Annotated in this window: 413 protein-coding genes and 2 pseudogenes (2 of these 415 cut by a window edge); 227 read left to right on the top strand and 188 right to left on the bottom strand. The window is 67.5% G+C overall.

All coding sequences use genetic code 11. The features are described from left to right. On the bottom strand, positions 1-694 hold the 5' portion of the coding sequence (locus OHA70_RS18735) for a CAP domain-containing protein (RefSeq protein ID WP_328334280.1). The gene continues 164 nt to the left of window position 1, outside the view; only the first 694 of its 858 coding nucleotides appear in the window; it begins with the start codon at positions 692-694; its stop codon lies off the left edge, out of view. A 152-nt stretch (positions 695-846) separates the two neighbouring features. Here OHA70_RS18735 and OHA70_RS18740 point away from each other — a divergent pair, with 152 nt between their 5' ends. After that, positions 847-1,755: an NAD-dependent epimerase/dehydratase family protein gene (locus OHA70_RS18740; RefSeq protein WP_328334282.1), complete on the top strand. Its 909-nt coding sequence runs from the start codon at positions 847-849 to the stop codon at positions 1,753-1,755. Here OHA70_RS18740 and OHA70_RS18745 read toward each other — a convergent pair. Continuing rightward, positions 1,739-2,398 carry a GNAT family N-acetyltransferase gene (locus OHA70_RS18745; RefSeq protein ID WP_328334284.1) on the bottom strand — a complete coding sequence of 220 codons (660 nt, stop codon included), beginning with the start codon at positions 2,396-2,398 and terminating at the stop codon, positions 1,739-1,741. The two genes, OHA70_RS18740 and OHA70_RS18745, sit on opposite strands and share 17 nt — an antisense overlap. Positions 2,399-2,482: 84 nt before the next feature. Beyond that, positions 2,483-3,625, bottom strand: coding sequence for a GNAT family N-acetyltransferase (locus OHA70_RS18750; RefSeq protein ID WP_328334286.1), 1,143 nt, complete (start codon positions 3,623-3,625; stop codon positions 2,483-2,485). Positions 3,626-3,735: 110 nt separating this feature from the next. On the opposite strand from OHA70_RS18750, the gene OHA70_RS18755 reads away from it, so the two are divergent. After that, positions 3,736-4,551 carry a DeoR/GlpR family DNA-binding transcription regulator gene (locus tag OHA70_RS18755; protein WP_328334288.1) on the top strand — a complete coding sequence of 272 codons (816 nt, stop codon included), beginning with the start codon at positions 3,736-3,738 and terminating at the stop codon, positions 4,549-4,551. A 113-nt stretch (positions 4,552-4,664) separates the two neighbouring features. Here the strand turns inward: OHA70_RS18755 and galK are convergent, their stop codons facing one another. Together galK and galT are read right to left on the bottom strand one after the other, a co-directional pair. Continuing rightward, on the bottom strand, positions 4,665-5,795 hold the full coding sequence (gene galK, locus OHA70_RS18760; protein ID WP_328334290.1) for a galactokinase: 1,131 nt from the start codon (positions 5,793-5,795) through the stop codon (positions 4,665-4,667). Further along, the gene (gene galT / locus OHA70_RS18765) at positions 5,792-6,841 is read right to left on the bottom strand and encodes a galactose-1-phosphate uridylyltransferase (protein WP_328334292.1); all 1,050 of its coding nucleotides are present in this window, start codon (positions 6,839-6,841) and stop codon (positions 5,792-5,794) included. Before galT ends, galK begins: the two co-directional genes overlap by 4 nt. A 134-nt stretch (positions 6,842-6,975) precedes the next feature. Between galT and OHA70_RS18770 the strand changes: the two genes are divergently transcribed. Next, a complete protein-coding gene (locus tag OHA70_RS18770) occupies positions 6,976-8,295 on the top strand; it encodes a hemolysin family protein (RefSeq protein ID WP_328334294.1) in 1,320 nt (439 codons plus the stop codon). Here OHA70_RS18770 and OHA70_RS18775 read toward each other — a convergent pair. The 4 genes from OHA70_RS18775 to OHA70_RS18790 all read right to left on the bottom strand — a co-directional run bounded on the left by OHA70_RS18775 (position 8,246) and on the right by OHA70_RS18790 (position 12,334). Beyond that, positions 8,246-9,502 carry an MFS transporter gene (locus tag OHA70_RS18775; RefSeq protein ID WP_328334296.1) on the bottom strand — a complete coding sequence of 419 codons (1,257 nt, stop codon included), beginning with the start codon at positions 9,500-9,502 and terminating at the stop codon, positions 8,246-8,248. The genes OHA70_RS18770 and OHA70_RS18775 overlap by 50 nt on opposite strands. Then, positions 9,499-10,098: a winged helix-turn-helix domain-containing protein gene (locus OHA70_RS18780; RefSeq protein WP_328334299.1), complete on the bottom strand. Its 600-nt coding sequence runs from the start codon at positions 10,096-10,098 to the stop codon at positions 9,499-9,501. Before OHA70_RS18780 ends, OHA70_RS18775 begins: the two co-directional genes overlap by 4 nt. A 66-nt stretch (positions 10,099-10,164) precedes the next feature. After that, complete coding sequence (locus tag OHA70_RS18785; RefSeq protein WP_328334301.1) at positions 10,165-11,469, bottom strand: serine/threonine-protein kinase; 1,305 nt, start codon at positions 11,467-11,469, stop codon at positions 10,165-10,167. A 37-nt stretch (positions 11,470-11,506) separates the two neighbouring features. Next, complete coding sequence (locus OHA70_RS18790) at positions 11,507-12,334, bottom strand: alpha/beta fold hydrolase (RefSeq protein WP_328334303.1); 828 nt, start codon at positions 12,332-12,334, stop codon at positions 11,507-11,509. Between the two features lie 142 nt (positions 12,335-12,476). Here OHA70_RS18790 and OHA70_RS18795 point away from each other — a divergent pair, with 142 nt between their 5' ends. Beyond that, complete coding sequence (locus tag OHA70_RS18795; protein ID WP_328334305.1) at positions 12,477-12,854, top strand: YciI family protein; 378 nt, start codon at positions 12,477-12,479, stop codon at positions 12,852-12,854. 54 nt (positions 12,855-12,908) lie between these two features. Here the strand turns inward: OHA70_RS18795 and OHA70_RS18800 are convergent, their stop codons facing one another. Next, positions 12,909-13,898: an N-acetylglucosamine kinase gene (locus OHA70_RS18800; protein ID WP_328334307.1), complete on the bottom strand. Its 990-nt coding sequence runs from the start codon at positions 13,896-13,898 to the stop codon at positions 12,909-12,911. 257 nt (positions 13,899-14,155) lie between these two features. On the opposite strand from OHA70_RS18800, the gene OHA70_RS18805 reads away from it, so the two are divergent. From OHA70_RS18805 to OHA70_RS18840, 8 genes are all read left to right on the top strand, one after another. Further along, entirely contained in the window at positions 14,156-14,956 is an 801-nt protein-coding gene (locus tag OHA70_RS18805; protein WP_328334309.1) for an SIS domain-containing protein, read from the top strand. 23 nt (positions 14,957-14,979) lie between these two features. After that, a complete protein-coding gene (gene ngcE, locus OHA70_RS18810; RefSeq protein ID WP_328334311.1) occupies positions 14,980-16,398 on the top strand; it encodes an N-acetylglucosamine/diacetylchitobiose ABC transporter substrate-binding protein in 1,419 nt (472 codons plus the stop codon). Between the two features lie 2 nt (positions 16,399-16,400). Further along, positions 16,401-17,399 (top strand): carbohydrate ABC transporter permease, encoded by a 999-nt coding sequence (locus tag OHA70_RS18815; RefSeq protein ID WP_328334313.1) that lies wholly within the window; start codon positions 16,401-16,403, stop codon positions 17,397-17,399. Then, positions 17,396-18,289, top strand: a complete 894-nt coding sequence (locus tag OHA70_RS18820; protein ID WP_328334315.1) for a carbohydrate ABC transporter permease — start codon at positions 17,396-17,398, stop codon at positions 18,287-18,289. Before OHA70_RS18815 ends, OHA70_RS18820 begins: the two co-directional genes overlap by 4 nt. A gap of 48 nt (positions 18,290-18,337) precedes the next feature. Continuing rightward, positions 18,338-19,357, top strand: a complete 1,020-nt coding sequence (locus OHA70_RS18825; RefSeq protein WP_328334317.1) for an iron-siderophore ABC transporter substrate-binding protein — start codon at positions 18,338-18,340, stop codon at positions 19,355-19,357. A 71-nt stretch (positions 19,358-19,428) separates the two neighbouring features. Then, complete coding sequence (trpS, locus tag OHA70_RS18830; RefSeq protein WP_328334319.1) at positions 19,429-20,493, top strand: tryptophan--tRNA ligase; 1,065 nt, start codon at positions 19,429-19,431, stop codon at positions 20,491-20,493. Then, entirely contained in the window at positions 20,494-21,006 is a 513-nt protein-coding gene (locus OHA70_RS18835) for a 2'-5' RNA ligase family protein (RefSeq protein WP_328334320.1), read from the top strand. Between the two features lie 28 nt (positions 21,007-21,034). After that, a complete protein-coding gene (locus tag OHA70_RS18840; protein WP_328334322.1) occupies positions 21,035-22,144 on the top strand; it encodes a YihY/virulence factor BrkB family protein in 1,110 nt (369 codons plus the stop codon). On the opposite strand, the gene OHA70_RS18845 is transcribed toward OHA70_RS18840, so the two are convergent. Both OHA70_RS18845 and OHA70_RS18850 read right to left on the bottom strand, forming a co-directional pair. Next, positions 22,141-23,310, bottom strand: a complete 1,170-nt coding sequence (locus OHA70_RS18845; protein WP_328334324.1) for a D-alanyl-D-alanine carboxypeptidase family protein — start codon at positions 23,308-23,310, stop codon at positions 22,141-22,143. The two genes, OHA70_RS18840 and OHA70_RS18845, sit on opposite strands and share 4 nt — an antisense overlap. A 33-nt stretch (positions 23,311-23,343) precedes the next feature. Beyond that, a complete protein-coding gene (locus OHA70_RS18850; RefSeq protein ID WP_328334326.1) occupies positions 23,344-24,285 on the bottom strand; it encodes a zinc metalloprotease in 942 nt (313 codons plus the stop codon). Between the two features lie 211 nt (positions 24,286-24,496). Between OHA70_RS18850 and OHA70_RS18855 the strand changes: the two genes are divergently transcribed. The 8 genes from OHA70_RS18855 (at position 24,497) to OHA70_RS18890 (ending at position 34,299) form a co-directional block, all read left to right on the top strand. After that, positions 24,497-25,861, top strand: coding sequence for a glutamine synthetase family protein (locus OHA70_RS18855; RefSeq protein ID WP_328334327.1), 1,365 nt, complete (start codon positions 24,497-24,499; stop codon positions 25,859-25,861). Further along, positions 25,842-26,567 carry a gamma-glutamyl-gamma-aminobutyrate hydrolase family protein gene (locus OHA70_RS18860; protein ID WP_328334329.1) on the top strand — a complete coding sequence of 242 codons (726 nt, stop codon included), beginning with the start codon at positions 25,842-25,844 and terminating at the stop codon, positions 26,565-26,567. Before OHA70_RS18855 ends, OHA70_RS18860 begins: the two co-directional genes overlap by 20 nt. Beyond that, a complete protein-coding gene (locus OHA70_RS18865; RefSeq protein ID WP_328334331.1) occupies positions 26,564-27,925 on the top strand; it encodes an aldehyde dehydrogenase family protein in 1,362 nt (453 codons plus the stop codon). Before OHA70_RS18860 ends, OHA70_RS18865 begins: the two co-directional genes overlap by 4 nt. Beyond that, positions 27,926-28,702, top strand: coding sequence for a 3-oxoacyl-ACP reductase (locus OHA70_RS18870; protein WP_328334333.1), 777 nt, complete (start codon positions 27,926-27,928; stop codon positions 28,700-28,702). Positions 28,703-28,733: 31 nt separating this feature from the next. Further along, on the top strand, positions 28,734-29,450 hold the full coding sequence (locus OHA70_RS18875; protein ID WP_328334335.1) for a FadR/GntR family transcriptional regulator: 717 nt from the start codon (positions 28,734-28,736) through the stop codon (positions 29,448-29,450). A gap of 73 nt (positions 29,451-29,523) precedes the next feature. Continuing rightward, on the top strand, positions 29,524-31,038 hold the full coding sequence (locus tag OHA70_RS18880) for an amino acid permease (RefSeq protein ID WP_328334337.1): 1,515 nt from the start codon (positions 29,524-29,526) through the stop codon (positions 31,036-31,038). Positions 31,039-31,313: 275 nt separating this feature from the next. Then, entirely contained in the window at positions 31,314-34,073 is a 2,760-nt protein-coding gene (locus OHA70_RS18885) for an AAA family ATPase (protein WP_328334339.1), read from the top strand. A 4-nt stretch (positions 34,074-34,077) separates the two neighbouring features. Beyond that, a complete protein-coding gene (locus OHA70_RS18890) occupies positions 34,078-34,299 on the top strand; it encodes an SCO4848 family membrane protein (protein ID WP_328334341.1) in 222 nt (73 codons plus the stop codon). Here the strand turns inward: OHA70_RS18890 and OHA70_RS18895 are convergent. Next, positions 34,271-35,065: a helix-turn-helix transcriptional regulator gene (locus OHA70_RS18895; RefSeq protein WP_328334343.1), complete on the bottom strand. Its 795-nt coding sequence runs from the start codon at positions 35,063-35,065 to the stop codon at positions 34,271-34,273. The two genes, OHA70_RS18890 and OHA70_RS18895, sit on opposite strands and share 29 nt — an antisense overlap. Positions 35,066-35,088: 23 nt before the next feature. Here OHA70_RS18895 and OHA70_RS18900 point away from each other — a divergent pair, with 23 nt between their 5' ends. Next, complete coding sequence (locus tag OHA70_RS18900; protein WP_328334345.1) at positions 35,089-35,919, top strand: M55 family metallopeptidase; 831 nt, start codon at positions 35,089-35,091, stop codon at positions 35,917-35,919. A 59-nt stretch (positions 35,920-35,978) separates the two neighbouring features. Beyond that, entirely contained in the window at positions 35,979-36,404 is a 426-nt protein-coding gene (locus OHA70_RS18905; protein WP_328334347.1) for a DUF2000 domain-containing protein, read from the top strand. Here the strand turns inward: OHA70_RS18905 and OHA70_RS18910 are convergent. From OHA70_RS18910 to sdhC, 6 genes are all read right to left on the bottom strand, one after another. Continuing rightward, positions 36,401-37,609, bottom strand: coding sequence for a WD40/YVTN/BNR-like repeat-containing protein (locus OHA70_RS18910; protein WP_328334349.1), 1,209 nt, complete (start codon positions 37,607-37,609; stop codon positions 36,401-36,403). The genes OHA70_RS18905 and OHA70_RS18910 overlap by 4 nt on opposite strands. Next, the gene (locus OHA70_RS18915; protein WP_328334351.1) at positions 37,602-38,111 is read right to left on the bottom strand and encodes an RNA polymerase sigma factor; all 510 of its coding nucleotides are present in this window, start codon (positions 38,109-38,111) and stop codon (positions 37,602-37,604) included. Before OHA70_RS18915 ends, OHA70_RS18910 begins: the two co-directional genes overlap by 8 nt. Before the next feature lie 81 nt (positions 38,112-38,192). After that, complete coding sequence (locus tag OHA70_RS18920) at positions 38,193-38,897, bottom strand: succinate dehydrogenase iron-sulfur subunit (RefSeq protein WP_328334353.1); 705 nt, start codon at positions 38,895-38,897, stop codon at positions 38,193-38,195. After that, entirely contained in the window at positions 38,897-40,639 is a 1,743-nt protein-coding gene (gene sdhA, locus OHA70_RS18925; RefSeq protein WP_328334355.1) for a succinate dehydrogenase flavoprotein subunit, read from the bottom strand. Before sdhA ends, OHA70_RS18920 begins: the two co-directional genes overlap by 1 nt. A gap of 12 nt (positions 40,640-40,651) precedes the next feature. Continuing rightward, positions 40,652-41,107: a succinate dehydrogenase hydrophobic membrane anchor subunit gene (locus OHA70_RS18930; protein ID WP_328334357.1), complete on the bottom strand. Its 456-nt coding sequence runs from the start codon at positions 41,105-41,107 to the stop codon at positions 40,652-40,654. Between the two features lie 2 nt (positions 41,108-41,109). Then, complete coding sequence (sdhC, locus tag OHA70_RS18935) at positions 41,110-41,490, bottom strand: succinate dehydrogenase, cytochrome b556 subunit (protein ID WP_328334359.1); 381 nt, start codon at positions 41,488-41,490, stop codon at positions 41,110-41,112. A gap of 220 nt (positions 41,491-41,710) precedes the next feature. Here sdhC and OHA70_RS18940 point away from each other — a divergent pair, with 220 nt between their 5' ends. After that, positions 41,711-42,532: an MBL fold metallo-hydrolase gene (locus OHA70_RS18940; RefSeq protein WP_328334361.1), complete on the top strand. Its 822-nt coding sequence runs from the start codon at positions 41,711-41,713 to the stop codon at positions 42,530-42,532. Here the strand turns inward: OHA70_RS18940 and OHA70_RS18945 are convergent. Continuing rightward, positions 42,529-43,632 (bottom strand): glycosyltransferase, encoded by a 1,104-nt coding sequence (locus tag OHA70_RS18945; RefSeq protein ID WP_328334363.1) that lies wholly within the window; start codon positions 43,630-43,632, stop codon positions 42,529-42,531. The genes OHA70_RS18940 and OHA70_RS18945 overlap by 4 nt on opposite strands. Then, on the bottom strand, positions 43,629-44,777 hold the full coding sequence (locus OHA70_RS18950; RefSeq protein WP_328334365.1) for a glycosyltransferase family 4 protein: 1,149 nt from the start codon (positions 44,775-44,777) through the stop codon (positions 43,629-43,631). Before OHA70_RS18950 ends, OHA70_RS18945 begins: the two co-directional genes overlap by 4 nt. 141 nt (positions 44,778-44,918) lie before the next feature. Here OHA70_RS18950 and OHA70_RS18955 point away from each other — a divergent pair, with 141 nt between their 5' ends. Beyond that, on the top strand, positions 44,919-46,499 hold the full coding sequence (locus OHA70_RS18955; protein ID WP_328334367.1) for an acyl-CoA mutase large subunit family protein: 1,581 nt from the start codon (positions 44,919-44,921) through the stop codon (positions 46,497-46,499). Here the strand turns inward: OHA70_RS18955 and OHA70_RS18960 are convergent. Both OHA70_RS18960 and OHA70_RS18965 read right to left on the bottom strand, forming a co-directional pair. Continuing rightward, complete coding sequence (locus OHA70_RS18960) at positions 46,496-47,683, bottom strand: amidohydrolase (RefSeq protein ID WP_328334369.1); 1,188 nt, start codon at positions 47,681-47,683, stop codon at positions 46,496-46,498. The genes OHA70_RS18955 and OHA70_RS18960 overlap by 4 nt on opposite strands. 15 nt (positions 47,684-47,698) lie before the next feature. Then, positions 47,699-48,199: a ThuA domain-containing protein gene (locus OHA70_RS18965; protein ID WP_328334371.1), complete on the bottom strand. Its 501-nt coding sequence runs from the start codon at positions 48,197-48,199 to the stop codon at positions 47,699-47,701. A 322-nt stretch (positions 48,200-48,521) separates the two neighbouring features. Between OHA70_RS18965 and OHA70_RS18970 the strand changes: the two genes are divergently transcribed. The 6 genes from OHA70_RS18970 to OHA70_RS18995 all read left to right on the top strand — a co-directional run bounded on the left by OHA70_RS18970 (position 48,522) and on the right by OHA70_RS18995 (position 55,422). Continuing rightward, a complete protein-coding gene (locus tag OHA70_RS18970) occupies positions 48,522-49,601 on the top strand; it encodes a BMP family lipoprotein (protein WP_328334373.1) in 1,080 nt (359 codons plus the stop codon). A gap of 113 nt (positions 49,602-49,714) precedes the next feature. Next, positions 49,715-51,265, top strand: a complete 1,551-nt coding sequence (locus OHA70_RS18975; protein ID WP_328334375.1) for an ABC transporter ATP-binding protein — start codon at positions 49,715-49,717, stop codon at positions 51,263-51,265. Further along, positions 51,266-52,474, top strand: a complete 1,209-nt coding sequence (locus OHA70_RS18980) for an ABC transporter permease (protein WP_328334377.1) — start codon at positions 51,266-51,268, stop codon at positions 52,472-52,474. It abuts the gene before it with no gap. Next, positions 52,471-53,760 carry an ABC transporter permease gene (locus OHA70_RS18985; RefSeq protein ID WP_328334379.1) on the top strand — a complete coding sequence of 430 codons (1,290 nt, stop codon included), beginning with the start codon at positions 52,471-52,473 and terminating at the stop codon, positions 53,758-53,760. The genes OHA70_RS18980 and OHA70_RS18985 overlap by 4 nt, the downstream gene beginning before the upstream one ends. Continuing rightward, positions 53,738-54,145 carry a cytidine deaminase gene (locus OHA70_RS18990; protein WP_328334381.1) on the top strand — a complete coding sequence of 136 codons (408 nt, stop codon included), beginning with the start codon at positions 53,738-53,740 and terminating at the stop codon, positions 54,143-54,145. Before OHA70_RS18985 ends, OHA70_RS18990 begins: the two co-directional genes overlap by 23 nt. Then, a complete protein-coding gene (locus tag OHA70_RS18995; protein WP_328335159.1) occupies positions 54,142-55,422 on the top strand; it encodes a thymidine phosphorylase in 1,281 nt (426 codons plus the stop codon). Before OHA70_RS18990 ends, OHA70_RS18995 begins: the two co-directional genes overlap by 4 nt. 3 nt (positions 55,423-55,425) lie before the next feature. Here OHA70_RS18995 and OHA70_RS19000 read toward each other — a convergent pair whose 3' ends face one another. Continuing rightward, the gene (locus OHA70_RS19000) at positions 55,426-56,106 is read right to left on the bottom strand and encodes a hypothetical protein (RefSeq protein ID WP_328334383.1); all 681 of its coding nucleotides are present in this window, start codon (positions 56,104-56,106) and stop codon (positions 55,426-55,428) included. A 128-nt stretch (positions 56,107-56,234) separates the two neighbouring features. Next, complete coding sequence (locus tag OHA70_RS19005; RefSeq protein ID WP_328334385.1) at positions 56,235-58,535, bottom strand: M9 family metallopeptidase; 2,301 nt, start codon at positions 58,533-58,535, stop codon at positions 56,235-56,237. Between the two features lie 126 nt (positions 58,536-58,661). Between OHA70_RS19005 and OHA70_RS19010 the strand changes: the two genes are divergently transcribed. Continuing rightward, positions 58,662-59,624 (top strand): LysR family transcriptional regulator, encoded by a 963-nt coding sequence (locus tag OHA70_RS19010; RefSeq protein WP_328334387.1) that lies wholly within the window; start codon positions 58,662-58,664, stop codon positions 59,622-59,624. On the opposite strand, the gene OHA70_RS19015 is transcribed toward OHA70_RS19010, so the two are convergent. Then, complete coding sequence (locus tag OHA70_RS19015; protein WP_328334389.1) at positions 59,625-60,221, bottom strand: uridine kinase family protein; 597 nt, start codon at positions 60,219-60,221, stop codon at positions 59,625-59,627. A 177-nt stretch (positions 60,222-60,398) separates the two neighbouring features. Then, positions 60,399-61,187 carry an aminoglycoside phosphotransferase family protein gene (locus tag OHA70_RS19020; RefSeq protein ID WP_328334391.1) on the bottom strand — a complete coding sequence of 263 codons (789 nt, stop codon included), beginning with the start codon at positions 61,185-61,187 and terminating at the stop codon, positions 60,399-60,401. 160 nt (positions 61,188-61,347) lie between these two features. Between OHA70_RS19020 and OHA70_RS19025 the strand changes: the two genes are divergently transcribed. The 8 genes from OHA70_RS19025 to OHA70_RS19060 all read left to right on the top strand — a co-directional run bounded on the left by OHA70_RS19025 (position 61,348) and on the right by OHA70_RS19060 (position 69,336). Continuing rightward, complete coding sequence (locus OHA70_RS19025) at positions 61,348-62,754, top strand: ABC transporter substrate-binding protein (RefSeq protein ID WP_328334393.1); 1,407 nt, start codon at positions 61,348-61,350, stop codon at positions 62,752-62,754. A 7-nt stretch (positions 62,755-62,761) separates the two neighbouring features. Then, positions 62,762-63,712, top strand: coding sequence for a carbohydrate ABC transporter permease (locus OHA70_RS19030; RefSeq protein WP_328334395.1), 951 nt, complete (start codon positions 62,762-62,764; stop codon positions 63,710-63,712). Then, positions 63,709-64,554, top strand: coding sequence for a carbohydrate ABC transporter permease (locus tag OHA70_RS19035; RefSeq protein ID WP_328334397.1), 846 nt, complete (start codon positions 63,709-63,711; stop codon positions 64,552-64,554). The genes OHA70_RS19030 and OHA70_RS19035 overlap by 4 nt, the downstream gene beginning before the upstream one ends. Next, the gene (locus tag OHA70_RS19040) at positions 64,551-66,035 is read left to right on the top strand and encodes a mannitol dehydrogenase family protein (protein WP_328334399.1); all 1,485 of its coding nucleotides are present in this window, start codon (positions 64,551-64,553) and stop codon (positions 66,033-66,035) included. The genes OHA70_RS19035 and OHA70_RS19040 overlap by 4 nt, the downstream gene beginning before the upstream one ends. A 77-nt stretch (positions 66,036-66,112) precedes the next feature. Next, complete coding sequence (locus OHA70_RS19045; protein WP_328334401.1) at positions 66,113-67,090, top strand: sugar-binding transcriptional regulator; 978 nt, start codon at positions 66,113-66,115, stop codon at positions 67,088-67,090. After that, entirely contained in the window at positions 67,091-68,512 is a 1,422-nt protein-coding gene (locus OHA70_RS19050; protein WP_328334403.1) for an FGGY family carbohydrate kinase, read from the top strand. Between the two features lie 40 nt (positions 68,513-68,552). After that, complete coding sequence (locus tag OHA70_RS19055) at positions 68,553-68,987, top strand: DUF3592 domain-containing protein (protein WP_328334405.1); 435 nt, start codon at positions 68,553-68,555, stop codon at positions 68,985-68,987. A gap of 118 nt (positions 68,988-69,105) precedes the next feature. Beyond that, positions 69,106-69,336 carry a hypothetical protein gene (locus OHA70_RS19060; protein ID WP_442913894.1) on the top strand — a complete coding sequence of 77 codons (231 nt, stop codon included), beginning with the start codon at positions 69,106-69,108 and terminating at the stop codon, positions 69,334-69,336. Between the two features lie 629 nt (positions 69,337-69,965). Here OHA70_RS19060 and OHA70_RS19065 read toward each other — a convergent pair. The 3 genes from OHA70_RS19065 to OHA70_RS19075 form a co-directional block, all read right to left on the bottom strand. Beyond that, complete coding sequence (locus tag OHA70_RS19065) at positions 69,966-72,266, bottom strand: HNH endonuclease signature motif containing protein (protein WP_328334407.1); 2,301 nt, start codon at positions 72,264-72,266, stop codon at positions 69,966-69,968. A gap of 651 nt (positions 72,267-72,917) precedes the next feature. Beyond that, positions 72,918-74,261 carry a sensor histidine kinase gene (locus OHA70_RS19070; RefSeq protein ID WP_328334409.1) on the bottom strand — a complete coding sequence of 448 codons (1,344 nt, stop codon included), beginning with the start codon at positions 74,259-74,261 and terminating at the stop codon, positions 72,918-72,920. After that, positions 74,258-74,950, bottom strand: a complete 693-nt coding sequence (locus OHA70_RS19075; RefSeq protein ID WP_328334411.1) for a response regulator transcription factor — start codon at positions 74,948-74,950, stop codon at positions 74,258-74,260. The genes OHA70_RS19070 and OHA70_RS19075 overlap by 4 nt, the downstream gene beginning before the upstream one ends. Positions 74,951-75,079: 129 nt before the next feature. On the opposite strand from OHA70_RS19075, the gene OHA70_RS19080 reads away from it, so the two are divergent. Genes OHA70_RS19080 through OHA70_RS19100 form a run of 5 tightly spaced genes read left to right on the top strand, consistent with a single transcriptional unit; the run spans position 75,080 to position 79,325 of the window. Next, the gene (locus OHA70_RS19080) at positions 75,080-75,451 is read left to right on the top strand and encodes a hypothetical protein (RefSeq protein ID WP_328334413.1); all 372 of its coding nucleotides are present in this window, start codon (positions 75,080-75,082) and stop codon (positions 75,449-75,451) included. Beyond that, positions 75,448-76,431, top strand: a complete 984-nt coding sequence (locus OHA70_RS19085) for an AAA family ATPase (RefSeq protein ID WP_328334415.1) — start codon at positions 75,448-75,450, stop codon at positions 76,429-76,431. Before OHA70_RS19080 ends, OHA70_RS19085 begins: the two co-directional genes overlap by 4 nt. Further along, the gene (locus tag OHA70_RS19090; protein ID WP_328334417.1) at positions 76,428-77,438 is read left to right on the top strand and encodes a DUF58 domain-containing protein; all 1,011 of its coding nucleotides are present in this window, start codon (positions 76,428-76,430) and stop codon (positions 77,436-77,438) included. The genes OHA70_RS19085 and OHA70_RS19090 overlap by 4 nt, the downstream gene beginning before the upstream one ends. Next, entirely contained in the window at positions 77,435-78,382 is a 948-nt protein-coding gene (locus OHA70_RS19095; protein WP_328334419.1) for a VWA domain-containing protein, read from the top strand. Before OHA70_RS19090 ends, OHA70_RS19095 begins: the two co-directional genes overlap by 4 nt. 10 nt (positions 78,383-78,392) lie before the next feature. After that, positions 78,393-79,325: a S1C family serine protease gene (locus tag OHA70_RS19100; RefSeq protein ID WP_328334421.1), complete on the top strand. Its 933-nt coding sequence runs from the start codon at positions 78,393-78,395 to the stop codon at positions 79,323-79,325. A gap of 80 nt (positions 79,326-79,405) precedes the next feature. Here the strand turns inward: OHA70_RS19100 and OHA70_RS19105 are convergent, their stop codons facing one another. From OHA70_RS19105 to OHA70_RS19115, 3 genes are all read right to left on the bottom strand, one after another. Beyond that, the gene (locus tag OHA70_RS19105; protein WP_328334423.1) at positions 79,406-79,828 is read right to left on the bottom strand and encodes a hypothetical protein; all 423 of its coding nucleotides are present in this window, start codon (positions 79,826-79,828) and stop codon (positions 79,406-79,408) included. Between the two features lie 121 nt (positions 79,829-79,949). Next, positions 79,950-80,255 carry a hypothetical protein gene (locus OHA70_RS19110; protein ID WP_328334425.1) on the bottom strand — a complete coding sequence of 102 codons (306 nt, stop codon included), beginning with the start codon at positions 80,253-80,255 and terminating at the stop codon, positions 79,950-79,952. Beyond that, the gene (locus OHA70_RS19115) at positions 80,252-81,001 is read right to left on the bottom strand and encodes a sulfite exporter TauE/SafE family protein (RefSeq protein ID WP_328334427.1); all 750 of its coding nucleotides are present in this window, start codon (positions 80,999-81,001) and stop codon (positions 80,252-80,254) included. Before OHA70_RS19115 ends, OHA70_RS19110 begins: the two co-directional genes overlap by 4 nt. A gap of 84 nt (positions 81,002-81,085) precedes the next feature. Here OHA70_RS19115 and OHA70_RS19120 point away from each other — a divergent pair, with 84 nt between their 5' ends. From OHA70_RS19120 to pepN, 6 genes are all read left to right on the top strand, one after another. After that, positions 81,086-81,973: a LysR family transcriptional regulator gene (locus OHA70_RS19120; RefSeq protein WP_328334429.1), complete on the top strand. Its 888-nt coding sequence runs from the start codon at positions 81,086-81,088 to the stop codon at positions 81,971-81,973. A gap of 36 nt (positions 81,974-82,009) precedes the next feature. Continuing rightward, the gene (locus OHA70_RS19125; protein WP_328334431.1) at positions 82,010-82,468 is read left to right on the top strand and encodes a PH domain-containing protein; all 459 of its coding nucleotides are present in this window, start codon (positions 82,010-82,012) and stop codon (positions 82,466-82,468) included. 206 nt (positions 82,469-82,674) lie between these two features. Next, positions 82,675-89,301, top strand: coding sequence for a DNRLRE domain-containing protein (locus tag OHA70_RS19130; protein ID WP_328334433.1), 6,627 nt, complete (start codon positions 82,675-82,677; stop codon positions 89,299-89,301). After that, positions 89,301-89,564 (top strand): hypothetical protein, encoded by a 264-nt coding sequence (locus tag OHA70_RS19135; RefSeq protein ID WP_328334435.1) that lies wholly within the window; start codon positions 89,301-89,303, stop codon positions 89,562-89,564. Before OHA70_RS19130 ends, OHA70_RS19135 begins: the two co-directional genes overlap by 1 nt. A gap of 186 nt (positions 89,565-89,750) precedes the next feature. Then, positions 89,751-90,218, top strand: coding sequence for a YkvA family protein (locus OHA70_RS19140; RefSeq protein ID WP_328334437.1), 468 nt, complete (start codon positions 89,751-89,753; stop codon positions 90,216-90,218). A 14-nt stretch (positions 90,219-90,232) separates the two neighbouring features. Further along, positions 90,233-92,680 (top strand): aminopeptidase N, encoded by a 2,448-nt coding sequence (gene pepN, locus OHA70_RS19145; protein WP_328334439.1) that lies wholly within the window; start codon positions 90,233-90,235, stop codon positions 92,678-92,680. A 2-nt stretch (positions 92,681-92,682) separates the two neighbouring features. Here the strand turns inward: pepN and OHA70_RS19150 are convergent, their stop codons facing one another. Continuing rightward, entirely contained in the window at positions 92,683-92,844 is a 162-nt protein-coding gene (locus OHA70_RS19150; protein ID WP_328334441.1) for a hypothetical protein, read from the bottom strand. A gap of 89 nt (positions 92,845-92,933) precedes the next feature. Here OHA70_RS19150 and OHA70_RS19155 point away from each other — a divergent pair, with 89 nt between their 5' ends. Continuing rightward, positions 92,934-94,346 (top strand): S28 family serine protease, encoded by a 1,413-nt coding sequence (locus tag OHA70_RS19155; RefSeq protein WP_328334443.1) that lies wholly within the window; start codon positions 92,934-92,936, stop codon positions 94,344-94,346. A gap of 31 nt (positions 94,347-94,377) precedes the next feature. Here the strand turns inward: OHA70_RS19155 and OHA70_RS19160 are convergent, their stop codons facing one another. Continuing rightward, positions 94,378-94,917: an RNA polymerase sigma factor gene (locus OHA70_RS19160; protein WP_328334445.1), complete on the bottom strand. Its 540-nt coding sequence runs from the start codon at positions 94,915-94,917 to the stop codon at positions 94,378-94,380. An 81-nt stretch (positions 94,918-94,998) separates the two neighbouring features. Between OHA70_RS19160 and OHA70_RS19165 the strand changes: the two genes are divergently transcribed. From OHA70_RS19165 to OHA70_RS19175, 3 genes are read left to right on the top strand one after another with little or no spacing between them, the layout of a single operon-like run. Further along, complete coding sequence (locus OHA70_RS19165) at positions 94,999-96,012, top strand: serine/threonine-protein kinase (protein ID WP_328334447.1); 1,014 nt, start codon at positions 94,999-95,001, stop codon at positions 96,010-96,012. A 32-nt stretch (positions 96,013-96,044) separates the two neighbouring features. Continuing rightward, on the top strand, positions 96,045-96,698 hold the full coding sequence (locus OHA70_RS19170; RefSeq protein ID WP_328334449.1) for a hypothetical protein: 654 nt from the start codon (positions 96,045-96,047) through the stop codon (positions 96,696-96,698). A gap of 26 nt (positions 96,699-96,724) precedes the next feature. Continuing rightward, the gene (locus OHA70_RS19175) at positions 96,725-97,147 is read left to right on the top strand and encodes a YciI family protein (protein ID WP_328334451.1); all 423 of its coding nucleotides are present in this window, start codon (positions 96,725-96,727) and stop codon (positions 97,145-97,147) included. Here the strand turns inward: OHA70_RS19175 and OHA70_RS19180 are convergent. The 5 genes from OHA70_RS19180 to deoC all read right to left on the bottom strand — a co-directional run bounded on the left by OHA70_RS19180 (position 97,137) and on the right by deoC (position 102,105). Continuing rightward, positions 97,137-98,165, bottom strand: coding sequence for a S66 family peptidase (locus OHA70_RS19180; RefSeq protein WP_328334452.1), 1,029 nt, complete (start codon positions 98,163-98,165; stop codon positions 97,137-97,139). The two genes, OHA70_RS19175 and OHA70_RS19180, sit on opposite strands and share 11 nt — an antisense overlap. A 9-nt stretch (positions 98,166-98,174) precedes the next feature. After that, positions 98,175-98,762 carry a putative glycolipid-binding domain-containing protein gene (locus OHA70_RS19185; RefSeq protein WP_328334453.1) on the bottom strand — a complete coding sequence of 196 codons (588 nt, stop codon included), beginning with the start codon at positions 98,760-98,762 and terminating at the stop codon, positions 98,175-98,177. A 76-nt stretch (positions 98,763-98,838) separates the two neighbouring features. Then, complete coding sequence (locus OHA70_RS19190; protein ID WP_328334454.1) at positions 98,839-99,717, bottom strand: aldehyde dehydrogenase family protein; 879 nt, start codon at positions 99,715-99,717, stop codon at positions 98,839-98,841. Further along, entirely contained in the window at positions 99,707-101,143 is a 1,437-nt protein-coding gene (locus tag OHA70_RS19195; protein ID WP_328334455.1) for an aldehyde dehydrogenase family protein, read from the bottom strand. Before OHA70_RS19195 ends, OHA70_RS19190 begins: the two co-directional genes overlap by 11 nt. A gap of 5 nt (positions 101,144-101,148) precedes the next feature. Beyond that, entirely contained in the window at positions 101,149-102,105 is a 957-nt protein-coding gene (gene deoC / locus OHA70_RS19200) for a deoxyribose-phosphate aldolase (protein ID WP_328334457.1), read from the bottom strand. Between the two features lie 82 nt (positions 102,106-102,187). Here deoC and OHA70_RS19205 point away from each other — a divergent pair, with 82 nt between their 5' ends. From OHA70_RS19205 to OHA70_RS19220, 4 genes are all read left to right on the top strand, one after another. Further along, positions 102,188-102,754, top strand: a complete 567-nt coding sequence (locus OHA70_RS19205; protein WP_328334459.1) for a PH domain-containing protein — start codon at positions 102,188-102,190, stop codon at positions 102,752-102,754. 29 nt (positions 102,755-102,783) lie between these two features. Beyond that, the gene (locus OHA70_RS19210; RefSeq protein WP_328334461.1) at positions 102,784-103,668 is read left to right on the top strand and encodes an alpha/beta hydrolase; all 885 of its coding nucleotides are present in this window, start codon (positions 102,784-102,786) and stop codon (positions 103,666-103,668) included. A gap of 113 nt (positions 103,669-103,781) precedes the next feature. After that, entirely contained in the window at positions 103,782-104,714 is a 933-nt protein-coding gene (locus OHA70_RS19215; protein WP_328334463.1) for a neutral zinc metallopeptidase, read from the top strand. Between the two features lie 202 nt (positions 104,715-104,916). After that, positions 104,917-105,363 (top strand): hypothetical protein, encoded by a 447-nt coding sequence (locus OHA70_RS19220; RefSeq protein WP_328334465.1) that lies wholly within the window; start codon positions 104,917-104,919, stop codon positions 105,361-105,363. Between the two features lie 79 nt (positions 105,364-105,442). Here the strand turns inward: OHA70_RS19220 and OHA70_RS19225 are convergent, their stop codons facing one another. Together OHA70_RS19225 and OHA70_RS19230 are read right to left on the bottom strand one after the other, a co-directional pair. Next, positions 105,443-107,101 (bottom strand): phospho-sugar mutase, encoded by a 1,659-nt coding sequence (locus OHA70_RS19225; protein ID WP_328334467.1) that lies wholly within the window; start codon positions 107,099-107,101, stop codon positions 105,443-105,445. A 43-nt stretch (positions 107,102-107,144) separates the two neighbouring features. Further along, entirely contained in the window at positions 107,145-107,606 is a 462-nt protein-coding gene (locus OHA70_RS19230; RefSeq protein WP_328334469.1) for a gamma-glutamylcyclotransferase, read from the bottom strand. A 31-nt stretch (positions 107,607-107,637) separates the two neighbouring features. Here OHA70_RS19230 and OHA70_RS19235 point away from each other — a divergent pair, with 31 nt between their 5' ends. The 3 genes from OHA70_RS19235 to OHA70_RS19245 all read left to right on the top strand — a co-directional run bounded on the left by OHA70_RS19235 (position 107,638) and on the right by OHA70_RS19245 (position 109,718). Beyond that, a complete protein-coding gene (locus tag OHA70_RS19235) occupies positions 107,638-109,017 on the top strand; it encodes an NAD(P)H-quinone dehydrogenase (protein WP_328334471.1) in 1,380 nt (459 codons plus the stop codon). Then, positions 109,014-109,274, top strand: coding sequence for a muconolactone Delta-isomerase family protein (locus tag OHA70_RS19240; protein ID WP_328334473.1), 261 nt, complete (start codon positions 109,014-109,016; stop codon positions 109,272-109,274). Before OHA70_RS19235 ends, OHA70_RS19240 begins: the two co-directional genes overlap by 4 nt. 72 nt (positions 109,275-109,346) lie before the next feature. Next, complete coding sequence (locus OHA70_RS19245) at positions 109,347-109,718, top strand: helix-turn-helix domain-containing protein (protein WP_328334475.1); 372 nt, start codon at positions 109,347-109,349, stop codon at positions 109,716-109,718. Here OHA70_RS19245 and OHA70_RS19250 read toward each other — a convergent pair. The 10 genes from OHA70_RS19250 to OHA70_RS19295 all read right to left on the bottom strand — a co-directional run bounded on the left by OHA70_RS19250 (position 109,715) and on the right by OHA70_RS19295 (position 118,365). Beyond that, on the bottom strand, positions 109,715-110,494 hold the full coding sequence (locus OHA70_RS19250; RefSeq protein ID WP_328334477.1) for an SDR family oxidoreductase: 780 nt from the start codon (positions 110,492-110,494) through the stop codon (positions 109,715-109,717). The genes OHA70_RS19245 and OHA70_RS19250 overlap by 4 nt on opposite strands. A 142-nt stretch (positions 110,495-110,636) precedes the next feature. Then, positions 110,637-111,320 (bottom strand): DUF6390 family protein, encoded by a 684-nt coding sequence (locus OHA70_RS19255; protein WP_328334479.1) that lies wholly within the window; start codon positions 111,318-111,320, stop codon positions 110,637-110,639. Positions 111,321-111,333: 13 nt separating this feature from the next. Then, on the bottom strand, positions 111,334-111,549 hold the full coding sequence (locus OHA70_RS19260) for a HypC/HybG/HupF family hydrogenase formation chaperone (RefSeq protein ID WP_328334481.1): 216 nt from the start codon (positions 111,547-111,549) through the stop codon (positions 111,334-111,336). A 7-nt stretch (positions 111,550-111,556) separates the two neighbouring features. Then, positions 111,557-112,033, bottom strand: coding sequence for a hydrogenase maturation protease (locus OHA70_RS19265; protein WP_328334483.1), 477 nt, complete (start codon positions 112,031-112,033; stop codon positions 111,557-111,559). After that, positions 112,030-113,316: a hypothetical protein gene (locus OHA70_RS19270; protein WP_328334485.1), complete on the bottom strand. Its 1,287-nt coding sequence runs from the start codon at positions 113,314-113,316 to the stop codon at positions 112,030-112,032. The genes OHA70_RS19265 and OHA70_RS19270 overlap by 4 nt, the downstream gene beginning before the upstream one ends. Next, a complete protein-coding gene (locus tag OHA70_RS19275; protein ID WP_328334487.1) occupies positions 113,313-113,945 on the bottom strand; it encodes a DUF6084 family protein in 633 nt (210 codons plus the stop codon). Before OHA70_RS19275 ends, OHA70_RS19270 begins: the two co-directional genes overlap by 4 nt. Beyond that, complete coding sequence (locus OHA70_RS19280) at positions 113,938-114,633, bottom strand: DUF5947 family protein (RefSeq protein ID WP_328334489.1); 696 nt, start codon at positions 114,631-114,633, stop codon at positions 113,938-113,940. Before OHA70_RS19280 ends, OHA70_RS19275 begins: the two co-directional genes overlap by 8 nt. Beyond that, positions 114,630-115,478 (bottom strand): NifU family protein, encoded by an 849-nt coding sequence (locus OHA70_RS19285; RefSeq protein ID WP_328334491.1) that lies wholly within the window; start codon positions 115,476-115,478, stop codon positions 114,630-114,632. Before OHA70_RS19285 ends, OHA70_RS19280 begins: the two co-directional genes overlap by 4 nt. 1 nt (position 115,479) lies before the next feature. After that, positions 115,480-117,291 carry a nickel-dependent hydrogenase large subunit gene (locus OHA70_RS19290; protein ID WP_328334493.1) on the bottom strand — a complete coding sequence of 604 codons (1,812 nt, stop codon included), beginning with the start codon at positions 117,289-117,291 and terminating at the stop codon, positions 115,480-115,482. 3 nt (positions 117,292-117,294) lie between these two features. Further along, positions 117,295-118,365, bottom strand: a complete 1,071-nt coding sequence (locus tag OHA70_RS19295) for a hypothetical protein (RefSeq protein ID WP_328334495.1) — start codon at positions 118,363-118,365, stop codon at positions 117,295-117,297. Positions 118,366-118,586: 221 nt separating this feature from the next. On the opposite strand from OHA70_RS19295, the gene OHA70_RS19300 reads away from it, so the two are divergent. The 5 genes from OHA70_RS19300 (at position 118,587) to hypE (ending at position 124,030) form a co-directional block, all read left to right on the top strand. Further along, positions 118,587-119,090, top strand: coding sequence for a helix-turn-helix domain-containing protein (locus OHA70_RS19300; protein WP_328334497.1), 504 nt, complete (start codon positions 118,587-118,589; stop codon positions 119,088-119,090). Between the two features lie 141 nt (positions 119,091-119,231). Next, entirely contained in the window at positions 119,232-121,538 is a 2,307-nt protein-coding gene (gene hypF / locus OHA70_RS19305; protein ID WP_328334499.1) for a carbamoyltransferase HypF, read from the top strand. After that, positions 121,529-121,840 (top strand): HypC/HybG/HupF family hydrogenase formation chaperone, encoded by a 312-nt coding sequence (locus tag OHA70_RS19310; RefSeq protein ID WP_164602167.1) that lies wholly within the window; start codon positions 121,529-121,531, stop codon positions 121,838-121,840. The genes hypF and OHA70_RS19310 overlap by 10 nt, the downstream gene beginning before the upstream one ends. After that, positions 121,837-122,955, top strand: a complete 1,119-nt coding sequence (gene hypD, locus OHA70_RS19315) for a hydrogenase formation protein HypD (RefSeq protein WP_328334504.1) — start codon at positions 121,837-121,839, stop codon at positions 122,953-122,955. The genes OHA70_RS19310 and hypD overlap by 4 nt, the downstream gene beginning before the upstream one ends. Beyond that, a complete protein-coding gene (hypE, locus tag OHA70_RS19320) occupies positions 122,948-124,030 on the top strand; it encodes a hydrogenase expression/formation protein HypE (RefSeq protein ID WP_328334506.1) in 1,083 nt (360 codons plus the stop codon). Before hypD ends, hypE begins: the two co-directional genes overlap by 8 nt. Here hypE and OHA70_RS19325 read toward each other — a convergent pair. Beyond that, entirely contained in the window at positions 124,013-124,579 is a 567-nt protein-coding gene (locus OHA70_RS19325) for a hypothetical protein (protein ID WP_328334508.1), read from the bottom strand. The two genes, hypE and OHA70_RS19325, sit on opposite strands and share 18 nt — an antisense overlap. Before the next feature lie 327 nt (positions 124,580-124,906). On the opposite strand from OHA70_RS19325, the gene OHA70_RS19330 reads away from it, so the two are divergent. From OHA70_RS19330 to OHA70_RS19340, 3 genes are all read left to right on the top strand, one after another. Further along, a complete protein-coding gene (locus tag OHA70_RS19330) occupies positions 124,907-129,037 on the top strand; it encodes a S8 family serine peptidase (protein WP_328334510.1) in 4,131 nt (1,376 codons plus the stop codon). A 550-nt stretch (positions 129,038-129,587) separates the two neighbouring features. Next, the gene (locus tag OHA70_RS19335; protein ID WP_328334512.1) at positions 129,588-130,862 is read left to right on the top strand and encodes a glycosyltransferase 87 family protein; all 1,275 of its coding nucleotides are present in this window, start codon (positions 129,588-129,590) and stop codon (positions 130,860-130,862) included. Continuing rightward, a complete protein-coding gene (locus OHA70_RS19340) occupies positions 130,795-131,973 on the top strand; it encodes a glycosyltransferase 87 family protein (RefSeq protein ID WP_328334514.1) in 1,179 nt (392 codons plus the stop codon). Before OHA70_RS19335 ends, OHA70_RS19340 begins: the two co-directional genes overlap by 68 nt. On the opposite strand, the gene hypB is transcribed toward OHA70_RS19340, so the two are convergent. The 4 genes from hypB to OHA70_RS19360 all read right to left on the bottom strand — a co-directional run bounded on the left by hypB (position 131,888) and on the right by OHA70_RS19360 (position 135,118). Further along, a complete protein-coding gene (gene hypB, locus OHA70_RS19345) occupies positions 131,888-132,679 on the bottom strand; it encodes a hydrogenase nickel incorporation protein HypB (protein WP_328334516.1) in 792 nt (263 codons plus the stop codon). The two genes, OHA70_RS19340 and hypB, sit on opposite strands and share 86 nt — an antisense overlap. Position 132,680: 1 nt before the next feature. Beyond that, positions 132,681-133,010: a hydrogenase maturation nickel metallochaperone HypA/HybF gene (locus OHA70_RS19350; protein WP_328334518.1), complete on the bottom strand. Its 330-nt coding sequence runs from the start codon at positions 133,008-133,010 to the stop codon at positions 132,681-132,683. Between the two features lie 667 nt (positions 133,011-133,677). Then, complete coding sequence (locus OHA70_RS19355) at positions 133,678-134,538, bottom strand: hypothetical protein (RefSeq protein WP_328334520.1); 861 nt, start codon at positions 134,536-134,538, stop codon at positions 133,678-133,680. 97 nt (positions 134,539-134,635) lie between these two features. Continuing rightward, the gene (locus tag OHA70_RS19360) at positions 134,636-135,118 is read right to left on the bottom strand and encodes a winged helix-turn-helix transcriptional regulator (protein WP_328334522.1); all 483 of its coding nucleotides are present in this window, start codon (positions 135,116-135,118) and stop codon (positions 134,636-134,638) included. A 142-nt stretch (positions 135,119-135,260) separates the two neighbouring features. On the opposite strand from OHA70_RS19360, the gene OHA70_RS19365 reads away from it, so the two are divergent. From OHA70_RS19365 to OHA70_RS19375, 3 genes are all read left to right on the top strand, one after another. After that, positions 135,261-136,862 carry an N-acetylmuramoyl-L-alanine amidase gene (locus OHA70_RS19365; protein ID WP_328334524.1) on the top strand — a complete coding sequence of 534 codons (1,602 nt, stop codon included), beginning with the start codon at positions 135,261-135,263 and terminating at the stop codon, positions 136,860-136,862. Next, a complete protein-coding gene (locus OHA70_RS19370; protein WP_328334526.1) occupies positions 136,859-138,082 on the top strand; it encodes a SpoIID/LytB domain-containing protein in 1,224 nt (407 codons plus the stop codon). Before OHA70_RS19365 ends, OHA70_RS19370 begins: the two co-directional genes overlap by 4 nt. A 145-nt stretch (positions 138,083-138,227) precedes the next feature. After that, complete coding sequence (locus OHA70_RS19375; protein WP_328335162.1) at positions 138,228-139,346, top strand: glycoside hydrolase family 76 protein; 1,119 nt, start codon at positions 138,228-138,230, stop codon at positions 139,344-139,346. Between the two features lie 3 nt (positions 139,347-139,349). Here the strand turns inward: OHA70_RS19375 and OHA70_RS19380 are convergent, their stop codons facing one another. The 3 genes from OHA70_RS19380 to OHA70_RS19390 all read right to left on the bottom strand — a co-directional run bounded on the left by OHA70_RS19380 (position 139,350) and on the right by OHA70_RS19390 (position 143,367). After that, positions 139,350-140,237: a peptidylprolyl isomerase gene (locus tag OHA70_RS19380; RefSeq protein ID WP_328334528.1), complete on the bottom strand. Its 888-nt coding sequence runs from the start codon at positions 140,235-140,237 to the stop codon at positions 139,350-139,352. A gap of 84 nt (positions 140,238-140,321) precedes the next feature. Then, positions 140,322-142,109, bottom strand: a complete 1,788-nt coding sequence (locus tag OHA70_RS19385; protein ID WP_328334530.1) for an acetyl/propionyl/methylcrotonyl-CoA carboxylase subunit alpha — start codon at positions 142,107-142,109, stop codon at positions 140,322-140,324. A 109-nt stretch (positions 142,110-142,218) separates the two neighbouring features. Beyond that, on the bottom strand, positions 142,219-143,367 hold the full coding sequence (locus tag OHA70_RS19390; RefSeq protein WP_328334532.1) for a serine hydrolase domain-containing protein: 1,149 nt from the start codon (positions 143,365-143,367) through the stop codon (positions 142,219-142,221). Positions 143,368-143,475: 108 nt separating this feature from the next. Between OHA70_RS19390 and OHA70_RS19395 the strand changes: the two genes are divergently transcribed. Both OHA70_RS19395 and OHA70_RS19400 read left to right on the top strand, forming a co-directional pair. After that, on the top strand, positions 143,476-144,132 hold the full coding sequence (locus OHA70_RS19395) for a response regulator transcription factor (RefSeq protein WP_328334534.1): 657 nt from the start codon (positions 143,476-143,478) through the stop codon (positions 144,130-144,132). Beyond that, entirely contained in the window at positions 144,129-145,307 is a 1,179-nt protein-coding gene (locus tag OHA70_RS19400) for a sensor histidine kinase (RefSeq protein ID WP_328334536.1), read from the top strand. The genes OHA70_RS19395 and OHA70_RS19400 overlap by 4 nt, the downstream gene beginning before the upstream one ends. Here OHA70_RS19400 and OHA70_RS19405 read toward each other — a convergent pair. Next, positions 145,253-145,702 (bottom strand): Lrp/AsnC family transcriptional regulator, encoded by a 450-nt coding sequence (locus OHA70_RS19405; RefSeq protein WP_328334538.1) that lies wholly within the window; start codon positions 145,700-145,702, stop codon positions 145,253-145,255. The two genes, OHA70_RS19400 and OHA70_RS19405, sit on opposite strands and share 55 nt — an antisense overlap. Before the next feature lie 54 nt (positions 145,703-145,756). Here OHA70_RS19405 and OHA70_RS19410 point away from each other — a divergent pair, with 54 nt between their 5' ends. Genes OHA70_RS19410 through OHA70_RS19420 form a run of 3 tightly spaced genes read left to right on the top strand, consistent with a single transcriptional unit; the run spans position 145,757 to position 149,988 of the window. Further along, on the top strand, positions 145,757-146,686 hold the full coding sequence (locus OHA70_RS19410) for an SMP-30/gluconolactonase/LRE family protein (RefSeq protein ID WP_328334540.1): 930 nt from the start codon (positions 145,757-145,759) through the stop codon (positions 146,684-146,686). Between the two features lie 28 nt (positions 146,687-146,714). Beyond that, positions 146,715-147,641, top strand: a complete 927-nt coding sequence (locus tag OHA70_RS19415) for an SMP-30/gluconolactonase/LRE family protein (RefSeq protein WP_328334542.1) — start codon at positions 146,715-146,717, stop codon at positions 147,639-147,641. After that, entirely contained in the window at positions 147,634-149,988 is a 2,355-nt protein-coding gene (locus OHA70_RS19420; RefSeq protein WP_328334544.1) for a helix-turn-helix domain-containing protein, read from the top strand. Before OHA70_RS19415 ends, OHA70_RS19420 begins: the two co-directional genes overlap by 8 nt. Here OHA70_RS19420 and OHA70_RS19425 read toward each other — a convergent pair. Together OHA70_RS19425 and OHA70_RS19430 are read right to left on the bottom strand one after the other, a co-directional pair. After that, a complete protein-coding gene (locus OHA70_RS19425; RefSeq protein WP_328334546.1) occupies positions 149,972-151,411 on the bottom strand; it encodes an Nramp family divalent metal transporter in 1,440 nt (479 codons plus the stop codon). The two genes, OHA70_RS19420 and OHA70_RS19425, sit on opposite strands and share 17 nt — an antisense overlap. 76 nt (positions 151,412-151,487) lie before the next feature. Then, positions 151,488-152,201 (bottom strand): hypothetical protein, encoded by a 714-nt coding sequence (locus OHA70_RS19430; protein ID WP_328334548.1) that lies wholly within the window; start codon positions 152,199-152,201, stop codon positions 151,488-151,490. A gap of 155 nt (positions 152,202-152,356) precedes the next feature. Here OHA70_RS19430 and OHA70_RS19435 point away from each other — a divergent pair, with 155 nt between their 5' ends. Together OHA70_RS19435 and OHA70_RS19440 are read left to right on the top strand one after the other, a co-directional pair. Then, complete coding sequence (locus OHA70_RS19435) at positions 152,357-154,318, top strand: sensor histidine kinase (RefSeq protein WP_328334550.1); 1,962 nt, start codon at positions 152,357-152,359, stop codon at positions 154,316-154,318. After that, the gene (locus tag OHA70_RS19440) at positions 154,315-154,962 is read left to right on the top strand and encodes a response regulator transcription factor (protein ID WP_328334552.1); all 648 of its coding nucleotides are present in this window, start codon (positions 154,315-154,317) and stop codon (positions 154,960-154,962) included. Before OHA70_RS19435 ends, OHA70_RS19440 begins: the two co-directional genes overlap by 4 nt. 114 nt (positions 154,963-155,076) lie before the next feature. On the opposite strand, the gene OHA70_RS19445 is transcribed toward OHA70_RS19440, so the two are convergent. Then, positions 155,077-155,520, bottom strand: coding sequence for a YdeI/OmpD-associated family protein (locus OHA70_RS19445; protein ID WP_328334554.1), 444 nt, complete (start codon positions 155,518-155,520; stop codon positions 155,077-155,079). 72 nt (positions 155,521-155,592) lie between these two features. On the opposite strand from OHA70_RS19445, the gene OHA70_RS19450 reads away from it, so the two are divergent. After that, positions 155,593-156,495, top strand: a complete 903-nt coding sequence (locus tag OHA70_RS19450) for a GNAT family N-acetyltransferase (RefSeq protein ID WP_328334556.1) — start codon at positions 155,593-155,595, stop codon at positions 156,493-156,495. On the opposite strand, the gene OHA70_RS19455 is transcribed toward OHA70_RS19450, so the two are convergent. Continuing rightward, entirely contained in the window at positions 156,469-158,649 is a 2,181-nt protein-coding gene (locus tag OHA70_RS19455) for an MMPL family transporter (RefSeq protein ID WP_328334558.1), read from the bottom strand. The genes OHA70_RS19450 and OHA70_RS19455 overlap by 27 nt on opposite strands. A gap of 138 nt (positions 158,650-158,787) precedes the next feature. Here OHA70_RS19455 and OHA70_RS19460 point away from each other — a divergent pair, with 138 nt between their 5' ends. From OHA70_RS19460 to OHA70_RS19495, 8 genes are read left to right on the top strand one after another with little or no spacing between them, the layout of a single operon-like run. Then, positions 158,788-160,170, top strand: a complete 1,383-nt coding sequence (locus OHA70_RS19460) for an MFS transporter (protein ID WP_328334560.1) — start codon at positions 158,788-158,790, stop codon at positions 160,168-160,170. Beyond that, complete coding sequence (gene nirB / locus OHA70_RS19465) at positions 160,170-162,740, top strand: nitrite reductase large subunit NirB (RefSeq protein WP_442913895.1); 2,571 nt, start codon at positions 160,170-160,172, stop codon at positions 162,738-162,740. Before OHA70_RS19460 ends, nirB begins: the two co-directional genes overlap by 1 nt. Further along, on the top strand, positions 162,737-163,069 hold the full coding sequence (gene nirD, locus OHA70_RS19470; RefSeq protein ID WP_328334565.1) for a nitrite reductase small subunit NirD: 333 nt from the start codon (positions 162,737-162,739) through the stop codon (positions 163,067-163,069). Before nirB ends, nirD begins: the two co-directional genes overlap by 4 nt. Continuing rightward, positions 163,062-164,186 (top strand): uroporphyrinogen-III synthase, encoded by a 1,125-nt coding sequence (locus OHA70_RS19475; protein ID WP_328334567.1) that lies wholly within the window; start codon positions 163,062-163,064, stop codon positions 164,184-164,186. Before nirD ends, OHA70_RS19475 begins: the two co-directional genes overlap by 8 nt. Further along, positions 164,183-164,875, top strand: a complete 693-nt coding sequence (locus tag OHA70_RS19480) for a sirohydrochlorin chelatase (protein ID WP_328334569.1) — start codon at positions 164,183-164,185, stop codon at positions 164,873-164,875. Before OHA70_RS19475 ends, OHA70_RS19480 begins: the two co-directional genes overlap by 4 nt. A gap of 9 nt (positions 164,876-164,884) precedes the next feature. After that, on the top strand, positions 164,885-165,505 hold the full coding sequence (locus OHA70_RS19485; protein ID WP_328334571.1) for a DUF6891 domain-containing protein: 621 nt from the start codon (positions 164,885-164,887) through the stop codon (positions 165,503-165,505). A gap of 57 nt (positions 165,506-165,562) precedes the next feature. Beyond that, the gene (locus tag OHA70_RS19490) at positions 165,563-166,552 is read left to right on the top strand and encodes an NAD-dependent epimerase/dehydratase family protein (RefSeq protein ID WP_328334573.1); all 990 of its coding nucleotides are present in this window, start codon (positions 165,563-165,565) and stop codon (positions 166,550-166,552) included. Positions 166,553-166,600: 48 nt separating this feature from the next. Beyond that, a complete protein-coding gene (locus tag OHA70_RS19495) occupies positions 166,601-166,987 on the top strand; it encodes a hypothetical protein (protein WP_328334575.1) in 387 nt (128 codons plus the stop codon). On the opposite strand, the gene OHA70_RS19500 is transcribed toward OHA70_RS19495, so the two are convergent. Beyond that, a complete protein-coding gene (locus OHA70_RS19500) occupies positions 166,902-168,050 on the bottom strand; it encodes an acyltransferase family protein (RefSeq protein ID WP_328334577.1) in 1,149 nt (382 codons plus the stop codon). The two genes, OHA70_RS19495 and OHA70_RS19500, sit on opposite strands and share 86 nt — an antisense overlap. 151 nt (positions 168,051-168,201) lie before the next feature. Here OHA70_RS19500 and OHA70_RS19505 point away from each other — a divergent pair, with 151 nt between their 5' ends. Both OHA70_RS19505 and OHA70_RS19510 read left to right on the top strand, forming a co-directional pair. Beyond that, positions 168,202-168,846 (top strand): RNA polymerase sigma factor, encoded by a 645-nt coding sequence (locus tag OHA70_RS19505; protein ID WP_328334579.1) that lies wholly within the window; start codon positions 168,202-168,204, stop codon positions 168,844-168,846. Further along, positions 168,843-169,742 carry a hypothetical protein gene (locus tag OHA70_RS19510; protein WP_328334581.1) on the top strand — a complete coding sequence of 300 codons (900 nt, stop codon included), beginning with the start codon at positions 168,843-168,845 and terminating at the stop codon, positions 169,740-169,742. The genes OHA70_RS19505 and OHA70_RS19510 overlap by 4 nt, the downstream gene beginning before the upstream one ends. A gap of 133 nt (positions 169,743-169,875) precedes the next feature. Here the strand turns inward: OHA70_RS19510 and OHA70_RS19515 are convergent, their stop codons facing one another. From OHA70_RS19515 to OHA70_RS19530, 4 genes are all read right to left on the bottom strand, one after another. Next, positions 169,876-173,592: a DEAD/DEAH box helicase gene (locus OHA70_RS19515; protein WP_328334583.1), complete on the bottom strand. Its 3,717-nt coding sequence runs from the start codon at positions 173,590-173,592 to the stop codon at positions 169,876-169,878. Then, on the bottom strand, positions 173,555-174,943 hold the full coding sequence (locus OHA70_RS19520; protein ID WP_328334585.1) for an ATP-binding protein: 1,389 nt from the start codon (positions 174,941-174,943) through the stop codon (positions 173,555-173,557). Before OHA70_RS19520 ends, OHA70_RS19515 begins: the two co-directional genes overlap by 38 nt. Beyond that, positions 174,940-177,258, bottom strand: a complete 2,319-nt coding sequence (locus tag OHA70_RS19525) for a tellurite resistance TerB family protein (RefSeq protein ID WP_328334587.1) — start codon at positions 177,256-177,258, stop codon at positions 174,940-174,942. Before OHA70_RS19525 ends, OHA70_RS19520 begins: the two co-directional genes overlap by 4 nt. A gap of 197 nt (positions 177,259-177,455) precedes the next feature. After that, complete coding sequence (locus tag OHA70_RS19530; RefSeq protein WP_328334589.1) at positions 177,456-177,848, bottom strand: MerR family transcriptional regulator; 393 nt, start codon at positions 177,846-177,848, stop codon at positions 177,456-177,458. Positions 177,849-177,924: 76 nt separating this feature from the next. Here OHA70_RS19530 and OHA70_RS19535 point away from each other — a divergent pair, with 76 nt between their 5' ends. The 3 genes from OHA70_RS19535 to OHA70_RS19545 are packed head-to-tail and all read left to right on the top strand — an operon-like array spanning position 177,925 to position 181,469. Further along, complete coding sequence (locus OHA70_RS19535; RefSeq protein ID WP_328334591.1) at positions 177,925-179,091, top strand: acyl-CoA dehydrogenase family protein; 1,167 nt, start codon at positions 177,925-177,927, stop codon at positions 179,089-179,091. 39 nt (positions 179,092-179,130) lie between these two features. After that, a complete protein-coding gene (locus OHA70_RS19540) occupies positions 179,131-180,660 on the top strand; it encodes an acyl-CoA carboxylase subunit beta (protein ID WP_328334593.1) in 1,530 nt (509 codons plus the stop codon). A 44-nt stretch (positions 180,661-180,704) separates the two neighbouring features. Next, positions 180,705-181,469, top strand: a complete 765-nt coding sequence (locus OHA70_RS19545) for an HpcH/HpaI aldolase family protein (protein ID WP_328334595.1) — start codon at positions 180,705-180,707, stop codon at positions 181,467-181,469. Here the strand turns inward: OHA70_RS19545 and OHA70_RS19550 are convergent. Continuing rightward, positions 181,466-182,539 (bottom strand): CobW family GTP-binding protein, encoded by a 1,074-nt coding sequence (locus tag OHA70_RS19550; RefSeq protein ID WP_328334597.1) that lies wholly within the window; start codon positions 182,537-182,539, stop codon positions 181,466-181,468. The genes OHA70_RS19545 and OHA70_RS19550 overlap by 4 nt on opposite strands. Positions 182,540-182,726: 187 nt before the next feature. Beyond that, positions 182,727-183,860 (bottom strand): serine hydrolase domain-containing protein, encoded by a 1,134-nt coding sequence (locus OHA70_RS19555; RefSeq protein ID WP_328334599.1) that lies wholly within the window; start codon positions 183,858-183,860, stop codon positions 182,727-182,729. Positions 183,861-184,217: 357 nt separating this feature from the next. On the opposite strand from OHA70_RS19555, the gene OHA70_RS19560 reads away from it, so the two are divergent. The 8 genes from OHA70_RS19560 to OHA70_RS19595 all read left to right on the top strand — a co-directional run bounded on the left by OHA70_RS19560 (position 184,218) and on the right by OHA70_RS19595 (position 192,500). Further along, positions 184,218-185,129: an XRE family transcriptional regulator gene (locus OHA70_RS19560; RefSeq protein WP_328334601.1), complete on the top strand. Its 912-nt coding sequence runs from the start codon at positions 184,218-184,220 to the stop codon at positions 185,127-185,129. A gap of 111 nt (positions 185,130-185,240) precedes the next feature. Next, complete coding sequence (locus tag OHA70_RS19565) at positions 185,241-186,992, top strand: proprotein convertase P-domain-containing protein (protein WP_328334603.1); 1,752 nt, start codon at positions 185,241-185,243, stop codon at positions 186,990-186,992. 114 nt (positions 186,993-187,106) lie between these two features. After that, positions 187,107-188,315: a GNAT family N-acetyltransferase gene (locus OHA70_RS19570; RefSeq protein ID WP_328334605.1), complete on the top strand. Its 1,209-nt coding sequence runs from the start codon at positions 187,107-187,109 to the stop codon at positions 188,313-188,315. 58 nt (positions 188,316-188,373) lie between these two features. Continuing rightward, complete coding sequence (locus tag OHA70_RS19575) at positions 188,374-189,141, top strand: DUF4129 domain-containing protein (protein WP_328334607.1); 768 nt, start codon at positions 188,374-188,376, stop codon at positions 189,139-189,141. Beyond that, entirely contained in the window at positions 189,138-189,671 is a 534-nt protein-coding gene (locus OHA70_RS19580; RefSeq protein WP_328334609.1) for a hypothetical protein, read from the top strand. The genes OHA70_RS19575 and OHA70_RS19580 overlap by 4 nt, the downstream gene beginning before the upstream one ends. 8 nt (positions 189,672-189,679) lie before the next feature. Further along, positions 189,680-190,657, top strand: coding sequence for an AAA family ATPase (locus OHA70_RS19585; protein ID WP_328334611.1), 978 nt, complete (start codon positions 189,680-189,682; stop codon positions 190,655-190,657). 29 nt (positions 190,658-190,686) lie between these two features. Further along, complete coding sequence (locus OHA70_RS19590; protein WP_328334613.1) at positions 190,687-191,955, top strand: DUF58 domain-containing protein; 1,269 nt, start codon at positions 190,687-190,689, stop codon at positions 191,953-191,955. Beyond that, entirely contained in the window at positions 191,952-192,500 is a 549-nt protein-coding gene (locus OHA70_RS19595) for a hypothetical protein (protein ID WP_328334615.1), read from the top strand. Before OHA70_RS19590 ends, OHA70_RS19595 begins: the two co-directional genes overlap by 4 nt. Here OHA70_RS19595 and OHA70_RS19600 read toward each other — a convergent pair. Beyond that, entirely contained in the window at positions 192,497-193,057 is a 561-nt protein-coding gene (locus tag OHA70_RS19600) for a TetR/AcrR family transcriptional regulator (RefSeq protein WP_328334617.1), read from the bottom strand. The two genes, OHA70_RS19595 and OHA70_RS19600, sit on opposite strands and share 4 nt — an antisense overlap. A gap of 94 nt (positions 193,058-193,151) precedes the next feature. On the opposite strand from OHA70_RS19600, the gene OHA70_RS19605 reads away from it, so the two are divergent. From OHA70_RS19605 to OHA70_RS19615, 3 genes are read left to right on the top strand one after another with little or no spacing between them, the layout of a single operon-like run. Beyond that, on the top strand, positions 193,152-194,567 hold the full coding sequence (locus tag OHA70_RS19605; protein ID WP_328334619.1) for an MFS transporter: 1,416 nt from the start codon (positions 193,152-193,154) through the stop codon (positions 194,565-194,567). 53 nt (positions 194,568-194,620) lie between these two features. Next, positions 194,621-194,944 (top strand): MmcQ/YjbR family DNA-binding protein, encoded by a 324-nt coding sequence (locus tag OHA70_RS19610; protein WP_328334621.1) that lies wholly within the window; start codon positions 194,621-194,623, stop codon positions 194,942-194,944. 28 nt (positions 194,945-194,972) lie between these two features. Then, positions 194,973-195,323, top strand: a complete 351-nt coding sequence (locus tag OHA70_RS19615; protein WP_328334623.1) for a hypothetical protein — start codon at positions 194,973-194,975, stop codon at positions 195,321-195,323. A 96-nt stretch (positions 195,324-195,419) separates the two neighbouring features. On the opposite strand, the gene OHA70_RS19620 is transcribed toward OHA70_RS19615, so the two are convergent. Continuing rightward, positions 195,420-196,736 (bottom strand): neutral zinc metallopeptidase, encoded by a 1,317-nt coding sequence (locus OHA70_RS19620; RefSeq protein WP_328334625.1) that lies wholly within the window; start codon positions 196,734-196,736, stop codon positions 195,420-195,422. A 78-nt stretch (positions 196,737-196,814) separates the two neighbouring features. Here OHA70_RS19620 and OHA70_RS19625 point away from each other — a divergent pair, with 78 nt between their 5' ends. Together OHA70_RS19625 and OHA70_RS19630 are read left to right on the top strand one after the other, a co-directional pair. Further along, positions 196,815-198,506 (top strand): DUF885 domain-containing protein, encoded by a 1,692-nt coding sequence (locus OHA70_RS19625; RefSeq protein WP_328334627.1) that lies wholly within the window; start codon positions 196,815-196,817, stop codon positions 198,504-198,506. An 8-nt stretch (positions 198,507-198,514) separates the two neighbouring features. Further along, positions 198,515-199,705: a Maf family nucleotide pyrophosphatase gene (locus OHA70_RS19630; RefSeq protein WP_328334629.1), complete on the top strand. Its 1,191-nt coding sequence runs from the start codon at positions 198,515-198,517 to the stop codon at positions 199,703-199,705. Between the two features lie 3 nt (positions 199,706-199,708). Here OHA70_RS19630 and OHA70_RS19635 read toward each other — a convergent pair whose 3' ends face one another. The 3 genes from OHA70_RS19635 to OHA70_RS19645 all read right to left on the bottom strand — a co-directional run bounded on the left by OHA70_RS19635 (position 199,709) and on the right by OHA70_RS19645 (position 202,068). Further along, a complete protein-coding gene (locus OHA70_RS19635; RefSeq protein ID WP_328334631.1) occupies positions 199,709-199,918 on the bottom strand; it encodes an acyl-CoA carboxylase subunit epsilon in 210 nt (69 codons plus the stop codon). 12 nt (positions 199,919-199,930) lie between these two features. Next, a complete protein-coding gene (locus tag OHA70_RS19640) occupies positions 199,931-201,520 on the bottom strand; it encodes an acyl-CoA carboxylase subunit beta (RefSeq protein WP_328334633.1) in 1,590 nt (529 codons plus the stop codon). 77 nt (positions 201,521-201,597) lie between these two features. Continuing rightward, positions 201,598-202,068: an SCP2 sterol-binding domain-containing protein gene (locus tag OHA70_RS19645; protein ID WP_328334635.1), complete on the bottom strand. Its 471-nt coding sequence runs from the start codon at positions 202,066-202,068 to the stop codon at positions 201,598-201,600. 68 nt (positions 202,069-202,136) lie between these two features. Here OHA70_RS19645 and OHA70_RS19650 point away from each other — a divergent pair, with 68 nt between their 5' ends. From OHA70_RS19650 to OHA70_RS19660, 3 genes are all read left to right on the top strand, one after another. Further along, positions 202,137-202,775 (top strand): TetR/AcrR family transcriptional regulator, encoded by a 639-nt coding sequence (locus OHA70_RS19650; RefSeq protein WP_328334637.1) that lies wholly within the window; start codon positions 202,137-202,139, stop codon positions 202,773-202,775. A gap of 108 nt (positions 202,776-202,883) precedes the next feature. Further along, positions 202,884-205,523: a phosphoenolpyruvate carboxylase gene (locus OHA70_RS19655; protein ID WP_328334639.1), complete on the top strand. Its 2,640-nt coding sequence runs from the start codon at positions 202,884-202,886 to the stop codon at positions 205,521-205,523. Then, positions 205,523-206,329, top strand: coding sequence for a biotin--[acetyl-CoA-carboxylase] ligase (locus OHA70_RS19660; protein WP_328334641.1), 807 nt, complete (start codon positions 205,523-205,525; stop codon positions 206,327-206,329). The genes OHA70_RS19655 and OHA70_RS19660 overlap by 1 nt, the downstream gene beginning before the upstream one ends. Here the strand turns inward: OHA70_RS19660 and OHA70_RS39780 are convergent. Both OHA70_RS39780 and OHA70_RS19665 read right to left on the bottom strand, forming a co-directional pair. Further along, complete coding sequence (locus OHA70_RS39780) at positions 206,322-206,429, bottom strand: MFS transporter small subunit (protein WP_442913896.1); 108 nt, start codon at positions 206,427-206,429, stop codon at positions 206,322-206,324. The two genes, OHA70_RS19660 and OHA70_RS39780, sit on opposite strands and share 8 nt — an antisense overlap. Beyond that, entirely contained in the window at positions 206,426-207,703 is a 1,278-nt protein-coding gene (locus OHA70_RS19665; protein ID WP_328334643.1) for an OFA family MFS transporter, read from the bottom strand. The genes OHA70_RS39780 and OHA70_RS19665 overlap by 4 nt, the downstream gene beginning before the upstream one ends. A 270-nt stretch (positions 207,704-207,973) precedes the next feature. Here OHA70_RS19665 and OHA70_RS19670 point away from each other — a divergent pair, with 270 nt between their 5' ends. Both OHA70_RS19670 and OHA70_RS19675 read left to right on the top strand, forming a co-directional pair. Continuing rightward, positions 207,974-208,594 carry a PH domain-containing protein gene (locus OHA70_RS19670; RefSeq protein ID WP_328334645.1) on the top strand — a complete coding sequence of 207 codons (621 nt, stop codon included), beginning with the start codon at positions 207,974-207,976 and terminating at the stop codon, positions 208,592-208,594. A gap of 64 nt (positions 208,595-208,658) precedes the next feature. Next, a complete protein-coding gene (locus OHA70_RS19675; RefSeq protein ID WP_328334647.1) occupies positions 208,659-211,526 on the top strand; it encodes an AfsR/SARP family transcriptional regulator in 2,868 nt (955 codons plus the stop codon). Here the strand turns inward: OHA70_RS19675 and OHA70_RS19680 are convergent. From OHA70_RS19680 to OHA70_RS19695, 4 genes are all read right to left on the bottom strand, one after another. Then, complete coding sequence (locus tag OHA70_RS19680) at positions 211,520-211,852, bottom strand: hypothetical protein (RefSeq protein ID WP_328334649.1); 333 nt, start codon at positions 211,850-211,852, stop codon at positions 211,520-211,522. The two genes, OHA70_RS19675 and OHA70_RS19680, sit on opposite strands and share 7 nt — an antisense overlap. Before the next feature lie 72 nt (positions 211,853-211,924). Further along, entirely contained in the window at positions 211,925-213,133 is a 1,209-nt protein-coding gene (locus tag OHA70_RS19685) for a GNAT family N-acetyltransferase (RefSeq protein ID WP_328334651.1), read from the bottom strand. Positions 213,134-213,165: 32 nt separating this feature from the next. Beyond that, positions 213,166-213,864, bottom strand: a complete 699-nt coding sequence (locus OHA70_RS19690) for a class I SAM-dependent methyltransferase (RefSeq protein WP_328334653.1) — start codon at positions 213,862-213,864, stop codon at positions 213,166-213,168. A gap of 60 nt (positions 213,865-213,924) precedes the next feature. Further along, a complete protein-coding gene (locus tag OHA70_RS19695) occupies positions 213,925-214,803 on the bottom strand; it encodes a hypothetical protein (RefSeq protein ID WP_328334655.1) in 879 nt (292 codons plus the stop codon). Positions 214,804-214,893: 90 nt separating this feature from the next. Between OHA70_RS19695 and OHA70_RS19700 the strand changes: the two genes are divergently transcribed. Then, complete coding sequence (locus tag OHA70_RS19700; RefSeq protein ID WP_328334657.1) at positions 214,894-215,178, top strand: hypothetical protein; 285 nt, start codon at positions 214,894-214,896, stop codon at positions 215,176-215,178. A gap of 12 nt (positions 215,179-215,190) precedes the next feature. Here the strand turns inward: OHA70_RS19700 and OHA70_RS19705 are convergent, their stop codons facing one another. Beyond that, positions 215,191-215,394, bottom strand: a complete 204-nt coding sequence (locus tag OHA70_RS19705) for a hypothetical protein (RefSeq protein ID WP_328334659.1) — start codon at positions 215,392-215,394, stop codon at positions 215,191-215,193. A 780-nt stretch (positions 215,395-216,174) separates the two neighbouring features. Here OHA70_RS19705 and OHA70_RS19710 point away from each other — a divergent pair. Both OHA70_RS19710 and OHA70_RS19715 read left to right on the top strand, forming a co-directional pair. Next, positions 216,175-216,612 (top strand): hypothetical protein, encoded by a 438-nt coding sequence (locus OHA70_RS19710; protein ID WP_328334661.1) that lies wholly within the window; start codon positions 216,175-216,177, stop codon positions 216,610-216,612. Between the two features lie 36 nt (positions 216,613-216,648). Continuing rightward, positions 216,649-217,350: a 4a-hydroxytetrahydrobiopterin dehydratase gene (locus OHA70_RS19715; protein WP_328334663.1), complete on the top strand. Its 702-nt coding sequence runs from the start codon at positions 216,649-216,651 to the stop codon at positions 217,348-217,350. Between the two features lie 28 nt (positions 217,351-217,378). Here OHA70_RS19715 and OHA70_RS19720 read toward each other — a convergent pair whose 3' ends face one another. Then, positions 217,379-217,546, bottom strand: coding sequence for a hypothetical protein (locus OHA70_RS19720; protein WP_328334665.1), 168 nt, complete (start codon positions 217,544-217,546; stop codon positions 217,379-217,381). A gap of 260 nt (positions 217,547-217,806) precedes the next feature. Here OHA70_RS19720 and OHA70_RS19725 point away from each other — a divergent pair, with 260 nt between their 5' ends. Next, on the top strand, positions 217,807-218,112 hold the full coding sequence (locus OHA70_RS19725; RefSeq protein WP_328334667.1) for a hypothetical protein: 306 nt from the start codon (positions 217,807-217,809) through the stop codon (positions 218,110-218,112). A gap of 24 nt (positions 218,113-218,136) precedes the next feature. Here OHA70_RS19725 and OHA70_RS19730 read toward each other — a convergent pair whose 3' ends face one another. From OHA70_RS19730 to OHA70_RS19745, 4 genes are all read right to left on the bottom strand, one after another. Further along, positions 218,137-218,433: a DUF1330 domain-containing protein gene (locus OHA70_RS19730; protein WP_328334669.1), complete on the bottom strand. Its 297-nt coding sequence runs from the start codon at positions 218,431-218,433 to the stop codon at positions 218,137-218,139. A 32-nt stretch (positions 218,434-218,465) separates the two neighbouring features. Beyond that, positions 218,466-219,872 carry an MFS transporter gene (locus tag OHA70_RS19735; protein ID WP_328334671.1) on the bottom strand — a complete coding sequence of 469 codons (1,407 nt, stop codon included), beginning with the start codon at positions 219,870-219,872 and terminating at the stop codon, positions 218,466-218,468. Beyond that, positions 219,869-220,327 (bottom strand): MarR family winged helix-turn-helix transcriptional regulator, encoded by a 459-nt coding sequence (locus OHA70_RS19740; protein WP_328334673.1) that lies wholly within the window; start codon positions 220,325-220,327, stop codon positions 219,869-219,871. The genes OHA70_RS19735 and OHA70_RS19740 overlap by 4 nt, the downstream gene beginning before the upstream one ends. Positions 220,328-220,926: 599 nt before the next feature. Continuing rightward, on the bottom strand, positions 220,927-221,490 hold the full coding sequence (locus OHA70_RS19745; RefSeq protein ID WP_328334675.1) for a GtrA family protein: 564 nt from the start codon (positions 221,488-221,490) through the stop codon (positions 220,927-220,929). 162 nt (positions 221,491-221,652) lie between these two features. Between OHA70_RS19745 and OHA70_RS19750 the strand changes: the two genes are divergently transcribed. From OHA70_RS19750 to OHA70_RS19760, 3 genes are all read left to right on the top strand, one after another. Continuing rightward, on the top strand, positions 221,653-222,825 hold the full coding sequence (locus OHA70_RS19750) for a 5-(carboxyamino)imidazole ribonucleotide synthase (RefSeq protein WP_328334677.1): 1,173 nt from the start codon (positions 221,653-221,655) through the stop codon (positions 222,823-222,825). 12 nt (positions 222,826-222,837) lie between these two features. Next, positions 222,838-223,341 carry a 5-(carboxyamino)imidazole ribonucleotide mutase gene (purE, locus tag OHA70_RS19755; RefSeq protein WP_328334679.1) on the top strand — a complete coding sequence of 168 codons (504 nt, stop codon included), beginning with the start codon at positions 222,838-222,840 and terminating at the stop codon, positions 223,339-223,341. A gap of 75 nt (positions 223,342-223,416) precedes the next feature. Beyond that, a complete protein-coding gene (locus OHA70_RS19760; RefSeq protein WP_328334681.1) occupies positions 223,417-224,637 on the top strand; it encodes an MFS transporter in 1,221 nt (406 codons plus the stop codon). Positions 224,638-224,694: 57 nt separating this feature from the next. On the opposite strand, the gene OHA70_RS19765 is transcribed toward OHA70_RS19760, so the two are convergent. Next, positions 224,695-226,032: a UDP-glucose dehydrogenase family protein gene (locus OHA70_RS19765; RefSeq protein WP_328334683.1), complete on the bottom strand. Its 1,338-nt coding sequence runs from the start codon at positions 226,030-226,032 to the stop codon at positions 224,695-224,697. 63 nt (positions 226,033-226,095) lie between these two features. Here OHA70_RS19765 and OHA70_RS19770 point away from each other — a divergent pair, with 63 nt between their 5' ends. Continuing rightward, on the top strand, positions 226,096-227,259 hold the full coding sequence (locus OHA70_RS19770; protein ID WP_328334685.1) for an acyl-CoA dehydrogenase family protein: 1,164 nt from the start codon (positions 226,096-226,098) through the stop codon (positions 227,257-227,259). 73 nt (positions 227,260-227,332) lie between these two features. Further along, the gene (locus OHA70_RS19775) at positions 227,333-228,205 is read left to right on the top strand and encodes an alpha/beta fold hydrolase (protein WP_328334687.1); all 873 of its coding nucleotides are present in this window, start codon (positions 227,333-227,335) and stop codon (positions 228,203-228,205) included. Positions 228,206-228,237: 32 nt separating this feature from the next. On the opposite strand, the gene OHA70_RS19780 is transcribed toward OHA70_RS19775, so the two are convergent. Then, the gene (locus OHA70_RS19780; protein WP_328334689.1) at positions 228,238-228,684 is read right to left on the bottom strand and encodes a MarR family winged helix-turn-helix transcriptional regulator; all 447 of its coding nucleotides are present in this window, start codon (positions 228,682-228,684) and stop codon (positions 228,238-228,240) included. 58 nt (positions 228,685-228,742) lie between these two features. Here OHA70_RS19780 and OHA70_RS19785 point away from each other — a divergent pair, with 58 nt between their 5' ends. From OHA70_RS19785 to OHA70_RS19820, 8 genes are all read left to right on the top strand, one after another. Beyond that, a complete protein-coding gene (locus OHA70_RS19785) occupies positions 228,743-229,108 on the top strand; it encodes a VOC family protein (protein ID WP_328334691.1) in 366 nt (121 codons plus the stop codon). A 2-nt stretch (positions 229,109-229,110) separates the two neighbouring features. Then, positions 229,111-229,965 (top strand): DNA-3-methyladenine glycosylase family protein, encoded by an 855-nt coding sequence (locus OHA70_RS19790; RefSeq protein WP_328334693.1) that lies wholly within the window; start codon positions 229,111-229,113, stop codon positions 229,963-229,965. A gap of 404 nt (positions 229,966-230,369) precedes the next feature. Next, positions 230,370-230,723, top strand: a complete 354-nt coding sequence (locus OHA70_RS19795) for a CU044_2847 family protein (protein WP_328334695.1) — start codon at positions 230,370-230,372, stop codon at positions 230,721-230,723. Beyond that, positions 230,724-232,634: a VMAP-C domain-containing protein gene (locus OHA70_RS19800; protein ID WP_328334697.1), complete on the top strand. Its 1,911-nt coding sequence runs from the start codon at positions 230,724-230,726 to the stop codon at positions 232,632-232,634. Further along, positions 232,631-233,614, top strand: a complete 984-nt coding sequence (locus OHA70_RS19805; protein ID WP_328334699.1) for an AAA family ATPase — start codon at positions 232,631-232,633, stop codon at positions 233,612-233,614. The genes OHA70_RS19800 and OHA70_RS19805 overlap by 4 nt, the downstream gene beginning before the upstream one ends. 7 nt (positions 233,615-233,621) lie before the next feature. Beyond that, a complete protein-coding gene (gene shbA, locus OHA70_RS19810) occupies positions 233,622-236,444 on the top strand; it encodes an RNA polymerase sigma factor ShbA (protein ID WP_328334701.1) in 2,823 nt (940 codons plus the stop codon). A gap of 179 nt (positions 236,445-236,623) precedes the next feature. Next, on the top strand, positions 236,624-237,049 hold the full coding sequence (locus OHA70_RS19815) for a MarR family winged helix-turn-helix transcriptional regulator (protein ID WP_328334703.1): 426 nt from the start codon (positions 236,624-236,626) through the stop codon (positions 237,047-237,049). After that, entirely contained in the window at positions 237,046-237,738 is a 693-nt protein-coding gene (locus OHA70_RS19820; RefSeq protein WP_328334705.1) for a hypothetical protein, read from the top strand. Before OHA70_RS19815 ends, OHA70_RS19820 begins: the two co-directional genes overlap by 4 nt. Position 237,739: 1 nt before the next feature. Here OHA70_RS19820 and OHA70_RS19825 read toward each other — a convergent pair whose 3' ends face one another. The 3 genes from OHA70_RS19825 to OHA70_RS19835 form a co-directional block, all read right to left on the bottom strand. Continuing rightward, positions 237,740-238,291: a mycothiol transferase gene (locus OHA70_RS19825; RefSeq protein ID WP_328334707.1), complete on the bottom strand. Its 552-nt coding sequence runs from the start codon at positions 238,289-238,291 to the stop codon at positions 237,740-237,742. 39 nt (positions 238,292-238,330) lie between these two features. Continuing rightward, on the bottom strand, positions 238,331-239,821 hold the full coding sequence (locus OHA70_RS19830) for an LCP family protein (protein ID WP_328334709.1): 1,491 nt from the start codon (positions 239,819-239,821) through the stop codon (positions 238,331-238,333). Between the two features lie 221 nt (positions 239,822-240,042). Next, entirely contained in the window at positions 240,043-240,918 is an 876-nt protein-coding gene (locus tag OHA70_RS19835; RefSeq protein ID WP_328334711.1) for a helix-turn-helix domain-containing protein, read from the bottom strand. A gap of 160 nt (positions 240,919-241,078) precedes the next feature. Between OHA70_RS19835 and OHA70_RS19840 the strand changes: the two genes are divergently transcribed. Beyond that, the gene (locus OHA70_RS19840; protein ID WP_328334713.1) at positions 241,079-241,909 is read left to right on the top strand and encodes an SAM-dependent methyltransferase; all 831 of its coding nucleotides are present in this window, start codon (positions 241,079-241,081) and stop codon (positions 241,907-241,909) included. Here the strand turns inward: OHA70_RS19840 and OHA70_RS19845 are convergent. Next, positions 241,906-242,460: a helix-turn-helix domain-containing protein gene (locus OHA70_RS19845; RefSeq protein ID WP_328334715.1), complete on the bottom strand. Its 555-nt coding sequence runs from the start codon at positions 242,458-242,460 to the stop codon at positions 241,906-241,908. The genes OHA70_RS19840 and OHA70_RS19845 overlap by 4 nt on opposite strands. A gap of 68 nt (positions 242,461-242,528) precedes the next feature. On the opposite strand from OHA70_RS19845, the gene OHA70_RS19850 reads away from it, so the two are divergent. Genes OHA70_RS19850 through OHA70_RS19865 form a run of 4 tightly spaced genes read left to right on the top strand, consistent with a single transcriptional unit; the run spans position 242,529 to position 244,861 of the window. Beyond that, a complete protein-coding gene (locus OHA70_RS19850) occupies positions 242,529-243,215 on the top strand; it encodes an AzlC family ABC transporter permease (RefSeq protein WP_328334717.1) in 687 nt (228 codons plus the stop codon). Continuing rightward, positions 243,212-243,529 carry an AzlD domain-containing protein gene (locus OHA70_RS19855; RefSeq protein ID WP_328334719.1) on the top strand — a complete coding sequence of 106 codons (318 nt, stop codon included), beginning with the start codon at positions 243,212-243,214 and terminating at the stop codon, positions 243,527-243,529. The genes OHA70_RS19850 and OHA70_RS19855 overlap by 4 nt, the downstream gene beginning before the upstream one ends. A 48-nt stretch (positions 243,530-243,577) precedes the next feature. Continuing rightward, positions 243,578-244,270, top strand: coding sequence for a hypothetical protein (locus OHA70_RS19860; RefSeq protein ID WP_328334721.1), 693 nt, complete (start codon positions 243,578-243,580; stop codon positions 244,268-244,270). Positions 244,271-244,279: 9 nt separating this feature from the next. After that, positions 244,280-244,861, top strand: a complete 582-nt coding sequence (locus OHA70_RS19865) for a hypothetical protein (RefSeq protein WP_328334723.1) — start codon at positions 244,280-244,282, stop codon at positions 244,859-244,861. Positions 244,862-244,863: 2 nt separating this feature from the next. On the opposite strand, the gene OHA70_RS19870 is transcribed toward OHA70_RS19865, so the two are convergent. The 6 genes from OHA70_RS19870 to OHA70_RS19895 all read right to left on the bottom strand — a co-directional run bounded on the left by OHA70_RS19870 (position 244,864) and on the right by OHA70_RS19895 (position 251,738). Continuing rightward, positions 244,864-245,970, bottom strand: a complete 1,107-nt coding sequence (locus tag OHA70_RS19870) for a ricin-type beta-trefoil lectin domain protein (protein WP_328334725.1) — start codon at positions 245,968-245,970, stop codon at positions 244,864-244,866. Between the two features lie 109 nt (positions 245,971-246,079). Continuing rightward, positions 246,080-246,976 carry a phosphotransferase family protein gene (locus OHA70_RS19875; protein ID WP_328334727.1) on the bottom strand — a complete coding sequence of 299 codons (897 nt, stop codon included), beginning with the start codon at positions 246,974-246,976 and terminating at the stop codon, positions 246,080-246,082. Further along, positions 246,969-249,047, bottom strand: coding sequence for a spermidine synthase (locus tag OHA70_RS19880; RefSeq protein WP_328334729.1), 2,079 nt, complete (start codon positions 249,045-249,047; stop codon positions 246,969-246,971). The genes OHA70_RS19875 and OHA70_RS19880 overlap by 8 nt, the downstream gene beginning before the upstream one ends. Before the next feature lie 369 nt (positions 249,048-249,416). Then, on the bottom strand, positions 249,417-249,830 hold the full coding sequence (locus OHA70_RS19885; RefSeq protein WP_328334731.1) for a hypothetical protein: 414 nt from the start codon (positions 249,828-249,830) through the stop codon (positions 249,417-249,419). Then, positions 249,827-250,465 (bottom strand): nucleotidyltransferase domain-containing protein, encoded by a 639-nt coding sequence (locus tag OHA70_RS19890; protein WP_328334733.1) that lies wholly within the window; start codon positions 250,463-250,465, stop codon positions 249,827-249,829. Before OHA70_RS19890 ends, OHA70_RS19885 begins: the two co-directional genes overlap by 4 nt. Positions 250,466-250,871: 406 nt before the next feature. Continuing rightward, the gene (locus tag OHA70_RS19895; protein ID WP_328334735.1) at positions 250,872-251,738 is read right to left on the bottom strand and encodes a S1 family peptidase; all 867 of its coding nucleotides are present in this window, start codon (positions 251,736-251,738) and stop codon (positions 250,872-250,874) included. A gap of 331 nt (positions 251,739-252,069) precedes the next feature. Between OHA70_RS19895 and OHA70_RS19900 the strand changes: the two genes are divergently transcribed. Beyond that, positions 252,070-253,542, top strand: a complete 1,473-nt coding sequence (locus tag OHA70_RS19900; RefSeq protein WP_328334737.1) for an LCP family protein — start codon at positions 252,070-252,072, stop codon at positions 253,540-253,542. Between the two features lie 7 nt (positions 253,543-253,549). Beyond that, positions 253,550-254,584, top strand: a complete 1,035-nt coding sequence (locus OHA70_RS19905) for a glycosyltransferase family 2 protein (protein ID WP_328334739.1) — start codon at positions 253,550-253,552, stop codon at positions 254,582-254,584. Positions 254,585-254,615: 31 nt separating this feature from the next. On the opposite strand, the gene OHA70_RS19910 is transcribed toward OHA70_RS19905, so the two are convergent. After that, positions 254,616-255,389, bottom strand: coding sequence for an ABC transporter ATP-binding protein (locus OHA70_RS19910; RefSeq protein WP_328334741.1), 774 nt, complete (start codon positions 255,387-255,389; stop codon positions 254,616-254,618). Beyond that, positions 255,382-256,272, bottom strand: coding sequence for an ABC transporter permease (locus OHA70_RS19915; RefSeq protein ID WP_328334743.1), 891 nt, complete (start codon positions 256,270-256,272; stop codon positions 255,382-255,384). The genes OHA70_RS19910 and OHA70_RS19915 overlap by 8 nt, the downstream gene beginning before the upstream one ends. Before the next feature lie 91 nt (positions 256,273-256,363). On the opposite strand from OHA70_RS19915, the gene OHA70_RS19920 reads away from it, so the two are divergent. The 6 genes and pseudogenes from OHA70_RS19920 to OHA70_RS39785 all read left to right on the top strand — a co-directional run. Then, a complete protein-coding gene (locus tag OHA70_RS19920; protein ID WP_328334745.1) occupies positions 256,364-258,067 on the top strand; it encodes a metallophosphoesterase family protein in 1,704 nt (567 codons plus the stop codon). A gap of 123 nt (positions 258,068-258,190) precedes the next feature. Next, positions 258,191-258,685, top strand: a complete 495-nt coding sequence (locus tag OHA70_RS19925) for a beta-class carbonic anhydrase (protein ID WP_328334747.1) — start codon at positions 258,191-258,193, stop codon at positions 258,683-258,685. Positions 258,686-258,883: 198 nt separating this feature from the next. Continuing rightward, a complete protein-coding gene (locus OHA70_RS19930) occupies positions 258,884-259,894 on the top strand; it encodes a hypothetical protein (protein ID WP_328334749.1) in 1,011 nt (336 codons plus the stop codon). Positions 259,895-259,916: 22 nt separating this feature from the next. Continuing rightward, positions 259,917-261,140, top strand: coding sequence for an alkaline phosphatase (locus tag OHA70_RS19935; RefSeq protein ID WP_328334750.1), 1,224 nt, complete (start codon positions 259,917-259,919; stop codon positions 261,138-261,140). A 99-nt stretch (positions 261,141-261,239) separates the two neighbouring features. Further along, positions 261,240-262,250 (top strand): YihY/virulence factor BrkB family protein, encoded by a 1,011-nt coding sequence (locus OHA70_RS19940; RefSeq protein ID WP_328335164.1) that lies wholly within the window; start codon positions 261,240-261,242, stop codon positions 262,248-262,250. A 623-nt stretch (positions 262,251-262,873) separates the two neighbouring features. Beyond that, a pseudogene (locus tag OHA70_RS39785) lies at positions 262,874-263,188 on the top strand (RICIN domain-containing protein); the annotation flags it as partial. A gap of 571 nt (positions 263,189-263,759) precedes the next feature. On the opposite strand, the gene OHA70_RS19945 reads toward OHA70_RS39785, so the two are convergent. The 6 genes and pseudogenes from OHA70_RS19945 to OHA70_RS19970 all read right to left on the bottom strand — a co-directional run bounded on the left by OHA70_RS19945 (position 263,760) and on the right by OHA70_RS19970 (position 269,363). After that, the gene (locus tag OHA70_RS19945; RefSeq protein WP_328334752.1) at positions 263,760-265,715 is read right to left on the bottom strand and encodes a glycosyl hydrolase family 8; all 1,956 of its coding nucleotides are present in this window, start codon (positions 265,713-265,715) and stop codon (positions 263,760-263,762) included. A 135-nt stretch (positions 265,716-265,850) separates the two neighbouring features. After that, the gene (locus tag OHA70_RS19950) at positions 265,851-266,315 is read right to left on the bottom strand and encodes a hypothetical protein (protein WP_328334754.1); all 465 of its coding nucleotides are present in this window, start codon (positions 266,313-266,315) and stop codon (positions 265,851-265,853) included. A 77-nt stretch (positions 266,316-266,392) separates the two neighbouring features. Continuing rightward, a complete protein-coding gene (locus OHA70_RS19955) occupies positions 266,393-266,716 on the bottom strand; it encodes a hypothetical protein (RefSeq protein ID WP_328334756.1) in 324 nt (107 codons plus the stop codon). 65 nt (positions 266,717-266,781) lie between these two features. After that, positions 266,782-267,491 (bottom strand): annotated as a pseudogene (locus OHA70_RS19960) (tyrosine-protein phosphatase). A 52-nt stretch (positions 267,492-267,543) separates the two neighbouring features. Beyond that, the gene (locus OHA70_RS19965) at positions 267,544-268,620 is read right to left on the bottom strand and encodes an iron-containing alcohol dehydrogenase family protein (protein ID WP_328334758.1); all 1,077 of its coding nucleotides are present in this window, start codon (positions 268,618-268,620) and stop codon (positions 267,544-267,546) included. Positions 268,621-268,625: 5 nt separating this feature from the next. Then, positions 268,626-269,363 carry a phosphocholine cytidylyltransferase family protein gene (locus OHA70_RS19970; RefSeq protein ID WP_328334760.1) on the bottom strand — a complete coding sequence of 246 codons (738 nt, stop codon included), beginning with the start codon at positions 269,361-269,363 and terminating at the stop codon, positions 268,626-268,628. Between the two features lie 131 nt (positions 269,364-269,494). Between OHA70_RS19970 and galE the strand changes: the two genes are divergently transcribed. The 3 genes from galE to OHA70_RS19985 all read left to right on the top strand — a co-directional run bounded on the left by galE (position 269,495) and on the right by OHA70_RS19985 (position 274,175). Beyond that, entirely contained in the window at positions 269,495-270,448 is a 954-nt protein-coding gene (galE, locus tag OHA70_RS19975; RefSeq protein ID WP_328334762.1) for a UDP-glucose 4-epimerase GalE, read from the top strand. 138 nt (positions 270,449-270,586) lie between these two features. After that, the gene (locus OHA70_RS19980) at positions 270,587-271,006 is read left to right on the top strand and encodes a cyclic nucleotide-binding domain-containing protein (RefSeq protein ID WP_328334764.1); all 420 of its coding nucleotides are present in this window, start codon (positions 270,587-270,589) and stop codon (positions 271,004-271,006) included. A 10-nt stretch (positions 271,007-271,016) separates the two neighbouring features. Continuing rightward, positions 271,017-274,175 (top strand): AAA family ATPase, encoded by a 3,159-nt coding sequence (locus OHA70_RS19985; RefSeq protein ID WP_328334766.1) that lies wholly within the window; start codon positions 271,017-271,019, stop codon positions 274,173-274,175. On the opposite strand, the gene metX is transcribed toward OHA70_RS19985, so the two are convergent. From metX to OHA70_RS20000, 3 genes are all read right to left on the bottom strand, one after another. Next, positions 274,128-275,372, bottom strand: a complete 1,245-nt coding sequence (metX, locus tag OHA70_RS19990; protein ID WP_328334768.1) for a homoserine O-acetyltransferase MetX — start codon at positions 275,370-275,372, stop codon at positions 274,128-274,130. The two genes, OHA70_RS19985 and metX, sit on opposite strands and share 48 nt — an antisense overlap. Positions 275,373-275,382: 10 nt before the next feature. Beyond that, positions 275,383-276,705 (bottom strand): bifunctional o-acetylhomoserine/o-acetylserine sulfhydrylase, encoded by a 1,323-nt coding sequence (locus OHA70_RS19995; RefSeq protein WP_328334770.1) that lies wholly within the window; start codon positions 276,703-276,705, stop codon positions 275,383-275,385. A 586-nt stretch (positions 276,706-277,291) separates the two neighbouring features. Beyond that, a complete protein-coding gene (locus tag OHA70_RS20000; protein WP_328334772.1) occupies positions 277,292-278,368 on the bottom strand; it encodes a PDDEXK nuclease domain-containing protein in 1,077 nt (358 codons plus the stop codon). A 377-nt stretch (positions 278,369-278,745) separates the two neighbouring features. On the opposite strand from OHA70_RS20000, the gene OHA70_RS20005 reads away from it, so the two are divergent. Continuing rightward, the gene (locus tag OHA70_RS20005) at positions 278,746-280,170 is read left to right on the top strand and encodes an MFS transporter (protein ID WP_328334774.1); all 1,425 of its coding nucleotides are present in this window, start codon (positions 278,746-278,748) and stop codon (positions 280,168-280,170) included. A 166-nt stretch (positions 280,171-280,336) separates the two neighbouring features. Here OHA70_RS20005 and OHA70_RS20010 read toward each other — a convergent pair whose 3' ends face one another. Then, positions 280,337-281,122, bottom strand: coding sequence for an SDR family NAD(P)-dependent oxidoreductase (locus OHA70_RS20010; RefSeq protein ID WP_328334776.1), 786 nt, complete (start codon positions 281,120-281,122; stop codon positions 280,337-280,339). Then, the gene (locus OHA70_RS20015) at positions 281,123-281,800 is read right to left on the bottom strand and encodes a TIGR03089 family protein (protein ID WP_328334778.1); all 678 of its coding nucleotides are present in this window, start codon (positions 281,798-281,800) and stop codon (positions 281,123-281,125) included. It abuts the gene before it with no gap. Positions 281,801-281,862: 62 nt separating this feature from the next. Here OHA70_RS20015 and OHA70_RS20020 point away from each other — a divergent pair, with 62 nt between their 5' ends. Further along, entirely contained in the window at positions 281,863-282,063 is a 201-nt protein-coding gene (locus OHA70_RS20020) for a twin-arginine translocase TatA/TatE family subunit (protein WP_328334780.1), read from the top strand. Positions 282,064-282,144: 81 nt separating this feature from the next. Here OHA70_RS20020 and OHA70_RS20025 read toward each other — a convergent pair whose 3' ends face one another. Beyond that, positions 282,145-283,056: a LysR family transcriptional regulator gene (locus tag OHA70_RS20025; RefSeq protein WP_328334782.1), complete on the bottom strand. Its 912-nt coding sequence runs from the start codon at positions 283,054-283,056 to the stop codon at positions 282,145-282,147. A gap of 70 nt (positions 283,057-283,126) precedes the next feature. Between OHA70_RS20025 and OHA70_RS20030 the strand changes: the two genes are divergently transcribed. From OHA70_RS20030 to OHA70_RS20045, 4 genes are read left to right on the top strand one after another with little or no spacing between them, the layout of a single operon-like run. Beyond that, positions 283,127-283,975: an SDR family NAD(P)-dependent oxidoreductase gene (locus OHA70_RS20030; RefSeq protein WP_328334784.1), complete on the top strand. Its 849-nt coding sequence runs from the start codon at positions 283,127-283,129 to the stop codon at positions 283,973-283,975. Between the two features lie 54 nt (positions 283,976-284,029). After that, on the top strand, positions 284,030-285,502 hold the full coding sequence (locus tag OHA70_RS20035) for a M1 family metallopeptidase (protein ID WP_328334786.1): 1,473 nt from the start codon (positions 284,030-284,032) through the stop codon (positions 285,500-285,502). A gap of 56 nt (positions 285,503-285,558) precedes the next feature. Further along, positions 285,559-286,896 carry a hemolysin family protein gene (locus OHA70_RS20040; protein WP_328334788.1) on the top strand — a complete coding sequence of 446 codons (1,338 nt, stop codon included), beginning with the start codon at positions 285,559-285,561 and terminating at the stop codon, positions 286,894-286,896. Then, positions 286,893-287,966 (top strand): hemolysin family protein, encoded by a 1,074-nt coding sequence (locus OHA70_RS20045; RefSeq protein ID WP_328334790.1) that lies wholly within the window; start codon positions 286,893-286,895, stop codon positions 287,964-287,966. Before OHA70_RS20040 ends, OHA70_RS20045 begins: the two co-directional genes overlap by 4 nt. A 98-nt stretch (positions 287,967-288,064) precedes the next feature. On the opposite strand, the gene OHA70_RS20050 is transcribed toward OHA70_RS20045, so the two are convergent. From OHA70_RS20050 to OHA70_RS20075, 6 genes are all read right to left on the bottom strand, one after another. Further along, the gene (locus OHA70_RS20050) at positions 288,065-289,924 is read right to left on the bottom strand and encodes a sensor histidine kinase (protein WP_328334792.1); all 1,860 of its coding nucleotides are present in this window, start codon (positions 289,922-289,924) and stop codon (positions 288,065-288,067) included. 34 nt (positions 289,925-289,958) lie between these two features. Continuing rightward, positions 289,959-290,648 (bottom strand): response regulator transcription factor, encoded by a 690-nt coding sequence (locus OHA70_RS20055; RefSeq protein ID WP_328334794.1) that lies wholly within the window; start codon positions 290,646-290,648, stop codon positions 289,959-289,961. 77 nt (positions 290,649-290,725) lie between these two features. After that, the gene (locus OHA70_RS20060) at positions 290,726-291,922 is read right to left on the bottom strand and encodes an ABC transporter permease (RefSeq protein ID WP_328334796.1); all 1,197 of its coding nucleotides are present in this window, start codon (positions 291,920-291,922) and stop codon (positions 290,726-290,728) included. A 218-nt stretch (positions 291,923-292,140) separates the two neighbouring features. Next, positions 292,141-292,809 (bottom strand): ABC transporter ATP-binding protein, encoded by a 669-nt coding sequence (locus tag OHA70_RS20065; RefSeq protein ID WP_328334798.1) that lies wholly within the window; start codon positions 292,807-292,809, stop codon positions 292,141-292,143. Further along, on the bottom strand, positions 292,806-293,948 hold the full coding sequence (locus tag OHA70_RS20070) for a peptidoglycan-binding protein (RefSeq protein WP_328334800.1): 1,143 nt from the start codon (positions 293,946-293,948) through the stop codon (positions 292,806-292,808). Before OHA70_RS20070 ends, OHA70_RS20065 begins: the two co-directional genes overlap by 4 nt. Then, on the bottom strand, positions 293,945-294,568 hold the full coding sequence (locus OHA70_RS20075) for a hypothetical protein (RefSeq protein WP_328334802.1): 624 nt from the start codon (positions 294,566-294,568) through the stop codon (positions 293,945-293,947). Before OHA70_RS20075 ends, OHA70_RS20070 begins: the two co-directional genes overlap by 4 nt. 128 nt (positions 294,569-294,696) lie before the next feature. On the opposite strand from OHA70_RS20075, the gene OHA70_RS20080 reads away from it, so the two are divergent. From OHA70_RS20080 to OHA70_RS20095, 4 genes are all read left to right on the top strand, one after another. Next, on the top strand, positions 294,697-295,833 hold the full coding sequence (locus OHA70_RS20080) for an NAD(+)/NADH kinase (RefSeq protein WP_328334804.1): 1,137 nt from the start codon (positions 294,697-294,699) through the stop codon (positions 295,831-295,833). 25 nt (positions 295,834-295,858) lie between these two features. After that, on the top strand, positions 295,859-296,956 hold the full coding sequence (locus OHA70_RS20085; RefSeq protein ID WP_328334806.1) for a mannose-1-phosphate guanylyltransferase: 1,098 nt from the start codon (positions 295,859-295,861) through the stop codon (positions 296,954-296,956). 172 nt (positions 296,957-297,128) lie between these two features. Continuing rightward, positions 297,129-297,536 (top strand): helix-turn-helix domain-containing protein, encoded by a 408-nt coding sequence (locus tag OHA70_RS20090; RefSeq protein WP_328325449.1) that lies wholly within the window; start codon positions 297,129-297,131, stop codon positions 297,534-297,536. Between the two features lie 11 nt (positions 297,537-297,547). Then, positions 297,548-298,387: an IS3 family transposase gene (locus tag OHA70_RS20095; protein WP_328325451.1), complete on the top strand. Its 840-nt coding sequence runs from the start codon at positions 297,548-297,550 to the stop codon at positions 298,385-298,387. Positions 298,388-298,470: 83 nt separating this feature from the next. Here the strand turns inward: OHA70_RS20095 and OHA70_RS20100 are convergent, their stop codons facing one another. The 3 genes from OHA70_RS20100 to cofD all read right to left on the bottom strand — a co-directional run bounded on the left by OHA70_RS20100 (position 298,471) and on the right by cofD (position 301,220). After that, positions 298,471-299,145 carry a DUF3105 domain-containing protein gene (locus OHA70_RS20100; protein ID WP_328334808.1) on the bottom strand — a complete coding sequence of 225 codons (675 nt, stop codon included), beginning with the start codon at positions 299,143-299,145 and terminating at the stop codon, positions 298,471-298,473. A 132-nt stretch (positions 299,146-299,277) separates the two neighbouring features. Beyond that, entirely contained in the window at positions 299,278-300,246 is a 969-nt protein-coding gene (locus OHA70_RS20105; protein ID WP_328334810.1) for a coenzyme F420-0:L-glutamate ligase, read from the bottom strand. Then, positions 300,243-301,220 carry a 2-phospho-L-lactate transferase gene (gene cofD / locus OHA70_RS20110; protein WP_328334812.1) on the bottom strand — a complete coding sequence of 326 codons (978 nt, stop codon included), beginning with the start codon at positions 301,218-301,220 and terminating at the stop codon, positions 300,243-300,245. The genes OHA70_RS20105 and cofD overlap by 4 nt, the downstream gene beginning before the upstream one ends. A 114-nt stretch (positions 301,221-301,334) precedes the next feature. On the opposite strand from cofD, the gene OHA70_RS20115 reads away from it, so the two are divergent. The 4 genes from OHA70_RS20115 to OHA70_RS20130 all read left to right on the top strand — a co-directional run bounded on the left by OHA70_RS20115 (position 301,335) and on the right by OHA70_RS20130 (position 307,661). After that, complete coding sequence (locus OHA70_RS20115; protein ID WP_328334814.1) at positions 301,335-302,561, top strand: hypothetical protein; 1,227 nt, start codon at positions 301,335-301,337, stop codon at positions 302,559-302,561. 287 nt (positions 302,562-302,848) lie between these two features. Beyond that, the gene (locus OHA70_RS20120; protein WP_020389877.1) at positions 302,849-303,100 is read left to right on the top strand and encodes a WhiB family transcriptional regulator; all 252 of its coding nucleotides are present in this window, start codon (positions 302,849-302,851) and stop codon (positions 303,098-303,100) included. Between the two features lie 170 nt (positions 303,101-303,270). Continuing rightward, positions 303,271-306,183 carry a glycosyltransferase family 2 protein gene (locus OHA70_RS20125; RefSeq protein ID WP_328334818.1) on the top strand — a complete coding sequence of 971 codons (2,913 nt, stop codon included), beginning with the start codon at positions 303,271-303,273 and terminating at the stop codon, positions 306,181-306,183. Beyond that, the gene (locus OHA70_RS20130) at positions 306,180-307,661 is read left to right on the top strand and encodes a DUF5719 family protein (RefSeq protein WP_328334820.1); all 1,482 of its coding nucleotides are present in this window, start codon (positions 306,180-306,182) and stop codon (positions 307,659-307,661) included. Before OHA70_RS20125 ends, OHA70_RS20130 begins: the two co-directional genes overlap by 4 nt. Positions 307,662-307,681: 20 nt before the next feature. Here the strand turns inward: OHA70_RS20130 and OHA70_RS20135 are convergent, their stop codons facing one another. Then, complete coding sequence (locus OHA70_RS20135; protein WP_328334822.1) at positions 307,682-308,128, bottom strand: metallopeptidase family protein; 447 nt, start codon at positions 308,126-308,128, stop codon at positions 307,682-307,684. Between the two features lie 31 nt (positions 308,129-308,159). Between OHA70_RS20135 and OHA70_RS20140 the strand changes: the two genes are divergently transcribed. The 8 genes from OHA70_RS20140 to OHA70_RS20175 all read left to right on the top strand — a co-directional run bounded on the left by OHA70_RS20140 (position 308,160) and on the right by OHA70_RS20175 (position 315,301). Beyond that, positions 308,160-308,555: a DUF3499 domain-containing protein gene (locus OHA70_RS20140; protein ID WP_328334824.1), complete on the top strand. Its 396-nt coding sequence runs from the start codon at positions 308,160-308,162 to the stop codon at positions 308,553-308,555. An 83-nt stretch (positions 308,556-308,638) separates the two neighbouring features. Next, positions 308,639-309,727, top strand: a complete 1,089-nt coding sequence (locus OHA70_RS20145) for a Gfo/Idh/MocA family protein (protein ID WP_328334826.1) — start codon at positions 308,639-308,641, stop codon at positions 309,725-309,727. Beyond that, positions 309,720-310,454 (top strand): ThuA domain-containing protein, encoded by a 735-nt coding sequence (locus tag OHA70_RS20150; RefSeq protein WP_328334828.1) that lies wholly within the window; start codon positions 309,720-309,722, stop codon positions 310,452-310,454. The genes OHA70_RS20145 and OHA70_RS20150 overlap by 8 nt, the downstream gene beginning before the upstream one ends. A 37-nt stretch (positions 310,455-310,491) precedes the next feature. Beyond that, positions 310,492-311,880: a phosphomannomutase/phosphoglucomutase gene (locus OHA70_RS20155; protein ID WP_328334830.1), complete on the top strand. Its 1,389-nt coding sequence runs from the start codon at positions 310,492-310,494 to the stop codon at positions 311,878-311,880. Continuing rightward, entirely contained in the window at positions 311,881-312,084 is a 204-nt protein-coding gene (locus OHA70_RS20160; RefSeq protein WP_328334834.1) for a Trm112 family protein, read from the top strand. Continuing rightward, positions 312,084-313,166, top strand: a complete 1,083-nt coding sequence (locus tag OHA70_RS20165) for an SIS domain-containing protein (RefSeq protein ID WP_328334836.1) — start codon at positions 312,084-312,086, stop codon at positions 313,164-313,166. Before OHA70_RS20160 ends, OHA70_RS20165 begins: the two co-directional genes overlap by 1 nt. After that, on the top strand, positions 313,160-314,326 hold the full coding sequence (gene manA, locus OHA70_RS20170; RefSeq protein WP_328334838.1) for a mannose-6-phosphate isomerase, class I: 1,167 nt from the start codon (positions 313,160-313,162) through the stop codon (positions 314,324-314,326). The genes OHA70_RS20165 and manA overlap by 7 nt, the downstream gene beginning before the upstream one ends. Before the next feature lie 15 nt (positions 314,327-314,341). Next, positions 314,342-315,301 carry a cation diffusion facilitator family transporter gene (locus OHA70_RS20175; protein WP_328334840.1) on the top strand — a complete coding sequence of 320 codons (960 nt, stop codon included), beginning with the start codon at positions 314,342-314,344 and terminating at the stop codon, positions 315,299-315,301. 3 nt (positions 315,302-315,304) lie between these two features. On the opposite strand, the gene OHA70_RS20180 is transcribed toward OHA70_RS20175, so the two are convergent. The 4 genes from OHA70_RS20180 to OHA70_RS20195 all read right to left on the bottom strand — a co-directional run bounded on the left by OHA70_RS20180 (position 315,305) and on the right by OHA70_RS20195 (position 319,091). Continuing rightward, positions 315,305-315,964 carry an ABC transporter ATP-binding protein gene (locus OHA70_RS20180; protein ID WP_328334842.1) on the bottom strand — a complete coding sequence of 220 codons (660 nt, stop codon included), beginning with the start codon at positions 315,962-315,964 and terminating at the stop codon, positions 315,305-315,307. A 12-nt stretch (positions 315,965-315,976) separates the two neighbouring features. Continuing rightward, positions 315,977-317,935, bottom strand: coding sequence for a hypothetical protein (locus tag OHA70_RS20185; RefSeq protein WP_328334844.1), 1,959 nt, complete (start codon positions 317,933-317,935; stop codon positions 315,977-315,979). 136 nt (positions 317,936-318,071) lie between these two features. Beyond that, complete coding sequence (locus OHA70_RS20190) at positions 318,072-318,401, bottom strand: lactococcin 972 family bacteriocin (protein WP_328334846.1); 330 nt, start codon at positions 318,399-318,401, stop codon at positions 318,072-318,074. 321 nt (positions 318,402-318,722) lie between these two features. Continuing rightward, positions 318,723-319,091, bottom strand: a complete 369-nt coding sequence (locus OHA70_RS20195) for a MerR family transcriptional regulator (protein ID WP_328334848.1) — start codon at positions 319,089-319,091, stop codon at positions 318,723-318,725. A gap of 122 nt (positions 319,092-319,213) precedes the next feature. On the opposite strand from OHA70_RS20195, the gene ahcY reads away from it, so the two are divergent. Next, the gene (gene ahcY, locus OHA70_RS20200) at positions 319,214-320,650 is read left to right on the top strand and encodes an adenosylhomocysteinase (RefSeq protein WP_328334850.1); all 1,437 of its coding nucleotides are present in this window, start codon (positions 319,214-319,216) and stop codon (positions 320,648-320,650) included. A gap of 114 nt (positions 320,651-320,764) precedes the next feature. Here the strand turns inward: ahcY and OHA70_RS20205 are convergent, their stop codons facing one another. Further along, a complete protein-coding gene (locus OHA70_RS20205; protein WP_328334852.1) occupies positions 320,765-321,793 on the bottom strand; it encodes an RDD family protein in 1,029 nt (342 codons plus the stop codon). Between the two features lie 84 nt (positions 321,794-321,877). Between OHA70_RS20205 and OHA70_RS20210 the strand changes: the two genes are divergently transcribed. Next, positions 321,878-322,876, top strand: coding sequence for a stage II sporulation protein M (locus tag OHA70_RS20210; protein WP_328334854.1), 999 nt, complete (start codon positions 321,878-321,880; stop codon positions 322,874-322,876). Between the two features lie 34 nt (positions 322,877-322,910). After that, positions 322,911-323,678, top strand: coding sequence for a DUF1206 domain-containing protein (locus OHA70_RS20215; RefSeq protein ID WP_328334856.1), 768 nt, complete (start codon positions 322,911-322,913; stop codon positions 323,676-323,678). Here the strand turns inward: OHA70_RS20215 and OHA70_RS20220 are convergent. Further along, positions 323,675-325,525 (bottom strand): sensor histidine kinase, encoded by a 1,851-nt coding sequence (locus OHA70_RS20220; RefSeq protein ID WP_328334858.1) that lies wholly within the window; start codon positions 325,523-325,525, stop codon positions 323,675-323,677. The genes OHA70_RS20215 and OHA70_RS20220 overlap by 4 nt on opposite strands. 201 nt (positions 325,526-325,726) lie before the next feature. On the opposite strand from OHA70_RS20220, the gene OHA70_RS20225 reads away from it, so the two are divergent. Genes OHA70_RS20225 through OHA70_RS20245 form a run of 5 tightly spaced genes read left to right on the top strand, consistent with a single transcriptional unit; the run spans position 325,727 to position 331,355 of the window. Continuing rightward, entirely contained in the window at positions 325,727-327,538 is a 1,812-nt protein-coding gene (locus OHA70_RS20225; RefSeq protein WP_328334860.1) for an ABC transporter substrate-binding protein, read from the top strand. Between the two features lie 25 nt (positions 327,539-327,563). Next, positions 327,564-328,595, top strand: a complete 1,032-nt coding sequence (locus OHA70_RS20230; RefSeq protein ID WP_328334862.1) for an ABC transporter permease — start codon at positions 327,564-327,566, stop codon at positions 328,593-328,595. Then, on the top strand, positions 328,592-329,470 hold the full coding sequence (locus OHA70_RS20235) for an ABC transporter permease (RefSeq protein WP_328334864.1): 879 nt from the start codon (positions 328,592-328,594) through the stop codon (positions 329,468-329,470). Before OHA70_RS20230 ends, OHA70_RS20235 begins: the two co-directional genes overlap by 4 nt. Then, the gene (locus OHA70_RS20240; protein WP_328334866.1) at positions 329,470-330,429 is read left to right on the top strand and encodes an ABC transporter ATP-binding protein; all 960 of its coding nucleotides are present in this window, start codon (positions 329,470-329,472) and stop codon (positions 330,427-330,429) included. The genes OHA70_RS20235 and OHA70_RS20240 overlap by 1 nt, the downstream gene beginning before the upstream one ends. A gap of 11 nt (positions 330,430-330,440) precedes the next feature. Further along, positions 330,441-331,355, top strand: a complete 915-nt coding sequence (locus tag OHA70_RS20245; RefSeq protein ID WP_328334868.1) for an ABC transporter ATP-binding protein — start codon at positions 330,441-330,443, stop codon at positions 331,353-331,355. A gap of 3 nt (positions 331,356-331,358) precedes the next feature. Here OHA70_RS20245 and OHA70_RS20250 read toward each other — a convergent pair whose 3' ends face one another. Next, on the bottom strand, positions 331,359-331,880 hold the full coding sequence (locus tag OHA70_RS20250; RefSeq protein ID WP_328334870.1) for a cupin domain-containing protein: 522 nt from the start codon (positions 331,878-331,880) through the stop codon (positions 331,359-331,361). Between the two features lie 78 nt (positions 331,881-331,958). Between OHA70_RS20250 and OHA70_RS20255 the strand changes: the two genes are divergently transcribed. Next, positions 331,959-332,336 carry a winged helix-turn-helix transcriptional regulator gene (locus tag OHA70_RS20255; protein WP_328334872.1) on the top strand — a complete coding sequence of 126 codons (378 nt, stop codon included), beginning with the start codon at positions 331,959-331,961 and terminating at the stop codon, positions 332,334-332,336. 83 nt (positions 332,337-332,419) lie between these two features. On the opposite strand, the gene OHA70_RS20260 is transcribed toward OHA70_RS20255, so the two are convergent. From OHA70_RS20260 to OHA70_RS20285, 6 genes are all read right to left on the bottom strand, one after another. Further along, a complete protein-coding gene (locus OHA70_RS20260) occupies positions 332,420-334,180 on the bottom strand; it encodes a DUF222 domain-containing protein (protein WP_328334874.1) in 1,761 nt (586 codons plus the stop codon). 188 nt (positions 334,181-334,368) lie between these two features. After that, a complete protein-coding gene (locus OHA70_RS20265; RefSeq protein WP_328334876.1) occupies positions 334,369-335,661 on the bottom strand; it encodes a DUF58 domain-containing protein in 1,293 nt (430 codons plus the stop codon). Next, positions 335,661-336,635, bottom strand: a complete 975-nt coding sequence (locus tag OHA70_RS20270) for an AAA family ATPase (protein WP_328334878.1) — start codon at positions 336,633-336,635, stop codon at positions 335,661-335,663. The genes OHA70_RS20265 and OHA70_RS20270 overlap by 1 nt, the downstream gene beginning before the upstream one ends. Beyond that, entirely contained in the window at positions 336,632-337,783 is a 1,152-nt protein-coding gene (locus OHA70_RS20275) for a DUF4350 domain-containing protein (RefSeq protein ID WP_328334880.1), read from the bottom strand. The genes OHA70_RS20270 and OHA70_RS20275 overlap by 4 nt, the downstream gene beginning before the upstream one ends. Further along, positions 337,780-338,427 (bottom strand): DUF4129 domain-containing protein, encoded by a 648-nt coding sequence (locus tag OHA70_RS20280; protein WP_328334882.1) that lies wholly within the window; start codon positions 338,425-338,427, stop codon positions 337,780-337,782. Before OHA70_RS20280 ends, OHA70_RS20275 begins: the two co-directional genes overlap by 4 nt. Continuing rightward, positions 338,424-339,449 (bottom strand): hypothetical protein, encoded by a 1,026-nt coding sequence (locus tag OHA70_RS20285; protein WP_328334884.1) that lies wholly within the window; start codon positions 339,447-339,449, stop codon positions 338,424-338,426. Before OHA70_RS20285 ends, OHA70_RS20280 begins: the two co-directional genes overlap by 4 nt. A 226-nt stretch (positions 339,450-339,675) precedes the next feature. Between OHA70_RS20285 and mtrA the strand changes: the two genes are divergently transcribed. The 6 genes from mtrA (at position 339,676) to OHA70_RS20315 (ending at position 346,971) form a co-directional block, all read left to right on the top strand. Continuing rightward, complete coding sequence (gene mtrA / locus OHA70_RS20290) at positions 339,676-340,353, top strand: MtrAB system response regulator MtrA (RefSeq protein ID WP_026163715.1); 678 nt, start codon at positions 339,676-339,678, stop codon at positions 340,351-340,353. A 122-nt stretch (positions 340,354-340,475) separates the two neighbouring features. Next, on the top strand, positions 340,476-342,089 hold the full coding sequence (mtrB, locus tag OHA70_RS20295; protein ID WP_328335170.1) for an MtrAB system histidine kinase MtrB: 1,614 nt from the start codon (positions 340,476-340,478) through the stop codon (positions 342,087-342,089). Continuing rightward, complete coding sequence (locus tag OHA70_RS20300; protein ID WP_328334886.1) at positions 342,086-343,849, top strand: LpqB family beta-propeller domain-containing protein; 1,764 nt, start codon at positions 342,086-342,088, stop codon at positions 343,847-343,849. Before mtrB ends, OHA70_RS20300 begins: the two co-directional genes overlap by 4 nt. Before the next feature lie 89 nt (positions 343,850-343,938). Continuing rightward, positions 343,939-344,625, top strand: coding sequence for a ComF family protein (locus OHA70_RS20305; RefSeq protein ID WP_328334888.1), 687 nt, complete (start codon positions 343,939-343,941; stop codon positions 344,623-344,625). Positions 344,626-344,840: 215 nt separating this feature from the next. Beyond that, positions 344,841-345,467, top strand: coding sequence for a ribosome hibernation-promoting factor, HPF/YfiA family (gene hpf, locus OHA70_RS20310; protein WP_328334890.1), 627 nt, complete (start codon positions 344,841-344,843; stop codon positions 345,465-345,467). A gap of 157 nt (positions 345,468-345,624) precedes the next feature. Continuing rightward, positions 345,625-346,971 carry a ferredoxin reductase family protein gene (locus OHA70_RS20315; RefSeq protein ID WP_328334892.1) on the top strand — a complete coding sequence of 449 codons (1,347 nt, stop codon included), beginning with the start codon at positions 345,625-345,627 and terminating at the stop codon, positions 346,969-346,971. On the opposite strand, the gene OHA70_RS20320 is transcribed toward OHA70_RS20315, so the two are convergent. Next, positions 346,968-347,768, bottom strand: coding sequence for a S1 family peptidase (locus OHA70_RS20320; RefSeq protein WP_328334894.1), 801 nt, complete (start codon positions 347,766-347,768; stop codon positions 346,968-346,970). The two genes, OHA70_RS20315 and OHA70_RS20320, sit on opposite strands and share 4 nt — an antisense overlap. 154 nt (positions 347,769-347,922) lie before the next feature. On the opposite strand from OHA70_RS20320, the gene OHA70_RS20325 reads away from it, so the two are divergent. The 4 genes from OHA70_RS20325 (at position 347,923) to OHA70_RS20340 (ending at position 354,114) form a co-directional block, all read left to right on the top strand. Next, positions 347,923-348,666 (top strand): ComEA family DNA-binding protein, encoded by a 744-nt coding sequence (locus tag OHA70_RS20325; protein WP_328334896.1) that lies wholly within the window; start codon positions 347,923-347,925, stop codon positions 348,664-348,666. Between the two features lie 34 nt (positions 348,667-348,700). Further along, positions 348,701-349,912: a winged helix-turn-helix domain-containing protein gene (locus OHA70_RS20330; protein WP_328334898.1), complete on the top strand. Its 1,212-nt coding sequence runs from the start codon at positions 348,701-348,703 to the stop codon at positions 349,910-349,912. 249 nt (positions 349,913-350,161) lie between these two features. Continuing rightward, complete coding sequence (gene secA, locus OHA70_RS20335) at positions 350,162-353,086, top strand: preprotein translocase subunit SecA (protein WP_328334900.1); 2,925 nt, start codon at positions 350,162-350,164, stop codon at positions 353,084-353,086. 74 nt (positions 353,087-353,160) lie between these two features. Next, entirely contained in the window at positions 353,161-354,114 is a 954-nt protein-coding gene (locus OHA70_RS20340; RefSeq protein WP_328334902.1) for an NAD(P)H-dependent flavin oxidoreductase, read from the top strand. Here OHA70_RS20340 and OHA70_RS20345 read toward each other — a convergent pair. From OHA70_RS20345 to OHA70_RS20370, 6 genes are read right to left on the bottom strand one after another with little or no spacing between them, the layout of a single operon-like run. Further along, entirely contained in the window at positions 354,104-355,405 is a 1,302-nt protein-coding gene (locus OHA70_RS20345) for an alpha-glucosidase/alpha-galactosidase (protein ID WP_328334904.1), read from the bottom strand. The genes OHA70_RS20340 and OHA70_RS20345 overlap by 11 nt on opposite strands. Continuing rightward, complete coding sequence (locus tag OHA70_RS20350) at positions 355,402-356,013, bottom strand: carbohydrate kinase family protein (RefSeq protein WP_328334906.1); 612 nt, start codon at positions 356,011-356,013, stop codon at positions 355,402-355,404. Before OHA70_RS20350 ends, OHA70_RS20345 begins: the two co-directional genes overlap by 4 nt. Before the next feature lie 5 nt (positions 356,014-356,018). Continuing rightward, positions 356,019-356,837, bottom strand: a complete 819-nt coding sequence (locus tag OHA70_RS20355) for a carbohydrate ABC transporter permease (RefSeq protein ID WP_328334908.1) — start codon at positions 356,835-356,837, stop codon at positions 356,019-356,021. Then, positions 356,834-357,793: a carbohydrate ABC transporter permease gene (locus OHA70_RS20360; protein WP_328334910.1), complete on the bottom strand. Its 960-nt coding sequence runs from the start codon at positions 357,791-357,793 to the stop codon at positions 356,834-356,836. The genes OHA70_RS20355 and OHA70_RS20360 overlap by 4 nt, the downstream gene beginning before the upstream one ends. Then, positions 357,763-359,043 (bottom strand): ABC transporter substrate-binding protein, encoded by a 1,281-nt coding sequence (locus OHA70_RS20365; RefSeq protein ID WP_328334912.1) that lies wholly within the window; start codon positions 359,041-359,043, stop codon positions 357,763-357,765. Before OHA70_RS20365 ends, OHA70_RS20360 begins: the two co-directional genes overlap by 31 nt. Before the next feature lie 35 nt (positions 359,044-359,078). After that, the gene (locus OHA70_RS20370; RefSeq protein ID WP_328334914.1) at positions 359,079-359,879 is read right to left on the bottom strand and encodes an endo alpha-1,4 polygalactosaminidase; all 801 of its coding nucleotides are present in this window, start codon (positions 359,877-359,879) and stop codon (positions 359,079-359,081) included. Between the two features lie 304 nt (positions 359,880-360,183). On the opposite strand from OHA70_RS20370, the gene OHA70_RS20375 reads away from it, so the two are divergent. Genes OHA70_RS20375 through OHA70_RS20400 form a run of 6 tightly spaced genes read left to right on the top strand, consistent with a single transcriptional unit; the run spans position 360,184 to position 367,375 of the window. Further along, positions 360,184-361,215: a LacI family DNA-binding transcriptional regulator gene (locus tag OHA70_RS20375; RefSeq protein WP_328334916.1), complete on the top strand. Its 1,032-nt coding sequence runs from the start codon at positions 360,184-360,186 to the stop codon at positions 361,213-361,215. Continuing rightward, positions 361,212-362,504, top strand: a complete 1,293-nt coding sequence (locus tag OHA70_RS20380; protein ID WP_328334918.1) for an extracellular solute-binding protein — start codon at positions 361,212-361,214, stop codon at positions 362,502-362,504. The genes OHA70_RS20375 and OHA70_RS20380 overlap by 4 nt, the downstream gene beginning before the upstream one ends. Continuing rightward, on the top strand, positions 362,501-363,403 hold the full coding sequence (locus OHA70_RS20385; protein WP_328334920.1) for a carbohydrate ABC transporter permease: 903 nt from the start codon (positions 362,501-362,503) through the stop codon (positions 363,401-363,403). Before OHA70_RS20380 ends, OHA70_RS20385 begins: the two co-directional genes overlap by 4 nt. Further along, entirely contained in the window at positions 363,400-364,227 is an 828-nt protein-coding gene (locus tag OHA70_RS20390) for a carbohydrate ABC transporter permease (RefSeq protein ID WP_328334922.1), read from the top strand. The genes OHA70_RS20385 and OHA70_RS20390 overlap by 4 nt, the downstream gene beginning before the upstream one ends. A 20-nt stretch (positions 364,228-364,247) precedes the next feature. Continuing rightward, positions 364,248-365,306: a glycoside hydrolase family 130 protein gene (locus OHA70_RS20395; RefSeq protein WP_328334924.1), complete on the top strand. Its 1,059-nt coding sequence runs from the start codon at positions 364,248-364,250 to the stop codon at positions 365,304-365,306. Further along, entirely contained in the window at positions 365,303-367,375 is a 2,073-nt protein-coding gene (locus OHA70_RS20400) for a hypothetical protein (RefSeq protein WP_328334926.1), read from the top strand. Before OHA70_RS20395 ends, OHA70_RS20400 begins: the two co-directional genes overlap by 4 nt. Here OHA70_RS20400 and OHA70_RS20405 read toward each other — a convergent pair. The 7 genes from OHA70_RS20405 to OHA70_RS20430 all read right to left on the bottom strand — a co-directional run bounded on the left by OHA70_RS20405 (position 367,365) and on the right by OHA70_RS20430 (position 374,954). After that, complete coding sequence (locus tag OHA70_RS20405; protein ID WP_328334928.1) at positions 367,365-368,657, bottom strand: aminoglycoside phosphotransferase; 1,293 nt, start codon at positions 368,655-368,657, stop codon at positions 367,365-367,367. The genes OHA70_RS20400 and OHA70_RS20405 overlap by 11 nt on opposite strands. 10 nt (positions 368,658-368,667) lie before the next feature. Continuing rightward, positions 368,668-369,360, bottom strand: coding sequence for an AraC family transcriptional regulator (locus tag OHA70_RS20410; protein ID WP_328334930.1), 693 nt, complete (start codon positions 369,358-369,360; stop codon positions 368,668-368,670). A gap of 31 nt (positions 369,361-369,391) precedes the next feature. Further along, a complete protein-coding gene (locus tag OHA70_RS20415; RefSeq protein WP_328334932.1) occupies positions 369,392-370,645 on the bottom strand; it encodes a hypothetical protein in 1,254 nt (417 codons plus the stop codon). 95 nt (positions 370,646-370,740) lie between these two features. Continuing rightward, positions 370,741-371,916, bottom strand: coding sequence for a VanW family protein (locus OHA70_RS20420; protein ID WP_328334934.1), 1,176 nt, complete (start codon positions 371,914-371,916; stop codon positions 370,741-370,743). 124 nt (positions 371,917-372,040) lie between these two features. Next, a complete protein-coding gene (locus OHA70_RS39790; protein WP_442913897.1) occupies positions 372,041-372,475 on the bottom strand; it encodes an Rv3235 family protein in 435 nt (144 codons plus the stop codon). An 83-nt stretch (positions 372,476-372,558) separates the two neighbouring features. Then, positions 372,559-372,726 carry a hypothetical protein gene (locus OHA70_RS20425; RefSeq protein WP_328334936.1) on the bottom strand — a complete coding sequence of 56 codons (168 nt, stop codon included), beginning with the start codon at positions 372,724-372,726 and terminating at the stop codon, positions 372,559-372,561. Positions 372,727-373,445: 719 nt separating this feature from the next. Next, positions 373,446-374,954: a LysM peptidoglycan-binding domain-containing protein gene (locus OHA70_RS20430; protein ID WP_328334938.1), complete on the bottom strand. Its 1,509-nt coding sequence runs from the start codon at positions 374,952-374,954 to the stop codon at positions 373,446-373,448. Between the two features lie 168 nt (positions 374,955-375,122). On the opposite strand from OHA70_RS20430, the gene OHA70_RS20435 reads away from it, so the two are divergent. Further along, complete coding sequence (locus tag OHA70_RS20435; RefSeq protein WP_328334939.1) at positions 375,123-375,668, top strand: hypothetical protein; 546 nt, start codon at positions 375,123-375,125, stop codon at positions 375,666-375,668. Positions 375,669-375,846: 178 nt separating this feature from the next. On the opposite strand, the gene OHA70_RS20440 is transcribed toward OHA70_RS20435, so the two are convergent. Further along, positions 375,847-376,095, bottom strand: coding sequence for a helix-turn-helix domain-containing protein (locus OHA70_RS20440; RefSeq protein WP_270132978.1), 249 nt, complete (start codon positions 376,093-376,095; stop codon positions 375,847-375,849). Between the two features lie 208 nt (positions 376,096-376,303). On the opposite strand from OHA70_RS20440, the gene OHA70_RS20445 reads away from it, so the two are divergent. The 6 genes from OHA70_RS20445 to OHA70_RS20470 are packed head-to-tail and all read left to right on the top strand — an operon-like array spanning position 376,304 to position 381,779. After that, the gene (locus OHA70_RS20445; protein WP_328334945.1) at positions 376,304-376,960 is read left to right on the top strand and encodes an SAF domain-containing protein; all 657 of its coding nucleotides are present in this window, start codon (positions 376,304-376,306) and stop codon (positions 376,958-376,960) included. After that, the gene (locus OHA70_RS20450; protein ID WP_328334947.1) at positions 376,960-378,222 is read left to right on the top strand and encodes an AAA family ATPase; all 1,263 of its coding nucleotides are present in this window, start codon (positions 376,960-376,962) and stop codon (positions 378,220-378,222) included. Before OHA70_RS20445 ends, OHA70_RS20450 begins: the two co-directional genes overlap by 1 nt. A 53-nt stretch (positions 378,223-378,275) precedes the next feature. Then, positions 378,276-379,064, top strand: coding sequence for a DUF4097 family beta strand repeat-containing protein (locus OHA70_RS20455; RefSeq protein ID WP_328334949.1), 789 nt, complete (start codon positions 378,276-378,278; stop codon positions 379,062-379,064). A 46-nt stretch (positions 379,065-379,110) separates the two neighbouring features. Continuing rightward, positions 379,111-379,767: an HAD family hydrolase gene (locus OHA70_RS20460; protein ID WP_328334951.1), complete on the top strand. Its 657-nt coding sequence runs from the start codon at positions 379,111-379,113 to the stop codon at positions 379,765-379,767. A gap of 2 nt (positions 379,768-379,769) precedes the next feature. Next, positions 379,770-380,987 carry a glycosyltransferase 87 family protein gene (locus tag OHA70_RS20465; RefSeq protein ID WP_328335172.1) on the top strand — a complete coding sequence of 406 codons (1,218 nt, stop codon included), beginning with the start codon at positions 379,770-379,772 and terminating at the stop codon, positions 380,985-380,987. A gap of 36 nt (positions 380,988-381,023) precedes the next feature. Then, the gene (locus OHA70_RS20470; protein WP_328334953.1) at positions 381,024-381,779 is read left to right on the top strand and encodes a phosphotransferase; all 756 of its coding nucleotides are present in this window, start codon (positions 381,024-381,026) and stop codon (positions 381,777-381,779) included. A gap of 34 nt (positions 381,780-381,813) precedes the next feature. Here OHA70_RS20470 and OHA70_RS20475 read toward each other — a convergent pair whose 3' ends face one another. After that, the gene (locus OHA70_RS20475) at positions 381,814-383,139 is read right to left on the bottom strand and encodes a hypothetical protein (protein ID WP_328334955.1); all 1,326 of its coding nucleotides are present in this window, start codon (positions 383,137-383,139) and stop codon (positions 381,814-381,816) included. 10 nt (positions 383,140-383,149) lie between these two features. After that, a complete protein-coding gene (locus OHA70_RS20480) occupies positions 383,150-383,647 on the bottom strand; it encodes a cupredoxin domain-containing protein (RefSeq protein WP_328334957.1) in 498 nt (165 codons plus the stop codon). Between the two features lie 223 nt (positions 383,648-383,870). Here OHA70_RS20480 and OHA70_RS20485 point away from each other — a divergent pair, with 223 nt between their 5' ends. The 4 genes from OHA70_RS20485 to pruA all read left to right on the top strand — a co-directional run bounded on the left by OHA70_RS20485 (position 383,871) and on the right by pruA (position 388,691). Further along, the gene (locus tag OHA70_RS20485) at positions 383,871-385,370 is read left to right on the top strand and encodes a WS/DGAT/MGAT family O-acyltransferase (protein WP_328334959.1); all 1,500 of its coding nucleotides are present in this window, start codon (positions 383,871-383,873) and stop codon (positions 385,368-385,370) included. Further along, positions 385,367-385,906, top strand: a complete 540-nt coding sequence (locus OHA70_RS20490; protein WP_328334961.1) for a DUF6912 family protein — start codon at positions 385,367-385,369, stop codon at positions 385,904-385,906. Before OHA70_RS20485 ends, OHA70_RS20490 begins: the two co-directional genes overlap by 4 nt. Positions 385,907-385,958: 52 nt before the next feature. Then, positions 385,959-386,903 carry a non-homologous end joining protein Ku gene (gene ku / locus OHA70_RS20495; RefSeq protein WP_328334963.1) on the top strand — a complete coding sequence of 315 codons (945 nt, stop codon included), beginning with the start codon at positions 385,959-385,961 and terminating at the stop codon, positions 386,901-386,903. 159 nt (positions 386,904-387,062) lie between these two features. Next, positions 387,063-388,691 carry an L-glutamate gamma-semialdehyde dehydrogenase gene (gene pruA / locus OHA70_RS20500; RefSeq protein WP_328334965.1) on the top strand — a complete coding sequence of 543 codons (1,629 nt, stop codon included), beginning with the start codon at positions 387,063-387,065 and terminating at the stop codon, positions 388,689-388,691. A 208-nt stretch (positions 388,692-388,899) separates the two neighbouring features. On the opposite strand, the gene OHA70_RS20505 is transcribed toward pruA, so the two are convergent. Further along, positions 388,900-389,556 (bottom strand): TetR/AcrR family transcriptional regulator, encoded by a 657-nt coding sequence (locus OHA70_RS20505; RefSeq protein ID WP_328334967.1) that lies wholly within the window; start codon positions 389,554-389,556, stop codon positions 388,900-388,902. A gap of 138 nt (positions 389,557-389,694) precedes the next feature. Between OHA70_RS20505 and OHA70_RS20510 the strand changes: the two genes are divergently transcribed. Further along, complete coding sequence (locus OHA70_RS20510; RefSeq protein ID WP_328334969.1) at positions 389,695-390,558, top strand: alpha/beta fold hydrolase; 864 nt, start codon at positions 389,695-389,697, stop codon at positions 390,556-390,558. A gap of 65 nt (positions 390,559-390,623) precedes the next feature. Here the strand turns inward: OHA70_RS20510 and OHA70_RS20515 are convergent, their stop codons facing one another. From OHA70_RS20515 to OHA70_RS20530, 4 genes are all read right to left on the bottom strand, one after another. Continuing rightward, positions 390,624-390,815, bottom strand: coding sequence for a hypothetical protein (locus OHA70_RS20515; protein WP_328334971.1), 192 nt, complete (start codon positions 390,813-390,815; stop codon positions 390,624-390,626). 82 nt (positions 390,816-390,897) lie between these two features. Further along, a complete protein-coding gene (locus OHA70_RS20520; protein ID WP_328334973.1) occupies positions 390,898-391,437 on the bottom strand; it encodes a DUF2505 domain-containing protein in 540 nt (179 codons plus the stop codon). A 132-nt stretch (positions 391,438-391,569) separates the two neighbouring features. Then, entirely contained in the window at positions 391,570-392,241 is a 672-nt protein-coding gene (locus OHA70_RS20525; protein WP_328334975.1) for a DUF6036 family nucleotidyltransferase, read from the bottom strand. Next, positions 392,238-392,819, bottom strand: coding sequence for a helix-turn-helix domain-containing protein (locus OHA70_RS20530; RefSeq protein ID WP_328334977.1), 582 nt, complete (start codon positions 392,817-392,819; stop codon positions 392,238-392,240). Before OHA70_RS20530 ends, OHA70_RS20525 begins: the two co-directional genes overlap by 4 nt. A 314-nt stretch (positions 392,820-393,133) precedes the next feature. On the opposite strand from OHA70_RS20530, the gene OHA70_RS20535 reads away from it, so the two are divergent. The 4 genes from OHA70_RS20535 (at position 393,134) to OHA70_RS20550 (ending at position 397,426) form a co-directional block, all read left to right on the top strand. Further along, positions 393,134-395,179: a DUF1906 domain-containing protein gene (locus tag OHA70_RS20535; protein ID WP_328334979.1), complete on the top strand. Its 2,046-nt coding sequence runs from the start codon at positions 393,134-393,136 to the stop codon at positions 395,177-395,179. A gap of 122 nt (positions 395,180-395,301) precedes the next feature. Continuing rightward, on the top strand, positions 395,302-395,772 hold the full coding sequence (locus tag OHA70_RS20540; RefSeq protein WP_328334981.1) for a MarR family winged helix-turn-helix transcriptional regulator: 471 nt from the start codon (positions 395,302-395,304) through the stop codon (positions 395,770-395,772). Continuing rightward, positions 395,769-396,395, top strand: coding sequence for an NADPH-dependent F420 reductase (locus tag OHA70_RS20545; RefSeq protein ID WP_328334983.1), 627 nt, complete (start codon positions 395,769-395,771; stop codon positions 396,393-396,395). Before OHA70_RS20540 ends, OHA70_RS20545 begins: the two co-directional genes overlap by 4 nt. Then, positions 396,392-397,426 (top strand): LLM class flavin-dependent oxidoreductase, encoded by a 1,035-nt coding sequence (locus OHA70_RS20550; RefSeq protein ID WP_328334985.1) that lies wholly within the window; start codon positions 396,392-396,394, stop codon positions 397,424-397,426. Before OHA70_RS20545 ends, OHA70_RS20550 begins: the two co-directional genes overlap by 4 nt. 55 nt (positions 397,427-397,481) lie before the next feature. Here the strand turns inward: OHA70_RS20550 and OHA70_RS20555 are convergent, their stop codons facing one another. The 5 genes from OHA70_RS20555 to OHA70_RS20575 all read right to left on the bottom strand — a co-directional run bounded on the left by OHA70_RS20555 (position 397,482) and on the right by OHA70_RS20575 (position 407,198). Further along, entirely contained in the window at positions 397,482-401,129 is a 3,648-nt protein-coding gene (locus OHA70_RS20555) for a S8 family serine peptidase (RefSeq protein ID WP_328334987.1), read from the bottom strand. A gap of 110 nt (positions 401,130-401,239) precedes the next feature. Then, complete coding sequence (locus OHA70_RS20560; RefSeq protein WP_328334989.1) at positions 401,240-402,205, bottom strand: winged helix-turn-helix transcriptional regulator; 966 nt, start codon at positions 402,203-402,205, stop codon at positions 401,240-401,242. Continuing rightward, complete coding sequence (locus OHA70_RS20565) at positions 402,202-403,230, bottom strand: enolase C-terminal domain-like protein (protein WP_328334991.1); 1,029 nt, start codon at positions 403,228-403,230, stop codon at positions 402,202-402,204. The genes OHA70_RS20560 and OHA70_RS20565 overlap by 4 nt, the downstream gene beginning before the upstream one ends. After that, on the bottom strand, positions 403,227-403,949 hold the full coding sequence (locus OHA70_RS20570) for a FadR/GntR family transcriptional regulator (RefSeq protein ID WP_328334993.1): 723 nt from the start codon (positions 403,947-403,949) through the stop codon (positions 403,227-403,229). Before OHA70_RS20570 ends, OHA70_RS20565 begins: the two co-directional genes overlap by 4 nt. After that, the gene (locus tag OHA70_RS20575) at positions 403,950-407,198 is read right to left on the bottom strand and encodes a discoidin domain-containing protein (protein ID WP_328334995.1); all 3,249 of its coding nucleotides are present in this window, start codon (positions 407,196-407,198) and stop codon (positions 403,950-403,952) included. 169 nt (positions 407,199-407,367) lie between these two features. On the opposite strand from OHA70_RS20575, the gene OHA70_RS20580 reads away from it, so the two are divergent. Together OHA70_RS20580 and OHA70_RS20585 are read left to right on the top strand one after the other, a co-directional pair. Further along, the gene (locus OHA70_RS20580) at positions 407,368-407,883 is read left to right on the top strand and encodes a SigE family RNA polymerase sigma factor (protein ID WP_328334997.1); all 516 of its coding nucleotides are present in this window, start codon (positions 407,368-407,370) and stop codon (positions 407,881-407,883) included. Next, positions 407,880-409,106: a hypothetical protein gene (locus tag OHA70_RS20585; protein WP_328335000.1), complete on the top strand. Its 1,227-nt coding sequence runs from the start codon at positions 407,880-407,882 to the stop codon at positions 409,104-409,106. Before OHA70_RS20580 ends, OHA70_RS20585 begins: the two co-directional genes overlap by 4 nt. A gap of 4 nt (positions 409,107-409,110) precedes the next feature. Here OHA70_RS20585 and OHA70_RS20590 read toward each other — a convergent pair whose 3' ends face one another. The 3 genes from OHA70_RS20590 to OHA70_RS20600 all read right to left on the bottom strand — a co-directional run bounded on the left by OHA70_RS20590 (position 409,111) and on the right by OHA70_RS20600 (position 416,629). Beyond that, the gene (locus OHA70_RS20590) at positions 409,111-410,784 is read right to left on the bottom strand and encodes a glycoside hydrolase family 76 protein (RefSeq protein ID WP_328335001.1); all 1,674 of its coding nucleotides are present in this window, start codon (positions 410,782-410,784) and stop codon (positions 409,111-409,113) included. Positions 410,785-410,927: 143 nt separating this feature from the next. Continuing rightward, entirely contained in the window at positions 410,928-414,986 is a 4,059-nt protein-coding gene (locus tag OHA70_RS20595; protein ID WP_328335003.1) for an AbfB domain-containing protein, read from the bottom strand. Between the two features lie 176 nt (positions 414,987-415,162). After that, positions 415,163-416,629 (bottom strand): glycoside hydrolase family 76 protein, encoded by a 1,467-nt coding sequence (locus OHA70_RS20600; protein ID WP_328335005.1) that lies wholly within the window; start codon positions 416,627-416,629, stop codon positions 415,163-415,165. Between the two features lie 110 nt (positions 416,630-416,739). Between OHA70_RS20600 and OHA70_RS20605 the strand changes: the two genes are divergently transcribed. After that, positions 416,740-421,212: a glycoside hydrolase family 2 TIM barrel-domain containing protein gene (locus tag OHA70_RS20605; protein ID WP_328335007.1), complete on the top strand. Its 4,473-nt coding sequence runs from the start codon at positions 416,740-416,742 to the stop codon at positions 421,210-421,212. Here the strand turns inward: OHA70_RS20605 and OHA70_RS20610 are convergent. Beyond that, a complete protein-coding gene (locus OHA70_RS20610) occupies positions 421,202-423,028 on the bottom strand; it encodes a hypothetical protein (RefSeq protein ID WP_328319994.1) in 1,827 nt (608 codons plus the stop codon). The two genes, OHA70_RS20605 and OHA70_RS20610, sit on opposite strands and share 11 nt — an antisense overlap. A gap of 334 nt (positions 423,029-423,362) precedes the next feature. Here OHA70_RS20610 and OHA70_RS20615 point away from each other — a divergent pair, with 334 nt between their 5' ends. Both OHA70_RS20615 and OHA70_RS20620 read left to right on the top strand, forming a co-directional pair. Next, positions 423,363-423,845, top strand: coding sequence for a hypothetical protein (locus OHA70_RS20615; protein ID WP_328319996.1), 483 nt, complete (start codon positions 423,363-423,365; stop codon positions 423,843-423,845). 40 nt (positions 423,846-423,885) lie between these two features. Beyond that, positions 423,886-424,728, top strand: a complete 843-nt coding sequence (locus OHA70_RS20620; RefSeq protein ID WP_328319998.1) for a tryptophan 2,3-dioxygenase — start codon at positions 423,886-423,888, stop codon at positions 424,726-424,728. Here OHA70_RS20620 and OHA70_RS20625 read toward each other — a convergent pair. Then, entirely contained in the window at positions 424,725-425,183 is a 459-nt protein-coding gene (locus tag OHA70_RS20625; protein WP_328320001.1) for a winged helix-turn-helix transcriptional regulator, read from the bottom strand. The genes OHA70_RS20620 and OHA70_RS20625 overlap by 4 nt on opposite strands. A 90-nt stretch (positions 425,184-425,273) precedes the next feature. On the opposite strand from OHA70_RS20625, the gene OHA70_RS20630 reads away from it, so the two are divergent. Continuing rightward, complete coding sequence (locus OHA70_RS20630) at positions 425,274-426,473, top strand: thiolase family protein (RefSeq protein ID WP_328320003.1); 1,200 nt, start codon at positions 425,274-425,276, stop codon at positions 426,471-426,473. Between the two features lie 305 nt (positions 426,474-426,778). Here the strand turns inward: OHA70_RS20630 and OHA70_RS20635 are convergent, their stop codons facing one another. Together OHA70_RS20635 and OHA70_RS20640 are read right to left on the bottom strand one after the other, a co-directional pair. Beyond that, positions 426,779-432,349, bottom strand: coding sequence for an AAA domain-containing protein (locus OHA70_RS20635; RefSeq protein WP_328320006.1), 5,571 nt, complete (start codon positions 432,347-432,349; stop codon positions 426,779-426,781). Beyond that, positions 432,346-433,530 carry a M48 family metalloprotease gene (locus tag OHA70_RS20640; protein ID WP_328320008.1) on the bottom strand — a complete coding sequence of 395 codons (1,185 nt, stop codon included), beginning with the start codon at positions 433,528-433,530 and terminating at the stop codon, positions 432,346-432,348. The genes OHA70_RS20635 and OHA70_RS20640 overlap by 4 nt, the downstream gene beginning before the upstream one ends. A gap of 91 nt (positions 433,531-433,621) precedes the next feature. On the opposite strand from OHA70_RS20640, the gene OHA70_RS20645 reads away from it, so the two are divergent. The 3 genes from OHA70_RS20645 to OHA70_RS20655 are packed head-to-tail and all read left to right on the top strand — an operon-like array spanning position 433,622 to position 436,271. After that, on the top strand, positions 433,622-434,239 hold the full coding sequence (locus OHA70_RS20645) for a hypothetical protein (RefSeq protein WP_328320010.1): 618 nt from the start codon (positions 433,622-433,624) through the stop codon (positions 434,237-434,239). Positions 434,240-434,253: 14 nt separating this feature from the next. After that, positions 434,254-434,943 carry a response regulator transcription factor gene (locus OHA70_RS20650; protein WP_328320012.1) on the top strand — a complete coding sequence of 230 codons (690 nt, stop codon included), beginning with the start codon at positions 434,254-434,256 and terminating at the stop codon, positions 434,941-434,943. Positions 434,944-434,945: 2 nt separating this feature from the next. Then, the gene (locus OHA70_RS20655) at positions 434,946-436,271 is read left to right on the top strand and encodes a HAMP domain-containing sensor histidine kinase (RefSeq protein ID WP_328320014.1); all 1,326 of its coding nucleotides are present in this window, start codon (positions 434,946-434,948) and stop codon (positions 436,269-436,271) included. On the opposite strand, the gene OHA70_RS20660 is transcribed toward OHA70_RS20655, so the two are convergent. The 3 genes from OHA70_RS20660 to OHA70_RS20670 form a co-directional block, all read right to left on the bottom strand. After that, entirely contained in the window at positions 436,161-436,751 is a 591-nt protein-coding gene (locus OHA70_RS20660; RefSeq protein ID WP_328320016.1) for a DUF6790 family protein, read from the bottom strand. The genes OHA70_RS20655 and OHA70_RS20660 overlap by 111 nt on opposite strands. Before the next feature lie 39 nt (positions 436,752-436,790). After that, positions 436,791-437,483 (bottom strand): HNH endonuclease family protein, encoded by a 693-nt coding sequence (locus tag OHA70_RS20665; RefSeq protein WP_328320018.1) that lies wholly within the window; start codon positions 437,481-437,483, stop codon positions 436,791-436,793. A 135-nt stretch (positions 437,484-437,618) separates the two neighbouring features. Beyond that, positions 437,619-438,209 (bottom strand): TetR family transcriptional regulator, encoded by a 591-nt coding sequence (locus OHA70_RS20670; protein ID WP_328320020.1) that lies wholly within the window; start codon positions 438,207-438,209, stop codon positions 437,619-437,621. Positions 438,210-438,313: 104 nt separating this feature from the next. On the opposite strand from OHA70_RS20670, the gene OHA70_RS20675 reads away from it, so the two are divergent. Further along, positions 438,314-439,075, top strand: a complete 762-nt coding sequence (locus OHA70_RS20675) for an SDR family NAD(P)-dependent oxidoreductase (protein ID WP_328320022.1) — start codon at positions 438,314-438,316, stop codon at positions 439,073-439,075. Between the two features lie 25 nt (positions 439,076-439,100). Further along, complete coding sequence (locus OHA70_RS20680; protein WP_328320024.1) at positions 439,101-440,048, top strand: NADP-dependent oxidoreductase; 948 nt, start codon at positions 439,101-439,103, stop codon at positions 440,046-440,048. Between the two features lie 96 nt (positions 440,049-440,144). Here OHA70_RS20680 and OHA70_RS20685 read toward each other — a convergent pair whose 3' ends face one another. The 3 genes from OHA70_RS20685 to OHA70_RS20695 form a co-directional block, all read right to left on the bottom strand. Then, complete coding sequence (locus tag OHA70_RS20685) at positions 440,145-440,384, bottom strand: hypothetical protein (protein ID WP_328320026.1); 240 nt, start codon at positions 440,382-440,384, stop codon at positions 440,145-440,147. A gap of 37 nt (positions 440,385-440,421) precedes the next feature. Further along, the gene (locus OHA70_RS20690) at positions 440,422-441,165 is read right to left on the bottom strand and encodes a hypothetical protein (RefSeq protein ID WP_328320028.1); all 744 of its coding nucleotides are present in this window, start codon (positions 441,163-441,165) and stop codon (positions 440,422-440,424) included. Positions 441,166-441,496: 331 nt separating this feature from the next. Continuing rightward, complete coding sequence (locus OHA70_RS20695; RefSeq protein WP_328320030.1) at positions 441,497-442,153, bottom strand: DUF1345 domain-containing protein; 657 nt, start codon at positions 442,151-442,153, stop codon at positions 441,497-441,499. A 165-nt stretch (positions 442,154-442,318) separates the two neighbouring features. Here OHA70_RS20695 and OHA70_RS20700 point away from each other — a divergent pair, with 165 nt between their 5' ends. Together OHA70_RS20700 and OHA70_RS20705 are read left to right on the top strand one after the other, a co-directional pair. After that, the gene (locus OHA70_RS20700) at positions 442,319-442,705 is read left to right on the top strand and encodes a YciI family protein (RefSeq protein WP_328320032.1); all 387 of its coding nucleotides are present in this window, start codon (positions 442,319-442,321) and stop codon (positions 442,703-442,705) included. Further along, a complete protein-coding gene (locus OHA70_RS20705; protein WP_328320034.1) occupies positions 442,705-443,931 on the top strand; it encodes an RNA polymerase sigma factor in 1,227 nt (408 codons plus the stop codon). The genes OHA70_RS20700 and OHA70_RS20705 overlap by 1 nt, the downstream gene beginning before the upstream one ends. 53 nt (positions 443,932-443,984) lie before the next feature. On the opposite strand, the gene OHA70_RS20710 is transcribed toward OHA70_RS20705, so the two are convergent. The 4 genes from OHA70_RS20710 to OHA70_RS20725 form a co-directional block, all read right to left on the bottom strand. Then, complete coding sequence (locus tag OHA70_RS20710) at positions 443,985-444,647, bottom strand: fasciclin domain-containing protein (protein ID WP_328320036.1); 663 nt, start codon at positions 444,645-444,647, stop codon at positions 443,985-443,987. 101 nt (positions 444,648-444,748) lie between these two features. Next, entirely contained in the window at positions 444,749-445,414 is a 666-nt protein-coding gene (locus tag OHA70_RS20715; protein WP_328320038.1) for an anti-sigma factor, read from the bottom strand. Further along, positions 445,404-445,964, bottom strand: a complete 561-nt coding sequence (locus tag OHA70_RS20720; protein ID WP_328320040.1) for a sigma-70 family RNA polymerase sigma factor — start codon at positions 445,962-445,964, stop codon at positions 445,404-445,406. The genes OHA70_RS20715 and OHA70_RS20720 overlap by 11 nt, the downstream gene beginning before the upstream one ends. A 34-nt stretch (positions 445,965-445,998) precedes the next feature. Further along, the gene (locus OHA70_RS20725) at positions 445,999-446,400 is read right to left on the bottom strand and encodes a class F sortase (protein ID WP_328320042.1); all 402 of its coding nucleotides are present in this window, start codon (positions 446,398-446,400) and stop codon (positions 445,999-446,001) included. On the opposite strand from OHA70_RS20725, the gene OHA70_RS20730 reads away from it, so the two are divergent. Further along, positions 446,399-446,680 carry a hypothetical protein gene (locus OHA70_RS20730; RefSeq protein WP_328320044.1) on the top strand — a complete coding sequence of 94 codons (282 nt, stop codon included), beginning with the start codon at positions 446,399-446,401 and terminating at the stop codon, positions 446,678-446,680. The two genes, OHA70_RS20725 and OHA70_RS20730, sit on opposite strands and share 2 nt — an antisense overlap. Here the strand turns inward: OHA70_RS20730 and OHA70_RS20735 are convergent. After that, positions 446,670-447,506 carry a DUF4397 domain-containing protein gene (locus OHA70_RS20735; protein WP_328320046.1) on the bottom strand — a complete coding sequence of 279 codons (837 nt, stop codon included), beginning with the start codon at positions 447,504-447,506 and terminating at the stop codon, positions 446,670-446,672. The genes OHA70_RS20730 and OHA70_RS20735 overlap by 11 nt on opposite strands. A gap of 167 nt (positions 447,507-447,673) precedes the next feature. Here OHA70_RS20735 and OHA70_RS20740 point away from each other — a divergent pair, with 167 nt between their 5' ends. After that, positions 447,674-448,456: an ANTAR domain-containing protein gene (locus tag OHA70_RS20740; RefSeq protein WP_328320048.1), complete on the top strand. Its 783-nt coding sequence runs from the start codon at positions 447,674-447,676 to the stop codon at positions 448,454-448,456. Between the two features lie 186 nt (positions 448,457-448,642). Here OHA70_RS20740 and OHA70_RS20745 read toward each other — a convergent pair whose 3' ends face one another. Both OHA70_RS20745 and OHA70_RS20750 read right to left on the bottom strand, forming a co-directional pair. Further along, positions 448,643-449,266: an MBL fold metallo-hydrolase gene (locus tag OHA70_RS20745; protein ID WP_328320050.1), complete on the bottom strand. Its 624-nt coding sequence runs from the start codon at positions 449,264-449,266 to the stop codon at positions 448,643-448,645. Next, on the bottom strand, positions 449,263-449,853 hold the full coding sequence (locus OHA70_RS20750; RefSeq protein WP_328320052.1) for a dihydrofolate reductase family protein: 591 nt from the start codon (positions 449,851-449,853) through the stop codon (positions 449,263-449,265). The genes OHA70_RS20745 and OHA70_RS20750 overlap by 4 nt, the downstream gene beginning before the upstream one ends. A gap of 72 nt (positions 449,854-449,925) precedes the next feature. On the opposite strand from OHA70_RS20750, the gene OHA70_RS20755 reads away from it, so the two are divergent. Beyond that, complete coding sequence (locus OHA70_RS20755) at positions 449,926-450,342, top strand: winged helix-turn-helix transcriptional regulator (protein WP_328320054.1); 417 nt, start codon at positions 449,926-449,928, stop codon at positions 450,340-450,342. Positions 450,343-450,414: 72 nt separating this feature from the next. Here OHA70_RS20755 and OHA70_RS20760 read toward each other — a convergent pair whose 3' ends face one another. Next, positions 450,415-451,356, bottom strand: coding sequence for an NADP-dependent oxidoreductase (locus OHA70_RS20760; protein ID WP_328320056.1), 942 nt, complete (start codon positions 451,354-451,356; stop codon positions 450,415-450,417). Between the two features lie 153 nt (positions 451,357-451,509). Then, positions 451,510-452,343 (bottom strand): helix-turn-helix transcriptional regulator, encoded by an 834-nt coding sequence (locus OHA70_RS20765; protein WP_328320058.1) that lies wholly within the window; start codon positions 452,341-452,343, stop codon positions 451,510-451,512. A 214-nt stretch (positions 452,344-452,557) separates the two neighbouring features. Between OHA70_RS20765 and OHA70_RS20770 the strand changes: the two genes are divergently transcribed. The 3 genes from OHA70_RS20770 (at position 452,558) to OHA70_RS20780 (ending at position 459,290) form a co-directional block, all read left to right on the top strand. Then, positions 452,558-455,488: a family 43 glycosylhydrolase gene (locus tag OHA70_RS20770; protein WP_328320060.1), complete on the top strand. Its 2,931-nt coding sequence runs from the start codon at positions 452,558-452,560 to the stop codon at positions 455,486-455,488. Between the two features lie 86 nt (positions 455,489-455,574). Beyond that, on the top strand, positions 455,575-457,416 hold the full coding sequence (locus tag OHA70_RS20775) for a heparinase II/III domain-containing protein (RefSeq protein WP_328320062.1): 1,842 nt from the start codon (positions 455,575-455,577) through the stop codon (positions 457,414-457,416). Further along, on the top strand, positions 457,416-459,290 hold the full coding sequence (locus tag OHA70_RS20780; RefSeq protein WP_328320064.1) for a DUF2264 domain-containing protein: 1,875 nt from the start codon (positions 457,416-457,418) through the stop codon (positions 459,288-459,290). The genes OHA70_RS20775 and OHA70_RS20780 overlap by 1 nt, the downstream gene beginning before the upstream one ends. Here OHA70_RS20780 and OHA70_RS20785 read toward each other — a convergent pair. Beyond that, positions 459,287-460,375, bottom strand: coding sequence for a substrate-binding domain-containing protein (locus OHA70_RS20785; RefSeq protein ID WP_328320066.1), 1,089 nt, complete (start codon positions 460,373-460,375; stop codon positions 459,287-459,289). The two genes, OHA70_RS20780 and OHA70_RS20785, sit on opposite strands and share 4 nt — an antisense overlap. Before the next feature lie 92 nt (positions 460,376-460,467). Here OHA70_RS20785 and OHA70_RS20790 point away from each other — a divergent pair, with 92 nt between their 5' ends. Then, positions 460,468-461,373, top strand: partial view of a hydroxyacid dehydrogenase gene (locus OHA70_RS20790; RefSeq protein WP_328320068.1) — the 5' portion only. The gene runs 123 nt beyond the window's last position; 906 of the gene's 1,029 nt are visible here — the first part of the coding sequence; the start codon lies at positions 460,468-460,470; the stop codon falls past the right edge of the window.

Genomic DNA, 461,373 nt, shown 5'->3' on the forward strand with positions numbered 1-461,373 from the left:
CGACGGCAATGTTCTCGGCCATCGCGCCGCCCTTGAAGCCGGCCGCCTTCATCCGGTCGAACGGCGACCGGCCGTCCTGGCTGTTGTGGTCGAAGAAGTGGTGCACGACCATGTCGGTCGCGTGCAGATCGGCGGCCTTGGTCAGCGCGCTGTTCATCTTCAGCGGACCGCAGCCGTTCTTGGCGCGCTCGTTGTTCGTGAGCTGCAGCACCTGCGCCTCGGCGCCACCACTCGGCGCCGGCGGCTTGGTGGTCGGCGGCTTGGTCGACGGCTTCGGCGTCGCGGTGTGGGTCGGCCGCGGCGTCGGCTTGGTCGGCTTGGGCGAGCGGGTGCCCTGCCGGCTCGGCGCGCTCGTCGACCGGGTCGGTGTCGGGGTCGCGCTCGGGGTCTTCGACGGCGTCTTGGACGGTGTCGCCGACGGAGTCCTGGTCGGCGTGGCCACCGGGCTGCTCGCGTCATCGGTCGGCGTGACCATCGGGTCGTCGGTACTGCTCTTGACGGTCAGCGGCTGGTCCTGGCTGGTCGCCTGCGTGGTGTCGCGGCTCACGTACCAGCCGGCGCCGGCCAGCAGGGCCAGCACTGCGAACGCTCCCAGAATCGGCCCCGCGACACCGGTCCGCTGCTTGCGGCGGCCGTGCGATCGGGGCGGTTCGGGGGTCTGCTCGTAGAAGGGATCGTTCGGTACTTCGTTCATCGCAGCCAGCAAGCCTCTCGTCGTCGATCCCCGTCGTTCCCCAGGCCGTGCGGCACGGACGTTATCGGATCTTGATGTAACACGACGACCCCCGAACGCCCGACAGCGCTCGCTTTGACGAACCTTTTACGACGGACCGTAGTCTCCGAGCCATGCGAGTCGTCGTGGGTTCAGGTCCGGTCGGTACTGCGGTAGCGCGCCTGCTCGTCGAGCGCGGGGAGCAGGTCCGGCTCGTCACCCGGAGCGGCACCGGGCCGGACGGGGTGGAGAAGGTCAAGGCCGACGCGACCGACCCCGCAGTACTGACCAAGCTCGCTGACGGGGCCGAGACGGTCTTCAGCTGCGGCGGACCGGCGTACGAGCGGTGGGTGCCCGATTGGCCGCCGCTGGGTGCCTCGCTGGTCAAAACGGCCGGGGCGACGGGGGCGGTGTTGCTCACCACCGGGAACCTCTATGGCTATGGGCAACCGGCCGGTGTGATGAAGGACGGCGACCCGGATCGGCCCAACTCGGTGAAAGGGCAGGTCAGGGCCAGGGTTTGGGCTGATGCGTTGGCGGCGCATGATGCGGGGCGGATTCGTACTGCGGAGGTGCGCGGCTCGGACTATCTCGGTGCGGGAGCCGCCTCGTTCTTCACGATCGGGGTGCTGCCTGGCGTGCTGGCGGGGCGGCGTACCGCAGTACCGGCTGATCTCGACGCCTTGCACAGCTGGACCGCCGTGGACGATGTTGCCCGCACCCTTGTCGCGATCGCCTCCTCGGACGACGGCGCCCTGGGCAGGGTCTGGCACGTACCGACTCCGCCGCCGACCTCGATCCGCGACCTCGCAGCCCAGGCAGCCGCCATCGCCGGAGCGCCGGCACCGCGGTTGTCCGCGATGCCGGGGGCCGTGCTGTGGCTGGGCGGGCTGTTCAACAAGCAGGCTCGCGAGATCCGCGAGCTCCAGTACCAGTTCCGCGCACCGTTCGTCCTCGACTCGGCGGACGCGCAGCAGACCTTCGACCTCACCCCCAGCACCACCGCGGCGGCGCTGGAGGCGACGGTCAGGAGCGGGCGATGACGATGTCGGCGATGACCTTCCAGCCGAGGCTGCGGTAGAGGCGGAGACCGTCGATGGAGGCGATCAGGATGCCGCGTTTGGCGCCCTGGCCCGCGGCGGTCTCCACGAGTGACGCCATCACGGCACTGCCCAGGCCGCGGCGACGGTGGGCCGGGTCGGTCTCGATCCGGTCGGCGACGGCATCCTGGCCGACCACCGCCATCCGGCCGCTCGACACGACGCCGCCGTGCAGCGTCGCGCGGGTGATGATCAGGTCGTCCTCGAGCTCTGTGCGCAGCGTGTAGCGCTCGTTCAGCTTGAGCGCCGGCTGCTCGGACAGCTGGATCGTCATCAGCCAGTCCTGATCGGGTTGCACCTCCAGCCCGAGGTCCTCGAGCTGCTCGATCCGCGCCTCCCGGTCGTCGGTCGCGAGCGTGACCCAGCCGGCGCCCCGGCCGCTGCCCGCGGCTTTGGCCAGCTCGGCGGCGCGCTCGACCCGCTCGGGTTTGTCGTCGGCGTCCAGGACGACGTACTCCATCGCGCGGTTCTCCTCACCCGCGCGGACGGTCAGGATCCCGTCGTTGTCATCCTCCACTGTGGTCCAGCCCCGCGATACAGACCACCCGGCCTGCCAGCGGCGGACGAGTTCCTCACGATCTCTCACTAGTCGATTCAAGCAGTCAGAACGTCTCACGGCGAGAGGAAGATGTGTCGTCAGTCACCAACTGGTCGCCGAGAGGCGGATTCGTTACCTCGGCGAACGACTTTTCAGCACCTGATCAGTGATCAAGAGATCGAAGCTGTGCAGGTCGCGGAAGCCGCCGTCGCGGTCCGGGTCGGCGGCCCGCTCGCGCCCGGTCCGGGTGAACCCGTTGACCTCGGCAACGCGCTGTGAGGCAGTGTTGCCCTCGGCAGCGAAAAGCACCAGCCGGCGCCGCCCGAGCCCGCCGTCCTCGACCGGGGTGAAGGCGTGGCCGATCGCACCCCGCACCGCGGCGCTCATCACGCCCCGCCCGCGTGCGTCCGGGTGCGCCCAGTAGCCGACCTCGCCCATCGTCTTGTCCATCCGGTTCTTCAGGTCGAATACGCTCACATTGCCGAGCAATTCATCCGTGTCCGGGTCGGTGATCGCCCAGGTGACGCCCTCGCCGCTCGCGTAGTTCTCCTGCCGGCTCTCGATGAACCCCTCGGCATCCTCCAGCAGGTAAGGCGTCGGCAGGCCGGCCAGCCACTCCTGGGTCCGCGGGTCGTCGCACGCCTCCATGACGCGCTTGGCATCGGTACTACGAAGCGCCCGCAGCCGCACCCCATCCACATCGATCACCGGCACCCGCCACCAGTTGCCCTGCGGCTCCGGCACGTCATCCCGGCCGATCGACGCGACCCACTCGTCCTGCCGGACCCCGCGCTGCACCCCGCCGGCTGGAATCGTCACCAGATTCCGGAAGCCGGCCTTCCACGCGACCCGCCGTGACCCCCAGTTGCCGACGTACGCACGCCAGGTCACCCGGTCCCAGCCCTGCTCGAACGCGTACTTCACCACCAGGCTCAACGCCCGCGTCATCACACCGTTGCCCCGGGCCCACGGTGCCACCGCGAACCCGACCTCGCCGACGTTGCCCTGCTCCGGACGCAGATCGATGGTGCCCGCGTAGCGCCCGTCGTACTCGATCGCCCAGGCCCAGCTGGTGCCCTCGCGCCAGCCCGCCGGGACGAACTCGGTCAGGAAGTGCTCGGCGTTCTGCAACTCGTACGGCACCGGGATCGTCGTCCAGCGCTGCATGTCCGGGTCCTGGCAGGTCTCGTACGCCGGCTGGACGTCCGCCACCGTGTGCGCACGCAGCGTCACGACGTCGTCGGCCAGGGTGGGGACGTCCTCGGGGAATCGCATAGCTCAGCCTGACAAGCCGTCCGCCCGGCGGCAACGCCATTTCACTGAGCGCGACACAAATCAACACAATCCGACTGCGATCGGGCAGGGCAGACCTTAGGGTGTCAGGTGTGAACGTCTCCGGACCCACCGAACCGTCCCGCGGCCGGGGCGGTCAGCTCGCCGCCCAGCGGCAGGCCACGATCGTTGCCGAGGTCAACAGCCGCGGCGCGATCACGGTCGCCGAGCTGGTCGACCGCTTCGGCGTGTCCGACATGACGATCCGGCGCGACTTGGACGCCCTCGATTCCAGCGGCCTGCTGCACAAGGTGCACGGCGGCGCGACCTCGGTCGGCCTGCGCAGCGCGCACGAGCCGGGCTTCGACGCCAAGCTCACCCAGGAGTCCGCCGCCAAGCAGGCGATCGCGATCGAGGCCGCCGCCCGGGTCCAGCCCGACAGCGCGATCGGCATCGGCGCCGGGACGACGACGTACGCGCTGGCCCGTCAGTTGCTCCGGGTCGAGAACCTCACCGTGGTCACCAACTCGGCCCGGATCGCCGACGTCTTCCACGGCAACGGCCGCTCGGACCGTACCGTCGTCCTGATCGGCGGCATCCGCACCCCGTCGGACGCCCTGGTCGGTCCCATCGCGACAGCCGCCCTCCAATCCCTCCACCTGGACGTCCTGTTCCTGGGCGCCCACGGCGTCGACGCGGAACACGGCCTCAGCACCCCCAACCTGATGGAAGCCGAAACCAACCGCTCCTTCATCGCCGCCAGCCGCGAGGTGGTCCTCGTCGCCGACCACACGAAGTGGGGCACGGTAGGCCTGAGCACCTTCGCCACCTGGTCCGACCTCGACCTGGTGGTCACCGACTCAGGCCTTGCCCCCTCGGCCAGAAAGTCCATGCGCGAGACCGGCTGCGAGCTGCTGATAGCCAGCTAGGGACCGGACCGCCACCACTCACAAACCTGCCGCTCCACCCGGGAGCACGCCTGCGCACGCTTGGCCCCAGGCGATCAGTTGAGGTTTGTGAGTGGTGGCGGTCCGGCCCTACCTCACGAGATGCGGGAGGCTCCGGTGGAGGGAGTGGCGTCCAAGGCGCTCGGCTTGGTGAAGCCGTGCTCCGCGAAGGCCTTGTCGATAGCAGCAAGGATCTCGGTGGTTGCCGACGCCTCGACCAGGGCGATGATGCAGCCGCCGAAGCCGCCGCCGGTCATGCGGGCGCCGAGGGCACCGGCCGCCAGAGCGGTGTCCACTGCGACGTCGAGTTCGGGGACGGTGATCTCGAAGTCGTCGCGCAACGAGGCGTGCGAGGCGGTGAAGAGCGGCCCGACGTCACGGAGGCGACCCGCGTGCATGAGGGCGACCGCGTCTTCGACTCGGCGGATCTCGGTGACGACGTGGCGGACCCGGCGGCGGGTGACGTCGTCGGACAGCCGGGACAGCGCGTCATCCAGGTCTTCGAAGGCGATCGAGCGGAGGGCCGGTACGCCGAGTTCCGCCGCGGCCTGTTCGCAGGACTTGCGGCGGGCCGCGTACTCGCCGTCGACATGGCGATGCGGGGCCTTCACATCGACGACCAGCAGGGCCAGACCGTCCGCGGGCGGGTCGAAGGGGATCTGCGCCGTCGACATCGCTCGGATGTCGAAGTACAGGGCGTGGCCGGCCGTGCAGCACATCGAGGCCATCTGGTCCATCAGGCCGACCGGTGCACCGACGTACTGGTTCTCGGCGCGCTGAGCCAGCCGCGCCACCTCCGCCGGATCCACCTCAATCGACCGCAATCCCAACAGCGCAACGGCCGTCGCGCACAGCAAGGCGGCCGACGATGACAGCCCGGCGCCCGTCGGCAGGTCCGACTCGACCAGCAGATTGGCGCCACCGATCTCGTACTTGTCCTGCAGCAGCACCCAAGCCGCCCCCGCCGGATAAGCCGCCCAATCCTTCACCGAGCCAGGAGCCAGCGAGTCCAGCGAGAACTCGACCACGTTCTGTTGCCCGGACGACGCCACCGCGATCACACCGTCGGTACGGGCCGAGGCGGTGATGGTGATCTGGTTCGGCAGTGCGATCGGCAGTACCAGGCCGTCGTTGTAGTCGGTGTGCTCACCGATCAGGTTGACCCGCCCGGGCGCCCGCCAGACACCCTCGGCCTCGACCCCGAAGACCTCCACGAACCTGCTCACGAGCCCACCTTCCGCAGCGTCTCGGCGACGTCCTCGGGCAGCGTGTCCGAGATGAACGCGCCCATCCCCGACTCCGACCCCGCGAGGTACTTGATCTTGTCCTGGGCCCGCCGGATCGACAACAGCTCCAGGTGCAGGTAGCCGAGCTCGCGGTCGACTCGTACCGGCGCCGGGTGCCAGGCCGCGATGTAGGGCAGGTCGTCGTCGTACTGGCCGTCGAAGCGGCCAAGTACGTCGAGGTACAGCATGGTGAAGTCGTCCCGCTCCTCCGTGGTCAAGTCGGAGATGTCGGCGACCTGGCGATGCGGATACAGGTGTACTTCGACCGGCCAGCGGGCCGCCTGGGGGACGAAGGCCGTCCAGTTCCCGTTCTCCGCGACGATCCGGCGGCCGTCCTTGCGCTCGGCGGCCAGGATGTCGGCGAAGAGGTTGCTCCCGGCAACTTCCTGGTGCTCGCGGGCACGCGCCATCAGCGTCTTGATCCGCGGCGGCAGGAACGGGTAGGCGTAGATCTGGCCGTGCGGGTGGCTCAGCGTCACGCCGATCTCCCGGCCGCGGTTCTCGAACGGGAAGACGTACTCGACGTCGGGGCGCGCGCTCAGCTCCGCCGTCCGGTCGGCCCAGGCCTCGACGACCAGCCGGGCCTGCCCCTGGGACAGCTCGGTGAAGGACTTGTTGTGGTCGCTGGTGAAGCAGACCACCTCGCACCGGCCGGGTCCGGAGAACGACGGGAACCGGTTCTCGAAGACGGCGACGTTGTAGTCGTGGTCCGGGATCTCGGTCGCGTTGCCCGGCCGGCTGGCGTCCAGCGGGCACTGGTCGGCCGGCGGCAGGTACGTCCGGGTGTTGCGGTGCGTAGCGAAGGTGATGGTGTCACCGGTCAGCGGATCGATCCGGAACTCGGCCAGCGGCTTCGGCGCGGGCAGGCCGCGGCTGTCCTCGAGCGGGACCCGCACGGGTGCGTCGGCCGGGTCGTAGTAGATCAGTTGCCTGCCGTCGGACAGAGTGGTGTCGGTCCGGCGGGCACCGCGAGGGGTGGTGTTCATAGTGAACCATCGTAAACCAACAAATTCGAACATGCATCGTGAGACCCGCCACCGCTACTCTTGATCGATGGACGTCGCCCTACCATCGCGTCCTCTCCTGACTATCCGGAGAGGGCGCTAGGAACTCCCAGCTCATGAACGAGACCCTGCTCAACATCGTCCTGATCTTCGTCTTCGTGCTCATCGGCGGTGTCTTCGCCGCCGCCGAGATGGCGCTGGTCTCCCTGCGGGACAGCCAGCTCAAGTCGATCTCCCAGCGCGGCAAGCGCGGTGAGACGGTGGCCCGCGTCGCCGCGAACCCGAACCGCTTCCTGTCCGCCGTCCAGATCGGCGTCACCCTGATGGGCTTCCTGTCGGCCGCCTTCGGTGGCGCGACGCTGGCCGACGGGCTGTCGCCGCGCCTGCAGAAGCTCGGTCTGCCGGAGTCGGTCGCGAACACCGTCGCCCTGATCCTGATCACCGTCGCCATCTCGTACGTGTCTATCGTGCTCGGCGAGCTGGCGGCCAAACGACTCGCGCTGCAGCGGGCCGAGACCTTCGCGCTCGGCCTGGCGCCGCTGGTCGACCGGATCGCGTCCGGCGCCCGGCCGGTGATCTGGCTGCTGTCCAAGTCGACCGATCTGGTGGTCCGGGCGCTCGGCGGTGACCCGAACGCGAACCGCGAGGTGATGAGCGACGAGGAGCTGCGCGAGATCGTCTCCGCGCATGAGTCGCTGGGCGAAGAGGAACGGCGGATCGTCGACGACGTGTTCGAGGCCGGTGGCCGGCAGTTGCGCGAGCTGATGCTGCCCCGGACCGAGGTGGACTTCGTCGACGCGGAGATGCCGGCGTACAAGGCGGTGAAGTTCGCCGCGGAACGGCCGCACTCGCGCTACCCCGTGATGAACGGCTCGGCCGACGACATCGTCGGCTTCGTGCACGTCCGCGACCTGTTCGATCCCGCGGTCGCGACCCGCTCGGTGCGGGTCGGCGATCTCGCGCGCGAAGTACTGATGCTGCCCGACACCGCCAAGCTGCTGCCGACCCTGACCGAGATGCGCCGGCGCAGCACGCACCTGGCGATCGTGCTCGACGAGTACGGCGGTACCGCCGGCATCGTCACGCTCGAGGACCTGGTCGAGGAGCTGATCGGCGACATCAAGGACGAGTACGACGAGGAGTCGCCGGAGACCACCCGGTTGCGCAGTGGCGACGTCGAGGTGGACGGCCTGCTCAACCTGGACGACTTCGCCGACGAGACCGGCGTCGAGCTGCCGGACGGCCCGTACGAGACCGTGGCCGGTTTCGTCGCCGCCCAGCTCGGCCGGGTCCCGGCGGTCGGTGACGAGGGCGCCGTCGACGGCTACAAACTCACCGTCAAGGAGATGGACGGCCGCCGGGTGGCCCGGGTCCGCGTCCATCGCGTCACACCCGCAGATCAGCTCGCGCCGGAGTCAGCAACGCCAGTCGACTGAGTACCACCAGGCCGCCGACGAAGAAGCCGAGGCCTTGGAAGACCAGGACCGGGATGATGCCGACCGTGTCGCCGAGGGCACCGGCGGCCGCGATCCCGACCAGTACGGCGAGGCCTTCGACCGCGAAGAGAGCACCGAAGACGCGACCGCGCGACGCATCGTCGGTGAGCCGCTGGATCACCGTCATCGACCCGGCGACCACGAAGGCGCCGGGCACCCCGACGACGATCATGCAGACGAAGGCAGGCGCCAAACCGTCCCAGAACAAGGGATACAGGAACATCACCAGGTCGATCAGCCCGAAGGCGACCGCCCCGAACCCCCACAGTTTCGCCGCGGAGAAACGGGAGCCGACAGCCGCGGCGATCAGCCCACCCGCGATCCCGCCGACCGCCTGCGACGAGGTGATCAGCCCGTACGCCGTACCGTCGCCGCCCAGCTCGGCCGAGACGAACGGCGCGAACAAGGTGCTCATCACGCCTTCGCCGACGCCGGTCACCAGCCCGAACACGAACACCAGCCGCAGCGCCGGCCCGCTCAGACAGACCTGGATCCCCTCGACCCACTCGTCCTTCACTCCTCGGACTGCGGCCCGCAACCCGCCGACCGGCTCGACCTTCACCCGCTCCGGGCGATGCCGTACGCCGATCAGCGATGCCATCGCGATCAGGTAGGTCGCCGCATCGACCAAGGCCAGCAGTGGAATCCCACCGGTGGCCGCGAACACACCGCCGACCCCGGCGCCGACCAGCCGCGAGATGTCGTTGGCCTGGCTGTTCAACGAGTTGGCGGTCACCAGTTGCGGCACCTCGACCAGAGCCGGGATCAGCGACTGCTCGGCCGGCCGGAAAAATTGCTGGAGGCAACTCTGCGCGAGGATGACCAGATAGATCACCCAGAGCGTGCTGTCGTCCCGGACCAGCAGTAGCGGCAGCAGCACCAACGCATGCAGGAGATTCGTGATGATCATCGTCCGTCGCCGGTCCCACCGGTCGACGAAGACGCCGGCCACCGAGCCCAGCACCACCAGGGGCAGGAACGACGCCAGCAGCAGTCCACCGGACGCCAGGGTCGAGCCCGTCAACGCATAGACATGGAACGCGAGCCCGATCCGCAGGATCCAGTCGCCGGTCAGCGACACCAGCCCGGCGCTGAGTACCAGCCGATAGTCGCGCCTTTGCGCGAGTACCTCCCAGAGATTCTTCATTGATCCTCCGGATGCACCACGACGATGCGGGTGATCTCGACCAGCCGGCTTCCCGGCGGCCGGGTGGACTTGTCGTCGATCGGGCGCTCGTCCACGTAGCGCATGAGCAGTGCCTGCATCTGCTCCTCGAGCTCCACGAACTCGTCGCGGGTGAGGTAGATCCCGGTCCGCCCGATGCCCGCGTTCTGGCGCCAGGCCGGTTCCTCGGCCGCTCGCCGCTTCTGCCAGATCGCGAGCTCGTCCAGCGCGCGCTCGGCCATCAACTGCTCCAGTACTTCGGCCGCCGCGGCCGCCTCCGGCGAAAGCTCGGTGTCGGTCCACGTCTGCGACGTCGAGACCGCCCGCCACGGCCGCTCGCGGTTGTCCTTACCCTGCGCCGGCTCCACGAAGTCGTACTTCGCCAGCTGCCGCAGGTGATGCGAAGCCAACGCCTGGCTGATCCCCAGCCGCCGGGCCGCATCGGCAGCAGTCAGCGGCCCTTCCCGTCCCAGCAGCGACAGCAGGTCGAGCCGTACCGGGTGAGCCATCGCCCTGATCGCCAGCGGGTCGTCCAGCAACCGCCGCCGGCGAGGATCCTCCGAAGATTCCAAAGACATGCTTGGAATATGCGCCGACCGGAACCCGATGTCAAGCCCTTGCTTGGAATAGGCCGTGCGGAGAGCTCAGCCGGTCGGCTTGCCGGTGTGCTGCGGTTTGGGGGTCCGCGTCGGCTTGGTCGGATGCGGCTTCTTGGTCTTCGTCGGTTCTGCCGACGGCGGCGGTATCGACGGCGGCGGCGACTGCAGTGATGGTGACTGCAGCGGTGGTGACGCCGAGGAGACGACGGCGGTGGCATCGACCGAGGTCGTGGCCGTCAGGGCTGGTCCGCCTACTTGGCCGGTCGTCTTCGGAGCCCCGGCCGGGGGGCGCGTCGAGGCCCGGTAGATCGTCGCGCCCGAGGTTGAGCTGCCGGGAGTGGGCAGGCCTGCGGCCGGTACCGAGGGCTGGTGCTCATCAGTGGCCGGCGGCTTCGAGTTCGTATCGATCAGGATGCCGACAGTCGAGGCGGCCGCGACCGCCAGCACGGCTCCGGCCGCGACGAGCAGACTGCGGGACGGCCGGCGGCGTACCGGAAGTACCGGATCCACGGAGGTCAGGGCGAGAGCTGGAGCCGGTACGCCCGCGGCGACCTGCGCGGCAGTCGGGCGCTGGGCGGGATCCTTGTTCATCATCCAGAACAGCAGCGCCTCGGTCTCACCCGCGCACTGCGGGCGTAGCTCGCTCGGCGGGGTCGCCGTGGTCTGGACGTGCTGGTACATGATCGACGCGGCATCCTCCGCCTGGAAGGGCGGATGGCCGGTCAGCAACTGGTAGAGCACGCAGCCGAGCGCGTACACGTCCGAAGGAGCGCCGGCCGGCTTCCCGATCGCTCGCTCGGGTGCGAGGTAGTGGCTGGTCCCGACGACCTGCCCGGTGGCGGTCAGGGTCGTGGTCGTGTCGCCGAGGATCCGGACGATGCCGAAGTCGGCGACCTTGACCACTCCGTCGTCGGTGACCAGCAGGTTGCCCGGCTTGATGTCGCGATGTACCAGACCGTGCTGGTGAATGGCCCCGAGCCCGGCCGCCGCCTGCCGCACGATCTCCACGGCCCACTCCGGCTCGAGCGGACCCCGCCAGTTCAGCTCCACGCTGAGCGTGTGTCCCTCGACCAGTTCCATCGCGAGGAAGAAGCCGTCCTGGTGCGGCCCGAAGTCGTAGGTGGCGACCACGTAGGGATCGCAGATCATCGCCGCGGCCCGGGCCTCGCGCCGGAACCGTGCCTGAGCTTCAGGCCCCTCCCTCGTCGGGAGCAACAGCTTGATGGCGACGTCGCGGCCCAGCAGTTCGTCCTTGGCGCGGTAGACGGCACCCATCCCGCCGCGACCCACCGGATCTCCGAGCCGATAGCGCCCGGCTACCAGCTCGCCGAGCTTTCCAGGTGACGTCATCCGGGCCTCGTACCCATCCAGACCGGTTGCAAAGCGATTACGACAGGTTATGTAGCCAATCGAGTCCGGACTCGGCGTGCTCGACGATGGTGAAGTGGCTGTCGGCGGGGAGGCTGCGGAGCTCGGCGGTCGGGCAGTGGGCGGCGAGCCAGCGGCCGTGCGAGCTGGGAATGATGCCGTCCCGGTCGCCGTGGAGGAGCAGCGTCGGCGCCACGATCGCGGTCGGGTCGCAGCCCCACGGGGTCACATAGGAGACGTCGTCGTCGATCAGTCCGTACGGTCCGGCATCGAGCCCGCCGCTGGCGACTTTGCCCAGCCAGCCCCACGGACCCTCGAACATCGCGTGGTCCGTAGGCGTGAAGCCGGGGTCGTACTCGACACCAGAAGCCTCCCAGGCCTCCTTCTTCGCGCGCCCGCCGAGCGCCGCCGTCAACGACGCAACCCCCGACGGCACCATCCCGTCGAACCAGTCCAGCCCGTCCACGCCGTACGGCGCGATGGCGGCGAGTGTGACCGCGCCCCGCACCCGCTCACCCAGTACTGCCGCAGTACCCAACGCGTAGGACCCGCCCCCGGAGTACCCGACGACCGCGAACCGGTCGATCCCCAGCGCATCGGCGACCTGCTCCACATCGCCAGCAACGGACGCCATCGTCCGGCCGGGCGCAGGAGTAGAGCCGCCGTACCCGGGCCGGTCGAACGAGATCCACCGCACCCCAAGCCGCTCCGAGGCCGCGAACAACGGCTCCGGCGGCGCACCGAGGTTGGGCGTGCCGTGATGCCAGAAGACCGGCAGGTCGCCCCGGCCGGTGTCGTAGACGTGCAGGGTCCGGCCGTCGCTGAGCTGGAGGTCGGTCTCGTTCATGGCTTCACCTTAGGGTCGATCCGCTGTGTCAGCCGGTACGTCGTACCGGCCCCGATTCACTCGACATTCCCGAAATGTCGAGAACCCGGGTCAGCCTCCGACCTGTGCTGCGAGGATCCACTCGACGGAAGGGAACACAGCCATGAAGTACATGTTGCTCATCCACAGCAACCCGGTGACCTGGGGACATCCGTCCTTCCTGCACACCGAGGAAGGCAAGAAACTGCCCAAGAAGGCCCGCGACGCGCTGGCCGCACAGCTCGACCAGCTGCTCGACGAGTTGCGCGAGCGCGGCGAGCTGATCACGGCCTCACCACTGGCCGCACCGCATGAGACCAAGGTGGTCCGGGTCCGCGAGGGCGTCCGCGCCACCACGGACGGCCCGTACTCCGAGGCGAAGGAGCAACTCGCCGGCGTCTTCATCATCGACGTCGCCACGCCTGAGCGCGCCGAGGACGTCGCGGCCCGGATCCCGGAGGCGCAGCAGTTCGCGATCGAGCTCCGCCCGATCTCCATGTAAACGCACTACGGCCCGGTGACGGAGAGCCACCGGGCCGTAGTACAGGGACGCCTATTAACTGACGAGCCGGGCGTGGTTGTCGTTGGTCGCCAGGGCCGGGTCGAGGACGCCGAGCGCGAGCCAGGTCGCGCCGCCGACGCCGTCGTGCGCGGTCAGCACCTCGCCGTCGAAGTGCTCGTGAATGCTTTGCCGCAGCAACCGGCCGACCGGCGACGATTCACCGGCGACACTGCCGGCCAGCACCAACGGGCCGTTGTCCGACGTTGTCCACAGCCGGCTGACCGTTTCTATGAGCAGTTCTGCTGCGCGTTTCACCAAGGCGTGGGCCGTCTTGTCGTTCTGCTCGTACGCCGACACCACCGGGCGGGCCAGCTCGGCCAGCAGCACCGGTGGACGGGCGTTCACCGTGCGAATCAGGTCGTCACGGAGCAGATCGTAGCCCTCACGCTCCGCGCTGGTGGTCGGATCACGGTCCGGCAGCACGGCCTCGACCACCGCCTCGCCGAGCACGCCGAGCGGCTCGCCCAGATCGATCGCGCGCAGCACGCTGCGCATTGCCTCCCGGCCGAGCCAGAAGCCCGAGCCGTCGTCGCCGAGCAGCCAGCCGTGGCCGCCCGCGGTGCGGACCAGCTCGTGGGCGCGGACCAGTCCGGTGTTGCTGCCGGTGCCCGCGATCAGCACGGTGCCGTCCGGCTCCGGCGTACCGGAGGCGAAGGCGACCTCGAGATCGCCGATGAAGCGCGGTTCGCTGGTCAGTCCGGCGCCGGCCCAGGCCGCGTCGAACTGGGCCTTCACGTCCGGCCGGCCGAGCGCCGAGCCGCCGGCGGTACCGATCACGGCGGCCTGGACGGCGGCCGGATCGATGCCCTCCAGGGCCGCGTGAACCGCCTGGCCGAAGTTGGCCGCGGCGGTCGCCGGGTGGCTGGTCGGGTTTCCGCCGGCCGCGGCCCCGCGGCCTATTACGTTGCCCTCATGGTCCGCGATCACGATCCGGGTGGAGGTGCCGCCGAGGTCGCCGCCCAGGACCAGTGTGGATGCTGGCATCAAGACCACTGATTCCTTTGGTTGCGCGAGTGGGCGTTCGACCGACATAAGCAATGCTCCAAACTGCTCGAAAGAGTCTAGTCGTGAACAACAACAGACAAGGTCACGCAACGGTCCCGATCTGGGAGGAAGAGTGAGATGAGCCTTGACTTTAGCTGTCAGGTGAGAAAAGTTCTGTCCAGCAAACCGCAAACTTGCGCACTTGTCGGCATCAGGTGTGTCGCGGCGATCAATTTAGTCGAGGGGTGGGGCCGCTGATGGCCAGCACGGCAGACGGCAGCAGGCATGCCGCAGGAGGGGATCAAGAGGGTCTGAGCGCGCAGGCCTTTGTTCACGCGCTCACTCCGATCATGGCCGCCGTGACCGAGCAGATCGACGGTCCGATCCAGCAGGCGGCCGAACTGTTCACCACTTCACTGCGCGCCAACGGTGTCATCCAGGCCTTCGGCTCGGGGCACTCCGAGGCGCTCGCGATGGAGATCGCCGGCCGCGCCGGCGGCCTGATCGCGACCAACCGGATCGCGCTGCGCGACCTGGTCCTGCTCGGCGGCGAACCGCCGGAGCTGCTCCGCAGCGCCGAGCTCGAGCGCGACCCGCAGTACTCCCGCAAGCTCTACGAGCTGTCCGCGGCACAATCGGGCGATGTTTTCGTGATCGCCTCCAACTCCGGCGTGAACGGCTCGATCGTCGAGCTCGCCTCAGTGGTGAAGGAGCAGGGCCACCCCCTGATCGCGATCACCTCGCTGCAGCACACCAGCGGGGTCGACTCGCGGCACCCGTCGGGCAAGAAGTTGATCGACTTCGCCGACGTGGTGCTTGACAACCACGCCCCGTACGGCGACTCGGTGCTCGATCTGCCCGATGGGGGCAAGGTCTGCGCCGTGTCCTCCATCACAGCAGCGCTGATTGCGCAGATGCTGGTCGCAGAGGTTCTGCGCCGGCTGACCGAGGCCGGCGAGAAGCCACCGGTCTACCTGTCCGCGAACATCCCGGGCGGCGACGACCACAACCACGCCCTTGAAGCACAGTACGCCGGCCGGATCCGTCGTACTGCTTGAAACACTCTCGGAAGGCGGGACCAATGACCACTCCCAACAACCTGTCGCGGCGGCTGTTCCTGCAGCGCGCGGCGGTCGGCACCCTGCTGGCCACCGGCGGCAGCACGCTCCTGGCAGCCTGCGCCGGCAGCGGCAGCGACGACAGCGGTTCAAGCGGTGGCGGCGCTGACAAGACCGCGGACAACCCGTTCGGTCTGGCCGACAAGGCCACTGTCGACGCGGTGATCTTCAACGGCGGGTACGGCTTCGACTACGTGACGTTCGCGGCCGACATCGCGCAGAAGAAGTTCGCGGGCTCGACGTTCAAGGTCGCGCCGTCCACCCAGATCGCGCAGCAGCTGCAGCCGCGCTTCGTCGGTGGCAACCCGCCGGACCTGATCGACAACTCCGGCGCGAACCAGATCGGCTTCAACACGATCCTGGACCAGCTGGCGACGCTGGACGACGTCTTCGAGGCGAACAACTACGAGGGCACCAAGATCGCCGACACGCTGTACCCGAACGCGAAGAACCCGGGCACCTTCGACGGCAAGTTCGTCGCGATGAACTACGTGCTCACCCTGTACGGCCTGTGGTACTCCGAGAGCCTGTTCAAGGAGAACGGCTGGGAGCCGCCGAAGACCTACGACGGTCTGCTCGAGCTCGGCGCCAAGGCCAAGGCCAAGGGCAAGCACCTGTTCGTCTGGGGCAAGGAAGCCGCCACCTACTACCACACGATGGCCGTCGACGGCGCCATCAAGGAGGGTGGCGACGAGGTCCGGCTGGCGCTGGAGAACCTGAAGGAGAACTGCTGGTCGATGCCGCAGTTCCAGGGCATCTTCAAGGCCATGGAGACGATGGTCAAGAACGGGTACTTCGTGCCCGGTGGCGCCGGTACCCAGTTCACCGCCGCGCAGGCGAAGTGGAGCAACGACCAGCAGGCCATCCTGTACCCCTCGGGCTCGTGGATCGAGAACGAGATGAAGAAGGCCACCAAGGCCGGCTTCAACATGAAGGGCGTCCCGGAGCCGACGCTCACCGAGAGCCCGAAGCTGCCGTACGAGTCGCTGCGCAGCGCGGCCGGCGAGCCGTTCATCGTGCCGGCCAAGGGCAAGAACGTTGCCGGTGGCAAGGAGCTCCTGCGGGCGATGCTGTCCAAGGAGGCGGCGACCAACTTCGCCAAGACCCGGCTCGCGCCGACCATCGTCAAGGGCCTGGTTCCCGCCGACGGCTTCGGTTCGACCGCACTGCAGTCGCAGACCGCGATGCTGGATGCCGCCGGCACCAACATCTTCGACTACCAGGTCTTCGGTCTGTACGGCATGAACACCGACCAGCTCGTGGTCTGGAACTCGTTCCTGTCCGGCGCGACCGACGCGGCCGGCCTGACCAAGGGCCTCCAGCAGATCACCGACAAGGTGAGGAACGACAGTTCCGTCAAGAAGATCCCGGTCACGAAGTGACCGTGACGCCAAATGTTGTGCCGGACGGCGGGCCCCAGCGGCCCGCCGCCCGGCGGCGCCGCCGCCCGCTGACCTTCGACCGGGTCAGCTTCATGGTCGTGTTCCTCGGCCTGCCGCTGGCGGTCTTCGTGGTCTTCGTGGTCTCGCCGTTCGTGCAGGCGCTGTGGTACTCGCTGACCGACTGGTCCGGCTTCAGCTCGAAGATGAACTTCGTCGGCTTCGACAACTACGTCAAGCTGTTCCACGACGACATCTTCCTGAAGGCGGTCCGCAACAACGTCGAGCTGGCGATCGTCGTGCCGATCGTGACGATCGTGCTGGCGCTGACCCTGGCCACGCTGGTGACGATCGGCGGATCGGGCACCGGGACCGTGCGCGGGCTGAAGAACTCCAGCCTCTACCGGATCGTCTCGTTCTTCCCGTACGTGATCCCCGCGATCGTGATCGGCCTGATCTGGGCGCAGGTGTTCACGCCGACCTCGGGCGTGCTGGACGCGCTGCTGTCGAAGGTCGGGCTGCACGGCTTCGACGACTACGCGTGGCTGGGTGACGCCCGGACCGCGATGCCGGTCTCGATGTTCGTGATGGTCTGGGGCTTCGTCGGCTTCTACATGGTGCTGTTCATCGCCGCCATCCGGGGCATCGACCCCGAGGTGTTCGAGGCGGCCCGGATCGACGGCGCCGGCCGGTTCCGGACCGCGATCTTCCTGACCGTGCCGCTGATCCGTGACAACGTGCAGACGGCCTACATCTATCTCGGGATCGCCGCCCTCGACGCCTTCGTCTACATGCAGGCGCTGAACCCCGGCGGTGGCCCGCAGAACTCGACCCTCGTGATGCCGCAGCAACTGTTCACCACGGCCTTCGCCAAGGGGCAGTTCGGGTACTCGACAGCGATGGGCGTGATCCTGGCCGTGGTGACGATGCTGTTCGCGCTGCTGGTCTTCACAGTGAACACCCTGACCGGCGGAAGCAACCGGATAGCGAAGGGACGCCGATGACTACCACCGCCGCCGACCGGGTCGACGTCGTCGCCGGGTCCCGCGCGCCCCGGAAGCGGGGCCGCGAGGGCAGAGGCGTGGCGACGACCGCCCACATCGCGCTGATCCTGTGGTCGCTGCTGGTGATCCTGCCGCTGGTGTGGACCGTGCTGTCCTCGTTCAAGTCGACGCAGGAGGTGCTGGGCAACCCGCTGGCACTGCCGGGCAAGCTGCGCTTCAGCAACTACGAGACCGCGTGGACGACCGCCGGTATCGGCCGGTACTTCACCAACACCGTGATCGTGGTGACGTCCGCGCTGGTCCTGGTGATGATCCTCGGGGCCATGTGCGCGTACGTGCTGGCCAGGTTCTCGTTCCGCGGCAACCGGCTGATCTACTACTCGATGCTGGCCGGCCTGACGTTCCCGGTCTTCCTGGCGATCGTGCCGCTGTTCTTCGTGCTGAAGAACCTGTCACTGCTGAACACCCTGCCAGGGTTGATCATCACGTACGTGGCGTTCGCGCTGCCGTTCACCGTGTTCTTCCTGCACAGCTTCTTCAAGGCGCTGCCGGGCGAGATCTACGAGGCGGCGCAGATCGACGGCGCCGGCGAATGGCGCACGTTCTTCTCGGTGATGCTGCCGATGGCCCGCCCCGGCATGGCCTCGGTCGCCATCTTCAACTTCCTGGGCCTCTGGAACCAGTTCCTCCTCCCAGTAGCCCTGAACACCGACTCGAAGAACTACGTCCTCTCCCAGGGCATGGCCTCCTTCGCCTCCCAAGCCGGCTACGCAGTCGACTTCGGCGCCCTGTTCGCGGCCGTGGTCATCACCGTCGCCCCGGTCCTGGTCGTCTACATCATCTTCCAGCGCCAACTCCAGGTCTCCGTCACCGCCGGAGGCGTGAAGTAGGGCATAAGTTAGGTTAGGGGAACCTAATATCGACTGTGAGGTTCCCCTATGCGTTCCATCCTCCGGCCGCTCGCGCTGCTGGTCGCTCTGCCGTTGTTCGCACTCACCGCTTGTGGTGGGGGTGAGGACAAGGGGACGACCGATCAGCCGCAAGCGGCCGGTGGTGCGTTTCCGGTGTCTATCAAGAACAAGTTCGGGACGGCTGAGATCAAGGCGGCGCCTCAGCGTGTAGTCGTGGTCGGGCTGGTGGAGCAGGATGCGTTGCTGGCGTTGGGGGTGACGCCGGTGGCTACGACCGAGTGGTTCGGGGACAAGCCAGGAGCCTTGTTTCCTTGGGCCCAGGCGAAGCTCGGTGATGGGGCTGTGCCGCAGGTGTTGAGTGACAAGGACGGGATTCAGTTCGAGAAGGTCGCGGCGTTGCAGCCGGATCTGATCGTCGGGTTGTACTCGGGGATCACCGCGGACGATTACAAGAAGCTCAGTGCGCTCGCGCCGACGGTCGCCCAGCTGTCCGGGGCGCCGGACTACGGGGTCGGGTGGCAGGACATCACCAGGACGGTCGGGCAGGCGGTCGGCAAGGCTACGGAGGCCGACGAGCTGATCAAGGGGGTCGAGGGGCAGTTCGCGAAGGTTCGCGCCGAGCACCCCGAGTTCAAGGGCAAGACCGCGATCATGGCTTCGCCGTACGACGGGTACTTCGTCTACGGCAGCCAGGACCCGCGCTCGCGGCTGCTGACCGATCTCGGCTTCACCCTCCCGGCCGATCTCGACAAGCTGCTCGGTGGCAAGTTCGGCGCCAACATCAGTACCGAGAAGGCCGCTCTGCTGGACCAGCAGGCGATCGTCTGGTTCCCGTCCAAGGGTGGTACCGCCAAACTGCTCGCAGACCCGGTCTACAAGGCCCTCAATGTGGCCAAGCAGGGCCGCGGGGTCTACATCGAAGAGGACTACGGCAACGACCTCTACGGCGCCACCAGCTTCGTCTCGGTGCTCAGCCTGCCGACCGTACTGGACCAACTGGTGCCCAAGCTCGCCAAGGCGGTCGACGGCGACCCGGCGACCACATAATTTCGAGGTTATGACGAAGTGAAACCCGCCCGGGTGTGGCAGAGAGCCCGGGCGCTGGCAGAATCGGGCGCATGTCAGCAGCCGTCCCTGGGGACACCCCTGTGCAGGCCGCCGGATCCGAGCGACGCCCGCGCGTGCTCTCCGGTATCCAGCCGACCGCGGATTCCTTCCACTTCGGCAACTACCTGGGCGCGGTCCGCCAGTGGGTGGCGCTGCAGGAGGACCACGACGCGTTCTACTGCGTGGTCGACCTGCACGCGATCACGGTCGAGTACGACCCGAAGGTACTGCGGGAGCGCACCCGCCGGTCGGCCGCGCAGCTGCTGGCCGCCGGGATCGACCCGGAGCGGTCGACGCTGTTCGTCCAGTCGCACGTGCCCGAGCACGCCCAGCTGGGCTGGGTGCTCGGCTGCATCACCGGCTTCGGCGAGGCCAGCCGGATGACCCAGTTCAAGGACAAGTCCGCCAAGGGCGGCGCGGACCGGGCCACCGTCGGGCTGTTCACCTACCCGATTCTGCAGGCCGCGGACATCCTGATCTACCAGGCCGACCGGGTCCCGGTCGGCGAGGACCAGCGCCAGCACCTGGAGCTGACCCGCGACCTGGCGCAGCGGTTCAACCACCGGTTCGGCAAGACCTTCCGGCTGCCCGAGCCGTACATCGTCAAGGAGACCGCGAAGATCTCCGACCTGCAGGAGCCGACCGCGAAGATGAGCAAGTCGGCCTCGTCGCCGGCCGGCATCATCGAGCTGCTCGACGACCCCAAGGTGAGCGCGAAGAAGATCCGGTCCGCCGTCACGGATTCAGGTCGCGACGTGGTCTTCGACCCGGAGAACAAGGCCGGCGTCGCGAACCTGCTGACCATCTACTCCGCCCTCAGCGGCAAGAAGATCTCTGAACTGGAGGACGAGTACGCCGGCCGCGGCTACGGCGACTTCAAGAAGGACCTGGCCGAGCAGGTGGTCGAGTTCGTCACCCCGTTCCGGGAGAAGACGCTGGAATACCTGGACGACAAGGCCCAGCTGGACTCGATCCTGGCCGCCGGCGCCGAGCGCGCCCGGGCGGTGACCGAGCCGACCCTGCAGCGGGTCTACGACCGGCTCGGCTTCGTGCCCGGTCCAGTGCAGGGCCGGTAGATGGCGACGATCGGTGTGGCGATTCCGATCGCGGAACCGTACGGCACCGAGCTGCAGAAGTACCGGGCCGAGTTCGGCGATCCGATGGCGGCCTCGATCCCGACCCACGTCACGCTGCTGCCGCCGACGGACGTGCCCGACGAGGATCTGGCCGTGATCGACGAGCACCTGCTGGCGGTGGCGGCCCGGTTCCCGAGCTTCCGGATCCGGCTGCGCGGTACGGCGACCTTCCGGCCGATCTCGCCGGTGGTGTTCGTGCCGCTGGCCGAGGGGATCTCGTCGTGTGAGGTGCTGCAGTCGCAGGTCCGCTCCGGCCCGTTGGAGGTCGCGCTGCGATTCCCGTACCACCCGCACGTGACGGTGGCCCACGACCTGGAGAAGGACGCCCTGGACCGCGCGTACGACGCGTTGTCGGAGTACGACGTGGCCTTCGACGTGGCAGCCTTCAGCCGGTACGAGCACGGCGCCGACGGCGTGTGGCGGCCGCAGCGGTCGTTCCCGCTGGCAGGGTAGGACTTCTTACCCGGGGTACAGGAGTCGCATGGGGATCATGGATCGGGCCAAGGCAGTGTGGGCACGCTTCGGCCGGACGCAGTTGTGGCGCGCCTGGAAGCGGTACGGCGATCGGCGTGGCAACCGGTTGGCCGGGGCAACGAGTTTCTTCGGCTTCCTGTCGATGTTCCCGCTGATCGTGCTGGCGGCGGCGGTGACCGGCAAGCTGCTGAACAAGGACGCCGTCACCCGGCTGAAGGACGGGCTCAAGACGAACCTGCCCGGGATCGGCGACAAGATCGACCTGGACTCGCTGATCAACAACGCCGGCACGATCGGCCTGATCTCGGCCGCCTCGCTGCTGCTCACCGGTCTCGGCTGGATCGACTCCCTGCGCGCCTCGATCCGCTCCATGCACGAGCTCGACGACCAGCCCGGCAACGCGATCAAGCTGAAGCTGGCGGACCTGGGGGCGCTGGTCGGACTCGGCGTGATCGGCGCCGTCGCAACCGGCGCCTCGTCGGTCCTGACCGGCCTGTCCCGCCGGATCATGGACTGGACCGGCCTGGAGGGCACCTGGTTCGCCAACTGGGGTCTCGACCTGATCAGTATCGTGGTCGGGATCGCGGCCGGCTCCGTGCTCTTCCTGTACCTCCAGACGGCGATGCCGCGGATCATCCTGCCGCGCAAGGTGGCCCTGATCGCCGCCGTGGCCGGTGGAGTGGTGTTCTACCTCGCGCAGAAGCTGGGCAACGGCTACGTCAACAACGTGATCGGCAACAACGCGGCGTACGGGACCCTGGCGCTCCCGTTGGCGCTGCTGGTCTGGATCTACCTGATGACCCGGGTGATCATGCTGATCGCCGCCTGGACCAAGGAAGCCACCCTCGACCACCGCTGGCACACCGGCGAGGCCGAGGAAGCGGCCCGAGCCGCCATGCCCTTCGAAACCGAAGCCAGTACGCCGTACGCAACCGCAGCCCGCACTGCTGACCCCGACGGCCTCCTCCCCGGTCCACCCGGCAAGAAGTACAAGGTCGTCCCCATCCCAGCCCGCAAGGCCGACACGGTCGCAGTAGCCGCCGGCGCCGTCCTAGGCGTCACCGCCACAGCCATAGCCGTCCAGCTAGCCAGAGCGACCCGCTCCCTCAAGCGCTAGTGCCGTCTGGCCTTCGCTGCAGCCTTCGCCCTGGCCCTGAGGGCCTTGGGGCGGCGGAGGAAGAGGGGGAGCAGCAGGATGGGCGGGGCCGCGTAGGCCCAGACGGGGACCTTGTAGGCGATCGACTGGGCTATCTCGGCTGCTACCAGGGTGGCGCGGGTGCGCCGGGGTGGGAGGGCTGAGGCCTTCTTGGAGGTGTTCGGGCCCGGGCCCTCGGCCGTCTTGGGTGGCGCGGCGGCGACCGGCTTGACCAGGGTGCCGACCGGCGACAGGGCGGAGTACGACTTGAAGGCCCAGTCGAGCAGGTTGCTGGCGTCCTGGGTGATGCCGTGCGGCGCGTTCATCATCGTGACGACCAGCGTGTGGCCGTTCCGCCGGGCCGCGCCGACGAACGTGTTCCGGGCCAGCGTCGTGTAGCCGGTCTTCACACCCAGCGCGCCGTCGTAGTTGAACAGCAGCTTGTTCTGGTTCGCGACCTGGTAGCTGCCGCCCTTCTTCGCCAGCGGGAAGGTCGTGTACTTCGTCGACGCATACTTCGCGAAGTCCGGCCGAGCGAGCCCCGCCTGGGCGAACAGCGCCAGGTCGTACGCGCTCGAGTACTGCCCATCCGCGTCCAGCCCGGTCGGGTCGGTCACATGCGTGTCCAGCGCCCCGATCTCGGCGGCCTTCTTGTTCATCCGCTGGATCGTCCCCGGTACGCCGCCCTCGTCGTGAGACACCAACGCGTGGACCGCGTCGTTGCCGGACGCCAGGAACATCCCCTGGAACAGCAGATCGACCGAATAGCGGAGTCCGGGGTAGACCCCGACCTTGCTCCCGATGATGCCGGCGTCCTCGTCGCTGCCGATCACCTGGTCGCTCTTGTTGAGCCGCGGGAGCAGTACCAGCGCGGTGAGCGTCTTGAGCGTGCTGGCCGGCCGGAGCTTGGCGTGCGGCGCCTTGGCGGCCAATACGTCGCCGGTGTCCACATCGGCGATCACGTACGCCGACGCCTGCACGGCCGGCGGCGTCGCCCCATCGGCGACCACCGTCGGCTCCGTGGTCAGCTGGTCGCCGCCGACCGGGGTGTTGAGACCCTGGCCGGCGGCGTTCGCAGCAAGAGGACCGGCCACCGCGAGAGCCGTGGAGGCTACCGCGGTGGCCCAGGCCGTCAGGAGGACACGCATCGGCGGCACTCTAGACGCCCGATGGGGCATGAGTCACGCGCGGTAGGCAGTCCAGGCGTTGCTGATCCGGGTGCTCTGGCCCGGAGTGAACTGGTTGTAGCAGGAGTCGTAGGAGTAGTCCATGTAGTTGTGGATCGGGTCCAGGCCGGACAGTGAGCAGGAGTCGCGGCCGGTCGGGCAGCCGGAGCTGGCGCTGCTCTGGGCGGGCGTGTCGGACACCGAGTCGTTCGTGCTCGTGCAACCACCCTGGAAGGTGTGGTACAGCCCGAACCAGTGGCCGGCCTCGTGCGAGGCGGTCTTGCCGAGGTTGAAGTTGGTCGCCGAACCACCGGGCAGCGAGCTGTACTGCACCCGGATGCCGTCGATCGACGGGTTGCTCGCGTAGTCCCACGGGAAGGTCGCGATCCCGAGGTAGGAGAAGTCGACCAGCCAGATGTTGAGCGCGTTCTTGCCACCCTTGCGGGTCTGCGCCCGGTACGTCGTGCTCTGGCCGTCGGTGTGCCAGGTGTTGTTGTTGAACCGGTCCGTACCGGCCAGGTAGAACGTGAACCCGGTGTTCGCCGCGGCCGACGACTCGCCACCGGCGAAGTCCTGGTTCAGCTCGGCGATCTGCTGGTTGATCTGGGTCGCGGTGACGTCGCCGGCACCGGTGCTGCTGCGCATCACGTGGATGTAGACCGGCACGCTGGCGGCGGCGAGCTTGCCGGCCTTCGGCGCGAGGCCACGGGCCTGCTTGGCGGCGACCAGCTGTGCGGTCTTCGCGTCGATCGCCTTCTGCTCGGCGGCCGACAGTTCACGGGTGTCGGCGCCGAAGCCGCCACGCGCGGACGGCCCGGCGGCCGGCTGGAAACACGGGTTGGTCAACTGGTCCGCCGGCAGCTTCGCGGTGGCCTGGCCACCGAGCGGGCTGAAGGCGAGTGCGGTACCGGCCAGCATCACGGCCAGTACGCGGGGGCGGGTGATGAGAGATCGCATAGAAGCGCTCCTCGGATCATGGGCCGCGGGGCGGGCGGCCGGATCAGCCGATTTTGAGTGTCATCCCGCGAACTGAGAAGCCGTTCCCTGTCAGATAGGTGTCACGGCAGTACTGCGCCGGTACGCCGCCGCGCGCACCGACATTGACATTGGCGGCCGGGCTTGCGTCAATGGACTGACAGCAGACCAATAGAACCCGTCGGGAGTGACCGTGAGCTCTAGGAACGGCAAGTTGACCGTGCAGGAACTCCGGGACCAGGTCGGAGCCGGCCGGATCGATACCGTGCTGGTCGCGATCACCGACATGCAGGGACGGCTGCAGGGTAAGCGCTGTGGCGCCCGGTACTTCGTCGAAGAGGTGCTCGCGCACGGTACCGAGGGCTGCAACTACCTGCTGGCCGTGGACGTCGACATGAACACCGTCGACGGCTACGAGATGTCGTCGTGGGAGCGCGGCTACGGCGACCTGCTGATGGCGCCCGATCTCGACACCCTGCGGCTGCTGCCCTGGCTCGAAGGCACCGCGCTGGTGCTGTGTGACGTCCAGTGGCTCGACAAGACTCCGATGCCCGCGTCGCCGCGGCAGATCCTGAAGAAGCAGCTCGACCGGCTCGCCCAGCGCGGCCTCAAGGCGTACGTCGGCACCGAACTCGAGTTCATCGTCTTCAACGACACCTTCGAGCAGGCCTGGACCAGGACCTACAAGGACCTCGACCCGGCCAACCAGTACAACGTCGACTACTCCCTGCTCGGCACCGCCCGGATCGAGCCGCTGCTACGCGACATCCGCATCTCGATGGAGGGCGCCGGCCTGTACGTCGAATCCGCCAAGGGCGAGTGCAACCTCGGCCAGCACGAGATCGCCTTCCGGTACGACGAGGCGCTGGCGACCTGCGACAACCACTCGATCTACAAGAGCGGCGCCAAGGAGATCGCGGTCAAACACGGCAAGAGCCTGACCTTCATGGCGAAGTTCGACGAGCGCGAGGGCAACTCCTGCCACATCCACCTGAGCTTCCGCAGCGACGACGGTACTGCGGTCCTCGCGGGCGACAACGAGTACGGCTTCTCCGATCTGATGGAGCAGTTCATCGCCGGCCAGCTCGCGTGCCTGGAGGAGTTCACTTATCTCCTCGCGCCGAACATCAACTCTTACAAGCGGTTCGTGGCCGGCAGTTTCGCGCCGACCGCCGTGGCCTGGGGCATCGACAACCGCACCTGCTCGCTGCGGGTGGTCGGCCACGGCGAGTCCTTACGCGTGGAGAACCGCCTGCCAGGTGGCGATGTGAACCCGTACCTCGCCGTCGCGGCCCTGATCGCGGCCGGCCTGCACGGCATCGAGAACGAACTCGAGATGGAGCCGATGCTGGAGGGCAACGCCTACACCTCCGACAAGCCGCACGTACCGACGACGCTGCGCGAGGCGGCCGCCCTCTTCGGCGGCTCGAAGATCGCCCGCGAAGCCTTCGGCGACGAGGTCGTCGACCACTACCTGAACGCCGCCCGGGTCGAGCTGGATGCCTACGACGCGGCGGTGACCGACTGGGAGCGGATCCGTGGCTTCGAACGACTCTGACCGGCCGCGGATCGGCATCACCACCTACCTCGAGCCGATCATCTGGGGAGTCTGGCACCGCGACGCCGCTCTGTTGCCACGCGTCTACCTCGACTCGGTGGTCGCGGCGGGCGGCGTACCGATCCTGCTCCCACCCGTCGGTACGGACCCGTCGATCCTCGACATCCTCGACGGCCTGATCATCGCGGGCGGCTGCGACGTCGATCCTGCCTCGTACGACGCTGCGCCACACCCCGAGACCGTCGACACTCGGCCCGGCCGTGACGAGCATGAGTCGATCCTGATCAAGGCGGCCCTCGACGCGAACCTCCCGCTGCTCGCGATCTGCCGCGGACTGCAGATGCTCAACGTAACGCTCGGCGGCACCCTGGAGCAGCATCTGCCCGATGCGGTAGCCCACGACGAGCACCGGCCCTCACCCGCGATCTTCGGCCGTACCGACGTCAAGGTCGAGCCGGACACCAAGCTGGCAAGCCTTTTCGGCGACCGCACGACCGTGCACTGCTACCACCACCAAGCGCTCGACGTCGTCGCTGATGCCCTCCGCGTCACCGCCCGGTCCGGTGACGGCACGGTCGAGGCCGCCGAGGTCGACGGCAAGGATTTCGCGCTCGGGGTCCAGTGGCATCCCGAGGAGAACCCCGAAGACCTGCGGCTGTTCGCCGCACTCGTTGCTGAAGGCAAGAAAAGGAGTACGCGCCGGTGACGCACGACGTGATCAACCCCGCGACCGAGAAGGTCGTCCGCAGCATCGAGCTCGCCTCGGTCGAGGACACCGACGCCGCGATCGCCCGGGCCGCTGAGGCGTTCACCACCTGGCGTGCGGTGGCGCCCGCCGATCGGGGCCGGTTGCTGCGCAGGTTCGCCGACGCGGTCGATGCGGATCTGGAGAACCTTGCCGCGTTGGAGGTTGAGAACGCGGGGCACACGATCAGCAACGCTCGCTGGGAAGCCGGCAATGTGCGGGACGTGCTCAACTACTACAGCGCGGCACCCGAGCGACTGTTCGGCAAGCAGATTCCCGTTGCCGGGGGCATCGATCTCACCTTCCACGAGCCGCTCGGTGTGGTCGGCATCATCGTGCCGTGGAACTTCCCGATGCCGATCGCGGGCTGGGGTTTCGCGCCCGCGCTGGCGGCCGGCAACACCGTCGTGCTCAAGCCGGCCGAGCTGACGCCGTTGACTGCCGTGCGCATCGGTGAGCTGGCGTTGGAGGCGGGGCTGCCGCCGGGAGTGCTGGAGATCGTCCCCGGCGCCGGAACAGTGGTCGGCCAGCGGTTCGTCACACACCCGGCGGTACGCAAGGTCGTCTTCACCGGATCGACCGGGGTCGGCAAGCAGATCATGGCCGGCTGCGCCGAGCAGGTGAAGCGCGTGACGCTCGAGCTCGGCGGCAAGTCGGCCAACATCGTCTTCGCCGACTCGGATCTGGAGAAGGCGGCCGCGCAGGCGCCGTACGGGGTGTTCGACAACGCGGGGCAGGACTGTTGCGCGCGGTCGCGGATCCTGGTCGAGCGGAAGGCGTACGACCGCTTCATGGAGCTGCTCGAGCCTGCTGTGAAGGGTGTTCGGGTTGGGGATCCGGGCGATCCCCAGACGGAGATGGGCCCGTTGATTTCCGCGCGGCAGGTGGAACGCGTCGCTGGGTACGTGGCTGACGAGGCGACGGTTGCCTTTCGCGGTACTGCGCCTGCAGGGCCGGGGTACTGGTTCCCGCCGACCGTGCTCGCGCCGGTCGACCCGAGCGATCGGGCGGCCCGGGAGGAGATCTTCGGGCCGGTCGTCGCGGTGATCCCGTTCGAGGACGAGGCCGATGCGGTCCGGATCGCCAACGACTCGGAGTACGGGCTGTCCGGGTCGATCTGGACCCGGGACGTCGGCCGGGCGCTGCGGGTCGGGCGCGGGGTCGAGGCGGGCAACCTGTCGGTCAACTCGCACTCGTCGGTGCGCTACTCCACGCCGTTCGGCGGCTACAAGCAATCCGGGCTCGGTCGCGAGCTCGGGCCGGACGCGCTGGACGCGTTCACCGAGACCAAGAACATCTTCATCAGCACGGAGGACTGAATGGACGTCAAGGCAAACAGGCTGGAGGACCGGGTCGCGGTCGTCACCGGCGGCGCGAGCGGGATCGGCCTGGCCTCGGTACGCCGGCTGGCCGCCGAGGGCGCCAAGGTGGTGGTCGGCGACGTCGATCCCGCGGCCGGCAAGGCGACCGCGGACGAAGTCGGCGGCTTGTACGTGCAGACCGATGTCACCAGCGACACCGACGTCGAGAACCTCTTCAAGCAAGCCTTCGACATCTACGGCAGCGTCGACATCGCCTTCAACAACGCCGGCATCTCGCCCCCCGAGGACGGCTCGATCCTGGAGACCGGGCTGGAGGCGTGGCGCAAGGTGCAGGAGGTCAACCTGACCTCGGTGTACCTGTGCTGCAAGCACGTCATCCCCTACATGCAGCGTCAGGGCAAGGGCTCCATCATCAACACCGCCTCGTTCGTCGCCGTGATGGGCGCCGCCACCTCGCAGATCTCGTACTCCGCTTCGAAGGGCGGCGTACTCGCGATGAGCCGCGAACTCGGCGTCGAGTTCGCGCGCCAGGGCATCCGGGTCAATGCGCTGTGCCCCGGCCCGGTCAACACGCCATTGCTGAAGGAGCTGTTCGCCAAGGACGAGGAGCGGGCCAACCGTCGCCTGGTGCACGTACCGATGGGCCGGTTCGGTGAGCCGGAGGAGATCGCGGCCGCGGTCGCCTTCCTGGCCAGCGACGACTCGTCGTTCATCACCGCCAACACGTTCCTCGTCGACGGAGGCATCTCGGGCGCGTATGTGACTCCGCTCTAACCTTGGGCAGGACCAACGGGGAGGTGGCGCAGTGGCAACTGCGGACGAAGCGGTGTTCCGGCCGGTACGGGCCGGCAACCCGTTCGAGGAGACGGTCGAACGGTTGCTGCAGGCAATCAAACTCGGGGTGGTCGGTCCGGGGGAGCGGCTGCCTGCCGAGCGCGACCTGGCGGCCCGGCTGAACGTCAGCCGGGAGACCCTGCGCGAGGCGATCAAGGCGCTCACCGACTCCGGCTACGTCGAGTCCCGCCGCGGCCGGTATGGCGGGACCTTCGTCAATGAGCGGTTGCCGAAGGTACGGCGTACCAGCGTGAAGCAACTGACCCGCGAGCAAGGCGCCGACGTCGACGACGCACTCGTACTCCGCTCCGCGCTGGAGACAGGTGCGGCCGAAGCGGCAGCGTCACGCGACCTGACCGACGCGGAGATCGACCATCTGCGCAGCTGCCTGGCGGAGACGTCATCGGCCAAGCTGGCCGACTATCGCCGGATGGATTCGCGCCTGCACCTGGCGATCGCGGAGGTCAGTGGGTCGCCCTCGCTGACCTCTGCCACGGCTGACGTCCGGATGCGGCTGAACGAGCTGCTCGACGCGATTCCCTTGCTGGCGGTCAATCTGGAGCACTCCAACGACCAGCACGCGGCGATCGTCGAGGCGATCCTGGCCGGTGATCCGGCCGTCGCCCGGCAGGCGATGCAGGAGCACCTGTCCGGCACGGCGGCACTGTTGCGCGGCTTCCTCACCTGATTCCTTGACACCGGGTGTGGCACATGTCTCAATGGTCCCCAAAGGTCTGTCTGAAGACCATTGGGAGGCACTCGTGAGCAACGACCTGACCGACGACGAAAAACGCCTGCACCAGCTGGGCTACGCCCAGGAGCTGTCCAGAACGATGTCGGGGTTCTCGAACTTCGCCGTCTCGTTCACGATCATCTCGATCCTGTCCGGCTGCCTGACCCTGTACGGCTTCGGGATGAACACCGGCGGCCCGGTGATGATCGTCTGGGGCTGGCCGATCGTCGGGGTGATGACGCTGCTGGTCGGGCTCGCGATGGCCGAGGTCTGCTCGAGCTTCCCGACCGCGGGCGGCCTGTACTACTGGTCGGCCAAGCTCGCGCCGTCCAACGGGGCCGCCTGGTCCTGGTTCACCGGCTGGTTCAACTTCCTCGGCCAGGTCGCCGTTACCGCCGGCATCGACTTCGGCGCGGCCTTCTTCCTGAACGCGTTGCTGGACCTGCAGTTCGGCTTCAGCGCGACGCCCGGGCACACGATCCTGCTGTTCGGCTGCATCCTGCTCGTGCACGCGCTGCTGAACTCGGTCGGCGTGAAGCTGGTCGCCCGGCTCAACGACATCAGCGTCTGGTGGCACATCATCGGCGTCGTCTTCATCGTTGCGATCCTCGCCTTCGTGCCGGACCATCACCAGTCGGCCGGCTTCGTCTTCGGTCACTTCGTCAACAACACCGGCTGGGGCTCGACCTTCTACGTCGCGCTGCTCGGCCTGCTGCTCGCGCAGTACACCTTCACCGGGTACGACGCGTCCGCGCACATGACCGAGGAGACCCACGACGCCGCCCGTTCCGGCCCGCGCGGCATCGTGATGTCGATCCTGGTCTCGCTGGTGGCCGGCTGGGTGCTGCTGATCGGCCTGACGTTCGCGATCCAGAGCTACGACGGCGCGCTCGGCAGCGATACCGGCGTACCGCCCGCGCAGATCTTCATCGACGCGGTCGGCGCCTCGCTCGGCAAGATCCTGCTGCTCGTCGTGGTCGGCGCCCAGCTGTTCTGCGGGATGTCGTCGATGACGGCCAACTCGCGGATGATCTACGCCTTCTCCCGCGACGGCGCGCTGCCGGCCTCGTCGTTCTGGCACAAGATCAACCCGAAGACCCGGACGCCCACCAACGCGATCTGGCTGGCCGGCGGCGGCGCCTTCCTGCTCGGCCTGCCGTACCTGTGGAACGCGACGGCGTACGCCGCGGTCACCTCGATCGCGGTCATCGGGCTCTACATCGCCTACGTGATGCCGACCTTCCTGCGGTTGCTGCAGGGCGATCGGTTCGAGCCCGGGCCGTGGCACCTGGGCCGCTGGAGCCGGCCGATCGGCATCATCGCGGTCGCCTGGGTCATCTTCATCACGATCCTGTTCATGCTCCCGACGGTCAGCCCGGTCGCCAAGGGCAACTTCAACTACACCCCGATCGCCGTCCTGGTCGTCCTCGGCTTCGCCGGCATCTGGTGGCTGGTCTCGGCCCGCAAGTGGTTCACCGGCCCCAAGGTCCAGGGCTCCGAAGAGGAGCTGGCCGCCATCGAACGCGACCTCGAATCGATCTGACCACCAGCTGATCGCCGCCCGGTTCCCCAAGGGAGCCGGGCGGCTGGCGTGTCGGGGGTGACGGGGGTGTGTCGGGGCACTGGTGTGCCAGGGCGTTTTTTCGGTGAGTTTTGCCCGACACGCCGGGGAAGTGCGCAAGAGTGTGCTGAAATCGTCGATGAACAGCCAGGTGACGAGCTGATGGCCGGGCGTTCTCCATATGTGACACTCGCCGTGTCCATTGGCACTCGACTGTGATGTCGGCGAATGTAATCCTTCGGGGAGAATGTGGATCGATGACTGACGACGAGCTGGTCGGGCGCGCCGGACTGGTCGAGCGTGCGAGGAAGCAGCTCGAGACCAGTGGCAGCGTGCTGCTCTACGGCCCGACCGGGATCGGCAAGTCCGCCACCGGCCGGGCGCTGGTCGCTGAACGGGCCCGGGCCGGCTGTCGCGTGCTGAGCGCCGCCCCCTCCCAGAGCGAGGCCGGCCTCCCGTACGTCACGCTCCTCGATCTCCTCTCCAACCAGCTCGAGCTCGCCTGGCAAGTACTGCCGGACCACCTCCGCCAGCCGCTTGAGGTGGCACTGCTCAAAGCGAGCGCCCCCGACACCGTCCGCGACGAGCTGGCCGTGCGCCTCGCAGTACTGCACGTACTACGCCGCCTGGCGGCCTCCGGCCCGGTCCTCTTGGTTGTCGACGACATCCAATGGGTCGACCCGTCCAGCCTCGAGGTGCTGACCTTCTGCGCTCGCCGCCTGACCGAGGGCGTCCATATGCTCGCCACGGAGCAGGTTGCCGACGGCGACCTCCCAGTGATGGCCGAGGCCTGCCCCGAGCCGGTGCTGCAGCTAGAGGTCCCACCACTAGCCGAGCCCGACGTACTGGCGCTGCTCCGCAACAGGCTCTCCAGCCCACTCCCAGTCCGTACTGCGCGTCGCATCTTCACCGCGAGCGCCGGCAACCCGTTCATGGCGCTGGAGCTCGGCCGGGCCATCCTGCGCCACCCGCAGGGCGTCTCGCCGAACGACCCGCTCCCGGTGTCGAGCCGGCTGAAGACCCTGCTGGGAGACCGGCTCGCCGACCTCACCCCGCCGACGTACGAGCTCCTGTTGCACGCAGCGTCCTCACCGCGCCCGACGACCAGCCAGCTGGCCCAGTCACTCAGCCGCTCGGTCGACGTCGAGCTTGCCGAGGCGGAAGGGCTAGGCCTGGTCGACGTGTCGTCCGAGCGCCTGCGCTTCACCCACCCGCTGCTGCGCGAGTTCGTGTACGCCGAGGCGACCTCTGCCGCCCGGAGGCAAGCACACGCCCAGCTGGCCGCAGTGGTGGACGAGCCGGTCGAGAACGCGACTCACCGGGCACTGGCGACGCAGGAGGCCGATACCGATCTCGCTGCGACGATCGAGGCGGCCGCTGTCGTCGCGGGCGGCCGGGGTGCTCTCGGAGCTGCCGCGACGCTCTGGCGTCTCGCTGCTGAGCGCACACCGGCCGACGAGCAAGACGACCGGGCCGCACGGCTGACTAGTGCGGCAGACGCGGCCGCTGCGGCCGGGCACCTGGTCGAGTCGGCCGAGATGGCGCGGCTCGCAGTACAGGCTGCTAGTCGTCCTCACACCAAGGTGGCGGCGTTGTTGCTGCTGGTGGATGCTGCTTGGCCTGAGCGGGAGCATCGGCTCGCCCTGCTCGCGGAGGCCTTTGAGGCTGCGGTGGGTGACCCGCAGCTCGAGGCACGGGTGCGGATCCTGCGCAGCAACAGCGCGTACTTCGACCGCCGGCTCGACGACGCCCAGGCCGATGCCGAGGCGGCCGAGAGGCTCGCTCGTGAGTGCGGCGACACCGAGATCCTGGTCGAGGCGCTGAGCGCGGCCGGGAATGTCCAGATGAATCGTGGCGGCGAGCACGGCTCGGCGGATGCCCTGCTGGAACAGGCGGCTGAGCTGTCCCGCGGGCTGCCGCTGTCCATGGCCGTGGTGAATGCCCGGCAGATGGCGGCGATGCGCGAGCTGTTCGGGGGCCGGACGAGTGCGGCGATCGAGCAGATCAGCGCGCTGGTCGACGAGGTACGGGAGGCGGGCGCGGTCCGCTGGCTGGCCTCGACGCTGATCTCCGCGACGGCCATCTACGAGCGCAGTGGCCGCGGTTCCGACGCACTGGTCACCGGGCATGAGTGCTACCAGCTGATGCAGGATCTGGGCGACGAGCCTGAGGTCGGGCTGGTGGTCGCTTGCCGTGCCGAGTGGGCGGGCGGTACTGCCACGATGGCGCGGGAGCTGGCCGATGCGGCACTCGAAGGCTGCAAGCTGGTCGGCAACGAGGAGTGGACCGGTCCGGCGCTCACGGGCGTCGGCATCATCGGCGTACTGATGGGCGACCCGCAGCGCGCGGTCGAAGCCTTCGATGCGATCGCTGACCAGGGTGAGGCGGCCATGCCGTACGACCCGGCCATCATCCCGTGGCACGCGGACTATGCCGAGGCATTGGTCGCAGCGGGCCGGCTGGATGACGCGGCGGCCCTGATCGCGGAGATCCGGGAGCGGGCCGACACCCTCGACCGGTCGGTCGTGCTGGTCGGGCTGGCGCGCTCCGAGGCGCTGCTGATCGCCAAGCAGGGCGACCCGGCTGCGGCACTGGAGCTGCTGGAGAAGACGATCACGACGGCGGGGGACAACATCTACCCGCTCGACCTGGCCCGCTGCGAGCTGACCCGCGGCCGGGTGGCTCGGCAGGCTCGCCGCCGGTCGGTGGCACGGACTGCCTTCCTGGACGCGATCGAGCAGTTCGAGGCGTACGGTGCACCGGCCTGGCGTGAGGTGGCCGAGACAGAGCTTGCGCGGCTCGACGTACCGAGCCGGAGCCGGCAGCCGTCCGAGCTGACCGACAACGAGCTGCAGATCGTCGCCATGGTCCGGGACGGCTCCACCAACCGCGAGATCGCGGCGGCGCTCTACCTGAGCGTCAAGGCCGTCGAGTCCCAGCTGACCAGGCTGTACCGCCGCTTCGGCGTCGCCAACCGCACCCAACTGCTCCGCACTGTGGACCGCAACGGACACTAGTCAGGTGAAGCTCGAACGCAAGCATGCTCTGGTCCTGATCGGTATCGCCGTCTGGAACGTCGTCACCTACGTGACGTTCATCAAGAACCTGGCCGGCACGGAAGGCCGGCCGAAGGGGTACTACATCGCGCACACCGTGCTGATCGTGGTGAACCTGGTGATCGCGGCCGTGCTCGGCAAGTGGGGCGTGCAGGCGCTCAAGAGCGCGCGAACTGCGAAGGGCTGATCCCCAGCATTTTGCGGAAGTGCCGGTTCAGGTGCGACTGGTCGTAGAACCCGGCCAGTACGGCGACCTCCGCGGCCGGGCGGCCCTCGAGTAGGTAGCGCCTGGCCAGTTCCACCCGCCGCCCGGTCAGGTAGCGATGCGGCGGCATCCCGTACTCCCGGCTGAACGCGCGGACCAGGTGCGCCGGGTGCGCGTGCACCAGCTTCGACGCCTCGTCGAGGCTGATCCCGCTGGGCAGGTGCCCGTCGAGCACCTCACGCAGCTTGGTGGCGACGCCTGCGTCCCGACGGCCCGGCGGGTCGACAACCTGCTGGCGCAGGTGCTGTTGCAGGCGCTCCTCGATCAGGGTGAGTCTGCTCTGCGCCTCCAGGTCTTCGCGGCCGTCGACCAGCACGCCGTGGAGCTGGTGGAGGCGGTGCCGGAGTACGGGATCGACGTACTCCGGGGTGTCGACCGCTGCGCCGACCAGGCCGGCTCCGCCGAGGCGATCCGGGTCCAGGTAGAGCACCCGCTTGCGGAAGCCCTCCGGACGTACCGACCGGCCGTCGTGGGGGACGTTGGGTGGCAGCAGTGAGACCTGCGCCTGCGCCAGCCCGTGCTCGCGGTGATCCAGGTCGTACCGGACCGCGCCCTCGTCGACGATCAGCACGGTCCAGGCGTCGTGCGTGTGGCTCGGGTACGCGTGCGACGGGAAGTAGGCGTGCAGTACCTCGACGACGCCGTCCATCGAGGGTCGCCAGGCCTTCACCTGCGCACCACTGCTCACGCCGTCCAACATACGCTCGGGGTATGAAGGTCTACGTCAGCGCGGACATGGAAGGCATCACCGGGCTCGTCGACGCCGAGGACGTGCAGCCCGGTGGGCGCGACTACGAACGCGGCCGGGTGATGATGACCGAGGACGTCAATGCGGCCGTTCGCGGGGCCTTCGCGGGCGGGGCGTCCTCTGTCCTGGTCAACGACGCCCACGGCCCGATGCGCAACCTGCTGCCGGACCAGCTCGACCCCCGGGTCACGCTCATCAAGGGCCGGCCGAAGCCGATGGGGATGATCGAGGGGCTGACCCCGGAGTACGACGCCGTCGTCTGCGTCGGCTTCCATGCGCGAGCGGGCATCCTCGGGGTGCTCAGCCACAGCTTCATGGGCCACGAGATCGAGGACATCTGGCTCGACGATCGCCCGGTCGGCGAGATCGGGTTGCTGCACGCGACGGCCGCCGCGTACGGCGTACCGGTGGCCCTCCTCACCGGCGACGACAGCGCCTGCGCCGAAATGACCGAGTGGGACTCATCGGTGGCAACCGTCCCGGTGAAGTACGCCAAAGACCGCTTCGCCGCCCAACTGGTCCCAGTCGCCGAGGCCCGCGCCGCCATCGAGGCTGGCGTAGAGGCTGCTATCCGCACCCCTCGGACGACCCCCACGGTAAGCCGTAGCGCCCACCGCCTGGCCGTCCGCTGGCAGAACGCCTCCGTCGCCTCCCACCTGCCGGCCATCCCCGGCGTCACCCGCACCGACGACCGCACAGTCCTCGTCGAGGCCCCGATGCCCGACCTCTACCGCCTCTTCAACCTCTTCCTCCGCGTCGCCACCGCAATCACCACCAACCCGCCGTACTGCTGACAGCTCCCGGTTAAAAACCTACAAGACCCCGGCCGCCCGTCGCAGGCAGATTTGAGCCTGTGGACAACGAACCGATCAGATTCGACACCAAGCTGGCCGTCCTGCTCCGCGACGACCTCCCCACCTGGCAACGCCTGAACGTCACCGCGTTCCTCGTCAGCGGCATCGCCGCGACCAACCCCGAGTTGGTGGGCGAGCCCTACGAAGACGCCGACGGGACCCAGTACCTGCCGATGTTCCGGCAACCCGTGCTGGTCTTCGAGGGCACCAAAGAGCTGATGTCGACCGCTCACCAGCGCGCCCTCAGCCGCGGCCTCACCATCTCCGTCTTCACCCAGGATTTGTTTGCCACCGGCAACGACCGCGACAACCGCGCCGCGGTCAAGGCGGTCCAGCAGAGCCAGCTCGACCTCGTCGGCCTGGCCCTGCACGGCCCTAAGAACGCCGTCGACAAGATCCTCAAGGGCGCCCGCATGCACCCCTAGCGTGGCTCGAACCTCTTCCAGGTCGTGCCGTCGTCGGTGCTGGTGAAGACCGAGTTCGTATCGCCCGGCGAGGGACGGATGACGCCGTAGAGCACGCCATCGCCGCGGATCAACTCGTCGAGGTTGCGGGGCGCCTGCCCGACCACCTCGCCGTCCGGCAGGAACAGCTTGGCGGAGGTCTTTCCGGACAGCGGCTCGAGCAGCAGGACGCGGCCGTCGTCGAACACGACCGGGCCTCTGACCAGGTACCGATCCGCGGTGCCGACCGTCGTCCAGGTCCGGCCGCGATCGGTCGACCGCCTCAACGGCGTCGGCCCGTTGGCTTCCTCCGGGGCCACTGACTGGGTGACGACGGTGTTGCCGTCCGGGCTGACCCACACCCCGGCGGCCGGGTTGTGGGCATCCACCAACACCTTGCTCCACGTGCCGCCACCGTCGTCGGTCCAGAGGACGTAGCTCGCCGCACCCGACATGCCCACCAGCCACCACCGGCCGGTGCTGTCCCGGACCGGCGACATGGCGAAGCTCGCGTCCGAGATGTCGAGTACGCGCAGGGTCTTCTCGTCCGGGTTCAGGATCAGCAGTGTGTTCTTCCTGGTGGCGTCGACGGTGAGGATCTCGTTCGTGCCGAACGTCGTGGTCGAGGCCGCCCAGTGCAGCGGTTCCTTGATCTCGCCCTGCTCGGTAAGCCGGACCATCAGTGTCCTGGGCCAGCTCGGGTCGTCCTTGCTGAACGGGTCTCCCGACGGCCCGAGCAACGCGATCGTCTCGTCGCCGGTTCGCAGTACGGAGTACGGCCGCTCCTGAACCGGCGCGGTTGCCCGGACCCCGTCGCGACTGAGCACGGCCGTGTAGGTCGGCTTTCCGGCGTAGCTGGAGCTCCATGTGGCTACCCAGCGAGTGGCGGTCGCGAAGGTGACGTCGTCTCTCAGCGCGTCGGCCCCGCGGAGCAGATCCTCGGCCGCTCGGTCGACGACCACCGGCCTCGGCGTGGTGGCGGCCGGCGGCGGCTTCTCGGTGCCGGTCAGGTCGCCGAGGGGGAGGACGGCGGCCAGTACGGCGATCGTCACCGCGATGACGACGCCTGCGCCCGCCAGCGCCTGCCGACGCCGGCGGCGGCGTACCCCGCGGCGCTCGAGCGCTTCGAAAGGCAGCGGCTCGGTCGCCTGCTGGACTTCCCAGGACAGATCCTTCAGCTCAGACATGGTCGACCTCCTCGGCGTCGTCGGCGAACTCGTGGACCAGCGGGGCCAGCCGGGCTCTGCCGCGGGACAGCCGGGCTTTGATAGTGCCTTCGGCGACGCCGAGCTGGGCCGCGATCTCCCGGATCGGGAGGTCGGCGATGTGGTGCAGCGTGATCGCTTCGCGCATCTCGTACGGGAGCTGTCGCAGCGCCTCGACCAGGGCGACCCGGTCGGCGGACAGGCCGGCGGTGGTCGTCGGTGCCAGGGCCTGCCGCGAGATCAGGCCGTGGAAGCGGGTGGCACGGCGGTAGCGGCTGCGCAGTACGTTCAAAGCGACCGTACGCAGCCACGCCTCCGGGTTGTCGACCTGAGCAAACCGCCGCGGCTTCTCGACCGCCTTGACGAACGCCTCCTGGACGGCGTCCTCGGCCTCACCGCGGTTGCCGCAGATCGCGAACAGCTGCCCGACCAGGCGCCGGTAACACCCCTCGTACAGCTCCCGGACCGATTCGTCCTCAGCCATCCCGTTCCCCAGCCATCCCACTCCCCAGGTTCGTCGCTTTCCCTCAACGACTCCTGGCGAGTGGGTTCGGTTGCAGCCGGATCAGACCCGGCGGAAGATCAGGGCTCGCTTGACCTCTTGGATGGCCTTGGTGACCTCGATGCCTCGGGGGCAGGCCTCGGTGCAGTTGAAGGTGGTGCGGCAGCGCCAGACGCCTTCCTTGTCGTTCAGGATCTCCAGCCGCTGCTCGGTACCTTCGTCGCGGCTGTCGAAGATGAACCGGTGGGCGCCGACGATCGCCTGCGGGCCGAAGTACTGGCCGTCGGACCAGAAGACCGGGCAGGACGTCGTGCAGGCGGCGCAGAGGATGCACTTGGTGGTGTCGTCGAAGCGCTCCCGGTCGGACTGCGACTGGATCCGCTCGCGGCTCGGCTCGTGCCCGTCGGTGACCAGGAACGGCATGATGGAGCGGTACGCGTCGAAGAACGGCTCCATGTCGACGACCAGGTCCTTGAGCACCGGCAGGCCCTTGATCGGCTCGACGGTGATCTCCTTCTCCGGGTTCAGGTCCTTGATCAGCGTCTTGCAGGCCAGCCGGTTGCGGCCGTTGATCCGCATCGCGTCCGAGCCGCAGACGCCGTGCGCGCAGGACCGGCGGAACGTCAGCGTGCCGTCCTGCTCCCACTTGATCTTGTGCAGCGCGTCGAGCACCCGGTCGCCCGGCTGCAAGGTGACCGAGTAGGTCTTCCACTCGCTCTCGTCGAGCACCTCGGGGTTGTACCGAAGGATCTTGACCTTGACGTCCATCAGTACTTCCGCTCCATCGGCTTGTAACGGGTCTGTACGACCGGCTTGTAGTCCAGCCGGATGTTCACGTTGCCCTCGTCGTCGACCGACCGGTAGGCCATCGTGTGCCGCATGAAGTTCACGTCGTCACGCTTGTCGTAATCCTCGCGGAAGTGCCCGCCACGGGACTCCTTGCGGGCCAGCGCCGACACGACCAGTACCTCGGCCAGGTCGAGCAGGAAGCCCAGCTCGACGGCCTCCAGCAGATCGGTGTTGAACCGTTTGCCCTTGTCCTGCACGGAAACCTGGGCGAATCGTTGCTTCAGGCCCTCGATGTCGCTGAGCGCCTGCTTGAGCGAGCCCTCGGTCCGGTACACCTGCGCGTTGATGTCCATCGTGGCCTGCAGGTCGGTCCGGATCGCGGCCACCCGCTCGGTGCCGGTGGCATTGCGCATGCCCTCGATCAGGTCGACCACGAAGGCTTCAGGTGCCTGCGGCAACTCTTCGAAAACAGCTGTTTCGGCGTACTCCGCGGCCGCGATCCCCGCCCGCCGGCCGAACACGTTGATGTCCAGCAGCGAGTTGGTGCCGAGCCGGTTGGCGCCGTGGACCGAGACGCAGGCGACCTCGCCGGCGGCGTACAGGCCGGGGATGACGTCCTCGTTGGTGGCCAGCGCCTCGCCCTTGATGTTCGTCGGGATGCCGCCCATCGCGTAGTGCGCGGTCGGGAACACCGGGATCTGTTCGGTATAAGGCTCGACGCCCAGGTACGTCCGGGCGAACTCGGTGATGTCCGGCAGCTTGGCATCGATGTGCGCCGGCTCGAGGTGGGTCAGGTCGAGCATCACGTAGGCCTTGTCGGGCCCGCAGCCGCGGCCTTCCCGTACTTCGTTCGCCATCGCGCGGGCCACCATGTCGCGCGGCGCGAGGTCCTTCACCGTCGGCGCGTACCGCTCCATGAAGCGCTCGTTGTCGCTGTTCCGCAGGATTCCGCCCTCACCCCGAGCGGCCTCCGACAGCAGTACGCCGAGGCCGGCGAGGCCGGTCGGGTGGAACTGGAAGAACTCCATGTCCTCCAGCGGCAGCCCCTTGCGCCAGACGATGCCCATCCCGTCGCCGGTCAGCGTGTGCGCGTTCGACGTGGTCCGGAAGACCTTGCCGAAGCCGCCGGAGGCGAACACGATCGACTTGGCGCTGAAGATGTGCAGCTCGCCGGTGGCCAGCTCGTACGCGACCACGCCGGTCGCCTTGCCGGCCACCATCAGCAGGTCGAGCACGTAGAACTCGTTGAAGAACTCCACGTTCTGCTTGATGCACTGCTGGTACAGCGTCTGCAGGATCATGTGGCCGGTACGGTCCGCCGCGAAGCAGGAGCGCCGGACGACCGCCTCGCCGTGGTTGCGGGTGTGGCCGCCGAAGAAGCGCTGGTCGATCTTGCCCTCGGCCGTCCGGTTGAAGGGAAGGCCCATCTTCTCAAGGTCGAGTACCGCGTCGACGGCCTCGCGGCACATCACCTCGGCGGCGTCCTGGTCGACCAGGAAGTCACCGCCCTTGACGGTGTCGAAGGTGTGCCACTCCCAGTTGTCCTCCTCGACGTTGGCCAGCGCGGCGCACATGCCGCCCTGGGCCGCGCCGGTGTGCGACCGGGTCGGGTAGAGCTTGGTGAGCACCGCGGTCCGCGTGCGCTTGCTGGACTCCAGAGCGGCGCGCATACCCGCTCCGCCCGCGCCGACGATGACCACGTCGTACTGGTGGCGCTGCATAAGAAACTGTCCTTACTTGCAGACCGACAGCGTGGAGCTGGGGTCGAGGCAGGGATCGAAGGTGAAGATGACCAGGGTGCCGAGCACGACGATCACGATCGCCGCGGTGATCAGCAGCGCCTTGAGCCAGAACCTGGTCTGGTCCTTCTCGGCGTAGTCGTTGATGATCGTGCGCATCCCGTTGGTGCCGTGCAGCATCGCCAGCCACAGCATCAGCAGGTCCCAGACCTGCCACAGCGGGTTGGCCCACTTGCCGGCCACGAAGCCGAAGTCGAGCGCGGTGATCCCGCCGCCGAGCATCAGGTTGGTGAACAGGTGGCCGAGGACCAGCACCACCAGGGCGATGCCGGACAGCCGCATGAACAACCAGCTGTAGAGCTCGAAGTTGGTCTGGCCGGAACGGTTGCGGCCGCCGCCCTTGAGTGAGCGGGACCGGCTGGAGGAGCGCGGGGCTGCGATCTCGGACATGGTCACTCCCCGCCGAAGACGTGGCTCAGGTGCCGGATCACGAACGGCACGAACAACAGCACCCAGACCACGCCGACGCCGATCATCAGCTTGCGCTGGTGCCGCGGGCCCTTGGCCCAGAAGTCGATCAGGATCAGCCGGATGCCGTTGAAGGCGTGGAACAGGATGGCCCCGACCAGGCCGACCTCCATCAGGCCGACGATCGGGTTCTTGTAGGTGCCGATCACCTCGTTGTAGGCCTCGGGGGAGACCCGGACCAGCGCGGTGTCGAGCACGTGCACGAGGAGGAAGAAGAAGATCCCGACGCCGGTGATCCGATGCGCCACCCACGACCACATGCCCTCGTGGCCGCGGTACAGGGTGCCGACTGGCTTGCTGGGCAAACCGATCCTCCGATCGGACGACAGACCAGAGCCGGTACGCGCGGCGACTCCGGGGCGTCGGTTCAGCAAAGGGGCCGCGATCGGCTCGACCCGGCGGGAACCAGGCCGTTCTTGATGGTATCCCCGCCCCACCCCCGCACAGCCCCACTCCCGTGTGACATCGCTCTCGGAGAGCCTTTCCGGGCCTAGCGTGGGGTCAGCTGAGACGACGATGGAGGGGATGTCAGTGAGTTTCTGGATCTGTGAGACCTGTGCGGTCGAGCACTCCGAGCAGGTCGAGGTGTGTGCCATCTGCGCGGACGAGCGGCAGTGGGTACCGGCCGACGGGCAGCACTGGACCACGCTTGAGGCGCTGTCCGCCGCCGGGTACAAGGTGGAGGTCAAGGAGGTCGAGCCCGGTCTGCACGGGGTGACCTCGACGCCGAGCGCCGGGATCGGTCAGCAGTCGATGGTTGTCCAGACCGCTGAGGGCAACCTGCTGTGGGACCCGATCGGGTACCTCGACGACGAGGCCGTTGAGCAGGTGCGGGCACTGGGCGAGGTGAAGGCGATCATCGCGAGTCATCCGCACATGTACGGCGTACAGGTCGAGTGGAGCAAGCGGCTCGGCGGTGCGCCGGTGTATGTGTCGGAGGCCGACAAGCAGTGGGTGGCGCGGGACGACGAGGCGATCAAGACGTGGTCGGGCACGCTCGACCTGCTGCCGGGCGTGACGCTGATCCAGCCCGGCGGTCATTTCGCGGGCAGCGCGGTCGTGCACTGGGCGGAAGGGGCCGAGGGCAAGGGAGTGATCCTGGCCGGCGACACCATCTTCGCCAACCCGGACCGTACGTCGGTGAGCTTCATGCGCAGCTACCCGAACCGCATCCCGCTGTCCGGCGCCGTCGTCGACCGGGTCGCCAAAGCTTTGGACGTCTTCGAGTACGACCGGCTGTACGGCAACTTCGGGGCGTCCATCCCCGTCGATGCCCGGGCAGTCGTCCGGTTCTCGGCCGATCGCCACGCAGCCTGGGCGCGTGGCGACTACGACCATCTGACCTAAGCCGCTAGGCGTTTCAGCGCCAGACGCGTGTGCAGGTTGAGCATGTGCTGGATGCAGGAGTCCCAGTCGTAGAGCTCGGCCCGCTGACGGGCCGCAGCTCTACGGCCGGGGACCTTGGCCAGCTCCAGTACTGCGTCCGCAAGCGCTGCCGGCGTCGGGCGTCCCCAGCGGCCGCAGGTCTCGTCGACCAGCTCCCGCGCTCCACCAGTGTCGGCGGTGACTACCGGCGTACCGGCCGCCAGCGCCTCCAGTACTGCGAGCCCGAACGTCTCGCCCGGGCAGACCGAGAGCGCGATGTCCGCCTCGGCCAAGTGGCGGGCCAGCTTGACCCGGCCGTCGACGTACCCGTGGAAGGTGATCGGCGCGCGGCCGGCGATCGCGATCAACTCGTCGAGGTGCGGCCCGGAGCCGTAGACATCCATCCGCAGCTTCACACCCCGCTTGTGCAACTCGGCCGCGGTGGCGACCGCCAGGTGCGGACTCTTCTCGCGGGACAACCGCCCGGCGTGTACGAGCTTCAGTACGCCGTCGTCCGCAGGCGTGGCCAACGACGGGTGGAAGGTCTCCAGGTCGACGCCGAGCGGGATCCGGACGAGTGGCGTGGTGACCTCGTCGAACTCGGCCGCCGCGTAACGAGACGTCACCACGACAGCGTCGTACGTCCGGCTGAGCAGCCGATACAGCGCACCGACGCCCGCGGCGACACCCAGTTGGCGGCCGGTCCGCAACGACAGCATCGCGTCGAGACGCTCGTGGCTGAACAGCACCGAGCCGATCTCGTTCTTCCGCGCCCACCTTGCCACCGGCAACAAAGTGGACTTGTCGGAGATCTCGACGGTGGTCGGCCGGAAGCGCTCCAGCGTCTCGATCACCTTCCACGGGTCGGTGATGAGCCGGTAGCCGCCGCCGACCTTGGGCGCCTTCATCCGGACGATCGTGCCGACCTCGGTCTCGATCACGCTGTCCCGCTCGCCGGGCGTGATCAGGATCCGCTCGGCACCGGCCTCGCAGTACCCCTGGCCGAGATGCTCGATCGCGGTCCGCATCCCGCCCGAGGTCGGTCCGACGAAGTTGGCCAGCTGCGCGATCCGTAGATTCATGCGGCCCGCCGGGAGCGTGATCCGCGGGGCAGAGCCTGGGCAGCAGCCTCTTGCAGCACCTCGGCGTAGTGCTTGTTCACCAGGTCGTCAACCACAGCAGGCCAGGTCCTTGTCTGTACTCGTCGTTGCCCGGCATCCGCCATGGCTCGGCGCTGGATCGGGTCGTCCAGCATCTGCGCGACCGCCTGCCGCAGCGATCCGGGCTGACCGGGCTCGAACAGCAACCCCGTCACTCCCGGCCGGATCAGGTCGAGCGGCCCGCCGGCGGCCGGACCAACCGTCGCGACCCCGGAGGCCTGCGCCTCCTGGATGGTTTGGCAGAAGGTCTCGTGCTCACCGGTGTGCACGAAGACGTCCAGCCCGGCGAAGATCGAGGCCAGGTCGGTACCGCGGCGCATCCCCAGGAACGTTGCGTTGGGCAATGCATGCTCCAGACTCGCGCGGTCCGGCCCGTCGCCGACGATCACCAGCTGACAGTCCAGCCCGTCCAGCTCGGCCAGCCGCTTGACCTTCTTCTCCGCGGCCAGCCGGCCGACGTACCCGACGATCGGCTTGCCGTCCGGCGAGATCTCCCGGCGCCAGCGCTCGTCGCGGTTGGCCGGGTCGAACAGGTCGAGGTTCACCCCGCGGCCCCAGGTGTGCACGCGCGGTACCCCAGCCTGTACCAGCTGAGCGACCGACGCTGACGACGGCGCCAACGTGCGATCCGCCCGCGAGTGCACCCGCCGGATCCAGGCCGTGATCCCCCGATCCGCCTTCGCGAACCACGGATACTGCCGGGCGAACGCGGCCAGGTCGGTCTGGAAGATCGCCACCGTCGGCAGCCCGAGCCGGCGCGCGCTGCGCAGCCCGTACGCGCCGATGATGAAGGGGGACGCCAGGTGAACGAGGTCCGGCTTGAAGTCCGCCATCGCGCGTTCGATCGCCGGGTCGGGCAGCCCGACCGGGAACTCCTTGTAGCCGGGGATCCCGAAGCTGCGGGCCCGGATCACCCGGACGCCCTGGTACGTGTCGGGCCCGGGCCCGGCGGCGATGATCAGCAGCTGGTGCCCGTGGGCCAGCAGCCGATCGGCGACGTGGCGAGCTGTGTTCGCCACACCATTGATCTGCGGCAGGAAGGACTCGGCGACCATCACTATGCGCACACTGTGAGGTTCCCGACCCCGCATGAACCCTGGGCGACACTCCCGTGACACGGCGTGGATCGCCTGTCGACAACAAAGGGTGCTGGATCTCACCAGCCCGGTGCATACCAGTGGTGGGGTGGTTCGGCCTACGGTTGAGGGATGAGTCATCAGACCGAGTCGGGATGGGACTTCGAGGCGGTCTACGGGCCGGACAAGCTCGAAGGGTTCGACGCAGCGGAGAAGCTGGGCGCACCGGGGGAGTATCCGTTCACCCGGGGCGTCTATCCGACCATGTACACCCAACGGCCGTGGACGATGCGGCAGTACGCCGGGTTCGGCACCGCCGCCGAGTCGAACCAGCGGTACCACCAGCTGATCGACGCCGGCACGATGGGACTGTCGGTCGCCTTCGACCTGCCGACCCAGATGGGCTACGACTCCGACGCGGAGATCGCCTCCGGCGAGGTCGGCAAGGTCGGGGTGGCGATCGACTCGATCGACGACATGCGGGTGCTGTTCGACCGGATCCCGCTGGACCAGGTCTCCACCTCGATGACGATCAACGCGCCCGGCTCGGTGCTGTTGCTGCTCTACCAACTCGTCGCGGAGGAGCAGGGCGTCTCCGGCGACAAGCTCACCGGCACGATCCAGAACGACGTGCTGAAGGAGTACATCGCCCGCGGCACCTACATCTACCCGCCGAAGGAGTCGCTGCGGCTGATCAGCGACATCTTCGCGTACTGCCAGACCGAACTGCCGCGCTGGAACACGATCTCGATCTCCGGCTACCACATGGCCGAGGCCGGCGCGACGCCCGCGCAGGAGATCGCCTTCACGCTGGCCGACGGGATCGAGTACGTCCGGACGGCGGTCGCGGCCGGCCTCGACGTCGACACCTTCGCCCCGCGCCTGAGCTTCTTCTTCGTCTCCCGCACCACCCTGCTCGAGGAGGTCGCCAAGTTCCGCGCGGCCCGCCGGATCTGGGCGCAGGTGATGCGCGACGAGTTCGGCGCGAAGAACCCCAAGTCGCTGATGCTGCGCTTCCACACCCAGACCGCCGGGGTCCAGCTGACCGCACAACAGCCCGAGGTCAACCTGGTCCGGGTCGCGATCCAGGGCCTGGCCGCCGTGCTCGGTGGCACCCAGTCGCTGCACACCAACTCGTACGACGAAGCGATCGCGCTACCGACCGAGAAGGCGGCCCGGCTCGCGTTGCGCACCCAGCAGGTGCTCGCGTACGAGACCGACATCACCGCGACCGTCGATCCGTTCGCCGGCTCGTACGTCGTCGAGTCACTGACCGATGAGGTCGAGGCGGCTGCGCGCGAGCTGATGGACCAGGTCGAGGAGTTCGGCGGCGCGGTCGCGGCGATCGAGAAGGGCTTCCAGAAACAGGAGATCGAGCGGTCGGCGTACCGGATCGCGCAGGAGATCGACTCGGCCGAGCGGGTTGTCGTCGGGCTGAACAAGTACCGCGTGGCCGAGGAAGAGCCCTACGAGCCGCTCCGGGTGAACCCGCTGATCGAGGCGCAGCAGGTCGAGCGCCTCGCCAGGCTCCGCGTTGAACGCGATCAGGCAGCCGTCGACAAGGCCCTCACCGACCTCCAGAACGCTGCCCGAGGCAACGACAACTGCCTCTACCCGATGAAGGAAGCGCTCAAGGCCCGCGCGACGGTCGGCGAGGTCAGCAACGCCCTTCGCGCGGTCTGGGGCGTGTACGTCCCCGCCGACACCTTCTAGTCCAGCAGGGCAGCGGTAGTCAGTACGGCCGTTCCGAGGGCGATGGCGTCCTCGGAAGGGTCGAAGCCGGGCGTGTGGAGGTCCGCGGCGGTCTCGGTGCCGATCGGACGGACGCCGAGGCGGGCCATCGCGCCGGGCACATGTTCGAGGTACCAGGCGAAGTCCTCGCCACCCAGGCTCTGATCCGTCTGCGCGATCGCCCCGGATCCCATCGTCTGCTCGACGGCCGCGCGGAACACGTCGATCGCGACGGCATCGTTCATCACTGGCGGCACGCCATGGGTGACCTCGGTGTCCACCTCCACCCCGTACGGCGCGACGAGCTGCTCCGCGAGCGTCGGGATCAACTCGGCCGCGAGCCGCCATGCGTTGACGTCCAGGCAGCGCAGCGTGCCTTCCGCCTCACCACGCGACGGGATCGCGTTGGCGGCCGATCCCGAGGTGATCCGCCCCCACACGAGCGACATCCCAGCCCGAGGGTCGACCCGCCGCGACAGCGCAGCCGGCAACTCGGTGACGAGCGTGGCCAACGCGTACACGAGATCCGCGGTCAGATGAGGCCTCGACGTGTGTCCGCCCGGACCGGTCAGCCGGACGAGGATCCGGTCGGCGGCGGCCGTCAAAGCGCCGGTCCGCAAGCCGACCTGACCGACCTGCAGACGAGGATCGCAATGCAGGCCGAAGATCCGCCGTACGCCGTCCAGCCCGCCCGCCGCGATCACCCCGAGCGCACCGCCCGGCATGACCTCCTCAGCAGGCTGGAAGATCAGCCGGACCCGCCGATCCAGCAACCCATCGCGCGCCATCCCGGCGAGCACGAGCCCGGCGCCGAGCAGAGCAGCCGTATGGACGTCGTGCCCGCACGCGTGCGCCGTACCGTCGATGGTCGACCGCCAAGGCGCCTCCACCGCATCCGGCACCGCCAACGCGTCGATGTCGGCCCGCAGCGCCACGCAGGTGTCGCCGGAGCCGATGTCGCAGATCAGCCCGGTACCGGTCGGCAGCACGCGAGGCGAGAGCCCGGCCTCGGTGAGCCGGCGCGCGAGGAGCTCCGTCGTACGGACTTCGTGCCAGCCGAGTTCGGGGTGGGCGTGCAGGTCACGGCGTACCGCGACTGCCTCGTCCCGCACCTCGTCGACGCGGGCCTTCACGTCGGCAATACGCAGGCTGTGCGAAGTCGTCATCCCGCAATCCTCGCATCACCCACGCAGCCATCCGGCACTGCGTCGCAGCAACTCGACCCGTTCTGGGGCGTCGTACGAGCGCTCGTCATGGCCCAATGCGTCGTAAACAACTCGTCCGCCGCCGACCTCACGGGCCCACAGCAACGGGTGCGTCACACCCTCGTGGGTGTGCTCGTAGAGCGCCTCGATCCCATCGACGAGCAGGAGATCCGTGTACCGCTCGTCCTCCACCCAGAAGTCGCCCAGCCCGTCAGCGATCGGGTGCTTCACCTCAGTACGCCGGACCAGCGTGCGCTCCAACGGCGGATGGAACGTCTTGCCCTGTTCCCAGATCGCCCCGACCGTCTGATGCCAGCTCTGCAGCCCCGGGAACGCGATCGTCGAGCTGTGCACCGCGAGCAGCCCACCGCCCCTGGCCAGGAACCCCTCGACCAGCCGCCCGAACTGCTGGTCAGCCGGCGTCGGGCCCTCGCGATTCGCACTCGCGTTGACCACAAGCAGCGCGGCCCCTGCCAACTTGCTCGCCAGCTCGTCCGGCGTACTGACGAGGTCGGCACCGCCCAGGACCCCGGCCAGCCTGGCCGAAGTCTCCGGCAGCGGATGCCACGGGTCGCAAGGATGAAAGAAGTTTAGAGTTCAACTATATTAGGGTGACGCTCCGTGACAAGGCTGCGGCGGTCAGCAGAAGTTTCGTTGCAATGCCACTCCGGCCGGTCACTTTCCGGTATCGAGGCCCTTTTACCGTTCTACCAAGCCCGGACTCGCACCTATAGTCTGCGGATGCGGCACCTGGGAAGGTGTGCCGGTGACAGATCTTGGTCGACAAAGGAGACATCCGGTGAAGAAGTACGTGCGGGGACTGGCGATCGTGGGCGTGCTGACGCTCGCCGTCGCCGCTTGTGGCAGCAAGCCGGCTGAGAACACCGCCGGTGGGGGCGACGCCAACAAGGACTTCAAGGCCTGCATGGTCTCCGACTCGGGTGGGTTCGACGACAAGTCGTTCAACCAGACGTCGTACGAAGGTTTCCAGGCCGCCGTCAAGGCGAAGGGGCTGACCCCGGTCAAGGCCGAGTCGAAGTCGGACAACGACTACCCGACCAACATGACCGCGATGGTCGCCGCCAAGTGCAACGTGATCGTCGCCGTCGGCTTCAAGCTGGAGGACGCCACCGACAAGGCGGCCACGGCCAACCCGAGCATCAAGTTCGCGATCGTCGACTCGGCCCCGGCCAAGCCGATCGAGAACATCAAGCCGCTGGGCTTCAACACCGCCCAGTCCAGCTTCCAGGCCGGCTACCTGGCCGCCGGGATGTCCAAGAGCGGCAAGGTCGGCACCTTCGGTGGCGTCAAGATCCCGCCGGTGACCATCTTCATGGACGGTTTCGCCGAGGGCGTGCGCTACTACAACAAGCAGAAGTCGAAGAACGTCCAGGTGCTCGGCTGGGACGACGCCAAGCAGGCCGGTCTGTTCACCGGTGACTTCGAGGACAAGGCCAAGGGCAAGAACACCGGCCAGAACCTGATCACCCAGGGCGCCGACATCATCTTCCCGGTGGCCGGCCCGTCCGGTCTGGGCGGACTGCAGGCAGCTCAGGCGACCAACGGCAAGGTCAACGCCATCTGGGTCGACACCGACGGCTGCGTCAGCGCCGCGGAGTACTGCTCGGTGCTGATCTCCAGCGTCAAGAAGGGCATGGACGTCGCCGTCCAGGACGCGATCACCTCCGTCGTCGACAACAAGTTCGACAACAAGCAGTTCATCGGCACGCTGGAGAACGGCGGCACCGCGCTGGCGCCGTTCCACGACTTCGACAGCAAGGTTCCGGCCGAGCTGAAGACCGAGCTGGACCAGATCAAGGCTGACATCATCAGCGGCAAGATCGTGCTGGAGTCGAAGGCGCAGCCGAAGGCCTCCTGATCCCCAGCACGACTTAGTAGTACGGTGCGAGCCAGGAAAGCCGGCCCCCTCAGGGGCCGTCTTCCTGGCTCGCCGTCTGAATGCCGTAGTCATTTCGAAGGGGGCATGCCCGCATGCATCTAGAGCTCTCAGGTCTGACCAAGAGTTTCGGTTCCCTGGTCGCCAACGATCAGATCGACCTGGTGATCGAGCCGGGCGAGATCCACTGCCTGCTCGGTGAGAACGGGGCCGGCAAGTCGACCCTGATGAACATGCTCTACGGGCTGCTCCAGCCCGACTCCGGCGAGATCCTGATCGACGGCGAGAAGGTCGCGATCACCTCGCCGAGCGACGCGATCAACCACGGCATCGGGATGGTCCACCAGCACTTCATGCTGATCCCGGTCTTCACCGTCGCCGAGAACATCATGCTCGGCCGGGAGAACACCCGCGGTGGCGGCGTGCTGGACCGCAAGAAGGCCGACGCGCTGGTCACCGAGCTGTCCGAGCGGTACGGCTTCGAGGTCGACCCCGAGGCGCTGGTCGAGGACATCCCGGTCGGCGTCCAGCAGCGGGTGGAGATCATCAAGGCGCTCACCAACGACGCCAAGGTGCTGATCCTGGACGAGCCGACCGCGGTGCTCACCCCGGCCGAGATCGACGAGCTGATCACCGTGATGCGCCAGCTCAAGGAGAACGGCACCTCGATCGTCTTCATCACCCACAAGCTCAAAGAGGTCAAGGCGATCGCGGACAAGATCACCGTGATCCGCCGCGGCAAGGTGGTCGGCCAGGCCGATCCGGCCGAGACCGAGGAAGCGCTGGCCGAGATGATGGTCGGCCGCGCGGTCGACCTGGTGGTCGACAAGGAGCCCGCCCAACCAGGCGACGCCGTACTCCGGATCAGCGGCCTGACGGTGATCGACGAGCGCGGCTTCACCGCCGTCGACAACGTCGACCTCGAAGTCCGCAGCGGCGAGATCCTCGCGGTGGCCGGTGTCCAGGGCAACGGTCAGACCGAGCTCGCCGAGGCATTGCTCGGGCTGACCCCGATCGCGGCCGGCAGCATCTCGCTGGACGGCAAGGACCTCACCGGGGTCTCCACCCGGGAACGCCTCGACGCCGGCATCGGCTACGTCCCCGAGGACCGCGGCCACGACGGCTTCGTCGGCCCGTTCAGCGTCGCCGAGAACCTGGTCCTCGACCTGTTCCGGCAGGAGCCCTTCGGCAAGGGCCTGATGCTGCACACCGACGAGATCGAGAAGAACGCGACCGCGCGGATCGAGGAGTTCGACATCCGCACCCAGGGCGCCGACCAGCCCGTCTCGTCGCTGTCCGGCGGTAACCAGCAGAAGGTCGTACTGGCCCGGGAGCTGTCCCGGCCGCTGAAGCTGCTGGTCGCCTCGCAGCCCACCCGTGGTGTCGACGTCGGCTCGATCGAGTTCCTGCACACCCGGATCGTCGAGGAACGCGACCACGGCACCGCCGTACTGATCGTCTCCACCGAACTGGACGAGATCGCCGCCCTGTCCGACCGGGTCGCGGTGATGTACCGCGGCAAGGTGGTCGGCGTCGTCCCGTCCGACACGCCCCGCGACGAGCTCGGCCTGATGATGGCCGGCGCCTCCCGGACCGAGGCGCACGAAGTCGCGATCGAGAACCCCACGACGTTGGGAACCATCTAGATGAGTATCGACACAACTACCGAGCCGGCTCCGGTGCCGGCCGAGCCGCGGCCGGCGAAGCCGGCCCGCCGGCCGCTGCCGGGCTGGGCGGTCCAGAGCCTGGTCTCGCTGAGCGCGATCGTGCTGGCGCTGCTGGTCGGCGCCATCTTGATCGTCATCGGCGACGACGGTGTGAAGACCGCCGTCGGGTACTTCGGCGCCGCGCCGATGGACACCTTCTCGGCAGCCTTCAGTGCCGTCGGCAACTCGTACCAGGCGCTGGCCACCGGCGCGCTGGGCGGCATCGACCCGATCAGCGAGTCGTTGACCCAGGCAACCCCGCTGATCTGCGGCGGCCTGGCGGTCTCGCTGGCGTTCCGGACCGGGCTGTTCAACATCGGCGCCCAGGGCCAGCTGATCATCGGCGCGATCCTGGCCGGCCTGGTCGGCTTCGCCTGGCACCTGCCGCCCGGCATCCACCTGATCGCGGCGATCTTGGCCGGCCTGCTCGGCGGCGCGCTGTGGGGTGGCCTGGTCGGGTTACTCAAGGCCCGCACCGGCGCGCACGAGGTGATCGTCACGATCATGCTCAACTACGTCGCCATCTACCTGCTGCAGTGGTTGCTGACCACAACGACCTTCAAGCGGCCCGGCCGGGAGGACCCGATCAGCCCGGTCGTGGACGCGAACGCGCAGTACCCGCAGTTCGGTAGTACCCGGCTGCACTTGGGCTTCATCCTCGCGTTGCTCGCCGCCGGCTTCGTCTGGTGGCTGCTGAACCGCTCGACGGTCGGCTTCGAGCTGCGCGCCGTCGGCGCCAACGCCGACGCGTCCCGGACGGCGGGCATGTCGGTCGGCCGGGCGTACATCATCGCGATGGTGGTGGCCGGTGCGCTGGCCGGGCTCGCGGGCACCCAGCAGGTGCTCGGCACCGACCTGCCACTCACTGATGGCGTGGCAGCCTCGGTCGGCTTCGACGCCATCACCGTGGCGCTGCTCGGCCGCGGTACGCCGCTCGGCACGGTGCTGGCCGGTCTGCTCTTCGGCGCTCTCAACGCGGGCGGTCTGCAGATGCAGTTGCAGACCCAGACGCCGCTGACCCTGACCACCGTGCTGCAGGCTGTGATCGTGCTCTTCGTCGCCGCCCCGGCGCTGGTGCGCTCGATCTTCCGGTTCCTGCCGAAGGAACGCGGCATCGGAGCCGTCCTCGCGAAAGGCTGGAACGGATGAGTTCGACCGAGATCGACGACCGGCCGCAGGACTCGACCGCCGCTGTGGCGATCGAGGCGCCGGCCGAGCGGACCCGCCGGTTGCGGGTCGGTGGCCTGATGGTCGTCTTCGCCCTGATCGGGCTGGGGCTGGCGATCGGCACCAAGGGCGGCAAGGCCACCTTCCAGTTGGTGTCCGGCGATCTGGAGCACAACCTGGTCGGCGTACCGGCGCAACCGGTCGGCATCCTGCTCGGTGTGCTCGGGCTGCTGGCCGCCGTGGCGTACGTGATGCGCCGGGTGCCGACGAAGTACGCGGGCTGGCTGGCCGCGGTACTGGGTGTCGCCTTCATCGGTGCGTTCCTCTGCTGGGCCGCCGCGGGCAAGACCTTCCCGCTGGCCAACCAGTTCCAGGGCACGCTGAACTTCGCCACCCCGCTGGTCCTCGGCGCGCTGGCCGGTGTGCTGTGTGAGCGCGCGGGTGTCATCAACATCGCGATCGAGGGCCAGTTCCTGGTCGGCGCCTTCACGGCGGCTGTCGTCTCCAGTACTACGGGCAGCTCGGTCGCCGCGTTGATCGCGGCCGCCTTGACCGGCGTACTGATGGCCGCGCTGCTGGCCGTGTTCTCCATCAAGTACCTGGTGAACCAGGTGGTGCTCGGTGTCGTCCTGGTGGTCTTCGCCTCCGGCCTCACCGGCTACCTGTACGACCAGTTCCTGCAGGAGGACGCTGCCTCGCTGAACACGCCGCACGTGCTGTCCGCGGTGAAGATCCCGGTGCTCGGCGACATCCCGTTCTTCGGGCCGATCCTGTTCCACCAGACCGTGCTCGTCTACCTGACCTACATCGCGGTCGCCGTGGTCACCTTCGTCCTGTTCCAGACCCGCTGGGGCCTGCGGGTCCGCGCGGTCGGCGAGCACCCGAAGGCGGCCGACACGGTCGGCATCAAGGTCAAGCGGGTCCGGTACTCCGCGGTGCTCTGGGCCGGCATCCTGGCCGGCCTCGGCGGCGCGTTCTTCACCGTCGGGTACGCCGGATCGTTCAACAAGGACATGACCGCGGGCAACGGGTTCATCGCGCTGGCCGCGCTGATCATGGGCCGCTGGCATCCGATCGGCGCGATGGTCGCGGCGCTCTTCTTCGGCTTCGCCACCCAGCTCCAGTCCCAGCTGCAGATCATCCAGACCCCGATCCCCGGCGAATTGTTGCTGATGGCGCCGTACCTGGCCACGGTGATCGCCGTCGCCGGCCTGGTCGGCCGAGTGAGAGCACCCAAGGCGGACGGTGAGCCCTACGTCACCGAATGAGGTCGACTGGCCTGCGCTGCGCCTCGCGGCAGTGCAGGCCATGCGCCGCGCCTATGCGCCGTACTCGGGCTTCCCGGTCGGCGCCGCAGCACTGGTCGACGACGGACGAATCATTGCCGGATGCAACGTTGAGAACGCCTCCTACGGCCTCACTCTGTGTGCCGAGTGCGGTTTGGTCTCGGAGTTGCACCGCACCGGTGGCGGCCGGCTGATCGCGTTCACCTGCGTGGACCACAACGAGCAACTGCTCACGCCGTGCGGCCGCTGTCGTCAACTGCTGCACGAGCACGGCGGACCGACCCTGCTGGTCGAGTCCGCCACCGGTAGCCGCCCCCTGCGCGAGCTACTGCCCGACGCGTTCGGGCCGGAACGACTGGAGGAATAGTGTCTTTCGACGCGGTAGACGTCATCCGCACCAAGCGGGACAAGGGCGAGTTGAGCGACGGCCAGATCGACTGGGTGATCGACGCCTACACCAAGGGAACGGTCGCCGACGAGCAGATGTCCTCGCTGGCGATGGCCATCCTCCTGAACGGGATGAACCGCCGCGAGATCGCCCGCTGGACCGCAGCGATGATCGCCTCCGGTGAGCGGATGGACTTCGCCAAGCTGTCCCGGCCGACCGCGGACAAGCACTCCACCGGTGGAGTCGGCGACAAGATCACGTTGCCGCTGGCCCCTTTGGTAGCGGCGTGCGGCGTCGCAGTACCGCAGCTGTCCGGCCGAGGCCTCGGCCACACCGGCGGTACGTTGGACAAGCTCGAGTCGATCCCCGGCTGGCGGGCCGCTCTCTCCAATGACGAGATGATGCGCCAACTCGAGGACGTCGGCGCGGTCATCTGCGCCGCAGGCGACGGCCTGGCCCCCGCCGACAAGAAGCTCTACGCCCTGCGCGACGTCACCGGCACGGTCGAGGCGATCCCGCTGATCGCCAGCTCCATCATGAGTAAGAAGATCGCCGAAGGTACCGGCGCCCTCGTCCTGGACGTGAAGGTCGGCACCGGCGCCTTCATGAAGGACCTGGCCGACGCCCGGGAACTGGCCTCCACCATGGTTGCCCTGGGCACTGATGCCGGAGTGAAGACCGTTGCCCTGCTCACCGACATGTCGACGCCTCTCGGCCTGACCGCCGGAAACGCCTTGGAGGTCAGAGAATCCGTCGAGGTCCTCGCCGGCGGCGGCCCCGCTGACGTCATCGAACTGACTGTCGCTCTGGCAGTCGAAATGCTCGCAGCCGCAGGCGTCACCGACGTCGACCCCGCCGAGAAGCTCCGCGACGGCACCGCCATGGACGCCTGGCGCCGAATGATCGAAGCCCAAGGCGGCGACGCCGACGCGGCTCTCCCCATCGCCCCCGAACAACACGTAGTCAAGGCAACGACCTCCGGCGTCCTCTCCCGCCTGGACGCGCTGTCCGTCGGCGTAGCCGCCTGGCGCCTCGGCGCCGGTCGCGCCCGCAAGGAAGACCCGGTGTCGGCAGTCGCCGGCGTGGAGCTGCACGCCAAGCCAGGCGACCAGGTCACCGAGGGCCAGCCCCTCCTCACCTTGCACGCCGACGATTCAACCCGCTTCGAGCGCGCCCTGGAGTCCCTGACCGACGCGGTCACGATCGCCGACTCCTACACCCCGACCCCGTTGGTGATCGACCGCATCACCGCCTGACGATCAGCCTGACTTGGTGGTCAGGCGCTTGTACTGCAGCTGGAGCATCGTCGTGGCGAGCTTGACGTCGGGTACCGGCGTCTTCTCGAGCGTGCCGCTCTGGCTGACGGTGACCTCGGCGACCAGCGCGCCGACCGTGATGCTCGCCTCCGCGACCGCCTCGATCTGACCGGTGACCCCGATGACTCCGGTCTGCGCGTCGGTCAACGCGCCCTTCACACCCGGTACTACGAACGGCTTGGTGTGCTCGTCCTGGGCCCAGAACCCCTTCTGCAGGTCACGGGCCTTGGCCGCCGTAGCCGCCTTGAACAACTGCACCGTCACCCGCTTGCGCCGATCCTGGCTCGACCGGAACGTCTGGTAGCCCTCCTTGCACCCCGCGTTCAGCAGCAGCGCAAGATCCTCAGCAGGCGAAGCCGACAACGTGTCCACGAAGCTCTGCCGAGTGAACGGCCCGGTCTCCTGCGACGGCTCTCCCGGAGCCCCCTTCAAGAACCCATCCGGTACTACGGCCAGCCCGGCCAACCCACTGACGGCGGCCGGCGCCGGAGCACCCGCTGCCGCATCGGCCGGCTGGTTCGCCCCAACCGGCGCCGTCGACGCACCGGCGTCATTGCCACAACCGGTCAGCACCACCAGCCCAACGCACACCACCGCGGCAACACCGGGCGCGACTCGCCTCACGATTCCTCCGCAGGGTCAGGGGATTACACCGTGAGCCCACCAGACAAAGGTGAACGCCAGGCAAAGTACGGAGTTCGTTCCCTCCGCATGGACGCGCGCTGTTGAGCCCACGCAGAGGGAACGAACGATCAGTAGCGGCTGCTGACAGTGACGCCGTTGCAGCCGGTTGTGCCGGAGAGGCTGATGTAGCTGTAGCCCGCGGGCGGATTGGTGACCGTGATCGACTCGGCGTTGCCGGTGGCGGTCGACCGTTGGGTATAGGCGGTGGTGGTCGCCCAGGTGCTCTTGTTGTAGTAGAGATCACAGTTGCCGGTACCGCCGCTGGTGGCGATCTGCAGCTGCGCCGTGCCGGCCGGCAGGTTGATGTAGAAGTAGTCGTAGTTGCCGGTGGTCGTGCCCCGGTTGGCGCGTTGGCAGTTCTTGCCCAGGACACGGACATCGGCGGCGGTGCACTCGGGCAAGGTCGTACCGCCTCCGCCGCCACAGTTCCCGGCCCCGCACGCGGACAGCCAGCTGTACCAGTCAGCGTCGTACCGGTTGCCGATGGTGGAGCTGAGGTAGCTGGCTGCGGCGTTCCAGTTGCCCGACCGGTAGTAGTTCAGGACGGTGGTCATGTCGCTGCGATGTGACTGCAGCATGTAGCGCACGGCCAGGTAGCCCCACTGGTAGATCCGCGTGGTGTCGTTGCTGTAGGTGGTACCGAACAGCGTGCTGAGCGAGTACGTACGCCGGGCAGCCTCGGTGATCGCCGCGGTGTAGGTCTCGTTGCGGTAGGAGTAGGACACGTACTCGGCGAACCCCTCGATCCACCAGATCGTTGGGGTGGTGACCCCGGCGTTGAAGTCGCCGGCCATGTCGAAGCGACCGTCGAGGTAGTGGGTGTACTCGTGGTTGAGGTTCCAGATCGCGAAGGTCGGGCGCAGCCACTCGGCCTCGTAGGCGATGAAGCGGGCCTGGTTGCCGACCGCGGCCGGGTCGCCCTCGAGGTACATCCCGCCGTTGTTCGTGTCGATGCCCCACATCGCCCCGGCGTAGGTCTGATAGTCGGTACTGGAGTTGTAGACGATCACCTCCAGGCTGGTGTTGCGGTCGTTGGCGACCGGGCCGGGGTCGGCGACGATGCCATGGAAGTAGGCATCCTGGCTGGCCAGGCTGCTGCAGCTCGACGCGAGCTGGGCGGCGGTCATCTCCTGGGCCCGGATGCGCAGGGTCGAGCTGCAGGTGTGGTTGACCGGCAGCACCACCGCGAGCAGCTTGGCTTGCAGGTTGCAGATGTCGTAGTACGTGCAGTTGGCCTTGTCGTAGTAATCGGCCAGCTCGGCGACGCCGACCCACAGCGGTGCGGTCGGGCCCTGCAACGACGTCTGCGTGAGCAGGCCCTTCGCGAGCGGACGCACTTTGGCCAGCAGGGCGGAGTACTGGAGGAACCGGGTGAGTTCACGACCGGCGTTCGAGGTCAGGTAGCTCTGGTCGCCGGACAGCAGATCCTTGTGGCTGGACGCGAAGGAGTACAGGGTGTCGATGACGCTCGGGTCGGCCTGTACTGCCGTCACGAACTCCGGCACCTGGTGCCCACGGAACAAGACGTTGTAGACGTTGTTGACCGCGCTGAGCATCCAGTACGACGTGTTGTACGAGTTGTTGTAGCCGGTCAGCATTCGCTTCACGACGGACAGGTAGCGGGCGTTCTGCGCCGAGCTGTCGATCAGCGTGATCGCCTCGGCGAGGGTCTCGCCGTTGGCATCGCTGACGTCGAAGGCGTGCGAGTTGGCGAAGAAGGAGTCCAGGCCCGACTGGATCGCGGTACGCAGCGTCGGGCCGTAGGTGCCGACGGTCGACGGGTTGTACCACTGCACGTAGTAGCCGGCGCGGAGGTACAGGGTCAGTTGGGCGGTACCGGTCGAATTGTTGCCGGGGTAGCTGGAGCCGTTGTCCCGCAGGGCGTACGCGACGCTGGTCATCTGAGCCTCGCGGAATGCGTTGTACGCATCCGTGCCGGTCAGGTTGAACAGCGTGTTCACGCAATCGGTCGTCGACGCCTTGATCTGGTTCACCAGAGCTTGGCCGGTGCGGCTGGTGAAGTCTGCGACGTTGCAGGTCGCCGCTGCGGCTTTGCGGTCTTGCATGGACGGCCGGGGCTTGGCGGTGACCTTTGCCGGTACGTCGTAGTCGCGCCGCAGTTCGTGCTTCGAGGCGGGCAGCGGCGGCCGCTGGTTGACCGGCAGCCTCGCATCGGTCGCGTGTGCCGGCTCGTCGCCCGCTGACGCTGGGCCGCTGGGTCCGGGAGCGACTGCCGCGCTGACTGGAGCTGTGGTTGTTGCTGCTTGTCCCGGACCGGTGTTGAGGGCGATGCCGGTCAGGGCGATGACGGCGGCGAGGGGGAGTACCAGGGTCTGTCGCCGTAATCGTTGGAGCCGTGGGGTTTTCATCAGGTTGTCCTCCGGGGGCGGCACGCGAACTGCGTGGCTACGGTGGGCGGCGGGGGTCCGCAACGTTCTCGGAGCGTGCCACCGCGAGCCGTTCCCCGGTCATCCCAACGGCGATAGCCTCACGTTATGGATCCCGAGATCCGCCACCTGCGGGCGATTTGTGCGATCGCCGAGGCGGGCAGCGTGACACGAGCCGCCGCACGACTCGGGATCTCCCAGCCGGCGCTGACCGGCCTCCTGCAGCGCTTCGAACGCTCGCTCGGCGGCCAACTGTTCGAACGCGCCCGTACCGGCGTACGGCCCACTCCACTGGGGGAACGCGCCCTGCAACGCGCTCGCCTGGTACTGGCCGACATCGACTCCTTCGCCGGCGACCTCACCCTGGCCGCCGCTGCCGGGCCGGCTTTGCTGCACATGGGTACCGCGCACATGGAATGCGTAGGCACCATCGTCGAGCGCGTCCAGTCAGCCCTGTCCCCGGTAGAGCTCACCGTCCAGGTCGACCCATCCGCCATCAGCCTCGCCCAGTCGCTGGCACACCACCGTTCCGACTTGGCCGTGATCGGCATGAGCGACGACCACGACGTCCCACTCGCGCCCGACCTAGCCCAGCGCACAATCCTTCCCCGCCTGCCGTTCTTCATCGCTCTGACCTCGAGCCACCCGCTGGCCGCCCGCGAGGAGATCAACCTCGCCGAACTGGCCAACGAATCCTGGATCAGCCCACCCGGCGCCGACGACGGCTCTCTAGCCTCCCTCCGCGCCGCCTGCCGCCGAGCCGGCTTCACCCCCAAGATCCGCTACGAAGCCCCCAGCGGCGGCGGCCGCCAACTAGTCCAATCCGGCCGAGCCGTCCAACTAGTCGAACCCACCTCCGCAGGCGCCCCCGGCCTATCCATCCGCCGCCTAACCGGCGACCCCCTACGCGGCCGCCTGATCCTGGCCTGGCGCCGCCCCCGCCTAACCGAAGACCAAATCGAATCCACCTACCTGGCCATAGCCACGTCCTACACCGACCACGCCCTCCGCAGCCCCACCTACGCCCCCTGGTGGAAAACCCACCCCGAAGTCCACCCCAGAACGAGTTGATCAGCCGGCGACGGTGGCAAGGAGATCCGTGATCCGCCGTCGAGCCGCCTTGGGATGCAAGGGCTCGCAGCCGGCGTCGACACAGCGCTTCACCACTCGCGGATCGTCTTTCAGCAACAGCAATCCCCGCCGCAGCAGGGTGAACGGCGGCTTTCGATGCTCCCGCAGATCGCGCTGGAACCGGCGTACGAAGGTGACGATCCGGTGATGCCGCACACAGATCGCCGCAGCCAGCAACCCACGCTCCCGCAACGCCCCGACGATCTGATCAGCAAAGATGCCCTCAGCAACCACCAACGGCGCCCCACCTGTCTCCACAGGCCGATGCCCGACGGTCCCATCCGCCGCGATGTCATAAACCGGCATGTCCGCCGCACCCGTTGCGCACAGCAACTCCAACGCCGCGACGGCCCGCTCCCCGTCCCAGGACCCCGGATCATCCCAATCCACAATCCCCAACGGTGACCGCGGCATCGCCGCGTCATCCCCGTCCCGATAGAAGTCATCGAGCCGCACCACCGGCAACCCGACATTCTCCGCAAGCCGCGACTTCCCAGCCCCCGAAGGCCCCGCCAGCAACACCACCCGAGCACTCACCCGAGGATTCTCCCACCGCCCGGCCAGACCCTGGCCCACCCCATACACATCCCAGCTCACAGACAGCCCACCTACGCGGTAACAAACTTGCACGGAGCGACAAAAAGTTTCCCACCAAAGCCTGGGTCCAAGAAGTCACCGCGACATAGGAGCGGCAAAACACGGGGGGGGGAATTCTCAGTCCTGTAAGGCTTTCAGTAGTTGGTTGTGGTGGGTGGTGAACCAGTGGTTGGTTCTCTCGGTGAGGGTGGATTCTCCGGTGGTCCAGCGTTGGTGGAACCAGGGGTGGCCGGATTCGGCGCCTCGGCGGACGTAGTCCATGCACCAGATGTGGTTGGCGGCGGCTGCGTCGATCAGGCGGGTGCGGTCGACCCCGGTCAGGCCGTAAGCATCGGCGAAGAGCCGGAGGCGAGCCAGCGATTGGCCTTGGCGAACGTCATCGATGTCAGCATCAGGACGCAGCGGCGCCCACAACCGGACAGCAGCAGCGACATCCCACAGCGCCGACCCAGGACCGGCAAGATCGAAGTCGATCAGGGCAACGGCCAGCCCGTCCCGGAAGACGATGTTGTCGAGGTTCGGGTCGTTGTGGCCGACCAGTCCGTCGTCGTACTCCTCGGGCACTCGCTCGGCCCACGGATACCCGGACGGGTCGAATCCGAGTACAGCCTCGTGGTACCGCCGTAGCAGGTGCGCGACGCTCTCCAATGCCGCGTCGGTCATCGACCACGAAGGATATGGCGCCCGCACGGTCTCGCCCGGCACGTAGGTCAGTACTTCCCGGCCCTGCTCGTCCACGCCGAGGAAGGCGGGGGATGAGTCGAAGCCGACCTCCTGGAGATGGTCCAGAAGCGCATGTACGGCAGGACTGCTAGGCCGCAGCGGGCGGCGTACGGTATCGCCGACCCGTACCACCAGGCCACGGTTGGCGGTGCCGCCGAGCAGGCGGGTCTCGACCTCAGGCATCACCGCACAGTGTGGCTGCTGGACCCCGATCCGGCCAGTGCGCCCGAACACCGGACGCAAGGTTGCTCAAACGAGCACAATGCCGCACACATGGTGACCGAACTCTTGACACGCCGCGAAGCCTTCAGGTTCACTCAACGATGAGCAGCGTGCTGCTCATATGAGCGAGAGTCCGCCGATCGCGAAGGAGCAGCCCGTGCTGGAACAGCGCAAACGCATCGGAGGTGTGGCGATCGCACTCCTCCTGGTGAGCGGAGTGAGCAGCTGCGCCGGATGGGGCGGTGGAGGCGGTGGGGGCGGTGGCGCCGACAGCGTCAACGTGCTGATGGTGAACAACCCGCAGATGGTCGACCTGCAGAAGCTGACCGCGGACAACTTCACCAAAGAGACCGGCATCAAGGTCAACTACACGGTGCTGCCGGAGAACGACGTCCGGGACAAGATCAGCCAGGAGTTCTCCAGCCAGGCCGGCCAGTACGACGTGGCCTCGCTGAGCAACTTCGAGATCCCGATCTACGCCAAGAGCAAGTGGATCGCGCCGCTGTCGGACTACATCGCCAAGGACACGGCGTTCAACCAGGACGACATCCTGAAGCCGATGACCGAGTCGATGTCGGGTGACGACGGCAAGATCTACGGCGAACCGTTCTACGGCGAGTCGTCGTTCCTGATGTACCGCAAGGACATCCTTCAGCAAAAGGGCGTCGAGATGCCGGCCAAGCCGACCTGGCAGCAGGTCGCGGACATCGCCGCCAAGGTCGACAACGCCCAGCCCGGCATGCGTGGCATCTGCCTGCGCGGCCAACCCGGCTGGGGCCAGCTGTTCGCCCCGCTGACGACCGTGGTGAACACCTTCGGCGGCACCTGGTTCACCCAGGACTGGCAGGCGAAGGTCAACTCGCCGGAGTTCACCGAGGCGACCAAGTTCTACGTCGACCTCGTCCGCAACCACGGCGAGCTCGGCGCACCGCAGGCCGGCTTCACCGAATGCCTGAACAACCTCGTCCAGGGCAACGTCGCGATGTGGTACGACGCCACCTCGGCCGCCGGTTCGCTCGAGGCGCCCAACTCACCTGTGAAGGGCAAGATGGGGTACGCCCCCGCGCCGGTCGTGAAGACCGACAGCTCCGGCTGGCTGTACGCCTGGTCGTGGAGCATCCAGGAGGCGAGCAAGAAGAAGGACAACGCCTGGAAGTTCATCTCGTGGGCCTCCAGCAAGCAGTACGAGGAGCTGGTCGGCAAGGAGCTCGGCTGGTCCCGCGTACCGGCAGGCAAGCGCGCCTCGACGTACGAGAACCCGGAGTACCGCAAGGAGGCGGCGGCCTTCGCCGACCCGACCAAGCAGGCGATCGAGACCGCCGACCCGCGCAACCCGGGCGCCCAGCCGCGGCCCGCGATCGGCATTCAATTCATCGACATCCCCGAGTTCCCCGACCTCGGGACCCAGGTGAGCCAGGACGTCAGTTCGGCCATCGCCGGCCGGATGAGCGTCGACGAAGCGCTGAAACGTGGGCAGGAACTCGCCGACGACGTAGCCGAGCGCTATCGCGCCAGAGAAGCGAAGTGAGGCTGACATGTCCGTCGACACCGAGGTACGTCCGGGCCGCCACGCGGCCACCCCGCCGAACAAGCCGGGCACGCTGCTGCGCAGCACCGGGGACTGGGCCCGCAGGGCGCCGCTGCTCCCTGCGCTGGTCTTCATGATCGTCGTCACCCAGCTGCCGTTCGTGGTCACGATCATCACGTCGTTCATGAACTGGAACGCGTACTACCCCGACGAGCGCAGCTTCGCCGGCATCGACAACTTCCGCCGGGTCCTCACCGACGCGAACACCCGGCACGCCATCTGGGTGACCGTCCTGCTCACCGCGGGCGTCGTGCTCATCAGCCTGCTCCTCGGCCTGGGCATCGCCCTCCTGCTCGACCGCAAGTTCCGGGGCCGCGGCGCGGTCCGCACGATGATGATCACGCCGTTCCTGGTCGTACCGGTCGCGGCGGCCCTGTTGTGGAAGCACGCGCTGTACAACCCGGAGTACGGGCTCTTCAACGGGGTGCTGAAGTGGATCTTCGGCGACAACGCGCCACAGCCGGACTGGATCAGCAATCAGCCCTTGTGGTCGGTGATCTTCGCGCTGGTCTGGCAGTGGACGCCGTTCATGATGCTGATCATCCTGGCCGGCCTGCAGAGCCGCCCGCTCGACGTGATCGAGGCGGCCGGTATCGACGGCGCCAGCCAGTGGGACATCTTCCGGTACATGACGCTGCCGCACCTGCGTCAGTACCTCGAACTGAGCGCGCTGCTCGGCTCGATCTACGTCGTGCAGAACTTCGACGCCGTCTTCACGATCACGTCCGGCGGACTCGGCACGGCGAACCTGCCGTACACGATCTACCAGACCTTCTACACCGCCCATGACTACGGCCGGGCCTCGGCCGCGGGCGTCATCGTCGTGATCGGCACCATCCTGATCGCGACCTTCGCGCTCCGCTCGGTGTCCACCCTGTTCAAGGAGGAGGGCCGATGAGTACCCAACTGGCGCCCGTGACGGGCAAGAAGAACCGCGGCGGCGGGCTGGCGCTGAGCGCGCTGGCCTGGATCGTGGGCGTGCTGTTCGTGCTGCCGGTGCTCTGGATGGCGCTGACGTCGTTCCACCACGAGGAGGACGCGGCGAAGAACCCGCCGGACGTCACCGCGCCGCTGACGCTGGACGGCTTCCGCTCGTTCTTCGACTCCGGTCCCTGGCCGTCGATCGCGAACTCGCTCACCGCGAGCATCCTGTCGACGCTCCTGGTGATCCTGCTGGCCTTCCCGGCGGCGTACGCGCTGTCGATCAAGCCCGTGAAGAAGTGGACCGACGTGATGTTCTTCTTCCTGTCCACCAAGATGCTGCCGGTGGTCGCGGGTCTGCTGCCGATCTACCTGTTCGCGCAGTTCGCCGGGCTGCTGGACAACATCTGGCTGCTGATCGTGCTCTACACGTCGATGAACCTGCCGATCGCGGTCTGGATGCTGCGCAGCTTCCTGGCCGAAGTACCGGTCGAGATCCTCGAAGCGGCGTCGGTGGACGGCGCCGGCCTGGTACGGACGCTGCGCTCGGTGGTCGCACCTGTGGTGATGCCCGGGATCGCGAGTGCGTCCCTGATCTGCTTCATCTTCAGCTGGAACGAACTGCTCTTCGCCCGGGTCCTCACGGGTACCGTGGCACAGACCGCGCCGGTGTTCCTGACCGGCTTCGTCACCAGCCAGGGCCTGTTCCTCGCGAAGGTCTGCGCGGCCTCCCTGGTGGTGTCGCTGCCGGTGCTGATCGCCGGGTTCGCGGCCCAGGACAAGCTCGTCCAGGGTCTGTCGCTCGGGGCGGTCAAGTGACGGAGGCAACGGTGCACGGACTCAACTCGGCCAGCCTGAGCTCGCTCGACGAGCGAGTCGGCGTACCGGAGTACGACCGTACTTCGGTACGCCCCGGCATCGTCCATTTCGGGGTCGGCGGCTTCCACCGGGCCCACCAGGCGATGTACCTCGACAAGCTGATGAACGAGGGCAAGGCGCTCGACTGGGGCATCGTCGGGGTCGGCGTCCTGCCGCACGACAAGCGGATGGCCGACGTGATGGCGGCCCAGGACTGCCTCTACACGCTCGTGGTGAAGTACCCGGACGGGACACTCGAGCCCCGCGTGATCGGCTCCATCGTCGGCTACCTCTTCGCGCCCGACGACCCCGAGGCCGTGTTGGCGCGTCTGACGGACCCAGCGACGCGGATCGTCTCGCTGACGATCACCGAGGGCGGCTATCACGTGAACCAGGTGACCGGGGAGCTGGACGCGTCCGACCCCGGCCTGGCCGCTGACTTGGAGCCGGGCGCGCTGCCGGGGAGCGCGTTCGGCTTCATCGTCGAGGCGCTCGCCCGGCGACGGGCGGCCGGCATCGAGCCGTTCACGGTGATGTCCTGCGACAACATCCCCGGCAACGGCCACGTCGCGCGCAAGATGCTCGCCGCCTTCGCTCGACTGAAGGACCCGGCGCTGGCGGACTTCCTTGAGCAGGAGGTGCGGTTCCCGAACTGCATGGTCGACCGGATCACGCCGGTCACGGCCGACGCGGATCGTGAGGCGCTGGCGTCGCAGTACGGGGTCGAGGACGGCTGGCCGGTGGTGTGCGAGCCGTTCACGCAGTGGGTGCTCGAGGACGACTTCGGCGGCGACAGGCCGCAGTACGAGGAAGTCGGCGTGCAATTGGTCGAGGACGTCGAACCGTACGAGCTGATGAAGCTGCGGCTGCTCAACGCGAGCCACCAAGCCCTTTGCTACTTGGGGTATCTGGCCGGCTACCGGTATGCGCACGAGGTCTGCCAGGACAAGCTGTTCGTCGACTTCCTGCTCGGCTACATGGACACGGAAGGTACGCCGACGCTGCCGCCGGTACCGGGTGTCGACCTGGACCGGTACAAACATCAGCTGATCGAGCGGTTCGCGAACCCCGAGGTGCGCGACACCCTTGCTCGGCTCTGCGCGGAGAGCTCGGACCGCATCCCGAAGTGGCTGGTCCCCGTAGTCCGCGAGCAGCTCGCCGCGGATCGAGGGATCGACCACTCCGCTCTGGTGATCGCCTCCTGGGCCCGGTACGCCGAGGGCGTGGACGAGCAGGGGTCACCGATCGAGGTGGTCGACCGCTTGCGCGACAAGCTGGTCGAGCGAGCGCAGCACAACCGTACGGAACCGTTGCTCTTCGTGTCCGATCGGGACCTGTTCGGTGACCTCGTCGACGACGACCGCTTCGTCTCCGCCTACACGTCGGCGCTCACCTCGCTGCACGAGCGCGGCGCGCGAGCGACGCTGGAGGCGCGGGCCTGAGAAGGGGCTCGCGGCAAGGGCCTTGAAACCGTTACGGTGCCGGAGAATCACGGGAGAAGATTGGTGGCGGGGCGACGGTGAACGGTCGGGGACAGTTGCTCGGCGAGGGTGACGAGGACGACGAGCTGCTGGCCGAGGTCGCTCGCCGGTACTACCTCGACAACACCTCCAAGGTGGACATCGCCAAGCAGCTCGACCTGAGCCGGTTCAAGGTCGCCCGGCTGCTCGAGGACGCGCGCAGCCGTGGCATCGTCCAGATCCAGATCAAGAACCCGTCGCCGATCGACCGCGGACTCTCCGAGCAGCTTGCCTCAGCCCTCGGACTCCAGTCCTGCGTCGCCACCCACACGTCGGGCTCACCCGAACAGGTCCGCGACCAAGTCGCCGAGGCTGCCGCTCGGACAGTCGCGCCGTTGGTCCGCGACGGCGACCTGCTCGGCCTGACCTGGAGTCGGGCGGTTGATGCGATGGTCGACCACATCGACGTACTGCCTGCCTGCACGGTGATCCAGATGGCCGGCTCCCTCCACTCACCCGCGGGCGGCGGCAGCACGATGGACCTCGCCCGCCGAGCCGCCGCGCTTGCCGGCGGTACTGCGCACGCCGTCCACGCACCGCTCGTCGTCGACGACATCGCGGCCGTCACCGCGCTGCGCCGGCAACCCGGCATCGCGGACACCTTGGCGCTCGCCGACGGGCTCGACATCTCGGTGGTCGCGATCGGCGCCTGGCGGGCCGGCTGCTCGACGGTCTGGGATGCGGTGTCGGAGGAACTCCGGGCCGAGGGTCTCGCCGGCGGTGCAATCGCCGAAGTCAGCGGGCATCTTCTGGACCAGGACGGCAGACTGGTCCAGTCACCGTTGGAACAGATGATCATCGCGGTCTCGGTCGATCAGCTACGCCGCCCGGCGGAGCGGGTCGCGCTGGCCGCGGGAGCCCATCGCGCGCCGGCGGTGATCGCCGCGGTCCGGGCCGGTCTGGTCAGCACCCTGGTGACGACGACCGACCTCGCCCGCGACGTCCTGCGGCACCTCGCTACCGATAAGGATCTCTAGATGACTGACCCGAGACTGGTTGCCGGCGTCGACTGCTCGACCCAGGCGACCAAGGTCGTCGTATGCGATGCCACCACCGGCGAGGTACTCCGGGAAGGCCGCGCACCGCATCCCGACGCCACCCAGGTCGACCCCGCCGAATGGTGGAACGCCTGGACCACCGCCTCCTCAGGTCTGCTCGACGGCGTCTCCGCGTTGTCCGTCGCGGGCCAGCAGCACGGCATGGTCCTTCTCGATGGCTCTGGCTCAGTCGTCCACCCGGCAGTGCTGTGGAACGACACCAGCTCGGCCGAAGCGACCACCGAGTTGGTCTCCGAGCTGGGCGGGCCCGAAGCCTGGGCTGCAGCTGTTGGGTCCGTCCCGGTACCGAGCTTCACCGTCACCAAGCTGCGCTGGGTGCGTGGCGCTGCTCCCGACGCGGCCGCCCGCGCCGAGGCGGTCGCGCTGCCGCACGATTGGCTGACTCACCAACTCGCCGCTGACCGCTCGGGTATCGCCGATCTCACGACGGATCGGGGAGATGTGTCAGGTACCGGCTGGTGGTCGCCTTTCACCAATGACTACCGCCCCGACTTGGTCGAACTCGCCTTCGGCCGCTCGCTTCAGCTTCCGCGCGTCGCCGGCCCGTCCGAGATCGTCGGCCAGACTTCCTTCGGCGCAGCGTTGGCCGCCGGCACCGGCGACAACATGGCTGCAGCCCTCGGCCTCGACCTCCAGCCCGGCGATGTTGCCGTGTCGCTCGGTACCAGCGGTACTGCCTTCGCTCGCTTCGGGAATGCGACCAGCGACCCCAGCGGCTTCGTAGCCGGCTTCGCCGACGCCACCGGCGGCTACCTACCCCTCGTCTGCACCTTGAACGCCGCCCGAGTGCTCTCGGCAACTGCCACCATGCTTGGCATGGACCTAGCCGCCCTGGACGAGGCCGCGCTGACCTCCGCTGGCAGCAACGGCCTAGTCATGCTCCCTTACCTGGATGGCGAACGCACCCCAGACCTCCCGCACTCCACAGGCCTCATCTACGGCCTCACCCGTACCACCGCCCAGCCCGCCACCATGGCCCGGGCAGCAGTCGAAGGCATGCTCTGCGGCCTGGCCGACGCCGTAGACGCCCTCCGAGCCCAAGGCCTCCCCGTCCACCGGGTCCTCCTGCTGGGCGGCGCTGCCCGCTCCCGCGCAGTACAGGCTCTAGCTCCTGCGCTGCTAGGCGCCCCCGTCGTACTACCCGAGCCCGCCGAGTACGTCGCTCTGGGCGCGGCCCGCCAAGCCGCTTGGGCCGTGTCAGGAGAGTTGCCTACGTGGGACGTCGCCATGAGCAAGCCCGAGTCCGCAGTACTGTCCGCCGAGGCGGCTGCTCAGGTCCGGGAGCGCTACGCCGCAGTACTCTCCGGCACCCGCCCCCTCCTAGCCTCGTCCTACCGCTGACCGCTCGGAACCCACCGGTCACGGCAACCGTCACAGGCCCGTGAACCCGACAGCCAACCTTGCCGACCATCGCCCGCGTCTCCGCGCGACGGCGCCAGGGTTGTTCTGTCTGGCCATCGCCCTGCTGTTGACGGCATTCGCCTGGGACAAGGCCGAGGACGTCTACTGGCTGTCCCGCCGCGGCGAAGTGGTGACCGCGACCGTCCTCAGCGAAGACCACCCGCGCAGGGGCGACCCCTACATCACCGTCGGCTACACCACGTCCGACGGCAGCAAACTCACGAACACCACCAGCGACTACGACCACGCCGAGGTCGGCAAACCCCTCCAGATCCGCTACGACCGCGGCTACCCCGACCGCCTACAAGCCGCCGACCGGCCACTCAGCTACCGGGACGTCTACCTCCAAGGCGCAGCCGCCGCGTTCCTCTTCCTCCTAGCCGCAGCCCTCCTCATCGGCCGCCGCCGTGCCTAAGGTCGCCCGCGGACGCAATGGCTGAGGACACCTACTGGCTGTCGCAACGGGGACAGGTAGTCACCGCGAAAGTCCTAGGCGAAAAACCGACGAAGGCCGCGCCAACACCAAACACCTCATGGTCAGGTACACCACCTTGGACGGCCGGCAGATCGAGAACGACACCACCAACTACGACGATGACCACCTCGGCCCCACCATCGACATCATCTACGACCCCAAAGTGCCCGACCGCATGCAAGCCGCCAACTGGGGCGAGGACTACGCAACCCCGAGCGTCCTGGGCGGATTCGCCCTGATCATCCTCATAGCCGCCGCCTTCCTACTCATCGGCAGCCGAGCCAACTAACCCATCGAGGACGAGGACGTCCGAATCACCGGTGCGCCCGGGCAAGATGTCTCCTGGCTGCCGCGAGAGAGCTGACTAGCCCGAACCTGCTGCGCCAGAAGGCGGATCGCCGTCCAGGACCCGGCTCAGGTCAGGCTGGTTCGACCGGGACAGCCAGGCAGACTCGGGCGGGACGACACGCAGTTCATCGTCAGCTACACCAGAGAGTCCGCAGCACAGGTCCACAGCGAAACCGCGACCCCGACCCCGACTCCGACTCCGACTCCGACCAAGGCAGCAACCACCTCCGCCCGGATGCGCCAGCGCTAGGCCTGCGGATGGAGGTTGGTCGAGCGGGCCGACGCATGGTTCCACGGTCGAAGGGTTGGTCGAGTGGGCCAATGCGTGGGTCGACGGTCGAAGGGTTGGTCGCGCGGGCGAGCGTGTGGGTCGACGGTCGAAGGCTGGGTCGAGTGGGCCAGTGCGTGGGTGGACGGTGGAGGGGTTGGTCGAGTGGGCCAGTGGGTGGGTGCACGGTCTAGCGGCTGATCGAGCGGGCCGACGCGTGGGCGCGCGGGCTCGGCTGCCTAGACCGCGGGCGAGCTGCCATCCTGCGTACGCACCTGGTGGTTGGTCCGCCGTGGCTCAGCTCAGCTTGGGGTGACGGTTGGCTGGACTGAGGATTGGTTGCCGTTGCCGTTGCGATCGCGGCGTTGGCTGGGGTCGCGGTCGCTCTGATTACTGGGCTGATGGGAGCGCTTGTTGGGGTGGTGGCGGCCGGTTGGGCTGGTCCAGGTGTAGGTGCCGTCTGGGGTGAGGTGTATCTGCCAGCCGCCTTCGTGCTTGAGGCGATGGTGGTGGCGGCACAGGCACCAGAGGTTGGCCGCGGTCGTACGCCCGCCGGCGGCGAACGACGTCCGGTGGTCCAGGTCGGTGAACTCCGCCGGCCGGTTGCAACCCGGGAATTGACAGGTGCGATCGCGCAGCCGGACATACCTGTCCAATGCCGCCGATGGCACGTACCGATCCGGATTACTCGCAGGTGGTCTATCAGTCACCTGAAGCTCGACCCATGAACCAAGTCCAGACCCCACGGCGGCAAAGGCTGAGCCTGCGCGGCCGGAGAAGGCACCGGAACCAGCGGAAGGTCTGGCGGTGGCGGACGTACGAGGGGCAGCGGGAAGTCCGGCGGTGGCGGACGTGCGAGGGTCAGCGGAAGGTCTGGCGGTGGTGGACGCGCGAGGGCCAGCGGGAGCGCCGGGGGTGCTGGATGTACTGGGGTCAGGCAGGGCGCTGGGGGTGGTGGACGCGCGAGGGTCAGCTGGAGGGCTGGGGGTGGCGGACGCACCGGGGCCAGCGGAAGGACGAGGAGCGGACGTACAGGGAGCGGGCGTGCGGGGGCTGGTGGAAGTACTGGGGAGGGGTGGTAGGAGGGACTGTGTGAGGGCTTTGAGGAGGTGCTTGCGTAGCGTGCTTTGTGGGAGGGGCCCGTGCTGGTTGGTTTCTCCGCCGGTTCCTATCGCTCCTTCGATCAGAGCGCGCACCTCGGCGGCAGTCGCGTGGATGACGACCGCGGCCTCTGCTCCACCAGCGGTCTCCGCCCCACGGGAGGTCTCTGCCGCAACGGAGGTCTCTGGCCCAACGGAGGTCTCTGCCGCAGCAGGTGCCTCGTCGGGCACGTCAGGGGCAGTCCATCGGGAACGATCGCCTGCAGGGACGTCTTCTCCGTACCTGTCCGCAGGGTCGTCGGTGGCCACAAGGCCTTCGCCGGGCTGGTCGCCGAGGCGGGTGTTCTTGTGGTCCTTGCCGGTATCTCCGTTGGGATCTGCAGAGTGCGGCGGCTCGGGGCGCTGGGCGGTCGCGTGGGGGTGAGCGGTATTTCCGGCACGGTCGGGCTCGTTGCGGGCATCGTCGTACCAAACGTCGGTGGCCTGCGGATCCTCACCGAGTGGTTCGTCGGACGGTTCGTCGCCTGCCGCAGCGGGTGGGCGGATGGCTGCCTCGTCGGCCGCGTTGGCGGGCGGAGCAGCGGCTTCGGTGTCGGGCTGTGTTGGTGGAGTGGGGCGCTTGCTTCCCGGGAGGAGGCGGCTCAGGGCAATGTCGGCACGGAGCTGGTCCATGGAGCGGGGATCGCCCAGGCGGCGGCAGCGGATTGCGGCGCGGGAGAGGCTGGTCATCACGGCGGCGCCGTCGATGGCGCTCTGGTTGTGGACGATGTCGGATCTGCCGAGGTCGTCGGAGTACATCCGCACGGATCGCTCGTCGTGGGCGCGCTGATAGGCCTTCTCGGTTGCTTCCGGGGATCGGTGGGCGACCTCGCGCTGGCAGGCCTGCTTGATTTCCACCAGTGGATGGGTCTTGATCCACTCGAGGATGGCGGATTCGGCGGCTCGGATGTCGGCGAGGTCTTCCAGAACCGACAACTCGGCCACGATCGTGAATGCAGCCCGCTCGGTCAGGTGTCCCGCGGACAACGCTGCGAGAGTGGCGGGGAAGTTGTGGACCAGTTCGCAGGAGCGGTGGATCCGGGTGGTGGCATGCCCTCGCCGTAGTTCGAGGATCCCGGCGATCTCGTCGGAGACCGAACGCAGATCACCGGCGATCCAGCGCCTCTCGCCGGCCGTAGCGGCGCGGTCTCCGGGCTGGGGGTACCGGTGTCCGAGATCAGCCGAAACACCCCGCAAGGAGTCGTCGAAGCCGGCGATGGTCTCGGCCTTCAGCGCGGCCACACGATTCTCCAGCAAGGCGATCGCATCCAGCCGCTCCAACCATCCGTAGTCAGCCAGCCGGCTTGTGTCCTGGCAGACCAATGCTTCATACAGAGAGGTCCCCAGATCTGGGTCGTTCTCCTTGTCGAACCGCAGCAGGCTCTCTGTACGTGGACGTCCGGCAGCCTGCCCCAGCGAGCACGACTGCTCGTCGGTCAACGCGCCACTCGAACGATTGCTCATGGCTCGATCATATGTTCGATTACTCTTCGAATCAAACTGACTACGCCATCCGGTTCTTCTGTTGTCATAAGCAACTAATGCCGTCAGTCGTCAAGTCCACAAGGCAGTCCGCGCAGTGCGGCCGCACCAGGCCCGCTTGGCGACTCGCGTGACCACCGAACGGCGTCATGAGGTTCCGGGCCGCTGCAGGCCATTTCAGACGGCGACCGGTTGGAGGAGTCATCCCGGGCCAGCAAGCCGACCAGGGCGCCAAAGGAGCGGGCGCTAGACAGCAGGTCAATCCGGCGAGCAGGGCAGCTCGGCCGACGAGCGGAGCTGGTCGAATCGCGGAAGCAGGAGCGCAGAGCCTCAGCGCGCGCAGCGCGGGTTCATGCGCAGCGCAGGGCCCTGGCGCGCGCAGCGCAAAGGTTCAGCGCGCAGCGCCAAGGGTTCGGAGCGCGAAGCGCAGACATCCGGCGCGCGCAGCGCAAGGCGTTCAGAGCGCGTAGCGCAAGGCGTTCAGAGCGCGTAGCGCGAGGCGTTCGGAGCGCGTGGCGCATACGTTTAGCGCGCGCAGCGAAAGGCTGCGGCGCGTGCAGCGCAAAAGGCGGGTGGGAGCGGGCGGAGAGCCACGCGACGTGGGAGCGGGCGTCGGAGAGCGCGTGGGGGTATTCAGGGGCGGGGGCCGAGCGGGTCCTCGGTGGGGGGTGTGGGGGAGCGGCGGGTGGTGTTGGTTAGGGAGCGTTCGGGGAGCCAGAGGATGAAGGTGGAGCCGGTGCCTAGTTCGGAGTGGAGGGCTACCGTGCCGCCGTGGGATTCGACGATCTGGCGGACGATGGCCAGGCCCAGGCCGGCTCGGCGTTGGTTGGTTGACGGGCCGCTGGACGGGTCGGAGATCGAGCCGGTTGGTACGCCGTTGGACGGATTTGAGAGCGCGCCGGTTGGCGGGCCGGGGTCGACCAGGGGGACGGTTGCGGGTGGTTGGCGTTGGCCGGAGCGGAAGAAGCGGTCGAAGACTCGGTCGGTGTCCTCGTCGGCGATACCGGGGCCTTCGTCTCGTACTGCGATCCACGCCCACCCACTCCGACTGCCAACGGCCAGGACGAGTTCGCTGCCGCCGCGGGCCAGCCGGACCGCGTTGGAGAGCAGGTTGTCGACTGCCCGCCGCAGCGCCTGGGCATCACCAGCAGCGATCGGCCCAGGCGACAACCGCCGTACCAACCGCAGCTCGCGATCCGCAGCAAGCAGCTCATACTCCTCCGCCGCCTCACCAGCGATCGCCGCCAGATCCACATCCGCATCCACGAAGGCAGGCGACGACCGCCGAGCGGACGCCAGCAGATCCTCCACCAACCGCGTCATCCGCTGGATCGCCCGCGACACGATCGCTGTCGCCTGCGCCCGATCCTCCGACGGAGTGTCGTCATGAGCCAGTACTGCGTCCACGTTGGCCTGGATCACCGCCAACGGATTCCGCAACTCATGCGACGCATCGTCAACCAGCTGCCGCTGAGCGACGAAGGCGGACTCCAATCGCTCAAGCATGTCGTCGACGGTGTCCGCGAGATTACGCAGCTCGTCCTGCGGCCCGTCCATCGCGATCCGCCGGGACAGATCGGTCGCCGAGATGTCCTGCGCCGTCGCGGTGATCCGCCGTACCGGCCGAAGCACCCGACCGGAGAGCCACCACCCGGTACCAAGGCTGAGGAGCAGCAGTCCGCCCATACCGGCCGCCGAGTAGGTCTTGAGCGTCTCCAGCGTCTGGTAGTTCACCGCCGACTGGATGCTGGCCAGGTCAGCGGCCTGGATCGTCTGACCGGACTTGACCTTCAGCTCTCCGTGCTCGTCGTGGTAGACCTTCTTGACCGTGATCGGATTGAGCGGCGCCGGGTCGAGATACGCCGACAGAGCGAAGTACAGGCCGCCGAGAACCAAAGCGGACAACCCGATCAGTACGGCGGAATAGGCCAGCGTCAACCGGAACCGGATCGTCTGGGTCCACGCGGGCCTGCTCATGTGTCACCTCGAAGCCGATAGCCGCGCCCGATCACCGTTTCCAGCAAGGGATCCTCGCCTTCCAGCGTGAGCTTTCGCCGCAGCGTCCCGACCGTCACCCGGACGCTCTGGGTGAACGGATCCGCGTTCTCGTCCCACACATGCTCAAGCAGTTCTTCAGCCGAGACGACATGCCCCGGCCGCGACATGAGATAGCGCAGTACGCCGAACTCCTTCAGCGTCAGCGGAAGCTCCCTCCCGGCGCGCGTCGCGAGATGGCGAGAACTGTCCAGCACGAGATCGCCGACATGCAACTGCGTCGTCCCGTTCGTCACATCGCGCCGCAGCAGCGCACGAATGCGTGCCAGCAACTCGACCAGCGCGAACGGCTTGGTCAGGTAGTCGTCGGCGCCCTCGTCGAGCCCGCGCACCCGGTCGGCGAGCGAGGCGTGTGCGGTCAGCATCAGCACCCGCAGTTCGCGTCCGGACGCCACCTCGATCTCACCCCGCCGTACCGCGCGGCACAGGTCGAGCCCGGTCGTGTCCGGCAGCGTGATGTCGAGGATCGCCAGGTCGTACGGCGTGATGGCGAGCTTCTCGACCGCCTCGGCCCCGGTCAGCGCGGTGTCCACCGCATAGCCGGCCCGGCCGAGTCCCGAGCGCAGCGCGCTGACCAGGCCTTCCTCGTCTTCCACCACCAGTAATCGCACGACTCAAAGGTAGCGGCGTCGGCGGTGAGAGCCGGTAGGCGCTTTCGCTGGACTTTCGGTCTGCTTTCCGGTCGTTTTCGGGGCCGCCTGATGAATTGGTCTCCATCATCCGATCTCGAAGGAGTCAGCATGAATCTCCCCGGCAAGCGCCTCCTCCTCGGTACTGCGATCGCCGCGGCCGCGCTGGGCGCAGGCGGCGTCGCCTATGCCGCCGGCAACGACCCAGCGCCCGACCAGGGCTACGCGGTCGTGGAGGAAGACCCCGGTACGCCGAGCAGCGACCCGAGCACCACGCCGAGCACCACGCCGGGCGACGGGTCCCGCGTGGCACCGCAGGGACGAGGGACGCGTGACGGCAAGGACTGCCCGGACAAGGCAGGCGGCCGGCAGGGCAGCTCCGAAGGCGCCCAGCCCAGCCAGCAGCCCAGTCAGCAGCCCAGCCAGCCGACCCAGCCCAGCCAGCAGCCCAGTCAGCAGCCCGATGTGAGTGGTAACGCATGACCGCAGTACTGGAGCGGGCCCTCTTCGAGGTGAAGCGGGTCGTCGTCGGCCAGGACCAACTGGTGGAGCGGATGCTCGTCGGGTTGCTTGCCCGCGGCCACTGTCTCCTCGAAGGCGTACCGGGTGTCGCCAAGACGCTGGCCGTCCGGACGCTGGCCGAAGTGATCGGCGGCCGGTTCGCCCGACTGCAGTTCACCCCTGACCTGGTGCCTGGCGACATCGTCGGTACCCGGATCTGGCGCCCCTCCGCGGAAGGCTTCGACACCGAGCTCGGCCCGATCTTCGCCAACCTCGTCCTCGCCGACGAGATCAACCGCGCACCCGCCAAGGTGCAGTCGGCGTTGCTGGAGGCAATGGCCGAGAACCAGGTCAGCATCGGCGGCGTCAGCTACCCGCTGCCCGAGCCGTTCCTCGTACTGGCCACCCAGAACCCGATCGAGTCCGAGGGTGTCTACGCGTTGCCCGAGGCGCAGCGGGACCGGTTCCTGCTGAAGATCACCGTCGACTACCCGACGCCGCTGGAGGAACTCACAATCCTGCAACGGATGAGCTCGCACCGGCCACACGCCAACGCGGTTCTGACGCCGGCCGACGTCCGCGAGTTGCAGGAGGCAACGGAAGACGTCTTCGTGCACAACGCGGTTGCGGAGTACGTCGTCCGGTTGGTGCACGCGACGCGGGCGCCGGCGCAGTACGGGATCAATGATCTCGGCGGCGTACTGGAGTTCGGCGTCAGTCCGCGGGCGACGCTGGGTCTGGTCGCGGCCGGTCGGGCGCTGGCGTTGCTGCGGGGGCGGGACTATGTGCTGCCTGCTGATGTGTACGACGTGGCGCATGACGTGATGGCGCATCGGCTGGTGCTGACGTTCGATGCGCTTGCCGATGGCATCGATCCGCGAGCGGTCGTGTCGCGGGTGCTGAACGCGATCGAGCAGCCTCACGTGGTACCGGCTGATCAGAGCCAGGGTTCCGCGGCATGACAGGTCCTGACCTGCTCGCCGGGCGGGAGAGGGCGCTCCGCTCGCTGGAGCTCTCGGTGAAACGGAAGCTGGAAGGCTTCCTGCACGGCGAGATCACCGGCCTGCGGAGCGGCCCGGGCAGCGAGCCGAACGAGGCGCGCCCGTACCAGGCCGGCCAGGACGACGTCCGCCGGATGGACTGGAACGTCACCGCCCGCTCCCTCGAACCCCACGTCCGCGCCCCCCTCGCCGAACGCGAGCTGGAGACCTGGGCCCTGGTGGATGCCTCCGCCAGCATGGACTTCGGTACTGCGCTGTCCGAGAAGCGCGACCTAGCCGTAGCCATCGTCGGCGCAGTCGGCCTCCTGGCCGACCGCCCCGGCAACCGCTTAGGTGTAAGAGTTGCTCTAGGCAATGAAGTCCGCCGCATCCCCGACGTAGGCGGCGGTCCAGCTCTCCGTCGTACCCTCCGCACGCTGCTGTCGTTGCCCAGGGCAACTCCGGGTGAACACCCTGACACCGATCTGGCGCACGCAATAAACCGCCTGAACCGAGAGCACCCCCGCCCCGGCCTCCGAGTAGTCGTCTCCGACTTCCACACCGACCCCTGGCCAGGCGGAGGTGGAGGACGCGCACTAACCGCGCCCGAGGCGATTGCGCCCGGCTTCGCCGGCGAGGGCTGGGCTGATGCCTTGCGCCGGCTTGGTGCGCGGCACGAGGTGATTGCTGTTGAGGTTCTCGATCCCCGGGAGCTCGAGCTGCCTGAGGTCGGGCTCCTCACCCTCGTCGACCCGGAGACGGGCCGGCGGCGCGAAGTGCAGACGGGTAAGAAGCGTTTGCGGGAGCGGTATGCGGCCGCGATGCGCGAGCACCGGGAGCAGACGGCGCAGGCGATCCGGGCGGCTGGTGCGGCTCATCTGACCCTGCGCACGGACACCGATTGGGTCCGCGACGTCGCGGCCTTCGCGACTGCCCGCAAGCGCGTCAACACCCGGCGAACACCGAGAGGGAGGACCGGAATCCGATGAAGTTCGAGCAACCGCTGTGGCTCTGGCTGCTGCTGATCGTCGCGGCTCTGGTCGTCGCGTACGTCGTCGCGCAACGCCGCCGCAGCAAGTACGCCGTCCGCTTCGCGACCCTCCCGATGCTCGAGAAGGTTGCGCCGAAAAGCCCGGGCTGGCGCCGCCACGCCCCCGCTCTCGCCTTCCTCGCCGCGCTGACCGTACTGACGATCGCGATCGCCCGCCCCGTCACCGACGTCCGGGTACCGCGCGAACGCGCCACCGTCGTCGTCGCGATGGACATCTCCAACTCGATGGCAGCGACCGACGTCGAGCCGAACCGGTTCGAGGTCGCCAAGAGCGCCGCGACCGACTTCGTGAACAGCCTTCCCAAGCAGTTCAACGTCGGCCTGGTCTCCTTCGCCCGTACTGCGAACGTCGTCACCCAGCCGAGCACCAACCACCAGGCGACCGTCGACGCGCTTAACCGGCTCACGCTGACCGACAGCACCGCGATCGGCGAGGCCGTCCTGACCAGCTTGGACGCGGTGAAGAACCTGGACGCCGACGCAGCCACCGACCCACCCCCGACCCGGATCGTGTTGCTGTCCGACGGCGGTAATACCTCGGGCCGCCCGATCGACGAGGCGGCGCAGGCCGCGGCGCAGGCCGGCGTACCGGTCTCCACGATCGCCTACGGCACCCCAGAGGGCACCGTGAACCTCGACGGCCGGAACGTCCCGGTACCCGCCGACGCCGACTCGCTGCGCGGATTGGCCGACGCGACGAAGGGGTCCTTCTACTCCGCGGAGAGCGATGAGGAACTGCGCTCCGTCTACTCCGATCTCCAGTCGTCGATCGGCTGGACCACCGAGGAACGCGAGATCACCAACCTGGTGGCGGGTATCGCCCTGGCCGTCGCACTACTGGCCGGCCTGGCATCGCTGCTCTGGTTCTCGCGGCTGCCCTAAGGAGCCTCGCATGAGCCCTCATCTCGGTCACCCCTTCCGCGGCCCGCACTACGAGCCCGGCCCGCCTCCCGAAGCCCCTACGCCCGTACCGCCGCCAGGCGTCCCCTTCCCCGTCACCCCGGCCGCCGTCCAGTCGGCACCCCCCTCTCCGGCCGCGGCACCTCCGGCCGGGGTGACGGCCCCACCTGTACGCCGTACTGGCCGCGCACTCGCCGCTGGGATAGCTCTGTCAGTGCTGGCCGGCGGTCTGGCAGGTGCTGTCACAGGTGGTTGGGGAGACTCACCATCCGCCAGCGCGCCGGTCGAGTTGCCCCAGGCAGCGGCACCCTCGGCAGGTACTCAGCAGGGGTCGATCGCGTCCGCCGCTGCCAGCGTGTTGCCGGGCGTGGTGTCAGTACGGGCCGGGCGGGCGACTGGTTCGGGGTTCGCGATCGACCAGCAGGGCCACGTGGTCACCAACGCCCATGTGGTGGAAGGAGCGAGCAGTGTGTCACTGGTCCTGTCCACCGGCCGATCGGTGGACGCGAGCATCATCGGCGTCGACGCGGACAACGACCTCGCGGTACTCCAGGTCAGCGGCAACGTCCAGGGACTGCGGGCGCTCACGCTCGGCCGATCCTCGGAGCTCCACGTGGGAGACCCGGTACTGGCGGTCGGCTCACCGCTCGGGCTGGAGGGAACGGTGACGGCCGGCATCGTCAGCGCCGTCAACCGGCAGGCCCGGTTCGGCGACAACGGCAACCGGCAGTCCGCGATCCAGACCGACGCGGCGATCAACCCCGGCAACTCGGGTGGCCCGCTGGTCAACTCGGCGGGTCAGGTGGTCGGCGTCAACACGGCCATCGCCACGCTGGGCACATCGTCCCGGTCCGGCAACATCGGCATCGGGTTCGCCATCCCGGTCGACCGGATGACGACGATCGTCAAAGGGCTCATCGACTGAAGCTGCTGCTCTAACTGGCAGCGGCGTTCGTAGTACCGGGTCCCGCCGGTACTTCGAACGCCGCCTGGCCGTTCAGTGCGTCACTTGACGAAAGTGACCGTGACCACCGGGCTGATGGCGCCGGAGGCGACGACCCGGAACTTGTTCGCGCCGACGCGGCCGCTGGCGATCTTGACCGCGTAGGCGGCCTTCGAGGTCACCTTGGTGGTGGCCGGGAAGTTGACCCACTTGGTGCCCTCGAGGCGCTGGACCTGGACGACCGAGTTCGCCGTGATACCGGTGGTCTTGCCGCTCAGCGTCACCTTGGCCCACACCTTCGCGCTGGTGGCGTTCGAGGCGACGGTGATCTTCTTCGCGACGACCGGCTGGGCGGCGACGGTGCCCTGTCCGGTGGTCGACGCGTTCGCCTGCAGTGCGCCGGCAACCCCGACGGCGCCGGCGGCGAGGCCGAGGCCCCCGACAACGGCGACGACCCGGCGAACCAGCTGAGAACGGTTGCGCATGATGGTGATTTCCCCTCGTATTCAAGCTTTTATGAGCCCTTGTGAGCTCGACACAGACTGAGACGCGGGGTCGGGACAAATAGTTGGATCACAGCTCCGTTACAGCTTTTGTTGCCCCCGGCTACAACTTCCCGGAGATCGGCGCCGCGCCCGGATCCTCGCCGTCGGCATGCCGGAGCACCCAGTCGTCGAGGTCCTCCGCTGCCTCTTCAGGGGCCTCGGGCAACTGCCATCTCATGGTTGTGCCGGTCTCTTGTCCGCAGGTGAAAGCGTGAATGGCAGCCGCATAGCGTTCGGCGGCAGCCAGTACTTCGCTCGCCTGCGCGACCAGGTCGCCTTGGACCGTCACGGCCGTGCGGGCCGACTCGGCGAGCTGGCAGGCTTCCCAGGCGATGGCGAGCCGCGCCAAGGAGTCCTCGGTGATCAACGGTTCACCAGGAAGTAGCCGATGGTCATCGCGGCCGCCGAGGTCACCACGATTCCCCGGAGTACCGGGGTGGGCAGTTTGCGGGCGAGGGTCGCGCCGCCGAAGCCGCCGAGGACCGCGCCGGTGAGCATAAGGACGAGCTTGAGCGACTCGGAGAGCACGTCGGACGCGGCCAGGAAAACGATGGCCGCGGTCAGGTAGATGGCCGCCATCCGGGCCATCCGCAGTGGGTTGACCCGGCCGGGGTCGATGCTCGCCGCCACGCTCCAGAAGGCGACCATCATGAGTCCGGAGGCGCCACCGAAGTACCCGCCGTAGATGGAGAGCACCAACTGGCCGGCCACGATCGTCGGGCGGCCCGCGATCGTCGTCTTCAGTGACTTGGCGATGCGCCGGCCGAAGGCGAGTACGAGGGTGGCGAACGCGAGCAACCACGGCACGACCGCGTCGAAGGACTCGGACGGCAAAGTCAGCAGCAGTACCGCGCCCAGCGCGCCGCCGACGACGCTCGTCCAGGTGAGCACGCGGATCGAAGTACTGGGGAGTGGTTCGAGGTCGCGGCGGTAGACCCAGAGGCTGGCCAACCCGCCCGGCAGCAAGGCGACTGTCGTCGCGGCGTTGGCGGTGACCGCGCCGACTCCGACCGCCACGAGCGCTGGGAACGCGACGAAGCTCCCGCCGCCGCCGACCGAGTTGAGCGCGCCGGCTGCGATCCCGGCGAGCAGCACGATCAGCAGCGCGGTCACCTACCGAGCATCGGGGAGCCGGGGTAAGGAGCACAATGTGTTTTTGCCTCAGTCAGCCTCTGTCTGGGGCTTAGGCTAGGTGATATGCGCTATGACCTGGACGACCTGCGGTTGTTTGTCCACGTGGTGGACCAGGGCTCGATCACGGCCGGAGCGCTGCAGATGCACCTGAGTCTGCCTTCGGCCAGCGCGCGGGTCAGAGCGCTCGAATCCCACGCCGGAGTCGCGCTGCTGATCCGCGAACGTAGGGGAGTGCGACCAACCCCGGCCGGTACTACGCTCGCTCGCCACGCACGCGAAGTGCTGGCCCAGACTGCCCGCCTAGACAGCGCTGTCGCGAGCTACACCGCCGCCCGCTCGCGACCACTCGTCCTGGTCTCAGGCGGCTCAGCCATGCACCGGGTAGTCCCCGCAGCGCTGGCGTCGTTCCTCCGCGAGTACCCAGAGCACGACGTGACCGTCTCCGAGCAACGCACCCCGCGCTCACTCCGCCTCCTCGCCGAAGGCAAAGCCGACCTAGGCATAGTCCTGGACGACGACGAAACCACCGGTACCACCCTGCGCACCGAACCCCTGGTCGACGACTCCCTAGTCGTCATAGGCCCCGCAGGCGGCCTACTCAGCGGCCGCTCCGCCATGTCGTACGCCGAAGTCGCAGAACACCCCATGATCGGCCTAGACCTAGGCTCCACCCTCCGCACCTGGATGGACCGCCGCCTAGGCCCCCACGCCCCGGCCCCGCGCTACCGCACCCTGGTCCCAACCCTCCACACCCTCATCACCCTCGCCACAGCCGGCGCAGGCCTAGCCGTAGCCCCCCTCCGCTCAGTAGACGGCAACCCCGCCCTAGACATCTGCCCCCTAACAGACCCCTGGGCCACCCGCTCCCACCTCATTTGCTACGCCCCCACCCCACCCACCCCAGCAGTAGAAGCCCTAGCAAGCCACATCCGCTTGGCCGCCACCACCTGACATACTGCGCATCTCTCTTTGGCAGCCGGGGGACAAATGGCCTTCAGAGCAATTGGGAACGGTGGGTTCCTGGCCGTGTGCGTGGTCGGTCTGGCTGAGATGTGCCTGCTTGCGGTGTACGACGAGTTCTCCTCCATCCCGGACGAGGTGGCAACCGTCATCTCCATCGTGGTCGGTCTGCTGATCCTCTGGCGTTTCGTCCGCGTCGGTGTCGCCGTCACACCGGCCGGCCTGAAACTCCTCAACCTCGGCCGCGACGAACTCATCCCGTGGACCGCCATCGCCGACATCAGACTCGACGAAGGCGAGGCCTCCTTGGGTAGCACCGCCATCCCGTACGTCGAACTTGCCGACCCACCTTCTCCCGAAGAACCCGGCGTCCTCCTGTCCTGCCTTACCGGCTACACCTTCCGCGGCCGCAACCGCCGAGTCACCCGCCAAACCGCCAAACTCCGCCAGCACTGGCTCGACCACCAAGCCGGCACCGGCCGATGAGGGACCTCCTCGAGTCCTGTTCGACCGAATCTCAGCGCGCGTGATGCCTGAGCGACGTCTGTTTGGCAAGCGGAGCAGGGATTACTGCAACTTGTTGCAATTCGGGTAACGGGATGAAACGACGCGCGATGTAGCGAGCGCTGACCCGCATGGCGATCGCCCTTCGTCGTGCTGTCCCAGGTCGGCGTGAGGCAGCAGGAGTCGCCGTGAAGTTTCTAGTGGATCGTTCGATGCGTTCTCGCGGGCAGAAAGCCCCTCGAGTCGTGGCCGCGTTGGTATCGGTGGCGCTTCTGGCGACCGCCCTGGAAGCCCATCAACCCGCCGAGGCGGCGCCGACGGCGGATCCGAAGCCGGCCGCCGCCAAGATTGCCTCGCGGCCGGATGTGATCTCGGCCTCAGTAACGGCGCGAGCTCAGGGTTCGCGGGTCGAGGTCGAGTCGATGCGGACCGAGACGTCGACGACGTGGTCGAACCCTGACGGGACCATGACGACGGATGCTCACGCCGCGCCGATCCGGTTCAAGACCGCGAAGGGTGCCTGGCAGTCGATCAACCTGACGTTGCAGAAGGCCGCTGACGGTACGGTGGCGCCGCGTGGCCACGAGCATGGTCTGCGGTTGGGCAAGCGCAACGCGGCGACCGGCCAGGTCTTCGCGTCGGCGTCGTCCGGTACCGGCCGTCAGGTCGAGTGGCTCTCGCCGTGGAAACTCCCGGAGCCGACGCTCGACGGGACGAAGGCGACCTACGCCGACGTACAGCCCGGTGTCGACCTGGTCCTGGACGCACGCCGGACCGGTTTCGAGAACGACTTCATCGTCAAGCAGCGCCCGACGGCCGCGCCGGTGTGGCGGATTCCCTTGCGCACCAAGGGTTTGACCGCCCGGACGGCAGCCGACGGTTCGATCGAGTTCGTCGACGCCAAGAACGTCGTCCAGTCGAGGATCCCGGTCGGCTTCATGTGGGACTCGGTGGTCAATGGTGAGCAGGGCAACAAGACGGTCGTGAAGGTGACCGTCGAGCAGGTGTCGCGGGGCAAGGCGACGCTGGTGATCGCGCCGGACGCGAAGTGGTTCCTCGACCCGTCGCGGGTGTTCCCGGTGACGGTCGACCCGACGTATGTGACCGGCACGTTGAAGTCGACGTTCGACACGTGGTTGCAGGAGAACGAGCCGAACGACCAGTCCAACGCGGTCGACCTTCGCGTGGGCAAGAACGGCTCGGCGAAGGTGGCGCGCGCCTACATGAACTTCGCCACCTCGACCTTCGCAGGCAAGGACATCTTGTCGGCGTCGATGTCGCTGTGGCAGTACGGCGCCAACACCTGTACTCCGACGGTCGTGCAACTGCGCTCGGCAACACCCACCTCGACCACTACTCGCTGGCCCACGCGGCCAGCGGACGGTGCGGTCTACGGCTCGGTCTCGGCCGCAAAGGGTGCCACCGGCTGCCCTGGCGGCCGGATCTCGATCCCGATGACCGGCCTGGCCCAGGCCTGGTCGACCGCGTCGTACCCGACCGGCGGCCTCGCGTTGACCGCGGCGAACGAGGCGGACGGCACGTCGTACAAGCGGTTCTACTCCTTCGCCGGCATCGCTGACCCGTACGTGACGATCACCTGGAACCGGAAGCCCGGCCAGCCGTCGGTCCCGGCCTACTCGTCCGCGGTCGCCTACGCCGCCCCGGGTGGTACGAGCGCCCTGTACTCGCCGTACCTCAACCCGTGGGCGATCACCAAGGCGAGCGACCCTGACGGCAACACGGTCAAGTACGTCATCGAGTTCCACGACTCCACTACCGTGTCGGCATCCAGCCTGAAGGCGACCTGTACGTCGGCCACCTACGCCTCAGGCACCACCGGCGGCTGCAAGCCGTCCGTCAACCTGCCCGAGAACACCCGGATCTACGTCCGCGCCAAGTCGAACGACGGCCGCGTCGACTCCGCCTGGTCAGGCTGGAGCCAGCTCCGTATCGGCGCCACCCAGCCCCAGGCGCCGATCATCTCCTGCCCGCCGCCATACGCCATCAACTCCTGGCAAGACGACGCCCCGACCGCCGACGTGGTCTGCACCGTCACCGCGACCGGCACCGGCTACTCCTCACCCGGCTACATCCGCCTGACCGTGGACGGCAAGCCGGTACCGACCAACTTCACCGGCGGCGCAGCCGGCCAGATCAAGATCACCCCGTCCAGCGACCCGGCCACCGCCAAGACCACCATCGCCCTCCCCAAGGGCACCCCAGGTCTGCACCGGATCAGCGCCACGGCCGAGTCCCCGGCCGGACGCCTGTCAGGCAACGCGGCGTACAGCTTCGGCTGGGGCGGCTCCGCCCTCGCCTCACCGACCGCCAACCCGCGGATCACCACCACCGGCACCATCAAGATCGAAGCCTCCGGCCCACCCCGCGGCGCCGCTGATCTGCCGACCGCGAAGGTCCGCTGGCGCCTGTCCGGCTACGCCAAGGACGGCCAGCACGACACCGTCGGCTGGAACGTCGACGACACCGCGCTGACCGTCACCGACAACGGCACCGCCGGCGTCGCGGTCTCCGGGATCTGGGACAGCAACAACGCCAAGATCGACGCCAACGTCGACTCCGACCCGTCCACCCCGGCCATCGAGCCGACCACCCTGAACGACCGCGTCCCGGTCAAGCTCGACGTACAGGTCTGCTTCACCTACGCCTCGTCCAGCCAGTGCACCTGGTCCCAAACCCCCAACACCACAATCCAGCGTGTACCGCATGCCTTCGGCAACGGTTTCCCCACCGCCGACGCAGGACCCGGCCAGGTCGCCTTGTGGACCGGCGAGTTCAACACCGACACCACCGACATCTCCGTCCCCGGCTACACCGGTGACCTGTCGATCTCCCGCTCCCACTCCACCTACGCCGGCACCCCGGACACGATCAACGGCGTCTTCGGCCCCGGCTGGGTCGCTCACTTCGACGGCGCGGACGCCGGCCTCGGGGGCGTACGGGTGATCGACTCGTCGCGCGTCGACGGCACGATCTCGTTCACCGACGGCGATGGCACCGGCCTGATCTTCGAGGCTCCTGACGGCCAGCGGCGTACGGGTGCGTCGTTGGCAGCCGGTACCTGGGTCCCGGCGGACGAGGACACCGAGCTGGACGGTTCGAAGCTCACGGTCACCGGCACGGCCGCGGCGCCGATCCTCACCTATACCGAGGACGACGGCACGGTCACCACCTGGACCACCGACACCGCACCGACAGCTTCGACGCCGGCGTTCTTCCGGCCTGGAACGGTCTACGAACCCGGCATCACGTCGAAGACCACCTACTCGTACGACGCTTCGGGCCACGTGAGTCGCATCCTGGCTCCGACGCCGCCAGGGGTGAACTGCATCAGCTCGCTGGTAGCAGGTTGCCGCGCCCTGCACTTCGTCTACACCACGATCAACGGCGAGGCCCGGCTGTCCGAGGGCTGGCTGGACATCTACAACCCGGACAAGGCCGGCGGCGCTGGGATGGACTCCATCAAGGTCGCGGCGTACACATACGACGCGAGCGGCCGGCTGATCAAGGTCACCGATCCGCGGTCCAACCTGTCCACGGAGTACGGCTACAACTCGCTCAACCACCTGACCTCGGTGAAGTCGGCCGGTCAGCTGCCGATCCAGTTGAACTACGTCACGGTCGACCAGCGCGAGAAGCTGGACACGGTCAAGCGCGACCGCCCTGCTGGTGATCCGACCGGTGGTACGGCGACGCTGGCGAAGTTCGTGTACGACGTACCGCTCTCCGGCGCGGGTCTGCCGGACCTGTCCGCTACGTCGGTTGCTCGGTGGAACCAGAAGGCGATACCTACGAACGGGTACGCCGTCTTCGGTCCGGATCATCCGTTGTCGGGTGCGCCTGGTGCTGACGATTGGCAGTACGCCGATCTGCAGTACACCGACGCATCGGGGTACACGGTCGACAGTGCGAAGTACGGCGCGGGCGACTGGCAGTACAACTCGACCGACTACAACGAGCAGGGCAACACCGTTCGCGAGCTCGACGAACGCGCGATCCGCTCGGTGATCGACGGCGCGGTGCCGTCCGGCGCGTCCGTCGACCAGGTTGCTTCGCTGACGGTCTACAACAACGACATCAAGAACGCCGCCGGCGATGCTGTCGTGACGCCGGCCGGCACCTTCGTGACCGACACCTACGGGCCGTCCCGATCGGCGGTACTGAAGGACGGGACGACTCGCTGGGTCCGGGTGCACACCCACAGCAGCTTCGACGAGGGCGCCCCGAACGCGGGGATCAACCCGGACACGACGCTGCCGTATCGGCTGGCCACCAAGTCGACGTCGTATGCCCATGACCCGGGCACCGGCACCGACCTGGAGATGACCGCGCAATCGCTCACCGACTACGGGCCACCGGTACCGGGCGACGCCGACGGCTGGAAGCTCGGCCAGGCCGGCAAGACGATCACCGACGTCGACTTCGACGGTGTCAACAGCGCCGGCGACATCGTCAAGGTGACCCGCTTCGACGCGGAGGGTCGCACGATCGAGACCCGCCAGCCCGGCTCGAACGGCGCTGACGCCGGTACGACGAAGACCGTGTACTACACGACGGCGTCCAATGCGTCCTTTCCTGCGTGCGGTGGGAAACCTCAATGGGCAGGACTGGTCTGCCAGACCGGCTCAGCGGCACAGCCCACCTCGGGTGGCACCGCGACGCCATCGTTGCCGACGACAACGACTGCCGACTTCAACTACCTGCTGGCGCCGAAGACGGTGACCGAGACCTCGGGATCGGTCATCCGGAAGAACGAGACGACGTACCTGCTCGACGGCCGGACCGACACGACCAAGACCACGGTCACCGGCCTGGCGAGCTCGACCCCGAACACCAAGAAGGCCACCACCTACGATCCCGCGACGGGCCAAGCCACGGCCGTCACGGCGTACAACGCGGACGGGACCACCGCGGGCACGGTCACCACCGGCTATGACACCTGGGGCCGCCAGACGACGTACCAGCCGTCGGGCGAGCAGGTCACTACGACCGTGTACGACGCGGCCGGTTCGGTCGCGACCGTGACGGACGCCAACGGCTCGACGCGCTACACCTACGACGGCACCGACGCGGCCGGCAAGACCGAGCGCCGAGGTGTCGCCACCAAGGTCGAGGTCACCACGGCCGGCTCCACCTGGACGTCGACCGGTGCTTACGACGCCGACGGCTCGATGACCGTGCAGAAGCTGCCCGGTGGCATCACGCAGTACAACGACCTGGACAACGTCGGCGAACCGACCGGCCTGCGCTACACCGGCCAGATCACCAATGTGAACGACGACGGCTCCACCACAGTCGACCCGAACGGCCCCTGGCTGTCCTGGTCGCTGGAGAACGACGTCAACGGCCGAGTAGCCCACGAATGGACCCCCGACGGCTCCGCCTTCACCGGCGACGCCGGAGACGCTCCGGGTGACGCCCTCGGCTACGACCGCTCCTACTCCTACGACAACGCCGGCCGCCTGACCAAGGTCCAAGACCGAACCGCCACCACCACCGGCACGGAACTCCCCGGCTGCGTAACCCGCCTCTACGGCTTCGACCGCAACGACAACCGCCTAACCAAGTCAACCGCCGCGCCCGCCGCCGACGGCTCCTGCACCACCACCGGCGCTGTGTCTACGACCCGAGCCTTCGACACCGCCGACCGCCCAGTAACTGGGGCGAACGGGGTTGGCACCTACACGTACGACGCACTGGGCCGCACCACGACCCTCCCCGCGTCAGACGCTCCCCACCCCGCCTCTGGCGACATCGCTCTGTCGTACTACGACAACGACCTAGCAAAGTCGATCACCCAGGGCCCCACCACCACGACCTACACCCTCGACGCCCTAGACCGCCGCTCCACAGAATCCGTAACCACCAGCGGCACCACCACCACCATCCGCCACTACGCCGACACCTCCGACAACCCCACCTGGGTGACCCAAGGTACGACAACCCAACGCTACGCAGAACTAATCGGCGGCGACCTAAGCCTCACGGTGAACCAATCCGCCTCAGCCGACCTAACCCTCGCCAACCCCCACGGCGACGTAGTAACCACCGTCGACCTACCCACCACCACTGCGCCCGCCACCACCATCAACGCCTGGAACTCCTACGACGAATACGGCGACGCTGCGACCACAAACACGACCCTCACCGGCGCCGTCGACTATGGCTGGCTAGGCGCCAAACAACGAGCCACCTCAGGCGCCGGCCTAACCCTCATGGGCGTCCGCCTCTACAACCCAGCCACCGGTCTCTTCACTTCCACCGACCCGGTCGCTGGCGGCAACCCGAACGCCTACACCTACCCAACCGACCCCATCAACAGCTTCGACCTAGACGGCCGCTTCGGCTGGAAGAAGTTCTGGAAGCGTGCCGCCACTGTCACTGGCTTTGTCGCAGCCGGAGCATGCATACTCGCCACAGCCGGAGCTTGCGCCGTTGCAATCGGAGCGTCCCTAATCGCGAGCGCTGGTTGGAATGCATACCAGTACAGGCATGGTTCGATCTCCGGACGTACTGCGCTGACCAACTTCGGTATCGACGCGATCGGTGCGGCCTTCAAGCCCATCCGGGGATTCAAGTACGCTGCCCGTCATCGCGGCGCGATCCGAATGTCTGGCAGAATGCTGCGCAGTCGGCTCGGTCGTCACCGTGGAGGTTTGGGTCACCGAGTCAACATCGGGCGCCACTTGCGTCACCTCGGTTCGTCGATTCGAAGTAAGCCCTATAAAGCAGCGGCGGTCTTCGGTGTCAATGGCTTCTATGCGCACCGTGCATACAGGAACGGCTGGGATGTTTGATGCATGACGACGTTCCTCTGCTCGTAGTGGTGGCGATCTTGGCATCCATACCTGGTGCGACATATGCCGGGTTGAATCGGGACGAAGTAGCAGATTGGCTGTTCGTCCTGGTCGCCATGGCGATCATCGTTGTCGGCATAGGCGTCACCGACAATGTGCGAGTGCTGACCTGGGTAGGAAGCATCGGTCTGTTCTTCGCGAGCTCGGTGGCGGTGGTACAGATACGGCGGCGGCGGGCTTCGGCCGGCAAGTCGTCGCCGTAAGCCAATGACGAGCCAGGGGCCGGCCCGCCGGTGGGCCGTGCCGCTTGGCCGCCGCCGCCCATCGGCGAGTGCCTACTCTCGGTTCGCGCGACGGAGGAGCGCCAACACTGGGTGGGTGGGAGCGACCCGGAGCTGGAGTGACGGAGGAACGTAAGCGGCGGGCGCGTGGGGCTTTACTGTTGGGGGATGGTGTTCTTTGGTGGGCTGCTGGGGTTGATCGGGTTGGCGACCCTGGTGTTTCGCGACGGGGATGTTGTCGGGATGCCTGCGACCGGGGTTGGGGGCGCCTTCCTGGTGATAGGCGCCGCGGCCATCGGGGTGGGGTTGTTGCGGCGGGCCGCGCGGAAGCGGAAGGCGGCGCGCGGGGAGCCGGTGCCAGTCGGGGATGTGTTTGAGCGGGCGAGGGCCCTGCCGCGCATGTTGCGGGCGGCTAAGGCTGAGGGGTATACGGCCGTGTCGGGTGGGCAGAAGACGCTGTGGGTGTTGGCATTGGTGTATTTGGTCTCGCCGATCGACATCCTGCCGGAGTTCCTGCCGGTCATCGGGGTGGCTGACGATGCAGGGGTTGGGGTCTGGTTGCTGACGAGTGTGTCGACGGCGGCCGGACTGTACTTGCGGCACGAGCGGGACCGGCGCGGGCTGCCGCCGGGTTAGGTAGCGTCTACGGCATGCCCGCTCTCACTGTCGAAGAAGCCCGTACGCGGGCCGCCGCCCTCACCGTCAGCTCCTACGAGATCGCCTTCGATCTGACGACCGGACCCGAGACCTTCCGGGCGGTCAGCACGATCAGGTTCGAAGCGAGGGACGAGCGGACCTTCCTCGACGTGAAGCCGCAGGAGCTCGTCAAGGTGACGCTCAACGGCAGCAGCGTCGACATCAAAGGGCTGGACGATGGGCGCCTTTGGCTAGAGGGTCTGCAAGACGACAACGTGCTAGTGGTCGACGCGATCATGAAGTACTCGGCCGACGGCGAAGGCCTGCAGAGGACGGTCGACGCCGGCGACGGCCTCGTCTACCTGTACGGAATGTCGTCGCTCGAATCAGCCCCCCGGTACTTCGCCTGCTTCGACCAGCCCGACCTCAAAGCGCCGTACACGATGACCGTCAAATGCCCCGAGGAATGGATCGTCCTCGGCAACGGAGCCGCCACGCAAACAGCACCAGGGGAGTGGGCGCTCAAACAGACCAAGCCACTTTCGACGTACTTCGTGACGCTGGTAGCCGGCCCCTTCCACCTCATCAAAAGCGAGCACGACGGCATCCCGCTCGGACTCGCCTGCCGGCAGAGCCTCAAGGAGCACCTCGAGAAGGACAAGGAAGACCTCTTCCAAGTCACCGCGCAAGCCTTCGACGAATACCACCGCCTGTTCGGCTACCGCTACCCATTCGGCGAGTACCACCAGGTCTTCGTCCCCGACTTCAACCTCGGCGCAATGGAGAACCCAGGCTGCGTGACGTTCGCCGACAGCCTGGTCTTCCGATCCGCGGTCACCGACGCCGAGCGCAGCCTCCGGGCCCGCATCGTCGTGCACGAGATGGCGCACATGTGGTTCGGCGACGCCGTCACGATGAAGTGGTGGAACGACCTCTGGCTCAACGAGTCCTTCGCCGAGTACATGGCCAACCGCGTCGCCCACGACGTCACCGACCACAAAGGCCACTGGACCGATTTCGCCTTCGTCCGCAAGTGGTGGGGACTCCAGGCCGACCAGCGCCGCTCGACCCACCCGGTCGCGGCCGAGGCCGGCAAGGATGCCCGCCAGTCGCTCGACGACTTCGACGGAATCTCTTATGCCAAAGGCGCCGCGGTGCTCAAGCAGCTCGCGGCGTACCTCGGTGACGGGGTCTTCCTCAAGGGCGTCAACGCGCACATCGACGCGCACGAGTTCGGCAATGCGGACCTGCACGAGTTCATCGGCAAGCTCACCGAGGCCGGCGCGGCTGATCTGCCCAACTGGTCCGAGCAGTGGTTGCGCACGGCCGGCCTCGACACCATCAGCGCCGAGCGCACCGCGACAGGGATCAGCCTGTACCGCCGTACGCCGCAAGCCCACCCGGCCGACCGCCCGCACAAACTGACGGTCGGCGGGTACGACGAGAGTGGCCGCCCCACCTCAGTGCCAGTACTGCTGGACCGCGACTCCGTCGACCTCGAGCTAGACCCCACCCTGGCCGTGATCGTCCCGGACGCGGCCGACGACACCTGGGCCAAGATCCGCCTCGATGCGACCAGCCTGGCCAACCTCCCCGTAGTACTGCCGAAGATCGCAGACAGCACCACCCGCGGGGTGATCTGGAACAGCATCCGCGACGCCGTCGCCGACGCCGAGCTAGACCCACGCCAAGCGCTCGCGATCCTGCTGGAAGCCATCAAGACAGAGGACAGCGACATCGCCGTCGGCTCCCTCCTGCGCTGGCTGGAAGACCGTCTACTGGGCGCGTACCTTCCCCAGGAGCCGTACCGCGCACAGGCAGCCGCTGCCCTCACCGCGCGGCTCGCGGAGACCCCTGCGGGCAGCAGCCTCCAGCTAGCGATCAGCCGTGCCGTAGTAACGGCCACTGACGACGCCAAGCTGCTCCAGAGCTGGCTGGACGGTAGCGACGTCCCCAGCGGCCTGCAGGTGGACACGGACTTCCGCTGGTCCCTGGTACTGCGTCTAGTCCGGCTAGGCGTCTACGGCAAGGCAGAGGTCGAGACTGAGCTGGCCAAGGACCAGTCGACCGAAGGTGTAGCCCAAGCGGCGCGCTGCCTGGCTGCGACCGAGGATGGCAAGGAAGCGGCCTGGCAGCGGATCATGACCGATGGCACGGTCGGGGTGAACGAGTTGTTCGCCATCGCCGAGGGGTTCTGGGATCCGGCGCAGACCGAGCTGACCGCGCCGTACGTCGACCGGTTCTTCACCGAGATCGCTCACACCGGCGAGATCCGCTCGGGAATGGCCGTCGCGATGACGGTCGGCCGGATCTTCCCGAGGTACGCCGTGGACGAAGCCGTGATCGAGCGAGCCGACGCCCTGATCGCCGACGAAACCGTTGCCCCCAGCATCCGTCGGACCACGGCCGACAACACCGACGACCTCCGCCGGGCGATCGCCGTACGCCGAACCTTCGGCTGAGGTCAGCGGCGGAAGAAGCGCGCGAACAGGCCTGAACCGGCTTCCTTGGGGTGTCCGGCGCACCAATCCTGCGCCGGCACGCCTTGCTTGACCTGGGCAACATGCTGCCCGCAGCCCGCCCAGGTCGTCTTCCCGCAGGTCTTGCACTTCACCGCTCTGCACATGCGCGAACCGTACCTGTCAAGCCCTCGAAGTTGTCGGTGGGGGCGTTTAGGCTGCTCAGCAGTGTCGCCCCACACCAAGGAGTCCGCCGATGCGCCGCTTCCTACGCTTTGCTCTTGTCGTTGCCCTGGTCGCTGGATCCGCGGTCACCACGGCTGCGGCCGCGCCCGCAGTACAGGCTGCTGATCCTGTCGCTGAGGTGACGGCGAAGTTGCAGACGATTCCAGGGCTGCGGATCGAGAGCAGCACGATCGTGAACGGCAAGCCGTTCTTCGTGCTCTGGTACACCCAGGCGGCCGATCACCGGAAGCCGCGCGGGGAGAAGTTCGAGCAGCGCGTCACCCTGTGGCACCGCGGCTTCGACCGGCCGACCGTGCTGCACACGACTGGGTACGGCGGTGTCGGCGGCGTCTTCACCTCCGAGCCGACGCGCCTCGTCGACGGCAACCAACTGAATGTCGAGCAACGCTTCTTCAACACCTCCAAGCCGGCCAGCCAGGACTGGTCCAAGCTCAACATCTGGCAGGCCGCGACCGACCACCACGAGATCGTCCAGGCGTTCAAGAAGGCCCTGTACTCCGGGAAGTGGGTCTCCACCGGAGCGAGCAAGGGCGGCATGACGTCCGTGTACCACCGGCGCTTCTACCCGAAGGACGTCGATGCCACGGTCGCCTACGTGGCGCCGCAGGATGTGGACAACCGGCGCGACTCGTACGTCTCCTTCATCCAGGACGCCGGCACCGACCCGGCCTGCAACCTCGCCCTGCGCAACCTGCAACGGAACGCGTTGCTGCGCAGGCCCGCGATGGTGGCGAAGCTGAAGGAGATGGCGACGCAGAAGGGGCTGACCTACGAGGACACCTTCGGCACGGTCGACCGCGCGTTCGAGGCGGCCGTACTGGACACGCCGTTCGCCTTCTGGCAATACAGCACGCAGGCGAGCTGCCCGCAGGTACCGGGAACGGCGGCGGCGACGGATCAGCAAATCTTCGACTTCATCGACCTGATCTCGGGCTGGGAGTTCTACTCCGACGAGGGCACCGCCGACTTCCTGCCGTACTACTTCCAAGCGACCCAACAGCTGAACTGGCCGGACGTGGCGAGCAAGACGACCTGGCTGAAGGGGCTGCTGCACTATCGCGAGGCGGGCGACGCGCCGGCCGCGGTACCGGACGCGATCGAGCCGAAGCACGAGCCGTATGCGATGGCCGACGTGGACAAATGGCTGAAGACGTCGGGGCAGCGGATGCTGTTCGTGTACGGGGAGAACGACCCGTGGAGCGCGGAGAAGTTCGAGCCGGGCCGCGGTACGCGTGACTCACACTGGTACATCCAGCCGGCAGGCAACCACGGCTCGAGCATCGGCGGCCTGCCCGCGGCTCAACGCGCCGAGGCCACCCAGATCCTGCAGAAGTGGATGGGCGTCGCGGCCAACCCGGCCGTCGCGCAAACCAAGACCAACACCATCGACCCAGGAGCCCAACGCCAAGGCCGCCTCCGCTAGCCGGTCGCCGCGCTGGCCCCGGAGTGCGGGGTCAGCGGACGGTGAGGTGTTCGGCGACCTGCTTGCGGGCCTGGTGGATGCGGGCCTTCACGGTGCCCAGGGGGACGGCGAGTTCTTCGGCGATCTCGGCGTACGTCATGGCGCCGAGGTCTCGCAGCACTAGCGGCTGGACGAGTTGCGGGTGGTTGGCCTCGAGCGATTCGAGGGCTTCCAGCAGGTCGAGGCGGGAGCCGGCGATCACCGAGGTGGTGCGCGGGTCGATCGCCTCGGGCATCACCTCGGCCGATTGCTCGACCGACCGGCGCTTGAGCGAACGGTAAGTCTGCCGCGCGCAGTTCGTCGCGACCACGGTCAGCCAGCCGGCGAAGCTGCCGCTGCCCTTGAAGGTGTGGATCTTGGTCGCGACCGTCATCAGCGTGTCCTGCGCGGCCTCTTCGGCATCTTCCCGGTAGGGCAGGAACTTCGCCACGCGCCGCAGCACCTGCGGCCGGATCGCCTGCAGCAGTTCGGGAATGACGCTCTCGTCGCCACCCGCCGCGCGGGCCGCGAGGTCTTCCAGCTCCTCGTTCATGCTCCCCCAGGTTCGCCGCGGCGGCACTCGCCGAGGCGTTGGTAGTCGCCTTGCTCCCTGCCGTCCCCGACAATAGCCGGGATGGATGTCATCGGACGGTACCGGCTGCAGTCGAAGATCGGCGCAGGCGCTTTCGCGACGGTCTGGCGAGGGTACGACGACGACCTCGACGTGGACGTCGCCGTGAAGGTGCTCGCCGACAACTGGGCGTCCCGCGCGGACGTCCGCGAGCGTTTCCTGTCCGAGGCCCGGCTGATGCGCCGGATCGCCAGCGACCGGGTCGTCCGGGTGTTCGACCTCGGCCAACTGCCGGACGGACGCCCGTACTTCGTGATGGACTTCGTCGACGGCGGCTCCCTCGCCGACGTGCTGGCCCACGGACCACTGGAACCGGCGGACGCGCTCTGGTGGGGCGCGGACCTGGCCCGGGCTGTGGCGGCGCTGCACGAGGAGGGGGTCGTGCACCGCGACATCACCCCCGCGAACCTGCTGCTCCGGCCATCGTCGGGGCTCGAGTCGGGTGGTGGGACGCACCGGATCGTGCTGGCCGACCTCGGGCTGGCGAAACGCGCCGCGGAGGCGTCTGGCTTGACGCAGGCAGTCGGCACCCCGTCGTACATGGCTCCTGAGCAGGGCCGGGGCGACGGCGGGTTCGACGAACGAGCTGACGTGTACGCCGTCGGTGCGGTGACGTACGCGCTGATGACCGGGCGGCCTCCGTTCGTCGCGTCGTCCATCACCGACGTGCTCGCCCGCGACCCCGACAGCGACCCGCCGAGCCTGCGACCGCTGCTGCACGACTCGATCGGCGAGATCGACGAGATCCTCGCCCGGACCCTGGCCTTCCGCGTCGGTGACCGCTGGAACCGCGCCGACACCCTGGCCGAGCGCCTGGAGGCCGAGGCCTACCGCCTCGAGCAGGAAGCCCCGATGCTCGCCGCCCAGCGCACCACCTTCAACGACGTCGACGAAGTCCCGACGACGGTCGCCCAACCGCTCACCCCACGCCGCACCCGTCGCCGCTGGCTCTTCACCTCACTACCGCTCCTCTTCGTCCTGGCCGGCGCCGGAGCCTGGTACTTCGTCGGCCGCTGACAAACACCCGCCTGACTCCGTAGGGTAGCGATATGACTACCCACAGCATTCGCATGAAGCTGCTCAAGTCATCAATCGTCGCCCTCGCAGTACTGGCGGCCGGTACTCCGGCCGCGGCGTCGCCCGTGGCTGAGCCTGCTGCCGCGCCGACGGCAAGCTATGCCTGCCGGGCGGACACCAAGTTCGGCAAGCACACCTTCAGCCTCAAGCAGGGCGTGAATGCGAAGGTTCCCGCGAGCGTGCGAGCCGGGAGCGGCTTCACCGTCGCGGTCGATCTGAAGCCGGGGTCGTTGCCGGCCGAGGTGAAGGGGTTCAAGCTCAAAGAGGTCCGCGACCTGACGCTCCGGATCCCCGTCCCGAACAACACCTGGTTCATCAGCGGCCGCCTGATCGGCGGCTCCGGCCTCGGCTCCACGCCGACACTCGAGCACTCCGGGCGTGTCATCACAGTTCGCCTCGCCGGCCCGGTACCCGGCGGATCGGCGTACCAGCTGCCGACCCTCTCGGTCCGCCTGAAAGCTGGCGCCGCCGGTCGCGTGGTCAAGACCAGACTCCAGGGCACCAGCTTCGACGACCCCGGCCTCACCATCACGGCGGCGATCAAATGGAAGTTCATCACCATCAAGTCGCCGGTCGCTTGCTACCCCAACACCAACCCGACGCTGACCAGGACCCAGATCCGCTAACCCGCGCGTCGGTTAGCCTGCCCGCTATGCGCTACATGATGACGTTCCGCGGCACCGACGAGTACGAAGCCGGCGCGATGCCGAGCGAAGAGAGCATCACCGCGATGACCTCGCTGATGGCGGAGATGGCCGAGGCGGGCGTACTGATCGGCGGCGACGGCCTGCACCCGAGCTCCAAAGCGATCCGCCTCGACGTCCACCAAGGCAAGCATCGCGTCGTCGACGGCCCGTTCACCGAGACCAAGGAACTGATCGCCGGCTACTGCCTGATCCAGGTCGCCTCGAAAGAGGAAGCGATCGCGTGGGCCGGGCGTGCCCTCGAGGCCGACATGGGCAACTCCGCCGGTATCGACCTCCGCCAGATCTTCGAGGCGGAGGACTTCGGCGACGCCTACACCCCCGAGGCCCAGGCTCGCACGCAGGAAGCCACCGCCAAGCTCAGTACGTGACCGTGATCCGCTGAGCCACGGGGTCGATGCTCGTCGTACCGCCGTACGGGATAACCAGTTGCGGATCGGTGTGCCCGAAGTCGAGCCCGGTGACGAGCAAGGCATCAGGGTTGTACTCCGCGAGCGCACGGCGAGCGGCCGCGTATTGGTCCTCCACGTAGGCAGCTGACTGCTCGGCTGTCGAAGGCCGGTCGAGGGACGTCGCCTTCGGACGGCCCCAGAGGACCGCGTCGAAGCGTGCGAGCAGTCCGCGCTCGCCGAGGTTGCGGAGCATCCAGTAGACCTGCCCGGCCGGCGGCTGATCCTCGGACGTCTCCAGGAACAGCACTCCGGAGTACTCCTCGACCGGCAGCATCCACCGATTGGCGGCCAGCTGCCAGTCGATGATCTCCAGGCACCCACCCCAAAGCCGCCCGCTCACCGGCGCCTGCGGCCCGTACCAACTCCACCCGGTGGACGGAGACAGTGGCGGCTCGGAGGCGAGGTTCTCCGGTACGGCCCAGTCGCGATCCTGGTCCGTCCACCCGGCCGCCGGTGTCAGCTCGAACTCCCCGGAACTGAAGAGCGCCGCCCGCACCGACCGCTCGGTATCCGGATGCATCGCGCCACCCCGCCCGAACTGAACCATCACACAGGCGCCGTGATAAGCCGGAATCCCCAACGAATAAAGGAAGTTGAGCAAGTTGGTGTTGTCGCTGTACCCGAAGAACGGCTTCGGATCAGCGCGAAACACATCCGGATCAAGGTGTTTCAGCACGGTGATCTGATCGTCCCCACCGATCGAGGAGATCACCGCCCGAATCGACGGATCACTCCAAGCAGCATGCAAATCGGCAGCGCGCTCCTCGGGTGTGGTGTTCAGCTTCCGCGTGGTCGGATACTCCACCGGTACAAGCCCGAACTCCCGAAGCCGCTCCAGCCCGAGCTCGTACGGACCCGGAAAGATCTCCGGCAATCCGCTCGACGGTGAGACAACAGCGACCCGATCCCCGGCAACGACCTTGCGCGCGAACAACATGCGCTCAAGCTACAAGCGGGTGGCGATGCCGGGATAGTGGATTACCAAGCCATCGGCGTCGAGCTGCAGGTCCGCCACGAAGTCGTTGTCGAGGCCGATGTATCGGACGAGTGCACTCGAATCATCAGAACCCAGCGCCTCGTAGCGCTGCGGCGACGCATGCACAGCAAGATCCGGCAGCGACACCCAAGCCATCAGGAAGTCGACCGTTCCGGCTTGCTTGTGAAGGTTGTGGCGGAGGACTGGCATGAGGTTGGTCAACGGGGAGAACGCCAGATCGCAATCCAGCGCTCCGGTCACTGCGGCGAGGTTGCCGCCCGGCACCGGCAGATCCACCTCGCCATCGACCGACGAGGTACAAGTCCATTGACCGGCTTCGTCCGAGAGCAGTTCGAGCGACCGGCTCCAGCCGTCTCCGGTGACGTCGAGGTGCAGTCGGCGGGTCACCCAATTCGCGCCGGTCTCCAGTTCGTAGTCCGCGCGGTACGGCAGAGGGTCCGCGCCGAATTGGGTGCCGGTTGCGCTGAGTCGGTCTTCGCCTAGGTCGAGCTGCGCTGATTCCGCATGCCAGGAGCCGTCACCGCTCCACAGCCGCATCACCAGCGCCCCCTCCTGTCCTTCCTAACTGAGTGTATCCGGATGGGTGATCTCAGTTGGCTGGTTATCCACAGGCTCACAGGCCGATGGGGTGCCAGACCGTTTTCAGTTCCAGGTACTGCGTCAACCGGGACAGGCCCGGCGACTCAGTCCAGTCCTCGTCGGCCGGTCGGCGGACCCGCTTGAGGTTCTCAGCCGATGCTGCCTCCAGCTCGGTCGCCTCGTCGTGGTCGGTGATGCCGGCCAGGTCGATGGCGTTGACGTCGGAGTGGGAGGCCAGCCAGGGGCCGATCTCGGTGGCTGAGCCGGTGAGGATGTTGACTACACCGCCGGGTACGTCGGAGGTTGCCATCACCTCGCCCAGGGTCACCGCGGGCAGCGGGCGCTCGAATGAGGTGACTGCGACGACTGTGTTGCCAGAGACGATTGCCGGGGCGATCACGCTGGTGAGGCCGAGCAGGCTGGAGTCCTGTGGGGCGAGGACCGCGACGACACCAGTTGCCTCGGGCAAGGAGAAGTCGAAGTACGGGCCGGCGACCGGGTTGCTCGAGCCGACCACCTGGGCCAGCTTGTCGGCCCAGCCGGCGTACCAGACCCAGCGGTCGATCGACGCGTCGACGACTGCGCGCGCCTTGCTGATCGACAGTCCCTCGGACGACGCGACCTCCGCGCTGAACTGCTCGTGCCGCCCCTCCATCACTTCGGCGATGCGGTACAGCACCTGGCCGCGGTTGTACGCAGTACGGGCGGACCAGCCGCCGAAGGCCTTGCGGGCGGCGACGACAGCGTCGCGGGCGTCCTTACGGGAGGCCTGCGACGCGTTCGCCAGGAACTTGCCCTTGGCATCGGACACGACGTACGAGCGGCCGGACTCGCTGCGTGGGAAGGCGCCGCCGACGTACAGCTTGTAGGTCTTGCGCACGTCGAGCCGGGCCGGGTCGGATTTAGTGGGCAAGGTAGGCCTCCAGACCATGGCGGCCGCCCTCGCGACCGTAGCCCGACTCCTTGTAGCCGCCGAACGGCGAGGTCGGGTCGAAGCGGTTGAACGTGTTGGCCCAGACGACGCCGGCCCGGAGCTGGTTCGCCATCCAGAGGATCCGCGAGCCCTTCTCGGTCCAGACCCCGGCGGACAGGCCGAACGGCGTGTTGTTCGCCTTCTCGACCGCCTCTTGCGGGGTACGGAACGTCAGCACGGACAGGACCGGCCCGAAGATCTCCTCGCGGGCGATCCGGTGGGCCTGGGAGACCCCGGTGAAGACCGTCGGCGGGAACCAGAACCCCTGCGTCGGCAGCTCGCACTCGGGCGACCAGCGCTCGGAGCCCTCGTCCTCACCGATCTGCGAGAGCTCACGGATCCGCGCCAGCTGCTCGGCCGAGTTGATCGCGCCGATGTCGGTGTTCTTGTCCAGCGGGTCGCCCACGCGCAGGGTCGACATCCGGCGCTTCAGCCGCGCCAGTACCTCGTCGTACACGCTCTCTTGAACCAGCAGCCGCGAACCGGCGCAGCAGACATGGCCCTGGTTGAAGAAGATGCCGTTGACGATGCCCTCGATCGTCTGGTCGATCGGCGCGTCCTCGAAGACGATGTTCGCCGCCTTGCCGCCCAGCTCGAGCGTCACCTTCTTGGGCGTGCCCGCGACCGTCTTGGCGATCGCGCGGCCGACCGCGGTCGAGCCGGTGAAGGCGACCTTGTCGACACCCTCGTGCTCGACCAGCGCCTGCCCGGTACGGCCCGCGCCGGTGATGATGTTGACCACACCCGGCGGCAGATCCGCTTGCTGGCAGATCTCCGCGAAGGCCAGCGCGGTCAGCGGCGTCGTCTCAGCAGGTTTCAGTACTACGGTGTTGCCCGCCGCGAGCGCCGGCGCGATCTTCCACGCCAGCATCATCAACGGGAAGTTCCACGGGATCACCTGCGCGGCGACACCCAACGGCTGCGGGTCCGGACCGGCGCCGGCGTACTCGAGCTTGTCGGCCCAGCCCGCGTAGTAGAAGAAGTGCGCGGCCACCAGCGGCAGGTCGACATCACGCGATTCGCGGATCGGCTTGCCGTTGTCCAGGGACTCCAGCACGGCCAGCTCGCGCGACCGCTCCTGGATCAGCCGGGCGATCCGGTACAGGTACTTCGCCCGGTCGCGGCCCGCCATCGGGCCCCAGACCTTCTCGTAGGCCTTGCGGGCAGCCTTAACCGCGCGGTCCACATCAGCCGGACCGGCCTCGCTGACCTCGGCCAGCACCTCCTCCGACGCCGGGCTGACCGTCTTGAACGGCTTGCCGTCGGTCGCCTCGGTGAAGGCGCCGTTGATGAACAACCCGTACGACGACTTGATGTCGACGATCGCGCGCGACTCCGGCGCGGGTGCGTACTCGAATCTGCTCAATGCCCTCAGTCCAGCGTGAAGTAGTCGGGGCCCGGGTAATGCCCGGTGGCCAGCTTGGTGCGTTGCATCAGCAGGTCGTTCAGCAGGCTGGACGCGCCGAAGCGGAAGAGCTCGGGGTCCAGCCAGTCCGGCCCGGCCGTCTCGTTGACGGTGACCAGGTACTTGATCGCGTCCTTCGCGGTCCGGATCCCACCGGCCGGCTTGACGCCGATGTGCAGCCCGGTCGACTCGTGGTAGTCACGGACCGCCTCGAGCATCACCAGAGTCACCGGCAGCGTCGCCGCCGGTGAGACCTTGCCAGTTGAAGTCTTGATGAAGTCTGCGCCGGCCAGCATCGCCAGCCAGGACGCGCGCCGGACGTTGTCGTACGTCACCAGCTCGCCGGTCTCCAGGATCACCTTGAGATGCGCCTCACCGGCTGCCTCGCGGATCGCGGCGATCTCGTCGAAGACCAGCCCGTACCGCCCGGAGAGAAAAGCGCCGCGGTCGATCACCATGTCGACCTCGTCTGCGCCGGAAGCGACCGCGTCCTTGGTGTCCTGCACCTTGATCGCCAGGCTGGAACGTCCGCTGGGGAAGGCGGTGGCGACACTGGCCACGTTGATCCCGGTGCCGCGCAGCTCGAACTTCGCCGTCGCCACCAGGTCCGGGTAGACACAGACCGCGGCCACCTGGGGCGCGGTCGGATCGGCCGGGTCCGGGCGTTTGGCCTTCGCGCAGAGCGCGCGCACCTTGCCCGGGGTGTCCGAGCCCTCCAGTGTGGTGAGATCGATCATCTGGATGGCGAGATCGAGCGCGTACGCCTTGGCGGTGGTCTTGATCGACCGGGTGCTCAGGGCGGCGGCCCGGGCTTCGGCGCCGACCTGGTCGACGCCCGGCAGGCCCAGCAGGAACCGGCGCAGCCGGTCCTCGGACGAGGTCACGTCGGCGAGACTGTCGACGCCAGTGTCGGTAGTGGTCACGCTCGGCAGTCTAATCCGCTTTCGGCCCGCCCGTTCCCGGCCGAATGTGGGCCTGTGGACATTCGGCGGCTACCTTGACGGGGTGAATTCGAAGTCCCTGGAGAACGAGCAGTACCTGTCGCAGTCGAACCGGATCACCGCGGTCGTGGTGATGGTGATCGGCGCGCTCGGCGTGATCGACATCCTGGCGGAGTGGCGCACGCTTGGCGGCCTGGTGGCCGGCTGCGTGATCGGCCTGGTGGTCCTGGCAGCGTACGTCGGTCTGTTCCGCCCGTCCGTCACGCTCCGCCCCGGCGACCTGCTGATCCGTAACCACCTGCGCGACCACGTGGTGCCGTGGAACAAGATCACCGACGTCGATGTGACCGACATCCTGCGCATCCACACCGACGACCGGCGGCTGCGCTGCCCGGGCGTCCAGCTGGTGATGCGGGACATCCGCAAGCAACGGGCCGGCGGCCGCAAGCTGAAGGCGGAGAACTCGATGTCCCGCGCGGAGTTCGTCGTCGACCGGATCGACTACCACGTGAACCTGTACGGCGGAACGGGCTCCGCCGATGCGGAGATCGTCACCTCCTGGGCCCGCCCCGAGCTGACCATCGCGGCAGTGCTCGCCGTCGTCGCACTGGTTGCCCAGCTCCTGCGCTGATGCACCCCTGACGCGGTCATGATGCGGAGATGACGAGTTCGCTGTCCCGCCGGAGCTTGCTGGTGGCTGGAGCAGCTGCGGTAGTCGCTGGCGTCAGTGGCGTCGGCCTGGTGGAGGCGGGCGTAGTACCGGGTCGCGGGCGGCTGAACGACGTACTGGGTCTTACTGGCGAAGACGGTGTGGCTCCTGACGTCCCGCCCGGTGCGGTGGAGTCCGGCAGCTTCGCGTCGGCTGCTCGCGGTACGAAGGTCGGCTGGACGGTGATGTACCCGCACGGGTCGCAGGCCGACGATGCGCTGCCGGTGGTATTGATGCTGCATGGACGTGGTGGAGACCACACGTCGGCCATCAACGACCTCAACGCTGACCGCTACCTCACAGCCGCAGTACAAGCTGGTACGGCGCCCTTCGCGCTCGCTGCCGTCGACGGGGGAGCCGACAACTACTGGCATCGCCGCGCGTCCGGTGACGACCCGTCGCGGATGTTGACGGCGGAGTTCCTTCCTGTGCTGAAGAAGCTCGGACTGCGCACCGAGCGGATCGGCGTACTGGGGTGGTCAATGGGTGGCTATGGCGCACTGCTGCTCGCGGCCGATGAAGGGGCGAAGCAGGTCGCGGCGGTCGGGGCGTTGAGTCCGGCCCTTTGGCACAAGGCTTCGCAGGCCGCGGGCGGTGCCTATGACGGGTCCGACGACTTTCAGCGAAACCAGGTGTTCGGGCGGGCGGCCGATCTCAAAGATGTTGCCCTGCGCATCGATTGTGGGCGGGACGACCCCTTCGCGGACGCGGTCCGGGACCTGCGGACAGAGGTCACGGCAGACGGCGGGTTGCAGGCCGGAGCGCACACGGTCGGTTACTGGCGGCGCATGCTCGGGCCCCAACTCGCCTTCCTCGGTGAGAAAATCCGGGATTAGCGGAACTTCACCGTGATCGGTAGCGTCCGAGTCCCGTGTCCATCGCCTGGGTGAACCCCCGGGTCGCCAGGATGGTCACCGCAAGGTCCCCCGAATCACCGAGAGTGGAGCCCATGTTCAACCTCTCCAGCAAGAAACTGCGGACTCTGGCCGGCGTCGCCGCCGTCGCCGGGTTCGCAGCCCTCGCAGTACCGACCCAGGCCGCCCAGGCCGCGGGTGGAGTGCCGCAGCCGGTCGCCTCGGAGACCGGCGTCGCCGCCGAGTCCCAGGCGAAGGTGCAGAGCGCGCAGCCCAGCACCAAGTCGTACGCCACCGACACGGCGATCGTTAAGAACAACAAGCTGTACAAGACCGGCGCGATCGCCGCGTCGAAGTGCAAGGAGGTCCGCGGGCCGCTCAGCACCGCCAACGCGGTCAAGGCCTACGACCAGACGATGGTCAACTGCATGTGGGCCGCGTGGGCGCCGACGCTGAAGGCCTCCGGCGCGAACTACCACATCAAGCCGACCCTGGTGATGTACACGTCGCGGGCCAAGACGTACTGCGGCGTCATCAGCCAGCCGACGTCGTACTACTGCGGTCACGGCGCCAAGGCCGAGATCTACATCCCGGGCGCCTACGTGGTGAACTTCTACAAGCAGAACCCGGTCTACGCCCGCGCCTACGCGACCAACACGATCGCGCACGAGTACGGCCACCACGTGCAGTACATGACCGGCATCCTGAGCGCGTCCTGGAACCGTCAGTACGCGCTGTCCGGCAGCGCCGCCAAGCTGGAGGAGAACCGCCGCCGTGAGCTGCAGGCCTCCTGCCTCGGCTCGGCGATGATCGGCGCCAACAAGCGCTACTACCCGATGAGCGGCGCGCTCTACACCCAGTGGAAGTACGTCGTCTCGCACTCCGGCGACATCAAGGGCTACCCGCGCGACCACGGCTCGTTCGCGAACCACAATTTCTGGTCGACGGCCGGCTTCAACGCCAGCAGCTCCGCCACCTACGCGAAGTACTGCAACACCTTCAATGCGGTCTCCAGCCGGGTCTCCTGACCCGATTGGGACAATCTCGGGGTGATCCCCGAGTAACCCAGCCGCCCGGAACGCAGTTTGCGTTCCGGGCGGTTTTGTTCGATCCGGTCTTATGTTGCAATTTGGCCGACACGTTCACGATCTGCGATCGTGTGGCTACCGTGTTTCGGGTCCGCACGCCTTACAGTCTTGGTCGACCCACGAACGGCAGGAGTCAAGGATCGTGAACTACGACGAGTTCAACACCGAGTACACGAAGGTGCTGGACAAGATCAAGAGCGGCAAGTGCAGCTGGTCGGAGCTGTCCGGTCACGTCACCCGGCTGCGGCAGGGGACGGCCGGCATCACCACGCCGGTGGAGCGCGCGCAGATCGACAGCGATCTGGCCGCGCTCGGCCAGATGGTCGACCTGTCGCGGCGTACCAACGACAAGGAAGACGTCTGGACCGTCACCTCCGACGCGGTCCGCCGGGCCAGCAGCCTCGAGGGCAGCGTCGCCGACCGGATCGCGCGGATCGAGGCGAGCATCCACGAGATCACCACCCTCGCCAACCGCAACCCGGACGAGCGCGAGGCGCTGATGCAGTCCACCAGCACCCTCAAGATCCTGCACTCCTCCCTGCAAAGCTCCCTGCGAGCCGAACAGGCCGAAGCCGCAGCCATCAGCTGACCCGCCACCGGCTGACCCAAACACCATCAACTGACTGAGGGCTCCCAGTACCACCGGGAGCCCTCAGTCAGTTGTTTGTTCAGATGCCTGCGGCTGCGGCCAGGGCTTGCTTGATGGCGGTCAGCTCGACTGTCGCCTGCGCGCGGGCCGCTGCGACGTCATCGCCACTGACGGGGATGACGACCTCCAGGTAGCACTTGATTTTGGGTTCGGTGCCGGAGGGGCGGACTACTACCCGGGCGCCTTCCGAGAGGGTGTAGCGGAGGCCGTCGGTCGGGGGCAGCGTTTCCGTGCCTTCGTTCAGGTCTTCTGCGCGTTCCACCGCGTGGTCACCGAGTTGGGTGGGCGGGGTGGCGCGCAGTCGCCCCATCGCCGCGGTGATCAGGCTGAGGTCCTCGACGCGGACGGCCAGCTGGTCGGTGGCGTGCAGGCCGTACTTCTTCGCCAGGTCGTCGAGCAGGTCCAGCAGCGTGCGACCGGATGCCTTGGCGCCGGCGGCCAGCTGCAGCACGCGGATCAGCGTCGAGATGCCGTCTTTATCCTTGACGGCCTCAGGGTCTACGCAGTAGCCGAGGGCCTCTTCGTAGCCGAAGACCAGATTGGGCACGCGGCCGATCCACTTGAAGCCGGTGAGGGTGTCTGCGTAGTCGACGTCGTAGGCGGCGGCGATCTTGCCGAGCAGCGACGACGAGACGATCGAGCACGCGGCGACCCCGGACGGGCGGGACGAGAGCAGGAATTCGCCGAGGAGGGCGCCGAGCTCGTCACCGCGGAGCATCCGCCACCCGCCATCGGCGGCGGGATCCGGTACTGCGACAGCGCACCGATCAGCATCTGGGTCGTTGGCCACGGCGATGTCGGCCCCGACCGACCGCGCCAACTCAAGTGCCGCGTCGATCGCCCCCGGCTCCTCCGGGTTGGGGAACGACACCGTCGGGAAGTCCGGATCCGGATCCGCCTGCGACGCCACCACCGACGGCGCCGCGAATCCGGCCCGCGAGACAGCCGCCTCGACCAGCAACCGCCCGACCCCGTGCAGCGGCGTGTACGCGACGTTCAGCTCACGAGGAGCGTCGGCAGGCACCAGGGTGGCGATCCGGTCCAGGTACGCATTCAGCAGGTCGTCGCCCGCCGTCTGCCAGTCATCGCCGCGCGGCACGGAGGCAATTGCCCCGACAGCCTCAATCGCAGCGGCGATCTCGCTGTCGGCCGGCGGGACGATCTGCGAGCCGTCCCCGAGATACACCTTGTACCCGTTGTCCTGCGGCGGATTGTGCGAGGCCGTCACCACGACCCCGGCAACCGCTTTCAGATGCCTGATCCCAAACGCCACCACCGGGGTCGGCGTCGGCCGATCCAGCAATACCGCATCCAGCCCAGCACCCCGAATCACCGCCGCGGTGTCCTCGGCGAACACGTCCGACTTGTGCCGAGCGTCATATCCGATCAGTACCGGCCCATCGGTCAGCCCGTTGGCCTTCAGATACGCCGCCAGCCCGGCTGCCGCGCGGATGACGACGACCCGGTTCATCCGGTTCGACCCGGCTCCGACAGCGCCGCGCAGACCCGCAGTACCGAACTCGAGCGTGCCGGCAAACCGGTCAGCCAGCTCGGCGTCAGCCTCCGCCCCGGAGTCCAGCAACGCCTGGAGCTCGGCACGCGTATCAGGATCAGGATCCTCAGCAAGCCAAGCCTGAGCAGCAGTACGAATCAAAACGGCCTCATTGACGGTCACCACCGCACGATACCGCCCAGTACGGCCCCGCTCGGTAAAGCTGGCTTCAGTGGCCCGAGGACTGGCAGGGGCGGGCTCGGAGGTCTGCTACGTAGTCGTCTGGGGCGCCAGCTGCTTCGGCTGCTTCGGCGAGGATGCCTAGGTATCGGGCGGAGGGGAGGCCGCCCTCGTAGGCGTTGAGGACGTACATCCAGGCCAGTTGCTCGCCGTCCAGGGTCTGTACCCGGACCTGGATCTTGCGGTAGACGCCCTGATCGATGAACTCCCACTCGTCCAGCCGCTCGACGTCCTTCGGGCTGACGTCGTACAGGGCGACGAAGACCTGGTTCGTCGGGTCGCTGGGGTCCTCGACGACGGTCGCCATCGAGCCTTCCCAGCCGAGTTCCTCACCCCCGAAGGTCAGGCGCCAGCCGACGATCCACCCGGTCCCGCGCAGGGGGGAGTACGGGCACCGCTCGGCCATCAAGTTCGGGTCCAGATTCGACGCAAACGCGGCGTACAGGGTCACGACGTCACAGGATACGGAACAATGGCCTCTCGTGGCGCGAGTTGTGATCATCGGTGGCGGTCCAGGCGGGTACGAAGCGGCGAGTGCGGCCGCCCAACTAGGGGCGGAGGTGACGGTCGTCGACTCCGACGGGATCGGTGGTTCGTGCGTGCTCACGGACTGCGTCCCGAGCAAGACGCTGATCGCCACCGCGGAGGTGATGACGGAGGTCGAGGACGCCGGGCAGCTGGGCGTACGGCTCGACGACGGTGACGACGATCCGGCGAACTCCGTGCGTGTCGACCTCTCCGTGGTCAACAAACGGGTCAAGGCGCTGGCGGCGGCCCAGTCGGAGGGGATCGGCCGGCGGCTGGCCGACGACAAGGTCCGGGTGATCAACGGCCGCGGCCGCCTCGATGGCCCGGAGACCGTGGTCGTCGGCGACGAGCGGCTGGACGCCGACGTGGTGCTGATCGCCACCGGAGCAAGGCCGCGCGTACTGAAGGGCTCCGAGCCGGACGGTGAGCGGATCCTGACCTGGGAGCAGGTCTACGAGCTGGACGAGCTGCCTGAGCGGCTGATCGTTGTCGGGTCAGGTGTCACCGGCGCCGAGTTCGCGAGCGCGTACGACGCGCTTGGCAGCGACGTGGTGCTGGTCTCCTCCCGCGACCGGGTCCTGCCGGGCGAGGACAAGGACGCCGCCGAGGTCCTGGAGGACGTCTTCAAGCGTCGCGGCATGACCGTCCTGGGCAAGTCCCGGGCCGAGTCGGTCAAGCGGCACGGCGACGGCGTCCTGGTCACGCTGACCGACGGCCGCACGGTCGAGGGCTCGCATGCCCTCCTCGCGGTCGGATCGCTGCCGAACACGGAGGACATGGGCCTCGTCGAGTCGGGCGTGTCGCTGGGCGACGGCGGGTTCGTCACCGTCGACCGGGTCTCCCGTACTACGGCCCGCGGGGTGTACGCGGCCGGCGACTGTACCGGCGTACTGATGCTGGCCTCGGTCGCGGCCATGCAGGGCCGGATCGCGATGTCCCACGCGCTGGGCGACGCCGTGGCGCCGCTGGACCTGTCGACCGTCTCGTCGAACGTCTTCACCGCCCCCGAGATCGCCACCGTCGGCCTGACCCAGGCGGTACTCGACGCCGGCGGCAGTACTGCGATGGTCGTCAAGGTGCCGCTGCGGGACAACGCCCGCGCCAAGATGCAGGGCAACCGCGACGGCTTCGTCAAACTCTTCTGCCTGCCGAACACCGGGATCATCGTCGGTGGCGTGGTCGTGGCGCCGCGGGCGAGTGAGCTGATCCACCCGATCTCGCTGGCGGTCGGCGCCCGCCTGACGGTCGACCAGATGGCCCAGTCGTTCACCGTCTATCCGTCGGTCTCCGGCTCTATCGCGGAAGCCGCGCGTAGGTTGCACTTGAGGTCATGAAGTTCCTGGTGCTCTGGCAGATGGAGCTGAGCCTGCTCTCGCCCGAGATGGCGAGGGCGGTCGGCGCCATGCCGGAGTACGGCGAACGCCTGCAGCGCGAGGGCAAGGTGCTGGCGCGCTATCACGTGGTCGGCTCGCACGGCGGCGCCTGGATCTACGAGGTCGAGTCGCACGAGGAGTTCGAGCGGCTGCTCGGCCGGGCGCCGGTCTTCAACTTCGCCCGGTACACCGTGCACGCGCTCGCCGAGATGACCTGAAACTCGACGCCGGTCCGTGATTGACGGACTACCGGACCCGGAGGATCGTGGCGGGGAGGGGAGGGCCCCATCATGTTCATCGGCCAGGATCTGACCGTCGACCGGCACTTGATCCTCACGCACCGGCTGCGAGCCCGCCGCGTCGAGCTCGGCCTCACCCAAAAGCAGGTCGTCACCCGGCTCGCCCGCCGCGGGATCCGTACCACGAACAAGACCCTGAGCAGCTTCGAGCACGGCGCCGGCGTCGACGTAGTCCGCCTCCCCGAACTAGCCGCAGCCCTCGACTGCACGGTCACCTACCTACTCGGCCTGACCGAGGACCCCACCCAGTGGTCCCCCGACCAGCCAACCCCTCTCCTCCGCCCCAGCACCGCCACCCCAGTAACCGGCAACTGGATCCTCGGCCCCGACGTCCCCACCCGAGCCGCAGCCCACCGCACCTAAAGCGTGGGCGTCAGACCACCGTCGATGGTGATGTCGGCGCCGGTGAGGTTGCCGGCTCGGCTGCTGGCGAGGAAGACGACCAGCGCGGCGACCTCCTCCGAAGTCGTGAAGCGGCCGGTTACCGAGCCGGCGGCAGCCTGAGCCGCGACCGCGGCGGGATCGCCTCCGGCCGCGCCCGATCCGGCAACCGTCTCCGCGACTCCACCCTTGCCCAGCCACAGGTCCGTGGCGACCGGTCCCGGGCTGACGGTGTTGACGCGTACGCCCTGCGGTCCGACCTCCTTCGACAACGCCTTGAAGAAGTTGGCCTGCGCAGCCTTCGCAGCGCTGTAGTCGATCACCAGCGGATCGGGATAGCTCGCATTGACCGAGCACACGGTCACGATGGCCCCGGTCCGCTCGACCAACTGCGGCAACGCAGCCCGCGTAGTCCGTACGGAGGACAGGAAGTCGAGCGTCCAAGTGGCCAGCCACTCCTCGTCGGTGACCGAGGCGAACCCACCCGGCCGCGGACTCACCGCCCCGACGTTGTTGACGAGGATGTCGAACCCGCCCGTCCGCGCCAACGCCTCCGCCACAAAGGCAGCCGGCCCTTCCGGCGTACCGAGATCGACAGCAACGGTCTCGACGCCGAGCGCCGCCAGTTCACCGCCGACCGTCCGAGCGCCCGCGACGACCTTCACCCCTTCGGCCAGCAACTCCTTGGTAATCGCCAGCCCGATGCCCTTACTCGCCCCAGTCACCAGTGCGGTCTTGCCGGCCAACTGCAGATCCATCGCGAGACTCCAGTCCTGAGCGCCCGGCTCGCCCGGGCACCTCACCCTAGTGCGGGTGGTTCTGTCCCGAGCGACAGGACATAGTGCCTGATCTGCCGTCGGCCGCCGCCTCTCTGAGCGTGGCGTCCGCTGGTCCGCTCGACTATGTCCTGTCGCTCGGGACAAGCCGCTTGTTGGTGAGGGCTAGGTGGTACGCCGAGTAGCGGCGGAGGTCCGTGACTCGGCGGAGGTCTATGCGGTCGCAGATCCACTGCCAGTGGAGGGAGACCCAGTCGCCGGGGGAGAGCGGGCCGAGGAGGTCGACCCCGTCGGTGCCGCGGATGACTGTCTCCTTGCGGAGGTTGCCGAGGGACAGTGCATGGCCATCCCAAACCAGAGGGCGGGACTCGACCACGACGTGGGTGCCGACGTCAGCGATCACTCGGCCCCAGCGGATGCGGCACTGGTCGAGCACATGCAGGGCCTGTGCGCTGGCGCGCTCGTCGGGTAGCAGGTCGGCCCAGGGGTAGCAGTAAAAGACCTGATAGCTGTGGTGCGGCATCCCATGGGCCTTCAGGCGCGGGCCGACATCGTCCAGGAGGGTGTTGCCGAGCCAGTACGCCTCGACGATCCGGTGATCGAGGGGGTCTCGCAGGCCAGCGGTCGAGGCGATCATCTCCAGGTACGGCCAGGCGCCCTCGAACTGGCGGGCGCGCTCCCTCAGCCCGTCGTCCACCTCGCCGCTGGATCCGTACGCGAGCAAGCTGTTGCAGTCCGCAGGTCCGCAGTACCCGAGCAGGTTGGGCGCCAGCGCGTACCGGACGAACAGGATCGGCCCGGAGACCATCAGTCGCCCGCCATCACTCGCCGCCGAAGAAGGCGAGCGCGTCGGCCGCCCGCTCGGGGGACATCCGTTCGAGCGCGAAGCCGCTGTGGATCAAGATGTACTCACCCGGTACGAACGGACCGTCCAGCAGCGCCAGGTTGATCTCGCGCACGACTCCGGCGACCTCCACCTGTCCGAGGTCGAGGCCGGGCGTGGTCCGGACGATCCTGCCCGGAATGCCGAGACACATAGCCGCTTTACGCTGTCCCTTCGCTGACTCTCTGTTCGAGCACCAAGTCGGTCACCAGCCGGGCCGCGGTCTCCACCGCACCCTGTACCGCCGGCGTGAGCCCGATGCCGGTGCCGAGGTCAGCCGGCTCGCAACCGACCACGACCACCTTCCCCAAGGTCCCACCAAGTCGTGGCACAAGCGAGAGCACAGCGTCAGGCCCGAGATCATGCGCATCCATGCTGACCTCCGGCCCGGGCTCCGGATCCGGCTCGGCCTCCACGACGTAGACGCTCCCCGGCGCCCCACCCCGCTGCACGACATCCACCAGTACTACGAGCTCGTACGGCTCAAGCAGCTGGTACGCCAGGTGGATCCCGCGAATCCCGAAGTCCTGCACCTCGACGTGATCAGGCCACTCCCGCTTGGCCAACTCCTCGATCACCGACACCCCGAAGGCGTCGTCGCTGCAGAACATGTTGCCCAGCCCGGCCACCAGGATCATTCGGCACCCACCAACGGCTCGATCTCGTCGGGGCTGAAGTAGAGGTACCGCCCGTGCGACCGCTGCACCTCGCCTTCCTCACCATCCAGCGCGACGGCCACATGCGTCTCGCCGTCGACATCGGACAACACCGCGACCACCGTGCCAAGGCGATCGGCGAGGAACATGTCCTGCGCATCGGCCCGCCGTACTCCGGGCCGCAACCGAACCCGTACTCCGTTGCCCACGGCAACCCCGTGCACCATCACGGTGTCATGCTCCGGATCCACACTCGCGTCGTTCCCCGGATCCCACCAGGGCACATCCGATGAGGCCGGCTCAGGCGCCGTCACCTTCCGCAAGTACCGCACAGTGCCGTGCAACCGATCCAGAATCTCCTGCGGCATCGAGTCGACCCGCTCGAGCATCGCCGCAGCCCGCGGATCCGTCCCGCGCACTTCCCGCTTCTCCGCCTCCGTCAGCGTCATCGTCCGCAGACTCAGAATCTCGTCGATCTCAGTAGCGTCGAACAGATCGCCCTGCGACTCCGCTGCGATCTCCGGGTGGTCATAGAGAATGATCGGCGAACACAACAACAATTCACCCGCGAGCACCGGAAAGATCCCGACGTTGTCACACGCCGCGACATACCCGGTAGCCCACTCCGGCGGCTCGAGCAGAGAGATGAACCGAGCCCCATCGGCCTTGACCAGCAAGTGATGCGCAATCAATGCCTGCCGCAACGCAACCGACCGCTCCGCCGTCGAACAGTCACTGGTGTTCTGCAAATGCAGGCGCAATCGCACCACCCCGTAAGGCCCCGGCAGCGTCTCCGCGCTGACGCTCAACAGCCCCGACAACTCCTGCCTGGTCCGTCGCAGTGCCCCACCTTCGATAGATTCCGACTCGATGCCTCCAGCAACCACAAAGGCCCGCTGGCAAGGCAGCTCGGCGAGAGTGAAGCTGACATCGACATACTGCTCGATCGCTTCATCCCACGGCACATACGAAGCGTCGGCGGTCTGCAGCGACTCGACCTCGACTCCATCGGCATCCAGCACCGTACGCCGCTGCGCCTGCAGGAAGCGGATCCGCACGGTCAACTCCGCGGTCCCGCCGTCCAGCAGGCACTCCGTCTGCGACCACGAGCGCTCCGACGGATCGGAGTACCCCGATGGCATCAGCACCCCGAACTGCCACCGCACCTGGTTCTTGCTGTTCGAGGCCCGATACGGATAGAGCACGTACCCCTCGAACAGCAACGCGTCCGCGACCGCCTGAACGCTCTCGAAGGAGGACGTCATTCGAGCTTCTCCTTCAAGAGCCGCTCAATCGCGTCATCCCAACCAGGTAAAGCCTCCCGCGCCCGATAGTCATACAGCTTGTCGAACGTCTCCCGCCGCAACTTCAGCCACGCCGCACCAGGGAAATGCTGATCCATCGCATCCCGCCAGACCGGCACCGGCATCGAGAACGACGTCTCCTTCTGCCAGGCCACCGGGGTCACCGATAACGTTCCGGCCCGCCCGGTGAAGATCGTCCCGCTGAACAACAGCAACAACGGCACCCCGCCTTCGCGAACCGCATAGAGATACTTGTGCGCGGCAACATCGAAGTCGTAGCTACAGGGCAGCGCCAGGTCCACGTCGGTCGATCCGCTGAACCCGGGAACCATTTGCGAGACGAAGGCCAGTTGCAACGGCTTCAACGTCTCACCCCAGCGCGCCCGGTCGCCGAAGAGATCGGCCAGCGCGTCGCCCTCCTCGTCGGAGTACCGCCGCCGGATCGGCTCGATCCGGATCTGGCAACGCAGGGCCAGCGCGTGCACCGGCGCACCGGTGGTCTCGGTGACGTGGAGATGCAGCAGGACGGTCGGCGTGGCGGCGTACCGGTCGGCGTCGGCGCCCGTGCAGACGAACTCCAGGTCAACCACGGCAGCGCTCCAGGATCTCGGCGAAGAACGCGTCGATCCGTCCCCAGACTTCCTCGCCGCCGGCAAAACCTTCCCAGTACTGCCGGACGATGCCGACGAGTTCGTAACACGAGTCGATCGGCACCAGATAGCACTCGAAGCGGTCGTCGAGACGCCGGAGCAGGACCGCCTCGACGTCCGGAAGCAGCTTGCCCAGCAGCGGATCCGCGGCAACGACCTCGTCCCAGCTGGCCAGGTCGAGCAGCGACTCGGTGGGGCCACCCGGGCTCGGGTAGAACGCGACGTTCTTGTCCTGATCGGTCTGATGGAAGAGGAACGCCAGATTGACCGGAATCCCGAGCGACTCCCACTGCGCGGACGACATCGAGAAGTCCCGGTTGAACCGATAGTTCTCCGGTACCGCGCGATAGTGCCCACGTGACGCGGCCTCGGTGCTGAACAACAGATAGCAAGGCCGGCAAGTGCACAACAGCCGATGATCCGGTACGTCGGCGATGTGGGCGTGCTGAGGCCCGATCGGCACCGTGCACATCTCGCACTGCTCACCCGGCGCCAACTGCTGGCGCACTCCGCCCGTGAAGCCGCGCAGGATCGCCACCGGGTCGACCACAGCATCGCCGCCCGGCGCGGTACCTCGACCTGGGAGCGGCTTGTCGCGGGCCAGTGCCCGGAGAGTCGAGGACCTCACGCGGGTTGCCTTCCGGGGACCGCTACCTTCCAGCCGGTGTCGTCGGGCAGCAGCGGCAGGGCCTCCAGCGGTGGAGCGCCGACGGGTGCGAGCGCACGGCCGGCCAGGCGTACGTCGTACACGGCGGTGCAGCGTGGGCAGGTGAGCTGGTCGCCCGTCAGTTCGCCGTGCTGCAGCGCTGATGAGCAGGTCGGGCAATTGTTGCGATAAGCAAAGAAAGTGCCCGACAGGTTCGCCACCAGCATCTCCAGATCGGCAACGACCAGCTTCTGCATCTGTCCGGGAGCAGTGAGGAGATCGAGCTTGTGCCAGCCCTCGCTGGTCTCCTTGGGGCGGAAGGGCTCGATCGTGAGCAGGTTCTGCTTCTTGGCGGCGACCATGCCTTCCACATCGACCGCGACTGCCTCGGGGGCGGCGTCGAGGACGGCGTTCTCCACCGTCAGACGCACTGTCGCCGTCGACCCGGGACAGCCTTCGCAGCTGCCCTGGAGGCGGAGGTGGACGATGCCGTCGTCGTCGATGCCGAGGTAGTCGATCCCGCCGGCGTGCGAGCCGAGGTACGGGCGGACGCTGTCCAGCGCCGCCTGGATCCGGGTCGCCACGTCGTCTGGGTGCAGGTCGTGCAGGAGCAGCATCCCGGCCACCAGGTCGTCCTCAAGGACGCCTCTGACCTGCTGTTCGTCGAGATGGGCGAGTAACTGTTCCAAGCCCGCGCCGTGCAGAGACAGCACGGCGCGGACCAGCTCTTCGACCTTGTCGGTCACTTCCGGCTCGGCCCGCCGCTGGACTTCATCCAGCAGCACGTCGATCCGCTCACTCAGGGCCGCGACGTCTCTGCGGTCCATGTCAGTACGGCTTCACCGCGAGGGTGGGGGAGTGCAGGTGCGTCTTCTCTTTCCCGTTGCCGACGAACATGTGGACCCCGCAGGGCAGGCACGGGTCGAAGCTGCGGACCGCGCGCATGATGTCGATGCCCTTGAACCGGTCCGGCGGGTTCTCCTCGAAGATCGGCGTGTTCTGGACCGCGTCCTCGTACGGCCCGGGGGTCCCGTAGGAGTCGCGGACGCTGCCGTTCCACGGGGTCGGCGGGTACGGATGGTAGTTCGCGATCTTGCCGTCGCGGATCACCATGTGGTGCGAGAGCACGCCCCGGACGGCTTCGGTGAAACCGCACGAGATCGCGTTGTCCGGGACCTTGAACGGCGTCCACGTCTCGGTCCGGCCGGCCCTGACCTCGGCCATCGCCTTCTCGCAGAAGTGCAGCGCCAGCGCCGCGGCGTACGCCTGGAAGTAGGTTCGCGCACGGTTGCGCTCGAGCGCGTTGCTCCACTGCGGGATCTTCCACTCGTACTCCGTGGCCGGCTTCAGCGCCGTCCGTGGGAGCTGGATCTTCACACTGTGGCCGGTCGCCTGGACGTAGTCGGTGTTGACCAGGCCGGACAGCGCGGTCGACCAGAGCCGGGCGATCGGGCCGCCGCCGGTGTCGAGCGCGAGGTGGTCCTTGCCGTCGAACCAGCGCGGTGACATCGTCCAGCTGTACGCGTTGGCGAAGTCACGCTTCTGCGGCTTCGGGATGGTGTGCTGGTTCCACGGGTGCCGGACGTCGATCGGGTTGCCCAGCGGGTCCTTGTCGACGAACTTCTCGTGGCTGCCGTCGGCCCAGTCGTCGTAGAAGGAGCTGCCGAGCAGGATCCGCAGGCCGAGGTTGATGTCGACCAGGTTGTTGGTGACCAGCTTGCCGTCCACGATCACGCCGGGGGTGACGAACATCCGCTTGCCCCAGGCATCCATCGTCTTGTAGTTGAAGTCGCAGATCGCCGGGTCCTGCAGACTGCCCCAGCAACCGAGCAGGATCCGCCGCTCGCCGACGTGCTCGTACCCGGGCAGCGCCTCGTAGAAGAAGTCGAACAGGTCGTCGTGCAACGGCACGACCTTCTTCATGAACTCGATGTAGCGCATCAGCCGGGTCAGGTAGTCGGTGAAGAGCTGGATCGTCGCGACCGTGCCGACGCCACCGGGGTACAGCGTCGACGGGTGGACGTGCCGGCCCTCCATCAGGCAGAACATCTCGCGGGTGTAGCGGCTGACGTGCAGCGCCTCGCGGTAGAAGTCGCCCTCGAGCGGGTTCAGCGAGCGCATGATGTCGCCGATGGTCTTGTACCCGTGGTCGCCGGCGTGTGGCGCCTCGGTCCGGTTCGCCAGCTCCAGCACGCCCGGGTTGGTCTCCTTGACCATCCGCTCGCAGTAGTCCACCCCGACCAGGTTCTCCTGGAAGATGTTGTGGTCGAACATGTACTCCGCGGCTTCGCCGAGGTTGACGATCCACTCGCCCAGATGCGGCGGCGCCACGCCGTAGGCCATGTTCTGCGCATACACCGAACAGGTCGCGTGGTTGTCACCGCAGATGCCGCAGATCCGGCTGGTGATGAAGTGCGCGTCCCGCGGGTCCTTGCCCTTCATGAAGATGCTGTAGCCACGGAAGATCGACGAGGTGGAGTGACACTCCTCGACGGTCTTGTTCTTGAAGTTGACCTTGGCGTAGATGCCGAGGCTGCCGACGATCCGGGTGATCGGGTCCCAGGCCATCTCGACGACGTCGGAGTCCTTGCCCGCATCGGGTTCCAGGTGCTCGCCGATCTTCGGTTCGGTGGTGGTCATGGCCTACCAGACCTTCGTGTAGCCGGTGTCGAGTGACGTGCCTTTGTGCCGCCACTTCGGTTCTTTGTTCTTCTGTCCCTGGGAGAACTTGCGCAGCCGGCGGATCACCGTCCCGTAGACCGTGCTGGCCGCGGTCGAGATGCGCGCGCCGGTCGGTTCGTCCATGAACGGCATGAACTTGTCCGGGAAGCCGGGCATCGTGCAGGCGATGCAGATCCCGCCCACGTTCGGGCAGCCGCCGACACCGTTGATCCAGCCGCGCTTCGGCACGTTGCAGTTCACCACTGGGCCCCAGCAGCCGAGTTTCACCAGGCACTTCGGCGAGCCGTACTCCTTGGCGAAGTCGCCCTGCTCGTAGTACCCGGCCCGGTCGCAGCCCTCGTGCACTGTCGCGCCGAACAACCATTGCGGTCGCAGTTCGGCGTCGAGCGGGATCATCGGGGCCTGGCCGGCCACCTGGTAGAGCAGATAGACGAGCGTCTCGGACAGGTTGTCCGGATGGATCGGGCAGCCCGGCACGCAGACGATCGGCAGCCCGGCCTTGGACTTCCAGCTCCAGCCGAGATAGTCCGGTACGCCCATCGCGCCGGTCGGATTCCCTGCCATGGCGTGGATTCCGCCGTACGCCGCACATGTGCCGACGGCAACGACAGCGGTTGCCTTGGGCGCCAGCCGGTCGAGCCACTCGGACGTCTTCATCGGCTGGCCGGTCGCCGGGTTGTTGCCGAAGCCGGCCCAGTAGCCCTCGGACTTGATCGCCTCGTTCGGGATCGAACCCTCGACCACCAGGACGAAGGGTTCCAGTTCACCGCGGTCGGCCTTGTGCCACCACTCGATGAAGTTGTCGGCGCCGGTCTCCGGGCCGCACTCGAAATCGATCAACGGCCAGTGCACCGCGATCTTCGGGAGCCCCGGCAACGCGCCCAGGACGATCTCCTCGATACTCGGCTGGGTCGCCGCGGTCAGCGCGACGGAGTCGCCGTCACAGCTCAGTCCGCCGTTCATCCAGAGGATGTGGACGACACCCTCGTCGGCCGTCTCCTCCGCCTGCTCGGGTTCCAGGGTCATCGACATGGTCCGCGCCGCCTCCTTTCGGAAGGCTGGGTTCTCCTTCGGACGGTACGTCCGCAATCCGCACCCGAACAGACACTTGTGTCGGGTATTAATGGGGATTTCCGGAAATCCGGGATTCCAGGATTATCGGACCGCCTGTACGGCGGTATGGTTGAGGATCAACGCGTTCGCCACCCCTCCGCCTTCCGTCCTTCCCTTGTTCTTTGAGAGCTCGTGCCGAGATGTCCGACGTTCCCCTGCCGGACGATGACTCCGGCTTGTTCGTCTCGCCGGTGGTCGTCGTCACCCATACCTTCCCGGCGCGGCCGGGCTCGCTTCCGGACGCCGAGCTGTTCGTCCGGGAGGCGCTCGAGCCGGTCGAGCTGGAGCCGGCGGAGAGCCAGGCGCTCTACCAGGCGATCACTGCTGCGCTGCTCGCCGCCGCAGGCCCTGCTGAGGGCGTATTCGACGTGACAGTGCGGCTCTTCCCCGACGGTGTGGAGGTCGAGGTGCTGCACGGCGCGGCGAGTCGGCGACTCAGTACCTCGCCCAGCGTCGGCGAGGAGCCGTTCGCCGATTGGTTGACGGCAGTACTACGTCGCCAGGGGTTGTCGCAGCAGGCCGCCGCGCAGCGGATCGGGGTCTCGGTGCGGACCGTCAGCCGGTGGCTGAGCGGCGTCACCGAGCCGCGGTTGCGCGACCTCCGCCGGGTGCACGCCATCTTCGGTACACCGCCCGGTGAATGAATTCGTGAATTCCCGGTCCGGTATTTCCGGACTCTGGTGGAGTGCCGCGTCCAGGGCTACTGTGCGAAGAGTCCGTTCATGACCGAATTCGCCATCTGGCATCGGCCCGTACGTCGGCGTACCTGACAAAACAATCCACTGGTGGTGGGTGCCACGGCCGTCTCGGTTTCCCGCGTACGTGCCCGGATCACGGTGTCCGGGGTGGTCCAGGGTGTCGGCTTCCGGCCGTTCGTCTATGCCCTGGCGCGGGAGCTCGGGTTGTCGGGTCAGGTCTGCAACGACGCCGCGGGGGTGATCGCGGAGGTCGAGGGGTCTTCCGGCGCGGTGGCGGTGTTCGGCGTACGGGTCCGGACGGATGCTCCGCCGCTGGCGGTGGTGGAGTCCGTGGAGCGTGAGGAGCTGCCGGCACGGGGTGGCACCGCCTTCGTCATCCGCGACTCCACGGCCGGCGCGGGGCGCACGCTGGTCTCGCCGGATGTTGCCACCTGCAACGACTGCCTGGCGGAGTTCGCGGATCCGGCGGATCGGCGGTACCGGCATCCGTTCATCACCTGCACGAACTGTGGGCCGCGGTTCACGATCATCACCGGGCTTCCGTACGACCGGCCGGCCACCACGATGGCGGGCTTTCCGTTGTGTGCCGAGTGCTCGGCGGAGTACAGCGATCCGGGTGATCGGCGCTTTCATGCGCAGCCGATCGCTTGTCCGTCGTGTGGGCCACGGTTGACGTTCACGCAGCCGGGTGCGGTCACGTCGTACGGGGAAGATGCGCTGGCGGCCGCTCATCAGTTGCTGGTGTCGGGCGCGATCCTTGCTGTCAAAGGCCTTGGCGGCTTTCACCTGGTCTGCGATGCGTCGGATCACGATGCAGTGGCGACGCTGCGGAAGCGGAAGGATCGTGGCGACAAGCCGTTCGCGGTGATGGCGGCGGACCTTGCTACTGCGCGGTGTATTGCTCAGGTGTCGGACGGTGAGGAGGCGCTGCTGACGGGGCATCAACGGCCGATCGTGCTGCTTCGGCGTACCGCTTCTGCTGCCGTCTGTTCTGCCGTTGCTCCGGGCAACCCGGACCTCGGGGTGATGTTGCCGTACACGCCGTTGCATCGCTTGCTCTTCGACCAGCCGGGGCCGTCGGTCTTGGTGATGACGAGTGGGAACGTGTCGGGCGAGCCGATCGTGGTGGATGACTCGGAGGCGTTGGTACGACTCGCGCCGCTGGCCGATGCCTGGCTGGGCCACGATCGGGGGATCCATGTTCCATGCGACGACTCGGTGGTGCGGGTGGTCGACGGCGACGAGCTGCCGGTACGCCGGTCGCGCGGGTATGCGCCGTACCCGATCAACCTGGCGACCCCGGTCCGGCCGGCTCTCGCGGTCGGTGGCGACCTGAAGAACACCTTCTGCCTCGGCGAAGGCCGCTATGCCTGGCTCTCCGCCCATGTCGGCGATATGGACGACCTCGCCACTCTCGACGCCTTCGCCAAGGCCGAGGAGCACCTGGAGCTGCTGACCGGCGTACGGCCCGAGGTACTCGTCGTCGACAAGCACCCGTCGTACCGCTCCCGCCAATGGGCTCAATTACATGCGGCCGGCCGGCCGGTGATCGGCGTACAACACCACCACGCCCACCTGGCGTCAGTACTAGCTGAGCACTCCTATGACGGTCCCCCCGTAATCGGCTTCGCCTTCGACGGCACCGGCTACGGCGACGACGGCGCAGTCTGGGGTGGCGAGGTTCTGCTAGCCGACTACAACGGCTTTGACCGCTACACCCATCTCGCCTACGTCCCACTTCCTGGTGGCGACGCTGGTGTGCAGAACCCTTGCCGGATGGCGCTGGCTCACCTGTTCGCGGCCGGCATCCCGTGGGATCCCAGACTGCCCGCTGTCCAAACGTGTTCCGGCGAAGAGCTGGCGCTGCTCGAAGCCCAGCTGGACCGCAACCTGGCCTGTGCTCCAACCTCCAGCATGGGAAGGCTCTTCGATGCGATCGCGTCGCTCGCCGGCGTCTGCCATCGAGCCGGCTACGAAGCACAGGCCGCCATCGAGCTGGAGGGGGTTGCCGCCGGAGCCGGAGTCGGGTACCGGTTCGAGTTCGAGGCCCCAGGGGAGCTGTTGGGCGCCGTCGTACGGGATGTGCTGGACGGCGTCGAGGCAGGTGTGATCAGCCTGCGGTTCCACCTGGGGCTGGCGGAGCTGATGGTGCGGACGGCTGAGCGGATCAGGGCGGACCGCGGGATCAACACCGTTGCGCTGTCCGGCGGGGTGTTCGTGAACAAGTTGTTGCTGGAGGCAAGTTGCCGGGGGTTGGCGGCGGCTGGGTTCGTGGTGTTGCGGCATCGGCGGGTACCGCCGACCGATGCCGGGATCGCGCTGGGGCAGCTGGCTGTGGCAGCTCGGAGGGCGGCTCGGATGACGGAAGACAAGGAGCAAGGGATATGTGTCTAGCTGTTCCCGGGAGAGTGGTGGAGATCCGCGACGAGGACGACACCCGGATGGGCAAGGTCGACTTCGGCGGCGTGATCAAGGACGTCTGCCTGGCGTATCTGCCGGACCTGCAGGTGGGGGAGTACACCATCGTGCACGTCGGGTTCGCCCTGCAACGCCTGGACGAGGAGTCGGCCCAGCAGTCGCTCGAGCTGTACCGCTCGCTCGGCGCGCTGGAAGAGGAGTTCGGTGATCACTGGGGGATCGCGGCCCAGCAGGCCGGGGAGCGTCGCCCGCCGGGAACAGAGGAGACGATGTCATGAAGTATCTCGCCGAGTTCAGCGATCCGGAGCTCGCCCGCAAACTGGTCGACCAGATCCACGCGACCGTCACCCGGCCGTGGGCGATGATGGAGGTGTGCGGCGGCCAGACCCACACGATCGTCCGGCACGGCATCGACCAGCTGCTGCCCGACGGCGTCGAGATGATCCACGGCCCGGGCTGCCCGGTCTGCGTGACGCCGCTGGAGATCATCGACAAGGCACTTGAGATCGCCTCCCAGCCAGGCGTCATCTTCTGCTCGTTCGGCGACATGCTCAGGGTGCCGGGCAGCGGGCGTGACCTGTTCAAGATCAAGAGCGAGGGCGGCGACGTCCGGGTCGTCTACTCACCGCTCGACGCGCTCAAGATCGCGAAGGACAACCCGGATCGCCAGGTCGTCTTCTTCGGCATCGGCTTCGAGACGACCGCGCCGCCGAACGCGATGACGGTGTACCAGGCCAAGCGCCAGAACATCCCGAACTTCAGCCTGCTCGTCTCGCACGTCAAGGTCCCACCGGCGATCGCGGCGATCATGGAGTCGCCCAACTGCCGCGTGCAGGCGTTCCTAGCGGCCGGCCACGTGTGCAGCGTGATGGGGGTTTCGGAGTATCCCGAGCTCTCCGCGAAGTACAAGGTCCCGATCGTCGTCACCGGCTTCGAGCCACTCGACATCCTGGCCGGCATCCTGCGCACGGTGACGCAGTTGGAGCGCGGCGAGCACTACGTCGAGAACGCCTATAAACGTGCCGTCACCGACGAAGGCAACACGGCCGCGCAGGCGATGCTCGCCGATGTCTTCGAGACCACCGATCGCGCTTGGCGGGGGATCGGGGTCATCCCGCAGAGCGGCTGGCGGCTGTCGCCGAGATACCGCGAGTACGACGCGGAGTACCGGTTCTCGGTTCGCGACATCGCCACCGAGGAGTCCAAGATCTGCCGCAGCGGCGAGGTCCTCCAGGGCCACATCAAGCCGCATGAGTGTTCGGCGTTCGGAACACTCTGTACTCCGCGCAACCCGCTCGGCGCGACGATGGTGTCGAGCGAAGGCGCCTGCGCGGCGTACTACCTGTACCGCCGTCTGGAGACGCCCGCCGGGGCGGTGAGTTCCGTTGGCTGAGCAAGTGATGCTGCCGGATCCCACCGTCCCGAACTTCGACGGGTGGACCTGCCCGTTGCCGTTGCGGGATCACCAGACGATCGTGATGGGCCACGGTGGTGGCGGCCAGATGTCGGGCGAGTTGATCGAGCACCTCTTCGTCCCGGCCTTCTCGAATCCATTGCTGGCGGGGTTGACGGATTCGGCCGTGGTCACGCTGGGCGGTGCACGGCTCGCGTTCTCGACCGATTCGTTCGTCGTCCAGCCGTTGTTCTTCCCGGGCGGCAGTATCGGCGACCTCGCGGTCAACGGCACGGTCAACGACCTGGCGATGTCCGGGGCGCAACCGGCGTACCTGTCCTGCGGTTTCATCCTTGAGGAAGGCGTCGAGCTGTCAGTCGTCGGCCGGATCGCTCAAGACCTGGGTACTGCGGCCGAACGCGCCGGCGTCACGATCGCGACCGGCGACACCAAGGTCGTCGACTCCGGTCACGGCGACGGCGTCTACATCAACACGGCCGGCATCGGGCTGGTCCGCGAAGGCGTCGACATCCGCCCGCAGCGTGCTGCGGTCGGCGATGTGGTGATCGTCAGCGGCGCGATCGGGGTGCACGGCATCGCGATCATGAGCGTCCGCGAGGGCATCTCGTTCGGCACCGAGGTGGTCAGCGACTGCGCTCCCCTCAACGGACTCGTCGACGCAATGCTGGACGCGGTACTAGATGTCCATGTACTACGAGATCCCACCCGCGGCGGAGTCGCCACCTCACTCAACGAGATCGCCAAGGCCGCCGGTGTAGGCATCGAACTGGTCGAGAGCGACCTCCCCATCCCCGAGACGGTCGCCAACGCCTGCTCGTTCTTAGGCCTGGACCCGCTCTACGTAGCCAACGAAGGCAAACTCCTGGCCATCGTCGCCCCCTCCGACGCCGACGCAGTCCTGACAGCCATGCGCTCCCACCCCCTAGGCGCCGAAGCCACCATCATCGGCACCTGCGTGGATTCCCACCCCGGCATGGTCACCACCCGAACCACCTTCGGCGCCACCCGCGTCGTCGACACCCCGATCGGAGAACAACTACCCCGGATCTGCTGACCGGTCCACAGCGGTGGGCAACTGGAGATCGCCTCGCATGGCGACCCGGATGGCCGTCAAAGGTGCCCACACGTCGTTGAGGATCTCGCGGCACCTCTCGGTCGTATCGGTGACCGGATCGTGCGTGCCGTCCTCGCGGTGTTTGAGGATGGCCCACGCATCGGCGAGTCCCCGGGCGATCTGCTGCGCCAGCACCAGTACGGGTGCGGTGACGATCATCTGCGCCTCGGCATACGCCGTCTGGAATGCTTGCCGGGTCTGCGGCAACTCGACGGACTCGGCGGCCTGCTCGGTGCCGTTGTCGGTTGCGTAGGACCAGGCCCGCAGCGCGCGATGGTAGTCGCGAGCCGCCGCGTTGAAGGCGATGTAGCCCTCGCGCAGTTCCAGCCGTCGTACTCGCGATTCGTCCCGCTCGGCCTGTTCGAGGCGCTCGGCCCGGGCCCGGTCGAACTCGCGGCGTTTCGAGCGCTCGGAGATCAGCGGCGACAGCGTCGAGGCGGCCAGCGTGCCCAGTACGCCGATCCCGGCGATTGCCAATGAGCTGTCCAACGGGGGGCCTCCTCGGGGCGGAAACGGTGCGTCGGAAACCTATCGCGAGAGGACAGGGGTAAACATGCGTTTCGCAAGGGAGGGGGTCGGATACTCCGGGTAGTCGGGGGTGGTGGGGGCTGGATGGCGGGGTGATGCGGAAAATCCAGGGCCGGATTGCGGGCGGTGGAGCGGTGTGTACGGACCGTGGCCGTTGCTTGTGGCAACCAAATATTGGGTGGCGGGAACTGGTCCGGCGGATTGCTTCCGTGGCGGTGGGTGACGGTCGTACAGTCCCCTCAGTTGACTTGCGGTGGTCGGGGGGCCGCCCGTGCTGGAGGGGACTTGATGAGACGTCGGCTTTTGCATGGTTCCGCGCTTGTTGCCTTGACCACCCTGATCGCCGCGCCGCTGATGTCGGCGCCGGTACAGGCTGCGACCAGGGCGGCGCCACCGGGACAACCTGCCGTGCAACCCAATGGGCAACCCACCCCGCAGGTGGAGACGGCGACCGATGCAGCGGTGGCGAAGCTCGATCCGAAGCTGGAGAAGCGGGTCAAGAAGGGGGAGACCCAGCAGGTCGCGGTGTTCGCGACCGTCAAGGGTGACTCCACCAAGGCCCGCGCGCTGCTTGACAACGCACGCGTCGCGCAGTCCGGTGGTACAGGCATCATCGCCGGCTCCATCGGCGTCCAAGCGCTCGCCAAGCTGGCGTCCGCGCCGGGCGTCGTCTCCGTGCAGCCGGTCGAGTTCGGCAAGACCGGGCAGCCGCTCGGCGACCCCGACCCACAGTTGCACCAGGCACCGACCAAGGCCGAGCAGCAGGCCGCGATCGCCAAGATCCAGGCCACAGAGATCCCGTACTCCGAAGCGCCGCCGCCGCTCCCCTCGAACTTCGAGAAGCTGCGCAAGCAGAACCTGCTCGACGCCAAGTCGCACAACTTCACCGGCGCCTGGAAGGACGGCTACACCGGCACCGGTATCACCGTCGGCGTCCTCGACGGAGGTACCGACTTCGGCCACCCGGACCTGCTGAACACCTGGCAGACCTGGTCCGGCCAGACCGGCGCCAAGGCCGGCTGGAACGGCTGGCCCAAGGCCTTCGATCCGTACGGCACGCAGCAGTGGCTGTTCGCCCCGGACCAGATCGACCAGGGCTTGTCCTGGTACGTGAAGACCGACGCGGCAACCTGTACTCCGGCCGCCGGCAACTGCTCGGTGAACTTCGCCACCAAGACCGGCCCCTCGCGCAACTTCTCCGCACCCGCCGGCACGGTCGAGCACAGCTACGACTTCCCGGCGGCGTGGAGCAAGTCCGGCAAGGTCCGCCTCGGCAGCCACCCGGACGACCACCTGCTCCAGCTGTACGGCGAGCGCCCAGCGTTCCTGCTCACCGACCCGCACACGGCCGGTGTGTACGACACCATCTACGCCGACCTGGACAACGACCACTCGTTCGCGGACGAGAAGCCGGTCAGCAAGGCCAGCCCGGCGTCGTACCGGGACATGAACGGTGACGGTTATACCGACCTGTCCGGCGGACTGCTGTACTACATCTCCGACGGCGTGACCCCGCTCCCGGGCGGTCTGGACGCGTTCGGCGGCGAGGGTGAGCCGTTCGGCCCCGGCGAGGTGGTTGCCTGGACGGGTGACTTCGACCCGTCGATCGAGGGCCACGGCACGCTGACCGCGTCGAACATCGTCGGCCAGGCAGTTGCCAACGGCAAGGCTCCGGCCTTCAAGGACATTGCCGGTGGCAAGTACGCGGGTGCAGTACTGGGTGGTGCTCCGAACGCCAAGCTCGCTCCGTTCGGCGACATCTACCTCGGCTTCGCCTTCTCCACCCAGTTCGGGTACTTCCTGACCTCCCGTCAGGGCGTCGACGTCACCTCGAACTCCTACGGGCAGTCCCAGATCGACAACGACGGCTGGGATGCGGCTTCGCAAGAGGCTGATGTGATCCACAATGGCGGTCGCACGACGCCGCTGTTCTCGACGGGTAACGGTGCTCCTGGCTTCGGTACGACGGGATCGGCGGCCCCGACGGCCGGCATCGAGGTCGGCGCGTCGACGCAGTTCGGTGGCTCCGGCTGGGACTCGATCATCCGGACCAAGCAGATCAACGACAACGACGTGATGGTCTGGTCGAACCGTGGCTTCGGCGCCAACGCGACCAACGGGGTCGATGTGGTTGCCGACGGCGCCTATGCGCCCGGTGACGCCACGCTGAACACCGTGCTCGACGGCCGGAACGCGTGGACCACCTGGGGTGGTACGAGCCGGTCGACACCAGTTGCCGCCGGTGCCACCGCACTGGTGTACCAGGCATACAAGGCGCAGCACGCGGGCGCAGTACCGGCTGGGTTCTACTCGACGGCGAAGAACCTGCTGAAGAGTTCCGCGCAGGACCTCGGGTACGACTCGAACATCCAGGGCTCCGGCTCGATCGACGTCGGCAAGGCGGTCCGCAGCGCGGTCGGTACGCGCGCCTCGGTCAGCCCGACGCAATGGCGGGTCGGCGATTACCGCGGTACGGAGTACCCGGTGTTCGCGAACGTGATCGCACCCGGTGCGACTGACACGCAGAAGTTCACGGTCAACGGCCCGGGCACCTGGGACGTCAGCGACCGGCAGCTGGTCCGTACCGCGAACGACACGTTCTCGTTGAGCAGCAAGGATCTGAAGCAGGAGAGCACCGGCAACTTCAACGCGCCGGACTACCTGGTCGACCTGACCAGCAAGGTGAAACAGCACAAGGACGCCGACCTGATGGTGGTCAAGCTGGAGTACCCGCGCGAGCAGTTCGACGCGAACAAGGACTACACCGAGGACCAGGCGTGGCGGTTGCTCACCTACAACTGGACCGACGTGAACGGTGACGGCAAGCTCTGGAAGGATGCCAACGGCAACGGAGTCGTCAACCACACGGACAAGACGACCAGCTCCAACATCGACGGCTTCCTCGACCTGGACTTCGCCAAGTCGGAGATGGAGCAGGGCGAGTACGGCCGGTTCATGTACCACCGGGCCGGCGCGAACGCACTGCAGTCCTGGGTGCGCGACCCGTACTCGCGGATGGCCGACGGGGTGTTCCTCGGTCTGCAGCACTCGACCAAGAACGTCGCCATCCCGGTGACGAACTTCAAGATCTCGATCGACTGGTACAAGAACAGCGACTGGAAGTGGATCACCACCTCCGGCCGGTCGAAGGACGGCACGGTCAACGCGTCGATCAAGGTGCCGACCGGTACGCCGTACGGGATGTACTCCGGCGCGATCGTGCTCAGCCGGGGCAGCGACTCGATGGTCGTGCCGGTGTCCGTGGCGGTTGCCGCCAAGGCGACGCAGGACGCGAGCGGGAAGATCGTCGGGACGACGACGTTCGGTGGTTCGGATGTCGCCGAGGCGCAGAAGAACTACACGTACAACAACGGTTCGGTCTTCGGTGCCAACGACTGGGGCTGGCGGGCTGAGTCCGGCGACTGGCGGTTCTTCTACTACGACGTACCGAAGACGCCGGCCGACGGGACCAAGCTGCTGGCCAACACGACCTGGCAGGGCACCGGTCCGTACACGGATCTCGACACGCTGATCATGGGGCGGTCGGAGAACCACTTCCAGCTCTTCCCCGACTCGGTGTTCGGTGCGCCGTACACGATCGACACGGTCGGGAAGAGTCCGAACACCAACATCAGAGCGGGTGTCTGGCGGTTCGACACCGCGACCGGCGGTCCGGCTGACTTCGTGACGGCACCGGCGCAGGAAGGCCTGCAGGCGGTGGCGGTCCACCAGGTCGGCTGGCAGGGCGACGCGTTCAACACGCCCTTCAAGGTGCAGCTCGGTAGTGCTTCGGTCTCGCCGTCCGCAGTGTCGGTATCTTCGGCAGGCGACTCCGGAAGCTTCGACGTTAACTTCGAGTCGAGCGTCGCGCTGGACGGTCTGAAGGCCAGCGCCTTCGGTCTCAGCCAGCCGAGCACCACCACCGAGACGGCCCACCAGGACGACCCGAACGATCCGTCGACGGCGAGCGTGAAGAAGAACCTCACGCTGAACCACGCCTCCCGGCTGAGCGTCTCGACCGCCCTGGACTCCAACGACCTCGACCTGTTCGTGGTCCGCGACGCCAACAACGACGGCGTCTTCGCCCCGTCGGAGATCGTGGCCTCCTCGACCTCCGGCACCGCCAACGAATCTGTAGACCTGATCAGCCCACCCGACGGCAACTACCAGATCTGGGTCCACGGCTTCGCAGTAGCCGGTACTCCCGCCTTCACCCTGAACATCAATGCAGTCCAGGGCAACGACCTAACAGTCACCGGCCTCCCCACCGGCCCCCTACCGGCCGGCACCCCAGTAACCCTGCACGTGGCCTACAACAAGCCCATGACCGCAGGCCAAACCTACAAGGGCGAACTACTCCTAGGCCCCACCTCGGCCCCGTCCGCCCTATCCGTCCCCATCACCATCAACCGAAACTAACGCCACACTGACAACCGCCCACCCCAGCACCTCCCGGGGTGGGCGGTTGTTCTTTCCAGCGCATATCCCAACCCGTACTCGCGTTGCGCACCACTGTCTTGAGCCCACCCGAACCGCAGGCGAGGCCACGTGCTGGGTGACCGGCTGTTGTCGACTTGCTCGGGTCGATGGTCGGCTCGCCTCGCACCCGGCTCGATCCGGCCCGCGTCCAGTCGCCCGCCGGCCCCTCCTGTCCCGCTCGACAGGAGGTAGTCCCCTTCTTCGACGTCCACCGACCGCCCTCACGCTGCGATCGACGGTCGGCTCCCGACTACATCCTGTCCACCGGGACAGCCAACCCTCGGCAACGTCCGGAAAGTCTCTCGATCGCCCACCCGCATTTGTCAGTACAGAGCATCCGCCTGCGGGACGCCGTCAGTGCGGAGCACTCCGTTTCTTGTTGATGGGGTGGCTGAAGGGGACGTGGTGCGGTTCCAGACGAACGCCGAAGGGCCCGAGTGGGCAGGAGGCGCCTGCGGGAGGACCTTGTGTGCATGTCAGGATTTCGGGCATGCGGAGCAAGGTGTGGTGGGGGCTGGCCTTTGGGGTTTGTGTTGTGGCCAGCGTGGTGTTGCCGATGCTCTGGCAGCATTCGCTTGTTGATCTGAAGGTCTACAGGCTGGGTGGGACCACCCTGCTGGATGAGGCGTCGGCGTTGTATGACGTGCGGTTGGCGGGGTTGCCGTTTACTTATCCGCCGTTTGCTGCGGTGGTGATGGTGCCGTTCGCGTTGATGCCGTGGGCGGTGGCTGTGGCGGTGTGGACGGTGGGGACGTTTGTCAGTTTGATTGCTGTTTGGCGGTTGTCGACTCATAACAGGCTGGGGTCGCCGGTGTTGTTGGCGGTGGTGGCTGGGTCGCTCGTTCTTGAGCCGGTGCGGGAGACGCTTGGGTTCGGGCAGGTCAATCTGATGTTGTGCGCGTTGGTTTTGTACGACGTGCTGGGTCCGGCGGGTCGGCCGGCGCGCGGGGGTTGGGTTGGGTTGGCGGCGGGGGTGAAGTTGACGCCGTTGGTGTTTTTCGGGCTGCTGGTTGTCACGAAGCAGTGGAAGGCGTTGGCGCATGCGTCGGCGGCCTTTGCGGTGACGGTGCTCGTCGGGTTTGTGGTGACGCCGCATGGGGCCAAGGAGTACTGGACCTCGTTGCTGGCGGACACCACGAGGATCGGTGGGTTGGCGTTCTCGAGTAATCAGTCGTGGAATGCGTTTCTGATCAGGTTGACCGGGGACCTGGACGGCGGAGGCCTGGTCTGGCTCGTCCTGGTCGGGCTGACGGTTGGTGGTGGGTTGTGGTTGGCGAGGCAGCTTTGGGTGACGGGCGAGCGGGTGGCGGCGGTTTCGGTGACGGCGCTTGTCGGGTTGCTCTGCTCACCGGTTTCGTGGAGTCATCATTGGGTTTGGGCGATTCCGTTGGGGGTCGCGGTGATCGGCAGGCTTATGAAGTACAGGCTCCTCTTTTGCATCGGCTGGTTCGGGGTGTTCACGATCGCGCCGATTTGGTGGCCGCCCAATCATGAGAATCGGGAGCTGGACTGGTCCTTCGCGGAGCAGTTCAGTGGGAACGCGTATTTGATCGCGGCGATGGTGGCGGTGGTGATTCTTGCCGTCGGGTTGAGACACAACCGTGGGAGTGGCATAGACCGCAGTGACCCTGGCGGGTGTCAGGCTGACTCGGGTGATATCGGGGATCCTGGGGGACCCGGCCAAGCGCCGGTGGTGGGTGGCGGCGGGGGTTTGCGTCGTCGTCGCGGTGGTTCTGCCGTTCGTGTGGGACCACACCGGGGCTGATCTGAAGGTCTATCGGCTCGGCGGCGCGGCGATGCTGTCCGATCCGGAGAGCCTCTACACGGCTCGGCTGCGGTACATCTCGATGCCGTTCACGTACCCGATCTTCGGGGGTGTGGTGATGGCGCCGGTCTCGCTGTTGCCCTGGCCGCTGGCGTACGGCGCCTCGATCGCCGCCTCGCTGGTCGCGCTTGTGGCGATTGTGCGGATGAGCCTGAACAAGCTCAATAAGAGCGTGCATCCGGCCGTCCTGATCGCGATCACCGCAGCGTCCGTGCTGATCGAGCCGGTGCGCGAGACGCTGTCGTACGGGCAGATCAACCTGATTCTGTGCGCTTTGATCCTGTACGACGTATTGGGTCCGAAAGCCCGCACTGGCCGGGGCATCTGGCTCGGCCTGGCGGCTGGGATCAAGCTGACCCCGCTGGTGTTCCTCGGCCTCCTGCTGGTCACCCGGCAATGGAAGGCGCTCGCCTACACGTCGGCCAGTTTCGTGGGGACGGTGCTGATCGGGTTCCTGATCACACCGCGGACGGCGTACGAGTACTGGACGCATCTGATCTCCGACACCAGCCGGATCGGCGGGCTCGCGTACTCGGGCAACCAGTCGTGGAACGGGTTCCTGGCCCGGCTGACCGGTGATGTCGACGGTGGTGGGCACGTGTGGCAGGCCGTAGTACTGGTGACCGTGATCGCTGGGCTGTGGTTGAGCCGCGACCTTTGGCTCCGGGGCGAGCAGTTGGCGGCGGTGTCGACGACCGCGTTGATCGGCCTGCTCTGCTCGCCGGTCTCCTGGAGCCACCACTGGGTCTGGGTCATCCCGCTCGGCGCTTCGTTGCTCACGGCCACCAGTGTCGGCCGGCGTTACCCGTTGCCTACGGCATTGACTTGGGCAGCATTGTTCATGCTCGCCCCGATCTGGTGGCCGCCACGAGGCAACAACCAGGAATTCGACTGGAACTTCTTCCAGGTCGTTGCCGGCAACTCCTATCTCTGGATCTCGGTTGCCGCCGCCGTCCTGCTCGCCGTCAGAGTCCCGCGAGCCAGTCGTACCACGCGTCCATCCCGGTCCCCTTGGTCGCGGAGACCTGCAGGATCTGCGCATCGGGCTTGATCTGCGCGATCAGCCGCAGACACAGGTCGACGTCGAAATCGACGTACGGGAGCAGGTCGATCTTGTTCAGCAGGACGAGATCGGCGGTGCGGAACATGTAGGGGTACTTCGCCGGCTTGTCGGCCCCCTCGGTGACCGAGATGATCACCACGCGCGCCGCCTCGCCCAGATCGAAGAGCGCCGGGCAGACCAGGTTGCCCACGTTCTCGACGAACACCAGCGACCCGTCGGGCGGCGCGAGCTCGGCCAGTCCGGAGGTCAGCATCTGTGCGTCCAGGTGACAGCCGGCGCCGGTGTTGATCTGCACGACCTTCGTACCGGTCGCGCGGATCCGCTCGGCGTCGTACAGGGTCTCCTGATCGCCCTCGATCACCAGCGACTGCCGCCGCGAGCCGATCGCCCGGATGGTGTGCTCGAGCAGCGTCGTCTTGCCGGAGCCGGGTGAGCTCATCAGGTTGATCGCCGCGATCCCACGCTCCTGCAGGCGATGCCGGTTCGCCGCCGCGAGCCCGTCGTTCTTGGCCAGGATCTCCTGCTCCAGCAGCACAGTCCTGGTCTCGGCCTCCTGCACGACGATCTGCTGCGGGTGCTCGTGGCCGTGTCCGTGACCGTGGCCCGAAGAGTCGTGCCCGTGGTCATGATCGTGTACTACGGTCAGCCGCGTCCCGCCGTCGCCGGGCTGTCCGCATCCGCAGGTGCTGCACATGTCATCGCACCTCCACCGAGATGATCCGCAGCTGCTGGCCGCTGAGAATGTCGAGATCCGCACTGCCACACGGGCACAGCATGATCGGCTCGTCGAGGGCGAACTCCTCCCCGCACGTTCGACAGTACGCCCGCCCGGGCGGCTCGTCGATGTCCAGCCGCGCATGCTCCAACCCCGTGCCACTGGCCACGACCTCGAAGCAGAACCGCACCGAATCGGCCACCAGCCCCGACAGCCTGCCGATCTCCAGGCGCACCGCCGCAATCGGTCCGTCGCCGACCTTCTCGACGATCGCATCGACCACGCTCTCCGTAATGGCGAGCTCATGCACCCTCCCGACGCTAGGCCCGGCCGGGGGCCCCGGCAAGATCCCAGAAAACTATTCCGGTCCAGTCCGAATCTAGCTCTGGGAGACGACAGCCGCCTCGCGTGGCTCCGGCAGGCAGGGCGACTAGTACTACAGCCGGAGTTCGTGATGGTGGGCGGCAGGCCCGGACCGCCACCACTCACAAACCTGCCGTTCCACCCGGGAGCACGCCTGCGCATGCTTGGCCCGATGCGATCAGTTGAGGTTTGTGAGTGGTGGCGGTCCGGCCAACGCGACGACCACACGCTGAACATCACGAACCCCGGCTGTAGTACTAGGCGGAAACAAATTGCCGCCAGGTGCAAGTTAGTTACCACCCAGATGCCATCACCCGGCAGGTCGGTCAGGGCAGCAGCCGCACTGCGGCGGGCGCATACGGCGGAGGGCCCGGTGGTCCCAGGACAGCGGAGGACCGGTGGTCCCAAGACGTTGGTGCCCGACGTGGGTCCGGCCCGGATTGAGCGCCGACCCAACCAGCTCAAACCAGAGTGTCGCCCCTGGTGCGCGCCACCGTTTGTACTTCGGGTGGGCTCAAGACGTCGGTGCGCGACGCGAGCACGGGTGGGGGCATGCGGCGGGAATGAGAAAACCACCGGAAGCTTGAGGCTTCCGGTGGTTTCGAGGTGGGTTGTCAGAAGTCTCCGCCGCCGAAGTCGCCGCCGCCGAAGTCCCAGCCGCCGCCGTCTCCGCCGCCGCTGAAGTCGCCGTCGCCGGAGAAGTCGCCCTGGCCGCCGTCGCCTCCGCCATCGCCACCGCCGTCTCCGCCGCCGTCGTTCATGCCGGCGTCGTAGCCTGCCGCGTAGTCGCCGTACCCGCCGCCGGCGAACATGCCGCCGAGCATCGTGCCGAGGAACATGCCGGTCATCACGCCGCCGAGGCCGCCGAACATGCCTTGGGCGTAGGGGGAGTAGGCCGGGCCGGCCTCCCAGTACGGGACGCGCTGCGGGCCGACCATGACCTTGCGGACGTCGGGCTCGGCGCCGGCCCGGACGCGCTCGGCGTCGGCGGCGCAGGCCGGGACCTCACGCGGGGCGCCGCCCGGAGGCGACCACATCACGTCGACGACCGAAGGGCCGTGCTGCGGGTTGAAGAAGCAGGACGGGCGGCGCTGCGGGAGCGGCTCGCCGTTGACCCGGGCGCGGACACAGGCAGCGGCGTACCGGCCGTCCTCGAGGATCTCGATCACGTGCTTGATCTGCTCGGCCTCGGTGACCTGCTCGACCGCCTGCTTGGCCGACTCGTACGAGTCGAGCGCGCGCTGGTAGTCCTGCCGGGCGCCGTCGCCGAGGTCCTTGCCGACCATGTCCAGGTCGAGGTCCTGCAGCTCCTCGCCGAACCGGGTGATGTCCTCGTCGGCGGTCTTCTTCACCGACTCCAGCTCGCCCGCGGTGATCTCGTGCTGCTTCTTGTTCTGCAGCTGCGTCCGCTGGTACGAACGGAACGCCAGGACGCCGATCACGACGAGCGCGATCAGCAAGATGACTGTGAACATGTCGGGCCTTCCTCGACTGGTAGTGCGTCGAGCCTACCGGGCGGTCGAATCCGACCGAAATCTCCTGAGAATCTCCTGAAAATAAAGCATTCCAAGGCTATGAATAGCGCCTGCGCATCGCTTCCGAGGCAGCCGGCCCGGCAGTGAAGACGAAGTCCGGCCCGTCGATCCGCCGCCCGGTCGAGCGGTCCACCACGACCGGCTCGACCTCCTCGCCGGTGCCGGCGTCGACCAGGATCATCGACCGCTCCCCGGCCTCCAGCCGCTCGTTTCCCCACGCGGCAAGGGTGATGATGACAGGACGCAACGACCGCCCGAGCGAGGTCAGCACGTACTCGTAGCGCGGTGGTTTGTCCTGGTACTTCGTACGCTCCAGCAACCCGTCGTCGACCAGCGTCTTCAACCGCGTCGTCAGCATGCTGGACGAGATCCTCAGGTTGCGCTGGAACTCGTCGAACCGGGTGTACCCGTCGAAGGCGTCGTGCAGGATCAGCAGCGTCCACCACTCGCCGACGTGTCGCACCGTCGTCGACAACGGGCAGGACAGGTCCTCGTCCCGGAACCGGTTGGCACCCGTCATCACGCCGCCTCGGAGTCGCTTCGATTTCAGCAGTAATCCTAGCAAGCAACGAGCGCCACGCAGGGTGACGAAAATGCCGGGCGAGCGGTGACGCAGTGCGCATAATCGACTACTGAGGTCCCGTCTAGCAGAAGGCTGTCCGATGAGCAAGACCTTCTCCCTCCGGCTGGCGCTGACCGCGGTGACAGGCCTCGCCCTGTTCGCACCGCTCGCGCCCGCACCCAGCCAAGCCATCCAGCAGACCGTCGCCCAGCAGCTCACCGCCGACTCGGACTACGTCGAAATCCCCTTAAAACAAGGCGGAAACTTCGCCACCACCGAGGCCCAGCAGACCAAACCCTTCGGCCTGGTCGGCGTCACCTGGCCCTACCGCAAGAACTCCACCCCCGTGCAGGTCAAGGTGCGAGTCCAACGCAACGGCCAGTGGTCCGCTTGGGAACCCTTGCCCGTCGAGGACGATCACGGCCCAGCAACCGGTACCACCGAAGGCAATGAACGCTCCGGCACCGAGCCCTACTGGGTCGGCGACGCGAACGGCGTCCAAGCCTCCCTGACCACAACAGACGGTACGACCGTCACCGACGCCAAAGTTGCCCTGATCAACCCCGGCATCCTCGCGACCGACGCCGAACCACCCACCGCCCAGGACCCGATCCAGGCAACCGGCACCAAAGCGCCATACCCGATGCCGCCCATCGTGACCCGTCGCGGTTGGGGAGCCGACGAGCGCCTCCGCGCCCACAACGGCAAGGCCTGTGCGAAACCGAAGTACACCGGCACCGTCCAGGCAGCCTTCGTGCACCACACCGCCGATCGCAACGACTACACCCGCAAGCAGGTTCCGGCGATGGTCCGCAGCATGTACGCGTACCACGTGAAGAGCCGCGGCTGGTGCGATCTCGGCTACAACTTCCTCGTCGACCGCTTCGGCCGTGCCTTCGAGGGCCGGTACGGCGGTACGCAACTGCCCGTCCTCGGCGCGCACACCGGCTCGTTCAACGCCAACTCCTTCGGCGTCTCGCTGATCGGCAACTTCGACAAGGTGGTGCCGCCGCCCCCGATGCTGGAGATGACGGCCCGGATCATCGCCTGGAAGCTGGACGCCAACTACCGCTCGCCGCTGGGCACGATCGTGCTGGCCGGCAGCAAGCTGCACACGGTCTCCGGCCATCGCGACACCAAGGCAACGGCCTGCCCCGGCAAGAACCTCTACGCCAAACTTCCTTGGCTGAAGCAACGAACGATGGCCCTGATGAACCGCAGCGTCTCCACCGAGATCTACCGGTACGCCGTGAAGCTCGGCGGATTCAAGGTGACCGGGCAACCATTCTGGGGCGAGCACCGAACCAGAACGGGCCGGGCCACCTACTTCAAAGCCCGCGACATCTACTGGTCGCCGAAGACTGGAGCGCACTCGGTCCAGAGCCTGTTCCGGACCCGCTACCGCCAACTCGGCGGCCCGGACGGTCTGCTCAAGCAGCCGACGAGCGAGTACCGCATCGGCCGAGCCAACAACAGCTTGGTCCAGAGCTTCCAGAACGGCGGCCTGTACTGGTCGAAGCGGACCGGGATGCGCCCGGTCGCCGGGATGATCCACCGCAAGTACGCCGCCCTCGGCGCCGAGCGCTCGCGACTCGGCCTGCCGACCTCGGACATGTACCGGATCAAGGGCGGCCTGCGACAGAGGTTCCAGCACGGCTGGCTCACCTACAACAGCCATGAACGCAAGGTTTTCATCTCATGAAACGCGTAATAGTTGCCCTGATCACCGGCTCCACGTTGCTGAGCGCAACGGCTGTGGCCGCCCCTCCGCCCGAGCCCGAGGCGACCCAGACGATCACCGGTCGCGGCTTCGGCCACGGCCGCGGGATGTCGCAGTACGGTGCCCAGGGCGCCGCATTGGCCGGCCGGTCCGCCAAGACGATCCTGGACTTCTACTACCCCGGTACGACGGTGGGCAAGGCGACCGGCACCATCCGGGTCCAGCTCCGCGCCGACACCACCGACGGCGTCCGGGTGACCGCGATCCGCAAGCTGCGGCTGCGTGATCTCAAGACCGCCAAGGTCTACACGTTGCCGGTGGCATCGACCCGGAACCAGTGGTCGATCGACCCGAACGGCGAACACGGCTCCAAGGTGAGCTCGTACAACACGAAGACGAAGAAGTGGACGCTGTGGAAGACGCTGACCGGTATCGGTCAGTTCGAGGGTCCGACCGCTATCTCGTTGATCCTGCCCAGCGGTAAAACCGTGCGTTATCGCGGCGTACTGCGCCCCGCGGATCTGTCCGGCGCACACTTCGACACTATCAACGTGCTCCCGCTGGAGCTCTACCTGCGTGGGGTCGTCCCGCGTGAGGCCGTGACGACCTGGAAGCCGGCCGCGCTCCAGGTGCAGGCCGTTGCCGCGCGCACCTATTCGGTCTTCCATCGCAACCGGTCCACCAAGCGGGCGTACGACCTCTGCGACACGACCTCGTGCCAGGTCTACGGCGGGTACAACGACGAAGAGAAGACAACGAACGCGGCCATCGCGGCAACCGCGGGCCAGGTCCGGCTCTACAAGGGCAAGCCGATCATGGCCGAGTTCTCGTCCTCCAACGGCGGCGCCACGGCTGACGGCCCAGTGGCGTACCAGGTGATGAAGGCGGACAACTGGGACGGCTACCCGGGCAACAAGAACCCGAATGTCACCTGGACGGTGACCCGGACCAGTTCGCAACTCCAGAGCACCTTCGGCGTCGGCACGCTACGCAGTCTCCGGGTCGTACGCCGAACCGGCATCGGCCCATCCGGTGGCCGGGTACTCACCGTCGAGGCGGTCGGTTCGAAGGGCAAGGTCGTGCTCACCGGCGACCAGGTCCGGCTGCGGTTGCACATGCGCTCGGCCTGGTTCGCCTTCGCCGGCGTCCAACCCGTCGCTCTCGATCAGCCGGCCGTACTTGATATGCCAACTGAGGGATGACGACCGAGCCATTGACGGCGAATCCCTTGGCCAGCTAGAACGTGACATCGATGTCAACCGCTGCCGCCCCAGGAGGAGCAGGTCGATGCACAGAAGATTTGGTATATCAACCCAACGGATCGCCGGGGGATTGCTCGCGGTGGGAATGCTCGCCGGGCTGCACACGCCGGCGGCCAACGCGAAGGTCGACAACGTGAGCGGCCCGCATTCGTCAGCGGCCAAGGCGCAAGCGTCGTACCAGGCCCTGAACAAGTACTTCGACACCGGCAACCAAGGCCTGCTGCTGGAGGAGTACCCGAACACCCAGCAGAACCCGTACTCCTACGTCTGGCCCTACTCGCAGGCCGCCGTCGCCGCCGAGAACCTTGCCGGCATCCCCGGCTCCGGCCGCAAGGCGGACAAGGAGGCCCAGCGCCGGCTCGATGCGTACCAGCCGTACTGGAACGCGACGACCACACCGAAGGGCTACGACTCGTACCTCCGGCCGCCGCTCGGCCAGGGAGGCGACAAGTTCTACGACGACAACGAGTGGATCGGCCTCAACCTGATCCAGCACTACCAGCGGACTGGTGACCGCTCGTCGCTGGCGCGGGCGAAGGAGATCTTCGCGCTCGTCGACTATGGCTGGGATACCGACGCGTCGCATCCCTGTGCGGGCGGGACCTTCTGGACGCAGGCGCCGTGGAGCCAGGACCGCAACACCATCTCCAACGGGCCGGGCGCCGAGCTCGGCGCGCACCTGTACCTGCTGACGCACAACAAGGCGTACCTGACCTCGGCGAAGCGCATGTACGCCTGGGCGCAGCAGTGCATGCTGGCCCCGAACGGCCTGTACTGGGACCACATCGACCTGGCCGGCAACGTCGAGAAGACCCAGTGGAGCTACAACCAGGGCGTCATGCTCGGCGCGGGAGCCCTGCTGTACAAGGCCACCCACGAAAAGAAGTACCTCACCGACGCCAAGGCGCTGGCGAAGGCATCCCTCGCCTTCTACGCGGCCGAGGACCGGCTCTGGAAGCAGCCGACCCGGTTCAACTCGATCTACTTCAAGAACCTGCTGATCCTCGACTCGATCGACCACGACCGCGGCTACACCAAGGTCATGCAGGCCTACTCCGACCGGGCATGGAAAGAGGCCCGCGATCCTGCCACGGGCCTCTTCCACTTCGCTGACGGTCCGGTTCAGCTGCTCGAGCAGTCCGGCATGGTCCAGATCGACGCCTTGCTGGCTTGGCCGCGCAGCAGGTACGACGAACTGGCCTAGTGCTTAGGCGGCCGCCGTAGCCGTCTTGATCTTGACCTCAGTGGCGGGCTTGCCATCGGTAGGCCCGCCCTGGGGGATCACGCCGGCCTTGGCCACCTTGTCGATGATCTCCAGGCTCGCCTTGTCGAGCGTGCCGAAGGCGGTGTACTGCGGCGGCAGTTCGGCGGTGCCGTACACGATGAAGAACTGGCTGCCGTTGGTGTTCGGGCCCGAGTTGGCCATCGCGAGGATGCCACGGCCGTACTTGAGCGTGGGGTACACCTCGTCCTTGAAGCTGTAGCCGGGGCCGCCGCTGCCGCTGCCGGTCGGGTCGCCGCACTGCAGCACCTGCAGGCCGTCGCCGACGGTGAGCCGGTGGCAGGAGGTGTTGTCGAAGTACTTCTGGCCGACCAGGCTGAGGAAGCTCTTCACCGTGCAGGGCGCCAGGGCGCTGTCCAGGTTCAGGTGCAGGTCACCGACCGAGGTGGCCAGCGTGACGGGCTTGGTGCCGCTGGCCTTGACCTTGCCGTTGGCGGGCGGGTCGACCTTCTTGCTGGCCGGCTCGGCGGACTTCGTGTAGCTGCAGTCCACCTCCGCCGCGAGCGGAGTGGCCCGCTTCGGCGCGGGCGCCAGTGCGGTTGGGATCGACTTCGGCTTGTTCTCCGCTCCGGCCGTCGTCTGCGCGGCCGGATCGGAGGGGGTGGCCGAGGGTGAGTCGGCCGCCGCCGGGGTGTCGCTGCCGGAGTTCTGGGCGACCGCCACGACGACGCCGCCGATCACCACGACCACCGCGATGATCGCGCCGATCGTGACCCCCAGCATCCGTCGCTGCTTGGCCCGTTCAGCCTGCCGCTCGGCCAACCGCTGTGCCTTGCGCTGAGCCAGCTGATGCTCGTGGGTCTTCCTGGACATGCAGAGTTCTCCTCACCTCGCGGCAATACCTCGCGGCAATCCTGCAGGGAAGCTACCGGTAAATGCTGAGAAAGTGCTGTGTTTTCAGTCCTTGATTTCGCAAATAGCCGCACCGGCTGCCACCGTCGCGCCGACCTCGGCCGACAGACCGGTGATCGTACCGGCTTTGTGGGCGTTCAGGGGCTGTTCCATCTTCATCGCCTCGAGGACGACGATCAGGTCGCCCTCGGCCACCGTGGTGCCTTCCTCGACGGCGATCTTGACGATGGTGCCCTGCATCGGCGAGGTCAGCGCGTCGCCCGAGGCGGCCGCGCCCTTGCCGCTGCCACCCGCGCGTCGCGACGGCTTCTTCTTCGACGAACCGGTACCACCGGCGGTGCCACCAGAAAGGGCCGCCGCGCCCAGCCCGGCAGGCAGGACGACCTCGAGCCGCTTGCCGCCGACCTCGACGGTGACCTTCTCCCGCTCGACCGGCTCAGCCACGTCAGCAGCCCCGTCGTACGGCGGGATCTGGTTGTCGAACTCGGTCTCGATCCAGCGGGTGTGCACCTTGAAGCTGTCGTCGCCGACGAACGCCGGGTCGCTCACCACGGCCGCGTGGAACGGTACGGCGCTCGGCATGCCCTCGACCACGAACTCCTTCAGCGCGCGGCGGGACCGCTCGAGCGCCTGGGTCCGGTCGCGGCCGCTCACGATCAGCTTGGCCACCAGCGAGTCGAACGCGCCCGGGACCGTCTCGCCCTGGTCGTAACCGCCGTCGAGCCGGATGCCCGGTCCGGACGGCGCGTGCCACTTGGTCAGCGTGCCCGGCGCGGGCAGGAAGCCACGGCCCGGGTCCTCGGCGTTGATCCGGAACTCGATCGAGTGGCCACTCACGACGGGGTCGTCGTAGCCGAGCTCTTCACCATCAGCGATCCGGAACATCTCCCGGACCAGGTCGATCCCGGTGACCTCTTCGCTGACCGGGTGTTCGACCTGCAGCCGCGTATTGACCTCCAGGAAGGAGATCAGCCCGTCCTGGCCGATCAGGAACTCACACGTGCCGGCGCCGACGTACCCGGCCTCGCGCAGGATCGCCTTCGACGACTTGTAGAGCGTCTCGAGCTGCTCGGCCGTGACGAACGGCGCGGGCGCCTCCTCGACCAGCTTCTGGTACCGCCGCTGCAGCGAGCAGTCGCGGGTGGAGATCACCACGACGTTGCCGTGGGCATCGGCCAGGCACTGCGTCTCGACGTGCCTCGGCTTGTCCAGGTACCGCTCGACGAAGCACTCGCCACGACCGAAGGCGCTGACCGCCTCGCGGGTCGCGGACTCGAACAGCTCCGGGATCTCCTCGAGAGTGCGCGCGACCTTCATGCCCCGGCCGCCACCGCCGTACGCCGCCTTGATCGCGATCGGCAGCCCGTACTCCGTTGCGAAGGCCACCACCTCATCGGCGTTGGCCACCGGGTCCGGCGTACCGGGGACCTGCGGGGCTCCAACCTTGTCGGCGATGTGCCGCGCCTTCACCTTGTCGCCGAGCGAGTCGATCGCCGACGGCGGCGGGCCGATCCAGATCAGCCCGACGTCGATGACCGCCTGCGCGAACTCCGCGTTCTCGGCCAGGAACCCGTAGCCCGGGTGCACCGCGTCCGCGCCGGAGCGGGCCGCGACGTCGAGGATCTTGGCGATGTTCAGATAGGAGTCGGCCGGCGTCGCGCCGTCCAGCGAGTACGCCTCGTCGGCGAGCCGGACGAACAGGGCGTCGCGGTCGGGCTCGGCGTACACGGCGACGCTGCCCAGACCGGCGTCGGCGGCGGCACGGACCACCCGCACGGCGATCTCGCCACGGTTGGCTACCAGGACCTTGGTGATGCGCTTGCTGTCAGACACAGCTGAACTCCCTTCGGCCCGGCTGAGTCTAGGGTCAACCAGGCCAGGAGGGTGACAGGTTCTATGTCACATCACCGTCGGTGGCCGCTCGAAAGGGCCCTCCAGCGCCCTAACCAGCGGTGATGAACCGGCGGGCGAGCGACACGATGGGGAGGATGTTCGGCTCGCCATAGTTGGACAGGACGGCTACCGTCCAGCCGTCGTCGGGGTAGGTCTCGATGGAGGTCGACGCACTGGGTGAGCCACCGCCGTGCCCGACCGTCGACCGGCCGTTGACCAGTCCGACCATCGGCCCGTAGCCCTGGAACAGGGTGGCCGGCGTCACTGGGGGCTGCTGAGGCGGAGGCGGTCCGACCGGCGGCGGCAGCGGTACCTTCCCGCTCAGGGTGAGTTGGGTGAAGGCCGGGTCGAGCAGCTTTGCCCCGGACAAGGCGTTCGCGAACCGGGCCAGGTCGGCGCAGGTGGAGAAGGCGTCGCCGGCCGGCGTACCGACGTACAGGAGGCTCTTGGCGATGTCGACGTGTTCGCCTGAGGGCTGGAGCTCGTACGGGCGGGCGATAGTTGAGTCGGCGAGCCGTTGCGGCCTGGTGTAGAAGCCCGTGCCCAGTAGGCCTGCCCGGCGGAAGACATGCTCGCTGACGTAGTCGTAGTAGGACTGCCCCGATGCCTTGGCGACGATCTCGCCGAGCAGGTGATAGCCGGAGTTGCTGTAGTTCCAGCTGGTGCCCGGTGCGGCGAGGAGGGCGGATTGCCGGATGAAGTCGGTGATGCCGTCCATGACAGCGGTCCTGCTGGTCCAGGTGGCGGCCTTGTCCCAGAACCCCGGCGTCTGCTGGTAGTCGCCAAGCCCTGAGGTGTGGGTGAGCAGGTGGTGGATGCTGACCTTGCCGGCGATCGCGGCGGGGAATCCGGTCAGGTACTCGCCGACGGTCGCCCCGTAAGCCAGCTTGCGCTGCTGGGCCAACTGGGCGATGGCGGTCGCGGTGAACAGCTTGGTCACCGAGGCGAGCGCGAACCGGGTCCCCGGACCGTTCGGCACGGCGCGCTGCTTGTCTGTCATGCCGTACGACCGGGCCAGGACCGGGTGGCCGCGACGGGTCAGCAACAGGCTGCCCGAGAAGGCGCCCGCCGCTGCCTGAGCAGCAACGAACCGGTCGAAGGCGCCCCCGGGCAACAGATCGTCGGGCACCCGGCTGCCGGCAGACGACGGCAGTCCGGTGGTGAGCACTGCGGCCGTCCCACCGAGCAGGGTCAGCATTGATCGTCGAGTAGTTGTCATGGTCAACATTTCTAGCGATCTCGGCGGATCTGCGGCCGATCGCTCGACCATCGGAAATCCATAGGTCTGAGCGGCGATACTGGGCCGATGCGGGTACTGCTGGTCGAGGACGAGGAGCCGCTGGCCGGGTACATCGCGGTCGGTCTGCGCAAGCACGGCTTCGCCGTCGACATCGCGTACGACGGCCGGACGGCGCTGGACAAGTGCGAGCTCACGCCGTACGACGTGGTCGTCCTGGACCGCGATCTGCCCGTTCTGCACGGGGACGCCGTGTGCCGTCGGCTGGCGCAGGACGGCGTCAGCCGGGTGCTGATGCTGACCGCGTCCGGCGCGGTGGAGGACCGCGTCGAGGGGCTGACGTTGGGTGCCGATGACTACCTGGGCAAGCCGTTCGCATTCTCCGAACTGGTGGCTCGCGTGCAGGCGCTGGCCCGGCGGAGCGCACCGGCCCGTCCGCCGGTACTACGGCACGCCGGCCTAGTGCTCGATCCGGCCCGGCGGACGGCCGAGCGCGACGGGCGGCTGCTGCAGCTCACGCCCAAGGAGTTCGGCGTCCTGGAGCAGTTGCTCGCGGCCGCTGGCGATGTGGTCAGCGCCGAGACGCTGCTGGACAAGGTGTGGGACGAGCACGCCGACCCGTTCACCAATGCGGTCAGGATCACGGTCGGCACGCTGCGCCGCAAGCTCGGAGACCCGCCGCTGCTCGAAACCGTCACCGGTGCCGGCTATCGGGTCGGCCGATGATCCACGGGCGACTCCAGCTGACAGCCCGTGCCCGGCTCGCGTTGCTGTCCACCGTTCTCGTTCTGGGCTCCGGGATCACGCTGACCGCGCTGACCTACGTGCTGATGCGCCGTAATCACCAGGTGGTGCAGGTCTTCCACACGACCGGTGGCGGCGGCCCACTTCCGCCCATCGAGGACATCAGCCGCCAGGTGCGGTCAGCGGCGCTGTCGGACCTGTTGGCGCAGGCCGCGGTCGCCCTTGTGGTGGTGACCGTGTTGGCCGCCGTACTGGGGTGGTTGGTGTCCGGGCGGCTGCTGCGGCCGATTCGCGAGATCTCGGCGACGGCGCAGCGGTCGTCGGCCGAGAACCTGTCCGAACGCGTGCCGGTCGCCACTCCCAAGGACGAGGTCACCGCGCTGGCCGGCACCGTCAACACCATGCTCGATCGCATCCAGCGCGGAGTCGCCGAGCGGGACCGGGTGCTCTACAGTCAGCGGCTGTTCACCGCCAACGCGGCGCACGAGCTGCGGACTCCGCTGACCACCATGCGTACCGCCGTCGACGTCACGCTCGACGGCGAGCCGACCCGGGCGGAGCTGGTCGCGATGGCCGGGGACATCCGCACGGCGATCGGCCGGAGCCAGCGCACCCTCGACGGCCTGCTGGCGCTCGCGCAAAGCCAGGCCGGCCCCGGCGACCAGCGGTTGCTCGATCTCGCCGCGATCGTGGCCGGAGTACTGGCCGAAACCGCGGTAGGACCGCTCACGGTCCGGACGGCTCTCGAGCCGGCTCCGGTCCGGGCCGACCCGGTCTTGGTCGAGCGGATGATCGCGAACCTGGTCGACAACGCCGTACGGCACAACCGACCCGATGGCGACGTGACCGTGTCCACCGGGACCCACACGGGACGGTCCTTCCTCCGGATCGCGAACACCGGCCGACCCATTCCGCCGGACGAGGCCGGTGGGCTGCTCGAACCCTTCGTCTGCGGCACCGGCACCCGGATGAGCGGCGACGGTGGCGCCGGTCTGGGCCTGTCGATCGTCCGCGCAGTCGTCACCGTCCACCATGGCGACCTGGTGATCTCGCCTCAGCCAACGGGCGGCCTAGAGATCACCATCCAGTTCCCTTTGGCCAGTCAGCTCACCGCAGGCGAGCGCTCGAAGAAGGACTCCAGCACGACGACCGTCTGAGTGCTGGTCACGCCGTCCACCTGGTGAAGCGCGCGCAGGGTCTGCTGGAGCGCCTCCGTGCTGCCGGTGCGCACCTTGACCAGGACCGAGGCGGGTCCGGCGATGATGTGCGCCTCCTCGACGGCGGGGATGGCCCGCAGCGCCTCCAGCGTCGGCTGGTCGCCCATCCAGGCATCCGTGTCGAGCAGGACATAGGCCAGTACGCCGTTGCCGAGCGCCGCCGGGTCTACCTCGATCGTCGTACGCCGGATCACGCCGGCGGCTCGCAACTTGCGAACCCGCTCGTGGGCCGCCCCGGCCGACAAGCCGACGGCCTGCCCGAGGACGGCGTACGACTGCGTCGCGTCCTCCTGCAAGAGGGCGAGCAACTCCCGATCCATCTGGTCTATAGTCATGATCACCGAATCTCATCTGGTCAATGCGCTGATCGGAAAGATATCATCCATCCCATGACGATCATGCTGACTGACACCCCGGCTCGATCGCGCGCCGAGCTGGTGACGCTGGACGAGCGCTTCGCGATGGTGGCGCGTGGCGATGAGTACGTGGAGCGCCTGTACGACGGGGGCCGCTGGCTGGAGGGCCCCGTCTACATCCCGGCCTGGCGCAGTCTGGTCTTCAGCGACATCCCGAACGACCGGATGCTGCGCTGGGACGAGCTGTCCGGTGCGGTCTCTGTCTTCCGTCAGCCGGCCGGCTACACGAACGGCAACACGCTCGACGGCCAAGGGCGGCTGGTCAGCTGCGAGCAGGGCAACCGCCGGGTCACCCGGACCGAGGCGGACGGCTCGCTGACGGCTCTCGCCTCGCAGCTCGACGGTCTGCGGCTGAACAGCCCGAACGACGTGGTGGTCCGGCGGGACGGCTCGATCTGGTTCACCGACCCGCCGTACGGGATCACCTCGAACTACGAGGGCCATGCCGCCGAGCAGGAGCTCCCCACCTGCAACGTCTATCGGATCAGCCCGGCCGGCGAGCTGACCGTCGTCGCGGACGATTTCACCCGGCCGAATGGGTTGGCCTTCTCGCTCGACGAGACCCAGCTGTACGTCGTGGACACCCCCGCCAAGCACATCCGGCGGTTCGAGGTGAAGGACGACCGGCTGGTCGGGGGAGAGGTCTTCGTACCGTGCGAAGCCGGCATGTTCGACGGCATCCGGCTCGACGCCACCGGCCGCATCTGGGCCGCCACCCACGAAGGCGTGCACTGCTTCGACCCGGACGGCACCTTGCTCGGCAAGCTGCTCTTTCCCGACATCGTCTCCAACCTCTGCTTCGGCGGCCCCAAGCGCAATCGGCTGTTCGTCACCGCGACTACCTCGGTCTACTCCTGGCTACTCACGACGGACGGAGCACCGCAGCCGTACCATCGCGGGTGACAACGTAAGTCGTCCCCGAGGAGCTGTAATGCCCCTGCTCGAGCCGTTGGCCGGTACCGTCCCCGCTGAGTGGGTGAAGCTGGATGATCGCTTCGCCGGGATCCGGGGAGACTCGCATCTCGAGCGCCTGTGGACCGGTGGGCGCTGGCTGGAAGGGCCGGTCTACTCGGCGGCGGGCAAGTACGTGCTGTGGAGCGATATCCCGAGTGACCGGATTCTGCGGTGGGACGAGACGTCGTACCAGGTGTCGGTGTTCCGTGAGCCGGCCGGGAACAGCAACGGACACACGCTCGACGAGCAGGGTCGGCTGGTCAGCTGCGAGCACGGCAACCGGCGCGTGACGCGCACCGAGCACGACGGCTCGGTCCGGGTGCTTGCCGACGGCTACAACGGTGGTCGGCTGAACAGCCCCAATGACGTCGTGGTGAGCCCGGACGGCGCGGTCTGGTTCACCGATCCGGCGTACGGGATCGACAGTGACTACGAAGGCCACAAGGGCTCGATCGAAGTTGGTGGATGTCATGTCTACCGCCTCAGCCCTGATGGCACGCTGACCGTCGTCGCTGACGACTTCAACCGCCCGAACGGCCTGGCCTTCTCGAACGACGGCAGCCTGCTCTACGTCACCGACACCGAGGAAGCGACCATCCGCGTCTTCACGGTCGAGGGCGACAAACTGCGCGGTGGCGAGCTGTTCGCCGAGTGCGGCAACGGCGCCTTCGACGGCATCCGCCTGGACAGCGAAGGCCGCGTCTGGGGCGCCGCCGCCGACGGCGTCCACGTCTACCACCCGGACGCCACGCTGCTCGGCAAGCTGCTCGTCCCCGAGACCGTCTCCAACCTCTGCTTCGGCGGCCCCAAACGCAACCGCCTCTTCCTCACCGCCACCACCTCGCTCTACTCCCTCTTCACCACAGTGAACGGCGGCCGCCAGCCGTACGACCCGAGTGTCTGACTTCGGCGGCGTACTACGAGCCTTCCGCAAGGCGGCCGGGTTGTCGCAGGAACGCCTCGCCGCGGTCTCCGGCGTCAGCGTCGAGGCCGTCAAGACCCTGGAGACCGGCCGCCGTCGCCGTCCACGGTCGGCCACGGTCATGCTCCTGGCTGACGGTCTTGAACTGACCGAGCCTCAGCGGGCCGAGTTGGCCGCGGCCGGGACGCAGACGAGACCGCGCGTCACGGACCTGCACCAACTGCCCGACGATCTGCAGGACTTCTCCGGACGCGAGCAACAGGTCGCAGAGCTCGAGGAAGTGTTCGCCACCCAGGACCTGCGGCCGGGTGTCGTGCTGACGTCCGCGATCGCCGGGATGGGCGGCATCGGCAAGACCGCTTTGGCAGTACACGTCGCTCATCGGTTGGCGGATCGGTACCCGGACGGCCAGCTGTACCTGAACCTCCGGGGGTTCGGGCCGGGGCTGCCGATGACCGTCGAAGAGGCTCTCGGCCGGCTGATGGAGAGTCTCGGCGTACCGGCGCCGGATGATCCGCACGATGTCGACGAGGCCGCCTCCCGCTACCGGTCGGCAGTGGCCGGCCTGCGCGTCCTGGTCCTTCTCGACAACGCGGCAAGCGCGGCGCAGGTGGCGCCATTGTTGCCGGGGGCATCGACCTGCGCAGTGCTGATCACCAGCCGCCGGACCTTGGCCGCGCTCCCCGGAGTCGCCCGGGTGGGATTGGACGTACTACCGGATCGGGACGCAGTGCAGATGCTTTCGATGGTCGTCGGTGGCGACCGCATCGCCGCGGATCCGGCCAACGCACTGTCGATCGTCCGCCTCTGCGGAGGCCTCCCACTCGCCTTGCGGATCGCCGCCGCCCGCCTCGCGGACGAACCGTCCTGGACCGTCGCCGACCTGGCCCAGCGCCTTGAGAGCAGCCGCGGCCACCTCGACGAGTTCTCAAGCGCGGATCTCGACCTCCGGGCGAGCATCGAGGCGGCACTGGCCGCGGCGACCGACCGCGACGCCGACGCCGTGACCGCTTTCAAGTTGCTCGGTCTCCACGAGGGCGACGAACTCGATATCCGGGTCGCGGCCGCCCTGCTCGACCTGCCGCTCGTCGAGGCGGAGGACCGGCTGGAACGCCTGGTCGATCTGCACCTGCTGGACTCCGTGGTGCCCGGGCGGTACCGGATGCACGACCTGATCAGAAGCTTCGTCCAGGAGACCACCGCCGCGTTGACCGACGAGCCGGCCCGCGAGGCCGCCCGGCTGCGGGTCCTCCGCCGGTACCTCGCAATGGCCTGGCGAAGTCGCACGCTCACCTTCACCGAGCCGCTGACCGAGGACTGGAGCAAAGGCGGCTGGACCGCGGACGCGGAGTCGCTCACGCTCGAGGAGCTCTTCGGGTGGCTTGACGAGGAGATCGAGGAGATCATCGCCGCGCTCCATCGGGCCTCGGACGCGACGCCCGCCGAACGGGAGCTGGTGGCCCGGATCGTGATCGGCCTGCTGCCCTACCTCCATGCTCGCCGCCGGTACTCCGACGGGGTGGCCCTGGGAACGATCGCTGCGGACCGGTCCGCGGGTGACCCTTTCGCTGCGGCCATCGTTCCGTACGAGCTCGCCCAGCAGTGCGGCGCCGCAGGCCGCTACCAGGCCGCCGTCGAGCACATGACGACCTCGCTCGCGGCCCTGAAGAACCTCCCCTACGAGGACAAGTACTTCGAGGGCCAGGTCTTCCTCGGCGAGTACCTGGCCGAGCTCGGCCGCTACGACGAGGCGAGCGCCGTGGCCGCCGCGGGCACGGAGGGGGCGATCCGCCATGGCATCGAGATCATTGAGGCGGACGGACGGCTGATCCTCGGGATCGTCGCCGGCAGGCAGGCGCGGACCGAGGTGCAGGACGACGAGTTCCGGCGGGCCGTCGAACTGGTACGCCGGTTCGGCAACGCCAACGCCCAACGCTGGATCCTGAGCGCCGTCGGCTCGTCGTACCGGGAGAGCGGCCGGTTCGACGACGCGCTGGCCTATCTCGACGAAGCCCGCAGACGCGCGATCGCGGCCGGCGACGAGTTCGCCGCGGCCGAGGCGGACGAGGATCTCGGCCGGACCGAGTTCGCGCGTGGCCACCTCGAGGTCGCAGAGAGGCACCTGACCGCAGCCCTCGACGTCCTGCGCGGAACCTGGCAGTCCGAGGCCCGGGTCCGCGAGCATCTCGGGCGGGTGATGCAAGCGGCCGGCCGCCCGGACGAGGCCAGCCAGCAGTGGGGCTCCGCGCTCGAACTGCTCGTCCGGCACGGAGCGCCACAGGCCGATGACCTTCGTCTTCTGCTGGCGGAGGTCAGAAGTTCTTCTTGAGTTGGTCGATGATCGTGAAGACAGCCAGGAAGCCGAAGGCCAGGAAGGAGAAGGCCAGTACTGCGGTGCGCAACCGGCTGATCCGGATGGCCCGGGGCAGCGCGCGGGAGTTCATCCACCAGAGCAGGCCGGAGTAGACGAACATCATCGTGCCGGCGGTGCAGGCCGAGATGACCAGCAGGACGAGCGGCTGGTCGAGGCCGGCCAGCAGGACGATGATGCCGAAGGCAACCAATCCCCAGACCAGCCAGAAGTACAGCTTGGACTCGGTGATGGGGGACGTCCGGAGGTACCGGGCCTTGATCATGTCCGAGGCGAGCCGGGAGGTGTAGTCGACGATGCCGGCCGCGGCGGCGAACAGGGAGAACGCGCCGATCGCCCAGAACAGGTAGCCGAACCAGCCGCCGACCAGGGACTGCAGGGTGACGCCCTCGATCTTCAGGAAGCTGATCTTGTTCTGCACCGCCGGGTTCCCGAACAAGGTGGCGTGCGCGAGCATCGAGGTGAAGACGATCGTCAGCACGGTGATCAGCACGAACGTCAGCGCCTGCTCGAGGTTGGTGAACTTCCACCAGCGGCGCCAGCGGGCCAGGTTCTCGGCGTCCGGCGGGAAGGTGTAGCCGTTGGCGTTCGGATCGGCCTCCTTCTCGCCCGTGACCGGTGAGGTCAGCCGCGGGACGTGGACGCCCATCCCGAAGCCTTTGTCCCTGATCCAGTTGCTCTGGCACAGGTTCTGCCCGCCACCGGCTCCGGCGTACGCGATCGCGCCCATCATCAACGCGAAGCCCAGCGTGTTGACCGGGAACTCCGGGTGGGTCACCGCGTCGCCGAGCGCGTTGTAGGTCTTGGCCCGGATCGCGAAGATCAGGGCCAGTATTACGAGCAGCGCGACGGCCGCCAGCTTGACGAAGATCAGCCGCTCGAGCATCACGTAGACGACCGGCGCCAGTGTGAGGATCAGGCCGATCACGACCAGGATGCCGATCGCGATCCAGCGTGGATCGCCGGCGCCGAACAGATAGGTGAGCATCGACGCGGAGCTGGTCGCCCAGCCCGGCCAGAGGTTCGCGAAGTACGTCATCAGGGCGAAGAACAGGCCCCAGTGCTTGCCGTACCGGTTGAAGCCGGTCAACGCTGTCTCACCAGTTGCCAGCGTGTACCGCTCGATCTCCATGTTCAGGAACCACTGGATCGCGACGCCGACGACGGCGCCCCAGAGGAACACCAGCCCGACCTGCGACGAGATGTAGGGCCAGAGGATGAACTCACCGGAGGCGAGCCCGACTCCGGCCCCGACCATCCCGGGCCCGACGATCCGCCAGGTCTGGTTCGGCGGCTCGGGCAGGTCACGGACCTGCGGCGCGGGCAGGTTCTTGGTCGGCAGGTTGAATCTGTTGTGGTCTACGGACTTGGTGTCTGCCATCGGGCTCCTCACCTTCCTCGACCCCCCAGACTCGCGACCCTAACCAAGTCCCGCGCCATAGGCGACCCGACACCGCCTACCTCTTCACCGGCGGTAGGTCGAAGTTGTCGTTCGAGGACCGGAGCAGGGCGTACGACGCTCCGGCGAACCCGATGGCGGCGACGACCAGCCCGGCGCCGGCGGCCAGGTGACCCGGCATGAACGGGTGGGTGAAGCCGCCGAAGGCGAGAGCGATGCCCATCCAGGCCGGTGCCACCTTGCTGCGCCACAAGGCGATTCCGAGCAGCAACAGTCCGAAGGTGACCGCGAGGATGAAGAGCAGACCGCCGATCTGTACGGTCGGCTGCTTCTCGAGGGCATCCCCGATCTTCTCCACCGCCGACGCGTCCAGCCCGTCGTGGACGACCAGGTACGTCGGTGTCACGACCCCGTCGAGCAGGAAGAATCCGGCGCTCATCCCACCGACCGCGAGCAGCCCGCCCGCTGTCGCCAGCCGCGGCGCCGTACGCCGGGAAACCCAGGCGGCCGCGAACATCGCCGGGATCAGCAGGAAGAACGGCACCTGAAGCCACTGCATCAGCTCGAACCGGCCGGGGTCGGCCGCGGTGGCCGCGATGGTCTCGCTGAACGGAGCGTCGCCGTCGACCGGGCTGATCAGGTAGTAGATCCCCATGAACAGCATCGGCAACGGTGCGACGACGGCGAGCAACACCCGCCAGAAGCCGCGGACGTCGCGTGGGCCGCGGACGGCCTTCTTGCTTGCGGGGGTGGTGAGTTGGGTTTCTGACATGACGTGCTCCTCAGGCTGAAGTGATGGCTTCAGCGTCGGCCGCGATCGCCCCTGGTCAGCAGGTGCGCGGCGCGGAGTACAGGCGAGAAAGGTTCCTGGGTGATCTGGGGGCGGGCCCCTACTCGATCGGGGGTTAGCGGCCTGATGATGAGCAGATGAGCGAGAGACGGCGTACTGCGGCCTGGGTGCTGCTCGCCGTCGCGCTGCTCGAAGCCGTCGTCACGGTTGTGGCGGCAACGGCCTCGGACCTGACCTGGACCCAGTTGACCAACCTGTTCGTGGTCTCCAACGCGGTCATCGGTCTGTCGCTGGCCCTCGCCGGCTGGCCGATCGCGCACTACCGGCCCGGGAATGCGATCGGCTGGTCGTTGATGGTCGGCGGTTGTTGCTACGCCTCGACCGCGACCGGTCTTTCGCTCCTTGCGTGGCTGGGTGCACCGACCGTCGGCTGGCGGCTCTTTGCGACGGTGATCAACGGCGGTTGGGCTCCGGCGCTGGCTCTGTTCATTCCACTCACGCTGGTGCTGTTCCCGGATGGAAAGCTGCTCTCGCGTCGTTGGCGCTGGCTGGTCGTCGGGCTGGTGGTCAATGCGGTGTTGTGGACGGCTACCGGCGTACTGGATCGTAACGGTGGGCTGTCCGCCGAGATCGGCATTCCGGGGTATCCGCACTGGACCGGCTTTGCCGCGGTTGATGTCATCGGTGCGATCAGCAGCGCCGGGTTGTTGGTCAGCCTCGTCGCGGCGCTGGTGGCGCTTGTACTGCGGTATCGGCGCGGGTCGGATCAGGTGCGTCGCCAGGTGTTGTGGTTGTTGCTCGCCCTGCTGGTCATCGTGGCCTGCTTCGGGTTGGAGAACCTGGTGTCGTCGGAGTCGCTGGTGCTCGGCGTGTTGCCGTTGCTGCTGATCCCAGTGGCGGTCGCGATCGCCGTCCTGCGGTACCAGCTGCTCGACATCCGGCTGGTGGTCTCGCGGTCCTTGCTCTACCTGATCCTGGTCGGTGGGGTTGTTGCCGCCTACTTCGGGCTGATCGCGTTGCTCGATCGCAACGCGTCGGTGCTCGCGACGCTGGTGATCGCGCTGGCGTTCAACCCGGCCCGGGTCTGGCTTCAGCGGTTGATTCATCGGGCGTTCTACGGTGCGCGGCGGGATCCGATCCGGGCGATGGCGGAAGTCGGGGCGCAGATGGGGTCGGGGCTGACCGGAGTACTGGCCGCGCTCTGCCGGGTGATGCGCTTCCCGGCCGCCACGATCGTTGTCGAGGGCAAGGAGATTTCGGCGTACGGCGAACTGCCGGCCGCCCGGCACGCGATCGAGTTGCGGTCAGGTACAGACCGGCTGGGCGAGCTTGTCGTGGGGCTGCGTTCAGGGGAGTTGCGGGTGAATGCGGCTGACGAGCAGGTGCTGTCATTGCTCGCGGCACCGTTGGCGGTCGCGGTACAGGCGAAGGGGCTGGCTGATCAGCTGCGGGATTCCCGGGAGCGGATCATCAGCGGGCGCGAGGAGGAGCGGCGGCGGATCCGGCGGGATCTGCATGACGGACTGGGGCCGGTACTGACCGCAGTGGTGCTGAATGCGGACGCGGCCCGGCGGTTGATCGAGGCTGAGCCGGAGCGGTCGTCGGCGTTGCTCGCGGAGTTGCGGGACCAGGCGATCGGCGCGGTCGAGGAGATTCGCCGGTTGGTTTATGAGCTTCGGCCGCCAGCGCTGGATGGGCTCGGGTTGCTGGGGGCGCTGCGGGAGTACGCCGCGATGGCGTCTCGTCGTGGTGATGGCGGCGCACTGACGGTGACCGTCGATGCTCCGGCGGCGTTGGCGGAGTTGCCCGCTGCGGTGGAGGTGGCCGCTTATCGGATCGCGACCGAGGCGCTCACCAACGTCATCCGGCATTCGACGGCGACGACGGCGGCGGTACGGCTGAGTGTCGATACGGAGGCGTTGCGACTCGGCGTACTCGACAACGGGATGAATGCTGGCCCAGAGTGGACGGCGGGAGTCGGACTCACCTCGATGAGCGAGCGTGCGACCGAACTGGGTGGGCGCTGCGAGATCCGGTACGACCGAACCGGTTGCAGTGTCGATGTCGTACTGCCGTTGGCGGAAGGGGCTCGTCGATGAATGCTGACCTGAGGATTGTCGTCGCGGACGACCACGGCATCGTCCGGGAAGGGCTGGGCGCGTTGCTGTCGGCCCATGCCGGCTTCTCATTGGTCGGTACCGCGGCCACGGGTGCAGAGGCCGTGCGATCGGCGGTCACGTTGCGCCCCGACGTCCTGGTGATGGACATCCAGATGCCCGACCTGGGTGGGATCGAGGCGACCCGGGAGATCGCGAAGGTCGCGCCCGAGGTTGCGGTGCTGATGCTGACGATGTTCGACGACGACGAGTCGGTCTTCGCCGCGATGCGAGCAGGTGCCCGGGGCTACGTGTTGAAAGGTGCCGCGCCGGACAACGTCATCCGCGCGATCGCCGCCGTCGCCGCCGGCGAGGCGATCTTCGGCCCAGGAGTCGCACGCCGAGCCCTCGCCTACCTCTCCGGCCCACGCCCCGACCAGCCCGCGTTCCCCGAGCTCACACCCCGCGAGCGCGAAGTCCTAGACCTGATCGCCACCGGCCTAGGCAACGCGGCCATCGCCCACCGCCTCTCCCTGGCCCCCGCCACAGTCGGCAACCACATCACCAGCATCTTCGCCAAACTCCAGGTAGCCACCCGCCCCGAAGCCATCATCCGAGCCCGCTCAGCCGGCCTCGGCGACACCTGACAAGAACAACAGACGGTCCCGGCCGCCGCTGTGGTTAAGGCAGTGCCGGGATGGCAGGCGGTGTTGGGTTAGCCGGACACAGATTCCGTTGTGGCGGATGGGCGGGGGCTGGGGTCAGGTTTTGGCTGTCAGCATCTCGACGGCTTTGGTGATTCGGCGGGTGCGGGTTTCTGGCCTTTTGGCGGCTTCGACTGCCTGTACGTGTTCGCGGCGATGGCTGAAGCTCATTGCGTCGAACGCCTCCTTCACGCCCGCGGCCTCCAGCGCCGCAGCCAGATCGGACGGTACTTCGATAGTCCGCTCAGCCGTATCCCGCTCGACCGTCACCACCACCCGGTCGCCAGGTCCCTTGGCCAGCTCCGTCCGGATCTGCTTGAGGATGCCGAGGGCCATGCATCCGCCCATTGATGCGACCGAGCCGCGATACGGCACACCGTCGAAGGTTGCCAGGACCGGGATTCGGCCGCCTCCACCCAGGGCGGCGATTACCTCAGTCGGCACCTCGACGTAGGCGCCGCCGCTGCTGGCCTCTTCGATTGCGGCCTCGAAGGTCTCCATGCTGGTCACAGTAACGGGGAGGCGGGACGAAAATCGTGGGCTCTTTGGGGGGAGCTGGGGCAGGGTGGGGGGATGACTACGACGATTCGGACGGCGATCACCGACGCCGACTATGAGGCCTGGCGGGCGATCCGGATTGCGGTACTGCCGTATGAGCGCTGCCCGACGGTGGCTGAGCTTCGTGACTTCGATCGACCCGGGCGGCTGATGGTGCTGGCGGAGGTCGATGGCGAGGTGGCCGGCAATGGGCTGGCGGATCGGTCCGGCGACGGGGAGCGGGCGGCGCTGATGCCGCGGGTCCACCCGGACTTCCGCCGCCGCGGCGTGGGGACGGACCTGCTCCGGGTGCTCGCCGACCACGCTGTTGCCCAGGGCTATGACATGGCGGGGGCCAGCGTCGACGACGAGGAGTCCCGGCTGTTCGCCGAGCGGTTCGGCTTCGTGGAGACGAATCGGCAGGTCGAACAGGTGCGGCGGATCGGCGACGAGCCGCGGCCGGCGCCGCCGACGGAGTACGAGATCGTCTCCGTCGCCGAGCGTCCCGAGCTGTGGGCGAAGGCCTATCACCAGGTCGCGCTGCCGACCCTCCCGGACATGGACCACCCGGTCGCGATCAAGGTTTCGGCGGACGACTGGGACAAGGAGTGGATCAACGACCCGGCCGCGATGTTCGTGGCGGTCGCCGGTGACGACGTGATCGGCGTGGCCGGCCTGATGCTCGACAGCGACCGCCCGGAGCGCGCGGAGGTCGCGTACACCGCCGTACTCCGGGAGTGGCGCGGCAAGTCCGTTGCCTCGACCCTCAAGCGGACCAGCATGGCCTGGGCCGCCGAGCACGGCATCACCGAGATCTACACCTGGACCCAACGCGGCAACGACTCGATGCGCCGGCTCAACGAACACCTCGGCTTCAGCTACGGCATCGTCAGCCTCACCATGCGAGCCCCGCTACCGCTGACCGGACTCCTTCGCTAGCTTGCTCGGCCACCAGATCTTCGCCCCGATGTCGTAGGCGAGGGCGGGGACGAGCAGGGACCGGACGATGGTGGTGTCCAGCAGGACGCCGAAGCCGACCATGAAGGCGATCTGGGCCAGGAAGAGGATCGGTACCACGCCCAGCGCCGAGAAGGTCGCGGCCAGGACCACGCCGGCGGACGTGATGACGCCGCCGGTGACGGCCAGGCCGGTCAGGATGCCGGGTCTGGTGCCCTGCTCGATCGACTCCTCGCGGACCCTGGTCATCAGGAAGATCGAGTAGTCGATGCCCAGGGCAACCAGGAAGACGAAGGCGTAGAGCGGGATCGAGGCATCGGCGCCGGGGAAGTCGAAGACGTGGTTGAAGACCAGCGCGCTGATCCCGAGCGTCGCGCCGAACGAGAGCACGTTGCAGATCACCAGCAGGACCGCCGCGACGACCGAGCGGAGCAGCAGCATCAGGACGACGAAGATGACCGCGAGGATGGTCGGGATGATCACCTTCAGGTCGCGGTTGCTGGCGTCCATCACGTCGAGGTTGATCGCCGTGTTGCCGCCGACCAGGATGTCGGGGCTGACTGTGTCCAGCTCGGTCCGCAGGTGCTTGACGACCTTGGTCGCGTCGGGGGAGTCGGCGGCGACCTTGAGGGTTGCCTGGATCAGGACCTTGCCGTCGACGACCTTCGGTGGGACGCCCGGGGCGACGGAGGCGGTCGCGGTGGCCACGCCGTCGACCTTCATGGCTGTTTGCACGACCTTGTCCGACTGGTCGACCGGGGTCAGGATCTGTACCGGCGTACCGGCCCCGGCGTCGAAGTGCTTGGCGAGCTCTTCCTGGCCGGTGACGGACTCGACCTTGTTCAGGAACAGGTCCTCCTGGGAGATACCGGAGGCCTTGAAGGTGGGCAGGAAGAGGCCGCAGGCGATCAGGAAGAGTGCGCTGATGGCCCAGACCTTGCGCGGGCTGCGGCCGACCAGGCCGGAGACGCGGCCCCACAGCTTGCGGCCGCCGACCTGGTCCTTGGCGTGTACGTGGTCGAGGCGGGGGATGGCCGGCCAGAAGATCCGGCGGCCGAAGGCGAGCAGGACCGCGGGCAGGAACGTCATCGCGGAGATCAGCGCGCCGGCGATGCCGATGGCGCCGACCGGGCCGAGGCCCTTGGTGCTGCCGAGCTGGGAGAGCAGCAGGCAGAGCAGACCGAGGATGACGGTCGCGCCGCTGGCGGCGATCGGCTCGATCGCGGCCCGCCAGGCGACGCGCATCGCCTTGTACTTGCTCTCGTAGTCGTGCAGTTCTTCCTTGTACCGGGAGACGAGCAGCAGCGAGTAGTCCGTCGCGGCGCCGACGACGAGGATGAACAGGATGCCCTGACTCTGCCCGTTGAGTTCGATCACGTTGTTCTTGGCGAGCGGGTAGACCACCGACGCGGCCAGCGCGAGGCCGAAGACGGCGGTCAGCAGTACCGCGATCGGCAGTACCGGACTGCGGTACACGATCAGCAGGATGACGAAGACGACGACCAGCGCGACCCCGAGCAGGATCCCGTCGATGCCACCGAAGGCGGTGACGAAGTCGGCGAACACACCACCCGGACCGGTCACGTAGACCTGTAGCCCGGTCGGGGTGAGCGACTGCTTGATCTCGGTGCGCATCTCGTCGGCGACCGCGAAGAGCGCGGTCTCGCCCTGTTTGACCACGTCGTCGAGCTGGTCACCGTTCAGCTCGAGGGTGATCAGCAGCGCCTTCTTGTCCGCCGACGGGATCACCGTCTTGGCCGGCGCGGCGAGGTACTGGCCGATCGTCTTGCCGTCGCCGAGGTCGAGCGACGGGACCTTGGCGAGGAACTCGTTGGCCTTGGCGACGTCGGCGGGAGTGATCCCGCTGTCGCGCTCGATCAGGACGAAGTACGGCAGCGCCTTGGAGTCGACGAACTTGGCCGACTCGTTGTTGACCAGGGTCGACTCGGCCTGCTTGGGCAGGAAGTTGGCGTTGTCGTTCTCCTGGACCTCACTCAGCTTGCCGACCGTCGGGCCGCCGATCGATCCCAGGATCAGCCAGGCGATCAGTACGGCGGCCACACCCGCCCGCCACGCCCAGCGCTTCTTCTCCCGCTCCACCAGATCCCCCTCGATGAGTCGTTCTGTCGTAGGCACAGTACCGACATCTCTCACCACCAGCCGGGAGGTGTGCGGGACCCGTTTCGACGGCGTAACAACGAGATGACCACTCGGAAACACCCCGGTCATAGCGTCCTGGCCTAATCAGTGGAGTCAGATGATCGGAGACGGACGATGACGCTCGAAGCACGACCGGAGGTCGCTACTCTTCGCGACCGGACCGGCGCTGTGGGTACGGTCGAGACACCGCGTCGTGGGCGGTGGATCGACGTCTGGGACCCCGAGGACGGCGGATTCTGGGCGGCGAAGGGGCGCCGGGTGGCCCGGCGGAATCTGTGGCCGTCGATCTTCGCCGAGTTCCTCGGCTTCTCCGTCTGGCAGCTGTGGAGCATCGTCGTCGTCTCGCTGCCGGCCGCCGGTTTCGGCTATACGACCGACCAGATGTTCTGGCTGGTCGCGCTGCCCAGCCTGGTCGGCGCCACCCTACGGCTGCCCTACACGTTCGCGGTGCCGAAGTTCGGTGGGCGGAACTGGACGATCGTGTCCGCGCTGCTGCTGCTGATCCCGGCCTCCGGCCTGGCCTTCTTCGTCAGCCGGCCGGACACGCCGTTCTGGCTGATGGCGCTGGTCGCCGCCACGGCGGGCGCCGGTGGCGGCAACTTCGCCAGCAGCATGACCAACATCTCCTTCTTCTTCCCTGAGCGGGACAAGGGCTTCGCGCTCGGCCTGAACGCGGCCGGCGGCAACCTCGGCGTCGCGGTGGTCCAGCTGTTCGTACCGATCGTGATCGTGGCCGGCGCCGGCCTGACGCTCAACCGGGCCGGGCTGATGTGGATCCCGCTGATCCTGCTGGCCGCGATTCTGGCCTGGCGGCTGATGGACAACCTGTCCGCGGCCACCTCGTCGTTCAAGGCCTCGATCGCGGCGGCGAAGCGGCCGCACACCTGGGTCATCTCCTTCCTCTACATCGGTACCTTCGGCTCGTTCATCGGTTTCGGGGCGGCCTTCCCGCTGCTGATCAAGACAACCTTCCCGTCGATCACCGTGGCGCACATCGCCTTCCTGGGCGCCTTGGTCGGCTCGGTCTCACGGCCGTTCGGCGGCAAGTTGTCCGACATCGTCGGTGGCGCCTGGGTGACGGTCTGCGCGTTCGTGGTGATGGGCGCCGGGATCCTGTCGGCGATCGCCGCTCTGCACGCGGGCAGCTTCACCTGGTTCCTGCTCAGCTTCCTGGTGCTGTTCGTGGCAAGTGGCGCGGGCAACGGCTCGACGTACCGGATGATCCCGGCGGTGTTCCGGCAGACGACGCGGGATCTGGACGGCAAGCCTGAGCCGATCCGGGCGCGGCGCGAGGCGGCGGCCTGCATCGGGATCGCGTCGGCGGTCGGAGCGTACGGCGGGTTCCTGGTACCGCGCGGCTTCGCGATGTCGACCGGGCACTACGGGTCGCTGGTGCCGGCGCTCTACACCTTCTGTGGCTTCTATGTCGTCTGCCTGCTGGTGACGTACTTCTGCTACCTGCGCCGCGGTGGCCCGCTCAGCCAGGAGCGTGTGTGATGGCTCAGCGGCATCTGGTGGTTGTCGGGGGCGGCATGGTCGCCCACCGGCTGGTGGAGGCGCTGCGGTCACGCGACGACGACGCCGCCTGGCGGATCACTGTGCTCGCCGAAGAACCGCGGATGCCGTACGACCGGGTCGCGCTGACCAGCTACTTCTCCGGCCGCGACCCGGCCGACCTCTCCCTCGGCGATCCTTCGCTGTGGGACGACCCTGCTGTGTCTTTGCGCAAGGGGGTCGTGGTCGCTGCTGTTGACACGGCGGCTCGGACGGTGCGGACCACGCGCGACGAGGTCATCCAGTACGACGAATTGGTGCTGGCGACCGGCTCGTACGCGTTTGTGCCGCCGATCAAGAACAGTGATGCCGTCGGTTGCTTCGTGTATCGGACCATCGACGATGTTGCCGCGCTGCGGGTGTATGTCGAGCGGTTGCGGGCTGAGGGCAAGGAAGTCAACGGGGTAGTGGTCGGTGGCGGGCTGCTCGGCCTGGAGGCGGCTGGAGCCTTGCGGGCTTTGGGTGCTGGGACGACAGTGGTTGAGTTTGCGCCCCGGTTGATGGCGCTGCAGGTCGACGAGGGTGGCGGCAGTGCGCTGGCTCGGTTGATTCGTGGGCTTGATATCGAGGTGCTGACTTCCACTCAGACGACCCGGGTGAAGACGACTTCGCAGGGTGCCGCGCGTGCCATGGCGGTTGCTGATGGCAAGGACTTGCCGGCCGATGTAGTTGTTTTTGCGACCGGCGTACGGGCTCGGGACGAGTTGGGGCGGGCTGCTGGGCTGGAGATCGGTGAGCGTGGTGGCGTGGTCGTCGACGAGGGTTGTCACGCGTCCGTTGACGGGGTTTGGGCGATTGGTGAAGTCGCCTGTATCGAGAGCCGCGTCTGGGGTTTGATCGCGCCGGGGTATGCGATGGCGGAGATCGTCGCCGATCGGCTGCTGGGTGGGTCGGCGACCTTCCCCGGTGCTGACACTTCGACCAAGCTCAAGCTGCTCGGAGTCGATGTCGCGAGCTTCGGGGACGCCTTCGGGACGACCGAGGGTGCGCTCGACATCGTGTACGCCGATCCGGTCGCAGGCGTCTACAAGAAGCTCGTACTCTCCGACGATGCTCGTACGTTGCTCGGCGGCATCCTGGTCGGTGACGCGTCGGCGTACTCGGGGCTGCGGCCGATGGTCGGGCGGCAACTCGGTGCCGACCCGGCGTCGTACCTGCTGCCGGAGGGCTCTGCGCCATCGCAGTTGGAACTGCCGGATGACGCTCCGGTGTGCTCGTGCAACAACGTTGCCGCTGGCACCATTCGGTGTGCCGTGAGGGAAGAGGGTTGCGGCGATCTGAAGTCGCTGTGTGGCAAGACTCGGGCCGGAACGAGCTGCGGATCCTGTCTGCCGATCGTGAAGAACCTGCTCAATGCCGAGCTAGCCGCGGCCGGGGTTGAGGTGAGCAAGGCGCTGTGCGAGCACTTTGCGATGTCGCGGGCGGAGCTGTTCGACGTCGTCCGGGTGACGGGATTGCGGACCTTCAGCTCGCTGGTCGAGCGGCACGGGACCGGGCGCGGGTGCGACATCTGCAAGCCGGTGGTCGCGTCGATCCTGTCCAGCCTCGACCCGGCCGGGCACGTGCTCGACGGTGAGCGGGCGACGCTGCAGGACACCAACGATCACGTGATGGCGAACATTCAGAAGGACGGGACGTACTCCGTCGTACCGCGGATTCCCGGTGGCGAGGTGACGCCCGAGGGGCTGATCGCTATCGGTGAGGTGGCGCGCGACTTCGGGCTCTATACGAAGATCACCGGCGGGCAGCGGGTCGATCTGTTCGGGGCGCGGATCGAGCAGTTGCCGGCGATTTGGAAGCGGCTGGTGGATGCGGGTTTTGAGTCCGGACACGCTTATGGGAAGGCGTTGCGGACGGTTAAGTCGTGTGTCGGGTCGACTTGGTGCCGGTACGGAGTACAGGACTCTGTCGGGATGGCGATCGCGCTGGAGCTGCGCTATCGCGGGCTGCGGTCGCCGCACAAGATCAAGCTCGGTGTGTCCGGATGCGCGCGCGAGTGTGCCGAGGCGCGTGGCAAGGACGTCGGCGTGATCGCCACCGAGAACGGCTGGAACCTGTACGTCGGTGGCAACGGTGGGATGACTCCTCGCCATGCCCAGCTGCTGGCCTCGGATCTCAGCGACGAACAGTTGCTGCAGGCAATCGACCGGTTCCTGATGTACTACGTCCGCACCGGCGACCGGCTGCAGCGGACCGCCGTCTGGATCAACGAGATCGAAGGCGGCCTGGATCACGTCCGCGACGTCGTGCTGAACGACAGCCTCGGCATCGCGGCCGACCTCGACGCGGCGATGGCCGCACACGTCGACTCGTACGTCGACGAGTGGCAGGCGACGCTGCAGGACCCGGAGAAGCTGGCCCGGTTCGTGTCGTTCGTGAACGCGCCCGACCAGCCGGATGCCGACCTGCGCTACGTGGTCGAACGCAATCAACCGCGGCCGGCGACCCCGGCGGAACGCGGGCAACTGGAGCCGGTCCTGCTCGCCGGCCCCCGACTGGAGGTACGCCGATGACCCTTTCGACGACGGCGGTGGTGGTGTGCCCGTACGACGCCTTGCTGCCCGAACGCGGTGTCGCCGCGTTGCTCGGCTCTCGCCAGATCGCGCTGTTCCGGGTCTTCTCCGGGGAGTTGTTTGCCTTGGGCAACCAGGATCCGGTGAGCGGGGCGAACGTGATGTCGCGCGGGATCGTCGGGAGTCGCGGGGACGTGCCGACGGTGGCGTCGCCGATGTTCAAGCAGGTGTACGACCTGCGGACCGGGGTCTGTCTGGACGATCCGTCGCTGGTGCTACCGGTGTATCCGGTCCGGGTCGTCGACGGAGAGGTGATCGTCGGTGACTAGGCCTGGTCCGCTGAGCGGCTGCACGATCGCCGTCACCGCGCACCGACGGGCGGACGACCTGATCGCGTCGTTCGAACGCCGGGGCGCGAAGGTGCTGCACGCGCCGACGCTGCAGATCGTTCCGGCCGCCGACGACCAGCCGCTGATCGAGGCGACCCGGCGGGTGATCGCGAATCCGCCGGACGATGTGGTCGTGACGACGGCGGTCGGATTTCGCGGGTGGGTCGAGGCGGCCGACACTGTCGGGCTGGCGGCTGATCTGCTGAGTACTTTGGAACAGTCCCGGCTGCTCGCCCGCGGTCCGAAGGCGCGGGGGGCGATTCGGGCTGCGGGGTTGGTGGAGCATTGGTCGGCGCGGTCGGAGACGACGGCGGAGGTGGTCGAATGGTTGCGCGACCAAGGGGTTGTTGGCCGCAAGATCGTCGTACAGCTGCATGGGTTGTCCGATCCGGCGTTGCAGGATGCATTGCGTGCTGTTGGCGCGTCGGTGCGCGGGCTCGAGGTCTATCGGTGGGGGCCGGCGCCTGATCCGCTGGCGGTCGAGCGGGTGATCGGGCAGATCTGCGCCGGTGGAGTGGACGCGGTCGTGCACACGTCGGCGCCGGGCGCGCAGGCTTTGCTCGACGCTGCTGCGTTGAACGGTCAGTACGACGGGTTGGTGGCGGCCCTGCGTACAGGCCGGGTCTTGAATGCGTGCGTCGGGCCGATCACGGCCGGACCGTTTGTGGCTTTGGGGTTGGAGCCGTTGGTTCCTGATCGCTACCGGCTCGGGGCGTTGATCCGGATCGTCACCGACCGGCTCACCGACGACAACGCCCGCTCCATCGAAACCGCCTTCGGACAACTGGTGATCCGCGGCGGTGCAGCAGTCCTGGACGGCGTCGTCCTACCACTCGGTCCTGGTCCCCGAGCGGTCCTGGCAGCGCTGGTTGCTGCCGGCGGCGACGTCGTCTCCCGCCCCGACTTGCTGGCTGTCCTCCCCGGCGCTGAGGACGTCCACGCCGTCGAGGTCACCGTCAACAGACTCCGCACTGCAGTAGGCCGCCCCGAGTTGGTCCGCACGGTTGTCCGCCGCGGCTACCGCCTCGCCGTCGAGCCAGTAGGTGCACCGACATGATCGATCTGGTGGCTGCCGCGCATGGGACTGCGGATCCTCGGGGGATTCGCGAAGTGCATGCGCTGGTTCGGTTGATGGCTGGGTTGCGGCCTTCGGTGCCGGTGTCGCTTGGGTTTGTTGATGTCGATGTGCCCGCACTGCCGGGATTGGTCGACCGGGTGGTTGCTGATGGCAATCAGGCTGTGGTGGTGCCGCTGTTGTTGAGCAGTGGGTTTCACACGGCGGTTGACATCGCGCGTGAGGCTCGGCGGCGGCCGTACCAGGTGCAGGCGGCTTCGGCGTTAGGGCCGGATCCGGTGCTGGCTGACGTACTGGTTGATCGGCTGCTGGATTGTGTGGAGTTGGGGTCGGTGGATCGCGTGGTGCTGGCGGCGGCTGGGTCGTCGGATCGGCGGGCTCTGCTGGACTGCTCGGCGACGGCCGGGTTGCTTGCTGACCGGATCGATCGGCCGGTCGAGGTTGGGTACGTGTCCGGCGCCGGCGAGCGATTGGGATCGGTTCTTGCTCGTAGTACCGGCCGGGTCGCCGTCGCCACCTACTTACTCGCCCCAGGGTTCTTCGCCGACCGGGTCCGACGCCTTGCCGGGGACCTCCCCGTGAGCGCCCCACTCGGGGCCGACCCGCGGATCGCGGCGCTGGCCCTGCATCGTTATGACGCTGCCAGGAAAATGTCGGCGGTTGCCGTCTAATCTTCCGGCGTGGGGATCTTCGACAAACTCAGCCGCCGTACGCCCGAGCCCGACCCGGTAGTCCTGGAGGAGCTGCGCGACCAGGTCCTGCTCTGGGTCCTGCCCGGCTTCAACACCCGTACCGACGTGCTGGCGATGGCCCAGGAATTCCGCGACGACGACGAGATGCCGGTATCGGACCAGCAGCTAGAGCTTTTGGTAGACGACGTTTGGCAGAACCGTCTCGCCGAACAGCAGACCTGGACTGCGCCGACTGACGCCGACAAGGTCGCCGCCGCGTTCGCCGACCTGGACGCCGCCGGCGTGGTAGCCCGGATGAACTTCACCTGCTGCCAGACCTGCGGAGTCGCCGAGATCGACGACGAACGCCCCACCGACCGCCCGTCGACCGGCTACGTCTTCTTCCACCAGCAAGACGCTGAACGCCTGGCCGACACCCCCGCCCACCTCTTCCTCGCCTACGGCACTCTCGATCCGATCCCCGGCCAGGTGGCCGACCAGGACACCGAGATCGGCCGCCGAATAGCCGACGCCCTCCAAGCCCAGCACCTCCCCGTCACCTGGAACGGCTCCTCCACCCAACGCATCTCCATCGGCCCGCTCACCTGGCAACGCCGGCTGCCCGCCTAGCGTTTATGAGGCGCTGAGGTGTCGTAAGTCCGCAGTCCGGAGAGCATGATCGGCTGCATGAAGATTCTGGTGACCGGCGGGACAGGCTTTGTCGGTAGCCATGCGGTAGCGGAACTGGCTGCGGCCGGTCACGACCTGCGGCTACTCGTCCGCCGACCCGAGCAAGTAGCCGCCTCGTTGGCGCCGTTCGGCACAGAGGTCTCGGACATCGTCGTGGGTGACGTCCTCGACGAGGCCGTCGTCACCGCTGCGATCCAGGGCTGCGACGCGGTCGTACACGCAGCGGCCATCTACTCACTGGACCCACGCCGCGCCGCGGACATCCTGCGCACCAACGTCCGCGCCACCGAACTCGTACTGGGCCAAGCGGTAGCGGCAGGCCTCGACCCGATCGTGCACGTCTCCACGACGGTCGCGCTCACCCGGTACGGAGGCTCCGGCCCCGAACTGCCGCTGGGCGACATCAACCTGCCCTACGCCCAATCGAAGATCGCCTCGGAGATCATCGCCCGACGCTTCCAGGACGCCGGCGCCCCCGTCGTCACGATCTACCCCGGTGGCGTCTACGGCCCGAACGACCCGTACTACGGAGACCAGACCGAACGCTTCCACTGGATCCTCCGAAACCGCTTCCCGCTGTGGATCAAGGGCGGAATGCACGTCAACGACGTACGCGACGTCGCCAAACTCATCACCGCCGCAACTGCGCCGGGCCGTGGTCCGCGCCGCTACGTAGTACCGGGCCACCACATGGACGGCAACAAGCTCTACGGCGCCGTCACCGAAGCCACCGGCCGCCGCCACCCCCACGTCGACCTCCCAGGCGCGCTGATGGGCCCCTCAACCCGAGCCATCGACGCCGTCCAACGCTTGCTGCCTTCCAAGTGGCACTACCCCGCTGACCGCGAAGGCGTAGAAATAGTCCGCCGCAACACCCACTTCAACACCACCCCCGCCCACACCGACTTCTCCCTGACCCCCATCCCCTTCCCCCAATCCATAGCCGACACCATCACCTCCCTAACCACCTCCACCCCCCACCGCTAACTGCAACGCGAAAGACGGTGGCCGCGTCCTCTGGATGAGGTGATGGTGATGGTTGGAGTCCGTTGGGGTGTGCTGGCTGTGGTTGCCGCTGGGCTACTTGCCGGCTGCGGCGCCGAAACGGCCGGTGAGGCGCCGCCGGGAATTCTGTATGGCTCGCCAATCGAGCCAACCCAGATTGATCCGGGGTACTACGGGACGCCCGGCCGCATGACTCTGGTGGAGATGGAGGCGTTGAGTGCGCGGGTGACGGCCGACATCCCGTACTGGGCCAGGCGAGGCATCGTGATCGGCAGCGTCGGCCCGATGCCCGATGGGTCGGGTATCTCCGTGATGACGACCGATGGCAGCGTCAGCGATCGCGAGAACCTGATGAAGCGCTACGCCACCGACGCGATCGCCATCTCGGCGGGGACGGTCTCGACCGCCGGTGGGTGACGGGGCGGGGTGCTCTGAGGCGCCGTTCCAGCGGACGTTCGACGAATTGGTGGAGCAGCCAGGAAGTGATGAGTGAGAGGGTCAGTACGACGGTGTACCAGCCCAGATTCGACCAGCCCGGGGCGGCTTTGCCGTGGAGCTCCAGAATTGTGTAGAGGATGGGGGAGTGCACGAGGTAGAAGCAGAACGACCACTGGCCCAGGGTGACAAGGGGCTTGCTGCGGAGTAGCGATGGTCGGTCCCGCAGGTCACGGGAGGCGACGGCGACGATCATCAGGCCGTACAGCACGGTCAGGATCTCGAACTGGAGGATTCCCATCGTGGTGGCGAGCGGGAACGTCGCGGCGTGCCGGCTCGCGTAGAGGAGCGTGCAGATTCCCGACGCGAAGAGGATCAGGGTCGCCCAGAACGGGATCCGCGGGCGCAGGCCGGATCGCAGTGCGATGGCCGATCCGATGCCGAACAGGAACGCGACCGACTGGATCACGGGCTGCGGCAGGATCGGCACGGTGTCGCGCCAGTGGAAGCGGGACAGGTGGTACGCGCAGCCCAGACCGATGGCGACCACGCAAAGCACCAGCCCGCCAGTCGCCTTCAACCGTGCGGTGGCGCGCTGGACGTACGGTGCGTAGAAGTAGAAGAACGCCTCCACCGAGAGCGTCCAGGACACCGGATTACCGGCGTACAGAATGGTCGGGTCGTAGGACCAGCCTTGCAGCAAGCACAGCGCCAGCAGCAAGACGCCGAGGTCCAGCGGCTTGATCCAGTGCATCGCCGGATCCGGGTGGATTCGGTAGAAGACGAGAACCGCGGCCATCAGGGTGAGTGCATGGGCCGGCCAGATGCGGGCGAACCGGCGTCGGTAGAACGTCCGCGCCAAGGTGCCGGGCTGGGCGGACCAGGTCAGGACGAAGCCTGACAGTACGAAGAAGAAGGTCACGCCGGAGGTGCCGTACCTGAGCAATGGGGCGATCGGCAACGGCGCGAGATTCGTCATGTGGTGGCTGAACACGAAGAACGCCGCCCACCAGCGCAGGCCGGTCAATGACTCGATTCTCGGCACGGGTAGGCCCTTCAAGGATCGGCTGTGGTCATGCTCCTTATGTCGTGCTCGCCTGAGTGGGATCCCGATGCCGCGGTCACGACATAAGAGGGGTGCGAGCCCCTTCGCGGGGCACAATCGAGAGGTGTTTTCGGGAGGATGAATGAGGCTGATGACAAGTTCATCGCCGGGTCATCGGGAGACCGATCCGCTGGCCGCTCCGCTGGCGGGGATGAGCGACCGCGAGCTGTGGCGCCGGTCGAGCGAGGGAGAGACGGAGGCGTTCGCCCGGTTGTTCGACCGGCATGCGAAGGCGGTCTACAACTTCCTCTTCCGCCGGACGGCCTCCTGGAGCGACGCCGAGGATCTCACCTCGACGGTCTTTCTGGAGGCCTGGCGCCGCCGGGAAGAGGTTGTTCTCGTGCACGAGACGGCGCTGCCGTGGCTGTTCCGTACGGCGGATTACGTGTTCCGCAACGAGCAGCGCAGACAGTACTTCCGGCTGGCCACCGTGCTGAAGCATTCCTCGCCCCCGGACGAGCCGGATCTCGCCGACGGGGTTGCCTCGCGGGTCGACGACGAACGTGAGGCCAGGAGAATGCGCCGGTTGCTGCGCAAGCTGCCCCGGCACGAACGCGAGATCGTCGAACTGTGTTTCTGGGCCGGCCTCGATCTGCAGGCCGCTGCCGTCGCGCTCGATATCCCGATCGGCACGGTGAAGTCCCGGCTGTCCCGGGCCCGTCACCACCTTCGCGGTCTCACCGCCGCCGACACCTTCATCCCCGGCTTGGACGATTCTCTGGAGAACCTGTCATGAAGGACCTGCTCACCCGTCGCGCCGAGCGCGACATGCCTGTGGGACACCACGAGGAGCGCCGTTCGCAGTTGCTCGCGGCGATCGAAACGACCAGCGAGTACCACCGACGCAGTACCGCGACCCCGCTGCTGGCGGTCGCGGCAGTGCTGGCAGTGGTCGGCGGCCTCGCGTTCGGAGTACCGGCTCTTCGTCATCAGCCTCCGGCCAGTGGGACGGCGGAGAGCGCGACCGGCCACAAGCCGGCTGTCCGGACCCTTTCCGGAGCTGAACAGAGCCTCTTCCTGAAGGACTGCATCAACGCGGTGAAGAAGGCGACGGTCGGTCAGCAGACCCAGTACCGGGACTTCCGGGCGGTCGACGGCTTCGAGTTCACCGAGTTGTCCGATCCGGCTCAGACCAAGTCCTGGCTGATCACTACAGCTGTTTCTGGAAACGCGCGCCACTCGATCAGCCGGACGGTGCTGTGTGGACGCAACACTGCCGGGAAGATCAGCGATGCTCTGAGCACCCCTTCTGCATCGGGTGGAGCATTGCTGTCCGCCCCGGTCACGGCGACCTCGCACAACACCGGTCTGGTACTTCGTACCGTCACCCGGGTGACCTCGCAGAAGGCCGGCGGTCCGCAGATCGAGGCGATCCTTCGCGGCGGCTACTGGTTCACACCGACACCCGGCCAGCACAAGCTCTTCGGCGACCAGTCGGACGACCGTGGATCCTTCGGCGAGACGATCCGCGCGTACGGCCCCGGCAACAAACCGCTCTACGACAGTTCCGCCCCGCAGCCCAAGAACAGGTGCTACACGGACCCGGAGGGTAAACGCGTGATCGCCGTCGAGGGCCAGGTCAAAAACCCCACCGTGGCAACCTGCGCCCGCCTGCACCGCTGGCCGAAGTAGGAGGGATGCCGCGGGGCGAATGCCTACTTGCCGCGGAGCGCGTAGAGGCCTGCCTGGCTGCGGGCCTCTACTCGGATAGCTCGGGGGGAGCTCCCGCCTACGGTTTGGCATCATTGATTTCCGTCTGTGAACGTCAGCTCGGGGCGAGGCCAATCTCCTTCCAGAATGTGGCTTCGGCCATGATTCGGGTGCCGTAGGTTCTGGCTTTGTTCGCTTTGCCGGACATCGATTCGGGGTCGGCGACGATGAGCAGGTCGAGGCCTTTCGTGACCCGCTCGTGGACGACCAGACCTGCTGCACGGGCGAGGGACTGGGCTCGGTCACGCGTGATGAGCTCGCCCTCGAGCCGCGCCTGAAGTGCACCTGTGAAACACACGCCAAGCCCCCGCAATCCTTTGTTCGCAGCGGTTTCAGGCTGATGACTCCGCGCGTCGTGGAGGGCCGCGGCGACCTCGCCGACTCCGAAACCAAGAGCGGCTGCAACATCTGCAAGGTCAGTAGCTTCGAAATCTGTCAGGACACCGTCGGCGAGGGCTGTCGCCGCGAGTGCGGACAGGTACTTGCTGTGCGCCTGGTGCACGTCCCGGCGGCTGAGCCCCCACTCCTGCGCTGTCATCGCGAGAGCTGCGGTCTCCCGGTCGTCGATGCGGCGGTCCTCAAGCGCTCGATCCAGCAGATCCAGGTACGCCGCGGTATCTGCGGGCACGAGCGCATCACGGAGATCGTGTGCAGGGAGGTGACGGACGAGTTGAGCGAGTGGGGAGAGCTCTGGTCGCCAGCGTTGAGATCGCCCGTGCGAGCGCCCGGACGGCGGCCACACGAACCAATCCGTGTTCTCCGGCCATGTCGTTGGAACGCAGCCCAGATCGCCGAGGGTGGAAATGCCCTGTCCAGATGAGCGCCTGAGGTACGTGGCCAGCAAGCCTGCGGTGGCCGACGCATCGCCCAGGGCGCTGTGGGCCTGATCATGGGCGAGACCTTCCGCAGCCAGGCAATCGGTCAGTCGCCCACCGCCCAGGAGACCGAGTCGATGCGACATGGCGAGGGTGCAGATCGCGGGCCAGGTCGGTGGACTTCCGCCGATTCGGACGTACTCGGCGGTGATGAAGCCGAGATCGAAACGAGCATTGTGTGCGACGACCACGGCATCGGCTAGCAACTCGGCGAGGTCGCCGGCGATGTCCGCGAAGCGCGGCGCGTCGCGGACGTCGGCTCCTCGAATGCCGTGAACGTGAGTCGGCCCGAGATCTCGCTCAGGGTTCAGCAAGGTGGTCCAGGAACGCTCGACCGTTCCATCGGCTGCCGTTCGTACTACAGCGACCTCCACGACCCGGTCGTGCAGACGAGGTGAGAAGCCGGTCGTTTCGACATCTAGGACCGCAAAGGGGGTGGAACCGAGTTCGGGCATCCTCGAGGTCCTCTGTGTTCGTGTAGATCGACGAGGCACAACCTCAGTGATCCCGGGGTCGCCCGGCAGACGTTCATCTGCGGTAGCCCTGGTGCCGGCGGCGGTTTCGAGACTGTCTCGCAGGCCCGATGCCGCTTTCCAGGCACCTTCGACATCGAGGCTCCGGGCAGCGAAAGCGGCTTCGAGGAGTTCGTCGCTCAGCTGTTCGTCGTACTTCTCGACGATCTTCGTTTCCACGTGAGAGGCGAGTGCCAGCGGGTCCGGAGGTCCGCCGGCGACAAGCTGTGCCATCTGCCGAGCTGCCTCCTCGAGGGCAGCGCCGGTCAGTGTGAGACAGACACCGTCCTGCCCGACGTCGAAGCCGGCCCCTGTCAGCGCGACCGTGAGCGTGGTGAGGATTCGGTCGCCGCGCCAGGGAAACAGCAGGATGTCAGCTCCCCAGGAGAGGATCGGGCTCTGCCCGAGCTCGAAGCGCTTGAAGTTGGCCCGGCCTTCGCTGAGCAGCCGAGCAGCTGTCGCATCGAGGTACCGCGGCACGGTGTCAGCGGTATAGATCCTGTACATCTCGCGGCGTACTTCGTCGGCGACTTCGCCACCGCCGCCGCCAGAGAAGGCCGGGGGCCGCCCTCCAGATGACCTGGTGAGTTCGACGACCCTTGCATGCGAATCGACGGCGGTCACTTTCCAGCGCTTACCGCCGAAGATCAGGAGTGAGCCGGGCATCAGTGGATAGTCCACTGGCAAGGTGCCGAGTGTCCGCCCGTTCGCAATGAGCCGGAACTCCGTGGCGCTGCGGAAGGCGGCATAGAAGCTGTAGTGCTGCACCACTCGCTCACCGGCCACGCCGTGCAGCAATAGCCCGTCTCGCTCCTGCCGGATGAAGTCCACCTTCTCGTCGGCCAGGGCGCGCAGCAGCGACTTGAACAAGATCGGCGTGACCCGGGAGAACGGACCGTCCTGGCAAAGCGTCCGGTAAGCCTCCTGCGGGGTTACGCCACCATGCTGCGCGATCAGCGAGAGCAGTTGCTGGGTGAGCGTGGACAGGTGCAGGCCGCCCGAATCCGGTGCCTCGACCCATCCGGCGAGGAGGAGATTGACCATTGCGATGCCTTGCACCAGGTCGGCTCGCAGTGCATCAGGAGGAGGTGTCTGCGGGGTGACCTGCTCCTCGGTGATGTACATGCGCAGTGTGGAGGCGCCACCGCGACGGCCAGAGCGGCCCAGCCGTTGCCGAAGACCGGCGACAGTCCGGGGCGCACCCAGCTGGGCGATCGACGTCACCGAACCGATGTCGATCCCCATCTCCAGCGTGGAGGTGCAAACCGCGTTGACCGGCCGATCCCGGTCTTTCAGCCGGCTCTCGGCGTGTTCACGAAGTTCTTTGGAGAGGCTGCCGTGGTGGGGGATGAACTCGTTCGGCACGTGAGCGAGATCGCATCGTCGTTTGAGCAGGTCGGCATAGATCTCCACCTTCTGGCGGGAGTTGGCGAAGATCAGGTTGTCGGTCCCACGAAGGGTCGCGAAGAGATGGTCTGCGATGGCTAGGTCGTCGCCGGAAGTCTCTTCCTCGGTGCCGGCCTCGCCATCGGGCCGCTCCACCACCACGCTCTCGGCAGCGGACAGCCTCGCCGGGATCGCCTCATAACCACGCACCTGAAGGCGGAGTTCGTGGGTGTCGTCAGCTGCCGTGATGACAGTGACCGCTGCCGCCCGGCCGGGACGGAGGAACTCCGACGCCAGCTCCATGTCGCCCAACGTGGCGGAGAGCCCGATGCGGGCGACGCGACGCCGGACCGCGAGCTCGATTCGATGCAGTAACGATTGCAGTTGAGCGCCACGTTCGGTGCCGATGAACGAGTGCATCTCGTCGATGACGACGTGCCGCAGGCCATCGAACAGACGCGAGATCTTGGGGCCGTGAACGACCAGGAGGGCCTCGAGTGACTCCGGCGTGATCAGCAGGAATCCGTCCGGGTTGCTGAGCACTCTTGCCTTGCTTGACCCTGCGACATCGCCATGCCAGCGGTGAACGGGCAGATCGAGATGCTCACACAGGGCGTCGAGCCGACCGTACTGGTCGTTGATGAGTGCCTTGAGCGGGCTGATGTACAACGTCTGTATGCCGGACCCGGGAATCTGTCCCGCTGTGTCCAGCCCATCCCGCGTGTTGGCTTCGATCTGCCGATCGCGGGCGGCTAGCAAGGCCGAGCAGATCGGCAAGAAAGCTGCCTCGGTCTTTCCGGATGCGGTGGCCGCCGAGATGATCACGTCTGTGTCCCCGGCGAGGATCGGCCCGACGGCCTGCTCCTGAGCACTGCGAAGCTCGGACCAGTTCTGCGTCCAGATCCACTGCTGAATCTTAGGGTGCAGAGTCGTGAAGGCCGAGGACGGTGGTGCTGTGGGCTCAGAGCCTGAAACTGGCAAGGTCATCATCGCCGTCATCGGAGGCTGCACGGGGCTGAGCCGGCGAGGCCTCGGGCTGAGCGGAGTTCGGGTCTACGGGGTCAGGCGGTAGCGGAGCCAGATCCGGATTGGCTTCCTCCTCCAGAACGACGGCGCCGACCAGTGGCGCCCACTCGGTGCCTGGGTTCTGTTCGAGGACGGCCAGTAGATTCACGAACTCTTTGATGGTGGTGCGTGGAGTCCGGAAGTAGGCGTCGCCGATCCGGTTTGAACAATGCGTCATGAACGCGGTGAGGCCGCTGTCCGGGATGAGATACGCGGCGGGATCGCCGACGGCGAAGACGTGCCGCAAGCGAGTGAGGAGGAGATAGAAATCCTCCGGACTCAGGTTCGCCAATCGAAGAACGGGGCCGGTGTAGTCGACAAGACCTCCAGTGGCAAAGGAGTTCTCGGCCAGGCGCGACTGCAGTGCGGCGTACGAGTAAAGGCCACGCCGGGTATCGAGCAGGAAGTCAGGGGTGCCGCCGAGTACGAAGCCCAGATGTGCGGCGGTTCCCTGGAGGCTGTCGTTCAGAATCCGGAGGATCTGTTCGTAGTTGGCGTTGCGAGCCTGCGTGTTGGCCAGCTTGTAGAGGTTCACCATCTCGTCGAGGCAGACGAGGAGACCGGAGAAGCCGGCCATCACGACGAACCGGGCCAACAGCTTGAGCTGATCGTAGAAACTCGCGTCGTCGACGATGGTGCGGACACCGAGTGCGGCCCGTGCGTCAGTGCGCGTCGAGAACTCACCGCGTAGCCAGCGGACCGCGTCGCTCTTCAGTTGCTCGTTGCCGGTGTCATGGCCACGCCAGTACGCGGCGATGACCTCGGCGAAGTCATAGCCACCCGTCAGTTCGGACAGTTCAGCGAGCCGGGTGCGAATGACCGTTTCAGGAGTGAGGCCGCTTTCCCTGGCATGGCCGAGGGCGCCGGTCACGAAGCGTTCGACAACGCTGCTGATCGCACCACCGTCCGGCTTGGACCGGGTGCTCATGTTGCGCATCAGCTCCGCATACAGAGAGCGCGCCTGCCCACCGGTCGCGTGCAACCGCCGATCCGGCGAGAGGTCGGCATGAACCGTGACGAGCTTGCGTTCCATCGCGATGGAACGAACCAGATGCAGGAAGAAGGTCTTGCCCGAGCCGTACTCGCCGATGGCCAGACGGATGCTGGAGCCACCGTCGGCGACCCGATCGATATCGGTCAGCAGAGCCTTGACCTCGTCGGCGCGTCCGACCTGCACATGTTGCTGTCCGAGCCGGGGGACAACGCCCGCGCGTAGTGCCTGGACGATCGCATCGCGGTCTCGTGGCCGGATCGTCGGGCCGGTGGCGGCTGAAATGGTGTTCATGCGAGCATCTCCTGCAGTACGTCGGAATCGATCTCGATCGGGTCGTCGCCATCGGCCACCGGTGCGCCGGTGAGGTCGTACGCCGCCTCGTTGAGGGTGTCGAGTGCTCCATCGGGAAGGAGCTCGAGTCCCTCGCACGCTGCCTCGAAGTCGGCCCGCGGCCACGAGCTGTGCGTGGCGACGACGCGCAGCAACGACGAGTGTGGTGTGTCGAGTCCAGCTAGGGCCGGCGTGTCCGGACGGACGACGACCGGAGCGGGCGCGATTTCGTCGTCCACGAAGATCGAGTTGAGCAGCGCGGCGACGGCAACTGTCTCTGCCAGCTTGGCGGCAACTCTTGCCTCGTCGAGTTGAATCGCGCCGCCCGCGGTCCCAGGACCTCGAACTGGCGGCGACGGTACGGCGAATCCGGGCGATGGTGCGGCGGGACGAACGGTCACCGGTGAGGTAGCCGGAGCGAAGCCCGCAGCGACCGTTGCGGCGTGGATCCGGCTGTAGGCCGAGGCTGGATCCAGCCCGAGCAACTTGAAGATCTTGGTGAGTGTCGTGACCTCCGCCGGTGACACGACCCCATCGGCGGCGGCCACGGTGGCAAGGAAGTCGCCAACCGCGCTCCGCTCGGCTTCACCGAGTGTGGCCAGACGCTTGGTGAGGCCACTCAGCTTGGTCTGACCAGCCAGCAGCCACATCAGGTGGGCCTGCAGGCGCAGGCTCTCAGGCAGGCTTAGGTGCATCGAGGTATGCAGGTGGTTCTTCAGGTGCTGAGTCTCGGCGTCGGACACGTCCCCGTCGGCCATGCTGACCGATGCGGCCAGATGCAGCAGGATGGCGGCAGCGGCGTAACCGGAGGTCGGCGTCGAAGGCTGGTTGGCGGACGTACGGAAGAGGACTGCCGCACCCGGGCTGAGAACGGGGCCGCCGAACCTGACGTCTGGCTCGAGCCCCACACCGGATTCGGCCAACAATTGGGCGAGTGCGACGGCCTCGGCCTTCAAGAGTTTGTCCGATGACTTTGCCGGCCAGAATGCCAGCAGGTCCGACGCTTCGATCAGCACGGCTGAGTCCTCGCCGAGTCTGGCGTCGACGAACGCGGTGAGACGCGCCAGTTCGCCGCCCGCCTTGGCCATGAGTTCTCGGGGGAGCAGAGCAGTCGCTGCCAGCGACCCACGCCCGTCGGGATTCCGGCCGAGGTATCTGCTGTACGCGTCCAACGAGGTCGTGCAGTCCTCGACGAGCGCGGCCAGCTTCTGTGTAGGCGCAGCCTGGGTCAGTACGTCGGGCAGATGCGTGGTGAGGACAGCGTGGTCGATGCCCGCGCTGGCCGGATGATATTCGTGCTTCAGCACTCTCTTGGCGGGCCGAATGGTGAGCCCTGCCTTGTACTTCGCCTGGTAACGCTCGTGGAAGAGCGCGTCGAACTCGTCCGGGCACCGAGTCGCTGGGGTCCGGGGATAGATCTCGGGATGGAAATGCGCCCAGGCCCGCGCCCAGTCAGATGGCACCGGAGATCCGTTCACCGCGAAACCACCGAGAGTGATCTGGAGGGCGAGCGGCACCGGCCACCTCTCGGCCGTTCGCGCGGGAAGGGTGAGACCCTGCCCGCCGGAGGAGTCGCCAAGAGTGTAGAAGTCGATGGTGGAAAGAAGGTTCGACGCATAGGACCGGAACGAGTGGCTTCCGCCGTACAGGGCGAGCAGTCGGCCCACCTCGACGCGGATCTGCTGCAGGTCACCGACGGCGGCTTGACCTTGTGGCCAATCCACAAGCAGTCGCCGCTCGAGTCCGTAGAAGAAGAGGAACGGCCAGCTCACAGGCACGTTCGGCTCTCGACGGCCGCCGGCAAGCCAGGTCAGGTAGGCAGCGCGAGCCTGCGGACTGATCTCGCTGTAGGAAGGCCAGTAGCCGACCGTCGCTCCGGACCAGTCAGGTGAAGTGAAGTCGACGCGCAAGGCTGGATCGATGAGTGCGGGATCGATTCCATGCCCGTTGCCGGCGTGTAACTGCCTCCCGACGTACAGCATGCCGTCCGGGATTGTCAGACCGGCGATACTGACCGGCGTACCCGGAGGGATCCAGCCCTGAGCAGGCGCCGGCCGCCGAAATTCTTGCGTCGCCCGAGGTGGTGACTGGTGACGTGCGGGCGCTGGGAGCCCGGATCTCCCCGGCGTCTCGGTCTGAGGCGCGGCACGTGTGTGTCGTCCTGCGATTCTCGGTTGCTTAGGACGCCTGAACGCGTCGAACAAACCCATTACTGCCCCCGGTTCGCACCCCCCTGGGCGTCCGAGTGGACACCCACCATGCGAACTCGGGCTCATGCTAGCCACACACCACCGACATTGACGATGCCTGGCAGATCGCAATGGCGGTTGGCGCGGATTCGAAACGCAGGGCCGACGCGGATGCGGACGCAGGGCCGGCGCGGATGCGAACGCCGGGCCAGGCAGGCAGGTGCGGGTGGGTGGTCGAACGAGCACGCGACGGAGGAGCGGGCGTCGGAGGCCGGGGTCAGTACCTACTTGGTGCGGAGGGTGTTGAGGTCGGTTTGGCAGCGGGCTTCTACCTCCGCCAGTTCGGAGAGGGTTTCGTCGATGTCTCGGCGGCGTTGTTCCAGTTCGGCCCGGCGGGTGGTGATTTGGTTGAGGAGGTAGACGAGCTGGCCTTCCTCGCCGGGTTCGCGGTCGTACATGTCGACGATGGTGGCGATCTCGTCGAGGCTGAAGCCCAGGCGTTTGCCGCGGAGGATGAGGGCCAGGCGGACGCGGTCGCGGGGGTGGTAGACGCGAACCGTGCCGCGGCGTTCGGGGGTGAGCAGGCCGCGGTCCTCGTAGAAGCGGATCGTGCGCAGGGTGACGTCGTACTCGGCGGCCAGTTCGGCGATGGTCCAAGTAGCTGGTTCGACGGGCACCCGGATATTGTGCACGCACCCCATCGTGCTTTACGTTTACGTAAGCGTCAATCACGAGAGCCTGGGAGCCACGAAGATGTCGTACGAGCTGTCCGAAGAGCACCGCGAGTTCGCCCACAGCGTGCGCGACTTCGCCCAGGCCGAGATCGCACCGCACGCGGCGGAGTGGGATCGCAAGCACTACTTCCCGGTCGAGGTGGTCCAGAAGATGGGCGCGCTCGGGCTGTTCGGGCTGACCGCGCCGGAGGAGTTCGGCGGGTCCGGCGGCGACTTCACCAGCCTGTGCGTCGCGATCGAGGAGATCTCCAAGGTCGACCAGTCGATGGGCATCACACTCGAGGCGGCGGTCGGGCTCGGGATCAACCCGATCCTCACCTTCGGTACCGACGAGCAGAAGAAGCAGTACCTGCCTGAGCTCATCGCCGGGCAGAAGCTGGCCGGGTTCGGCCTGACCGAGCCCGAGTCGGGCTCCGACGCCGGCGCCACCAAGACCAAGGCCGTACTCGACAACGGCGAGTGGGTGATCGACGGCTCCAAGCAGTTCATCACCAACTCCGGCTCGGCCATCACCTCGCTGGTCACGGTGACCGCCCGCACAGGTGAAAAACCGGACGGCCGCCCCGAGATCTCCACGATCATCGTCCCGACCGGTACGCCGGGATTCGTCGCCGAGGCCGCGTACGACAAGCTCGGCTGGCACGCGAGCGACACTCACCCGTTGTCGTTCAGCGGCGTACGGGTGCCTGAGGCGAACCTGCTCGGCGAGCGCGGCAAGGGGTTCGGCCAGTTCCTCGCCACCCTCGACGACGGCCGGGTCGCGATCGGCGCGGTCGCGCTGGGCTGCATCAAGGCCTGCCTGGAGATGTCGGTCCAGTACGCCGGTGAGCGCAAGACGTTCGGTGTGCCGATCGGTCAGAAGCAGGGCGTCGCGTTCCAGATCTCCGACCTGAAGGTGATGGCCGACGCGGCCGAGCTGCTCGTGTACCGGGCCGCGGCGCTCAAGGACGCGGGGGCTCCGATGAAGGAGTTCAAGCAGGCCGCGGCCGTCGCGAAGCTGTACTCGACCGAGGCAGCTGTCACCGCGACCCGGATCGCCACCCAGGTCTTCGGCGGCTACGGCTTCATGGAGGAGTACCCGGTCACCCGGTTCTACCGCGACGCCAAGATCCTCGAGATCGGCGAAGGTACCTCCGAAGTCCAGCGCATGCTGATCGCCCGCGGCCTCGGCCTCCCTGTCGAGTGACAGTCGGTCGAGTAAAGACCAAGGTGACAGGATGACCGCATGAGCAGGGATCACTGGACCGAGTTCAAGGTCGCCCGCGAAGCGACGATGACGCCGCCCCCGAAGGCGGCCGAGAAGCTCGCCAAGCAGAACAAGCTCTACGTCCGCGACCGGATCGCGATGCTCGTCGACGAGGGCAGCTTCGTCGAGGACGCCCAGCTGGCCAACGCGCTCAACCCCGGCCTGCCCGCGGACGGTGTCGTCACCGGCCGCGCGCTGGTCGACGGCAGGCCCGCGTTGCTGGTCGCGAACGACCCGACCGTGAAGGCCGGGTCGTGGGGTGCCCGGACGGTCGAGAAGATCGTCCGGATCACCGAGGTCGCGCTGCGCGACGAACTGCCGATCTTCTGGCTGATCGACTCGGCCGGCGCCCGGATCACCGACCAGGTCGACCTCTTCCCCGGTCGGCGTGGAGCGGGCCGGATCTTCCACAACCAGGTCGCGCTGTCCGGCAAGGTGCCGCAGATCTGCTGCCTGTTCGGCCCGTCGGCCGCCGGTGGCGCGTACATCCCGGCCTTCTGCGACCTGGTGATCATGGTCGACGGCAACGCCTCGATGTACCTCGGGTCGCCGCGGATGGCCGAGATGGTGGTCGGCGAGAAGGTGACGCTGGAGGAGATGGGCGGCGCCCGGATGCACACCAGCGTCTCCGGTTGCGGCGACCTGCTCGCCAGCGATGACGCCGAGGCGATCGACCTGGCCAAGCAGTACTTCTCGTACCTCCCGGGGTCGTGGCAGTCGCAACCTCCGTCGTACGACGCGTCGCCGGCCGGCCGCGACTTCACCCGCGACCTGGTGCCGATCGAGGAGAGCGTCGGGTTCGACATCCACGACGTGATCGATGCGATCGCGGACGCGGACACCTTCTTCGAGATCAAGCCCGCGTACGCTCCGGAGCTCGTGGTCGGATTCGGGCTGCTCGCTGGGCAGGTCGTCGGCTTCGTCGCGAACCAGCCGGCGGTCAAGGGTGGCGTGCTGTTCGTCGACTCGGCGGACAAGGCGGCCCGGTTCATCTGGTTGTGCGACGCGTTCAACGTGCCGCTGATCTACCTGTGCGACGTACCGGGCTTCATGATCGGCTCGGAGGTCGAGCGGGCCGGCATCATCCGGCACGGCGCGAAGATGATCACCGCGGTGTCCGAGGCGACGGTGCCGACCGTGTCGGTGATCGTCCGCAAGGCCTACGGCGCCGGGCTGTACGCGATGTGCGGGCCAGGCTTCTCGCCGGACGCCTGTATCGCGCTGCCGACGGCCAAGATCGCGGTGATGGGTCCGGAGGCGGCGATCAATGCCGTGTACTACAACAAGATCCAGGAGATCGCGGACGAGACCGAGCGGGTCGAGTACGTCTCCAAGCTCCGCGAGGAGTACGAGACCGACATCGACATCCTCCGGCTGGCCGCCGACCTGGTGATCGACGCGATCGTCGAGCCGGAGAATCTGCGCGACGACCTGATCGCCCGGCTCGCCGCGGCGCAGACCAAGAACCGGCACTTCAGCACCAAGCGGCACGGCGTACCACCGGTGTAGACCTGCACGGGCCCGGTGTCGGCCGGGCCGTATAGCCTGCGGGCATGACGTCCAAGGACTTCGCCGATCGGCTTCGAAGCAGGCAGGTCACGCTCGGTTACTGGGTGATGATGAACGCGCCCGCGGCGACCGAGCGGATCGCGCTGACCGGGTACGACTACGTCGTACTGGACGGGCAGCACGGGTTGATCGACCAGCGTGGGTTGCTGGACGGACTGATGGCGATCGATGCTGCGGGCAACGGTACTGCGGGGTTGGTGCGGGTCGAGGCGAACAATGCGACCCCGATCGGGCGGGCGCTCGACGCGGGCGCGGCCGGGGTGATCGTGCCGTTGATCGACACGGCCGAGGATGCGCTGCAGGCGGTACAGGCGGCGCGGTACCCACCGAGCGGGATTCGGTCCTACGGTCCCGCGCGGTCGGGGTTGCGGATCGGGCCGGTACCGGCGGAGGCGGACGCGGCGACCGTCGTACTGGCGATGATCGAGACCCGGCAGGGGCTGGAGAACGTCGCGGGGATCTGCGCGACGCCCGGGCTGGACGGGATCTACGTGGGACCGTCCGATCTGCGGTTGGGGATCGGTGGCAAATACCCCGGAGATCCGGAGGTCGCGGAGACGTTCGATGCGGCGATCGCGTTGATCGCCCGCACGGCGGCCGCGGCTGGGGTTGCCGCAGGCATCCACACGAACAGCGGCGACGAGGCCCGCCAACGACTGGCTGAGGGCTACACCTTTGCCACCGTCTCCTCAGACCTAGACCACCTGCAAGCCGCTGCCGCGGCGCACCTGGCGGCCGCTCGCGACTAGAGGACTCCGGCGAAGGGGTCTTCCAGGGATTGCCAGTCGAGGGTGGCTAGCTCGGATTCGGTGAGTAGGCAGTTGTCGAGGATGGCTTGGAGGCGGGCGGGGTCGAGGCCTACGCCGGTGGCGACGACTGTGCACTCGGCGAGGTGGTTGGTTTCGGACCATTCGCCGAGGGTGCCCAGCGAGGCGCTGTAGCCGGCTGATTCCCAGCGGACGCGTTGGGTTGGGCGGTTGGCCAGCCAGACGACGCCTCGGCTGCGGACCACATCTTCGACGATGTCCTCAAGGGCTTCGCTGAGACGGGCGGGGTGCAGCGGGCGACTAGAGCGCCACAGGACGGTGGTGACGCCGTCGCCGCTTGGCTGCAGACGGGAGTCCGTCGCCAGTTCACCGGCCCACGCCTCGGCAGCCGCGAAATCGAACCGTCCGAGCCGGGCAACCGCACCAGCCGGTACGCCGCTCGCGTCGGCGTTGACGACCGTCGTCCGCGGGTTCAGGTGCTGGAGCAGGTGGTGCAACCGCTCGGGCGCCTTGCTGCGATGGGCATTCGCCAGCACGCAGACATCGGCGTATTCGACCTGCCGCGCGGTCAACTCCGCCACATTGCGCCGGTCCGGCGGCCCGAGCGCGAGCCCACGCTCGTCGAGCAGTTCGTCCCCGGACAACTGCTCGACCAGCAACACCGCATCGACCACGCAGGTCACCGTGTCGACCTGTACTTCGGGCATCGTCGCGACCAGCGCGTTCGCCAGCGAGCGAGCCTCCATCGCCGGCGGCGTCGCCAGTACTACGTGTTGCCAGTGCCCGCGTCCGACCAGTGTCTCCAGCAACGGCAGGAGCGACTCGATCAGCTGGCAGGCGCCGCAGTCGTCGCCGACGCTGAACTCACCGGCGTCGATCGGGCCGCTGGAGTCGAACACCTTCCAGGTCAGCACTCCCCGGGCGGGCAGCTCGTCCTGGTCCACCACGACGGCCACTGTGGTGGCGTCGACCATGGCGTCCAGCACGGGCTCGCGAAGCGTCGTCGAGAGTCCGGTCAGCAGGGTCAACGGGGTCTTCCGAGGGGCGGCCATACCCCCACTATATGAAAACGGTTTTCATCAGTAAAGAGCCGGGGGGACACCAGTTCTCGATCCGGACCGGGAGATTTCCGCGCAGTACCGGGGAATAGTTGCTCTCCACCCATAGTGCGCCCACGCGAGCCGCCTCGCTCGTCTCCGCGCGTCGCTGTGCAACTTCTTCCCCACCCCACCGCCCCGGTCAGGCGGCCCCGAGCAAGTCGTCGAGCGTCTTCCAGAAGTGCAGGATCGGCTCGCCCAGCGGAGGAAGGTGTTGCGTCATCAGCACTGCGGTCACACCGTGGTCGGGGAAGTTGTACCAAGTCGTCCCCAGCCCACCGCCCCACCCGTACCGCCGCGGCAGCGCAGGATCGAGCCGGACCTGTACGCCGTGCCCCCACCCCTCGCCGTCAAGGAAGATCGAGGCGGACGGCCCGCTGCGTTGCTCTTCGGTCAGGTGATCGGCGGAAAGGTCAGCAACGGCGGCCTCGGTGAGCAGCGAGCCGCCGCCGTCCAGGAGTAGCCGTCCGAAGCGCAGGTAGTCCGCAGCCGTCGACACCAGGCCGCCGCCCGCGTGCGGGAACACCGGCGGCGCCAACCAGTCGCTGTCGTCAGTACCGTCAAAAACAACGTCACCACCCGTGAAGCAAGGAACCAACCGCTCACGGGCATGCTCCGGTACTGCGAACCCCGTATCGCCCATCCCCAACGGTTGAAGCAAACGCTCAGACAGCAGCTCAGGCAACGGCTTCCCCGCAGCGCGAGCGAGCAGGATGCCAAGGACCGAGTAGGCAAGGTCGTACCGCCACTGCCGACCGGGTTGCTCTATCAGCGGAAGCCCGGCGAACTCCGATATCCACTCGTCAGGCGTGTGTTGAACAGCTGACGGCAATGGCGGCCCCATACCGAGCCCACGCGCGACGGCAAGCTCCGCGACCGGGCATGAGTCCACCTCGAAGGCGAACCCGAACCCGAGTCGCATGGTCAGCAGGTCGTCGACCGTCACCTCCCGCTCGGCCGGCACGGTGTCGTCGACCGGCCCGTCGAGCCGGCGAACCACGCGACGATCGGCAAGCTCAGGAAGCCATCGAGTAATGGGATCCGAAAGCGCGAGCAGACCACTAGCCGCCAGTTGATGCGTGAGCGCAGCGGCGAGAGGCTTCGTCATCGAGCTGATCCGCACGACCGCATCAGCCTGCAAAGGCTCGCCACCCGGCCCGCTGCTCCCAACCGCCGAGATCTGATCGCCCGCCGAAGAGCTGATCGCGATCACGGCACCAGGCAGCGCCCCAGACGCGACGAACCCGTCCATCTCTTTCCCCAGCACCGTCATCATGCAGCACAACGTAACCGAGGCCACGGACAGTTTCCGTGAACTAACTCGTAGCGCTCGTGTACCGCCGAAGCCCAGCCCTCCAAGCCAATCCGCTCACCGCGCACGCAGCCCCCGCGGTACCAAGAGCCACCGGCACCGCCACCAGCCCACCACCCCGCGCGAGCCCGAACTGCCACACCGCTTCGTACACGACGACGCAGTTGAGGCAAGATTTTAAGGTGGCGAGATCTACGCGCCGCAAAGGCTTGGCCAGGGGTAGCGGGAGCTTAAGATCTGGGTTGAAGGAGGAGCTGTCGAGTTAACTGTTAAAGGGCTGATGTCTTCCGTTGCCTGGGGCTGCTAACTAGGGTGCGGACTATGCCGGAGCCAGTGGTGCAAACGGATGAGTTCGCGGTCGTGCTGCGGGCGGCCATCAGGGCGCGCGGGCTGGGGCTGGAGCGGATCCGGGATCGGCTGCGGGGGCAGGGTGTTTCGGTCAGCCTGGCGACGTTGAGTTACTGGCAGTCGGGTCGGTCGCGGCCGGAGCGGCGGGATTCGCTGGCGGCTGTTCAGTTGCTCGAGGCCGTGTTGGAGGTTCCGGCCGGGACGTTGCTGGACTCACTGGGGCCGCCGCGGAGGCGGGGGCGCTGGCTCAGTACGGTGCCGGTACCACCTGAGGTGGCTGCCTTCTGGGCTCGGCCGGATGCCGTCGAGGACGCGGTCAGCGAGGTCGACATCAAATGGGACGAGCGGCTGACCCGGATCAGCCAGCACGACCGGGTGTTCGTCGGCGCCGACGGTGGCGAGCGGTCGTACCACTCTCGCCAGGTACTCCGCGCAGAAGCGGACGGCCCCGACCGCTGGGTGGTGATCATGCATCTCGACGAGCACGATCGCGCGCTGCCCGAGATCCGCCCGCTGCGGCATTGCCGCTTGGGCCGGACGGTACTGCGGCCCGGCGACGGGTTGCTGGTCGCGGAATTGTTGTTCGACCGGCCGTTGCGCAAAGGCGACACGGTGATCACCGAGCACGAGCTGGTGAATTCCGCGCCTTATCCGCCGGCCACCAACTATGAGCGGAAATTCCGGTTGCCGGTGCGCGAGTTCGTGCTGGAGGTCTGTTTCGACCCGGACCGGTTGCCGGTCGACTGCGTGCGCTATTCCCAGCTGGACGACGCGGACGAGGTCGCGGCCCGGGTCGAGGCGCTGGAGTCGGTGCACGGGGTCGCGCTGAATTTCGGCCCCGGGCGGTACGGATTCCGGTGGAGCTGGCCGGATTCAGTAGAGTGAAGTGTTAAGGCTATCGCCTTAACTGTGAAAACAGTGCGACCGATATCGGTGCCTTGAATTCGTCCCTAGGGTCGGCCTGACCTCCCCCGGAGAATTCAAGGAGAACCACTGATGAAAAGGCGCAGAATGATGGCCGCCACGATCGGCTCGGCGGCGACGAGTGCCGCGATCGCGGCACTCGTCACGGTCGGCGGCCCGGCCAGCGCGAACCAGCAGCCGGCGGCCACGGCCGTCCAGCAGCAGGCAGTACTGCACCAGCTGTCCGAGCGGCTCGCCCCCTCACCCGCTCAGGCCGGCCGGTGGATCGCCGATGGCAAGTTGATGGTTGCCGTGACCAACGAGGCTGAAGCCACCAAGGTCAGGCAGGCCGGCGCGACCCCGCAGCTGGTCACCCGGAGCCAGGCTCAGCTCGACGCGTTGCTCGCCAAGGTCGACAAGATCACCCGGGCGGATCGCGGGAAGGGCCTGCAGAGCTGGGGAATCGATCCAGTCAGCAACAAGGTCGTAGTACGGGTTCGTGGTGCGTACAGCGCGCTGCGCGGGCTCGGCGATGGAGTGCAGGTCGTACAGGTCAAGACTCAGGTCGAGCAGCAGTCCGGTGAGGTGAACCCGGGTGATCCCTGGTGGCCGGGCAGCGAGAGCAACTGTTCGGTCGGGTTCCCGGCGACCGATGCCCAGGGCAACAAGCGCTTCGTGACCGCCGGGCACTGCACCAACGATGCGAACCAGGCGGCGTACGGGGCCAGCGGGCAGAGCAACAAGCTCGGTACGTCGAACGTCGGCGGCACCCACAGCATCAACGCCCGTGAAGGCGACATGGGTGTGGTGGACGTGACGGAGAGCGGCTGGACCATCTCCCCGAACGTCAACACCTGGGGGTCGCCGGCTGTCACGGTCAGCGGCTCAGCCGACGCGATCGTCGGCGACGCGGTCTGCCACTCGGGCAACACCGCGCCCAACTGGGAGTGCGGAACCGTCACCGCGGTCAACCAGACCATCGACTACGGCAGCGTCCAGATCGACGGGCTGAGCACGACCAACGCCTGTTCCGAGGGCGGTGACTCGGGTGGCGCTTGGTTGCGCGGCGACAAGGCGGTCGGCCTGCACTCGGGCGGCAACAGCAGCTGTGTGCAGGGCGACTCCGGCAACTCGATCTTCCAGCCGGTCAACGAGGCGCTGGCCAAGTGGAACCTCACCCTGCTGACCGGCGCCCCCGACCCGGGCGGCGACGACGAGGCACCCACCACCCCGGGCAACCCGCGCTCGACCGGTACTACGTCCGACAGCGTCTCGCTCGCGTGGGACGCCTCCGTCGACAACGTCGCGGTCACCGGGTACGACGTCTACAACGGCAGCACCCTGGCGACCACCGTCACCGGTACGACGGCCACCGTGTCGGGCCTGTCCGCCGACACCAGCTACTCGTTCACCATCCAGGCGAAAGATGCCGCTGGCAACAAGTCGAAGGCGACCCCGGCGGTGACGGCGCGGACCCAGCCGGGTGGTCCCGGCGGCGGCCGGACGTTCGCCAACGGCACCGACTTCCCGATCCGCGACTTCGCCACGGTGGTCAGCCCGGTCCGCTCGACGGCGACCGGCCGGGCCGCGAGCCCGTTCAAGGTCACCGTGGAGGGCAACCACACCTGCTTGGAGGACCTGAACATCAGCGTGGTCTCCCCGAGCGGTCGCTGGTACTACCTGCAGCGCGCCGGTGGCACGACCTGCCACCCGCTGCCGGCCAGCAAGACCTACAGCGTGACGCCGACCGGTACCGAGAACGCCACCGGCACCTGGAACCTCCGCATCGGCGACAACGGCCCCGGCGACACCGGAACCCTCACCAACTGGTCGATCACCCTCTGACCACCACTAGGTGGAAGCGCCGGCCGGCATGGGGACAGCTGGCCGGCGCCCACCCGGTACTACGTGGCGAGAAACTCTCGGCGGGGTGGAGCGGTTGTCTGGTAGGCAAGGGGTATGACGATCGAGATCGGGGTCTACGGCGGCGAGTGGGACGAACTGCGGGGGATGATCGACCTGGCGTTCTCCGCTCCCTGGAGTGAGGCCCAGTTGGAGACCGAGCGGCGGGCCTGGGAGCCGGCGCGGAGCATTGTCGCCAGGGACGGCGGGCAGGTTGTCGGGCATACCGGGGCGTTCTCGTTCGAGTTCTCCGTGCCTGGTGGGCAGGTGGCCGCGGGTGGCGTGACGATGGTCGGGGTGGTGTCGACGCATCGGCGGCGGGGGATTCTGCGGGACCTGATGCGGCGGCAGCTGACCGACCTGTACGAGGCAGGCGAGCCGCTCGCCGTGCTGACTGCGAGTGAGCCGGTGATCTACGGACGGTTCGGCTACGGCCTCGCCTCGGATCATCAGGAGATCACCATCAAGAAGTCCTCCCGCGAGCTGCGCAAGGTGGCCGGGGTCGAGGACGTACAGGTGCGGTTCGCCGATCCGCAGGAGTCGCTGGCGCGGACGGCCGCCTTCCGCAATGCCGAGGCGCTGACCCGGCCGGGGATGTTCCAGCACAACGAGAACTTCCAGTACTACGTGACGCACGACAACGTGACGACCAACCTGCGAGGTGCGTCGCCGCTGCGCTGCGTGCTGGCCGAGCGCGACGGCGAGCTGGTCGGGTACGCGCACTACCGCACTCGGCGGACCGACAAGGGCTTCGTCGACGTCACCCGGGTCCACTCGAGCGACCTGGCCGCACATGCCGCGCTCTGGCAGTTCCTGCTGGACCCGGACCTGCTGGGCGAGACGACGTACGAGCAGTTGCCGTCCGACGACCCGCTGCTCTACCTGCTGGTCGACCCGCGAGCGGCGCACCCGACGACGCTGGATGGCGTCTGGGCCCGCGTGATCGATGTCGGCAAGGCGCTGGCCGCCCGGACCTACTCGGAGGACGTCGACGTCGTCCTGGGCATCGAGGACGACTTCCTCCCGTGGAATGCGGGCTCCTGGCATCTAGTCGGCAACCAGAGCGGCGCCACCTGCGACAAGACGGAGCGTACGCCGGACCTCGTGCTCGGCGTACGGGAGCTGGCCACGGTCTACCTCGGCCGCCCGTCGCTTGCTCTGCTCGGAGCAGCCGGCCTGGTCGAAGAGAAGACCGAAGGGGCATTGCAGAAGGCGTCGAGGGCATTCGTCTCTGCCCGCGCGCCCTGGCTCGACACCGGCTTCTGACCGTTGCAGGTTGCTGCAGCCGACCAGTGCTGATCCAGCAGCGAGTTAGTCTTCCGGGATGCAGCCGAGCCGTCGTAGCGCGTTGGCGGTGGCCGTTGTCCTGATGCTGGGCGTCGCCGCGATCGCGCTGGTCGTACTGGCCTCCGCGGGCGGCAGCGTCCGGCCGTTCAGTGAGAGCACCGCGACGGCGGCACCGCGGGAGCTCCCGACCATCACGCCTCCCGCAGGGAACCCGCAAGCGCAGCAGTCGCCGCCACCGCGGCCCCAGATCAAGCCGGTCAAGCAGCCGGCCTGGATCCAGTTCATCTGGCAGGCGCTGTTCTACACCGCGGTGACGATCCTCGTACTGCTCCTGATCCGCGCCCTGTACCGGATGATGACCAAGGTCGAGCTCCCGACGCCCGAGCGCTCCGGCGAGGCGTGGGAGCGGCTGAAGGTCGACCGGCTCGCGGATGCGGTCGAGTCGGGCCTGGCAGCAGTCGACTCCGGTACTGCGACCGACGGCGTCATCGCCTGTTGGGTGGCGCTCGAGGGAGCCGCCGCATCAGCAGGGGTTGCCCGCGAGGCCTCCGAGACGCCTGCCGAGTTCACTGTCCGAGTACTCGGTGTCGGTGGTGTCTCCGAGCCCGAGTTGCTCCGGCTTGCCCAGCTCTACCGTGAGGCGCGGTACTCGACGCACGGCTCGAGCGAGGACGCGCGGGCGCAGGCCCGGGCTGCTCTGGTCAGTTTGCGCGACGAACTGGCGGCCGCGATCGCTCGCCGCGCACCGGTCGAGCCGCAAGAAGCTGGGCCTGGGCAGCAAGACAGTGGGGTGCCTGCGCCATGAGGCAGCGGTTGGGGCCGTTCGACAAGCTGCTGGTGCAGCATGTGCTGATCGCCGTGGTCGGCAGCCTGCTACTGGTGGCGGGCTTCGCGCTGGCCGGGACGCAGCCGCGGCCGCTGTGGTTCGTCGCGATGGGGCTGGCGATCGGCTTCGGCTCGCTGGCGCTGCGGTTGATCGCGCCGCAGATCCTGGAGAGCTCGTGGCCCGCCCGGTACGACGAGAAGCTGACGGCCCGGCGCGGCCGGCACAGTGACAACCGGACGCAGTTCCTCGCGACCTGGGTGCAGGAGTCGGACCGGGAGCGCAGGGCCGGCGAGGGATCGATGACGTTCACCCGCCGAATCCGGCCGCTGCTGCTGGAGCTGACCGCCGACCGGTTGGTGCACCGGCACGGCATCGACCCGGAGCTGGAGCCGGAGCGGGCCCGTGAGGTGGCCGGCGAGCAGCTCTGGGACCTGATCAGCGGTACCGAGGCACGGACCGCGACGTTCGCGGAGATCGAGTTGGCAGTCCAGACCATCGAGAAGTTGTGAGGGAACCCGTGACTGATGAGCTGAGCCTCGGCGAGGTGTCGGCGTTGAGCCGGAAGGTGCTGGACCGGGTCGGCGAGGCGGTGGTCGGCAAGGCCGATGCCCTCGAACTGGTCCTGGCCGGGATCCTGGCTGGCGGGCACGTCCTGCTCGAGGACTACCCGGGTCTGGCCAAGACGCTGGCGGCCCGGTCGTTCGCGCAGGCGCTAGGGCTGGAGTTCCGCCGGGTGCAGTTCACTCCCGACCTACTGCCCTCCGATGTCACCGGTGCCTTCGTGTACGACCAGCGGGACTCGCAGTTCGTGTTCCGGCCCGGCCCGATCTTCACCGGCCTCCTACTGGCCGACGAAATCAACCGGACGCCACCGAAGACCCAGGCCGCGCTACTGGAGTCCATGCAGGAGCACCAGGTCACAGTGGAGGGCGAAACCTTCCCACTGCCCGTACCGTTCCACGTGCTCGCCACGGCCAACCCGGTCGAGTACGAAGGCACCTACCCGCTCCCTGAGGCCCAGCTCGACCGCTTCATGCTCCGGATCGCCTTCGGGTACCCGACTGCCGCCGAGGAGTGGGAGGTGCTGCAGCGCCGGATGGGTCGCCGCTCGGAGGATCAGAAGGTCGAGCCCGTCACCGACGCGATCGGCCTGCTCGCCGCGCAACAGGCGATCGAGACCGTCACCGTCGACGACACGGTCGGCAAGTACTGCGTGGAGCTCGCCGCTGCGACCCGTCGCGACTCGCAGGTCCTCGTCGGCGCCTCACCCCGTGGCTCGCTGGCCCTGTTGCTGGCCGCTCGCTCGTACGCCGTCATCCAAGGGCGCGACTACGTCGTACCGGAGGATGTGAAGGCGGTGGCCATCCCTGCGCTGGCTCACCGGATCACTGTGCGGCCCGAGCTGTGGCTGCATGAGGTGACTGGAGCCACTGTCGTTCGTACTGTGCTGGGTGCGGTCCCTGCTCCGCCTACCGTCGCGGGCGCCCGGCAGTGAATTGGCTGCCGACACACGCGCAGGTCAGGGTGGTCTCTATCGCGGCCGTCCTGCTACTGATCGCTGTGCTGGCTCGCAGACCCGACATGGCGGTCCTAGGGCTGCCACTGGCCTTCGTAGCCGCCTGGGGTCGGTACTTCCGTCCGCGTGAGGAGCCGGTACTCGAGACCGAGCTGGACGCCGACGTGCTGTTCGAGGGCCAGGCGACGACGTACCGGCTGAAGGTGGCGGAAGGGCTGGACCCCGACGTCGACCTGGTGGTCATGGCCTTGGTCCGGACGCCATGGTTCCGCTACGACCCACCGCAGGCTGCAGTGGCTGAGCCTGTGACGGATGGGTCGGTGGATCTTGAGGTCGGGCTCCGTTCCGAGCGTTGGGGCCTGCGGCAACTAGAGCGCCCCAATGTGATCGCCACGTCGGTACTGGGCGCCTACCGGATCCAGGTGGTCTCTCCTGGCGCCGAGGCCGTCAGTACCTTGCCACTGCGCGACGGGTTCGAGGCAGTGGACTCGGTACCGCGCCCTGCCGGCCTGGTTGGACTACACCGGTCCAGGCGACCCGGTGAGGGCACAGAGCTCGCAGGGGTCAGACCGTTCCGTACCGGCGACCGCTTGCGCCGGATCAACTGGAAGGTGTCGGCCCGTACGCGCGAACTGCACGTCACATCGACCTGGTCCGACCGCGACACTGAGGTCGTCATCCTGCTCGACACTGGCGCAGAGGTCGGCATCAGTGAAGGCATCGACGGCCGATCGAGCAGCCTGGACACAGCAGTCCGCGCAGCCGCCTCTATCGCCGAGCACTACCTGCGCCACGGCGATCGAGTCCGCCTGATCGACACCGGTACTACGGTCGGCGGAGTGCGGGCCGGTAGCGGTAGGGCCCACTTGCGCCGGATCCTCGACGTACTGGTGCACGCCGATCGCCGGGGCCGTCAGCAGGACGAGAACCAGCTCGCCCGCCGGCACCGGATCCGCTCCGACAGCCTGGTACTCGTCCTGAGCCCCCTGCTGCGCAAGGAGATGCTCGGCTACATCGTCACGCTCGTCCACTCGGGCTGCACGGTGATCGCGGTCGACACCCTGCCACCGGAGGTCAGCGACGTGATCGACCCGGCGGAGCACGATACGAAGGCGTGGCCGCTGGCCTGGCGGCTCAGGCTGCTCGAGCGTCGGACGGAACTCGACCGGCTGGGCGATCTCGGAGTACCGACGGTCGGCTGGCGTGGTGCGGGGACCCTGGACGAAGTACTGCGGGATGCGGCCCGGGTGGCGTCTGCTCCGAGGATGCGCTCATGAGCGGGGACGAGCGGATCAGCCAATGGCTGGTGGCGCTCCAGGCGACCGGCCCCGCGACCTGGGCCGCACGGTCGGCGATCGCGGCGGCCGGGCTGGTGGCGCTCGTCGTGCCAGGGCTGGCGCCGTGGGATCAGATGGATGCGATCCCGATAGTCGGGGCGCTCCTGCTGGCCGCGTGTGTGCTGTTGCCGGATTCCCTGGCGCCGCTGCTGTTCATGATCGTCGTCTGCCTCGGCTGGCTGATGCGGGCGCCCAGCGACCTGACCTTGCCGCTGGTGCTGACCGGAATCGCCTTGCTGGTGGTGCATCTGGCGTCCGCGTTCGCCGGCCAGATCCCGTCGTACGCCGTGGTCAATCGCGAGGCGTTGCGCAAATGGTTGCTACCGGCAACTTGCGCGGTGCTGCTCGGGCCGGTCGTCGCGATCGCCGCGGGGCTGGTTCGCGGGGCTGAAGTACAGGGCTCACTGTTCGTCACGGTGGCGGCCCTGGTCGCGGCGACCGGGGCCATCTGGTTCGCGGCCGGCCAGTCGGTGGGGGACCGCTAGCTCTCTGGGGCCTCGTCGGGATTGCCGAGGCTGCTGAGTAGCTCGGTGGCCCATTCGCAGGAGATCGGGTTCTTGCCGGTCACCTGCATGGCCGCCATCACGGTGAGCAGCATGCCGGTAGCCATGAACCTGGTGACGTCGTCCGGGGTGGCGCCGGTGAGCTCGCCGACCGTGTGGTGGATCCGGCCGAAGCGCTCCCGGACGGTCTCGCCGATGGCTGGGTCGGAGCTGGCCGCGAAGCCGTGCAGCAGGACGACGAGCAGCTCCCGCTCGGGCATCAGCTCGTTATAGGCCTCGCCCAGGCTCGCCAGCGTCGCCTCCCGGTCGGCCGCGCGCCGGAACGCCGCCTCGATCTTGTCGCAGACCCGGTTCGTGGTGGCCAGGAAGAGCTGCTGCTTGGTGCCGAACAGCCGGATCACGTACGGCTGTGACACCCCCGCCAAGCGGGCGATCTCATCGGTCTTGGTGCCGGCGTAGCCGTTCTCGCCGAACGCCACCACGGCCGCCTGCAGGACCTCTTCGCTGCGCTCGGCGGCGGTCAGCCTGGTCTTCGTCATGATCCGTCCTCTCGTTGTCGCTTGACATGTTATCAGTCAATGCATACTTTGATTCGGACGTTAGTTATCAGTCAATAACAACAAGGAGCTGGACATGACCACGACCGCCCTCGAAGCCGCCGCCTCGCCGGCGGCCGGCGAGCCCGCCGTCCGGCGCTCGCTGGCCACCGTGCTGGCCGTGGTGGGCATCCCGATGTTCATGGTGACGCTGGACAACCTGGTGGTGACGAACGCGCTGCCGGTGATCAAGACCGAGATCGGCGCCTCGCTGACCGACCTGCAGTGGTTCATCAACGCGTACACGCTGTCCTTCGCCGCGCTGCTGCTGACCGCCTCGGCGATCGGTGACCGGCTCGGCCGGCGGCGGGTCTTCCTGGCCGGTATCACCCTCTTCACCCTCGCCTCGGCGGCCTGCGCGATGGCCACCGAGCCGTGGATGCTGATCGGCGCCCGCGCGATCCAAGGAGTCGGTGCGGCCGCGGTCATGCCGTTGTCGCTGACGCTGCTGGCGGCGGCGGTACCGGCTCGTCAGCGCAGTGCCGCGATCGGGATCTGGGGCGGCATCTCCGGCCTCGGCGTCGCGGTCGGTCCGGTCGTCGGGGGAGCGGTAGTCGACGGCATCAACTGGCAGTGGATCTTCTGGCTGAACGTCCCGATCGGCCTGATCGCGCTGCCGCTGGCTGCTCGGGTACTGACCGAGTCCCGCGGTGCTGCCAAGAAGCTCGACCTGCTCGGCCTGGTGCTGTCCGCGAGCTCGGTGCTCGCCATCGTGTGGGGTGTCGTGCACGGAGCCGACGACGGCTGGTCCTCGGGCCGGATCCTGACCGCGCTGATCGGTGGCGGCGTGCTCCTGGTGTCGTTTGTGGTTTGGGAGCACCGGGCGCCGGCGCCGATGTTGCCGCTGCGGTTGTTCCGGGTGCGGGCGTTCAGCGTCACCAACACGACCGCCTTCACCTTCTCGGTCGGTGTGTTCGGCTCGGTGTTCCTGCTGGCGCAGTTCTTCCAGGTCGTACAGGGCTACACGCCGCTGCAGTCGGGGCTGCGGACGCTGCCCTGGACGATGGCGCCGATGGTGGTCGCGCCGCTTGCCGGGTTGGTTGTCGACCGGGTCGGGCCGCGGGTGCTGATCGCGACCGGGCAGGTTTTCCTGGCCTCCGCGCTGGCTTGGATCGCGCTCGTCACGACGACTGAGGTCACCTATGGCTCGTACGTTGCGCCGTTCGTGCTCGCCGGGATCGGGATGGGGCTCACCTTCGCTCCGTCGGCCAGCGTGGTGATGTCGAGCTTCGGCGACGCCGACCGTGGCGTCGCGTCCGGCACGAACAACACGATCCGCGAGGTCGGGGTCGCGATGGGCGTCGCAGTACTGGCGTCGGTCTTCGCCTCGGCCGGGTCGTACGCCAGCCCGGCGCAGTACGTCGATGGTCTGGTACCGGCCGTCTGGGTCGGATCCGCGATCGTGGCTGTCGGCGCAGTACTGGCCCTGCTCCTGCCGGGTCGCCGTCGCTAGAACCGGTTGATGGCCGGGACCGCCTTGTCGGTCCCGGCCATTACTGTGTCGTCGTGCTTGACGCTGACGACGTACGCCGGATCGCGCTGTCTCTGCCGCAGGTGGTGGAGAAGGAGCGCTGGCGTCATCCGACCTTCGACGTCGCGGGCCGGATGTTCCTCACCGTCCCCGACGACCAGACGTCGTTCGCCGTCCGCTGCCCGCGGCTGGAGCGGGACGAGCTGATCGCCGCCGAGCCGGACAAGTTCTGGGTACCACCGCACGAGGCCCACTCGAGCTGGGTCCGCGCCCGCCTGGCAGCCCTGGAGGACGCCGACGAGCTGCACGACATCCTCCTGGACTCCTGGCGCCAAGCCGCCCCGGAGGAGCTGAGATGAAGACGACGATTCTGGGCACTGGGCAGGCATGGCGAAGTACGAGGTCAATGAGCAGGCTGTGGAGTATGCGAAGCGGCTGATCGAGGGCCGCCAGTACGTGCTGGACAGTGACTGGGGTGCGGTGCAGCCGGACGCTGAGGCTCAGAACAAGTTTCTGGAGTCGCACTCGTGGGAGGAGTACGGCCAGTGGCACCTGGGGCTGACCGTCGGGGCGACTGACGAGACCAAGGGCCGGTTCGCCTTCGGGTACGGCGATCTGCGGCGGCTGCATCGGACCGGGCTGATCGCCTGCGTGTACCGCGCCTCGGAGTGGCGGCACAAGAAGATCGAGCTGGCCGCTCACGAGTTGCTGCAACTGCTCGACGCGAAGACGGCGTAACGGCGGGAGGGTGTGTTGCTGCTGCGTATTCCGGTGCCGCAGCAGCAACACACCGAGGCACTGTACGACGTACCGCGCGATGAGACGAGTCCGGCGCTAGCTCACGTACCGCTTCGAGACGGCGAAGGTGTTGCAGCTGGCCGGGTTGCCGGTGACGAAGGAGCGGCCCATGAAACGGGCCTGGCTGGCCGGGCTGCCGTGGTCGCCCTGCTCGGGCTTGTCACCCGAGGTGACGACCCACTTGTTCCAGACCTGCAGCATCAGCCCGTTGATCGGGTAGCTGCGCTTGTTGGCCGCCAGGAAGACGCCGGCGAAGCAGTTCGCCTGCAGTTCCATCCGCCGGGTCTGCCGCATCCGGTCGTCGTAGTTCGTCATCTCGTACTGGATGTCGGACGACGCCTCGAGGATGCCGGTCACCGACTGCATCGCATGGCCGTACTCGTGCGCGATCGACCGCGAGTACCACATCCGCGCGTACGCCTTGGAGTCCGCGTAGGGGTACTCGTTGTAGCTCTTCACGAAGTTGTCGACCTTCATGTACATCATGTGGTTCGTGCTGCAGTAGAACGGCACCGCGACCGGGCCGTTGCCACACGGGCTGTTCACGCTGACGCCGGACCAATAGAGCATCGTCGGCGCCTTGAACGTGTACCCCGCCAGCGCGACCTGGCGCGCCCATGAACGGTCCAGGCACGGCTTGATCGCGGCCCAGTACTTGGCCGCGTTGCCGGCCGTGCTCGGCTTGATCTTCGGTTCCCGGCAGCTCACCGAGCGCATCTGGCCGGTCTTGTAGAGCCGGTTCTTGGCCACGATGTCCTGGTTCGACGGTGGCGGCGCGGTCGGCTTGGAGGTCGCCGTCGTGGTCGGCTGGGTCGTCCGCGGCTGGGTCGGCTGGGTGGCCGTCGGCTGCCGGGTGGGTGCGCTCGTGGTCGGGATCGGACCCTGGGTCGACCGGTAGCTCGGCTGGCTGTAGGTCGGCTGGGTGTAGTTGTTGTCGGCGTTCTTCTTGATCACGCCGAAGATCCACAGCCCGACGACGGCGACCAGGACCACGCCCAGGATCGCGAACAGCGGCGCCTTGGACTTCTTCCGCGGCGGCAACTGCGGCTGCCAGCCCGGCTGGAAGCCACGACCAGGCGGGTAGCCGGGCGGACCGGGCGGCGGCGCGAACTGCGGTCCCCAGCCGAGGCCCTGCCCCTGCTGCGGCGCCACGGACGGCGCCCCGTACTGGTACGGCGGTTGACCAGGCTGGTACCCGCTCTGCTGATAGCCGGGCTGCTGCGGTTGGCCAGGCGGGTACCCGCCCTGCTGATAGCCAGGCTGCTGATAAGGCGGTGGCTGGTTCGGCGGCTGCTGGTTCGGCCGATAGGGGCCACCCGGTTGCTGACCGTAAGGCGGCTGTGTCAACCCCATGTCCCTTCACTGAATCCACCGGCGAGCGTGCGACACAGTACCGGGAGCTGAGCTCAGCCGCGCGGTAGTGTCGGCCTGGTGACGGATACGACCCCACTGAACAGCCCGATCGACCAGATCTCCGAGCAGTTCCTCGAGGCCTACGCCGCGCTGGATCCGACCGAGGCGACCTCGATGGGGATCCCCGGCCACGACCACGAGCTGCCGGACTACACGCCGGCCGGGTTCGAGGCACTGACCGACCTGTACCGCCGTACGGTCGCCGAGGCGTCCGCCGCCCAGGTGTCCTCCCCGCGGGAAGAGGCGGCCCGGGATGCGCTGCTGGAGCGGGTCGGGCTCGACCTGGAGCAGTGCGAGGCCGGCGTACCGCAGCACCAGCTGAACGCGATCTCCTGCGTGCCGGTCGACATCCGCTCGGTCTTCGACCTGATGCCGACCGCGACCCAGGACGACTGGGAGACGATCGCGATCCGGCTGAACCTGGTCGGTACGACGCTCGACGGCTACCGCGAGACCCTGACCGAGCAGGCCGCCGCCGGGCGGGTCTCCGCCGCGCGCCAGGTCAACGTGCTGGCCGAGCGGATCGCCAGCTGGACCGGCGCCGAGGGGGACGACTTCTTCGCCGGGCTCGCCGCGAAGGCCCCGGACACCGCGATCAAGGCCACCGTCGACGCGGCCGCCGCGTCGGCCCGCAAGGCCTACGACCAGTTCGGCCAGTGGCTGACCACCGACTTGTTGCCGCAGGCCCCGAATCGGGACGCGTGCGGCCGGGAGGTCTACCAGCTCGCCTCGCGCAACTTCCTCGGCGCGGCCGTCGACCTGGAGGAGACCTACGCCTGGGGCTGGGAGGAGCTGGCCCGGATCGAGGGCGAGATGCAGACCATCGCGGCGTCGCTCAACGGCGGCGACCGCAGCATCGAGGCCGTCGCCGAGCTGCTCGACAACGACCCGGCCCGCAAGATCCACGGCAAGGAGGCGTTCCGGGACTGGATGCAGCAGCTCGCCGACGCCGCCGTCGAGGAGCTGGCCGGCACCCACTTCGAGATCCCGGACTCGATCAAGCGGATCGAGTGCATGATCGCGCCGACCTCCGACGGGTCGATCTACTACACCCCGCCGAGCGAGGACCTGACCAGCCGGCCGGGCCGGATGTGGTGGGCCGTGCCGGCCGGTGTCGAGGACTTCGCCACCTGGCGCGAGGTCACCACCGTCTACCACGAAGGCGTGCCCGGACATCACCTCCAGGTCGCCCAGACGATGCTGCGCACCGACCAGCTCAACCGCTGGCTCCGGCTCGGCTGCTGGGTCTCCGGCCACGGCGAGGGCTGGGCCCTGTACGCCGAACGCCTGATGGAAGAACTCGGGTACCTCGAAGAGCCCGGCGCCCGGCTCGGCATGCTCGACGCGCAGGGCTTCCGCGCGGCCCGGGTGATCATCGACCTCGGGATGCACCTGGAGCTGAAGGTCCCGCAGGACAACCCGTTCGGCTGGCGCCCGGGCGAGACCTGGAACGCCGAGCTCGGATTCGAGTTCCTCCGCGCGCACTCGCGGATGGAGACCGAGTTCCTGCGGGCCGAGCTGAACCGCTATCTCGGCTGGCCGGGGCAGGCACCGTCGTACAAGGTCGGCGAGCGGATCTGGCTGCAGGCGCGCGAGGAGGCCAAGCAGCGCAAGGGTTCTGCCTTCGACCTGAAGGCCTTCCATCGGGACGCGCTCAATCTTGGCTCGATCGGCCTGGACCCGCTCCGTCGCGCCCTCGCCAAGCTGTGAGCGCGCCGATGAGATTCGTACTGGCCTCGCAATCGCCTGCCCGCTTGAAGACGCTGCGCAACGCGGGCGTCGAGCCGGAGGTGATCGTCTCCGGCGTCGACGAGGACAACATCACCGCCGATTCACCGGGTGAGCTGGCCCGCACGCTCGCGGTGCTGAAGGCGCGCGCGGTCGTCTCCACGCTGACCGACCACGCCACCGTGCTCGGCTGCGATTCGGTACTCGAGATCGACGGCGTCGCCTATGGCAAGCCCGGTACGCCGGAGGTCGCGCGCGAGCGGTTGCGGATGATGAGCGGGCGTTCCGGCGTACTGCACACCGGCCACTGCCTGTTCGACACCCGCACCCGGCAGGAGCTCCGCGAACTCGCCTCCACGACGGTCCGATTCGCCGAACTCACCGACGCCGAGATCGACGCGTACGTCGCGACCGGCGAGCCACTGGTTGTCGCGGGCTCGTTCACCGTCGACGGACTCGGCGGCCCGTTCGTCGCCGGCATCGACGGTGACTACCACAACGTCGTCGGCATCTCGCTGCCGTTGGTCCGCCGAATGCTCGCCGAGGTCGGCATCACCTGGCCGTCCCTGTGGACCGCCAAGCGCCACCTCCGGTACGACGAAGCCGAGGCAGCCCAGTACGACGAGACGCGCGGCGGCACGCAACGCGCACAAGCCGCCGCCGACGCCATCCAGGAGCTACTGCCCAAGGGCGGCCGGGTGCTGGAGCTAGCCGTCGGCACCGGCACGGTCGCCGCCGAACTGGTTGCTCAAGGCAACCTGGTCCACGGCCTCGACCTGTCACCCGCGATGCTCCACCACGCTCGCGTCCGGCTCCCCGGCCATGTCGCCGCCGCCGACGCGACGCAACTCCCCATCGCAGACCGCCGTTGCGACGCAGTACTGGCGATCTGGCTCCTGCACCTGGTCCCCGACAGCAACCAGGTCCTGGCCGAGGTCTCCCGGGTCCTCCGTCCCGACGGCGTCTTCATCACCACCACCGAGAAGCCAGAGTCCTCCCGGTACGCCGCAGGCCGCACCCCCGAGCAGCACCGCTCCGAGGACGCCCTGTCCCTGCTCGTAGCCCGAGCGGCCCAGCACGGCCTTCATCTGGACGGGGCCACAACCTTCCCCGGCCCAGCCAAGGGCAACACCGCTGTCCCGCTCTACCCGTTGATCAGGTTCCGCAGGTCCAGTAGCTAAGGCTTACGGGTGGGCGCTGGCTCGCCAGCGGCCGGGGCCGGGGTGGAGGGGGCGGGTGTGGTTGCGCCAGTAGGTAGCCCAGTTGCTGGCGCGGTCCGTGGAGGGCGGCTCGGCCGGGGCGGCTGCTGAGCGCGCGGCTACTACGGCTAGCAGGGCGGCCAGTTCTTCGGGGGTGGGGTCGCCCTTGGCGATACGGAGTACAGGTTCGGTCATGGCTGGCTCCGATCAGAGCGGGATGTTGCCGTGCTTTTTGGGCGGGAGGGTGTCGCGCTTGGTGCGGAGTAGGCGGAGGGCGCGGATGATCTCGGCGCGGGTCTCGCTGGGCTTGATCACGGCGTCGATGTAGCCGCGCTCGGCCGCGATGTACGGGTTGGCGAGATGGTCCTCGTACTCGGTGATGAACTGCTGGCGGCGCGACTCGATGTCCTCGCCGGCTTCGGCGGCCGCGGCCAGTTCGCGCCGGTGCAGGATGTTGACCGCGCCCTGGGCGCCCATCACGGCGATCTGCGCGGTCGGCCAGGCCAGGTTGATGTCGGCGCCGAGGTGCTTGGAGCCCATCACGTCGTACGCGCCGCCGTACGCCTTGCGGGTGATCGTGGTGATCATCGGCACCGTCGCCTCGGCGTACGCGTAGATCAGCTTGGCGCCGCGGCGGATGATGCCGTTCCACTCCTGGTCGGTGCCCGGCAGGAAGCCGGGGACGTCGACGAAGGTCAGGATCGGCACGTTGAACGCGTCGCAGGTGCGGACGAACCGGGCCGCCTTCTCGGAGGCGTCGATGTCGAGGGTGCCGGCGAACTGCATCGGCTGGTTCGCGACCACGCCGACCGGGCGGCCCTCGACCCGGCCGAAGCCGACGATGATGTTCGGCGCGAACAGGGCCTGTACTTCGAGGAACTCGCCGTCATCGACCACCGCCTCGATCACGGCGTGCATGTCGTACGGCTGGTTCGGTGAGTCCGGGATCAGCGTGTCGAGCGCAAGGTCGGTCTCGCTGGACTCGAGGTCGGCGTCGAAGTCGAACGCGGGCGGGTCCTCGAGGTTGTTCTGCGGGAGATGCGCGACCAGGGCCTTCACCCAGTCGATCGCGTCCTCCTCGTCGCTGCCCAGGTAGTGCGCGTTGCCGGACTTGGTGTTGTGCGTCCGGGCGCCGCCGAGCTCCTCCTGGGTGACGTCCTCGCCGGTGACGGTCTTGATCACGTCCGGGCCGGTGATGAACATGTACGACGATTCGTCGACCATCACGGTGAAGTCGGTGACCGCGGGGGAGTAGACCGCGCCGCCCGCGCAGGGGCCCATGATGAGCGAGATCTGCGGGATGACCCCGGATGCGCGGACGTTGCGGCGGAAGATCTCGCCGTACAGGCCGAGGCTGACGACGCCTTCCTGGATCCGGGCGCCGCCGGAGTCGTTGATGCCGATCAGCGGGCAGCCGATCTTCATCGCCAGGTCCATCACCTTGACGATCTTCTCGCCGAACACCTCACCCAGCGACCCGCCGAAGACGGTGAAGTCCTGCGCGAACACGCACACCTGGCGGCCGTCGATGGTGCCGAACCCGGTCACCACGCCGTCGCCGTACGGGCGGGTGGCGTCCATCCCGAAGGAGGTCGACCGGTGCCGGGCGAACTCGTCCAGCTCGGAGAAGGAGCCTTCGTCGAGCAGCAGCGCGATCCGCTCCCGGGCCGTCTTCTTGCCGCGGGCGTGCTGTTTCTCCACCGCGCGCTCGGAGCCGGCGTGCACAGCCTCGTCGAGCTTGTGCTCCAGATCCGCGATCTTCCCGGCGGTGGTGTGGATGTTCACGGTCTCTCCCATAACCGGGCAGCCTAACGGGCTCGGAGCGGTTCGCGTGCTGTGACGTTAGCCGCAACGTTACTGCGCAGTATGGGCGGTCAGTGGGGACCGACGACGAAGAGTTTGGTGAGGCGGGCGGCCAGGGCTAGGTCGCCGCGGACCGAGAGGCGTTGTTTGAGGACGGCCAGCACCGGGTCCTCGTTGCCGGTGACGATCTTCAGCAGGGTGGCCGGGTCGGTGCGGACCGAGATGGCCGGCGGCTCGGTGTGGTCGGTGAGCAGCCGGCAGGCGCCGTCGCTGACCCGGATCCGGTACTCGTCGACGCCGCCACCGCACGCGCCGGTGATCTGCCAGGCGATGATCGCGTCGAAACCCTCCGCCCGCGCTGGGCGCAGGTACTCCGGCATCCGGCGAAAGATCTCGCGCAACGCGATCTCTCGGACTCCCCCGATGAGCCGATGCCGAAGCTCCCGCTCCGAGGTCCGGTCGACCAGCCGGGCCAGCTCACCGAGCTCGAGCTCGGCGAAATCCTTCGACTCCAGCCAGACCGCACTCCCGCGTTCGGCCATTCAGCACGACCTCCCCGGCAGTTCCTACCAGACCGTAGGAATTTCCTACGAGCTGATAGCTTTGTCAAGTGGTCAGCCCTGAAGACCCGGTTGCGGAACCTCGCCGCCGTGCCGCGCACCTGGGCCCTGAGCGCCGGCGCCCGCTGATCCTGGACGCGGCGCTCGAGGTGTTCTCCGAGCGCGGCTTCGCCGGTACGACGATGCAGACGGTCGCCGACGCCGCCGGAGTCACCAAACCCGTGGTCTACGACTCGTTTGCCAACCGCGACGAGTTGCTGCTCGCGCTGCTGGCTCGCGAGGAGCAGCACCTGGTCCTGTCGGTGATGGCCGCGCTGCCGACCGACCCGAGCGTCGGTACGCCGGAGGAGCACGTCCTCGAAGGCCTCACCGCGTTCCTGGAGACGGCGGCCAAGTCCCCGCAGTCGTGGCGAATCGTCTTCGGAGCCCAGTACGGCGCTGCCCCCGCCGTCGCCGACCGCGTCCGGGCGGCCCGCGCGTTCCTGGTCGAAGGACTGCGGTTGACCCTCGTGCAATCGTTGCCGGGTGTCACCGATCCCGACGCCAATCTCCCGGTACTGGCCGAAATGCTGGCCTCGATGACCGAGAGCTGCGCCCGGATGCTCGTCGTCGACGGCACCGACCGCACCCCGGCCCAACTGGCCAAGACCGTCTCCCAAGTGGTCGGCGGCGGCTTCAGCGCCATCTAGGCGGTTACTGTCGCGTCACCCCCACTCTTCGTCACGTTTGGTCACGATCGGCGTTCACTAGTCGGACCGACGGGCGAGAGAGCGCGGCCACAGATATCGTGGGCGAACGTGACCGAGACCGGCAGTCAGGCGAACGCCCGTACCCGTACCCGCGCACGCTTTGAAGTGCCCGAGGAACTCCGCGCCGACGTACGCCTGCTGGGCGAACTCCTCGGCCGCGTCCTGGTCGAGTACGCGGGTCAGCCGCTGCTCGACGACGTCGAGAAGCTCCGTGAGCTGACCATCGCCGGCGACGGTGCGGGAGCCGAGGCGCTAGTCGCCTCCTGGCCGCACGAGCGCGCAGAGGACGTCGCCCGCGCCTTCACCTGCTACTTCCACCTCACCAACCTCAGCGAGGAGCTGCACCGCGCCCGCGTACTACGGGAGCGCGACCGCTCCGGAGACGCTCCTGCCGTCTCCGAGCTGGCCCAGGCGGTCGAGAAGATCAGCGCCGAAGCCGGTGAGCAGCAGGCGCGTGCCCTGCTCAACGGGCTCGAGTTCCGCCCGGTACTGACAGCGCACCCGACCGAGGCCCGCCGGCGCGCCGCCCTGGCCACCATCCGGCGCATCTCCGCGCTGCTGGAGGAGCGCAGCGACCCCCGGGCCGGCGACAGCGAGCTGGCCGAGAACCAGCGCCGCCTGATCGAGCAGATCGACATCCTCTGGCGTACGTCGCAACTGCGGACCAGCCGCCCGACCCCGCTGGACGAGGTGCGCTCGGCGATGGCGGTCTTCGAGGAGACCCTGTTCGACGTCGTGGCGAACGTCTACCGCCGACTCGACGACGCGCTGGCCGGCGAGCAGGCCGGGGTCAAGCAGCCGGTGGTTGCACCGTTCGTCCGGCTCGGCTCCTGGATCGGCGGCGACCGCGACGGCAACCCGAACGTCACTGCGGCGATCACCCGCGAGGCCATGCAGATCCAGGCCGACCACGTACTGCGGGCGCTCGAGCAGGCGACCGACCAGCTCGGCCGTGCGCTCACGTTGGACTCGCAGACCACCCCGCCCTCCGCGCCGGTCCGCCGGATCCTGGAGGACGCCCGCGCGGTCAATCCCGAGCTGATCTCCGACATCGAGACCCGCTCGCCGTCCGAGCCGCACCGCCAGCTACTGCTGCTTGCAGCGCGTCGGCTGGCCGCCACCCGGGCACGGGACGCCGACTTCGGCTACCCGCGAGCGAGCGACTTCCTGCACGAGCTGAAGGTCCTGCAGGACTCGCTGGTCAGCGCAGGCGCTCTACGGCAGGGATACGGCGAGCTGCAGCAGCTCATCTGGCAGGTGACCTCGTTCGGCTTCCACCTGGCCGAGTTGGAGGTCCGGCAGCACTCGTCGGTGCACACCAAGGCCCTGGAAGAGGTACTGGGCGGTGGCGAGCTCTCCGACCAGACCGAGGAGGTGCTGGCCACTCTGCGGGTGATCGGCCAGATCCAGCAGCGCTTCGGGCCGGATGCCTGCCGCCGGTACGTCGTGTCCTTCACCCGCAACGCTGGTGACCTCGCTGCCGTCTACGAGCTGGCCGACGCCGCTATGGACGGCCGGCCGATCGAGCTGGACGTAGTACCGCTGTTCGAGACCGGCGAGGACCTGCAGAACTCCGTGGAGGTGCTGGACAACGCGATCCAGCTCACCCGGGTCCGGCACCGCCTGACGGCCAACGACCGGCGCTTCGAGGTCATGCTCGGCTACTCCGACTCCGCCAAGGACGTCGGACCCGTCTCCGCCACCCTGGCTCTGTACGACGCGCAGGCGCGGATCACCGCTTGGGCCCAGCGCAACGCGATCCGCCTGACCCTGTTCCACGGCCGTGGTGGAGCGCTGGGCCGTGGTGGAGGCCCCGCGAACCGCGCAGTACTGGCTCAGGCGCCTGGATCGGTCTCCGGCCGGTTCAAGCTCACTGAGCAGGGTGAGGCGATCCCTGCTCGCTACGGCAACGCAGCGATCGCCCAGCGGCACATCGAGCAGGTCACTGCAGCCACGCTGCTCGCCTCCACTCCTGGCATCGAGGAGCGGGCGGTCCACGCGGCCGAGCGCTTCTCCGTGGTGGAGAAGACCATGGACGAGGCGTCCCGGACGACGTACCACCGGCTGGTGCGGGCGGAAGGGTTCGCGGAGTGGTTCGGCCGGGTCACTCCGCTGGAGGAGCTCGGGCAGCTGCCGCTGGGCTCCCGGCCGGCCCGTCGTGGTGTGGCCGTGTCCTCGCTGGAGGACCTCCGGGCGATCCCGTGGGTGTTCGCCTGGTCGCAGGCCCGCGTCAACGCTCCGGGCTGGTACGGCCTCGGCTCGGCCCTCTCGGCCGTCGGGGACGTCGCAGTACTGCAGGACGCGAACCAGAACTGGCCGCTCTTCCAGGTGATGCTCGAGAACGCCGAGATGTCCCTGGCGAAGACCGACCGCCGCATCCTCGGCCGCTACCTGGAGCTGGGCGACCGGCCCGACCTGACCAAGCAGATGCTGGACGAGCACGAGCTGACCACCGAGTGGGTGCTCAAGGTGCTCGGCGGCGACAAGCTGCTCAGCGGCCGCCGGGTCCTCGGCCGTGCGGTCGAGCTGCGCAACCCGTACGTCGATGCACTCAGCTACCTCCAGTTGCGGGCTCTCCGCAGCCTGCGGACGGATGAGTCGCTCGACGAGCAGCAGATCGTCCGTACCAGGCGACTACTCCTCCTGACCGTCTCGGGCGTTGCCGCCGGCCTGCAGAACACCGGCTGATGTTCGGCGATCTGGGAAGGCCGCCCCTCGACGCGAAGTACCTGCAGGGGCGGCTGGTACGACCTGGCTCGCTGTGGAGTCAGGTCGACGTACTGGCCGAGACGGAGTCGACCAATGCCGTCGTGGCCGCTGCTGCGCGCTCTGGGGCTGCTGAAGGTCTAGTGGTGGCGGCGGAGTACCAATCGTCCGGGCGTGGACGGCTCGGGCGTACGTGGACGACTCCTGCCCGCTCTGCGTTGCTCATGTCGGCTCTGCTGCGCCCGACGGGCATCCCCGCGCATCGGTGGCCGTGGTTGGGGCTGATGGTGCCGCTGGCGGTTGCGTCCGCGGTACGTCGGGTGGGGGAGATCCCTGCGCAGGTGAAGTGGCCTAACGACGTACTGGTCGATGACCGGAAGCTCGCGGGCATCCTGCTGGAGCGGATCGACGGACCGGCCGCCATTGTCGGCATCGGGCTCAACGTCAGTCTCACAGCGGCTGAGCGGCCTACAGACGTGGCTACGTCGCTAGCGCTGGAGGGTGCTGCGACGACTGACCGGAGCACTGTGATGACCGCAGTACTGCGGGAGTTGGCTACTCGCTATCAGACCTGGGTGCAGGCTGACGGGGACCCTGAGGTGATCTTGCCGGACTACCGCGAGCTGTCTGCCACTTTCGGGCGACAGGTGCGGGTAGAACTGCCCGGAGGGGTATTCATCGAGGGCACTGCTACCGACCTGGATGCGGATGGTCGGCTGATAGTGCTCACCGCCGACGGCCCTCGTTCCTTGGCCGCCGGCGATGTCACACACCTACGTACTAGCTAGTGAACAGCTTTGCTGCGGTGATGAGGGTCTGGACGATGCCGTAGCCGAGCAGGACGGCTACCAGCGCCCAGGAGATGACGAGCCGGGGAGTCTGGTTCATTTCGCTGCCTCCGCTGAGGTGGTCTGGCTGGCCTCGTGGAATCGGTCGGCGACCGGCCGGATCAGCAGATTGGCGATGAAGCCGACCGCCAGCACCCCGACCATGGTGAACAACGCCGGCCGGTAGGCCGCGGCCGTCAGCGTGCCCGGCTTGCCCTCCCGGTCGAGGAACCCGTTGATGATGAGCGGCCCCGCGACACCCGCCACCGACCATGCGGTCAGTAGCCGGCCGTGGATCGCGCCGACCTGGTAACCCCCGAAGAGATCCCGCAGGTACGCCGGTACGGTGGCGAACCCGCCGCCGTAGAACGACAGGATGACCGCGGCGAACAGTACGAAGAGCGCGGTGCTGTTGTGCCCGACCGTTGCCAGCAGCAAGTAGAAGATGATCCCGACGCCGAGGTACAGCGCGTAGATCGGCTTGCGGCCGATGATGTCGGACGTGCTCGACCAGGCGAACCGGCCGGCCATGTTGAAGATCGACAGCAGGCCGACGAACCCGGCGGCCGCGCCGACGGCGACGGTCGACTTGCCGCCGACATCACCGCGGAAGAAGTCCTGGATCATCGGGCTGGCCTGCTCGAGGATGCCGATGCCGGCCGTGACGTTGCAGAGCAGGACCACCCAGAGCAGCCAGAACTGCGGCGTCTTGATCGCGTTCGCCGCCGAGACGTTCGCAGTGGTGACGAGGGCTTTCGCCTTCACCTGCGACGGATCGAACCCGTCCGGCTTCCAGCCCTCGGCGGGCACCCGGATGTTCACCACGCCGAACATCATGATCACGAAGTACCCGATGCCGAGCGTCAGGAACAACGCGACCAGCGCGCTGCCACCGGCCACCGAGGTGGAGACGTTCGAGTCGTAGCCGTCGTCGTACAGGCTGAGCAGTTGCCGCGACAGCGGGCTGGCCACCAGCGCGCCGCCGCCGAAGCCCATGATCGCCAGGCCGGTGGCGAGGCCGGGCCGGTCGGGGAACCACTTGATCAGCGTGGAGACCGGGGAGATGTAGCCGATCCCCAGCCCGATCCCGCCGATGACGCCGTAACCCAGATAGACCAGCCAGAGCTGGCCGGTACCGATGCCCAGGGCCCCTACCAGGAAGCCGGTCGACCAGAAGCAGGCCGAGACGAACATCGACTTGCGCGGGCCGTTGCGCTCGACCCAGGTGCCGCCGATCGCGGCGGACAGGCCGAGCATCACGATCGCGATGCTGAAGGTCACCCCGATCGCGGTCTGGCTGGCGTCGAAGTGCTTGATCATCGACGTCTTGTACACGCTGGTCGCGTACGCCTGGCCGATGCACAGGTGGACGGCCAGCGCGGCCGGCGGGGATCAGCCAGCGGCTGTAGCCCGGCGGCGCGATCGTGTGCTCACGATCCAGTACGGACAAGATGCCCATCACGGCTCCTCAGGTAATGGCCCCCAGCAAATACCCCTTGAGCATCCTGGCCGACTGTATCCAGTTTGTGAAGTATCAAATTGTGTAGTGTTCAATCATCGTGTCGCCCGCAGACAAGCGGCCCCTCGAACTGTGAGACTGGGGGCATGGCGATCTCGGCGAAGTTGTTGGGTGACGACGAGTACGTCGTCGTCAGCACCCGGACGCACTGGAAGGCACTGATCTTCCCGGTGTTCCTGCTGCTCGTGGTGGCGGCCGGCGGCGGGTTCCTCGCCGCGGTGGTCCCGGACGGCAACCTGCAGACCCCGGCCCGGATCGCGATCGGCGTGGTCGGGCTGCTGGTGCTGATCGTGTTCGCCGCCAAGCCGTTCCTGAACTGGTTCTTCTCGACCTACACGCTGACGAACCGGCGGCTGATCACCCGGCACGGCATCCTGACCCGGACCGGCCGGGACATCCCGCTGATGCGGATCAACGACGTCTCCTACGAGCACGGCATCATCGACCGCCTGCTCGGCTGCGGCACCCTGCAGATCGAGTCGGCCGGCGAGCGCGGCCAGGTGGTACTGCCGGACGTCCCGCACGTCGAGCACATGCACCTGCAGATGTCCGACCTGCTCTTCGGCGGCCCCGAAGGCAAGCCCGGCGACGGCATCCTCGACGACGAGGCCCCGCCGGAGCACCTCCGCCGCCGCGAGCCCCGCGCCACCTCGGACGAGCCGGACAGCGAAACCCTCTTCAGCTCGGACGACAACGACCGCCGCTAATGTGCTGACTCTGGGGGTGCTGGGCCCGCTTGAGATCGCTGGTGGGGCGAGTCTGCCCCGCCGCATGTGCCGGCAGCTGCTCGGTGTGCTCGCGTTGCGGGCCAACACCACGCTCGCCACGGACTGGCTGGTCGACGCGCTGTGGCCGGGCAGCCCGCCCCGCTCGGCAGAGTCCAACCTCCGCTCGTACCTCGCCGACATCCGCCGGGTGCTGCCCGGCTGGCTGACCTCGGGCCCCAACGGCCTGGTACTCCGGGCAGCCCCCGACCAGCTCGACGTGCTGGCGTTCTGCCGCGAGATCGACCTCGCTCGCGGACTGTCCGGCGCGGCAGCCGCGGCGTCGTACGGTCGGGCGCTGGCGTACTGGCGTGGGCCGGTACTGGATGGCCTCCCGATCCCCGAGGCGGTGCGGATCGAGGCGCAGGTGCTGGAGGACCGTCGCCTCGACGTCACCGAGGACTGGTGTGCCGCTCGTCTGGAGGCCGGACACGATCCGGACCTGATCAACGAGCTGCAGGCCCTGGTGGAGCGCGCGCCGCTGCGTGAGCGCCGGTGGCAGCTGCTGATGCTGGCGCAGTACCGGTCTGGCCGGCAGGCAGACGCACTGGCCGGATTCCGCCGCCTGCAAGGGATTCTGGACGATGAGCTCGGGGTGGAGCCGAGCCCGCAGACGATCGAGCTGCACCGCAGGATCCAACGCGGAGACCCGGAACTGGCGTCGAGATCCACAGTGCCACGGCAACTGCCCAGCACAGGTCCGCACCTGGTCGGCCGGAAGAGCGCACTCGACGGACTGAGCGACGCCCTGCCGGGGGTAGCTGTCGTCAGTGGGATGGCCGGAGTCGGCAAGACCGCCCTGGCCATCCACTGGGCGCGCGCAGCAGCCGCGGAGTACCCAGACGGCTGCCTGTACGTCGATCTGCGCGGGTACGGCCCCGGCCAGCCGGTGGAGCCTGCCGAGGTACTGGCTGGCTTCCTGCGCGCATTCGGGGTCACTGACCAGCCCACCGAGGTCACTGAGCTCGCTGCCCGGTATCGCACCGAACTGGGAGGCCGCCGCGTCCTGGTCGTCCTGGACAACGCTCGGGACGTCAGCCAGGTCAGACCGCTCCTGCCGGGCACTGGCGGCGTACTGGTCACCAGCCGTGATGCGCTGGCCGGGCTCGTCGCTCGTGATGGAGCAAAGCGGATCGACCTGGATGTGCTGACTCGTGACGACAGCCTGCGCCTACTGCAGTCGATGGCTGCTGGTGTCGTTGAGCAGGATCCAGCGGCAGCGGACGAGCTTGTGCGCCTTTGCGGCCGGCTACCGCTCGCGCTCTGCATCGTGGCGGAGCTGGTCGTCGCACGATCAGCCGGTTCGCTACGTGGGCTGGTGACCGGCCTGACCGATGAGCATCTGCGGCTGGATCGCCTGACGGCCGGCGGCGACCAGGCGACCGGAGTACGGTCGGTGTTCTCGTGGTCGGTGAAGTCGCTGCCTGACGGGCCTGCGAAGGCCTTTGGGTTGCTGGGTGCTCATCCGGCGCGGGATCTCGCGCTGCCCGCGGTGGCTGCCCTGCTCGATGCCGATCCCTTCGAGACGGCTGACTGGCTGGATGCCTTGCACCGCGCGCATCTGGTGACCGTCGACGGCGATCGCTATGGCATGCATGATCTGCTGCGCGCGTACGCCCGGGACCTGACCGCGCCTGAGCTGCAGTCCGCGGCGATTGCACGGCTGACCAGTCACTATCTCCGGACCGCGTCGACTGCCATGGACCTGCTGTATCCGGGGGAGTTCGACGCCAGGCCAAGGGTCGCGGCCGGTCTCGAGACCCGGTTCAGTGGGATCGCAGAGGCTGATGACTGGTTCGCCGCAGAGATTCCCGCGCTGGTCGCCGTGGCCGGTCTGGCGGCCGAGTTGACCGGGCCTGATACCGAGACAGACTCGGCCGGGCTGCTGGCGGACATGGTCTGGCGGCACATGTTCGTCAAGGGCTTCGGGGCTGAGGCGATGGCCTTGCACGGGTCTGCCCGCAGGGCCGCTCAGGCTCGCCATGACCCGGCTGCCGAGGCCACAGCGGTGAAGCATCTGGCGTCGACCAACTACCTGAACGGCGACAACCAGCAGGCGCGGCAGCTCTGCGAGGAAGCGCTCGGGTTGTGCCGGCTGGCCGGTGACCGGATCGGTGAGGGCGGCAATCTGGTAAACCTCGGCCTGATGTGCTGGATCCTCGGCGATCCACGGGCCGCGCTCGAGTACCAGGTCGCGGCGCTCGCGATCCAGCGTGAGCTCGGCAACCGGCTCGCTGAGGGCCACATCCTGCTCAACATCGGGTTGCTCGACTTCGTCCAGGGCCGTACTCGCAAGGCTCGCTCGATGTACGAGGCGGCCCTCGTGATCAACCGCGAAGTGGGCGACCCTTACGGCGAGTACCTGACGCTGGACAGCCTCGGATCGGTCCTGCTGAGACTCGGCAGGTCGCAGGAGGCCCTCGACCGGCACCAGGCGTCAGTGGCGATCTGCCACACCTTGGGCAGTGAACCTGGCCAGTTGAGTGGCCGGCGCGCGCTGGCCGTCGCCCTGACCAGCCTCGGCCGGTACGACGAAGCGGCCGATCACCTCCGGGTCGTCCTGGAGGTGATGGCCGCGACCGGTCATCGAGAGCTCGCCCGGGCCCTCAACGATCTCGCCAACCTCGACCGGGCCCGTGGCGACCTGTTGGCGGCCAGCACTCACCATGATGAGGCGGTGGCGCTGGCTCGCCAGGACAGCGACCGGTATCTCGAGGTCGAGATCCTCAATGACAGTGCTCTCACACTCGATGCCAGAGGCAACCATGAGCGGGCGATGGTATGCCGGGCGACCGTGCAGGAGTTGGCGGCTGAGATCGGTGCCTACTACGAGCTGGTCCGAGCCACCCGGCAGGGCGTAGTACCGGCTCAGTAGTTGACCAGGACGATGTTGGTGTCGTAGATCCAGGTGTTGAGGGGGCACTGGACGTGGGACGTGCCTTCGCCCGGGCCGTAGGCGGCGCTGCCGTTCTGGTGAATGATGTTGCCGTTGGGGCGTTCGCAGTCGGCGCGCAGGTACCAGTACGACGAGTTGTCGTCGTAGCAGGTCGCTGTCTGCCAGCGCTGCGAGGCGTTGTAGCCGTAGACGCAGTTGCTCTCCACGATGGCGGCCGATGCCGGCGCCGCGGTCATCGCCACCAGGGCAGAGCCGCCGATCGTGGCAAGCGCCAGGCTGGTACGGAACGTTCGGGTAAGAGACATGAGACCTCCAGGAGTCGGCGTTCTTCCTGGAGATGGTTGTTCAGGGGCGCATACGCGGGCGCATACGTCTGGTCAGAAGATCTCCAGGCTGACGGGGGCGACCGGCCAGTTGAAGGCTGCGGTGGCCTGGGTGAGGGCGCCGGGGGTGTGTTCGATGACTCGGCCGGTGGCGGCGAACTCGGCTAGTTGGCGGCCGCCCAGGTAGATCGCGCCGAGTTCGGTGGTGGACAGGCTCAGGTCGGCTGGGGCGTCGGTGGGTTCGCAGCGGACCGTCTCGCCTGTGGTCAGGTGGAAGCGGCCGGTGTTGGCCGGGATGAGGTCGTCGGTTACGTCGAGCACTAGGTCCACGGCTACGGCGTACCGGCGTTGTTCGAGGGCTCGGGGGACGTCGGTGACGCGGACCCACAGGGATTCGGTGACCCGCCGGTTGAGGGCGGTGGGGGTGGTGACGAGTTGCTGGAGCGGCTCGTCGACGGCGGCGAAACCGAACTCGAGGGTGCCGGCCAGGTCGAGCGTGAGCACGTGTTGCCAGAGTGCCTGGTACGCCGCTGGGGTGATCGCGACGAGTTCTTCGAGGTGGACTTCGTTGGCCGGGCCGGTCGCGGTCCAGTGCATCTTGCCGCGCCAGAGGGCGTACCCGTCGATGGTGCCGCTCTCGTCGCGGTGCACCAGAATCTGGCGGGCGGTCTTGCCGCCGCGCTCGTCAGGCTTGTCTTCTAGGTGCTGCTGCCATTTGAGGTCCGACCGACCTGACACACCCGGTCGCCGCTCTTGCAGCGCCTGCAGCAGCGGCGCCAACTCCTTGATCGCGCCATCGGCCGGCAACTCGCTGATCTCGCCCGGCCGGGTCTTGACGTTCGACGGCCCGACCCGATGCAGATCGATCTCGTACGACATGCCCCACGCGGCCGCGGCGTACCCGAAACGCCCGTAGATCCCGGACTCGCTGGCCCACAACACGGCAATGGCTTCCGGTACTTCGCGCAGCTGCCGGCTGATCAACTGCGCCATGATCCCGCGCCGCCGATGCGTCGCCTTCACTCCGACCCCGGTCACATGCGCCGCCGGCACCACGGCTCCCGGTATCGACAGGTCCCGCGTCAACGCTTGCGTAGTACCGACGATGTCCGGGCCGTCGGTCACCACCAACGTCCGCTCAGGCTCGAACATCCGCCGCCCCAGCTCGGTCGGCGACGAGTCGAACATCATCGCCCCCGCGAACAGCACCCGCACCTCGTCATACTCCCCGGCGGCAGCCGCCCGAACGTTGAGCTCATTCATGTCGGCATCCTCACACGCCCCACCGACAAACGTCAGCAGGCCTCGAGGGCGAAGAAGATGAAGCTGATGAATCGTGCCGGGTGCTTCATGCCCGGCGGGCGTAGTTCGGTCGGGGTGTCCGGGGAGATCGGGGGCTCGCTGATGGCCGAGATGCGGAAACCTGCCGCCGTGAAGGCTTCGGTCGTCGCCTGGAGCGGGCGGTGCCAGTTCGTGTAGACGACCGTGCGGCCGGCGTGCTCGGCGTCGAAGGTGAACTCGGCGGTGTCGAAGTAGTTGGCGTCCGGGTTCAGCGCCGTGTAGACGATGGGGTGATGCGTCGACACGATCAAGCGTCCGCCGGGCTTCAGGATCCGGCGGAGCTCCGCGAGCGGCTCGGTCCAGTCCTCCAGGTAGTGCAGGACGAGAGAGGCCATCACATCGTCGAACGCGGCATCGGCGTACGGGAGCGGCTTGGCCAGATCGGCGACGGTCAGCTCAACGTCCTCGCCCAGCCGCCGGCGGGCCAGCTCGATCATCGCCGCGCTCAGGTCGAAGCCGGCCACGATCGCGCCCTTGTCCCGCAGTGACTCCAGCAGCGGACCGGAGCCACAGCCGACGTCGAGGACGCAACGGCCGGCCACGTCACCGGCCAGGTCCAGCATCGCCGGCCGTTCGTAGTGGCCGTTGAGCAGGTTGACCTCGTTGTCCGCGGAGTACGCCTCAGCGAACTCGTCGAAATCGGTCTTCGGCACCAAGCGCTCCTTCGGTCGGCGAGCCCGCACCCTATCGGCGCGACCGGTCAACGATCGGGGCTAGGCGACGGTGCCGATCCAGTCGGGTGGGGTCGGGTCGGCGGTGAAGGCGACGAAGATCAGGTCCTCGTCGCCGGGCTGCAGCGGGTCGAAGAGGACCATGGCGACGCCGGTGCCGGGCATCGCCGAGCGGTTGGTACTGCGCCGCTTCACCCAGCGATCGGTGCCGTTGGCATCGGTGAACTTCACCACGATGTCCGCGCCGACGGTCGTCTTGTGCCCCTCGGAGTTCTGGCTCGTCACGACGGTGACCTCGGTGATCGTGCCCACCACCCGGCGGCCTGAGGTGAGCAGCCGGTTCCGGTTGGCGATCTGCAGGCGCAGGCGGCGGTTGTACCTGATCGCGTACCTGACCATGAGCGCCGCGAGGGCGATGGCCAGCGCCGGCACCCAGATGTTGGCGTAGTACGCGATCCAGGAGAAGACGCCCCAGTCCTCGTTGGTGTTGAAGGTCGGATCGATCTGGGTGCCGACCTCGAGCGGCTCGGTCCAGGTCTGCGCGTGGATCGTGATGGTGATCGCGATGGCGACGAGACCGAGCGGCGCGAGAACGGACGGTTGCTTCTCGCCCCCGCGGTACCGCTGGATGAACATGCTCGACAAGGCGGCGGACACCCCCAGCCCGACGAAGCCGACACTCAGCACGATGGCCATCGTGGCCGGCCCCCAGAAGGTGGGGAAGACATCCCGGTCGTCGAAGACGCTGTCGATGATCGAGTGCCGGACGAAGTTGGCCATCGCACCGATACCCACGCCGAGCACCGCTGCGCACGCCACCTGCAGCACCGCGAAGATGATCGCTCCAGCCAGTACCCCCGGCCGCCCGACGTACTGCTCCTGCTTGGCGCGCCGCACCGCCGCCGGATCCATCGTGCTCATAATCGTTCCCCTTCAGCCCCAGCCTGAAGAAAAGACGATACCTACCAGGGGCTGTCACTAACCCAGTACCTACACGAGAGGATGATCTGCATGTCCTACCCGGACAAGGTCTATTTCGGTGAGGCCGGCGAGGTCAGCGCGACATTCCGCCCGGCGACCACCCCGATCGACACCGGCGAGCTGGACAACGGCATCCACTACCTGGCGACCACCGAGACCACCCGCGGCGAGTTCGGCCTCAACGGCACAGTCCGCCTCCTCTTCACCCCAGGAGCCCCCCGCGAAGAGTACTTCGAACAAATAGCCCACACCACAAAGCAAAACCGAGCAGCCTTCCTAAACAAACACGACTCCTACTTCCCTGACCAGCCCTAGCCAGCGGTCGGTCTACCGGCGGGCGGCTGCCTGAGGCGCGATCGCACGCACGAGCTGTACGACGATCGGGGCCAGCTCGAGTACGTAATCGCGACGCTCTTTCGGCAGTACCAGCGAAATGAGCACGACCAGCCCGAAAAGCACGATCAGCAGCGTGATCGGTACTGCACCAACGACCAACCGCAAGGTGCCGCCTGACACCATCAACGCCGGCATCGCACCGCTCCGCTCGGTCGCTGTGTTTCCTCTACTGTCATTGGAGAGACCTCCAGTTCAGTTAGCCGCTGCGCTCCTGGTCCAAGGGCGACTCCCGTTCCAGCGGGGGTCGCTCTCTTTCGATAGTGAGGCTGACGCCTAGGTTTCGAGGCTCGGATGAGTCAAGATCTCCTGACAAGGGATGCCGCTCCTTTTCGTCCTGATCAGGTATAAGGACGCGGCCAGCACGGTCGGAGGCAGGCTTGGCCATCCGGTTGGACGTTGTTCATTGGTACGGCCACCTCCAGCTGCCTGACACAGGACTACGCGACGATCGGCTGAAAGTGCTGCTGGACAGGCATATCGGCCTCTTGACCTTCCAGGTCAGCCCCGACTTTTCTCCGCCGGCCGAGTGGGCGCGGTTCCGGGAACGATTCACCAACTCGACGGATGTGTTGGGGTGGGCTCTCAGATGTGACTGCGGATGGTCAGGCCCGCAGTACGACCGCAGCAGATGGCCATCTCGGCATGGCCAGCCGCCCGCTCGAGTCGTGGAGGAGGCTCACGAGCGTTGGCTCGATCATCTGTCCTCCCTGTCCGTTGTCAGGTTGCATCGGACGCACCGAGCGCTGGTCGAGACGCAGCTGGAGCTTGACCGCGCGGTAGCCGCCGCCAAGGCGGACGGGGTCACCTGGGAAGAAATCGGAGCGGTCACCGGCATGAGTCGCCAAGGTGCGCATGAGAGGTGGAGCCGGCGAAAACCTGGTTAGTCGCTCAGACCCGGGTCGCTAGCATCGCTCCATGGCAGCGACGGCGTCTGGGGTGTTTCGGCGGACTGCGATCGAGCGGTCGGATCAACGGGTCTCTTGGGAGCGTACGGATCAGGCCTTCTTCTCGAGTGGGGCGTGTCATGTGCTGGCCTGGACGTGCAGGGATTTCTATCCAGATCAAGGGATCGGCTTGGCGGCGATGTACTTGGGTGACTTCGAGCATCCGCTGCACACGTACGCGAGGTGGGGGCCGTGGGCGTTCGACGCGTCGGGCTGGAACCCTGAGTCCGAACTCCTGCAGGTCAACAGCGATTTCGAGGGTCTGCCCGTCCGTCAGGTGGAGACGATCAGTAGTGACCTTCGGGAGTTCTGTGAAGAGCACGTGCATCGACAGCCCCACCAGTACTGGGCAGATCCGACCGAACGTGCACGCGCTTATGTGGGCCGGTACGACCCGCCCTGGCTCTAGACACTGGGAGCTGAACCAGCGGTAGTGTCCCCGTCCATGGACATGCTGAGGGGCGAACAGATCGCCGAGGCCGACCTGACAGACTGGCGCAAGCTGGCTCAGGGGCTGCATGCCCGCTACCTGATCGACGACTTCAGCGCCGCCGCACGGTTCGTGACCGCGATAGGCGAGGCGGGCGACGCGCTCGATCACCACCCACGCGTGTCGATCGGCAAGGGGTACGTCGACCTCGAACTGGTCACCGACGACGCCATCTACCGCGACGACGAGGGCACCGAGTACGTCGTCGAATGGGTGACCCAGCAAGACGTCGACCTGGCGCGACGGATTACCGAGCTAGCCGCCGACCAGAGCCTCAACGCCGACCCAGCCTCAGTCAGCGAAATCGAGCTAGGCCTAGACACGGCCCACTCCGCGACCATCGCCCCCGTATGGGCCGCCCTGCTAACCGGAAGCCCCGACTCCCAGGGCCGCGGCACCCCCGGCGACGAGATCCGCGACGCCACCGTCCGAGTCCCGAACCTGTGGTTCGGCGACGCCGACGACACTCCAGGCCAACGCTTCCACATCGAGGTCTACGTAGCCCCCGAGGCAGCCGCCCAGCGAATCACCGCCGCCCTAGCCGCAGGCGGAACCGTAGTCGACGACACCAACGCCCCCGGCCTGACCGTGCTCGCCGACCAGGACGGCAACAAGGGAGTCATCTGCGCCGACATGTCCGCCGCAAAGAAGGACTGAACTGCCAACTCGGTAGGTTGCAACTAACCTACTGACCGTCCGAAGCCGGCAGTTCGACGAGCCTGCCATCACGCCGGACAGCCACGAGCACTGGAACCAGGCGTGGTCGCAGGTACTGGATCAGGCCAATCCCGCCGAGCGCAACCAGCGCCCCCAGGAGCGGGCTGAGCCCGCCGCCAACCATGTCGAATCCCATGAGCTCCTCCTATGAATGTGCAGTTCCCTCAGATTCTCCACCTCTGCCGACGATTAGACGCCGGTTGCAGGTTGTGGCAGAGGTTGGGAGGTGCGGGTTGACCGGTTAGAGGCAATAGTTGCGTTCGCCAGGCTGCTCGACGATCCAGCGCGAAGGGGCTAGCTGTGGATTCACAACCTCGTCCTGCTCGGAGCGACCCCACCCCGTTTAGGTCCTACCGCGGCCAGCTGACCTTGGCACTGGTCACCCTCGGCATGTTCTTGGTCGGCCTGATCGCGGCGATCGTTGCCGGTGTCTGGCCGGTGGCGGCGATGGTGGCAGTCTTCGTCGCCGGTTGGGTCGCCCGCGTGCTGATGATCTTCCGGATCAACCGTCTGGGCGGCTATAGCGCCGATCACCGCCCAGATGTGCGCGCGCACTATCGGCCCGTTCTGCGCACACAACTGGTCGGCTGGATCCTCGTCAGCATCTACTTCGTGATCACCGGATTCTGGTGGGGCTTGCTGACGTCGGTCACGCTGGGACTCTTCTCGCTGCTGCTCCTGCGAGTGATCCCGAAGCGTTGATGTGCGTCGGTTCGTTCGGCGCGGTCAGTCGTCGATGCCTTCGACGATGCGGAAGTCGCGCTCGACGCCGTCGGAGAGGGCGGCCAGTGCCTCCTGGTACGCCGCGCTCTCGCGCGCCGCGACGGCCTGCTCGAAGCTGTCGAACTCGACCAGGATGGTGCGTTCGGCGATACCGGCGTCGTAGGCGACGACCCGACCGCCACGGATGAAGGTCCGCCCGCCGAAGGCCTGGACGGCCGCGCGGGCCAACTCGTTGTAGGCAGCCAACTTCTCAGGGTCTGAAATGGTGCGGTAGACGCTGACCCAGTAGCCCTTGGGCATTGAACCTCCAGTGGTGGATGAGTACATCTGACTTACGGGTTGGTCTGGGGCGAGCGTCGGCGGGCGAGGGCGAGGCTTGTCAGCATTGTGATCGCCATCGCGGCGACGCCGACCAGCGCCGCGGTCGTGTAGGCGGCGTCATTCGGGAAGAGGTTGCCCGTGGCGGTGCCGGTGGCCAGAACCAGACCGCCGATGGCGCTGCCCAGGGCGTACCCGACGCTGCGCACCACGTAGTTGAAGCTCATAGCGCTCGACGTCTCGCTCTTGGGGGTGACGGCCAGGATGACGCCGGGCATCGCGGCCGAGAAGCCGCCGACACCGAAGCCCAGTACGCCCATCGCCACGAACAGCTCGGCCAGGTTGGATCGGGCGGTGGCGAACAGGACGAACCCGCCGCCGACGATGGCGGCGCTGCAGGCCAGGAGCAGGGGGCCGTCGATCCGTTCGCGGACCCGCGGCGTGAGCTTGCCGGCGACGAACCCCAGCACCGAGAACGGGATGAGGACCAGCCCGGCGACGAAGGTCGTCAGCCCGAAGCCGTACCCGGCGCCGTGCGGCGTCTGGGCGTACCGGGTGATGAGCGTGAGCAGGAGGTACATGCCGATCCCGCCGATGAACATGGCGAGGTTCGCCCCGGCGACCGCCGGGTGCCGGACCGCCCGGACGTCGACCAGGGGCGTCGTGCTGCGCAGTTCGATGACGGCCCAGATGCAGAGCAGCACCACCGCGACGACGGCGAGGCCCGCTGCCACGGCGAGGTGGCGGCTCCACAGATTCCGTTCGCCGGCGAGGTACAGCACCAGGAGCAGCGCAGCGGCCAGTACGACCGCGCCTGGCACGTCAACGTGGGCGGAGCGGCCTTCGGGGGCTTCGGGCATGGAGCGCCACGCGGTCAGGAGGGCGGCGGCGGTGACGAGCAGACCGAAGCCGTACGCAGCGCGCACCCCGCCGAGTTCGGCGAGCAGCCCGGCGAGGGGGTAACCGACGCCGACCCCGATGATCGAGACCACCGAGATCAGAGCGATGGTGGCCCCGCTGCGCGCCTCGGTGAGGTGGTCGCGGGCCACGCCCATCATCAGCGCCGTCAGACCGAGCCCCACACCTTGGGCAGCCCTGCCGACGAGCAGCCAGGCGAACGGCAGTGGAAGTACGGTGAGCGCGCTGCCTGCGACGACGACCGCCAGCGTGACGAGAATCGTGGTTCGTCGGTGGGGGCCGGCTCCGAGCCGGCCGAGTACTGGCGTGGCGACGGCGCCGCTCAGCAACGCGATGGTCAGCGTCCACTGCGCGCTGCCGAGCGAGACGTGGAACGTGGTCGCCACGCTGGTGATGAGCGGCGCCCCGAGGCTGGCGACTGCCGCCACGACCAAGGCGATGAACATCAGGGAGGGGACCAGCAGCCGCGGCTCTGACTGCTTCGGTGCGGCGCTCCGGGTCACTGCTTCGGCCCTTCGCGGTCTTGGCTTTCGAGCTCTGCCAGATGCTTCAGCGCCGGAAGGGCCGCCACCAGCGCCTCGACCTCGTCGCCGGTGAGCTCGCCGATCAACCGCTCGAACGCGTGTACGCCCGCTTGGCGCCGGGTCTGGACGTAGGAGGCGCCGGCCTCGGTCAAGCACACCAGCGTGACCCGCTTGTCGGACGCGTCGCCCCGCCGCTCGACCAGGCCGGACTCCTCCATCACCCGGACCAGCGTGGTCATCGCGGGCTGGGTGACGCCCTCGACCGCGGTCAGATCGGTGATGCGCCGCGGGCCGGTCCGGTACAAGGTGGCCAGGGTGGCGGCGGACGTCAGGCTCATGTCCCGCGGCAGGCGTCTCACGGCCCTGGTGGCCATCTCGTAGAGAGCTGCCCCGATGTCGGCGGCCGCGCCAGGAGAGGTGTCGTGACGACTCATGCTCGAAGCATAGCAGCTTTATATATAGAATTTATGGAGATGGTCGGCCAACCGGTTCAGCTCCGCCCGCAGCGGCTCCAGCTTGTACTGCACCCCGACCGGCAGGCCGAGCACCTCGCCGACGGCCCGGACCGGCCCGGCTGACGCCCGCCCGATGGCCATCAGTCACTGATAGTCCTCCGGCAGCACGTCGGGGTCGATGCCGGCGGCGCGGCCGGGATCAGTAGCACCGACCGGCCGTCCACCTGGACCTCCGGCGACGGGCGACCCCCAGCGGTGGCAGTGCCGTCACTCCAACACCTGCCGGTGCCAGTCGACGGGTATCCGCAGTGGGCCGCTGTACGCCGAGCTGCCCGCACACTTGTACTTCGGCAGCTCGACAGGCTGGCGCCCGAGGTGGTGATCCCGGGGCTGGGGCCGAGCCACCCGCGCTTCCGGCATAGCGCAGCCGGGGTACGTGCCACTGGCTCAGTTTGCGAGGGCCGGGTGCCTACTCTCGCCTTCGCGCGACGTAGGAGCGCATCACCGGGTGGGTGGGAGCCTGCGAGTGGTGAGCGACGCAGGAGCGAGCGGCGAGCTGGCGTGGGGGAAGAACCGGGTTAGCGGATGGCCGGGAGGTCGCCGGTGTTTTCGGCGTCCAGGGTTGCCGGGGAATCCGGGGTCTTCGCGTGGTGTTCGGCTTCGTCCAAGGCGATTTCTTCCTTGAAGACGAATTTGCGGTAGGACCAGAAGCGGAACAGGGTTCCGAGGCCGAGGCCGATCACGTTGGCGGAGATGTTGTCGGCCAGCGCGTTGTGGAGGTCGAGGACGTAGCGGGAGAAGCCGAGGCAGCCGGCGGCGATCAGCAGGCCGATGCCGTTGAGGACGAAGAAGAGTACGTACTCGCGGTGCAGGCCGGTGCGCTCGCGGTGCCGCCAGGTCCAGTGCCGGTTGCCCAGGTACGTCGCGACGGTGGCGGCGGTGACCGAGATGAACTTCGCGGTCAGCGGCTTGTGGTGGAAGACCCCGTCACCGGGCGTACCGAACACGAGCGGGTTGTCGAAGACGAGCCAGTTGTAGATCGGCAGGTCGACGATCAGGCCGAGCAGTCCGACCAGACCGAACTTCGCCGCTTCGTGCACCAGGTGTTCAACCTGGTGGTACAGCTTCGTGACGATCTTCAACGGTCCCGGATACTCTCTGTGAACACGGACTACTGGTGGGGGCAGTTTCCCACGGTACCCGGCAACGAGTCCGACGCTGAAATCCAGCGCGTAAAGTCATCCCTAAGAGTGACCCGGCGGCCCGCGGCGAGCGGGAGCAGGTCAGCACATTAGGCTCCATCCGTGAAGTTCAAGCGTGAAGACCTGCCGGTAGGGACCCCCGTCGTCGGCATGGTAGGCGGCGGCCAGTTGGCCCGGATGACCCAGGAGGCCGCGATCGCGCTGGGGATCCAGCTGCGCGTACTGGCCGAAGGCCCGACCGTCTCGGCCGCTCAGGCGGTCGCCGACGCACCCGTGGGCGACTACCGCGACCCCGAGACCGTACGCCGGTTCGCCGCGGAGACCGATGTGGTCACCTTCGACCACGAGCACGTACCCACGGAGCTGCTCCGCGCCCTCGAAGCGGAGGGGGTGAAGGTCCGCCCCGGCCCGGACGCCCTCGTGCACGCGCAGGACAAGGCGGTGATGCGGCAGCGGCTCGACACCATCGACGCCCCGGCGCCGGCCCACCAAGTGGTCGCATCCAAGGCGGACATCGACGACTTCGCCAAGCGCATCGGCGGCTTCCCGATCATCCTCAAGACGACCCGCGGCGGCTACGACGGCAAGGGCGTCTGGGTCTGTACCGGCGCAGACGACCCGGTCGTCGACGAGGCGTTCGCAGCGAAGGTACCGATCCTGGCCGAGGAGAAGGTGGACTTCGTCCGCGAGCTGTCCGCGATCGTCGCCCGCTCGCCGCACGGCCAGGCGGTCGCGTACCCGATCGTCGAGTCGGTCCAGAAGGACGGCATTTGCGTCGAGGTCACCGCCCCGGCGCCGGACCTCGACCCCGACAAGGCTGCCCAGGCCCAGCAGACGGCCCTCAAAATCGCCGGGGAGCTCGGCGTTGTCGGCGTGCTCGCGGTCGAGATGTTCGAGGCGCGCGACGGCCGGCTGCTGGTGAACGAGTTGGCGATGCGCCCGCACAACACCGGCCACTGGTCGATCGAGGGCGCCGTCACCAGCCAGTTCGAGAACCACCTCCGCGCAGTACTGGATCTGCCTCTCGGGTCACCGGCCGCGCGGGCGCCGTACACGGTGATGGTGAACGTGCTCGGTGGCGACGTCGAGGACATGCATCTCGGGCTGCTGCACTGCATGGCGCGCGATCCGGGCCTCAAGGTCCACTTCTACGGCAAGTCCGTGAAGCCCGGCCGCAAGGTCGGCCACGTCACGGCGTACGGCGACGACCTGGCCGACGTCCGCGAGCGCGCGCGGCACGCGGCGGCGTACCTGACCGGCACCATCGACGAATAGGGCGACAAAAGCATGACCGTGGGAATCCTGATGGGGTCGGACTCGGACTGGCCGACGATGAAGGCGGCCGCCGAGGTGTGCGTCGAGTTCGGCGTGCCCTTCGAGGCAGATGTGCTGTCGGCGCACCGGATGCCGGTCGAGATGATCGACTACGGAAAGTCCGCGCACGAGCGAGGCCTGAAGGTGCTGATCGCGGGAGCCGGTGGCGCGGCACACCTGCCGGGCATGCTCGCGGCCGTCACGCCGCTGCCGGTGATCGGCGTACCGGTGCCGTTGAAGTATCTCGACGGGATGGACTCGCTGCTGTCCATCGTGCAGATGCCGGCCGGTGTTCCGGTTGCGACGGTCTCGATCGGGAACGCTCGTAACGCAGGCCTGCTGGCGGTCCGGATGCTCGCTGCCTTCGACGAGAAGCTGTTGACGAAGATGTCAGCGTTCCAGGAGAACCTCGCCGAGGTGGCCCGGGCCAAGGGAAGTACTGTGCGTGATGGCGCGGCAGAGCTGCGTAAAAGCTGACACTCACACGGTTTTCCACAGACCTGGGGCGGGTAGCCGTGAGATTCCAACCATTGTCGTCTAAGGTCGTCGATCGTGACTCCGCCCGCAGAACCGGATACGCAGCGCATCCCGGTCCGTTACTGGATCTGGCTGTTCGGTGCTGTCGTGTCCCTGCTCGGCGATCTGACGATGACTTTTGCGATCGGATGGTCGGCCAGCCGGCACGGCGGACAGGTCGCAGGCCTTGTACTTCTGGTCGCCGCGGCACCGCGTGCGGCGCTGCTGCTGATCGGCGGCGCGGTCGGCGATCGGTATGGCGCTCCGAAGGTCCTGCTGGCCAGCTGCGTCGCGATGTTCGCGGTCACGACCGCGTTGGTCCCGACCACCTTGGCGGTCGGTGAGCCGGTCAGCCTGCTGCTGATCACGGCCCTGGTCGTCGGCGTCATCGACGCGTTCTTCCTGCCAGCGTCGCGCTCGATGCCCCGCCTGCTGGTGCAGCCGGAGCTGATCCCGCGCGCCCTCGCAAGCTTTCAGGTCACCGGTGTCGTCTTCGCAGTCACCGGTACTGCGGTAGGCGGCGTGCTGGTCGCCTGGTCAGGACTGACGGCCGCGGCGGGCTTCGATGCGCTGACGTTCGCCGTGATGATCGTCGTCCTGATCTCTCTGCGGAACACCCCGGCCGGCGCGACCGGCCCTCGCACCGGCATGTTCCGGGCGATCCTGGACGGCGTGAAGGTCGCCTTCGGCCGGCCGTTGACGCGGGCGCTGCTGATCACGATGACGCTGGCGGCCGGACTGCTGATGCCGCTCGACGGACTGCTTTTGCCCTTGCTGGCAAGGGATCACGGCTGGAGTGCGTCGACCGCCGGCCTGCTGGTCGCCAGTCGCAGCGTGGGTGTCGGAGTCATCGCGCTGCGCATCCTGGCGCGTGGCGCGTTTCCCCGGCCGGGTATGTTCGCCGCCCTCGGCATGGTGCTGGCCGGCGTCGGACTGCTCGGCCTCTCGACCCTCGACCCGCTGCCGCTCGCGTTCCTGGCCGGTGTGGTCAGCGGGATCGGCGTCGGTACGTTCACCGGTCACGTCCTGCCGCTGCTGATGAACTCGGTGGAACGCGAGTACCTGTCCCGGCTGCAGTCCGTGGTGGTGCTCTGCCAGAGCCTCGCGCTCGTCGTGATGAACCCGATCCTGGGCACCTTCGCGGACCTGGACGGGGTGCGGATCACCGGAGTCTGCCTCGGCGTCGGCGCGCTGTCGGTACTGATCGGGCTGCTCGCCCTGACTCGCCCCATCCTCCGCAACGCGACCGTCACCTAGCGACGGCCGCGTTCGCCGGCCAGGCGGCCAGCATCAGCCAAGGCGGCCGGGCAGCAGCTACGGGCGGCCGGGCGCGCGGTAGATCCAGCCCGCGTCGCGCCACTTCTGGGCGTCCAGGGTGAGCCGGGCGTCGACCACGATCGGCGCCTCGACGACGCCCCGGAGCGCGGCCGGGTCGAGCTCGCGGAACTCGGGCCACTCGGTCAGGTGCAGGACGAGATGCGCGCCCTCGCAGGCGTCGGCGGCGGAGTCGGCGTACCGGAAGGTCGGGCGGACCTTGCGGGCGTTGTCCATCGCCTCGGGGTCGAAGACCGTGACGGTCGCGCCGTGCAGCTGGATCCGGCCGGCGATGTCGAGCGCGGGCGAGTCGCGGACATCGTCCGTACCGGCCTTGAACGCCGCGCCGAGCACGGTCACGTTCTTGCCGACCCAGTCGGTGCCGAGCATCTCGTGCACCACGCTGACGATCCGGCCACGCCGGTGCTGGTTGATGTCGTCGACCTCGCGCAGCAGCGTGATGATCTCCTCCACACCGAGCTCACCGGCCCGGGCCATGAACGAGCGCAGGTCCTTGGGCAGGCAGCCGCCGCCGTAGCCGGGGCCGGCGTTCAACATGCCGCGGCCGATCCGCTTGTCGTAGCCCAGCGCGTCGGCCAGCAGCGTGACGTCCGCGCCGGTCGCGTCAGCCAGCCCGGCGAGCGCGTTGATGAAGGAGATCTTCGTTGCCAGGAAGGCGTTCGCGCCGCCCTTGACGATCTCGGCGGTGGGCAGGTTGCAGACCACGACCGGCGAGCCGCCGGCGATCGGCCGGGCGAAAACCTCACGCAGCTTGGCTTCCGCGGCCTCGGACTGTACGCCGAACACGAGCCGGTCCGGCGCGAGCGTGTCATCCACCCCGTGCGCTTCGCGCAGGAACTCGGGCTGCCAGGCGATCTCGACCTGCGAGCCCGCCGGCGCCTCGGCGTGGAAGCGGGCCTCCACGATCTTCGACGTACCGACCGGAACGGTGGAACGGCCGACCACCAGAGTGGGCTTGGTCAGCAGCGGGGCCAGCATGTTGATGACTGAGTGGACCTGCGCCAGATCGGCGGCGTCGCTGCCCTCGAGTTGCGGGGTGCCGACGCAGATGAAGTGCACGTCGGCCCAGTCGGCGATCTCGGTGTAGTCGTTGGTGAACCGCAGCCGGCCGGAGTCGGTGTGCTTCTTCAGCAACGGGTCCAGGCCGGGTTCGTACAGCGGCGCCTTGCCGTCGTTGAGCAGCTTCAGCCGGTGCTCGTCGATCTCGACGCCGATCACGTCGAAGCCGAACTCTGCCATTCCCGCGGCCGTGTTGGCGCCGAGATAGTTGGTGCCGATCACCGCGATCCGCAGCGGTCGCGCAGTGCCTTCAGTCATGCGGGGGACTCTACCGATCGCGGTTATCGCCCGGTGACGGGCTCATGGCGTACATTGATACTCGTGAGTAACTCATTCGATCTGTACGCCCTGTCGGAGGAGCACCAGGCGATCCGGGAGGCCGTCCGCGACGTCTGTGACGCGAAGGTGGCCCCGAACGCCGGTGACGTGGACGAACTCGCCGAGTTCCCGAAGGCGTCCTACGACGCGCTGAAGGCGTCGGACTTCCACGCCCCGCACATCCCCGAGCAGTACGGCGGCGCCGGTGCGGACGCGCTGGCGACCGTGATCGTGATCGAGGAGGTCGCCCGCGCCTGCGCGTCGACCTCGCTCATTCCCGCGGTCAACAAGCTCGGCTCGCTGCCGTTGCTGCTGTCCGGGTCGGACGAGGTCAAGCAGCGGTACCTGCCCCCGGTGGCGGCGGGCGACGCGATGTTCTCGTACTGCCTGTCGGAGCCCGAGGCCGGCTCGGACGCGGTGTCGATGAAGACGCGCGCGGTCGCGGACGGCGACGACTACGTGCTGAACGGCGTGAAGCGCTGGATCACCAACGCCGGCGTGAGTGACTACTACACGGTCTTCGCGGTGACCGATCCGTCCCAGCGGTCCAAGGGCATCAGCGCCTTCGTGGTCGAGAAGGCCGACGACGGCGTCTCCTTCGGCGCCCCGGAGAAGAAGCTCGGCATCAAGGGCTCGCCGACCCGCGAGGTGTACTTCGACAACGTGCGGATCCCCGCGTCGCGGATAATCGGCGCCCCCGGTACCGGCTTCGGCACCGCGATGGCCACCCTCGACCACACCCGCGTGACGATCGCCGCCCAGGCGCTCGGCATCGCCCAGGGCGCTCTCGACTACGCGCTCGGGTACGTCAAGGAGCGCAAGCAGTTCGGCAAGGCGCTCGCGGAGTTCCAGGGGCTGCAGTTCATGCTGGCCGACATGGGCATGAAGATCGAAGCCGCCCGCCAGCTCACGTACGCCGCGGCCGCCCGCTCCGAGCGCAACGACTCCGACCTCACGTACTTCGGCGCCGCCGCCAAGTGCTTCGCCTCCGACGTGGCGATGGCCGTCACCACCGATGCAGTCCAACTCCTCGGCGGCTACGGCTACACCCACGACTACCCGGTCGAACGCATGATGCGAGACGCCAAGATCACCCAGATCTACGAGGGCACCAACCAGGTCCAGCGGATCGTGATGGCCCGCCAGCTGCTCAAGGGCATCAGCTGAGCTCTGTCACAGATCGCCGTCGCGCCTTGTCGTAGCTGCTGACGCATTCGTCAGTAGCTATGGGAGGTATTCGGTGGTCGACGACGCTGTGCTGGCCGCGGAGTTGCCTGGCAACTTCACCAGCGCCTTCGCCGAGGTGAACGGGACGACGCTGCACTACGTCGCCGGTGGTCAGGGGGAACCGCTCGTACTGCTCCCCGGCTGGCCTGTGACGTGGTGGGAGTTCCGGAAGGTCATGCCGCTGCTGGCGCAGCGATACCGGGTGATCGCGGTCGACCTGCGGGGCATGAACCTCTCGGCGAAACCACCGTCCGGCTATGACAAGAAGACGATGGCGCGGGACGTCCTCGAACTGACCCGCCAGCTGGGCTATTCGACGATCAACCTCGCCGGGCACGACATCGGTGCCATGGTGGCGTTCAGCTACGCCGCCAACTTCCCCGATGCTGTCAGCAAGCTGGCCATCATGGAGGTCGGCCATCCCGACTCCAGCCTGTACGACCTGAGGCTGCTCCCGCAGGGAGATGCGCCGAACCTGTGGTGGTTCGCGCTCAACCAGGTCCACGGCCTCCCCGAACAGGTGCTGACAGGGCGCATGAGGTGCGTCGTTGACTACATCTTCGACAGTCATCTCGCCGACCTGAGCAGCCTCGACGAGCGAGATCGCCAGGTGTTCGCCGAGGCCTACGACAGAATCGACGCCATCCGGGCCGGTAACGGCTGGTTCCAGGCCTTCGATCAGGACGTCTCCGACTTCAGCAAGTACGGCAAATTGACCGTACCGATGCTGGGCCTCGCGTCAGCGGCGAACTACCCGGCCGTGCGGAACGAGTGGCCGCTGCTGGCGAAGGAAGTCGCGATAACGAAGATCGACGACACCGGCCACTTCCTGCCGATCGAGCAACCTGAGGAAGTGGCCGGCACCCTCGCCGCCTTCTATGGATGAAGGTAGAGACCTTAAGCCAAGCGGGCGGTCGCTCAGCTGATCTCCAGCGCCTGGATGCAGGTCTGGAGGTCTCCCAGCAGGTGCTTTTGCCGGGATGGGGAGAATGGCGCGAGCATGCGAGCCTCGACCGCGCGTACGGCGGTACTGGCCGCTTTGAGTTGCTTGCGGCCGGCGGGGGTGAGCTCGGTGGGTAGGGCTCGGCCGTGGGGGGCTGTGGTCGGGCGGGTGATCAGGCCGCGGTCCTGGAGGCCGCGGAGTACCAGGTTCATCGACTGACGGGTGACGAACACCGCCCGGGCGAGCTCCGCGTTGGACAGCCCGGGCTGCTGCGACAGCACCTCCAGGCAGGAGTACTGCGGCACCGTCAGGTCCAGCGGCCGGAGCGCCGCGTCCATGGCCGTGCGCAGCGCGGTAGCCGCTCGCTTCAGCACGTAACCCACCGCCTCGTCCAGGGGACCGACCTGCTCGCCTTGACTCATGTCAACATCCTGACATACATTCTGGATGTCAACACACTGACATGCAAAGGAGCATCAGATGACTGTCACCGGACCGGACTTCCTGGCCCTGCAGGTGCGCGACCTCGAGCGCGCCGCCGCCTTCTACGAGACCCGGCTCGGACTGCGCCGGGTGCCGGCCGGGCCGCCCGGCGCGGTCGTGTTCGACACGAAGCCGATCTCCTTCGCGGTGCGCGAACCGCTGCCCGGCGTCGACCTCGATGCCGCAACACCAGGCCTGGGGGTCGCCTTATGGCTGTACGCCGATGACGCGCAGGGCCTGCATGACCAGCTGGCGGACGCCGGCGTACCGATCGTCGCGGCGCCGGCCGATGGGCCGTTCGGCCGCATGTTCACCTTCTCCGACCCGGACGGCTACGCGATCACCATCCACGACAAGGCCTGATGATGACGCGCCACGAGGTGACTGTCGACGTGCTCGGACCCTGGTCGCTTGCCACGAGCAAGCAGTTCTGGGAGGGGTTCGCGCCGGGCGCATTGCCGTCGCAGGGTGAGCAGCAGGAGATGCGGACGGTGTTCCGGGTCGAGGGCGACTGGAGCAGGGCTGAAGTACGGGTGACTCAGGAGGGCAGCGCCGCACGGATCATCGTCGAGGGAGACGGCGACCTCGAGCGGGCGGTTGCGCAGACCCGCCGGTTCTTGTCGCTGGACGTCGATGGTCGTGGCTGGGTCGACGTCGGGGCACGCGACAAGGTGATCGCCGACGCTCAGGAGCAGTTGCCCGGACTGCGGCCGTGTGGGTTCCACTCGCCGTACGAGGCCGCGGCCTGGTCCGTGTTGTCCCAGCGGATCCGGATCGTCCAAGCGGCGAAGCTTCGCGATGACTTGGTGTGTGAGTACGGCCAGGATGGTGCTTTCCCTGCGCCGGAGCAGTTGCGAGCCCTCGACCTCGACCTTCCCGGCCGCAAGACCGAGTACCTCCACGCCGTCGCCGAGGCGGCGTTGGATGGCCGGCTCGACGGCGAGGCTCTCCGCGCGATGGACGTCGACGACGCGATCAGTACGGTGCAGGAGGTGAAGGGCCTCGGCCCGTTCGCCGCCGAACTCGTTGTGCTTCGTGGCGCCAACGCGCCGGATGCGATCCCGCACAACGAGCGGCGCCTCAACGAGGAGATCACCTTCCGGTACGGCGCCGACCGGACCCTCGCGGAAGTCTCCGAGAACTGGCGCCCGTTCCGGACCTGGGCAGCCGTCCACCTGCGCAGCCTGCGCGAAGCCCGCACCCATGAGATCAGCGGCTAGCGGGGTTAATGTTAACCGGTAAACAATCAGTTTAGTCGCCGACGCAGTTCAAAACTCGGCGGTTACGGCTACACCGACGACTAGCTGAAGGTTGCTTCTGCACGTCAAGATTGGCTGCGTCCGATACATCATTTTGCTCTAACCAGCCCGCGGCGATAGGCCGCGGCCGCAACCGTGCCGCCGCGCCCATGGCGATTTGTGATGGACCAACTCATTCCTGGTCAACCTCTTCACAGGATGAGCACTCTGTGTCACGCTCACGCTGTGATCTGTGGAGATCACCTTCCTGTGGGGGGAAGTCAGCGTTCTGACCCGCGTCCTTGGTGCGACTCTCGAGCCAAGGCGATTTGGTCATGTCCTGTGTTCTGTGGAGAACTGTCGTCGCGAGGTCTCGTGGGGGGACTGTGAGTAGTAAGCCGATTCAAGTGGAGTTGCCAACAGGTGAAGTGATCTGGGCGCGGGCCACGGTGGACGGGCCTAGCAATGTTGCTTCGAACCCGCTGCAGCATCTTGACCTCGATGACCTCCGTCGAACTGTCCGAGGAGTGTCTGGGACTCTGCGCGGGGCGGTTGACGACTTGGTGCCGGATGAGGTTCAGGTTGAATTTGGACTGGAGCTGGCGCTGAAATCCGGCAAGCTTGTCAGCATGCTGGCAGAGGCGGGTGCGACCGCAACTGTCAAAGTGGCGCTGACATGGAAGCGGGTACCTGTACCGACGGCGGTCCCGGACGTCGAGCTTGTCGCGATCGACGAGTGAATGGCGAGCGTGTTGACTGCATCGTTCTCGCGGCTACGTGATCTGGCCGAGGCGTGCCGGGTGCGGATCGGCACCGATCTCGCCGATGCTTGCGATGAAGGTGGTTCGGGAGTATGGATTGCGCCAGGCGTGGTGCTGAGTTGCGCGCATGTCGTGCCTTCGGGCCTCGACTCCAAGGTCGAGGTCGGCTGGGCCGGCAAGGTCTTGTCGGGCACTGTCATCGACCATGTGCCCGCCGAGAGTCAGGAAGCTCTCTGGTCGTTCCCGGATCTGGCGATCATTATGGTGGCGGATGTGCCGGAGCATCCATGCGCATGGTTGTCCGAGGCGTTACCTGGGCGGGAGCTCGTGGCTTTCGGCCACTCGAGTGCCTTGGGCGAGGGACTCCGACCTGCCACGGTGGAGGGCTTGCGTGGTGGGGTACATGACTTCGGTGCAGGGCGGGTCTGGCAGTTCAAGGGCAATGAGATCGCCGGTGGAATGTCGGGCGGACCTGTCCTAGATGTCGCGAGTGGCGCGATCTGCGGAATCGTGACTGTGACCATTGGTGAAGGCGCAGATCGCGGAGGCTATGTCATACCGATCGAGGCATTGCGTCATCTGGACCCGCTGCGACGGCATCGCGTGCTCAGTGCTCATGACCGCTTCCATGGCGCCAACACAGAGTGGGTGGCGAGGCGAACCGAGCTGCCCGCACAACCGGATCTGCTGCCAAGCTCGCTGACGCCTGACGAGGAGGCAGGTCTCTTGGCTCGGCTCGCTGAGCTGCCGGCAAAGCTCCCATCGGAACTGCTTGCGCTGATGGGTCGCAGTTCGAACGACGGACGTTTAGTGTTACGCCACCCCACCACACTGCGTGATGTTGTCTACGCGCTGCTGGATGAACGTGGTTGCGGGAGTGATCCAGCACTGCCCGTCCTCCGCATGGTGCAACAGTTGGTTGGAACGGACCCGCAGACGGGTACTGACCGGGCGCTGTATGACTGGGCCACGGCCGTCGCTGGCCGACGGCAATGCCTAAATGACCTGCAGACCATGCGCGAGGCTGTTGCCCATCAACGCGGGCGAAGTGGAGGTTTGGTCTCCGTCGAGATCGTTCCTGGCACTGCCAAGATCGACCGGTTCCGGCTCACGGTGTCTGTCCAGGACGACGAGCATGGGCCGCGCCCGATTTATCAGGACAAGGAACCGGTGTTGGCGATCGAGCAAGTCAGAGAGGTGGCGTGCGCGCAACTGCGGATGGCGCTCGGTTGGTTGGCAGGCAATGCGCAGGTCGAATTCGTCGTGCCGATCGAACTCTTCGATGAACCGTTTGACGAACTCGTGCCGACGCAGCCTTACACCAATCTCGGGCGGAAATTCCGGGTTGTTCTGCGCGACTACGATCGCCAGATCGATCCGATAACGCATCATGATTGGCAGCAACGCTGGCATCAGTTGATGAAGCCTTCGCGACACGTTCGATGGATCGCCTGCGACGAAAACCTGACACCGGAAGAATTCTCAGCTGAGCTAGAACAGCGCCCCGATATTACCGGCGTTATGCTCGCCAGGCGACCGAGCTCCAGCGAGGAGATGAGGGAAATCCTCAGGGTCGCGATCGATTCAGGCGTGCCCGTTGCCGTCTGGCGGCGCGACACCTGTGCCGAGCACGATATGTACCAGGCGGGGGACGAGTGTTCAGGACTACGATTCCGGACCGCCTTCGATTCTCTGTCTCGATCGCACAAAATGACCGACTTGCCAGAGACAGTGCGCATGTTGCGCAACAAGTCAGCCGGCCGGCAAGCCACTTCGCCGGCGCGCGACTGTCGCAGCATCGTGTTGCTGTGGGATGACCCTGCGCGAGTCGCTCAGCCGATCTCTTCAGTTCACGAACCGCCGTATCACCCGTTGGAGACCGCAATATGAGCGAACCGATCTTTTCAGGCAACGGCATTCCGCACGAGTGGAAACTTCCGCCAGCGCCGCCGTGGCGGCAGTTCAACGGAGGCCCCGTTGTGGAACCGCCAAGCGCGGGTGATGTACGGGAGCTCTATCCGAACGACCTTGAGCGCGCACGCACCTATCGCGCGCACGAACGAGAGGTGGAGTTGGTCAACGTCGCGCTCCTGCTTCGGCGACCTTTGCTGGTCACCGGTCGTCCGGGGACAGGGAAGTCGACCCTTGCGTACGCGATAGCGCACGAGCTGAACCTGTTCCCCGTGCTCCGTTGGCCCGTCACGAGCCGGACTACCTTGCAGGACGGCCTCTACCGCTACGACGCGATCGGACGTCTGCAGGACTCCAATCTCGCGCAGCACGCGGCAAGTAACGATATCGGCAGATATCTGCAACTCGGCCCGCTGGGCACAGCTTTGCTACCTTACGACAGACCGCGCATTCTCCTCGTCGATGAGATCGACAAAAGCGATGTCGACCTGCCGAATGACCTTCTCAATGTCCTCGAGGAGGGAGAGTTTCGGATCCCCGAACTGGTGCGTCTCGCCGAGACGGCAGGTGAGGTTGAGGTTGCTGTCGAGCAGGACAGAGCTCGCGTACGGATCCGGGAGGGAGTTGTCCGGTGCCGGGCCTTCCCCATCGTCGTCATGACGAGCAATGGCGAGCGAGACTTTCCGCCTGCGTTCCTGCGCCGGTGTGTCAGGCTCGACATCGCCGAGCCTGACAATCTCAGGCTGGAGGCGATCGTAAAGGCCCACCTCGGTGAGGAAGTACTAGCTGAAAGCGCAGAGCTCATCAGCCGGTTCTTGCACCATCGCAGTTCAGGTGAGATGGCGACAGACCAACTCCTGAACGCGATCTTCGTCAGCATGCACAGCGATCTGACTCGATCCGAGGACCGAAACGCGCTGGCCGAGCGTCTTCTCCGAACCTTGACTGCCGCCGGCTGATCCTCCGATGTCCCTCTTCTCAGTCATCAGTCTGCTTGCCGACAGCGGGATCACCCTGACTGGACGAGAGATCGCGGAATCAATTTGGCTCGCGCAGCATCTATCGGCTCCGGTGGAGTCGGTATCCGGAGCCGGAGCGATGGAAGTCGCCGGGACCGATGAGGTAGAGCCGACCGATGCTGATGTCGTCGACTCGCCTGTCCCGCCGGCACTGGTCTCGCTGAGCACCGGGAATTCGGTTGGATCGCCACTGCGCGGCCATCCGGTCGGGGTTCCGGGCCTACCTGGAATCCGTCTCCGCCAGGACCTCCAGCGTGCCCTCCGCCCGCTCCGTCGACGGGCTCCTTCGCGCTATGAGTATGTCCTCGACGAGGATGCCACCGCGACGCTGATCGCGAATACAGGCATGTGGGCGCCGGTACTGCGCCCGGCACAAGAGCGGTGGTTCGATGTGGTGCTCGTTGTCGACACTTCCGGATCGATGGATCTGTGGAGCCCCGTCGTTAAGGATCTGCAGTCCATCTTCGTGCGGTCGGGGGCGTTCCGCGACGTGCGAGTCTGGTACTTGTCACATAATGAAGACGGCGCCACCGTAACAACGAAGGCCGGGGCCAGCCATCGAAGCCCTCGAGAGCTTGTCGACTCGTCCGGGAGGCGACTATTTTTTGTTCTGACCGACGGCGCTGCAAGTGGTTGGCACGATGGTTCGGCGACAGAGACGCTCGCCGAATGGGGTAGAACTGCCCCAGTTGCTGTGCTTCAACCTCTGCCCGAAGAGATGTGGGCCCGAACTGGCTTGCCGACGACTGCTGCGCGGCTGAGTGCGTATGCGCCGGGCTCGCCGAACAGTCAACTGCGGGTAACCTACCGAAGGCGTCGTCGTACAGCCGATGTACCGATAGCTGTGATGGGTATCGAGCCATTCGCGCTGAGGACTTGGGCGCTGCTGACGGCCGGCGCAGCACTTGAGGCGCCGCTGGCGACCACGACAGTTACGGCTGGTCGGCTGAAGGCCTCAGCTGTGTCGCCTCTGCGCGGCGACGCCCTGGCCATCCAGCAGTTTCGGGCTAAGGCATCTCCAGAGGCTTATCGGTTGGCGGTCTGCCTATCTGTCGTGCCACTCACCATCCAGATCATGCGCTGGGTGCAGCACGCGGTATTGCCGTCCTCATCCGCAGTGACACTGGCGGAAGTGATGCTCGGCGGCTTGATCGTGCGGACGGGTGACGACAGCTACGACTTTCTTCCAGGGATACGTGACGCACTGCTCAAAGAGTTGCGCCGGTCGGAAGCGTCATCAGTTCTCTCAACTGTGTCGCAACACATCTCGCAAGAGGCGGGGACGACCGTTCGCACTTTTCCGGCGATCGCCGAGAGTGTAGGCGGACCGGTGGACACAATCGGCGAGCCCTTTTCGTGGGTGCCGGCCGAGGTCGCCGTCCGGCTGGGACTGACCTCGACGGTGATTCCGGTCGGCGGGAGCGTTGGCCCGCCGGACGCAACTGGAAGCGACTTGAGTCAGCGCTCGGCACCCGAAACCGGGCATACGGACGCGGTCCGGACCATCTCCTCGCGAAGGCTGCTCAATCAGCAGCCCAGACTGAATGCTCTCGTCTCGTTCTGTTTGGCGCCCGAGAGTGCGCAGGGGCAATACCTGTGGGTGCGAGGCCCTGCAGGGTCCGGAAAGTCCGCGCTATTGTCATCATTCGCGCTGAGCCCACCGGCGGGGGTCAGCGTGGTGTCCTACTTCATCGGTGCAATAGGACGCGATAAGGCTGAATTCCACTCTGTGCTGAGTAGTCAGTTGTCTGAGGTGCTAGGCCACCCGATCCGGGTGGGCAGGCGCTCGTCAGATGCGAAAGGTGACCTGTCGGGCCTGCTGAAAGAGGCGGCATTACATTGCCGCCGGCGAGGCGGCCGGTTGGTGCTGATCGTCGACGGTCTCGACGATATCAGCGGTGATGCCATCAACCTGTCGGCACACGGTCTCGGTGCCATGCTGCCGATGGACCCGCCGAGTGGCATGCGGATCGTCGTCAGCAGCCGAGCGAACAAGCTGCCTCATCTCAGCTTGCCGGAGCGTCATCCCTTGCGCGTCGACTCGGTACGGGTTCAAAAATTCACGCTGTGGCCGGAACAAAAGCATGGTCAGGGTGAAAGTACCGAATCCGGCAAGCAGGTCGCGAACACGCTGGCTCTCTCGATCGAGACTGGTGACGCGGCTCACCCGGACGATCGGGGTCGCTCAACCAACAGGGATAGGCCCGAGCTTGGTGACCTCGGTCGTCTGGCCCTTGGTGGAGACCGCGCAGCACTCGACGAACTGCTCACGCGGGTGCGTCCTGTCGCACGCCGCTACGTAAGGTCTCGGCTGTGGACGTATCCCGGGGGCGCGGATCTGGTTGACGATGTCACACAAGAGGTCTGCCTGGCCGTCCTCGGCACGCTCAACCGGTATCGAGATGAAGGGCGCCCATTCGAGGCGTTCGTTTACGGCCATGCTGCCCGCAAGGTAGCTGACGCACAGCGGGCTTTCGCCGTGGCGGACATCTCTACGCCGATGGTTCCGGAACTCCAAGACTCCGCGGCGACTCCAGAAGAACACGCGGCACGGTATTCAGAAGCACGACAGGTCGCTGAACTGGTCGAACGCCTGCCGGAACAGATGAGAGAGATCCTCCGAATGCGGGTAGTCGCTGGCCTGTCTGCAGAGGAAACCGGGAGCGCGTTGGGTATCACGCCCGGTGCGGTCCTCGTCGCACAGCACAGAGCGTTGAACACCATGCGCGGGATCGTGGACAAGGATGGTCAGGTGATCCCGGGGCAGTGACTGAGCCCGCCAGATCGGCACCGCGGTGTGGGCCCGCATATGGCTTCCCCGGCATGGTCTACCGGGTCTAAACGAAGCTGCAGACGCCGGAACTGACTGAGTGCGCGAAGCCCGCACCATGAGATCAGCGGCTAGCGTGGTTAATATTAACCGGTAAACATTCAAGGTAGGCTGCTGCCGTGGATGACAGTCTTGCTGATCTGTTGCATCGGGTGGTGTTCCTGCTGGGGGAGGCTGCGCGCCGGCAGGGTGAGGGTGAGGACGCAGGCGGGCTGACGTACAGCCAGCTGCGCTTGCTGGGCACGCTGGACGACATCCAGCCGACGACCCAGCACCGGCTGGCGCAGGCGTTGTCGGTCTCCGACCCGGCGGTCAGTCGCTCGCTGAAGCCACTGGAAGCGGCCGGCCTGGTGGAGGTCCGTACCGACCCGGAGCACGCCCGTCGCCGCCTGGTCTCGCTGACCCCAGCAGGCACGAAGGCTTTTCATGAAGGCGGCAAACCGCTCTACAACAAGCTGAGAACCGCCCTCCTGGAGGACGGCTTCCCTTACGACGAGTACCTCCGCGACACAGCCCGGCTGGCCAAGTTCCTGGAGAGCCGGTGAGCGGGCAAGACGGCGCGGTGCATCCGGGGGAGCCGCGGTTGCCGGCCGCCATCGCGGTGGTCGCCGCGATCCTCCTGTACGCCGTACTGCCGAGCGCCATGCAAGTAGGCCCGCGGTTCGTAGTACCGGCGCTGGAGTTGGTGCTCTTCATTCCGTTGGTTGCAGCGAATCCACGGCGGATGAGTCGCGAAAATCGCTTACTGCGCAGGCTTTCGATCGCGTTGGTGTTGTTGATCGCGTTCACGAATCTCGCCGCGCTCGTGCAGCTCATCCACTCGCTGGTGACCGGCGAGGCGACCGCGGGCGGGCAACTGCTGGCAGCCGGCGGGCAGGTCTGGCTGACCAATGTGCTCGTCTTCGCGCTGGCCTTCTGGGAGCTCGACCGCGGCGGCCCGGTGACCCGCTTCCGGGTCAAGCGACCGAAGCTTCCCGACGCCGACTTCCGGTTCCCGCAGGACGAGGACCATGACGCGATCACCGAGGTCGCCCGCCGCTCGTCGGCCAAGGCCGGCTGGGTGCCGGGCTTCGTCGACTACCTGTACATCTCGATCACCAACTCGTCGGCGTTCAGCCCCACCGACACGATGCCGCTGACTCCGCGCGCGAAACTCCTGATGGCGGCGGAATCCGTGTCTGCGTTGATGATCTCGGTCCTCGTCGTCGCCTTCGGGGTCGGCCTGCTCAAGTAGCTCAGCTGACCGGTCGCCACCCGGACGGCGGATCCTCCCCGACCCGGCCGTCGATCGCTTCCCGGAGCAGGTCGGTATGACCGGTATGCCGGCCGTACTCCTCGATCCGGTCGCAGATCAGCCTCCGCAGACTGGCATGCCGGCCATCCGGCCAGGTGATCGCGGCCGGCTGGTCAAGACCGCCGTCGGCGAGGGCAGCCGTGACGGTCGCCCGAGCACGCGCGACCGCGTCGTCCCAGAGGCGGTAGAGCACCTCAGGGGAGTCTTCAGCGGCTGAGGCGAACTCCCACTCCTTGTTGCGGTTCCAGCCGCTGGTGTCCCACGGCACCCCGATGGGTTCACCGCGGAACTTCACGGTGAACATGTTGTCCTCCTGGACGGCGAGATGCTTGAGCAGCCCGCCGATCGTCAACGACGAGGCGCCGATGGTCTGCTGCAGCCCGGCCGAGTCGAGGCCGTCCGCCTTCCAGCGAAACGTTGTCCGCAAGCGTTCCAGGGCACCGATCAAGTGTTCTGCCTCTGTGCCCGCGAGGGGTGGTTCCCATGAGTCCATGGCGGTCACGGTAGAGCCAATCCCGGACGGTCTACTTCCTTATGGTGTTTCGACCGGGTGGTACTCGCAGGCGTTCGCGAGGTCGGCGGGGGCCGCGGTGCTCGGGGTCGAGGGCTTTCCCGTCGTCGGCTTCCCGGTGGTGGGCTTGCCGGTGGTGGGCTTGCCGGGCTTCGGCGTACCGGAGGTGGCCGGAGTGGTCGGCTTGGAGACTGGCTTGGCGGCCAGCGCTGCCGCGACCGTTGCGCGCAGGCCGTCGTAGTCCGGGTGCAGGTAGGCGAACTTGAGCTCGTGCCCGTCCAGCGCCACCTCGGACACCTTCGCGGACTTGATCTTCAGCGCGAGCTCGAGGAAGGCCGGCAGCAGGTCCTGGGTGATGTCGGTGCGCAGCATGTTCTTGCCGACCTCGGCCAGGCTGCGATAGCTCTTCAGCAGGTTGGCCGGCGTCGCGGCCTGGGCGATGGCGTGGATGGCGCACCGCTGGCGGGCGCTGCGGGCGTCGTCCGGGTTCGGGATGTGGTACCGGCCGCGGGCGTACCAGAGCGCTTCGAGGCCCCAGAGGTGCTTGTTCTGCGCGGGTTGGAGGTAGTAGTTCGGCGGCCGCTTGGCGTCGTCGCTGCCGCCGACCGGGATCGGGTAGTTGATGTTGACGGTGATCCCGCCGAGCGCGTTGACCAGCTGGGTGAAGCCGGCCAGGTTGATCTGGACGTAGTAGTCCAGCTTCACCCCGATGGCTTCGCCGACGGAGAGCTTGAGGATGTCGGCGCCCACATTGTCGGACGGCCCGACGATGTCCTTGCCCTGCTGGGCCGGCACGTTCTTGTAGATCGCGTCGAGCATCCACTCGAGCCGGTCCTGGACGCTGATGCCCTCTTTGCCGAAGCCGTCCGGGTAGGCGTCGTGCAGCTTGGTGCCCTCCGGGAACGGCATGAAGGTCAGCTTCCGCGGCAGCGAGATCAGCGAGACGTTGCCGCTCACCGTGTCGATGCTCGCGACGATCACCGTATCGGTCCGGACGCCGTCGCGGTCGGCGCCGTCGTCGGCGCCGAGCAGCAGCACGTTGAGCCGCGGCTTGCCGGCCCAGGGGTCCTTCTTGTTCTTGATCGTCGGCCGGGTCGCGCTCTTACTGTTGCCCCCGGCAAATACTGTCTGCACGAGGTCCTGCTGGGTCCGCGCGGTCTGTACTCCGAGCGCGGTCGGTACTGCGACCGCGAAGCTGAGCGTGCCGACCAGGAGCGCGCCGCCGACCCGCGAGGCGGGAGTGGCGATGCCCGACCGCAGCGCGCGGTGGGTGGTGACGATGACGACGATCCAGAGCGTGCCGAGCAGGACGAGCCCGATCGTCACGTACCGCAGCTGATCCGGCGCGACGGCAAGCTCGAGGACCCGCTTCCGCTGGGTCAGCCCGAGATAGGCCGCGACCGCCAGCAGGCCGACGCTGATCGTGAGTACCACCGCGCCGAGCTTCTTCCGGCCGGCGAACAGGTAGCCGGTACCGGGGATCAGCGCTCCGAGCAGCGTCAGCCCGAGCACGGCCCTAGTCCGACGCCGCTTGCCCGCTCGACGTCGTGGGGCCGCCCGCCGGGCGCGGCGATGCGATGGTTCCGGCTCGTGCTGGTCACTCGACATCGGTGTGTCTACAACTCCGTCCAGGGGAGAGTTGGGCGCACACAATATGACGTACTCGGGGGGCAGATGGTTGTCGGTTTACCAAGCCCTGACGTTGGCTCACCGATCGTGCTCATCGGATCACTTCAGGTGAAAGTTTTGGTGATCTCGGTGAGCAGTTCCTGGGTCCTGCGCGGGGTGCTGGCCGCGATCGACAGCGAGTCCATGGTGATCACGTACTCGTCCAGGTCCTCCCGCTTGTCCAGGTAGACGGCGCTGGTCAGGTGCTCGATGTAGACCACGTCGGGCAGGTCTGCGTCGGCGAACCGGAGCAGCGTGAACGCGCCGCCGGTGGACGCGTACCCGCCCGAGCTGAACGGCAGGATCTGCAGTGTCACGTTCGGCAGCCGGGACACCTCGGCGAGGTGCTCGAGCTGGGCGCGCAGGACGGCGCGGCCGCCGATCGGGCGGCGCAGGACGGCCTCGTCGACGATCGCCCAGAGCCGGGTCGGATTCGATCCCTCGAGGATCTGCTGCCGGGTCTTGCGCAGCGCGACCAGCCGGTCGATCTCGGCGGCCGGCAACGGGCGCTCACCGCGGCCGAGCCGGGTCACCGCCCGGGCGTAGTCGGGGGTCTGCAGCAGGCCGGGCACGAACTGGATCTCGTAGGTACGGATCAGCTCGGCGGCCATCTCCAGGCCGAGGTAGGAGTGGAACCAGTTCGGCGTGAGGTCGTCGTAACGTTGCCACCAGCCCGGGTTGTTCGCCTGCTTGGCCAGGTTGATCAGCCGGTCCCGCTCGTCCGGGTCGGCGAGTTCGTACAGGCTGAGCAGGTCCTCGACGTCGCGGACCTTGAAGCCGACCCGGCCCAGCTCGAGCCGGCTGATCTTCGACTCGGAGCCGCGGATCGCGTACCCGGCCTGGCCGCGGCTGATGCCGGCCTGCTCGCGCATCCGGCGAAGGTGGGCGCCGAGCATGATCCGCAGGGCGGTCGGCCCGCCGGGCGCGCCTTGCTCTGTCACCGCCCCGTCCTCCCTGTTCGCCGACGCAAGCCTGGATCATTTCACGATTCGGGGCAGACCGGGGCAGGCCGACGCGCCCCCACGAGCTGGAATCGATCCCCTACTGTTAGTAGGGTCATACCTCCAAGCCTATTTTTCCCGATGATCTGCGAGGTCGCCCATGTCCGACGCCAAGGTTTCCCCGAGCTCGGTGCCGGTCGGGGTGGACACCACACGCGCCAGCATCGCGCGGGTCTACGACGCCTTCCTCGGCGGTAAGGACAACTTCGAGATCGACCGCGAGGTGCTGCGCCAGGTGGCGACGGTGGCCCCGCAGGTGACCGATCTGGCCTGGTCCAACCGCAACTTCCTGATCCGCGCGTGCCGCTTCCTGGCGGGTCAGGCAGGCATCACGCAGTACCTGGACTGCGGATCCGGTCTGCCGACCGCGGAGAACACGCACCAGGTCGTCCAGCGGCTGCAGCCGACGGCCAAGATCCTCTACATCGACAACGACCCGGTGGTGCTCGCGCACGGCCGCGCGCTGCTGGAGGAGAACGACCAGACCCTGTTCGTCAGCGCCGACATCTTCAAGCCTGACGAGGTGCTGGACAACCCGGCCGTGCGGGAGTTCCTCGACTTCAGCCAGCCGATCGCGCTGATCCAGAACGGCACGATGCACCACTACCTGGGCGACGACGGCCCCGACCTGATCAAGCGGTACGCCGATGCGCTGGCGCCGGGCTCGTACGTGGTGATCTCGCACTTCCTCGACCCGGAGACGCCGGCGCACGCCAAGACCGCACGGGCGCTGGAGGAGCGGTTCACCCACAGCCCGATGGGCAGCGGCCTGTTCCGCACCCACGTGAAGATCGCCGAGATGTTCGGCGACCTCGAGATGGTCGAGCCGGGCCTGGTGCTGTGCGACGAGTGGTGGCCGGACGGCCCGCGCGTGCGGCCGCTCAGCCAGATCGAGGAATGCATCGCCGGCGGAATCGCCAAGAAAAACTAGGAAGTTTCCGAGACAAGTACTGCGGTGGTGTTGGCGACGAGTGCCTTGAACAAGTGGGGCACGTCGCCGGGATAGGCGATGTAGTCGCCGGGGTGTAGCTCGACCGGGTCCTCCAGCGGCCCGATCAGAGCGCGCCCACTGCCCAGTACTACGTGTTCGACCGTGCCCGGCATGTGGGGCTGGGACTCACGGCCCGGGCCGGGAGCGACGACGATGCGGTAGAGGTCGCGCCGGGCGTGTGGCGGGCTGGCGGCGACCAGGGTCGCGCTGTAGTCCGAGCGCTCCGAGTAGATCGCCGGGCCCTCGTTCGCCCGGATCACCTGGACCTTCGGGCGGGGCGGTTCGAGCAGGTCGGCGAACTGGATCTCCAGCGCGACGCAGAGCGCCCAGAGCGTCTCGACGCTCGGGTTGCCGGTGCCCGACTCCAGCTGGGACAGGGTGGACTTCGCGACGCCCGCACGCTTGGCGACCTCGGTGAGGGAGAGCCCGGCCCTGCCCCGGGCTGCCCGCAATGAGGACGCGATCACGTCGAGTGGTGCCTTGCTGTCCATCGGTGTTCGCTCCATCGGTCCAGGTGTTCGGGTTGACGAACGCTTGTGATCTGTTCATCATAAACTTCATGCGTTCGATATGGCGAACATTAGATCGTGGGCTGCTGCGGGACATCGGGCTGGTCTGTCTGGCTGATGGCGTGGTCGGGTTGTCGTATGGCGCGATCAGCGTCGGTGGGGGACTTCAGCTCTGGGTGCCGGTGGCGTTGTCTCTGCTCGTGTTCGCCGGGGCGTCGCAGTTCCTGTTCGTCGGGATCGTGGCGGCCGGCGGCAGCCCGATCGCTGCGACGATCGCGGGGTTGCTGGTGAACACCCGGCATGTCGCCTTTGGGTTGGCTCTTAGTGATGTGATCGGTAGTGGCTGGCGACGGTTGCCGGGGAGTCATCTGATGACGGACGAGAACGTCGCCTTCGCATTGGGGCAGGAGGACCTGCGGCAGAAGCGGGCCGCGTACTGGGCGTGCGGGATCGGGATCTTCATCTGCTGGAACATTGGGGTGGTGATCGGTGCGGCGGCCGGTTCGGTGATCACCGATACCGATGTGTTCGGGCTGGATGCTGCTTTTCCTGCTGTGCTGCTTGCGCTGGTGTTGCCGGCGCTGCGCGATAGGTCGACGCGGACGGCTGCTGCTGTTGGTGTGGTGGTCGCGTTGGTGGCGACGCCCTTCCTGCCCGCGGGGTTGCCGGTGCTGTTTGCCCTTGTGGGGTTGCTGTTCTATCGCGCTGAGAAGCCAGCATTAAAGACGGTCGGATGAACATGATGCTGGTGGCCGGGATCCTGGTACTTGCCGTAGGCACCTTTTCGCTGCGACTGGCCGGGCCGTTGCTGCGGACGCGATTCGAGCTGCCCGAGCGGGCTCAGCAGGTGATGGCGGCGGCTGCGGTTGTGCTGCTGGCCGCGCTGGTGGCGACGGCTGCGTTGACGGACGGTCATGGCGACGCCGGGATCGCGCGACCTGCGGGGGTCCTGGTCGGCGGAGTACTCGCGTGGCGGAAGGCGCCGTTCGTGCTCATCGTCGTCGCGGCTGCTGCGATCGCGGCGGGGTTGCGGCTCATCGGCGTACCGTAAGACCTCGCTTTGCGGTAAGTGCCCCGTGAGCGGCACTAGCATTCGGGCATGAAACGACTCGGGATCGCCAGCTTCGTCGTCGGCGCCGTGCTGGCCGCGTTCTTCGTCGTACTGATCGTGCGGAACGTGCCGAGTTCGCCGAAGCCGATCGAGGGCGGGCTGGTGCATCTGTCCAAGCAGGGGCTGACGCTGTGGGCGTCGGAGGACGGGGTGCGGGCGACCTGTGAGGTGAAGAGCGGGGACGGCGCCGACGTGCCGCTGGTGTCCGACACCTCGACGTCGCTCGAGATCAACGGGAAAGAGTGGTACTCGATCGCCCGCTCGGAGAGTCCGGTGCCGGCCGGCGACTATGCGGTCAACTGCATCTCCTCCGAGGACGATGTGGCGTACTTCGTGGCGCCACGGATGTCGATCCTCACCTTCGTACTGGCGATTCTGGGTCTCGTGTTCTCGCTGATCATCTTCATCGCCCTCGGCTCGGTCCTGCTCGCCGCCGGCGGTCGCCGCCGCAAACGCAACGCGAATATCACCTTCCGCCCCGGCCAACCTGGCTACCCGCAGCCTGGGACCCCGCCCAGCTATCCGCCGTCCAGCTACCCGCAGCCCGGCGGGCCGCAGTACGGGCCGGGGAGTCAGCCGGGCAACACGTTCCCGGGCTACCCGCCGCCCAGCACTTACAACCCGGGTCCCAATCCGGATCGTCCGCAGGACCGTCCGCAAGATCGTCCCCAGGACAGCTAGCGTCCGGGGATGACCGTCTACGCCGGGCAACCGGTTGCGCCGGCGCGCAGGACGTTGCTGTGGCTCGCAATCGCTTGTTTTGTTGCAGGTCTGGCGTTGACCGGGCTGTTCATCAACCGTGTCGTGCACACCTTGCCGCAGGAACCGCAGTGGGTCGACAGCGGCACGATCCACCTCGACACGGTCGGCCTGACGGTCTACGCGTCCGTGCCGGTACTACGCGCGCCGTGCGACGTTCGCGACGCCAACGGCGCAGTACTCGAGCTCATCCCACCCGAGCAAGGCGAGACCCTCACCGTCGACGACGACGTCTGGTACGCCGTCGCCCGCACGCGCGACCATGTCCCCCCAGGCGACTACATCGCCACCTGCAACGACAAAGAGTCCAGCGCCATCTACGCCCTGGGCCCTCGCAGCACCTCGACAGGCTTCGCCTATTCCGTACTGGCCGCCATCGCGTCCTTCCTGGTCGGCACAGTCCTGGCGCTGGTGTTCCTGGTCCTCTACTTCGTCCGCCGCCGGCAGGTGCCGCCTACCGTGCCGCCCTCAGGTCCGCAGCAGTTCCCTAGCTACTCGCCTGAGGGCGGCTGAGGTCACTGCGGCAGCGTCCAGCGCTGGTTGCTGGCGCCGGTACAGGTTGCTGCCTGTACTGCGCTGCCCATGCTGGCCGGGGCGGTCAGGCAGAGGCCTGAGGACGCGTTGCGGAGAGTCCCGTCGGCTTGTGCGGTCCAGGACTGGTTTGCTCCACCGTGGCAGCCGTACAGGACCACTGCGCCCGGCTGGGTCGCGCTGGCGTCCAGGCAGCTGAACAGTGCGCGGATGGAGCCGTTCTCCGAGTGCACCCAGTTCTGGTTGTTCCCGCCGGTGCAGGTGTACAGCAGGATCGCCGTACCGTTCGTACTGCTGCCTCCGGAGACGTCCAGGCAACCGCTGCTGCCCCGGATGTCAGCTGACGACGAGTTGCCGATCCCGTTCTCCTGTACGGCGGTGCTGCCGCTGACCGTGACCTGGCTGTCAGCAGCGCATCCGCTGCTCTCCGAGTTGCCGGTGAAGTGCGCTGTAGCGGTGGGCGACGTCGGTAGAGCCATGGAGAGCTTGGAGTAGGGCTCGTCGGCACAGGTCGCGCTGTTGTTGTTCCAGTCGAAGTACTCGGTCCAGCTGACCATGCCCGACGTACTGATCGTGTTGCCGGCACCTGTCTGCAGACTGCCCAGCTTGAACGAGGTCCCGGCAGTCAGGTCGCGCACGGTCACGCCGTACCAACCGCTGCCTTCACTGGCGACGGTGAAGCCGTAGGTGTGCCCAGGCGTCGGCGCCTGGTCGAGACGGCAGCTACCGCCGGTCCCGTCCTCGGAGAACTGGATGCAGTACGTACCGGCCGAACCGGCCTTCCAGTCGGTCGAGTTCCACAGGGAGTACAGGAACATGCCACCGCCATCGCGGTGGGTCTGCATGCCGGTGTAGCCGCCGACGTCGCCGCCGGTGAACTGGAACTGGTTCGACCAGTACACGTTGGCGCGGCCGGGCGCTTCCTGGATCGTCATCCGGAACTCGGCCTGCGTCAGCGACGCGGCATCGAAGGTGTAGTTGACGTAAGTGCCAGGGGTGACGCCGACCGCGGCGGCCGGGCCGGCCGACAGCAGAGCTGTCAACAGACCCAGCGCAGCGGCGAAGGGCAGGGCGAAGCGACGGATTCTCATCTCGCAACCTCCAGACGAAGTGGGGCGAACTTCGGGGAGCGCTCGAGAAGATCATGCGCAAAACTGCCCACCCTGTCTAGACGTGAGCAGTTCTCCGCACGTTAACGGTTTAACTGAGCACTGACTCGAGATAAAGCTCGAGGCGTTCCTGGAGAAGTTCAGGGGTCAGGTCGGTCCGCCCGAGGTCGCGCCACGGTGCGGCGACCTTCTCCGCATCTGGCGCGAAGGCGAGGGCATCCAGCAACAGCCAGTAGCGGTGGTCATCGCGCTTTGCCAGTTCGCGCCCACCTGCAGCGACGTACAGGTTGCGGAATTCGCGCCCGGCGTCTGGTCCGTGGAGCAACGCGAGCGCGGTCGAGCAGTGGGCAACGTCGAGATCGGCCGGCCCCCACGAGGTCTCCACCCAATCGACCACGCCGCTGACCCCGTCACCGTCGAACAACACGTTCCCTGGATGGAAATCCCTGTGCAGGAAGGCGCCTTCGTACTCCGGCGGCTCCCGCCGCAGGTAGTCGACCGCGGCTGCCCAGACGCCCGGCCGACTTGTTGTGGACGGCACCCGAACGCGGTCCGGGTCCGTCCAGGGCTGGTACTCGCGAGGCCTTTCCCCGATCTCGACCCGGTGGATCGCGGCGAGTTGCCGAGCCAGTTCGCGGGCTCGGTCGGCGGCTCCAGCCTCCTCCACGTGTACGGAGCCCGGGAGCAGGGTCATCAGCAGCGACGGGTGGTCGCAGTACCGGGCTTCCGCGTCCACTCCGACGCATGCGGCCGCGGGTACGTCGGTGTCGGCCAGCTGGCCGAGGACCTTGGCCTCGCGAGTCAGCAGCCCGTGCGCGTGCTTGACGAAGAACTCGTCGACGAAGGTTCGTAGTACGAAGGTCTGGGACCCACGCGGCAGGTCGACGTCAACCCGCCGCATCTCGGAGGTCCAGCCCCCGCGCAGGCGTTCTGCGCGGGTGACCGTGCCTCCGGTGACTTGCTCGACCCAGGTGAGTGGATCAGGCATTGACTACTGAGGTGCCTTTCGGGCGGAGGAGGAAGGCACCGGCGTAGAGGAGGGCGGCAATGATCAGCAGGCCGTCGAAGCCGATGATCAGGGCCGCGTACTCCAGACAGCCGCCCAGCATCGCGCCGAGCAGGTTGGCGCCGAAACTGGCGGTGCCGTCCTCGGTGTCGGTGAACCGCTTCGCGAAGATCACGTTCGCCGCGAAGATCGGTGTGAACGCGATCACCACGGCGACCAGCGCCCGCAGTCCGACCGGCATCGAGAGCAGCCAGCTGTCCGGGAAGAGCCAACTCAACAGCAGGCCTGCGCCGAGTACGGCGTACATGATCTTCACCGGTGGAGTCTTGAACCGCCGGGTCACTTCGACAGCGGCGAGCACGGCGACCAGTACCCCGGCGAACACGATCGCGTTGACCACCCACGTAGTACCGAACAGCAGCGCGAACCCGGTGATGCTCTTCGTCTCCAACAGCATGAAGCCCGCGCCGAGCAGGAACAGGTCGGTGTACGGCCGCATCCGCCGGTACGACGAACCGCCGCCGGCGATCCCGACGCCGATCAACCCGGCGACCAGTACCAGGCCCAATGTCACCAGGTACAGCGACGGAATCCGGTCGGTGAACAGGTACAGGAACGGCCGGTTGTCCGTCGCCGGCGGCGGCGTGATCGCGGTCGCCCCGGCCCACGGCGTGTTGCCGCAGGTCTGGTCAGCCTCGGTCAGACCGACCGTCACGACGGCCTGCTGCAGATCGTCGCCGACCTTGTCCACACAGGGCTTGTGCCCGAACGCCTGCTCCGCCGTCAAAGCGAGCCGATCGATCAGCCAGGTCTCGCGGTAGTAGTTGTACATCGCGAACGCGCCACCCGGAGCCAGGTGCTCCTTCGCGCTCTCGAACGCCTGCTTGGTGAACAGGTAGCTCTCCAGCCGCAGCGAGCTCGCGCCGTTCACCAGCGTCAGTGAGTCGGGCAGGGCCAGCAGGATCAGGTCGTACTTCTTGTCGGTCCCGGACAGGTACGCCCGGCCGTCGTTGATGTAGGACGTGACGCGCGGGTCCTGGTACGGGTGGTCGGGGTGCCGGGCCTTGCCGATGTCGCGGATCCGCGGATCGATCTCGACCGCGTCGACATGCTCCGCGCCCTTCTTCAACGCGATCGCCACGTCGGAACCGGAGCCGGCGCCGATGATCAGTACGTTCTTCGGCGCCTTGCCCGCTGCCGCCCGCTCGTACGGCAGCCCGTACTGCGGCTCCCACTGCAGCCGCGCGTCGGCCGGGATCGCCTGCTGGTGCGGCACCCCGTTCACCGTGATCGTCAGCAGCGGCACACCCTGGAAGTCGGATCCAGAGGTCTGCACCTTGTAGTACGGCGACCAGCTGTTCTCGGGCCGCGTCGACTCGTGGAAGAGCACGCCCACCATGACCAGCAGCGGCGCGGCCACCAGTACTGCGCTCAGCGCGGTCGCGGTCATCTTCTGCTGCGGCGCCATCAGCACCAGGAAGGCGACCGTGACGATCAGCCCCCACCAGATCGGCGGCGCACCCAGGAACGACAGCCCCGTGAACGCGACGATGCCGATCAAGCTGCCGATCAGATCGAACCGGTACGCCGTCAGCCGCGGCAGATCGGCGAAGCACCGGCCCACCAACTCGGCCGGCCCGGCCAGGATCACAGCGGCAGCGATGAAGATGATCGGCAGGATCACCCAGGTCGGCGGGCCAGTGGTGTTCAGGCTGGTGAAGTAGATGACGCTGGACGAGCTACCCCGGTTGACCGTCACCGGCTTCCACGCGATCACCGCGACCAGCAACCCGAGCATGACGGGGGAGTAGTACGGCAGGCGCTTGGCCCGCCCCGACCGCAGGATCCCGACCCCGATCCCGAGGAACGACCCCAGCAAGACGAAGTTCGAGAAGTAACTCAGGTGCACCACGTTGGACCCGGTCCAGCGAATCAACGCCAGCTCGAGAAACAGCATCAGCGCGCTGGACAGCACAAGCCGAGGCTTCACCGAGAGCGGACTGTGCCACCGGGGCGTACTGACCTGACCGGGTGTAGACGAGTCGACTGCCATGGGCGGCGACCATACCGGATGCAGAGTGGTCTACATCACCCTGATCCCGATTTCCGGCCATCCACCGTATGAAGCACCCACCCCGTACTCGTCGTGCGTCCCGACGTCTTGAGCCCACCCGAACCCATTGGGTTGGAGCGTGATGGGTAGTCGACTCGTGTGGCATGGGTCCTGGCGGGGCATTGGCCCCGCTCTGGCCTGTCAGCGTCCGAGGCGCACGATCCCGATGGCTAGGTCCACCAGCGTGCGAGCCCGGCGGACCAGGGGGTTCGGCTTTGATCGCGATGCCCCGACGCTGCCAATGAGCACCCGCTGGTTCTACCCGAACCGTATGCTTCCAGCTCCAAGCTCCGAATGCCGCCGTTTGCGTCAAGTCAAGAGACGAGCTGCTCCGTCCACCAACGTGTGCGCGTTCCGCAGCGCCGTCTTGGCCTGTTGCGCTCCGACGTACACCATTCCGTAGTGGGCGCCGTCTTTGATGTCGAGCAGACGGCCGAGTGCTTTCCCCAGGGGCTTGCCATCTGAGCCGGCCTGCTCGACCAGTCCGATCGCCTGGCGATGGTCCTGGCCGCGTGCTCGGCGGCCGATAGCTGCGCAACATGCAGCGTCGGCGGCGGCGATTCCAGCGAGAACGGCCAGGGCAGCAGTGACGTTGTCGTTGGCGAGCTCATCGTCTTCGGCGCCAACTAGTTCGGCGACCTCCAAGAACGCTCGCGCCTGGGTGAGTCGGATGATGGCCTGTCCGCGGTTGCACTCCTGCGTACGGCCGGCCTGCGGCGTCACGGGGCCCCGTGCCCGTGGGTGTGAGTGTTCATAAAGGTGCGGAATTCCGGACCGGAGACGGTGATGGCATCGCGCCTCCACTCCTTGACGATCGGCTCGCCGGCTTGAAGGTGTTGAAGGAAGCCGTCTGAGCTGAGCTCATAGGCCTGTAGATGATTCCCGCTCCAGCGGTAGACCTGGTCGGCCAGGTCGGAGACTTGATCGACCCAGATCTGAGTCGGCTCAGCTCCGGCGTCGAACCGGTGCACGATCAGCAGATCGATGTCGCTGTCGAGTCCGCCATCACCGCGCGCAGCCGATCCGAAGACGCTCGCGTGCGTGGGCTGGACCTGCCATCCCTGAATCACTCGGCCGATACCGTCGAAGAGCCGCTGTCGCAGTGTGGTCAGCTCGATCACGGCATTCGCGGCCAAGTGATCGCGGTTGAGGCTGTACTGCACGGAATGTCCAACCTCCGTCGCCACGACCAGTCCGGTGCTGGCAAGTCGCCTCAGGACGGTCCGCGTACCGGTCTCGCCGCCCGCTGCCGCGAGCTGCTGGATCTTCCGACCGGTCAACGGCGCGCTGGTCCGCGCAAGCACGCCTAATACGGGTCCATCCAGGGTGGGGATGACCGTGCTGACGGGGTTTGACATATCCATATCCTCACTATAGTGCGGATATCCTCACAATACTGAGGATATCTGCAGAAAAGTGATGATAGCAGAGAGTGACCAATCCTGTCGTGTGGGTTGCTCCGGATCATCAAGGAGCAAGCGCGGGCATCCGAGGGATCGCGGAATGGGCCGCGGTGGCTGGTTCCGAACCAAGCCCACACCGGGCGGTGCCCACAGGGCTGACTCACCCGGCACCCGCGCGCCCCGCAGGCGGCCGGGAGCGCGGATCGTCTACATATCAATCCGGATGCAGTGCGAGCTGGCTGGTATCCGTGACGCTTCGGGTGGGCTCAAGACGCAGGCCCGCGACACAAGTACAGGTGGGGGATAGGACACCGGCGACCACCCGCGCAAGCTAGGTGGTCGCCGGGTGCTGTCCAGTTGGTTAGCGGGCGGGCTTTGCCAGCTGGCAGCCGGTCTTGTTGAGGTCGAGGGTGCGGGTGGAGGAGAGGCAGGTGTAGAGCCACCAGGTCTGCTGGCCGTACGCCGCGCCCTTCTGGACGGTGATGTTGCCGTTGGCGTCGACCTCGCACGGGTTGTTCAGGGTGCAGCGTTCGCCGTCTTCGTTGCCGGTGTTGTTGACGCCGATGACCTGACCGGTGGAGGTGCTGACGATCGGCGAACCCGAGGTGCCGCCGATGGTCTCGCAGCCGGGCTGGCGGTACTTGATCGAGCTCTTGAAGACCCAGCCACCTTCGCGCAGTTCAGGGATGGTGGACTGCACAGAGCAGGTGTAGATCCGCTTCCAGTAGCCGGAGACGACGGCCATGCCGGCGCCATCAGCGGGTGCGGCCTGGGCCAGGGTCAGCGGGGTGACGTTCAGCCGGGACTGGATCGCGGCGTACGTCTCGGTCAGGCGGTACAGGGTGATGTCGGTCTTGGTCATCGTCGAGTACAGGACCCGGTTGGCCCGGACGGTGCCCGCGTTGCTGGAGCTCGGCTTGAGCAGGGTGAACGAACGGGTGGAGGACCGGTTGACGATCACCTGGCCGGGGCTGGGCATGCCGCCCTCGTAGCAGTGGCCGTTGGTGAGGATCAGCGCGGGATCGGTCGACACCGAGCTGGCGTACCGGACGAGTGAACCGGAGCAGTTGCTGAGTGCCGCGATACCGGTGTAGTCGGTGCCAGGTGCGGCGGTGACGGCCGGTCCGGAGGCCTGTGGTGAGACCTCGACGGCGAGTGCCTGGCTGCTGCCGAGCAGCGCGGCGCTGAGCGCGACGGTGGTCGCGGCAAGGGTACGGAACAGTCTCATGGGCGGTTTCCTGTCCTCACTAGTGTGCTCGCGGTCGGGGGCGGCGCGAGCAGGCCGTAGTCGGCCCAGGACTCTTCGTATCCGATCGACCCCGGTCGGGGCCATCACAAAGAGGTGAAAAGTTCCCGTCAGGGCGTAGTACAGGGGTAAACCTGCGGCCACGTCGGTGTCTGCACCCGGTAAACGGGCTGTTACCCTTCGTCTCCGGATCCGCCCGGCTCGAACCATGGCACCACCCGGTACGTCGTACCGGATGGGAGTGGGGAACAGGAGGCATGTTGGCGCGCCTGAGAAGGTGGGGTCGTCATGCCACGGGAGAACGGAAGGACTTATGCCGCAGGAGAAGCCAGACCTGCGCAGTCTCAGCGAGCCGGTACGGTTCAAGCGAGCGCTCACTTTGCTGCTGATGACGTTGCTGCTGCCCGGATCCGCGCAGATCGCGGCCGGCAGCAAGAAGGCGGGCCGGTGGGTCTGGCGGGTGCTGGCCGGCATCGTCGCGGTGGTGATCTTCGTCATCGTGCTGTCGCTGATCTGGCGAGCCGGGGCGATCAACCTGATGGTCTCGCCGAAGACGCTGCGATTCATCCAGATCCTGCTGATCCTGCTCGCGATCGGCTGGGCGGCGCTGTTCGTCGACGCGTACCGGCTCGGCCGGCCGCTGACGCTGGAGCGCAATCACCGGCTGACCACCAGCATCGTGGACGGCGTACTGATCGTCCTGGTGATGAGTGTGCTGATCTGGGGCAGCACGATCGTCTCCACCCAGCGTGACTTCGTCGCGTCGGTGTTCGGCAACGGCAAGAAGTCCGAGGCCGACAAGGGCCGGTACAACGTACTGCTGCTCGGCGGCGACTCGGGCGCGGACCGGATCGGCACCCGGCCGGACAGCATCACGCTGGCCTCCATCGACGCGAACACCGGTCGTACCGTGCTGATCGGCCTGCCGCGCAACATGGCCAAGGTGCCGTTCCCGGCCGGTACGGCGCTGAACAAGAAGTTCCCGGACGGCTTCCACTGGACCGACTGCGCCGAGAACTGCCTCCTGAACGGCGTCTATACGTACTCCGCCGAGCACCCGGCTCTGTTCCCCGGCGACCCGAATCCTGGCGTCACCGGCACCAAGCAGGCAGTCGAGGCGATCACCGGGATGAAGGTCAACTACCACGTACTGATCGACCTGGCCGGCTTCCGCGACCTGCTCAACGCGGTCGGCGGGATCACCCTCGACGTCGGCAAGAAGGTCCCGATCGGCGGTATCGGCGGGCCGATCAAGGGCTACATCGAGCCGGGCGCCAACCAGCATCTGGACGGCTATCACGCACTCTGGTTCGCGCGGTCGAGGGCCGGGGCGACAGACTACGAGCGGATGACCCGGCAGAAGTGCGTGATGACGGCGATGCTGAACCAGCTCTCGCCGACCACGGTGCTGACCAAGTTCCAGGGCATCGCCAAGGCGAGCAAGAAGGTGGTCAACACGGATATCCCGGCCAGCGACCTCGGTACCTTCACGGACCTGGCGCTGGACGCGAAGAAGCTGCCGGTGTCAAGCTTCTCCGCGGTCCCGCCGCTGATCAAGACCGGCAATCCCGACTTCCCGCTGATCCGGACCAAGGTCGCCGAGGCGATCGGAAAGTCGGAAGCGCTGGACAAGTCGTCCGATGACGGAGACGGTAAGAAGACGAACGCACCGAGTAGCAGCACCAGCAAGAAGGCGACCACGCCGGTCAAGCCCGGCAAGAGCAGCTCCACCCCGTCCAAACCCGGTAACGACGTCGATGACGTCGCTTCGATCTGTAAGGCCTGACCTGAACATGTCCTTGTCTTCCTGGCCCCCCGTCTCCGTCGTGATGCCGGTGCTGAACGAGGAACGCCACCTCGAAGAGGCAGTAGGCCGCGTACTCGACCAGGAGTACCCCGGCGAGCTCGAGGTGGTGCTCGCGATCGGTCCGAGCAAGGACAAAACCCAGGCGATCGCCGCGCGGCTGGCCGAGGCCGACAAACGGATCACGATCGTCGCCAACCCGACCGGCAAGACGCCGGCCGGCCTCAACACGGGGATCGCGCACGCCCGCCACGACATCGTCGTACGGGTCGACGGGCACGGCGTACTGACCCAGGGCTACATCACCCGCGCGGTGGAGGTGCTGCACGAGAGCGGCGCCGACAACGTGGGCGGGGTGATGGCTGCTGAGGGCCGGACGCCGATCGAGATGGCCGTCGCGTGCGCGTATCGGTCACGGCTCGGTCTTGGTGCGTCCACCTTCCATCAGGGCGGCAAGGCCGGACCGGCTGACACCGTGTACCTGGGTGTGTTCCGGCGTGCTGCGCTGGAGCGAGTGGGTGGCTTCGACGAGTCGATGCACAGGGCACAGGACTGGGAGCTCAACTACCGCATCCGCAAGACCGGCGGGCTGATCTGGTTCAGCCCCGACCTGTCGGTGACGTACCGCCCGCGCTCGTCGCTGAAGGACGTCGCCAAGCAGTTCTTCCACACCGGCCAATGGCGCCGCGAGGTCATCCGCCGCCACCCGGAGACCGCCAACAAGCGGTACCTGGCCCCGCCGGTCGCGGTCATCCTGCTGGCCCTGGGCACCATCCTCGGCATCATCGGCCTGGCCACCGGCTCCGCCATCCTCGACCTGGGCTTCCTGGCCCCGCTCGGCTACGCCCTCCTGCTGCTGTTCGGCTCAGCCATGGAAGGCCGCTACCTCCCCTGGAAAGCCCTCTTCTGGCTCCCCCTGATCTGTGCCACCATGCACATCTCCTGGGGCCTCGGCTTCCTCATCGGCCTCCAGGAGCGCCCGGCCCCGCCGGCCACGGCTCCAGGCGCACCGGCCTCCGCGTAGTACCGGACAGCTCCTTCGCTGAGCGGAGGAGCTACCGGGCTGCTGTTGCTTCGCGGGTGTAGGCGGCTACTACCTCTCGGACGTCGCCGTCCATGCGGAGGATGCCCTTGTCGAGCCAGATGGCTCGGTTGCAGGTGTCCAGTACTACGTCGAGGCTGTGGCTGACCAGGAAGACGGTGCCGGCCTCGGAGCGGAGGTCTTTGATCTTCTGCTCCGAGCGGACCCGGAACTCGGCGTCGCCGGTGGCCAGGGCCTCGTCGACGAGGAGGATGTCGTGGGTCTTGGCGGAGGCGATCGCGAACTTCAGCCGGGCCGCCATGCCGGACGAGTACGTCGACATCGGCAGGTCGATGAAGTCGCCGATGCCGGAGAACTCGACGATCTCGTCGTACCGGGCGGTGATCTCGGCCGGTGACATCCCCATCGCCAGGCAGCCGAGCACGACGTTGCGGTCGCCGGTCAGGTCGTTCATCATCGCCGCGTTGACGCCGAGCAGCGACGGCTGCCCGCCGGTATAGATCGCGCCCGACGCGGGCGGCAGCAGCCCGGCGATCGCGCGCAGCAGCGTCGACTTGCCGGACCCGTTGCGGCCGATCACGCCGATCGCATCGCCCTTGTACGCCGTGAAGGTGACGCTCTTGACCGCGTGCACCTCGCGGATCGTCGGGCGGTCCTGGCGCTTGAGGATCCGCCGGAACGCGGTCGCCGCCGTGCCCTTGCCGCCCTGCCCGGCGATCACCTTGTAGATGATGTTGACGTCGTCGGCGATGACGGTCGGAATCTGCTCTTTTTGAGGGTCAGCCACGGCCGTACCGGTCCTCCGCGCGCCAGAAGAACACGAACCCGCCGACCAGTACGACGATCGCCCAGCCGGCCGCGATCGACCAGGCGTGCGGCAATTCGTTCCGGGCGTGCTCGCGGAGCAGCGAGCGGCGTACCAGGTCGATGTACGCCGAGATCGGGTTGAACGACAGCAGCTGGATCACCCAGCCCGGCGCGTCCAGAGCGCGGAGCTTGTCGGGGATCGAGAAGAAGATGCCCGAGGCGTACAGCCAGGTCCGGGTCACGAACGGCAGCAGCTGGCTGATGTCGGACACGAAGGTCCCGATCCGGGCGAAGATCAGAGTCATCCCGAGGTTGAACATCGTCTGCATCGCCAGCGCCGGCACCACCATCAGCCACCGCCGGCTCGGCCCGTCGGTCAGCCCGACGAAGGCGAACAGGATGGCCATCGAGACCAGCATCTGGTTGAGCTCATTGACCACGTAGGCCAGCGGCAATGTCGCCCGCGGGAAGTGCAGGGTGCGGATCAGCGACATGTTGAGGGCGAGCGAGCGCGACCCCTCGGTCATCGAGCGCTGCGTGTACGTGAAGACGAACATGCCGCAGATCAGGAATGCGGCGTAGTTGTGGATGCCGTTCTTGGTGCCGAGCAAGACGCCGAAGGCCAGGTAGTACACGGCGGCGTTCATCAGTGGCGTGAGTACTTGCCAGACGGAGCCGAGGCGCGCACCGGCGTACAGGGCGTACGTCCGGGCCCGCGCGTAGCTGAAGATGAACTGCCGGCGTCCCCAGAGTTCCCGGAGGTACGCGCCGAGCGGTGGTCTGGCGGAGCTTCTGGTCAGGCCATGTCGCTCTGCCAGCGCCCCCAGGTCGACGGTGTCGGCCGGCCCGGCCGCGTTAGACATGCGGGCCAATCTAGCGGCCCCGGCGATCGACCTTCACATCGGCGGGCCGGTAGCTGTCGCGGCGGGACCGGTTGCGCCGTAGCGTGTGCGAGTGAAGCAGAGCCGCCCTTCTGATCTCTCCGAGGAAGAACTCGGATTCCGTATCCGTGGACCAGTGCGCTGGCTGCTGCCGTCGGTGCTCGGCAGCATCGGCGTCAAGGCTGTCCTGTCAGGCATCTTCGGCGCGTACGCCGACAAGCGCGAGCTGCAGAGTTCGTTGCCGGCTGACTTCTATCAGCACGGTACCGACGAGCTCTGGTTCGACTTCGTCGCCGACCTGGGGGACGGGTTCGACGCGACGTACTCGGTCGCTTCGTTGCTCGCCGCCCCCGCCTTGGAGCCGGTCGACGGGTTGCGGCTGCCGCGCGCCTCGCTGCTCGTGATGGGCGGGGACGAGGTCTACCCGGCCGGGTCGTCGACGGCGTACGAGGATCGTACGAAGGGCCCGTACGGCGCTGCGCTGCCGGATCCCGTCGATCCGCCGACGCTGTTTGCGTTGCCGGGGAACCACGACTGGTACGACGGCCTGACCGCGTTCCTGCGCGTCTTCGCCCAGCAACGCCCGGTCGGCGGCTGGAAGACCGAGCAGGGCCGCAGCTACTTCGCGATCGAACTCCCGCAACGCTGGTGGCTCGTTGCCATCGACACCCAGTTCGGCGGCTACATCGACGCGCCACAACTCGCGTACTTCCGGGCCGCACTCGCCGGGATGCAGGCCGGGGACGCGGTGATCCTGTGTACGCCGACGCCCGCGTGGGTGCACGCCGGCGCGGGCGGTGACACGCACGAGTACGACACCATCCGCTTCTTCGACCGCGAGATCATCCAGCCGCTGGGTGGAGTCACCCGCGTGATGTTGTCGGGCGACTCGCATCACTACGCCCGGTACGCCGAACGCGAGGGCAGCGGCCAACGCATCACCAGCGGCGGGGGAGGCGCGTTCCTGTCGGCGACCCACTTGTTGCCCGGGTCGCTGACGCTACCGCCGAAGGTCTCCCGGGTGGCCGATGTCAATGAGGTGGCGACCTTCGACATGGTCGAGACCTACCCCACGGCTCGCGACTCGAAGCGGTTGGCGAAGGGCATCTACAAACTCCCCTTCCGCAATTTCGGCTTCTGGGGGCTTACCGCTGGTCTGCAGACGGTGCTGGCGTTGCTGGTCCAGTTCGGCCTGGCTGCTTCGCCGCATGGCATCTTCGGCATCATGGCCGCTTGGACGCCGGCCGCTTTTGGCGTCGTCTTCACGATCTTCGCCGGGGTCCTCTTCGCCCGCTTCGGCCTGAAACGCAGCGGGCTTGCTGCCGGGGTTGCCGGGTTTCTGCATTCCCTTGCCCATTTGGCGTTGATGATCGCGTGGGCGGCCGTCCTGTTCAGATTGAGCCAATCCGCGGCCGACTGGATAACTGTCGCTGTCACCCTCGTGGTGACCCCTGTCGTCGTCGGTTTCGTCGACGCGGAACTGGTCGCCGCGTACCTCCTGATCGCCGGCAAATTCGGCTTCAACATGAACGAACTCTTCGCCGGCCAAAGCATCGAGGACTACAAAGGCTTCCTCCGCCTCCACATCAACAGCAACGGCGACCTCACCATCTACCCACTGAAGGTCCCCAAGGTCTGCCACACCTGGAAGGCAGCCCCCGACGCCGCCCCCGAAACCCCGTGGCTGATCCCCACCCGAGGCACCCTCCACACCTCCCTCATCGAACCCCCGATCTCCGTACCGCGCCGCCGCAACCCGACCACAGCTGTGCTCTAGCGTCCCGCTCGACAGGGGGACAAGACCCTTGCCTCATCCCAGGCAGTGAGATGGCTCCTCGGAGTGACGGGAAAAAGTTAAGTTTGTGTATCTAGTTACTCGACTTAACCGGAGGTCCGGATCATGAGCGTGACCGATGAGCTGCTTGCCAACGCCGAGCAGTACGCGGCGACCTTCGACAAAGGTGACCTGCCGCTGCCTCCCGGCAAGCAGGTCGCCATCGTGGCTTGCATGGACGCCCGCCTCAACCCGTACGGCCTGCTCGGGCTCAACGAGGGCGATGCGCACGTCATCCGCAACGCCGGCGGCGTGATCACCGCCGACGAACGCCGCAGCCTGGCGATCAGCCAGCGCCTGCTCGGTACCAAGGAAATCATCCTGATCCACCACACCGACTGCGGCATGCTGACCTTCACCGACGACGGCTTCAAGGCCGACATCCAGGCCGAGACCGGCCTCAAGCCCGACTGGTCCGCCGAAGCCTTCTCCGACCTCGACGAAGACGTCCGCCAGTCCCTCCAGCGCATCGCCGCCGACCCCTTCATCCCCGTCAAGGACTCGGTCCGCGGCTTCATCTACGAGGTAGAGACCGGCCGCCTCCGCGAGGTCAAGAACTGACTCGCACACCCGCATCCCAAGAACCCAGGGCACTTCGGTGCCCTGGGTTTCTTATGTCCAGCGCGCGCGGATCCGCACGGCTCCAACGGTTGCCAGTCCCCAGTCGGCTCGCTACAGTCAGGTTCTGTTAGTAAAGTTTCCTAATAGTTTCGCCGCTGTTCACCGAGCCCCGCCCCCGTTGGCCGGAAGGAGCGCGACATGTCCCTGTTCCGCCGTACCGCTATGCCCGCCGCCGTTGTCGCCGCGTTGATCTCATCCGTGGTGTCGACGCCGGCCAGGGCGGCGAGCTCAGTCGCCTGGCCAGGTGGCTCCGCAGTATCCGTTGCTGATGGCAAGGATGTGTTCGGGGAGAACCTCAGCGGGCTCTCCTTCGACGGCCCCGACGTGTTGTGGGCGGTGAAGAACGGTCCCAGTACGTTGTACCGGCTCGTTCGCGACGGCGCGGTCTGGCGTCCGGATCCGGTCGGTGGGCGGACGTTGAACTATCGCAACGGCAGTGGCGATCCCGACGCGGAAGGCATCGTGCGTACGCCGGACGGGTTGCTGGTGGCAACCGAACGCGACGGCGACGACAGCGACACCAGCCTGGCGAAAGTACTCCGGTACGACCCGAAGTCCACGGCGAAGACCCTCAACGCGACCGCCGAGTGGGACCTCACGCCTGACCTGCCCGGGGTGGAAGACAACAGCGGTCCGGAAGCCATCTCGTGGATCCCGGACTCGTTCCTCACGGCGAAGGGCTTCCGTGACGGGCGTACGAAGGCGGCGTACAAGCCCAGCTCGTACCCCAACCACGGCACCGGTCTGTACTTCGTCGGGCTCGAGGACAACGGCATGGTCTACGCCTACGCGCTGAATCAATCCGGCGGATCGTTCACCCGTGTCGCTGCTTTCGCCGGCGGATTCGCCACGATCATGGACCTCGAGTTCGAGCCGGAGACCGGCTTTCTGTGGTCGACCTGCGACGACACCTGCCAAGGGCGCAGCGCGACGCTGTCGATCACGGCCGGCAAGTTCACCGTCTCGAAGGTCTACGACCGGCCGGCGCGGTTGCCCGACTACAACAACGAGGGCTTCGCGATCGCCCCGCAATCGACCTGTACTTCGGGACGCAAGCGGACCGTCTGGGCCGACGACGGCAACGACGGCGGCCATGCTCTGCGTACCGGGACGCTGCCTTGCGCAGTCGTACCGGCCGGCAAGTTCTGATCACTTCTAGCTGGGAGACGATATGCGCGGTCTTGCCGTGGTGACGGCTTTGACGGTACTCGGCGGCAGTACTGCCGCCGCCGTCGCACAGACGACGAAGGGGCCGGAGGCAACAAGCCACGCTGTCGCGAAGAACATCATCTACATCCAAGGTGATGGCATGGGCCTGGGGCAGCGCGACCTGATCCGGCTGGCCACCAAGGGAAGGTACGGCGAGCTCGAGCTCAACAAGCTGCCGGTGGCCGGACTGGTGCGGACCACGTCGGACGATCCGGACGAGATCGTCACCGACTCGGCGGCCTCGGCGACCGCCTTGGCAACCGGGCACAAGACCCGCAACGGCGTGGTCGGTATGGATTCCAAGGGCCGCCCGGTCGAGACGATCCTGGAGCGGGCCAAGCGAGCGGGGAAGTCGACCGGCCTGGTCACCACGGCTCAGGTGACCGGTGCCTCGCCGGCGGCGTTCGCGGCGCACCTGCCGAGCCGTGACCTGCAGAGCGACATCGCCAGGCAGTACATCGAGAACAGCCGGCCGGATGTGCTGCTCGGCGGCGGTGAGGATTGGTGGTACCCGAAAGGCAACCCCGGACTGTGGCCGGACAAGCCGGGTGAAGAGGAGAGCCGCAGCCCGTACGGCAACCTGGTCGAGAAGGCGCAACGTACGGGATACACGTACGTGCGCAATGCCGCCGAACTGCGCGACACCCACGCGAACCGGCTCCTCGGCCTGTTCTCGAACGAGGACATGGTCGACTACGGCCCGGACGGTGTCGGTCGCTATGCGCCGCGGGTGCCGCTGCAGCAGATGGCGCGCAAGGCCTTGGATGTGCTGTCCCGCAACCCGCGTGGCTTCTTCCTGTTCCTGGAGGAGGAAGGCATCGACGGCCTGTCGCACGAGAACAACGCCCATGGCGTGATCGACGCCGGCCGCGCGCTCGACACCACGGTCGCCGAGGTGATGCGCTTCGTCGCCACCCACCCGGACACGCTGGTGATCATCAACGGCGACCACGAGACCGGCGGCCTGAGCATCGAGAACTACGACAGCGACGAGACCGATCCCCGCCAGGACGGCCCGTTCCCGATCCCGGGCTCGAAGCTGCGCTTCACCGTCGACTGGACCACCAACAGTCACAGTGGCTCCGACACGCCACTGACCGCCAGTGGACCGGGTTCAGACCGTTTGGGCAGGGTCCAGGACAACACTGAGGTGTACTCCGCGATGCGAGCCGCCGCCCGGCTGTGACAGCGGCCGGCCGTCGTGCGGAGCGGGCCTGGGGGCTTCGACCGGGGTGGTGGCGTGGCGGGCGCGGGGTGGGGCCGTACCGTTGGGCGGGTGAATGGGATGGCGGGGCGGGTCGATTCCGTGCAGCGGAAGCGGCGCGTGCTGGGGTTTCCGTTGGCTGTGGTCTACAAGTTCTTCGACGATCAGGGCAGCTATCTGGCGGTGATCGTCACGTACTACGCGTTCGCGGCGATCTTTCCGATGTTGCTGATCTCGTCGTCGGTACTGGGCTTCTTCCTCCAGGGAAACGAGGATCTGCAGAAGGCCGTGCTGCAGTCGGCGCTCAAGGAGTTCCCGATCGTGGGAACTCAGTTGGCGACGCCGCAGGGGCTGCAGGGGAGTACGGCGGCGGTGATCGTCGGAACGCTGGCCGCCGTGTACGGCATCATCGGGCTCGGGCAGGCGGTACAGAACGCCGTCAACGTGACCTGGGGAGTTCCCCGCAACGGCCGGCCGAACCCGTTCCGCGGCCGGCTTCGGTCGGGGGCGTTGCTGACGCTGGCCGGTCTTACGGTGTTGAGTTTCGCGACGTTGACCGTACTGGCCTCAGGTAAGGCGCCGCTTCCGGGTGGTGTCAAGGAAGGTATGGGGTGGCTTGTCTCGATCGGCTCGGTGCTGGTCCTGACGGCCATGCTGACGCTGGTCCTGCGTCCCGGCGTCAAGCCGCGGCCGCCGTTCCGCCAGGTCGTTCCCGGGGCGTTCTTCACCGCGATCGGCTGGCATCTGCTCGAACGACTCGGCGGTATCTACGTCGATGACGTACTAGCCAAGGCCAGCGAGGTGAACAGCGTCTTCGCACTGACGCTCGGGTTGATCGGCCTCATCTACGCGGCGTCGGTGATCGCCGTGATCGGCGCCGAACTCAACTCGGTGATCATCCACCGCCTGTACCCACGCTCCTTGCTCGCCCTCTTCACTGACTCAGCCGTGGACCTGACGCCGGCCGACCATCGCGCGTACGCCATGTACGCGCAGGCCCAACGCCACAAATCCACCGAAACAATCGACGTCACCTTCGACCACCACGCAGACCTCGACCCACCCCACAACCCAGACCCCTCCGCCGACTGATTTCCCCCACGCGGCCAGCTACGCCGGCTCCTCCGTCGCCAGCTCCGCAGACCGCTCCCACCCACCCGGTTCGCGTGCTGCGCCCGCTCGAACGTGCGTGCTGCGCCCGCTTTGGGTTGGCGTGCTGCGCTCGCCCGAACGCGTGCTGCGCCCGCTGGGTGAAGCGTGCTGCGCCCGCTGGGCTCGTAGATCCAAGCGCCCAATGAGGCGTATTCAGGAAGCCTCTTATCAAGCGACCTCGAACAATAGATTTATCGGTCGCAGCCAGCTATCTTCTCCAGCAGTTTGGTCAGTCGGCCGAGCCTCCGACGGTCTGTGCCGCACAGCTGTAATGACGTCAGACCATCTTTCGCGGCAACGATTCAGAGGAGAACATCTTGGCTAACGATCTACAGGTCGGATTCGGCCCTCTGTCGGTTGGCATGAGCGCGAGCATGCTTGCTTCGCTCAGAGATCGATTCACCCGAAGCCCGCTGTCTCGAGGCCCCTGTCTGATTATTGATCGCTGGTCTGGTCTCGCTCTCGACGCGACCACTGATCCTCGCCACGAGACCCGTCCTGTCCTCTGGACCGTCCACGGCCAGCCCTGGCAACAATAGCGCCTCAAGCCCGGTGGCCGTGGTCTCGTTCAGATCGTCAGCGAACACGGCGGCATGGTGCTGTCGACTGACGCACGTGCGGGCGACCGCAGTTGGGTCTGGCTCGAGAAGAACCGGGACCGTGACGACCAAACGTGGCGGATTGAGCCAGCCGACGATCGTTCAGCGTTCATCATTGAGACCAAGACCTCGGAGCACGCCCTAGATTCGACCGTTGATCCGAAGGTGCCAGCGAGTTTCGAGCACCACTCGGTAGGAAACCCAACGATGCCTATCCTGTGGTCGACCCACCGCGAAGCTTGGCAGCAATGGGTCATAGTTCGATTGCCGCTCACCTAAATAGGCCCCAGCCTCTTCTACTTCGTGAATAGACTGCATTTGGCGACTTTAGTACTACAGCCGGAGTTCGTGATGTTTGGCGGCAGGCCCGGACCGCCACCACTCACAAACCTGCCGTTCCACCCGGGAGCACGCCTGCGCATGCTTGGCCCGATGCGATCAGCTGAGGTTTGTGAGTGGTGGCGGTCCGGGTAACGCGACGACCACACGCTGAACATCACGAACTCCGGCTGTAGTACTAGAGACGCCACTCAACGCAGTCTCGCACCATGATCCGCACCACACAGACGTGCCTCGAAGACCGCACCGCCGGAGTCCGACGACGGAGTTGACAGGCGGCGAGGATCGCGGCTCTTTCGCCAGTGGGTGATGCCGCACAGGAGTTGCCGATCAGGCGGGCTTGAGCGGAGAGTTCCACGGGGTTGTCAATGGCAGGTTAGAGCTGGGCCTCGAAGGGGGTGCTTTCGTTTAAGCGCGCGACGTAGGAGCGCGCGCCCAGGCTGCGTGGGGAACGACGGAGCGCCCGCCAACTGCTCTGGGTTGGCGGGCGCTCGGCGTACCGGGGTAGGGGTTACGGGACCCAGTGGTTGTGGGAGGCGGTGATCATTACCTGGAGTTGGATGCTGGCTGCGTAGTAGCTGTTGGTGGAGATGGGGGTCGAGAGCATCTTGTTCCAGATCGCGTCTAGCCAGGCTTGGCTACCCGAGTCGGTCATGGCTGTGACGGCGAAGGGGGCGAAGAAAGCCGGGTCGCTGCTGGAGTCGATTGCGGTGCCGTTGAGCTTGTAGCCGGTGGCGATGCTGCTTGCGTTGCCGCCGGTCTTGGACTTGATCCAGGTGTTGAGTTTGCGGGCCGCGGTCAGCGACGCGCTGTCCCCGCTGGTGACGGCGTCGGCGCCGATTCGCCACGGGTCGCGGCAGGCGTTCCACCAGAACTGGCCGTCGTTCGGGTCTTCGAGGACCTCGCCGGGGGCCGGCTTCGGCGTGGAGTTGGTGTTGACCACGAAGTCGGGCAGCAGGCCGGTGGTCGACGCGTAGTTAGCCTGCAGGGAAGCGGTCACGGTCTGGTGCTTGGTGCGGATGGTGTCCCAGACCGAGTTGCCGGTCGCGGCCTTGAAGGCGCGGAAGTGGTCGACCATCCAGTCCGACGTACGGGACATGTTGTACGTCGCGTCGCCGGAGGTACTCCAGTCGCCGAAGGTGAGCAGGTTGGTGTTCGGGTTGATCTCGCTCGCCTTGATCGCGTTGATGTGCTTGATGGCGAGCTGCTTGTAGTTGTAGGTGCCGGCGCTGCCCCACTGCCGGTCGGCCATCAGCAGGCCGTACGCGACGTCCATGTCACCGTCGGTCGCGCTGTCGGAGCCGTTGACGCTCTTGCAGGCGGTGTCCTGCTCGGCGGCGAGCAGGTCGGCGTTGTTCACTGAGGGGTGGGCGAGCATGTACTTGACCAGGCCGTCGAAGATCGTCTTCGCGGCCGGGTCGGCGCCGGCCATGGTCGCGGTGATGACCATGCCGTAGCCCTGTGCCTCAGCGACGTACGGGTGATCGGCGTCGGGGGAGATGATCTGGTACCAGCCGTTGCCGCAGTTCTGTTTGACGAAGGCCGACTTCCACTGCTGGTAATAGTCGATGACCTTCTGGTCGATCGTGGCCTGGCTGCCCGTCGGCGTGAGCATCCCAGCCGCGTACGGGATCACGTGACTGCCGAACGGGACGGCCGGTCCGGTGCCACCGCCGGCCTGCGTGGTCGCGGTGACCGTGTTGCTCGCTCCGGACGTGTTGCCGGCGGCGTCGCGCGCCTTCACCGTGTACGTGTAGGTGGTCGAGGCGGTGCGACCGGTGTCGGTGTACGTCGTACCGGTGCCGCTCGTGGTGGCGACCTCAGCGCCGTTGCGCGAGATGACGTACCCGGTGACGCCGACGTTGTCCGTGGACGCGTTCCACGCCAGGGACACGCTGCTCGAGGTGGTCGCGGTCGCCGCGAGGCTGCCCGGCGTACTCGGCGGTGTGGTGTCGCCGGTACCACCGCCAGTCGTGCCGTAGACCTCGAACTCGAAGAGCGAGTACCCGTACGCCGTACCGCGTGCGGTGCCGTAGACGCGTACATACCGGCCGCTGCCCGACACCGTCAGGTCGTCGGTCGCGCCGTTGCCGGTGGTGGTCGAGAAGACATCCGTCCAGCCGGTCGAGCCGTCGGCCGAGGTCTGGATCTTGTAGGACTTCCCGTACGCGGCCTCCCAACTCAACTTGACTCGCGAGATGGTCGCGGTGGCACCGAGATCGACCCTGATCCATTCGGGATCATGCGCCTCGACGCTGGCCCAGCGGGTGCTGGCGCTGCCGTCGACGGCCTTCGCGGCCTCGAAGCCGGTGCCCTCGATGGACGACGCGGTGGCGGGTTTCCCCTGCGACAGCAGGGTGTCAGCGGCCACAGCGGCGGTCGAGGCCGACGGGGCCAATGCTGGTTGGGCGAACAGAAAGGAGGTGACGACCGCAGCAGCGGCCAGTCCTCGAAGTAGATACGACATCAGCGTCCTCCGGGCGGTGGGGGAAAGGACCTGCAGCAACTCAACCGATAGGAAACCTTCCTAACGATTAGCTGAAGGTAAATCCCCACCCGCCCCAGTGCAAGACCTCAGCGGCAGGTAGCTCTCCGTCGCCGGCTAGCCGCGGACCAGCTTGAGGACCATGCCGATGGTGAGAGCGACCGCGCCGACCAGGGTGATGCCGCTCGCTACCAGGATCATCGTCGTGCCACCGTGATTCGTGGTGAACCACGCCGAGCCGCCGATGCCGACTCCGGCGCCGATCACGACTCCGCCGGCTCCCATCAGCACGTCGGCCAGCTTCGACGGGCTGTGCTGACCGACCCGATCGCTCGCCAGGTGGACGTAGTGCGGCGAGACGACCTCCGATTTCGCGCGACTGGCGATTCGCTCGGCCTCGTCCCGGAGCTCGGCGGCGTACATCCGCAGCGCGGTATCCGCAGCAAGACTCGCAGCCTCACTCCAAGCCGTCACCTGCGGCCAGGGCCCGGAGTTCGGCGTCGGCACGATCGACGCCGCCCCGGCCGGCGCGGGCGCGGGCGCGGCTGGTACCGGGTCGGTCTGCGCTGGCGCAGTCTGCACTGCGCCTGTCTGCACTGGCCCTGTCTGCTCTGGGTCGGTCTGCACTGGCGCTGAGCCGGTCGGCGGTGTCTGGTTCATCAGATCCCCCGCCGTACCGGTGGCCGCTGGTCGAGAGTGGACTGCTCGACCAACTCGCGGTCAGCGAGCGTGCTCTGCCAGATCGTCGAGGCGTGCAGCCAGAGGGTAGGTGGCTTTTCAGCATCCCCCGCCGACTTGAGCTCCACCAGCAGGCCGTTGATGGCGGATGCCACGATCCCGATGAAGAGCGGTCCCAGAGGCCCCGGACGAGGGGTGTAGATCACCGCGGCGACGGCGGCGGCGACGGTCACCAACGCTAAGACAGGCCCGCGCCAGCCGTGAAGCTCCCGGATCCGGTGCACAAGCCGCTTCCGGGCTGTCATAGCCACGTACTCAAATGCGCCATAGTTCCCCCCTGCCCCGATGATCGGGCAAAAGGCGGATTGCGTTACTTGGTAAGGCGGGCGCGGAGGGCTTCCTGGTCGGCGCGGGTGAAGCCGGCTTGTTCTAGGTACGTGATTGGGCCGCCGTATTTGGCGTCCAGGTGGCGGAGGATGGCGGTGAGGGATTCGGGGCGGGTGTCTCGGTACTCGATCATCTGCGGGTGCAGGGACTCGTCGGGTTCGGCGGCTAGTTGGTCGGCGAGCATGCCGGCGAGGCGGGACTTGGTGAGGGCGTAGTCGGTGATGATCTCCGGTTCGGGGACGCCGGCGATGATCAGGGCCAGGGCGACGACTATGCCGGTGCGGTCCTTGCCGCCGAAACAGTGGACGATCACGGGGCCTTCGGGTGCTTCGGCGATGGCGCGGAGGGCGGTGGCGAAGTGCTCGGGTGGAGGTCGAGCATCAGGTTGCAGGACTCGACGATGGTGTTGTGGTCGTCGGGGTCGGCCGGGTCCTGGACCGGGATGTGCACGCCGATCGGGTCGTTGGTGAAGGGCGTCGGGAAGGCGGAGAGTTCGCCGATCGAGCGCAGGTCGATGATGCGGCGTACGCCGGTACTACGGACCGCCGCGACCCCCTCCTCGGACAAGAACTGTAGGCAGTCCGAGCGGATCAGAGCGCCGACCCGGATCGACCCGCCGGCCGAGGTGGGCAGCCCGCCGAGGTCCCGGGCGTTATGGCAGTTGGGCCAGTCGAGATGACGATCGACTGTCACATGTCCTCCAGGGCGGGGCGAGCGGTCATCACGAGACAGTCCGAGGCGTCGATCACGGCGACTCCAGCACAGCGCTGATCCGGTCGTCGAATGCGTTGACCTTCGCCGTGATCCGGGATGGGGTCAACGCGGACTCTTCCAGGACGGTGAAGCGGCCCGGCCGGGTCTGGGGTGCATAGCCGACCACCCCCTCGAACTCCTCCAAGCTGAAGCCGAGATCCGAAGGCCGCACCGGCAATCCATGGCGATGCAGGCAACGAACAGTCGCCTCAAAAGCAAACAAGTCCCCGCGCAGGAACCAGGCGAAGGCAGCTCCGATACCCACCTGTTCGCCATGGAACGCCCGCCGCGAAGGATGCAGCAGGTCGATGGCATGCGAGATCTCATGGCACGCCCCGGACGACGGCCGCGAGGTCCCGGCGACGACCATCGAGATGCCCGACAGGATCAAACCCTCAGCCAGAACAGTCAGAAACGCATCATCCGAGACGGTGCCCGGATGGTTCATGACCGCCTCGGCCGCGGTGCGCGCCATCGAGATCGCCAGCCCGTCGATCTCCTCGCCCCGCAAGGAGTGCGCGGTCTGCCAGTCGGCGATCGCGGACAGGTTCGACACGATCTCCCCGATGCCCGAGCGGACCGACCGTACCGGTGCCCGCGCGATCAGATCGAGATCCACCAACACAGCAAGCGGCGCCGGTACTCCGTACGAGCCGCGCCCGGCGTCGTTGTCCAACGTGCTGATCGGCGACGCGATCCCGTCGTGCGCGAGGTTGGTGGCGACGGCAACCATTGGCAGCCCGAGTCGCGCGGCGGCGAACTTGGTGACGTCGAGGACCGTACCGCCGCCGATTCCGACGACCGCGTCGTACCGCTCCCGCCGGATCTGTTCGACCAGCTTGATCGCCGTGTTGATCGTGCCGCCATCGACGGTGAACCAGTCGGCGCCCGCCAGCCCGTCGCGGAACGTCGACTGCACGATCGGCCCGTACGTCGAACCGACGGCGATCGCGACCCGTCCCGACGTGGAGATCCGCTGGTCGGCCAGGATCGCGCCGAGCTCGGCCAGCGCACCTCGCCGGACGTCGACCACCAACGGCGCCGGCACCATCCGCGCGAGCAAAGGCATGGAGGCTAGCTGAATCCGAGAATGCGACGAGCGCGAGCCAGGTCGTCGTGGTTGTCGATCTCGACCCAGTCGACCTTGCCGATCCCGGCGACGTCGATGCGATGCCCTTGGTCGACCAGCAGTTGGTACCCGTCCTCGTAGTACAGGTTGGGATCGCGTTCCCAGGTCGCCTTCAAGGCGTCAGCCAGGACGACCGCGGCCGACGGCTCGAGCAGTGTCACACCGATGTACTCACCCGAAGCAGTAGACGGGTCCATCAACTTGGTGATCCGCGAGACCCCACCCGAAGCGGAGCAGATCACCTTCATCTCCTCGTCGGCCAGCGCCTTCTCGGTGTCCAGAGCCAGAATGATCGACCGATCCTCACCGCGAGCGGCAAGCAGCGCCTGCTGCACCGACACCGGATGCACAGTGTCCCCGTTGGCCAGCATCACGCCGCCGCCGAGCAGATCGCGCGCGCACCACAGCGAGTACGCGTTGTTCCACGTCTCGGCCTTGTCGTTGAAGACCAGCTCGAGCTGTACGCCGTACCGCTCCTCGAACCCGGAGACCCGCGACTCGATCGCCGCGGCCGCGTACCCCACCACGATCGCCACGTCCGTGATCCCGACCGCCGCGTAGTTGGCCAGCGTCAGATCGAGCACCGTCGTCTCCGGATCGATCGGAACGAGTGCCTTGGGCAACGAATCCGTGTACGGGCGCAGGCGGCGGCCGGTACCGGCGGCAAGGACGAGTCCGATCATCCGCGCATCCTAGGTCGGCCTGGACCCAAACGATGCTGGTCGGCCGAAGATGATCGATTATGTTTAAACATGGGTATTTGTGTGGTTAAATGACACTGCGAAGACCACGCAGCGGATGGGAGTATCGGGATATGACATGGCTGGTGACTGGTGGGGCGGGATACATCGGATCGCACGTGGTGCGGGCCTTCAGGGCGGACGGGATCGACGTCGCGGTGATCGACGACCTGTCCAGCGGCAAGGCCGAGTTCCTGCTCGACGGCGTGCCGTTCACGCACGCGAACCTGCTCGACGGTGACGCCACCCGGCGCGCGCTCGAAGGGGTCAGCGGCGTCGTCCACCTCGGCGGTTTCAAGTACGCCGGCGTCTCGGTCGAGCGTCCGATGCACACCTACACGCAGAACGTGACGGCCATGGTCTCGCTGCTCGACGCGATGGCCGAGCAGGGCGTCGGCAACATCGTCTTCTCCTCCAGCGCGGGCGTTTACGGTACGCCGAAAGACGAGGTGGTGACCGAACAGACCGCCCCGGACCCGCAGAGCCCGTACGGCGAGTCGAAGCTGATCGGCGAGTGGCTCCTCAAGGACCAGGCCAAGGCGGTACCGCTCAACCACACCGCGTTGCGCTACTTCAACGTGGTCGGCTCCGGCGACCCCAAGGTCTACGACGCCAGCCCGTACAACCTCTTCCCGATCGTCTGCAACCTGCTCACCCAGGGCAAGGTCCCGCAGATCTACGGCACCGATCACCCGACCCCGGACGGCACCTCGGTCAAGGACTACGTGCACGTCGCCGACCTCGCCCGGGCGCACGTCGCCGCCGCACGGATCCTCGACGACGGCAAGACTCTCGAGCCCGTCTACAACCTCGGCAGCGGCACCGGTACCTCCGTACGCCAGATCATGGACGCGGCCCGCCGGGTCACCGGCATCGACTTCACCCCCACCGAAGGCCCCCGCCGCCCCGGCGACCCGTCCCGCGTGGTCGCCTCGGGCGAGCTGGCTGCCCGCGACCTGGGCTGGAAGAACACCTACACCGTCGACCAGATGTTCGCCACCGCCTGGGAAGCCTGGCCGAAGCCCTGACCCCTGAGTTTGCCCTCGGCGGAGACCTCAGAAGAGGCGACCCGGGAAATCATGGTCCCGCGGTCCCTCGCGGTTGTAGCCTGTGCCGCAGTTCATTGTGCTGTCCGCCTGGCGGACACCGATCAAGGGGTGCGATCCATGAGTCACGAGAGCCTGCCGCAGTTCCTGGCGAAGGTCGACCTCTTCGCGGGGCTGTCCAAGGAGACGCTGTCCGACCTGATCAGTCGCGGAACCACGCTGACGATCAACCCGGGCGCCCACGCCACCGAGCAGGGCAGCGCCGACGCCGGCCTGCAGGTCGTCCTGGAGGGCTCCGCCGAGGTCTCGGTCAACGGGGTGGACCGCGCGCCGCTCGGCCCGGGTGACGCCTTCGGTGAGATCTCCCTGGTCGACGGTCTGCCGCGCTCGGCGACCGTCGTTGCCGGACCGGACGGACTGACCACGTTCGCGCTGTCCTCGCTCGCCTTCATGGCGGTCGTCAGGGCGAACCCGGACGTCGCCGAGGCGCTGCTCAAGGGCCTCGCCGCGCGCGTCCGGTTGCTCGAGTCGCAGGGCTGACCAACGCCTCATGCGGCCGGCGGAGGAGCGCAAGGTCGTCTCGGTGCTGTTCTGCGACCTGGTCGGGTTCACGGCCGCGGCGGAGGCGGCTGACCCGGAGGACGTCCGGCGCTGGCTGACGCCGTACCACCGAACCCTCAAGACCACGGTCGAGCGGTTCGGCGGTACGGTCGAGAAGTTCGCCGGCGACGCGATCCTGGCCGTCTTCGGCGCGCCCCTCTCACGGGAGGACGACGCCGAGCGCGCGGTCCGGGCCGGCCTGGCGATCCTCGACGAGCTTGCCGCGGGCACCCTTCAGGTCCGGATCGGCATCGAGACCGGCGAGGCGTTGGTGGAGATCAACGCCAGGCCGGAGCTCGGCGAGCCGTTCGTCACCGGGCTGGTCGTCAACACGGCCGCCCGGTTGCAGACGTCTGCTCCGGTCGGTGCGGTCGTCGTCGGCGCTGCGACCTACGCGGCAACGAGTCGCGTCTTCGAGTATGAGCCGCTCGAACCCGTTGCAGCCAAGGGCATCCGCCGTCCGCTGCAACGCTGGCAGGCCGGCGAAGCCCGCGCTCGCGTCGGCGCCGACGTGATCCGCGACCTCACCACCCCGCTGGTTGGGCGGCAACGCGATCTCTCCTTGCTCCGTACTGCGTTCGACAAAGCCGTCGCCGAGCGCTCACCCCAATTCGTCACGCTGCTGGGCGAGCCGGGCATCGGCAAGTCCCGCCTGGTCGCCGAGCTCGGCGCCGAGCTGGACAAGCTCGACGAGATGATCATCTGGCGCGAGGGCCGCTGCCTCCCGTACGGCGAAGGCCCGTTCTGGCCGATCGCCGAGATCGTCAAGGCCCAGGCCGGGATCCGCGAGAGCGATCCGCCCGCCCGGGCCGCCGAGAAGCTCGAAGCCATCCTGCCCGAGGCGGATCGGTCATGGCTGCGTGCTCGGGTACGCCCGCTGGTCGGCGCCGACGCCGACGGCAAACCGGTCGCGGTGGCGCAGGAGGAGTCGTTCGCCGCCTGGCGCGAACTGCTGGAGAGCTTCGCCGAGTCGTACCCGACCGTCCTGGTGCTGGAAGACCTGCACTGGGCCCGCGATGCGCTGCTGGCGTTCGTCGACCACCTCGTCGAATGGGTCAAGGAGCTGCCGCTCCTGGTCGTCATCACTGCCCGCCCCGAACTGCTCGAACGCGGCGCGCACTGGACGCGTGGGCAGCAGAACGCGTGGATGATCGGCCTGGCCCCACTGTCCGGCCACGAGACCGACCAGCTCTTCGGTGAACTCCTGGTCGGCGACCGGCTCCCGCCCCGCACGAGGGCGGACCTGGTCGGTCGGGCCGACGGGAATCCCTTGTACGCCGAGGAGCTCGCGCGGATGGTCAACGAGCTGGGTCCGGGTTCGGTCGCCCTGCCATCGGGGATCACCTCGATCATCGCCGCTCGGCTGGACACGTTGGAGCCCGATCGCAAGGCGTTGCTGGCGAATGCAGCTGTGATCGGCCGCGTCTTCTGGGCCGAGGCGGTCGCCGCACTGGTGGATCGCGACCTGGCGGACGTCGTACGGGAACTGCAGGAGCTGTCGCGCAAGGAGTTGGTCCGGCCGATCCGGCAGTCGTCGCTGGAGGGGCAACGGGAGTACAGCTTCTGGCATTCGCTGACTCGTGATGTCGCCTACAGCCAGGTGCCGCGAGCCGCCCGATCGGCTAGGCATGTCGCGGCGGCCGACTGGCTGGAGTCGCAATGCAGGCCTGGGCAAGGCGATACGACGAGTGTGATCGCTCATCATCTCGGTACTGCGCTGCAGCTCGCCGATGCCGTTGGTGATCTCGAGCTGGTGGAGCAGTTGGCGCCTCGCGCACGCGGGTACCTGCGCAGGGCGGCCGAGCAGGCAATGAACTTGGATGCCACCGAGGCGCTGGACCTGCTCGACCAGGCGCTGGGGCTGACGCCCGAGGGTGATCCCGACCGGCCCGAGGTGTTGGCGCGGTGGGGCTGGGCGGCGTTCCTGACCGGGCGGCTGGACGATGCTCTCGTGGCGTATCGGTCTGCTGTTGCAGGTTTTGATGCCGTCGGCAACCTTGCTGGGGTGGCCCGGGCGCTGCGGTTGTCGACGTACGCGATGAGCAGTATGGAAGAGAGTCTGGCGACGATCGACCGGGTGGTGTCGATCTTCGAGAGCCTCGGGCCGAGCGAGGATCTGGTCGGCGCGCTGGCCGGGCAGGCGGTCATCCTGACGGTCGCCAGCCGGCGCAACGAGGCGATCGCGGCGGCCAACCGGTCGCTGCGGATGGCCGAGGAGCTGGGGTACGGCGTACCGCATCGGGCGCTGGAGGCGCGCGGGCTGGCGCGGGTCGGCAACGGTGATACCGGCGGTGTGGTCGACATGAAGGACGCGTTGAGCGCGCTGCTCGACCAGGGGAAGGCGCGCGACGCGGCGGTGACGTGGCTGAACTACGGGTTCATCGTCTGGCAGATCGAGGGACCGAGGGCGGCGCTGGAGACGCTCAAGGAGACCGAGGAGTTCACCCAGCGGCGACGGCTGGCCGAGCTGTGGCAGCAGCTCAGCTGCACGGTGCTCGAGCTGATGATGGAGCTGGGACAGACCGAGGAGGTCATCGCTGCTTGCCGTGCGCAACTAGATGATCCAGGGCCGGCCTTCATCACGCTGCGGCGGATCGAGGTGCTCGCCGCGCTTGCTCGCGCGGAACTGGAGCTGGGGCTCCCGGGAGCCCGCGCGTCGGCCGAAGAGGCCTATCGGCTGGGGATCGAGACCGACTGGCCGGACTTCCAGGCCATCGGTGGAGCGCCGACCGCTACGGCACGCGCTGCCGATGGGGATCGGGCCGGCGTGCAAGAGGTTCTGGAGCGGTTGCTCGGGCTGGAGGTGCTTACCGGGAGCCATGAGTTCGCTGCGCGGATGCCGACCTTCGTACGGGCTGGGTTGGCGGTGGATCTACCTGAGTTGGCCGAGCGGATTGCCGGGTTGATCGTCCCATTGCTGCCGATGCGGGAGTACTCGCTGGCGACGGCTGCCGCGCTGCTGGCGGAGTACCGGGGTGATTCTGAGGTGGCGGTCGCTGGGTTCAAGAAGGTTGCCGCGGACTGGAAGACGTTCGGGAACCTGCTGGAGGAGAAGTACGCGCTAGCGGCTGTGGAGCGTCTCAGCGATCAGAGCGCCGACCTGGTCTAGCTCGATCAGGAAGCCGTCGTGGCCGTACGGGGACTTGATCAGGTGGAGCGGGCCGGCGTCGGGTTTGGCGTCGATGAGCTCTGCGGACAGGCGGCTCGGGTAGAGGCGGTCGGAGTCGACGGCGGCTACTACCAGACGGGATTTGAGGGTCTTCAGTGCCTTCGTGAGGCCGCCGCGGTTTCGGCCGATGTCGTGGCTGTTCATGGCTTTGGTCAGCACGACATAAGAGCCGGCATCGAAGCGGGTGGCGAGCTTGTCGGCGTGGTGGTCGAGGTACGACTCCACGGCGAACCGGCCGTCGCCTTGCGGGTTGCGGCCGAAGCGGGTGGCGAGCTCGTACTCCGAACGGTAGGTGACGTGCGCGATCCGTCTCGCGATTCCCAGTCCTGTTGTGGGTGCTGTCTTGGTGTCGTAGTAGTCGCCTTGGTGCCAGGCGGGGTCGGACTCAATCGCGGCCAGTTGGGGTGAACACCAGGCGATCTGCTCGGCTGATGCGTAGCCGGTCGAGGCGAGCACGATCGCTGTGTCGACTCTCTCTGGGTAGAGCAGCGGCCACTCGATGGCACGCATGCCGCCCATCGAGCCGCCGATCACTGCGGCCCACTTGTCGACTTTTAGCTGGGTGGCGAGGGCGGCCTCGGCGGCGACCTGGTCCCTGATGGTGATGGCGGGGAATCTGCTGCCCCACGCCTTACCGTCGGGTGCTCTGGTCGACGGGCCGGTCGTGCCTTGGCAACCACCCAGGACGTTCGCGGCGACGACGTACCAGTCGGCGGGATCGACGTACCGGCCCGATCCGATCAAGCCGTCCCACCAGCCCGGGGTCGGTTGCCCCGGGCCGGCTGGACCGACCACATGTGCGTCCCCGGTGAGGGCATGACAGATCAGGACGGCATTGTCCCGGGCCGCGTTCAGCCGGCCCCAGGTCTCATAAGCAACATGTACTCCGGGCAGCACGACGCCGGACTCGAGGTCGAGGTCACCGATCGCCGCGAACCGCCGGCCGGCCACCGGATCCCCCGGCCGCCAACCGCCCGCTATCCGGGCGACCGCCGGGTCAGGACCGCCCGCTCCCTCCGCACCGGCCACCTGACCAGGTGCGGAGGGGGCTCCCGGAGTACCGGGATTGGCTGCCACCGTGTCGATGTCCCGCCCCCGGGCATCGACGGTTGCGGCAGGCGGGCGATCCTGAGTCATCGAGGGATTCTCAGACCGACTTCGCGGCGGCGAATCCGACCTCGAGGTCAGCGAGGATGTCGTCGATGTGCTCCAGGCCGACCGCGAGCCGGACCAGGCCGGGCGTCACGCCGGATGCGAGCTGGTCCTCGGCGGACAGTTGGCTGTGCGTCGTCGACGCCGGGTGGATGACGAGCGACCGGACGTCACCGATGTTGGCCACGTGGCTGTGGAGTTGCAGCGCGTCGACGAATCGTTTGCCCGCGTCGACGCCGCCCTTGATCTCGAACGCGACGACGGCGCCGGCTCCGCGGGGTGTGTATTTCTGCGCCAACTCGTAGTACTGGCTGGACGGCAGGCTCGCGTACGCGACGCTGTCGACCTCGTCGCGGGCCTCGAGCCACTGGGCGACCTTGAGCGCGTTGTCGAGGTGGCGCTCGATCCGCAGCGACAGGGTTTCCAGGCCCTGGGCGATGAGGAACGCGTTGAACGGCGATACCGCAGTACCGAGGTCGCGCAGCCATTGGACGCGGGCCTTGAGAATGTACGCCAGGTTGCCGAGGTCGGAGCCGACGCCGAGCGCGGTCGCGTAGGTGAGGCCGTGGTAGCTGTCGTCGGGCTGGTTGAAGCCGGGGAACCGCTCCGGGTTCTGCGCGTAGTCGAACTTGCCGGAGTCGACGATCACGCCGGCGATCGCCGTACCGTGACCGCCCAGGTACTTGGTCGCCGAGTGCACGACGACGTCCGCGCCGTGCTCGAGCGGGCGCAGCACGTACGGGGTGGCCACGGTGTTGTCGACGATCAGCGGTACGCCGAACTCGTGCGCGACACCGGCGATTCCCTCGATGTCGAAGATCTCGCTCTTGGGGTTGGCGATCGTCTCGCCGAAGAACGCCTTCGTGTTCGGCTTGATCGCGGCCTTCCACGACTCCAGGTCGCTCGGGTCCTCGACGAAGCTGACCTCGATGCCGAGCTTGGGGAAGGTGTAGTGGAAGAGGTTGTACGTACCGCCGTACAGGCTCGGGCTGCTGACCACGTGGTCGCCGGCCTCGGCGATGTTGAGCAACGCGAGCGAGGTCGCGGCCTGGCCGGAGCTCACCAGGAGCGCGGCCGTACCGCCTTCCAGGCTGGCTATCCGCTGCTCGACGGCGTCCTGGGTCGGGTTCTGGATCCGGGTGTAGATGTTGCCGAACTCCTGCAGCCCGAACAGGCTGGCGGCGTGATCGGTGCTGTCGAAGGTGTACGACGTGGTCTGGTAGATCGGCAGAGCCCGCGCGTTGGTGGTCGCGTCGGACGTCTGGCCGGCGTGGATCTGCCGGGTCTCAAAAGACCAGCTGGGGGTGTTCTCGGTCATGACGGTCCTGTTCTCGGGTACGACGGCACGGCCCATCGCAGGTGGCTGACGGGCAGCGTCTGGCGATCGGCAAAGCCTGATGACAAAGGGTTTTTCAGCTCACAACAGGTGCTAGCGGCAACAACACTCGCTCATAACAGCTCCTGGCTCCCCGGGCGCCGCCGACGGACCGCCCTCGTACCAAAGACGATAACGTCACTAGACATTGACCTCCTGTAACCGTCCACATTCTGATCACCCACCCAGAACTCCCCACGCCGGCGCCCCGCTCACTCCTCCGTCGCTCGCTCTGCGCTGAGCTCCCACCCACCCTGGGCGCGGGCTCCTTCGTCGCCCGCTTGGCGAGTGCGATCGCACCAGCCCGCCGTCGCCCCAACCCAACCTGCCAACCCGCCCATCGCCTCGCCAGACCAACCACCCGTCGCCCGGCTCCGGGCTCGTGACGCTTGGCGTCACCTCGCCACCGGATGCGGCTCGGGGGAGGAACTCCCCGTGCGGGACAAGTGCGGTGGCTTCAGTCGGTCTACCGCTGACCAGCTCGTGACGCTGGGAGTCACCTCGACCCGTTGCTCGCCTTCGGTACTGATCAGAGGTCGTCGGAGCTGCCGGCTAGCTCGGCTTCCAGTACTTCGACACTGGGGAGTGCTGACTCGAACTCGGCGGGGAGGGAGTTGTTGATCGCGCTGGTCCACTCGGCTACCCCGATCGGTGCCTTGAAGCCTCGGAGAGCGTACTCGGCTACGACTTCCTTGCGGTTCTTGCACAAGAGGAGGCCGATCGTCGGCTTGTCGCCATCCTTCGCCAGGATGTCGTCGACGACCGCCATGTAGAGGCCGAGCTGGCCGAGGAATGCTGCGTTGAAGGGGACGGCCTTGAGCTCGATCACTACGTAGCAGCGCAGGTGCAGGTGGTAGAAGAGCAGGTCGCAGAAGAACTCGTCGCCGGCCAGTTCGAGTCGAACCTGCTGTCCGACGAAGGCGAAGCCTTGGCCGAGTTCGAGCAGGAACTTACCGACGTGCTCGACGAGCTTCTCCTCCACCTCGCGTTCCCGCCAGCCGTCGGTCGAGCCGAGGAAGTCGAACAGGTACGGGTCCTTGGTCGACTGCTGGGCGAGATCGGATCGCTCGCTCTCGATCGCCGTCGCGAAGTTGGTGACCGCCTTGCCCGATCGGTGGTGGAACCCACCCTCGATCTGGAGGGCGAGCACAGCGCGACTCCAGCCGTATTCGACCGCCGCTGCGCCGTACAAGAGGCGAAGCTGGGGGTCGTCAAGCTTGTCGAGAAGTCGCGTGTGGTGACCCCAGGGCAATTGTGCAACAGGCTGCTGCACAATTGCCGCGTCAGTCCAGGCGGCGGCGAAAGCGCGCATGTACTTCAGATTCCGGGGCGAGTAGCCCTTGGCGGCAGGGAAGCGTGACTTCAGGTCGGCGGACAGTCGATCGATGACTCTCGTGCCCCAGCCTTCGGACTCCTGGCGGTTCAGGATCTCTGAGCCGATGGCCCAATAGCTCCTCAGCACTTCGGTATTCGCCGCGGAGACGGCTCGGCGGTGACCAGTGGTGATGTGGCTGGAGACGCGGTCGAGCAGGTCCGGATACCAATCTGGGAGGGTCGAGCGGGCAGGGGTGGAAGGGAAGCGGGGAACGGAGTCTTCGGTGGACATGCGGAACAGGATCTGATGACCAGACGGCGCGACACGAAGGCCTTTGCAGGGCAGATCGGATGCCCCGGCGAGGCCCGCATCTGTGCAATGGCCCGTTGCGCAAAATGCGCGAGCTGCTGTGGTGGTGATGTGCGGGAGCTAGCTCTTCCTTTGCCCTCTGTCGTGTCGGTCGGACCGCAGGATCATCAGATCTGGTGACGCCTTGGTTGGAGGTGGTCGGACAAAGTGATTCCACTGTCGACGGACGTGAAGATCCGTGGCCCGCGTGAAGTTCTCGAAGAAGTTCGGGGCGGTGTCGGATCAGGGCGGTGGTGTTCGTGGCAGGGAGGAGAGGCTGCCCAGAAGGGGTGCCCGGCGAGCTGAGAAGGACGTTTCGGATGACTACCTTGACTGAGGCGAGCGCGGTTGCCGCCCGCAGTTCTAGTCGGCCGTTGTGGGCGATTCTGGGGCTGGTACTGCTGGCCGATGCGCTTGACGTGATCGATGCGACGGTCACGAACATCGCCGCTCCCACGATCGCTCACGAGCTCAATGCCGGTGAGAGTCTGATCAAGTGGTTGGGGACGGCGTACATGCTTGCCATGGGTGTTTTGCTCGTGGTTGGTGGGCGGCTGGGGGACAAGTTCGGGCAGCGCAAGCTCTTCCTGGTCGGCATCGGCGGGTTCACCGTGGCATCGGCGGTTGCCGGGCTCTCGCCGGATCCGACCCTGCTGATCGCCGCGCGGGTCGCTCAGGGGGCGTTCGGGGCGCTGCTGGTACCGCAGGGGATGGCGATCATGGTCAGGGCGTTCGATCACGACATGCTGGCCAAGGCGTTCGGGCTGTTCGGGCCGACGCTGAGTGTCGCCACGCTCGGCGGGCCGGTACTGGCTGGGTTGATCATCAGCGCGGACCTGTTCGGCCTGTCCTGGCGTCCGATCTTTCTCGTCAACGTCATCCTCGGCGGTATCGGGCTGGTCGTCGCTGCCAAGATCCTGCCGCGTGACGACGGCGACCGGTCGACCGTTGTCGATGGCTGGGGCTCCGGGTTGCTGGCCGTCACGATGTTCGGACTTCTGTACGGCCTGATCGAGGGGTCGACCAACGGCTGGAGCGCCGTACCCGTCACCTCGATCGTCGTCGGCGTCTTGTTCTTCGTCGCGTTTGGCTACCGGCAGCTCACCGCGGCCGACCCGCTGATCAAGCCCTCGCTGTTGCAGAACCGGGGCTTCACCTCCGGAATGGTCGTCGGCCTGGCCATCTTCGCTGCCACCACCGGCCTGATCTACGTGCTGTCGCTCTACATGCAGGAAGGGCTGCACGTCGGCCCGCGAGGCGCCTCGCTCGGGCTGGTACCGCTCACCCTGGGCATCTTCGCCGCGGCGTTCGCCGCCATGGGTGGGCTGGTTGCCAAGCTCGGTCGCACCCTCATCCTCATCGGGCTCGGCGTTGTCCTGGCCGGTTGCGGCTGGGTCCTGGCACTCGTCGACCACTCCGGTACGAACCTCAGCCTCTGGACACTGGCCCCGGCGCTGTTCGTGATCGGCATCGGAGTCGGCTGCTACAGCAGTACGATCTTCGTCGTCGCTCTCGGCGATACCAGCCCCGACGAAGCCGGCAGCGCCAGCGGCGCCCTCAGCTCGATCCAGCAACTGGCCGGCGGGTTCGGCTCGGCCGCAGTCACCTCGATCTTCTTCCACGGCGCCACCTCTGGCCTGGGCCACGCCATGAAACTCACCCTCATCGTCGTCCTGGCCGCCACCGCCCTCAGCCTCCCCATCGTCACCCTGATGCCCCGCAACGCCGCCCAACCCGAGGAGTGAACAACCCGGGCCTTGTGGGGCAGGGTGATGCTGATTTCTGCAAGCGGGGCTTGCAGAAATTCAGCGTTGAGGCGGATGGCGACTGGCTGTGCACCGGCGGCCGAATAGTGCAGCAGGCTGCTGCACAAGTGGTGTCGGTGAATTGTGCAAGCGGGGCTTGCACGAATCAGGTGGTCGGGTAGTCCTTGCGGAACGGGCCCGTGGTGGTGAGGTCGAAGAGGCCGGGGCCGGTGAGGATGCCGCCTTCTACTGGGAGGGTGTGGCCGGTGATCCAGGAGGCGTCGGGGGAGGCTAGGAAGGCTACTGCGGCGGCGATGTCTTCTGGTTCGCCTACTCGGCCCAGGGGGTAGTAGGTGGTGAACCGTTCCAGGGTGTCGGGCTGGTTGTCCCAGTTGGGGGTGTTGACGGTGCCGGGGGCTACTACGTTGAAGCGGACGCCCATGCTGCCGTAGCGGGCGGCGAAGTTTTGGGTCATGGCGATCTGGCCGGCCTTGGCGGCGGCGTACTCGATGTTGCCGAAGGCGGCGAGGCCGTTGACCGAGCTGATGGTGACTACGTTGCCTCGCGTTTTCACCAGTTGGGGGAGGGAGGCCTGGATGCAGCGCGCGGTGCCGACCAGGGTCAGGTCGAGTTGGCGGTGCCATTCGTCGTCGGTGCTGTCCTCGGGGACGGTACTGACGATGCAGCCGCCCGCGTTGTTGACGAGTACGTCGAGTTGCCCGAAGCGCTCGATCGTCGCGGCGACGGCGGCGTCGACCTCGTCTCGTACGGTCACATCGAGGCGGACGGCCAGCGCGTTGCCGAGCTCCGCGGCGAGCGCGTTGATCTTGTCCTCTTGCAGGTCGGTGATGACGACCGAGCCGCCCTCAGCCGCGATCCGTCGCGCGACCGCCGCACCGATTCCCTGCGCGCCCGCGGTGACGAGTGCGACCTTGCCATCGAAACGCTGCATCTACTGCTCCTCCAAGACGCGGTCGACCTTCTCGTCCGAGATCCGGCGGTCGAGCTTCGCCGGGTCGAGGTTGCGGCAGAGCACGATCGAGCCGCCGCCGGCGATCACGCCGATCAGCGTTCCGAGGCCGGCCGGGGTGACGAGGGAGGTCGTGGTGAGTACGCGGTCGGTGATCGGTTCGGCCGCGGCGATCAGGTCGTCGTGCGTCTTCTCGTCGTACGCCGGACTGCCACCGGCAGGTGGATCGTACGGAACGAAAAGGTCGGGATGGTTGTAGACCTCGGCCCCGTAATCGTGGACTCCCGCCGGCAGCGGCTCGCGGAACCGTCCGCCGAGGGGGAGCAGCGCCGACGCGACCGTCTCGCGGGCGCCGCGGATGGCGAAGTCGGGGCCGGTGATGGCGAGCGTGCCCTCGCCGGTGGTGACGCTCGCGCCGACCGACCAGGTCGAGAGGGCCCAGACGACGCCGAGCCAGTGCGGCGGCAGGCCGATCGCGACGGACTCGCCAGGTTCCAGGTCGTACTCGTCGGCGAGCAGGTTGGCCGTCTTGGCCACCCAGTTCGCGGTGGTGACCGCGCTGAGCTCGATCCGCTCGCCGGTGACATCGTCGTAGTAGGTCAGGAACGGGTTGGCGCCATCCCGACGTACCGCGGCGCCGAACAGCTCAGGAAGGGTCACGTCGCAACCCTACGTTCGCGGCGAAGTACCTTGGATGGGGACTCCTGGAAAGAAGGATCGTCATGGCTTCACTGCTGGCGCTGCCCGAGGGCGGCGAGTGGATCGTGCTGCTCGTCATCGTCGTGCTCATCTTCGGCGCGAACAAGCTCCCCGACCTGACCCGCGGGGTGGCGAAGGCTGTGGTTGAGCTCCGCAAGATCTCCGACAAGCCGGACCCGGAAGAAAAACCCCAAACCACAGAAGAACAAAAACCACAGCTCTGACACCAGCCGGTACTACGCGCGCAGCACCCGGCCTTGGGTCGGGTGCCGCCGGCGAGCGGGTGCTTGCCGGTGGGGCGGCCGTTAGCGCTGGGTGGTTTCTTGGGCTGCGGTTCGGAGGGCGTTGGCTACTGCTGTGGTGGGATCGGCCAGGGTTCCTGGGAGGTGGGCCAGGAGGATTCGGCGGAGTTCTTGGGGGCCGTTGTGGACGGTGAGGACTTGGACGCCGGGTGGGAGGGTGTGTTCGTGGGAGGTGGAGATGGTGGTGATGCCTGCGCCGGCGGCTACCAGGTGGAGTTTGGCCAGCCAGTCTCGGGCTGTGTGGGCGATTTCGGGGCGTTCGTCCAAGCCTGGCCAGACGCCCATCTGATCGGCTGAGGGGCCGGCGATCCAGCGTTGGCCGCGGAGGTCGGCGACGTCGACCGAGTCAGCGGCAGCCAGCGGATGGTTGGCCGGTACTGCGATGCGCAACGGCCGCTCAGCAAGGATCTCCACCTTCAACGCGGGCGTCTCGCTGTCCGGAGGGCGGAAGGGTGGGGCGGCGGCGAGTAGCGCCAAGTCGATGCTGCCCGCGCGGAGCGACCGGACCAGCGAGGGAGTCGTCCCCTCCCGGGTGACCAGGTTGATTCCCGGATGCGAGCGCCGCAGCGCAGTGATTGCCAGCGGCAACAACATGGCGCCGGCGCCCGGGAACCATCCCAGCCGGACCGTCCCGCCATCGACGGGCAGCCCGGAAAGCTCCCGCGCTGTCGCGTCGATCTGGTCGAGTACGCCGGCCGCGTTCCGTAGTACCAGCTGACCGGCGGCCGTCAGCCGGACACCGTCCCGTCGCCGTTCGAGGAGCTGGGTCTGCGCGGCACGTTCGATCGACGCGATCTGGCGCGAGACGGCCGACTGCGTGTAGCCGAGCGCGTTCGCCGCGGCCGTGAAGGTGCCGCGCTCGGCGACCTCGCGGAACACCCGGAGCGCGACCAGGGAGACATCAGAGAAGTCCATGACGTTTACGCATACTACCTGTGCCTAAGTCTCGCTTGAGTCATGGATACATCGTTCCTAGCCTCAAAACATGAGACCGCAGAGAATCGCCCTGGTCACCGGGGCCAACCAAGGAATCGGCTTCGCCCTCGTCGAAGGCCTGGCCGCCCGCCTCGACGCCACCGACCTGGTCCTGCTCACCGGCCGCCACCCGGAACGCGTCGCCGCCGCGGTCGAGCAGGTCAAAGGAACAGCGCAAGTAGAAGGCCGAGTCCTAGACGTCACCGACGCGACCGCCGTCGCCAACCTGGCCGCCGACCTGCAGACCCAGTACGGCGGCGTCGACATCGTCATCTCGAACGCCGTCGGCCCGCTGACCCCCGACCGCACGCAGGCCGAGCAAGCCGACGAATTCATCGCAGTCGCCAACGGCGGCGCCACCGCCGTACTCCGGTCCTTCGTCCCGGTACTCCGTCCAGCCGGCCGCCTGATCGTCGTCGCCAGCTCATTCGGCACGCTGGACAACCTGGACGCCAGAGTCCAGCCCTTCTTCGAGGACGGCCACACGCTCGACCAGCTCGAGCAGGCGGTCGAAGACTGGCGCCAGTCGATCCACGCCGGAACCGCAACGGAACAAGGCTGGCCGGACTTTGTCAACACCACGTCCAAGGTCGCCCAGGTGGCCGCAGTACGAGCGGTCGCGGCGACCCGGCGTACCGAGGATCTTGCCAACGGCACCCTGATCGCCTCGGTCTGCCCCGGTCTCGTCGACACCCGCGCCTCCCGCCCCTGGTTCGACGACTTCAGCGAGGCTCGTACGCCGGCAGAAGCCGTCCAGCCCATCCTCGACCTGATCCTCGCCGACCACGTCGACCCGTCGACGTACGGCGAACTCGTCCGCGACGGCAAGGTGCTGCCCTACGACCAGAGGATGAGCTGAGGTCCCGCCCTGAGTTCGATGTCTGGGCGCCCAGGCAACAATAGTTTCAGGGGTATGAAGAATCCACGTCGCGCTCTCGCGACCACCCTTGCCCTGACCAGCCTTGCCGCCGGACTCACGGTCCCGTCTGCTTTCGCCGCACCAGCTACGGCGGGTGGGCCAGGGATAGGCGACAAGGTCTGGCCGGAGCTGGGCAATGGTGGTTATGACGTGGTCGACCAGAAGCTGGCCTTCACCTTCAACGACAAGCTGACCGGCTACACGGCCAGTACGACGTTGTCTGCCCGAGCCACCCAGGGGCTCAACCGGTTCGACCTCGACCTGCTCGGGCCCGAGGTCACCGGCGTACGGGTGAACGGGCTGCGGGCGGCGTGGAAGTCAACCCCACAAGGCGAACTGGTCATCACGCCGAAGCGGCCGGTCCGCAAGGACGCGCGGTTCGTCGTCAAGGTCGACGTCAAGAGCAAGGTGCCAGGGGTCACCGATCCGAAGATCGTCTTCCCGCCCGGGCTGATCCACTACGGTGACTGGATCCAGGCGATCAACCAGCCGTCGGGCGCGCGCAGGATCCTGGCGGTCAGCGATCACCCGGCTCAGAAGGCGCCTGCCACGATCAGCATCACCGCGCCGGTCCGACTCAACTCCATTGCCAACGGCAAGCTTCTGAGCACCGTCAAGACCGGCGGGACAGCCACGCGCGTCTTCCGCGAGGATCGCAAGATCGCCACCGAGCTGCTGCAGATCGGCGTCGGCCCGTTCACCGTCGTCCACGCGCGAGGCTCGCACGGCATCGACATGCGGTACGCCGTACCGACGGCGCAACTCAAGGAGATCAAGCCGCAGCTGAAGTCCTTCGACGAGTCGGTCCGGTTCATGGAGCAACGACTCGGCCGCTTCCCCGGCGTCCGGGCCGGCTCGTACATCGCGCCGGTCGGCGGCGAACTGGAGACGCAGGGCCTCACCTTGATGCCGGCTGATCACATGACCAAGGAGGGGTTCGAGCAGAACGGCGTGGACGGTGTCGTGCTGCACGAGGTCTCGCACGAGTGGTTCGGCAACTCGGTCTCACCGAAGACCTGGTCGGACCTGTGGCTCAACGAGGGGCACGCGGTCTTCTACGAGGATGCGTGGACCGCCGCCCGTGGCCGCCAGAGTCAGACCGAGTCGATGCGGCATTCGTACGTCGAACTCGGCAACCAGATGCTCGCGAACGGCCCGATCGCCAAGCCCAACCCCGCCAAGTGGCCGGGCGACAGCGCGCCGATCCGCCCGTACGGGGACGCGGCGTACCAGGGCGGGGCGTTGGTGCTCTTCGCCCTGCAGCAGAAGGTCGGGGCCAAGGTGTTCAACCGGATCGAGCGCACCTGGGTCCGCGAGCACGCGAACGGCGTCGCGGGCACCGGAGACTTCATCGCCACCGCCTCGGAGGTCGCGCACCAGGACCTCGGCCCGTTCCTCCGCTCCTGGCTGTACGGCACCAAGCTCCCCGCGATGCCCGGCCACCCGGACTGGAAGGCCGCGGCCTGAGTGGTGTGACCGACCCCGCGGTGCTGCAGCGGCCGGAGTTCTCGTAAAGTCACTGCATGTTGATCGTGATCGGCCTGGTGCTGATCCTGGCGTTGACCGTTGCCACCGGCTACTTCGTGGCTCAGGAGTTCTCCTACGTCGCAGTCGACCGGAACCGGCTCCAGGGCCTGGCCGACGGGGGTAACGCCGCCGCGGCCCGGGCACTGAAAGTGACGTCCCGGCTCTCCTTCGTCCTGTCCGGCGCACAGGTCGGCATCACCGTCACCGCGCTGCTGGCCGGCTACGTCGCCCAGCCCTCCCTGGGTGCCGGGCTGGAAGACCTGCTCGGTACTGCGGGCCTGCCGACCGGCGTGAGTCTGACCATCTCCGTCATCCTGGCGTTGCTGTTGGCAACGATCATCCAGATGGTCTTCGGCGAGCTGGCTCCGAAGAACCTGGCGATCGCCCGGGCCGAGGCGATCGCGCTGCGGCTGTCCCGGTCGACGCTGATCTACCTGACCGTCGCCGGGCCGCTGATCCACGTCTTCGACGCCACCTCGAACCGGATCCTGCGCCGGGTCGGGATCGAACCGGTCGAGGAGCTGCCGCAGGGCGCCACGGCGCAGGACCTGGACCGGATCATCGCCACGTCGTACGAGCAAGGCCTGCTGGACGAGGACACGATGCGGTTGCTGGATCGCGGACTCGACTTCCGGTACCGGCAGGCCGACGAGGTGATGACGCCGCGGGTCGACGTCATCACGGTGCACCGCGACGCGCCGCTGACCCGGGTGGTCGAGCTGCTCGATACGGGGCACAGCCGCTTCCCGGTGATCGGCGAATCGGTCGACGAGGTGGTTGGCGTGATCGCGATCGGCGACGTGGTCGAGGTTGAGCCGGTCGACCGGCTGCACGTCCTGGCCGGGTCGCTGGCGTCTGAGCCGGTCGTCGTACCGTCCACTTTGCCGCTGCCCGCAGTACTGCAAGCACTTCGTACTGCGCACCGCCAGCTGGCCATCGTCGTCGACGAGTGGGGTGGCTTCGCCGGCGTACTGTCGCTGGAGGACATCGCCGAGGAGTTGGTGGGCGAGATCCGGGACGAGGACGATCTGCCCGAGGCCGAGTTGGTCGAGAACCCGGATGGGTCGTGGACGTTGCCGGCGCGCTGGCGGACCGATCAGGTGGCCGAGGCGATCGGGATCCAGCTGCCCGAGGATGAGGACTACGACACGGTGTCGGGGCTGATCATGGCTCGGCTCGGACGGGTTCCGGTGGTGCAGGACGAGTTGGTGGTGGAGCTGCCTCGGCGGTTCGACCATGACGGGCGGCCGGTACCGACCGAGCTGGTGCGGCTTCGCGTTCAGACCGTACTTCGGCATGTGCCGGGCATCGTCGTACTGGAGCGTCTCTCATGAGTACTACGGTGGCGTTGCTGATCTCGTTGTTGCTGCTGATCTTCAACGGGTTCTTCGTGGCGGCGGAGTTCTCGCTCGTCGCGTCCAAGCGGCATCGGCTTGAACAGGCGGCCGCATCGGGTTCGCGAGCGGCGCGGGCGGCGATCGCTGGGGTGAGCGAGTTGTCGTTGATGCTCGCGGGTGCTCAGCTCGGGATCACCTTGTGCACGCTGGGACTTGGGTCGTTGTCGGAGCCTGCGGTGGCGGACCTGCTGCATCCGCTGTTCGAGCTGGTCTCGGTACCTGAGGATGTCGGGCATGTCATCGCGCTGATCATCGCTGTCGGCGGGATCGGTTTGCTGCACGTACTGCTGGGGGAGATGGCGCCGAAGTCGTGGGCGATCAGCGATCCCGAGCGGTCGGCTTTGCTGCTGGCGTTGCCGTTCCGGGGCTTCACCTATCTCGTACGCCCGTTGCTGATCGTGTTGAACTGGATGGCGAACCTCTGCTTGCGGGTGCTGAAGGTGACCCCGCAGAACGAGCTGGCCAACGCGCACGGCCCGGACGAACTGCGGTTGCTGATCGAGTCGTCCCGCGAACACGGCACCCTCGAGGCGCCGGAACACGACCTGTTGACCGCAATGCTCGCGCTGCAGAACATCACGGTCGCCCAGGTGATGACACCAACCGCTTCGGTGTCGACCGTGACGGCATCCGCGAGTGCCCGCGAGGTAGAACGAACCAGCCGCCGCGAGGGCCACTCCCGGCTAGCTGTCGTAACCCCTGGTACTTCGGCAGTCTGCGGCATCGTCCACGTCAGCGACGCCGCCCGAGCCACCACCCGCGGCGGCACGACGCTACGCGCCTCGGACCTGATGACGGAGCCCCTGCGCCTGCCCGCCTCCACTCCAGTCGCCGCCGCAATCCGCTTGATGCGCGAAAAGCGCTCACAGCTTGCGGTTGTCCAGGAAGGTGACGAGCCGCTCGGCGTCGTCGCCCTGGAAGACCTCCTCGAGGAGGTCATCGGCGAGTTCGACGACGAGACGGACCCGATCATCACGGCCTCCCGCCGCTCCACGCCGCCTGGCTAGCCCTGCAACCCTTGTGTGGGACGTTGGGGAGGGAAATGTCGCGAATCGGGGGTAAACGCCTCCCCGGTCTTGGAGAAAATCCTCCCCAGGCGCTGGTGTCAGGAGGTGGTGACCCGGGCGGCCGCTGGCGGCTGAAGCGGTAGGCGGAGGGTGAAGGTGGAGCCTTCGTCGAGGGTGCTAGTTGCGGTGGTGGTACCGCCGTGGGCTTCGATCAGGCTGCGGACGATCGGGAGCCCGAGGCCGCTGCCGCCGGTGTGCCGGTTGCGAGACTGTTCGGCGCGCCAGAACCGGTCGAAGACCTTCGGCAGGTCCTCAGCGGCAATCCCCGCGCCGGTATCGATCACGTCGATGACAACCTGGTCGCCCTCGACCCGACCCTCGATGCGGACGGTGCCGCCGGCGGGGGTGAAGCGGAGGGCGTTGGCGACCAGGTTGCCGATGGCTTGGCGTAGACGGACGGGGTCGGCCTCCAGTTCGATGTCGCCGATGGTTGCTGACGACAACGTGATGTCGGCGTGCTCGGCCTGGCTGCGGAACGTACCGGCGACCTGATCGAGCAGCAGGCCGAGGTAGACCCGCTCGGGGTGGATTCGCAGGTTGCCGGCGTCGGCGGTGGCGAGGTCGCGCAGGTCGTCGAGGATGTGTTGCAGCAGCGCAGCCTCTTCGCTGAGTGAGGCGATGAAGGTCGCGTCCGGCTGCGCCACGCCGTCCTCGACCGCCTCCAGCCAGCCGCGGATGTTGCTCAACGGCGTCCGCAGCTCGTGCGCGATATCGCTGACCATTGCCCTACGCAACGATTCGGTTCGGGCCCGGGCATCGGCCAGCTCGTTGAACGCGAGCGAGAGCTGGCCGATCTCGTCGATGCCCCGGACCTTCACTCGGACGTTCTCATCGCCGCTCGTCATCTGCCGCGATGCCTTGGTCAAGGCTCGCAGGGGTTGCACCAGGCGGATTCCGCCGACGGCCGCGATCAGCACGGTGATACCGAGGATCGCTGCGGCGACTCCGGCGATGCGTTTCTGGTTCGCGGGGGAGAGGTCGAGCTCCGCGGACGCCTCGCTGTGGGTGCTGACGAAGAGGAGGGCGGGCGGAGCGACGTACGGGGTGAGTTGGGCGCGCCGCGAGGCGGTCATACAGGCCTCGACGACGGCGGGGTCGGGCGGCGGAGGTGCTGGAGAGGACTTGACCGACGGCCGTTCGGCGGGCCCGCTGCTCGGGGCGGGCAGCAACTGGCCGGTGGTGACGCCGAAGTACGGGGTCCAGCTCAGGTCGGCCTGGAGTTTGATCGGCGTGGACGGTCCGCGTTTGGCCAGGCAGGCGTTGACCCGACTCTGCAGGTCTGAATACGCCTTGAGTTGCCGGCTGTCGATCTCGTCGAGCGCGGTCGTCGGGCACTGGTCCACGGCGTACTGCGGCGCCCCCTCGATCTGCGGCCTGCCGGTCGGGTCGTAGGTGATCTTGCCGAGCCCGTTGCTGTTGTCCTGAACGCACCTGAGTACCCGCTGCGCGACGCCGTCGAGCCCGGCCTTCGCTGCGTCGGTCAGCTTGAACGGGCCGACCACCCGGGAGTCGATCTGGCCGGAAGCGTCGGTCGGCGTACCGCCGAGGCCGGTGCTGAGGTCGAGCGGCCAGACGACTGCGGACGGGATCTGGGTCGCGGGGACCGGCTGGCCGGAGATGAGTTGGCGGTCGCGGGTGGTCAGGCTGATCTGCCGGCCGGTGTCGAGGGCGAGCTTGGAGATCTCCTTGCCGATGCCGGACCAGCTGCGATGGGTGGCGGCGAACCCGACCAGGGTGGTGTAGATCTTGGCGTCGTCGGCGAGCGCCTGGCCCTGTTGCTGCTGGATGGCGACCGTCGTACTCCGGGCCGCGAGCCAGGCGGTCGCCGCGATCGAGCACAGCGCGATCAGGACGGCGCCGGCCAGCAGCCGGACGAGCAAACTCCGCCGGGCCGTCATCGCGGGCCGATCCGCCGGGTGCTGGTCAGCGTTCTCACCCGTCGGTCAGCTTGTAGCCGACGCCGTAGACGGTCAGCAGCCGGATCGGTTTGCGCGGGTCGGGCTCGATCTTCTTGCGCAGGTTGAGCACGTGGGTGTCGATCGTGCGGGTGGTGATGTACTGGTCGATGCCGTGCAGTTGCTCGAGCAGTTGGGCTCTGGTGAAGACCCGGTGAGGACGGGCGGCCATGGTTGCGATCAGGCGGAACTCGCCGGGCGTACAGGTGATTTTGGTGCCGTCGGCAAACAACTCGTGGCGTTCGGGGTCGACGGCGACGCCGCCGACGCGGAGCAGGGTGTCCGGTTCGGCGGTGGCGGTTGGTCGGCTTCGTCTGAGGAGGGTGCGGACGCGGGCGGCGAGTTCGCGTGGGCTGAACGGCTTGGTCATGTAGTCGTCGGCGCCGAGGTCGAGGCCGAGCAGCATGTCCTCTTCTTCGGTACGGGCGGTGAGCATCAGGACGGGGATGCCCGACTCGCGGCGCAGGATCCGGCAGACGTCGAGGCCGTCGACGCCGGGGAGCATCACGTCGAGGACGAGTAGCTGGGGTTGCCGCCTGCGGACCTCTTCGAGCGCTGAGCGGCCGTCGTGGACGACGGTGACTTCGTGGTTCTCGCGCTCGAGGTAGCGCCGGACGAGCTCGGCCTGCTTCTCGTCGTCCTCGGCAAGCACGACCTGGGCACACATGTCCTCGACTATAGGTCGGGTTGTCGTTGCTCCGGGTGATGTCTGGTCGGCCGGGACAACATCCTGACAATTGGTACTCAATCTGACGCCAGTGCCTCTGTTGGCGTGAGCAACGATGCTCGGATCGCGGGGTAGACGCCGGCTAGTACGCCCACGGAGATAGAGGCGGCGAGGCCGGCCAGGACGGCGGTGGGTGGGATGACGATGGGCCAGCCCTGCGCGTCGGCGTACCCGATCACGCCGAGGACGCCGAGGATGGCGCCCATCAAACCGCCGATCGTGCAGAGGACGACTGATTCCGTCAGGAACTGGCCGCGGATCTGGCGGCGGTTGGCGCCGAGGGCGCGACGGAGGCCGATCTCGCGGCGGCGTTCGAGGACTGAGATGACCATCGTGTTGGCGACGCCGATGCCGCCGACTAGCAGCGCTACTCCGGCCAAGCCCAGGAACAGGGTGGAGAAGGCGTTCTGGGTGATGCGCTTGGCGGCGAGGGCTTCGGAGGGGCGGCTGACCTGGACCATGCCGGGTTGCTCGGGGCTGAGGGTGCGGCCTAGTACTGCTCGGACGTCCTCCACTGCTGTGTCGGTGGAGCGTACGTAGACGACGGATGGGCGGCCGTCGAAGCCGAGGGTCGTCTTGGCGGCGTCCCAGCCGATCAGGACGGATTGCTCGACGTCTGGTGCCAGCGGTGAGGGCGAGAGGATGCCGATGACGGTGAACCAGGTGTCGTTGAGCAGGATTCGCGGTGGCGGCTGACCGGCTGGCAGGTCGGTGATGCCCAGCCAGGTAGCCGCTTTGGCGCCGAGTACGACGGTCGGGAACTTGTCGCTTGCCTGAGACAAAAACTTGCCCGAGTAAACCTTCGCACCGAGCAAGTTCACCAGGTTAGGCGTCCCCGCCAGCACGGTGATCCCACTGCTGCTGGTGGTCCCGTCGATCTTGTCCGACCGCCGCACACTCGCATGCACATTGGCCACCCCACTGACCTCCCGCACCGGCCCGATCCGCCCAGCCATCCCCACCGCCTCAACCGGCAGCCCTGCGGTCTGACTCTGGTCATTGGCATCAGGCACCGCTGCAGCCCTGAGTAGATCCGGCCCCAACGTCGAGAACTCATCCAGCACAGCCTGCTGACTGGACGCCGGAATCCCAGTCACCACAATCATCGTCGCAATCCCAATCGAGATCCCCAACGCAGAAAGCGCAGCCCGCATCGGCCTGGTCCGCACGCGGGTGAGCCCCAACAGCAGAAGGTCAGAGAGTGGCAGCCGCACTGGCTGAGTCAGCCGTTCCCCGCTAGGGCGCGAAGCACGGACCCGCCGGCGCAGCCTGCCGCCGACACTGCGGGGTGACTGCCCGGTGCCCGCTCTCATCCCACTGCCCCTCACCCCGCTCGCCTCGACCCCGCCGTCGTCCGCTCCGCTGGCCGTTGTACCGCCCGCCGGCGCTCCGGTCTTCTCCGCCCGGCGTAGCCGGGCGCAATTCGGGCGGCTCATGCGTCGCCTACTAGGCGGCCGTCGCGCATTTCTAGTTGGCGGGGGAGTTGGGTGGCTATGTCTCGGTCGTGGGTGATGACGGCGATGGTGGTGCCGGTGGTGTGGAGTTGGTGGAGGAGGGCTAGGACTGCTTGGCCGTTGGTGGTGTCCAGGGCTCCGGTGGGTTCGTCGGCCAGGACGATCGCGGGAGAGTTGACCAGGGCTCGGGCGATGGCTACTCGTTGGCGTTCGCCGCCGGAGAGTTGGTGGGGGTGGTGGTTGGCTCGGTGGGAGAGGCCGACCTTCGCGAGAGCCTCGAGGGCTAGCGGTTTGCGGGCGCGCCGGGGCGTACCGGCGTACAGGAGGCCCGTCGAGACGTTTTCGGTGGCGGTGTGGCCGTCGGAGAGATGGAACTGTTGGAAGACGAAGCCGATCGAGCGGCCGCGGAGGGCGGAGAGTTCGCGGTCGGAGAGGTCGGCGACGTCCTGGCCGGAGATGGCGACGGTGCCTGCCGTTGGGCGGTCGAGGGTGCCCATCAGGTTGAGCAGGGTGGATTTGCCTGAGCCGGAGGGGCCGACGATTGCCAGCAGTTCGCCGGGTTCGATTCGCAGGGAGACGTCGTCGAGGGCGCGGACGCCGCCGGGGTATTCCTTGACGGCATGGGTGAGTTCGACGACCGCGGTCATGAGGTCGTCACCACCTTCTGGCCGGCTTGCAATCCAGCGCCGGTGATCTCGACGTTGCCGTCGGCAAACATTCCGGTCTTCACGCCGACCAGCGCCGTCGTACTACCGCTGACCACCTGTACGGCGTACCCGCCCTCCCGCAAAGCCAGCAACGCAGCAACCGGTACTACGAGCACGCCCTTCCGCGACGGCCCCGGCACAGTGACGGTCACCGGACCCGAATCGACCCCGACGCTCGCCGCCTGATGGTCGAGCGTGATGAGCGCCGTCACCTGCGGCTTCTTGCCGCCGTCCGCTGGATTGCCATCGCTGGGTGGCGGCGTCGCATCCGTGCCGACGCTGCGGATCGTGCCGGTGGTCGCCTTGCCGTTCGGCAATGTGAGCTTGACCTTCGCGCCGACGCTGATCCCTTGCGTGGAGTCGGCGTCGATGGGCAGCGTGACGACCTTGTCGGTGGCGGTCACGCCCAGGACCTCACCCGCGGCCGGATCGCCGAGCGCGGCCTTGATCGAGTCGACGCGAACGGCGCCGGGCAGGACGACGACGGTCGCGGGATCGATTACGCCGGTCGGGTCCAGGTCGAGCGACTTCTGCCACTCCTTGATCGCATGAGTGGTTGCCGAGGTCAACTTGTCAGTCGTTGTCTTAGGCAAGAAACCGAGCGCGGTGAGGTTCTGTTTCACCACTCGTACATCCGGGCCTTCGACTGGCTTTTCCTTTGCAGGCGGTGCGGAGGGTGGAGCGGACGGCGGCGTCGAAGGCGGGCTGACGGGTGGCGCGGCCTTGCCGAGCGTGCGGAAGAGTGGCGTACCGCCGAAGAACAGCACCACCGGCTTGTCGTCGACGCGGAACAACACCTCGCCGCGCCCCAGCGACGTCCCGACCTTTGGCCGCCAGGTGATCGTCCCCTCCGCGTGGCTCTTGATCGTCTGGCCGGCGCCGTACCCGAGTTGCCCACCCAGATCCTTCGCCTGCGACAGATCGGTACGCACGATCTCCACCGTCAGCGCGGGATCAGGCCCGTCCGACGCCAATGCCTTCTCCGGCCTGTCGAAGATCCGGAACCCCACCACCCCCGCCCCGGCCACCACCACAGCGCCGGTGACCAACGCGACCACCCGGCGAGAACGCTTGCTCACTTGCCGGCCACCTCGCGCTGGCATTCCGGCATCAGGTCCATGCCCTTGGTGATCGACTGCATGTCGTTCTGCGGCCCGCCGAGCGAGGGACCGATGATGCCCGACGAGTTGTCGGTGGACAGTTCGACGTACTTGACGCCCTTGTCCTTGAGGCACTGGACCACCTTGCGGCCGAAGTCGAGCGCGTCCGGGTTGTTGGCGTCGATCTCCCACGCCGGCAGCGGCAGCTTCGGCTCGCAGACCTTGCCGGCGTTCTTGGCCTTCTTCGGGTCGGTGGTCGGACCGCTGCCGAGTACGCCGGGCTGCTGGCCGCGCTTGGAGGTGTCGATGCCGTTGTCCTTCAGGCAGGACATGTACGGCGCGTACAAACGTTTGCGGTCGGCATCGGTCATGTCGATCCGCTCGCGCGGACGACCGGCGTCCGGGTCCTTCGGCGTCGCCTTGATGGTCGTCTTGCCGGTCGTCTTACCGGGCGGCGGAGTGGTCAGGGTAGCGATCTCCGGGGCCTTGCCGGCGTCGTGGGTCTGGGCCTGGGTGTCCGCCTTCGAGGACGAGCAGCCCGTCGCCAGGACGGCCAACAGGACCAGCGGGGCCCACTTGTTCAGCTTGCTGGTGGTCATAGCGTTCACAGTGCCGACCGAATGTCAGGGAATTGTCGGCTGACGGTGGTGATCCGGTCCGCACGACATACGGTGGTCGGCAGCGCCGTACAGGCGCCAGGCAGTCGTCGTACCGGAGGAGCAGCACAGTGCCCGTCAGCCGTCTCGGACTCGTCGTCCACCAAGCCCGCCCGCTGGCCGTCCAGGCCGCCGGGGTGGTTCGTGAGTGGTGCAAGAAGAACGACATCGGCTGTACGGACATCGACGTCTGGAAGGAGCACGAGCACCGCCGGGGCGGGATGGCGGAGATGCATCACGCCGGCAACCCGGATCTCGTCGTCACCCTGGGCGGCGACGGTACCTTCCTGCGGGGCGCCCGGATCGCCGCCAAGAACGGTGCCGCGGTACTAGGCGTAGACCTCGGCAAGGTCGGCTTCCTGACCGAGGTGGCCTGCAGTGACGTCGAGGAGGCGCTAGAGGCGGTCCACCACGACCAGGCGACCATCGAGGAGCGCATGACGCTCACGATGCGCGCCTCCCGGCCGCTGGAGATCCCGAGCGGCATCGAGGCACTACTGCGGTACGGGCACGGTCCGGCGCTACCACCGCCCGCTGTGCGGCAGGAGAGCCCCGAGGCCGACGGTTGGGGCGTAGCACTCGACGTGACGGCGCTGAACGACGTAGTACTCGAGAAGCTCGCCCGTGACCACCAGGTGAGCGTCGGCGTCTACCTGTCCGGCCGCCTGCTCGCGTCGTACTCCGCAGACGCACTCATCGTCGCCACACCGACCGGTAGTACGGCGTACAGCTTCGCGGCCGGCGGCCCGATCCTGTCGCCGAACATGGAAGCAGTCGTCTTCACCCCCGTCGCCCCGCACATGACCTTCAACCGCACGGTCGTAGCGGCCCCCGACGAGCCAGTGGGCCTCCGGGTCCTCCCACACTCCGGCCAGGCAGCAGTAAGCATCGACGGCCAACTCCGCGGCGTACTGGACCCAGGCGACTGGATAGGCGTCTACGGCTCCGTCCGCCGCCTCCGCCTGGTCCGCCTCCGCCCCACCGACTTCTACGGTCGCCTCCGCGACCGCTTCCGCCTGACCGACGCCCCCGCCACCGGCATCGACGGCGACCCAGACCCCTTCTTCCGCCCCATCAGCCCGGTCCCACCGGACCTCGCGCACCTACGTCTCCCACCCCCGCCGGACAACCGTCCCGAGAACCCGGCCTGCGAGGTAGAGCCCGCCACCGAGTCAGCCACCGAGTCAGCCACCGGGCCGGCGGAGTAGTCCCAGCCCGGTAGGCTCCCTCCCCATGCGAAACGTGGTGATCCTGGCCGGCGGCTCGGGGACGAGGCTGTGGCCGCTGTCCCGGGCCGACAAACCCAAGCAGGTACTGCCCCTGGCGGCAGGCAACTCCCTGCTGCGAGTGGCCTACAACCGGCTGAAGGGTCTGGTTGACCCGGCCAACATCTATGTCTGCACGGTGGCGGCGCACACCGACCTGGTCCGCGAAGAGCTGCCGGAGCTCGGTGAGCACAACATCATCGGTGAGCCGGTCGGCCGCGACACGGCCAACGCGGTCGGCCTGGCCTCGGCCGTGGTCGCCCGCAACGACCCGGACGCGGTCCTGGCGATCGTCGGATCGGACCACCTGATCACGCCCGAGGACGAGTTCCGCGCGGCCATCGAGGCCGGGTTCGAGGTGGTCGAGCAGCGGCCCCGATCCCTGGTGACGTTCGGGATCGAGCCGACCCATCCGCACACCGGGCTCGGGTACGTCGAACGCGGTGACGCCATCGAGGGCACACCGGCGTACGCGGTGGACCGGTTCCGGGAGAAGCCGGATCGCGAGACGGCCGAGGAGTACCTCGCCACCGGCCGGTTCTGGTGGAACTCCGGCATGTTCGTCTGGCGCGCCGAGACCGTGCTGGACCTGCTCGACAAGCTGCTGCCGGAGTCGGCCGCGCAGCTCCGTCAGGTCGCCTCGGTCTGGGACACCCCGGAGCGCGAAGCGACGCTGGCCGGGATCTACCCGACGCTGCAGAAGATCAGCATCGACTACGCCATGCTGGAGCCGGCCTCGCAGGGCAAGGTCGACGCGGACGTCGTCGTCCTGCCGATGCAGGTGCACTGGCTCGATGTCGGCTCCTGGGCCGCGCTGGCCGGTACCTACGAGGTCGATGCCGATGGCAACCGGCATGAGCCGTCCGCGCTCAGCTGCCTGCTCGACTCGCACGACAACGTGATCGTCACCGACGACCCGGACCACCTGATCGCCGCGGTCGGGCTGACCGGGCACATCATCGTGCACACCAAGGACGTCACCCTGGTCTGCCCGCTGGCCGACGGCGAGCGGATCAAGGACCTGGTCGCGATCGTCCAGTCCGACCACGCCGACCGATACGTCTGACCCGCGGCACAACAAAAGCCCCGGACCGCGATGAACTGCTCCCCGGAAGTTGGACTGAGAAATTCAGTTCCGGCTTCTGGGGAGTGTTCGTATGGATCGGCGTAGCTCTTTGTCCGTGGGGCAGCGTGAGCAGGCGGTAGCGTGGTTCGAGGAGGATTTGGGGTATAGCTCGGTGGCGAGGCTGCTGGGTGTGGCGCTCTGGCCGGTCAAGCAGCTGTATGAGCGCTGGCGGATCTGGGGCAGAGGAGCGCTGGTGAGCAGGCCGACGAAGCGGTCGTACTCGTTCGAGTTCAAGCTGGCTGTGGTGGAGCGGTTCCTGGCTGGTGAGCCGGTGACCGTGCTGGCGGCCGAACACGAGTTGTCCTCGCCGGAGTTGGTGAGGGCGTGGGTGCGGACGTATCGGCGCGAGGGTGCTGAGGGGTTGCGGCCGAAGCCGAAGGGCCGGCCGCGCAAGGACCCGGACGCGCCGGTGCGGCCGACCTCGGAGTTGGAGCAGCTTCGCCGCGAGAACGAACGGTTGCGGGCAGAGAACGCCTACCTGGGAAAAGTACGGGCCTTGAGGGATCAGCAACGGCCGTGAAGGTGGCCGCTGTGATCGCCCTCAAGGCTGACTACCGTCTGGACTTGCTGTTGCAGATCGCGGGGCTGGCCCGGTCCACGTTCTTCTACCACCAGGCCCGCCTGGCCCGGCCTGACCCGATGGCTGAGTTGAAGACCGCGATCACGACCGTGTTCGAGGCCGCCGAGCGACGCTACGGGCATCGGCGTGTCCACGCTGTACTGGCAGGGCAGGGCTGGCAGGTGGCGAAGAAGACCGTTCTGAAACTGATGCGCCGCCTCGGCCTCGTATGCCTGGTACGGCGCAAGAAGCGTTACAACTCCTACCAGGGCGAGGCCGGCAGGACCGCTCCGAACCTGCTGGCCCGTGACTTCACCGCGACCACCCCGGCCCAGAAATGGGTCACCGACGTCACCGAGTTCAGGATCGGAGACCGCAAGGTCTACCTGTCGCCGGTGATGGACCTGTTCGACCGCCAAATCATCGCCTACACGATCGCCGACTCACCGAACCTGGACCTGACCAACCAGTCACTGCGAGACGCTCTGGCCACCCTCGAGCCCGGCCAGGCACCGCTGGTTCATTCCGACCAAGGGTTCCAGTACCAGCACCCTTCCTGGCAGCGCCTGCTCGCCGCGGCCGGCGCAACCCAGTCGATGTCTCGCAAAGCCAACTGCTACGACAACGCCGTCATCGAGAACTGGTTCGGACACCTCAAAGAAGAAACCTTCAACCACACCCGATACCTCACCACCGACGCCCTCACCCAAGCACTCCACAACTACATCCACTGGTACAACAACCACCGCATCTCAACACGACTCGAGGGCCTGAGCCCGGTGCAATACCGGACCCAGACCCTCGCGGCCTAGACACCCCATAACCTCTTACTTAACCAGTCCAACTTTCGGGGAGCAGTTCACGACGGTCCGGGGCTTCTTGTTGTGCTGAGTGATCAGCCGCCGTTCGGCTCCTGGGCGTCCAGGGACGGGTACTTGTCCATGAAGTTCTTCAGGGCCTCGCCGGAGACCGAGCCGCAGAACTGGCGGTGGCCGAAGGCGGTCTTGCCGTCCTGGCCCATGCCGGACCAGTGCGAGAAGGCGATGTTCTTGCCGGCCGGCCAGGCGGCGCCGTCGCTGGACTTGAACGGGGCGGCGATGAACTTGCCGTTCGAGCTGTCCGGCAGCTTGGCCTTCGAGATCTTCTCGATCAGGGCGACCTGATCCTTGTCGTTCATCGTCTTCTCGTTGTACCAGAGGATCGTGTAGCCGTGCTCCAGGTTGTGCACCAGGTTCGGCACCGGCGGGCGGTCGCTGTCGGCGTAGAACTTCTTCGACAGCGGGGCCCAGACGGCGTAGTGCGGGCCGGACGAGGGCGGCGAGACCGGGTAGGGGATCACCGTGCCGTCGGGCTGGTGGTCCTGGGTGCCGGAGGCCTTGTCGTCGGTCGGCGCGTCACAGGACGCGGCCGAGGCGGCGACGCCGAGCTCGGTGATGGCCTGGTTCTTGGTCTTCGAGTCCTGGATCAGCTTGACCGCCGGGTAGGCGATGATCGCGAGACCGACCACGATGCAGGCGGCGATGATGATGCGCGTGCGGTTCCTGTCACCGCGGGCCTGATCGCGCTGCATCTTTTCGACGAGCTCGCGGCGTGACTGCTTCTGAGACTTACCCACAGTGATGGTCTTCCCGGATCAGGGGCGGTCTCGGAGCCGCCGTGCGGATGCAGTGTACGCAAGCTGCCTGAGAAGTTGCCTAGAAAACTATCGAGACCGTGAGCCGAACGTGACCGTCGCCTCACTCCCGGGTCCGGTCCGCACCTCGACCCCGTAACCCTCCGCGTGCAGCACCACGGCCAGCCGCTCAGCCGCCATCCCGACAGCAACCCCGTCAGCCCCGGTGACCTTCACAGAGCCGTCTCCAAGCTCCACCTGTACGCCGTCCAGCGGCACGGCAGCCCAGAGCTCGGCCGATGCAGCCCGCGGCCCGGCAGGAGCTCGACGATCCAGTACTGCGGCCAGCGCCGCCTCCCGTGTCCCCAAGCTGAACAGGTCCATCTCCGCATCCCGCACCAACGCACGAGCCCCACTGCCGTGCTCACCAGCCAGCAGCACCACATCGGCCAGCCCACGCAGCACTGCGACCGGTACGCCGTCCGCCTTGCCCTTCACCAATTCGCTGGCAGCCGCGATCTCGTCCGCCAGCGCCGGCTCCGTGACAGCGAGCACGTTGCCGTGGCTGTCCGTAGTACCGCGCAGATCCTCGATCACCTGTACTCCGGCCGCGCCGATCGCTAGGTCGACCTGGCCGTTGCGCCATGGGCGCCCGAGAGTGTCCGTGACGATCACACCCACGTTCACGTCGTACCGCTCCTTCAGCGCCTCCCGCAGCAACCGGGCGGACAGGTCCGGGTCGACAGGGAGCAGCAGCACCGTGCCGGGGGCAGTGTTCGAGGTATCGGTCCCAGCAGCCGCCATCACCAGCCCATGCCGCGTCTGGACGATCCGGGTGTCACCACGCGACGCCACCACCCGCACGAGCTCGGCATCGATCGCCTCATCCCGCGTACCGGTGGTCAGCCGTCCCTCCGCCTTGCTGACGATCTTGGAGGTGACCGAGACCACGTCACTGTCATGCAGGTCCACAGCGGAGCCGATCAACCCGGCCAGGTCGTCCCCGGCCAAGACCTCGGGCAGACCGGTGACCGGGAAGACCTCGAGGTGCTTCCTCACCGGCGGACCGCCTCGGCCAGTGTCAGCGCCGCGTTCGCCATCGCCGCGGTGGTGTCCTCGTCGGTCATCCACAGCGGCACGGCCTGGGCGTGGATGCCGGCCGTCGCGATCGACTCCAGCTGCGCCGCGTCGGAGGTGTCGATCAGCCAGCCGTCCAGTACGCCGTCCGCCGCGCGGGACCCGTAGTACCGGGCGACCGCGCCGGCGCTCGACTCGACGCCGACCGCTGCCAGCACCTTGTCGGCCATCCCGCGGACCGGGCTGGTGCCGATGATGGGGGAGATCCCGATCACCGGCGCGGACGTCTCGCGGACCGCGTCACGAATGCCGGGGACGCCCAGGATGGTCCCGATCGAGACCACCGGATTCGACGGCGGCAGCAGCAGCGCGTCGCACTCGGCGATCGCGTCGAGCACACCCGGCGCAGGCTTGGCCTTCTCCGAACCGACCGCGACGATCTGGTGCGCGGTCACCTCGGCGTGCAGCCGGACCCAGTACTCCTGGAAGTGGATCGCCTTCTTGGTGCCCGGGTTGTCCGGGTCGTCGACCACCACATGCGTCTCGACCCGGTCGTCGCTCATCGGCAGCAACCGGACCGGCAGCTTCCACCGGCTGCAGAGCGCCTCGGTCACCGCGGCCAGCCCGTAGCCGGCGTCGAGCATCTGGGTCCGGACCAGATGGGTGGCCACGTCGCGGTCGCCCAGACCGAACCAGGTGGGCTCCACGCCGTACGCCGCGAGCTCCTCCTTGATCACCCAGGTCTCGTCCTCCCGGCCCCAGCCACGCTCCTTGGAGATGCCGTCGCCAAGGGTGTACATCACCGTGTCGAGGTCGGGGCAGACCCGCAGCCCGAACAGGGTGATGTCGTCCGCGGTGTTCCCCACCACGGTGATCTCGGCGTCCGGACGGGCCTTCAGCAGGCCGCGCAGGAAGGTGGAACCGCCGATGCCACCAGCAAGCACTGTCAATCGCATGGGAACAGTTTCCACGAGTCGTCAAAGCAGTCGACCACCGCACGACTATGCTGCCCAGGGTCCGATGTGTGTCAACTGTCAGTTGAACGGCCCCCAACATCCCGAGGAGCCCTCGTGGTCACCGACGCAACCAAGAAGCTCAGAGAGCCGGTCGCGTACATCTTGCTCGCCTTCGCCGGCCTCGTGGCGCTGGCCTTGCTGATCCGGCTGTTCGTCGGCAGCGCAGGCTTCACCAACGCCGCTGCTGTCGTGCAGGGCCAGGTCACGCCGCCCACCCTCCAGCCACTCGTGCTGCTGGTCGCGCTAGCGGCGTCGGTCTGGCTGGTGAACGAAGCGGGTGAGCGGACCCCGAACGCCCGCACCGTCACGCTGGCCGCGCTGTCGATCACGGGCCTGCTCGCCCTGATCGGACTGATCGTCGCCTTCGCCAGCTTCGGCGAGACCAGCACGGCCGGTCTGAAGATCTCCGGCTTCGTCTTCGCCATCGGCGGCCTCGCGCTGTACGGCGTCGTCGGTATCTACATCCTGAAGACGTTCCAGAGCCTGCCGGTTCCGGTCCGCGCGCCGAAGGCGGCCGGCCAAGGCCAGTTCGCCGGCCAGCAGGGTGGTCAGTACGGCGGCCAGGGTCAGTACCCGCAGCAGCAGGGCGGCCAGTACGGCACCCAGCAGGGCCAGTACGGCCAGTACGGGGCTCCGCAGGGCCAGTACGGTCAGAACGAGCAGTACGGCGCGTATGGAGCAGGCGCGGCCGGTGCCGCTGCTGGTGCAGCTGGTGGCTACGCCGCAGCACAGGGCGGCGAGCAGCAGTGGCCGCAGGAGCAGAGCTGGAACCAGGGCGAGCAGCAGCAGGCCTGGCCTGCCGCTGACGCAGAGGCCCAGCCGCACGCCGAGACTCCGGCAGCCCAGCCGGCCGAGCAGGCATGGTCCGCTGAGGGCCACGCAACCGAGCCGACGCAGCAGTGGAGCCCTGAAGGTCAGCAGCAGTGGAGCGGCCAGGAGCAGGGCCAGCAGTGGCCGCAGGAGCAGCAGCAGTGGGGCGGCGCCGACTCCGGTCAGCAGTGGGGCGCAGGCCAGGAGCAGTACGGCCAGCCCGCACAGCAGGAGTGGCCCGCGCAGGATGCCGCCCCGCAGCCTGAGCAGCACCAGGCCTGGCCGCAGGAAGGCCAAGCCTGGCAAGCAGATGCAGCCCCGGCGGCTGAGCAGCCCGCCGAGGCCGCGGTGCCCGAAGGGGCAGACGAAACCCGCGTAGAGACGCCGGTTTCCGAGCCTGTGAAGGACGAAGAAGGACAGCAGCAGCAGGGTCAGGGCGGTCAGCAGGGCTGGTGGTCACAGCCTTCCTGACCAGGAAGTTACTCACCCTGACAGGGTGCTGAAGGAGACCGAGAGGCCTGTGCAGACAGGCCTCTCGTTCTTTTGCAGCCGTGTTGCGGATGATGCCAATAGCAGACCACGGCTTGACTTTCGTGGATTGCAGGAATGTAATTTCAACCGTGTCGTTCGTTGGACACTCGGTATCGGGGACCGCTTTCAGCACAGTGAGCGGTCGAGGTCAGGCATGTGGGACCGCAAGCCCACATGTACAGGGGAACGAACAGGGTCGAGGAGGTCGTACCGTGACAGAAACGCTGCTGGCGATTGTCGACGGTGAGGCGATCGAGGAGGAGCCGAACTGGCAGGAAAGGGCGCTGTGTGCCCAGACCGATCCAGAGGCTTTCTTCCCGGAGAAGGGCGGTTCCACCCGCGAGGCGAAGAAGGTCTGCCTCGGGTGCGACGTTCGGGGCGAGTGCCTCGAGTACGCACTGCAGAACGACGAACGCTTCGGAATCTGGGGCGGGCTGTCGGAGCGGGAGCGCCGCAAGCTGAAGAAGAAGGCCGTCTGAACGGGCTCGATTCAGTGAGTTGACAAGTTCATACAAACATCGGCGTGAGGCCCCGGAAGGACTTTGTCCACCGGGGCCCGCTGCTGTGTTCAGGGGCAGTCCGGCTGTCGCGTAAGGTGAAGCCTCGCTGTACCAGGTCGTCACTTTCCCCTGAGGTGTCACTGCTCCGCATGGAATCAGAAGCTCCGGCCGGCTGGGAGTTCTTCGACTCAGTCGACTTCCCCACCGACCTCACCAACGATCCGATGGGTCGCGCGCCGATCCGGCACGTCGTCACCGCGGTCGTGGTCGGCCACGAGGGAGCCGCCTGGCTGCCCCGGCTGACCGAGGCACTGTGGGCGCTGGGCCGCCGCCCCGAGCGGCTGATCGCGGTCGACACCGGTTCCACCGACGAGACTGCCGAGCTGCTCGCCACCATGCCCGCGGTCGAGCCCGTCGTGAGCCTGTCCGCTCGTACCGGCTTCGGTACTGCGGTCGCCCGCGGCATCGAGACGGTCGGCTTCGCGCCGGTACCGTCCGCAGTCGGCCCGTACGGCGACGACCAGCACATCCCGGTGGTCGAGTGGCTCTGGCTGCTCCACGACGACTGTGCACCCGCTCCCAAGGCGCTGGAGCAGTTGTTGCTGCAGGCGACCATGTCGCCGGACACCGCCGTCTGGGGTCCCAAGCTCAGGATGTGGCCGCGCGATCGCGAACTGCTCGAGGTCGGCGTCACCACGTCGCTCGGCGGCCGCCGCGACACCGGCATCGAGAACGGCGAGCTCGACCAGGGCCAGCACGACCAGCTGCGCAATGTGCTCGCGGTCAGCTCGGCCGGCATGCTGGTCCGCCGCGACGCGTGGGAATCGCTGCGCGGCTTCGACCCGCGGCTGCCGATGTTCCGCGACGACATCGACTTCGGCTGGCGGGCGAGCCGGGCCGGCTTCAAGGTCGGCGTCGCACCGGATGCCGTCATCTACCACGCCGAGGCCGCTGCGACCGGTGAGCGGGCGCTGGCCGGCACCCGTCGGCACGCGTACCAGCTCGACCGCGCTCACGCGTACTACACCGTCCTGGCGAACGCGCCTGGCAAGCTGCTTCCGCTGCTGGTGCTGAGGTTCCTGCTCGGGACCTTCGTCCGCTCGGTCTGGTTCATCATCGGCAAGACGCCGTCCGGCGCGGTCGACGAGTGGACCGCTCTGCTCGGCACCTTGCTGGCCGGTGGCTGGAGGCAGGCGCGCAAGGATCGCCGCCGGCTCGACAAGGTTCCGTACGAAGACATCAAGCCGCTCTTCTCCCGCTCGGTGCACGCACTGCGGCACAACCTCGAGGAGACCGGTAGCACGATCACCGAGCGCCTCCGTGAGGCGTGGGCCGACGAGCCCGAGGAGCAGGTCGTCACGACCGCTCGCCGGGCCAAGAGCACCGCCCGCGTCGCGCAGGACCAGCCACGCTGGCGCCGGCAACTGATCCGCCGGCCCTTCCTGGTGACCTGGGTTTTCCTTGCTCTTGGGACGTTCATCGCCGCACGCAGTCTGATCGGCAGCGGCGTACTGCGTTCCACCCTGTTGCTGCCTCCGCACGAGAGCCTCGGCGCACTGTGGCACGCGGCCGCGGCGGCTCCGCCCGGTGTGACTCCACCGGCCTGGCTCGGACAGTTCTGGGCGCTGTCGACGGTGACTTTTGGACCGTCGGGCGCGACCAACGTCATTTTGCTCGGCGCGATTCCCCTTGCTGCGTTGGCGGCTTGGGGTCTGCTGCGCGCGTTTGTCGTCGACCGTGTTGCGCGGGCTTGGGGCGCAGCGGCGTACGGGTTCGCGGTCTTCACCAACGGCGCGATCACGCAGGGACGGATCGGGACGGTGGTTGCCGCCATCGCGCTGCCGTTGCTCGGTGCTGCCGTGCACACGGTCGCGCGGCGTCGACGGGTGGTCATTCAGGGCAGCTGGCGTGCGGCCTGGTTCGCCGGCATCTGCTTGGCCGTCCTGTTCGCGTTCACTCCGGCTCTGGGGCTGCTGGTCGGAATCACCTTGGCCATAGGCGCGCCGCTCGGACTCGGCTGGCGTCGCCAGGGTCGGCAGCTGGTTTTCTCTGTCGTACTGGGCCTGGTGCTCGTACTCCCGTGGACGATCGAGTTGGTAATGCACCCGTCGCGGCTCGGCCAAGAAGCTGGTGGCCCACCCACCGCTGCGGTCGGTCCGGGCGACAGCCTCACCCACTTGCTGACCGGTACGCCGGTTGGCGCGCCGGTGCCGTGGTGGTTCGCAGTACCGCTGATCCTGGTTGCCCTGTTGAGCCTGCTGCGCGAGTCGCGGCAACGGTACGAGCTGATCGGCTGGTTCGCCGCGCTGGCCGGACTGGCGGGCACGCTGATCGCCAGCCGGCTCGGTGGTGGCAGTGGCCCGCTGATGTTCCTGATGACGGCCGGCTGGATCATCGCGATCACCGTGGCCTGGGACTCGGTCGGGAAGTCGCGCGACGTGATCGTCCAGGCGGTACTGGGCCTGGTGCTGGTCGCGACGCTCGTCACGGCCGGCTTCTGGCTGGTCCGTGGCGACGACGGCCCGTTGCGGCGTGGACCTGAGCAGGACCTTCCGGAGTACCTGATGTCCTCGCAGGCGCCGCCGCAGAACGCGTCGATCCTGGTGGTGCGCAAGGACGCGACGACGGCGATGCGCTTCTCGCTGGTCCGCAACGGCGGTCCGCGGATGGGTTCGCTGGAGGCTGCGCCGAAGCCGGAGCAGACCAAGCCGATCACCGACATCCTGTCCGCGCTCGGCGGGGGTGGTACCGGTGAAGAAGGCCGGCAACTCGCGGGGCTCGCGGTCGACTACGTCTATCTGCCGGCACCCGTCGATCCGACGCTGATGGCGACACTGGACTCACTGCCCGGCCTGACCAGGGCCAGCGCGGCCGACGACGACGCCTCCTGGCTCGTCGACCGGTCGACGATCGAGGGCAAGACGCCGTTGCAGGACAACGTGAGCGACATCTGGCGGGTGCTCGGCATCATCGCCTGGATCATCGCGCTGATCTCCTGCCTGCCGACGGCGCGGCGCACGGTCGCCGTACCGCGCGGGACACACGCGAGGAGGGTGTCGTGAGCCGCCTGTTGTCGGACGTTCGGATCAGGGTCGGGGCCTGCGTGCTCGCGATGGCGGCCGCGGCCGGATTGGGTGTCGTGACGCATGCCAAGGAACCGGTCACCCGGCCCGAGGGCGCGGGTAGTCAGACCCGGACGATCGTGAACCGTACTGCGCTGAGCTGTCCGGCACCGGCCCTCGGCGGCAAGATCCAGAGCTCGGTCGACGCGGTCTCGCCGGTGCTGCCCGAGGGCACCCCCGTCGCTGCCGGCGTCGCGAACCCGTTGGCGATCGGCGCACTGCCGGCCACCTCGGACCCGATCGGGTCGGTGCTGGTCCGCGGCAAGATCGCCTCGACGGCCAAGACCGCGAAGCCGGTCCCGCTGTCGATCCGGGGCACCGGCCCGCTCGCGGCCGGCACGGTCGGCACCAGTACGACGGTGTCGACCGAGGGCGTGAACCGCGGCATGGCGAGCGTGCCCTGCCAGCTGCCCGGGTCGGATTTCTGGTTCGTCGGCGCGAGCGGTGCGACCGGCCGGCGCGACGCGCTCGAGCTGACCAACCTCGACAGCGTCAACGCCGAGGTCAACGTCACGCTCTACTCGGCCGGCGGCGCGCTCGACCTGCCCAACGCCCGCGGCCTCGTCGTACCCGCCCGCGGAACCACCTCGCTGTTCCTGAGCCAGGTGGCGCCGAAGGCCCGGGACCTGGCGTTGCACGTCGAGTCGACGGGCGGCCGGGTGGCGGCGGTCCTGCGCGACAACGCGAGCAATGACAAAGGCGACGCCGCCGGGGTGGACTGGATCAACCAGTCGGCCCCGCCGGCCAGGTCGCTGGTGATCCCCGGGATCGCGTCGGGCAAGGGCATCCGGATCATCACGCTGGCCAACCCCAGTGACCTGCAGGCGACCGCGACGATCACCATCAACGGGCCGAACGGACCGTTCAAGCCGGCCGAGCTGTCGACGATGCAGATCCCGGCGGGCACGGTGAAGTCGATCCGGCTCGACCCGGTACTACGCGGAGACCCGTCCGCCGTGACTGTGAGTTCGGACCAGCCGCTGACCGGTTCGACTCGCACGATCGACGCGAGCGGCAAGGACTTCGCGGTGCTCGGATCGGCCGAGGCGCTGTCCGGCCCGGCGTACCTCGTGCTTCCCGGCCATGCGCAGCCCGCACAGCTGCAGATCACGGCGCCGAGCAAGACGGCGAGCGTCAAGTTCGAGCTGCGCGACGTGGCCGGCAAGCTGCTCGCCGCACGGTCGCTCGACGTGGTCAACGGCTCGACCACGATGATTCCGTTGAAGGCGCAGCCGCGACCGACCTACCTGATGGTCGAGCAGGTCAAGGGCTCGGTGGTGGCAGCGGTGACGTTGATGCCGCCGACGAAGTTGGGTGACGACGAGGTGCCGTTGGTGGCCGCCTGGCCGCTGACCACATCGCTGGTGTTCCGGGCGCAGCTCGGCGCGCAACCGGACGTACGGGCTGCCCTGAAATAAAGCTCTGAAGTAATGGCGGCTCAGTCGTCGTCGGTGTCGAAGTCGGGGTCGATCTGCTCCGGCGACAACGCCAGTACGTCGGCGAGCTCCAGTACGAGCGCAGACCGGACCAGCCAGGCCAGGCTGGTGCCGGAGCGTTCGGCGCGCAGCTCGATCGGCCGGCGGAAGACGACGATCCGGTAGGGCTCGTGCGACGTGCCGCCGGTCGAGTGCGTCAACGGGATCTCGCCAGCGTGGATGTCGAGGTTCGGTACGTCCTCGATCGCGAACTCGACCCGCGCGACGACCTGCGGCAACCGTTTCTCCAGCCGGGTCACCTCGATCGCGACGACCTCGTCGAACTGGGCCGCGGCGGACCGCTGCAGGGGCAGTCCACGCGGCGCGAAGCTGCTCGGCCGGCTGATCGGTCCGAGCATGCCGCGCCCATGGCGGTCGATGTGCCGTCGATGACGGCGAGCCTCGGTCACAGGATCAGCCTAGTGGGGGTAGCGTCTGGACGTGAGCATCGCAAGGATCTGTTCGCGCGCCGCCTGCCATCGGCCGGCGGTGTCGACGCTCACTTATGTCTACGCCGACTCGACCTGTGTCCTGGGCCCGCTCGCGACGTATGCCGAACCGCACTGTTACGACCTCTGCGCCGATCACGCCGACCGGCTGACCGCGCCGAACGGCTGGGAAGTGATCCGGCTCGCTCCGGACCCGGCCGCCTCCGGCCCCTCGGACGACGACCTTGAGGCGCTGGCGAACGCAGTACGGGACGCCGCCCGGCCGATTCCGACGACGACCCGTGAGCCCGCGCCGGGCGCGCCGGTGGAGATCGCCCGCCGTGGCCACTTGCGGATGCTGCAGGACCCGGGCTCCAGCGCTGCGGACGGTACTACCGACCAGGCGTGATCCCTGTTTTCGCGTGTTCGAATGTGTTTCGTCACGTGGGATGAGGTTGACCGGTCAGTCAGGTACTGACAAGACTCGTCGGTGTGAACGATCAAAAACTACGGGTCGGAGTGGTCGGCCTCGGCTTTGCCGGACGGACCGCGCTGGAAGCGTTCTCGGAGTTGCCCGACGTCGAGGTAGTGGCGCTCGCGGGGCTCGAGACGGACATCCTGAAGAGCCTCGGCGCCGAGCACTCGGTGCCGAACCTCTTCGAGAAATGGGAGGACCTGATCACCCTCGACGGCCTGGACGCCGTCAGCATCGGTACGCCGACGCAGTTGCATGCCCCGATCGCCCTGGCGGCCCTGGAGCGCGGGCTGCACGTGCTCTGCGAGAAGCCACTGGCCCGTACGGTGGCCGAGGGCACCGCGATGGTCGAGGCCTCGAAGAAGGCCGGCCGGGTGCTCAAGGTGGTGTTCAACCACCGCGAGCGCGGTGACGTCGCCACCCTCAAGCACCAGATCGACGAGGGCCTGCTCGGCCGGATCTACTACGCCAAGGCGCACTGGATGCGCCGCAACGGCATCCCCGGGATGGGCGGCTGGTTCACCAACCGCGAGCTGTCCGGTGGTGGCCCGCTGATCGACCTCGGCGTGCACATCCTCGACATGGCCCTGCACCTGATGAACGAGCCGAAGGTGACGACGGTCAGCGCGAACACCTTCGCCGAGCTCGGTCCGCGCGGTCGCGGCAGTGTCAGCAGCGTGATCCGGCCGACTGTCGACACGCTCGGCGCGAAGTTCGAGGTGGAGGACCTGGCCACTGCGTACCTGCGGCTGGAGGGCGGCGGCGCGTTGCAGCTGGAGACCAGCTGGGCGACGTACCGGGCGCCGGGTGACAACTTCGGGATCGAGCTGTTCGGCACCGAGGGCGGCGCCAAGATCGACGTCCAGAACTACACCAACACCGACACGCTGAAGATCTTCACCGACGTCGGCGGCATCCCCGCCGAGGTCCGTCCGGCCACCGGCCCCGGGCTCGGCCACCGTGCGGTGGTCAGTGAGTTCGTCGCGATCGTGCTCAGCGGCGACTGGTCGGCCCACAACGGTTCGGAGGCGCTCGCGCGCACCCGGATCATCGACGCCGCCTACGCCTCGGCGAAGGCCGGACGAGAGGTAGAGCTCGATGATTAAGGTCACCGTCTGGGGCGAGAACGTCCACGAGCAGGACGACGCCGCGGTCCAGAAGATCTACCCCGACACGATGCACGAGACGATCGCGGCCGGGCTGCGCTCCTCGCTCGGCGAGGAGGTCAAGGTCCGTACGGCGTGGCTGCAGCAGCCCGAGCACGGCCTGACCGAGGAAGTACTCGCGGACACTGACGTGCTCACCTGGTGGGGGCACCGCGCGCACGGCGATGTGGATGACGCGGTGGTCGACCGGGTGCAGGAGGCGGTGCTCTCGGGGATGGGCCTGATCGCGTTGCACTCGGCGCACTTCTCGAAGATCTTCAAGCGCCTGATGGGCACGACGTGCTCGCTCGACTGGCGTTCGGAGGACGACCGGGAGCTGCTCTGGACCGTCGCCGCCGGGCACCCGATCGCGGCCGGCATCCCGCATCCGCTGGTGATCCCGCAGGAGGAGATGTACGGCGAGCTGTTCGACGTACCGCAGCCGGACGAACTCGTCTTCGTCAGCTCGTTCTCCGGCGGCGAGGTCTTCCGCTCCGGCTGCTGCTACCGCCGCGGCCAGGGCCGGGTCTTCTACTTCCGCCCCGGCGACCAGGAGTACCCCACCTACCACCAGCCCGAGATCCAGCGCATCCTCGCCAACGCCGTCGGCTGGGCCGCGCCAGCCACCGAGCGCAAGCTCCCCGACGTCCACCACCGCGCAACACCCGGCTGGTTCGAAACAGCCTGAAACACAGGTTCTGGCGCGGGCCAGATAAGGTCCACGCATGGCTGATGTAGCTGCGATCTTCAAGGCGTATGACGTACGGGGTGTGGTTCCGGACGAGTTGGACGAGGCGGTGGCCCGGGCGACCGGGGCGGCGTTCGTCGAGGTTCTGGATGTGCTCGCCGGGGCTGGGGCCGTGGTGATCGGCTATGACATGCGTCCGTCGAGCCCTGGGCTGGCTGCCGCTTTCGCGGAGGGGGTGACCAGTACCGGGGCCGACGTGATCGACATCGGGCTGGCTTCGACCGACCAGTTGTACTTCGCGTCCGGGCGGCTGCAGTTGCCCGGCGCGATGTTCACGGCCAGCCACAACCCGGCGAAGTACAACGGGATCAAGATGTGCCGCGCGGGTGCCTCGCCGGTCGGCGCTGAGTCGGGCCTGCGCGACATCGCGGACCTGGTCGCCAAGACGCTGATCGACGGGCTCTCCCCGGTCGCGGTCCCTGGGCACGTCAAGCAGAAGGACCTGCTCACGGCGTACGCGGACCACCTCAACGACCTGGTCGACCTGTCCGGCATCCGCCCGCTCAGGGTCGTCGTCGACGCCGGCAACGGGATGGGCGGCCACACCGTGCCCGCCGTCTTCGCCACCGGCCCGGTCGAGATCCTTCCCCTGTACTTCGAGTTGGACGGCAACTTCCCCAACCACGAAGCCAATCCGCTCGACCCGAAGAACCTGGTCGATCTCCAGGCCAAGGTGCGCGAGACCGGCGCCGACCTCGGGCTCGCCTTCGACGGCGACGCGGACCGCTGCTTCGTGGTGGACGAGAAGGGCGACCCGATCTCGCCGAGCGCGATCACCGGCGCGGTGGCCGTCCGTGAGCTGGCCAAGCACCCCGGCTCGACCATCCTGCACAACCTGATCACCTCCAAGGCAGTGCCGGAGCTGGTCGTCGAGCACGGTGGGGTGCCGGTGCGGACCCGCGTCGGGCACTCCAACATCAAGCAGAAGATGGCCGAGACCGACGCGGTCTTCGGTGGCGAGCACTCCGCGCACTACTACTTCCGGGACTTCTGGCGGGCCGACACCGGGATGCTGGCGGCGCTGCACGTGCTCGCGGCGCTCGGTGAGCAGGACAAGCCGGCCTCGGAACTGTTCTCCGTCTACGAGCGGTACGTCGCTTCCGGCGAGCTCAACAGCCGGGTCGAGGACGCCGCCGCCACGGTTGCCGCCATCGAGGACACCTATGGCGACCGGGATGGCATTACCGTTGGTCACCTGGACGGTCTGACGATCGACGCAGGCGACTGGTGGTTCAACGTCCGCACGTCGAACACCGAGCCGCTGCTGCGGCTGAACGTCGAGGCCGGGGACGCCGCCACCATGGAGCGTGTCCGCGACGAAGTACTGGCCCTGATCACCGGTGCACCGGTGGAGGAGAAGAACTAGATGCCTGTGAACCTGGACCCAGACCTGTTGAGCATCCTGGTCTGCCCGAAGTGCCGGTCGGAGTTCCGCGTGGACGACGAGGCGAGCGAGCTGGTCTGCACCAACCCGACCTGCGCGCTGGCCTACCCGGTCCGCGACGACATCCCGGTGCTGCTGATCGACGAGGCGCGCGAGACCAAGGATGCAGAGGCCTCCGAGAACTGATGAGCGTCTTCGACGATTCGCGGCTGGACGACCCGGCCGCCCTTGAGGCTTCCGACCATCTGCTGCGCCGGCTGGCCGGGGCGGGTGCCCGGGTGCGGGCCGAGCTCGAAGCCTCCGAAGAGTCCTTGTCCCAGCTGGCCACCGACGGCTTCCGACCGCGCGCGATCGTCGCCGCCGGCCGGGATGCCCGGCTGGTCCGCGCGGTGCTGGAGCCGGTCTGCCCAGTGCCGTTCGTGGCCTGGCCTGGTCCGGGTCTGCCGGGTTGGACGAGCCCGCTCGACCTCGTAGTCGTCCTGGGTGGCTCCGACGATGACCCGGGTGCAGTATCCGCAGCGTCCGAGGCCGTACGACGGGGTGCGGGTCTGCTTGTCGCTGCACCGCCGGACTCGCCCGTGGCCCAGGCTTCGGCCGGCTCGCGGCACGCAGTACGGCTGCCGTCGCAGTCGGACGACCAGCTGGCCGCGGCTGTCGCAGTACTGCAGGGGTTGCACCAGATGGACCTCGGGCCGGCTGTGGACGCCAAGGCTGTCGCAGAGATGCTCGACGAGGTAGCGATCGAGTGCTCGCCCAACAACGACGTAGCGTCGAACCCTGCCAAGGACCTGGCGCTCATGCTCGCCGACGCGCTTCCCCTGGTCTGGGGCGGCTCGGTGCTGGCTGCCCGCGCCGCACGTCGTGTTGTGGAGGCTGTGCGACTCGCTAGCGGTCGCCCGGCGCTCGCCGCCGACTGTGGGCACCTCCTGCCGGTACTGGCGAACCAGCCGCCGCGGGACGTCTTCGCTGACCCCTTCGACCAGCCGGAGGAGCTTCGGCCGGGTCTGGTCATCCTGGACGACGGGGTGGAGGACGCAGGCGTTGCAGAGCACCGTCGCCAGCTCGAGGACAAGGCCGAGCGTCACGACGTACGGGTGCATGTGGTGCGGCAGGCGAACGGGACCGACGTGGCCCGGTACGCCGCTTTGACCCAGCACGGCCGCTATGCGGCGGCGTACCTGGGGATCGGGCTCGGCCGGTACGGCACGCCCCGGGAGGACCAGATTCCGGGAACGGCGGGCAACCCCGCGGAGGATCCGGCGTGGTAGCTCGGCTCCAGAACACCATCCGGGACTACGCCTGGGGATCGCGGACCGCGATCCCCGAGCTGATCGGCGTGGAACCGGACGGCACGCCGCAGGCCGAGCTGTGGATGGGCGCGCACGAGTCCGCGCCGTCGGTACTGCCCTCAGGCGAGTCGTTGTTCGAGCTGGTGTCGGCGGATCCGAGTGGGGTGCTGGGGGAGGACACGGCCGCTGAATTCGAGGGCCGGTTCCCGTTCCTGGCGAAGATCCTGGCCGCCGAGCAGCCGTTGTCGATCCAGGCGCATCCCTCGCGGGAACAGGCGATCGACGGTTATGCCCGGGACGAGGCGGCCGGAATTCCGCGCGATGCGGCCGATCGCAATTACAAGGACGCCTGGCCGAAGCCGGAGATCCTGATTGCGCTGGGCCAGTTCGATGCCTTGGTGGGTTTCCGTCCATTGGCCGAGTCGGTCGCATTGCTCGAGGCGCTGGGCGTGCTGGACGAGCTGCGCGCATTGTTGCTCGACGGCAAACTGCAAGACGCATTCACGTCATTCATGAGCACCGACCGGGATGCGATTCGTCCGCTGGTCGCTGCGCTCGGCGAGGCCTGCCGGGCTTATCAGGGTTCTGAGTTCGCCCTCGAGGCCGAGACGCTGACCCGGTTGTGTGATGAGTTCCCCGACGATCCGGGCGTGCTGGCCGCGTTGTTGCTGAACCGGGTGCGGTTGGAACGGTTCGAAGCGGTCTACCTGCCGGCCGGGAATGTGCACGCTTATCTGCACGGGACCGGGTTCGAGGTGATGGCGAACTCGGACAACGTGTTGCGAGGCGGGTTGACGCGCAAACATGTCGACGTACCGGAGCTGGTCTCGGTGGTCGACTTCGAGCCGCTGGAGTCGCCGGTGCTGCATGGCGTCGAGGTTGCACCGGGCGTCACGGAGTACGAGACCGGGTGTGAGTATTTCGCCGTCCGGCGGTTCGATCTGTCCGTCGGGCCGACCAAGGTGGTGGCCGGGGGGCCGCGGATCGTCGCGTGTATTGACGGAACGGCCTCGGTCGATGCCGACGGCACCGAAGAAACCGTGCGGTTGTCCGCCGGACAGTCCGCGTTTGTCCGCGGACCCGAAGGACCCTGTACTCTGCGTGGTTCCGGCACGGCGTTCGTCGTGTCAGTTCGCTGATGGAGGACAACGGACATGGCTGGTGGCGGTAACAAAGCCGTCGTCGCGGCACTGCTGGCGAACACCGGTATCGCGGTCACGAAATTCGCCGCCTGGGGGCTGACCCAGTCCGCCTCGATGCTGGCCGAGGCGATCCACTCCCTGGCCGACGCCGGGAACCAGGTCCTGCTGCTGGTCGGCGCCAAGCGGGCCAAGCGGGAGGCCGACGAGCTGCACCAGTTCGGCTTCGGTCGCGAGCGGTACGTGTACTCCTTCATCGTCGCGATCGTGCTGTTCAGCGTCGGCGGCCTGTTCGCGCTGTACGAGGGCTACCACAAGGCGCACGACCCGCACCCGATCGAGCACTGGAAGTGGGTGCCGGTAGCGGTCCTGCTGGCCGCGATCGTGATGGAGTCGCTGTCCTTCCGGACCGCGATCATCGAGGCGAACAAGCTCCGCGGTACGACGTCCTGGGTGCGCTTCGTCCGCAACGCGCGGGCCCCCGAGCTGCCGGTCATCCTGCTCGAGGACTTCGCCGCGCTGACCGGCCTGGTGCTCGCGCTGATCGGCGTCGTCCTGACCCTTGCCACCGGCAACGGAATCTTCGACGGCCTCGGCTCGATGGCGATCGGCGCCCTGCTGGTCTGCGTGGCGATCTTCCTGGCGATCGAGATGAAGTCGCTGCTGCTCGGCGAGTCCGCGACCCGCGAGGCGCAGCAGAAGATCGTCTCCGCGATCGAGAACACTCCTGGCGTCAACCGGCTGATCCACATCCGTACCCTGCACCTGGGTCCGGAAGAGGTCCTGGTCGCCGCCAAGGTCGCGGTCGAGGCAGGCGCCGACGCGGCTGCCATCGCCGCCACCATCGACGCCGCCGAACGCGCGGTCCGCGAGGCCGAGCCGATGTCCCAGCACGTCTACCTCGAGCCGGACATCTACTCGGACACCTACACCCCGGACGAGCGCCCCGCAGTCCCCGAGGCGCCGTCCCACTAGCTACTAGTTGGTGATCAGCTCTGCGGGGCGCGTGAGCGAGTGGCGCGTGTCGCAGGCTGCCATCATCTCGTCGTCGTGGGTGGCGACGATGACCGTGCAGCCGCGGGTGGCCAGGTTGCGGAAGAGGTCGATGACCCGGGTGCGGTTGGCCTCGTCGAGGGAAGCCGTGGGCTCGTCGACGAAGACCGCCTTGGCGTTCTTGTAGATGGCCCGGGCGATGGAGAGGCGCTGCTTCTCGCCACCGCTGAGGTGGGCGGCGAGTTCGTTGTTGCGGCCTTCCAGACCGGTCAGTTCCAGGGCTTCGGTGAGGGCCTTCTGGTCGCCCAGGACGCGGGAGCCGAAGATGCTGGCCTTCATCACCACGTTGAAGGCGACCGACTCCTCCTCCATCACGCCGTAGTCCTGCAGCACGAAGGCGCCGGAGTCCTTCCAGAAGCGCCGGCGCCGGCCCGACTTCCAGTCCGAGGTGTCGACGCCGTCGACCAGCACCTTGCCCGAGGTGGGCTGCTGGAGCAGTCCGAGGCAATGCAGCAGCGTCGTCTTGCCGCAGCCGCTCGGTCCGACGAGCGCGGTCATGGTGCCTGGTTCGCAGACGAGCGATGCCTGCCGGACGATCTCGCGACCGTCGATGACGACCGAGACGGCCTGGGCTTCTATGGTCATGGTTCTTCCCGTCTACAGTCTGCGTCGGCTGACGTTCTCGAAGGTCCAGCGGGTGGCCAGCAGGTGAGTGACCGGCGCCGCGAGCAGACCCAGTACTGCGGCTGCCGCGATCAGCGGTGCCCCATCGCCGCGGCGGAGCAGGATGATCATCGCGGCCAGCCCGATTCCGACGCACCACTCGATGATCACCCGGTCGGCCAGGATCTCCCGCCACTGCTGGCCGGCCAGGCGCAACGGGAAGTCGCGCTTGGCCCGGAGTACCGCGGTGATGAAGGCCGCGATCAGCGACGACACCAGCAGGGCGATGATCAGCGCGATCAGCGAAACCGCTTGCAGCCAGGCGAAGTACGCCGTGAACTGCGCGAGCAGCACGCCTTCCTCGGCGGCGTAGCGGACGGTCGTCTTGTACTGCAGGTCGTGCGCGGCGAGCAGCGCCTGGGTCGGCCCGAGGCCGGTGAAGACCAGGTTCCGGCTGGAGGCGGCCGAGGCGAGGAAGTCGTCGTTGAACGTGCTGTGCAGGTCGGGCACGAGCATGACGATCGCGTCCTTGGGGAAGCTGAGCTCCCCACCTCCGCCACTGGCCAGCGGCACCTTGCCGGCTTCGGCGAAGTGGTAGAAGGACACCTTGCGCAGGGCCGCGTCACCAGTCGCCTTGTCCCGGGTCCACAGCCCCAGGCTGTCGCCGAGGTACTGCTTCACGCCCGCCGGGACCTGGTCGGTGGGCAGCGGGGTCAGCCCGGGAGTAGCGCCGGTCGCGCCCTTGTTCATCAGTCGCAGCCAGCTGGGGCTGAGGATCGCCAGCGAGTCGTACTTGCCCAGCTTGACGCCGTCGAGCGCCTCTTGGTCGAAGGTGTAGGACAGCGCGACGGCGTCCTTCTTCTCGGCCTCGCCCACGACGTCGCCGACCTGCTTCATGATCTGCTGGAAACCGTCTTCGCCCATCCCGGCCTGGAACGAGATCGTCACCTGGTCGGCCAGCGCCTTCCAGTGCGACTGCTGCTCGGCCGACCCACGAGCATTCGTGTACGCCGTGACCGCGGGCGCCACCGCGGCGAGGACGAGCACGAAGGTCAGCCCCTTGAGGACCATCGACACCTTGCGCAGCGACTTGACCGCCGGCTCCCGCTTGGCCAGCATCGCCGGTCCCGGCCAGGACGCGGCCGACATCACCACGGCGAAGACCATCGTCGCGATCAGCACGATGATGTCGAAGGTCGCCAGGATCGACAGGTACTTCGGAACGAACGTCCAGCCCTGCGCGAACCCGGTCCACACGATGGCGAGCAGGTCGACGGCGAGGGCGCCGGTCAGTACCGCGATCAGGAAGCCGGTCAGGTCCTCGTACTGGATCCGCCAGCCGGAGACCCCGGCGAGCGCGCGGAGCGCCCGGCCACGGGCCTTCACGGACAGCCAGTACAGGACCAGCGACACCATCAGCGCGGTCGCGGCGAGCAGGCTGGTGGCGAAACTGCCTTGTTTCACGACGAGTCTGAGCGTTCCGGCGAGGTTGTTGTCGTTCCACTTGGTGATCACCCGGTGCGAGGTGAGCCAGCTCTTGAACTCCGGCAGGCCGGTGGTGGAGCCGGTGACCAGGTACTCACCGCTGGCATAGGAGTGCTCGAGCGCTTCCTTGCCCCGGACCGTCGCGTCCTGGTCGTTGCCGAACCGGCGGATCCGCTCGGGGAACGAGCCCTCGGTGCCGACCTTCACGAACACCTGGCCGGTCTGGTCGCCGCCGAGGTCGGGCGCGACCTTGACCAGGCCGATGTGCAGCCGGTCGCTCAGCGCGCCGAGCGACCGGATCGCGGCGGCGTCGTCCATCCCGGCGCTGGCGAAGTCGAGGTTGACGATCGACTTGGTTGAGAGCTGCTCGGGGTACGACCGGTCATGCATGGTGGCGACCAGGGTGACCGCGACGGCCAGCAGCGCGAACAGCAGCGCCGACACCGCAACGGCGATTTTCCTGTGCACTGCAGATCTCCAGGCGGATCAGTGGGGCGGATTGGGCGGCTCATCTTCGCACGCAGAGCGACGTGGCGCGACTCTCCGCGACGCGCGGCCGTGCCCGCCCGGCTGTGACCGGGCCGGGCACGGGGCGCTGAGGAATTCAGCAGGTGCGGTAGTAGTAGGAGTCGTCGGCCCCCGGGGTGTTGATGGCGCTCTTCTCCGCGATCGACTTCTTGCCGGAGGCGGTGTTGATGCTGCGTACCAGGCTGCCGTTGAGGATGACCGACGAACCGTGGCACTTGTTGACCGTGTAGTAGGAACGGATCGCGACGTTCCAGAAGCCGTACTGCCAGGTCCCGCCCTCGGCCGGGTAACGGGTCTCCGAGCCGACGTGCAGCCAAGCGTTGGCGGCCGGAGCCGCCATGCCGATCCCGGTGAATCCCAGTCCGGCCATCAATGCGACGGCGAGACCCTTGCGTGCCTTGTTCATGACTTTCCCTCTCCTTGGAAAACAGGGCGGAAAAGGAATCACGGAAAACCGGAGAACACCCCGAAAATGCACACGGAAAAGTCCACCGAAATACCGTCGGCAGGCTGATTTCCCCGTATCGGGCCGCTTGGGCTCCGCAACCCCCTTGTTACGGAAAAGCTACGAGACCTACACAATCCGAAGCAATCCCGTGGGTGGTCACGAAATGATAACGGCGCAATTCATTGCAGGAACCTGCAATGAATATGACAGATTCAAAGAATGGTGCAATCGTGGTCGTTTTTTCGCGGGCTTTGTTTGAAGGATCAATGGTTTTCGTATTCAACGCGGCCGGTTGTGCGGCGGTGGCAGCATGCCGCTGCGGCCGAGCCAGCGCAGCGCGCGCTCGCGATCGATCTCGGCCGCGCTCGGCGGTGCGCTGAGTCGGCCGGTGCGGTAGCCGAGATTGCGCAGGTCGGCGGCGACGGACGGTTCGGCCAGTGCTTTCAGGGCGAAGGCGAGCGCGGCCGGCGTCACGTCGTACCGGCGTTCCAGTTCGAGGGCGAGCCGGACGGCGGCGAGGTCGCGGTCGTCGTACTGGCGCTGGGTGTTGCGGGCGGCCCGGGATCTGGGCAGTAGCCCGATCGCCTCCCGGTAGCGCAGCATCCGGGGGGTAGTGCCGAGGGTCTTCGCCGCTTCCGTGATGCGCATGACAGCAATCCTGACATTTCAGTGTCAGAAATGCCGACCCAGCCGACCGGGACCCCCGTCGCGCCCTCTAGGCTCGACTCCGGCAGCAAGCACAACGACATCCCCAGGGGAGCGGCAACGGTATGACGTTCGACTACAAGGTGGCAGACCTCGGACTGGCCGAGTTCGGGCGCAAGGAGATCCGGCTGGCCGAGCACGAGATGCCGGGTCTGATGGCGATGCGTGCGCAGTACGGCGAGAGCAAGCCGCTGGCCGGCGCGAAGATCATGGGCTCGCTGCACATGACCATCCAGACCGCGGTGCTGATCGAGACGCTGACGGCTCTCGGCGCCGAGGTGCGCTGGGTGTCCTGCAACATCTTCTCCACCCAGGACCACGCGGCCGCCGCGGTCGTCGTCGGCCCGAACGGTACCGCCGACGCCCCGGCCGGCGTACCGGTCTTCGCCTGGAAGGGCGAGACGCTCGAGGAGTACTGGTGGTGCACCGAGCAGGCGCTGACCTGGCCGGGTGCTGACGGCCCGAACATGATCCTGGACGATGGCGGCGACGCCACCATGCTCGTCCACAAGGGCACCGAGTTCGAGAAGGCCGGCGCCGTTCCGGACCCGTCGACCGCCGAGTCCGAGGAGTACAGCGTCGTCCTGTCGGTGCTGACCCGGTCGCTGACCGAGGACAAGCAGCGCTGGACCAAGATCGGTCAGAACATCTTGGGCGTCACCGAAGAGACCACCACCGGTGTGCACCGGCTGTACGAGATGCACAAGGCCGGCTCGCTGCTCTTCCCGGCGATCAACGTCAACGACTCGGTCACCAAGTCGAAGTTCGACAACAAGTACGGCTGCCGGCACTCGCTGATCGACGGCATCAACCGCGCCACCGACGTGCTGATCGGCGGCAAGGTCGCGGTCGTCTGCGGCTACGGCGACGTCGGCAAGGGTTGTGCGGAGTCGCTGCGCGGCCAGGGCGCTCGGGTCATCATCACCGAGATCGACCCGATCTGCGCGCTGCAGGCGGCGATGGACGGCTTCCAGGTCACCACGATCGAGGACGTCGTCGGGATCGCCGACATCTTCGTCACCACGACCGGCAACAAGGACGTCATCACCGCCGACCACATGGCGCAGATGAAGCACCAGGCGATCGTCGGCAACATCGGCCACTTCGACAACGAGATCGACATGGCCGGGCTGTACAAGACGGCCGGCATCGAGCGGATCAACATCAAGCCGCAGGTCGACGAGTTCCGGTTCACCGACGGCCACACCATCATCGTGCTGTCCGAGGGCCGGCTGCTGAACCTGGGCAACGCGACCGGGCACCCGTCGTTCGTGATGTCGAACTCGTTCACCAACCAGGTACTGGCGCAGATCGAGCTGTTCGCCAAGACCTCGGAGTACCCGACCGACGTCTACGTGCTGCCCAAGCACCTCGACGAGATGGTCGCCCGGCTGCACCTCGACTCGCTCGGCGTCAAGCTGACCGAACTGTCGAAGGAGCAGGCCGAGTACCTCGGCGTACCGGTCGAGGGCCCGTACAAGTCGGACGCCTACCGCTACTGAGTTGTTTCCGAGGGGCGCCGTACCGGTCATCCGGTACGGCGCCCCTCGTCATTCCCTGGCGGGAATTGAGGCTGCGGCGGACGACCATGGTGCGGCCGGGGTGGGCGGACAGTTTCAGGACCACTGGTCGGGTTCGCTGCCCGGTGCGTGCCAGCCCTGGGCGTTGACCTTGGTGGGTTCCGCAGAGGGTGCTTGCGGTTGGCGGTGCGGCGGTGGGGGTGGCGCGTAGGGCGGCGGCTGCGCGCCGTACGGGTTCGGCGGCGCAAACGGCCCAGCCGGAACGGCGTACGGGTTGGGCGCAGCGGCTGGCGCGGCGTACGGGTTGGGCTGGCTGGGTTGGCCGAAGGGGCCGGTCGGGGCGGCGTACGGGTTGGTGCTGTACGTCGCTCGAGCCGTTGCTAGGCGGGCCAGCTCGCGGCGGCGGCGTTCGGCCAGTACTGCGGACAGGAACGCGGGCGCGATGATGTGGACCGGCGGGGCAGGAGCCGTCACCTGTCCGACGCGGTAGGCGAGCGCATCGCCGATCGCCACCCGGGCACTGACCTCCAGCTCCATGTAGCGGGCCAGGTATTCGCGGCACGTGTTGGCCAGTTCGTCCGACAGCCGCGACAACTCCAGCGACTGCGCCCACATGACCAGATGCCCCGGTACGAACAGCGGCGGCGACGCCATCGGCTGGTGCCGTTCGCGGATCACCACCGTGCCCGCGACCATGTCGCCGATCCGCTTGCCCTGCTTGTTCATCAGGCTCGCCACGATCCCCGGGCTGGCCGCGAACCAGGGCGCGAAGTCCACGAACAACCAGAGCAGCCCGCGGACCAGCGCATGCCGGAACCGGATCGAGCTGCCGTCGTCGCGGACTACCTTGAGCCCGAGGATCAGCTTGCCGAGCGTCTTGCCCCGGGTCAGCGTCTCCATCACGACCTTGTACCCGACCACGACCAGCAATACGGTGATGATCGCCAGCGCGGCACCGAGCGCCGGGCTGGCCTCGACGATCAGGAACCCGAGCAGGAAACCGAGCAACGTGCCCAGCACGATCATCTGGATGACGAAGTCGATCGCACAGGCCAGTGCGCGGGTCGGCATCCGCGCGATCCGCACCTGGAGGACGACCGCTTCCCCCGTGACCAGCTGAGACACCCGCGCCCCTCCCTAGCCGAATTCAGACACCCCGGACAGCTAGTGTGACCTAGCCAAGAGCCAGCTGAGGCCAGGGGAGGGTTGATGGACGTCGAGGCGTTCGTGTCCGTGCATCAGCCGCAGTGGGATCGGCTGGCCGCGCTGACCCGGCGGCAGCGCCGGTTGACCGGTGCTGAGGCCGATGAGCTGGTATCGCTCTACCAGCGGGTGGGGACGCACCTGTCCGCGCTCCGGGCGAGTGGAGCCGACCCGGTGACGATTGGCCGGCTCTCTGGTCTCATCGGAGATGCAAGAGGCGCAGTGACGGGTGCACAGGCACCTGTCTGGCGTGACATCTCCCGGTACTTCCTGGTGAGCTTCCCTGCCGCCCTGTACGCGTCCCGCCGCTGGTGGCTCACCATCGGCCTGCTGTTCTACCTCGTAGCGGCCTGGATGGCGTGGCGGATCATCGCGCACCCAGAGGTGCTCGACTCGGTCACTACCCCGGCGCAGATCCAGCAGCTCGTCGACAAGGACTTCGCCAACTACTACTCCGAGAACCCGGCCCAGGACTTCGCACTGCGCGTCTGGATCAACAATGCGACGGTCTCGGCCGCAGTACTGGCTATCGGCGTACTGCTGGTCCCGACGATGTTCGTGCTGTGGAGCAACGCGATGAACCTCGGCATCAATGCCGGGGTGATGATCGGCCACGACCGGGCCGGCGTGTTCTTCGGCCTGATCACGCCACACGGCCTGCTAGAGCTGACTGCGGTGTTCGTCGCGGCGGCGGCCGGCCTGCGGCTCGGCTGGTCGTGGATCGCGCCTGGCCCGAGAACCAGGATGCACGCGCTGGCGCAGACCGGTCGCGCCACGGTCGGGATGGCGATCGGTCTTGGCGTCATCCTGTTGATCACTGGTTTGATTGAAGCGTTCGTCACGCCGTCAGGGCTCCCGACCGCGGTCCGGGTCGGCATCGGCGTACTGGTCGAGATCGGGTTCTTCGTCTACGTCTGGACGCTCGGCCGGCGGGCTGCCAGGGCCGGCGAGTACGGCGACATCGAGCTGGCCGAGCGCGAGGCGAGCGCGCCCGTCTCCGCCTGAACCGACCGTTTCCGGGGCGGGTACAGGGTTCTCTATGAGGACCGCCCAGCAAGCACAGAACAGTCGCCTGTACGCCGTCGCGATCACCGTCGGCCTGATCGCCTACGGCGTCGTCCACCTGTTGATCGCGTGGATCTCGCTGCAACTCGCCTGGGGAAAGAGCTCAGAGGGCGCCGACCAGCAAGGCGCACTGCAGGAGCTGGCCAGTAAGCCGTTCGGTGGCGTGCTCTTGTGGATCGTCGCGGTTGGGCTGCTGGCGCTGGTGATCTGGAAGGTGCTGGAGCTGGTCTACGGTCACCTCGACACGGAGAAGAAGGTCTCGTCGATCGGCCGCGGCGTCGTCTATCTCGCGTTGTCGATCAGCGCGGCCAAGGTCGCCATGGGCTCCTCGCAGTCCGGCCGTAGCCAGTCGAGCGGAATGACCGCGAAGCTGATGCAGAACGGCGCCGGCCGGGTGCTGGTCGTGATCATCGGCCTGGTGATCATCGGCGTCGGCGTCCGCCAGATCTACAAGGCGGTGACGAAGAAGTTCACCGAGGACCTGACCGGCGGCGTCTCGGAATCGACCATCATGCTCGGCCGGGTCGGCTACGCCGCCAAGGGCATCGCCTTCATCATCGTCGGCGGCCTGTTCGCCTACGCGTCGATCGACTACGACCCGAAGAAGGCCGGCGGCCTCGACGCAGCGTTGCGCACGATCAAGGACCAGCCCTTCGGCTCAGTGCTGCTCACCCTGATGGCTCTCGGCATCGCCTGCTTCGGCGTCTACTGCTTCGTCTGGTCCCGCAACGCCAAGCACTAACGCGGGAGCCTGGCCCTGATCGTCGTACCGTCACCCGGCGAGGACACGATCTCGAGTGTGCCGTGATGGATCCGGACCCGTTCGTTCATCCCGGCCAGCCCGTGCCGCGTCCCGACGGAGGCCGCGGCGACGTCGAACCCGGACCCGTCGTCACCGATCTCGAGCGTGACGGCGGTCGCCCGTACGTCGACGAGCAGCCGGGCCGCCTTCGCCCCGGAGTGCTTCGCGACATTGGTGAGGGCTTCCTGCGCCAGCCGGTAAACCGTCAGCTGCACACTGTCGGACAGCCCGGCCGGGTCGCCGTTGATCTCGAGCTCGACCTGGATTCCCTGTTCGGCAAGGCCCTCGATCAACGCTGGTAGCTGGCCGAGCCCCGCCGTCGGCGTCTGAACGGGCGAGCCGGGTTCGCCGCGCAGCGCCCACAACATCCGGTCGAGCTCGGTCAGTGCACGCCGGCCGGTGTCGCCGATCCGCTGGTAGCCCTGGACGGCTTCCTCCGTCTTGTGAGCCTCGGCCTGGATGACCATCAGATTGACGTGGTGCGCGACCACGTCATGCAGGTCACGCGCGATCTGGGCCCGCTCCTCCAGCAAGACCTGGGTCTGCTCGTGTTCCTGGTTTCGCTTGAGCAACTGCTCCTCGCGAACCGAGGTCTTCTGGCTTCGGCGTACGGTCCGCACCAGCAGCCCGAGGCACCAGGGTGCGAGCAGGGCGACGGAGTACGAGAGCGGCCAGACCCGGTCGAAGGCGGTCTCGAGCAGTCCGAGCCCGGTCTCGTTCCCGAGGTCGCCTGGGAACAGCCACGTAGCCGCCGCCTGCTGGTTCGCATAGACGAGCTTGAGCAGTTCATGGGCGCCGAGCCCGCTGCTGGCCAGATACATCGCTGCCAGTACGCCGCCGGCCAACAGCGCGGAGAAGGCGGGCCTGCGCCAGACCGCGGCCGAGTACAACGCCACCGCCAACGCGACGATCAGTACCCAGGGGATTTGGCCTGCGGCGTATCCCGCTGTGGCGGCCAGGCCGAGTACGACGCACGGTACGACCGGCAGCCGCCGGCGTAGTACGAGCGTCAGCGGTGCAAGCAGCAGCAAGACTGTCAGCGCCCCGCGGATCCCCACCTGATAGTCGGCCCCGATCCGCGAGTGGTCCCACAGCTGGACGAGGCCGAAGCCGACCGCGAGCAGCCCGTCGAACCTCCACGGGTTGCCCCGATCTTCGATCCGTACGGCGTCGTCGAGCAGCGGGGCCAGGCGGGATCGGAGGTCGACCGAGCGCAGCAGATAGCCCACCAGCCAGATGGCGGCGAGTATCAGCGACAACCAGGCGGGCCAGGGCTGGATCGTGTTGTGCTCGGTGTAGTCCGAGGCCTGGATCCGCGCATAGTTCGGGAAGAGCCAGGTCGGTGTGTCCGGGCGGCAGTAGACCAGGTCGATCACCTTCGGCCAGATGGTCGAGGCGACCACCACCGGCAGGAAGACGATCACCGGCGCCGCCGAGCGGGTGGGCGGATGTTGAGACTGGGCGGCCGACAAGAGGGCCACGGCCAGGCACACCAGCAGTACCGGGTCGGTGTTCGTCGGGAGATAGGCCAGGGTGATCGCGGCGGTGAGCGCGACGCAGGGGATCAGCGGTCGGGTCTCCCGGAAGACCAGGGTGGCCGGCGCCAGAATGATGCCCAGGGCAACCCAGGGGTCGACGAAATGCCAGCGCTCGGTGCCGCCGATCAGGAAGATGTCGGCCACCATCGCGCAGACGCCGAGCAGCGCGACCAGCAGGCCGGCGATCGGGACGGTCGTCGGCAGCGACCGCGCGGGAAACGGCCGGATGCTACTGGTCTGGGCGCTCACCTCCACATTCTGTGGCGGACGGAGGTCCGTCGGCGTCACTCCTTCGAGTGATGCTCAGCCGGCGCCGATGAAGCCGGCGACCTCGGCGTCCGTGACCCGGCGCAACGATACTGTGACAAAAATACGTCAATCGTTGACGAACGGTAGCTAAATGGTGTGGTTTTCTCCCTAAACCACCAGGGCGGAAGGTGCGTGGGGCGGATGCGGAGATGGATCGGCGCGGCGGCGGCGATGGGGATGCTGGCGCTCGGGGGACTGTCAGGAGTGACCGCTCAGGCGGTTCCTCAGGCTGACCCGGTGGCGCCCAAGGTGATCAGGGTGGGTGCCACCCAGTCGGTGGACTCGCTGAATCCGTTCCTGGCCGTCCGGCTGGTCTCGTCGTCGATCCACCGCTGGATGTACGGCTTCCTGACCGTGCCGGACGCCAAGACCCTGCAACCCAGTCCCGACCTGGCCGAGTCCTGGACCACCTCGCCGGACGGGTTGACCTGGACGTTCAAGATCCGCCAGGCCAAGTGGTCCGACGGCCAGCCGATCACGGCCGACGACGCGGCCTGGACGTTCAACAAGATGATCACCGACGACGGCGCCAAGACCGCGAACGGCCCGGCGGTGGAGAACTTCGCCAGCGTCACCGCGAGCGGCCAGGACCTGACGATCAAGCTCAAGGCCCCGCAGGCGTCGATGCTGGAGAACCCGGTGCCGATCATGCCCAAGCACGTCTGGGAGAAGGTCGGCGACATCGCGAAGTACGAGGCGACCGACTTCCCGGCCGTCACGAGCGGCCCGTACGTCGCGGTGGAGCAGAAGAAGGACCAGTACGTGAAGCTCAAGGCGAACCCGAACTACTGGCGGGGCGCGCCGAAGATCGACGAGCTGCAGGTGATCTTCTACGACAACCCGGCGGCCGCGATCGTCGGGCTGAAGAAGGGCGACATCGACCTGATCGGCCGGCTCGCGCCGCCGGACTTCGAGGCGCTCAAGGGCGACGCCAACATCGTCCAGTGGAACGAGCAGGGCCGGCGGGCGACGTACCTGCAGATCAACCACGGCGCGACGACCAGTGACAACAAGCCGATCGGCGACGGGCATCCGGCGCTGAAGGACCCGAAGGTGCGGGAGGCGCTGCACTACGCGATCGACAAGCAGAAGCTGGTCGACGAGGTGCAGAACGGGCTGGCGGTGCCGGCCGACGGATCGATCATCCCGCCGATGTACAAGGACTTCTTCTGGCAGGCATCGGGGGCCACGAAGGTCAGCTTCGACCTGGCCAAGGCGAACCAGATCCTCGACGAGGCCGGCTACAAGAAGGGTGCCGACGGCATCCGGACGATGCCCGACGGGTCGCGGAAGCTGCAGTTCCGGTTCAGCATCCACACCGATACGCCGATCGAGGAGAAGCTCGCGGAGTACCTGACCGGGTGGTTCAAGGAGCTCGGCATCACGCTCACCACCAAGCGGCTGGACTCGAGCAAGTTCACCGAGGAGACCGGGACGACGGCGCTGTTCGACATCGCGATCAGCGGCTGGTCGGTGAACCCGGATCCGGAGGAGGTGCTCGCGACGCACCTGTGCAGCCGGCGGCCGACGGCGTCCGGTGAGGGCGGCGGTACCGAGTCGTTCTACTGCGACCCGCAGTACGAGGCGTTGTACCAGCAGCAGTTGAAGGAGCTCGACCGGCCGAAGCGGGCCGCGATCATCAAGAAGATGGAGGAGCGGCTCTACACGGACGCGCCGGTGATCGCGCTGTACTACCCGAACGACCTCGAGGGCTACCGCAAGGACCGGATCGCCTCGATCACGCCGATCCCCGAGGACAAGGGCATCCTGTACGGCGGCAGCGGCTACTGGCCGTTCTACACGCTGCAAGCCGTCACCAAGGACGCCGGTACCGACGAAGGCGGCTCCAACACCGGCCTGATCGCCGGCGTGGCCGCGGCCGTCGTAGTACTGCTCGGAGGCGGCTTCTTCCTCACCCGCCGCCGCAAGACTGTGGCGGACGACCGCGAATGACCTGCGCTCGGGCTCGGGTGGCGCGATGACGATCGCGCCACCGGCGGTCGAGGCGATCGACGAGCAGCCTGCCCGCCGGGGGCTGCTCCGGTACGCCGCCGCCAAGGTCGGTGGGGCGTTGCTCAGTATCGCGATGGTGATCGTGGCGACGTTCTTCGCGTTCCGGTTGCTGCCGGGAGATCCGGTGAGGGCGCTGGCGCAGGGCCGGAACATGACGCCGGAGCAGCTCGATCTGGAGCGGCACCGGCTCGGGCTGGACAAGTCGCTGGCCGAGCAGTTCGTGCATTTCGTCAACCAGACGGTGCATTTCGACCTCGGTACGTCGTACGAGTACAAGCGGCCTGTACTGGACCTGATCGGCGAACGGATCGGCTCCACCCTGCTGCTCACCGGTACTGCGCTGGTGATGGCCGTCAGCCTCGGCATCTGGCAAGGAGCGCGCGCCGGCTGGCGGCCGGGTAGCCGGTTCGACAAGTTCTCCACCGGGGTGTCGCTGGTGCTGTGGTCGGTGCCGACGTTCTGGCTCGGACTCCTGCTGCTGATGGTGTTCGCGGCTGGGATCGGGCCGATCCCGGGCATCTTCCCGACGCGAGGGATCGAGAGCGTCGATGCGCCGGATGGGTTCGGGTATGTGCTGGATGTCGCCAAGCACATGGTGCTGCCGTGCTTGACGATGGTGGCGGTCGTCTACGCGCAGTACCTGCTGGTGATGCGGTCGTCGGTGCTCGACGAGGTCGGGCAGGACTACGTCACGACGGCCCGCGCGAAGGGTCTGCGCGATGACGAGATCCGGCGGCGGCACGCAGTACCGAATGCGCTGTTGCCGACGGTGACGCTGGTCTTCATGCGGATCGGGTTCGTCGTCGGCGGGGCGGTGACCGTCGAGGCGATCTTCAGCTGGCCGGGGCTGGGGCAGCTGTTCTACGAGGCGATCCGGGTGCCTGACTTCACCTTGATGCAGGGCACGTTCCTGCTGATCACGGTGTCGGTGATCTTGATGAACACGCTCGCTGACGTCGTGTACCACCTGCTGGACCCCCGGGTGAGGTCCGCATGAGCATCACTTGGACGCGTCGGCGCCGTTCCCTGCAACGGTTCTGGAGCGACTTCCGTGGTCACCGCGCCGGCGTGATCGGCCTGGCGATCCTGCTGCTCGCGGTACTGCTCGCAGTAATCGCGCCGCTGTTCATCGACGTGGGGGTGACGAACGTCGTCAGCGGGACGCGCGAGAAGCTTGCGCCACCGAGCTGGGACGATCCGCTGGGCACGGATGAGTCGGGGCGGTCCGTACTGCTGATGATCTGGTGGGGATCACGGACGTCGTTGCTGATCGGGTTCCTCGCTGCGTTGCTCAGCATGGTCATCGGGACGGTGCTCGGGATCGCGGCTGGGCACTTCCGCGGCTGGATCGGCGCGATCGTCATGCGGATCACGGACTGGTTCCTGGTCCTGCCGTCATTGGTGACCGCGCTTGTGCTGGCGGCGATCCTGGGTGGCAGCACGGTGACGATCATCGCGGCGATCGGCGTGACTTCGTGGCCGTCGACGGCTCGGTTGATTCGCGCGCAGACGCTGGCGGTGGAGGCACGGCCGTACATCGAACGGTCGCAGGCGTTGGGCGGCGGGCACTGGCACATCACCACGCGGCATGTGCTGCCGAACGTCGCACCGTTGCTGTTGGCAAGTACGACGCTGGAGGTGGCGAGCGCGATCGTCACGGAGTCGACACTTGCCTTCCTCGGGGTCAGCGCGAACAAGACGTCTTGGGGGACGATGCTGCGTGGTTCGTACGACTGGGGTGCGGCGACGTCGGGCGCTTGGTGGTACATCCTCGTACCGGGCTTGTGCATCGTGATCGTGGTGATGGCGTTCACGTTGTGCGGTCGGGCGCTGGAGACCGTGCTGAATCCACGGTTGCGGAGGGCGGTCTGATGAGTCTGCTCGAGCTGGACGAGTTGTCCGTGACCTACCGGATCGCGTCGGGGGACGTCCCCGCGGTACGGGGTGTGTCGTTGTCGCTGGAGGCCGGTGAGGCGCTCGGCGTCGTCGGTGAGTCGGGGTCGGGGAAGTCGACGCTGGCGATGGCTTTGCTGCGGTTGCTGCCTCGCGATGCCCGGACTTCGGGACGGATCATGCTTGGCGGTGAGGATGTGCTGGCGATGAAGTGGGGGCGGTTGCGGGCAGTGCGGTGGGCCGAGGCGTCGATCGTTTTTCAGGGGGCGCAGCATGGGCTGAACCCGGTGCAGCGGATCGGCGACCAGATCGCTGAACCTTTGCTGGTGCACAAGATCTGCTCTTCGGATAAGGCTCGTACTCGCGTTGTTGAACTGCTTGGTCAGGTGGGGTTGCCGGCTTGGCGTGCCCGGAGCTATCCGCACGAGCTGTCTGGTGGCCAACGGCAACGAGTGATGATCGCAATGGCGCTGGCGTGTGAACCGCAGCTGATCATCGCGGACGAGCCGACGACGGCGCTCGACCTGATGGTGCAGGCGCAGGTGCTGACGCTGATCAAGTCGCTGATCGCGTCGCGGGGGATCTCGTTGCTGATGATCTCGCACGACTTGTCTGTACTAGCTGACACGTGTGATCGGTTGGCGGTCATGTACGCCGGGCGACTTGTCGAGACAGGTCCTGCTGATGGGGTGTTTCGGCATCCTTACAGTCAGGCGCTGGCGGCTGCCTTTCCGACTGTTGGTGATCCGGCGTCGCGGCTGGCGCCTCGGGGGCTCGGGGGTGATCCGCCGGATCCTCAGCGGTTGCCGTCGGGGTGTGTGTTCCATCCGCGGTGCCCGGTGGCGCTGGAGTCGTGTTCTTCGGTCGACGTCGAGCTGCGGCCGGCGGGCGATCGGCGTACGGCGGCCTGTGTTCTGGTACTGGAGGAATCTTGCTAGAGGCAAGCTCTTTGTCAGTTGAGTTCGCCTCCCGTGGCAGGCGTGCGGCGCGGGCCGTGGACGGCGTCAACCTGGCCGTCGGGGCTGGTGAGATCGTCGCGCTGGTCGGCGAATCGGGCTGCGGCAAGACAACTTTGGCCCGTACGCTGCTCGGCCTCGAGCGACCAAGCGCGGGCACGGTCTCGTACGACGGATCGCCGCTCTCGTACCGCGCCAAGGCGCTCAAGGCCTACCGTCGCCGGGTCCAGCTGGTGCTGCAGGATCCGATGGGCTCCCTCAACCCGCGCCAGACGGTCTACGAAGCCGTTGCCGAAGGCCCCCGAATCCACGGCCTCCCCGACGAGGAGACCGTCGTCGCCGAAGCCCTCTCCCGCGCAGGCCTCCGCCCACCAGAACGCTTCTTCCTCCGTTACCCCCACGAACTCTCCGGCGGCCAACGCCAGCGCGTAGTCATCGCCGGCGCCCTGGCCCTCAACCCCAAAGTCCTGATCGCCGACGAGCCCGTCGCCTCGCTCGACGCCTCCGTCCGCGGCGAAATCCTCGCCCTCCTGCTCCGCCTCCGCGACGACCTCGGCCTCTCCGCCCTGGTCGTCACCCACGACCTAGGCCTCGCCTGGAACATCGCCGACCGCGTAGCCGTCATGTACCTAGGCCGCATCGTCGAATCCGGCCCCACCGAACAGATCCTGAAGACCCCCCAACACCCATACACCCAAGCCCTACTCTCGGTACTTCCCGAGTCCCCGGCCCGCATTGTCCTGAGCGGTGAGCCGCCCGACCCCACCCGCATCCCCGGCGGCTGCCGCTTCCACCCCCGCTGCCAGGTAGTCGCCTCGGGCAACCCCATCGCCAACAAATGCCGCACCGACGTCCTCCCGATCCTGCCAGCTCTCGAGGAGCCCCAGGCGGCCTGCCACTTGCTGTAGCTGTTAGGTCGGGTCCGGGAGCGCGATGGTTCGGCTGAGGTCGTTCATCAGGGCGAAGCGGGCCAGCAGGTCATCGTCGATCGGGGGGACCTCTTGGCCCGGTACGGCGGGGAGCGCGTGGTCGCCGATCACCGACTCGATGCCGCCCGGCGTGAAGAAGAACAGCATCTTGGCGGCGTGGTTGGCGACGTTGTGGAAGCGGTGGCGGACGCCGCGGGGGATGTGGATGAAGTCGCCGGCCTTGGCGATGAAGGTGGTGTCGCCGTCGAGGAACTCCAGCTCACCGGAGAGCAGGTAGAAGGTCTCCTCCTCGCTCGGGTGCGCATGCGGCGGCGGCCCGCCACCAGCCGGTACGGTCGCCTCGATGAACCCGAACCCACCGTTCGTCTGCGATGCCCGCGCCTTGATCGTGTACACGTCCCCGGCCGCCCAGACCGTATGCCCTTCGCCGGACGGCACGTACAGCGCGCCACGCTTGAACCACTCGGGATCGTCATGCGGAAGGTCGGACCAAGGAAAGCTCATGGAATCAACCTGACCAGCCAAGCGCTGTCCTGGGAAGAAGGCAGTTGTTGCGCACCAGGTATCAGAAAGGGAACCACCGTGACCGACGACGAGCGCCCAGGATCATGTGAACTGGTCAGATCAACGATGGCGATGATCGGCGAGAAGTGGTCCATGCAGGTCCTCTTCGAACTCTGCAACGGCCCCGTCCGCTTCAACGAACTCCGCCGACTCCTCACCCCGGTCACCCAGCGCATGCTGAGCTCCAGCCTCCGCACCCTGGAACACAACGGCCTGATCACCAGAACCGTCCACCCCACAGTCCCGCCCCAAGTCGCCTACGCCCTCACCGAACCAGGCCGAGCCCTCAATGCCGCCATCCACCACGTAGCCCTCTGGGCCGAAACCTACGGCGACACGATCCTTGCCGCGCGCGCCGGCCACGAGACGGCGGACGCGGTACGGACGACGGGCTAGCAGTACGTTCGGTTGAACGCCAGCCGGCCGGAAGGTACACGATCCGCCGCTCGCCCGGGGTACGGGTCGATTCGCGGGGTCGGTCAGGTGAGGCGGTGGGTGCCGGTGCGGTCGACGCGGAAGCTGAAGCCGTTGGGCGTGGTCCACTGCAGCACACCTTCACCGGCAGGCTGCACCCGCCAGCCACGGCCGTGGGTTTTAACGCGGTGGTGGAACCGCGTTGCCGGCGTGAGATTGGTGGTACTCGTTTGGCCTGGTGGTCCATGAGGGTCGTAAGGCTGGACATGATCCAGATCGGTTCGCGGACTGGTCTCTGCCGTGCCATACGGGAACCGCTCAACAGGCTGAGCTAGGCGTACGCGTTCGCGGATCCGGGTGGGGATCTCGTAGGCGTTGACGTCGATGTGCTCGTTGAGGTCGATGACCGGTTTGAGCACGACCTGGTCGTGGCCGAGCAATTCCTTCAGCTGAGCGGCAATGAACGCTCCGTGATCCTCAATCCTGACGATGCCTTCACCGGTGAGCAATGTTTCGTCGGTGATGTGGACGTACAAGACGACGCGTCCGCCCCTGCCTGCCCCGCTCGCGCTGCTGATACCGGCGGTATGGGCGGCGTTCTTGATCATGGCGAGTTTGCCGGCTAGTTGGTGGCGCGAGTACGGGTCGATCGCTGCCCGGATCTCGACGGCAGGACAGCGGACAGGGTCCATTGGCTCCTGCCCATCACCCGGGTACAGCGCGTCCCAGTCTGGTTCTTCGGCCACTTCGCCCGGTACTTCGGGCGGGTCCCACTCACCTCCCGAAGATCCATCGGCTGGTTCCGTGCCCGGTTCTCCGGACAAGCTCAACTCAGCGCCGGTTGCTCCGGGCCTGTGTAGCTTGACTCCCGAAGCGTCCTCAGCCAGTCCTGCAATCGGCGAACCGGGCAGCTGCGGCTCGGCGTCCGACGAGCCGCCGGGTGGTAGGTCGGCTGCTGCTCCGGACCCGTGCGCTGGGGCTGCTCCGGTTGGATGCTGGGCGGCGTCGGCGTCGGCGTCGGCGTCGTTGGTGGTGGGAGCGGGGTGTGTGGCTAGGTAGCGGGCGGCGGTGAGGAGTTCGTAGGCGGCTAGGGGGTCGGCTAGCCAGCCGATGGCTTTGGCGCGGCGTTCGGACAGGGAGTCGGGGTCGCCGAGTTCGCTGAGGGCCCAGGCGACGTCGTTGAGGGAGGCGTTGATGGCGATGACGTCGCCGGAGGAGGCTTTGACCCAGATGGTTTTGGTGCCGTGGTCGTCGGAGGGCTGGACCCAGACGCCGCGTTCGCGGGCGCGTTCCTCGGCGGCTTGGCGGGCGGCGTCGGGGTCGGCTTCTTTGATGACGGCGTCGACGATTTTCTGGAGGCGGTAGGCCGAGAGGGTGTCGATGACGGCGACGACTCGTTCGTCGACCAGGGCGGCGGCTTCGGCGGACAGCTTCAGGCAGGCGCGGGCGACGGCCCGGGCGCGCCAGACGACGGTCTGGCCGTTGAGGGTTTTGGCCCAGATCCGGGGGAGGCGGTGGCGGAGGGCGAGTGCTTCGCCGATGTAGTTGGCGGCGGCGCCGCTGGACATCTTCAACAGCACACCGAGTTCGGCGGCGGCGAACTCGGCGATCGCGGGGCAGCCGTCACCGCCGTACACGACCAGGCGCTCGCCTCCACGCTTTTCAGTGGTCTTCTCAGAGGTGGTGGGAAGGGCAGCGTGCAAGTCGGCGAAGTGCAGGGTTGCTTGGAGTTTGCCGAGCGCGGCCCGGTTTTCCTCCGCGTCGAATTCGACGGCCGCGTCGAGGGTCGCGGCGGCGTCGAAATCATCCCATCCATCATCGAACATGCATTCGATTCTAGCGTCACTTTGCATGACCGCCAAATCACGAGAGGCTCGCCTCCCCTTATCTGTAAGGGGTACGAGCATCCGCAGCGTATGACCGGAGTTGCCTGCTGGCCATCAGGAGCGCCTGGTCGCGCCAGCGTGGGTAGCGGGATTGCGGGTCGGTTCGCGTGGGGGAGGACCGGGTCGGGCTAGAGGCGGCCGGCCTTCTTTAGGGCTAAGTAGGTGTCGGCTAGGGCGGGGGCTATCTGGTCTGGGTTGGCGTCTACGACTGTGGCGCCGGCTCGGGTTAGGACGGCGGTTACTCGTTCTCGGTCCAGGCGGGTTCGGGCGGCTGAGGCGGCGCCGTAGATTTCGATCATGTCGGAGAGGGAGGATTCCATCTCCGTCAGGCGGGGGTCGGCTACGGAGGCCAGTACGACGACGTGGCGGCGCAACAGCGGTCCGATGACGGGGAGGAGGGACTCCTCGATGACCGCTGGGTCCAGGCCTGTTAGGAGGACTACCAGGGAGCGCTGGCCTAGGCGTTCCAGGACCTGGGAGACGACTACGCGGAAGTCTGTTTGGACTAGTTGGGCGTCTACGTTGGCCAGGGCGTTGACGAAGGACGGTAGGACGTCTTGGGGGGCGGGGCGGCGGACGTCGGCTCGGACTTCGGAGTCGCAGGCCAGTAGGGAGACTCGGTCGCCGGCTCGGGTGGCCAAGGCGGCCAACAACAAGGCGGCGTCCATGGCGTGGTCCAGGCGCGGGGCGTCGCCGACGCGGCCGGCTGACATTCGGCCGGAGTCGATGACGATGGCTACCTGGCGGTCGCGCTCGGGGCGCCAGGTTCGCAGTACTACGGTGTTGCGCCGAGCCGTGGCCCGCCAGTCGATGCTCCGGACGTCGTCACCCGGCACGTAGTCCCGCAGCGAGTCGAACTCCGTCCCCTGACCCCTTACCAGCAAGGCGGTTCGGCCATCGAGCTCCCGCAGCCGGGCAAGCCGCGATGGCAAGTGCTTGCGACTGTTGAACGGCGGCAGCGCCCGTACCGTCCACGGCACCTTGTGTGCCCCCTGCCGCCCAGCGAACCCGAGCGGCCCGATCGACCGCACAGTCACCCGATCAGCATGCCGATCCCCACGCCTGGTAGGCACCAGATGCGTCGTAAACCGCCGCCGCTCGCCACCCGGCAGGTCGAGCTTGTGCGGCGGGTCCTGTACTCCGGCCGAAGGCGGCCAAGCATCACGCAGCAGCCCCTTCACCCGCCGCCCGGGGTTAGCCACCAGCAACGTCACTACAGCCGGCTGCCCCAGCCGTACAGCGGTATCGCCCTCCCGACTCAGCTGCAGCCGCCGAGGCGACCCAGCCAGCAACAGGTCGACCACGCACACCAGCAGCACGACAGCGACCACCAAGCCGACCCCAGCCCACCTGGGCATCAGCACAGCGACGAAGAGCACCCCCGCCGCGGCCAGTACGCCGGCCCGGCCAGTGAGGACCATCAGCGTGGCACTGGCACCGTGGCCAGCACACTCTCCAGTACTGCGTCCGCAGTGACACCTTCCAGCTCCGCCTCCGGCCGGATCTGAACCCGGTGCCGCAGGCAAGGACGTGCCATCGCCTTCACGTCGTCAGGGATCACGTAGTCGCGCCCGGACAGCCAAGCCCACGCCCGAGACACCGCAAGCAACGCAGTAGCCCCACGCGGCGACACCCCAAGCTGCAGCGAAGGAGACTGCCGAGTGGCCCGGCACAGGTCGACCACATAGGCGAGTACGTCCTCCCGTACCGCCACCCGCCGCACAGCTGCCTGCCCAGCCAACAAGTCCTCCGGCCCAGCCACTGGCCGCAACCCAGCAGCCGCAAGGTCGCGCGGGTCGAAACCGGCAGCGTGCCGGGCCAGTACGGCGATCTCAGCGTCACGCGGCGGAATGTCCAGCGTCACCTTGAGCAGGAACCGGTCCAACTGGGCCTCAGGCAACGGATAGGTGCCCTCGTACTCGATCGGGTTCTGGGTAGCCGCCACGACGAAGGGAACCGGCAGCAGCCGCGGCTCACCGTCGACGGTGACCTGCCGCTCCTCCATCGCCTCGAGCAGCGCGGCCTGCGTCTTCGGTGGCGTCCGGTTGATCTCGTCCGCGAGCAGGATGTTGGTGAACACCGGCCCCTTGCGGAACTCGAACTCGCTCGTCTTCGCGTCGTACACGAGCGACCCGGTGACATCGCCGGGCATCAGGTCGGGGGTGAACTGGACCCGCTTGGTCTCCAGCCGCATCGCCATCGACAGTGCCCGCACCATCAGCGTCTTCGCCGTACCGGGGACTCCTTCCAGCAGGACGTGGCCGCGGCAGAGCAGGGCAAGGACCAGGGCGGTCACGGCCGTCTCCTGCCCGACCACGGCCTTGCCGATCTCGTTCCGCAGCTCGACCAGAGCCTGCCTGGCCCGTTCGGGGGTGACCTCGATAGCGGTCGTCACGGGTGTCGTACCTCCAGCGTCAGCAGGTCTAGCTCATGGGACAAGAACATCAGGGCCGAGTCGTCGAGTGGTGGTTGACCATAGAGCAGTTCGTAGAGCATTGCCGGATCCCTGCCCGTGCGGGCGGCGATTGCGGCCACTACCGCGGTCGGCTCGGCCCTGCGAGGGATGCCGTGCGCAGTGTGGAGCTTGCCGAGCGCAGACTCGCGCAGTGCAGCCGCAGCACGGTCCCGAGCCCGGGAACGCCGGTAGAGCCGCGCCCTGCCCTCAGTGGTCTCCGCTGCATGCACGATGACTGGCAGAGGCTCCGGTACTACGGGACCGAGCCGCCGGCCGCGCCAGATCGCCACCACGAAGGCAGCGAAGGCCAGCGCCCACGCGATGTACCGAACGTCCGGCGGGACCAGTGGCGGCCCGTCGCTGTCGTCGTCATCGCCGTAGTCGTTGCCGTTGTCCTCGTACTGCGGCAGGTACCAGACCACCTCGGATGTCGTGCCGATCAGGTTCAGCGCGAGGGCTGCGTTGCCGTCGTCAGCCAACTGCTCATTGGTGAAGGTCTTCGGCGAGCCGACGACGTCGACGATCTTGCCGCCGGTCTCGAGCCGGACGAGCGTGTGGTGGATGCCGTCGCCATAGCAAGCGGCGGCCGCGCCGGCAGAGGAGTACGAGACGCCGCTGACGGTCGCAGTACCGGCCTTGACCGCTGCAGGGAGGTCGCAGTCGGGGGAGCGGCTGCCTTCGGGCAGTGTCGAACTCGCGTTCAGTACGCCGGGGGCGATGAGTTCCAGCGCCCTGGTGCCCGGCCGGATGAGCACCACGTGGCCCCAGCCGCCCATAGCTATGTCTTCCCAGTCCGAGCGGCTCAAGGATCCGCCAGGGGCGATCAGCAGCGTCTTGTCTGCACTGCCGTCGACGGCGTCCTGGTAGGCCGTCGTGCCCGTTACCTCGACCTGGTGGTTCTTGAGCAGAGCAGCGAGGGCCTTGGCGCCCGCTGGGGCGGCAGAGTCCGGGCTGAACGGCCCAGACGTCCGGGCGGCCGTTGCAATGAGGAGCACCAGTATGCCCAGCACCGCCAGCCCGGTGACCAGCAAGGGGATGCGCAGTGCCCGCCAGGCTTCAGTGCCACTCCGTCCAACTGCAGTGCTCATTCCTGCACCAACTGTCGCGTCGACACGTGCCTGGCGGCTTCATCAGCGGCCACTACCCGCGCATAGCGCTCAGGCGTCCCAGGTCGGTTGCCGTAGACAACCTCTGTGAACACCAGCGCCGCCGGCTGCAGTGGCTCCCGCAGAGCCGGTACTACGCGCCCCGCGTCCGCCACAGCCTCGTACGCCGTCCGCCCCGGCCGCTCGTCCAGCACAGTGCGCTCGGTGAGCTCCGCAACGCAAGCGCGGAAGCGACTCCGCACCGCAGCCGTGAAGTCACCTCGAGAAGCCTCCTCAGAAGCCTGGGTGCGATAAGCAGAGGCGCTGCGCGGCCGGTCGTCGTCGAAGACCGCCTGGCCCTTGGCCCCGCGAGTCGTCCGCAGTACTCCGGCCCGCCACAGCACCACGATGACGACGAGCACGATCAACCCGAGCAGCATCGTCAGGCCCGCTCTGCCGTCGGTGGACTGGCCGGTCAGGTTGCCCAGCAGGTCGCCGATCCAGTCCATGATGTGACCGATGATCCGGGAGATGACATTGTCGCCTGCCTGGCCGTAAGCAGGCTTGGCCAGCTCCTTGGCCGCCTCCTGCGCCGCCTCGTCGCGACCGATGTCGACCGGCGGCTCCAGGAACACCAGGGCCCTCACAGATTCGGCCCAGCCGGTGACTTGAGCGCCGGGCGCATCCACAGGTCGAGCCCCTCGCGCCGGACCCGCAGGTCGAGGTAGATAAGCGCCTGGACCGCCGACATGAAGGCGAGGCTGGCGATCAGGGTCAGGACGGTCGCGAGCCCGGCGGAGATGGCCAGCACGATCGAGATGATGGTCGCCGAACTGTCCTCGCTGCCATCGGCCCAGGACCCCAGCGTGGCGGCCAGCGTACCGATGCCGAACTGCAGCGCGTAGCTGACGATGTTCACCACCAGCCCACCGAACAGCAGGATGCCGAGCACCCGCCAGAACTTGCCGCGCACCAGCCGCCAGGACCGCCTCAGCGAGCCCCAGACGCCAACCCTGGCAGGGATGTAGAGCCCGATGTCCGGCGCGTGCTTGCCCTCCATCAGGACCACTGTCCCCGCCAGCACGAGCCGGATCCCGAAGATGAGGACCAGTACGCCGCCGACCAGCACCAGCAGTACTGCGACCAGCCCGGCCGCCTCAGACGAGATCAGCGCGTCGGTACCGGCCCCGATGGCGAAGACGCCCAGACCCCAGCCGGCGATGATCACGCCGAAGCAGAGCGACTGGACGATGCCGACGGCAGCCAGGGCCGGCAGGGACCGGCGTACCAGCCGGAGGAGCTCGCGTGGGCCGACCCGGTTCGCCAGCTGGCTGCGTACGGCGGCCAGGGCGATGATGCCCGACAACATGCTCGACACCACGGCGAACAGGATCAGCTCCACCCCGTACATGACCAGCATGGAGATCCCGGCCCGCTCGAACGGTGAGTCGGCGTTGAAGAAGCCACTGATCCCGCCGGGCACGGTCAGCTCCGTCAGCGCGGCCTGTACTGCGGTCAGCGCGATACCGGCCAGCACCGGGAGGCCCAGCATGATGGCCTTGTTCTCGGAGATGGTCCGGGCGGCGTTGTCGAGCAGATCCGCCGGCAACCACGGCCGCAGCGGTTCGGCGTACTCCGAGCTCTCGTAGACCCCGATGCCGTCGCTCATCCCGCCCCTCCCAGGTTGTCTCCGACCCCCGCAGTGCACCATGATCACAGCCCGGGCGGCTCATACCCCCATTAGTACGGTCCCGCACGGCGATCCGGCGTGTGTGTTACCCGGGGAATGGGACACTATCCGTAGTGCGTACGATCGGCGCCCGCTGGGCGCGCAGCACAGATCCGGACCGGCCGTGACAGTACAAGGAGCAGGCGTGGCAGAAGGTAACCGGACGATGCGGGGCCGAGTCCTCATCGTCGATGACGACACGGCGTTGTCCGAGATGCTCAGCATCGTGCTGCGCAACGAGGGCTACGACACCTATCTGGTCGCCACCGGCGACAAGGCGGTGCCTGCGTTCCGCGAGTTCAAACCCGACCTCCTGCTGCTCGACCTGATGCTGCCCGGGATGGACGGGATCGACGTCTGCCGCGCGATCCGGGCCGAGTCCGGCGTACCGATCGTGATGCTGACCGCGAAGAGCGACACCGTGGACGTGGTGCTGGGCCTGGAGTCCGGCGCCGACGACTACGTGGTGAAGCCGTTCAAGCCCAAGGAACTGGTGGCCCGGATCAGGGCCCGGCTGCGCCGGATGGACGAGCCCGGGCCGGAGTCGCTGACCATCGGCGACCTGACCATCGACGTGGCCGGGCACTCGGTCAAGCGCAGCGGCGAGACGATCCAGCTCACCCCGCTGGAGTTCGACCTGCTGGTCTGCCTGGCCTCCAAGCCCTGGCAGGTGTTCACCCGTGAGGTGCTGCTCGAGCAGGTCTGGGGCTACCGGCACGCGGCCGACACCCGGCTGGTCAACGTGCACGTCCAGCGGCTGCGCTCCAAGATCGAGAAGGACCCGGAGCACCCGGAGATCGTCGTGACGGTCCGTGGCGTCGGCTACAAGGCTGGTGCGGACTGATCGAGTACGGACGCGACGACCAGTCGTCGCAGGCGGAGAAGCCGGCGGCCGAGCCGGCACCCCGCGGAACCGAGATCGAGCTCACCGCCGCCGGGGCTGACTGGCACGCCCTGCCGCAGCCCCTGTGGCGGACCCACCCGCGGCACTGGCCGGACGTCTGGCGGCGCTCGATCCAGGCCCGGATCGTCACCGGCACGCTGCTGATGTCGACGATCGTGCTGATCCTGGTCGGCTGGGTGATGATGAGCCAGGTCACCGACGGCATCCTGGAGTCCCGCCGCGACAGCGCCAAGCAGGAGGCCGTCGCGCAGCTCGCGTCGCTGACCGGCTCGATCAACGCGGCCGACCCCGGCACCCTGCAGAACAAGCTCTCGCTGCTCGTCGCGGGCTCCAACCGCCCCGGCCTGTACGAGGTGGTGCTGATCCCGAGCGACAGCGCCGACTCGAACGCGATCCGGACCACCGGCCTGGTCGAGAGCGAGTCGATCCCGTCCGAGCTGCGCGCGTCCGTCTCGCAGGACGAGACCAAGCTGTTCGACACCTATATGCGGATCGACTACCAGGGCAACCGCAGCGAGCCGGGCCTGGCCATCGGCTCCCAGTTGCGGGTACAGAACTCCACTGCCCAGCGGTACGAGGTGTACTTCCTCTTCCCGCTCACCGCGCAGAAGGAGACGCTCGACGTCGTCCAGCGGGCCCTGGTCACCGCCGGGCTGCTGCTGGTCGTCCTGCTTGGCGCTGTCGCCTGGCTGGTCACTCGGCAGGTCGTCACCCCGGTACGGATGGCCCGGCGGATCGCTGAGCGGCTTGCGGCCGGCCGGCTCGAGGAGCGGATGCAGGTCCGCGGTACCGACGACCTGGCCCGGCTGGCGGTCTCCTTCAACAAGATGGCCAGCAACCTGCAGCAACAGATCCGCAGGCTGGAGGAGCTGTCCAGGCTGCAGCGCAGGTTCGTCTCGGACGTCTCGCACGAGCTGCGGACGCCGCTGACCACGGTCCGGATGGCTGCCGACCTGCTGCACGAGACCCGGGACGACTTCGACCCGATCACCCGCCGCTCGGTCGAGCTGCTGCAGGGCGAGCTCAACCGGTTCGAGGGACTGCTGGCCGACCTGCTCGAGATCAGCCGCTTCGACGCCGGCGCCGCCGCTCTCGACCTGGAGGACGTCGACCTGCGAGACATCGTCTCCCGGGTGCTGGAGAACCACGAGACCCTGCTGGGCCACAAGGGCTGCGAGGTCGTGCTGGACATGCCCGAGCCGTGCCGCGCCCAGGTCGACTCGCGCCGGATCGAGCGGATCCTGCGCAACCTGATCGGCAACGCGGTCGAGCACAGCGAGGGCCGGCCGATCCGGATCAGCACCGCGTACGACGAGGACGCCGCTGCGGTGGCCGTCCGCGACCACGGCGTCGGCTTCCGGGCCGAAGAGGCCGACATGGTGTTTAGCCGATTCTGGCGGGCCGACCCGGCCAGGGCGCGTACTACCGGTGGTACCGGGCTGGGCCTGTCCATCGCGCTGGAGGACGCCCGGTTGCACGGCGGCCGACTGGACGCGTGGGGCTCGCCCGGTGACGGCGCATACTTCCGCCTGACCGTCCCGCGTCGCCCGGACGTCACCTTGACCGGCTCGCCGCTCCCCGCCCGGCCCGCGGACGCGGCGCGAGTGGTGACCGAGATGTCGCTGGTCGATGTCGGCGCTCCGTACCAGAAGCTCACGGGTGGTGATGAGTCATGAAGGCGCGACTGCTCGCCGGGACGCTGGCGACCGCTCTCCTGGTGGCCGGCTGCGCGAACGTACCGACCAAGGGCCCGATCCGGAGCAGCAGCCAGGACGCGCCCGCGGCTGGTCTCGGTGGTACCGGTGTCGAGGCCCGGCCGCCCCGCCCCAACGCAGCTCAGCCGCAGCTCGTGAACGGCTTCGTGGAGGCGATGTCCGACTCGAACGCCTTCGACGTCGCCCGGGAGTACATGACCCCGCAGGCCGGCGACGCCTGGAAACCCGAGTCGAAGATCCTGGTCTACGACCAGAGCGCGGGCTCGGGGATCGCCAAGGAGGCCGACGGGAAGTTCCATCTGGCGGCGCCGCTGATCGCCACCATCGACGGCCGAGGCTCGTGGACCCCGGCCGCACCGAACACGCAGCTCGACTTCGCCTTCGACCTGACGAAGGTCGATGACCAGTGGCGGGTAGCGAACGCGCCGCCCGGCGTCTTCCTGGGGAGCAACCAGCTGCAGCCCCGGCTGATCCCCGCCGCCCTCTACTTCTTCAACCCGAGCAAGCACCTGCTGGTGCCGGACCCGATCTACCTGCCGCGCAACCTGACCTCGGGCCAGGCGGCTACCCAGCTCATCCAGGAGCTGCTCAAGGGCCCGACCAGCAGGCTCGGCAACAGCGTGGTCTCCAACGCGCCACCCGGTACGACGGTGGACGTGTCGGTACCGGTCGAGTCCGGGGTCGCGACGGTCGCCCTGAGCGACACGGCCTCGTCGCTGACCGACGCGACCGACCGCGAGCAACTGGCCGCCCAGATCACCTGGACGCTGCGTCCGATCACCAGCCGGGTGCGGATCACGGTCGAGGGCGCCCCGCTGCTGCCGGACCGGCCCGACGAGCTGTCGTCCGCCAACTTCGGCCAGTACGACCCAGCGGTGCCCGGCGGACAGCTGAAGAACCTGTACGGCGTACGGGACGGCAAGATCCAGCGGATCCAGGGGCAGGACGACGGCCAGACCATCGAGGCCAAGGCGATCCCCGACAGCCAGCTGAACCTGTACAGGGCCGAGTCGTTCGCGGTGAACCTGCGGGCCGACACCGGCGCGATCGCCACCACCGGCAAGAGCGGGCGCCCGCTGGTGGTCGTCGGCCGGCTGGACGGGGCGAAGAACGAGCAGGCGTCGCTGATCGAGGCGGACGGCAAGGTGCTGCGGCCGACCTTCGACGGCGAGGACAACCTGTGGATCCTGGACCGGGCGGACAGCGCGAAGCCGCGGCTCCGGGTCCGTACGCCGGACGGCAAGGTATCGGTCGTGCAGACCAAGTTCGGCACCTACACCCCGGTTGTCCTGCGGATGGCGCCCGATGGCGTCCGGGCGCTGCTGGTGATGGAGCGCGGGGGCGTGAACTCGGTGATGACCGCCACGGTCGGCGGTAGCGACGGCAAGCTTGCCCTCAGCCGGTTCATGCCGCTGCAGTTGCCGCTGCTGGACATCACGGACGCGTCCTGGAGCAACCCGGCCATCCTGGTGGCCGCCAAGTCGCCCAAGGGGGACGCGGCGCGGCCGTGGCAGGTCAACGTGGACGGTTCGCAGCCGCAGGTGATTCCGGGGGCCAGCAGCTCGTTCGAGACGATCCACGTCGCGTCCAACCCGAACGTCGACACGCTGCCCGCCGTCCAGGACGATCGCAAGCAGCTGCACTGGCAGGGCAAGGACCTCGACTGGGTCGACATGGCCGAAGGCCCTGAGGGCCAGATCACCCCGGTCTACCCCGGCTGATCTTTTCCACAGCTCTCGCAGGTTTGTCCACAGCCCGGACTCACCCTGGTTGCGGGCGCGGCCGGGATCGCGGATCGTGGTTCGGGTGGTTGCTGCGGGACGCGCTCGTCGACCTCGTGCTGGGCGGGCGCTGCGCAGGATGCGGCCGCCCAGGGGTGTCGCTCTGCCCCGATTGCGATCGCGCGCTTGCCGTCAGTACGCCGTACCGGGCCTGGCCCGAGCCGGTGCCCGACTGGTTGCGTCCGACAACGGCCTCAGCGGAGTACGCCGGCGTGGTGCGCTCGCTGATCCTTGCCCATAAGGAATACGGCCGGTACTCGCTGGCTCGCCCGTTGGGGGAGGCGCTGGCGGTGGCGATCCAGGCTGCGCTGGAGCCTGGGCGGGCCGCCTGGCTTTGCCCAGTGCCTTCGTCGCCGACGACGGTCCGGCAGCGCGGCCATGACCCGCTGCGGCGGATGACAGCGGTTGCGGTGCGGCAGTTGCGCAAACGTGGGTACGACGTTCGGCTGGCTGATGCGCTGGCCGTAGTACGGCGTCCGGAGGACCAGGCCGGACTGTCCGCTGAGCAGCGTACGGCCAACCTGGCCGGGGCTTTCGCGGCTCGTTCGCGCTGGGCTGAAAGGCTGACGGGTCAACCGGTGATCGTGGTCGACGACGTGCTGACCACCGGATCCACGCTCGCCGAGGCCTGCCGTGCCTTGTCATCACGGGGAATTCCGGTCCTCGGCTGTGCGGTGCTGGCCGCCACCCGGCGACGGGTGGCGTCTGGTTCATGAGAACTTCTCTACCGGTTTTCGCCGAAGCCGACTAGCGTTGGCCTATGACACCCGCTGGGGCTTGTCGAACGAGGATGTGGGCGAGGACCGGATCAGCCGGATTCCTTCCCACGGAGTTCGCCGGGCCGGACAGTGGGTGTTCTCGTTTCGGGCATCCGAACCGTGGTTACGGGGGTCCGAAGACGTAACAGAGTCGCCGATCGATGGAGGTTTCCGTGGACGTCGTTGTCAAGGGTCATCACTGCGAGGTCAGTGACCGCTTCCGGCAGTACGTCGAGGAAAAACTCGAGCGGATCGAGAAGGTCGATCACCGGGTACTGCGATGCGAAGTAGAAGTCAGCCAGGAGAAGAACCCGCGACAGCACGACCGGGCGATGCGAGTCGAGCTCACCATGTACACGAAGGGGCCGGTGGTCCGGGGCGAAGCCCGCGGTGAGACCAAGCAAGCCGCCTTCGATGTCGCGCTTGACCGGCTGCAGGCCCAGGTTCGCAAGGCGGCCGACCGCCGCCGGGTGCACACCGGTCAGCACGCCCCCGAAGGACTGCGGCACATCGCCGCCAAGCTGTCGGACAACGCCGCCGCCGCGGCACCGGCCGAGACCGTCGTCGAGGACGAGGTGCCCACCCAGAAGTTCGGCTCGCTGACGGTGACCGGTGACGGGCCGCTGGTGATGCGCGAGAAGACCCACACCGCCAAGCCGATGTCGCTCGACCAGGCGCTCTACGAGCTCGAACTGGTCGGCCACGACTTCTACCTGTTCGTCGACGCCGACGAGAACCAGCCCAGCGTCGTCTACCGCCGCCGCGGCTACGACTACGGCGTGATCCGGCTGGCCGTCTGACCTTCGGGAGGATCCACAAAGATGAGGGGCCCGGTCCATCGGACCGGGCCCCCCATTGTGCCCGGCCCCAGATGACAGTGTTGACAGAATCGCTCCGGACCGGCCGCCGCGGGCGTAGGTTTCCAGCACTCCCGAAGGATCCTGGAAACCCACTGGTATGTCGCGCCGCCGGATCTCCGCTCACGTCCACGGGCCGGTCGCCCGGCTGGGATGGTTCGTTCTCTACGCCGCCGTCCTGCTCGTCCCGTTGCTGCTGACCCGGGCAGTCGTCGGCGATCCCGGTATCCCCGCAGCGGAAGCGATCGCGCTCAGCAGCGGCCTGGTCGGCTTCTCCGCCCTGGTCGTGGCGGTCGCTCTGCCGGCCAGGTTGCCCCGGCTGATCGCGACCTTCGGGATCGAGATGATCCTGACCGTGCACCGGCTGATCGCCCTGATCGCGGTGCTGATGGTGCTCCTGCACTTTGTCGCGGTACTGATCGCCGACCCGCGTGGCTTTCGCATCCTCGATCTGACCAGGACGACGTGGGCCGCCCGGGCCGCCGTCACCGCCACGGTCTCGTTGGTGCTGCTGGTCGTACTGGCCGTCCGGAGACCGCGTCGGCAGCCTCGCTACGAGGGCTGGCGGCTGGTCCACAACGGGCTCGTGGCGGTCGTCGTGACGACGGCCTGGCTGCACGTGTGGTGGCTGCGGCACCTGATCGCCCACGGGCTGATCGCGGCCTGGTTCATCGGATCGGGGCTGCTCCTGGTGGCGCTCGCGGCCCGGCGATGGCTCTGGCTGCCGATCCGGTCCCGGCGGCACGCCTACGTCGTCGAGGCGGTCCGGCCGGTCCCCGGCGACGGCATCACCTTGGTGATCCGGGCCTATCACCACGCCGGCCTGCCGTTCGAGGCCGGGCAGTTCGCCTGGCTCAAGATCGGCTCGACCCCGTTCGTCTTCGAGGAGCACCCGTTCAGCATCGCCTCGACGGCCGAACACCCCGAGCGGATGGAGTTCACGATCAAGGCGCTCGGCGACTTCACCGAGCTGCTCAGCGCGCTCCGGCCGGGCCGCCGGGTCTTCCTGGACGGCCCGTACGGTGGATTCACGATCGAAGGGCTCGACGCCGCCCCGGGATTCGTGCTGATCGCGGCCGGTGTCGGCATCACCCCGCTGCTGAGCATGTTGCGGACCCTGGCCGACCGCGACGACCGGCGCAGGCACCGGCTATTCGTCGCGGCCAGGACCGAGGACCAGTTGATGCTGCGGCCCGAGATCGCCGGCCTCCGCACCCGGTTGAACCTGAAGGTGGTGGAGGTGCTCAGCGATCCCGGGCCGGAGTGGACGGGGGAGCGCGGCAGGATCGACGCTGCCCTGCTGGAGCGTTTCCTACCGCGACGCCCGTACCGGTTGCACTACTTCATCTGTGGCCCGCCGTCCATGGTGGTCGCGATCAGCCAGGACTTGGCGGGTATGGGTGTTCCGCTACGCCGGATCCACACCGAGCGATTCGGCGCGGTCTAGCCGTCGATCTGGGCCTGCAGTTCGGTGGCGTAGGTGGCTACCTCGGCGTAGACGCCCGGGTTGCCGGCGTCGGCGCAACCGATGCCCCAGGAGACGACCCCGAACAGGCGGCCGTTCAGGACGAGCGGGCCGCCCGAGTCGCCCTGGCAGGAGTCCTTGCCGCCCTGGTCGTAGCCGGCGCAGATCTCACCGGCCGCGGCGTAGCCCTCACTCGCGTACGCCTGGTTGCAGACGGCGTCGCCGAGTACAGGTACGTCGACCTTCTGGAAGGTGTCGGCCGGGCCGGTCCCCTCGGTCTCGCCCCAGCCGTAGACGACGGAGGGCGCGCCAGCCGTGTCAGCCGCCGTACTGGTCTCCAGCGCCAGCGTCGCGACGCCGGTGAACGGGGTGGTCAGCGTCATCACCGCGACGTCGTGCCCGGGCGACTTGCCGTACTCCGGGTCCACCCAGATGTTGCTGATCTTGGACTCCGTACCGGTCGACTTGTCGGTCAGCACGTCGCGACCCTGGATCGCGGTGTAGGTGCTCGCCGCCTGGTCAGAGCAGTGCGCGGCCGTGACGATCTTGTTCGCTGCGACCAGGGTGGCGCCGCAGTACTCCTTGGACGGGACCGGCGAGCCGCTGTTCGACAGCTGGATGGCCCACGGGAAGTCGGCCGTGTGGGCGACGTCACCGCCGACGATCGGGGCAGGCGGTCCGACCGGCACCGGGGCGGCGGACGCGGATACGGCGCCGATGGACGCAGCGGTCAGTACACCAGCGGCCAGAACGGCGCGAACCAGCTGAAGTCTTGCCATGCCTCACACTCCAGGGTGATAGGGGCTGCGCGGGCGGCGCGGCCTACCCGCACACTCTCCCGGCTACCCCTGGTAGCGCACCTCTCACTTGCGGTAACACCAGAGTTATGACCGGACCTATCCCTACACTCTGACCGGACAAGGGGAGGATCTGATGGGGACTGGCATACCGCCGTACCTCTCGCACGAGGCGCCGAGGGCGTCCGGGTGGAAGGTCGTGCTGCTCAAGTTCCTCGGGGCGGCGGTGCCGGTGGTGACCATCGGGCTGGGCGGCTGGCTGATGACGGGCCTGGTCGCCATCAAGCGGCGCAGTGCCTTCCTCGGGCTGTCGGCAGTGGGCTACCTGGCCGTGACTGCCTTCTATATTTTCTATGTGCTCGAGTCGGACGAGCCTGAGCTCACCAACGGCCAGGTGTTCGCCACCCTGGTCTATCTGCTGGCCAATGTCCTCTGCGCCTTCCAGGCGGCGGTGGTGATCGGCAGTCCCCTCTACCGGAAGCCAAAGCAGAACCCGTACTTCCTCCAGCCGCAGCAGCCGCCACGGGTTGGCCACCCGCAGGCATACGGTCTCGCGCCGGATCCCCTCCGGCGGAGTCAGGCGCGGCAGCTCGCTGCTGAGCAACCTGCTCTGGCGCGGAGCCTGGGGATCGGCCGCCCCGACCTGCCCCGGCAGTACGACGATGGCGGGCTGGTCGACCTCAACGAGGCTCCTGCCGACGTCATCGACACCCTCCCCGGTATCACCGGCAAGCAAGCCGCGGCCATCGTGGTGAGCCGGCTGCAGCACGGGCGGTTCCGGCTGGTCGACGAGCTGTGGACGCGGGGGTTGTTGCCTCCGGGCGCGGCGCCGGAGCTCGCGGATCGGGTAGTGATCATCGACGTCCAGGACTCGGCTTGAGTTTTTGTCGGTGGGGTCGGGCAGACTTCGTGAGGTGATCACGGAGGTGTTGTCGACGGCTCAGGCCCGGCGGATCGCGCTCGCCGCCCAGGGGTTCACCGATCCGCGCCCGAAGGGGGTGCCGGACATGCGGGCGCTGGCTCGCGTGCTCGGGCGGATCGGGCTGATCCAGATCGACTCGGTGAACGTGCTCAGCAGGGCGCAGTACCTGCCTCTGTACTCCCGGCTGGGCCCGTACCCGCGGGAGCTGCTCGACCGGGCTGGTGGGAAGTCGCCCCGCAAGCTGGTGGAGTACTGGGCTCACGAGGCGTCGCTGATCCCGGTCGAGACGCATCCGCTGATGCGGTGGCGGATGGCTCGGGCGAGTACCGAGGCGTGGGGTGGGCCGCGGTCGATCGCGGTCGAGCGGCCGGATCTGGTCAAGCAGGTGCTGGCTGATGTGCGCGAGCACGGGCCGTTGACGGCGCGGGAGATCGACGACGACGTCGAGCGCGACCGGACCAACTGGGGGTGGAACTGGTCGGACGTGAAGCGGGCGCTGGAGTTCCTGTTCTTCGCCGGCGAGATCACGGTGGCCAGGCGGAACCAGCAGTTCGAGCGGATGTACGACGTCCCTGAGCGGGTGCTGCCTGCCTCGGTCGTCGCCACGCCGACGCCGACCTCGGAGGAAGCGCACCGCGGGCTGGTGTCGATCGCCGCCCGGGCGCATGGGGTCGCGACTGCTCAATGCCTGAAGGACTACTTCCGTACTTCGCCCGCTCCGACTGCGCAGGCGATCGCCGAGCTGGTCGAGGAGGGGGAACTGCTGCCGGTCACCATCCAGGGCTGGAAACGTCAGGCCTACCTCCACCGCGACGCCAAGCTCCCACGCCGGGTCAACACCCGAGCCCTGGTCAGCCCGTTCGACTCGCTGGTCTTCGAACGCACCCGCACCGAGGTCCTCTTCGACTTCCGCTACCGCATCGAGATCTACGTCCCCGCCGAGAAACGAGTCCACGGCTACTACGTCCTCCCTTTCCTCCTAGGCGACCGCCTTGTAGCTCGAGTAGACCTGAAAGCCGACCGCCCCACCGGCACCCTCCTAGTCCAATCAGCCCACGCCGAGCCGAAGGCGCCCGCGGAGACCCCCGAGGAGCTGGCAGCCGAGCTCATCCAGCTGGCGTCCTGGCTGGGCCTCACCCAAGTCCGCGCGGTCGGTGGCGGAGACCTCTCCCCAGCCCTGAGCGTCGCCCTCCGCGCCCAGTAGCCCCGCTTGCGCCTCGCCACCGCCACCCCGTAGCGCCGTCGCGGGGCGTAGTACTGGAACTTTCTGGCTACCCCACTCGTGGGTGGGGCATGGGTGCGACGCACTCCGGCGCGTGGGGTGACGCTTGTGGCCCAGTACCATGGGTGACGCCCGCCAGGCGGGCGGGCTGTGTTGCGTCCATTACCGGATGAGCACGGTCAGGCACCCGCCGCATTGAAGGCTGCACAGTCAAGGAGTGGACCCCCCACGATGAAGGCGTTCGACAAGTTACTGCGGATCGGCGAGGGCAAGATCGTTCGCAAGCTCGAGACCATCGCCAAGGTGGTGAACTCGATCGAGGACGACTTCCTCGGCATGTCCGACGAAGAGCTGCGCGCCCAGACAGCCGACTTCAAGCAACGGGTCGACAACGGGGAGTCCCTGGACGGCCTGCTGCCGGAGGCCTTCGCGGTCGTCCGCGAAGCGGCCAAGCGGACCCTGCACCAGCGCCACTACGACGTCCAGATCATGGGTGGCGCCGCGCTGCACCTGGGCAACATCGCGGAGATGAAGACCGGTGAGGGCAAGACCCTGGTCGGCACCCTCCCGACGTACCTGAACGCGCTGTCCGGCAAGGGGGTGCACGTGGTCACGGTGAACGACTACCTGGCCCGCTTCCAGGCCGAGTGGATGGGCCGGGTGTACCACTTCCTCGGCCTCGACTACGGCGTGATCCTGCCGGAGATGTCGCCGGCCGAGCGCCGGGTGGCCTACGCCAAGGACATCACCTACGGCACGAACAACGAGTTCGGCTTCGACTACCTGCGCGACAACATGGCCAACTCGATCGAGGACTGCGTCCAGCGCGAGCACAACTACGCGATCGTGGACGAGGTCGACTCGATCCTGGTCGACGAGGCCCGGACGCCGCTGATCATCTCCGGCCCGGCTGAGGACTCCCAGCGCTGGTACGTCGAGATGGCCAACCTCGCCAACGCCCTCAAGCCCCGGTTCGCCGACGACAAGATCGCCGAGGACCAGCGCCCGGTCGCCGACTACGAGGTGGACGAGAAGAAGCGCACCGTCGCCATCCTCGAGCGCGGGATCGAGAAGGTCGAGGACCGGCTCGGCATCGACAACCTGTACGAGTCGGCCAACACCCCGCTGATCAGCTACCTGAACAACGCGCTGAAGGCCAAGGACCTGTTCCGCAAGGACAAGGACTACGTGGTCGTCGACGGCGAGGTGCTGATCGTCGACGAGCACACCGGCCGGACGCTGCACGGCCGCCGCTACAACGAGGGACTCCACCAGGCGATCGAGGCCAAGGAAAAGGTCGAGATCAAGGAGGAGTACCAGACGCTGGCGACCATCACGCTGCAGAACTACTTCCGGCTGTACTCCAAGCTGGCCGGCATGACCGGTACGGCGATGACCGAGGCCGCCGAGTTCTCCAAGATCTACGGTCTCGGCGTCGTCCCGATCCCGACCAACAAGCCGATGGTCCGCCAGGACCAGCGCGACCTGATCTACCGCACCGAAGAGGCCAAGTTCGAGGCGGTCGTCGAGGACATCGCCAAGCGGCACGAGACCGGTCAGCCGATCCTGGTCGGTACGACCAGCGTCGAGAAGTCCGAGCGGCTGTCCAACCAGCTCCGCAAGCGCAACATCGCGCACGAGGTGCTGAACGCGAAGCAGCACGCGCGTGAGGCCGCGATCGTCGCCGAGGCGGGTCGTAAGAACGCCGTCACGGTGGCCACCAACATGGCCGGCCGTGGTACCGACATCATCCTCGGCGGCAACCCCGAGCACCTGGCCGACAAGGACCTGCGCGCCCGCGGCATCGACCCGGTCGAGTCCGCCGAGGACTACGAGGCGGAGTACCCGAAGGTCCTGGAGAAGTTCGAGAAGCTGGTCAAGGACGAGCAGGTCGAGGTCCGCGACGCGGGCGGCCTGTACGTGCTGGGCACCGAGCGGCACGAGTCGCGCCGGATCGACAACCAGCTGCGCGGTCGTTCCGGCCGGCAGGGCGACCCGGGCGAGTCCCGCTTCTACCTGTCGCTGGAAGACGATCTGATGCGCCTGTTCAAGCGCGAGATGGTCGACTGGGCGATGTCGCGCAACGACGACGACACGGTGCCGCTGGAGAACAAGGTCGTCACCAAGGCGATCGCGTCGGCGCAGTCCCAGGTCGAGGCGCAGAACTTCGAGACCCGGAAGAACATCCTCAAGTACGACGACGTGATGAACCGGCAGCGGCACGTCGTCTACGACGAGCGCCGTCGGGTGCTCGAGGGCGCCGACCTGCAGGACCAGGTGCTCGACATGCTCGACGAGACGGTCACCGGCTACGTGCAGGGCGCGACCGCCGACGGGTTCGCCGAGGACTGGGACCTGGACCAGCTGTTCACCGCGCTGAAGACGCTGTACCAGACCGAGGTCACCGAGGACGCCCTGATCGAGGAGGCCGGCGGCGACCGCTCCGGGCTCACCCAGGACTTCCTGATCGACACCTTCATCACCGACGCCCGCGAGGCGTACGCACGGCGCGAGGAGACCCTCGGCAGCGAGGCGATGCGCGAGCTCGAGCGCCGCGTGGTGCTGAGCGTGCTCGACCGCAAGTGGCGCGAGCACCTGTACGAGATGGACTACCTGCGCGAGGGCATCGGCCTGCGTGCGATGGCGCAGCGCGACCCGCTGGTCGAGTACCAGCGCGAGGGCTACGACATGTTCGCCGCCATGATGGAGTCCATCAAGGAGGAGTCGGTCGCGTTCATCTTCAACGTCGAGGTCGACATCGAGGCGATGCAGGCCGACCTGGCCGCGCAGGCTGAGCTGGCCGAGCTCGAGGAGACCGAGGCCGAGGACATCCTGGTGCCGGGCGCTCCGGTCGCCGAGTTCCCGGGCCGTCAGGCCGCGGTGGATGACGACGACGACCGGCCGCAGGACTCGCCGCGTCCGCAGGACACCCCGAAGCTGCGCGCCAAGGGCCTGTCCACCGAGAGCCGTCCGCAGCGGCTGACCTACTCGGCGCCGACGATCGACGGCGACGACGAGGTCTCGGTGCACGCCGACGCTGTCGAGGGTGGCGCGCTGGAATACCCGGGCACCCCGCGCAATGCGGTCTGCCCGTGTGGCTCCGGCAAGAAGTACAAGCGCTGCCACGGCGACGCTGCGTCGGACGTCTACAAGTAACCAAGCAGTACTCTCGAAGGCCCGCCCTGGATGCTCGGGGGCGGGCTTTCGCCTTGTTGAGAGGGAGTGGACGGATGGGCACCTGGTTGACGGAGACGTTCGGGTTGTCGGTGCCGGTGGTCGGGGCGCCGATGGCGAACGTGAGTGGCGGACGGCTGACCGGGGCGATCTCGGCGGCAGGTGCGCTCGGGATGCTCGGCGCCGGGTCCGCGGTATCGGCCGAGTGGATCCGCACCGAGGGTGCCATCGCTGCAGAGGGTGGTCGGCCGTATGGGATTGGGCTGATGGCGTGGTCGGTGAAGGAGCATCCTGAGCACCTGGAGGCAGTACTCGACCTGAAGCCGGCGCTGGTCTCGCTCAGCTTCGGCGACTACAGCCCGTACGTCGAACCGCTGCGCGCCGCTGGCATCGTGGTCGCGACCCAGGCCGGCACCGTCGCCGATGCCCGCGAGGCGATCGCCGCCGGAGTCGACGCCATCGTCGTCCGCGGCGCCGAAGCCGGCGGGCACGGGCGCAACGCCGTCGGCACCCTCCCTTTGCTGCAAGCGATCCTGGACCTCACCGACCTCCCGGTGCTGGCCGGGGGCGGCATCTCGGGCGCGCGGGGCCTAGCCGCCGTACTGGCCGCCGGCGCCGCAGGAGGCTGGATCGGCACGGCCTTCCTCACCTGCGAAGAGGCGCTAACTCCTGAAACCTCCCGCCAACGCCTCTTGGAAGCCGACGAAACCGACACCGTCTACGGCACAGTCTTCGACGCCGCCTCCCGAGCCGGCTGGCCCGACGAATACGGCGGCCGGGCCCTCCGCAACACCTTCTACGACACGTGGGAAGGCCGCGAGGAATCCCTCAAGTCAGACGACGAAGGCCACAACCAGTACGTCACCGCCACCCGAGCCGCCGACCCCACCGCAGCTTCCCTGTACGCAGGCCAAGGTGTTGGAGCCCTCCGCTCCAACACCACAGCCGCAGCAGTCGTCGCCGACCTCGCCACCTACAAGAACTACCTGAGGGCTGCACTCACAGATTGATCCTCGCCTTGAGAGCGGGATCCAGGTAGTTGCTGTGGGCATCCACCAGGTCGTTGGCAAGGGACCAGATGTCCTGGACGGTTAGGGCTGCTGAGGTGGCGGGGTCGACCATCATCGCCTGGCGGATCGAGCGGGGGTCTTCCTCCAGGGCCGCCCGGACGACCAGTTCGTTGACGCCGATGTAGGCGCGGTTCAGCGCCGCACATTGCGCCGGCAGGGCGCCGACTGAGGTGGGCTGGACGCCCAAGGAGTCAACCAGACAAGGGACTTCGACTACCGCGCCGTCGGGGAGGTTGGAGATGAGGCCGGTGTTCGGCACGTTGCCGTAGATGGTTCGGGGTGTGCCGGTGACGATGCTGTGGATGACCTGAGGGGCGTACTCCATCGTGCCCTCGACCGGTAGTGGGTCGCCGGCCTTCAGAGCGTCGCGGGTGCCTTCGTACAGGGCGACGTTCTCCTCGACGATCCGTAGGTAGTCGCCGACGGGCAGCCGCAGGCGCTCCACCTCGGCCGCGTCATGCAAGTACCACGGCACGTACTCCGACGAGTGCTCGCTAGTCTCCGTCGGGTAGTGGCCGAGTCGCTTGTACATGTCCACCCGCACCCGTCGAGCCAGCTCGGGATCCCGCGCGATCACCTCATTCAACGCCGGGTACAGATTGCGCCCTTGGTGTTCGAAGCGCAGTACCCACGCCTGATGATTGACCCCAGCCGCCAAGTAGGACACCTCACCCAGAGGCACGCCAACCAACGCCGACAGGTCGTTCATCGTCCAGTAAACCGAGTGGCACAGGCCGACGACGTTCTTCACACCGAGCGCCGACAAGTACCAGACATTCATCGCCATCGGGTTCGTGTAGTTCAGCAGCCAGGCATCCGGACAGATCTCCGCGATGTCGGCCGCGAGCCCGCGGAGTACCGGGAAGGTCCGCAGCGCCCGGAACACCCCGCCGACGCCGAGCGTGTCCGCGATCGTCTGCCGTACTCCGTACCGCGCCGGCAGCTCGAAATCGATCCGGGTCGCCTCGTTCATCCCCACCTGGATGATGTTGATGACGAAGTCACAGCCCTCCAGCGCCGCCCGCCGGTCGAGATGCGCCGTGATCTCCGGCGAAACTCCCAACGAAGCGGCGATGGCCGACGCAGCTCCCGCTGCAGTGGCGAGCCGCTCAGGATCGATGTCGTGCAAGGCGATCCGCAACGAGCCGAGATCTTTGAAGCTGAACAGATCGGCCAGCAGGCCCTGGGTGAAGACGACGCTGCCCGCGCCGATGAAGGCGATCTTGGTCATCGCGCACTCTCCACGGCGATCGACAGCGCCCGGTCCCGACCGAGCCCTCTCAGCATCGCGGCCAGGTACCCCGCGTCGAAGCCATCTCCGGCCGCATCCACCGGCAACGTACCGACCGATCGCACCTTCGACCCGTCATGAGCCAGCGCTCCGGCAGCACCATCGCGCACGACCACCAGCGGCCCGCGCCGAGCCAGGATGCCGGCCGCGTCGGCCAGTACAGGGTGTCCGGTCAGCGCGTGCGCCGCCGAGGCGTTGAGCAGCAGGACGTCGGTCACCCGCAGAGCTCCATCCAGTACGACGCGGTCCCAGCGCCCCGACGGGTCGTCATCGATGGCGAGCGAGGTGGAAGCTTTGTGGTTCTTCGCCTCCTTGAAGAGCACGGCGAGCCGGGAGCCGAGCTCGGGCGTCCGGTAAAACGAGGTGGCATGCACATGCCGTGTCGACCGCAGCAGCTCACTCGACACGTCGTCCGCCACATCGACGCTCAGCCCCAAGCGACCTGCGCCGCTCGCCAAGATCGCGGCAGAGTCGGCGTCTCCGATGATCAACAGATCCACCCCCACCACCCCCGAGCGAAGCGAGGGCGTGTTTTTCTGTGTCTCCATATGTTTCAACCTTTTAGTCCCGTAGAAGCCAGCGAGCGGATGAACGCCTTCTGGGCCAGCAGGAAGCCCAGCAAGACAGGCAGCACCGTGATGACGTTGCCCGCCATCACCGCCGCCCACTGGGTGTGGTGCTGGCCTTGGAAGGTCGTCAGGCCGAGCTGGAGTGTGTAGTTGGTGTCGTGATTGATGGCGATCAGCGGCCAGGTCAGGTCGTTCCAAGTACTCAGGAACGTCAGTACCGCGACCGTGCTGAGCGCAGGCTTGGCCAGCGGAAGTACCACGGACACGAGGATCCGCAGCCGCCCACAGCCGTCGAGCCAGGCAGCCTCCTCCAGCTCGCGTGGTAGCGAGACGAAGAACTGGCGGAACAGGAACACCGAGAACGGCGTCACCAGGGACGGGATGATTAGCGCGCCCAGGGTGTCGATCAGGCCGAGCTCCTTCATCACCAGGAAGGTCGGGATCATCGTCAGCTGGAACGGGATCACCATCGTCGCGAGCATCAGCCCGAGCAGCAGCTTCGACCCCGCGAACCGCATCCGTGCGAAGGCATACCCACCCAGCGACCCGAGCACCAGATTGGCGCTTACCGCAACGGCCGAGACAATGAACGAGTTGAGGAACCAGCGCGGGAACAACGCGTTGCCCAGCACGAAGCGATAGCCGTCCAGCTTGATGCCAGAAGGAATCAGCGCCGGCGGGAACCGGTTGATCTCCGCGTTGCTCATCACCGAACTCACCAGCAACCACAGCAACGGCAACGCGAACAACAGAGCCAGCGGCGCCAGTACAAAATGCCAGGGACTGAAGGGCAATCTCTTCATCGCGCCGCCGCCCTCCGTCGATAGAGCTGCAACGCAAGCCCGATCACGAGCAACGCAACAGCCAGCGCGTACGCCGCGGCCGCGCTGTAGCCGGCGGTGAAGGTCTTGAACGCCTTCTCCCAGATGAAGTACACGATCACAGTCGTCGAGCCGAGTGGCCCGCCCTTCGTGGTGACGAAGACCAGATCGAACACCTGCAACGCGTTGATCGTCTGGAACAGCACCAGGAAGATCGTCACCGGCGTCAGCGTCGGCAGCACCACGTGCCGCAGTACGCCGGTACGCCCCGCCCCATCGATCCGCGCCGCCTCGACCAACTCGTTGGGAACGCCTTGCAGCCCCGCGAGATAGACGATGACGCAGAACCCGGTACCGCTCCACAACGAGATCGCGACGAGCAGATACATCGCCTGCCCCGGATCGCTGAAGAACCCCTGCGCCGGCAACCCCAGCTTGTGCAGCACCGAGTTGGCCGCCCCGAACTCCGGGTCGAGCACGAACGAGAACAGCACCCCCTGTGCAGCCGCCGAGACGACGAACGGCACGAACACCAGCGTGCGATAGAGGCTGATGAACCGGATCTGCCGATCCAGCATCAACGCGATCGCCAGCCCGCCCACCACGCTGAGCGGCACGTACAAAACCGTGTAGAGCAGCGTGTGCTCAACCGCCGAGGCGAAGGCCGGATCGGCCGCCAGCGCCTTGTAGTTGGCCAGCCCCACCCACGAACTCGGCGAGACCAGGTCGTTCGACTGGAACGACAGCAGCAACGACCACAGCACCGGTACGACGCTCAGCCCGAGGATGATCAGCACCGACGGACTCACGAACGCCCAGGCGGTCGCCCCTTCACCCCTCGTACGCCGCTTCGCCGCTGCCCGCCGCGCTCGAGGGTCGATGGTGAAGGTGCCGACGACACTGGCCATCAGCTCGGCACAGCCAGGAGAGCGTTGCACGCCTTGACGCACTCACCGAGCGCGTCACCCGGGGACTTCCTGCCGAGCAGCACGGCGACGGTCGCCTCCCCGAGATGCTGCGAAATCTGCGGGTACTGCGTGATGGTCGGCCGTACTCGCGCTGTCTCCAGCGCATCGACGAACACCTGCAGCCCCTTGGTGGCAGTCGCGTGCTTCTTCCACTCGGGCAGGGCGGCCGTCGTGGTGCTGACCGGGAGGCTACCGGCCTGGATGTCCCACTGGACGTCCTGCTTGGGATCGTTGAGCCATTTGACGAACTCGGTCGCCGCCTTGACCCGCGCCTTGCCGTTGTCGAACACGGTCCAGGTGTCGGGGCCCGAGATGGTGACGGCCTTACCGGAGTACGAGGGAAGTGGTACGACGCCGTAGTCGATGCCCTTGTCGAGGACGTCGGGCAGCTGCCAGGGGCCGGTGGCAACCATTGCCATCCGGCCGCCGAGGAAGACCTGGTAGAGCTGCTCGCTGCCCGGCTTGGGGTCGATGTAGAGGGACTTGTCGGAGCGCAGCTTGTCGAGTGTGCCGAGCACCTGCTCGCCGACCTTGTCGAAGGCCACGGTCTTGCCGTCCTGGCTGACGACGTCGCCGCCGAGGTCCCAGATCATCGGCCAGAGCCGCCAGACCGTGTCCTCGTCGCCGACGCCCGGCCAGCCGGTCCCGAAGACGCCCTTGGCCGGATTGTTCAGCTTCTGGGCGGTGGTGACGAAGTCGTCCCAGGTCCAGCCTGCCTTCGGCTCCGGTACTCCGGACGCGGCGAAGAGTTCCTTGTTGTAGACAACGCAGAGCGAGTCGAGCAGGGCCGGCATCGCCCGGATCTTGCCCTTGACCGTGACGGCGTCGCGCGCCGCCGGCCAGGCGTCCTTGAGGTCCACTGTGGACAGGTCCACCACCTGAGGGCTGCGGGTGATGCTGGCGAGGTCCGACCCGAAGATGTAGGCGATATCCGGGAAGGACCCCGCAGCGAGGCCCGCAGTCACCTTTTGCAGCATGCTGTCCGCCGTCACCCCACCGCCACCGCCGACGATCTTGATCTGTGGATGTGTGTCGTTGAACTGCTTGATCAAGGCATCGAGCGCCTTCTTGCCGGTGTCGGTCTGGCCGTGCCAGAGATCGACGGTGACGACGCCACCGGCTGCCTCGTCATCGCTTGACTTGCCGCAGGCGGCGAGCGTGCCGGCGGCGGCCAGGGCGGCGGAGAAGCGAAGGATGTCGCGACGGGTTGGTGCAGACATGGGTAACCCCTAGGACTTGGGTTGGGAGGGGGAGATCAGCAGGTCTTGCGGACGTAACCGCTGGTACCTGGGGTGGAGACGTCGACGTCGCGCTGGACGATGCTCAACGTGGATCCGAAGCCGGAGCAGGCCCTGGTGCGGCCGGCGTTGGTGTACTCGATCACGATGACGTTGTTGCCGAAGTAGTCGACGTAGTCACCGCACTCGCTGTACTGACCGCACTCCTCGGCCACCGCGAAGTCCAGGCCGACAGTGGTCCGGTACTGCGCCAGGTCGACGGTGTTCTTCTGCGCGATGGCCAGGTTCTTCACATGCGCGTGGTCGGCCAGCAGCTTCAGGTACGTCCGGGCCTGAGCGGTGGTGATCAGGTTCTTCGAGCGCTCGTAGCTGTCGTAGTTGTCCGGCTCGATCGCCTTGTAGCCCTTGGTCGCGCAGCCGTCGATCCAGCCGTTGACCTTGGCGGCGACCCGGGCGGCCTTGGCGCCCCGGATGTCGAGCAGCGGTTCGCCCCAGTCCTCGTCGATGACGAGCTTGCCGGCGGCGTCGCGGAGCAGCAGGTCGGAGTCCCACTGACCCTGCTCGCCGGGCTGGACCTGGAAGGCGTTCACGTAACAGATGTTGTAGAGGCCGGCGGCAGGGGAGGCGGTGCGGTCGCGGGTGACGACCTGAACGCCGGCGGGCGGCGTGTAGGCGCCACCGATCTGGTAGTCGAACTTGGCGTGGGTGGGCGGGAGGGTGACGGCCGCGTTGGCGGCGGTCGGGGTGAGGGCGGTAGCAGTGGCGATGGCGACGGCCGCGGCGGCCACCATCAGACGGGCGGTTCGGGAACGGGACACGATTTGCTCCATCGGTCCTGGGGACGCGTACCCCGCCTCGGGCCGTCGCCCTGGCGCCTGAAAACCGGACTCCGAACTTCGTTCGCTACCGGCTGGGTGCGTCACTGCAGCGGGGCTGGGAGGCCCGGCGCTGATGGCTTAGTTAAGCGATCAGGTGACGCACCGTCAAGGGAAACTGCAAACGAGTGCGCGGAAACCTGCGGTTAGCGCATTGCCGTGCATCGCCACCGAACCCTTGACGGCGAACGTTTGTACCGGTTTAGTGAGCGATTAAACCGGTTTAAACACTCACCGAGGGACACTGATGAGCAAGGAACGGCCGACGATCGCGGATGTCGCGACCCGCGCAGGCGTTTCCAAGGGCGCGGTCTCCTTCGCGCTGAACGGTCGGCCCGGGCTGGCCCAGACCACTGTCGACCGGATCCTGGCGGCCGCCGACGAACTGGGCTGGCGGCCGAGCAGCCGGGCCCGATCGCTCTCGGTCTCGAAGGCGTTCGCGCTCGGCCTGGTGATCACCAGAGACCCCGGTGTGCTCTCGTCGGACCCGTTCTTCCCGTCCTTCATCGGCGGGGTCGAGAGCGTGCTCGCACCGCGCGGGCAGGCCCTGGTCCTCCAGGTCGTCGCACCCGGCGAGGGTGAGGAAGCGGGGTACAGGCGGCTGGCTCAGGACGGGCGCGTCGACGGGGTCTTCCTCTCCGACCTCCGGCACAACGATCCCCGGATCGACCTGCTGACCTCGCTGGGTCTGCCGGCCGTCACCTTGAACCGTCCCGAGGTCCCATCGCCCTTCCCTGCGGTCTGTCTGGACGACCGGCCGGGCACGATCGCGGTCGTCCAGCACCTGCTCGAGCTCGGCCACCGCCGGATCGCGCACGTCGCCGGTCCGCAGGACTTCGTGCACGCGACCGCACGTACTGAAGCATTCGTCTCCGCTCTCGCCGCGGCAGGTCTGCAGCCTGCCGCGATCGAGACCAGCGACTTCACGGCCGTCGGCGGGACCGAGTCGACCAAGCGGTTGCTCGCCCTGCCGGACCGGCCGACCGCGATCGTCTACGCCAACGACCGGATGGCGATCGCGGGCATGGGCGCAGCGCAACAAGCCGGGCTGCGCGTCCCCGAGGACCTCAGCGTGGCCGGCTTCGACGACAGCGAGCTCGCCGAGTTCGTCCATCCCGGTCTGACCACAGTGCGCGCCGATCCGCACGCCTTCGGCGAAGCGGCCGCACGCACTCTCAACCAGCTCATCGACGGTGACGGGGGCGCAGTACCGGATGTGGAACTGCCGCCCGCTCGCCTGATCATCCGGCGGTCAACCGCCAACCTGGAGGACTCATGAAACGCAAAGTCATGGCCGCTGTACTGGCCTTCGGTCTAGCCGGTACTGCGGCTGCCTGCGGCAGCAGCGGTGGCGGCGGCAATGCCGACGCTGCCGCCCAGGCCAAGGGCGAGATCACCGTCTGGGTGTCGAACAACGCCGAGGAAGTGGCCTGGGGCAAGCAGATGGTGGCTGCTTGGAACGCGGCGCACCCGGACCAGAAGGTGACCGCGCAGGAGATCCCGACCGGCAAGAGCTCCGAAGAGGTCATCGGCGCCGCGATCACCGCGGGCAACGCGCCCTGCCTGATCTTCAACACCTCGCCGGCGTCCGTCTCGCAGTTCCAGAAGCAGGGTGGCCTGGTGGCGCTCGACAGCTTCCCGGACGGCAAGTCGTACGTCGAGGAGCGGTCCGGCAAGGTCGCCGAGCAGTACAAGTCGACCGACGGCAAGTACTACCAGCTGCCGTGGAAGGACAACCCGGTGATGATCTTCTACAACAAGAAGGCCTTCGCCAAGGCGGGTATCGACACGGTGAAGCCGCCGCTGTCGACGTACGACGAGTTCCTCGCCACCTCGCGCAAGCTGGTCGCCACGAAGGCTGCCAAGGTCGCCATCTACCCGGCGCCGAGCAACGAGTTCTACCAGTCCTGGTTCGACTTCTACCCGCTGTTCGCGGCTGAGACCGGCGGCAAGCAACTCGTTGCCGACGGCAAGGCTCAGTTCGCGTCCGAGGAGGGCAAGAAGGTGGCCGGCTTCTGGCGGACGATGTACGCCGACAAGCTCGCGTCGCAGGAGAAGTACACCGGCGACTCGTTCGTCGACGGCACCGCGGCGATGGCGATCGTGGGTCCGTGGGCCATCGCGACGTACAAGGGCAAGGTCGAGTGGGGCGCAGTACCGGTGCCGACGTCGGCCGGTAAGTCCGCGGCCGAGACGTACACGTTCAGCGATGCGAAGAACGTCGCGATGTACTCGGCCTGCAAGAACCGTGGCACGGCGTGGGATGTGCTGAAGTTTGCCACCAGCAAGGAACAGGACGGCAAGCTGCTCGAGGGGACGGGGCAGATGCCGCTGCGCGCTGACGTCGCCGGCACCTACCCGGAGTACTTCACGAAGAACCCCGACTACAAGCAGTTCGCCGACCAGGCCGCCCGGACCGTCGAGGTGCCGAACGTGCCGAACTCGATCACCATCTGGCAGACCTTCCGCGACACCTACTCCAAGTCCGTGATCTTCGGCCAGCAGGACCCGGGCGAAGCCTTCGACGGCGCCGTCCAGAAGGTCGACCAGCTCGCCGCCGGGTCATGAGCCGGCACCGTGGGCTGCTGGCCGGGATCCTGGGCAAGCAGCCGATCGGTACCGCGTTCGTCACGCCGTACGTGGTGTTCCTGGCGGTGATCTTCGCCTATCCGCTCGGCTTCGCGGTCTACATGTCGTTCCACGACTACTTCTTCACCGCGCCCGGCGCGATCGTGGACCGGCCGTGGGTCGGGCTCGCCAACTACGCGACGGTGCTGTCGGATCCGGCGGTACGCCGGTCGTTCGTGAACGTCGGCATCTTCCTGGTGATCAACGTCCCGCTCACGGTCATCCTGTCGCTGGTGCTTGCGTACGCGCTGAACAGCGCGATCCGCTGGCGCACGTTCTTCCGGGTCAGCTACTACGTCCCGTACGTCGCGGCGAGCGTCGCCGTCGTCGGGGTCTGGCTGTTCCTGTTCAACTCCAACGGCCTGGTCAACTCGGTCCTCGGCCCGCTGGCGCCGGATCCGTCTTGGCTGGTCAACTCGAAGCTGGCGATGCCGACGGTAGCGTTGTACGTGACCTGGAAGCAGTTGGGATTCTTCATCCTGCTCTACCTGGCCGCGCTGCAGAACGTGTCGAAGGATCTGTACGAAGCGGCGTCGATGGACGGCGCCGGGCGGCTGAAGTCGTTCTGGAACGTCACCGTGCCGGGGGTGCGGCCGGCCACCACGCTGGTCGTGCTGCTCGCCACGGTGACCGGGGCGAACCTCTTCACCGAGCCGTACCTGCTCACCGGGGGCGGCGGTCCGGACGGGCACTCCGCCTCGCCGGTGCTGATCATGTACCAGAAGGGGATCGAGCAGGGCAATCCTGATGTCGGTTCCGCGATCGGAGTCCTGCTGGTGATCGGCGTACTGCTGCTGGCCCTGGTCGAACGTCGCTTCGTAGGGCGGGAGGACCGATGAGAAAGAGTCCCTTGCGCTTCGTGCTCTTGCTGGTCGGAGCGTTCATCTTCCTGTTTCCCTTCTACTACATGCTGATCGGCTCACTCCAGGCTGAGCCCGACCCCTCGGTCGGGGGTGCCTTCCCGGACCCGTCGAACCTGACCGGCCACAACTACGTCGAGATCAACGCCGCGATCCACCTCGGCAAGTCCCTGCTGAACTCCGGCATCTTCACCGGCGGGGTCATCCTCGGCACGCTCGTCTTCGGAGTGCTGACCGGGTACGCGCTGGCCCGCCTGCAGTTCCGCGGCCGGGGCGCGGTGTTCAACCTGATGCTGCTGGTCCAGGTCGTGCCGTTCCAGCTGCTGACGATTCCGTTGTACGTGATGATCGTCCGCAGCTACGGGCTGGCCGATTCGTACCTCGGCATGATCGCTCCCTTCGCGATCAACTCGACCGCGGTGTTCGTGTTCCGCCAGTACTTCCTGCAGTTGCCGCAGGAGTTGTTCGACGCGGCCAGGATCGACGGCGCCAACGAGCTGAACATCCTGTGGCGGGTGGCGATCCCGTTGGTCAAGCCCGCGTTGCTGACCGGGGTGCTGCTGACCTTCATCGGGCCGTGGAACGAGTTCCTCTGGCCGTTCCTGATCACCAAGCAACAAGACCTGCAGCCGCTGGCGGTCTCCTTGTCGAACTACCTCACCACCGTGTCGGCGCGAGCGGCGAACCCGTTCGGCGCCGTCCTGGCCGGGGCCTGTGTGCTGGCCGCTCCGGCGGTCGGGTTGTTCATCGCCTTCCAGCGTCGCTTCATCTCGTCCAGCCTCGAATCCGGGGTCAAAGGCTAGCTTTTGAAAGGCTTTCCGCTGTGACTGTTCCCTATACATTGACGCGTCTCGGTGTCGTGATGACGCCGGAGCCGGGTAACTCTCTCGAGTCCGAGGGTGTGCTCAACCCGGCTTCCGGCCACACGCCTGACGGACGGTTGTACCTGCTGCCGCGATTGGTTGCCCCAGGCAACGTGTCGCGGGTCGGGCTGGCTTCGGTGGTACTGACTGATGGTGTACCGACGGGGGTTGAGCGCGAGGGCGTAGTACTGGCTCCTGACGAGGGTTGGGAGCGTGGGCTCAACAACGCCGGGGTGGAGGATCCGCGGGTGACGTGGATTCCGTCGCTGGGCAAGCATGTGATGACGTATGTCGCCTATGGGCCCCTGGGGCCGAAGCCGGCGTTGGCGGTGTCGGAGGACCTCCGGACGTGGACCCGGTTGGGGCCGCTGCACTTCGAGTACCAGGCTTCGCTGGACACGGATCTGAACCTGTTCCCGAACAAGGACACGGTGTTCTTTCCTGAGCCGGTGCCTGGGCCGGATGGGACGCCTTGCTACTCGATGCTGCATCGGCCGATGTGGGATCTCGGGTGGTTCCGCGAAGGGGAGGGCGTGCATCTGCCGGCTGGGGTGACTGACGACCGGCCGGGGATCTGGGTGTCGTTCGTGCCCGTCTCGGAGGTCGAGCGTGATCTGCGGAACCTCGTGCATCTGCGGTCGCACACCCTGGTGGCGATGTCGGAGTTTGCTTTTGAGGAGCTCAAGATCGGCGCGGGGCCGGCGCCGCTGCGGGTGCCGGAGGGGTGGCTCGTGATCCATCACGGGGTGACGGGGGAGCAGCCGCAGGGATTCGACCCGACGACGCAGAAGGTCAGCTATGCGGCCGGTGCGCTTTTGCTGGATCCGCTGGATGTGACGCGGGTGCTGGATCGTACGGCCGAACCGATCCTGGTGCCGGAGACCGAGGAAGAGCGGATCGGCACGGTCGGCAACGTTGTTTTCCCCACCGCCATCGAAGAGGTCGACGGTGTCCACTACGTCTTCTACGGCATGGCCGACGCGAAGATCGGTGTTGCCAGACTGGATCGATTGACATGACCGTCACCCGCCGCACCGTTCTCGGCGGATCCCTCGCCGCCGCCGCTGTTACTGCTACTGGCGCTGCCGCCAGCGCTTCAACCGCTGCCTCCACCTCCGCTCCTGCCGGTGCTGCTCTGTCTGGCGCGGCAGTTGCGTCGTCTGGCCTCACGAACCTTGCCCATCTCGACTACCTCGGTGCTGTCGTCTCACCGCCTTTGGCTGCTGGCCACTCGACCTACGGGTCGGGCCCGGTGGGCGTGTTGTGGACCTATGCGGACCACCGCGACGATGGCTCCTATGCCCGCGTCGGTGGCGGCGCATACGACCCTGCCACCAACACCTACGGCCAAGGCGCCTTCAACGCCGACGACCTAGCCCGGGCCGCCGTCGTCTACCTGCGTCACTTCAAGCTCCGCGGCGACGCCCACAGCCGGGCCGCGGCGTACGGGCTGTTGCGCGGGTTGACGTTCCTGCAGACGGCTACCGGGGCTAACGCCGGCAATGTGGTGCTGTGGATGCAGCCGGACGGCACGCTCAACCCCAGTGCCGACCCGGTGGAGCTGCCTGACCCATCGGACTCAGGTCCGGCGTACTGGCTGGCCCGCACGGTCTGGGCGCTGGGGGAGGGCTATGCCGTCTTCAAGTCGGTTGACCCCGGGTTTGCTGCCTTCCTCCGTCAGCGACTCGAGTTGGCTATCGCTGCCCTAGAACGACAGGTACTGGTCCACTACGGCACCTGGAACGTCGTCGACGGCCGCCGCGTACCGGCGTGGCTAATCGTGGCCGGCGCCGACGCCACCTCCGAGGCAGTGCTCGGGCTGGCTGCCTATGTGGGTGCGGGCGGCGGTTCTGCCCGAGCACGGCGTGCGCTGGAGCGCTTCGCTGAAGCGGTGGCGGCTATGGCTGCCGGGGACACCCAGACCTGGCCGTTCCGTGCGCTGCTCCCGTGGGGCGAATCGATCTCTGATTGGCACGCCTGGGGCGCCCAGATGCCCTCCGCCCTGGCCGCCGCCTCGTCCGTACTCCGCAAGCCGCGCCTCCTCGACCCCGCCATCGGCGACGCGGCCGGCTTCACCCCGCTGCTCATGACCGCGGGCGGTCCCGACAACGGCTGGCTCCCTGCGCCGATCGACCGGACTCAGATCGCTTATGGCGTTGATGCGCGACTGCAAGCACTACTCGGAGTCGCATCCGCGGCCAACCGCCCCGGCCTCCGCCAGGTCGCCGCCTTCGTCGGAGCCTGGTACTTCGGCGCGAACCGCGCCGGCACCGCCATGTACGACACGGTGACCGGCCGGACGTACGACGGCATCTCCGCCGAAGGAGTCGTCAACCGCAACTCCGGCGCCGAATCCACCATCCACGGCCTACTCTCCATGCTGGCTCTGGATGCCCACCCGACTGTGGCTGCCCAGGCGCGGACCCTGGGCCCCGCCACCCGCACCCTGGCCGGCCTACACACGGTCGAAGCCGAGTCGGGGGTGCTCTCCAACGGCGCAACAGTCGTCACTCCGCCGTCCCCCTGGACCGGCGAATCCCAATGGAGCAACAACTCCTACGTAGCCTTCCCCGCCGGCAGCACAGCCCAATGGACTCTCCCCGCAAGTGATCAGCCGCAACTGGCTCTACCCATCGTCGACGTGGTACCAGACCGCCAAGTCGGCCGAACTACTTGGACTGCCAACGCCCACCCCCTGGGCACCATCAACCACGGCGCCGGCGGCCCCCAAGGCGTTTCCGCCGCCCCCGGCGCCCTACTCCCACGCACCCTCCCCACGTACCTCCCGGCGGGTGCCACCAACCTCACCGCAAGCGCAACGGCCGCCCCGACCTCCAGCGCCCCCACCACCCTGCGCGTGGACGCAGTTCTGCTTTTGCCTTTGATCTCCCGGCTCCAACTGTCCTCGGCGATCCTGCTCACGAGCGTGGACACCCACCCGCGCTCGCACGCGGTAACCGTCGGATCCGCCCGCCGCAGTACCGTCTCCGCCTACGACAAGTCCGGTGCCCTCAAAACCCGCTTCACCACCACGGCGCGGACCTTCAACGCCCCCGTCCAAGCCGGAGGCTTCACCGTCATCCTTTGAGCGCCTCAGCACACCAGTCGGCAACGAACTTCAGCGCGATCCCCCGCTGCTGAAAGAGCTGCCGGCTGTCAGCCTCCTGGTGATAAGCCTTGTGAGACGAGTCGGACGCCCGCCCGAGCAACCCGGGCAGGAGCCAGGCGTACTTGACGGCCGCCGCCATCACAGCCCGTCGTACGACGTCCGCCTCGCCTCGCCAGCCACCTTCCCGAAGCCCCTCGAGATAGCTCTCGATGCAGGTCTCGGCCAGCTCAGGCAACCGCTCAGCCGGCCAGAACAGATCGAAGACCGCGTCGGGAATGTGGTTCCCGATGTCCTCCCTAAGCGCTCCATCCCCACAGAAAGCCCAATCCAGCAAGGCGATCTCGCCATCCTCTCGCCGGATCGCATTGCACACCCACAGATCCAGATGACACCCAGCCCGCGGCGCCTGCTCGACGATCGTCAACAACTCGTCCCGCTGAGCAACGACCCGCTCCCACCCCTCCCGAAGCCCCGCCGGCCAGTTCTCAGCCACCAACGGCTGCCTCCACGCCGCATCGTCGTACAGCAAGTTCCACGGAACCTCACGAGTAGTCGAGTACTCCCGCAAAAACCCAACCGACGTCCACGGACGTACCACCGCCGGCCGAGCCTGCCACCGCCCAACAGCCCGAGCCAACGCAGCATGATCCTCCAGCCCGAACTCCGTGCCCGCCCGTCCAGCCACGTCCTCCAGGTAAAGCACCGCACCCCCGTCAACCTCCTCAACCTCGCCCCCTGGCAACACCAACCCAGTGCCAAGCAACTGCGCACGCACCTCATCGTCCAGGTAGACATCAGCCTCCCGCCGCCAGTAGTTCCAATGCCGAGGATCCGTAGACGCCGCCCAAGACCGAACACCCGCCCCCGCAGCGCCCGACGTCGTCCCACCCGCTCCCGCACCCGCTCCCGGCCCCGCAGCGCCCGACGTCGTCCCACCCGCTCCCGCACCCGCTCCCGGCCCCGCAGCGCCCGACGTCGCCCCGCCCGCTCCCGCACCCGCTCCCGGCCCCGCAGCGCCCGACGTCGCCCCGCCCGCTCCCGAACCCGGCCCCGCTGCGCCCGATTCCGCCCCACCCGGGGCCGATCGCGGCCGCTCCTCATCCACCCCCGCCGCGCCCGCCTCTTGCACAGGCTGGCGGAGTTCCTTGCGGATGTACGTGCTGCCGTCTTCGTGGGTGATGCGTTCGACGGTTGCGGTGACTGCGTTCAGTGGGTTGTGGCGGAGCGTCGTGGCAGTTCCCGGCTCGCGCGAAAGGCTCATGGAGCGATTGTCAGGCCAGCAGAGTCCGTGGTGGCACCCCGGCCAACGCCTTCACGTCGCGGGTGAAGTGCGCCTGATCCGCGTACCCGGTCCGCGCCGCCACCTCCGCGAGCGACAGCCCCGCCCGCGCCCGCTCCAGCGCGAGATTCAGCCGCAGTACCCGATCCAGCATCTTCGGCCCATACCCGAACGCATCCAGGCACCGCCGATACAACTGCCGCTCACTCAACCCCACGCTCCCAGCCAGAGCCCGTACTCCGACCCCGCGCCGAACGCCCCGCAGCACCTGACCCACCAACCGATCAGGCGCCTGATCGAACAGCCCACCCGCCGCCTCCTCCAACGCCAGCCCCGGATCGGCAGCCCGCCCGATCCGATCAGCCAGCCGCCGACTCCGCCCCGGCGACCAGATGTCGGCCAACGGTACGAGCGAATCCAGCACCTCCCGAGCCGGTACTCCGAAAAACCCCGGCGCTGTCCCCGGCGCAAACCTCAACCCAGCAATCCGGATCCCCGCCTCGGCGGCGCCCACATGCGCATGGCTGTCAGGCCCAGCTACCGCCAGTTCGCCCTCGATCCAGAGCAGGTCCATGCAGCCGTCGGGCAACACCCGATACGCGTCGCCATCGGCAGTACGGGTCCACAACACAGCACCGGGCAGCGTCGCCGCCCGCTCCCGGTAAACCCCTACGTCCAATCCCACAGCCCGAGTCTGCAACCCGGCACCGACATTTTCACGACGGGACGGTCCAGAGGGTGTCGGTGAAGGTGATCGCGCGGTAGTACGTCGGGACGTTCTGGGCGCCGAAGGGGGAGTCGTAGGTGACTTTGAGATCGACCCGCCAGCCGCCGACGTACGCACTGTGGGAGTGGCCGTCGAGGTGCTCACCGATCCACTTCTTCACGTCCGGTACCCCACCGCCTTGCACCAGCCCGAACGCGGTATCGACCGTGTCCTGGAACGCCTTCTTCGTCGTCGCTGTGTTCGCGTCCTTGGCCTTGTCGTCCGCGCCGACCAGCAGATAGGTCAGCTCGTCCGAACGCAGCCCCGTGGTGGTCATCACCGACAGCCGGCCCTTGCCGCCGCGGTAGGTCCCGTTGCAGTCCGCGTCTCCGGAGGTACAGGTGAATCCCTTCGCGGTCAGGCCGTCCGCGACTGTCGCAGGCGTGGTGTTCATCTGCACAGACGGCACGGTGAGCGGATTGGCGCCGGACTTCGCGGCACTCAGCGTCGATCCGCTGGCACCGTCCCGCACCTTGTACTTCCCCCAGCTCCCGTCGAACTCCGCCTGATCCGTCGTCGCCAACTGAGCCACCGCTGCTTTGACCTTGGCCCCGTCCGCGTCGAACACGACTGGCGCAACCGCAGCCACCGCCCGAGGCAGCGTGGTCACCGCTTCCCCGTCCGCGTCACTGACGGCCTTGGCGTTGAGCCCGATCACAGTGCCGTCGGCGGCGTACTGGAAGAGCACCTCAATCGAGGTGATCCCTTTCTCCGACCAACTGAAGCACCCAGCCTGCCCACCCCCGGCCAGGGTGAACCGCACACTGCAGTCCATCCCCTTGTCCGTCAGGGCATCCGTGAGCTCCTTCGCCTGCCCAGTGGTAGTCCCGCCAACCGTTGCCACGTTGGGCCCAGCCGCAGGCGCAGTACCCCCGCTGCCCCGGTTATTAACCACCAGCACCACCACGACCAGCAGAGCAACCACCAAGGCGATCGCCGCAACCCCAACCCCAACCCCAACCACCACACCACTCAACCGCCGCCGCCCCGGCCCCGGCGGATACCCACCCGTCCCACCCGGGTACTGCCCCTGTTGACCCGGTCCACCCGGGTACTGCGCCGGAGCACCCGATTGACCCGGCCCACCGGAGTACGGCCCTGGGCCGTAGGGGCCGGGTGCTTGCTGTGGGCCCCCATACGGTGGCGGGTCGGGGTACGGCTGCTGTGGTTGCTCCGGCTGACCAGGTGGGCCGTACGAGGACATGCAGGATCCTTCTCCCGAGAGACTGTGAAGCCTCCCGAAGATACCGCCGCCCAAGGTCGCCTACCGGCCGAAACCACTCGGACCGGCCAATCAGATCAACTGGCAGGCGGGTACTGCCGGAGATCGACGTCGATCACATCCACACCAGTCGGCATGTACTTGACCAGGGCAACGTTCTCCTTGATCAACTCCTCACCGATCGGCGAACCCGTCCGACGATCGATCACCGTGCGCCAGATCTCGTTCCGACGGAAGTACTCACTCCCGGCCCGCAAGAACCGCTCCCCGCGAGCGAACACCCGGTACGACGAACTCGTCGACTCCTCCGCCAGGATCTCGCCTTCCAGGTACCGTTCGCCGACCCCGACGCGGAGCTGGAACGTCTGGTCGGTGTCGTTGCGGAACTGCAGATCCACATAGTTGTAGACGATGCTGCAGCCGACTCCCCACGGCAGTACGCGGCCTTTGTCCGGGAACGGGTCGAAGCTGTGGTTCGACCGCTGCGTCACCGTGAGCGGTGAGTGCAGCACCATCCAGTGCAGCAGATTCGCGAGCTGGCAGATCCCGCCGCCGATGCCGGGCTTCGCCTGGCCGTTCGACAGCCGCATGCCCTTCACATACCCCTTGCGCCGCGTCGCATTGCCGACCAGCTTGTTGAACGAGAACGTCTCACCCGGCTTGATCAACACCCCGTCGACCTGCGCGCAGGCGAGCTTCAGGTTGGTCACCTTGTTGTGCTGCATCCACATCTCGGTCTCCCCGAGCTGCCGCAACAGCAACGACTTGTGCCGCTTCACCCGAACCGGCAGATCCACCGCCCGCCTGTCCCGCGCGTACGCCGTACTCGACCGCATCCACTCGATCCGCCGCCGCACCCGGTGGTACCGAACCGCCACCGGATAAAGCGCAGGCACCCGCTGCGACCACCGTTGCCCCCCACCCCGAGGCAACAACCGAGCCAATTCCGCCGGCGTCAACTCATCCCGCTCATCCAGCCCACCGCCGGTCTCCAGCCGCCCTGCCTCGTCCGACTGCAATTCATCGGCAGCTTCGAGTGCGCTTGTGGACTCCGACGCTGCAAGCAAGTCGGACGTGATGGAGTCCGACGCTGCAGGCCGGTCGGCCATGGTGGAGTCCGGTGCTGCAAGCAAGTCGGCGCTGGTGGAGCCGGGTGCTGCAAGCAGGTCGGTGGTGGTGGAGTCCGGTGCTGCAGGCATGTCAGCTGTGGTGGTGTCCGTGATGGACAGGGTGCTGGTGGTGCGCTTCTGCATTCGTTCCCCCGGAACGGACTGGATCGATCCCCCTGACCGATCTGGCAACGCTAAGCCCAGTCGTACGACAGCTCCGTGACAGCCGGTGCACGATCGGGTTGCACCGGATATGACGCCACGAGTGTCAGCCAAGTTCGAGAGCCGTGCAGATCCACCGATTTCGGTGCACCTCCAGCCGAAGCGCCATCGCCCGGGAGCGATCCCCGTACCTGACATGGGCGGAGACTTCAGCGACCTCGGTGGCCGGCGCGAACACGTGAACCGACCGCACCGCGCTGCGTTCCTTGGAGCTGCGCCCGGTCGCGGTCGTGGTCAGCCCAAGCACACGAACCCGCCGATTGAGATCGCTGAACACAACCGTGTCGGTAAACCGAATCAACTGCCCAATCGGCCGATCCCCAGCCAGCACTTCAGCGACAGCCTGCACCAGCCGAGTAGCCCAGGCATGCGCATCCGGCAACGACGGCCCAGTAGGCACCAACCGCAACACAGGCGGAGCCGGCACCGGATGAAGCTCCGGCACCTCCTCATACCGAAGCGCCAACGCCCCCTGCGTCATAGGCCCACCCGCCCTCCCCGCCCCGGCCGCATAAGCCAGCCGCCGCACCGCCAACACATCCCCAGTACCGTCCGGCGTACTACTCAGCTGACGCCCCCCAGCCACCACCCCCTCGCCACCTGCACAATCCCCGTCAACCACTCCACCCCGGCCAACTGCAACGTCCCGGCCAGCCGCTCCGTCTCGGCCAACTGCACCGTCCGCATCAGCCGCTCCGTCCGGGCCAGCCGCTTCGCCCTGGCCAGCAGCACCCTCCTCGGTCACCACCCCTTTGCCAGCAGAGCCCTTCCCGTCAGCCGCTACGTCCCGGCCGGCTGCACGGTCTCCGCCAGCCTCTCCGTCCCGGCCAGTTGCGCCTTCCCCGCCGGCAGCACCTTCGGCATCAACAGCACCCCTCGCGCCCGGAGCACCCTTCGTGCCGACCCCGGGTGCTGCACCGCCGCGGGTTCCTACGGTGGCGCTCGCGCTCTTGGTGGCAGGGGCATCGGTGGCAGAGAGGGCCCGCGGTGCCGCCAGCGCACCGGCAGGCCGACTGGCGGTAGCCCGATGAAGCTCGGTCGCCGAGACCGCATTGGTTGCCGGGATCCCGTCGGTATGGCGGGGGTCCGTTGCCGCGTGGGTAGCCGTGAGCTGGGTGGTGTTGGTTGCCCGGGTGGCGCTGGGTTGAGGCGAGTCCGCGGGCGGGACGGCGTTGCGTGGGCGGGGAGCCGTGGCCGGCTGGGTGGCTGTGCCTGTGGGCTGAGTGGTGCCGGTTGCCGGGACAGCGTTGGCTTGGCGGACGCCTGTTGCCCGCTGGGCGACGTTGGGTTGGGTGGTGTTGGTTGCTCGGGTGGAGTCGGGCTGAGGCGAGTCCGCGGGCGGGACAGCGTCGCGTTGGCGGGGAGCTGCGGCCGGCTGGGCGCTGGTGGTTCGGGTGGTGTCGGTTGCCGGGAGGGGGTGGACGGGGGCGAGGTTCGGGGGGTTGCTCATGTCACTTCTCCTGGTGGGTTGGCGGCACGGGGTGGGTGGGTGCTGGTGGGGTGAGGACCTGGCCGGGGAGGATGTGGTTGGGGTTGGGGCCGATCTGTTGGCGGTTGGCCTCGTACCACTGGGGCCAGCGGGCTGCGATGGCTTCGTCGGATGCGTGGGGGCCTAGTTCGGCGGCGGCGATGGTCCACAGCGAGTCGTCTGTTTTGACCACGTGCGAGGCAGCGCGCGCGAGCCGGCCGGACTGCAGGTGGGTGTACCGAGTAGGAGCTCCGCTGGTGGGCCGATCTGGCACCGCCACCTCGCCACGCCGCCCGGTCTCTGGCGCTCCGGGGCGGTCGGTGGTGGGGTGGGTGTTCGCCGGTACTCCGGTACGCCCGGTGGCCGAGTGGCCGGTTTGCGGTGCGCCGGTGCGGCTGGTGGTCGGGTGGGTGTTCGTCGGTACTCCGGTACGGCCCGTGGCGGGGTGAGTGGTCTCGGGTACTCGGCCATGTCCCGGGGAGGGGTGGCCGGTCGCCGGCACATCGGTGGGGGCCGTCGTGGGGTGGGCGGTCTTCGATGGGGCGGTGCGGCCGGGTGCGGGGTGTTCGGGGTTGGCCGGTGCTGCGATGCGGTCGGTGGGCGTGTGCTGCCTGATGGGTGTGTTGGTCCGAATTGCTGGCTTGGTGTGTTGCTCCGGTTTGCCGGTGCTCGCAGGGGAGGCCGGCTTGGTGGCTGCAGGAGTGCCCGGCGTTGTGGCGGAGGGGGTAGCTGGCTTGGCGGTTGGCTGGGGGGCCGGTTGGGCCGGTTGGGGTGGCTGGTTGGCGTGGGCTTGCGACGGGGGTGCGGGGGTGGTTGGGACAGCTAGCTGGAGGGAGGACGGCTTTTCGGGGGTTCGCCAGTTGGTGGGGGTTTCGTCGGTGATCTCGACGGTCGAGCGGGGCTCGACTGCGCTCCAGGGGCGAGCTCCGGCTGGCGTCCCAGTCGTCCCGGTCGTCCGCGTGGCTCGGGGGGCCATGGACTGGCCGGTTGCTGAGGCGGGGGCGCTTGAGGTGAGCGGGTGGGGTGAGGGGGTGGGGCGGAGCTGGATTGTGGATTGAGGTTCGACGTTGTCCCAGGGGCGGGCGCCGGTACCGGCATCGGCGGTGGTGCCTAGGGCGGTGGGTTGGTGGGAGTGGGCGGGGGTGGGGGTGGCGTGGGCTACGCCGATGGTGAGGGGGGTTACGGCTGCCACGCCTAAGGCGGAGCGGAGGAGGGTTCGGGAGCTGGCTGAGGTGATGCGGCCGGCTACCAGGGAGGCGCTGCGGCCGATGGCGCCGGGGGCTTGTTCAAGAACCGTCGCCAGTACGGCGACTACTAGCCAGCAGTACGCGACCCACGCGACCGCGCCGATGGCGATCGAGGCCATCGAGATCAGGTCTTGGGCGGTGGCGGCCTCGAGCGAGCCCGCGGTGACCCAGTGCAGGAGGAGGCCGAGGCCGGCCAGTGCGCCTAGCGCGATCAGGCTCTTCAGTCCACGGATCGTCGTATTCATCCGTTTTGGCCTCCAACCTATGAGTTTGCGTGAGTTTGCTTTGGCTTGATCAATATAGACCTGACTAGACCGGCTTTGGCAAGTCGAAATAGGCCAGTTGGTGTCACAGAGTGCGAAGAAGGTTGACGGAGAGTGGCAGTGGCCGCTCGGCCGGGTAGGTTCACCGGCATGCGTCTGGAAGCCCTGTTCGAGGACCTGGAGTCACAGTTCGAGGCCCTGCAGGACGGCGATCTGTACGGCGAGGTGGCGGACCGGATCCGCGCCGAGGTCGGCAAGATCACCGTGCTGGACCGGCTGCGGGGTGCCGTCGGGACGGTGATTCGGGTGGAGCTGAGGCATGCCGAGCCGGTGCAGGGCACGCTCAGCCGAGTCGGCAAGGACTGCTTGCTGCTGGAGGCGGAGCGCTACGAGGAGTGGCTGATCCCCGATACCGCGCTCACTGGGATCCACGGGCTCGGGCCGTTCGCGGAGCCGGCCGAAGGGGCTGTCGCCGCCAAGCTCGGGCTCGCGCATCTGCTACGGGGGATCGCCCGGGACCGTTCACCGGTGACGCTGTTCTGCGGCGGCAATCCGATCACCGGCACGATCGACCGGGTCGGCGCCGACTTCCTCGAGATCGCAGAGCATGCACTCGACGCCCCACGCCGGCGTACCGAGGTCTACAACTCGCGCCTCGTCCCCACCCAGGCCCTGGACGCAGTCCGCCGCCGCTGAACCCCGCCCCGACGCCGAACGTCCGCCGCAGCCCGGAGCGCGTCGACCTCGGGCGACTTTGTGCTCGATGTGAGCGTTTCCGCCTGCCTCAAACACTCAGGTCGAGCACAAAGTGGAGGTAACGACGCGGGCGGGGCGGAGGTGGGGGCGGGGCGGGGTGGGGGCGGAGCGGGTGGGGTTAGAGCTGGGCGTCTTCGCTGGTCTCGGCTTCTTCGCCGAAGGGGTGGGAGTCGATGAACTGCTTGGTCTCGGTGTAGAGCCGCTCGATGTACTTCTCCAGCTCGGTCGACTCCACCCGCCACTGGCCGCGGCCGCCGATCTTCACCGCCGGGATGTCGCCGCGACGGACCAGTGCGTAGACCTGGTTGGCCGAGATGTTCAGGACCTCCGCGACATCGGACAGCTGGAGGAAGCGTGGTGCCGGCATACGCGCTAGGTCCCTTCAAGAAGTCGGTTGCTTCAGTTTGCCACGGTTGGCATCCGGATGAGCCTGTTTGTCCCCAGGCGCCGCCGACCTGTGGATGACGTTGAACGCCGGACCGCCGGACACGGCAGAATGTCGGTCGCCAAGGGCACTGAGCGCGACCGCCCGCAATCAATTGGTGACCGATGCAATCGAAACTGGGGAGTTCCGAGTGGCCGACAGTCCTGTGCTGCGGAGTGGGTTCGCGGCGCCGTCAACGCCGACCGTGCGGACCCGGCGGGCGCGCTGGAAGGACGGCCGGCTGCTGCTCGGCGTACTGCTGGTCGCGATCACCGCGCTGGCCGGCGCCAAGCTGCTGTCCGCAGCCGACGACACCACCGCCGTCTGGGCCGCCAAGCGCGACCTGCCGATCGGCCAGACGCTCACCGGCGACGACCTGACCACCGTCAACGTCCGCTTCACCAGTGATGCCGCATCCAGCCAGTACGTCACCGCCGACGCGGATCTCAAGGGCATGATCGTCACCAGGCCCGTCACCAAGGGACAGTTCGTCCCGCGCGACGCCGCGACCCCCAAGACGGACAGCGAGCGCACGGAGCTGCCATTGTCGATCGCAACCGGCCACCTCCCGTCCGACACCGCAGTGGGCGACCACGTCGACGTCTGGGTGGTCACGAAGGAGCAGCCCGCCAGGATGCTCTGGCCGGAGGTCCGCGTAGTACAGGTCGACCAGGTAAAGGGTGTATCGGGCAGCTCGGCTCGCAGGCAGGTGCTGATCGCCCTCGACGCCAAGGACCTCACCAAGCTGCCCGCAACCCTGGCCCTGCTCAACAACGGCGAGCCCGTGCTCATCCGGCGGGGTAGCTGATGTCCCTCCCCGTACTGCTCGCAGTCACCGGCGCGCCCTGGGAAGCAGACGTCGTACGCCGAGCCGAACGGGCCAGCGGCATCCGGGTAGTCCGCCGATGCGTCGACATCGCCGACGTGATGGCCGCGGCCGCCAGCGGGCAAGCCCGAGCCGTCGTACTCGCAGAAGACCTCCCCAGGTTGACGTCCGACGCAGTGGCCGCTCTCCACGCCCGCCACATCGCAGTAGTCGCCCTGGTCGACCCCTCCGACAACGGCGAACCCTCGGGCGCCGAAGACCGCCTGAGCCGGATGGGCATCGAGCGGATCCTCCCCGCTGACGTCAGCGCGGACGACCTCGGCCGGGCGATCATCGACGCGGTGGAGTCAGGCCCGCCGGCCACCGTCTCCCATTTCGCCGGCGGCTTCGTACCGTTCAACAGCGAGTCCCCGCCCAACCCCGAGCCCTACGGTCAGGGCACTGGCCGGGTCATCGCGGTCTGGGGCCCGACTGGCGCGCCTGGCCGCAGTACGGTCGCCGTAGGTCTTGCAGCAGAGCTCGCAGCGCGGCAAATCCCCACATTGCTGGCCGACGCCGATGTGTACGGCGGCACAGTGGCCCAGCTGCTCGGCATGCTCGACGAGACCTCAGGCCTGGCCGCAGCGGCCCGCTCCGCCAGCGGCGGCTCGCTAGATGTCGCCGTGCTCGCCAGGCACGCCAGGCAGGTCGGACCTAACCAGCTAGTACTCACCGGCCTCAGTCGTGCCGACCGGTGGACCGAGCTGCGGCCCACTGCGGTCGAGTCGGTCTGGTCGACGGCCCGGATGCTCGCACCCTGCACGGTGATCGACGCGGGCTTCTGCATCGAGAGCGACGAGGAGATCTCCTTCGACACGCTCGCGCCCCGCCGCAACGGCGCCACTCTGGCAACGCTCGAAGAGGCCGACGAGGTGGTCGTGGTCGGGACGGCCGACCCGGTCGGCCTCACCCGGCTGATCAGGTCGCTGCACGAGCTCAGGGCAGCCGTACCGTCGGTCACGACCCGGGTAGTGGTCAACAGGGTTCGCTCAGGGTCGCTCGGGAGCTCCCCGGCCGACGCCGTGACCGAAGCCCTGACCCGGTACGCCGGAGTTGAGCCCGCCGCGTTCCTCCCCTTCGACCAGGCGGCAGCAGACGCCGCCCTGTCGCACGGCCGGAGCCTGGTGGAGGCGGCGAAATCCAGCAAGCTCCGTAAGGGAATGCAGCAGCTGGCAGCCGGGGTAGTCAGGGATCTGTTCAGTTGAAGATGGGGGTTAACCCCACCGACAACGCCCCGGCGATGTGCCAGGGTTGGGCCATGTCCGATATCGAGGGCCGTCCGGCCAGCACGATGAGCACCGAGCGCCGCTACGGCATCGCGATCTCGGTCGCCCTGATCCTGGGCGGCGTCTACTGGGCCCTGACCAGCCTGAGCGAGGACACCAAGACCAGCCACCAGACCTACCCGGTGGTCGGCACGGCGCTGTCGATCGAGACCAGTTCGACCGAGCTCCAGGTCCACTCCGGCGACGTCAAGGAGATCACCGTCGACCGGAAGTACAAGCGCAACGCCCTCGGTTCGGACCCGAAGGACAAGTACGACAACGGCAAGCTGGAGATCAGCGAGTCCGGCTGCGGGTTCCTGTCGTTCGGCTGCGACACCGACTACGTGGTGACGGTGCCGAAGGATCTCGACGTGACGATCAAGAGCAGCAGCGGCGACCTCAAGGTGATCGGCCTGGGCGGAGCAACCACGCTGGAGTCGAGTTCGGGCAAGATCGAGGCGCACGACCTGTCCGGAAACCTCACGCTCGAGTCGTCGTCCGGCGATCTCGAGGCGGTCGGCCTGACCTCGGGCTCGGTCACCTCCAAGAGCAGCTCGGGCAGCGTCGACCTGAGCTTCCGGTCCGCGCCGACGACCGTGGACGTGGTGACCAGCTCCGGTGACGCCTCCGTACAGCTGCCGGAGGGCGCCGAGACGTACAAGGTGGACACTGACAGCAAGTCCGGTGACGAGAAGGCCGAGGTCAAGATCGACCCGGCCGCCACCCGCACGATCAAGGTCAGATCCTCCTCGGGCGACGCGGTGGTCGAGTACGACCGGTGAGCGGGCGGCCGGAACCCGTGACCATGTCCTGAGTAGTCTTGCGCGCATGCCTGACGACACGCCCGTACTCCGTGGCCTGCTGGTGGACTGGGGTGGTGTGCTCACCTCCGGTCTGGACGACGCACTGGGCCGCTGGGCCGAGTTGGACGGCCTCGACTTCGAGGCGTACTACCGGGCGATGGTCGACTGGCTGTCCGCCAGCCCGGTCGAGGCCGAGGTGAACCCGATCCACGCGCTCGAGCGCGGCCAGATCGCGGTCCCCGACTTCGAGCGCAAGCTGGCGTCGATGCTGGTCCGCAAGGACGGCGGCCCGGTCGAGGCGGAGGGCCTGATCGAGCGGATGTTCGCGCACTTCGAGCACCAGCCGCAGATGTCCGCGCTGATCCGCCGCGCCCGGGGCCACGGCATCAAGACCGCGCTGCTGTCGAACTCCTGGGGCAACAGCTACCCGCGGGAGACCTGGGACGGCATGTTCGACGACATCGTCATCTCCGGCGAGGTCCACCTGCGCAAGCCGGAGCCGGAGATCTACCACCTGGCGGCGCAGCGGCTCGCCCTCCGGCCGACCGAGTGCGTCTTCATCGACGACCTCGAGCTGAACGTCGTCGCCGCCCGCGAGCTCGGCATCACCAGCATCCTGCACACCTCGTACGACGAGACGCGACGCGAACTGGAAACCCTCTTCGGAGTCGATCTGACGTGACCATGACCACCACCCCACCGAACACTTCACCGGGCACCGACCGCCGCTGGATCGTCGTCGCCGTCCTCGGCTGTGCGGCCTTCGTCGCCCTCGGCGCCTGGGCCTACGGACTGTTCGACGGCATGATCGACCTGCGCGTCTACCGGTTGGGAGGCTCGGTACTGCTCGACCGCGCTTCCCTGTACGACGCGCAGCTGCCGGGCTCGGGTCTGCCGTTCACCTACCCGCCGTTCGCGGCGATCGCGATGGTGCCACTGGCCGTCGTGCCGTGGGGCGTCGCGCTGGTCGTGTGGACGACGATCTCGGTGCTCTGCATCGCGCTGATCTGGCGGGCCGCACTGCCCGCCGACGCCTGGACACTCGTCCCGGCGCAATGGCGCGACCGGCGGATCGTAGTACTGGCTGCGTTGACTGTTCTTTCGTTGCTGCTCGAACCGGTCTGGCAGACGATCCAGTTCGGCCAGATCAACTTGTTGCTCACCGCAATGATCTTGCTCGACCTGGTCCGGCCGGTGAATGCGAAGTGGCGTGGGTTCTGGGTCGGCGTGACGATCGGGGTGAAGCTGACGCCGCTGCCGTTCCTGGCGTTCCTGCTGATCACCAAGCAGTGGCGGGCGTTCCGCAACGCGGTGCTCGGGCTGCTCGCGACGATGGCGATCGGTTTCGCGGTCGTACCGCACCAGTCGTGGGAGTACTGGACCGTGGTGATCCGCAACGCGAACCGAGTCGGCGGGCTCGCGTACACGGCGAACCAGTCGTTCATGGGGTTCCTCAGCCGGCTCGGTGACGAGGCGTCCTGGGTGCAGCCGGTGTGGTTCCTGCTGTCGGCGATCTTCGGGCTGGCCGTGCTCTGGCTGGCCCGGAAGTACTGGCTCGCCGACGAGCGGGTGACCGCGATCTCCGTGATGGCGCTGGCGGTGCTCTACGCGTCGCCGGTGAGCTGGAGCCACCACTGGGTCTGGATCATCCCGCTCGGCATCAGCCTGATCCGCGCGGTCCACCGCGAGTGGGGCCGCACACCCGCTCTAGTGACCGGCGTGCTCTGGTACGGACTCTTCGTGCTCAGGTCGATCTGGTGGGTCCCGTTCCGCGACGGCCGCGAACTCAGCTGGACCTTCTGGCAGTCCATCCCCGGCAACTCCCACCTGATCCTCGGCATGCTCGCCTTCCTCGCCCTGGCCTACACGAGCCGGTCCCTGCCCAAGCAGCCTGCTGCCTAGACGGTTCGGTCGTAGTACCTCTGACAAGATGTGGGTGTGGATCAGAGGCTGGAGGGTGGGTTCGACGGTGGGGCCTCATTGGTCGGTGGCACGGTACGGCGTACCGCGGGCCGCTGGACGGCATCTGTTCATGCGCTACTGGCTCATCTAGAGGCTGCTGGGTTCTCGGAGGCGCCGCGGGCGTTGGGTATCGACGTCGACGGGCGGGACACGGTCAGCTTCTTGCGTGGGCAGACGGTCGGGAATTCGCTGCCCTGGCCGTCGTGGACACACAGCTCATCGGCTCTAACGGACGTTGCGCGGTGGCTGCGCCGGTACCACGCGGCCGTTGCCGACTTCGTTCCGCCGAAAGACGCGAGCTGGCGCGAAGGAGGAGTGTGGCGGCCGGGCCTGATCGTCGCGCACAACGACGCGGCGCCGTACAACGCGGTATGGACCGCTGACGGACTGGTCGGCTTCGTCGACTGGGACATGGCCGGGCCGGTACGCCAGGAGCTGGATGTCGCCTGGGTCGCCTTTTCCTGGACGCCGCTGCACGCCCCTCACGTGGTCGCCGCCGAAGGCTTCACCGACCTCGGCTCGCGGCTGTCCCGACTGTCGGTCTTCCTCCGGGAGTATCGCTGGCAAGGCACTACCAGCGACGTCCTCGACCTCGTCGCCGAACGCCTGACCGTGCAGCTGACTCTTATGACCCGGGCTGCGTCCACCGACCCCACCTACCAGCGGATGCTGGCCGCCGGTCGCCACCAAGACCTGACGGTGGCCCTCGATCAACTAGCCACCCTCCACTGACAGCACGGCGTCGGGCGGCGGCGCCCGCGTAGTACTAGGCGGAGAACAGCAAGAGCAGGCCGCCGACGGTGTAGCCGACCATGACGATCAGTAAGGGGAGTTGGCCGGCCAGGGCCTTGTTGCGGGGGAAGAGGGCTACTGCTCGGTCGTGGGCGGAGACGACGCCCATCAGGTGGCCGGAGACTACGGCCAGGACCTGGATGACCGAGATTGTCGTGCTGTGGTTGGTGATTCCCGTGTTGAGGCCGAGGAGGCCGGTGCCGAAGATGTTGGCGCCGTTGGACAGCGGGTCGCTCAGGTAGATGAGGGTCCGCTGGCCTTCCAGGATCAACAAGGTCAGGTAGTGCGCAACGACGTACCCGAAGGCGATCGGTACTACGGAATGCGCGAACAACCCGGGAAGCGCCGTCCGCGAACTGTCCGACAGCCGTCCGGCGAGCAGCGTCGCGCTCGAATACGTCACCAGGACGAACAGGATGAAGACGATCAGCGCGAGCGTGCCGAGCGTGGTCATCGAGTAGTCGGTGTTCTGCGCCCAGCCGATCCACGCCGTCGAATTCGAGAACCCGTCGTACGCCGTGGAGCCGAGAAGCGCCGCGACCATGCCGACCAGCCCTGGTTGCGCCTTCAGACCGTCCAGGTTCTCCAGTGGGCGCCGGATGACCAGCTTGCCGTCGTCGCGCCGGCCCCAGGGGGACAGCCGCGCCATCAGCGTCGCGTAGACCTCGAACGGGTCGGCCGTCGAGAACCACCGATCACCGAACAAAAGAGCGCCGAACAGCGTGATCACGACGTACAGCGCGAGCCACGCCTGCAGGACCGGCTGGGTGGCGCGGTCCGGAGCGACCAGCTCCAGCCAGGTGAAGGCGAAGATGCCGAGCGCGGCCGGCCACATCCCGAGCCACTTCGGCAGCGCGAGGAGGCCCTGGGACGGCGGCTGGCGGAGCAGTTTGCTGAGCAGCAGGTGGATCGTGCGCAGCGGGTTCAGCGTGCGCCAGACCGGGCCGAGCAGCAGCGAGATCGGTACCAGCCCGACCCAGACCAGGATGTAGATGAACCCGAAGATCGGGTTCGTCAGCCGGTCCACGCCGAACAGCAGCGCCACCATCGCGTACAGGAAGATCGCCAGCCCGACCAGCCGGACGAACCAGCGGAAGCCGCTCGAGTCGACCGTACGGGTGATTGCGTCCGGCAACGGCTTGCCGGACTTGTCACCCCGGTACTTCGGGTTGCGCCAGGCCAGTCCGAGGACGACGAACGACAGCGCGATCGCCACCCCGGCGCCGCCGACGGCCAGCCCGAACGGTACGGGCAGGTCCTGCCGGCCACCGATCCCGTGCAGCGGCAGGAGCAGAGGCATCACAGCCGGGTCAGGAGACGACGAGCTTGGCGACCAGCTTGCCGCTCTCGTGCGTCTCGACCTCGAAGGTGCCCTTCATGTCCGCGGTGAACTTCACCGACGCGGTCTTGCCCGGCGCCAGCTCGAGCTCCTTGTCGTAGCCGTGGATGTGCAGCTCGTCCTTGGCGTCGCTGGTCGCGGTGACCAGCACGGTCTGGCCGGCCTTCACCTTGATGCTCGAGCCGCTCGGGTTGACCTTGCCGTTGGCAACGACGACGTTGATGGTCACGTCCGCGGTCTCACCGGACGGGTCGGCGGTGTTCGACGGGGACTTCGTGTTCGGCGTACTGCCCGGGGTGCTGCTGGCGGTGTCGGTCGGCGTCGACGTCGGCGCGGTGGTGGGCGCGCTGGTCGGGTTGCTGCTCGGGCTCGAACTGCTCTTGGAGTCGTCGCCGCAACCGGCCAGGACGAGCATGCCGAGAGCGGGCAGGAGCGCGAGCGCGGTACCGCGGGAGAACGTCGAACGCATGAGACGAGGGGCCTTTCGAAAGGTCGGTTCAGTTGCCGGGCGCACGACACGCCCTCTTGCCTGACGAACGCGCAGGGCCCAGTGTTCCCGCTATGCACCATCAGTCGTGTCACGGTCGCTGACAGCCAGGTTCGCCACTCGCAGCAAGTGTCGCAGCCCACTGTCCGTGGACCCGGTTAGGGTGACTGAACACGAAACCTCAACGCCGAAGGAGGGCCCGCGAATGCCGGACCGGTTGACGTCGCTGGACCTGACCTTCCTGAAGGCCGAGAGCCCGGCCACGCCCATGCATGTCGGCACCGTGGACATCTTCGAGCCGCCGGTGCACGGCGACGACGGGTTCGACTACGAGAGCCTGGTCGCGCTGATCCGGGACCGGATCGCCTTCGTGCCGCGGTACCGGCAGCGGATCCAGCAGATCCCGGGCCGGTTCGCCGGGCCGATCTGGGTCGACGACGAGGACTTCGACATCACTTTCCATGTACGCCGGTCCGCGCTGCCGCGGCCTGGCACGCATGCGCAACTGCTGGAGCTGGTCGCGCGGATCATGTCGCGGCGGCTCGACCGGGCCCGGCCGCTGTGGGAGATGTACCTGGTCGAGGGGCTGCAAGGGGACCGGTTCGCGATCATCGCGAAGTCCCACCAAGCGCTTGTCGACGGCAACAGCACGGTCGACATCGGTCAGGTCGTCCTGGATGCCACCGCGCACCCACGGGACACCCCCACCGACACCTGGCAGCCGGCCCACCCGCCCTCGGCCCTGGAGCTGCTCGCCGGGGTGTTCGCCGACGCGACGCGGAGCCCGACGGCGGTGCTGGAGCTGGCGCGGGCCGAGATGACGAGCCTGACCGGCTCGACGTCCCTGCGTGAGGTGCTCGGGGACGTGGTCGGCTCGGTGGTCGCGCAACGGCACGTCCAGGAGAGCTCGCTGCACGTCAAGACGTCCGGGCAGCGCCGGTTCACGACCGTGCAGACCGACCTCGAGGACTATCGGGCCGTCCGGGCGATGCACGGCGGCACGATCAACGACGTGATCCTGGCCGTGGTGGCCGGCGCGCTGCGCGCCTGGATGATGACGCGTGGCGAGTCGGTGAGCCCGACTCGCGGGGTGCGCGCCGTAGTACCGGTCAGCATCCGGGACGACGATGACGAGGAGCCGACGTCGCTCGGCTCGCGGGTGATCTCCTCGACGGTGAACCTGCCGGTGGGGGAGAACTCGCCGGTCATGCGGCTGCACCAGATCTCGTACCAGACCAAGGTGCACAAGGACACCGGGCGAGCCGTCAGCGCCCGCTCGCTGGTCGGGATCGCCGGCTTCGCGCCGACCACGCTGCATGCCCTCGCGGCACGGGTGGCGACGGCGACGGTCCGGCCGATCGACGACGTGGTGATCACCAACGTGCCCGGGCCCCAGTTCCCGCTCTACGCTCAGGGCGCGCCGATGCTCGCGTCGTACCCGGTGGTGCCGTTGATGCCGGGGCAAGGACTGTCCGTGGGCGTCACGTCGTACGACGGCAAGGTGTCCTTCGGGCTGAACGCGGACCGGACCGCGATGCCCGACCTGGCCGTCTTCGCGCAGTGCGTCACGGATGCGCTCGACGAGCTACTGGATACGACCAAGGGGAGCCGGAGCCGCGCATCGCGGGGTCGCCGGACCGGGGCGGCGGGGCGGGGAAAGCAAGGAAAACAGCAACCTCGCAGTACCAAGAAGGCGGACTCATGAGGATCTACATCCCAAGTACCATTCCCCTGCTCGACGCCGCCTGTCACGCGGGGGAGTTCGGACCGGCGCCACAGACCGTGTACGCCGTGACGCCGGCGCTGCGCGAGTGGTTCGCGACCGCGGACGACGAGGAGCTCGAGTACGCCGCGATGGAGCAAGCAGCCCGGGCCTCGGTCGGACTGATCGCGGCCGACCCGGACGCGCCGCGGAAGCGGGTCGTCGTGGCCTGCGACGTCAGCGCGATCCCGCCGGCCGATGGCACCGTCCAACTCGGGGACGCGCGGCTCGAGCTGCATGTGGTGGTCCCGTGGACGGCCGTCGCTGCGGCGCACCTGGACGGCGACCCCGCCGTGGAGGTGGTCCGCAAGGCTGCGGAGCTGTGGGACGTGGCGCAGGGAGATACCGCGAATCCTGCCCATGAAGACGCTGTCTTCGCCCTCGACTCGTGCGAAGGTGAAGACCTGCTGTGGTACGCGACACAGGAGATCCCGGATTTCCTCGCGGCCCAGGGGCCGCGCGGCAGACTCCGGAGCTGACCTTGCTGGACTGGACCGTGCTGGGCGACGAGCTGACAGGGAGCTGATGGCGATGCAGGCGATCTGGAAGGGCGCCATCTCGTTCGGGATGGTGACGATCCCGATCAAGGTGTTCTCGGCGACGGAGGAGAAGGACATCTCCTTCCGTCAGGTGCACGTCGCCGACGGCGGCCGGATCAAGTACAAGCGGGTCTGCTCGATCGACGGCGAGGAGGTCCCGTACTCCGATATCGGCAAGGGCTACGAGATGGCCGACGGCCGGATGGTCGTGCTCGAGCCGGAGGACTTCGCCGACCTGCCGCTGTCGAGCAAGAAGGTCATCGACGTGCTGGAGTTCGTGCCGGCCGACCAGGTCGACCCGCTCTACCTCGGCAAGTCGTACTACCTCGCTGCCGACGGCGGTCCGGGCGCCAAGCCGTACGTGCTGCTCCGGGACGCGCTCGAGGGCTCCGAGCTGTACGCGCTGGTCAAGGTGGCGCTGCGGTCCCGCGAATCGCTCGGCCTGCTCCGCACGCACGACAACGTGCTCGTCCTCCAGGTGATGCTCTGGCCGGACGAGGTCCGCGACTCCTCCTTCGCGGCGCCGGACGAGGACGTGGAGATCCGCAAGCAGGAGAAGGCGATGGCGGAGTCGTACATCGACACCCTGCGCGGCGAGTTCGACCCGGACCAGTACCACGACGAGTATCGGCATGCGCTGGAGCAGGTCGTCGAGGCGAAGGCTGCCGGCGTACCGATGCCTGCCGAGTCGGAGGAAGAGGAGACCGAGGGCGCCGAGGTAGTCGACTTGGTCGCCGCCCTCCGCGCCTCCGTGGAGGCAGCCAAGGCCCGCCGAGCAGCCGGCGGCACCGGCGGCGGAGGCCACGGCGACGCAACCCCCGCCAAGAAGGCCCCCGCTGCAAAGAAGGCCCCGGCCAAGAAGACCGCCGCCGCCAAGAAGACCGCAGCCCCAGCCAAGAAGACAGCAGCCAAGAAGGCCGCCAAGAAGTCGGCTTGATCACAGTCCGCCCAGGCCACCTCAGCGGTGTCCTGGGCGGAGTTTTCGATAGGACCTGTCAGGTTCGTGGTTCTCGTTTGGACATGGCACGATGGCAACGTCAGTTCTGGAGGCCGCCCGCTGAGACCCAGTCGAGCCGAACGAGGAGCACCGCACACCATGGATGCCGTCACCGCAGTACCTACTCCGATCAACGAGACCGTGCGTGGGTATGCGCCGGGTTCGCCCGAGCGGGGCAGCCTGGAGGCGAAGCTCAAGGAGTTCAACTCGGCCGGTCCGATCGACCTGACCTGCACGATCGGCGGCGAGCAGAAGCTCGGCGGCGGTACGCCGTTCCAGGTGGTGCAGCCGCACAAGCACGCCCACGTGCTCGGCACCCTCGGTAACGCCACCGAAGCGGACGGCAAGGCGGCCGTCGACGCGGCCCTCGCCGCTGCCCCGGCCTGGCGGGCGCTCTCCTTCGACGACCGCGCCGCCGTCTTCCTCAAGGCCGCCGACCTGCTGGCCGGCCCGTGGCGCGACACCCTGAACGCGGCGACCATGCTCGGCCAGTCGAAGACGGTCCAGCAGGCCGAGATCGACGCCGCCTGCGAGCTGATCGACTTCCTCCGCTTCAACGTCGCGTTCGCGCGCAACATCATCAACGACCAGCCGATCTCCTCGCCGGGGATCTGGAACCGGGTCGACTACCGCCCGCTCGAGGGCTTCGTCTACGCGATCACCCCGTTCAACTTCACCGCGATCGCAGGCAACCTGCCGACCGCGCCCGCGCTGATGGGCAACACGGTCGTCTGGAAGCCGTCGCCGACGCAGCAGTTCGCGGCGCACTGGACGATGCGGCTGTTCGAGGCCGCGGGTCTGCCGGCCGGTGTGATCAACCTGGTCACCGGCGACGGCATCGACGTCAGCAAGGCCGCACTGACCCACCCGGACCTGGCCGGCATCCACTTCACCGGCTCCACGAAGACCTTCCAGTCGCTGTGGGCGACGGTCGGCACCAACATCTCGTCGTACAAGACCTACCCGCGACTGGTCGGCGAGACCGGTGGCAAGGACTTCATCCTGGCCCACCCGTCGGCCGATCCGGCAGTACTGAAGACCGCGATGGTCCGGGGCGCTTTCGAGTACCAGGGCCAGAAGTGCTCTGCTGCCAGCCGCTCGTACGTCCCGCGCAGCGTGTGGAACCAGATCCGCGACGACATCGCCGCCGAGACCGACTCGCTGACGATGGGCGACGTGACCGACCTGTCGAACTTCATCGGCGCCGTGATCGACGACCGCGCCTTCGCCAAGCACAAGGCGGCCCTCGACCGGGCCCAGCAGTCGGCCGGCATCGAGGTCCTTGCCGGCGGCACCTATGACGACTCCGAGGGCTACTTCGTCCGCCCGACGCTGCTCGTCTCGGACGACCCGACCGACGAGATCTTCTCCACCGAGTACTTCGGCCCGATCCTCGGCGTGCACGTCTACGAGGACGGCGACTTCCACAAGGTCATGCAGCAGATGGAGCACTCGGCGCCGTACGGGCTGACCGGTGCGGTCATCGCGCAGGACCGGCACGCGGTCGCCGAGGCCGCGGAGTACCTGCGCTTCGCCGCCGGCAACTTCTACGTGAACGACAAGCCGACCGGCGCGGTCGTCGGCCAGCAGCCGTTCGGCGGAGCCCGCGCGAGCGGCACGAACGACAAGGCCGGCTCCATGTGGAACCTGATCCGCTGGGCCAGCCCCCGGTCGATGAAGGAAACCTTCACCCCACCCACCGACTACCGCTACCCCCACCAGGGCTGACGGAACACCCGCACCCCGTACTTCATCTAGCGAGCTGGAGCGTTGCCCCACCCAGAATCTCTGGGGTGGGTTGACCCGGGTTGTGCTGGCGGGGCGGGTGGGTAGCGCACCCGCGAGTTTGTCGGGTCACCGAGCGGATCAGAGTGCTGCTCAGCAACCAAGCTTGTGTGGTGCTCAGCGACCAGCTGCTGGGCGCTTGTCGGGAATCCTAGGCAGCTAGGCCTCGGCGGACGGTGATGTAGAAGGACGTGAGGTCCTCGATCAGGCTTTCTACCTGGTCGGGGACGAACGGGTCCGCGTCGAGTAGCCAGTCGGCGATCAGGTCGAACAGGCCGCCGACCAGGCCGATCGCGATCGCGTGCCGCGCGCGCAGGTCCGGCTCATCGCGGTCCAGCTCCTCGGCGGAGTCCGGCACGCCGTCGTACCGGTCCCAGATCTGTTCGAGGAAGCTGGCTGCCCAGCGGCGGTTGGTCCGTCGTTGCCGCTCGACCGTCTTGGAGATGCCGCCGGCCTGGCCGAACGTCACCTTGGCGACCCGCGGATCGTCGAGCAGCGCGTGAGCGAAGGCCGCGACGATACCGGGCACTGCCTGCCGTTCGTTGCCCTCGGCCCGTGCCGCGACCGCCATCATGTCGGCCATCAGGCGCTCCGAGGTCCGCTGCAGCAGCGCGACGTAGCAGTCCTCGCGGTTGTCGAACACCTCGTAGAAGCTCTTGGTGCCGACGTACGCCGTAGTGCAGATCTGCTCGATCGACGTTCCCAGGTAGCCGTGGGCCGCGATCAGGTCGAGCGCGGCGTCCAGTAGCTGCTCGCGGCGCTCAGCCTTGCGTTGGTCGGCCGTCAGGCCTCTGATCACTCGCCCCATGGCCTGACGTTACCCCCGGTTGCCGGTCGGTAACCAGTAGGAGAGTTATGAACACGAGGACTTGTTCATAACTCCGAGACGTGCTCCACTGTCGGTCATCCCGTCGTCACCGAACGACACTGCCCCTCGGGAGCCGTCATGAGAAATGCTCTCCGGCGAGCCGCAACAGGCCTGGTGGCCGCTGCACTGCTCGCCAGTACGTTCACCGCCTCGGCAGAGGCCGCAGCACCCAGCTCTGGCTTCGACAACTGGTCCTGCAAGCCGTCCGCCGCGCACCCCAACCCGCTGGTGCTGCTGCATGGTCTGGGCGGCAACGGCCCGGGCAACTACTCCTTCCTCGGCCCGTACCTCGCAGCGAAGGGCTACTGCGCCTTCACGCTCACCTACGGCCAGGCGACGCCGGCCATCCCGGTCGGCGGGACGGTCTCGATCGTCCAGTCGTCGGCGGAGATCGAGGCGTTCGTCGATCGCGTCCGGGCCAGCACGGGAGCGGCCAAGGTCGACATCGTCGGGCACTCCGAGGGCGGCTTCCAGAGCCTGTACGGCCCGAAGGTTCGCGGGTACGCGAGCAAGGTCGGCCGGGTGGTCGCACTTGCGCCGCCGACGCACGGTACGACCTTCGGCGGTCTGGTGAGCGTCGGCGACTACCTCGGCCTGCGTCCGCTGGTCGACCAGATACTGAGCCAGTTCGGCTGCCCGGCCTGCGACGAGATCATCGTCGGCGGTGCCGAGGTGGCGAAGCTGACGGCCGGCCCGATCGCGCAGCCGGGGGTCAAGTACACGGTGATCGCCTCACGCGCCGACGCCTTGGTGACGCCGCACGAGACCTCGTTCATCCGCGAGCCCGGGGTGACGAACGAGTTCGTCCAGGACACCTGCCCGCTGGATCCGGTCGGCCACGTCGGCCTCGCCTTCGACCCGACGGTCGCCCAACTCGTCTCCAACGCCCTCGACCCCTCGCACGCATCACGCGTCCTCTGCGGCTTCGGCCCGCCGCTCTAAGACCTGGGGATGGCGCGGATGCCGACAGCAGGGGAGCCGGCATCCGCGCCATTGTTCTGCTTTTGCTAGGCGGTGTGGTGGAGTTGCTGGGCGGCGGGGCCGATCAGGACGGCTGAGCCGCAGGCGACGCAGATCCATTCGTCGGACAGGTCGTCGGCGGGGTGATCGCCGGGATTGACCCGTTCGAACGGGACCGTGTCGTCGCAGAGTACGCAGTACCGGGTGTCGTCGATCGGGCTGCGGCGTCGGGTACGCATCAGAAACCCACCTCCGATAGTCCTTCTCAGGTTGCCATCGGAGGTGGGTTCACCAGGTCAGCGACACGGTGTGCGCAGTAGGTCAGTTGTCGCCGTTGTGCCAGTCGCGGCCGAGATCGTGCTCCTTCTGCAGGCCCTTGCGGATCGCGTCGACGACGAACGGCTCGATCTTCTTGCCGATCAGCGGCACCGAGACCTTCACGTCCAGGTCGATCGCCTGCACGGTCTCGCCGCCCGTCGACTTGATGCTGGCCGTGCCCTTGAGCGTGACCGGGGTGTTGGCGATCTCGCCCTTCACATCGGCGTTGCGCGACCCGTCCGCGTTCGCCGGGTGCCAGGTCTCGGTCTGTACGACGGTCAGCGTCCCACCGACGAACTTCCGGGCGATGTCCGGTACATCGTCCGACGGCATCTCCCGCTGCACCCGCACCACGGTGTCCCCACCGGACTGGCTGACCTTCACGTCGTACGACAACGCCTTGGTCTTCTCGCAGGCCTGCTCGCGAAAAGTAGCGTCGGTGACGATCGCGAAGACTTCCTCAGGGGTGGCGTCATAAGACGCCGACATCTTCAGCTCCATGCCGGACATCATGACACTGCCCAGTACTACGAAAGCGCCCACGCGCCCACCGCCGACTCACACACCCGGACGCCCCTCGTCCGGGTTGAGCACTGGGCTACCTACCGGAACCCTCGCGCTCGACTGTGAGTCAACGCTGCGCTGGACGCACACCGTCTGACGGAACTGATGCCGTCATTCCGTCCTCCCGCGATCGCGGGAGGACGGGTGGCCCTGGCGACGTACGCCTGGCGTTCCAGTTCGATCGATCGGCATCCCCGGTGTCGATCGAGTCTGGGTGTTTGCCAGTAGCCGTTCGGCCCTGACTGCCAGGAGATGCGTCTCGCGACCGACGTCGTTGCCGTCGAGAATGAACTCGAGCGAATCCTCATCGGTGTAGTAGCGGTAGATCAGCTGTTCGAGCTCGTCGGCCGACGCGTGCTCCAGGTGAAGACGCCTGGCGAGAGCAACGATGTCGGCAGCGTCCTTGCGACGCTGTGCGACCAACTTGGTTGCCAGGAGGAACTCGTCGCTCGCATAGGTGATGTGCAGACCGGGCGCATCGCCCCGTTGCAACACACCTTCTGGCAGTGGCGGCATCCACGCGCTGGCCCGGGTATTCAGCCAATCCTCGGGGAGCTTGCGCTGGCTCGCCATTGCGCGAGCCTCGTCGACCACGGCGTCATCGCGTGTGATGGCGTCGATGTCCTCCGTCCGGCGGGGGTTGTCATCCGAGGTGACGGCGATCGCAGCGCCTCCGACGACGAAGACTGCCGCGGAGATGCCGCGCGTTTTCAGCCGCTTGTCGAGCTCCGAGAGGAGATCGACAATTTCGCTGGCGGTGAATTCGTTGCGCGGGTCGCTCATGCGGTTGCCAGGTCGCGAGCGGGGACGAAGATGTTGGCCTGCGCCAAGTAGTCCGGAGTTTGCTCGATGATCTCGTCACGCTCCAGGAACGGGTGCTCGGGAATCCATGGCTCGGAGAGGGCCTCGGCCCGGCTCCACTCGGGTGGATCTTCGCCTGCTGCCTCGAACTCGTGCGCGGTCAGAACGGCGAGCAGGGTGTCGAATCCCACCCGGCCAGTGGTGCTCGGCGCTGCCTCCCAAGCAGCTTCGGAGCCGTCGTGACGGCCTAGCAGTAGGCGCAGGTGGTCACGGCCTTGCAGCAGCATCCGCCAGGCCCAATCCTCATCACTCGCCTCGCGAATAGCCGTCGCGGTAGCTGGGGCGGTCATGATCCGGTACTCACGTGCGGCCCGAAGGGCACGAGCAATCCGGCCGGCCCGAAGAAAGAACTGGGCTGTCGGCTTGGTCCGGCCAGAACGGTAGGTGGAGAAGCGGGATGCAGAGGTGCCGAGGGCAGTGGCGAATGCAGCCTGGGACAGCCCACTCTCGGTGAGGGCGCGATTGAGCAGTTCGCTGACCGCCCGACTGTCTTTGTCCACCTTGAGGCTCCCCGATTCCTTATCTAATCAGATAATAGTCGAGAGGCTGCAGTGAGCCAAGGTTCTTTGGAGATCTTCGGCTCCTGGCGCCGCAGCCGAGGGTCCAGTGAGTCGCCATTCCGGCACGCTACTGCTCAACCCGGACGAGGCCCGCCCGAGTGCGAAGCCGATCGCCTGGTCGTCGACGGTCGAGGTGGCGCGTGGGGGATGCAGTGCCTGGGGGATTGCAGGAAGTTGCAAGGGGGGTGGGGTGGGTGGGGACCTTTGCGTCGGTAGGGTTTCAGGGCTCGGGGGTGGCTACGTGAGGAGATTTGGTGAGGGTTTTCAGGGCTGCTGTGGTTTCTACCGTGGTTGCGTTGGTGGGTGGGCTGGTAGCGGGGGCTGGTGTTGCGGGGGCGGAGGATACGAAGACCGTCTCGTACCTTGGGTATGAGGTGAAGGTGCCTGCCAGTTGGCCTGTGGTGGATCTGGTGAAGGATCCGACGGCGTGCGTGCGGTTCGACCAGGCGGCGGTTTACCTGGGGCGGAGTACTGCGCAGGCTGATTGCCCGGCGCACCTGGTGGGGCGTAGTGAAGGGCTGGTACTTCAGCCGCTAACGGCACCGGCCAAGTCGACCGAAGGCGAGCTGCAGGTTGCCGTCGAGGGTGCTGGTGTATTGGCGACCGCGTACTACGTACCTGGTGCGGATCAGGTAGCGCGCAAGGTGCTCAGCACCGGGCGGGTGACCGCGAAGGCGCAGGCCAAGGCGGCGCCCAAGGCTCCGCGGAGTATCCAGGCGGCGCCGTCGATCATCGCGACCAAGAACATCAACCAGCCCGCGTTCGACACCTGCGCGGCACCCAGCCAGGACACCATGACGGCATGGGGTGGGACGACCACGCCGTACCGCGCAGTCGGCATCTACATCAGTGGCGCGTCCCGCGCGTGCGCCCAGCCGAACCTGACTCCGGAATGGGTCACCAAGCAGGACGCGAACGGCTGGCAGTTCCTCCTGATCGACGTCGGTCGGCAGGCGCCCTGCACCACCTACTCGAGCAAGATCTCCACGGTCCCCGCCACTGCAGTCGCGGAAGGCCGGACGGCAGCGGCCAGTGCAGTTGCTTCGGCGCAGGCGCTCGGGTTCGCTCCGCGGAGCGCGATCTACAGCGACATCGAGCACTACACCTCGACGGCTGCCTGCAAGGCCTCGGTGGCCTCCTACATCAGCGGCTGGACGCAGGAGCTCAACGCGCGCGGCTATGTCGGCGGCGCTTACGTCAGCGCGTCCTCCGGTGGTGCCGATCTGTCCAGCACTTACGCCAGTACGGCGTACACGCGGCCGGACAACTTGTGGTTCGCCCACTGGAAGAACACGCCCGTCCTTACGAGCAGGTTCATCCCCGCCGGCGACTGGGCGGTGCACCAGCGAGTGCACCAGACGGATGGCGACCTCAGTAAGAAGTACGGCGGTGTGACCCTCCAGGTCGACGAGAACATGCTCGACCTGTCGGTACCGCCGGCTGCCGTCACTGGCGTCACCGGTACGGGCCGCAATGGGTCTGCCGTGCTGCGCTGGACCGTACCGGCGTCTACAACTGCCATCCAGATCGTCGTACGCCGCAACGCGGGCAAGGTCGCACCGGCGCTCCCGACCTCCGGTACTGCGGTCTACGCGGGTCCGAGTGTTAGTGCTGTCAACGCGGGCGGCCTGGTGAGCGGTACCGGCTATACCTTCCGTACCTGGGTGAAGAACAACTACGGCAAGTACAGCCCGGGCGCTGACATCTACCTCCCCGGTACTTCGAGCACGGCCGCCGCGAGCGCTGCGTCCATCATGTACACGGGGTCGGTCACGCTGAAGAGCCAGGTGAAGCGGCTGGACACCGGCGCGGCGCTGGCCGGCGTACCGGTGACTCTGTATGCGAAGGCGATCAACGCGTCCAAGTGGAGTGTCGTTGCGACGGTGACGTCGTCCGCCACTGGCGCGGTGGCCGCGGTACACAAGCCGACCGTCACCACGCGCTACATGTGGACCTACAACGGCACCACCAGCCTCCTGGGCTCGGGCAGCCCCACCATCACGGTCGGTGTCCACCCGGCACTGTCGAGCTACCTCACCCCGGCCGCGATCAAGCTCGGCGCGAGCGCTGTCTTCTATGGCTACCTCAACCCGGCCCATGCCGGCTCGACGGCGTACCTGCAGCGCAAGTCCGGTACCAAGTGGGTCGCGGTAACCACCGCCAAGCTGTCGTCGAACGGCAAGTACACCTTCGCCATCAAGCCGACTGCCCGAGGCACCTACACCTACCGCGTCGTCTGGCTAGCCGACGCCGACCACCAGGGCACCCAAACCGTCGCCAAGATCCTGACGGTCAAGTAACAGCTGGGGGTGCTTGTACTGCGGTACAAGCACCCCATACGCGTGGGAATGACGGACCTGCAGTATGTGCATTTGGTTGATGTGTCATCATTGATACATCAATCAGATTTGAGGTGTGTGGGGTGGCCGAGCGGCGGTTGTCGGTGGGGGAGTTGGGTGTTTGGCGGGCGTTGGTGGATACGACCGACGAGTTGCGGCGGCGGTTGAGTGTGCAGTTGGCGGAGGAGTCGGGGTTGTCGCCGGCTGACTATCGGGTGTTGCTGGCGTTGAGTGAGGCTGACGGGAAGCGGAGTCGGTCGTCGAGGTTGGCTGAGCAGATGGAGTGGGAGCGGAGTCGGCTTTCGCATCAGTTGGGGCGGATGGAGAAGCGGGGGCTGATTCGGCGGGAGGACTGCGCGACCGACAACCGCGGGGCGGAAGTGGTGCTCAGCGCCGAAGGGGCGGATGCGTTCAGGAAGGCAACGGCGCCGCACGCCAGGGCGATCAAGAAGCATTTCGCCGATGCGCTGACGCCACAACAGTTCGATGCGCTCAAGGACATCCTGCAGTCGCTGGAAAAGCATCTCCAGCAAGAAAGGCATCTGCAGCGATGAGGATCGCAGTGCTGGGTGCTGGGCATGTCGGGCCGGTGATCGCTCGGGTGGCGATCGAGGCCGGGTACGACGTATCGATCGCGGCGTCGGGGGATCCGGCGAAGATCGAGTTGATCACGCAGGTGATGGTGCCGGGAGCCAAGGCGCTCTGGGCAGCTGATGCCGCGGCGGATGCGGACCTCGTGGTGCTGGCGATCCCGCTCCACAAGTTCGCCACCTTCGACCCGCAGATCGTCAAAGGCAAGCTGGTCATCGACACGATGAACTACTGGCCGCCGGTCGACGGAGTCCAGGAGCTGTTCGAGGATCCGGTGCTGACCAGCAGCGAGATCGTCCAGCGACGACTCAAAGACTCAGAGGTCGTGAAGACCTTCAATCATCTCGGTTACCACGAGCTTGCCGATGACCGCAGGCCGCCGAACCATCCGGAGCGCCGTGCGATGGGCATTGCAGGCGACCAAGGGCCGGCGCAAATAGTTGCCGACGTCATCGATGCCATCGGCTACGACCCTGTCCTGCTGGACGGCCTCGACCAGGGCCGCCTGCTCGCGCCCGGTGGCCCAGCCTTCGGCGTACCCCTGAGCAAACCAGAACTTCACAAGAAGAAAGAGATGCAGCAATGACAGACTTCCCGCTCGTGCTCGGGCTGGACACCTTCGGCGACGTCACCTCCGACGAGCAGGGGCGGCCGGTCTCCCACGCGCAGACGATCCGCGACCTGGTCGAGCAGGGCGTGAAAGCGGACGAGGTCGGCCTCGACTTCTTCGGGATCGGCGAACACCACACCGACGACTTCCCGCTGTCGGCCGCCGACGTGGTGCTCAGCGCGATCGCCGCCCGGACCGAGAACATCCACCTGGGCTCGGCCGTCACCGTCCTCAGTTCGGACGACCCGATCAGGGTCTTCCAGCGCTACTCGACCCTCAACGCCGTATCGAACGGTCGCGCCGAGGTCATCCTCGGCCGCGGCTCGAGCATCGACTCGTTCCCGCTGTTCGGCTACGACCTCGCCGACTACGAGAACCTCTTCGAGGAGAAGACCAATCTCTTCGCCGAGATCCTCAAAGGCGGCCCAGTCACTTGGGAGGGCAAGACCCGAGCAGCCCTCCAGGACCAGGACGTCGTACCGCACCTGGATACCCCGTTGCCGACCTGGATCGGCGTCGGCGGCAGCCCGCAATCGGTGATCCGGGCGGCGCACTACGGCTTCAACCTGATGCTCGCGATCATCGGCGGCAGCCCGTCACGGTTCGCACCGTTCTCCGACCTGTACCACCGTGCGCTCGAGCAGTACGGCCGCGACCAGCTCCCGATCGGCGTGCACTCGCCCGGCCATGTCGCCGCTACCGACGAGCTGGCCCGGGAGGAGTTCTGGCCGCGCTATCTCGAGGTGATCACCCAGATCAGCAAGACCCGTGGATTCGCGATCCCGACCAAGGCCCAGTACCTGGCCGAGGTCGGCCCGAAGGGCGCGCTGTTCGTCGGCTCACCCGAGACCGTCGCCCAGAAGATCACCGCGACCCTGAAGAACCTGAAGGCCACTCGCTTCGACCTCAAGTACGGCATGGGCGGCCTCACGCACGACTCCCTGATGACCAACATCGAACTCTTCGGCACCCAGGTCGCTCCCCGCGTCCGCGAGTTGATGGCCTAGCTACCGGCCGGCTCACCCTGCACGAGTGAGCCGGCCGGTGCATGGGCAGCTGGTATCAGCGCAGACCGACTGCGCGGTCGATGGTCTGGCTGACGCTGTTGCCCGCCTTGTCGCGCGCAGTGGCGCGGAGGCTGACGAAACCAGCCTTCGACGGTGCGTCCAACCGGCCGATCCAGTCGTTGCCGGAGTGACGCAATGACAAGGGCTTCCAGTGCGCGCCGTTGTCGTAGGAGACGTCCAGCGTGACAGTGCTGATGACGCCGGCGCCGGCCGCGCCGGGTAGGTGGGACGGCGTCACGGTGAGGTCGGTACGCCGCGCAGCCCGGCCGGCCAGGTCAGTAGCGATCCCGTAGTCCAGCTGGATCAACGGCAGCGTCTCCAACGTCGAGTAGTCGGCGTTGTCGGAGATGAAGCCCCACTCGGTATGAGTCCGCGGCGAGTACGGCCGATCAGGTAGGTCACGCGTGGTGTCGACGACGAGCCGGTACGGAAGCTTGTCCGGCGAAACCTCCGACGAGACGAAGTCACTGCCCTCGCTCACCAAGGCGCTGCCCTGGTAGAGCGTGGTGTTCAGCGTGACGCCGCCGTAGACCGTTCCCTCGTGGCGTCCGTCGCCCCACCCGGGCATCCCGAAGACGCTGATGATGTCACCGACCCGCGACGGCGGCGTGCTCATCGCATTGTCCGCGAGCAGCCGCGGCCGCTGGATCCCACCGAACCACGTCTCCTTGGTGGTACTCCGTGCCTTGTACGCCGTCGACGACCCGAAGAGCATCACGTCGGAAACAGCCGTCTGGGTCAGCCACTTCACGCCGGCCCCGGCCGTCACCCACGCCGTGTAGTTGCCTTGCGCAAGGACCGGTGTCGCCGTCGCGCCGACCGCCCAGGTGAGGTCGGCGGAGAGGTCGTAGCGGATGTCCAGCGCCTCACCCTGCTTGGTGTCCCGGAACGACTCGTCGATGCGAGCCAGCTCACCCGGACCCGGCCGGTACGACGGATCGGCGGGGATCGCCCCATCGTGATGCTGCACCAGGTCATACAAGTACTGCGGTTGCGGATGCGAAGTCACCACGAGAGTGCGACCGCCACGCTTGATCCGGTCGAGGAACTGCTGACCCCGATCGGCGCCGAGCGAAGCCACCGGCAACCCCGGCGTCTCCTCCTGCGGCAGATCGGCCCAGGCGTCCAACGGCCCGAACCCGTCGTTGATGATCACCAGAAGCTTGGCGCCGGCGGCAACAGCCAAGGAAGCCTGCTCAGTGGGCGCAACCGCATCGTTGCGCCGGACAACAGCAATCTTGCCTCGCGCAACAATCGTTGCGAAGTCAGCGGCCGAGCCGTTGCCGGCCACAACCACCGGATAGGCGAAGACACCCGCCGGCAATGACGGTGACCAGCTCTGCAGGTTCACGTCGAACGAACCCACGGTCAACGGCGACTGCACCTCACGCCACCGCGAGGCAAACGTGTACGACCCTTGCGTCACCTTGCGAGTAGGAGTCGCCCACAAGCTGTCGTAGATCCACGGCTCGAGCTGATAAGTGTCGACAAACCGATGAAGATCTCCGAAGCTCCGGTACTGATCGACCCGCACGTAGCTGTTCACCGTCTGCTGAGGAGCGACAGCCTCGACCTTGCGCAGCTTCGACGCGTCGAAGGTCAGCGTCCGATCGCGATCGACGACCACCTCGGGGTCGCTGAGCACGGCCCGGCTGAGCGAATGCGGGCTGTCGAGCCCCGGAGCATCGGCGTACAGCCAAGCGGCGTACGTGCTCGACTGAATGCTGAGGTCCAGCTTGCCGGTCGCGTCGACCTCGTAGACCTTCGGCACGGTATCGCGCTTGATGTCCTTCATCACGAGCACGCCGGGCAGCGAGGAGCTGACGCTCAGCTTGACCCGCTCGCTCTGCTTGGTAAGGCCAATGGGTGTGTGAGTGCGCAGTACGCCATCAGCCCCGGTGGCAGTCAGTACTGCGCTGTAGCCGGCGTCTTCCACAGCAGCGCCCAAGTGGCTGACAACTCCGACCGTCGCCGTCCCACCAGCGGGCACAGTCACGGAAGGCGCGGTCAGACTGAACAGGCCGTCCGGGATGCCCTGCGTCTTCAGCGCCAGGTTCAGCGTGATCGGCGCAGCGCCGGTGTTCGTGTACGTGACGTCCTTCTGCACTGACTGCGAAGCCGGATACGGCCAGGTCGCAAAGGCAAAGGCCGACCCAGTCGCGAAGACAGTGCTCCGCACCGCGGCAGCAACATCCAGGCGACCACTGCCGGCTGCGAACGGGCTGTACTGCTGGGTCGTCTTGGTCGTACTGACCAGCGCGTCCTTCAGTTGCTGCCCACTCCAGTCAGGATGCGTCCGGGCGAGCAACGCGGCCGCGCCCGCGACATGCGGCGTCGCCATCGAAGTACCGCTCATCGTCAGGTACGGGCCCTCACCTTCCGGCGCGTACTGCGAACGCGCGGCGAGCACATCGACACCGGGCGCCGTGAGGTCGGGCTTGAGTCCGTTGTCGCCGGTACGCGGGCCACGGCTGGAGAACACCGCGAGCCGGTCGGCGCTGTCAACGGCCCCCACGGTCAGGGCGGCGTCGGCCGCACCGGGTGCGCTCACGGAGTACGGGTCTGGACCCGAGTTGCCGGCGGCGATGACGAAGAGGGCGCCCGTCTCGGCGCTGAGCCGGTTGACGGCCTGGCTCATCGGGTCGGTCCCATCGGTGGGGCCGGAGCCGAGGCTCATGCTGATCACCTTGGCGTGCTGGTCGCGGGCGGCCCATTCCATCCCGGCCAGGATCCACGAGTCCTGGCCGCTGCCGTCGTTGTCGAGCACCTTGCCGATGTGCAGCTTGGCGCCTGGCGCGACGCCGCGCTCGACCCCGCCCGAGGCTGCGCCGGTACCAGCGATGGTCGATGCGACGTGGGTGCCGTGGCCGTGTCGGTCGGTGACGTCGAGCCCGGGGACGAAGCTCTGCGAGGCTGCGATCTGCCCGCCGAAATCGGGGTGTGCGGCGTCGATACCGGTGTCGAGAACGGCCACGTCCACGCCTTGTCCGGTGTCGCCGTCGGCCCAGACCTCGGGGGCGCCGATCTGTGCGGTGGTGTCGGCCAGCGTCGCCTTCGCCTTGCCGTCCAGCCAGATCTTCGCGATCCCGCCACCCAGCGTGGCCGATCCAGCCGAGCGCTTGGCAGCGGCGCCTGTCAAGGAAGTCCACAAAGCTGCAGAGCGAGAGGCGGTCAGCGCAGCGCCCTGGATGCTGCTCAGCGAGAGCGTCCGGCGAGCGCCGGCAGGGACGGCCTGCTTGCGAGCCGCCGCGTCCGTGTACGTGACGATCAACGGGAGCTGGTTGCTGGCCGCGTCGTCGTAGCCGTCGGCAAGCAGTTCGGTGACGTTGAACAGGTGCTCGTCGAGGACGCCGGACGCGAGGTACGGCAGCGCGGCGTCGGGATAGACGTAGGTGTCCTTGCCCGACGTCATGATGTGTGCGCCTGCTGGGCGACCGGCCGGATTCTGCACCGTCGCGGTGGTGTGGCCGTCGGCGGTGACAGCTGCGGTCACCTTGTCGCCGGTGATCAGCGTGACGGTCCGCAACGGAAGAGGGGAGCTGGGCGAGGGGAGTGGCGGGGTGGCGTGGGCCATGCCGGGGGTCGCGAGCATGGCCAGAGCGGCACCGAGGGCGATCACCCCACGTCTGGAGGAGGGCAGCAAGGGGACTCCAAAGCTAGGTGGAGCCCTGATTAAAGGCAGGTCAGAACATTTGGTACTACTTACTTTCGTGGCGCAAAGAAGCCACGACCAAGACGGTCAGATCCGGCGGGTCAGAGCCAACCGCGTTCGCGGGCCTGCCAGCCGAGCTGCAGCCGGGACCGCGAGTTGGTCTGCTCCATCAGCAGCTGGACCCGCCGCGCGACCGTTCGCCGGCTGATCCCGAGCCGTGCGCCGGCTGCATCATCGGTGAGCCCGGCGACCAGAAGTGACAGCAAGTGCCGATCCTCGCCGGACATCGCCGCCTCGGCGGTCAGCTCGTCCACCGCGGTCACCGACAACGGGCTGGCCCGCATCCACACCGTCTCGAAGAGCGCGACCAGCGCATCCAACAGGCTGCTCGGATGGACCAGCAGCGCCGCATCATGCGCTGAAGTCGTCCAGTCCAGCGGCAGCAGCGCTAGCTCCCGATCCGCGATCGCGAGCTTGGTCGGCACGGTGTCGGCGATCCGCGCCTGCTCACCCGCCTGCACATGAGTGACCGTGCTCGCGGACAGTAACCGGTCTTCCAGCGCCGTACTGTCGTAGATAACCCGATACGCAACCCCCGCAGCCTGGCGATCCAGCTGCGTCCGGTTCACCTCCGCCGAAGCAACATACGGCGCCGCGACCAGTCCCCGGAACTCCTTCTGCGCCGACAATTGCACCCGGTCGAAAGCCCAGCCCACCGCATCTTGGCCGGAGACGATCTCGATGAGCTCCTCGGTCCGCCTGCTCGTGGGTTTCCGGTACGCCTCGGCCGCCAGCCGTTGAGCCGCCTCCCGGGTCCGGATCAGCTCCTGCTCCTGCTGCCGGATGAACTGCTCGACGGCCAGATCCGGCGGTACCGCGACGACCAGCTCCTGCGGCGGCGGAGTCCGGTGCACGAACCCCTCACGCTGCAGCGCCGCGATAGCGCGGCGTACCTGGGGAACGCTCAGCCCGACGCGTTCGGCGAGCTGGGGGACGGATGCGCTGCCCTGCCGGACCAGTGCGAGATAGGTCGCTTCCTTGGTCTCCGGCAGGCCAACGGGCTTCATGACAATCCCGGTGCCGTCGATGCGTGGATCAGTCCGTCCGCGTCGACGGACGGATCGGTGATGATCGGATTGCCCCAGACCAGCGCCTCGTAGTACGTGGTGTTGGGAATCGTCATGCAGAGATGCTGATTGGGCACGCCCATACCATGCACCTCGGCGCGCAGCCCGAAACTCTCGGCCAGGTGGGCGATCCGCAGGGCGCCGGTGATCCCGCCCTTCAGACTGGCCGACGTCCGTACGTACGTCGCGGCCCCCGCCTGGATGAAGTCGGCGGTGTTGAAATGGGCGCCGTCACTGGTCTCGCCGACGAGCAGGGGTATGTCCACCCGCTCGGCCAGCCAGCGGTGGCTGGTGATGTTGAACTCGCGCATGGGCTCTTCGTACCACCGGAAGTCCAGCTCCGACAGCACTTTTCCCAGCCGGATCGCGTCCGGCAGGTCGAAACCGGCCGATCCGTCGTACATCAGCTCGACGTCGTCGCCGACATGTTCACGCAGTCGCTGAGCCAGCCGCGCATCCCGGACGACGTCACCCCAGGCGTGCAGCTTGATCGCCTTGAAGCCGCGCTCGAGGCACTGGTCGGCGATGTCGAGGTACTCCTCTATCGACCCGTACGTCACGGTCGACGCGTACGCGGGCAGCGAGGTCCGGTACGTCCCGGCCAGCGCGTGCACCGGCAACCCGGCGACCTGCCCGGCGATGTCCCACAGCGCGATGTCGACGAGTCCCAGAAAGTACAGCGGGAACTCCTCGATCCGGTCGAGCTCCCAGATCCGGTGCCACAACCACTCACGGTGCATCGCGTCCTGACCGATCAGCTCGTCACGCACCCGGCGGTTCACCAGATCGGCGGCGATCACGCCACGCGGAGTCGAGGCTCGGCCGACCACGCCATCACTCGTCGTGATCATCAGTACGCCGCCCTGCAGCGCCGGCTCCGACCCGGGCAACCCATCACGCCACCGGAACGGATGCATAGCCGGTACTTCGACCAGCTCGACCTCAACGCGATCGATCAAACTCACAGGGGTCCCTTCAGCCGGTCGCGGATGCGCTGCTCGAACTGGGCCTGGGTGGTGTCGATGTGCTGGATCATCGCCGTCGAGGCCTTGTCGGGGTCGCCGGCCGCGATCGCTTCCGCGATGTGGACGTGTTGCTGCGCCGCGACCTCGAGCGAGCCGGGCAGCCCGCCCGCGAACAGCAGCCGGTCGGACTGCTCCTTGAAGTCGCGCAACTTCGAGACCGCGGCCTGCAGGAACACGTTGCCCGAGGCCTCGGCGACGGCGTCGTGGAAGGTCCGGTCGTACTGCCGGAACAACTCGTGATCCTGGCGCGCGGCGACCGACGCCTCCGCCGCCGTGCGGATCGCGTGCACCTGGGCCGGCCGGGCCGATGTCGCCGCCAGCCGGGCCGACTCGGCCTCGATCAGCCGCCGATGGTCGAACAGCATCGCGACGTGCTGCAGATCGGTCGGCCTGAAGTAGCCGACCTGGTCGTCGGCCTGCTGGTTGGTGGGGACGGACACGAAGATGCCCGCACCCCGCCGGGTCTGCAGCCGGCCGACGGCCGCGAGAACCTTGATCGCCTCGCGCGTCACCGAGCGGCCGGTACCGAGCAGCTCGGCCAGCGCCTTCTCGGTCGGCATCCGGTCGCCGGGCCGCAGGCCCTGCTCCGCGATGTACGTGACGAGCTGCTCGGCGACGAGTTCGTAGCCGGGACGATAGGGATCAAGGTTCTCGGGCATTCAGAAACCGCCGTAGATCTGGAGTTCGTAGATGCTGCCGCCGTTGAAGTTGGAGCCGGTGACGGTCAGCCTGACATACCGCGCCGACACCGAGGTGGTCCGGATCGACGGGTTGCGCCGCACACTCGTCGCGACGGCGGTGTGGTCGTCGAACATTGACCAATTCGTACCGTCGAGCGAGTACTCCAGCTTGTACTTGTATCCGCTCGGCAGCTCGAAGTTGGTGACGATGCTCTTCACCGCGGTCGGCGTACCCAGATCGACCTGGATCCAGGACGGGTCGGGCAGGCCGAGGCCCTGAGCCCAGCGGGTGGTGAGGTCGCCGTCGACGGCCAGCGCCGGGACGTTCGGTTCGGAGTACGACGAGACCGTGACCGGCTTGCCGACCGCGAGCCCTGCCTCGGCCGGAGTCGTGATCGTCGTCGCCGGGCTCTGCGGCGAGGCGTTGAGGTTCACGTCGCGGGCGACGACCGTGTAGCTATGCGTGGTGCCCGCTGTCAGGTTGTCGACGCGCAGTTGGTTCAGCGGGGTCGTGGCGATCCGCTGACCGTCTTGGTAGACGACGTAGCTGGTCACCCCGACATTGTCCGTGCCGGTCGGCCAGCTGAGGTCGACCGTCGTGGGCAGCAGGACGTTCACGGTCGGCTTCGGGAGTACTGCGGGAGGCTGGTGGTCGTCGGTGACCGTGGCCGGCTTCCCGTAGACCGTGAGCTCGTAGATGCTGCCACCGTTGAAGTTGGAGCCGACGACGGTCAGCCGCACGTACCGGCCGCGGACCTGAGCTGCCGAGTAGTTGTCCGACTGGGTGGTCGCGGTCGAGGTGTGGTCCTCGAACATCGTCCAGTCGTCACCGTCGGGGGAGGCCTCCACCTTGTACCGGTAGCCGTTGGACAGCTCGAAGTTGGTGATCACGCCGGTCAGGTCGTACTGCGCGCCGAGGTCGACCTGGATCCAGGACGGGTCGGGCAGCCCGAGGCCCTGGGCCCACCGGGTCGACAGCTTGCCGTCGACGGCCAGGGCGGGGAGGTTCGGTTCGGAGTACGAGGAGACCGTGACCGGCTTGTTGAGGGCGAGGTTCACGCCGGCCGGCATCGTCGCCGTCACGGTCTGGCTCTTGCCCGATTCGTTGCCGACGGCATCGCGGGCGGTGATGACGAAGGTGTAGTTGCTGCCCGAGACGAGGCCGGTGATCCTTGCCGTCGGCTCCTTCGAGGCGCTCACCAGTTGGCCGTTGACGTAGATCGAGTAGCCGGTCACGCCGACCGCGTCCGTCGAGGCGGGCCAGCTGAGGTCCGCGATCGTCGGGAAAGCGGGGTTCACGAGTGGCTTGCCGGGCTTGGTGGGCGCGACGCGGTCGGTCGGTGCGGGTTGCGGGTCGAGGTACTTGTACGCGGGCTCGAGGCCGGCGTTGTCGACGATCGACGCCGGTAGTTGCTCACAGCCCGCGACGACGGTGTTGTTGGCGATCGTCGAGTCGGTGCTGTTCGCCTGGGTTGCGGACCGGGGCTGGCTGGTGAAGTTGCGCTGGGCATCGATATTCATGCCGTGGTTGAGGAACAGCCAGAGCGCATCGACGTTGCAGAAGGCGTTGCCGGTCGTGGTGAAGTACCGGCTGCCCTCATCGTGGTAGATCGCGCCGTACGCCGGGCCGGGGGTGTTCTTGATGTAGTTGCCCGAGACAACGCTGTCCGGTTGCATCCCGAGGGTGTAGATGGCGCCGCCGTCGGCCTGGTGCTTCATGATGTCGCTGATCGCGTTGTCGCGGATGAGGTTGTTCTTCGACGTGGTCGGGGTGTCGTAGATCGGGATGCCGAAGTTGCCCGGGTAGTTGGTGTCGCCGCCGACGTCGGTGTTGCCCCAGCCCCAGCCGACCGAGATCCCGGAGTACGGGAGGTCGTAGATCTTGTTGTGCTCGATCACGGTGTGCTCGGTGTAGCCGGCCAGGATCGCCAGCGAACCGCTGTAGTCGGCGGCCGCCTTGGTGATCAGGTTGTTGCTGACCAGGGTGTCCTTGGTGATTGCACGGGCGTCGGTGGGGTGGTGGTCGATGATGTCGGTGCCGCCGACCTGGATGCCGGTCGCGGCCACGTCGCGGACGATGTTGCCCTTGATCGTCGTACCTTGCGAGCCGGTGTTGAGGTTGAGCCCGACCGCGCCGAGATGGGTGAACGTGTTGCCGGTGAAGGAGATGTTCCGGCTGTAGCCGACGTTCACCGCGCCCGGCGTCTTCTCCCAGTACAGCCGGGAGGCGTCGAAGTCCCGCCAGCCCGTTCCGTTGATCCGGAAGCCGGCCTGGCCCTCGACCATGCCGTCGTCGCTGCTCGGGGCGAGCCAGGTGGAGTAGGAGAACGTGATCCCGTCGAACTGCACGTTCTGCACGGGATCGGTGATGGACCCGGTGACGTCTACCAGGTTCTGCACCAGGGGGACCACGACCATAGCGGTGGTAGGGCTCTGGCCGGGCTTGGGCAGGTAGTAGACGTCACCGGTGCTTTTGTCGAGGTACCACTCGCCGGGCGAGTCAAGTAGCTCGTAGGCGTTCTCGATCCAGGTCGGGTTCTGGATCTCCTGGCCTTCGTGGAGGTTCGCGTTGTAGTAGCAGGGCTGCTGCATCGTCACCGTCGTACCGACCGCCGACTGGACCGGGCAGCGGTAGTGCATCCAGCCCCAGCGGCTGTCGACCTCGATGTCGCCCTGGTTCTTGAAGTTGGCCAGGCTGCTGGTGGTGTCGGTGTAGCCGGTCGCGGTCTTGGACCAGCCGGGCGGGTTCTCCGGGCCGCGAGCGCGCTGCTGCCGTTCGCCGTTCACGTAGAACTGCCGGAAGTCGATCGAGCCGACGTGCGCCTTGTAGATGTTCTTGGCCGGGTCGGACAACGTCCAGCCGGTCACCAGCCGGCCGCCGTCGATCGTCACCGAAGTACCGGGCAGAGCCTGGTAGATCACCTTGTGCCCGTTCCGCCCGGAGTCCCGGCTGGTCAACCGGAACGTGTCCGTACGCCGGTAGTCGCCCGGCAGCAGGATGACCCGGATGTCGCCGCGCTGGTGCTTCGTCAGCTTGCGGACCTGATCGCGCGCCTGCTCGAGCGTGGCGAGCGGATGGCTTGCGCTGCCGTTCGCGCCCTTGGCGTGAGCGGCAGGAGCGACGTACAGGGTGGTCGGGCCGGTGGCCTCAGCGGGCGCGGCGAGGAGTGCGGTGGGGACCAGCAAGCCGGCGAAGGCAGCGAGCAGCCGGCGCGGAACGTTTGGCATTGGCGGGCCAATCGATCGGAGGATAAATCAGATCTATCGGCGCAAACTGTGGCACAGTCGGGCGGAATTGGGAAGATGAACCTGATTCATTCGTTCGGTTAGAGTCCTGACAACCGATCCCTGGACCGTTCCGTATTCATCGGTGACGGGATGAGCGAGGGGATGAGGGATGGCGAGAGCGACACGGGACGAGGAGTACAGCGAGTACGTCGCGCAGCGGCGGACGCAGCTGCGGCGGATCGCGTATCTGCTCTGCGGTGATGTCCACAAGGCCGAGGACCTGGTCCAGACGGCGCTGCTGAAGCTGTACGTCGCCTGGCCGCGGGTCCGGCGGGCTGGGAACGTCGACGCCTATGCGCGCCGGATCCTGGTCAACTCCGGGATCGACGAGAGCCGCCGGCCTTGGCGCCGCGAGGACTCGGGGCTGGACGGCATCGAGCAGTTGGCGACGGAGGACTTCGCCGTCGAGGATCGGCGGGTGCTGATCGAGGCCCTGGCCAGCCTGCCGATCGGCCAGCGGCAGGTGGTCGTCCTGCGGTACTTCGTCGGGCTGTCCGTCGAGGAGACCGCGGCCGATCTGCACTGCAAACCCGGCACGGTGAAGAGCCAGTGCTCCCGGGCCCTTGCCCGGCTCAACGACTTGCTGACCGCCCAGTTCAGGGTAGTGGGAGGAACCGACCGATGATCGACGAGAAGACACTGGCAGAACGGCTCGCGGATGCCGCGAGCGCGCAGGACAACCTGTTGCCCAGGGCATTGAATGACGACCTAGCGGCCGGCCACCGCCGGTTGCGACGGCACCGCGTGCTGACCGGTGGTGGCATCGTCGGCGGCGCGGCAGCCGTTGCGGTGCTGGCGATCGGGGTGAGCAGCTGGCTCACACCTAACGCCGAGCCGCTACCTGGCAGTCCGCAGGTCGCCGGTACGACCGCCCGGCCCAGCCCGCGTAGCAAGCCCAGCACGGTCCAGGTAGCGGCTCAGGATGCGGCCTTCAATAGGAAGATGCAGGGTTTGCTCGCCAAGCACTTCGACCCGGGGAGGAAGCACCTCACGTTCGAGTCCGGGCCCTTCGAGGTCAGCCGCGACCCGGGCCAGCACGGGACGACTGGCCGGGCCGGCTGGAAGATCGCCGGTCAGAAGGGCGAGGGAGTGCTGAAGGTCTCGCTGCTCGGGTCGGGCACCGGATCGCAGTGCGGCGAGTACGAGGACCTGTTGCCGAAGTGTCACAGCGTCCCGATGCCCGGCGGTGGAACGGCGACGATGGCCCGGCTGGGGGATCGCGCGGAGATCCAGTACCAGCAGCCTGACGGTGAAAGCGTCTTCGTGTCTGTCCAGCCGTTGTTCGGGAACAACTCGACGATCCCGGTCCACGGGATGGGGATCACCGACGCGCAGCTGAAGGCTTTCGTCGCGGACAGCGACTTGAACCTTCCGCCGCTGTCCGCTGAGGAGCAGGCTGTCGAGCAACAGTTGAAGGATGCTGCGCCCACGCTCGTCGACGTGACAAAGGTGGCGGGCCGGGGGTTGACCGGCGGCACCTTCGACACGGATCACGTCGAGGAGTTCGCGGGGAACTTCCTGGTCGCGATCGACTGGAAGAAGGCCTCGATCTCGGCGACAGTCGAGATCGGCGTCGACGCCAAGTTGATGGCCAGCAAGTGCCTGGAGCAGCTGTCGGTGCCCAGTTGCACGCCGCTGACCCTGCCGGACGGCAAGAAGGTCGAGTACCACGAGGGAGCCCGGTCCTACCAGGGCGGCCCGACGTACGTGATGGGCGCGACCTACGTCCAGCCGGACGGCGACCTCGCCTCGGTCCGGATTCTCTACCCGGGCACGAAGTTGCCGGCCGGAGCCGCCACCAAGGCTCAGGTGCTCGCCATGGTGACGGACTCGGCTCTCGACAAGTAGGGGTTCAGCTGGTGGCCGCCAGGATGCCGCCCAGTGCGCTGGCTTGAGTTCGCCAGTCGCGGGGGTTGGCACCCTGGCCGGCCCAGCGTTGGCCGAGGTGGTTGAGGGAGTCCCGGTCGGACTGCCAGATACTGTCGGACTGGTGCTGGGCATAGGTCCGGTACGACGTTGTGCCGGCCGCGTCGGCGAGATCCATCAGGTAGCGCATGAAGATGCCCTTGAACTGCTTCTGGTTGTCATCGCAGCTCCCCGAACCGACATCGCAGGTCTCGGTCAGGATCCCGTTCGGGCTCATCGCGGGTGAGGCGATCGCGGCATCGGCGAGCTGCTTCGCCGACGTCAGCAGAGCGGCGTTGCCGGTGGCTCGGTAGAGCTCCAGCGCACCGCCGATCGCCAGCCCCTGGTTGTACGTCCAGACCGTCTGGCCGTTGTTGCCGCAGGCATTGGTCAGGCCGTCGTTGACCAGGTTGGCGGAGTTGATCATCCCGCTGGCCTTGAACCAGTTCCAGCCGGTGGTTGCCCGCTGCAACCACGTGGTGTCGCCGGACAGCCGGTTGTGCAAGGCGGCGGTCATCCGGATGTACAGGCCGTTGGTGATCGCGTTCTTGTAGGTGCGTTCGCGATCCCACCAGACGCCGCCACCACAGGTGCTGGTGTCCCAGTAGCCCTGGACGTAGTTCGCGATCGTGACGGCCATGTCGAGGTACTTGCGGTCGCCGGTCACGTCGTACGCCTGGATCCAGGCGATCGCCCACCACTCGGTGTCGTCGATCGCCCGGCTGATGAAGTTGCCCTCGATCGCATCGCCGCTCTTCGTCCCGGCGGGGAAGACCCCCTTGTTGACGGTGAAGGTCCGATCGATGATCCATCGCAGGTCGGTCCGGCCCGTGCGCTTCTGGTAGTCCATGAGGGTGGTCACCGCGACCGCCGAGTTCCACCAGCTCGACTGCCACCACGCCAGATCGGGGCGGTAGTCGTACATCAGCGCGTCGGCGGCTGCACCGGCGCGGTCGGATGCCGGCCTGGCCCACGCAGTACAGGCTCCGTTGGACCCTTCTACTGCACGACCACAGGCCCGTACTGCGCCGCCGTACAGCTTGGACTTCGGATCCTTCGTTGCGTACAAAGCGGTCTTGGTCGCGGTCGCGCCGGCAGGTGTGCTGATGCGGCCGAGGGAGGAGCCACCTGGCCAGGAGGCGCCTTGGTTCCAGGAGCGGTCGAGCCAGACCTCGTCGTCGGGGTTGCCGGTGTCGATGGTCGCCCAGGCCATGCCGCGATTGTCCACGTGCAAGGCGATCCGGCGGTTCGAGAGAGTGGCCGACGGAACTGGCTGGTTGTCGCCGACCGGACCAGTTGCGCCATCGCAGGCCGCATCGCAGACCTTGAGATGTGCCCATTCGGTGCAGGCGACTCCGTTGGCATCACCGCAGGCGCGGATCATCCCGCGTCGATGGCCAACGGGATCGGACTGGTTGTACATCAAGGTGCGGGTGCCGGTCCACGCCGACGGGATCGTTGCCTTGCCCAACAAACCGTCCCAGGTCGCGCCGCCGTCCCAGCTCCGGTCGAGCCAGACGGCGTTGCCGGTGGTCCCGTTGTCGATGCTGGCCCAGCCCATCGCATCCTTGTCCGACACGTGCAGGACGATCCGGCGTCCGTTGATGACCTTCTCCGCCACCGGGAAGGTCTCTTCTTGAGCCTGTGAGGGATCCAAGGTGTCGCAGGCGACGGAGCAGACTTGTGCGGCTTCCACCTTCGCCTCAGCGGCTGGCGCAGGGAGTAGTACTGCTAATAAGACCGCCGCCAGAACGATCCTCATCATCAGCCTCCGAGCCCGGCCGTGTCGGCCCAGGTGGTGTCCGCGTCGTAGCTGCCCGCGCCGTCCCACGGATTGGCGCCTCCGGCAACGGCTATGTAGACCAGCTCGTTCGCGTGCCGCACGTAGTGGGTCGGGTAGTTGAAGGACTGCAGAGACACGTTCCCGGTACCACCGGCGCGCGGCGGCTGGGCGCAGAACGTCGCGTCCTTGGCGTAGGTGGAGGTGCCGTCGTTCGGATCCTTGTACAGCCGATAACCCCGATGCCGCAGGAACTGCCCCGGGAAGTTGCGCGACTCGAGTGAGTAGCAACTGCTCTCGGCCAACCCCGCGCGGATGATGAAGCTCGCGTCCTGCCGGGCTTGAAGGGGTGAGGCGGCATCGATCACGTCCGTGCGGGCAGCGCCGTCCTGATGCCGCAGGTACCGGTTCGTGTAGCCGGCGGTGGTCACCCGGAACGAGCGAGTCTGCCCTTCGGCCAGATCCGCACCACTGCGCCACCAGCCCGGTACTACGTTCCACGTCGCGTCCTCGCGGAAGGAGCCGCCGGTGTCGCTGTCGAGCCAGACCTCTGCGTTGCGATGGCGGAGGTAGTACCCGGGCAGGTTCTTGGACTCGAGGGACGTACCTCCGCCGCTGAGTCCTTCGCGGGCGCAGAAGGTCGCGTCGGCGTTGAAGCTGCCGCCGGTACTGGCCTCCTTCTGGATGCGGTAGTTGAAGTGGCGGAGGTACTGGCCGGGGAAGTTGCGCGACTCGAAGGAGTAGCAGGCGGCATCGGCGAGGCCCGGGCGGACCCAGAACGTGCTGTCCTGCTTGAGTCCCTTGCTGCTTGCGGCGTTGACCACCTCGGTCGCGGCCAATCCGTTCGCGTGCCGGAGGTACCGGGTGGTGAGGCCGGTCGTCGTGACTTTCAGGGATGCGAGTTGGCCGGTGGGCAGCACGGTTCCCTTGGCCGCGGCGATCACCTTGAGGTTGACCTCGCGGACCTTGGCGAAGTCCATCTTGCGGACCTGGCGGTCGTAGGTGAAGAAGCCGTTGATCTCGTCCTCGACATCGGTCGGCTCGGTGTAGACGCTGCCGGACAGGCCCGAGCCGGTGATCAGGTCGGAGAGTTGGCTGGTGATCTGGACGTACCGGTTGGTGAGGGCTTCCGAGGTCGGCAGCATCTCGTAGGCGAAGGTGTTGCCGGTCGACCATTCGTGGCCGGGGACGTGGAGGCCCAGGCCGCCGTACTCGCCCAACTGGAGGACGCGCGTGGACGACGGGACTCTGGCGACCGCTGGGCCGACGTACATGTGGTCGTCGATGATGTCGCCGTTGCCGGGGTCGGGATCGGAGTCGCAGCAGTTCGAGCCGGAGTTGTGGTTGACCAGCCGGGTCGGGTCGAGGGACTTGACCAGGTCGGTGATCCTGCCTGCGTCGTACTCGCCCCAGCCCTCGTTGAACGGGATCCACTGGACGATCGAGGTGATGCCCTTGTGGTTGTCGATCATCCGGCGCAGCTCGGTCTCGTACCGGGCCTGGCCGGTGGCCGAGGCGTTGCGGCCGGCAACGAGTGCGGGCATGTCCTGCCAGACCATCAGGCCGAGCTTGTCGGCCCAGTAGAACCAGCGGGCCGACTCGACCTTGATGTGCTTGCGGACCATGTTGAAGCCGAGCGCCTTCTGCTGTTCCAGGTCGAACTTGAGTGCTTCATCGGTCGGAGCGGTGGAGAGGCCGTCGGGCCAGTAGCCCTGGTCGAGGGTGCCGAGCTGGAAGACGAACTTGCCGTTGAGGGTCGGGCGGAGGACGCCTCCGAGGGTGGCTTTGCCGACCGATCGCATCCCGAAGTACCCGCCGACTGTGTCACCGCTGGCGAGGGTGACCTTGAGGTCGTACAGGTAGGGATCGTCGGGGGACCAGAGTCTGGCATTGGGGACGGGGATGCGGAACTGGGTGCCGGTGGTGCCGGTCGCCTGACCGACGAGCTGGCCGTTCTGGAGGACTTGTGCGGTGACGCTCTGGCCGGCGGTGCCTTGGACGGTGAGGTCGAGGGCGCTGGCGGCGACGTTGGGGGTGGTGTCGAGGCGGGTGATTCTGGCGGCGTTGGTGGGCTCGAGCCAGGCGGTCTGCCAGATGCCTGAGGTCGGGGTGTACCAGATGCCGCCGCGGTTGAGGCGTTGCTTGCCGAGGGGGATGTCCTGGGCGTCGACGGGTGCCCAGACGCCGACGATGATCTCGTTCGATCCCGCTCGGAGGGCCGTGGTGATGTCGTAGGAGAAGGCGTCGTAGCCGCCTTCATGGGTGCCGAGGAGGGTGCCGTTGACCCAGACCTTGGATTGCCACATCACTGCACCGAAGTTGAGTTGCACGCGCTGGCCGGACCAGGCTTGCGGGACGGTGAAGGTGCGGCGGTAGTACATGCGCTCTTCGTGCCGCTCGATGCCTGAGAGGGCGGACTCGACGGGGTACGGGACGAGGACTTCTTCGGCGAGAGTGGTGCCGGTGGGTGGGTTGTCGAGGTTGGCGGTGGGTGCGAACTGCCAGATCCCGTTGAGGCTCTGCCATTGGGTGCGGGTCAGCTGGGGTCGCGGGTATTCCGGCAGCGGGTTGGTGGTGGAGACCTGATTCGACCAGGGCGTTGGCAGCCTCGGAGTCTTGGGCGCAAATTGTTGCTTGGGGACCGGTACGCCGGAAGCGACCTTGCCGAGGTTTTGCCAACCGCCGTGGCCGTCGCCACCTAGCCAGGAGTAGACCGTTGCGGCATTGGTTGCCGCGTCGGCGAGGATGTAGTCGGCGTTGCCGTCGCCGGTGAAGTCGGCGAAGGAGACGAGGTTGGAGGTTGTGGTCAGGCCGGTCGCGGTTTTGCCGAGGCCAAGCCAGCCGCCTCGGCCGTCGCCGCCTCGGTTCAGATAGGACTGCACGGAGCCGTCGGTCGCGATCGCGCTGTAGTCGGCGCGGGTGTCGCCGTCGAGGTCGGCGAAGCGCACCTTCGTGCGGTCGGTCGTCGTGCCGGTTGCCACCTGGCCGAGGGATGACCAGGTGTTGACGCCACGGTTGAGCCAGGCGGAGACTGTGCCGCTCGCCGCGATCGTCAGGTAGTCGGTCTTGCCGTCACCGTCGAAGTCCGCGAAACGCACAGACGCCTGGTCGGTCGTCACGCCGGCGGCGACCTGCCCGATCGCCGACCATCCGCCGTGGCCGTCGCCTCCACGGTTCAGCCAGGCCGATACTGATCCGTTGGTGTTGATGACGAGGTAGTCGGCCTTGCTGTCACCGTCGAAGTCGGCGAACCGGACCCGCGTCGCATCGGTCGTCGTGCCGGTCGCCACCTGCCCGAACACCGACCAGCCACCATGCCCGTCGCCACCCCGATTCAAGAACGCCTGTACTGCGCCGTTGCTCGCAACGGTCAGATAGTCCAGCCTCCCGTCCCCATCGAAGTCGGCCCACCGCACCTTGCCCGACCCACCCGCCTCATTACCCGCGTTGATGGCCGGCCTCGACGCGATCACTCCATCGGAGTAGGCGCGATCCAACGCCGGGTAGAACGCCTGCGCCATCCGCTGAAACCCTGCGTCGTTCGGATGCAACCCGTCGGCCATCTCGCTAGACGTGAGCGCGGGCGGATCGACGTACCGGGTCTTAGGTGCCGTCAGCATCGACTTGATCGAACTGTTGAAGGTGGCAACCTTCGCCTCGAGCCCGGGTGTGGTCGGTATCAGCCCAAGCACGATCACCGTCACGCCGGGCTTGTCGGCCACGATCCGGTCAACCAACGCCTTGAAGCGGATCGGTGCATTGGGCACGTCGACGTTGCGATTGAGATCGTTGATCCCCAGATGCAGCGTGACGACATCGGGCCGAGCCCCCGCCATCCACCCGTCGATCTCCGCCCGAACCTGGTCGATGATCCAACCGCTATGCCCCTCGTTGGACAGGTCGGCAAGATTCCCAGAAGCCTGCGACCCAACAAAGTTCACGTCATACCGCGACTGCCCGCTGATGAGCGCAGCCAGCGGCCGCCGATACGACGAGGAGGAAGGACTCCCAACACCCGCCGTTATCGAGTCGCCCAGTGGCATGACCCGGAGAGTCGGCCGCGCGGGTAGCGCAGCCGCAGGCACCGCCTGCATCACCAACCCAGAAGCCACCATCGCACCCGCAACCACAGCAACAACAGCTCGCCGCCCACGCCGGGCAGCCCCGCCTTCCCACCCCCGCCCCGCCGCCCGAAGGGCGGCGGCTCTCAGCGGCCGCCTCATGGCGTGGCATTCAGGAGGTCGAGGGCGGAGTGCTGGCGGGCGGCGTCCAGCTTGTCGACTGGGCCGTACCAGTGGAGGCCGTACTGGTCCATTGGGGTTCGGTTGGTGGCGAAGGCCCGGTCGGCTTGCCGCCGTAGGTAGTTGGTGTACGGGTGGTCTGACAGTGCAGCGTTCAACTTGCCGAGGCCGCGTACGTGCGCGCCCTTGAACGACGGCCCGTCGCCACCGCAGTCACCCGACTCGCAAGGCTCGCGGAGGATGCCGTCGGCCGTGTTGAGGCCTGACGAGGTGGTGGCGGCGTCGGCGATTTGGCGGGCGGCGGTCAGGTACGAGGTGTTGCCGGAGGCGCGGGACAGTTCGGTGAGGGCTCCGAGGAGGACGCCCTGGTTGTAGGTCCAGGCGACGTCGCCGTTGTTCTTGCAGGTGGAGAGGTTGATGCCGTCGTTGACCAGGTGGGAGCTGTTGATCATTCCGGTCTGCTGGAACCAGGTCCAACCCGCCTGGGCTCGCTGCAAGTAGGTGCTGTCACCCGAGATGCGGTTGTGCAGCGCGGCGCTCAGCTGGATGTAGAGCGAGTTGGAGATCGCGTTCTTGTACGTCTTCGCCTCGCTCCACCACACCCCACCACCGCAGGTGTTGTCCCAGTACGCCGCCATGTGGTCCGCGTCGGCGCGTGCGGTCTGCAGGTACCGTGCGTCGCCCGTGTAGTCGTACGCAGCGATCCACGCGAGACCCCACCAGCCGGTGTCGTCGATGTAGTCGTTGCGGAACTGCCCCTCGGCCTTGTTGAGGTTCAGGTCGTACGTCCGCCCGATCGCATACCGGTAGCTGTTCATCCCGGACACCCGCGCGTTGTCGATGACAGCGGTCAGAGCGTTCGCCGCGTTCCACCAGCCAGTCGTGTCGAAGAGCCCGGTCGACCGGTTGTAGAACTGCATCTGCGCAGTCGCCGCCGCGGTCCGCCGGTCCCACGCGTTCCAGGTGGTCCGCGCCCACGGAGTACAGGCGATGTCGGCGCGGTCACCAGCCTTGCCGCAGACCCGTAGCGCGCCGACGCCTTCGTTGTTCCAGTCGTCCACGTTGAACATGAGCGTTCGCCAGCCGCTCTGTCCGCTCGGGATGGCGGTGTTGCCGAGCCGGCTACCACCGGACCAGGTGCGGCCGCCGTCCATCGAGCGGTCCAGCCAGACCTCGTCGCCGGGGCTGCCGTTCTCGATCGAGGCCCAGCCCATCGCGTCGTTGTCGTCGAAATGCAGCCGCAGTGTCCGACCGAAGATCGTCGCCGAGACCGGCGAGCGGTCGCCCGGGGAGAGGGCCGGGTCGCGGGCGTCGCAGTACTTGTTGCAGATGGTCGCGTTCGCCGACATCGTCACCGCCGGGGTGGAGGGTGCGGGAGCCGGCGGTGGGGCGCCGGCCGGGATGGAGATCGCTGTCAAGAGGACGGAAACGATTCCAATGATCATGAGTTCTCCCTGGGGCGGTAGGAAGAGAGCGTTTTCACGAAAGTAGACGCAGGCTGTGAGGTCGTCAATACTGCACGTGATCGAAACTAATCGAACTTTGAGGGAGTGCGATGTCCGCCCGTCGCCTGAACTTCATCGCTGCGCTCGCCCTGCTGTCGGGGGTGCTGATCGCTGTGCCGGGAACCGCCGGTGCGGCTGACGGCCCGACCGACGTCCATACCTATCTGGAGGATCCCGGCCGGGTCGCCGAAGGCCAGGTCGCGCCGCACAGCCGGCTCTGGCCGTACGCCGACGACGCGTCCGCAGTACGGGCCGAAGGGTCGCCATATGTGCGGTCGCTCGACGGCTCGTGGAAGTTCAAGCTCGTCGACAAGCCCGGTGATGTGCCGGCCGGATACCAGCTGCCGGGGTATGACGACTCCAGCTGGTCGACGGTGAACGTGCCGCACACCTGGCAGAGCGACTTCCTCGATCATCCGATGTTCCGCAACATCCCGGAAGAGGTCTGGCCGGACGCGCCGCCGAAGGTGCCTCGGGACGTGAACCCGACGGGTGCCTACCTCAAGACCTTCACCGTGCCCGCCGATGAGGCAGGGCGGCGCCAGCTGCTGCGGTTCGAGGGGGTGACGAGCGGCTACTTCGTCTGGGTCAACGGGAAGTACGTCGGCTACGACCAGGGCGGCTACAGCCCGGCGGAGTTCGACATCACGGACGTGGCTAAGACCGGGCGCAACCTGGTCGCAGTGCAGGTCCATCGGTGGGGCTCGGGGTCGTATCTCGAGGACTACGACCAATGGCGGTACGCCGGGATCTTCCGCGACGTCTTCTCGTACTCCGTGCCTTCGGCAAGGATCCAGGACGCCTATGTGACAACGGATCTGGACGCCTCCTACCAAGACGCCACGCTCTCCGTCGATGCCGAGTTGGCGGGCGCGGCCCCTGGCTCAGTGCTGACCGCGACGCTTCGTGATCCAGCGGGCAAGGTCGTCACGACGTTGAGCGGCGGCCCGAAGCTCAGCGGGGTCGTGCACGATCCGGCGAAGTGGTCGGACGAGACACCGACGCTCTACAGCCTCGTGCTCAGTCTCGCCGACCCGTCCGGCACCGTCGTGCACCGGACCAGCCAGAAGATCGGCTTCCGCGAGATCGAGGTGCGCGACAAACAGATCCTCCTGAACGGCAAGCGCATCCTGTTCCGCGGCGTGAACCGCTCCGAGACCGACCCGAAGACCGGCCGGCACATCACCCACGAGGCGATGGAGAAGGACGTCCGGCTGATGAAGCAACTGCACATCAACGCCGTCCGTACTTCGCACTACGAGAGCGACCCGTACTGGTACGAACTCGCCGACAAGTACGGCCTGCTGATCGACGACGAGGTGGACATCGAGACGCATGCGCACGAGTCCTGCCCGTCGGTCTGCCTGGCCAGCAAGCCCGAGTGGCAGGCGGCGTACCACGACCGGTTCGTGGCGATGGTCGAGCGCGACAAGAACCACCCGAGCGTCGTCTTCTGGGACACCGGCAACGAAGCAGGTCTGGGGACCGCGCACTATGCGATGGCGGAGTGGGCCGATCAGAACGAGCCGACCCGGTTGCTCTACCACCAATCCAACTCGCCCGACGGCGATGCCCCGTACGCCGATGTCGCGGGTCCGCGCTATCCGACGCCCGCATCGCTGGAGAACAAGGCGAAGACGTTCACCAAGCCGATCGTGATGGGCGAGTATGCCCATGCCATGGGCAACGGTCTCGGCAACTTCGACCAGTTCTGGGCGCTGGCCCGCAAGTACCCGTCGATGCAGGGCGGCTTCATCTGGGACTGGGCCGAGCAGAACCTCGAGCAACCGCTGCTCACCACGCCGGACTCGTCGCCTGGCAAGGTCCAGGCGTTCTTCGTCGGCAAGCCGTCGCTGACCGAGGGGCATGCAGGCAAGGGCGTCGACCTGTCCAGCCTGGACGACTTCGTCGATGTCTTCCGCTCGCGGTCGCTGGACGTCCCCGGGCCGTTGACCCTTGACGCATGGGTGAAGCCGGGGTCCTGGACCGGCTCGATGCCGATCCTGACCAAGGGGCAGCAGTACGCGCTCCAGCAGCCGAACGCGACCACGCTGGAGTTCCGGGTCACCTTGAACGGCCAGCAGAAGGTGGTCACCGCCCCGACGCCCGCGGGCTGGATCGGTAGTTGGCACCGGGTCACCGGCACGTACGACGGTGCCGCGCTGACCCTGTACGTCGATGGTTTGCCGGTCAAGTCGACGCCGGCCACCGGCACGATCGAGCCGGGCCTGTGGGAGGTGAATGTCGGCCGCAACGCGCAGACCCAGCAGGACCAGGTCGGCAGCCGGATCGCGCATGGCGTCTTCGATCAGGTGCGGATCCTGCGGCGCGCGCTGACTGCTTCGGAGATCGCGGCTGGGGTCTCGTCGCTGGACGATGCTGTGCTTGCCTTGGACTTCGAGAACACTGTCAACGCAGGACGATTCCAGAGTCTTGGCATCAGCTTGAGTGGCACCGATGGTTTGGTCGGCACTGATCGCTATCTGCAGCCCGAGACGGTCGAGATGGCCTGGGCACAGTCGCCGCTGCGGTTCTCGTCGAGTGCGCCTGGAGTGGTGACATTGCGGAACGAGCAGCAGTTCGCGCCGCTCACCTTCGACCTGCGGTGGGCTGTCCGACAGGCCGGCACCATCGTTCGTGAGGGAACACTGCCGGTCACCTTGCCGCCGGACAGTTCGCGCACTGTTGAGTTGCCGGTAGCCGCGGACAATCCGCGCTCGCTGGAGCGGTTCCTGGATCTGGATGCCGTGAGCGACGGTACTGCGGTGCAGCACGACCAGTTCCGGATCGGCGGCACGGTGGTGACCGGGGTCGGCGACAAACCCGCTGCGGGCAAGCCGGCAGTGGTGACCCAAGGCAATCGAGTCATTGTCTCGGGCAAGGACTTCACCTACACCTTCGCCGCGGGCAAACTGATCTCTCTGGTTGCCCGAGGCAAGGAATTGCTGAAGCGCGGCCCGGAGCTGGACGTCTGGCGCCCGCCGACCTCGAACGAGACCTACGACTGGGGAACCGCCGATCGTCAGGTCTGGAACGCGCTCGGCATGGATCGCCTCCAACTGACAGCTGGTGCAGCCGGGGTCACGACGCTCCCGGACGGCCGTATCCAGGTGACGGCGCCAAGTGTCGCGGCGGCGCCCGGACATGCTGCTGAGCTGTCGTTCGAGCAGATGATGACGTACACGATCGACGCCGCCGGAGCGATCACCCTGGCCCACCAGGTGACCCCACACGGCACCAAGCTCACCGACCTGCCCTACCTGCCGCGGGTGGGCTTCTCACTCCAACTGCCGGAGACGCTGGGGAAGTTCGCGTACTACGGTCGCGGCCCGGAGGAGAGCTACAACGACAGGGCCGCAGGCACTCGCATCGGCGTCTACCGGAGCACGGTGGACGAGCAGTACGTCCGGTACTCGCGTCCGCAGGCCTATGGCAACCACACCGACACCCGCTGGACGAGTCTCACCGACAGCAGCAACGGCGTACTGGTCGCGGCTTCGAAGGGTGACTCGCTCGACGTCAGCGTGACGCCGTACGACCGGCTGGACCTGGCGGAGTACGACTTCCAGAAGCAACTGGTGCGCAACCGCGGCTGGGTGACACTGCATGTCGGGGATGCCGAGACGGGGATGGGTGAGACGCCCAACAGCGTCCAGGCGCCGTACCGGATCGATCCGACCCAGCCACGCTCGTACTCCGTAACGCTGCGGCCGCTGTCTGCCGCAGAGGCCGTAACGGGAGCACCGGCGATCACTGGCCCGGCCGCTTGCGATCCGACGACCGCGGTGAAGCCGCAGGGAGAGGCGAAGCAGGGTGAGCCGCAGACCGTCGCTGTGACCGTCACTGGCGAATGCGCCGAGCCAGTGGTCGGTACTGCGGTGAAGCTGGCAGTGCCGAGTGGCTGGAGCGTCGAGCCTGCTGCGGTGTCGCTGGGTGACGTAGTGGCCGGGCAGACGAAGACGGCGTCGTTTGTAGTGACTCCACCGGTCACGGCCGGCTTCGGCAGCTACGACTATGTCGCCACGACTAGCTTTGAGGGCGGCTCCGTTGCTGCGACGGCTCGTGTCGACCTGCCGCTGGCTCCTGGGCAACGCTGGGCCAGCGACCTCCCGTACGTCGGTACGCCCACCAACGGGTGGGGACCGGTTGAGCGGGACACCAGTAATGGTGAGGACGTCGGCGGCGACGGTGGACCGCTGCGGATCGGTACGAACGGGTATGCCAAGGGGTTCGGCGCTCACGCCAACTCGGTGATCACGCTGGACGTGCCGGCTGGGTGTACCCGGTTCGATGCCACCGTCGGCCTTGATGCCGAGGTAGGCGGGTCGGGGAGCGTCAGCTTCGAGGTGCGGGGCGACGGCGTAGTACTGGCGTCGACTCCGCGGCTGGCGGGTGGTGGCAACGGGGTGGCGTTGACTGCTGACTTGGCTGGGCGCTCGCAACTGCAGTTGATCGTCAGCGATGCGGGAGACGGCAACGGCTCCGATCACGCGGACTGGGCGGGTGCTCGGCTTACTTGTTGAGGGGAGTGAGGGTGGCGCCCGTGGTCAGGTGTGCGGTGAGGCGGCCGCGGGCGCTCGTCGATGGCTGGGCGACCAGGTTTCCCTTGTAGGCATGGCCGTTGAGGGAGATGTGGTCGACGCGGCGGCTGCCTGCGGCCAGTAGGTAGTGGCTGCCGGTCGGTGCCTTCCAGTAGGCAGAGGCCAAGACGTTCTGGTCGAAACGGCTGCAGGCTGCTGTGTCGACCGCCTTGCCTGCTTGGAGCGGTGAAGTGCCGGGGGCCAGCAGCTCGGCGCTGGCCCAGCCGTTGCCGCTCCAGGTGTCCGAGCGAGTGCAGACCCAGCTACCGAGGCTGCCTCCCGGTAGTGGTTGCTCGGCGAAGATCCAGTTGTTGGCAGAGCGGACTCCCTGGCCCTGCAGGGCTTGCAGGCCGCAGGCGGTCTTGGCCCAGCTCAGTAGAGCAGCACTGCTGGTCGCCTCACGAGGGGAGCGGGCGGTGCCGCTCGACGGTGGCGGCATGTAGGTCAGGTGTACCGGGCTCAGGCCGCCTAGGTACGTCAGGAGGAAGGCGTGCTTCTCCGCGACGGTTGAGGCCGACCGGAGTTGCAGTGTCGGCCAGGAAGCGCAGGTGGGTCGGCCGATCTCGGCAGTGACGCCGTTGACTCGGGAGAGGTCGGCTGCTGGTGTATTGGGCTTCACCAGGTTGCGCAGGGTGGCGGTGGCGATCCAGGGGGCGGTGAGGAAGCGGACGCCCTTGGCCGACTCGCTGATGACGACGGCTGCGGCTGTGGTCACGTCTGCGTCGTCGGCTCTCGCGACGACGAGTCCGGCGCCGTCGGTGTAGCGGGCTAGACGCTGGCCGTCGTACAGGAGGACTACTGGCTTGTTGTCTACGGTGCCGGAGTACAGGAGTTGTGGGGACTGGATGGGGGCGGCGGTCGGCGTACCGGCTACTGCAGTCACACCGGAGCCGATGGACCAGGCGTGCAGGGCCTTGGTCAGGAGGGCCTTGTCGGTGAGGCGGTCTCCGCGTGGTGCCCAGGCTGTGAAGTCGACGCGGGCGGTGTCCTGCCACTTGTTGGCTGGGGTGCGTTGCAGGGTGTCCGCTGTCAGCTTGGGGGCAAGCATTAACTGGGCCTGTGGGGCTGCTGTTTGTTGCTCTTCGCCAGCTGTGGCCAGGAGGGAGATGAGGATCGCGGCGGCGAGTACTGCGGTGACAGTGATCGCCACTGCGCGGCCGCTGGCCTTGCGGCGCGTCAGGTCGGTCGGTGCCAGCTGGACGGCGCAGGGGTCGGACGCGGAGACGTCCAGGGGCTCGTCGGCGGTGACCTCCTCGAGCAGTGCGGCTTCGTTGACCGCTGCTTGGGGGTGCTGGATGCCGATGGCTCGCAGTTGGAGCTCGGCCTCGTCTACGGAGAGTTGCTCCGCGCGTACGAGGGCCCAGGCGGCCCGGGCCTGCGGGCTGAGAGTGCTCAGGGCCTGGTCGAGGGCCAGGTTGTCCACGGCGCCGAGGCGGGGGAAGAGGCGGAGGCCCCAGACCTGGGGGAGCCAGCGGAGCGGAGTACGGGAGGAGGCCTGTCTGATGGCGTCCTGGAGGACGCGGCGACGGAGGAAGTCGGCGGCGTCGGTCTCGCCGGCCAGCTGCCGCTGGAGGCGACGGCGGTCGGGCAGTGCGCGCTGGACGATGCTGTGCGCGATCAGGATGCGGCGGTGACGGCCGAGCGACGGCGGCAGGATCAGGTACGCGAGGCGGACGAAGGACGGGTAGCCCTCCAGCAATGCCGCCTCGACCTCGGTCGGGCTGACGGTCCTGCGATCGGGCAAGACGGTGACGTCCACGCTGCTCCTCGAATCGGTGCTCGCTCCCACCGAGGAACCAACGAGCGACCGCGCCGCCAGTCACACCTCCGCCTGAGACAACATTGCGATCGCTTCCTGACAACTCCCTGACATCGTCTTCATAGGTTGCGAGGCAGGATCACAGCGGTCATGGACAGGAAGGTCTGAAACGTTGCGCGCTCGCAGCTCGGCGGTCATCGGCGTGGTCGCCGTCGCGGTGAGTCTCGCGGTTTCGGCTCCGTTCGTGGGCTCGGCGGCCGGCTCGGCACTGAGGGGTACCGAGCCGGCCGCTTCCGGACCCGCTGGTTCCGTTGCGACGGGACAGGATGCTGTGGTGGCGACGGGACCGGCTGGTCCGGCCGGGACGGCTCAGGGGGCGGACTGGATCGGGCTGGTTACCGGGGATCAGGTGGCGGTTGACGGGAGCGGTTCGGTCGTTGCCTTCCGTCCGGGGGCTGGGCGTGGCGGCATCCAACTGCGGCTCTACTCATCGGACGGTCACCTGTACGTCGTACCGGCTGATGCTGCTGCTTTGGTCGATCGGGGTGTGGTGGATCGGCGGTTGTTCGATGTGCGGTTGCTGGCCCGGCCGGAGTACCGGCGGCAGAACGCCAGCGGCCTTGCGGTGATCGTGACCTATGCCAAGCCGGGGTCCAGGGAGCTGGTTCGATCGGGGCAGGGGGTTCGGGTCGAGCATGTCTACACGTCGATCGATGGTGATGGGCTGCGGGTGGGTTCGGTCGATGCCTGGCGGCGGTTGTCCGGCGGGACGGGGATCAAGCGGGTGTGGCTGGACGTAGTACCGGACTCTTTGTAGAGCAGAGGTCACCGGTAGTGATCGCGGCTATCCTCGGGCCGTGAGCGAGACGAGCGGGGTTAAGCCCAGCGGTGAAGCCGTGACCGGCCGGTGGGACGGGGTGGATGTCCACTTCGGTGAGGAAGGTGGGCGGCTCACCTACGGCAGCTATCTGCGGCTGGAGCAGTTGCTCGACCAGCAGCGGCTGGAGTCGGATCCGCCGGCGCATGACGAGCTGCTGTTCATCACGATCCACCAGGTCTACGAGCTGTGGTTCAAGCAGGTACTGCACGAGATGACGGCGTCGCGCGACGCGATGCTGTCGGGGCAGCTCTGGAAGGCTCAGCACCTGCTCCGGCGGGTGCACACGATCGAGCGCACGCTGATCCAGCAGGTCGACGTGCTGGAGACGATGACGCCGCAGGACTTCGGCGAGTTCCGGCACCGGTTGTCGCCGGCCAGCGGGTTCCAGTCGGTGCAGTTCCGCGAGATCGAGTTCCTGTCGGGTGCGAAGGATCCTTCGTTCGTGAAGCGCTTCCGTGGGTTGAGCGTCGTCGAGCAGGCGCGGCTCGAGCAGCGGCTGGCTGAGCCGACGCTGTGGGACGCGTTCCTGGGGGTGCTTGAGCAGGCTGGGTTCTCGACTGCTGATGAGGACGATCTGCGGAAGGCGTTGCAGACGGTGGCCGGAGATCGCAGCAGCCATGCGGAGATCTGGGAGCTCGCTGAGGCGCTGGTCCAGCATGACGAGCTCGCTGCGGCCTGGCGTGCTCGGCATGTGGTGATGGTGGAGCGGATGATCGGCACCAAGCCTGGTACGGGTGGGTCTTCAGGTGCGGGGTATCTGCGCAGCCGGCTGGATCTGCGGTACTACCCGCTGCTCTGGCATCTGCGGACTTCGCTCTAGACAGTGATGGTGAGCTCGTCGAGCTTCGGCAGATGGCCTTTGGTGCATCTGGCAACGATCTCGACGGGGTGGCCGTCGTGGGCGAGCTCGAGCGGCTCGGGCGGGGCGTGGTGGCGGTTGCTCCACTGCGCCAGGCCGAAGACGACGGGCATCAGGTCCTGGCCGCTCTCGGTCAGCCGGTATTCGTGGCGGCGCCGCTTGCCCGGTTCCTGGTACTCCGTCTTGGCCAGCACCCCGAGCTCGACCAGCGCCTTGAGGCGTCCGGCGGTCGTCGCCTCGGTCAGGCCGGTGCGGGCGGCGAAGTCGTCGAACCGGGTGACGCCGTAGTACGCCTCGCGCAGCAGCAGGATCGTGGATCGCTGCCCGATCGCCTGCATGGCGAGATCGATCGGGCAATAGTCGCCGAGCGGCTGCTGGCCGCGCTCGGCCAGGCGGCCTTCTAGCTGAACGTGCATAACCTCACACTAGCCGCTGACTTGTGTCTGCCATAGCCAGGGACGATTATGGCTATAGATTTGTATAGTCAGCTGGTTCTGGAGGCCGTCATGTCTGCTCGCTCTGCTGTCATCGTCGACGCGGTCCGTACTCCGATCGCCAAAGGCAAGCCTGGTGGCGCCTACAGCGAGGTGCATCCCGTCGACCTGCATGCGCATGTGCTGCGTGCATTGGTGGACCGGACGGGGATCGATCCGGCGCTGGTGGATGACGTGATCAGCGGGGCGGTCGGTCAGGTGGGCGAGCAGAGTACGAACACGGCTCGGTGGGCGGTACTCGCAGCTGGTTTCCCCGAATCGGTGCCGGCGGTGACTGTCGATCGGCAATGCGGGAGTAGCCAGCAGGCGATCCACTTCGCCGCGCAGGGCGTGATGAGCGGCGCGTACGACGTCGCGATCGCCTCGGGCGTGGAGTCGATGAGCCGAGTACCAATCGGCAGCCAGTATGCGGGTGCCGACTTCGCTGGGCCGGCTGTTGCTCGGCGGTATGAGCCGGGGTTGATTCCGCAGGGTGTCTCCGCGGAGTTGATTGCGCAGAAGTGGGATCTGAGTCGCGCTGCGCTTGATGAGTTTGCGGCTGAGAGTCACCGGCGTGCGGCTGCGGCGTGGGCGGAGGGACGGTTCGATGCCGAGGTGGCCTTGCTGAAGGCTCCGCGGGCGGATGGCGTGGCGCGTGAGTTGGGGGTCGACGAGACCATCAGGCCGAGTACGACTGTCGAGGTACTCGCCGGGCTGCGGCCCGCCTTCCAGAACGACTATTTCAGCGGCCGCTTCCCCGACATCGACTGGAAGATCACGGCCGGCAACTCGTCGCCGGTCAACGATGGCGCCTCTGCCTTGCTGGTCACCAGTGAAGAGGCTGCCCGCCGCCTGGGCCTCAAGCCGCGCGCTCGCCTGCACACCTTCGCGGTCGCCGGCGACGACCCGATCATGATGCTCACCGGCATTCTCCCCGCCACCGAGAAGGCCCTCAAGCGCGCCGGCCTGACCCCTGCCGACATCGACGCCTACGAGGTCAACGAAGCCTTCGCCAGCGTCGTCCTATCCTGGCTTGCTGAGACGGGCGTTGACCCATCCAAGGTCAACATCAACGGCGGCGCCCTAGCCATCGGTCACCCCCTCGGCGCCAGCGGCGCCCGCCTGATGACCACCTTGCTGTCCGTCCTCGACCAACGGCAGGCCCGCTACGGCCTCCAGGTCATGTGCGAAGCCGGCGGCCTAGCCAACGCCACCATCATCGAACGCCTCTGAGCCAGTACCGCCTCTGAGCCAGTACCGGCGACCTTGAACACCTAACGGTGGGCTTGAACAAGTCATACCTTGTCCAAGCCCACCGGTAGGTGTTCAGAGCCGCCGCCGGTGTTCCACTGATCGGGCCTGCCGGGCGAAACGCCAGCCGCTGGCAGCTTTTGATGCCGCTGGCAGGATGCAGCGCTCTATCGCTACCAAACCCGCCAGCCGGAACGCCGAGCCGACCGCCCCGCAGTTGGCCGGAGCTGGGCCGGCCGGAGTTGGGTGAAGTGAACCGGTCGGGAAGGCGGCCGAGGTGGTGGGGGTCAGTTGTCGGTGGGGCGGTTGAGGGTGTCTAGGAGGCGGGCCAGTACTGCGTCGGGGTTGGTGGTCCAGTCGCCTGTGAGGACGTGGTGGGTTCGCCAGCCGCCGGTGGTTAGTGCTCGCGGGTGGGTGGTTAGGCGCTCGAGCAGTGAGTCGGCGGCGATTCGTTCCGGGGTGTCGATCAGCACCGCTAGTTGGTGGCCCTCGTCCTTGGGGTGGCGTAGCGCGAGATCACAGCGGAAGACGGATTCGCCGACCTCCGTCGCCACGACGACTCCTTCGGCGCGGAGTCGCTCGGCCAGTTGCTCGGCTACCGCCGATCGGAGCGCGTCCGCGGTGCGGGTGCGCGGTACGGCGTACTGGCTGAGGGCGGCTTGGGTGGCTTCGGGGTTGGCTTGGGAGACGGCGTTGGCGTAGGTGAGGAAGCGGCGCAGGGTGTTGGCGCCGTCGTTGTAGGTGTTGGTGATCGCCTCGGGCTCGATGCTGCTGACGATGACCATGTGCTGGCGGGCGCGGCTGAAGATGACGTTCAGGCGCTTCTCGCCGCCGGAGGTGTTGATCGGGCCGAAGTTCATCAGCATCCGGCCGTCCGGTCCGGCGGCGTAGCAGACGCTCATGATGATGATGTCGCGTTCGTCGCCCTGGACGTTCTCCAGGTTCTTCACGAACAGCCCGGCGTCCTGCTCGTCGCGGGTCCGCACCTGCTCGGCTTCGTATTGCGCGCCGAACTCGGAATCGGCCTCTGCCAATTCGTCCAGCGCCCGCTCGATCTCGCCCTGCTGCGCCTCGGAGAACGCCACGATGCCGAGGCTCTTCCCGGTATCGCGCGCCAGGATCTCGCGTACGAGGCTGGCGATCCACCGCGCCTCCGCCGGGTTGGTACGCCGCACATAGATGCCATCAGCAACCCGTACCGCCGTGATGCTCCCCGCAAGCATCCCATCCACAACCTCCACCACCTGCGACCGCGTACGACTCGCAGAGGCAGCGCCGCCGAGGCTGGTGCCGTCGGCGAGCGGCGCCGGTGTGGTGTCGGTGGGTGGCGTTGGGGGGTCGTTGGTGGCGCGGACGGTCCAGGGTGGGGCGGGGTGGGCGGGGAGGCGGTCGGGGATGGTGGCTAGGCGGCCTTGGTAGAAGGCTGCGTTGCTGAAGGAGATCAGGGCTTCGGAACGGCTTCGGTAGTGCCAGGTCAGCATGGTTGACGCGAGTCGTAGGGCGCTGATCGCGAGGAAGCTGTCGTCGGACAGCGCGACACCGACGTGTTCGACCTCGTCGTCTGGATCGGCGGCTGGGGTGGCGACGCGGAAGTACTGCGTGGGTGGCAGCTGCATCTGGTCGCCGACGACGATCACCTGAGGTGCGCGGTGCAGCGCCGGAATCGCTTCCTCGATGGGGATCTGGCTCGCTTCGTCGTAGATCACCACGTCGAAGGCGGTGTCGAGGGGCAACGTGTCGGAGACCGACGAAGGGCTCATCAACCAGACCGGGCGCAACCGCGCGACGACCTCGCCGGGTGCGCCCGAGGCGAGATCGCGGATCGACTTGTACCGCATGACCTTGCCGAACTCATGCTCCAGCTCGCGCCGTCCGGTGCTGAACGCCTTCTTCCGCGCCCGCTCCTCGGTCGACATACCGGTCGCGCTCGCCTCGGAATGCGCGAGCTCGTTCAAGAACCGCTGCCGTACTCCGCCTACCACCACGTCGGCGTTGACCGTCGTCAGTTCGTCGTACACCAGACTCAACTCACCCACAATCGAGTCGAGCCGCGCCGACGTCACCTCACCCAACAGCGGAGCGCCCGCCCGAGCCCGCTCCCAGTGCAACGCACAAACCGCATACTCCAACTGCTCCGGCGTCGCTTCCAATCCTCGTACCGCGTCTTGCACGGTCGTCGGTGTTTCGCCAAACCGCCGCATCACAGCAACCAACCGCTGCACCACCGGCACCACCCCAGGCGAAGCCAGCACCTCAACAATCCCTTGTACTTCCCCCAAAGTCCGCTCGGCATACCCCTCAACCAACAGCCGGCCAGCAACCGCCTCAGCTCGCTGCAACAACTCCCCAACCCGAGCGACACGCTCCACAACCCCTGCCCGACCTACCCAAGCAGCCCCGCCGGATGGCGAGGCGGAGGAGGGCTCGCCGATAGGCGAGGAGGTGGTGTGGTCGGAGGGCATCGCGGGAGGTGTGGCGGCCGGGCCGCCGGGAGGGGTCTCGCCCGGCGCTGCGGGGTTGGTGTGGTCCGAAGGCACTCCGGGAGGTAGGGCAGTTGCTCCGCCGGGTGGTGGGGTGGTGGGGAGGTCGCTGGCGGGCGACGTGTCGGCGTCGGCCGAAGGGGTCGCGCCGGGCTGACCTCCGGTGGCAGCAGTGGCAGCAGGCGCAGGCGCAGCGGCAGCGGTGGTGGGACTGGGGGTAGCGGTAGTGGCGGGGTGGTTGGTGGCGAGGGTGTCAAGCCAGGGAGCTAGGGCTTTGTCTTGGGTTAGGTGGTGGAGGGTTTGGGAGAGGGTGGTGGGGTTGGAGGTGCCCCAGGTTTGGAGTGAGTTCTGGGTGTTGGTGGTTACTGCGGTGGTGGCTTCGTGGGCGGTGATGAGGGTGGTGAGGAGTTCGGTGATGGTGGGGCGGACGGCTCGGGTGGTGGTGTCTGTTCGGGTGTGGACGAGGGATTTGATGCGGCGCCAGTCGGAGGAGAGGAAGGCTAGGAGGGTGCCTTCTTTGCTTTGGGCAACTGTTAGGGCTGAGCGGGCGTCCGCTAGCGGGAGAGGGTCGGTCCAGGCGGAGGCTTCTTGCCAGGCGGTTTGTTCGGCTGACAGGAGGGTCTCGTGGTCGGTGGCTGCGGCTTTTAGTTCGCGGGCTGCGCGGGAATTGGCGTCCAGGGCTTCGGACTTGCCGCGTTCGGCTAGGGGGAGCAGGACGGTGCCGAGTTCGCCGAGGCGGCGAACGACGGCGATGTCGACGCAAGCCCAGCTGTTGGCGACACTCGAGGCGTCGGACGCGGAGGCGCCGGCATCGGCCGGGGCGGTGAGGCCGGTTGCGGCGAGCGCTTCGGCGACCGCAGTCCAGGCGGTGCGTGCTTCGGTGGCGGTGGCGGGGATTTCGGTGTCGGCGCCGGGGGCTGACCAGACGGTGGGGGCGATGAGGCTTAGAGGGCTGCGGGACAGTACGCCGCTGCTGGAGGGGTCCGCGGCGGCCAGGCCGGAGGACAGTTCGCCTACGACCTCGCGTGACGCCCACCAGTCGCTGGGGGTCGGGATGAGTCGGCGCTGCGAAGGATCGAGGGATGAACCCCACGAAGAGGAGCGCAACTCGGCCAAGGTGTTCACGACGGTGCGCAGCGTGGGGGAGCCGCCGGCCAGGAGGGTTTCGAATTCGCCGACGGTGGCGAGCAGGCGATCTACGCGAGTGACCAGGGCATCGCGGCGTACCGTCAGATCTTCGAGGTCGTCCGAGGCGGCGAGCCAGGACTCGTAGGTGTCGCGCAAGCCGTGGACGAAGGCCTTCTTGTCGGCTTGGGAGTCGTGGATCAGCGTGCAGAGCCCGTCGAGCCGGCGGCTCACGAGACGGGCATGGACCACGTCGAGCGCCGCGCGTTTCTGGCAGACGAAGAGAACCCGCTGACCGCGCGCCACGAAGTCCGCGATCATGTTGGTGATCGTCTGTGACTTGCCCGTCCCCGGCGGACCTTGGATCACGAAACTCTCGCCGCGCTGGGCCCGCGCGACGGCAGCCACCTGCGAGCCGTCAGCTGGTACGACGAGATGGCGCGCCGACGTCGGCAGCTCAGGCGGATCGCTCACAAGCGGCCGCGGTCGATCCGAGAACAGTTGGTCGAACGACGGGCACGACCGCCCGCTCTCGAGTAGTTCGTCGTAGTCGCGCACGAGCCCGAGCGTCCGGTAGTTGAAGTTCGCCAGGGCAACCGCGCACAGGTCGACATCCCACGAGTACGGACTGCCGTCGTCGCCGGTCTCCAGCACGTAGCTGTCGGTCTCGATCGCACCAGGCCGTCGCGGCTCGCCGAACACGACACTCAGCGGCAACTCCTGCACCGCAAGCTGATTGCGGAAGATCTGCACACCGAGCGGCTGATAGTCGGAACGCCGGTACGAGTAGGAATAGTGCCGCCCGCCGAACTCGTTCGCCGTGTTCCCGTGCTGTCGCCGCCGGTAGTTCCGCAGCTTCACCATCGCGCGCTGCCGGACGAGGTCGATCCGCGGTTTGGCCCGCAACTGCAGTTGCAGCCCCGGCTCCGAAGCCTGCAGCTCGGCCCGCAACTTCTCATGCAGTACTTCGAGAGCGTCCGGCTCGCTCAAATCCACCTTGGCCGGCAGATTGATCCCGTAGAGCTGATGCAGGTGATGACGCAGCGTCGGGTTGATCTCGGCGACCGGATCGGTGATCCGCACCGTGTACGAATCGCGCACGCCACGCTTCTTCGCCAGATCCACCTTCACGAGCACGAGCGGAGAGGTCAGTCGCGTCGACGGGTCGTTCTTCAGATCGTGCCAGCGCAGGAACGCCGGGACGAGCCGCAACTGGTCCTGCCCGTACTCCGCGCGGTCGCGCCTGGCCGTCGAGATCAGCTTGTCCAGCGCGGAGGCGGCGTACGGGGCTTCGTCGTACCGGATCCACTTGCCGAGCGTTTTGGCTTTGCCGTCGACCAGTTGCGCGGCGAGGTCGGCGTTCCAGGTGAAGAGCTGCTCGGCGCGGATGTTGCGCACGTCGAGCATCAGCGGGACGGAGACCTCGGTGAGGTTGATCGTCTGGGCCGTGTGCCGGAAGTTCACCAGCCGGTTGCGCCGCGAGAGGTCGAAAAGCCTTTCCCGTAAGGCTTTCAGGACCGCTTCGCGCCGATCCGCCGTGTCGCGGGTGATCGCGTCGACATCGAAGTCGAGCGGCTGGTCGCGGTAGTTCTCCAGCTGCTCGATCAGCGAGCGCAGGTCCTGGGCCCGGCGATGACGGTCGGGCTCGGCCATCTGCGAAGCGACCGAGACGATCACCGGATGCAGTGTGCCAGTCAGCGAATAGAAGTTGCCTCGGGCATTGATCAGCCGGGCGACGTCCTCGGTGCGGGACAGGTCGAGCCCGCAGCCGAGGCCGATCAGCAGCTGACCGAGGCTGAAGATGTCGGTCAGCGGATCGTGATGGCCGAGCAGGTGTTCCCAGCTCTGCCAGCCCGGCACGAGCACGGGCGCGGTGATTGCCTCGGGCGCCGGTTCGGTGACCTGCAGCTGCGGCCGGCCGCCACTCTCGCCGAGGTCGAGCTCGACCTGGCGGTGCGCGACGACCTCGACGGCCGAGGCGCGATACCCTTCCCTGGCAGCGATTTCGGCGGACTGGATCAATGGACGAGCTGCGTCCTCGGGCGCGAATCCGAGCCTGGTCCGGTCGTCGACGGTGATCTGGTCGAGCCCGCGCAACGGCGCGACCAACCCGCGCTCGTGCACCTCGGCGGTCGCATGGAAAAGCGGCAGGACCGCAGCCAGCAGCGCATCGTTGCCGAGCCCGCCTTGCGAGACGGCCAGCGCGACGAGATCCCTCATGCCGGTGCCCGCCGGCGCGACGAGTTCTGTCATGGCGTCACCGCCCGGGTCAGCTCGGCTCGACGCTTGTCGCTCCAGCCAAGTTCGTCATCGGCCAGATCGTCGTACTCCGAAAGCCCCGCCCTCCGCGCCACCCCCAGCGACGCGATCAGCCCGTCATCACCCAACTCGGGATCGGCCGTCGCAAGATCAAGCAGCAAATAACACAGGTACTGCCGGGTCGCCCCCGTCAACGCCCGCGGCCGTGGAATCGGCGCACCGTCGACCGGCCGGATCGCCAACGGCTCGTCAAACCGCGGCACCGCTCCACCCGGTACGCCGAGAGGCCCGGGTGGATCCGCGAACCCGGCCGCATACGTGGCGACCGTGTCCGAGCGCAACCCTTCCGCCTGGGCGATGTGCGCCGCGAAGTCCATGCTGACCTCGCGCAGCAACGCGGCGTCGAGCAGATCCGGCGAGTCCACGTCGAGCGGGCCGGTGAGCAGCACCTCGACGTCCTCGTCGGCGAGCCAGTTCTGGAGTGCCCAGGCGCGGGCGACTCCTTCGGGGTGACTCGTCCCGCGGCTGCCGGTGCTCAGGTCCAGCTCACTGGCTTGCCGGAGATAGGCGGCTGGGTCGACGGAACCCAGTCCGGTTTGGACCTTCAGCAACGCGCGGACCGTAGTACCGAGGTCTCCGCAGGCGATGAGTGCGCCGCGGTCGGCGAACAGCTCGCACGCCATCACCCAGCGCCGATGAGTCTCCAGGTATTGCGCCGGCGTGCGCGCGTCGGCCGCGGCCGCGTCGAGCAGTCGGTCGACCGCAAGATAAGAGCCGTCCTCGAGAGTCCACAACAGACGATGCGCCAACTCATGCCCGCAGACCGCCGTCAGCTCCTCCGCATCCAACCGCTCCAGCAACGGCCCCTCGAACAGGATCACCGCCCGATCGCTCTGATGCAGCAACGACGCGTTGGGCTGCCCGGCCCCTTGCGCTTGGAAGAACTCGAGCTCCACCTGAAGCCCCAGCGCCTCCGCGGCCCGCCGCCCCGCTGCGTGCAACTCCGCATGACTCTCCGCCTCGAGCCGGTACGTGTTCCGCAGCAGCGCGTCGCTCAGCCCGTCGTCCTGTGCCTCGCCATCCCGCAAAGCCGCCCAGGCGCGCTCATCCACCCGGCGTACCTGCGACAGGACGGCCCGGTGATATCCCAGCACCCCAAGCGACTTCTCAACCACAACGTCACCTTAACGACCCCCACAGACAGAAAGTTCACGCTAGTGTCAGCGCGCTCTGACATGGGCATTGGTGGGGTAATCGATCAAGGAGATGACCCGCGTGAAGCTCTACTCCGATGTGGGTGTGCAGCGGTTCGGGCAGGCGTTCGGGGACCTGATGTTGCTGGGCTGGATCGCATTCTGTACCGCGCTCGGGCTGTTCGTCTTCAAGATCACCAACGCGCTCGGCTACCCCGGTCGCAAGACGGCCGAGGCGGGCGACGGGCTGGCGGCCGACCTGCACAAGTTCTCGGAGCCGGTGGGCAAGGTACCGGCGGTCGGTGACGAGTTGCGCGCGCCGATCGACGGAGCGGCGAACGCGGCGACCAGGCTGGCTGAGGCGGGGCGGGACCAGGCGCATGCGGTCGAGCAGCTGGCCTATCTGCTGGCCGGTGTGACGATCGGGTTGCCGGTACTGTTCGCGCTGCTGATCTGGCTGCCGCGGCGGATCCGGTTCTCCCGGCGGGCGACGGCCGCGCGCAAGTTCATCGACAACGCGGCCGACCTCGATCTGTTCGCGCTCCGGGCGATGGCCAACCAGCCGATGCACAAGCTGGCCAAGATCTCGGACGACCCGGTCAGCGCCTGGCGCGAGGGCGATACGCGAGTCATCACCCAACTCGCCGACCTGGAACTTCGCAGTACCGGCCTGAGACTGCCGACCACCTAGCTACCCTCAATCTCATGGCAAGGGTTCTGCTGGTTGAGGATGACGACGCGATCCGGACGTCGCTGAGCAAGTCGCTCACGGCGGCCGGGCATGCCGTCACCGCGCTCGCCAGCGGGGCCGAAGGGGTCGCGGCCGTCGCTCGGGAGAAGCCCGACGTGATGTTGCTCGATCTCGGGCTGCCGGATCTCGACGGGCGGGACGTGCTCGCGATGGTCCGCGCGGTCAGCGACGTACCGGTGATCGTCGCGACCGCCCGTGACGACGACGCGAGCGTGGTGCGGCTGCTCGACGCGGGCGCCGACGACTACGTGATCAAGCCGTTCAGCTCGGCCCAGATCGACGCGCGGATCCGGGCCGTACTCCGCCGAGGCGGCCCCGACCAGCCGGGCGAATCGATGCTCAGCCTCGGCGCGCTCTCCATCGACCCGGCCAGCCGCGAAGTGACCGTCGATGGCCAGCCTGTCGACCTGACCCGCAAGGAGTTCGACCTCCTGCTCGCCCTGTCGCGCCGGGCGGGGACGGTCGTGACCAAGCGCGAGTTGCTGGCCGAGGTCTGGGGCCTGCCGTGGGGTGGCGGCGACCGTACCGTCGACGTCCACCTCTCCTGGCTGCGCCGCAAGCTCGGTGAGACCGCCGCCGAGCCGCGCTTCGTGCACAGCGTCCGCGGCGTCGGCGTGAAGCTCGCGCCTCCGGAAGCGGGCTGACGATGCGCCGCCGGATCCTGCTGCTCTCGGTCGGGATGACGACCCTGGTCGTGCTCGCCTTCGCGATCCCGCTCACGCTCCTGATGCGCAACGCCGCCGCCGACGAATCGCTCAAGGCCGCTCGCTACCAGGCCGAGAACGTCGCGTACTACGTCGGCGACAAGGACCACACTGCCGCCGACATCCAGGCCTACATCGACGAGGTCAAGAAGAACAGCGCCGGCCGTATCTCCGTCCGTCTCCCCAACGGCACCACCCTCGGCGACCCGCCGCCCGGTGGTGTTGCCGACCCCAAACCGGTACCAGGCGACGACGATGACGACGACAAGCACGGCCCGCCGAAGCTCTCGACGGCCTCCTTCCGCGCCATCGGCGGCGGCAAAGCGACAGACATCAGCGTCGGTACTCCGGAAGGCCCCGCCGCCGTCTGCCTGTACCTGACCGCCGAGGAGCTGTACGACGGCCTGCTGACCCGCATCCTCATCCTGCTCGGCGGTAGCCTCCTCGTCCTCCTCCTGAGCGTCATCGGCGCCGAACTCGTCTCCCGCCGCCTGGCCCGCCCTCTCGAAGAAACCGCCCGTACTGCGGAACGCCTCGCCAAGGGCGACGTGGATGCACGAGCCCCTACCAACGGCCCGGCCGAGGTGGCCAAGGTCGGTGCCGCCCTCAACGGTCTCGCCGACCGCATCGACGAGGTCATCGCCGTCGAACGCGAAGCCGTCGCCGACCTCTCCCACCGCCTGCGTACTCCGCTGACCGCACTCCGCCTGCAGGTCGAGGCACTGCCGGACCGCGAGCGGGCCGAGGAGCTCAACACTCAGGTCAACAGCCTGGAGCGCACCCTCACCGCAGTCATCAGCGCGGCCCGCCGCCCGCAACGCGAGGGCCGGGTCCCACACTGCGACGCAGTAGAGGTGACCCGAGCCCGCGCCGCCTTCTGGGCGCCGTTGTTCGAGGACCAGGGACGGGACCTGGTACTAGACCTAGTGCAGCCGCCTGCCATGGTTCGAGCCTCAGCCGATGACCTGTCCGCGGCACTCGACGCCCTGGTGGAGAACGTCGTCGCCCACACGCTTGACGGCACCCCTGCGCGGATCATCCTTACCCGGCAGGCTGTCGGCAGCAGTACCGGAGTACTGATCGTCGTAGCCGACGAAGGCCCGGGGATCCCTTTAGGAGCAGGGGAACGCGGCCGTAGCGACCGCGGGTCCACCGGCCTAGGCCTTGACATAGCCCGGCGCTGCGCCGAGGCCGCTGGTGGACGGCTCACCATCCACCCGAACCTCCCGCGCGGCTCCTCCGTCCACCTCACGCTCGCGTCGCCGTGAGACGACCGCGAGGATGATCATGACCGCGGGGATCAGCAGGTCGTAGACCAGGACTCCGCCGGTGTTGCCGGGGGCGTGGTCGCCGTTGGCGAACCATTGGTACAGGTGGCCGATCACTGCGCCCCAGAGGAACATCCCGGCGCCGAGGCCGATGGTGATGCGCTCTCTCGCCGAAGCTGAAGGCGAGGCGGCTCGGAAGGCCATGACCGCGAGGCCGAGGTTGGCGAAGGCGATCTCGAACAGGAACGGCGACCGGTTGAACCCGATCGCGGTCGCCATCACGTCCGGGATCGTGAGGAACGAGATCGTCATCCACAGGCTGCCGCAGCCGAGGGCGGCGACCGCCCACCAGCGTTGCCAGGTCTCCAGCTTCGCTGCGGCGGACGGACTGTGGCGGGTGCGGATCGTCGCGCCCACGACGGCGATCAGCAGCCAGAGCATCGGAACGGCGGACTGGACGACATAAGTAGGTGTACTCATGCCTTGAGTGTTGCACGGTTAATATTAACTATGCAAGACTCAGCTTGTGCAGGTGGGCGCGAGGGTCTGTGCGGCCAGCTGGTCGTCGCGAGTGATGGGCAGCTTGTACTTCGCGGCGACGTGCAGGTAGCGGGCCACGTACTTGCAGCGGAACGACTTGTTGAGTGGCAGCCATTCACCTGGCCCCTGGTCGGACTTGCTGGCGTTCGTGGCGCCGTCGACGGCGAGCAGGTTGTCGGTCTGGTCGTTCGCGAAGTCCACCCTGCGTTGCGCCGGCCAGGTCGAGGCGCCGAGGTCCCAGGCTCTGGCCAGCGGGTAGATGTGGTCGATCTGGACCTTGCCGGCTGCCGCTTTGCGGAAGTTGATCAGCCGGCCGGTGTACGGATCCAGGAGTTGGCCGGACATCACCACGCAATGCTTCGCGCCGGCCTTGAAGCTCACGTCGGTCAGTTGCTTGGCGAGCACGTTGTTGCGGGTGTCGCAGCCGTCATGCCCGCCCGGTCCGGCGTGGGCATCGGACCACGCCTGACCGAACGAGCAGGCGCCGGACTTGCCGCAGTCGCGGTCGTAGCCCTTCACCTTCGGACGGCTCGCGACGATCTTCACCTTCGCGAGTTCGGCCCGGATCGAGCCGGTCGCAGTACCGGTGGGTTCTGGCTCTATCGCAGTACAGGCGGTGCTGAGGAGGAGCAGGGAAACGAGCAGGACGACAGGGCGGAGGGCAGGCGTCATCGGCGGGTGCAGTACTCACTTCGGGGCGAGGGGGAGACGACTGGTCAGCGTCGTCCGCTGGCGAGTTCTATCACCGCCGGGCGACGCGGGCTTCGAAGACTCGCCAGCTGGAGCGGCGGATCAGCGAGCGGCGGATCAGCGAGCGGTGGCGAGGCGGCGGGCGGCGTCGACGACGAAGGCCCGGCGGCGGGCGCGTTCGTCGAGGTCGTCCCCGCCGACGCCGGTGATCAGCTCGGCCAGCTGGGGGACGGTCTGCCACCAGGCCGCGAGTGCGATCAGAGCGAACACCAGGTGGGCCGCATCAAGCTCAGGATCGAGTACGCCGGCACGCTGTGCCTGAGCGAATCGCTGGACCTTCTCGCGGTAGTGCGCCGACCGCCGCTCGGTGTCCGCGGCCGGTCCTCGCGTGAGGCCCTCCCACTGCAGTAGCCGCCCGAGCTCGGGGTGCGCCGCGTGGTAGTCGTACGTTGCGCCCGCGAACTCGCCCACGTCGTCGAGCCCCGCCCCGGTCAGGGCCACCGCGCTGGCCAGCTGATCCAGCTCATCGGTGAGCACTGTCTCCCACAGCGCGAACTTGTCGCCGTAGTAGCTGTAGAGCCGCTCCTTGTTGATGCCGGCCCGCGCGGCGATCCGGGTCATCGTCGTGCCGTCGCGCCCGTACTCGGCGAATTCGGCCGTCGCGGCCTCCTTCAGCCGGCGGCGCGTTCCTTCGGTGTCCCAGGCCATGCGCAAGCTTAGAACATCTCCAACGCAATCGTTGCAGATTGGCCGGCCGGACCGTACAGTGGAAATCTCCAACGCTACCGTTGGAGATTTCCCGAGGAGGCGCAATGGAAGAACACGGTTCCGCTAGCGTGGCGGCCGGTCCGGCTAGCGGTGCCGGGCTGGCGCTGGTCACGGGTGCCAACAACGGCATCGGCAAGGAGATCGCCCGGCAATTGCTGAGCTGCGGTTTCACCGTCTACGTCGGCGCCCGAGACGCCGAACGCGGCCAGGCGGCCGTTGGCGAACTCGGCCCGGGCGCTCGCCTTCTGGTGCTCGACGTGACCGATCCGCGGTCTGTCGAGGCAGCCGCGGCGCAGGTCCCCGCGCTGGACGTCATCGTCAACAACGCGGGCGTCAGCGATCTGGGTCAGACCCCGGTGGAGACCGAGGTCGACACCCTTCGCCGGGTCTACGAGACCAATGTCTTCGGCGTGGTCACCGTCACCAACGCGTTCCTCCCGGTCCTGCGGCGCTCGGCCCGTCCGCGCATCGTCAACGTCTCCAGTGGCACCGGCTCGCTCGGCTGGAGCACTGGGCCGAACCCGCAGTTCGACCACCGGGTCGGCGGAGCCGGCGCCGCGTACCGCTCATCGAAGACCGCGCTCAACGCACTCACCGTGTACTACGCGCAGACGCTCGCCGAGGACGGTTTCAAGGTCAATGCGCTGGCTCCCGGCCTCCGCGCCACCAACCTCAACGCCCGCGCGGCCGAGTCCGGCGGCGACCCAGCAGAAGCAGCAGCCGGCGCAGTCCGTCTTGCCCTCCTCCCGAACGACGGCCCGACGGCGGGCTTCTTCTCCTGGGACGGCACGGCAGCGCCTTGGTAGTCCCGGCAACAGAAAGGCGGTAGCCATGCGAGCGATCGGTCTGACCGAGTTCGGTGGTCCCGAGGTGCTGCGGGTGATCGAGCTCCCCGATCCGGTGCCGGCCACCGGTGAGGTACGTATTCGCGTTCATTCGGCGGCAGTCAATCCGACCGACGCCATGTTGCGGGCTGGGATTTCGCGTTCCTGGTTGGGTAGTCGTTCGGCTCCCTATGTACCGGGGATGGACGCGGCTGGGGTCGTCGACGCGATCGGTCCAGGCACTGACACGTCACTTCGGCCAGGGGATCCGGTGATCGCGATCGTCCAGGCCCATAGTCGGCAAGGCGCCTATGCGGAGCTCGTCGTGGTGCCTGCGGCATCGGTGGTACCGATCCCGTCCGGTGCGGGCTTTCCGGCCGCGTCGACGCTGCTGATGAATGCCTTGACGGCCCGTATCGCGCTGGACCGCCTGGCCTTGCCGGCTGGTCGTACTGTCGCGGTGACCGGAGCACCTGGGGCTTTCGGTGGGTATGCGGTGCAGTTGGCCAAGAGCGATGGATTGCGGGTTCTGGCCGACGCCTCGCCGGCTGACACGGAGTTGGTGACGTCGCTGGGCGCCGATGAGGTGGTTCTGCGCGGTGATGACATCGCCGGCCGGTTCCGTGCGCTCGTGCCGGATGGAGTGGATGCGGTCCTCGACGGCGCGGTGATGAAGGAGTTGGTACTGCCCGCCATCCGCGACGGCGGCGGGCTGGCCGTCGTCCGAGGCTGGGATCGCCCGGTGGAACGGGGCATTCAGGTGCAGCCGGTCCTGGTCACCGACTCGGCCACCGATCACGATCGCCTGCTCAGGTTGCGGGATCAGGCGACCAACGGCGAGTTGACGTTGCGCGTAGCGGACGTAGTACCGGCCGGGCAGGCTGCCGAGGCGCATCGACGACTGGCCAAGGGTGGAGTGCGCGGCCGCCTCGTGCTGGACCTCACCGCCTTCTGAGATCCACGGTCGGTACGGCACCAGCGCAGACGCCCGGACGAGCTTCAGGAGAACACCATGCGGACTTTCGACACCGCGACCCCGATCACCGCCGTACTACGCACCCAGTCGGGGGGCTGCTTTGCGGAAGTTGATCAGCCGGCTGGTGTACGGATCCAGGAGTTGGCCGGACATCACCACGCAATGCTTCGCGCCGGCCTTGAAGCTCACGTCGGTCAGTTGCTTGGCGAGCACGTTGTTGCGGGTGTCGCAGCCGTCATGCCCACCCGGTCCCGCGTGGGCATTGAGGAGTAGCAGGGAAACGAGCAGGGCAGCAGGATGGGCGGCAGATGTCACTGGCGGCGTTGTATCACCGCTGCCGTCGGCCGGCGGCCTACTCGCCGAAGGGTGGCGTGATGGTGTCGTTGTCGTTGGTCCAGTCGAAGTAGACCGGGTCGTCGAGGGGCGCGTCGACCTTGCCGAGGTTCTGGATGGCGGTGGCCAGCCCGTTGCCGTGGCCAACGGAGTACAGGTAGCCGGTTCTGGTGTCCTTGTCGATGGCGGCCACGAGGGTTCCGGACGGGCCGCACCGCTGGGCGACGAGCGCGTCGAAGACCTGCCAGGTGGAGCGGCGGACGAGCTTCACGACCGGCTTCATCGGCGAGGTCGCCGGGATATGGATCGTGTACAAGGCGCCACCGCGGGTGTTGGCCAGGAAGGTGTCGTACGTCCGCGTCTGACTGATCAGCGCCATCGACTTCACCGCGGCGAATCCGGGGTAGGAGGTCTTGCTCTTCCAGACGCCATGGCCGTCGAGAGTCCAGCGGAACAGCACGCCGTCGGCGCGCAGCCCGTAGGTGTTCGTCGGGCCGGACAGTGTTGATTCGTCGAAGGCGACGAAGTTGCTCCAGCCAGGGCCGACGCGCGTGAGGCTGGAGGAGGCGACGTCGCCGGTGTCGTGGTCGGAGACGTAGTAGCCGCTGTACATGACATCGCCCAGCACCACATCGCCGGTGATCTCGTATCCGCCCGCGTTGAAGCGGTAATTCATCGGCCCGCTGAGCCGCACCTGACCGTCGGGGTACAGGTCGCTTCCCATCACCTCGCTGCCCGCCGAGGGCGGCGAACTCGACACCATGGCCCGCATCATGTTGCTACCGCCGGCTGTCACCGACCCCACCGACACTCTGCAAGCCACCACCGTCGTGACCCGCGGGGCCGCCATGGTCGTCACCGGCAACCCGCTCACAGCCAGAACCGCCCCTACTGTCAGCCCGATGATCCTGCTCAACATCTCGAAGTGCCCCCTCGATCTTTCCGGTAGGCCGGGCCGAGGCTTGCCCTCGTCCGCGGCCCACCATCAACCATCCACCCGTCCGGACCACTCCGGAAGAGATGGGCAGGGGCCCGGCTCGGTGATGGTGCCAGCCGCGGCGCCGAGACCCCACGGGATCCAGCTGAAGGCCTGATCAGGTCTTGCCGGTGAAGGCGCCGATTGCGATGCCGATGACGGCGGCGTTGTAGAAGAAGGCCAGCACCGAGTGCCACAGGACGGCGTGCCGGATGCGGCGGTCGGTGATCTCGACGTCGGAGGTGGCGAAGGTCGCGCCGATGGTGAAGGCGAAGTACGCGAAGTCGAGGAAGTTCGGCGTCTCGACGCCGGGGAACCGGATGCCGCCGACGCGTTCGAAGTACAGGTTCGCGTAGTGCATCGAGTAGCCGCTGTGCAGGATCAGCCAGGCCAGTACGACCGCCACCGCGGCGAGGGCCCTGATCGCCGACAAACTGGCGAAGCTGTCTTCCAGTTCGGCCTCGATCGAGTCGACGGTCACGATCAGCAGACCACTCGACAGGCCGGCAGCGCTGGCCAGTACGACCGCGCCGAACCTGAAGCGCATCCACCGCGCGGGCAGCAGCCAGTCGGACGGCTGCTCGGTCGCGGTTCGGCCGCGGCGCATCGCGTGGACCTGGCGGGCCACGAAGAGGAGCGCGAGTGCGTCCCAGGCGACCAGTGTCAGCACGGTCACCTTGGGCGGTACCGAGGCAACCCACAGCACCACCAGCAGCACTACACCCGCCATCGCGAGCAGCACCCGGACAGCTCCGTCCACCCGCACTCTGGCCACTCGCGGATCGTAGCCATCCGATTACGTTGAAACACCGAACTTGGTTGTTGTCGGCTCCGGCGCGCCGCGTGAAAGAGTTCTTCGGGGGCGTGTCGATCCGTGGGCGGCCCGTTCGACCTAGGGGTGCGCGGGCCGAGATACGGCGTCGCGGAGGAGGAGAACACGATGTCGAAGTACATGCTGATCATGCGGGGCACGGACGAGTCGAACGCGGCCGTGATCGAGGGATTCGAGGAGTTGGCGGCTTCGACGTACCGGTACATCGAGGAGCTGGTGAAGGCCGGGGTGTTCGTCGAGGCGGCCGGGCTGGACGACGCCGGGCAGAGCGTCGTGGTCGACTTCAGCGGCGAGACGCCGGTGGTCACGGACGGGCCGTACGGGGAGACGAAGGAGCTGTTCGGGGGCTACTTCCTGCTCGATGTCGCGTCGAAGGCGGAGGCGGTCGAGTGGGCCAGGCGGGTCCCGGCGGTGACCGGATCCAAAATCGAGGTACGCCGGGTTGCCGGGGACGACGAGCGGCCTTCCGACGGTGCCGCCGGGACCGAGAGCTGATGGGTCCGGCCGAGGTCGAGGCTGTCTGGCGGATCGAGTCGGCGCGGATCGTTGCCTCGCTGACCCGGTTCACCGGGGACTTCGCGCTGGCCGAGGACGCTGCCCAGGAGGCGGTCGCCGAGGCACTGGTGTCGTGGCCGACCAACCCACCGGACAGTCCGGCCGGCTGGCTGATGGCCACGGCCCGGCGGCGGGCCATCGACGCGATCCGCCGCCGGGCCGCGCTCAAGGATCGGCACGCTCTGCTGGCGATCGACGCGGAGTTCGGCGCGGTCCTCGACGAGGACGTCGACCCCGACCGGATCGACGACGACATCCTGGCGCTGATGTTCGTCAGCTGCCACCCGGTACTTTCCCCCGAGGCCCGGGTGGCGCTGACTCTGCGCGTGGTCGCCGGACTGACCACCGAGCAGATCGCCCGGGCGTTCCTGGTGCCGGTACCGACCGTGCAGGCTCGCATCACCCGGGCGAAGAAGACGATCGCGGCCGCCGGGGTGCCGTTCGAGCTGCCGGCGGCCAACGAGCGTCGCGAGCGGCTGGGCGGGGTGCTCAGCGTCGTCTACGTGATCTTCACCGAGGGGTCGACGGCCACGTCGGGCGATCGGCTGCTGCGTCGCGACGTCGCGTACGAGGCGATCCGGCTGGCCCGCACGCTGGCCGCATTGCTGCCGGACGAGCCGGAAGTGCACGGCCTGCTCGCCTTGTGCGAACTGACGGCCTCTCGCTTCCCGGCCCGGACCGCCCCCGACGGCTCGCCAATCCTGCTGGAGGACCAGGACCGGCAACGCTGGGACTTCTCGGCCATCCGCCGCGGCCTGGCCGCATTGGTCAAGGCATCCCCTCGCGGCCTCGGCCCGTACGGCCTCCAAGCCGCGATCGCCGCCGCCCACGCCACAGCACCCTCGGTCGAAGCAACCGACTGGGACCAGATAGTCCTCCTCTACGAGGCCTTAGGCCGAGTCGCCCCTTCACCCGTGGTCGAACTCAACCGAGCTGTCGCAGTAGCCATGGCGTCAGGCCCAGCACAGGCCTTGGCCATGGTGGACGAACTGGTCGCCCTGAACCGGCTCCCCGGCTCATACCTAGTCCCAACCGTCCGAGGCGAACTACTGACCCGCCTCGGACGCGTTGCAGAAGCGCGCGCCGAACTGGAACTAGCCGCCCGCCTCTGCACCAACCCCCAAGAACGCTCCGTACTACTCCACAAAGCAGCCGCCCTCAGCTGACAATCGCCTTGACCGTACGCCGGGGGTGGCTCGGCGTACCGGGTCGGTCGGGGTCAGATGTCGAGCGGGCGGAGTACCAGGAAAATGCCGTGGGCGATCTGGCGGTTGCCCTTGTTGATGTCCAGAGCCCGCGGGTTGAGCAGCGGGTCGCGGTCGTTGTGGTCGGCATCGATCAGGCGGATCAGGCGGTAGCGCTTGCTGAGGACATCGACGGTGATCTTGCCGCCTGGCAACGCCGTCGTGAGGTGCGCACCGTCGGACTTGAGCGCGGTGCGGCTGGTGATCGTCGCACCCGGGATGACGTGGTAAAGGAGCACTGCCTCGATCGTGTCGATGCCGAGCAACCCCGCCAATGCGTTGAAGAGCTGGCTTTCTGAGCGGTACCAGTGGCCCGTCAGGTCGGCAGCGAGTAGCTGGAACGCGCGGTCGCTGGGGAGGAACGCGGTGAGCGCGACCTTGCCGTTCGCGAGGACGCTCACGGGGCTGGCCGGCTTGGCTGCGAGGACCGCGCCGACAGCTTGGGTCAGGATGTCGTAGTCGTTCCAGTTGCGGTCGAAGGTGTCGCCGTCGGAGGCCAGCACAGCGGCGAGGCTTCGGCTGCCGAGTTTGGGCTGATGGGCTTCGGCCGGCGTGGCGACCACGACGGAGGTCACTACCAGGGCGATAGCCGCGGCGCACGTGGCAACGCGTCTGGTCAAGTGAGGAAGTCTGGACATGGGACAACCTTTCGGCGGGTCGGCTGCGTGTGCAGCCTCGGTTGTCTTGTACTTCCGTCCAGCTGGGCTTCCCGGATGCACCAGCGCCGGGAAATCCGTCGTCAGGCTGGCAGCGTGCCGCGGATGATGCTGTCGTGCGAGTGCTCTGGGTTGCCGTCGTTCGGTTCCAGTGACACATCGACGATGCGATAGCCCTGCGCAGTCAGGTCCGGTGGGATGAGGTACGTGCCATCGGTCCGGGGATCCAGTACGCCGAGAGACACCATTCGCTTGCCGTCCTGGTTGATCAGCCATACCTCGTAGAACCCGCTAGGTGAGGGCAGACCTGTGGTGGAGACCCGGAGTTCGGCGCCCGTACCGACGCGGACGAGGTCTGCGGTGCCGTCTCCGGACTTACCCTGCAGCGGATCGAGCTTGATGACGGCCTGGCTGGCGGCATCGTCGTCCTGACGGTCGAGCAGTTTGGTTCCGGCGACGCCCAGGCCGAGTCCGAGGATCGCGGCGATGCTTGCAGCCAGAAGGACAGTCCGTCTGCCGGCCCGTACTGCGGGCTGGCTGGTGCGACCGAGTTCGGTCGTGATGCGTTCCCAGACTTCCGGCGGTGGGGCCTCGAGGTGGGGGAGGTCGTGGCTCAGATCGACCAGTTCGCGAAGCTCGGCCAGCTTCTCCTGGCAGGTCTGGCAGGTCAGGAGGTGCTCGGCGGCAGCCGGATCTGGTGCGACGTCGTCCAGCGCCCACTGCGCCAGGGTCTCCTCGTCAAGATGCATCGCCAGTCACCTCCTTCAGCCGGTCTCGCAGGTGGAGCAGTCCCCGTCGTACATGGCTCTTGACCGTGCCCAACGGCAGATCGAGCCGGCTCGCGATCTGCGAGTGTGTCTGGTCTTCGTAGAAGGCGAGCTTAAGGATGGTTCGGCGTGGCTCGTCCAGCTGGTTCACTTCATCGGCCAGGACCACCCGCTCGACCAGCAGATCCTCCTCGCTCGCCGTGGGCGTCTCCGGGGCGACCGCTTGGAGGTTGCGGCGTTGCCTGCTGCGGTCGGCGAGCTGATCGGCGATCCGGTGCCGCGCTACGCCGACCAGCCAGGAACCCAGCTGACCGGCGTTCGGGTCGAAGCTGGCCCGGCCGCGCCAGGCCGACACGAAGACCTGCTGCGTCACCTCTTCGGCGTCGCCGCGATCGTTCAGCGCTCGCAGCGCCAACGTGTAGACCAAGCCGGACCAGCGCCGGTAGGCATCGCTCAGGCTCTCCGCGCGGCCTTCTGCGAATCCTTTCGCAATGTCAGCCGCCGAGGGGTCGCCTGCCTCGGTGGTGCTCACGGGCCGCACTCTATCGGCCGGTGAGGACCGTTGATCAAGATGTCGCAACGGCTGTGACCACCAGGTTGTCGCGGTAACCGCCGGCGTTCGCGTCATACGGACCACCGCAGGTGACGATCTGCAGCAATGGCGATCCGTCGCGGTCGAACAGTTCGTCGACGGCCAGCTTCTGCTTCGGGATGTCGCGGACGGCAGTAACCCGGTACCGGAGGACGTTGCCGGGCATCGTGATCTCGACCAGGTCGCCGGGCCGTACCTTGCGCAGCCGCACCAACGGGCCCACGCCGTACTGGCGACTGTCGATGTGCCCGCCGAGTACGGCCGATCCGACCGGATCGCCGGGGGACGGCCCGAACCGGTACCACCCGATCGTCGCCGGTTGGGCGGGCAACGCCATCTGGCCGTCGGCCCCCACGCCGACAGCTTGAATCGGCATGCTCAGACCCGCCTTCGACACCGTGAGCCGGACAGGTACCGGCGCCGATGCAGCGACACTGGGCAGGTCCGCATCCGTGGTGCGCACCGATCCCGGCACGGCTGGCGGCAACGATGGCGTCGGCGTGGCCAAGTGGGGTGGCGACGGGCTGACGACGGTCGGGACGGAAGGCTGGGAGCCTTCTGAGCCGGCGCAACTCGCCAGAGTCGTTGAGGTCAGACCGGCCAGTGCGACCACCAAGACGGTGGTCGCACCTCGACGGAATATCGTCACGACCTGACGCGTGCCCGGACAACGGTCGTCGTCCCCGCAGCTACCAGGCCGAGCACAGCAAGGATGGCGAAGATGCCCAGCAGCGGCATGCCGCTGTCAAGCTGGGCCGCCTGTCCGCCAGTACCGCCGGGAACACCGGCCGGGCTGTGGTGGAGTCCGGAGATCGTCTGTACCGCGAGCTTGAGGTTCTTGTCCTTCGCGCTGCCCCAGGCGTAGACGATCGTGTTGGTGCCTTCCTTCAGGTTCACGTCGGCCGGGCCGATCGCAACCGTCGATGTGCCGGCCAGCACCACATCAGCCTTCACGGTGCCCGCGGGGAGATCGGCCTTGGCCTCCTTGGGGTTCGTCAGGGCCTTGAAGGCAGGCTTGCCACCGGCGCGAACATCGACCGCCGGCGCGGCGGCATCATGGCGAACCGTCAGCCGGGCCTGGCCGGCGGCCACCTTCGACACGTCGTTCACGTAGGGCGTCAGTACCGGCTTCCCGCTCGCATCGAGGTGCGCGACGACGGTCACGTTGGCGCCACCTGGAACTGCGACGTCATCGGCCTCGATGACCGCCTTTCCCTTGGCCCCGGCACCTGCCGCGGTGACCTTGAGGTCATAGCTTCCTGCGGGCAGCTTCAGCGGATCGGTCAGCGTGCCTGGCTTGAAGTTGGTCAGCAGGGCTTTGCCGTTGACGTAGACGTCGACGGTGGCACCCGGCACGGCGTGCAGAACCGACACTGTCGCATTGGCGGTCGGGGCCGCCTGCGCAGTCGCAGCGACACTGGCCGGCAATCCGGCCAGCAGCAGTCCCGTTGCAGTCAGGGCGGTGATACGGCGAACAGACATGAAACCTCCTTGAGATGACGCTTCTGTCTGTTCTTTCCACTTGACCGGCCCCAACGGATGCACTCGACGAGCATCGATTTCGCCAGGGCTTCGTAACGTTCTGTGATCGGCTGGGTGGTGGATCATGAGGAAGTGGACGCCACCGGCATCTGCGGCATGATGTCCGCATGACCGCGGAATTGCTGACGATCGTGCAGGAGCTGGCAGAGGTCAGCCGGCTGGTGGACGGTGACGACGTGCCGGCCACCCTCGATCGATTCGTCGCTCGTATGGTCGCCACGATTCCGGACTGTGACGAAGCTTCGATCGCCATCTGCGGTGATGACGCGGCCCCGGAGCTGGTGGCGCGCTCCGCTGCGCCGACGGATCCTACTGTCGATCCCGCGCGCCTCATGCTGGCCGAACAGCTGGAGCGCCGCGACGGCCCGCTGCACGAGGCCCTCACCTATGCGGAGCCTCGGCGGATCGATGACGCCGCCTCGGACCATCGCTGGCCGGAGGTCGGTGCCGCCGTGATCAACGCTGGTTATCGAAGCGGCTTGTTCCTGCCGTTGCCGGCTCGCCGGGACGCGGCGATCAGCCTGCTGTCGGCGAAGGCGGATGCGTTCGGCGGTACGTCGTACGACATCGCACTGCTGTTCACGCTGCATGCCGGCGTGACCTTCGACAACGCGCAGCTCTTTCATGACAGCAAGGCTCTGGTGGCGCAGCTCAATGCGGCTCTCGACACCAGAGGTCTGATCGGTCGCGCTCAGGGAATCGTCATGCGTCACTACGGCGTCGACACCAAGACCTCGTTCGCGATTCTCAAACGCGGCTCCCAGAACACCAACGTCAAACTCCGCGTCCTCGCCCAGACCATCGTCGACGGGCAGGAGGGAGCCGCTCTCTCCCAGACCCTGGCCGACTTCGGCCTCGGCCAAGGCAGCCCTGCGCCGGGTCCGCGCTGAAACTGGTTCGGGGGAGCCAGGCGATGGGGGCGGTCCCGGAGCTGCTGGTCTGAACTGCCGGGACCTGGAGACGGCCCAACCTCAACAAGCTCAGCCGGGTGCCTCGTGGTACTCCAGTGCCCGCGCTCATGCCACCCTGATCCCGCGGGCCAGCCCCGGGCACTTTGTCTCAGGCCTGGGAGGGTTTCAGGGCTGGGAGGGTCGCCATGGTTCGTGCTGGTGCGCCAGCCATACCAGGTCGGGGGTGAGAGCGCGTACCTTCAGCTGTCCTTCGGTTTGCGGGTCGTCGAGATCGTGGGACGAGATGGCCAGGTCGCCGACGACAGCGGTCCGCTGCAGGCCTGAGTCGACCAGCACCAGCTGGGATCCGCGAGTGTGGCCCGGGCCTGGGACGAGGCGGACGCCTGGCAGCAGCTCGAGTTCGCCGTCGACCGGCACGTACTCCACACCGGGCGCTTCGACCCACTCGCGAATCGTGTACTCCTGCTGGCTCAACGCATCGTCAAGCTCCAGGCGCTGGACGTAGATCGGCTTGCCGGCGAAGAGGTGATTGCCGCCGCAGTGGTCGAAGTGCAGGTGGGTGTTGACGACGATGTCGATGCTCGCGGGATCGAGCTGCTCCTTGGTGAGTTGGCGGATCCGGGGGTCCATGTCGGCCACCAGCGGATGCAGTTCCGTCAGACCGGTATCGACCAGCACTCGCCCTTGGGGATGGTCGATGACGTGTACGTAGACGGGCATCAAGGCGCCATCAGCCATCAGGTCGGCGACGTGGATCGGGGTGACGACGATGGTAGGAGGGGTGGTCATCGCGCGGCGTCTCCTTGGCGAACGGCGTAGCGGTGCATCGTTACTCCGGACCCGAAACGTTGCTGCTCGAGCAAGTCGAGATCGACCGGCAGGTCGTAGTCGTCGAACAGTGGCCGGCCGAAGCCGAGAATCGACGGGTGGGCGTAGAGCAGCAGTTCGTCGAGCATTCCCTCTCGGAGCAGTTGCGTGGCGAGTCCCGCTCCACCCACACCGATGGCGCCGTCGGTGCTGGCGCGCAGAGCACGTAGTCGCACGAGCGCATCGTCGCCGCCGAAGACTTGAGTGTTGTGATCCGCACGGTGCCGGGTGCGCGAGACGAGGATCTTGGGTTTGCTCGTCCACAGCTCCCCGTACTCACGCAAGACCTCAGGTAGCGAGGCATCATCGCGGGACCGCGGCCAGTACTCCTCCATCAGCTCGTAGAAGAGGCGACCTTGGACAAGGAGCGCGAAATCACGTGAGCGCGCATTGAGCTCGCGGTGCAGCTCCTCGTCGATGCGCAACCACTCACCGGCACCGTTGTCGCCGGGGACCTGCTCGATGAGCAGGTCGACAGACACGTTCATCAAGTACACGAACCGGCCCATCGGCTCCTCTTCCCTAGTGCTTGCAAGTTGCAATCACTATATTGGGCGTCAGTTGCCTGTCAAGGAGGGACCGTGGAACCCCGATCCGAATGCCCGATCAACACCGCCGTCGAGGTGCTGGGCGATCGCTGGTCGTTGCTCGTCCTGCGCGACATCATCTTCGAGGACCGCCGGTACTTCCGGGTCCTGCTCACCGGATCGGTCGAGCGCATCGCCTCGAACATCCTTGCCGACCGGCTCGTGCGGCTCGTCGACGCCGGCCTCCTCACGCGCGGAACGGCCGCCCGCGGACAACGCGCGCGCTACAGCCTTACCGAAGCCGGCATCCAGACTCTGCCGATCATCGACGCCCTCGCGACCTGGGGGCTGCGCTGGCGTCCAGGCAGCGACGCCCTTCCGTGCCGGCAGCAGCACCTGCACGAGATGGGCCCCGCGTACATCGAACAGTTCATGGAAGAACTCCGCGCCCGCCACCTCAGTGCCCACTGAAAACCACACGGCGAAAGGCGAATCCAGATCGCGGCAGCCGGGGCGCAGAGGTGTGCGGACCGAGTGCCTCCTCTAGTCGAGGGGGGCGTTGGGGGTGACGAAGACGATCTTGCCGTTGATCGGGGCGGTGGCGGCTTCGGTGTGGACCTGTGCCACTCCGGCCAGCGGCACCCGTCGGGTCGCGCCGAGGTGGAGCTTGCCGGTGTCGAGCAGGGTCACCAGCTCGGCGAGCTGTTCGGCGTCGGGACGGAAGAAGAGATTGATTCCCCGTACGCCGCGGGCCTCGTCGGACGCAGCCGGCATCCACACGGTGGTGTTGACCAGAACGCCGCCGTCCCGGATCACGGCGGCCTGGGCGGCCATCTGCTCCGGGGCGATCGGGGCGAAGTTGAGCACGACGTCGACCGGCTCGGACAGCTCCGGGATCCCGGAGCCGTGGATCTCGTCGGCGCCGGCCGTCTTGGCCTGCTCGAAGCTGCCCGGGCCGGTGGTCGCGATCACGTAGGCGCCGGTGTTCTTGGCCAGCTGCACCGCGTAGCGTCCGACGACGCCGCCCGCGCCGTTGATCAGTACCCGCTGGCCGGTGGTCAGCTTCGCGTGCTCGAACAGCGCCTGCCACGCGGTGAGCCCGACCAGCGGTAGCCCGGCGGCGTCCACCAGCGGGACGGTTGTGGGGGCTGCCGCCAGAAGCTGGGCCGGGGCGATGACGTACTCGGCGGCTGCGCCGGTACTGGTCAGCGGCAGGGCGCCGATCACCCGGTCCCCGAGGTCGAAGCCGGTCACGTCCTCGCCGAGCGCGTCGACCGTGCCCGCGATGTCGAGGCCGGGGGTGTGCGGCAGCCGGATCGGGATGGGGCCTTGCATGACACCGGCGCGGATGTTGCCCTCGACCGGGTTGAACGACGTCGCGGCCACCTGGATCCGGATCTCGCCGACGCCGGGGGCCGGTTGGTCCACGTCTTCGTAGTGCAGGACCTCTGGGGTGCCGTACTCGTGGAAACGTACTGCCTTCATGGCGGGCCTCGTCTTTCTGAGTGGGGTGGTAACAGCCGGCTCGGCCGGAGTTACTACGGTTCGACCACTCGAGCGTGACGCAGAACGGGAGGCGGGTGAATGTCCTCGTCATCCACGGTATGGCAGACCATGGATAAGAGGTTCAGGCCCGGCTCACGCCTCGTCCCCGGCCCTGGAGACCAGCCGCCTGAGCTTGGCCTCACTCGGTGATCCGGGTTCGGCCATGAAGACCAGCAGATCCTGGTCCTCGTCGGGATCCACCAGCCGTCGGCTGTACAACTCCAACTCGCCCAGCTCCGGGTGCCGGTAGCGTTTGAGCTCGTGGTGATGGGTGACGTCCACCTCGTGCCGCCGCCAAACCTCGGCGAACCCGGGGCTGACCGCCAGCAGTGCTTCGACGATCTCCCCAGCGATGCCCGCCGGATCGGTCGTGTACGCCGCCCGCAGGTCCACGGTGAAGACCCGGGCGCGTACCTCATGGTCCTCGGGCGGATAGATGGCACGTTGGGCCGGGTCGGTGAACCAGCGATAGACCAGGTAGCGCGACATGCCGTCGAAACGGGTGTAGTCACCGAACAGCGCCACCGCCGCCGGGGTCTGCAGCAATGCCTCACCGAACCGGGAGAACACGATCGCGGGTATGTCCGGGAGTTGCTCCGCGATGGTCCTGATGGCCAGGCTGACCCGGTCGTCCGGCAGGATCCGCCGCGGAGCCGCGTGCCCGCCGAGGGCGAACAGGTGCTGCCGCTCGCTCGAGCTGAGCCGCAACGCCCGCGCCACGGCGGCCAGTATCTGCTCGGACGGCATCGGGCCGCGCTTCTGCTCAAGCCGGCTGTAGTAGTCGGCCGAGATGCCGGCCAGCACCGCGACCTCCTCGCGCCGCAGCCCACCGGTACGACGCCGGGCGCCGCGCGGCAGTCCGACCTCCTCCGGCTGCAGTGCTTCCCGGCGAGCCCGGAGGAAGTCCGCCAGCAACGCGCGCTCCATCGCTCTCGCCCGCCTCAGCCGGTCCGGTTACGCCGCGCGCGACGCTTGACGGAGCGGGGTACACAACACCGTCGGCCTGCCGCCGCTGCCCTCATCTCGCGATAGTACCTGCTGTGAATTCGAAGTTGTCCGTCGGAAAGCAGCTCTTGACCGAGGGGGTGAGGATGATCAGACTATCGGGACTGTTAACGTTAACAATCCTGGTGAGGTTGCGATGCGGATCAGTACGCGCTCGTTCTTGGTGGTCGTCTTGACCCTCTTCGCTGTGCTTGGTGGGCAGCTTGCGCCGAGGGCGCTGGCCGTCGCGCAGGCGGACGATGCTCGCGGCAACCTGACCTTGCCGACGGCTGGTGAGCGCGCGCCGTACGCCGGTTATGTGTTCAGCTACTTCACCGGTAACTCGATCGCCGGGGAGAAGATCTACTTCGCCGCCAGCCGTGGCAACACGGCGCTCAAATGGGACGAGCTCAACAACGGCCAGCCCGTCCTCGAGTCCACCAAGGGCACTCTCGGGCTGCGGGATCCGTTCCTGATCCGTTCGCCCGAAGGCGACCGGTTCTTCCTGATCGCGACCGATCTGTCCATCGGCCGCAACGGTGACTGGGATGCCGCGCAACGCCAGGGCAGCCGCTATCTGGAGGTCTGGGAATCCACCGACCTGGTGACCTGGTCGGAGCAGCGCCACGTCCTGGTATCGCCCGAGACGGCCGGCAACACCTGGGCACCCGAGGCCTACTGGGATGACGAACTTCAGTCGTACGTCGTGTTCTGGGCGTCGAAGCTGTACGCCGCCGACGATCCGGGCCACACCGGTTCGACGTACAACCGGATGCTCTATGCAACGACCCGCGACTTCCGGACCTTCAGCGCGCCGGCGATCTGGCAGGACCGGGGCGAGTCCCGGATCGACTCGACGGTGATCAAGGAGAACGGCGCGTACTACCGCTTCACCAAGGACGAGGGTGGCGGCGGCACCGGCTGCTCGGACATCATCCAGGAGAAGTCCGCCTCGCTGACCGCGGTCGACCTGCCCGGCCAGCCGGCGTGGGCGATGCAGGACTCGTGCATCGGCCGGGACGCCGGTACGTCGGCAGTCGAAGGACCGACCGTTTTCAAGTCCAACCCGGGCGACACGTCCGGCTCCAAGTACAACCTCTTCGTCGACGAGTACGGCGGCCGCGGGTACATCCCGCTCGGCACGAATGACCTCGAGGCGCCGAACTGGCAGGTGCCGGCGACGTACTCGCTGCCGGCCAGCCCCCGCCACGGCACGGTCCTCCCCGTGACCCAGGCCGAGCTCGACCGACTGCGCAACGGTCTGGTGCTTCCACCCCCGGTCAAGGCCGATGCGAACGGGCTGGTCGCGCACTACCCGTTGAACCAGACCAGCGGCGGTACGGCGACCGACGTCACCGGCCATGGGTACGACGGTGTCGTCGCAGGTGACGCGACCTGGGCCGACGGCGCACTCAACCTCGGCGGCACCAACGGTCACGTGAAGCTGCCCGACAACCTGATGACCGGGCTCGACGCGATCACTGTCTCGGCCGACGTCTGGATCGACACCGGCCAGGCAACGCCGTACTTCATCTGGGGGCTCGGCAACACCGCGAGCGATGTCGGCAACGGCTACCTGTTCACCACCGGCGACGCCTACCGAACATCGATTGCCACCGGCAACTGGTCGACAGAGCAGACGGCAACGTCGGGCAGCGCCGTGCCGCGTGGTGTCTGGAAGGCGCTCACCTACACCCTGACCCCCGACGGCATCGCCACGATCTACCTCGACGGGGTGCAGGTCGGGCGGAAGACCGGTGTCACGATCGATCCCGGGGATATCGGTGGTGGTCGGACGACGGCCAACTACATCGGGCGTTCGACGTACACCTCGGACAAGTACCTCAAAGGCAAGGTACGCGATTTCAGAATCTACAACCGGGCCCTGTCGGCCACCGAGGTCAGCGACCAGGACGCCGACCCACGAGCGGTCATCGGCGTCGAGCTGGCGAGCCTGAAGGTGCCGGCGATCATCGACGACGCCTCCTCGACCGTGACCCTGCCGGTTGCCCCGGGCACCAACCTGAAGAAGCTGGCGCCGGTCCTGAAGGTCGTCTCCAGCTCGAAGGTCTCGCCGGCCGGCCGGGTCAACCTTTCGAGGCCCAGGACCTACACCGTGACAGCTCAGGACGGAACCAAACGGATGTGGACAGTCAAGGCGGTCGAGATGCGGTCGCCCGTACTACCGGGGTACAACGCCGATCCGAACATCGCTCGCTTCGGCGACACCTACTACCTCTACGTGACGACCGACGGGACCGCCGGCTGGGGCGGTAAGGACTTCTACGTCTGGAAGTCGAAGAACCTGGTGGACTGGCAGCGATCGGCCAAGCCGTTCCTGACCCTCGACGGCGCGAACGGCACGGTGCCATGGGCGAGCGGCAACGCCTGGGCGCCGACCATCATCGAACGCCACGGCAAGTACTACTTCTACTTCTCCGGGCACAACCCGGCCTACGACCGCAAGACGATCGGCGTCGCGGTGGCGAACAGCCCCGAGGGCCCGTTCACCGCGCAGCCGACCGCGATGATCCTCAACAACGAGGCGGTCACCTCCGGCCAGGCGATCGATCCGGCCGCGTTCCGCGATCCGGTGACCGGGCGGTACTACCTGTTCTGGGGCAACGGTTCGCCGGTGTACGCCGAGCTGAGCGACGACATGCTGGCCATCAAGCCGGAGACGCTGAAGCCGATCAGCGGGCTGACGAGTTTCCGCGAGGGGTCGTTCGTCAACTACCGCAAGGGGACGTACTACCTGACGTACTCGATCGACGACACCGGTTCGCCCGACTACCGGGTGGGCTACGCGACGGCGAGGAGCGTCAACGGACCGTGGACCTACCGTGGCGTCATCCTCGAGAAGGATCCGGCACAGGGCATTCTGGCGACCGGCCATCAGTCGATCATCCAGGTGCCGGGCACGGACGACTGGTACATCGCGTACCACCGCTTCGGTATGCCCGGCGGCGACGGCACCCATCGCGAGACCACGATCGACCGCCTGTACTTCGCGGCCGACGGCACGATCGCGAAGGTCAAGCCGACCCTGACCAGCATCGCCCCACTCCGGAACCACCCCCGCCACTGACCTGTGAGGGGTTCCGGGTCGGTACGGATGTGTACGAATGTGATCGCTGTCTGGAGGCCTGCCGAGGTACGCGAGAGCATGGCCGGATGACCCTTGCCCAGCGCTGGCGCGCACTGGACCCGGCGATCCGGAGGGTGGCTCTCGACTCGGCACGGGATCGTGCAGGTGTCCCGGACCTGGGGCAGCGCCTGGTCTGGGAATCGCGTCCCACGGATGCCTCGGCCGCTGTGCTGGACCGTGCCGCGGCGGATCGTTCCCAGCCGTGGCCGCGGTTGTTGCTGTCGGACTTCGCCCGGTACTGGCGTGACGGCGTACGTACAGCGTACGAAGGTCCGGCGGGGGAGCTGCGGCAGCGAACCAGTACGGCGGTGCTCGCGGCGGTCCTGACAGGAGACCAGCAGCATGTCGACGAGGCCGCCGACGGGCTGTTGCTGCTGTGTGAGCAGACGACCTGGTGCTGGGCAGCTCACGAGTCGTTCGCGACGGCGCGAGGGGAGGTCGTGGCGGATTCCAGTACGCCGTACCTCGATCTGGGCGCTGCTGAGACCGTGGAGATCCTGGCGTGGGCCGATCTCGTGCTCGGCCCAGCGCTGGATGCGCGCGTGCCGGGTCTTCGCCGACGTCTGCGGGAGGAGGCCGAGCGGCGGGTACTGCGGCCGTTCGTCGAGGACCGTCGCTGGCACTGGCTCGGACTCGACGGTCACCTGCACAACTGGAACCCGTGGATCCACGGCCACGTACTGGTCGCCGCGCTGTTCCTGGAGACCGATCCGGTACGCCGTACGCAGGTGGTCGATCTCGTTGTCGACGGCCTCGACCGCTATCTCCAGGCGCTCCCGGCCGACGGCGGGTGCGATGAGGGCTACGCGTACTGGTGGAACGGGCCAGCGCGACTGGCCAGTGCGCTCGAGCTCCTCGACCGGATCACCCTCGGCGCCTTCGATCCCTGGCAGTGCACGCCACTGGAGGAACTCGCCCGGTATCCCCAGCGGATGGCGCTGGGCGACGGCTGGTTCGTGAATGTCGGTGACGGATCGGCCAGGCCTGCACGTGACCAGCCGTGGGACGTGTTGCACCGCTGGGGTCGCCGGATCGGTGACGAGGGCGTCATGGCCCAGGCGGCTGCGCACCGTCAGGAGCTGGGGTTCGTGGCCGGTCTGGGACGAGCGTTGGTCGCACTTGCCGACGACGACTGGTGGCAGGCGACCGCCATGCCTCTGCCGTTGCCTCGCTCGAGTTGGCTGCCCGAGGTGCAGTTGCTGGTAGCCCGGCAGGACGGCGGATCCACCGCTGGCTGGGCGCTGGCCGTGAAGGGCGGGCACAACGACGAGAACCACAATCACAACGATGTCGGCTCGTTCATCGCCGCACTCGATGCGACGCCGGTGCTGGTGGACCTGGGGCAGCCGACCTACACGGCGATCTCGTTCTCCGATCGCCGGTACGAGCAGTGGGTGGTCCGCAGCGAGTGGCACAACGTCCCCGTCGTCAACGGCCGGGAACAGGAAGCAGGTCCGCAGTGGCGGGCAACAGACTTCGCCGTCCACAGTGCCGGCGACAGCGACCGCGCTGAGCTCGATCTGTCGGACGCCTATCCCAGCGGGAACCTGCGACGGACGGCGACCTTGGACCGGATCGGTCAGACCGTCCGCGTCGTCGACACCTGGGCGGAGGGGACCGAGATCGCCGAGCACTTCGTGATCGCCGGACAACCCGTTGCTCACGAGCCCGGCCGCCTCGTGGTCGAGACCCTTGGCGGCAGCGTCGCGGAACTGCGATGGGATGCCGGCCTCGGCACCGGCCGATTGGAGCCGCGAGCCGTCGACGACGAACTGCTCCAGCGGGTCTGGGGCCCGGCTGTCCATCGCCTGATCCTTGCGGCGGGCAACAATCGTTTCGAACTCACTCTGACCCGAGGATCTCGTTGATGAACGACGCCCGCTTCACCGGCCTGACCCGCGACTCCTGGGCGGAGGTCGCCGATCACCTGCTGCTCTCACTGCGTGGCTGGGCCTCGCCCGAGCACGCCCGGATCGACCTGCCTGGACAACAGAGCGCGTACGGACCCGACAGTGACTCCCTGGAGGCCTTCGCCCGGTCTTTCCTGCTGACAGCGATCCGGCTGAAGGGTGAGGACGGCAAGGACCCGCACGATCTCGCCGGGTGGTACGCCGAGGGCCTCCGAGCCGGTACCGATCCGATGTCACCGCACGCGTGGCCGCGCCCGGACCAGCTCGGGCAGGCCAAGGTCGAGGCCTGCTCGATCGCTCTCGGCCTGCATCTGAGCAGGCCGTGGTTGTGGGACCGGCTCGACGACCGTGATCGCGAGCAGATCGTCGCCTGGCTGGCGACGGTGGTCGGCGAGAAGTACCCACCGATCAACTGGGTCTGGTTCCAGATCGTCGTGGAGACGTTCCTCAAGTCGGTCGGCGGACCGTGGTCCCGCGACGACATCGACAGCGGCCTCGCGGTGCACGAGTCGTTGTATCGCGGAAATGGCTGGTACGCCGACGGTCCGGAGCGCGCGTTCGACCACTACAACGGCTGGGCGCTGCATGTCTATCCGTTGCTGTGGGCATCGATGGATCCCGGGCTGTGCGATCCCGCGCTGGTGACAGCCTGGCGCGAGCGGCTGACGGCCTTCCTGGATTCGGCGGTCCACCTGGTCGGCGGCAACGGCGCACCGCTGATCCAGGGCCGGAGCCTGACCTACCGCTTCGCCGCGGCCGCGCCGTTCTGGATCGGTGCGATCACCGGTGCCACCGATCTCGCCCCTGGCCTGATGCGCCGGACGACGTCCGGAATGCTCAAGTACTTTCTCGACCAGGGCGTCCCCGATCGGCGAGGTCTGCTCACCCTCGGCTGGCACGGCGAATGGCCGGCGATCGCCCAGTCGTACTCCGGCCCGGGATCGCCGTACTGGGCGGTGAAAGGCATGCTCGGCTTGATGCTTCCGGCAAGTCATCCGGTCTGGACCGCGGCTGAGGAGCCCTTGCCTGTCGAGCGTTCCGACTTCACCCGCGAACTCGCAGAGCCCGGCTGGCTGGTCAGCGGGACCCGGGCCGACGGGATCGTGCGCGTCGTCAACCACGGCACCGACCACTCGGTCCCCGGCGACGAACGCGCCGACTCGCCGTTGTACGCCCGGCTGGGGTACTCGACCCACACGATGCCACTGCTCAGTACGCCGTACTGGGCGCAACCGCTCGAGAACAGCGTCAGCATCGTGCACCCTGAGCACGGCCGGTCGCACCGCAACGGCTTCACGACGATCGGTACGAACGCCTCGATCGCGTCGACCCACTGGGTGCGGATAGCCGACGACACCGGACCGGAGCACGGATCGGGCCGCGGCGGAGCGGTTGTCGCGGGGCCTACGGTCGCGATGGTGTCCGCGCTGCGCGGAAGCCACGAGGTGCGGGCCGCCCGCATCGATCCGGATGCAGTCGTCGAACCCGGCTGGCTGCTCGAGATGTCCGGTTGGCCGCTGACCTCCGCCGCCCCGCCGTCCGGAGTACTCGATGCGGGGGCCGAGGTCCGTGCCGCTGAGTTGCTGTCCTCCATCGAAGGCCGCATCGGCTTCGAGGCGGTCGATATCCGCCGGTCCGGCGAGTCCGAGGCCCTGGGCAACCACACCGCGATTCCGCTCGTCCGCGCGGCCGCCGTACCGGGTCAGGTCTTCGTTGCCATCGTCTCCTTGTCCGGCGGTCACCCCGAGCCTCTTCCGAACGTCGCGGTGGACGACGGCAGCATTCGGGTCACCTGGCCGGACGGCACCGAGGAGATCTTGTTGTTCGGCTAGTGCGGCATCGATGAATCGCGGATGACCAGCTCGGGCACGACCAGGACGCGTTGTGGGGGCCGGCGGCGGCCTTCGGTGAGGCGGGCGACCATCTGCTCGACCGCGGTCCGGCCGACCATCGACTTCGGCGGCCGGATCGCCGTCAGGGCCGGCTCGGCCAGGTGGGCGATCTCGTCGTCGTAGGCCACGATCGCCAGCTGGTCAGGGATTGCGATGCCCTGCTCGGCGCAGTACTGGGCGACCGCCATCGCGTCGGGGTCGGAGTGCACGACGATGGCCGTCGTTCCCGCGGCCCGGCAGCGGCCGAGTACCTGGGCGATGATGTCGCGATGTCCGGGCTGCTCCATGTTCACGGACTCCCGGATCACCAGGCCGGCCGGGATCGCGAGATCGGCACACACGAGATTCCAGCCGGCCGCCAGGTGCGCCGAGGTCGGACTTCCTTTGGACAGCAGTAGCGCCAGGTTGCGGTGACCCTGGGCGTGCAGGTGCCGGACGGCCAGCTCGACCCCCAGGGCGTGATCGCTGCGGACCCATTCGACCTGGTGCTTGGTCGGCGTCCAGCGTGGCGGCTGTCGCTCGACCAGGATCACCGGTACCGGGAGCCGGGCGATCCAGTCGATCATCTCGTCGACGGCGGCGCCCTCCAGGTTCGGCGCGAGCAGCAGCCCCTGGACCTGCTGGGCTTCGATCAGCCGGGTGATCTGCCGGCGGTCCTCGGCCCAGTCGTAGCTCGAGCCGCGCAGCTGGATCGCCACCCCCAGTGCCGCGGCCGTCGTCCGGGCGCCGGAGACGATCGGTGGCCAGTAGTAGTCGAGGGAGGGGACCACCATCCCGATGGTGAACCGGGGCGCGGCCGGCCCGCGCCGCCGCGCCGGGGGCGCCAGGTCGGTCGGCAACGTCGCGCCGCCGTGGACTTTGGTGAGCAGGTTCTGCGCCGCGAGCGCGGCGATGTCGCGCCGGACGGTCAACTCGCTGACGCCGAGCAGTTCGGCCAGCTCCTTCACCCGGACGGCGCCTTCGCGACGCAGCTCGTCCATCACCCGTTCGTGCCGCTGCAGGCCGAACAGCCGGTCGTCCGGCATCCGCCCTACCTCCCTTGTTCGAATCTGAACGTTTGTGAATGAATACGGACGAGCCGTAGATGATCTGAACGTCTCCGTCATCTCATGTTCACATGACCGCAACGGTAACCGCTTACCGCAGTGAGGCGCTGCTCGTGATGAACCGCGAGTCGTTCGACGCTCACTTCGATCGGCTCCGGCTCGATCGGCTCCGCTCGCTGGTGGCGCTGCCCGATCCGATCTGGACCGACGAGCTCGACTCCGCGCAGGCCCGGGCCCGGCTCGCGACGGCCGACCTGATCGTCAGCTCCTGGGGCGTGCCCCGGCTGACGGCCGACCGGCTGGCCGCCGCGCCGCGGCTCAAGGCCGTCTTCCATGCGGCCGGAAGCGTCCGTTCGGTGGCCGACGGCGTGCTGTGGTCTCGCGACATCGTGCTCACCAGCGCGGCCGACGCCAACGCGATCCCGGTGGCCGAGTACACGCTGGCCGCGATCATCCTGGCCGGAAAGAAGGCGCCCTTCCTGGCCGCGGACGCCGCGACGGCCTACCGCGGCTGGGGCCAGTTGCAGGGCTTCGGCGACCTGTCGAACTTCCGCCGCACGATCGGTGTGGTCGGTTTCTCCCGGATCGGCCGCCGGGTCGTCGATCTGCTCCGGGTGCTCGAAGGCCCGACCGTGCTGGTGGCCGATCCGCATGCGGACCCGGCGGAGGTGGAAGCGGCCGGTGCGCAACTGGTCGGCCTCGACGAACTACTACCCCGGGTCGACGTGCTTTCCCTGCATGCGCCGGCCCTGCCGAGCACGTACCAGATGATCGGCGCGCGAGAACTGGCCTGCTTGCCCGACCGCGCCACCGTGATCAACACCGCGCGGGGAAGCCTGATCGATTCGGCCGCCCTCGCTGCCGAGTGCCGGGCCGGACGGCTGTTCGCGATCCTCGACGTCACCGATCCGGAGCCGTTGCCGGCCGAATCACCACTGCGTTCGACCCACAACGTCATGGTCACCCCGCACATCGCC

Origin of the sequence: Kribbella sp. NBC_00382 (assembly GCF_036067295.1) — a bacterium.
GTDB lineage: Bacteria > Actinomycetota > Actinomycetes > Propionibacteriales > Kribbellaceae > Kribbella.

Coding starts and splice junctions, on each gene's coding strand:
- OHA70_RS19705 (WP_328334659.1), bottom strand. CDS start 215,394: ATGCCGGCGTTGATGGTGTCAGGCGGCACCTTGCGGTTGGTCGTTGGT.
- OHA70_RS20350 (WP_328334906.1), bottom strand. CDS start 356,013: ATGGAGACACAGAAAAACACGCCCTCGCTTCGCTCGGGGGTGGTGGGG.
- purE (WP_328334679.1), top strand. CDS start 222,838: ATGACCGTGGGAATCCTGATGGGGTCGGACTCGGACTGGCCGACGATG.
- OHA70_RS20050 (WP_328334792.1), bottom strand. CDS start 289,924: ATGACGGCCCGGCGGAGTTTGCTCGTCCGGCTGCTGGCCGGCGCCGTC.
- OHA70_RS19250 (WP_328334477.1), bottom strand. CDS start 110,494: ATGGATCTGCAGTTGGCCGGCAAGACCGCACTGGTGACTGGGGCGAGT.
- OHA70_RS20225 (WP_328334860.1), top strand. CDS start 325,727: ATGCGGAGATGGATCGGCGCGGCGGCGGCGATGGGGATGCTGGCGCTC.
- OHA70_RS20440 (WP_270132978.1), bottom strand. CDS start 376,095: ATGCCGGCACCACGCTTCCTCCAGCTGTCCGATGTCGCGGAGGTCCTG.
- OHA70_RS19900 (WP_328334737.1), top strand. CDS start 252,070: ATGCCGCAGGAGAAGCCAGACCTGCGCAGTCTCAGCGAGCCGGTACGG.
- OHA70_RS20770 (WP_328320060.1), top strand. CDS start 452,558: ATGCGGATCAGTACGCGCTCGTTCTTGGTGGTCGTCTTGACCCTCTTC.
- OHA70_RS19430 (WP_328334548.1), bottom strand. CDS start 152,201: ATGTCAGAAACCCAACTCACCACCCCCGCAAGCAAGAAGGCCGTCCGC.
- OHA70_RS19050 (WP_328334403.1), top strand. CDS start 67,091: ATGACTGACCCGAGACTGGTTGCCGGCGTCGACTGCTCGACCCAGGCG.
- OHA70_RS19435 (WP_328334550.1), top strand. CDS start 152,357: ATGAGCGAGAGACGGCGTACTGCGGCCTGGGTGCTGCTCGCCGTCGCG.
- OHA70_RS20240 (WP_328334866.1), top strand. CDS start 329,470: ATGAGTCTGCTCGAGCTGGACGAGTTGTCCGTGACCTACCGGATCGCG.
- OHA70_RS20040 (WP_328334788.1), top strand. CDS start 285,559: ATGTTGATCGTGATCGGCCTGGTGCTGATCCTGGCGTTGACCGTTGCC.
- OHA70_RS20375 (WP_328334916.1), top strand. CDS start 360,184: ATGAGCAAGGAACGGCCGACGATCGCGGATGTCGCGACCCGCGCAGGC.
- OHA70_RS20265 (WP_328334876.1), bottom strand. CDS start 335,661: ATGGTCCTCACTGGCCGGGCCGGCGTACTGGCCGCGGCGGGGGTGCTC.
- OHA70_RS20100 (WP_328334808.1), bottom strand. CDS start 299,145: ATGCAGCGCGATCAGGCCCGCGGTGACAGGAACCGCACGCGCATCATC.
- OHA70_RS19580 (WP_328334609.1), top strand. CDS start 189,138: ATGAGGCAGCGGTTGGGGCCGTTCGACAAGCTGCTGGTGCAGCATGTG.
- OHA70_RS20660 (WP_328320016.1), bottom strand. CDS start 436,751: ATGAGTACACCTACTTATGTCGTCCAGTCCGCCGTTCCGATGCTCTGG.
- OHA70_RS19090 (WP_328334417.1), top strand. CDS start 76,428: ATGACAGGTCCTGACCTGCTCGCCGGGCGGGAGAGGGCGCTCCGCTCG.
- OHA70_RS19030 (WP_328334395.1), top strand. CDS start 62,762: ATGTCCGTCGACACCGAGGTACGTCCGGGCCGCCACGCGGCCACCCCG.
- OHA70_RS18940 (WP_328334361.1), top strand. CDS start 41,711: ATGTCAGTGAGTTTCTGGATCTGTGAGACCTGTGCGGTCGAGCACTCC.
- OHA70_RS18825 (WP_328334317.1), top strand. CDS start 18,338: ATGCGTTCCATCCTCCGGCCGCTCGCGCTGCTGGTCGCTCTGCCGTTG.
- OHA70_RS20055 (WP_328334794.1), bottom strand. CDS start 290,648: ATGTGTGCCCAGGTCGTGCTTGCCGAGGACGACGAGAAGCAGGCCGAG.
- OHA70_RS19670 (WP_328334645.1), top strand. CDS start 207,974: ATGGCGATCTCGGCGAAGTTGTTGGGTGACGACGAGTACGTCGTCGTC.
- OHA70_RS18805 (WP_328334309.1), top strand. CDS start 14,156: ATGGCCAGCACGGCAGACGGCAGCAGGCATGCCGCAGGAGGGGATCAA.
- OHA70_RS20345 (WP_328334904.1), bottom strand. CDS start 355,405: ATGACCAAGATCGCCTTCATCGGCGCGGGCAGCGTCGTCTTCACCCAG.
- OHA70_RS19800 (WP_328334697.1), top strand. CDS start 230,724: ATGGCGAGCGTGTTGACTGCATCGTTCTCGCGGCTACGTGATCTGGCC.
- OHA70_RS19360 (WP_328334522.1), bottom strand. CDS start 135,118: ATGACGGGTGCCAACCGGTTCCGGGACGAGGACCTGTCCTGCCCGTTG.
- OHA70_RS20585 (WP_328335000.1), top strand. CDS start 407,880: ATGATCGACGAGAAGACACTGGCAGAACGGCTCGCGGATGCCGCGAGC.
- OHA70_RS18785 (WP_328334301.1), bottom strand. CDS start 11,469: ATGACGTCACCTGGAAAGCTCGGCGAGCTGGTAGCCGGGCGCTATCGG.
- OHA70_RS19805 (WP_328334699.1), top strand. CDS start 232,631: ATGAGCGAACCGATCTTTTCAGGCAACGGCATTCCGCACGAGTGGAAA.
- sdhA (WP_328334355.1), bottom strand. CDS start 40,639: ATGCAGCGCCACCAGTACGACGTGGTCATCGTCGGCGCGGGCGGAGCG.
- OHA70_RS20750 (WP_328320052.1), bottom strand. CDS start 449,853: ATGGGCCGGTTCGTGTACTTGATGAACGTGTCTGTCGACCTGCTCATC.
- OHA70_RS19070 (WP_328334409.1), bottom strand. CDS start 74,261: ATGAGCAGGCCCGCGTGGACCCAGACGATCCGGTTCCGGTTGACGCTG.
- OHA70_RS20465 (WP_328335172.1), top strand. CDS start 379,770: ATGACCACCACCCCACCGAACACTTCACCGGGCACCGACCGCCGCTGG.
- OHA70_RS19980 (WP_328334764.1), top strand. CDS start 270,587: ATGAGTCACGAGAGCCTGCCGCAGTTCCTGGCGAAGGTCGACCTCTTC.
- OHA70_RS19575 (WP_328334607.1), top strand. CDS start 188,374: ATGCAGCCGAGCCGTCGTAGCGCGTTGGCGGTGGCCGTTGTCCTGATG.
- OHA70_RS19695 (WP_328334655.1), bottom strand. CDS start 214,803: ATGAGCACGATGGATCCGGCGGCGGTGCGGCGCGCCAAGCAGGAGCAG.
- OHA70_RS19095 (WP_328334419.1), top strand. CDS start 77,435: ATGAAGTTCGAGCAACCGCTGTGGCTCTGGCTGCTGCTGATCGTCGCG.
- OHA70_RS19895 (WP_328334735.1), bottom strand. CDS start 251,738: ATGAGACTGTTCCGTACCCTTGCCGCGACCACCGTCGCGCTCAGCGCC.
- OHA70_RS19700 (WP_328334657.1), top strand. CDS start 214,894: ATGTCCTACCCGGACAAGGTCTATTTCGGTGAGGCCGGCGAGGTCAGC.
- secA (WP_328334900.1), top strand. CDS start 350,162: ATGAAGGCGTTCGACAAGTTACTGCGGATCGGCGAGGGCAAGATCGTT.
- OHA70_RS19840 (WP_328334713.1), top strand. CDS start 241,079: ATGTCCGACGCCAAGGTTTCCCCGAGCTCGGTGCCGGTCGGGGTGGAC.
- OHA70_RS18750 (WP_328334286.1), bottom strand. CDS start 3,625: ATGCGATTCCCCGAGGACGTCCCCACCCTGGCCGACGACGTCGTGACG.
- OHA70_RS19150 (WP_328334441.1), bottom strand. CDS start 92,844: ATGTGCAGAGCGGTGAAGTGCAAGACCTGCGGGAAGACGACCTGGGCG.
- OHA70_RS20125 (WP_328334818.1), top strand. CDS start 303,271: ATGGAATCAGAAGCTCCGGCCGGCTGGGAGTTCTTCGACTCAGTCGAC.
- OHA70_RS20400 (WP_328334926.1), top strand. CDS start 365,303: ATGACCGTCACCCGCCGCACCGTTCTCGGCGGATCCCTCGCCGCCGCC.
- OHA70_RS19740 (WP_328334673.1), bottom strand. CDS start 220,327: ATGAGTCGTCACGACACCTCTCCTGGCGCGGCCGCCGACATCGGGGCA.
- OHA70_RS20580 (WP_328334997.1), top strand. CDS start 407,368: ATGGCGAGAGCGACACGGGACGAGGAGTACAGCGAGTACGTCGCGCAG.
- OHA70_RS18845 (WP_328334324.1), bottom strand. CDS start 23,310: ATGCGTGTCCTCCTGACGGCCTGGGCCACCGCGGTAGCCTCCACGGCT.
- OHA70_RS20460 (WP_328334951.1), top strand. CDS start 379,111: ATGCCTGACGACACGCCCGTACTCCGTGGCCTGCTGGTGGACTGGGGT.
- OHA70_RS19440 (WP_328334552.1), top strand. CDS start 154,315: ATGAATGCTGACCTGAGGATTGTCGTCGCGGACGACCACGGCATCGTC.
- OHA70_RS19135 (WP_328334435.1), top strand. CDS start 89,301: ATGCATGACGACGTTCCTCTGCTCGTAGTGGTGGCGATCTTGGCATCC.
- OHA70_RS19685 (WP_328334651.1), bottom strand. CDS start 213,133: ATGAATGAGCTCAACGTTCGGGCGGCTGCCGCCGGGGAGTATGACGAG.
- OHA70_RS19905 (WP_328334739.1), top strand. CDS start 253,550: ATGTCCTTGTCTTCCTGGCCCCCCGTCTCCGTCGTGATGCCGGTGCTG.
- OHA70_RS18945 (WP_328334363.1), bottom strand. CDS start 43,632: ATGAATCTACGGATCGCGCAGCTGGCCAACTTCGTCGGACCGACCTCG.
- OHA70_RS20150 (WP_328334828.1), top strand. CDS start 309,720: ATGATTAAGGTCACCGTCTGGGGCGAGAACGTCCACGAGCAGGACGAC.
- OHA70_RS20230 (WP_328334862.1), top strand. CDS start 327,564: ATGACGATCGCGCCACCGGCGGTCGAGGCGATCGACGAGCAGCCTGCC.
- OHA70_RS20300 (WP_328334886.1), top strand. CDS start 342,086: ATGAAGGCGCGACTGCTCGCCGGGACGCTGGCGACCGCTCTCCTGGTG.
- OHA70_RS20480 (WP_328334957.1), bottom strand. CDS start 383,647: ATGCGTTCGACGTTCTCCCGCGGTACCGCGCTCGCGCTCCTGCCCGCT.
- OHA70_RS18775 (WP_328334296.1), bottom strand. CDS start 9,502: ATGAAGAATCTCTGGGAGGTACTCGCGCAAAGGCGCGACTATCGGCTG.
- OHA70_RS20430 (WP_328334938.1), bottom strand. CDS start 374,954: ATGAATACGACGATCCGTGGACTGAAGAGCCTGATCGCGCTAGGCGCA.
- OHA70_RS19645 (WP_328334635.1), bottom strand. CDS start 202,068: ATGGCCGAACGCGGGAGTGCGGTCTGGCTGGAGTCGAAGGATTTCGCC.
- OHA70_RS20775 (WP_328320062.1), top strand. CDS start 455,575: ATGACCCTTGCCCAGCGCTGGCGCGCACTGGACCCGGCGATCCGGAGG.
- OHA70_RS19080 (WP_328334413.1), top strand. CDS start 75,080: ATGAATCTCCCCGGCAAGCGCCTCCTCCTCGGTACTGCGATCGCCGCG.
- OHA70_RS20650 (WP_328320012.1), top strand. CDS start 434,254: ATGGCAAGGGTTCTGCTGGTTGAGGATGACGACGCGATCCGGACGTCG.
- OHA70_RS19260 (WP_328334481.1), bottom strand. CDS start 111,549: ATGTGTCTCGGCATTCCGGGCAGGATCGTCCGGACCACGCCCGGCCTC.
- pepN (WP_328334439.1), top strand. CDS start 90,233: ATGCCCGCTCTCACTGTCGAAGAAGCCCGTACGCGGGCCGCCGCCCTC.
- OHA70_RS18930 (WP_328334357.1), bottom strand. CDS start 41,107: ATGTCCGAGATCGCAGCCCCGCGCTCCTCCAGCCGGTCCCGCTCACTC.
- OHA70_RS19675 (WP_328334647.1), top strand. CDS start 208,659: ATGTGCCGGCAGCTGCTCGGTGTGCTCGCGTTGCGGGCCAACACCACG.
- OHA70_RS19505 (WP_328334579.1), top strand. CDS start 168,202: ATGACAAGTTCATCGCCGGGTCATCGGGAGACCGATCCGCTGGCCGCT.
- OHA70_RS19255 (WP_328334479.1), bottom strand. CDS start 111,320: ATGGTCTCCGGGCCGATCCTGTTCGTCCGGTACGCGCTGGCGCCCAAC.
- OHA70_RS39780 (WP_442913896.1), bottom strand. CDS start 206,429: ATGAACCAGACTCCCCGGCTCGTCATCTCCTGGGCGCTGGTAGCCGTC.
- OHA70_RS19370 (WP_328334526.1), top strand. CDS start 136,859: ATGAAACGCGTAATAGTTGCCCTGATCACCGGCTCCACGTTGCTGAGC.
- OHA70_RS19640 (WP_328334633.1), bottom strand. CDS start 201,520: ATGGGAGAGACCGTGAACATCCACACCACCGCCGGGAAGATCGCGGAT.
- OHA70_RS19525 (WP_328334587.1), bottom strand. CDS start 177,258: ATGAGCCCGAGTTCGCATGGTGGGTGTCCACTCGGACGCCCAGGGGGG.
- hypD (WP_328334504.1), top strand. CDS start 121,837: ATGAAGTATCTCGCCGAGTTCAGCGATCCGGAGCTCGCCCGCAAACTG.
- OHA70_RS20275 (WP_328334880.1), bottom strand. CDS start 337,783: ATGAGCACTGCAGTTGGACGGAGTGGCACTGAAGCCTGGCGGGCACTG.
- OHA70_RS19380 (WP_328334528.1), bottom strand. CDS start 140,237: ATGTCCAGGAAGACCCACGAGCATCAGCTGGCTCAGCGCAAGGCACAG.
- OHA70_RS19240 (WP_328334473.1), top strand. CDS start 109,014: ATGAAGTTCCTGGTGCTCTGGCAGATGGAGCTGAGCCTGCTCTCGCCC.
- OHA70_RS19395 (WP_328334534.1), top strand. CDS start 143,476: ATGCGGGTACTGCTGGTCGAGGACGAGGAGCCGCTGGCCGGGTACATC.
- OHA70_RS20390 (WP_328334922.1), top strand. CDS start 363,400: ATGAGAAAGAGTCCCTTGCGCTTCGTGCTCTTGCTGGTCGGAGCGTTC.
- OHA70_RS19715 (WP_328334663.1), top strand. CDS start 216,649: ATGGACATGCTGAGGGGCGAACAGATCGCCGAGGCCGACCTGACAGAC.
- OHA70_RS18870 (WP_328334333.1), top strand. CDS start 27,926: ATGGACGTCAAGGCAAACAGGCTGGAGGACCGGGTCGCGGTCGTCACC.
- OHA70_RS19245 (WP_328334475.1), top strand. CDS start 109,347: ATGTTCATCGGCCAGGATCTGACCGTCGACCGGCACTTGATCCTCACG.
- OHA70_RS19860 (WP_328334721.1), top strand. CDS start 243,578: ATGAAACGACTCGGGATCGCCAGCTTCGTCGTCGGCGCCGTGCTGGCC.
- OHA70_RS19330 (WP_328334510.1), top strand. CDS start 124,907: ATGAGACGTCGGCTTTTGCATGGTTCCGCGCTTGTTGCCTTGACCACC.
- OHA70_RS19210 (WP_328334461.1), top strand. CDS start 102,784: ATGACGAGTTCGCTGTCCCGCCGGAGCTTGCTGGTGGCTGGAGCAGCT.
- OHA70_RS19005 (WP_328334385.1), bottom strand. CDS start 58,535: ATGAAAACCCCACGGCTCCAACGATTACGGCGACAGACCCTGGTACTC.
- OHA70_RS20655 (WP_328320014.1), top strand. CDS start 434,946: ATGCGCCGCCGGATCCTGCTGCTCTCGGTCGGGATGACGACCCTGGTC.
- OHA70_RS20085 (WP_328334806.1), top strand. CDS start 295,859: ATGCGAAACGTGGTGATCCTGGCCGGCGGCTCGGGGACGAGGCTGTGG.
- pruA (WP_328334965.1), top strand. CDS start 387,063: ATGGATGCCGTCACCGCAGTACCTACTCCGATCAACGAGACCGTGCGT.
- OHA70_RS19410 (WP_328334540.1), top strand. CDS start 145,757: ATGACGATCATGCTGACTGACACCCCGGCTCGATCGCGCGCCGAGCTG.
- OHA70_RS20340 (WP_328334902.1), top strand. CDS start 353,161: ATGGGCACCTGGTTGACGGAGACGTTCGGGTTGTCGGTGCCGGTGGTC.
- OHA70_RS19600 (WP_328334617.1), bottom strand. CDS start 193,057: ATGACGAAGACCAGGCTGACCGCCGCCGAGCGCAGCGAAGAGGTCCTG.
- OHA70_RS20155 (WP_328334830.1), top strand. CDS start 310,492: ATGGCTGATGTAGCTGCGATCTTCAAGGCGTATGACGTACGGGGTGTG.
- nirB (WP_442913895.1), top strand. CDS start 160,170: ATGGCTCAGCGGCATCTGGTGGTTGTCGGGGGCGGCATGGTCGCCCAC.
- OHA70_RS19295 (WP_328334495.1), bottom strand. CDS start 118,365: ATGTCGATGACCCTGGAACCCGAGCAGGCGGAGGAGACGGCCGACGAG.
- OHA70_RS18770 (WP_328334294.1), top strand. CDS start 6,976: ATGAACGAGACCCTGCTCAACATCGTCCTGATCTTCGTCTTCGTGCTC.
- OHA70_RS20435 (WP_328334939.1), top strand. CDS start 375,123: ATGCGTCTGGAAGCCCTGTTCGAGGACCTGGAGTCACAGTTCGAGGCC.
- OHA70_RS19270 (WP_328334485.1), bottom strand. CDS start 113,316: ATGACGTCCTCCTTCGAGAGCGTTCAGGCGGTCGCGGACGCGTTGCTG.
- OHA70_RS19450 (WP_328334556.1), top strand. CDS start 155,593: ATGACTACGACGATTCGGACGGCGATCACCGACGCCGACTATGAGGCC.
- OHA70_RS20035 (WP_328334786.1), top strand. CDS start 284,030: ATGAAGAATCCACGTCGCGCTCTCGCGACCACCCTTGCCCTGACCAGC.
- OHA70_RS20600 (WP_328335005.1), bottom strand. CDS start 416,629: ATGATCATTGGAATCGTTTCCGTCCTCTTGACAGCGATCTCCATCCCG.
- OHA70_RS20485 (WP_328334959.1), top strand. CDS start 383,871: ATGCCGGACCGGTTGACGTCGCTGGACCTGACCTTCCTGAAGGCCGAG.
- OHA70_RS19140 (WP_328334437.1), top strand. CDS start 89,751: ATGGTGTTCTTTGGTGGGCTGCTGGGGTTGATCGGGTTGGCGACCCTG.
- shbA (WP_328334701.1), top strand. CDS start 233,622: ATGTCCCTCTTCTCAGTCATCAGTCTGCTTGCCGACAGCGGGATCACC.
- OHA70_RS39790 (WP_442913897.1), bottom strand. CDS start 372,475: ATGACGCAGGGGGCGTTGGCGCTTCGGTATGAGGAGGTGCCGGAGCTT.
- OHA70_RS19720 (WP_328334665.1), bottom strand. CDS start 217,546: ATGGGATTCGACATGGTTGGCGGCGGGCTCAGCCCGCTCCTGGGGGCG.
- OHA70_RS19335 (WP_328334512.1), top strand. CDS start 129,588: ATGCGGAGCAAGGTGTGGTGGGGGCTGGCCTTTGGGGTTTGTGTTGTG.
- OHA70_RS19185 (WP_328334453.1), bottom strand. CDS start 98,762: ATGCGGCTGTGGAGCGGTGACGGCTCCTGGCATGCGGAATCAGCGCAG.
- OHA70_RS20235 (WP_328334864.1), top strand. CDS start 328,592: ATGAGCATCACTTGGACGCGTCGGCGCCGTTCCCTGCAACGGTTCTGG.
- OHA70_RS19125 (WP_328334431.1), top strand. CDS start 82,010: ATGGCCTTCAGAGCAATTGGGAACGGTGGGTTCCTGGCCGTGTGCGTG.
- OHA70_RS19635 (WP_328334631.1), bottom strand. CDS start 199,918: ATGACCGAACCTGTACTCCGTATCGCCAAGGGCGACCCCACCCCCGAA.
- OHA70_RS20260 (WP_328334874.1), bottom strand. CDS start 334,180: ATGTTCGATGATGGATGGGATGATTTCGACGCCGCCGCGACCCTCGAC.
- OHA70_RS20735 (WP_328320046.1), bottom strand. CDS start 447,506: ATGTCTGTTCGCCGTATCACCGCCCTGACTGCAACGGGACTGCTGCTG.
- OHA70_RS19180 (WP_328334452.1), bottom strand. CDS start 98,165: ATGTTGTTCGCGCGCAAGGTCGTTGCCGGGGATCGGGTCGCTGTTGTC.
- OHA70_RS20670 (WP_328320020.1), bottom strand. CDS start 438,209: ATGGCCTGGGACACCGAAGGAACGCGCCGCCGGCTGAAGGAGGCCGCG.
- OHA70_RS19780 (WP_328334689.1), bottom strand. CDS start 228,684: ATGAGTCAAGGCGAGCAGGTCGGTCCCCTGGACGAGGCGGTGGGTTAC.
- OHA70_RS18885 (WP_328334339.1), top strand. CDS start 31,314: ATGACTGACGACGAGCTGGTCGGGCGCGCCGGACTGGTCGAGCGTGCG.
- OHA70_RS18800 (WP_328334307.1), bottom strand. CDS start 13,898: ATGCCAGCATCCACACTGGTCCTGGGCGGCGACCTCGGCGGCACCTCC.
- OHA70_RS19995 (WP_328334770.1), bottom strand. CDS start 276,705: ATGACCGAGAACACCCCCAGCTGGTCTTTTGAGACCCGGCAGATCCAC.
- OHA70_RS20190 (WP_328334846.1), bottom strand. CDS start 318,401: ATGAACAAGGCACGCAAGGGTCTCGCCGTCGCATTGATGGCCGGACTG.
- OHA70_RS20160 (WP_328334834.1), top strand. CDS start 311,881: ATGCCTGTGAACCTGGACCCAGACCTGTTGAGCATCCTGGTCTGCCCG.
- OHA70_RS20625 (WP_328320001.1), bottom strand. CDS start 425,183: ATGCACGTTCAGCTAGAAGGCCGCCTGGCCGAGCGCGGCCAGCAGCCG.
- OHA70_RS20710 (WP_328320036.1), bottom strand. CDS start 444,647: ATGTCCAGACTTCCTCACTTGACCAGACGCGTTGCCACGTGCGCCGCG.
- OHA70_RS19985 (WP_328334766.1), top strand. CDS start 271,017: ATGCGGCCGGCGGAGGAGCGCAAGGTCGTCTCGGTGCTGTTCTGCGAC.
- OHA70_RS19570 (WP_328334605.1), top strand. CDS start 187,107: ATGACGATCGAGATCGGGGTCTACGGCGGCGAGTGGGACGAACTGCGG.
- OHA70_RS20415 (WP_328334932.1), bottom strand. CDS start 370,645: ATGTCCTCGTACGGCCCACCTGGTCAGCCGGAGCAACCACAGCAGCCG.
- OHA70_RS19215 (WP_328334463.1), top strand. CDS start 103,782: ATGTTCAACCTCTCCAGCAAGAAACTGCGGACTCTGGCCGGCGTCGCC.
- OHA70_RS19615 (WP_328334623.1), top strand. CDS start 194,973: ATGGCGAAGTACGAGGTCAATGAGCAGGCTGTGGAGTATGCGAAGCGG.
- OHA70_RS20595 (WP_328335003.1), bottom strand. CDS start 414,986: ATGCCACTGGGCGACTCGATAACGGCGGGTGTTGGGAGTCCTTCCTCC.
- OHA70_RS19355 (WP_328334520.1), bottom strand. CDS start 134,538: ATGTTCACAGTCATCTTGCTGATCGCGCTCGTCGTGATCGGCGTCCTG.
- OHA70_RS19870 (WP_328334725.1), bottom strand. CDS start 245,970: ATGAGAATCCGTCGCTTCGCCCTGCCCTTCGCCGCTGCGCTGGGTCTG.
- OHA70_RS20005 (WP_328334774.1), top strand. CDS start 278,746: ATGACTACCTTGACTGAGGCGAGCGCGGTTGCCGCCCGCAGTTCTAGT.
- OHA70_RS19035 (WP_328334397.1), top strand. CDS start 63,709: ATGAGTACCCAACTGGCGCCCGTGACGGGCAAGAAGAACCGCGGCGGC.
- OHA70_RS20525 (WP_328334975.1), bottom strand. CDS start 392,241: ATGAGCGACCCGCGCAACGAATTCACCGCCAGCGAAATTGTCGATCTC.
- OHA70_RS19010 (WP_328334387.1), top strand. CDS start 58,662: ATGGATCCCGAGATCCGCCACCTGCGGGCGATTTGTGCGATCGCCGAG.
- OHA70_RS19540 (WP_328334593.1), top strand. CDS start 179,131: ATGAGCAGGGATCACTGGACCGAGTTCAAGGTCGCCCGCGAAGCGACG.
- OHA70_RS18790 (WP_328334303.1), bottom strand. CDS start 12,334: ATGAACGAGACCGACCTCCAGCTCAGCGACGGCCGGACCCTGCACGTC.
- OHA70_RS20195 (WP_328334848.1), bottom strand. CDS start 319,091: ATGCGCATCACGGAAGCGGCGAAGACCCTCGGCACTACCCCCCGGATG.
- OHA70_RS19915 (WP_328334743.1), bottom strand. CDS start 256,272: ATGTCTAACGCGGCCGGGCCGGCCGACACCGTCGACCTGGGGGCGCTG.
- OHA70_RS19460 (WP_328334560.1), top strand. CDS start 158,788: ATGACGCTCGAAGCACGACCGGAGGTCGCTACTCTTCGCGACCGGACC.
- OHA70_RS18910 (WP_328334349.1), bottom strand. CDS start 37,609: ATGTCTGAGCTGAAGGATCTGTCCTGGGAAGTCCAGCAGGCGACCGAG.
- OHA70_RS20705 (WP_328320034.1), top strand. CDS start 442,705: ATGGGTCCGGCCGAGGTCGAGGCTGTCTGGCGGATCGAGTCGGCGCGG.
- OHA70_RS20180 (WP_328334842.1), bottom strand. CDS start 315,964: ATGACCATAGAAGCCCAGGCCGTCTCGGTCGTCATCGACGGTCGCGAG.
- OHA70_RS18835 (WP_328334320.1), top strand. CDS start 20,494: ATGGCGACGATCGGTGTGGCGATTCCGATCGCGGAACCGTACGGCACC.
- OHA70_RS19680 (WP_328334649.1), bottom strand. CDS start 211,852: ATGTCTCTTACCCGAACGTTCCGTACCAGCCTGGCGCTTGCCACGATC.
- OHA70_RS20630 (WP_328320003.1), top strand. CDS start 425,274: ATGTCTGCTCGCTCTGCTGTCATCGTCGACGCGGTCCGTACTCCGATC.
- OHA70_RS19925 (WP_328334747.1), top strand. CDS start 258,191: ATGAGCGTGACCGATGAGCTGCTTGCCAACGCCGAGCAGTACGCGGCG.
- OHA70_RS19945 (WP_328334752.1), bottom strand. CDS start 265,715: ATGTCGTATCTACTTCGAGGACTGGCCGCTGCTGCGGTCGTCACCTCC.
- OHA70_RS19845 (WP_328334715.1), bottom strand. CDS start 242,460: ATGGACAGCAAGGCACCACTCGACGTGATCGCGTCCTCATTGCGGGCA.
- OHA70_RS19100 (WP_328334421.1), top strand. CDS start 78,393: ATGAGCCCTCATCTCGGTCACCCCTTCCGCGGCCCGCACTACGAGCCC.
- OHA70_RS18915 (WP_328334351.1), bottom strand. CDS start 38,111: ATGGCTGAGGACGAATCGGTCCGGGAGCTGTACGAGGGGTGTTACCGG.
- OHA70_RS20560 (WP_328334989.1), bottom strand. CDS start 402,205: ATGAAGCCCGTTGGCCTGCCGGAGACCAAGGAAGCGACCTATCTCGCA.
- OHA70_RS20700 (WP_328320032.1), top strand. CDS start 442,319: ATGTCGAAGTACATGCTGATCATGCGGGGCACGGACGAGTCGAACGCG.
- OHA70_RS20785 (WP_328320066.1), bottom strand. CDS start 460,375: ATGCCGGACGACCGGCTGTTCGGCCTGCAGCGGCACGAACGGGTGATG.
- OHA70_RS19875 (WP_328334727.1), bottom strand. CDS start 246,976: ATGCCTGATCCACTCACCTGGGTCGAGCAAGTCACCGGAGGCACGGTC.
- OHA70_RS20745 (WP_328320050.1), bottom strand. CDS start 449,266: ATGACCACCCCTCCTACCATCGTCGTCACCCCGATCCACGTCGCCGAC.
- OHA70_RS19495 (WP_328334575.1), top strand. CDS start 166,601: ATGGTTGGAGTCCGTTGGGGTGTGCTGGCTGTGGTTGCCGCTGGGCTA.
- OHA70_RS20365 (WP_328334912.1), bottom strand. CDS start 359,043: ATGTCTGCACCAACCCGTCGCGACATCCTTCGCTTCTCCGCCGCCCTG.
- OHA70_RS20645 (WP_328320010.1), top strand. CDS start 433,622: ATGACCCGCGTGAAGCTCTACTCCGATGTGGGTGTGCAGCGGTTCGGG.
- OHA70_RS19085 (WP_328334415.1), top strand. CDS start 75,448: ATGACCGCAGTACTGGAGCGGGCCCTCTTCGAGGTGAAGCGGGTCGTC.
- OHA70_RS19550 (WP_328334597.1), bottom strand. CDS start 182,539: ATGGCCGCCCCTCGGAAGACCCCGTTGACCCTGCTGACCGGACTCTCG.
- OHA70_RS20030 (WP_328334784.1), top strand. CDS start 283,127: ATGAGACCGCAGAGAATCGCCCTGGTCACCGGGGCCAACCAAGGAATC.
- OHA70_RS20760 (WP_328320056.1), bottom strand. CDS start 451,356: ATGAAGGCAGTACGTTTCCACGAGTACGGCACCCCAGAGGTCCTGCAC.
- OHA70_RS20765 (WP_328320058.1), bottom strand. CDS start 452,343: ATGGAGCGCGCGTTGCTGGCGGACTTCCTCCGGGCTCGCCGGGAAGCA.
- OHA70_RS20635 (WP_328320006.1), bottom strand. CDS start 432,349: ATGACAGAACTCGTCGCGCCGGCGGGCACCGGCATGAGGGATCTCGTC.
- OHA70_RS20605 (WP_328335007.1), top strand. CDS start 416,740: ATGTCCGCCCGTCGCCTGAACTTCATCGCTGCGCTCGCCCTGCTGTCG.
- OHA70_RS20780 (WP_328320064.1), top strand. CDS start 457,416: ATGAACGACGCCCGCTTCACCGGCCTGACCCGCGACTCCTGGGCGGAG.
- ahcY (WP_328334850.1), top strand. CDS start 319,214: ATGACGTTCGACTACAAGGTGGCAGACCTCGGACTGGCCGAGTTCGGG.
- OHA70_RS20045 (WP_328334790.1), top strand. CDS start 286,893: ATGAGTACTACGGTGGCGTTGCTGATCTCGTTGTTGCTGCTGATCTTC.
- OHA70_RS19120 (WP_328334429.1), top strand. CDS start 81,086: ATGCGCTATGACCTGGACGACCTGCGGTTGTTTGTCCACGTGGTGGAC.
- OHA70_RS19855 (WP_328334719.1), top strand. CDS start 243,212: ATGAACATGATGCTGGTGGCCGGGATCCTGGTACTTGCCGTAGGCACC.
- trpS (WP_328334319.1), top strand. CDS start 19,429: ATGTCAGCAGCCGTCCCTGGGGACACCCCTGTGCAGGCCGCCGGATCC.
- OHA70_RS19375 (WP_328335162.1), top strand. CDS start 138,228: ATGCTCGCCGGGCTGCACACGCCGGCGGCCAACGCGAAGGTCGACAAC.
- OHA70_RS19970 (WP_328334760.1), bottom strand. CDS start 269,363: ATGATCGGACTCGTCCTTGCCGCCGGTACCGGCCGCCGCCTGCGCCCG.
- OHA70_RS19490 (WP_328334573.1), top strand. CDS start 165,563: ATGAAGATTCTGGTGACCGGCGGGACAGGCTTTGTCGGTAGCCATGCG.
- OHA70_RS19605 (WP_328334619.1), top strand. CDS start 193,152: ATGACCACGACCGCCCTCGAAGCCGCCGCCTCGCCGGCGGCCGGCGAG.
- OHA70_RS20065 (WP_328334798.1), bottom strand. CDS start 292,809: ATGACCGCGGTCGTCGAACTCACCCATGCCGTCAAGGAATACCCCGGC.
- OHA70_RS19595 (WP_328334615.1), top strand. CDS start 191,952: ATGAGCGGGGACGAGCGGATCAGCCAATGGCTGGTGGCGCTCCAGGCG.
- OHA70_RS20475 (WP_328334955.1), bottom strand. CDS start 383,139: ATGCCTCTGCTCCTGCCGCTGCACGGGATCGGTGGCCGGCAGGACCTG.
- OHA70_RS20715 (WP_328320038.1), bottom strand. CDS start 445,414: ATGCATCTTGACGAGGAGACCCTGGCGCAGTGGGCGCTGGACGACGTC.
- OHA70_RS19955 (WP_328334756.1), bottom strand. CDS start 266,716: ATGACAGCCCGGAAGCGGCTTGTGCACCGGATCCGGGAGCTTCACGGC.
- OHA70_RS20385 (WP_328334920.1), top strand. CDS start 362,501: ATGAGCCGGCACCGTGGGCTGCTGGCCGGGATCCTGGGCAAGCAGCCG.
- OHA70_RS20450 (WP_328334947.1), top strand. CDS start 376,960: ATGTCCCTCCCCGTACTGCTCGCAGTCACCGGCGCGCCCTGGGAAGCA.
- OHA70_RS19555 (WP_328334599.1), bottom strand. CDS start 183,860: ATGATGACGGTGCTGGGGAAAGAGATGGACGGGTTCGTCGCGTCTGGG.
- OHA70_RS19630 (WP_328334629.1), top strand. CDS start 198,515: ATGAGATTCGTACTGGCCTCGCAATCGCCTGCCCGCTTGAAGACGCTG.
- OHA70_RS18820 (WP_328334315.1), top strand. CDS start 17,396: ATGACTACCACCGCCGCCGACCGGGTCGACGTCGTCGCCGGGTCCCGC.
- OHA70_RS19930 (WP_328334749.1), top strand. CDS start 258,884: ATGTCCCTGTTCCGCCGTACCGCTATGCCCGCCGCCGTTGTCGCCGCG.
- OHA70_RS19480 (WP_328334569.1), top strand. CDS start 164,183: ATGATCGATCTGGTGGCTGCCGCGCATGGGACTGCGGATCCTCGGGGG.
- OHA70_RS20490 (WP_328334961.1), top strand. CDS start 385,367: ATGAGGATCTACATCCCAAGTACCATTCCCCTGCTCGACGCCGCCTGT.
- OHA70_RS20675 (WP_328320022.1), top strand. CDS start 438,314: ATGGAAGAACACGGTTCCGCTAGCGTGGCGGCCGGTCCGGCTAGCGGT.
- OHA70_RS19155 (WP_328334443.1), top strand. CDS start 92,934: ATGCGCCGCTTCCTACGCTTTGCTCTTGTCGTTGCCCTGGTCGCTGGA.
- OHA70_RS19825 (WP_328334707.1), bottom strand. CDS start 238,291: ATGGACTCATGGGAACCACCCCTCGCGGGCACAGAGGCAGAACACTTG.
- OHA70_RS20690 (WP_328320028.1), bottom strand. CDS start 441,165: ATGGTGTCGAGTTCGCCGCCCTCGGCGGGCAGCGAGGTGATGGGAAGC.
- OHA70_RS19300 (WP_328334497.1), top strand. CDS start 118,587: ATGTCCGACGTTCCCCTGCCGGACGATGACTCCGGCTTGTTCGTCTCG.
- OHA70_RS20355 (WP_328334908.1), bottom strand. CDS start 356,837: ATGAAGAGATTGCCCTTCAGTCCCTGGCATTTTGTACTGGCGCCGCTG.
- ku (WP_328334963.1), top strand. CDS start 385,959: ATGCAGGCGATCTGGAAGGGCGCCATCTCGTTCGGGATGGTGACGATC.
- OHA70_RS20665 (WP_328320018.1), bottom strand. CDS start 437,483: ATGACGCCTGCCCTCCGCCCTGTCGTCCTGCTCGTTTCCCTGCTCCTC.
- OHA70_RS19535 (WP_328334591.1), top strand. CDS start 177,925: ATGTCGTACGAGCTGTCCGAAGAGCACCGCGAGTTCGCCCACAGCGTG.
- OHA70_RS20175 (WP_328334840.1), top strand. CDS start 314,342: ATGGCTGGTGGCGGTAACAAAGCCGTCGTCGCGGCACTGCTGGCGAAC.
- OHA70_RS18985 (WP_328334379.1), top strand. CDS start 52,471: ATGAGTTCGACCGAGATCGACGACCGGCCGCAGGACTCGACCGCCGCT.
- OHA70_RS19710 (WP_328334661.1), top strand. CDS start 216,175: ATGGCAGCGACGGCGTCTGGGGTGTTTCGGCGGACTGCGATCGAGCGG.
- OHA70_RS20380 (WP_328334918.1), top strand. CDS start 361,212: ATGAAACGCAAAGTCATGGCCGCTGTACTGGCCTTCGGTCTAGCCGGT.
- OHA70_RS20740 (WP_328320048.1), top strand. CDS start 447,674: ATGACCGCGGAATTGCTGACGATCGTGCAGGAGCTGGCAGAGGTCAGC.
- OHA70_RS19175 (WP_328334451.1), top strand. CDS start 96,725: ATGCGCTACATGATGACGTTCCGCGGCACCGACGAGTACGAAGCCGGC.
- OHA70_RS19565 (WP_328334603.1), top strand. CDS start 185,241: ATGAAAAGGCGCAGAATGATGGCCGCCACGATCGGCTCGGCGGCGACG.
- OHA70_RS20000 (WP_328334772.1), bottom strand. CDS start 278,368: ATGTCCACCGAAGACTCCGTTCCCCGCTTCCCTTCCACCCCTGCCCGC.
- mtrA (WP_026163715.1), top strand. CDS start 339,676: ATGCGGGGCCGAGTCCTCATCGTCGATGACGACACGGCGTTGTCCGAG.
- OHA70_RS20010 (WP_328334776.1), bottom strand. CDS start 281,122: ATGCAGCGTTTCGATGGCAAGGTCGCACTCGTCACCGCGGGCGCGCAG.
- OHA70_RS18955 (WP_328334367.1), top strand. CDS start 44,919: ATGAGTCATCAGACCGAGTCGGGATGGGACTTCGAGGCGGTCTACGGG.
- OHA70_RS19425 (WP_328334546.1), bottom strand. CDS start 151,411: ATGGCAGACACCAAGTCCGTAGACCACAACAGATTCAACCTGCCGACC.
- OHA70_RS20025 (WP_328334782.1), bottom strand. CDS start 283,056: ATGGACTTCTCTGATGTCTCCCTGGTCGCGCTCCGGGTGTTCCGCGAG.
- OHA70_RS20420 (WP_328334934.1), bottom strand. CDS start 371,916: ATGCAGAAGCGCACCACCAGCACCCTGTCCATCACGGACACCACCACA.
- OHA70_RS20510 (WP_328334969.1), top strand. CDS start 389,695: ATGAGAAATGCTCTCCGGCGAGCCGCAACAGGCCTGGTGGCCGCTGCA.
- OHA70_RS19445 (WP_328334554.1), bottom strand. CDS start 155,520: ATGGAGACCTTCGAGGCCGCAATCGAAGAGGCCAGCAGCGGCGGCGCC.
- OHA70_RS20550 (WP_328334985.1), top strand. CDS start 396,392: ATGACAGACTTCCCGCTCGTGCTCGGGCTGGACACCTTCGGCGACGTC.
- OHA70_RS20020 (WP_328334780.1), top strand. CDS start 281,863: ATGGCTTCACTGCTGGCGCTGCCCGAGGGCGGCGAGTGGATCGTGCTG.
- OHA70_RS19545 (WP_328334595.1), top strand. CDS start 180,705: ATGACGTCCAAGGACTTCGCCGATCGGCTTCGAAGCAGGCAGGTCACG.
- OHA70_RS19785 (WP_328334691.1), top strand. CDS start 228,743: ATGACTGTCACCGGACCGGACTTCCTGGCCCTGCAGGTGCGCGACCTC.
- OHA70_RS18975 (WP_328334375.1), top strand. CDS start 49,715: ATGCATCTAGAGCTCTCAGGTCTGACCAAGAGTTTCGGTTCCCTGGTC.
- OHA70_RS20725 (WP_328320042.1), bottom strand. CDS start 446,400: ATGCCGATTCAAGCTGTCGGCGTGGGGGCCGACGGCCAGATGGCGTTG.
- OHA70_RS20730 (WP_328320044.1), top strand. CDS start 446,399: ATGCTCAGACCCGCCTTCGACACCGTGAGCCGGACAGGTACCGGCGCC.
- OHA70_RS19265 (WP_328334483.1), bottom strand. CDS start 112,033: ATGATCCTGGTGGCCGGGCTGGGCAACATGTTCTGCAGCGACGACGCC.
- OHA70_RS20165 (WP_328334836.1), top strand. CDS start 312,084: ATGAGCGTCTTCGACGATTCGCGGCTGGACGACCCGGCCGCCCTTGAG.
- OHA70_RS19515 (WP_328334583.1), bottom strand. CDS start 173,592: ATGACGGCGATGATGACCTTGCCAGTTTCAGGCTCTGAGCCCACAGCA.
- OHA70_RS19730 (WP_328334669.1), bottom strand. CDS start 218,433: ATGCCCAAGGGCTACTGGGTCAGCGTCTACCGCACCATTTCAGACCCT.
- OHA70_RS20075 (WP_328334802.1), bottom strand. CDS start 294,568: ATGACCACCAGCAAGCTGAACAAGTGGGCCCCGCTGGTCCTGTTGGCC.
- OHA70_RS19105 (WP_328334423.1), bottom strand. CDS start 79,828: ATGCGCAACCGTTCTCAGCTGGTTCGCCGGGTCGTCGCCGTTGTCGGG.
- OHA70_RS19660 (WP_328334641.1), top strand. CDS start 205,523: ATGTTCGGCGATCTGGGAAGGCCGCCCCTCGACGCGAAGTACCTGCAG.
- OHA70_RS20680 (WP_328320024.1), top strand. CDS start 439,101: ATGCGAGCGATCGGTCTGACCGAGTTCGGTGGTCCCGAGGTGCTGCGG.
- OHA70_RS18740 (WP_328334282.1), top strand. CDS start 847: ATGCGAGTCGTCGTGGGTTCAGGTCCGGTCGGTACTGCGGTAGCGCGC.
- OHA70_RS19405 (WP_328334538.1), bottom strand. CDS start 145,702: ATGACTATAGACCAGATGGATCGGGAGTTGCTCGCCCTCTTGCAGGAG.
- OHA70_RS19865 (WP_328334723.1), top strand. CDS start 244,280: ATGACCGTCTACGCCGGGCAACCGGTTGCGCCGGCGCGCAGGACGTTG.
- OHA70_RS19065 (WP_328334407.1), bottom strand. CDS start 72,266: ATGAGCAATCGTTCGAGTGGCGCGTTGACCGACGAGCAGTCGTGCTCG.
- hypB (WP_328334516.1), bottom strand. CDS start 132,679: ATGTGCAGCACCTGCGGATGCGGACAGCCCGGCGACGGCGGGACGCGG.
- OHA70_RS19520 (WP_328334585.1), bottom strand. CDS start 174,943: ATGAACACCATTTCAGCCGCCACCGGCCCGACGATCCGGCCACGAGAC.
- galT (WP_328334292.1), bottom strand. CDS start 6,841: ATGAACACCACCCCTCGCGGTGCCCGCCGGACCGACACCACTCTGTCC.
- OHA70_RS20320 (WP_328334894.1), bottom strand. CDS start 347,768: ATGGCAAGACTTCAGCTGGTTCGCGCCGTTCTGGCCGCTGGTGTACTG.
- OHA70_RS20545 (WP_328334983.1), top strand. CDS start 395,769: ATGAGGATCGCAGTGCTGGGTGCTGGGCATGTCGGGCCGGTGATCGCT.
- OHA70_RS19020 (WP_328334391.1), bottom strand. CDS start 61,187: ATGCCTGAGGTCGAGACCCGCCTGCTCGGCGGCACCGCCAACCGTGGC.
- OHA70_RS18960 (WP_328334369.1), bottom strand. CDS start 47,683: ATGACGACTTCGCACAGCCTGCGTATTGCCGACGTGAAGGCCCGCGTC.
- OHA70_RS20515 (WP_328334971.1), bottom strand. CDS start 390,815: ATGCGTACCCGACGCCGCAGCCCGATCGACGACACCCGGTACTGCGTA.
- OHA70_RS20405 (WP_328334928.1), bottom strand. CDS start 368,657: ATGAGCCTTTCGCGCGAGCCGGGAACTGCCACGACGCTCCGCCACAAC.
- OHA70_RS19790 (WP_328334693.1), top strand. CDS start 229,111: ATGACGCGCCACGAGGTGACTGTCGACGTGCTCGGACCCTGGTCGCTT.
- OHA70_RS19310 (WP_164602167.1), top strand. CDS start 121,529: ATGTGTCTAGCTGTTCCCGGGAGAGTGGTGGAGATCCGCGACGAGGAC.
- OHA70_RS19285 (WP_328334491.1), bottom strand. CDS start 115,478: ATGGACCGCAGAGACGTCGCGGCCCTGAGTGAGCGGATCGACGTGCTG.
- ngcE (WP_328334311.1), top strand. CDS start 14,980: ATGACCACTCCCAACAACCTGTCGCGGCGGCTGTTCCTGCAGCGCGCG.
- OHA70_RS19400 (WP_328334536.1), top strand. CDS start 144,129: ATGATCCACGGGCGACTCCAGCTGACAGCCCGTGCCCGGCTCGCGTTG.
- OHA70_RS20575 (WP_328334995.1), bottom strand. CDS start 407,198: ATGCCAAACGTTCCGCGCCGGCTGCTCGCTGCCTTCGCCGGCTTGCTG.
- OHA70_RS19620 (WP_328334625.1), bottom strand. CDS start 196,736: ATGGGGTTGACACAGCCGCCTTACGGTCAGCAACCGGGTGGCCCCTAT.
- OHA70_RS19965 (WP_328334758.1), bottom strand. CDS start 268,620: ATGCCTTTGCTCGCGCGGATGGTGCCGGCGCCGTTGGTGGTCGACGTC.
- OHA70_RS20285 (WP_328334884.1), bottom strand. CDS start 339,449: ATGAGCGACGGCATCGGGGTCTACGAGAGCTCGGAGTACGCCGAACCG.
- OHA70_RS19765 (WP_328334683.1), bottom strand. CDS start 226,032: ATGACTGAAGGCACTGCGCGACCGCTGCGGATCGCGGTGATCGGCACC.
- cofD (WP_328334812.1), bottom strand. CDS start 301,220: ATGCGATTGACAGTGCTTGCTGGTGGCATCGGCGGTTCCACCTTCCTG.
- OHA70_RS18840 (WP_328334322.1), top strand. CDS start 21,035: ATGGGGATCATGGATCGGGCCAAGGCAGTGTGGGCACGCTTCGGCCGG.
- OHA70_RS19060 (WP_442913894.1), top strand. CDS start 69,106: ATGGTCAGGTACACCACCTTGGACGGCCGGCAGATCGAGAACGACACC.
- OHA70_RS19890 (WP_328334733.1), bottom strand. CDS start 250,465: ATGTCAAACCCCGTCAGCACGGTCATCCCCACCCTGGATGGACCCGTA.
- OHA70_RS19390 (WP_328334532.1), bottom strand. CDS start 143,367: ATGCTGACCCTGCTCGGTGGGACGGCCGCAGTGCTCACCACCGGACTG.
- OHA70_RS19880 (WP_328334729.1), bottom strand. CDS start 249,047: ATGGCAGTCGACTCGTCTACACCCGGTCAGGTCAGTACGCCCCGGTGG.
- OHA70_RS19560 (WP_328334601.1), top strand. CDS start 184,218: ATGCCGGAGCCAGTGGTGCAAACGGATGAGTTCGCGGTCGTGCTGCGG.
- OHA70_RS18920 (WP_328334353.1), bottom strand. CDS start 38,897: ATGGACGTCAAGGTCAAGATCCTTCGGTACAACCCCGAGGTGCTCGAC.
- OHA70_RS18850 (WP_328334326.1), bottom strand. CDS start 24,285: ATGCGATCTCTCATCACCCGCCCCCGCGTACTGGCCGTGATGCTGGCC.
- OHA70_RS19160 (WP_328334445.1), bottom strand. CDS start 94,917: ATGAACGAGGAGCTGGAAGACCTCGCGGCCCGCGCGGCGGGTGGCGAC.
- OHA70_RS20250 (WP_328334870.1), bottom strand. CDS start 331,880: ATGAGCTTTCCTTGGTCCGACCTTCCGCATGACGATCCCGAGTGGTTC.
- galE (WP_328334762.1), top strand. CDS start 269,495: ATGACATGGCTGGTGACTGGTGGGGCGGGATACATCGGATCGCACGTG.
- metX (WP_328334768.1), bottom strand. CDS start 275,372: ATGACTCAGGATCGCCCGCCTGCCGCAACCGTCGATGCCCGGGGGCGG.
- nirD (WP_328334565.1), top strand. CDS start 162,737: ATGACCCTTTCGACGACGGCGGTGGTGGTGTGCCCGTACGACGCCTTG.
- OHA70_RS20570 (WP_328334993.1), bottom strand. CDS start 403,949: ATGCCCGAGAACCTTGATCCCTATCGTCCCGGCTACGAACTCGTCGCC.
- OHA70_RS20505 (WP_328334967.1), bottom strand. CDS start 389,556: ATGGGGCGAGTGATCAGAGGCCTGACGGCCGACCAACGCAAGGCTGAG.
- OHA70_RS19025 (WP_328334393.1), top strand. CDS start 61,348: ATGAGCGAGAGTCCGCCGATCGCGAAGGAGCAGCCCGTGCTGGAACAG.
- OHA70_RS20315 (WP_328334892.1), top strand. CDS start 345,625: ATGTCGCGCCGCCGGATCTCCGCTCACGTCCACGGGCCGGTCGCCCGG.
- OHA70_RS19165 (WP_328334447.1), top strand. CDS start 94,999: ATGGATGTCATCGGACGGTACCGGCTGCAGTCGAAGATCGGCGCAGGC.
- OHA70_RS20215 (WP_328334856.1), top strand. CDS start 322,911: ATGAGGACCGCCCAGCAAGCACAGAACAGTCGCCTGTACGCCGTCGCG.
- OHA70_RS18795 (WP_328334305.1), top strand. CDS start 12,477: ATGAAGTACATGTTGCTCATCCACAGCAACCCGGTGACCTGGGGACAT.
- OHA70_RS19850 (WP_328334717.1), top strand. CDS start 242,529: ATGCGTTCGATATGGCGAACATTAGATCGTGGGCTGCTGCGGGACATC.
- OHA70_RS19415 (WP_328334542.1), top strand. CDS start 146,715: ATGCCCCTGCTCGAGCCGTTGGCCGGTACCGTCCCCGCTGAGTGGGTG.
- OHA70_RS18900 (WP_328334345.1), top strand. CDS start 35,089: ATGAAGGTCTACGTCAGCGCGGACATGGAAGGCATCACCGGGCTCGTC.
- OHA70_RS19290 (WP_328334493.1), bottom strand. CDS start 117,291: ATGACCACCACCGAACCGAAGATCGGCGAGCACCTGGAACCCGATGCG.
- OHA70_RS19170 (WP_328334449.1), top strand. CDS start 96,045: ATGACTACCCACAGCATTCGCATGAAGCTGCTCAAGTCATCAATCGTC.
- OHA70_RS19935 (WP_328334750.1), top strand. CDS start 259,917: ATGCGCGGTCTTGCCGTGGTGACGGCTTTGACGGTACTCGGCGGCAGT.
- OHA70_RS18980 (WP_328334377.1), top strand. CDS start 51,266: ATGAGTATCGACACAACTACCGAGCCGGCTCCGGTGCCGGCCGAGCCG.
- OHA70_RS18780 (WP_328334299.1), bottom strand. CDS start 10,098: ATGTCTTTGGAATCTTCGGAGGATCCTCGCCGGCGGCGGTTGCTGGAC.
- OHA70_RS19510 (WP_328334581.1), top strand. CDS start 168,843: ATGAAGGACCTGCTCACCCGTCGCGCCGAGCGCGACATGCCTGTGGGA.
- OHA70_RS20455 (WP_328334949.1), top strand. CDS start 378,276: ATGTCCGATATCGAGGGCCGTCCGGCCAGCACGATGAGCACCGAGCGC.
- OHA70_RS20325 (WP_328334896.1), top strand. CDS start 347,923: ATGGGGACTGGCATACCGCCGTACCTCTCGCACGAGGCGCCGAGGGCG.
- OHA70_RS19365 (WP_328334524.1), top strand. CDS start 135,261: ATGAGCAAGACCTTCTCCCTCCGGCTGGCGCTGACCGCGGTGACAGGC.
- OHA70_RS19940 (WP_328335164.1), top strand. CDS start 261,240: ATGGCGGGGCGGGTCGATTCCGTGCAGCGGAAGCGGCGCGTGCTGGGG.
- OHA70_RS20210 (WP_328334854.1), top strand. CDS start 321,878: ATGGACGTCGAGGCGTTCGTGTCCGTGCATCAGCCGCAGTGGGATCGG.